The following is a 461,373-nucleotide window of genomic DNA, read 5'->3' as shown; positions in this document are numbered from 1 at the left end:
GTCATGACCCTGGCGTCCCCCGCCAACCCCACCGCGCAGCTCACCTTCATGACCCACGACAAGACCGCCCCGGTCACCCCCGACATGAGCATCGAGGTCGACGACGTGGACACGGTCCACGCCGCCCTGCTGGCCGCCGGCGCAGAGATCGTCCGGCCGCTCCGGGACGAGGAGTGGGGCGTCCGCCGGTTCTTCGTCAAGGATCCGAACGACCGGGTCGTCAATGTCCTTTCACACCGGGCGCCGCCTCGCGAGGCCGTGAACGAGGCGACGAACGAGGCCAAGAACGAGGTCGACGAGTCCTAGGTTCCCAAGTCTTAAGGCCTGGCCGGCGGGGCCGTGGCACTCCGCCGTGCGGTGGCTCTCCAGGGCGGTACCTCCGCCGCACGGGGGAAGCGGATCATGCGCCGGTCCGATCCCTGCGCGCTGCCGAACCAGAACAGTGGCCCCATGGCGATCAGCGAGACGAATCCGACGACGACGGCGGTGGCGACGGTGGCAGTGGTGGCGGCGGTCGAGGGGGCCGAGCAACCTGTGCCGCTCCGGGCGGAGCCCCTTGCCGGCCTGAGGACGCCGGGGGGCCGGCTGTGACGATGTGGCTCATGTCGTTCCCGGCGTTCGTGTGCCTCCTGATCCTTTTCGCCCTGGTGGAGAGCGCGTGGCGAGGGTTCACGGGGCTGGGCTTGCTCCCGTGGCTCCGCAGGCGCACGGAACGGTCGCTGTCGAGTACGGCCTTTGATGAATTCACCGCGGTCGTGAACGGAAACAAGACGGTGGAGCTGGAGCAGCGGCGGGTGGAGCTGCTGCGGCGGGACGACGAGAGCGACGGTGCCCCGCCCCGCTCCAGCATCGACCTGGCCAAGGGCACCGCGTTCATCGTGGTGCCGCAGGAAGCGGACGGTCCGCGCGCCGACAGGTGCGACACCTTTGAGGGCCGACGGTGAAACGCGAACCGGAGGGAACGGACGCAGAGCCGTCCACGCTGTGGGGGCGTATCGCATGCGGGTGGGCGGTCGCGTTCGCCGGGTTGCACTTCTACTGGGCCGTTGGCGGTGAGGTGGGGCTGAACGTTTCCGCCGGTCCGCTGGCCGCCGAGCGCCCGCTGTGGTTCGTCGTAGCCGGTTTGTGGGGTGTGGGTGTGCTCTGCCTCCTCGGCGCCCTGCTGGCACGGCAGCTTGCCCGGTCCGGGCCCAGGGGCGTTCCCGCTCCGCCGGCACGGTGGCTGGGATGGGGCATCAGTGCCCTCCTGCTGGCCCGTGGCATCGGTATCGAGGTGCTGCTGCTGGCCGGCGCCACGTACCTGGACGCCTCCGTGAGCGCGGAACAGCGGACCTGGACGCTGGCCCTCTGGAACCCCTGGTTCATCGCCGGAGGAGTGGCCTTCGGCCTCGCCGCCCTGCGGTCCCGCAGGCCTTGACCTGTGGCGTCCGTTCCTGCTTGCCCTGACCTACGTCCGACTACCACCGGCGCCGTCGCCGGCCGGACCGCCTCTCACTCCCTGCCGCCCGTCGGAGCCTTGAGCGGCAGCACCGTCCCCTGTGCCACCGCGCACACGCTCTCCTCCCCCGCGTCGTCGGCCCCCGTCAGATCGCAGCGACACACCGCCTGCCGGCGTCCGGCCTGTACGGCACCAGCCTGCTGAACGGCTGTGCGTCCAGCCCCTGCTGCGCCGCCACAAGATCGAGCGCCGCGCTCTCCTGTACTGCGCCGGCCATCTCGCCAACCGCCTCTCGCCGAGCCTCCGAAGAAGACCTGGCCGATATGAGAGCCAGCTCTCCACCACGGCACCGTATCCATGGGTGCGCGCCACATCTTCACTGCACACCGCATCTCTTCGCACGGCATCACCGGCGGCATCACTTCACGCGGTTTCACTTCACGCGGCATCACTTCACGCGGCATCACTTCATCCAGGCATCCTCGTACTTGCGGTAGGTCCCGTCATGGGTGGCCAGGTGTACCCACTGGTCCACATACGCCTTGAACTCGTTGTCGCCGCGGGGCAGGGCGTAGGCCTTTTCGGAGAAGGAGAAGGGCTTGTCCGGGTGGAGTGAGCAGAGTTCGGGGTGGATCTTGGCCTGGTAGCGGGTCTCACTCGCGTCGGTCATCATCACATCCGCGCGGCCCGCAATGATCTCGTCGAAGATCGTGGTGTTGTCCGGGTGGACCGTGAGGGTGGCACGCCGGAGATGGGCGCGGGCGAATTCCTCGTTGGTGCCACCGGGATTGACGATGACCTTGGTTCCGGGCCGGTCGATCTGTTGCAGGGTCTGGTACTTGTCCTTGTCCGCGCAACGCGCGAGGGGCGTCTTGCCGTCGGTGCGGGTGGGTTCGCTGAAGTAGACGGAGCGAGCGCGCGGGAGGGTGATCGAGACGCCGCCCATGGCGATGTCACAGCGGCCGGCCGACAGGTCACCGACGAGCTTGGCCCAGGTCGTGGCCACATAGCGGGGTGTGGCGTCAAGGCTCTTGGCGAGGTCACCGGCCATGGTGATGTCCACACCGCTGTAGGTGCCGGTCTTGGGGTCGAGGTGGCTGAAGGGACGGTAGTCGCCGGTGGTGCAGACCCGCAGCACACCGCGCCGGGGGATGACGTCGAGGGCCGAGGCCTTCTTGCCGGCGGCGAGTGGGGCACCCCCTCCTCCGGTCGGGGCGTCCGGAACCGCCGGTGCGGCGGCGGTGACGGCGAGCAGACAAGCCAGGGCGGAGAGGGTGGCGGCGCGCTTCATAAGGGCTCCTGTGACTCCTGGACGCGGCGGCGTGATCGCATGATCGAAGCGCTCAGGGTGGCAGAGCCCGTGGTGCAGGTGAACCCCTTGACCGGCCGGCGGGATGACCGGACGGGCCGGACGGCGGGACGGCCGATGCGGTGACCGGAGCGGCCGATGCGTGGACCGAAGAGGCCGGCGGGATGGCGAGCCGAGGGCCTGTCAGTCCTCGTAGAGGTCCGCCGTACCTCTGCCGGCCGAGCGGTCGGGGGCGGCTTCGTCCAGGCGGTTGAGGAGGTCGGCGGCGCGCTTGGCGACGGTCTCGCGGTCCCCCTCGGAGAGCGCCGTTCCCATGCCGACGGCGACCGCCCCCGCCGCGATCCACTCCGGCGCGCTGTCGACCGTCACCCCACCCGTCGGCAGCAGCGGCACCTGAGGCAGTGAGGCACGAACCTCCGCCAGCCAGGCCGGGTCGTGCCCCGCGGCGGGGAACAGCTTGACCGCGTCCGCGCCGAGTTCGAGCGCGCGGACCATCTCGGTCGGCGTCGACACCCCGGGGAAGACCGGGATGCCGTAACGGTGGCCGGTACGGATGACCTCGGCGTCGAGGCTCGGCGAGACGAGATAGCGGGCGCCCGCGTCGACCGCCATCCGGGCCGATACCGCGTCAAGGACCGTGCCCGCGCCGATGACGGCGTCGTCGCCCAGCTCGCGGGTGAGCGTCGTGACCGCCTCCAGGGCGAAGGGGGTGGTGAGGGATATCTCCAGGCTTGTGATGCCCGCCGACAGCAGGGTGTCCGCCGTGGCGCTCGCCTCGTCATACGTTCTGCTCCGGACGATGGCGAAAACCCGCTGCGCCAGAGCGGCCCGGGTGATCTCCCAGCGATACACGGCAGTTCGCCGTCCTTCCTTGTCTCCGACGCCTGATGCCGGTTTCACCATGCCTACACGGTGGATACGGCACTTTCCGGGGCGCGCCCCAGCAGCCGACCCCACATGGTCTTTTTCCGCTGATGCCCGCCCGCTCCTCGTTTCTGCCGAAACGCTACCGGGAACCACTGACAATCCTCTCTCGGGGGTGCGCCCCGTGCGCCCCTTCTGCCAAGAATGGGGAGAAGAGGGAGGTGAGAAGGGGGCGCACGACGTGGGCGCCGGGCGTGGGGCGCACAAGACGGCCGCACGGCACCCGCGGACAGCACAACGGCGGCCGGGGTGCCTGCACACCCCGGCCGCCGTCACGTGGAAGGCGGCGGACCCTGGCCGGGCCCGCCGCCCCATTGCTCAGCTTTTCAGCCGTTTCGCTGTGTCACTCTGTCGCTGTATCGCTGTATCGCTGTTCGTCTGAACTGCTGCTTCGCCGTTCGGCTGTTCCACTGCGGGTTGCTGCTCCGCCGCCCCTCGTACGGGCGGGCCGTCAGCAGCCGCGGTCGCCGTCAGCAGCCGCGGTCGACGAGATCGAATGTCTTGTAGTGGTCGGCGGTGTAGTAGTCCTCGTCCTTCTTCTCGCCGGTCACGATGCGTCGCGCACCGCGGTCGGGAGAGCCGGGCGTGACGACGGTGAACTCGTGGTAGTAGTCCGAGCTCTGGGACGGCAGGATGCCCTCCCGGTTGTCGAAGACCGTCCCGTCCTTGGGATACGGGTAGGGCCCGCCCTTGGCGATCAGATCGAGGGTGTCGTGGGCCTGTGCGGGCAGCTTGGAGTAGCAGGTCTTGCCGACGTCCTTGACGTGCACGGACGTGACGTGCGCCGTGGCGGCGTACGAGGTGGCCGGGTGGGTCGTGGCGACGGCGGGCGTGGCGGCGACCGCGGCCTGGCCGATGAGAAGGGCCGAAGCGAGGGCGCCGGCGGCGCCGAACTTGGTGATCCGTGGGGGGATTCTCATGCCATCCAGAATGACGCGCGTAGACATGATCCTGTCAATCCCAACGGGCGGAAGTTTTCCGGGAGTTCACAACACCACGCCCACCAACTGCCTCAATTCTCCCCATACTGTGCCCCTGTCCCGCCTCTGACGCAGGGACATGTCGAGTGCCGGGTCCTTCCCACCCCTGCAGCCCTTCGCGCCCCCTTCGGACTCCGGGGACATGAGCCAGGTCACCCGCGGAGGAATGCCGCCGTGGCCGCCACGAACCAGCCGGCATCGTCGAGCCACGGATAGTGCCCCGCTCCCGGCTGCACCACAAGCGTGGCGTCCGGGAACACTTCCGCGAACTCGGCCGCGGACACAGGAGGGCTGTTCAGATCGAACTCTCCGGTGAGCAGCAGAACGGGGGCCTCGCAGGCGGCGAGCGCCGCACGAGTGCCCTTCGAGTCGAAGGCACCCTCGGCCGCGAAGAAAGCGACGGCTTCTTGGTTGCTCGGCCGGCTGGCTGCGTGGTGCTTTTGTGCCGTGGCGTCCCACCGGCCCCAGAAGAAGGGGGCGACGGCTTCCCAGTCGCTGCCCGTGCCCTCGGTGATCTCCTGCAGGGCGGCGAATGCCGCCGGGAACCACGGCTCGTTTTTCCGGAGCTGCGCGAGCTCGCGCCGCGTCTGTCCCGTGATCGCCACGTCGACAGCTCGGGTGCTGGGGCCGATGAGGGCGAGGTTGCCGACTTTCTCCGGGTGCCGGGCCGCGTATTGCGTCGCGATGTTCGTGCCGGCGGAGTGGCCGAGCAGGTCCGTCCGGGGGAGGCCGAGGTGCCGGCGCAATGCCTCGACATCGTCGACCAGGCGATCGCAGCGGTATGAGGAGGTGTCTTGCGGAATCGCGGACCGGCCGGTGCCGCGAAGATCCAGAATGACCAGCCGGCAGTACGCGGACAGGCCACCGAGGTCGCCGAGGTAGACGGAATCCGCAGGTCCTCCTTAAACCGCCCGCTGTACCCGCTGTGTCAACGCACTCGCCCGGGGCAAGAAGCGCTTCACGCCCCAGAACATCGACGAGCTGAGGCGTCTCGTCGAGGACGACCTGAGGCTGCACCGGGCAGAGCTGCCCGGCGGTTTCCAAGCCGCATACGACGAGATCAGCCGCGGTCTCGACCTTCCCTCGAAGGCCACCGCCACATCAGCATCCGTACGCCGCGCCGTCGCCCACCAGATCCAGCGCGATCTACTCCGGCGGTGACGCGTTGAGCCACTCTCATCAGCGCCCGCGAGCGCGGACGTCCGCATCGGATACGCCCGACGCTCGCCCCTCACCGAGGTGCCCCTCGGGGACCGAGGGGCACCCGGCTCAGGAGCTGAGGGCGGCCTGCCGGTCGCGGCGCTGCTTGAGGTGGCCCGCCCCCGCCAGCGCGGCGGCCACGACGGCCGTGCCGGCGAGCTGCTGCCGCCCGTCCGCGCTGCCGGCCATGACGGCGAAGACGCCCAGGATGGCGGCCAGCGCCAGCCAGGTCAGGTAGGGGAAGGCCCACATCCGCACGGAGAGCAGCTCGGGTGCCTCGCGCTCCAGGCGGCGGCGCATCCTCAGCTGGGTGAGGCCGACGATGGACCAGACGACCAGCACCGAGCAGCCGGCGATGTTCAGCAGCCAGGCGAACACCGTGGTCGGCCAGACGATCCCGGCGATCACGGCCGCGAAGCCGAACACACAGGACGCCAGCACCGCCGCGGCCGGCACGCCCCGGGTGACCTTGGCCAGGAAACGCGGCCCCTGGCCCCGGTGGACGAGGGAGTACGCCATGCGCGACGAGCCGTAGATGTTGGCGTTCATCGCGGAGAGCAGCGCCACCAGCACGACGATCTGCATGATCGTGCCGGCTGCCGGGATACCGAGCTGGTCGAGCACGGTGACGTACGGGCCGTCCGTGGCGACCTTCGGGTTGTTCCACGGCACCAGGGTGACCACCACGGCCATCGAGCCGATGTAGAACACGGCGATACGCCAGACGGCGGTGCGGACGGCACGGGCCACGTTCCGGCTCGGGTTGTCGGACTCCGCCGCCGCGATGGTGACGGTCTCCAGACCGGCGAACCCGGAGATGGTGGTCAGCAGACCGGCTGCGAGCCCGGCGGCGCCGGTCGGGAAGAAGCCGCCGTGGCCGGTGAGATGGCTGGTGCCGGGCGCACTGCCGAACACCCCGAGAATGCCGAGCACGCCCAGCACCAGAAAGGCGACGATCGCGGTGACCTTGACGGCGGAGAACCAGAACTCGAACTCGCCGAAGTTCTTGACCGCGGTGAGGTTGCTGGCGCAGAAGAACACCATGAAGATCGCCACCCAGCCGTAGGCGGGGATGAACGACACCCAGGTGTGCATGATCGTGCCCGCCGCGGTGGCCTCGGCGGCCACGCCGGCACAGAGCATCAGCCAGTACATCCAGCCCGAGGTGGCGCCTGCCCAGGAGCCGAGTTCCGCCTCGGCATGCACCGAGAACGAGCCGGTGGAAGGCCGGGCCGCGGACATCTCGCCGAGCATCCGCATGATCAGCATGACCAGCGCGCCGGTCCCCGCGAAGAGGAGAACGATGGCCGGTCCGGCCGCGGCGATGCCGACCCCGGAGCCGACGAAGAGACCCGCGCCGATGACCCCGCCGAGCGCGATCATCGACAGATGGCGCTGCTTGAGACCGTGCGACAGCACGGCTTCGCCGTTCTGCACGGGCTGCGGGGAGCCCTGGGGCGGCGGGGTGATGGTCCGGCTCATGGTCGTGCCTGTTCATTGGTTGAGACGTGCGGAAGCCAGACGAGTGTGAAGACGCACGTGCACGTATGAGGTGAACGCCCGCTATTCGGACCGTTCCTTCACCTGCGGTGAAGGCGTCATCACGCAAAGGCAGTGGCCCGGAAGCCGTGATTCCGGCCCAGGGTGGCGGGTGTCGGCCCATGGCCTCACGGGAGGCCGGGAGTTGGGGACGGGTGGCGGCCGGGAGGCCGAAGGCAGGCGGGGACTTTTGCCTGTCAGGCAAATCTTTTGCCCAGCAGGCGAAGGATCGCTATACCAAGGGGTATGACCGAGCTTCCCGACGAGCCCGTCGGCACTCCGCCGGGGGACTTGTCCACCGTCGCGCCGCGCCTTCGTGACCTGCGCAGACGCAGTGGTCTCACGCTGGAGACCGCGGCCCGGCTGGTGGGACTCTCGCCCGCGCACCTGTCGCGGCTGGAGACGCGTCAGCGGCAGCCGTCGCTGCCGGTGCTGCTGGCGCTGGCCCGTACCTACGGCACCACGGTATCCGACCTGCTCGGCGAGACCGCGCCGGAGCGGGACCCGGTGCTGCGCGCGGACCGCACGGAGCCGTCCGAGGTCGGCGGCTGGACGTATTGGACCGTGGGCGGAGCCGGGCGCGCGATGCAGGCGCTGCGGGTCCATGTGCCGCAGCGGACACAGGGCGATCTGGTGCGGGTGCATCCGGGCGAGGAGTGGCTGTACGTCCTGGAGGGGCGGCTGCGGCTGACGCTCGGCGCGGCGGCGCATGTGCTGGACCCGGGGGACTCCGCGCACTTCGACTCGCTCACGCCCCACCGGATTTCCGCCGCCTCCCGGGGCGGGACCGAGCTGTTGTTCGTCCACACGCTGTTGCAGAGCGGGGCCGCCGAGTGGTGCCTCGGCGACGACGCGAGGCGCCGCGGGCTGTGAGCCCCGGGCGCCGTTCTTGAAGGAAGGACCATCCGTCGTGCCCGATCAGACCGTTCCTGCCGTACCCGCGCCGCCGCCTTCGGAGCCGCTGCCCGGGACGGCGCCCGCCGCCCGGACGTACAAGGAGGGCAAACCTCCGCGCGGGGTGTATGTGCGGGTGTTCCTCTACGTCGTGGCGACGCATGTGCTGTTGGCGTTCATGAGCTTCTTGGTGATCGTCGCCAAGTCGCGCTGAGCGGTCCGCTGTGTTTTACCTCCGCCCCGTCTTCGGCTGTCCCGTCGTGGGGGTTTTTCGCCCGCTGCGCGGGGCTGTGGGTGCGGTGAGTGGAGGCGGTGGGGGCATGTGGGACGTCTCGGTGCGGGGTGGAGGACCCTTCGGTGCGGCAACGTCCATCTCCTCGGTTCGAAAGTCCATTGCTTCGGTGCGGTGTGCAGGTGAAGCCTGCTGGCGCGAAGGCTCGGACGAATCGTCCCCGCACCTCGTCGCACCGAGGAGGACCGAAGGATGCACCGAACGCGCACCGCGGCGGCCACCGCGTTGGCCGTGGCCCTGGCCGTGCTTCCGCTGACGGGCATGGCCGGGCCGCCGGGCGGCGGCGGGAAGGCGGGGCAGGACGGCCCCCGGGACAGTCCCGGAGTTGCCGGTTCCCGTGCCCTCTCCCCCACGCCCCGGTCCGTCCGGAGCCGGTCCGACCAGGTCACCATCACCCGCTCCGTGACTGTCGTCGCCGGGCCGGACACCGATGCCCCTGCACTGGCCGTCGTCGAGAAATCGCTCAAGGACGCCGGTGCGGACCGGGTCGTACGGGCCGAAAGGGACCCGGGCGACGGGCAGTTGGCGGTGTACGTGGGCGGGGCGGGGGCATCGCGCGCGTTGCGGGCGCTGGGGGCCCGGGGGCCGGACGGGCTGCCCGCCGAGGGCTATGCGCTGGCCGTCGGCGGGGGCCGGATCGCGTTGTCCGGCAAGGACGCCACCGGTACGTATTACGCCGCGCAGTCGCTGCGGCAGCTGCTGCCCCACCGGGAGCGGCCGGGCGCGCGGGTGCGGGGCACCGCCGTACGCGACTGGCCGGCCACCCCGCTGCGAGGTGTCATCGAGGGCTTCTACGGAACCCCTTGGTCGCATGAGGCCCGGCTCGACCAGCTCGACTTCTACGGCGAGCACAAGATGAACATCTATGTGTACTCGCCCAAGGACGACCCCTACCTGCGGGCGAAGTGGCGTGACCCCTATCCCGCGGACCGGCTCGCGCAGCTCAAGGAGCTGGTGGACCGGGCGCACGAGCGGCATGTGGAGTTCACCTATGCGCTCTCCCCGGGGCTGTCGGTCTGCTACAGCTCCGACGCGGATCGCAAGGCGCTGACCACCAAGTTCCAGACGCTGTGGGACATCGGGGTGCGGTCCTTCGCGGTGCCGCTGGACGACATCAGTTACACGGACTGGAACTGCGTGGCGGACAAGGACGCGTTCGGGACCGGCGGCGGGGCGGCGGGGGCGGCGCAGGCGCATCTTCTCAATCGCGTCCAGCAGGAGTTCATCGCCCGGCACTCCGGTGCCGGGCCGCTGCAGATGGTGCCGACCGAGTACTACGACGTGAAGCCGTCGCCGTACAAGAAGGCGCTGGCCGCCAGGCTGGACAAGGACGTGCTGGTCGAGTGGACGGGCGTGGGGGTGATCGCGCCGACGATGACCGTCGCCCAGGCGCGGCAGGCCCGGGAGGTGTTCGGGCACCGGGTCCTGACGTGGGACAACTACCCGGTCAATGACTATGTGACCAACCGGTTGCTGCTCGGGCCGTTCAACGGCCGCGAGAAGGGGCTGCCGGGGCAGCTGGCGGGGATCACCGCGAACCCGATGATCCAGCCTGCCGCGTCCAAGCTCGCGCTGTACACGGTGGCCGACTACACGTGGAACGACACGGCGTATGACGCCCGTGCCTCCTGGAGCGCGGCGATCGCGGAGCTGGCCGGCGGCGACGCCCGGACGGCACGGGCGCTGCGTGCCTTCGCCGATGCCCACTACGCCTCGTCGCTCAATCCACGGCAGGCGCCCGAACTGGCCGCCGCCATCGCGCAGTTCGGCAAGGACGGCGATGCGCGGAGGCTGGACGGGGTGTTGCGGAACCTGCGGGACGCGCCGGGGGTGCTGCGGGACCGGCTCGCCGACCGGGGATTCGTCAAGGACAGCGGGCCCTGGCTGGATGCCACCCGGGCCTGGGCCGTCGCGGCGCGCGGCGCCCTTCAGCTGATCGAGGCCACCAGGGCGGGGGACGATGCCAAGGCCTGGCAACTGCGGCAGGGCATACCGGAGCTGGTGAGGACCGCCACCGCGTTCGTCTATGTGGACATGTCGGGGAAGAGGGTTCCGGTGCTGGTGGCGGACGGGGTGCTGGACACCTTCGTCGAGGCGGCGGTGGCCGAGCACGACGCGGCGCTGGGCGTCGTCGGCCGTCCGAAGGGGTCGACGAATCTGGCCGTCTACCAGGACCACGCGGCTTCCCGGATGACCGATGGTGACGATGCCACCTACTTCTGGAGCGGCGCGGCGCCCCGGGCTGGCTCCTTCGTGGAGCTGGATCTGCATGCGGAGCGTCCGCTGGGGACCGTACGGCTGGCGATGGGCAAGAGCGGCAGCCCGGACGACTATCTGCGGCACGGTGTCCTGGAGTACTCGTCGGACCACAGGAACTGGCACCCGCTGGCCTCGTTCGACGGGAAGGCCGAGGTCGGCGCCGAACCACCGGCCGGGACCAGGGCCCGGTACGTCCGCGCACGGGCCACTGCGGCGCAGGACAACTGGCTGGTGGTGCGGGAGTTCACGGTGGCCGGGGACGGTGCGGCGACGGTGGCCGGTGGCCCGCCCGCGGCGGCGGGCAGCGCGCTGCGGTCGGCGGGGGACGGTGACCCGGCGACCGCCTATCGCGCGGCGCGGTCGGCGCAGCAGGGCGAGGCGCTGGAGTTCACCCCCGATACGCCCCGCAGGGCACGGTCCGTCACCGTCCTCCGGCCGCAGGGCGCACCCACCGGAGCGGCGGAGGTCCGGGTCCGTACGGGCGGTGCCTGGCGCACGCTCGGCACGCTGTCCGGGGCCTTGACGCGGCTGCCGGCCGGCGACGGCGCGATCGGGGGCGTGCGCCTGGTCTGGCGGGACGGGACGCCGGCGCCCGAGGTCGATGAGGTGATACTGCACTGAGGGGAACCGAGGGGCTGACGGGGGTCACCTTTTCCTGACGGGCCGCGTCATGGGGCCCTCGGTCCACGCCGTGCGTCCTACTCTGAGGCTCTGGCCGCCGCCCTCGCCCCGGAGGAGACCGACCCATGGCCCGACCCGCGCCCGATGCCCCCCGCCCGACCGCGGCCGCCGTGCTCGATGACGCGGTCCGTTCCCTCGCCCCGGACACCGATGCCAACCGGCTGGTCTCGCGGATCGAGGCGGGGGCGGCGCCGCGCTCCGTGTTCGCCACCTTCGCCCTCGAACAGCATCATGTGATCAGCGCCGACCGGCTCAGCTTCCAGCATCTGGCGCGGCGGGCGGACGGCGATCCGCCCGTGGCCGACTTCTTCGACCTGCTCGCCCAGGGCGAGGCGCTGGCCATGAAGCAGCTGGCCGGGCTGGCGGACGCCTGTGAGCTGAGCGAGCGGCAGATCGCGGAGTACCAGCCGCGCCCCGGGTGCCAGGCCTACCCCTCCTACGCGGCGCGGCTCGCCCTCAGCGGCGAGCCGTCCGACGTGGCGATCGCGCTGACCGCCAACTTCGCGGCGTGGGGCGGCTATTGCGCGGTCGTCGAGGCCGCGATGCGGGACCACTACTCCTTCCCTGAGGAGGCTTGTCGATTCTTCGGCTTATTCGCCGGGCCGGCACCGGCCGTCGACGAGAAGGCGCGCCAGGCGGTGCAGCACGGCCTCGACACCGGCCAGGCGCGGCCGGCCACGGCACACCGCTACGGCCGCCTCCTCCAGGCGTATGAACTCATGTTCTGGAACTGCGTCGCCGAGTGATCAGGGCGTAGGGCCTGTCGTCGACGTCCCGCCTGCGGACGGGCGTGCCCCGCCGGTGGTGCGGGGCGGGCCGGCCGCGGTCAGGCGCGGTGCGGCCGTTCGAGCAGCCGGCCGGTGGGTGCGGCGAGGGTGGTGCCGTCGTGGATCTCCCGGCCGCGCAGCCAGGTGGAACGTACGACTCCGTGCAGGGTCTTGCCGGCGTAGGCGGTGATCTTGTTGCGGTGCTGGAGGGCCTGCGGGTCGACGGTGAAGCTCTCCTCGGGGGCGAGGACCGCGAAGTCCGCGTCCCGGCCTGGCTCGATGGCGCCCTTGTGGCCGAGTCCGGCCAGCGCCGCGGGCGCGGTGGCCATCCAGCGCACCACGTCATCGAGGGTGTGACCACGCTCGCGGGCCTCGGTCCAGATGGCGGGCAGGCCGAGCTGGAGGGAGGAGATGCCGCCCCAGGCCGCGCCGAAGTCGGCGGTCTTGAGGTCGGCGGTGGAGGGCGAGTGGTCGGAGACGATGCAGTCGAGGGTGCCGTCGGCCAGTCCCTCCCACAGCGCGTCCCGGTTGGCGGCCTCGCGGATCGGCGGGCAGCACTTGAACTCCGTTGCGCCGTCCGGGATTTCCTCGGCGGTGAGGGTGAGGAAGTGCGGGCAGGACTCGACGGTGATCTTGACGCCCTCGCGCTTGGCGGCGGCGATCAGCGGCAGTGCGTCGCTGGAGGACAGATGCAGGACGTGTACCCGCGCGTCGAGCCGCCGGGCGAGCGCGATCAGCCCGGCGATGGCGTCGTTCTCGCAGGCGCGGGGGCGGGAGGCGAGGAAGTCGGCGTACTTCGGGCCGTGCGGCTGGGGGGCGTCGCCCAGATGGCCCGGGTCCTCGGCGTGCACGATCAGCAGGCCGCCGAATCCTGCGATCTCACCGAGGGCGGTGGCCAGTTGCTCCTGGTCGAGCTCGGGGAACTCGTCCACGCCGGAGGGCGAGAGAAAGCATTTGAAGCCGAAGACACCGGCGTCGTGCAGCGGCCGCAGCTCCTTGACGTTGCCGGGGATGGCACCGCCCCAGAAGCCGACGTCGACATGGGCCTTGGGACGGGCGACCGCGCGCTTGGTGTCGAGGTGAGCGGCCGTGGTGGTGGGCGGGAGGCTGTTGAGCGGCATGTCCAGGAGGGTGGTGATGCCGCCGGCCGCGGCCGCGCGGGTGGCGGTCCAGAAGCCCTCCCACTCGGTGCGGCCGGGGTCGTTGACGTGGACGTGGGTGTCGACGAGGCCGGGCAGCAGGACATCGTCACCGAAGTCCCGGACCAACGCCCCGGCCGGAGCCTCGGCGTCGTGCGGCAGCACCGCGGTGATCGTGCCGGCCGCGACGGTGACGGACGCGGCGCGCGTCCCCTGCGGGGTGACGACGCGCGTGGAGCGCAGCACCAGCTCTGTTTCGGACACCCGGTCCCCTCCTCGTTTCTGTCTTCATCGTTGCGTGCGGGCGTACGGGGCGCACGGCCGCCGCGAGGGGCCGTGACATCCGGGGCACGGACGCCCGCAGGAACGGCCTGCAAGAACGGCCTGCGGGAAGACCACGAATTCAACAATCTGTTGAATGAGTCTTCACTCCGGACCGCGGCCCGTCAAGACCCCTTGACCGGCACCGGCGGAGCGAGCGGCCCGGCCCCCTCCGACGCCGCGGGCTCCTCCGCCGCAACGGCCCCGACCTGCGACGGGATGATCTCCTCCGGTACCGGGCCGGCGGCGGCCGCGGCGCGCTCACGGCGGGAGAGCAGGGCGTAGAGCGCCCCGGCGAGCCCCATCCCGAAGATCCAGGAGAACGGCGCGACCACGGCGAAAGCCGGGACGAGGGCGAGCGCGGCACAGACCGCGGCGGCCGGCAGAAAGGCGGCCACGGCCTTCGGGTTGTAGCCCCTGCGGTAGAAGTAGGCGCCCCGGGCGTCGGCCGAGAACAGCGCATCGACGTCGATCCGGCCGCGGCGCACCAGGTGGTAGTCGACGAGCAGGATCGCCACCAGGGGGCCGAGGAAGGCGCCGAGCGCCCCCAGGAAGTACTGGATCACCAGCGCGGACGAATAGAGCTTCCAGGGCATGACGACGATCGCCAGCACCGCGGTGATCATGCCGCCGCGCTTGAAGTTCAGGTACTTCGGCGCGAGGTTGGCGAAGTCGTAGGCGGGCGAGACGAAGTTGGCGACGACATTGATGCCGATGGTGGCGACGATGAAGGCCAGCGCGCCGATGACCGTGACCACCGGATTGTCGATCTTCTGGATCACCTTCACCGGGTCGTAGATCGCCTCGCCGAAGACCGAGATCGTGCCCGCGGTGACGAGGACCGCGACCACGGCGAAGGCGGTGAAGTTCACCGGCAGCCCGATCAGATTCCCGCGCCGGTAGGAGCGGTGGTCGGGGGTGAAGCGGGCGAAGTCGGCGTAGTTGAGGACCAGGGTCAGGAAGGTGGCGACGGTCAGGCTGACCGCGATCAGGCTCTGCTCGGCCTGCGCGGGGCCGCTGAGGCCGGTGAGACTGCGGGTCAGCGAGATGTCACCACCGGCCTTGACGACCAGATACACCGCGAGCGCGAGGACGACCAGCCAGACCACCGGCCCGGTCGCGAAGTCCTGGACCTTGCGGATGAACTCCATCCCCCGGGTCAGCAGGACGGCCTGCAGCCCCCACATCACCAGGAACGCGACCCAGCCCAGCGTGGACAGTCCCAGCACCGAGTTGTGGTGGTAGGCCGCCAGGCCCGGCGCGAGCTGCAGCGTCAGCAGGACCACGGCGGTGGAGGCCAGCCAGGTCTGGATGCCGTACCAGGCCACGGCCATGACCGCACGCAGCAGGGCGGGGATGTTGGCGCCGTAGACGCCCCAGCTGGCGCGGGCGAGCACCGGGTAGGGGACGCCGGTCCGGTGCCCGGCGTGCCCCATCCGGTTCATCAGCCAGTGGACGATCGTGATGCCGGCCAGCAGCGCCACGAACACCTCCCAGGCGGGCAGGCCGAGCACGAACAGGCTGGCGGCGAAGGCGTAGTTGCTGATCGCGTGGGTGTCGGACATCCACAGCGCGAAGATGCTGTACGTGCCCCAGGTGCGCTCGGGGGCCGGTGCGAGGTCCCCGTTGAAGAGGCGTGGGTCCGGCTGCGGGGGCTTCGGGGGTGTGGTCACGTGTCCTCCCGGGCGGGTGGGGGTGGAGCTTACAGCGGAATGACCAGTTGTCAGATGCCTGATGTCTGTGCCGAAAATGCGGCGGGACGGGGTGAGTCCTGAGCGCGCCCCGGGGACCGGCGCAGATGTGTGCTCAGCGGCCAGGAGCCGATGACCTTGGGGCGGGGCGGCGCGAAGCTGCGTCCCGCGCTGGTGGTCAGCCCGAGACCGACGACAGCCTCCGCGAACTTCACCGCGGCGGCAACCCCGTCGACCACGGGAATCCCGAGCGCCGCCGCGACCCTCTCCTGGAGTCCGGCCATGCCCCCACAGCCCAGGCAGACCACCTCGGCGCCGGCCCGGACCACCTCACGGGCGGCCTCGGTGATCACTTCGACGGTCCGCTCCGGGTCCTCCTCCAGCTCCAGGACGCCGAGCCCGGTGCCGCGCACCGCGGCGCAGCGCTGCAGCAGCCCGGCGGTCAGCAGCCGGTCCCGGATCTGCGGTACGGCACGGTCGAGGGTGGTGACGATGCCGTAGGCGTGGCCGAGCATCATCGCCATCTGGGCGGCGCTCTCGGTGATGTCCAGGACGGGGACGTCCAGCAGCTCCTGGGCGCCCTCCCGGCCCGGCTCGCCGAATCCGGCCATGACCAGCGCGTCGAAGGGCGTATCGAAGGTGGCGAGCCGGTCCAGCACGGCCGCGGCGCTGAGATAGCCCTCGAAGTGGCCCTCGATCGACTCCGGCCCCCACCGGGGCTGGGTCGCGATGATCTCGGTGCCCGGGGCGGCGGCCGCGGTGGCGGTGACGCGGATGGCGGCGGTCATGGAAGCCGTGGTGTTCGGGTTCATGACGAGAAGGCGCATGACTCTCCAACGATTTGGAGGATTCCACAGAATGGACAGTAGGTTTCGCGCAGCAGAACGTAGCTACGGCCCCTGGCACCGTCAAGGGTTCGCGGCCAGGAGCTTGCCGGTCGGCTCGCACCGTGAGACAAAGAGGGCCTGACCGGCGGGAACGAGTGTGCGAGAGACCGTGTGCCCGCGTAACGGGACCGGTAGGCTTCTCCGGTCGGGCCCGGCGCCCGCCGGCACCGGCCGAGACCGATCCGACCCGCCCCGAAAGGAACGCGACGTGCCGTCGTCCAGCGCCAGCACCTCCGCCGCCGAAGCCAAGCCCGCAGGCGCCAGCGGCGGCGTCCAGTCCCTCGAGCGCGCCTTCGACCTGCTGGAGCGGATGGCCGACGCCGGTGGCGAGGTGGGCCTGAGCGAGCTCTCCACCAGCAGCGGACTGCCGCTGCCCACCATCCACCGCCTGATGCGCACGCTCGTCGCCTGTGGCTACGTCCGGCAGCAGCCCAACCGCCGCTACGCACTCGGCCCGCGCCTGATCCGGCTCGGTGAAAGCTCCTCCCGGCTGCTGGGCACCTGGGCCCGGCCGTTCCTGGCCCGTCTGGTCGAGGAGACCGGCGAGACCGCCAACATGGCGCTGCTCGACGGAGACGAGATCGTCTATGTCGCCCAGGTGCCCTCGCGGCACGCGGTGCGGATGTTCACCGAGGTCGGCCGGCGGGTGCTGCCGCACTCCACCGGCGTCGGCAAGGCCCTGCTGGCCCACCACTCCCCGGAGGAGGTCCGCGCCCTGCTCGGCCGTACGGGCATGCCGGCCGCGACCGAGAAGACCATCACGGACCCGGACCGCTTCCTGGAAGCCCTCGCCGATGTCCGCCGCCTGGGCTATGCGGTCGACGACAACGAGCAGGAGATCGGCGTCCGCTGCCTCGCGGTGCCGGTGCCCAACTCCCCCACCTCGGCGGCGATCTCCATCTCCGGACCGACCGGACGGGTGACCGAGGCCGCGACGGACAAGATCGTCCCGGTGCTGCAGGACGTCGCGGCGCAGCTGTCGGTGGCGCTGGCGAACCAGACGCCGGCGTAGGCGCGGCGGACCCCGCGTACCCGTGCGGGTACGCGGTCACCGGCTGCGCGGCAGCTCGCCGAAGCGGTCGATGCCCGCACGCACCTCCGTGAGCGCGGGCGACAGTGCACTCACCGAGCCGACCGCCCCGGCGATCAGCAGGAGCGAACGGCGCAGCCGGGGCACCTCCGGCAGCCCGTGGCTCACCATCGCGTCGAGCGCGGCCAGCTCGTCATCGGCTGCCACCCGATCCGCTAACTCGCCCGGTAGTAATGCCAGTTGCCGACGCAGCCGGGCCACCGCCCCGCGCAGTTCCTGGACCCGTGGGTCGTCCTCGACCCCGGCCACCCGTCCGTCCCTCTGCAGCTGCTCCACAACGACGGCGTCCTCCAAGGCCGTTGCCCGTTCCGCCATGCCGGACAGTTAACGCCACTCTGCGCTGATGGCGCCACACGGAGAGCGAAAAAACCGGATCACCGAGCGGAAGCGGCCGGGAACAGCCCGGAACGGCCGCGCCCCGCCCTACCCCGGAACGACCTGACGATACGCCAGCACATGTGTTCCCCTCACCACCCTTTGGTGTGGGCACGCACGGTCCGAAGCGTATGCCGCAGCGAGATGGAGCATTCTCCCCTTCAAGGAAATATCCGGCATATCACTGGATCGGAGAATGCCATGGAGTCCAACTCCGGCCCCGACACCGGCTCGAACCACCACCGCGGCGCCAGCGTCGTGCAACTCATCTGCCGTGCGTACGGCCTCTCCGATGCCTCGGAGATCACCCTGGAGCACATACACCGTTATGTCGCCGAGCGCCGGCGCGCGGAGGAACGCACACCCCACCTGCGCGACCGGCTGCGGCCGGACATCCCCCGCCCCCGAGCCGCCGGTGACGCGGCCTGATCGACACCCCCGGGCGAACCGGCCTCACCGGACCGGGAGACCGGGCGTCACGAAGGAAGCAGCCCCCATGAGGCAAGCGCCCTCCATGAGGTAAGCAGTCCCCATGACGCCGAGGACGCCCGGACCGCCGGGAGAACCGCAAGAACAGTCACCACCCGCCCGGCCGGGCGCCGATGAGGGGCCACGGCACGCCGGGCGGCCCGGGGGGAGGGTGGCCGGCCTGCTGCTCGCGGCGGGCGGCGGGCGACGCCTGGGGGGACAGCCCAAGGCGCTGCTCGACCGCCGGGGACGGCCGTTGGTCGAACACGCCGCACGGGCACTGCGGGACGGCGGCTGCGACCCCGTGCACATCGTGCTGGGAGCGGCCGCCGGTTCCGTGCGGGAACGGGCCGACCTCTCGGCGTACGGCGTCTCGGAAAACCCGGACTGGGCCCAGGGTATGGGCTCTTCGCTGCGCGTGGGCCTCGCCGCGCTGGCCGGTTCGGGGGCGGATGCGGTGGTGGTGTCGCTGGTGGACCAGCCGGGCATCGGAGCCGCCGCGGTGGCGCGTGTGGTGGCGGCGTACACGGGCGGCACCTCACTCGCCTCCGCGGCGTACGACGGCCGCCGGGGGCATCCGGTCCTCTTCGGCGCCGACCGCTGGCCGGACATCGCCGCCACCGCGACGGGCGACCGCGGTGCGCGCGCCTACCTCCAGGAGCATGCGGACGCACTCACCCTCGTCGAGTGCTCCGACATCGCCGAGCCGTACGACATCGACACGCCGGAGGATCTGCACCGCCTGCAGTGACCGGCCCGCGGTGGCCCCGCACACCTCTCGGCAACTCCCGTGCGGCGCAAGGGAGTAGGCGCACGGGAGGCGGTAATGGAGAGTGATCGGCGTGGCACCGAGAGCCATTCGATCACCGCTTGTGTCGACTCGGAGAATCTCGACATCAACAAACCATTGAAGTTCCGCGATAAGGAAACTAGTCTCCACTGGTCAGAAGCGCCCTGAACCCTGACGGCGCCCGCGACCGTATTCCGGAGCCCGCGGCACCCGGTGCCGCCCGGCGTTTCCGGAGGCCGCCAGGCACCGCCGCTGAATGGAGTGACACGCATGTCCGCACCAGCGCCGTCCCCGCTGGCCATCGTCGACGTCGACCCCGCTCACGCCCCCGAACGGCAGGGCGAGGTCCTTACCGACGCCGCGCTCACCCTCGTCGCCGAGCTGCACCGCCGGTTCACCCCGCGCCGCGACGAACTGCTCGCCCGCCGCGCCGGGCGCCGCGCGGAGATCGCCCGGACCAGCACCCTGGACTTCCTCCCTGAGACCGCGGAGATCCGCGCGGACGACAGCTGGAAGGTGGCCGGGGCGCCCGCCGCGCTCAACGACCGCCGGGTGGAGATCACCGGCCCCACCGACCGCAAGATGACGATCAACGCGCTCAACTCGGGCGCCAGGGTCTGGCTCGCCGACTTCGAGGACGCCTCCGCCCCGACCTGGGAGAACGTCGTCTCCGGCCAGCTCAACCTGATCGACGCCTACGAGCGCCGGATCGACTTCACCGACCCCGCCTCCGGGAAGTCGTACGCCCTGAAGCCCGCCGGGGAGCTGGCCACCGTCGTGATGCGCCCGCGCGGGTGGCACCTGGACGAGCGCCACCTCCAGTTCGAGGGCCGGCCGGTGCCCGGTGCGCTGGTCGACTTCGGCCTCTACTTCTTCCACAACGCCCAGCGCCTGCTGGACCTGGGCAAGGGCCCGTACTTCTACCTGCCGAAGACCGAGTCGCACCTGGAGGCCCGCCTCTGGAACGAGATCTTCGTCTTCGCGCAGGACTATCTCGGCATCCCCCAGGGCACCGTGCGCGCCACCGTCCTGATCGAGACCATCACGGCCGCGTACGAGATGGAGGAGATCCTTTACGAGCTGCGCGACCACGCCTCGGGGCTGAACGCCGGCCGCTGGGACTACCTCTTCTCCATCGTCAAGAACTTCCGTGACGGCGGCGCCAAGTTCGTCCTCCCGGACCGCAACGCGGTCACGATGACCGCCCCGTTCATGCGCGCCTACACCGAACTCCTCGTCCGCACCTGCCACAAGCGCGGGGCGCACGCGATCGGCGGTATGGCGGCCTTCATCCCCAACCGCCGCGACCCCGAGGCCAACGAGAAGGCCCTCGCCAAGGTCAAGAACGACAAGGACCGCGAGGCCGGCGACGGCTTCGACGGCTCCTGGGTCGCTCACCCCGACCTGGTCCCGGTCGCCCGCGCCTCCTTCGACGCGGTCCTCGGCGACAAGCCGCACCAGAAGGACCGCCTGCGCGAGGACGTCGACGTCAAGGCCGCCGATCTGATCGCGATCGACTCCCTGGACGCCAAGCCCACTTACCAGGGCCTGATCGACGCGGTCCAGGTCGGCACCCGTTACATCGAGGCCTGGCTGCGCGGCCTGGGCGCCGTCGCCATCTTCGGCCTCATGGAGGATGCCGCCACCGCCGAGATCTCCCGCTCCCAGATCTGGCAGTGGGTCAACGCGGGGGTCGTCTTCGAGAACGGCGAGAAGGCCACCGCGGAGCTCGTGCGCACGGTCGCCGCGGAGCAACTGGCCGCCATCCGCGCCGAGGTCGGCGAGGACGCCTTCACCGCCGGCAGGTGGCAGCAGGCTCACGACCTGCTGCTCCGGGTCGCCCTGGACGAGAACTACACGGAGTTCCTGACGCTGCCCGCGTACGAGCTGCTGGGCTGAGGCTTCACCCGTAGGGGTTCCCCTGATTCCCGAGGGGCCGGTACGTACGCCGCGGTGCGGTGCGTACCGGCCCCTCGTCCTTCCTCGGTGGCGGCGCGGTCGAGGGGCGGCGCGTCCAGGCCGACGACGGTGACGGCGGCGCGGCGGGTGCGCCGGGGCCTGCGGGGCTGCGCTTATAGTGGATCGGCACTACAAACGTAGTAGGAAGCGGTTCGGCACGAAGGGCGCTCGGGGTGGCACGACGGCGGGAGCAGGTGCTGGACGCGGGCATCCAGGTCCTGGGCAGCGCGGGGGCACGGGGGCTGACCTACCAGGCCGTGGATGCCGCGGCAGGAGTCCCGTCGGGCACCACCTCCAACTACTTCCGCAACCGGACGGCCCTGATCGACGGCATCGTCGAGCACGTCCAGGCCCTGGAGCACCGCGACTGGGAGGCCTTCGCCACGGCGGCCGACCCGGCCGACGCCGCCGAACTCGCCGATACCGTCGCCCGGTTCCTCCGGTACGCGACCGGCCCCGAGCGGGCCAGGACCGCCGCCCGCTTCGCGCTCCACCTGGAATCCTGGGCCCGCCCCGAGCTCCGCCCCGCACTCACCCGCGGCCGCGAAACCGTCATCAACTGGGGAGCGGAGTGGCTACGGCGCATCGGCTCACCGGCGCCGCGGCGGCACTGTGCGATCCTCTGCGACTACATGGACGGCGTCGCCTTCCGCCAGCTCTCCTTCCCCGACGAGGAATTCGACCCGGGACCGGGCCTCCGCGAGCTGCTGGGCGGACTGCTGGACTGAGGGGGCCGAGAAGAGTTACGGCCCGGGCACATCGGTCGGCCATCCCGGCGGCGCCGGAAGTCCCCGCGTGCCTGCTGCTGCAGGTCTGCGGCGTTGAGACCTGCGGCGCGCACGCGGACCACCACATCTCCCGGTCCCGCCACCGGGTCCGGCCGTTGCTCCAGTGGGAACTTCCCCTCGCAGTCGATCACTACAGCGCGCATGAGCGCACTCCATGTCCCGCCACGAGGGGGTGCGTCAGACAGTCCGCGTCTGCCCGTAAGGGCCGTCGCACCGTCCCCACATCAGTGGGCGGTCGCCGCCGCGGGCTCGTCGGCGTCGGACGCCGTGGCGGGGGCGGGCCGCTGGGCGATCGCCGGGCCGGACGGGACGGCGGCGGCCGCGTCCGCCTCGGTGTCGGTGTCCCCCGGAGATTCCCCCTCGGCGTCCCCGTCGGCGTCCGCCGTCTTCCTGCCGAAGTGGTTGAAGGCGAGGTTGAGGACGATGGCGACCAGGCAGCCGGTGCTGATGCCGGAGTCCAGGACGACCAGCAGGTCCTTGGGGAGGTGGTGGTAGAAGTCCGGTGCGGCGATGGGGATCAGGCCGATGCCGACGGCCGCGGCGACGATCAGGGCGTTGTCGCCCTTCTCCATCGCGGCGGAGGCCAGCGTCTGGATGCCGCTGGCGGCCACCGAGCCGAAGAGCACGATGCCGGCGCCGCCGAGGACCGGCAGCGGGACCAGCGAGATGACCGAGGCGGCCACCGGGCACAGGCCCAGCACGAGCAGGATCAGACCGCTGGTGGCCACGACGAAGCGGCTGCGCACCTTGGTCATCGCGACCAGGCCGATGTTCTGGGCGAAGGCGCTGTTGGCGAAGCCGTTGAACAGCGGGCTGAGAGCCGTGCCGAGGGTGTCGGCGCGCAGTCCGCCCTCGATGGTGCGCTCGTCCGCCGGGCGGCCGACGATCCTGCCGAGGGCCAGCATGTCGGCCGTCGACTCGGTCATACAGACCAGCATCACGATGCACATGGAGACGACCGCGGCGAGGTCGAACTGCGGGGCGCCGAAGTGGAAGGGCGTCGGGAAGCCGATCAGGGACGCCTGGGAGAGCGCGGAGAAGTGGGTGATGCCGACGGGTATCGCGATCAGGGTGCCGGCGATCAGGCCGAGCAGGATCGCGATCTGCTGGAGGAAGCCGCGCAGCACCCGGCGCAGCACCAGCACGATCAGGAAGGTCAGCGCGGCCATCCCGATGTTCGTCAGCGAACCGTAGTCCGGGGCCCGGTCGTTGCCGCCCTGGGACCAGTTGAAGGCCACCGGCAGCAGCGAGACGCCGATCAGGGTGATGACGGTGCCGGTGACCACCGGCGGGAAGAACCGTACGAGCTTGGAGAAGTAGGGGGCGAGCAGGAATCCCAGCACACCGGCGACGATCACCGCGCCGAAGATGACCGGCAGTGCGTCGGCGGGGCCGTGCGCCTTGCCGATGGCGATCATCGGGGTGACGCCGGCGAACGAGACGCCGTTGACGAAGGGCAGCTTGGCGCCGACCTTCCAGAAGCCCAGGGTCTGCAGCAGCGTCGCGATGCCCGCGGTGAAGAGGCTGGCGCCCATCAGGAACGCGGTCTCGGTGGCGCTCAGCCCGCAGGCCGGTCCCACGATCATCGGCGGGGCCACCACTCCCGCGTACATCGCGGCCACGTGCTGGAGGCCGCTGGTGAACATCTTGAAGGGCGGGAGGGTCCGGTCGACCGGATGCTTCCGGTCCTCCTCCGGCTTCTGCCCGGTCATTGCGGCCACTGCGGGCCTCCTTCGTTTTCTGCGTCGCCGGGGGCCGGCGAGGCGAGGCTGTCACGGAGGGCTTGCCATGTGGTGCGTGGTGCAGGGAGTTGCCTGGTGAGCGATGCTGCGGGACTGTGCGCTCGTGGCGCGCGCGGACGGCGGTGGGGCCGGCCGGCCCGGGGGTGGGAGCCGACCGGCCCGGGGGTGCGAGAAGATCCCGCACCCCCGGGTCCGGCGCTTGTGGATCCCGCTCGGATCCACAAGCCCGGCCGGGAGCCGTCCCTCCCGGCCGAGTTCAGGGGTGGCGTCGGCCGCGGCCGCGCCGAGGGGTCAGCCCTCGGCGGCGATCCGGGCCAGACGCTGCGCCTCGGCCCGCGCGGTGCGGGCGACGGCGTCCTCGTCGACGTTGCTGAGGTGGTTGTCCTCGACGACCGGCCGGCCGCCCACGAGGGAGAGGGTGACCGGTGCGGCCGGGCCGAAGACCAGGGCGGTGACCGGGTCGGCGATGGTGGAGTGGCCGAGGCCGTCCAGCTTCCACAGCACCAGGTCGGCGAGCTTTCCGGCCTCCAGCGAACCGATCTCGGCGCTCCGGCCGAGGACCTGCGCGCCGCCGTAGGTGCCCAGCCGCAGCGCCTTGCGGGCGTTCAGCGCGGCCTCCCGGTGCGCGCCGAGGCGGTTGATCAGCAGGGCGTTGCGCAGCTCGGTGTGGAGTTCGCCGGACTCGTTGGAGGCGGTGCCGTCGACGCCGAGGCCGACCGGGACGCCGGCCGCGAGCATGTCGGGGACGCGGGCGATCCCGGCCGCGAGGCGGGCGTTGGAGGACGGGCAGTGCGCGACGCCGGTGCCGGTGCGGGCGAAGGCGGCGATGTCGGAGTCGTTCATGTGGACGCAGTGCGCCATCCACACGTCACCGCCGAGCCAGCCGGTCGACTCGAAGTAGTCGGTCGGGCCCATGCCGAACAGCTCGTGGCAGAACTTCTCCTCCTCCACGGTCTCCGAGCCGTGGGTGTGCATCCGTACACCCTTGCGGCGAGCCAACTCGGCGCCCTGCCGCATGAGTTCGGTGGACACGGAGAACGGCGAGCAGGGCGCGGCGGCGATCTGCACCATCGAGCCGAAGGAGGCGTCGTGGTGGGCGTCGATGGCCTCCTCGGTCGCCAGCAGGGCACCCTCGGTGGTCTCGACGGCGAAGTCCGGGGGCAGCCCGCCGTCCTTCTCGCTGCGGTCCATGGAGCCGCGGGCGAGGGTGATCCGGGCGCCGATCCCGGCGGCGGCCGCGAGCTCGGCGGCGACGAGGTCGCCGGAACCCCGCGGGAAGACGTAGTGGTGGTCGGAGGCGGTGGTGACGCCGCCCTTGACCATCATGCCCAGCGAGCCCTGGGTGGCCGCGGCGAGCATCGGGGCGTCGATGCGGGCCCACGTCGGGTAGAGCGCGACCAGCCAGTTGAACAGGTTGTGGTCGGTGGCCAGGCCACGGGTGATCCACTGGTAGAAGTGGTGATGGGTGTTGATCAGGCCGGGGGTGACCAGGTGCCCGGTGCCGTCGATCCGGCGGACGACACCCGCCAGGCCCTCGGGCGCCTTGCCCGCACCGACCGACTCGATGACGTTCCCGGCGACGACGACATGGCCGGTGGCGTACTCGGTGTCGTGGGCGTCGACCGTCGCGATGGCGCAGTTCTCGATGACGAGGCGCTCGGTCGCGCCCTCAGGGGATGCCGAGGCAGCCATGGTGCTCCTACTTTCGATTCCGGCGGTGGGCACGGCATGGCCCTACGGGATTTGAGTGCCGGAGCCGGGCGAGGCGGCTGACGGTACCGCTGCCCGTGGGGTGCTCCGGGTGCCGAGGTGGTGGAAGAACAGATTGAGCAGCACCGCGACCAGGGCGCCGGCGCTGACCCCCGAGCCGAGCACGGTCTGCGCCCAGGCGGGGAAGGCGTCGTAGAAGGACGGTGCGGCGAGCGGGACGAGGCCGGCGCCGAGGACGGGGAAGGCGCCCCGGCGATGAGCAGACCGGCGGCGATCAGCCGGGGCCGGCCCGCGGTGTCCAGGCCGACGGCCTGGCCGATGATGAGCGGAGGGGTGACGACACCGGCGTACAGGGCGGCGATGTGCTGGAGCGCGGCCGGGACGAGCCGTCCGACGGCCGGCTTCTCGTCCACCGGGTGGACCGGTGGCGCGGGGTGGTGCGGGGCGTGCGTGTGCTGTGCCATGGGTCGTTCCCCTCGGGTTCCGTGCGCCCCTCCCCGCCGCGGGGTGGGGAGGGACACACGCGGCACGGCGTTGCGTCAAAGCCGCTAGAGGTTCGTCAGATCCACCGGGATCTCGGGCTCGACACCGTCGCGCAGAACAGTGGCTTCGATCAGGCCGTACGGGCGGTCGGCCGCGTAGTACACGGCGCCCTCGGCGGTATCGTTCTTGAGCCCGAACGGCTCCAGATCGACGAGGAAGTGGTGCTTGTTCGGGAGCGAGAAGCGGATCTCGTCGACCTCCGAACGGTTGTTGATCACACGCGCGCCCATTTGGTACAGGGTCTGCTGCAGCGAGAGGCTGTAGGTCTCCGCGAACGCCTGCAGCATGTGCTTCTTGACCTGCTCGTACGAACGCTCCCAGTTCGGCATCCGCTGCTCGTCGTCGGTCCAGTTGAACCGCCAGCGGCTGGACACCTCGGTGGCCAGGATGCGGTCGTAGGCCTCCTTCAGCGTCGTGTACTTGTCCTTGATGTAGCCCCAGAACTCCGAGTTGGTGGAGTTCATCACCACGAGGTCCTTCAGGCCGGAGATGACCTGCCACCGCTCACCGTCATAGGTGATCTCGGTCAGGCGGGTCTCCTGGCCCTTGCGGACGAAGGAGTGCTGGACCTCGTCGGCGCCGATGAAGCGGGAGTTGGCGTCGGAGGGGGCGATCCGTTCCCAGGCGTACTCCTCGATCCGGATGCGGGCCCGGTGGATCGGCTCCTGGCTGGTGACGAAGTGCCGTGCCAGGTGGATGCCGAACTGCTCGGCCGAGTCGATCCCGTGCTCCTTGGCGAAGGCGTACACGGTGTTCTTGGTCGTGTCGGTGGGAAGGCAGTGGGCGTTGGAGCCGGAGAGGTGGACCTCTTCCAGGTCGCCGGAGAGCGAGACCGAGACGTTCAGGTCCTTGATGTGGTGCCTGTCACCGTCGCGGGTGATCTTGACGACGCGGTTCTCCGCTTTGCCGTACTGGTTCTGACCGAGAATCACAGGGCGGGCCGGGCGGGAATCGGCAGCGCGGGCCGGGCGGGAATCGGCAGCGTGGGCCGGGCGGGATTGGGCAGTCATGTCGGTGCTAGCTCCCTCGGTATACGGAGTAGCCGAACGGGTTGAGCAGCAGCGGTACGTGATAATGCTCGCCCGGCGTGACGGCGAAGGTGATCGCCACCTCCGGGAAGAAAGCTCCGCTGTCCCTTACGCGGGGGGCGTCCTGCTGTTCCTCGGCTTGCTGGGTTGCCTTGTGGTGTGCGCGGTGCCGGTGCGAAACGAAGTACTCCTCGACGGCGAAGTCGAGGCGCACGTGGGTTGTGCCTTCCGGCAGGGCCGGCAGGTCCTTGCAGCGTCCGTCCGCATCGGTCGTGGACGCGCCGTGGGCGGTCCAGGCGCCGTCGCGGCCGGAGCGCACCGCGAGCGTGAGGGCGACGCCCTCCGCGGGGCGGCCCACGCTGGTGTCCAGGATGTGGGTGGACACCGACGTCGGTGCAGCCCTCTCGCTGCTCATGCTGCGTCTCCTTCTGCGTGCTCGGCGATACGGGTCAGGCGGATGCGGTTGATCTTGCCGAGTTCCGCACGCACGATCTCGCGTTCCTGTTCCGGCGTGTTGTCGATCCGGTCACGGACGGCGTCGCGCATCTCCTCTCCGGTCCGGCCGGAGGCACAGATCAGGAAGACATGCCCGAACTTCTCCTGGTAGGCCAGGTTGAGTTCGAGCATCTCGGCCTTGAGCGCTTCGGAGGCGCCGGCCATCCCGCTCTGTTCTCGGCGCGAAGTGGGGTCGCCCGGCTTCGGACGGCCGATCGGCGGGTGCCCGGCCATCGCCTCGGCCAGATCCTCGGCGGTCAGCTCGGCCATGGCGGCGTCGCTCGCGGCGAACAGGGCATCGGCGGTGGCGTAGGGACGCTGCGCGAGAACCTTGCCGCCCCAAGCCCGGCTGGCACACACCTCGTGCAGTGCGGCCAGGGCCGCCTGGTCGTCGGCGGTGTTGAACCGGGTGAGGCCCGGCGTGGGCTCGGGGGTGTCCCCCGTCGAGCGTGGTGAACGCGTAGACACGGGAAGCCTCCGTGGCCTGGTGCTGGACAGCTCTGCTTGGCTGGAAACAGCTAAGACCCCTGGCAACAGCACGTCAACACTTTGTTGAAAACTCGGCGGCGCAAATGCCGCCGTCCGGTGATTCCGGGCGACGATTCCGGCGGCCGGTGCGGATCTCGGTCCGCTTCGCCCTCAGTCGGCGCCCTTCGCGGGGTTGTCCCTGTTCAGGTAGTTGTAAACGGTGAAGCGGCTGACGCCGAGGGCGGTGGCGACGGTCTCCACCCCGTGACGGACCGAGAAGGCCCCGCGGGACTCGAGTATCCGCACCACCGACTGCTTGGTCTTACGGTCCAGCTCCGCCAGCGGCATGCCGTGCCGGCGCTGGAGCTCGGCGAGGATGTGGTCGAGCGAGTCCGACAGATGCGGGAGCCGTACGGCCACCCGGTCCTGCCCCTCCCAGGTCAGCACGACATCATCGCCCTGCGCCTGGTCCGGCGCGAGCATCTGTCCACCCATCGCGTCGACCAGCGGCTTGACCGCCTGGACGAACGGGTGGTCAGCGGGCTCCGTCACGTCGCCTCCCCCGCGCCCTGACCGGCGCCCTGGATCACATTGACCTGCAGGGAGACCCGGGTGGCGCCCGCCTGCAGCGATTCCCGCAGCAGGGCGGCCACGGCACCGAGCACCTGCTCGGCCTCGCCCTCCGCCGTATTGCCGAAGGGGCCGACATCGACGGCGTCCAGCCCGGCACCCGTGACGACGTCCCGCGCCACCACCGCATGCGCCGGCGCCTCGTCCAGGTCGAACGGTTCCGTCGTGAACTCCACTCTCAATCGCACGCCGCTCAACCTACGCGCGGGAGCGCCCGGCCACCAGAAATTGCTCCGGGGCCCCCTTGACAGCCTTCGAGCCCGCCAGGCAGTCTTCCAATAAGCAGAAAAACAGTTCCACTATCCGGAAGGGAGTGCCGGGCCTGATGGGTTTCACGGACACGCGCTTCGACGTCAATCTGTCGATCCTGTTCACCGAGCTTCCGTTGCTGGAGCGGCCGGCGGCCGCGCGGGCGGCGGGCTTCACGGCGGTGGAGCTGTGGTGGCCGTGGGTGGACGCCCCGGTGCCGGAGCCGGCGGAGCTGGCGGAGCTGCGCACCGCGCTGACGGATGCCGGGACGCGGCTGGTGGGACTGAACTTCTACGCCGGACAGCTGCCGGGCCCGGACCGCGGAGCCCTGTCGGTCCCGGGCGAGGAGTCGGAGAAGTTCCGGGCGAATGTGCCGGTGGCGGTGGAGTTCGGCCGTTCGCTGGGCTGCACGTCCTTCAACGCCCTCTACGGCAACCGGGTGGCGGGGGTGCCGGCCGCCGAGCAGGACGCGCTGGCACTGGAGAACCTGGCGTTCGCCGCGCGGGCGGTCGCGGAGGTGGGCGGCACGGTGCTGATCGAGGCGCTGAACGCGCCGGAGTCGCCGCACTGCCCGATCGTCAGCGCACCGAAGGCCATCGAGGTGGTGGACGCGGTGAACGCGGCCACCGGCCTGGACAACACCCGCTTCCTGATGGACCTCTACCACCTGTCGATGAACGGCGAGGACCTGGACGAGGTCATCGACCGCTACACGCCCAAGACCGCCCATGTGCAGATCGCCGACAACCCCGGCCGCGGCGCCCCCGGCACCGGCGATCTCGACTTCGCCGACCTGCTCGGCCGCCTCAAGAAGGCCGGCTACCAGGGCTGGACCGGCCTGGAGTACAAGCCCGGCGACGGAACCGGCGCAGGCGCCTTCGCATGGCTCCCCGCCCCGCTGCGTGCGGCCCGCTCCTGACGACTTCCAGCACCGCGAAAACCGTGAAAGAGGCCTCCCGATGAGCAACCTGCCCAAGATCGCGTGGATCGGTCTCGGCATCATGGGCTCCCCCATGGCCGAAAACCTGATCAAGGCCGGCTACCAGGTCACCGGCTACACCCTCGAAGCCGACAAACTCCAGCGCCTCGCGGCGGCCGGCGGCACCGCAGCCGCCTCCCTGGCCGAAGCCGTCACCGATGCCGACGTCATCATCACCATGGTCCCGGCCTCCCCCCAGGTCGAAGCCATCGCCTACGGCCCCGGCGGCATCCTGGAAAACGCCCGGCGCGGCGCCCTGCTGATCGACATGTCCTCGATCACCCCGCAGACCTCCATCGACCTGGCCCACGCCGCCGCCGACAAGGGCATCCGTGTGCTGGACGCGCCCGTCTCCGGCGGCGAAGCCGGCGCCATCGAAGCCGTCCTGTCCATCATGGCCGGCGGCGACCGGGCCGACTTCGACGCCGCCCGCCCCCTGCTGGAAGCCCTCGGCAAGACCATCGTCCACTGCGGCCCCCACGGCGCCGGCCAGACCGTCAAGGCCGCCAACCAGCTGATCGTCGCCATCAACATCCAGGCCTGCGCCGAAGCCGTCGTCTTCCTCGAGAAGTCCGGCGTCGACCTCACCGCGGCCCTCGACGTCCTGGGCGGCGGCCTGGCCGGCTCCACCGTCCTGGCCCGCAAGAAGGACAACTTCAAGAACCGCGACTTTCCCCCCGGCTTCCGCATCGACCTCCACCACAAGGACATGGGCATCGTCACCGACGCCGCCCGCACCGTCGGCGCCGCGCTGCCCGTCGGCACCCTCGTCGCCTCCCTCGTCGCCTCGCTGCGCGCCCAGGGCGACGGCGGTCTCGACCACTCCGCCCTCCTCCGCGGCGTCGAACGCCTCTCCGGGCACCCCGTCGCGCACTGAGCCCACGGGGCCCGGACCCGGCCCCGTGCACGAGTGCGCCCGGGGGGGCTCGATCCGGCCCCTTCCCACGGGACCTTCAGCAAGTCCCCTCCGCCTTCCGGGCGGCGGCCGCGCCGACACTTGTCCTGTCGCGCCCAGGCGTGACCGCCGCCCGGAACACCCCCGGACACCTCTCAGCTTTGTTTCAACAAACTGTTGACGTTTGGTCGTAGCGCTTCTTACGCTCCGACACGCGGAAGCCAACTTCCGCGCTCTCGTACGGAAGGTCACCATGTCGAAGCCCACGCTGACGGCGCGCTTTCTCACTACGGAGGCTGGCGCCCCCGTCGCCGACAACCAGAACTCCGCCACCGCAGGCGCCGGCGGCCCGATCCTCCTCCAGGACCAGCACCTGCTGGAGAAGCTCGCCCGCTTCAACCGCGAGCGCATCCCGGAGCGCGTCGTGCATGCCCGTGGCTCCGGCGCGTACGGCTACTTCGAGGTGACCGACGACGTCACCGGCTTCACCCGTGCCGACTTCCTGGGCACCGTCGGCAAGCGCACCGAGACCTTCATCCGCTTCTCGACCGTCGCCGACAGCCTCGGCGGCCCGGACGCGGCGCGTGACCCGCGTGGCTTCGCCCTCAAGTTCTATACCGAAGAGGGCAATTACGACCTCGTCGGCAACAACACCCCGGTGTTCTTCATCAAGGACCCGGTCAAGTTCCCCGACTTCATCCACTCCCAGAAGCGCGACCCCTTCACCGGCAAGCAGGAGCCGGACAACGTCTGGGACTTCTGGGCGCACTCCCCGGAGGCGACCCATCAGGTCACCTGGCTGATGGGCGACCGCGGCATCCCGGCCTCCTACCGCCACATGAACGGCTACGGCTCGCACACCTACCAGTGGACGAACGCCGAGGGCGAGGCCTTCTTCGTCAAGTACCACTTCAAGACGAACCAGGGCATCCGCTGCCTGGACGCCGAGCAGGGCGCCGAGCTGTCCGGCAAGGACCCGAACAGCCACCAGACCGATCTGCTGCAGTCCATCGAGCGGGGCGTCTACCCCTCCTGGACGCTGTACGTACAGATCATGCCGGCGGCCGAGGCGGCGAACTACCGCTTCAACCCGTTCGACCTGACGAAGGTGTGGCCGCACAGCGACTACCCGCTGCAGCGGGTGGGCCGCCTGGTCCTGGACCGCAACCCCGACAACGTCTTCGCCGAGGTCGAGCAGTCGGCCTTCTCGCCGAACAACTTCGTGCCCGGCATCGGCCCGTCCCCGGACAAGATGCTCCAGGGCCGGCTCTTCGCCTACGCCGACGCGCACCGCTACCGCCTGGGCGTCAACCACACCCAGCTGCCGGTCAACGCCCCCAAGGCGACCGAGGCCCACAACTACGGCCGGGACGGCCTGATGGCCACCCACCGCTACGACCGGCACGCCAAGAACTACGAGCCGAACTCCTACGGCGGCCCGGTCCAGACGGACCAGCCGCTCTCCGCCCCGCTCGCCGTCTCCGGCCACACCGGCACCCACGAGGCACCGGCGCACACCAAGGACGACGACTTCTTCCAGGCCGGCGAGCTCTACCGCCTGATGTCACAGGACGAGAAGACCCGTCTGGTCGACAACATCGCCGGCGGCCTCTCCCAGGTCAGCCGCGACGACGTGATCGAGAAGAACCTGGCTCACTTCCACGCCGCCGACCCGGACTACGGCGCGCGCGTCGAGGCCAGGGTCCGCGAACTGCGCGAGGACTGACGGGAGGTCGGCTTCCTTGCGCATCCGTAGCGGCCGGCCCGTTTGAGGGGTGGCCGGCCGGTACGGAGCCGCAGCGCGAGCTCCGCGGTACACCGGGAGAACCAGTGCGGTGGCCGCGCCCGCCCGAGGCAAAGGGCGGGCCTCTCCCCCACCGCGGAGCCCGCCTGCTCCCCGCCCCACAGACTCCGTCCGGCGGCGCGATGTCCTGTCGCGCCCGATCCTCGCGCTGTCGGACGGGAACCACAGCGGGCCCGGGATCCGTACGTCACGGATCCCGGGCCCTGTGTGCGTGGCACGTCCGGCCTCGTGTGCGTGGCGCGCCCGGCCTCGTGTGCGTGGCGCGCCCGGCCGCACGGACGGCCCCTGCGCGCCGCGATGCGCTCCCCCCATGCGCCGTGGCTCCCGCGCGGTTCTCACCCACCTGCGGCTCTCCTCGCAAATCGCCCCCCTGCGCCCGACTTTGGAGAGACCATGGGAACAGCAGCAGATCCGACCTGTCTGCCGCCCGACCTGCCAGGAGCCGACCATGGCCGACAGCGTGCCGGTGCGGTGCCCCACGTGCCGCCGCGAGAACGCCTTCACCCCGCCCACCTTCCCGTGCGCGTGCGGTGCCCCGCTGACCCTGCCCGTGCTGCGCGGCGGCGTGCCCGTCGAGATACTCCACCGCACGTGGCAGGCCTCCTGGGTGGAGGTGCGCTGCGAGGTCTGCGGACGGCAGGACGAATGGCCCGCACCGGAGTCCGGCTGCGCCTGCGGCACCGTCGTACGGGTCCCGGTCGTCCCCGCGCCGGTCCCACCACCGCCGAATTTCCCCTCCCCCGGCCCACCGCCACCGAGGCGCGGACCGGCCCCCGCTCCTGATCCCGCTGCTGCCCCCTCTCCCCCTTCCGCTTCCGCTTCCGGGACGCCGCGCCCCGCCCTGCGCCCGGCGTTCCGCCCGGTCACCATCCGCACGGCCCGCGACTGTGTCACCGCCGCCCAGCAGTATCTGAAGTGGCTGGGTTACGCCGATGTCGCCCGGACCCAGGAGCGCACCGCCTCCGGCGTGGACCTCCGCGGTACGGGCGTGGTCGCCCAGGTCGACCCGACCACCCGCGCCACCCAGCTGCGCGAGATCGAATGCGTCTGGCTCAACGGCCTGAACGCCTCGGCCATCGCGGTCTTCTTCTCGCTCGCCGGCTATGCCCGCGACGCCCGCTCCCGCGCCGACGACCTGCACATCCCACTGTTCGTCATGGACCTCACCGGCACCCCGCAGCCGGTCAACGACCCGGCCGACGAACTGATCAAGTACGGGGCGGCGGGGCGGTGATGCTGTCGCGTTGCGGCGCCGGGCGGCCCGGGACTCACGACCGCCGACTGAGCGACTGGACAGGTGAGGGCCGACGGCTGGGCAGTTGAGGGCCGACGGCTGGGCAGCTGGGCAGGCAAGGACCGAGGCTGCGGGGCGGCTGGGCGGCTGGGACCGATGACTGGGCGGTTCACAGCAAGCAGTACGGAAATCCGCTCGCCTCCCCCGCCCGGACCGGCGACACTGACCCCGTGCTGCTCATCCATGCCCCCTCCCTCGCCGAGCTGCCCACCCTGCGCAGCATCGAGCTCGCGTCCGGTACGGCATTCCGCGGGCTCGGCATGGCGGCGATCGCGGACGCCGAACCACCGTCCCTCGCACAGCTGACGGCGTTCCAGCGCGCGGGCCGGGCACTGGCGGCGTACGAGGAACCGGGCGAGACGGCGGCCCCCCACTCCACCGGACAGCCACTCGGCTTTCTGCTCTGGGAGCCGGTCGACGGCTGCACCCACATCGAGCAGGTCTCGGTCCACCCGCAGCACGCCCACCGCCGCATCGGCCGGGCACTGATCGACCGGGCGGAACGCGCGGGCGGCCCGGCCCCACTCACCCTGACCACCTTCGCCGAGGTTCCCTGGAACGCGCCGTACTACGCCCGGCTCGGATTCCGGACCCTCACCGCTACCGAACTCACCCCGGGCCTGCGGGCAATCCGCGCCCACGAGGCGGCACTGGGACTCGACCGCTGGCCGAGGGTGTGCATGAGGCGAGAGGCCGGCGGGGCGGGCAGCGGAACGTGAGCGCTGCGACCGCCCGCCCCCGGGCAACGTCGCCGCTCAGGCGCCCCTCCCGGACGCCGTGACCACGCGGCTCCGCATCCACGGGAAACCCCACCACATGCGCCAGCCCAGCGAGCGGACACCGAGCCCACTGACCGGGAGCTCTCCCAGGACGTCCCGGTAAAGGACCACGGAGCGCCCGATGTCCACGATCACCAGCCGTCCCCCGGGGCGCAGTACGCGTACCGCCTCGGCGATGGCCCGGCGCCGCTCTCCCGCATCCTTGATGTTGTGGATGGCCAGGCTGGAGAGCACGACATCGAACTCGCCGTCGCCGAAGGGCAGGTCCCGCAGGTCACCGGTGTGCAGCTCCACCCGGTCGTGGACCCCCTCAGCCTCCGCATTGCGCGAGGTGACGCTCCGGGCGTTACCCGACTGGTCAACCCCACGCCACAAGTCCACGCCCACGGCCCGGCCCTCCGGAAGCCGCCGTGCGCCGGCCAGCAACACGGCCCCACGTCCGCACCCGAGATCCAGCAGCCGCTCGTCGCCGCGCAGCTCCAACTCGTCCAGCAGCCCTTCCCACACCGTGAACTTTCCGCGCCGCGTGGCATGCGCGTACAGCACCAAGGCGACGGCCATCACCAGCGCGCACAGAAACGGCACCCAGGCCCACCCCCTCCCAGGCCCCAAAAGCGTGCCGATCACCGCCAGGGACGACCCCACAGCTCCGCAGGCAAGGCCGAACAAGGCGTACGGGGCGTCGACGCCATATGCGCCTCGCCGTCGCTCCTGCCCTCCGTCAACTTCACTCAGCACAATGAGTCCCCCCTCAAGGATCATGACGAAATGCCAGATTATTCCGGCGAGTTGACATCCTGCGCGATCGGCGCGCCCAATCGGCCATTCCGGTCGCTGTTCCCCACAGGCCGCAGGCCGAGACCGCTCGCCGCAGGTATGGCGAACGCCCCCTCAGCCATGACAGCTCCACCGGCCATACTGACGGAATGATCGACGCGAATGCTCTGCGGGCCGCCTGCCTGGACTTCAATGGCGCGGTCGAGGAGTTCCCCTTCCCCCGGCACCCGGACGTGTCCACCTTCAAGGTCGGCGGAAAGATCTTCGCACTCACGACCCTCACGGATGCGCCGCTCACCGTGAGCCTCAAATGCGACCCCGAACTGGCAGAACGACTGCGCGCCACACACCCCGAGGTGGTCCCCGGCTACCACCTCAACAAGCGCCACTGGAACACCGTTTCGCTGACCGGCGCCCTCCCCGACCAACTCATCCTCGACATGATCGAGGACTCCTACGACCTCGTGGTCGCTTCACTTCCCCGCGCTCAGCGCTTGCTGCTCGACTGGCCGGGCGAGCGGCGGCCCTGACAGCCAACGCCGACGCGCACGGGCACCGTGGGGCCTCCGCTCATCAGGACTTCCAAGCTCCGTCAACAGAGAACGAGACCATCGCCCCGCCATAGCGACTGGGCCCGGCACTCCAGCAGTCAGCCAACGCATCGACAAGATGCAGGCCCCGGCCATGCGCTTCATCGGCGGCAGCCTCGCGCATGCGGACCTTCGCGGGAAACCCGGGATTGTGCACATCTACCCGCAGTGCTTCACCGACACGCCACCACTCCACGCGCACCCGCCAGGAGTCCTCCGCCTCTCCGTAGAGAACAGCGTTGGTCACCAGCTCGGAGATCATCAATACGCATTCGTCCACCGAGCAGGCCAGCTCATGCGGATCTGTGAACTTTCTGAACCAGCGCCGAGCCCGCGCCACGGACTCGGGCACCGGGTACAAGGTCATGGCGCCGATGTACACGGGCTCAACCCCCGACCCCTCAGGGCCTCCGATGACGTCGCTCATTCCGTCCTACTCCCTACCGGTGCCGCCGCAGTCCAGACAGCGCCGCTTGGACGTAGCACGGGCGCGAGCGTCAGCCGCGGAGGCCGCCAAGGCTGAGCGGGAGCCGACCCGCTTCCAGCCTCGGCCCCGGCATCCACGACACGCGGCCGCGGCGACGTGTCGTAACTCCGCAGATGCCTGACTCGCGTCCGTGCCCCCTTCCGGCAAAGTGGCCTTAGCCACTTACTGGATAGTGGCTTTAGCCACTTGGCGCCGCAAGCGTTTCGTCAGAGAACCAAGGCTTTCTACCCGATCGGGTATCCCTGCTCGAACGCCCAACGGCTGGGCGGATACGTCGCCTCGGCGAACTCCAGAGGGCGATCCTGCAGGTCATAGACGACGTGATGGACGATCAGCACCGCTGACCCCGGCTCCAGTTCCAAGTCGGCCGCCTCGTCATCGGTCGCGAGGCGAGCGCACATCCGGTCCTCGGCATAGCTGCCCTGGCGCCCCGTCATGGTCTCGACGTACATCAGCGTGCCCTCCTGGATCCGATCGGGATCCCGGAGCTTCGGCGCGCGCTCACCCACGTCGGGGCCGAACCAGGAGGTGGAGAGCGTGATGGGACCGGAGTCGTTCTTGGTGACCCGTCGGCGGTGCACCGCACGGGCGCCGGCAGCCAGGTTCAGTGATTCCGCCACATAATCCGGCGCCTCCAACCAGCCCGCTGACGTGATCACCGCGTACTCGCCCGGCGTGTAGATCTTGCCCGTCTGCTTGGCCCGCCCGTACAGCTCACGAGCACGGCGGTTGACCGCCAGGCCCCGCACGTACGTGCCCGAGCCCTGCCGCTCCTCGACCAACCCCTGGTGCCGCAGAGCCTCCAGCGAACGCGCAGCCGTCGGGCGCGACACGCTCCAATCCGCCGCCAGTTGACGTTCCGACGGCACTTCGTCACCAGGCCGCAAGTCGCCCCGCAGGATCTGATCGCGAATGTGGTGCGCGATCTGAAGGTACTTGGGCTGGGTCTCCTCGATCTTCGGCATCCGCTCCCCCTTCCCTAAGTGGCTATTACCTCTAGCCACTATAGAGTGAGTGGCTAGTAGAGCGGCCCGTACGCTGGCGCACGTGACGCGCTTGATCGTGGCAGCAGGAGGAGGAGGCGACGCTGTCGCCGCGGCGATGCTGGATGCCGCCCTCTACGGCGCCGAGACTCCGGCGGTGATCCTCACCTACGCGTGGGACCGTCTCTTGATCGACCCCATCCCGGGCCCAAGAGGGCCGGCCAACTTCACCGGCCTCCGCCCCCTCACCCGAAGCGTCCAGGCCGTTCCCGCCGACGCAACACCGATCGCTCCCGCGGGCTCGACGCTTCCCCGACTGGCAGCAGAGCTCCCGCAGACCTTCGCGCTCATCGACCCGCACCACGGCGCCGAGGGCATGGTCCGCCAACTCGAAGAGCTCGTCCAGCACTTGGAACCGGACTCCATCGACCTCCTGGATGTGGGCGGCGACATCCTCGCCCAGGGCGACGAGCCCACCCTCCGGAGCCCACTCGCCGACGCACTCACTCTCGCGGCGTGCTGTGAACTTAACTTCCCCGTGCGGCTCCTGGTCGCCGGCCCCGGCCTCGATGGCGAACTCCCCGCTGACGCCCTGCGTGATCGCTTGGGCCCTGTTGCCCTGACGCTCACGGCCGCGCACGTCACACCCGTCAGCTCGGTACTGGAATGGCACCCTTCCGAGGCAACGGCCATGCTCGCCGCCACCGCACGAGGCGCCCGTGGTCTGTGCGAGGTGCGGGATGCCGGCCTGCCGGTGCCGCTCACCGACGACGGCTCCGTCGTGTACGAGGCGGATCTCGACGAGGCGCTGAACCGCAACCATCTCGCCCGAGCCATCCTTGCCACCGAGAACCTGCACCAGGTCGAGCAGCACAGCCGGGAGATCTGCGGCTTCTCCGAGATCGACTATGAGCGCAACAAGGCCAGTTGGCTCACCAGCCAGCAGACCCAAAAGCTCGCCCCGGAAGCCGTCCTCCACCGGCTCGACGAGTTCGAGACCGACGCCCGCTCCCGCGGAATCACCCACACCACGTTCCGCCGGCTCACCGAAGCATTCGGCCTCAGCGGCAACCAGCGCCAAGACCTCAGAGCACTACTGCTTAGCTGTCGCCCTGAGCAGTACCAGGCCCCGCTCTGGCACATCTCGTCCGGAGCTTGAGTAACAACTTTCTCTACGAGTTCAAGGCGGCTCGCTCCGCTTCCCCGCGCGCGGCCCGGCCGGGGCCGGGCCGCGCACACAGCAATCAGCTGCCTGAGGCCAGAGAAGGGGTACGTCGTGGCTGGGGCGGTCGGCTCCACGGCTTTAAAGAGCGCATTTACGGGGCCTTCGGGTTGCGTCAAGGGTCCATAAAACTCATACCCAATCGAGCAAATATTCGGCACCTATGCGCCTATGCTCCCCGGGTGCATTGATCACAAAAGGCTTCACCATGGGGGACTGCGTTGGCGCACGAGCATTTTTCGATACATCCCGGGCCGGTCATGGCTCTGGCCAAGGACTTCACGTCCTCCTCCGACCATCTGGACGACCGCATCAGCACCTTCGCCTCGCGGGCGGAGAACGTGGATGACGCCTTCGGTGTGATGTCCGAGTCCACTGAAGTCCTCTCCCAGTACGTGGAGATGACCCGTCACACAGTGACCTCCCTGCGGCAGCTGAGCGCCGGACTGAAGCACTACGCCGCAGGCCTGCACCACACCGTCGCCTCCTACCACGCATCTGACTCCGCGCAGGCGCAGCAGTTCGGGGGGAAGTGACATGGGCGACCAGCATCAGGAACACCAGCCGAAGATCGAGAAGAGCTTCGACCTCTTCAACCCCGGCGGGGACCCGTCCGTGCTACGGGCCTGCGCCGAGGCGTGGCGGCACATGGCCCACGACCTGAAGACCACGATCGAGACGCAGGACCACGAGGTCGCCCGGCTCGGCGACAACTGGACCGGCAAGGCAGCCGACGCCTTCCACTCGCACTGGAATCACACCAGGGGCCAGGTGGGGAAGGTGTTGCCGCAGTTCGCATCCGTGGCCCATCAGCTGGACACCACTGCTGACGCCATCCAGAAGGCCAACGACGAGGTCCACCGCGTGGCCGAGGAGATCGCCGCGACGGTGGCGATCGGCATCGGCCTGACGGTGCTCACCGCAGGCTTCTCCGACGCCATCGCGGCGGGTGCGGCCTCGGCGGAGATCGCCGAGGCTACGGGCGAGATCACCCGGCTCGGACAGATCCTGATCAGGGCTGCCAAGGCGATCGAGACGGTGAAGCAGGCAATGGCGGACAGCAAGCTGCTCAAGTTCACCATCGAGTTCGCGAAGGGGACCGGCGCCAACTTCGTCGGCAACGTTGGCGGACAGGCCCTCACCGGACAGAAGATCACCTGGGGGCAGGACTTCCAAGACGCCGCCATCGCCTCCGGAGTGGGCACGGGAATCTCGGCAGGAGCGGGGAAGCTCGGGCAGAAAATCGGGGACTGGGCGCGCAGTGGCGGGTCGCACGGAGCGGATTGGGCTCCCGGCAAGGCCATCGGCGAGGGGCTGAAGGGAAACAACCTCCTCGGCAGGACGGCCGTGGAGGGCGCGGGCGGTGCGGGCGGGCAGGCCGCGGCGGACGGGGGAGAGATGTGGATCGAAGGCGAAGACCGGAACGTCGGGCGGGACATGCTCTTCAGTGGTGCCGGCGGAGCCGTTGGTGGGGCCGCAAACCACGCCGGGGACAAGGCCTTCGAGTCAATCAGCGGCGTGCACCGCAAGGGCGGCCCCGCCCATCTCCCCGCCTTTCAGCAGATCGCCATCGACGGCCTCATCTACGGCAACGCCAATAAGCTCAACACCGATACCGCATCGGACGATTGATCCATCGTGTTCGAGGTTCGCAAAAGCATCAAGCGCTTCCGGGAGGACCCGGCCTGGGCGTACCACAAGCACGGTCGGGACTTCCTCGATACGTTCGACCGCCTCGGCTACCCGTTCAGCCTCGGCAGCGATGGTGTCGGTATCCGCGATCTGGTCCAGGGCAGCTTCCACGGTCAGGAGGTGAGCCTGTTCCATGTCCTTGCCTGGAAGCGTTGCGCCAAGAGCAGTGTCGCGTGGAACTATTCCGTGGCCGTACTCCCCCTGCTCCGTGCCCTCCCCTCGACCGCCGCCACGGCCCGTCGGCTGAATGTCCCCGACGAAAAAATTCCCGCCCTCAACCGCGTCACCGGCCGCGGCAGGGACCTGCCCAACCTCGGCACGCACCTGGTCCGCTACTGCGCCGACGATCCCGATTTCGCGGCTCTCATCAGCACATACGCCATGGAACGGGTCATGCACGACGCCCGGCTGGCCTGGCGCATCGAGGGCGACCGCATCATCGGGTGGACGTACGGACGTAAGACGTACGAGGACATTTTGACCCTGGCCGAAACCCTGGCGGCCATCGTCGACGACTTCCCCGAAGAGGCGTGGAACTGGCCACAGCAACAAGAATCCGGCAGTACACCGCGCCACGGCCCCGGCAAGCATCGCGCGCCCACCCGGGAAGGGTTCATCCGCCGGGCAGCAGATCCCAGCCGATGGCCTGTAGGACGACAGCCACGTCATCAACCTGAACAGGCGGATGACTGACCGTCCCTGAGGTTCTCGCTTTGGTGCCGGCAGCCTTATAAATCACGGTGCGTGTCTACGAAACCCCTTTCCGGGAGTGCCCGCGGCCTCCTCGCCGTCACTGGCACGCCACCTCCCCGGTCCGGGGCCCGCGTCGAGCAAGACCAGGGCGTGAATCCGCAGGCGAGATCCGGGCCCTGGGCGTATACGACTTGCTCGGTCATGGCGGTGGCCACGACGGCGTGTCCGGTAAAGGCGACCGAGCATTCGAGCCCCCCGGGAAGGGGCGGCAGCACCGTCACCCGGCCGTCGACCGGCGGGAAGCAATTGTCGGCGGCGTCCATGAAGAAAGTCAGGAGCGGATGCGCTTCGCGCACGGTCGGCCACCTCCGTGTTGAGGAAGTCCAGTAGCGGGTAATTGTCGCGTTCTATGACCATCACAGGGTCATTCGGGAAGGTACGGCCTTCGCGCGCTCCCTCCCCGACACCGGTCCACAGGTCTTGAGCATTGTGGGTGCGGGGGCTGCCGCGCACGCTGCCCGGGCGGGTTCGCCCCATCTACACCGGTTTCCTCGGCCTGATCCCCCGGGATGCTGGCGTGCGGCTTCGGTATCTGGATTGCCTATCTGGCGGTTGCCGTCCCGTGGCTGTTGCGCCGGGTGCGGGTCGAGGACGGTCTGATGGCTGGGAAGTTCGGCGCTTCGTACGCTGCCTACGGCGCTTGCGTCCGGCGCTGATCCCGTGGACGCGTCCCGCCCGGGTAGGTCTCCGCCGCGCCAGCGGGGAGTGTCGGTAGTGCGGGGCGGCCACGCGCGGCGGGGCGGAGGGGAGCCGGGCGGGACGCGGATACCCGGCCCCTTACGCTCGCCGAGGGGCGCGCCGCCCTCGCCCGGTCGTCGGGCGCGGATTCATCTCCGTACGTGCCCAAGCGTCATCGCCGTAGCCGCCCCAGCTCCCCCGCCAGCAGCTCGCGCAGCTCGACCTTGCGGACCTTGCCGCTGACGGTCATCGGGAAGGCGTCGAGGATGTGGAGGTGGCGCGGCACCTTGTAGTGGGCGAGGCGGGAGTGGCAGTAGTGGGCCAATTCGTCGGGGGTGAGGGGGTCTTCGGGGTCGCGGAGGATGATGCAGGCGGCGATCTCCTCGCCGTATTTCGCGTCGGGGACGCCTACGACCTGGACATCGGCGATCTTGGGGTGGGAGTAAAGGAACTCCTCGATCTCGCGCGGGTAGACGTTCTCACCGCCCCTGATGATCATGTCCTTGATGCGGCCGACGATCCGGACGTAGCCGTCCTCGCTCATCACCGCGAGATCGCCGGTGTGCATCCACCGGGCGGCGTCGATGACCTCGGCGGTGCGCTCGGGGTCCTCCCAGTAGCCGAGCATCACGCTGTAGCCGCGGGTGCACAGTTCGCCGGGGGCCCCGCGGGGCACGGTCACCCCGCTCGCCGGGTCGACGACCTTCACCTCGATGTGCGGCAGCACCCGGCCGACGGTCGCGGTGCGGTGTGCGAGGTCGTCGTCGCGGCGGGTCTGGGTGGAGACCGGGGAGGTCTCGGTCATGCCGTAGCAGATGGAGACCTCGGTCATGTGCATCTCGGCGACCACCCGCTTCATCACCTCCTCGGGACATGGGGAGCCCGCCATGATGCCCGTACGGAGGGAGGTGAGGTCGTAGCCGGCGAAATCGGGGTGGTTGAGCTCGGCGATGAACATGGTGGGGACGCCGTAGAGGGAGGTGCAGCGCTCGTCCTGGACGGCCTGGAGGGTGGTGGCGGCGTCGAAGGCGGGGCCCGGGATGACGATGCAGGCGCCGTGCGAGGTGGCGCCGAGGTTGCCCATGACCATGCCGAAGCAGTGGTAGAAGGGCACCGGCAGACACACCCGGTCCTGTTCGGAGTAGGCGACGGTCTCGCCGACCCAGTAGCCGTTGTTGAGGATGTTGTGGTGGGAGAGGGTGGCGCCCTTGGGGAAGCCGGTGGTGCCCGAGGTGTACTGGATGTTGACCGGGTCGTCGGCGGTGAGGGTCTTCTCGCACTCGGCGAGCCGGGTGTGCCCGATGGTGGCGCCTGCCTCCAGCAGCCCGTCCCAGGTGGGGTCGCCGATGTAGACCACTTCGCGCAGCGCCGGGCTCTCGGCGCGTACCTCCTCGATCATCCCGCGGTAGTCGCTGGTCTTGTGGTGGGTCGCGGAGACCAGGAGCGAGATGCCGGCCTGGCGCAGCACGTATGCCAACTCGTGGACGCGGTAGGCGGGGTTGACGTTGACGAGGATGGCGCCTATCCGCGCGGTGGCGTACTGGACGAGGACCCATTCGGCGCAGTTGGGCGCCCAGATGCCGACCCGGTCACCCTTGCCGACGCCCTTGGCCAGCAGGCCGAGCGCCACCTCGTCGACCGCGCGGCCCAGTTCGGAGTAGGTCCAGCGACGGCCGCTCGCCACCTCGACCAGCGCCTCGCGGCCGCCGAACCGGGCAATGGTGCGGGCCAGATCGGCCCCGATGGTGTGCCCGAGCAACGGCCGGTCGGCGACCCCGCAGGCGTACGACAGTTCCTGGTGCGGCTCGCTCATGTCCTGGTACGGCTCGCTCATGTCCTCGTGCGGATCGCTCATCGGTGGTTCTCCTCGCGTACTCCGGCACTGTGCGGCCGGCTCATCGGTGGTTCCCGTCGCGGCACGCGGCACGCGGCAGCACTGCCGTCGCCCTGCGCCGTGCGGTCCCGCAGCTCGATACGGGGCTCTCGCCGGAGACGGGGCCTTGGGATCTTCATCAACGGCAGCCGGGGATCGGCTCCCGTCCCCGGTCGTCAGTTGACTCCCCGGTCGCGCCCGGACCAGTACGGCCGACGGAGCTTGAACTTCTGGATTTTGCCGGTGGCCGTGCGGGGGATCTCGTCGCGGAATTCGACGGACGTCGGAGCCTTGTAGCCGGCCATGTGGCGCTTGCAGTGGTCGATGATGTCGGACTCCTCGGCCGTCGCCCCTTCGGCGAGGACCACCAGGGCCTTGATCGTCTCGCCCCACTTCTCGTGCGGCACACCGATCACGGCGACCTCGGCGACCGCCGGGTGACTGAAGATCGTGTCCTCCACCTCGATCGATGACACGTTCTCGCCGCCGGTGATGATGACGTCCTTCTTCCGGTCGGAGATCGTGAGGTGGCCGTCGGCGGGGTCCAGGGTGCCGCCGTCGCCGGTGCGGAACCAGTCGTCCTCGAGCGCCGCCGACGTCTCCTCCGGCTTGTCCCAGTAGCCTTCGAGCACCGTATTCGAGCGGGCCAGGACCTCACCGGAGTCGGAGATCTTCAGCTTGACGCCGAGCGCGGGCAGACCCGCACGGGACAGCTTGCGGGCCCGCTCCCCGGCGGGAAGGTCCGCGTCGCCGGGCAGGGTCCGGTTGAAGGTCAGGAGCGGCGACGTCTCGGTGAGGCCGTAGATCTGGGTGAACTCCCAGCCCAGTTCCTCACCCATTCGTGCGATCGTCGCGCTCGGCGGCGGCGCCCCCGCGCAGACCACGCGCACGCGGTCGCGCCCCGGGATCTCGCCGGGCCAGGTTGCCGCGGCGTTGAGGACGGCATTCCACACGGCGGGCGCGCCGCACATGAGGGTGACACCGTGCTCCTTGACCCGCCGCAGGATCTCCGTGCCGTCGACCTTGCGCAGCACCACTTGTTTGACGCCGAGTCCGGCCATCACATACGGCATCCCCCAGCCGTTGCAGTGGAACATCGGCAGCGTGTGCATGTAGACGTCGCGCTCCCACACGCGGGTGTGCAGGGCGAAGGTCAGTCCGTTGACCCAGATGTTGCGGTGGGTGAGCTGTACGCCCTTGGGGCGGGCGGTGGTGCCCGACGTGTAGTTGATCGTCGCGGTGGCGTCCTCGTCCGGGTGCGACCACGGGCGCGGATCCACACCGAACCGCATCAGCTCGGACTCGGTCTGCTCGCCCAGTACGAAGCGGTGCCGCACCTCGATGCCGGCCAGTGCCTCCTCCAGCTCCGGGTCGACGAGCAGGACCGAGGCCCCGCTCTGCCGGACCACATAGGCGACCTCTTCGCGCTTGAGGCGGAAGTTCACCGGGACACAGATGCGGCCGCTCATCGGCACCGCGAACAGCAGCTCCAGCAGGCGGGTGGAGTTGTGGCTGACCACCGCCACCCGCTCACCCTCGCCGATCCCGAGGGCGTCCAGGCCCGCCTGCCAGGCGCGGACCCGTTCGGCGAACCGGCCGTACGTCGCTACGGGCACCGGTGGGGCGGGCTGCTGCGGCTCGTCGACCACCCCCGGGCTCTCGCGGAAGCCCAGGTCGGCGCGGTCGAGGAAATCCGCGATCGTCATCGGTGTCCGCATGCTTTCTCCTGTGTTCGGAGGGATGTGGTACCCACACGCCTGGAAGCTGAAGGGGAGTTTGGCAGTCGCCTGACGGCAGCGGTTCTGCCGCGGCAACGGCACGTGAAGCAACTGGCTCCGCGACGGCAACGGTCGTGCAGTCGGATGCCGTCAGGGGTCGGATGCCGTCAGCTGTCGGATGCCGTCAGATGCCGTCGCGCAGTCAGGTGCAAGGGAAAGGTAAGCCTCCGGTGCGGTACCAGCAGCCCGGTGCGCGGCCCGCCGCGCCGTTTTCCGTGTCCGTCATCGGCCTCCTTCCCCTGTCCGCCTCGCGGTGTCCTGCTCATTGCCGGACCGCTCCCTGCCATCGTGTAATCAGTGGCGCAGGTCTCACCACCCCCGAATGGGGGGAAGCGGAGGTATCGGCGTGCAGCTCGAGCCGGCGGCGGGCGATTCGGTGGACGTACGGGCGGCGCTGTCGCGGCTGCGGCGGGCGAGCGGGCTGCCGGTGGCGTTCGGCGGTCTGCTGTCCGGCGCGGGGCGCTACCGCATCAATGAGCTGGCCGGTACGGAGACCGCGGTGCTGCACGGTCTGGACATCCTGCAGGGCAACGGGCTGGGCGGGAAGGCCGTGGCACTGTCCCGGCCGCTCGCGGTCACCGACTACAGCGCCTCGTCGGTGATCAGCCATGAGTACGACGCGGCGGTGGCCGCGGAGGGGCTGCGGTCGGTGCTCGCGGTGCCGGTGATCGTCCGGCGCCGGGTGCGCGGGGTGCTGTACGGGGCGCTGCGCCGGCCGGTGCGGCTCGGCGACCGGCCGCTATCGGCGGCCGTGGCGGCGGCGCGGGAGCTGGAGCAGGCGCTGGTGCTGCAGGACGAGGCGGCGCGGCTGCTGTCACTGGCCCGGCAGCCGACCGCCGCCGAGCCGACGAGGTGGGAGGAGGTACGGGAGGCGCACGGTGAACTGCGGGCGCTGGCGCAGCGCATCGCCGATCCGCTGCTGCGGCAGGAGATGCTGGCGGCGTGCGGCCGGCTCGCGACGGCCTCGTCGAAGCGGCCCGGGTCAAAGGACCGTGCGGGCCCGGCGCTGTCGCCGCGCGAGGTGGACGTCCTGGCCTGTGTGGCGTCGGGGGCGACGAATGCGGTGGCGGCGGAGCGGCTGGGGCTGCGCCCGGAGACGGTCAAGAGCTATCTCCGGTCCGGGATGCGGAAGTTGGGGGCGCACACCCGGCTGCAGGCGGTGATCGCGGCGCGGCGGGCCGGGGCGCTTCCGTAGGGGCACGTAGGGGCGGTAGGGGCACCTAAGGGGCGGTACTTCCGTACGGGCCGGACACTCCCGTAGGGGCCGTAGGGGCCGTAGGGCCCTGACAGACCCGTAGGGGCCGTAGGGGTCGTACAAGGCCCGGCCCTCCCCTACGAGACGTGTGACGCCTCCGTACGGGGGCACAGGCCGGCCCTCCCCCGTGAAGGCCGGCCCGCTGCTCATCGACTGCCGCTTGGCTACTTGTCGGCGGTCAGCGTTCCCGCCGCGCCCCAGCTGTCGGTGGCAACTTCCTGGATCCAGACCTGCACGGTCTCGGCGGGGATCCGGTACGCGTCCACGAACGCGTCGGTGATCTGGCGGACCAGCTCCCGCTTCAGCTCGACGCTGCGCGGGCCCTGCTGAACGGTGACGATCGGCATGACGGAACTCCTTGGTCGGATGGGGCCGTTGAGAGGCCGGAACGCAGGGGACTCCCCCGTGTTCCGCAGCCGGGTTCCCGGGTTCTCCGCGAGTTCGCGGTGGTTGACCGGCGTGCGCTCAGTCCATCGCGAACGGGCCGTGCGACCAAGAAGCGGATCGCGCACACAGCGATCACCGATCGAGATCGGGCCCCGCGCGGTCGTCCGTCACCGCGCAGGCCCGCAGAAGCTGCTCCACTCCGGCGGGCGGATCGGTACGGCGCACCGCGAGCGAGGTGGTGAGCTCCATGCCCGGGGTACGGAAGGGCAGGAAGGCGACCCTGGGGGTGCTCAGCCGGGCGGCGTGCGAGGCGTAGACGACGGTCCACAGCCCGTCGCTCGCGCCGGCGGCGCCGATCGCCGTCAGGGTGTCGTCCAGCGAGCCGTAGGCGGGCCCCGGGACGGGGGTGAAGCCGGCGCCGTGGCAGGCGTCGACGACCAGGTCGACCAGGGCGCGGTTGTTGCGGCGCGCGGTCAGCACCAGCGGGACGGACGCGAGCGCGGCGAGCGCGACGGTGTCCGGCGAGGCGGCCAGCGGGTGGCGGGCCGGGACGACCGCCACCAGCGGGTCCTGCCACAGCGGCACAAACCGCAGGCCGTCCCGCTCCGCGTCGTGCGGCTCACCGCGGAGGAACGCGGCATCCAGCCCGCCGGACGCCACCCGGGCGAGCCGTTCCCGGGCCGGTGCGGCCACCAGCTCCACCCGGATCTCCGGGGCGAGCCCTGCCAGCGTCTCCAGCACGCGGTCCAGATGGGCGCCCAGGCCGGTACTCGTTCCCACGCGCAGGGTGGCGGCGCAACCGGCGGTCAGCTCGGCGACGACGGCACGGGCCCGCTGCTCGGCGGCGAGCAACGCCCGCGCCTCCGGCAGAAACCGTTCGCCGACGGCGGTCAGCCGCACCTGGCGCGCCGACCGGTCGAACAGCTCGGTCTGCAACTCCCGCTCCAGCCGTCTGATCTGCTGGCTCACCGCCGACTGCACGATGTGCAGCTTCTCCGCGGCCCGCCCGAAATGCAGCTCCTGCGCGACCATGACGAAGTACCGCACCTGCCGCAGCTCCACGCCTCCCCCTTTCCGGCCCGCTCCTGTGAGCCGGCCCCGACCCACCCGGACCGGCTCCCGCCCGCCCGGCACTCCCCCGCCGCCGTTCCGGCACTCCGCCGACCGGTCCGGCACTCCCCGACCGGTCGATCCCCCTTGCCAGTCGCCCCCCTTGCCGGTCGACCCGTTGCCGGTCAATTCCGTTGCCGACCGGATCGCGGTCCGGACATCATCCCCTCATGATCGACGCCACCGCACTCTCCGAGAAACCGGTGCTCACGGGCGACCGGATCCGGCTCACTCCGCTGTCGATACGCCATGCGGCCGCCTTCCACGCCTCCGCCGTCGACCCGGAGACCCGTCGGCTGACCGGCACCCACCATGACTTCACGCTGGAGGAGCTGCAGGTGTGGTGCGACGGCCGGGCCGACTGCCCGGACCGGCTGGACCTCGCCGTCGAGGACCGGGAGTCCGGCGCCTTCCTGGGCGAACTCGCGCTGAACGACATCGATGCCCCCAACGCCCGGGGCGGCTTCCGGATCGCCCTGGTCCCGGGCGCCACCGACCGCGGCATCGGCAGCGAGGCGATCCGGCTGTTGCTGGACTACGCCTTCGACCGGGTGGGGCTGCACCGCGTCCAGCTGGAGGTCTACGACTACAACCCGCGCGCCCGGCGGGCGTACGAGAAGTGCGGCTTCGAGGTGGAGGGCCGGATGCGGGAGGCTCTGTTCTGGGACGGCGCGTGGCATGACGTGCTCGTGATGGCGGCGCTGCGACCACGGCGGGGCGGGGGGCGGGGCGGGGGCCGGGCATGTCGGGTGGATCAATAGGCCGTGGGTCCGGGTGTGCCGTTGGCTGCTGCTCAGTGGGCGCGGACCGGGCCGTTGCTCCCTTACCGGGCGCCGACGCGGGGCGGTCGAGCCGTCTCGGTGGACTCCGCCCTGGTACGCGCGCATGAGCACACCGGCCGGGGCCCGCAAAATGGGCCCCGGACGGCGAACCAGCAGACCACGCCACCGGCCGGGGTGGCGGCACGGCGACGCCGGAGCCTTGTCAGCGGACGACGTCGAAGACGTTCTTCTGCAGGCCGTTGCCGTAGACGTCGTGCTCGACGAGCTTCAGCTTCTGGGTGTCCTTGTCCGTGGTGCTGAAGAGCCGCTTGCCCGCGCCGAGCAGGAGCGGGAAGACGAGCAGGTGGTAACGGTCGATCAGGCCGGCGTCCGAAAGAGCGTGGTTCAGGGAGGCGCTGCCGTGGAGGATGATCGGGCCGCCCGGGGTCTCCTTCAGCGCGGCGACATCGTCGAGGGAGCGCAGGATCGTCGTCTCACCCCAGTTGGACACCAGAGCGTCCTCGGTCAGGGTGGTGGAGACGACGTACTTCGGCATCACCTTGTAGTCGGCGAAGTCCGCCATGTCCGGCCACACCGGGCTGAACGCCTCGTAGCTGGTCCGGCCCATCAGCATCGCGGTGGCTTCCTTCTGCTCCCGGCCCTTGATGTCGAATGCCTCGGCAAGGAAGTCGATGTCGTTGAAGGTCCACCCGGCGTTCCGGTATCCGGGCTCGCCGCCCGGAGCCTCCACGACGCCGTCGAGCGAGAGGAAAGCGGTGCTGATCAGGGTGCGCATGCGGTGTCCTCGGTATCTCGTGTCGAGTGAGCAGCGGATTCGGCCGGTGCGCGGTGCGCCCACACGCGTGACTGCCGCGCACCAGCCATGATCTCTGACTGTGGATCACGGGGGAACTCATCGGTGGCCCTCCGGCCGAGGTACCCCACCGATGGCACGGCGCGCTCACGGTGTCGAGCCCGGTGATCCGGACGAAGGGGCCCGGTGCCGGCCGCACGCTGCGGGCCGGGCCGCACGTCCGCCCCCGGCCCGCGCCCCTGCCCCCTCACTCAGTGATTCTCCCCGGTGAACGGCAGCCACTCGGTCTCCAGGGCGGCGTCCAGGCGGTGGACCGCGCCCGGGGTGTGCTCGGTGGCCAGGCCGGCGTGTGCGAAGTGGCGCAGAGGGGTGCCGCCGAGGTAGCAGGAGGCCAACTCCCGGACGTCCAGGGAGAGGTCGGGGGCTTCGTCGGCGGGTTCCCACGTGGCGCCCTCGGGGCCGGCGGTCAGCCGGAAGCGGCCCGCGTTGGCCGGCAGGACGGTGTCGCGCAGGTCGACGACGAGGTCCACGGGGGCCGCCCAGGAGCGGGCGGTCAGCGCGGCGCGGACGTCCAGCAGCCGGAGCCAGAGCTCGGGTTCCTGGCCGGTGACGCGGAGCTGGTCGCGGTCGGCCGCGAGATGGAAGAGCGGGTCGTCGGCGGGGCGGCCCTCGATCTCGACGGTCGAGGTGAGGTCGATCGACACCAGGTAGGACCACAGGGCGGCGGCGGCCGGTCCGGATTCGGCTTCGAGTTCGGCGAGACGGACCGTGCCGGCGCCGCTCCCGCCGGGGCCGCGGGTGCGGTAGACCGCGTAGCCGCCGGGCGTCTCGCCGGGGGCGCCGAGCACCACCACGTGCGCCGCCCCGAATCCGTCCTGCCCGGCTCTCATACTGGCGCCGTCGAGGTCCAGTGCCCCCCAGCGCCACCAGCTCTCGTCGCGGGTGAACCGGCCGGCCCGCCGCGCCAGGGTCGCGTCGTAGTGCGGGGCGAGCTGGGCGGGTGCCTCGGCCGGGTCGATCAGCCGCAGCGGGCGGCTGTCGGGGGCGGCACGGAGCGCGAGGGGGCGGGTGGAGTCGATCTCGATGCGGCAGCGCTCGGTGGCCGCGCCGAAGCCGTAGCGGCCGTAGATGGCGCTCTCGGACGGCCACAGGCAGGCCAGCGGGCGCCCGTCGGCGGCGCAGCGGCGCCAGAGCTCGTCCATCATCGAGGTGAGGATGCCGCGGCGCCGGTGGGTGGGCAGTACGGAGACGAAGTCCAGTGCGGCGCACGGGAGTCGGTCGCCCGGGACGGAGAGGGTGCGGCGGTGTGCCCCGGCCACTGCGGCCAGCTGTCCGCCGTCATACGCACCGACGCGGAGGCCGGCCCGCAGCATTCCCGCGTGCTTGTGCCGGGTCCTGTCGCCGGGCGTCAGGTGGAAGACGGAGTACGTCACGTCCAGGGCCCGGTCGCAGTCGGCCTCCGGGATGTCGCGGAACTCCGTGGTGGCGCGGGCGTCGTCGTCAGTGGTCACCGGGGGACGCTAACGCGGTGCGCCGGGGCGGTCATCCCGATTTCCGGCACCTCTCGCCGGGCGGCCTCCCGCGCGGCCTCCGACCACCGGACACCGGACACCGGACACCGGGCGCCGGCCACCTGCCGCGCGCCCACCGCGCCCCGCGCCCCGCGCCCCGCGCCCGGCGTCCTCAGGCCACCGACCCGATCCGCCCCACCGGGCGGGCCGTGTCGTGGTGGATGGGGGTGTGCGCGCCGGTCAGGGGTACGCCGGTGCCGCCGCGGCGGTTGGCGACGATTTCGGCGGCGATGGACAGGGCGGTCTCCTCGGGGGTGCGGGCGCCGAGGTCGAGGCCGATGGGCGAGCGCAGGCGGTTGAGTTCGAGCTCGGTCAGGCCGGTGTCGCGCAGCCGCTGGAGGCGGTCCAGGTGGGTGCGGCGGGAGCCCATCGCGCCGACGTAGGCGACCGGGAGCTTGAGCGCCCGCTCCAGCAGCGGGACGTCGAACTTGGCGTCGTGGGTCAGCACGCACAGCACCGTGCGGGCATCGAGGTCCTGGGAGTCCAGGTAGCGGTGCGGCCAGTCGACGACGATCTCGTCGGCGTCCGGGAAGCGGGTGCGGGTGGCGAAGACGGGGCGGGCGTCGCAGACGGTGACGTGGTAGTTGAGGAACTTGCCGACCTTGACCAGTGCGGCGGCGAAGTCGATGGCACCGAAGACGATCATGCGGGGCGCGGGGACGGAGGATTCGACGAGGAGGTGGACGGGCGTGCCGCACTGCTCCCCGGCCGGCTGCGCCGCGCCTTCGCCGCGGGCGTCGTCCTCGGGTGCCGGGCCCGCCCCGATCTCGATCGTCGTGGTGCGCCCGGCGTCCAGCAGGGCACGGGTGAGGGCGGTCGCGGTGCGGTCGAGGGCGGGGTGGCCGCCGAGGGTGCCGGTGTGGCTGCCGTCGGGGCGGACCAGCAGGGCACGGCCGCGGAGCTCGGCGGGGCCCTCGATGATCCGGGCGAGGGCCGCCGCCTCCCCCGTGGCGGCGGCGGCCAGTCCCGCGGCGAGCGTGCGGGCGGTGTCGTCCGCCGGCTCTCCCGGCGCCTGGCCGCCCGCGGGGCGCCCGCCCGTGCGTACCGGCTGGACGAGGATGTCGATGATGCCGCCGCAGGTCAGGCCCACAGCGAAGGCATCCTCGTCGCTGTAGCCGAAGCTCTCCAGGACCGGCTCGCCGGTCCGCAGCGCGTCCTGGCACAGTTCGTACACCGCCCCCTCCACACATCCGCCGGAGACCGACCCGATCGCCGTGCCGTCACTGTCGACGGCCAGGGCGGCTCCGGGCCGGCGGGGCGCGCTGCCGTGCGTGGCCACCACGGTGGCCACCGCGAAGTCGCGGCCCTGCCCGACCCACCGGTGCAGCTCTTCGGCGATGTCCAGCATGTCGGTCTCCTTATGGACGGATGGGGGTCCCGCCCGGGCGAAGCCGGGAGCGGGGGGGAGGGCGGGCGGTTACTTGACGCCCAGCCACTGCTCGATCGGATGGAGCGAGAAGTAGAGAACGAAGATCGCGGTCAGCACCCACATGAAGCCGCCGACCTCGCGCCATTTGCCCTGTGCCGCCTTAATGGCAACGTAGGCGATGACGCCCGCTCCCACACCTGCGGTGATGCTGTAGGTGAACGGCATCAGGACCACGGTCAGGAAGACCGGGATGGACACCGAGCGGTCGCGCCAGTCCACGTGGCCGGCGGCGCTCATCATCATCGAGCCGATGACGACGAGGGCGGCCGAGGCGACCTGGGCCGGTACGAGCTGGGTGAGGGGGGTGAAGAACAGGCAGGCCGCGAAGAGCAGACCGGTGACGACGGACGACAGGCCGGTGCGGGCGCCCTCGCCGACACCGCTCGCCGATTCGATGAACACGGTCTGGCCGGAGGCTCCGGCCACCCCGCCGATCGCCCCGCCCGCGCCGTCCACGAACAGCGCCTTGGACAGGCCCGGCATCCGGCCCTGGTCGTCGGCCAGCTTGGCCTCGGTGCCGACGCCGATGATGGTGGCCATGGCGTCGAAGAAGCCGGCCAGCACCAGGGTGAAGACGATCATGCCGACGCTGAGTGCGCCGATCGAGCCCCAGCCGCCGAATTCGACATGGCCGAAGAGGCCGAAGTCGGGCATGGCGACCGCGCCGCCGCTCAGCTCCGGGGGCGTACCGCCCCAGTCCTTGGCCGTGAGGCCGCCGATCCCGGTCGCGGCGATGGACAGCACACTGCCGGCCACGATGCCGATGAGGATCGCGCCGGACACCTTGCGAGCCTGCAGCATGAAGATCAGCAGCAGGGTGACGCAGAAGAACAGCACCGGCCAGCCGGACAGCTGCCCGGTCGGACCGAGGGTGACGGGGCCGCCCTCGCCCTTGCCCACGAAACCGGCCTTCACCAGCCCCAGAAGGGCGACGAACATGCCGATGCCCATGGTGATGGCGTGCTTGAGGGCCAGCGGGATGGCATTCATGATCATCTCGCGGAGGCCGGTGACCACCAGGAGGCAGATCACCACGCCGTAGACCACACACATGCCCATCGCCTGCGGCCAGGTCATGTGCGGGACGACCTGGGCGGTCAGCGCGGCGGAGACGTTCAGGCCGGCCGCCAGGGCCAGCGGTACCTTGCCGATGAAGCCCATCAGCAGCGTGGAGAGGGCCGCGGCCAGCGCGGTCGCGGTGACCACACCCGCATGCGCGAGGGTGTTCTTCTCCACGTCCGGGGTCGACAGGATCAGCGGGTTGAGCAGGAGGATGTAGCACATCGCCATGAAGGTGGTGATGCCGCCGCGCACCTCTTGCGCAAGCGTCGATCCTCTGTCGGAGATGTGGAAGTACCGGTCGAGCCAGGACCGGCCGGCGGGCTGGCGCGAGCCGGCGCCCGCGTCTTCCGCCGTGGTCCTCGGCTCGGTGGACTGCTGGGTCATGGTGCCTTACTCCCAAGGTTCACAGGGGCACTCGCCGCGAGGTGCGAGATTTGGGATGGATTCCGGCTGCACGACCCGGGGGACGGCCCGAGACGAACGGGGGGTACTGGCTCCGCCGGAGCGGAGCAGCGACCGCGTGGTGCGTGATGCGTGAGGGGACTCCGGGCGGTGAGCTGTGGAGGACGGACAGGGACCCCCCTGACACCCACCGCCCGGAGACCGGTGTCCGGGGTCGCCCCCGGACGGCTTCTAGGGCGTGTCGTTTGGATCAGGGCGGATCAGGGAGCGGGGTCTGGTGCGTGCGATCGCAAGGCGGAGGAGGGAGTCGACGCGGAGCGTCGGCGACTGACGACAACGCGGCGAGCGTGCGTGCCAGACCCCGCGAGCCCGCCATGATCCAAACGACACGCCCTAGGTGCCGGTGAGGTGTTCGGGCCGTACCGGCGTCTTGTTGAGCTCCAGCCCGGTCGCGTTCCGGATCGCCGCGAGGACGGCCGGGGTGGACGACAGGGTGGGGGCCTCGCCGATGCCGCGCAGCCCGTACGGGGCGTGCTCATCGGCGAGTTCGAGCACATCGACCGGGATGGTCGGGGTGTCGAGAATCGTGGGGATGAGGTAGTCCGTGAAGGAGGGGTTGCGCACCTTCGCCGTCTTGGGGTCGACGATGATCTCCTCCATGACCGCCACGCCCAGCCCCTGGGTGGTGCCTCCCTGGATCTGGCCGACGACGGACAGCGGGTTGAGCGCCTTGCCGACGTCCTGGGCGCAGGCCAGCTCGATGACCTTGACCAGGCCGAGTCCGGTGTCCACCTCGACGACCGCGCGGTGGGCCGCGAAGGAGTACTGGACGTGGCCGTTGCCCTGGCCGGTGTGCAGGTCGAAGGGCTCGGTCGGGCGGTGGCGCCACTCCAGCTCCAGGTCGACCGCCTCGTCCTCCAGCACGTCCACCAGGCTGGCCAGCACCTCGCCGCCATCGGTGACGACCTTGCCGCCTTCCAGCAGGAGTTCGGCGGTCGCCCAGGCCGGGTGGTACGTGCCGAACTTGCGCCGGCCCATGTCGAGGACCTGCTCGCGGACGTGCTCACAGGTGTTCTTGACCGCGCCGCCGGTGACGTAGGTCTGGCGGGAGGCGGACGTCGAACCCGCCGAGCCGACCCGGGTGTCGGCCGGCTGGATGGTGACCTGCTGGACCCCCAGCTCCGTACGGGCGATCTGGGCGTGGACGGTGACACCGCCCTGGCCGACCTCCGCCATCGCGGTGTGGACGGTGGCGACCGGCACCCCGCCGACGACCTCCATCCGCACCCGGGCGGTGGAGTAGTCGTCGAAGCCCTCGGAGAAGCCGACGTTCTTGATGCCGACGGCGTAGCCGATGCCGCGGACCACGTCCTCGCCGTGGGTGGTGTTGGAGAGCCCGCCGGGCAGCGCACGGACGTCGGCGCCCGCCCCGGCCGTCAGCCACTGCTGCTCCGGCGGGAGCGGCATCGCCTTGACGCGGCGCAGGAGTTCGGCGACCGGGGCCGGGGAGTCGACGGGCTGGCCGGTGGGCATGATCGTGCCCTGTTCCATGGCGTTGAGCTGCCGGAATTCGACCGGGTCCATGCCCAGCTTCTTGGCGACCTTGTCCATCTGCGCCTCGTAGGCGAAGCAGGCCTGGACGGCGCCGAAGCCGCGCATCGCCCCGCAGGGCGGGTTGTTGGAGTAGAGCGCGATGGCCTCGATGTCGACGTCGTCGACGACGTACGGGCCGACGGCGAGCGAGGAGGCGTTGCCGACGACGGCCGGGGAGGCGGAGGCGTAGGCGCCGCCGTCCAGCACGATGCGGCACTTGAGGTGGGTGAGCTTGCCGTCCTTGGTGGCGCCGTGCTCGTACCAGAGCTTCGCCGGGTGCCGGTGGACGTGCCCGAAGAAGGACTCGAACCGGTTGTAGACGATCTTGACGGGCTTGCCGGTGCGCAGTGCCAGGAGGCAGGCGTGGATCTGCATCGACAGGTCCTCGCGGCCGCCGAACGCGCCGCCGACGCCGGAGAGCGTCATCCGCACCTTCTCCGGGGGCAGGCCGAGGACGGGGGCGATCTGGCGCAGGTCGGAGTGCAGCCACTGGGTGGCGACGTACAGATCGACGCCGCCGTCCTCGCCGGGCACCGCGAGGCCGGACTCCGGACCGAGGAAGGCCTGGTCCTGCATGCCGAAGACGTACTCGCCGGAGACGATGACATCGGCCTTCTTGGCGGCCTCGTCGGCGTTGCCGCGGATGATCGGCTGGCGGTGGACGATGTTGGGGTGCGGGACGTGGCCGATGTGGTGGTCGGTGCGGTGCTCGTGGACCAGCGGGGCGCCCTCGGCGGTGGCGGAGGCCTCGTCGGTGACGACCGGCAGCTCGGCGTAGTCGATCTTGATCTTGGCGGCGGCGCGGCGCGCGGTCTCCGGGTGGTCGGCGGCGACCAGCGCGACCGGCTCACCGTGGTGGCGCACCTTGCCGTGCGCGAGCACCGGCGTGTCCTGGATCTCCAGGCCGTAGTTCTTCACGTCGGTGGGCAGGTCGTCGTAGGTCAGGACGGCGTAGACACCGGAGGTCGCCAGCGCCTCGGAGGTGTCGATCGACCTGATCTCGGCGTGCGCGGTGGTGGAGCGCAGGGTGTAGCCCCACAGCATGTCCTCGTGCCACATGTCCGAGGAGTAGGCGAACTCGCCGGTCACCTTGAGGGTGCCGTCGGGCCGCAGCGTGGACTCACCGATCCCGGCCTTGGTCTGGCCGCCCTGGGTGAGGTTCGTGGGCGTACGGCCCGGAGCCGTCGCGAGGCGGGTCTCCTTGTCTGCCATGGCGATCAGGCCCCCTGTCCGGCGGTCGGGTGCGCGCCGCGGGCGGCCGCCAGCCGGACCGCGTCAAGGATCTTCTCGTAGCCCGTGCAGCGGCAGAGGTTGCCCGACAGCGCCTCACGGATGTCGGCGTCCGACGGGGAGTCGTTGCGCTCCAGCAGCTCGTCGGCGGCGACCAGCAGGCCCGGGGTGCAAAAGCCGCACTGGACCGCACCGGCGTCGATGAACGCCTGCTGGATCGGGGAGAGTTCGGCCCCCTCCCCGGCCTGCGAACCGGCCGGGCGGGCCTGCCACCGCTGGGCCTGGTCGATGCTCGTACCGCAGGTGCCGGAGGCACAGCCGCCGTTCTCGGCGCGCTGCCGGGCGAAGTCCGCCAGGCCCTCGACGGTCACCACGTCGCGGCCCTCGACCTGGCCCGCGGCGACCAGGCAGGAGCACACCGGCACACCGTCCAGACGGACCGTGCAGGACCCGCATTCGCCCTGCTCACAGGCGTTCTTGGAGCCCGGCAGGCCCATCCGCTCACGGAGGACGTGCAGCAGGCTCTCGCCTTCCCAGACGTCGTCGGCCTCCTGCTGGCGGCCGTTGACGGTGAATGTCACGCGCACTGTGCGCTCCTCTCCTTGCCCCGGTAGGACTCCCAGGTCCAGCCGAGGGTGCGGCGCGCCATGATGCCGACCGCATGCCTGCGGTACTTGGCGCTGCCGCGCACATCGTCGATCGGGTTGCAGGCGCCGGAGGCGAGCTGCGCGAACTGCTTGGCGAGGGACGGCGGGAGGGGATTCCCCGACTCCCAGAAGCCGCCCTCCTCCAGCGCCGCGACGAGGAAGTCCTCGGCCTCACGGGCCCGTACGGGGGTGGGTGCGGCGGAGCCGATGCCGGTGCGCACCGTGCGGGTGCCGGGGTGCAGCGCGATACCGAAGGCGCAGACCGCGATGACCATGGCGTTGCGGGTGCCCACCTTGGAGAACTGCTGCGGGCCGTCCGCCTTGGGCAGATGCACCGAACGGATCAGCTCGTCGGGCTCCATGGCGTTGCGCTTGACGCCGGTGTAGAAGTCGTCGATCGGGATCATCCGGCGGCCGCGCACGGATTCCACCTCGACCTCACAGCCGGACGCGAGCAGCGCGGGGTGCGCGTCGCCGGCCGGGGAGGCGGTGCCGAGGTTGCCGCCGACGCCGCCGCGGTTGCGGATCTGCGGGGAGGCCACCGTGTGCGAGGCCAGGGCCAGGCCCGGGAGTTCGGCCCGCAGGTTCTCCATGATCTGCGTGTAAGAGACGGAGGCACCCAGGCGTACGGTCTTCTCTCCGACCTCCCACTCGCTCAGGTCACCGATGCGGTTCAGGTCGAGCAGGTACGCGGGGCGGCGGTGGTCGAAGTTGATCTCGACCATCACGTCCGTGCCGCCCGCGATGGGCACAGCAGTAGGGTGCTCGGCCTTGGCGGCGAGCGCCTCCTCCCAGCTGGCGGGGCGAAGGAAGTCCATCGTTGGCCTCTTCTACGAATTCTACGAAATCGGGTCGTTCGCTACTCATGGTGAGGACGCTGCGCCGGCATCGCCACGGAGTCGTTCATTCATGTCTTGTTCATGGAGATGCGTTCAGTGAACGCGCCCGGCACCCGCCCGGTGCAGTCACCGAAACCATGAAGCGGTTGGCTGGCCACACCACATGTCTTGTAGATTCGAACGAAAGACGAGGCTCGGAAACCTCGCGGCATTCCACCGGCAACACCAGACAGCAAAGAACGGCGGGCGAGGTCATGCGGCTCCGCGCACTCCTGGACACCCATACCCTTGGCCTCCGGCTGCTCGGGGGCGAGGAAGAGCTGGACCGCACGGTACGCGGCGTGATGACCACCGACCTGCGGGACCCCAGCCGCTACCTCTCCGGCGGCGAACTGGTGCTGACGGGGCTGGCGTGGCGCCGTGAACCGGAGGACTCCGAACGGTTCGTGCGCATCCTGGCCACCGCGGGGGTCGCCGGGCTCGCGGCGGGCGAGGCGGAGCTGGGCTCGGTCCCCGACGACCTCGTGCAGGCCTGCCTCCGCCACCGGCTGCCGCTGTTCTCCGTCGTCGAGGACGTCTCGTTCGCCTCCATCACCGAGCATGTCGTCCGCCAGGTCTCCAGCGAACGGGCGGGCGATCTGGCGGCCGTGGTGGACCGCCACCGGCGGCTGATGACGTCGGGCCCCACGGGCGGCGGCCCTGAGGTGGTCCTGGACCTGCTCGGCTCCGACCTTGACCTGCGGGCCTGGGTGCTCTCCCCCACGGGCCGGCAGATCGCGGGCTCCACACTGGCGGACGCCGGGCCCGAGCTCTCCGGTGAACTGGCCGCCCGTCTCGCGGGCGAGCACCTGGCGGCCGCCCGTTCGGGGCGTCGGGGCCCGCATCGCGTCACTGTCGAGGGGAGCACCGCGACGACCGCCGCCGCGGACGAGGCCCGGGGGAAGCCCGAGGAGGGGCGGCGGCCGGGCGACGGGCCGGCGAGCTCCACTTTCTCCCTCTTCCCGATCCGCCACGAGGGCCGTGATCTGCGCCGGACGCTGCTGAGCGACTGGCTGCTGGCCGTCGAGGCGGACGCCGGTGACTGGTCCGAAGAGCGCCTTGACCTGCTGCACGGCGTCACCCAGCTGATCGTCGTGGAACGCGACCGGCGCGATGCCGCCCGTACGGTGCGCCGCCGGCTCGCCCAGGAGGTCCTGGAACTCGTCCAGACCGGCGCTCCGCCCGCCGAGATCGCGGCCCGGCTGCGGGTGGCGGCCCCGGTGCTGCTGCCGGGGCTGGGCGCGGCGCCGCACTGGCAGATCGTGGTGGCCAGGGTCGAGTGGGAGGACGGCGACGTCCCCGGTGGCCCCGTGGCGCAGAGCCTGCTGGAGGAAATGCTGGTCGATCCCGGCACGTTCGGCCCGGAGCCCTCCGACCGCATCGCCGTGGCACACACCGGCGACGAGGCGGTGGCGCTGGTGCCACTGCCCGTCCCGGACGAGCCCGGCGCCCCCTCGGCGGCCGGTCTGCACGCCGATGAGCTGCTGTCCGCCGTCCGGGGGCCGCTCGGCCGCGGTCTGGCGGACGACGGGCGGCTGACGGTCGGGGTGAGCGCCGCGGTCCACTCCGCCGAGGGGCTGCGCGGCGCCCTGGAGGAGGCCCGGCACGCCCGCCGGGTCGCCGCGGCCCGTCCGGGCCGGGTCTGCGCCGCCGGGCACGAGGAGCTGGCCTCGCACGTCCTGCTGCTGCCCTTCGTGCCGGACGACGTCCGACGGGCCTTCACCGCCCGCCTCCTGGACCCGCTGCGCGACTACGACCGCAAGCACCGCGCCGAGCTGATCCCCACCCTGGAGGCGTTCCTGGACTGCGACGGCTCCTGGACCCGCTGCGCCAGCCGCCTCCACCTGCACGTCAACACCCTCCGCTACCGGGTGGGCCGCATCGAGCAGCTGACCGGCCGCGATCTGTCCCGCCTGGAGGACAAGCTCGATTTCTTCCTGGCGCTGCGGATGAGCTGACGACGCGGTCCCGCGTACGGCTCCGCCCCGCGCCGCGGCGCCGTCCGCGTGGCGCCGCCGCGGAGCGACTGCCCGCGCCTGTCGCCCGATCGGGCCCCGCCGTTCGACCCGGCGGGGCCCGATTACGCCATTCGGGGTAACTCGATCGGGCGTCATCACGCGGCCAGTCGTGGTGCCCCGGGCCCGCCGCACGGTGCGGCGATGTGCCCGATCAGGGCCGCGCCGGCGGTCCGGAACGCCCGCCCGGGGATTGTGAATTCATTCACCCACCCCCTTGGCCGGGCGGCGGGATCCGTGCTGAGATGCGCCCACTGCTTCCAACTTCCAGCTCAATGGCGCGCTCGGGGAGGGCAATGTGGCGGATACCGCCATGCCGGAATCCGCGGATTCCGCGGATCCGGCCGGTTCTGCAGTCGTGGTGCCGCTCGCGGTACCGGCACCGGCATCCGCACCGGAGACAGCATCACTCGGCACGGCCGAGGGGGACGGCCCCCTCGACCGTGCCGTTTGGCGTCTGCGCTCCCGCGGCTGCTGGGACGATGCGGCCGCCCTGCTGGAGGTGCACTCCGTCCGGCACGCGCCGTCCGCGCTGCGTCGCGCCGCGCTGCTGGTCGAACGGTGCATGTTCACGGCCACCGGCTGGGCAGAGGCCGAGGACGCGCTGCGCGCCGCCGAGGCGCTGGCGGGCGACGACGACGAGCGGGGCGGCGCGGCCTGCGAACGCGGTCATCTCGCGTACGCCGCCACGGTCCTGGGCGTCCGCGACCGCGCCGACGAGGCCCGTTCGGCACTCGGCCGGGCCGCCGCGCTGCTGGCACCCACCGCGGCCGGCCGGCCGCTGCTGGACTTCCGCCGCGGCCTGATGGCCGAGCATGTCGCCGACAGCCCGGACGCGGCGCGGGCCGCCTACCGCCGTGCACACGCCGGCGCCACCGCGCACGGCGACACCCTGCTGCTGTCCTTCACCTGGCGCCATCTGGCCGGACTCGCCCTGCGCGACGGGGATTTGGCGGAGGCCCGGCACGGTTTCGCCGAGTCGCTGCGGATCCGCGAGGAGCTGGGCTTTCTGGTCGGCACGGCACCGGCCCTCGTGGCGCTGGCCGACGCCGCCCCGGACGCCGACGCGGACCGGCTGCGCGCCGAGGCGGCCCGGCTCTTCCGCCTGATGGGCGGCGTCCCCACGTGGCTCGCCGATCATCTGTCCACCGGCGTCACGGCGACGTAGCGGGTGTCTCTTCGGCCCGGCCCGCGGCGATCAGGCCTGCACGGTGGGGCGGACGACGATCTCGCTCACGTCGACGCCCTCGGGCTGCTCGATGGCGTAGCCGATGGCGGAGGCGACGGCGGAGGGCGGCATGGCGATCTCGTCGCGCTGCCGGGTCATCGCGGCCGCGGCTTCGGGGCCGGCTCCCTTGCCGACGCCTTCGGTGTGGGTGAAGCCGGGCGAGACGAGGGTGACGCGCAGGTCGGGTCCCGATTCCTGGCGCAGGCCCTCGGTGAGCACCTTCACCGCCGTCTTGGTGGCCGCATAGACCGCCTGGGGGGTTTTGACGACGTAGGCCGCGGTGGAGCCGACGTTGACGAACTGGCCGGCGCGCTGCCGGCGGAAGACGGGCAGGGCCGCCCCGATGCCGTTGAGCAGGCCGGTGATGTGGGTGGAGACCATGGCGTCCCAGTCGTCCTGGCGCAGGTCGTCGAACGGCGAGACGGCCATCGTGCCCGCATTGGAGACGAGGACGTCGAGCCGGCCGTACCGGTCGAGGGCCGTGTCCGTCAGGCGCCGGAGGTCTGCGCGGCGCGTGACGTCGACGATGACGCCGACGGCAGTGCCGCCCTTCGCCGTGATGCCGTCCACGACGGCGTTCAGCCGGTCCTCGCGCCGGGCCCCGAGCACGAGCCGGGCGCCCCGCTCGGCGAGGTGGAGCGCCGTCGCCTCGCCGATGCCGCTGCTGGCACCCGTGATCGCGATGACTTTGCCCTGGATACCCGACATGACCGGCTTCCTTTCGCGGAGTGCGCGCAGGCCAGTGCGGTGACCTACAGTGAAACGGAGGTGTCCCCGTTTAGCTCAGATTAAGTGGGGGCGCCTCCGTTTAACAAGTCGAAAGACTTCTGAGAGGACGAGAGGGGATGGCGAGCGCTGATGACCGACGGAGCGCCTCGGCCGTTGCGGGCTGACGCACGGCGCAACAGGGAGAAGATCCTCGCGGCTGCTGTGCGCGTGTTCACGACGGAGGGACTGGACGCACACCTGGAACGCATCGCCAAGGAGGCGGGCGTGGGCAGCGCGACTCTCTACCGCCACTTCCCCACCCGGGAGGCCCTGGTCGAAGCGGTCTACCGCAACGAGGTGGCCCAGCTGTGCGACGCCGCCCCCGCCCTGCTCGCACAGAAGCCGGCGGCGGAGGCCCTGCGCGCGTGGACGCGCCTCTTCCTCGACTACGTCACCGCCAAGTACGGCATGATCGACGCCCTGCGCGCCATCGCCGCGAAGGGAAACAATCCCTATGGTCACAGCCGGGAAATGATCCAGGCCGCCCTCACCTCGCTCATGGACGCCTGCACGGCCGCCGGGGCGATCCGTGCCGATATCCGGCCCACCGACATCGGCGCCGCCCTGGAAGGCATCGCCCTCACCTCGGCGGGCGCCGAACACCGACAGCAAGCGGAGCGCCTGCTCGACCTCACCCTGGACGGTCTCACGGTCCGCCCGTGAGGCCTCACGGGTGGCGGCCGGTCCTCCACTCTCCGTGGCGGCCGGCCGCCTCGTCCGCTGCCGCCGCCGCTCGATCCGCCGCCCGTGCCCCGCTCGTTCCGTCGCCGTCAACCCCTCAACACCGGCCATGCCGGATCTTTCGACGATTGGCCGGATTCATATGGTCCCGGCAGTGGATCGGCCGGGCTGCGATGGTTGCGGCCCCGGCCGGCCGCCGACGCGCCGCGCGAAGCCTGAGGTGGGACTATGAGCCGAAGGCCCGGGGCAGGGATGTCTCACGACGCCCCACAGGCCCCGAGAATGGCCGCAAGTCGCACTGTGAGGCGGCAGCGGGGTATGGATGCTGGTCCGGGACCAGCCGGCCCCACCCACTGGCACAGCCTTTCAGGAGGCCACATGACAGCAGGAGTGACCAACACGACCGCTGCGAGCGACTGGGGCAAGGCAGATTTCGAGGCGATCTACAACTGCCCGGATCCCCGTCGGTACTTCACCACGCTGAACCCCCTGGACTACCAGATTCCGCACCACGGCCAAGCGGTGTTCCGTGCCGTGGCCGAGACCCTGCAGCGGCACCGCAGCGACCGCCCGCCCTTGAACGTCGTCGACCTCTGCTGCTCGTACGGGGTCAACGCCGCACTGCTCAACCACCAGCTCTCCCTCACCGACCTCTACGACCGCTATGCCGGGAACGGCAAGGCACAGCCGTCCACCGCCCAACTCCTGGAGGAGGACCGCACGTTCTTCGCCACCCGGCGACGTGCCGAACCCCTCAAGGTGACCGGCATCGACGCGGCGGACCGCGCGGTCGGCTACGCCCGGGCGGTCGGACTGCTCGACCACGGCTTCGCGGAGAACCTGGAACTCGACGACCCGAGCCCAAAGCTGCGGAAGGTACTGGCCGGCACCGACCTGATCACCGTCACCGGCGGCGTCGGCTACATCTCCGCCCGTACCTTCGCCCGCCTCTTCAACTGTGTGTCCGCGCCGCCCTGGGTCGCCGCGTTCGTGCTGCGCGAGGTGTCCTACCGGCCGATCTCCGCCCTGCTGGCCAGGGCCGGCCTGGTGACGGAGAGACTCACCACCCGTACGTTCCGTCAGCGGCGGTTCGCCGACGGCAACGAGCGGAAGGCGGCGTTCGAAGCGCTGGCCGCCCGCGGCCTGTCCACCGCGGACAAGGAAGCCGACGGCTTCTACCACGCCGACCTCTATCTCTCCCGGCCCGCCGCCGATGTCGCGGCGCTACCACTGGAGGAGTTGCTGCCCGGCTGAACCCCGGCGCCGTCCGGCCGAGCCGCCGGCGGACTCGCTCAGTGCGGGTGGCGCGCCACCGACACATGCTCGCGGGCGATCCGCTCGGCCACCGCGTACTCCTGGGCGACCAGGGCGTCGAGCAGCGCCGTGTGCTCGGAGGCGTCGGCCAGCAGCTCGGCCGTACGCCGCCGGGGGCCGCCGGCCGGCGGCCACTGGGCGCGGCGGAGCAGATCGCCGGTGACCTCGGTGAGCGTGCGGTTGCCGGTGAGCGACATCAGGGCGTCATGGAAGGCGTGGTCGGCCTCGGCGTAGCCGACCCGGTCACCGCGGGCGGCGGCCGTGACGCCCGCATCGGCGAGCGGGCGCAGCCCCTCCCAGCGCTCGGGGGGCAGCGCCCGGGCCAGCCGGACGATCGCGGGCACCTCCAGCATCGCCCGGACCTCGGCCAGTTCGGCGAGGTCACGGGGGCTGCGCTCGGCGACCCGGAAGCCGCGGTTGGGCACGACCTCGACGGCGCCCTCCCCCGCGAGCTGCTGCATGGCCTCCCGGACCGGGGTCGCGGAGACGCCGTAGTGCTCGGCGAGCGCGGGCGCGGAGTAGACCTCGCCCGGGGCCAGCTCCCCGCCGACCAGCGCATGGCGCAGCGCGGCCAGCACCTGGCCGCGGACGGAGTGCCGCCGGGGCACGGCGGGGCCGGCCTGCGCGGGCACCCTCGCGCCGGCGCACGGCTCCTGTTCCGCTGTGCCCTGCTCCATGACGGTTCCTCCTGACGTTTCCAGCACCATAGGCGGCGCACGTCCCAGTTCAAATCCGGGGAGCTGTCCGGAAGTCGCCGGGAAGCCGTACGGGCCGCCAGGACTGGCGTTCAGCGGGCACGGGTAAGCCTTCAGGTAAGGTAAGCCTTACCTGTTGACGATCGCGATTCGGTGGTCTCCCGCATGACTCGTGCCCCCGCCGCCCCGCCTGCCGTCCATCCCCTCGCCGAGTCCTACGCCCGGCTCTCCGCGGCCTTCCCGGGCCTGCGGGTGACCCTGTGGGACGCCGCCCCGCCCAGCGGCGACGGCTGGGTGTGCGCGGCCGGGCTCGCGGCCGGCGGCGAGAGCCTGGATGCCTTCCTCGCCCGGGACGACGCGCAGATCGTGCGGGATTACGGACAGCGCGCCCGGCCGGACGTCATCGCGAGCTTCGCCCTGCACCGCTACGCCTGGCCCGCCTGCCTGCTGATCACCATCCCCTGGTTCCTGCACCGCCGGGTCCCGCGCCTGCCGGTGCAGGACGTCTCCTTCCAGCGCGAGCTGGGCAGGATGGCGGTGCGGGTCAGCGCCTTCAGCTGCCTCCCGGACGACCCCGCCGCGGCGCTGCCCGGCGCCCGGGTCGTCCCGGACGAGGAGGCCCTGCGGGCGGAGGTGCGGGCGGCGGTGGCCCAGCACCTCCGGCCCGTACTGGAGGGCTTTCGCCCCCGGATGCGGCGCGGGCCGCGGGCGCTGTGGGGCCTGGCGTCCGACGAGATCGTGGAAGGCCTGTGGTACCTGGGGCAGCTGCTGGGCGAGGAGCCGCGTGCGGTGGCCGAGCTGGAGTTGCTGCTGCCGGGCACCACCCCTCCGTACGTGGGCGGTGCGGGATTCCGCGAACTGACCGGGCCGCGCGGCCAGTCGCTGGCGACCCGGGACCGGGCCGGCTGCTGCATGTTCTACACGCTGCGCCCCCAGGACACCTGCGTCACCTGCCCGCGCACCGCGGACGAGGAGCGCATCAGGCGCCTCACCGCGGCCACTTGATCCCTGCGCCGCCCCGCTCTCCTAGCCGATATCCGGCCACCTCCGCCTGCGAAATGGCTTCAATAACGCGGCGAAATCAGCTCTGCATAGCCTCGGCGCACGAACGTCATGCGTGTTTTGCCCAAGCCACACGGCCCCCGACACGTCGCCAGGTCGAGAGCACATGCCCGTCGTCGGGCCACGAGGAGTTTCGGAAAATGAGCGGTGCGAAGACTGCGGGTGCGGCGGATTCCGGTGCCCGGGAGGAGCTGTTCGCAGGTGTCCCGGCGCGGTGGCAGGGCGAGCCGTCCCCCGTCCCCGCCCTGACGCTGCCCGAGCTCTTCGAAGCCCAGGTGCGCCGCACCCCCGACGCCCCCGCCGCGACCTTCCGCGACCGGACCCTCAGCTATCGCGAGCTGAACGAGCGCGCCAACCGGCTGGCCCGGCTGCTGGTGGCGCGCGGCGCCGGCCCCGAGCAGATCGTCGGCGTGCTGATGCCGCGCTCGCTGCACCAGATCGTGTCACTGGTGGCGGTGACCAAAACCGGTGCCGCCTACCTGCCGGTGGACGTCGACTACCCGGCCGAACGCATCGCCTACATGCTCGGCCACTCGGACCCCGTCTGCCTGCTCACCACCGCCGACTCCCCTGCCGCGGAAGGGCTCGCGGACCGGCTGGTGCTGCTGGACGACCCGGCGGTGGACGAGGCGCTGCCCGGCCTGCCGGACACCGATCCGAGCGACGCCGAGCGCACCGCGCCGCTGCGCATGGCCCACCCGGCGTATGTCACCTACACCTCCGGCTCCACCGGGACGCCCAAGGCCGTGGTGATCGAGCACCGCGCGCTGGCCGACTATCTGGCCTGGGCGCGTAAGGACTACCCGAGCATGGGGCCGGGCGGTACCTCGCTGTGGCACTCACCGGTGTCCTTCGACATGACCGTCTCGGAGTTGTGGGGCCCGCTGGTGTCCGGCGGGCGGGTGCTGGCCGCCGCGCTGGAGGAGGACGCGCACGCCGGCACGGTCTCCTGCACCTTCATGAAGGCCACCCCGAGCCATCTGCCGATGCTCCATCTCCTCCCGGACGGCTACTCGCCCACCGGTGAGCTGATGCTCGGCGGTGAGGCGCTGCAGGGCGCCGCGCTGGACGAGTGGCGCCGCCGCCACCCCGGCGCCACCGTCATCAACGTGTACGGCCCGTCCGAAATCACCGTCAACATGGCGCAGTTCCGGCTGGAGCCGGGCCGTCCGACGCCGGACGGCGTCCTGCCGCTGGGCCGCGTGATGGACAATATGCGCGGTTACGTCCTGGACGACCGGCTGCGTCCGGTGGCACCGGGCGTCACCGGTGAGCTCTACATCGCGGGCCCCGGGCTGGCGCGCGGCTACTTCAGGCAGCCGGCACTGTCCGGCGAGCGGTTCGTCGCCGACCCGTTCGGGGCGCCGGGCGAGCGGATGTACCGCTCCGGTGACCTGGCCCGATGGACGCAGGACGGGCAGCTGGAGTTCCGCGGCCGCGCCGATCACCAGGTCAAGGTCCGCGGCTTCCGCGTCGAGCCCGGCGAGATCGAGGCCGTGCTGACGCAGCATCCGCAGGTCTCGCGCGCCGTGGTGCTGGTCCGTGAGGACCGCCCCGGCGACCAGCGGATCGTCGCGTATGTGAGCTGCGCGGAGGGCGCCGCCGAGCCGGATGCCGGGACGCTGCGGGCGCATGCCGCGGAGGTCGTGCCGTGGTACATGGTGCCGTCGGCCTTCGTCGTGATCGAGGACTGGCCGCTGACGCCGAACGCGAAGGTGGACCGCAAGGCGCTGCCCGCCCCCGAGTACCGCACCGGCGCCGGCCGCGTTCCGCGCACCGCGACGGAGGAGACCTTGTGCCGGCTGGCCGCCGAGGTGCTGGGCCTGGAGTCGGTCGGCGTCGAGGACAACTTCTTCGATCTGGGCGGTCACTCGCTGCTGGCCAACCGGCTGACCAGCCGGATCCGTGCGGCCATGGACGCCGAGCTGCCCATGAGCGCGGTGTTCGAGGCACCGACCGTCGCCGAGCTGGCGGGCCGCCTGGCCGGCGCCGACGCGGCACGCCCTGCGCTGGCGCCGGCCCGGCGCCCGGACCGCATCCCGCTCTCCCCCGCCCAGCAGCGCCTGTGGTTCCTCCACCAGCTGGAGGGCACCGGCCCGGCCTACACCATCCCGATCGCCGTCCGGCTGACCGGTGAGCTGGACCGCACCGCCCTGGAGGCGGCGCTGGGTGATGTGCGGGCGCGGCACGAGGCGCTGCGCACCCGCTTCGCCGAGCACGACGGCGAACCCCACCAGGTGATCGTGGACGCCGGACAGGAGCCCCTGGAACTCGAATTCGCCGAGCTGGACGGAGCCGAGCAGCTTCAGCGGGTGCTGGCCGAGCAGGCCGGGCACGGCTTCGACCTCACCGCGGGAGTGCCGCTGAAGGCCGCCCTCTACCGGCTCGGCGAGCGTGAGCACGTCCTGCTCCTGCTGGTGCACCACATCATCACCGACGGCTGGTCCCGCGATCCGCTCACCCGCGACCTGTCCACCGCCTACACCGCGCGCGCCGGCGGCCGGGCCCCGGCCTGGAAGCCGCTGCCGGTGCAGTACGCCGACTACACCCTGTGGCAGCGCGGGATGCTGGGCGACGAGAGCGACCCGGACAGCGCCGCCGCCAGGCAACTGGCCTTCTGGAAGCAGACGTTGAGCGGCACTCCGGAGCTGCTGGAACTGCCGCTGGACCGGCCCCGCCCGTCCGTCGCCAGTTACCGCGGTGCCGTCACCCGCTTCACCTTCGACGCCGCTCTCCACTCCCGTATGGCGGAGCTGGCGCGCGAGTGCGATGTCACGGTGTTCATGGTGCTGCAGGCCGGCCTCGCGGCCCTGCTCTCCCGCCTGGGCGCGGGCACCGACATCCCGATCGGCACCGCCGTGGCCGGCCGCACCGACGAAGCCCTGGACGACCTCGTCGGCTTCTTCGTCAACACCCTCGTCCTGCGCACCGACGTCTCCGGCGACCCCACCTTCCGCCAACTCCTGGCCCGAGTACGGGAAACCGACCTCGCCGCCTACGCCCACCAGGACATCCCGTTCGAGCGCGTCGTCGAGGCGGTCAACCCGGTCCGGTCGCTGTCCCACGCCCCCCTCTTCCAGACCATGCTGACCTCGCAGAACACCCCCGAGGACGCCATGGCGCTGCCCGGCCTGGAGGCGGTGGCGCAGGACGTGGCCAAGGGGGTCGTGCCGTTCGACCTCTCCTTCCACACCAAGGAGAAGACGGCGCAGGACGGCACGCCCGCGGGCATCGACGCCCTGTTGGAGTACGCCACCGACCTGTTCGACCGGGCCACCGTCGAGGCGCTGACCGCCCGTCTGGTACGGCTGCTGGGCGAGTCCACCGCACAACCGGACGCCCCCGTGGGTGAGGTGGAGATCCTGACGGAGCAGGAGCGGCGGCAGGCGCTGGAGGAGTGGCAGGGTCGTCCGCACGAGGTGTCGGGGAAGACGCTGCCCGTCCTCATCGAGGAGCAGGCACGGCGGGTGCCCGACGCCCCCGCGGTCGTCCACGAGGACACCCAACTGACCTACGCCGAGCTCAACGAGCGCGCCAACCGCCAGGCCCGGCTCCTGGTGCGGCGCGGGGTCGGTCCGGAGCGCTATGTCGCGGTGGCGCTGCCCCGGTCGGTGGACCTGGTGGTGACCCTCCTGGCCATCGTCAAGGCCGGTGGCGCCTATCTGCCGCTGGACCCGTCCTACCCCGCGGACCGGCTCGGCTTCATGCTGGAGGACGTGGCGCCCGTGCTGGCCGTCACGGCCCGGGGTGTGCTCGACCACGTCACCGTGCCGTGCCCGTCGTTGCGCCTGGACGACCCCGAGGTCCTGGCGGAACTGGCCGCCCAGGACTCCACCGACCTCACCGACGCCGACCGCAACGCGCCGCTGCTGGCGGACAACGCGGCCTTCGTCATCTTCACCTCCGGGTCGACCGGCCGCCCCAAGGGCGTCACCGTGCAGCACCGTTCGCTGGACGCCTACCTGAGCTGGACCCGCACGGCGTACCCGGGTGTGGCCGGACGGGCCCTGGTGCACTCGCCGGTGGCCTTCGACCTCACCGCCACCGGCCTGTTCGCGCCCCTGACCTCCGGCGGCTGCGTCGAGCTGGTCGAGCTGGACGGCCGGACCCAAGCGACGGACGGGCGGCCGCAGCCCACCTTCGTCAAGGCCACCCCCAGCCACCTGCCGCTGCTCATCGAACTGCCCGGACAGTACTCGCCGAACGAGCAGCTGGTGCTCGGCGGCGAGTCGCTGATGGGCGAGGTCCTGGACGAATGGCGGGGCCGGCACCCCGGTGCCACCGTCATCAACGAGTACGGCCCGACGGAGACCACCGTCGGCTGCTCGGAGTACCGCATCGAGCCGGGCGAGAGCGTCCCGGCGGGCGTGGTCACCATCGGCCGGCCGATCTGGAACACCCAGATGTTCGTGCTGGACGCCCGGCTGCGCCCGGTGCCCACCGGCAGCACCGGCGAGGTGTACATCGCCGGTGACCTGGTGACCCGCGGCTACCACCGGCGCCCGGACCTGACCTCGGGCCGCTTCGTCGCCAACCCCTACGGCCCGCCGGGCAGCCGGATGTACCGCTCGGGTGACCTGGCCAGGTGGCGGGCGGACGGCCAGATGGAGTTCATCGCGCGCGTCGACGACCAGGTCAAGCTGCGCGGCTTCCGTATCGAACTGGGCGAGATCGAGGGCGTCATCGGTGCGCACCCGAAGCTGGCACAGGTGGCCGTGATCGTCCGTGAGGACCAGCCGGGCGACAAGCGTCTGGTCGGCTACGCCGTCCCCGCGCCGGGGCAGAGCGTGGACTCCGCCGAGCTGCGCCGCTACGCGGCCGGGCAACTGCCCGACTACATGGTGCCCGCGGTCTTCGTGCTGCTCGAAGAGCTCCCGCTCACGGTGAACCGCAAACTGGACCGCAAGGCGCTGCCCACGCCCGACTACGGCGTCGCGGCCGGCGCCTCGGGGCGTGCGCCGCGCACCGCGCACGAGGAGATCCTGTGCGCCGCGTTCGCGGAGATACTGGGCCTGCCGCGGGTCGGCGTGGACGACAACTTCTTCGCGCTGGGCGGGCATTCACTGCTGGTCACCCGGCTGATCGCGGGGCTGCGCCGGACGCTGGGGGCGGAGCTGCCGATCCGGGCGGTGTTCGAGGCGCCGACCGTCGCCGAGCTCGCCGCGCGCCTGGCCGACGCGGGCACGGCCCGTCCGCCGCTGGTGGCGGGCGAGCGTCCGGCGCGGCTGCCGCTGTCCCCCGCACAGCAACGGCTGTGGTTCCTGCACAAGCTGGCGGGCCCCAGCCCGACCTACAACGTGCCCGTCGCGGTACGGCTGACCGGTGAGCTGGACCGTGCGGCGCTGGAGGCGGCACTGGGCGACGTGGTGGAGCGCCACGAGGCGCTGCGCACCCGGTTCGCCGAGGAGTCCGGCGAGCCGTGCCAGGTGGTGCTCAGCGGCGAACCGTCCCGGCCGGTGGTCGAGTGGGTCGAGCTGGAGGCGCCGGATCAGCTGGAGACGGCGTTGGCGGAGGTCGCCGCGTACGGCTTCGACCTGACCGCCGGAGTCCCGCTCAAGCTCACCCTCTTCAAGGTCGCCGAGGACCGGCACGTCCTGCTCATCCTGCTGCACCACATCGCCAGCGACGGCTGGTCCATGGGGCCGCTCTCCCGCGACCTGTCCACCGCCTACACCGCCCGCGTCGGCGGCCACGCCCCCGCCTGGGAACCACTGCCGGTGCAGTACGCCGACTACGCCCTGTGGCAGCGCGACGTACTGGGCGACGAGAACGACCCCGGCAGCGTCCTGTCCCAGCAGCTCGACTTCTGGCGCAAGGAGCTCAGCGGCGCCCCCGAGCTGCTGGAACTGCCGCTGGACCGGCCCCGCCCGGCCGTCGCCAGCCACCGCGGCGCCACGGTGGAGCTGAGCATCGACGCCGAGCTGCACCGCGCGTTGCTGTCCTTCGCCCAGGGCTCGGGCGCCACGCTGTTCATGGTGCTGCACTCGGCGGTGGCGGCCCTGCTGTCCCGTATGGGCGCGGGCACCGACATCCCGATCGGCACCGCCGTGGCGGGGCGCTCCGACGAGGCCCTGGACGACCTGGTCGGCTTCTTCGTCAACACCCTCGTCCTGCGCACCGACGTCTCCGGCGACCCCACCTTCCGCCAGCTCCTGGCCCGCGTCCGCGAAACCGACCTGGCCGCCTACGCCCACCAGGACACGCCCTTCGAGCGTGCCGTGGAAGCCGCACAGGTCACCCGGGTGCTCTCGCACACGCCGCTCTTCCAGGTCTCGTTGAACCTGGAGGACGGCACCGCCATCACGCCGGACCTGCCCGGGGTCCAGGTCCGGCCCGAGCCGGTCGGCGTCCCGGCCGCCAAGTCCGAGCTGGTCTTCGGCCTGACCGAACGGCACACGACGGCCGGCGAACCGGCAGGCCTCACCGGTGAACTCACCTACGCCACGGACCTCTTCGAGCGCGCCGGGGCAGAGGCCCTGGCCGGGCGGCTGATCCGGATGCTGCGGACCATCGCGGCCGATCCGGACCGCAGGGTGGGCAGTGCCGAGATCCTTGCCGAGGAAGAGCGGCGGGAACTGCTCGTCACTCGTAATGCCACGGAGCAGGCGGTTCCGGCGCTGACGATGCCGCAACTGTTCGAGGCCCAGGCCGCCCAGGCTCCCGACGCCGAAGCCGTCGTCTACGAGGACACCACCCTCACCTACGGCGAACTCGACCGCCGCGCCAACCAGCTCGCCCGCCTCCTGATCACCCACGGAGTCGGACCCGAACGCCTCGTCGCGCTCGCCATGCCCCGCTCCGCCGACATGATCACCGCCGCCCTCGCCATCCACAAAGCCGGCGGCGCCTACCTCCCCATCGACCCCGACTACCCCACCGACCGCATCACCTACATGCTCACCGACGCCCACCCGGTCTGCATCCTCACCGAATCAACAACCGCCGGCCGCCTGCCCGAAACGACCTGCCCGCAGCTCGTCCTGGACAACCCCACGACCACCGCCCGGCTGGCACACCTGCCCGACACCCCGGTGACAGACACCGAACGCACCACCCCCCTCCACCTGCACCACCCCGCCTACCTCATCTACACCTCCGGCTCCACCGGCCGCCCCAAAGGCGTCCTCGTCACCCACACCGGCATCGCCTCACTCGCCACCGCACAAACCCACCACCTCAACACCGGCCCCACCTCCCGCACCCTCCAATTCGCCTCCCTCAGCTTCGACGCCGCCACCTGGGAAATCATCATGGCCCTCACCCACGGCGCCACCCTCGTCATGGCACCCCCCACCCGCCTGACCGGAGACGAACTCACCACCCTCCTCCACCAACAACACATCACCCACGCCACCCTCCCCCCAGCCATCCTCGCCACCCTCCCCGACAACACCCTCCCCGCCGACATGACACTCATCGTCGCCGGCGAAGCCTGCCCACCCGAACAAACCGCCCGCTGGTCCACCGGCCGACACATGATCAACGCCTACGGACCCACCGAAACCACCATCTGCACCACCATGAGCCCACCCCTCACCGGCACCACCACACCACCCCTCGGCACCCCCATCACCAACACCCACCTCTACCTCCTCGACCACAACCTCCACCCCACACCCCCCGGCGTCCCCGGCGAGCTCTACACCACCGGCCCCGGCCTCGCCCGCGGCTACCACAACCGCCCCGACCTCACCGCCCAACACTTCATCGCCAACCCCTACGGCCCACCCGGCACCCGCCTCTACCGCACCGGCGACCTCGCCCGCTGGACCACCCACCACACCCTCGAATACCTCGGCCGCACCGACAACCAAGTCAAAATCCGCGGCTTCCGCATCGAACTCGGCGAAATCGAAACCACCCTCACGGACCATCCGCAGGTCGCCCGGGCGATGGCACTGGTGCGTACGGACCGTGCCGATGAGCAGCGGATCGTGGCCTACGTCGAGGGCCCTGCCGACGCGGCCGCAGCGTCGCGGCTGGTCGAGGAGTTGCGCGAGCGGTGCGCCGGGCAACTGCCTGCGTACATGGTGCCGTCGGCCTTCGTGGTCCTTCAGGAGTGGCCGCTGACGCCGAACGGGAAGGTGGACCGCAAGGCCCTGCCCGCGCCGGAGCAGCCGACCGGATCCGCCGACGGCCGGGCCCCGCGCACTCCCCAGGAGGAGACCCTGTGCGGAATCTTCGGGGAGCTGCTGGGGGTGGCCTCGGTGAGCATCGACGACAGCTTCTTCCAACTGGGCGGCCACTCACTGCTGGTGACCCGGCTGATCAGCCGGGTACGGACGGCGCTGGGCGCTGAACTGCCGGTCCGGACGGTCTTCGAGAAGCCGACCGTCGCCGGGCTGGCCGGGGAGATCGGCACGGCCCGCCGGGCCCGGCCCTCGCTCCGCCGTATGCGCAGCTCCTGACCCCTCCTTCCCGCACCGCTCGTATTCCGTTCCAAGAGGAGTTCCGCCATGTACCCGGTGTCGTTCGCGCAGCGGCGGTTGTGGTTCGCTTTCCAGGTGGAGGGCCCCAGCCCGACCTACAACATCCCGGTCGCCCTGCACCTGACCGGTGAGCTGGACCGTGCGGCGCTGGAAGCGGCGCTGGCCGACGTGGTGGAGCGGCACGAGGTACTGCGCACCCGCTTCGCCCAGGAGGAGTCGGGCGAGCTGTGCCAGGTGGTGCTCAGTGGTGAACAGTCCCGGCCGGTCATGGAGTTCGTCGAGCTGGACGGGCCCCGGCACCTGGACGCGGCGTTGGCGGAGGCCGCCGCGTACGGCTTCGATCTGACCGCCGGAGTCCCGCTCAAGCTGACCCTCTTCAAGGTCGCCGAGGACCGGCACGTCCTGCTCCTTCTCCTGCACCACATCGCCGGCGACGGCTGGTCGATGGGACCGCTCTCCCGCGACCTGTCGGACGCCTACACCGCCCGCGTCGACGGCCGTGCCCCCGCCTGGGAACCGCTGCCGGTGCAGTACGCCGACTACGCCCTGTGGCAGCGCGACGTACTGGGCGACGAGAACGACCCCGGTAGTCTGGCCGCCGAGCAACTGGCCTTCTGGGTGAAGGAGTTGGCGGGTTCGCCGGAACTGGTGGAACTGCCGCTGGACCGGTCCCGCCCGGCCGTCGCCGGCCACCACGGCGGCAGCGCCCGCTTCGAGCTGGACGCGGCGCTGCACACCCGCGTCGTGGAGTTGGCGCGCGAGTGCGATGTCACGGTGTTCATGGTGCTGCAGGCCGGCCTCGCGGCCCTGCTCTCCCGCCTGGGCGCGGGCACCGACATCCCGATCGGCACCGCCGTGGCCGGCCGCACCGACGAAGCCCTGGACGACCTCGTCGGCTTCTTCGTCAACACCCTCGTCCTGCGCACCGACGTCTCCGGCGACCCCACCTTCCGCCAACTCCTGGCCCGGGTCCGCGAAACCGACCTCGCCGCCTACGCCCACCAGGACATCCCGTTCGAGCGCGTCGTCGAGGCGGTCAACCCGGTCCGGTCGCTGTCCCACGCCCCCCTCTTCCAGACGCTGCTGTCACTGCAGAGCGCCGACGAGGGCGGATGCACCATGCCGGGGCTGGAGGTCTCCGTCAGCGACCTGGACACCGGGGTGGCCAAGGTCGATCTGACCTTCACGCTGCGCGAGCGGCACACGCCGCAGGGCGGCCCGGCGGGCATCGGCGGCGAAGTGCAGTACGCCACCGACCTGTTCGAGCCGGAGACCGCGCAGGCGCTGGCCGGCCGGCTGGTGCGGCTGCTGGACGCCGTCGTCGCCGACGCGGACGCCCCCGTCAGCCGGGCGGAGATCCTGACCGGCCGGGAGCGGGAGCTGTTGCTCAACGGCCGGAACGACACCGCCACCAGCGGCCCGGCCCGTACGATGCCCCAGCTCGTCGAGGCACAGGCGCAGGCCGCGCCGGACGCCCCGGCGCTGGCGTACCAGGGCCGTACGCTCACCTACCGGGAGCTGGAGGGGCGCGCCAACCGGCTGGCCCGGCTGCTGATCGCGGGCGGCGTCGGCCCCGAGCGCATCGTGGCGCTGGCCCTGCCGAAGTCCGCCGAGCTGGTCGTGGCCGCGCTGGCGGTACAGAAGGCGGGCGGTGCCTACCTCCCGGTCGACCCCGCCTATCCGGTGGACCGGATCGCCTACATGCTGGCGGACGCCGCGCCGACGTGCCTGCTGACGGAGGCGGCGACGGCCGGCCGCCTGCCCGAGGTGTCCTGCCCGCAGGTCGTCCTGGACGACGCCGGGATCACGGCCCGGCTGGCGGAACTGTCCGACACCCCGGTGACGGACGCCGAACGCACCGCCCCGCTCGATGTCCACCACCCCGCCTATGTCATCTACACCTCCGGCTCCACCGGCCGTCCCAAGGGTGTCGTGGTCACTCACCGCGGCCTGGGCGATCTGTCGGCGAGCGTGACGGAGCGCTATCTCCTGGACCGGGACAGCCGGGTGCTCCAGCTGGCCTCGCCCAGCTTCGACGCCTCGGTGCTGGAGACCGTCATGGCGCTGACGAACGGTGCCACGCTGGTGGTACCGGACGGCAGGCAGCTGGCCGGCGAGGAGCTGGCCCAGGTACTGGCCGACGAGCGGATCAGCCACACCCTGATGCTGCCCGCCACGCTGTCCACCCTCCCCGAGATCGAGCTGCCGCACCTGCGGACCCTGGCCACCGGCGCCGACAAGGTCGGCACCGAGCTGGCCGCCCGCTGGTCCCAGCGGCACCGAATGATCAACTCCTACGGCCCCACCGAGGCCACGGTGGTCGCCGCCATGAGCGAGCCGCTGTCCGGCGAGGGCATCCCGCCGATCGGCGGACCGGTGGTCAACGGGCGGGTGTACGTCCTGGACAGTGCCCTGCGCCCGGTGCCGCCGGGGGTGGCCGGTGAGCTGTACACCGCCGGCCCCGGTCTGGCCCGCGGCTATCTGCGCCGTCCGGCGCTCACCGCCGAACGCTTCGTCGCCGACCCGTTCGGCCCGCCCGGCTCCCGGCTCTACCGCACCGGCGACCTCGTGCGCTGGACCACCGGTGGCACCCTGGAATACCTCGGCCGCACCGACAACCAGGTCAAGATCCGCGGCTTCCGCATCGAACTCGGCGAGATCGAGGCGGCGCTGTCCGAAGCGGCAGGCGTCGCCGGCACCTTGGTGATGTCACGCCACGACGGCCCGGCCGGGCAGCAGCTGGTCGGCTATGTCACCACCACCGAGGACACGGCCCCCGAGCCCGCCGCGCTGCGCGCCCACCTTGCCGCCACGCTGCCCGACCACATGATCCCGGCTGCGTTCGTGGTCCTCGACCACTGGCCGATGACTCCCAACGGCAAGATCGACCGCAAGGCCCTGCCCGCCCCGAGTTTCGCGGGCGCGGGTGCCGCCGGACGCGCTCCGCGCACCGCACGGGAGGAGATCCTGGCCGGTGTCTTCGCCGAGATCCTGGGCGTGGACTCCGTCACCGCCGACGACAACTTCTTCGACCTGGGCGGGCATTCGCTGCTGGCCACCCGGCTGATCAGCCGCATCCGCACCGCTTTGGGCGCGGAGCTCTCGATCCGGGCGGTGTTCGAGGCACCGACCGTCGCGGGGCTGGCCGCCCGGCTGGGCGAGGCGGGTACTACCCGTGCGGCCCTGGTGCCGAGGGCACGCCCCGACGCACCGCCGATGTCGTTCGCGCAGCGGCGGTTGTGGTTCGCCTTCCAGGTGGAGGGCCCCAGCCCGACCTACAACATCCCGGTCGCCCTGTCCCTGACCGGTGAGCTGGACCGTGCGGCGCTGGAGGCGGCACTGGGCGACGTGGTGGAGCGCCACGAGGCGCTGCGCACCCGGTTCGCCGAGGAGTCCGGCGAGCCGTGCCAGGTGGTGCTCGGCAGCGAACAGGCCCGGCCCATAGTGGAGTCGGCTGAGCTGGACGGGGACCGGCAACTCGACGCGGCATTGGCAGAAGCCGCCGCGTACGGCTTCGATCTGACCGCCGGAGTCCCGCTCAAGCTCACCCTCTTCAAGGTCGCCGAGGACCGGCACGTCCTGCTCCTTCTCCTGCACCACATCGCCGGCGACGGCTGGTCGATGGGGCCGCTCTCGCGCGACCTGTCGGACGCCTACACCGCGCGCGTCGGCGGCCACGCCCCCGCCTGGGAACCGCTGCCGGTGCAGTACGCCGACTACGCCCTGTGGCAGCGCGACGTACTGGGCGACGAGAACGACCCCGGCAGCGTCCTGTCCCAGCAGCTCGACTTCTGGCGCAAGGAGCTCAGCGGCGCCCCCGAGCTGCTGGAACTGCCGCTGGACCGGCCCCGCCCGGCCGTCGCCGGCCACCGCGGCGCCACGGAGCACTTCACGCTGGACGCGGAACTCCACGCGCGGCTCGTGGAGTTGGCGCGCGAGTGCGATGTCACGGTGTTCATGGTGCTGCAGGCCGGCCTCGCGGCCCTGCTCTCCCGCCTGGGCGCGGGCACCGACATCCCGATCGGCACCGCCGTGGCCGGCCGCACCGACGAAGCCCTGGACGACCTCGTCGGCTTCTTCGTCAACACCCTCGTCCTGCGCACCGACGTCTCCGGCGACCCCACCTTCCGCCAACTCCTGGCCCGAGTACGGGAAACCGACCTCGCCGCCTACGCCCACCAGGACACCCCCTTCGAGCGCGTCGTCGACGCGGCGGGCGTGGCCCGTGCGCTCTCGCACACCCCGTTCTTCCAGGTCTCCCTCAACCTCGAGGAGAGCGCGGCGGACGCGCCGGTTCTGCCGGGGCTGCGGGTGGAATCCCATCCGGTGGGCCTGGATGCCGCCAAGTCCGATCTGGTCTTCGGCCTGACCGAGCAGCACACGGCAGCCGGCGAACCGGCAGGTCTCACCGGAACGCTCACCTACGCCACGGACCTCTTCGAGTCCGCGAGCGCCGAGGCGGTCGCCCAGCGGTTCATACGCATCCTGCGGGCTTTCGTGGCCGAACCCGACAAGGCCGTGGGGGGCGCCGAGATCCTGACGGCGGCGGAGTACCAGGAGTTGGTTCACGCTCGTAATGCCACGGAGCAGGCGGTTCCGGCGCTGACGATGCCGCAACTGTTCGAGGCCCAGGCCGCCCAGGCTCCCGACGCCGAAGCCGTCGTCTACGAGGACACCACCCTCACCTACGGCGAACTCGACCGCCGCGCCAACCAGCTCGCCCGCCTCCTGATCACCCACGGAGTCGGACCCGAACACCTCGTCGCGCTCGCCATGCCCCGCTCCGCCGACATGATCACCGCCGCCCTCGCCATCCACAAAGCCGGCGGCGCCTACCTCCCCATCGACCCCGACTACCCCACCGACCGCATCACCTACATGCTCACCGACGCCAACCCGGTCTGCATCCTCACCGAATCAACAACGGCCCCCCGCCTGCCCGAAACGACCTGCCCGCAGCTCGTCCTGGACAACCCCACGATCACCGCCCGGCTGGCACACCTGCCCGACACCCCGGTGACGGACACCGAACGCACCACCCCCCTCCACCTGCACCACCCCGCCTACCTCATCTACACCTCCGGCTCCACCGGCCGCCCCAAAGGCGTCCTCGTCACCCACACCGGCATCGCCTCACTCGCCACCGCACAAACCCACCACCTCGCCACCGGCCCCACCTCCCGCACCCTCCAATTCGCCTCCCTCAGCTTCGACGCCGCCACCTGGGAAATCATCATGGCCCTCACCCACGGCGCCACCCTCGTCATGGCACCCCCCACCCGCCTGACCGGAGACGAACTCACCACCCTCCTCCACCAACAACACATCACCCACGCCACCCTCCCCCCAGCCATCCTCGCCACCCTCCCCGACAACACCCTCCCCGCCGACATGACACTCATCGTCGCCGGCGAAGCCTGCCCACCCGAACAAACCGCCCGCTGGTCCACCGGCCGACACATGATCAACGCCTACGGACCCACCGAAACCACCATCTGCACCACCATGAGCCCACCCCTCACCGGCACCACCACACCACCCCTCGGCACCCCCATCACCAACACCCACCTCTACCTCCTCGACCACAACCTCCACCCCACACCCCCCGGCGTCCCCGGCGAGCTCTACACCACCGGCCCCGGCCTCGCCCGCGGCTACCACAACCGCCCCGACCTCACCGCCCAACACTTCATCGCCAACCCCTACGGCCCACCCGGCACCCGCCTCTACCGCACCGGCGACCTCGCCCGCTGGACCACCCACCACACCCTCGAATACCTCGGCCGCACCGACAACCAAGTCAAAATCCGCGGCTTCCGCATCGAACTCGGCGAAATCGAAACCACCCTCACCCAGGCCACCGGCGTGACCGACGCCCTGCTGATGGTGCGTCAGGACGGCCCGGCCGGAGCACAGCTGATCGGTTACGTCACCGCTGACGCGCCCGCCCCCGACCCCGCCGGCCTCCGCGCCCACCTCGCCGCGACCCTGCCGGACCACATGGTCCCGGCCGCCATCGTCGTCCTCGACCGCTGGCCCCTGACCCCCAACGGCAAGATCGACCGCAAGGCCCTGCCCGCGCCCGCCTTCGCCGGCTCCGGCACCGCCGGACGCGCTCCCCGCACTCCCCGCGAAGAGATCCTGACCGGTATCTACGCCGCCGTCCTCGGCCTCGACGCCGTCACCATCGACGACAGCTTCTTCGAGCTGGGGGGAGACAGCATCAGCTCGATGCGGGTGGTGTCCCAGGCTCGGGAGCAGGGGCTGACGCTGACGGTGCAACAGGTCTTCCAGCACCGTACGGTCGCCGAGCTGGCCGCTGTGGCCACCGAGGTCACCGGGTCGTGGGCCACGGCGGACGACGGCGTGGGCACCTTCCCGATGACTCCGATCATGCACTGGCTGCGTGAGCTGGACGGCCCGGTGGCGGGCTTCAACCAGTCGGCCACGGTGCGTGTTCCGGCCGGTGTGGACCTGGCGCGGCTGACCGCCTCGGTGCAGAGCTGGCTGGACCACCACGACATCCTGCGGCTGCGCATGACGACCGCCGAGGACGGTTCCTGGCAGCCGGCCGTGGCGGAGCGCGGAGCGGTGGCCGCGGGTGCGGTGCTGCGCCGGGTGGACATCGCCGGGCTGTCGCCGCGGGCGCGGGACGCCGCCATGGCCGACGAGGGCGAGCAGGCGCGGCTGCGGCTGTCTCCCAAGGACGGCTCGGTGGTCCAGCTGGTCTGGTACGACGCCGGATCCCGGGCGCCGGGGCTGCTGCAGATCGTGGCGCACCACCTGGCCGTGGACGGGGTGTCCTGGCGCATCCTGGTGCCGGATCTGGGCGAGGCCTGGGAGGCGGCGGCCGCCGGGCGCGCCCCGGCGTTCGCGCCGGTGGCGACCTCCTTCCGGGCGTGGGCGCGGCGGCTCGCCGAGGCCGCGCGGGAGCCTGCGTGGGAGGCCGGGCTGGACGTGTGGACGCGCGCCACCGGTGGCGCGGACGGCCCCGTGGCGTGCGAAGCACCGTTGGGTGCACGGCCGTTGGATCCCCGTCGGGACACCGCAGAGACGGTGCGGATGCTGGAGCTGAGCCTGCCGCGCGAGCGCGCCGAGCCGCTGCTGACGGACGTTCCGGCGGCGTTCCACGCGAACGTCGGCGATGTGCTGCTGAGCGCGTTCGCCCTGGCGGTGCGCGAATGGCGGCGGCGCCGCGGCGAGGCGGCGGACGAGGTGCTGGTGGACCTGGAGGGGCACGGGCGCGAGGACATCGTGCCGGGTGCCGACCTGTCGGGCACGGTGGGCTGGTTCACCAGTCTCTACCCGGTGCGGCTGCCCCTGGCGGCAGCCGACTGGGCCGAGGTGCAGGCGGGCGGCCCGGCGGTCGGTGAATCCCTCAAGCTGGTCAAGGAGCAGCTGCGGGCGCTGCCCGGCAACGGCGTCGGCCACGGCATGCTGCGCTACCTCAATCCGCGCCTCGGCCCCGTGCTGTCCGCGCTCCCTGCTCCGCAGCTGGGGTTCAACTACCTCGGGCGGTTCGAGGCGACGGACGGGGCGGCCGGTGAGGGCCGGCCGTGGACGATGGTCAGCGGACTGCCCTCCCCCGCGCCGTGGGACGGCGGGATGCCGCTGGCGCATCCCGTAGAACTCAACGCGCTCACCGAAGACCTGGCCGACGGCCCGCGGCTGCGGGCCACCTGGACCTGGGCCGGCCACCTCCTGCCGGAGGAGGACGTCCGGGAGCTGGCCGAGCTGTGGTTCTCCGCCCTGGACGCCCTGACCGCCCATGCCCGGGGGGCCGATGCCGGTGGCCACAGCCCTTCCGATCTCTCCCTCGGTCTTTCCCAGGCTGAGATCGACGAACTCGAAGCAGAACTGAGGATGCTCTGATGAACCGGCCCGCGCTCGAAGACGTGCTGCCGCTGACCCCGCTTCAGGAGGGAATGTTCTTCCACTCCCTCTACGACGATGACGCGGTGGACGTCTACAACACCCAGATGGTCCTCGATCTGGACGGCCCGCTGCGGCCGGACGTCCTCAAGACCGCCGCCGCGGCCCTGATCCGCCGCCACCCCAACCTCCGCGCCGGCTTCCGGCAGCGGCAGAACGGGCAGGCGATGCAGGTCATCCACCGTGAGGTGCCGCTGGCGTGGGAGGAGGCCGACCTCTCGGGCGTGGACAGCGCCCAGGCCGAGGCGCGTCTGACGGAACTGCTCGCCGCCGACCGGATGCGCCGCTTCCCGCTCAGCCGTCCGCCGCTGATGCGCTTCACCCTGGTGCGGCTGAGCGCCGGGCGGCACCGGCTGGTGATGACCAGCCACCACATGCTGCTGGACGGCTGGTCCACCCCCGTGCTGATCCGTGAGCTGTTCACGCTGTACGAGGGCGGGGGCGACGATGCGGCGCTGCCCCGGCCCGTACCGCACCGCAGCTACTTCAGCTGGCTGGCGCAGAAGGACGACGCGGAGGCGGAGCGGGCCTGGCGGGATGCCCTGGCAGGGCTGGCGGGGCCGACGCTGGTGTTCTCCGCCGACCCGTCGCGGGTGCCGGGCATGCCGGCGCGGGTGACGACCTCGCTGTCCGCCGAGTTCGGCGCGGCCCTGGACACGCTGGTACGCGACCGTGGACTGACGGTCAATCACCTGGTCCAGGGCGCCTGGGCCATGGTGCTGGGCCGGCTCACCGGCCGGGACGACATGGTGTTCGGCACCCTGGTCTCCGGCCGCCCGCCGGAGATCCCCGGCATCGCGACGATGGTCGGGATGTTCATCAACACCATTCCGGTGCGGGTGCGCCTGGAGCCTGCGGAGTCGGTGCTCAAGAACCTCGACCGGCTGCGCCGCGAGCAGGCGGCGCTGCTGCCGCACCACCACCTGGGGCTGGGCCGCCTGCAGCGGATGGCCGGGCACGGCGACCTCTTCGACACCTTCATGGTGTTCGAGAACTACCCGGACGACGAGGCGGCCCGCCCGTCCTACGCGGGGGTCGGGGTCGAGGTGGCCGGCGGTCACGACGCCGCGCACTACCCGCTGCGGGTCATCGCGGGGCTGGCCGGGCGGCGGCTGGTGATCGAGCTGGAGTACCAGCCGGACCTGATCGACGAGGACGAGGCGGAGGCGGTGCTCACCGCGCTCACCGATGTGCTGCAGGCCGTCGTGGCCGCCCCGGACGGCAACGCCTGGGACGTGGAGTTCACCCTGCCGTCGTCGTTCCGCCGGGCCACTGCGCCGGCCGCCGGGGACGGCACCGGAGCGGACGGCGGGGCGGACACCGGGGGCCGTAGCCCGGCCGGGCCGGGTCCCAGGGCCCCGCAGACGCCGGTGGAGGAAATCCTCTGCGGGCTGTTCGAGAAGGTGCTGGGGCGGCCCTGCCCCTCGGTGGACGAGAGCTTCTTCGCGCTGGGCGGCCAGTCGCTCACCGCGATCCGGCTGCTGAGCCAGGTCCGGGCCGCCTTCGGGGTGGAACTGTCGGTGCGTGCGGTCTTCGAGGCGCCGACGGTGGCCGGGCTGGCCGCGCAGCTGGCGCAGGCCGGTACGGCCCGGCCGCCGCTGGTGGCGGTGGAGCGTCCCGAGCTGGTGCCGATGTCCTACGCCCAGCGCGGCCTGTGGTTCGCCTTCCGGCTCAACGGGCCCGGTGTGACGTACAACAACCCGCTGCCGCTGCGGCTCTCCGGCGATCTGGACCGGGCCGCGCTGGCCGCCGCGCTCGCGGACCTGGTGGAGCGGCACGAGGTGCTGCGCACCCGCTTCGCCGAGTTCGCGGGCCGGCCGTGCCAGGTCGTCATGAGCCCCCAGGAGGCGGACATCCGGCTGGAGTGCGTCGAGCTGGCGGGCGAGGGGGACCTGCCGGACGCGCTGGCCAAGGCGGCGGGCCACGCCTTCGATCTGGCCACCGAGGCGCCTGTGCGAGCCACGCTCTTCCGGGTGTCCGAGCGTGAGCACGTGCTGTATCTGCTCACCCACCACATCGCCAGCGACGGCTGGTCGCTGGCCCCCCTGGTCCGCGACCTGTCCGCCGCCTACCGGTCCCGTACAGCAGGCCGGGCCCCGCAGTGGGAGCCGCTGCCGGTGCAGTACGCGGACTACGCGCTGTGGCAGCGGGAACTGCTGGGCGCCGAGTCGGTGCCCGACAGCGTGGCGGCACGCCAACTCGGCTACTGGACCGAGAAGTTGTCGGGTGTGCCGGAACTTCTCCAGCTGCCCCTGGACCACCCGCGTCCGGCGGTGGCCGGCCGGCGCGGTGCCACCGTGCGCTTCACCCTGGACGCCGCCCTGCACACCCGGATCACCGAGCTGGCCCGGCAGTCGGACGTCACCGTGTTCATGGTCGTCCAGGCGGCGCTGGCCGCGCTGCTGACGCGGCTGGGCGCGGGCAGCGACATCCCGATCGGCGCGGTGCTGGCGGGGCGCACCGACGAGGCGCTGGACGACCTCATCGGGTTCTTCGTCAACACCCTGGTCCTGCGTACGGACGTGTCCGGGGACCCGGCCTTCCGTGAACTGCTCGCCCGGGTACGGGAAACGGACCTGGGCGCCTACGCCCACCAGGACCTGCCCTTCGAGCGGATCGTGGAGGCCGTGAACCCCGGGCGCTCCCTCTCGCACGCCCCGCTCACCCAGGTCACCCTGGTCTTCCAGAACAACGAGCGCGGCTCGCTGGACCTGCCCGGGGTGCGGGTCTCCTTCGAGGGCGAGGCGACCGGCAACGCCCGGGTGGACCTCGCCTTCAACATGGGCGAGAACCACACCGGGGAGGGCGCGCCGGCCGGCATCGACGGCCTCGTGGAGTACGCCGCCGAGCTGTTCGAGCCGCACACCGTACAGCGGCTGGCCGACCGGCTGTGCAGGCTGCTGGAGAGCGCCACCGCCGACCCCGGCACCCCGGTCTCCGCGCTGGAGATCCTCTCCGCCGACGAGCGGCGGGCGCTGCTGCAGAGCGACGGGCCCGCCGCGGGCGCGACGGCGCCGGTGGGCACCTTCCCCGAGCTGTTCGAGGCGCAGGTGCGGCGCACCCCCGGGCGGCCCGCAGTGGAGTTTGCGGACACCACCGTGACCTACGCCGAGCTCAACGAGCGGGCCAACCGCCTGGCCCGGCAGCTGGTCGCCCGGGGCGCCGGCCCCGAGAGCTATGTCGCGGTGGCGCTGCCCCGCTCGGCACAGATGCTGGAGGGCATGCTCGCCGTCATGAAGGCCGGGGCGGGCTATCTGCCGCTGGACCCGGACTATCCTGCCGAGCGGCTGGCGGCGATGCTGGCGGACAGCGCGCCCGCGCTGCTGCTGACCACCACGGAGCTGGCGGGCCGGCTGCCGCAGCCCGGGGGCCTCGACGTGCTGCTGGTCGACGAGGCGGCCACCGCCGCCGAACGGGCCGCGCTGCCCGGGGCGGACCTGGACGACGCCGACCGCCGTGCCCCGCTGCGGGTCGCCCACCCCGCCTATGTCATCTTCACCTCGGGCTCCACCGGCCGCCCCAAGGGCGTGGTGGTCAGCCATACCGGGATCGGCGCGCTGTCCGCCCATCAGCTGGCCCACTACGGGGTGCGGCCCGAGAGCCGGGTGTTGCAGTGCGCCTCGCCCAGCTTCGATGTGTCGGTGGCGGAGTTCTGCCTGGCCCTGCTGTCCGGCGCGTGCCTGGTCGTCCCCGCCGACACCCCGGCCGGGCCGCAGCTCGCCGCGTTCCTCGCCGAGCGGCGCGTCACCCACCTGCTCATCGTCCCCTCGGCGCTGGCGCAGGTGCCGCGGACCGAGCTCCCCGAGCTGCGCACCGTGATCACCGGCGCGGAACCGCTCTCCCCCGAGCTGGCCGGGTTCTGGGGCCGCGACCGGCTGCTGGTCAACGCGTACGGCCCGACCGAGGGCACCTGTGACGTGAGCTTCGCGCGGCGTCTGGTCCCCGACGCGGCCGCGGCGTCGGTCATCGGCCGGCCCATCGACGGCAACCGGATGTACGTCCTGGACAAGGCGCTGCGGCCGGTACCGCCGGGCGTCGAGGGCGAGTTGTACCTCTCCGGCGGCGGGCTGGCGCGCGGCTACCTGGACCGTCCCGGCATGACCGCGGAACGCTTCGTCGCCGATCCGTACGGCGCGCCGGGCGCCCGGATGTACCGCACCGGCGACCTGGCGGCATGGAACGCCGACGGGCAGCTGCAGTTCCGCGGCCGCGCCGACACCCAGGTCAAGGTCCGCGGATTCCGTGTGGAGCTGGGCGAGGTGGAGGCCGTGGTCGCGGGCTGCGCCGGGGTCGAGCGGGCCGTGGTGATGGTCCGTGAGGACCGTCCCGGCGACCAGCGGCTGGTGGCCTACGTCGAACCCACCGGCGAGCACGGGGAGTTGGCGGCGCGCGCGCTGCGCTCCGAGGTCGCCGAGCGGCTGCCCGCCTATATGGTGCCGGGCGCCTTCGTCGTCGTGGACGAGTGGCCGCTGACCCCCAACGCCAAGCTGGACCACCGGGCGCTGCCCGCGCCCGCGCAGCCCGCCACCGGCGCGTACCGGCCACCGCGCTCCCCGCAGGAGGAGCTGGTCTGCCGGCTGTTCGCCGACGTGCTCGGCGTGGAGCGGGTCGGCGTGGACGACAGCTTCTTCGAGCTCGGTGGGCACTCCCTGCTCGCCACCCGGCTGACGCACCGCCTCGGGCAGGCCCTGGGCCGCCCGCTGGAACTGCGGGACGTCTTCGCCGCGCCCACCCCGGCCCGGCTGTGCGAACAGCTCGACGGGGACGGCGGCGGCGCCTTCGAGGTGATCCTGCCGCTGCGCACCTCCGGCAGCGCGGCCCCGCTGTTCTGCGTCCACCCCATCGCCGGCCTCAGCTGGCGCTACTCGACGCTGCTGAGCGCCCTCAGCGCCGATCACCCGGTGTACGCGGTGCAGGCCAGAGGCCTGGACGGGACGGAGCCGCTGCCCGCCTCCATGGACGAGCTGGCCGCGGACTACGCCCGGCAGATCCGCGCGGTGCAGCCCGAGGGCCCGTACCACCTCCTGGGCTGGTCGCTGGGAGGCATCATGGCGCAGGCCGTGGCCACCGCGCTGGAGGCGGACGGGCAGGAGATCGGGCTGCTGGCGGTGCTGGACACCTCGCCGCCCGAGCCCGGCAGCCAGGGGACCGGGACGCGCGAGGAAATCCTCGCCCAGATGTACGAGGGGTACGGCAAGATCTACGGCGTTCCGGAGGGTGCACCCGAGGAGCCGACCGCGGACCACATGCGTGCCCAGATCGTCGAGTGGTACGGGGAGGGCAGCAGCGAGCTGCGCTACCTGGGCCCCGAGCACCGGGCCGCCGCACTGGAGATCAGCATCAACAACGCCTGCCTGGCGGCGGAGCGGCGGCCGGATGTGCTGCGCGCGGACCTGCTGCTGGTGCTGGCCACCCGCAAGCGCCTGGAGGCCGTGGTCCCCGAGGCGTGGGAGGAGTTCCTGGCGGGCCGGATGGAGATCGTCGAGGTGGACTGCGAGCACGCCCAGATGATGGACCCGGGCCCCGCGGAGCAGATCGCGCGGATTGTCGCGCCGCGGATCGGACGGGCGCCGGGGGCCGCCGCGCACACCGGAGGAGCGACCGGTGCGGCTTCCTAGCTCGCTTGATGTCACCGGGGCGTGGCAGGGGGCGGCCCCACGACGGGCCGCCCCCGCGGGCGATCGGCGCGACGCCGCCGGCCCGTCAGGCGATCGCCAGGGATTGGAGCAGCAGGGCGGAAGCATGGTCGACCGGCCCGGCGGCCCTACGGGCCTCCCCCGTGCCGAGCGCGGCAGGCAGCTGCCCTGGGCGGCCCACCGCGGGGAGCAGGTCGTCCCCGACCCGGTCGAGCGCGGCCATCCCGCACAGGGCCAGCGCCCGGCCGTAGGTCTCGCCGAGGTCGGTGAAGAGGCGGAACGCGGTCCTGAGCAGGTCCTTGGCGCGGTCGTAGCGGTGCCGGCGCATCTCCACCGAGGCCAGCTCCAGGGTCATGGCCGCCTCGCCGCGGCGGTTCCCGGCCCGCCGCACGGCCACCAGGGCGCTCTCGGTGACCGCCCGCCAGTCGTCGCAGGCGTTACGGGCCTCGAAGAGTGCCGCGGTGGACATCACCAGTTCCCAGGCGAGTTCGTCCGCGCCGAGCCGGGAGACCTGCCGCACCACGGCGACCACCGAGGCCCGCTCGGCGTCGAACCAGGCGAGCGGGGACTCCAGCAGCCCCCTGGCCAGGGCCGGTTCGAGGGGGCGGCGCGGGGTGGTGCCGAGCAGCACGGTGAAGGCGTCGCCGAACTCCCGCCGGTGCGCCTCGCCGGCGAGGGTGAGCCAGCCCTGCCAGGCACGCTCACGGGCCGCCCGCCGCTCCCTCTCCGGGTCCTCCGCTCGCGCCCGCTCCCGCGCGTACAGCTTCAGCAGGCTGTGGAAGCCGTAGCGGACGGCGCCGGCGTCGTCGACACCGACGACGGTGAGCAGGTTGACATCGACCAGCTGCTCGATGAGCTTTTCGGCCTCGGTGGTGGGCAGGTCGAGCAGGGCGCCGCCGACCCAGGCGGCGAAGTCCGGCACGTCCAGCAAGGAGAGCCTGCGGAACATCCGGGCCAGGTCCACGGGCAGGGCGCGGTAGGTAGCGGCGAAGACGGAGCGCATCTCCAGGCCGCCCGCGCTGAGTTCGTCCAGCCGCCGCGGCTCCTCGGCGAGGCGGTCGACCAGGTGGCGGACGGACCAGTGCGGTTTGGCGGCCAGGCGGGTGGCGGCGATCCGCAGCGCCAGGGGCAGTCCGTCGCACAGGGCGCACAGGGTGTCCACGGCCGCGAGGTCGGCGGCCCCGCGCGCCTCGCCCGCGACCCGGCGGACCAGCGCGGACGCCTCCTGGGCGGGCATCAGACCGAGGGGGATGTGGAGCATCCCGTGGAGCGCCGCCATGTGCTCCTGTTGCTCCCTGCTGGTCACCACGACACAGCTGCGGCCGCTGCTGGGCAGCAGCGACTGGACCTGGTCGACGGTGCGGACGTTGTCCAGCAGCACCAGGACGCGGCGCTCGGCGAGCAGCGAGCGGTGGAGCGAGAGCCGCTCCCCGGGATCGTCGGGGATCTGTTCGCCGGGCAGGCCCAGGGACCGCAACAGGCGCCAGAGCACGGCGTGGGCCGTGGCGGGACCCGGCCCCCGCTCGTGTGCGGAGACGTCCACATGGAGCTGCCCGTCGGGGAAGCGCGCGGCGACGCGGTGCGCCCAGTGCACCACGAGGCTGGTCTTGCCGACACCGGCCATGCCCGTGACGAAGCCGGTGGCCGGCACCGTCCTGGGGGCGTCGTCGGCCAGCAGGGCGTCCAGCCGCCGCAGCTCCGCCTCCCGGCCGGTGAAGGCGGGCACGTCCGGCGGGAGTTCGGCCGGAACGGTCCGGGCGGCCGGTGCGGCCGCCGGGCGCTCGGTCTCCTCGGGACGGTCCGGTCCGGGCTCGTCGCGCAGGATGGCGTGGTGCAGCTGCTGGATCGACAGGCTCGGCTCCAGGCCCAGCTCCTCGACGAGTTCGTTCCGCCAGACGCGGAAGCCCTCGGCGGCCTCGACCCGCCGCCCGGACCGGAACTGGGCCAGCATCAGGTTGTGCCGGAACTGTTCGTGCTGGGGGTAGTCGTTCACCACGGCGGACAGCACCGGGATGAGTTCTTGGTGACGGCCGAGTTCGAGTTCGACGCCGGTCCATGCTTCGTACGCCGCCAGCCGCTTGGCCTCCAGGCGCGTCTCCGCGTCCTCGGCAAGCTGCCCGCCCACGCCGATCAGCGGCCGGCCGCTCCAGAGGTCCAGGGCCTGCCGGTAGAGCCGGCTGGCGTCCTCCAGGGAGCCTTTGCGGACTCGGTCGCCCCCTTCGGCCACCAGCTTCTCGAACTCGCGGACGTCGAGGGAGCTGCACTCGGTGTTCAGGCGGTACCCGGGGTGGGCGGTCACGATCACCGGGGCCTGATGCCCGGCGGCCCTGAACGCCTTGCGCAGGGCGCCCACACAGATGGCCACTTGGGTGCGCGCCGAGGCCGGCGGCTCATCGCCCCAGACCGCGTCGATCAGCGCGTCGACGGATACCACTCGTCCCCAGGCCAGGGCCAGTGCGGCCACGATGACCCGCTGCCGGGGCCCTCCGATGGCGACGGCCTGGTCGCCGACTCTCGCCGACAGCGACCCCAGCAAGGTAAATGCAACCCAGTCAGCGTGTGACCGCTCCCCCACGGCATACCCCCCATGCCTCCAGCCGCACCGAACGTACGGCCGAGTCACCTTAGAGCAGAATCTGCGCCAAGATCGCGGGAGTGGCCGAAATGTTTCGCCGATCCCACCTTTAGGCGGGTAAAACGGAACACACATTCCGCCAGGTACCCAGTGGTCGTCACCACGCGAATCGTCGCCGGTCGACTCCGGGGCCCGGTATGGGATGGTTGTGGTGCGCGGCAGATCTGTCCGGATCCGACCGTAGGTTGACTCTTTCTTGACGTCTCCGTCCCTCGGTATGGCCGTAGTGGCCTGAAACCTCTGTGCGCCTCCGAGAGGGCGGCGCCCCGCCCCGCGCCGCACGGGGCGGCGCGGGGCGCGGGGGATGGGCGCCGCAGGGAGGTGGACCAGGGGTTACAGGCTGGGCAGGTCGAAGAAGATCATGGGGTTGTGCCGGCTGTCGCGCACCGGCTCGTCCAGCCCGAGGCCCTTCTTGATCTCGGCTATCTCCGCGTACTCCGCCGGGGACTTGGCCGGGGACGGCGTGAAGAACTCCACGTTGTTCTCGGCCAGCCACTTGACGATGACGGAGCCCTCGCTGAACGGCTTGGGGCGGCGCCCGTGGTAGACGTCGTGCACGCTGGTGGGCGTGCCGCCGGGCACGGCCGGGAACAGGTTCTCTATGTACCAGCGGGCGAAGCGCGCACCGTGGTCGGCGTCGATGAAGAGGTAGTCGACATCCCTCGGAATGCTGTCCAGGTTCTCGCGGACATCGCCCTTGGTGAAGGTCCACTGGCCGGTCAGTTCACCCGGCACGTTGCGCACCACGTGGTCCACGATGTCGAACGAGTACAGATGGCCGGTGCCGTTGTCGCGCAGCGCGCTCAGCTGCCAGATGGTGGACCAGCCGTAGAAGGTGCCGATCTCCACCACCTTCGCGGGCCGCAGCTCCCGCAGCCGCATGTAGGAGATCTCCGCCTCCACGTCGTCCAGCTGAGCCTTCATGGCCTTGCCGCGCTCCCTCAGGAGACTGCGCTGAGCGTCCTTGACCTTCCTCAAGTCGGCCTCGTACTTGGTGTACAGGGTGCGCAGCGAATCGAGAGAGAGTGCTTCCATTGCTCCTCCAAGGAATACCGGAAGGGCCGCTCCGGCCGCTTCCGTGACGTTCAGACGGGCCGGCCCGATGGCGTGCGAGCGGTACGCCCGCGCCCGGTCCGGGACGTGTTCTCCGCCTCACGGAAGGCGATGCACAGCACCACGAGCACGATCGCGAATACCGGTACCCAGCCGATGCGGGCCAGCGCCCACAGCGGGTGATCGGGATTGGTGTGCAATCCGAACAACGGCCGCCCCGTTCCGAGGGAGGTCACCGTGACCGTGAGCATGGCCGTCTGATGCCAGAGAAAGATCGTGATCGCCGAAAGGTTTATCACGGTCACTCCTGCCCAGGCGAATTGCCCCGGACGGGCCCGCAGTTCCTTCCCCGGCACGGCGGGCGAGGCCAGGGGTGAGGGCCTTCCCACCAGGCGCCGCAGCGGACCGCACAGCAGCATCGCGGCACCGCACTGCGCCAGACCGAAGGTGACGGCGGCCAGGGTGAGGGGGTTGAGGTTGGAGATCCGCGAACCGGGGACACCGACCATGCTCGCGGGGTAGCCGCACCACAGGATCAGCCCTGCCGTGCTCACGGCACCGGCGGCCAGCAGCACGACGGCGTACCGGCGCCGGGCGAACCCGCCCGCGGCCCAGGCCGCGCCCAGGGCGAAGGGGACCAACCAGCCCGCGAGGACATTGCCTTGACGGGCCGCGTCGACCCAGCCGACGTCACCGAACACCATCCGGGCGCCGTCCGTCGCCACCACATAGCCGCCGCCCAGGACCGCCGCCGTCGCGCCCGCCCGGCGCACCAGCGGGGTGAGGGCCGTCAGCAGGGCGAAGACCAGCAGGAACCAGAGCGGGGAGAGCACGAGGTTGAGCAGGGTGTGGATCGTCTCGTGGGCGGTATCGGCCACGACCAGCCCGGCCAGCACCAGCAGCCACATCCCCAGCAGGGCACCCACCGGACCGGCCAGCCGGCGCAGCCGCTGCCGCAGCCAGGCGCCGTAGCCGACACCGCGCCCCCGCGCGCAGTCGTAGCCCTGGGCCGCGACCCGCCCGCCGACGAGGAAGAAGACCGCCAGCGGCTGGAGTACCCACGACAGCGGGGTCAGCCCGGGCATATGGGCCAGCGGGCTGTCGCCCAGCAGATGGCCGTCCGCGCGCAGGGCCACCGCGCTGACCAGCCAGTGCCCCAGCACCACACCGGTGACCGCCAGGACCCGCAGCACGTCGAGGGCCCGGTCCCGCCCGTCCGGGGTGGCCGCGTCGATCCGCAGGACCGCCGCGTGCAGCCGGTCGAGGGCCGTGCGGGCCGGGGACGTACGGGCAGGGGCGGTGCGGACGGGGGCGGTGGCCGGTTTGGCGTCGGTGACCGGTCGCGCCGGAGGGGCCGGCCGCACCGTGGAGCGTGTCTGGAGGTCAGCCATGGGACACCTCCGCACCGCGGCCGAGACCGATCATCGCGAGGTTGCGCACGGCGAGACCGCCGGGCTTGAAGTAGTCACTGTGGCCGCCTCGGCCCGCGTCGAACGCACGGGCCCCGAAGGTGCGGCTGACCGGGTCCGTACCGAACCCGATCGTCGCGCCGGGGACGCGCACGCTGGTGTGCGGCACACCGGCGATCCAGTCTTGCGCGCCCCGGCCCGCCCACACCGGCACCCGCACGGCGAGGTCGGAGACGGACCGAAGGCCCATACCGGGGCTGCCGACGGCGGCGATCCCGGCGAGGTTGTCCATCGGAGCGGCCGTGTCCGCCGGGCTCGCAACGGCACTGCCGCAGACCGCCGAGCCGTAGGAGTGACATATGAGGGTGACCGGCGCGGCCGGGTTGACCCTCTTCAACTCCCCGATGAACGCGCGCAGTTGCCTTCCGCCCGCCCGGGCACGGGCGGTGGTGACCACATCCCGGCTGAGGGTGCGCGGGGCGTGATAGCCGAGCCAGCCCACCACGGCGACATCGGTGTCCGGGGCGAGCCGTCGCATCTCCGCCCGCACCGCACGGGCCCCGCCGGCCAGTGCGGCCTGACGGGTACCCAGCTCGTCGAAGGTGTCGATGGTGGTGTCCGAACCGGGCACCACCACGACCACCCGGTCCGCGTGTGCCAGGTCGCCCAGCACCTCCACGGCCAGGCCGTCATCGCGGGTGGCGAAGGAGAGGAACGTCCGTCCGTGCGCGGCGAGTTCGGCCAGATGCCCGGCCCTGGAGCTGTCGCCCATCCGGCGGGCGGCGCGCTCGGACCGCTCGATGAAGTCGTGGTTTGCCCGGTACCGCGCGGCCAGGGTGTCCGCCTGAACGGCGGACAGCCGCGGCGGGCCGGGCATGGCGCCGGCCGCCGAACCGGAGGCCGCGGCGACGGAGAAGACCATCGCGCCGGCGGCGACGCACACCGCGAACGCGCGGCGCACCACGGATGCTCGCACGAGACCCGCCTTCCTGCTCACTTCGATGACAGTCAAGACGGTATTTCTCGCGTCCCCTTCGCGCGTCACCCTCAAGAGCTCACTGCACGGGTAGCTCTCAGGTATGACGCCGGAGATGCCCGGCGACAGCGGTAGACCGTTCCGGTCCGTGCCCGTGTCCGCTGTGTGACACATGACGTCCGTCTTCACAGTCGCCTGGTGGCGATGCGCCGGTCGCGAGCATCGAGAATGACGAGGTTCCTCGCCACCCCGGGCCCGTCGTCCGTGTCCCACCACCGTGCGAAGGTGGCGGCGAACTCTTCGGCCTTGGCCCGTGAGCGGTAGTCGGTGGACACTTCAACGTCATAGTCGGGGCCGATGAGTTCGACGGTGCAGACACGGCCGGCGTGACGGGCGGTCGCTGTATCACCCTCGGCCCGCCGCACCCAGGCCCGGAAGTCTTTGAGGAGCCGCGGATTCGGCTCCCGCTGGGCCAGGGGGTGGGCCGGAGGGTGCCGCGGGACGCCACCGACCCCGTCATGACAGCCCTTCACCCAGGCCCCGCGGTCCTGGTCGGCCTTGGCTCCCGCGTCAAGGGCACGACGGGCACAGCCACCCCCCACCACCTCGCGCACCGCGGCCCCTTTGCCACCCACGTCATAGAGCTTCTGACCTGTCCTGTACCCCGCCTCATAGGCCTTCCTGAAGCCGGGCAAGGCCGCGGGACGCTCTCCGGCCGGGCTCGAGGCACGTGCGCCGACGGAGGTCGGTGTGCCGTCCGTGCCGCACGCCGATACCGCCACGAAGCCCGCGACCACCGCCCCGGCCACCGCCGTGCGCCGCACTGAATGACCGTTTCCCGTACGTGGACTCATTCCTCGGTCTCCCAACGTAGGCGCGACTCAAGGGATGAGAGCCGCAAACCGCCCCTTTGGTTCCCACCTGAGAGACACCTCCCCCACCCATGACACTCCGCATCTTCGCCCCAACTTCCTTCGAATGGAGCCTACTTGGCGACAATCGCGAAATAACGTGGAAATAACGGCTCTGACTACGGTGGCGAGCGGCCTCGGATCCCGAGTGCTCAAGCCGACCGATCAGTCGAAGGAAACCCCATGCGCAAGAGCCTTTTCCGCGCTCCTGTCCTTGCTGCCCTGTCCGCGGCCGCGCTGCTCGCCGGCAGCGGCGCCGCGCAGGCGGCCACCGGCGTCATAGACGTCCACATGTACAACGGCGAACGGAACGTCTCCAACCCGGAGAACGGCAAGTGCTACAACGTCTCCAACGGGTACAACGACGGCCGGCTCCTGGTCACCAACAAGACCGACCGCAAGGTCAAGGTCTTCGTCGGCACCGACTGCCAGGGGACGGCGGACGCCGTGGTCGAGCCGGGCGCGACGTACCGGGCCAGCGAGAGCTGGGGGATGCTCTTCTACATCCGCAGCGTCCAGGCCGTCTGAGCCGCATCGGCAAGGGCCGGTGGAAGGCGGCTGAGCCCCTTCCACCGGCCCTTGCCGGCGCCGTCGCCGTCAGGCGCGCGTCCGGTACTTCGCCACGCACAGCGGTGTGAAGACCGCGATGAATCCGGCGCTCCACGCCACGGCCATCGTCGCCGAGTGGGCGACCGGGCCGCCGACCAGCAGATTGCGGGCGGCGTCCACGACCATGGTCATGGGGTTGTTCTCGACGAAGACCCGGAGCCAGGACGGCATGGTGTCCGGGGCGACGAAGATGGAACTGCCGAACTGCAGCGGCACCATCGCCAGCGTGCTCACGCTCTGCACGGTCTCCATGCCCCGTGCGGCCAGACCGATGAATGCCTGCAGCAGGCACAGGGCGACCCCGTACAGCAGCAGCACACCGAGCGCAGCGAGCGTGGCGGCGACGGAGGTGTGCACCCGGAAGCCGATCACGAAGCCGAAGGCCAGGACCATCAGCAGACCGGCCAGGACGCGGACCGCGTCGGCGAGGATACGGCCGATGAGCACCGCCGAGCGGGCCACCGGCATCGACCGGTAGCGGTCCATCACCCCACTGGCGAAGTCCATGTTCAAGGCGATGCCCGAGGTACGGCAGGTGGTGGTGAGGGTCAGTGCCATGATGCCGGGCATCAGGTACTGACGGTACTGCGCGCTGTCTCCGGCGATCGCGCCGCCGAAGCCGTAGATGAAGACCAGCGACAGCGTCACCGGCATCAGGGTGGCGTCGATGATCTGGCCCGGACTGGCCGCCGCCTTGCGCAGGTTGCGGCGGCTGAGCGCCAGCGAGTGGCGCACCAGCGGGCGCACTCCCCGCCCCTGGGCGGTCCGTGTCGTGGCGCCCCGGGCGATGGTCGGTGAACTCATGCCGCGCTCCTCGCCGCCAGTGCTCCGGCCTGCGCCTGCGGGGCCCGGCCGGCCCCGGTCAGCGTCAGGAATACCTCGTCCAGGCTGGGCATGTGCACCGTCAGCCCGGAGAGCGGGATACCGGTCTGCCCCACCGCCTTGACGACCTCGCTCAGCTGGGCGCCGTCGCCGGACAGCGGCAGCCGGATCTGCCCGGTCTCCTCCTCGGGCGCGGCGGTGGGGTGCCCCTGGATCTCCAGGGCCCGCCGCAGCGCGGCCGCGTCCCCCACCCGCTCGGGCCGGACGCACAGCACCTGGCCGCCCAGGCGCGAGCGCAGCTCCTCGGTCCGGCCGCGGGCGATGACCTGGCCGCGGTCGATGACGACCAGGGAGTCGGCCAGTGCCTCGGCCTCCTCCATGTACTGGGTGGTGAGCAGCACCGTGGTGCCCTGGCCGGCCAGCCGGCGTACCTCGGCCCACAGGGCGTTGCGGCTGTGCGGGTCGAGTCCGGTGGTCGGCTCGTCCAGGCACAGCACCCGGGGGTCGCCCACCAGGCTGGCGGCCAGGTCGAGGCGGCGGCGCATGCCGCCGGAGTAGCCGCCGACCGGCCGCGCGCCGGCCTCGGTGAGGCCGAAGCGCTCCAGCATCTCGTCGGCCCGCGCCCTGGCGGTGCGGCGGGGGAGGTTGAACAGCCGGGAGATGACGTAGAGGTTCTCCCGGCCGGAGATGTCCTCGTCCACCGAGGCGTACTGGCCGGTGAGCCCGATCAGCGCGCGGACCTCGCGGGCCTGGCGCACCACGTCGTGGCCGCACACCAGGGCCCGCCCGCTGTCGGGCTTGATCAGGGTGGAGACCATTTTGACCGTGGTGGTCTTGCCCGCACCGTTGGGGCCGAGCAGTCCGAGCACATGGCCGGCGGGCACCTCGAGGCTCACCCCCCTGACCACCGGCTTGCCGCCGTAGCTCTTGGCCAGATCCTCGATCAGGATGGCAGGAGTCATGAGGTCCTGGTTCTTTCCGTAGTGGTTCGCGCCGGCCGCCTGCCGCCTGCCGCTCGCGGCGGGCGGCAGCCGGCGGGCGGTGCCGGGCGGCTGCTCAGTCGAGGACGTAGCCGTCCTGCACCCGCAGGCCGCGGGAGCGGCGCAGGTCGTTGAGGACGAAGGTGCGCTGCAGCCAGCGGTCCTTGCCGTCGTAGCGCGGGATGAAGGCCGAACGGCCGTGCGTGGTGATGCGGTTGTCGACGATCGCCAGGTCGCCGGGGGCGAGCACGGTGCTCAGGGAGGTCCGGTCGAACGCGTCCTGGAGTTCGGCCATCGCCTGGGCCGCGCGCGGGGTGAGCGGTTCGGTGGCGGCGAAGTCGACGCACAGGTCGGGGTCGTCGGGCGCGCCGGTCAGGACCGGCTGCGGCTCGGTGTGCCCGCCGTCCGAGCCGCCGAAGGACGGCGGCGGGGCGGTACGGAACTCCGCGCTGCGCAGGACCTCCTGGGTCTGCTCGCTCAGCAGCGGCAGTGCCGGCCGGATGCCCGCGGTGCGCAGCCCGGCGACCCTTTCGTGGTCGGCGCGCAGGCACAGCAGCATGACGTAGTCGGGCCGGTGCGGGTGGAAGGCGTTCTCGGTGTGGAAGGTCAGCAGGACCGAGCCGGCATTGCCCTGGAAGTCCTCCTTGCCGGGGACCGGGACCACGTCCTGGACCAGCGCGCCGGTCTTCTCCGGGCGGAACGCGGCGGGGTCGCCGAGTCCGCAGGCGACCATCATCAGGACCGCCGCGGAGATGCTGGCCTCCTGCTGCACCGAGTGGGCGGTGGACGGGGTCGCGGGCAGGGTCGCGCCGCCCACGGGCAGGCCGCGGATCAGCAGGACGCCGGTGGGGCCGGAGTCCCTGCGGAACTCACCCAGTGGCGCGCGCAGCCCGGAGGGCAGCTCGTTCCACTCCCTGCGGGCGGCGGCGACCCACTCGTGGCTGTCGACCTTGCCGTCCGCGGCCCCGCGCAGCCGTCGGGCGACCACATCGGTCTGCGTGGCGTCGTCGCCCGCTATCGTCACGACCGTCGCCTGTGCGCCGGTCTCCAGTACCACAGTCATCGAGCTTCACCTTCTGGTGGAACGTGTATGTGTACGGGCCCCGACGGCTGCCGTCGCGGGCCGGCGGCGGCGTAGCGCGGTCAGCCGGTGCCCTCCATGGCGCGGACCAGGCTCAGCGGGCGCATGTCGGTCCACTGCTCGGAGATGAAGGCGAGGATTTCCTCGCGGCTGCCCTCCTCGCGGGCGGCGCGCCAGCCGGCCGGCACATCGGCGAAGACGGGCCACAGGGAGTACTGCCCCTCGTCGTTGATGAGGGCGAGGTAGCGGGCGTCGTTGTCCTCGAACGGGTTGGTGCTCATTGTCGTGCGCCTCTTTCCGGGTTCTTGTGGTGCTCGGCTGTCGCGGGGCGGGCGGCCCGGCTAGGACAGCGAGGTCAACGGGAGGGATGCGGGCTCGGCATCGGCGACAGCATCGGCCTCGGCATCGAGCACGCCGGGGCCGTAGACGCCCTGCGCCCAGTTGGTGAGATAGACGGTGTCCAGGTAGCGCTCCCCCAGGTCGGGGGCGATCGCCACGGCTTCGCGCCGCTCGCCGCCGGCCTGCCCGGCCAGCCAGCGGGCGGCACCGCTGACCACCGTTCCGGTGGAGCCGCCGAACAGGAAGCCGCGGGCGGCGAGCCGGTGGCACATGCGGAGGGTGTCGGGCTCGGGCACCATCACCACGTCGTCGATGAAGGACTCGTCCAGCAGCGGCGGGCGCACTCCGGTGCCCAGGCCCGGGATCATGCGGGGGGCCGGCGGGTGGCCGAAGGTGACCGAGCCGACGCTGTCCACGGCGACCACGCGGACGGCGGGGCGGTGCTCCTTGAACCAGCGGGCGCAGCCCATCAGCGTTCCGGTGGTGCCGGCGCCGACGAACAGGACGTCCAGGCCGGGGTGGCTGCGGGCGACGGCGGGCGCGGTGTGGCGGTGGTGGGCCTGCCAGTTGGCGTGGTTGGTGTACTGGTTGAGCCAGACGTACCGCTCGTCCTGCTCGCACAGCGCCTGGACGTGTGCGATGCGCGCGGCCAGGAATCCGCCCTCGTGTGCCGGTTCGGTGACGGTGTGCACCACGGCGCCGAAGGCCTCCATCAGCCGTTTGGAGGCGAGGTTGCAGCGCGAGTCGGTGACACAGACGAGGCCGTATCCCTTGCTGGCCGCGATGACGCTGAGGGCGACGCCCAGGTTCCCGGAGGAGGACTCCACCAGGATCGATCCGGGGGTGAGCGCTCCCGACTCCTCCGCGGCCTCCACCATGGCGACGGCGGCCTTCTGCTTGACGGAGCCGGTGAAGTTGAACCCCTCGCACTTCAGGTGCAGCGGGATGCCGAGCACCGCGTCGAGGTCGACGTACAGGTCTTCCTCGTTGAACTCGTGGGGGGCCGAAATGATCGGCACGAGACCTCCCTGCCTGGCCGGGCGTTGATGCGGTGGACTGCGTCAGCCGTAGCGCTGCATCTCATGGAAGAAGTCGTCGACGACGTTCAGCTGCCCCAGCGCGCGGACCGCGTCGTAGACGTGCTTGCCGAGTGCGAGATCGAGGACGCCCAGGCCGAAGGGGGAGAAGAACACCGGGCGGTCGGCGGCCGGGCTCAGCTTCCCGGTCAGCACGTCGTGGAGCGTGCCGTGGACGAAGTCGCGGTGGCCCAGCTGCTGTTCGGCCAGGTGGAGAGAGGTGTTGGCCTTCAGGCAGTGCTCGACGTCGTCGACGATGTTGGTGCCGGTCAGCACGACCTCGGGCGCGAGGTCGCGCAACGAGACGTGCAGCACCAGCGGGTTGTGGGCGAACAGGCCCGGGTCGGTGATGTGCGGGGTGCCGGCGATGGTGGCGAAGACGACCAGGTCCGAGGAGCGGATCAGGTCCTCGGGGGTGTCGTGGACGGTGATGCTGCCGGTCTCACCGGACTGGTCGAGGTACGCGGTGAAACCGGCCGCGTGCTCGGCGGACAGGTCGTGCACGCCGACCTCGTCGAAGGTCCAGCCGGTCTCGCGCAGCAGGCGGTGGATGAAGCGGGCGATGAGGCCGACGCCGAAGAAGCCGATCCGGGCCGGGCGGGTGCGGGTGGCGCCGATCCGGTCGGCGGCCAGCGCGGCGGAGGCGGCGGTGCGCACCGCGCTGATGATGGAGCTCTCCAGACAGGCGAACGGGTAGCCGGTCTCGTGGTCGTTGAGGATGAGGACGGCGGACGCCCGGGGGATGCCGGCCGCCACGTTCTCCGGGAAGCTGGAGATCCACTTCACTCCGTCGGTGCGCACCCGGCCGCCGATGGAGGCGGGCAGCGCGATGATGCGCGAGGAGGGCTTCTCGGGGAAGCGCAGGAAGTACGAGGGCGGGTTGACGGTGTCGCCCTCACCGTGCAGGCGGTAGGCGGTCTCGATCAGGTCCACCACCTCCTGGCCGCGGCCGTCGAGAACCTGGCTGACCTGTGAGCCGGGTATCACCGCAAAGGAGGGCGCCGGGTGCTGCTGGGACATGAAGAACTCCGTGGAGAAGTGCGGGGTGGACGGTCAGACGGCCGTGGGGCGGGCGGGTACGTCGGTGCGTACGTGGCCGGTGAGGCGCACCGGGTCGCCGAAGAGCGCCACGACCTCGCGGTCGCCCTGGTACGCCTCGCGGCTGTGCGCCATTCGCAGGTTGTCGACGACCAGCAGGTCGCCGGTCTGCCAGGGTTCCCGTGACGTGGCCGCGGTGTAGGCGGCGTTGATGGTCTCGATGACGTCCTCGGTGATGGCCTCGCCGTCGCCGAAGCGGGTGTTGAAGGGCAGCGCGCCGGGACCGTAGAAGGAGGTCAGGTACTCCCGGACGGCCGGGTCCAGGGTCAGCTCGTTGAGGAACGCGATCTGGTTGAACCACAGGCGCTCGCCGGTGACGGGGTGGGCCACCACCGCGGCCCGCCGCTGGCGGGTGCGCAGCGCGCCGTCCGCCAGCCACTCGTGCGCGATGGCGTGTCCTGCGCAGTACGCGTCCGCCTCGGCACGGTCCTCGGAGCCGAAGGCTTCGAGCCGGCTGACGCCCACCTCGCGGTAGTCGCGGTCCAGCAGCCAGCCCTCGCGCTCGAAGCGCTCGACGAGGCCGGCGGGCAGGGTGCGCAGCAGCGTCCGGGCGTCGGCGACCGCGGTGGCGCCGCCGGAGGCGGGCGCGGTCAGGCAGCCGAAGAGGGCGAGCGAGGGCACCTCGACGGCGTAGCTCAACTCGTGGTGCATGCACATCGGTTCGTCGGCCGGCCACTGGGAGGCGGAGTAGACGCCGTCGCCGTGGTCGGTGCGGCTGGTGAAGCCCTCGCGCTCGGTCATCGCCGTCACACCGAGCCACCGCGCGGCCCGCGCCAGGTCCGCGGGGGCGTTCAGGCCGAGGCCCCGTACGAGCAGGGCGCCGTGCCGGGCGACCAGGTCCCTGACCGCCGGGCCGGACAGCGTCTCGAAGTCCGCGCCGGGGACCTCCAGCAGGGGGGTGCGCCCTGCGTCGAGGGTCGGCTCGCGGCCGTCGGGGAGTGCCGCGCCGGCCGTGGTGCCGTCGGTCGTGACCGTCATCGGGTTGCCTTTCTGGGCGGTGTGGCGGCGTACGGGCGGGCCGGCCGGTACGCAGGAGGAGGAGGTGGGTCCGGCCGCCGGGGCCGGTCAGGGAGGGGCGGACGCCCGCCGGCGTCAGACGGCCGGGGCGGCCTCGGCGGCCCGCTCGTCCAGCAGGGCGGCGAGGTCGGCGAGCACCGGCCGGCTCATCAGCTCCGCGGGGGTCACCGTGCGGTCCAGGGCGACCGCGAGCCGCAGCATGGCCAGCGACGTGCCGCCGGCCTCGAAGAAGTGGGTGTCCCGGCCGATGGTGTCGGCGGGGAGCTTGAGGGCGGCCGCCCACAGTGCGGCGAGCGTGCGCTCGTGGTCCGTGCGGGGTGGCTGGAACTCCCCTTCCACTGCCCCGAGTTCATCTGCCGTACGGGCCAGCGCCTTGCGGTCGATCTTGCCGTTGGCGGTGAGCGGCAGGACGGGCAGATAGTGGATGCGGCCGGGGACCATGTACGCGGGCAGGGCGGCGCCCAGCTCCTTGCCGACGGTCTGCGCAGGCAGCTCCTGGGCGGCGGAGTAGAAGGCCACCAGCTGCTTGTGCTCGCCCTCGCCGGTGATGACGACGGCGCTGTCGCGCACCCCGGACACCCGCAGCAGCTGGTTCTCCACCTCGCCGATCTCGATACGGAAGCCGCTGATCTTCACCTGGGCGTCGCGGCGGCCCAGGAACTCCAGCCGCCCGTCCGGCAGCCAGCGGCCGAAGTCCCCGGAGCGGTACATCCGGGCGCCGGGCCGGTACGGGTCGGGGACGAACGCGGCGCGGGTGCGCTCCTCGTCGTTGACGTAGCCGCGGCCCACGCAGACACCGGAGAAGACGATCTCGCCGGACGAGCCGAGCGGCACCGGACGCAGCAGTTCGTCGACGACGTAGATCCGCACGCCGGGGATCGGACGGCCCAGCGGCACCGACGCCTGCTCGGGCACTGCGCGCATGACTTCGTGGTTGGTGTCGTCGGAGGTCTCGGTCAAGCCGTAGGCGTTGGCCAGTGCGACGTCGGGGAAGGTGGCGAACCAGCGTGCCACCAGGTCCTTCTTCAGGGCCTCGCCGGTCGCCGAGACGCAGCGCAGGTGGGGCAGTTCGCGGGGGTGGCGCTCCAGTTCGGTCAGCACCACCTCCAGGTAGGAGGGGACGACCTGGACGACCTCGACGCGGGCGCGCTCCAGCGTCTCGACGAAGCGCGCCACGTCCAGGACGGCGGCCTGCTCGATGATGCGGGTGCGGCCGCCGACGGCGAGGGCGGCGACCAGCTGCCACAGCGAGATGTCGAAGCACTGCGGTGCGCTCTGCGCCACCACCCCGCCCTCGCGGACCCCGAAGTCCTCGATCTTGGCGAGGAGGTGGTTGAGGAACCCGGCGTGCTCGCACAGCGCGCCCTTGGGCTTGCCGGTGGAACCGGAGGTGAAGTAGATGTACGCGCCCTGCGAGGCGGCGACGGGCAGCTGGGGATCGGTGTCCGGGTGGTCAGCGGCGAGCACGTCGTCGAGGTGGTACGCGACGGCGCCGGGGGCGGCGCGCAGCGCCTCGGGCAGCCCGGCGCAGGCCTCGCGTTCGGCGAGTACGTGGCGGCACTCGCTGCGGGTGAGCATGTCGGCGATCCGGCCCGCGGGGAAGTGCGGCTCCACCGGGAGGTAGACACCGCCCGCCTTCAGGACGCCGAGCACGGCCGCGAGCCATTCCAGGTTGCGCTCGCTGACCACGGCGACGGCGTTCTCGTCGCGCAGGCCCCGGGCGCGCAGCGCGTGGGCGATGCGGTTGGCGCGGGCGTTGAGCTCGCGGTAGGTCCAGGAGCGTTCGCCCTGTTCGGCGGCGATGTCCTGCGGACGCAGCCGGACCTGTTCCTCGAAGAGCTGGTGGACCCGGCGGTCGGGCAGCTCGCGCCGGGGGCCGGCCAGCCCGTCGAGCTGGTGGGCTGTCTCCGCTGCGGAGACCGGGCTCCATGTGTGGTGGTCCGCCTCGGGCCGGCGGGTGAGCGTGTCCAGGGCGGCCAGCAGATAGCCGGAGATCCGCCCGGCCTGGTCGGCGTCGAGCGCGCGGGGGCGATGGCCGAGGACGAGTTCCGGCTGCGGACCGGTCGTGTCCAGGCCCACCGCGAGCACGGTCTCGGGGGCCAGGTCGTCCGCGCGCGGGGCCCGGCCCGCGACCACGAGTGTGTCGAAGAGGGCGGGGGCGCCGGCGGTCTCGGCGCGCAGTTCCGCAAGGGCCGCGGCCGGCCGGCCGGTCACCGCCGCGGCGGCGCGGGCGGCGGTGTGCAGCAGGTCCCGCCACGGGCCGTCGGCCACCGGCACCGGGCAGGGCAGCGCCTGCGGCGCCGGGCCGTCGGCGCCCAGGTAGCCGACCACGACGGCGGAGTCGGAGGTCAGCGCCGCCAGCACCCGTGCGCAGGCGGCCAGGAGCACGGCGGGGGGGTCCGTGGCGAGGTCGTCCGCCAGCCGCCGCACCGCCTGTGCGGTCGCGGCCGACAGGGCCGTCCGGTGTTCGGCGACGACGCCCGGCGCGGTGTGCTCGCCGGACCACCGGGGTACGGGCGTATAGCTGCCCTCGGCGAGCACGCGCTGCCAGAATTCCCGGTCCGTCACCGGGTCGGCAGTCGTGTGCCACTGTGCGGGCCGGCTGTGCTGCCCGTCCTGCCGAACCTTCACTCGCGTTACCTTCCATCGCGAACGTCCGTCCGGACGCTCTTCAGCATCTGTGCAATGGCCGGTAACGACGCTAGGACGCCGCATTATTGGCGAGATATCGCTTCGCAACCCCGGGGTTATCGCCCCGCCCGGCGCTGTGCGCACGGGACGCACAACCGCCGCCGGGGACCCCGCGGGGCCCGTCGGAGGCGCCCTGCCCCGGCGCCGGGGGGGGCGGGGCGCTCACTCCCCGGCGACCACCAGCCCCGCTTCGTACGCGTACACCGCCGCCTGTGTACGGTCGCGCAGCCGCAGCTTGACCAGGATGCGCCCGACGTGGGTCTTCACGGTCTGTTCGGCGATGACCAGCTGCTCGGCGAGCTCGGCGTTGGACAGTCCCTGGGCGATCAGGCACAGCACCTGTGTCTCCCGCTCGGTCAGATCCGCCACCCGGTCCCGGCGGGGCGCGCGGGGTGCGCCCCGCTTGGAGAACTCCTCGATCAGGCGCTTGGTGACGGTCGGGGCGAGCAGGGCACCGCCGGTGGCGATGGTGCGTACGGCGGCGGCGAGTTCGTGGGCCGAGGAGGTCTTGAGCAGGAAGCCGCTGGCCCCGGCGCGCAGTGCCTCGTACACATACTCGTCCAGATCGAAGGTCGTGAGCATCAGGATCTTGGTGAGGCTGCCGCTTTCGGTGATGCGGCGGGTGGCCTCCAGGCCGTCGAGCTCCGGCATCCGGATGTCCATCAGCGCGACGTCCGGGGCGTGTTCGGCCACCTGACGGACCGCTTCCGCGCCGTTGTCCGCCTCCCCCACGACCTCGATGTCCGGCTGCGCGTTGAGCAGGACCGCGAAGCTCCCCCGGATCATCGCCTGGTCGTCGGCGATCAGCACGCGAATCGTCATGAGTCCTCACTCCGGCCGGTGGGCAGCACGGCCCGTACCTCGAACCATCCGTCCCTCATGCGCCCCACATGCAGGGTGCCGCCGAGCATGGAGGCCCGCTCGCGCATGCCGAGGACACCGTGTCCGTTGCCGCTCTGGCGCCGCGCGGTGGCGGCGACCGGGCTGTTGGTCACCTGCACCCCGAGTTCCGCCTCCCCGTAGGTCAGCTCCACCCGGACCTGTGCGCCCGGTGCGTGGCGCAGCACATTGCTCAACGCTTCCTGGGTGATACGGAACGCCGAGAGTTCGACATGCGGGGGCAGGGCCCGCGGGGTGCCGGCTATGTCCGTTTCGACGGTCAGCCCGGCCGCCCGTACGTTGCCGACCAGTTCACCGAGGTCGTCCAGGGTCGGCTGCGGCACATACTTCCCGTCCTCGCCGCGCGCACCGGGGTCGTCGGACCGCATCATGCCCAGGACGTGGCGGAGTTCGGTCAGGGCGGCCAGCGCATTGTGCCGGATGCTGCCGAAGCTCTCGCGCATCGCCTCCGGCGGATCGGCGACGAGGTACGGCGCGGCCTCCGCCTGCACGGCGACGACGGACATGTGGTGCGCCACGACATCGTGCAGTTCCCGTGCGATGCGGGCCCGTTCCTCCAGCAGCGTGCGGCGGAACCGCTCGATCTCGGTGAGCTTTTCCTGCCGTCGCAGCTGCCGCTGGGCTTCCCTGCGTCCGCGCACGGCGGCCAGCAGCAGCAGTCCGACGCCGGACAGTATCCCGAACGCGTACAGCCCCTGCCCCGCTCCCGCGGGCCGCAGCACCACCGCGAGCGCTCCGCCGACGAGCAGGGTCAGCAGCCACTGGGTGACGAACAGCCGGGCGCTGACCCGCCAGGCGACGATGAGCGTCACGGCCAGGTGCGCCAGGAACCCCGGCTCCGTCCACGGCCAGGGCGTGTCCCTGGCGGGCGGGGCCCCCAGCGCCACCAGCAACAGCGGGAACGGCACCATGGCCACCAGCGACAGCCACCAGGCGGCCACCGGCCGGGCCAGGCTCAGCGGTACGGACGCCGCCTGGAGGCAGGCGAGCAGCACCGGCACCGGCCACGGCATCTGCAGCCGCTCGGCGACCACGTCCGCTCCCGGCACGACGAGGTAGAGCGTGAACAGCCCCGCGAGGACGAGCGGGAGCTGGCGGACCGCCCGGTTGCGCGCCCGGTGGAGAGTCGGCAGCGGCCGTGGGGAGAGATCCAGGAGCTCCCCCTGTAGGGGACGAACGGTGGACGCCCACCACTGCTGCACTCCGTGCGCCCGCACACTCGATGGTCGCCGCGCACTGTCCGGATCGCTTCTCACGCACGCCATGGTAGAGCCGTGCCGAGGACGCCCGGAGTTTGATCGAGGCGGGAGCGCGCGGGTGGTCAAGGGGTTACTGTCGCCGGCTACGGTCCGGGGCCGTCGCCGGCGGCGGGCCCGGTGCCGGCCTGCCGCACCCCCGACGGAGGTAATCCGCGGCGCGGTGACGGGGTCTCCGGGCCGGCGCATGTGAGCCTGTGGGCCGGGTAACCGGTCGGCGGGAGGTGCGTACACGGTGGCGCGACGGCTGGTGACGGGGGCCGAACTGCTCCTGTGGTGGGCGGCGTTGACGCTGCTGTGGATGGTGCTGATCGGCCCCGTGGACACCCTGGAGTGGCTGGTCGGAGCCGGTGCCGGACTGATCGCGGCGGCCGTCGCGTGCCGCGCCCGGCGAGCCGCGGGTGCCCGGTGAACGCCTGGACGGCCGCGGGCGCCGCCCTACTGCTCTGCATGGTGGCGCCGGCCGCGTGGGCCGCGGCGAGCGGCCCGGTCCGCCGCCGAGTGCCCGCACAGAACCTGACCGGCACCCTGCTGTGCCTGGTCTTCCTCCTGCTGGCCCAGGGCTTTTGCCGCACGGCCTACATCGACACGGCCTTGGTGCTCGCGGTGCTCGGACCGGCCGGGACCCTGCTCTATGTACGGCTGCTCGCCGGCCAGTTGGCAAACCGGCCGCCGCGGCCGGGGGCGCTGCGTGCGGTGACGGCCCTGAACTACCTGGCGGTGCCGGCGGTGCTGCTGCCCCTGTGCCTCGTCACCGGCCCCGGCCGGGCCCTGGGGAAACTCCTGGTCATCGGGGCCCTGTTGGTGCTCGGCAGCCGGGGCACCACCCGCGCGGTGCACGCCGCCGCCACGGCCGGACCCCGGCCCGGCGCCCCCACGGAGGGACCACACGATGGCTGACGAGCTGCCCCTGCTGCTCGGCCTGCTGCTGGTGGCCGCGGCCGGGACCGGGACCGTGCTCGTACGCGACCCCGTACGACAGTCCTTTGTGATGTCGCTGTTCGGCCTGGCGCTCGCCACGCTGTTCCTGCTGCTGCAGGCGCCCGATGTCGCGCTCTCCCAGCTCGCGGTCGGCTCCGTGCTGACGCCGCTGATGGTGCTGCTGACCGTACGCACGGTGCGCCGCAAGGCCCGCGGCGAGCGCCGGGAGGAGTCCGGGTGAGCACACGGATGCGCCTGTGGGTGCTGATCGCCGGGGGCCTGGGGACAGCCGTGCTGTACCTGCTGGCCTGTCGCGCTCTGCCCGCGTTCGGCGGGGCGTGGCACCCCTACGGTGGCCGGGCGGTGGACGCCGCCCTCGCCCGGCACACCGCCAACACCGTTTCCTCGGTCAACTTCGACCAGCGGGCACTGGACACCCTCGGCGAGGAATCCATCCTCTTCGGCTCCGTCCTGGGCACCGTGGTGCTGCTGCGGCAGACCCGGGAGGAGGACCGGCGGCCGCCGCGGCCGGTCCGGGTGGCCCCGCAGGTGCGCCGTTACGCGCTGCTCGCCCTGCCGGTCACCCTGCTCATCGGGCTGTACGTCGTCGCCCACGGCCAGCTCAGCCCCGGCGGCGGCTTCCAGGGCGGGGTGGTGGTGGCGACCTCCCTGCACCTGCTCTACATCGCCGTGGACTACCGGGCGCTGGAGCGGATCCGCCCGGTCGGCCGGTACGAGGTGGCGGACGCCGCGGGCGAGGCCGGATACCTCCTGCTGGGTGCCGCCGCGCTGCTGACCGGTGCGGCCTTCCTGACCAACTTCCTGCCCCGGGGCACCTTCAACACCCTCGCCTCCGGCGGCACCGTCCCCCTGCTCAATGCCGCGATCGGGGTGGAGGTGGCGGCCGGTGTCGTGGTCCTGCTGGCGCGCTTCCTGGACCAGGCGGTGGAGATCGAAGAGGAACCACGGGACACCGGGGCGGAGGGTACGGCGTGAACGTACTGCCGTATGTGCTGGCGGGGTGGCTGTTCCTGATCGGCTGCTACGGGCTGGCCACCAGCCGCAACCTCATTCACGCGGTGGGCTGCCTCGCGGTCTGCCAGGCCTCGACGTATGTGCTGCTGCTCGCCATCGGCTACCGCAAGGGCGGCACCGCGCCGGTCTTCTCCGATATCGCCCCTGGCTCGCGCCCGGTCGTGGACCCCGTCGTCCAGGCCCTCACCCTCACCGACATCGTCATCGGGGCGACCGTCACCGCGCTGCTGCTCTCCCTGGTGATCCAGATCGCCAAGCGGCACCGGACGGTGGATCCCGACGAGCTCTCGGAGCTGCGGGGGTGACCGCCGCGCGGAGTCTGCCGCTGATCGTGGCCGTGTTGATGTTCGGCGCCGCGGTGCTGGTGGGAGCGGGGCGGCGGCTGCCGCGGTACGCCGCCGAGGTGCTGGCCCTGTCGTTCGCCGCGGGGGCCGCGGCCCTGGCCCTGTTCGCCGCGGCCGCCACCCCGTGGTCCCAGGCGCTGCCCGTCGAGTGGGTGGGGGGCTGGCAGCCGCACCACGGAGTGAGCGTGGGCATCGTGCTGGTCGGCGACCGGATCGGCCTCGGGCTCGCCACACTGGTCTCGCTGCTGGTGCTGGCCTCGCTCGCCTACGCCTGGCGGTACTTCGACGAACCCCCGCACCGCCATGCCGGCTCCTTCCCCGCACTCGTGCTGCTCTTCCAGGCGGGCATGTGCGGCTTCGTCCTGACCGGCGACCTCTTCAACGCCTTCGTCTTCTTCGAGTTGATGAGCGTGGTCGCGTACGCCCTGACCGGCTACCGGGTCGAGGAGGCACGCGCCGTCCAGGGCGGCCTGGTGTTCGGGATCGTCAACTCCCTGGGCGCGTACGCCATGTTGTCGGGCATCGCCCTGCTCTACGCCCGGACCGGCGAACTGGGCCTCGCCCAGATCGGCCGGGCGCTCGACGCGCGGGCCGGTGACGGTCCGGACGCGCTGGTGATCGCCGCCTTCGTCCTCATCACCACCGGACTGCTCGTCAAGGCCGCCGCGGTGCCGTTCCACTTCTGGCTCGCCGACGCGCACGCGGTGGCGCCGACTCCGGTGTGCATGCTCCTGTCGGGGGTGATGGTCGAACTGGGCGTGTACGGGACGGCCCGGGTCTACTGGACCGTCTTCGCCGGCCCCGGCGGCATCCCGGCTCCGGACGTGCACCGGGCGCTGCTGACCCTGGGTGCCGTGACGGCCCTGCTGGGATCGGTGATGTGCTGGCAGCAGCGCCACCTCAAGCGCCTGCTCGCCTACTCCACGGTGGCGCACACCGGGCTGTTCCTGGCCGGCCTCGCGCAGCTGGGCCCGGAGGGGAGCGGCGGTGTCGCCGTGTATGTGCTGGCGCACGCCGGCGTCAAGGCGGCGCTGTTCGCCTGTACGGGAATCCTGCTGGACCGCTACGGCAGCGTCGACGAGCACCAACTACACGGCAGGGGACGGGAGTTGCCCTGGGTGGGTGGCATGTTCGCCCTGGGCGGGGCGGCCCTTGCCGGGCTGCCCCCGTTCGGCACCGCGCTGGGCAAGGCGGTCACCGAGGAGGCCGCGGGAGGCTGGGTGACCGCGCTGTTCGTCCTGGCCTCGGCGGTCACCGGCGGCGCCGTGCTACGGGCCGGGGCACGGGTGTTCCTCGGTCTCGGTAGCCGTCCGCCCGACGCCCCGGAAGAGACCACGGGCAAGGCGGAGGAACCGGAGACCCGCGGCGGGCACCTGACCCGCATCCCGGAATCCATGCTCGCGGTCCCGGCGCTCCTGCTCGCCGGGGCGCTGGCGATCGGACTCGTGCCCGGCCTGCGCACCGGCGTGGGGCACGCCGCGGATTCCTTCACCGACCACCGTGCCTACCTCTCGGCCGTTCTGTACGGCCGGCCGGCGCAGCCCGCGACCGCTCCCGCGCCGCACTGGACGGCAGCGGGCGTGCTGTGGGGCCTGCTGTCCACCGCCCTGGCCGCGGCGCTCGCGGTTTGGGCCGTACGGCGGCCGGCCGGCGAACCGGCACGCTGGTTCACCCCACTGCGGCGGCTGCACTCCGGTCATGTGGGCGACTATGTCGCCTGGTTCCTGGCGGGCGTGGCCCTCCTGGGAGCACTGGTCGTCTGAGAGCCGCCGGCTCCTCGGTCCGCGGGCCGGGAACGGTGTCGCTGCGTACCTCACCTCGCGCCTTCCGTGCCAGGTCAGGGCCCTCCTCGCCGCTCCCCGTGTGCCCCTGCACGGCGGTCCGCACCGGCGCCGTCTCCAGGCGCCCCCGGTTCCCCTGCGATGCCCGGAGCCGTGCCGCGGGCCGGGCCCCGATGCCCTGGTCGGCCCTCCCGTGTCGCGCGCGCGGTCGTTTCGGCGTGAAGTGGAGAGGGCGCCCGGCCGTGGAGGTGCCGCAGGCCGGGCAGCAGAACCACGACGGCCGCTCCCGCGGGAACGCCTCAGGGCCCCATGGGGAGCGTCGCAAGGCCCCCGGCGGCTCACCCGGCCCACCGGGCCCGTCATCCGCGGCACCGTGAGCCAATGCCCTGACAGAGAGAACGGCCAGGACAGCAATGCACGACAACAGCGGCGAACCGACGGCCACACCGCATCCGAGGGTGTGCGACCTGTGCGGCACGGCCATCCACCGGACCTCGCAGGTCTCCGGCCGGGTGCGCGACTCCTCCTGGATCCACCCGTACGACTCGGAGCAGGACGGTGACAGGCTCCTGGCAGCCTGCAGCCCCGGCCATCTCGACCAGCTCCGGCAGCGCTACCGCCGGCGGCCGTTCGTCAAAGAGGAACTCTGGGCGGGAAAGATCGACCGCGCCCTGCGCGCCCAGCCCGACCTCGACGAGGAAGAGCTCGCCGATGTGACGGGGCTGAACTTCATCCAGATCGAACACGCCCTCACCTGGGAGAGCGAACGCTTCCTGGAGGAACGGGCCGCAGGAGGCGGTCACGAGGGGCCGGACGGCGGCTCCGGCAGACCGGACACCCAGGGGCTGCACTGACACCGGGATCTTCGGATCCCGGGTTCACCGTGTCCGGTCCTGGCGGCCGGAGGCGGGGCGGGACTCGATCCCGTTTCCCGGGGAGCGCGTACCCGGCGCACCGGCAGGCAAGCACGGGCTCACCCAGACGGAGAGGGGCGACGGGCGACGCGGCACGACGGGGCTTCGTCAGATCGTGAAGCGGTCGGGGTCGGCCGCCTCCCAGTCCGCCCGCCAGTCCTGCGGAGGGTCCGCCAGGAGCCGGCCGGGGGCGAGCCAGTCGTAGAGCTCCGCGTAGGAACGGACGGTGTGGGGATCGAGCCGGCGGCGCAGTTGGTGGGGAGCCAGTCCGGCGGCGTCCCGTACACCCATGGCGGCCATGATCTGCAGGGCGCTGCGGACGGTGGCCTCCTGGTAGCGCCGGACCCGTGCGGATTTGTCCGCCACGTCCAGTGCCCGGGCCCGCCGCGGGTCCTGGGTGGTCACGCCGACCGGGCAGGTGTTGGTGTGGCACCGCTGGGCCTGGATGCACCCGACGGCGAACATCATCGCGCGGGCGGCGTTGGTGTAGTCGGCGCCTTGGAGCAGCCGTTTGACCAGGTCGCTGCCGGTAGCCACCTTGCCGCTGGCCCCGATCTTGATGCGGTCCCGCAGCCCCGTGCCGACCAGGGCGTTGTGGACGGTGATCAGGCCCTCCGTGAGCGGGCTTCCCAGGTGGTCCGCGAACTCCAGCGGAGCGGCCCCGGTGCCGCCCTCGGCGCCGTCGACGACGATGAAGTCCGGCGTGACGTCCTCTTCGAGCATCGCCTTGCAGACCGCGAGAAACTGCTGGCGCGAGCCGACGCACAGCTTGAACCCCGCCGGTTTGCCGCCGGCCAGGTCCCGCATCCGGGCGAGGAACCGGACCAGCTCTCGTGGGGTGCCAAATACCCGGTGATAGGGCGGGGAGATGACGGTCCGCCCTTCGGGCACCTCGCGCACCCGGGCGATCTCGGCATTGACCTTGCCTCCCGGGAGCACTCCCCCGATGCCGGGCTTGGCCCCTTGGGAAAGCTTCAGAGAAACGCACTTCACGTGCGGATGAGCTGCTTTGGCGGCGAACTCCCGCTCGTCGAATGCGCCGTCCGCCGTCCGGCATCCGAAGTACCCCGTGCCGATCTCCCAGATCAGGTCCCCGCCGTGGCGCAGATGGTATTCCGAGAGGCCGCCTTCGCCCGTGTCGTGAGCGAAGGCGCCCTCGGCCGCTCCGCGGTTGAGGGCGAGGATCGCGCGGGACGAGAGCGAACCGAAGCTCATCGCGGAGACATTGAGCAGTGCCATGTCATAGGGCCGCGTGCAGCCGGGTCCGCCGACCCGGACCACCGGGGCCTGCTCGGGCACCGGCCGCGGGACCATGGAGGGCACCAGGAATTCCGCACCGGGCTCATAGACCTCGCGTTCGGTGCCGAATGCCTCTTCGGCCTCGGTGCCCTTGGCCCGCTGATAGACGATGCTGCGTACGTCGCGGTCGTAGGGGCGGCCGTCGGTATTGCGCTCGACGAAGTACTGCTGCAACTCCGGGCGGACGGACTCCAGCAGGTAGCGCAGATGCCCCAGCACCGGATAGTTGCGCAGCACCGAGTGCCGGCGCTGCAGCAGGTCCCACACCCCGGTCGCCACCAACAACAGCAGCACGCCCGCCGGCAGCCACCACCAGACGGACACCACCGATGCCAGGACCACCGACGCCGTCGCGGCGAGGAGGACGGTCGCGAGGAATATCAGCCGGTACATAGCGAGCTGACCGCTCTTCCTTTCGAGTTCCCGTGGGTCTGGCCGCTACGCGTCGTCCTGCCCCGCGGGCCGGCCGTCCCTGTGGTGGTGACCGGGCAGCATTTCCTGGATCTTGGCCTTGATCCCCTGGCGGATCATGCCGCCGCGGTCGCTGTCGCCCTTGACGATGGCGGCTGCCGTGGCCTCGATCTGGTCGAGTTCGGCGTGCGGGGGGATCGGCGGTACGGCCGGATCGGTACGGAAGTCGAGCACGAACGGCCGGTCGGCGGCCAGGGCCGTGCGCCATGCCCCTTCGACCTCGCCGGGCTTCTCCACCCGGGCTCCCCCGAGTCCGATGGAGCGGGCGAAATCGGCGTAGGGCACGTCCGGCAGCGCCTGTGAGGGCAGGAACTGCGGGGCACCCGACATGGACCGCATCTCCCATGTCACCTGGTTGAGGTCCAGGTTGTTGAGCACCGCGATGACCAGCCGGGGGTCCTCCCAGCCCGGCCAGTATTTGGCGGCGGTGATGAGTTCGGCCATGCCGTTCATCTGCATGGCGCCGTCGCCGACGATCGCCAGAGCGGGCCGCTCGGGGTGGGCGAACTTGGCGCCGATGACGTACGGCACGCCCGGCCCCATGGTCGCGAGGGTGCCGGAGAGGGAACCGCGCATCGTGCCGCGCATGCGCAGGTGCCGCGCGTACCAGTTGGCGGCCGAGCCGGAGTCGGCGGCCAGGATGACGTCGTCCGGCAGGAGGGCGTCCAGGGCGTGCACGACGTATTCGGGATTGATCGGTTCCGCGTCCACCGCGGCACGCCCCTCCATCACCTCCCACCAGCGGGCCGTGTCCTTCTCGATCTTCTTCCGCCATGCTCCGTGCTTTTTGTGGGTGAGCTGCGGCAGCAGTGCCTTGAGGGTCGCGCGTGCGTCCCCGACGAGATTGACCTCGAAGGGATAGCGCAGGCCCACCATGTGCGGGTCGATGTCGATCTGGACGGCGCGGGCCTTGCCGAACTCCGGCAGGAACTGGGAGTAGGGGAAGCTGGAGCCCACCACCAGCAGGGTGTCGCAGTCCCGCATCAGCTCATAGGAGGGGCGGGTGCCGAGCAGGCCGATCGCACCGGTCACATACGGCAGTTCGTCGGACAGCGCGTCCTTGCCCAGGAGGGCCTTGGCCACCCCGGCGCCGAGGACATCGGCCAGTTCCTCGACCTCGGCCCGGGCGCCACGCGCGCCCTGACCGATCAACACGGCCACCTTCTTCCCGGAGTTCAGCACCTCGGCGGCCCTGGTGAGGTCGTCCTCCGCCGGGACGGGCGCGTAAGAGGCGACCCCGAGGCTGGAAGGGACCATCTTGAAGGCATGCGTGGGCGGGCTGTAGTCCAGCTCCTGCACATCGGCGGGAAGGATCACCGCGGTCACGGTCCGCCGCGCGTACGCGGTGCGCAGGGCACGGTCGAGGACGTTGGGCAGCTGCTCGGGGACGGTGACCGTCTCACAGAAGTCGGAGGCGACGTCCTTGTAGAGGCTCATCAGGTCGACTTCTTGCTGGTAGGAGCCGCCCATCGCGCTGCGGTGCGTCTGTCCGACGATCGCCACCACCGGCACGTGGTCGAGCTTCGCGTCGTAGAGGCCGTTGAGGAGATGGATCGCACCGGGTCCGGACGTCGCCGCGCACACCCCGGCCTTGCCGGAGAACTTCGCGTATCCGACGGCCTCGAACGCGGCCATCTCCTCGTGCCGCGCCTGGACGAACACCGGCTTGTTGTCCGCGCGTTCCCAGGCGGCGAGCAGCCCGTTGATGCCGTCACCGGCGTAGGCGAAGACGTGTTCGACGCCCCATTCACGCAGCCGTCGCAGGACGTAATCAGAAACCTTGACCGACACGCGTCTTCCTTTCCCAGTGCTCTACGGGGGCCGACCACTCCAGCGGTCTCGTCGACGTAGAAGCGTGTGCCCCGCGACGGCCGCGGTACCCGGACCGGCGGGCGAAGTGGAGTGGAAGAGGCCGTAGGGCCCCGGGCCGTGGGAGCCCGGCGCGACCGCCGTCAGTGGTCCACGTGGTGCTGGAGTACGTCACAGGTGTACTGGAACTCCTCCATGAGGCGGGTCGCCTCGATGACCAGTACGCCGTGGGGGCGGGCCGGGTCGGCGAGCGGCAGGCCGTCACGCTCGGCCTGTTCGGTCACGCGCCGGCGGCACTGCTGGGCCCGGTCCGCCAGCCGGCACAGCTGCGGAGCCTGGTCGTTCAGCTTGTCCTCGTCGAGCCCGGCCAGGACCTCGGTGATCTCGGAGACGGAGGCCAGGAAGTCGGCGTAGCACTCCAGGAAGGACCGGGAGCGGGGGCTGCTCCCGTCCTCGCTCCACCGGTCCAGGCTCCGCGTCAGGGACCCCATTTGGTACAGCACGCGCTCCAACGCCGCCAGCACCGCGTCGTACCCCGCGAAGCCGGTACGCCCGCGGTGGCGGCCAAGCAGCCGGCGCGGGTTGTAGCGCAGGCTCTCCTGCGCGGTGTGCAGGCCTGCCCTCGCCTGGGTGACCAGCCCTTCCGTCCGCTGGGCCCGGCCCCGCCACTGTCCGGTGCGCTCCTTGTCGACCTCCTGTGCGCGCAGCGCCGGGTGCATATCGCCGACCAGGTCGCACAGCGCACGGGCCAGGGTGTGGATACCGTGCTCGGCGCTGCGGTAGCGCAGGGGTGGCACCACGGCGACATTGACCAGGATGCCGATTCCGCAGCCGATGAGGACCAGCAGGATGATCTGCCCGAGCTGGGTGACCTTCTCCAGGTCCGAGGTGGCGGAGACATAGGTGGAGAAGGCGAAGAACGCCGCGGTGGCCACCTGGGAGCCTTGCGCGCCGAGCGCCGGCCACCGGCCGAGGGTGAGCGCCACCAACGCCACCAACGCGAAGGTCAGCAGCTCGGGACCGCCGAGGAAGCCCAGGGCCGCCTGCACCGCGACGCCCACCGCGACGGCGGCCACATAGCGGGAGGACTGCAGCAGTGACTGGTACACGGTCACCTGCATGATCAGCACCGCGGAGAACGGTGCAAAGGCCGGCGACTGTGCGTTCAGGACGTAGAAGGAGACGACCCAGGCGAGCGTGGCGGCCACGGTGCTCTTGCCGACCAGCAGCACGGTGTGACGCTCGTACCCCTCCGAGCCCAGGGCCCGCCGCCACCACTGCTCCGTCCTGGAGAGCCGGCCTTGTCCGGCCGGCTCCTTCCGCCGCTCGACGACGCCATCGGCCACGCCAGTCCTCCGCTTCCTCAAGGGTTTGTCCTGTCCGGCATCTTCGGTCTGCCCGGTACCCGCCCCGTGCGGTGCTATCCACGCCCGGCCGCGTGGTGGACGACTCCTGAGGGCTGCCCTCAGCGGGCTTGCCTGCGCACGGCCTCGGGGGTGACGGGCGTGAAGAGGTTGATCAGATTCCCGTCGGGGTCCCGGAAGAGGAGCGAGCGGTTGCCCCACGGCATCGTCGTCGGCTTCTGGACGAACTCATCGCAGAGGGACGTCAGACGCGCGTACTCCGCGTCGACGTCGGCGACGCGGAACTCGATGATCACCGTGCGGTTGGCGGCCGGCCGGGCACTGCCGGCACCGAACAGCGCCACCGTGCGCTCGCCGGCGAGCGCGAGCGTGCCCGACTCCGTCACGAGCTCGGCGAACTCGGGGGTCGACCAGGTCGCCGGAACGCCGGTGACCTGTTCGTAGAACGCGACGAGGCGAGCGACGTCATGGGTGATCACACGGAGCGAAACCAGGTTCATCAGGGGACTTCCTGCCAGAAGGGACGCGCCTGTCGGAAGAGACGCGGGATGAAGGAACGCCTCGAACGCTAGAACCCATACCGGACAGAACCCGCCCGGTATATGCAGCAGACTTGCCGAAGTGACCACATCGACCACTCGGGTGCTCGCCCTGCTGGAGATCCTGCAAGGGGGCGGCACCCTCACCGTCCCCGACCTGGCCGCCCGCCTCGGCGTCGACGAACGCACCGTCCGCCGCTACGCCGGCCACCTGCTGGACCTCGGTGTGCCCGTCTACTCGGTGCGTGGCCGCTACGGCGGCTACCGGCTCGCCCCGGGCTATCGGATGCCCCCGCTGATGCTCACCGAGGACGAGGCCCTGGCCGTTCTGCTCGGCCTTCTGGCCGCACAGCGGGCCGGGCTGGTCACCACGTCCGCCGCAGCGAGCGAGAGCGCCGCGGCAAAACTGCGGCGCGTCCTGCCCAAGGCCCTGGGGCGACGGCTGGCGGCACTGCCGGCGACGGCCGATTTCACCGCGCGGCCCCGCCCCGCCGCCGCACCGGAAGCGGGCGTGCTGCTGGGACTTGCCGAGGCCGCACTCCATCAGCGGCCGGTGGCGATCACCTACACCGACCGGAAGGGCCGCGGCAGTGAGCGCACCGTCCTCCCCTACGGCCTGGTGGCGCACTCCGGGCGCTGGTACCTGACCGGCGCGGACCCGGCCGCCGGAGAGGGGGAGGTGCGCACCTTCCGGCTGGACCGGATCACCGCCGCCACCGTGCGGCCCGGCTCGTTCACCGTCCCGCCGGCCTTCGACCCGGTGACCACGGTCCTGGACAGCCTCGCGCAGACCCCCTGGACACACACGGTGTCGCTGCGCGTCCACGACAGCGTCCAGCACCTCCGCCGCCATCTCCCGGCCGACATCGCCACCCTGTCCACGATCCCGGTGACGACGGCACCCGACGGCACCGACCCTGCCGAGACCGACCCTGCCGACGCCGACCAGGCCGCCGTCGGCCGGGCCCACCCCGGCAGCCCGTCCCGCCCGGCACCGGCCGACGAACCCACCGGATGGGTCCGCGTCCGGATCCGGGCCGAACGACTGGACTGGATTCCTCCCGTACTGGCCGCTCTGGACCGCCCGTTCGTCATCGAACACCCCGCGGAACTGCGCACCCTTGTACAGGAGCTGGCCCACCGCCTCGGCGCTCACGCCGCCGCCGGCCAGGAGCGTCCGCCCGGTCCTGAGGCCGGCTGACGGGCCGGGGCGCCACTACTGCCGGCGGCCGCAGGGCGGGCCGGCGCGTTCCACTTTCTCCCTGGGACGGCTGGGACACATCATCGGCCGACTCGTCGGAAACGCTGAGCGACGCAGGGTCACGCTCCGGTGAACCTGCAGATCTCCCGAGGAGAATCCGATGATTCGACGCATGATGCGCAGCGGTGTGGTCACCGCGGTTGCCGCCCTCGCCATGGTCCCCTCGGTGGCGTTCGCCGACTCCTGTCCGCACCCCGCCTCCGGCCGGTACTCCGCGCAGCAGGACACGGCGACGACGAGGACCACTCATGCGTACGGCCGCGTGGTGACCCCGAACGACGCGCGTCTGAACGTCCGTTCGGGACCGGACACCGCCTACCGCGTGGTCGGCACCGTACGCGCCGGCCGGGTGCGGGCCCTCGCGTGCAAGACCCGCGGCGGCTCGGTGCGGGGAAACCACCGCTGGTACCGGCTCACGCACCACCGGGGCTTTGTCTCCGCCCACTACGTCCACGCCTCCCGCGCGGTCCCGTGGTGCCGGGTCCTCGGCAGCTGACGCCGCCATCCGCGGTGACACCGCAATGACCGCCGGCTGCCTGCCCGTTCAAGGGGGCGGGCGGGCAGCCGGTCCGAACTCTTGGAGCGCGTGATGGTCACAGAGACAGCTGTGCAGGGGCCGGGACCGGGACGCAGGGCCGTGTGCCGCCTCGCGCTGAGCGCGGCGGCCGCTGCCGTGGTACCGGCGCGGCGGGCGCTGGCGGCACCGGCGCCGAGCGGGAAGCCGCCCGCCCTGTCCGCGGCGGGCCGGCCGTTCCTCGCCGGGCGGCTGCGACACGCCACGGTGCTGCAGTCCTTCGCCGTCGACGAACGGAAAGGGCACCTCTACGCCCTGCAGGTGGTGGCGGGCGGGGTACGGCTGGCGGGCGAGGCAACGGCACCTTCCCACGCGCAACGCGTCGGCAACGGTGATCTGTGCCTGAACCGGCTCACCCTGGACGGCTCCCCGGCCGGGCACATGTACCTGAAGGGCTTCGGGCACGGAGGCTCGATCGGGCTGGAGGACTCCGCGGACGGCGTCACGCTGTGGACGGAGTGGGATGCCAACCCGGCGTCCGGCTACGGGCGGGGGGTGTGCTGCTTCCGTTTCACGGACGGGCAGGTGCTGGAACGTGACAGCGGCGGACTCGGCACCTGCCACCCCGTCCCCGGCTCCACCAGCAATGCCCCCGCCCTCGATGTGACGCACCGGCAACTCCTGCTGCGGTACAAGAGGGAGGGCATACCGAGGTTCGCCCTGTACGACCTGGACCGGTTCCGGGCCGGCTGGTTCCTCCCGCTGACCGACTTCGCCCAGCCGGGCGCCGGCCTCGCACTGCCCTTCCAGGGCATGGCCGTCCACGGCGCTTACGCCTACCAGCTCCTCGGCAGCGCGTACGGAACGGGCAACCCGGCGTCCTCCGGCGGCAACACCCGGCTGTACCGCATCGATCTGCGGACCGGACGTGTGGTGTGGCAGCAGCGGGAGCGGACGGCCCCGGGACTGTCGCCCCGCGAGCCGGAGGGCCTGGCCGTACTGCGGGACGGGGGCACACCGCGGCTGTGCCTGGGGTTCACCGAAGGCCCGGCGGGCGGCCGCGGTTTCCGTCTGTACGACAAAGCGCTCAGCTGACATATCCCGTTCGGTGCGCGCGGGGTGTCATCGGCCACCAGGGGTGGGTACACATTCCGCCATCCGGGAGGAAACAGACCCCCGGCTCCCCGGCCGGGACCGCTGAGGCGACCCTCCCGGCCCGGAGGCAGGTGGTGAGGGGAGGCGCACGGTGTCCCGCTGGCGGCCGCTGCCCGACACGCTCGATGCTGACGCGCACCGCTTGGCGACAGAGTTGCGCGCCCTCAAGGAACGGACCGGTCTGAGCCTGGACGGGCTGGCCAGGAAGACCCCGTACAGCAAGTCCGCCTGGCACCGCTATCTCAACGGCGAGAAGCTGCCACCGCGCAGCGCGGTCGAGGCGCTGGGCCAGGTGGCGGGCGCGGATCAGGAACAGTTGCTCGCCGTGTACGACGCCGCGTACCGCGCCCGGACGGCCCCCGTGGCCACACCGCCGTCCGCGGCGCCCGCGGCTCCCCTCCCGGAGGAACGCACCGGCCGCACGGCGGAACCCGCCGGGTGGGCCCGGACGTTCCTGCACAGCGCCGGGGTGCTGCGGACCGTCGGGGCGCTGGTGGCGCTGATGGCGCTGGTGGCGACCATGGGAGCGGCGGCAGCGATCGTGGAGCTTCCCGCACGGGCCGCACGGACGGACGGCGATGCCTCCCCCGCGTGCCACGGCCACCGATGCCAGGGCCGCTATCCGTGGCGGCCCGGCTGCAATCGCGACGCGCGCGCGGAGAGCACCATCGTGGACACCACCTACACCGTGCGCCTCCGGTTCAGCCCCTCGTGCGGAACCGTCTGGTCGGAGGTGCAGCCACGCTCCGGCGGCGCACAGAAGGTATCGATCTGGGTCGGCCGCGACGCCCGCCTCACCTCCCACCCCCACGGCCGCGAGGGGCTTGCCGTCAGCCCCATGCTGGCCACCTCGGACCTGCGACAGGCCGTGGCCTGCGCAAAGGTGACGGACCGCGTGGCCTGCACCGGCGCCATCGAGCTGACGAGCCCGGCCCGCTCCCGTGATCCCGATGACTTTCCCGGGCCCAAGTTCCTGGAAAGGGTCATGCGTTGATGCGAGCGGGTGAAAGTCACTTCTTCGAGGGGGGCCGCGCAGCAAGGCAAGCCACCTTCCTCGCCCCGTAGGCGTCCTCTTGTTCCGAATGGCTCGGTTGTGGCTGTGGTTTCCGCCAAGATGTCGCGGAAATTGCGTATTCGAGCCAAAGGGCTCCCAGAATGAGGGTGACGGATATACCGGAGTGTTGACGCAACACCGCAGGTCAGGAACCTCTCTCCCCCACGATGGTCAGCAAACGTCAGCATCAGTCTTGAGGGGACGGAGATTGGCGATCACGGCGTCACAGCCGTCCTGGACTGGCCCGTTCACAGGTCACTGAGCCCGCCCTGCCGCGCTGGAAGAGCGCGGGGTCGACACCGTACTCACCGTCGCCTGCTGGGCCGAAGCAGGCACCAGCGCCGGGAAGTTCCGCACAGAGGCCTCAGCCGTGAAAAAATATGACGGTGACCATGACCATGATTACAGAACCTGGGGGATGAAATGGGCGAATGGCTCCCTGTGGTCTATCGCGGCGATGAAGCATGGATCGGAATCATGCCTGATGGCAGGATCGGGGTAGGCGTTGAACTGGAGGGACGGGCAACTCTGGAAGATTCCAGGTTCGTTCCCCTGTGGCCGCTCCTGGAGCGGCACTTCTCGAAGTGTCTTGATGAGCTTTCCCAGGAATGGGACACTCTCGGGAAGGGCGGCGTATCAACTCCTGAGAAATTAATGGAGTTGACGGTCGAATCAGCATGGAATTCCGGTCGACCCTATTGGATGCGACTTGCCGCGCTATGGGCGATCGAGATGACCCATAGCGAGAATTTCGACCCCGGCTTCGTCCGTGAAATCCTTAACGAGATGAGGCGCTCTGAGATTGTGGAGTCAGAAGTTCGCAATAGAATGCAACAAACAACCTCGATCTTCCCGCCCGCTGACGGCGAGTGACTCCGCGCACGTGGGGTGATCCGCCCCGGGCATGAGCTGGACAAAAGGGCCGGCGTGCCCCCCACCGACGTGGGGCATGGCCGGAGAGCTGTGGCGTCCACGGCTTGATCGTGGGCTCGTTGGGGTGGGACGTGGAGTCCGTGTGCTCGGCCTGCGGGCAGGCGACGGCCGCTTGCGGCCAGAACCTCCCTGCCCGGCTGCGGAAGCGCCTGGTCGCCGGCCAGGGGCCGGCAACATTGCCGTTTGGGCTCCGCACAGCGGCGGGTCGTCGCCGTCGTCTCGGGTCGACTTGTCGTGGGCAGGGCTGTCAAGGGCGTTGCTGAGGGTGTTGATGGCGTCTCGCTGGAGGCGGAGTCGGACGTGTAATGGTGACGTCGGGTATGGGAACTGTCTGAATGCCTGCCTCGCTGATCGCCGCCACCGGGCCGTTCGCAGTGGCTGGAGCTCATGAGTTCCACTGGTCGCAGTACTCGATGTGGATCTCGCGGGCGTCGCCGAGGATGCCGTCGTTCGAGTGCAGCTCTGTGCAGAAGTGCGGGTAGCTGGGGTGGACCGGGGTGTAGCCCGGTCCCTTGCGGGCGACATCGAGGAAGTGCCGCGCGGTCTCTCGGAACACCTTCGTGCTGCCGGTCATGAACAGTGTCTCGGCATGAAGGTGCTGGTGAAAAAGGTCGCGGTTCTCCCGGTAGTGACGTGCCGCGTAGTCGGTCACCGCAACATCGTCATGTTCTGCTTCGGGCAAGCTCACGGTCTGGGGACGGCCGGGGCCGAGGCGGCCTCGCACCTGCTTCCAGTGTGAGGGGGCGAACTGCAGCGAATGGTGCAGGAGCACGAGGTCGAGCTGGACGCCGACGTCGTCCGGCACCTCCCGGGCCGGCGGGTGGTTGGCTCGCATGGGCAGGTGGATCAGCGAGCGTGGCGAGCGTGCTGCGAGCATCCACAGTCCGGCGATGCTTCGGGCGGCGTCTTGGTCGAGGTAGGCGTCCAGGTGCCGGTCGTGGTCGATGAGAACGGCACGGGTCAACGGCTGGGCAGGCCGGATGACTCTGAACTCATCGGCTCCCAAGCGGGCCCGGTGTACTACGACGGGCAGCTTCATGGCTTCTCCGTTGCGGTGCGGCGGCTGACTTCGTTGGCGTAGTTGGTCCAGTCGCCGGCGGAGAGTCGTTGCCAGGCGACGGCGACGTCGGTGTGGATGCCCAAAGTGCGGGCGAGGATCGCGGCGGGTATCTCGGTGGCGAGTTGGAAGAGCGCGGTGCTGCGAGCTTGGTTGGGACGGATCCCGAGCTGGTTCAGGCGATGAGTCAGTTGTGTGGTGCTGATCGGGCGTCCGGGCTGGCCGCCGGGGAACAGCCATGGTGAGGGGGCCAGGGCGCCGATGGTCGCGTGGCCCTTGCGGTTCGCCGCGACGACGCGGGCCGGCTGGGCGACAGGCTCGGGCAGTTGGACGGGTGCATCGCCGAGGTGGAGATCGACATCCTCGTGTACGCGGCCGTCTTCCTCCACGAGGCGTACCCCCGGCTGAACGAACTCCTCACCGAACGCGCCGCCGAAGGCTGCACCGTCCGCATCGCGATCGGGGAAGCCGACAGCGACAACGTCCAAGCCCGCGGCGGCGGCATGGACCTCACCGACTCCCTGCCCGGCACCGCCGTCCGAGAGGTCAAGGAAGAGACCGGCCTCGACGTCGAGATCACCGGCCTGGTCGGCACCTACACCGACCCGAAACACATCATGGCCTATACCGACGGCGAGGTCCGCCGCCAGTTCAACGTCTGCTTCACCGCCCGCATCACCGGCGGTCAGCTGGAGATCTCCGACGAGTCCACCGAGCTCGGGTTCGTGCCGCCGGAAGAGATCCAGCAGTTGCCGATGCATCACACTCAACGGCTCAGGCTCCAGCACTTCCTGGAACACCGCGAGAAGCCGTACCTGGGCTGGACCGCCTGACGGCAGTAGCTGACGGCAACAACCCCGCACCACCACGGACATCTGCGCACTTCACCGGATCAGCAAGTCGACGAGATGGCGACGAAAGTGCAGTCGTCGGGTTACACGGAGACGCATTTCCCAGATCAGCCGGTCAAGCTCTTTTTTCAGGCCACCAGATCTCGGGTCTTGGTGACCGCCAAGATCGGCGAAGAAGTCAAGAGGGCAAATGATTCGTCGGCGGATCTTCTGGAAGCCGTCAAAGCGGCTGGAATGACCTTCTTCAGGAAGATGTCCGAGCTTGCCCCGGCCAATTCGCATTCCGAGGCGCAGCAGGAGTTGTCAGTTTGACCGAACCAGGGGCCCCGCCGGGAATGCTTGAATCCGGCGGGGCTTCTGGGGCTCTTGACGGCAGTGGTTGACGGCGATGTCAGCGGACGGGTGCGGCACGGAAGGGCGATTCGTCACCTTCATCGGGCCGGTTGACGGCCTCGGCGGGGCTACGAGGGAGTGGCCGAGGCGGCCCCTCGCCGCCCGATCCCCCGCGCCGCACACCAGAGGCGATCACACTCGAACTCAACTGCTAATCAGTGAAAGCCAGTTCGACGCAAGATGGCTTCGTTGCACCTCTTGGCGTTGTCTTATTCCGAATGCCTCGGTTACGGCGACGGCGTCCGCCAGGATGTCGCGGAAATCGCGTATTCGAGCCAAAGGGATCCCAGAATGAGAATGACGGACATACCGCTGGATTGGCTGGTTCCCGGAGTCTTGCTGCTCGTCGGGGTGCCGGTGGCCGCGGCGCTGGTGGTGCGGGGCAGGCGGGCGGCTTCACGGTCCGCCGGTGAGGACTCCTGGGAGCGGAGCGAGGAGCGCCGGCGCCGCAAGGAGACGGTCTTCGCCTCGGCCTCGTATCTGCTGCTGTTCTGTTGTGCGGCGGTCGCCGCCGCACTGTCCTTCCACGGTTTGGTCGGCTTCGGTGTGCAGAACCTCAACCTCTCCGGGGGCTGGGAGTACCTGGTGCCGTTCGGGCTCGACGGCGCGGCGATGTTCTGTTCCGTGCTCGCCGTGCGGGAGGCCAGCCACGGTGATGCGGCGCTCGGTTCGCGGATGCTGGTGTGGACGTTCGCGGGCGCGGCGGCGTGGTTCAACTGGGTGCATGCGCCGCGCGGTCTGGACCACGCGGGTGCCCCGCAGTTCTTCGCCGGGATGTCGCTGTCGGCGGCGGTCCTCTTCGACCGGGCGCTCAAGCAGACCCGCCGGGCGGCGCTGCGCGAGCAGGGTCTGGTGCCCCGTCCGCTGCCGCAGATCCGGATCGTCCGCTGGCTGCGTGCTCCCCGTGAGACCTTCGGGGCCTGGTCGCTGATGCTGCTGGAGGGCGTACGGACGCTGGACGAGGCGGTCGAGGAGGTCCGCGAGGACCGGCGCGAGAAGGAGCAGCACCGTCTGCGCAGGCGCGAACAGGGCAAGCTCGACCGGGCACGCATCAAGGCCATCAACCGGCAGCACCGCAGCTGGGGCCGTGGTGGCGGGCGGCAGCTGCCGGTGGCGCAGGCGGCGACGGGCTCCGCGGAGGTGGCCGGGCCGGAACCCGCTATAACCGGCGACGCGGAGCCGCCGGTCACCGGGGAGCTTCCGGTGCGCGCCCGTCCGGCCCTCAAGGCCGTGTCCGGCGCTGAGGCCGAGGGAGCCGCGGCCTCGGACGGGCCCCGGCGGACCGTGGATCTCACCGCCGAGGACGACACCCAGACCATTCCCCGTCTGGACTCCCTGGAGGAGAAACTGGCCGAGATCGAGCGGCAATTCGGCTGACCGGTGGCGGACCGTGCGGGCCGGCACTCCCGCCCATGGGTCAGGCCGGTCCGCCGCCCAGCTCGAACCACACGCTCTTGCCGAGGCTTTCGGTGCGTATGCCCCAGGCGTCGGCTAAGGAGCGCACCAGCATCAGGCCCCTGCCGGAGGTGCCGTCGGTGGTCGGGGTGCGCGGCTCGGGACGGCCGGGAACAAAGTCCCGCACCTCCACCCGCAGCCGGTCGCCGACCTCGGCCGTGACGACGGCGCCGCCCTCCGCATGCACCAGGGCGTTGGTGACCAGCTCGCTGGTGAGCAGGGTCGCGACCTCCGTGAGCTCGCCGTCCCCCGGCGCCGACCAGCGGCTGAGCAGTTGACGCAGCTCCCGCCGCACCTCGCCGACCGCTTTCAGATCCGCATGCCGCACCTTCCGCTCCAGTACACCCGGCGCTCGTGCGGCGATTCGCCCCTTCCGGCTCCCCTCAGCCGATTCCTGCTGTCTGTCCCGCTCTTCGCGTCGCACAGGCTGACGCATCTTCTCCCCCGCCCCCAACGAACATCGGCGCTCTGCCTCGAACAGCCTCACGGTCAGCATGCCCATCGGATCTGCCGCCATGCTTCCACCCGCCGGGGCGCCGGGAGCACGCCCCCGCGCGCCGGGTGGGCCGAGCGGCGCCCAGTGGGTATGCCTGACCCGAGCCTGCCGTGGAACCCGCGGCAGGGACCCGGACGACCGGAACACTCCCCCGGCACCGGCAACGGCAACCGCCGGAGCCCCGCCGGCCCCCGCCCGCGCCCCGGCGGCGTCGGGGAGTACGACCGTGAGGAGCCGCTGTGCACGACGACCGACTGCTGGTGGAGGGGCGTCTGGAGAGGGCGCTGGGGCAGTTCATCCGGCCCGCGCAGTACGCGGCGCGAGTACCGCTGCGGCTCGACGTCTGGCATGTGCCGCGCAGCGTCGTCGACGGCCCGGGAGAGGAGGCGAGCGCGCGGGGAACCGTGCCGGTGGGCGACGCGCTGCACGCCCCGTACGAGCCCTTCGCGGTTGGCGAGGCCTGGGGGCCGCCGTGGTCCACGAGCTGGTTCCGGCTGACGGGTGAGGTGCCCGGGGAGTGGGCGGGACGACGCGTGGAGGCCGTTATCGACCCCGGCTTCAGCGGTGACGGGCCCGGGTTCCAGGCGGAGGGGCTGGTCTACGACGCCGAGGGTGTACCCGTCAAAGGCATCCATCCGCGCAACCGGCATGTCCCCGTCGGCGCGCCGGTCAGCGGCGGTGAGCAGGTGCGGCTGCTGCTGGAGGCCGCCGCGAATCCGGCGGTGCTGCGGGATTTTTGCCCCACCGACCTCGGCGATGTACGCACCGCGCCCGGCTGTCCGCTGTACCGCTTCGCCTCGGCGGATCTCGCGGTGCTCGACGAGACCGTCTGGCAGCTGGTCCTGGACATCGAGGTGCTGGCGGAGCTGATGCACGAGCTGCCCGCCGACGGTTCGCGCCGGCACGAGATCCTGCGGGCGCTGGAGGACATGCTGGACGCACTCGATCTGCACGATGTCGGCGGCACCGCGGGGGCGGGACGGGCCGCGCTGGCGGACGTCCTCGGCCGGCCGGCCGCCGCGAGCGCCCATCGCGTCTCGGCCGCCGGACATGCGCATATCGACTCCGCCTGGCTGTGGCCGCTGCGCGAGACCGTCCGCAAGGCGTCCCGCACCTTCGCCAACGTCACCCAGCTGGCCGGGGAGTACCCGGAGCTGGTGTTCGCCTGCTCCCAGGCGCAGCAGTACGCCTGGGTCAAGGAGCACCAGCCGCACATCTGGGAGCGCATCAAGGAGGCCGTACGGAAGGGGAACTGGGCTCCGGTCGGCTCGATGTGGGTGGAGTCCGACGCCAATATGCCCGGCGGTGAGGCGCTGGCCCGGCAGTTGGTGCACGGGAAGCGCTTCTTCCTGGAGGAGCTGGGGGTCGAGACCGAGGAGGTCTGGCTGCCCGACTCCTTCGGCTACAGCGCCGCATTCCCGCAGCTGGCGCGGCTGGCGGGGGCGAAGTGGTTCCTGACCCAGAAGCTGTCGTGGAACCAGAGCGACAAGATGCCGCACCACACCTTCTGGTGGGAGGGCATCGACGGCACCCGGATCTTCACCCACTTCCCGCCGGTGGACACCTACAACTCCCGGCTGGCCGCCGGTGAACTCGCCCATGCCGAACGCAACTTCGCGGACAAGGGGCGCGCCACCCGCTCCCTGGTGCCCTTCGGCTGGGGTGACGGCGGTGGCGGCCCGACCCGCGAGATGCTGGAGCGGGCCCGCCGGCTGCGCTCCCTGGAGGGCTCCCCGCGCGTCGGGATCGAGCCGCCGGCCCGGTTCTTCGAGTCCGCCCATGCGGAGTACGGAGCGGCGGCACCGGTCTGGTCGGGCGAGCTGTACCTCCAGTTCCACCGCGGTACGTACACCTCGCAGGCGAAGACCAAACAGGGCAACCGGCGCAGTGAACACCTGCTGCGCGAGGCGGAGTTGTGGGCCGCGACGGCGGCCGTGCGGGCGGAGGACGGTGGCTACGCCTACCCGTACGACGCCCTCGACCGCCTCTGGGAGACCGTGCTGCTGCACCAGTTCCACGACATCCTCCCGGGGTCGTCCATCGCCTGGGTGCATCGCGAGGCGCGTGACACCTATGCGGCGGTCGCGGCCGAACTCACCGGGATCATCGAGTCGGCGCTGGCGGCACTCGGGGCGACCGAGGCGCCCGGGGCGGCCGGGGTGCCGACGGTGTTCAATGCCTCGCCCTACGAGCGGGACGAGATCGTCACGCTGCCGGGGGCGGGGCCGGAGCGCGATCCGGGGGCGGGCGGGCCCACCGAGGTGGCGGTGCATGTCCCCGCGCTCGGCTCGGCGGCCGTCCGCCCGGCCGGCCCGGACTCCGCGACTCCGCCGCCCGCGCCCGTACAGGCCGACCACGACGCGGACGGCACCGTCACGCTCGCCAACGGGCTGCTGCGGGTGGTCGTCGACGCCGACGGCCTGCTGGCGTCCGTACGCGATCTGCACGCCGGGCGGGAGGTGCTGGCGCCGGGTGCCCGGGGCAATCTGCTGCAACTGCACCCCGACCACCCCAACAAGTACGACGCCTGGGACCTCGACCGGCACTACCGCAACCGGCACACCGATCTGACCGACGCCGAGTCGGTCGAGCTGACCGCGGCCGGGCCGCTGTCCTCGACGGTGCGGGTGACCAGGGCGTTCGGCGCGTCCCGGATCGTCCAGGAGCTGACCCTGCGGGCGGGCTCACGCCGCCTCGACATCCGCACCGACATCGACTGGCACGAGTCGGAGAAGGTTCTCAAGGCCGCCTTCCCCCTGGATGTGCACGCCGAGCGGTCCACCTCCGAGGTGCAGTTCGGGCACGTACACCGCCCCACCCACACCAACACCAGCTGGGATGCGGCCCGGTTCGAGATCTGCGCGCACCGCTGGCTGCGGGTCGCCGAGCCGGGCTACGGCATCGCGCTGCTCAATGACTCGACGTACGGCCACGACGTCACCCGCACCCCGCACCCGGAGGGCCTGGGCACGACCGTCCGGCTCACCCTGCTGCGCGCGCCGCACAGCCCCGACCCCGAGACCGACCAGGGCACCCACCGCTTCACCTACGCGCTGCTGCCCGGCGCCGGGACCGGTGAGGCGGTCGCCGAGGGGCTGGCGCTCAATCTGCCACTGCGGACCGCCGTCGCGCCGCCCGTCCCCCCGCTGGTCCGCGTCGACCGCCCGGCCCTCACCGTCGAGTCGGTCAAGCTCGCCGAGGACCGCAGCGGTGATGTGGTGGTGCGGCTGTACGAGTCGCACGGCGGACGCGCCGTCGGCACGCTCTCCCCCGGCTTCCCGGTCGCGCGGGTCACCGTCACGGACCTGTTGGAGCGGCCGCTGCACGAGGAGGAAGCAGGGCCGACCTCGGAGGTGAGGGTGGAGCTGCGTCCGTTCCAGATCCTGACGCTCCGGCTGAGGCCACAGCACCCGCCAGGGGCCTGAACCGGCCGCGGCACCCGCCCGGGTCAGCCGGGGTTTCCTCTATTCTCGACCGGTCAACGGTGCGTTCGGGTGAGGGATTCAGGGGGCGGGGAATGAAATTGTCCTGGTCATTGGCGTGGATACGGCACGCCGACAACTTCGGGTACAGCCATGGCGTCCTGCCAGGAACGATCGGGACGACCGCCGTTCTCCTCACGGCGGTCGTCCTGGGCTTCGCACTCCACCGCGTCGGCCGCATCCGGCGCCTCCGCTTCGCGGCACCCGCCGCGGCGATCACCTTCTTCACCGCCGGGGTGCTCTGGCTCGCGGGCAGGTGAGGCGCCCCCTGCGCCGGACCAGGGGAGACACCCCCTAAATCCTGGGAATGTTCCGCAAGTTGGAGCGGGCCATCTGCAGCATCCGGCCGACGCCGCCGTCCAGCACCATCTTGCCGGCCGACAGGGCGAAGCCGGACACCATCTCGGCGCTGATCTTCGGCGGGATGGAGAGAGCATTGGGGTCGGTGACGATGTCGACCAGCGCCGGCCCCTTGTGCTTGAAGGCCTCGCGCAGTGCGCTGCGCAGCTGCTTGGGCTTCTCCACCCGGATGCCGTGGGCCCCGGCCGCGCGGGCGAGGGCCGCGAAGTCCGGGTTGCGGTAACCCGTGCCGTACGACGGCAGCCCGGAGACCAGCATCTCCAGCTCCACCATGCCCAGCGAGGAGTTGTTGAAGAGCACCACCTTCACCGGCAGGTCGTACTGGACCAGGGTGAGGAAGTCGCCCATCAGCATGGTGAACCCGCCGTCGCCCGACATCGAGACGACCTGGCGCCCGCGGTCGAGGAACTGGGCGCCGATCGCCTGCGGCAGCGCATTGGCCATCGAGCCGTGGCTGAACGAACCGATCACCCGGCGGCGGCCGTTGGGGGTGAGGTAGCGGGCCGCCCAGACATTGCACATGCCGGTGTCGACCGTGAAGACCGCGTCGGCCGCGGCCTCCTCGTCCAGGACCGAGGCGACGTACTCGGGGTGGATCGGCAGGTGTTTCTCGACCTTGCGGGTGTACGCCTTGACCACGCCCTCCAGCGCGTCGGCGTGTTTCTTGAGCATCCGGTCCAGGAACCGGCGGTCCGTCTTCGGCCGCACCTTGGGCATCAGACCGCGCAGTGTCTCGCGCACATCGCCCCAGACGGCCAGGTCGAGTGTGGAGCGGCGGCCCAGGTGTTCGGGGCGGACATCGACCTGCACGATCGTGACGTCGTCGGGCAGGAACGCCTCGTACGGGAAGTCCGTGCCGAGCAGGATCAGCAGGTCGCACTCATGGGTGGCCTCGTAGGCCGCGCCGTAGCCGAGCAGTCCGCTCATGCCGACGTCGAAGGGGTTGTCGTACTGAATCCATTCCTTACCGCGCAGCGCGTGGCCCACCGGGGCCTTCACCCGCTCGGCGAATTCCATGACCTCGGCGTGGGCTCCCGCCGTACCGCTGCCGCAGAACAGCGTGACCTTGCCGGCCTCGTTGACCATCCGGGCCAGCTTGTCGGTCTCGGCGTCGCCGGGGCGGACGGACGGGCGCGCGGTGACCAGGGCGTGTTCGATGGTGCGCTCGGGGGCCTGCTCGGCGGCGACATCGCCGGGGAGGGAGACGACCGCGACCCCGCTCCGCCCGATGGCGTGCTGGATGGCGGTCTGCAGCACCCGCGGCATCTGCCGGGTGCTGGAGATCAGTTCGCTGTAGTGGCTGCACTCCGCGAACAGCCGGTCGGGGTGGGTCTCCTGGAAGAAGCTGGTGCCGATCTCGCTGGAGGGGATGTGGGAGGCCAGCGCGAGGACCGGGGCCATGGAGCGGTGGGCGTCGTACAGACCGTTGATCAGGTGCAGGTTGCCTGGGCCGCAGGAGCCGGCGCAGGCCGCGAGGGAGCCGGTGAGCTGTGCTTCCGCCCCGGCGGCGAAGGCGGCGACCTCTTCGTGACGGACCTGGATCCAGTCGATCGCGGAGTTCCGCCGGATGGCGTCCACCACCGGGTTGAGGCTGTCGCCGACGACACCGTAGAGCCGCTGCACTCCGGCCCGCACGAGGATGTCCACGAACTGCTCGGCCACGGTTTGCTTCGCCATGTCGTGCTCGCTCCTTCGGCGGTGGGCGTTGCCCCCGCTGGCGTGGTGGGGGCTGCTCTCCCATGAACCCATGGGGCGCCGCGGCGCGCCTCCGCTGTGCCTCCCCGTGGATTTCGGCGGGTGCCTCCCCGGTCCGCCTTTCCGGCCCGCCTTCCGCTGCGCCTCGCCGCCCGGTCCGCGTCGGGGTCCCTGGGTGGCCCGCGCTACGACTCCCACACCCCCACGGCCGTACGGTCCTGCGAGTGGTTCCCGGCCCGCAGTTGCGCGGCGGTGAGGAAGTCCACCAGTCCCGGTGGCCCGTCGGCGGACCATCGGTCGGCCAGCCGGGCGGCGAAGGCGGGCTCCTCCCGCAGCGGTTCGGCGAGACCCGCGGTGCACAGCAGCAGGGTGTCCCCCGGACGGGCGAAGGCAGTCCGGAAGAGGAACGGCTCGGGCCGTGCCGGGCTTTTGTCCGGGTACGGGTCGTGCGCCGGGGACGGGGCGGGGCGGGGCAGTCGGCCGGTGCCCGCCGCCTCTCCGGAGAGGCGGGCCGCCCCGGCGGGCTCCAGGTCCTGCCAGGCTCCGTCGCGCAGCAGGAAGAGGCCGCCCGCGCCGACACCGAAGAACACTCGGGTACGGCAGTCCGGATCGGCGGGCAGCAGCAGACAGCGCAACGCTGCCGGGTGCCGCTCCGGGCCCCCGCCGCGCAGTGTGCCGTAGCTGCGGTCGGTGAGCCGCTGCAGCCCGGATTTGAGGGCACCGCGGCGGTCCGTCCGGATGTCCTCCGCCAGTCGGGTGTAACTGCGGCCGACCGCGCCGCCGATCCAGGTGCAGGCGGCCCGGGCGGCGCGGTGGGCGCCCTCGGCGGACGGGCGGCCCGTGGCGACGGCGACCAGGATCAGAGCGTGCCGGCCGGCCCCGAAACGGGCGGTGAGCAGCGCATCACGGCGTATGTCGCCGCGCCGGCGGGCGGCGTCGCCACGCTGTGAGACGGCGCGCAGGGTCAGCGCGCCGTACCGGGCGCCGTCCAGCGTGGTGTCCGGCACCAGGTCGTCGAGCGCGGCCGGGTCGGCGGCGGGCAGTTCGCCCGGGCCGGCCCCGGGGGAGGGCGGGCGGTCACCGGTGGGGGCGGCGGTGGCGACCGGGTCGGCGGCAGGCGGTGGGGTGTCCTGGGGAGGGCGGGGCGGTGGGGCGGTTCGCCGGTCGGTGGATGAGTCGTCGGTGGACGAGTCGTCGGTGGAGGGGCCGTCGGTGGACGGGCCGTCGGTGGACGGGCCGTCGACAGGCGGACGATCGGCGAGCCGGAGGCCGGGGGCCGGGCGATCCGCGGCTGGCGCGTGCTTCCCGGGCCCGGTGGACCGGAGCGGGATCGGTGCCGACGGCTCGGGCGGGGAGGGGGCGGGCCGGCCCGACGGTTCCCCCGGTTGCGGGTCGGCCGTACCGCGATCCGGGGGCACCCGCGGTGCCGGACCGGCCCGCCTCGGCCCTCTGAGTGTCCGCAGCGCCGATGCGACCCGGTCATCGAGGGTGTCCGTGGTGGTGGCCGGGCCCACATCGGACGGGCCGGCATCGCACACCGTGCGGCGGCCCGAGGCACCCTCGTCCGCGCCCGCGCCACCACTGCCGCCACCGCTGCCGTCGCCGTCGCCGTACAACTGCCGCCACCAGTCGTCCTCGTGGCCCCGCGCGGCTCCCTGCTGATCCATGGGCCGTATTGTCCCCGGACGGCCACGGCCGAGACAGGGCGCGAAAGAGCGTCCACCGGGCGGCCGGCCTCCTACGGGTGATCGTCCACCGGACTGCGGCAGCCCACGCGGGTCGCGGCTGCGGGCTCAGGCCCGGCGGGCCGGGTGGCCGTGGGTGTCGGCCGGTTCGCCCTCCGGCGTTGTCTGTTTGCCGGGTGACGCGGACGGGGCGGGGCTGACGGCGGAGCACCCGCCGGGCACGCCCGGTCCGGCCGGCCGGCAAGCGCTTCCGGGTCGCGTCCGGCACGCTGGGCCCATGAGAGTGTGCAGCGTACGAGCCGTCATGGGTCCTGCGCCCGCCGGGAGTGAGGCCGGCGCGTGAGCGAGGGCAGCGGGCGGGCCAGGAGCAGCAGCCGGCGGGCCGGGCGAAGGAGCGTGCCCGGCGTAGGCGGGCCGGCCGGGCGAGACGGGGCCGGCGCATGAGTGTGTGGCAGCTGGTCGCGGTCGGGCTGGTGATGCTGCTGGGGCTGCTCGGAGTGCTGGTTCCCGGTATTCCCGGGCCGCTCATCGTGTGGGCGGGCGTGCTGTGGTGGACGCTGTCCGAGAAGTCCTCCCTCGCCTGGGTGGTGCTCATGGGCGCCACCGCCGTGCTGCTCCTCAACCAGGCGCTGAAGTGGCTGCTCCCGGTCCGGAACCTGCGGGCCGCGGGCGCGCCGTACCGGGCGCTGTTCCTGGCCGGGGTGGCCGGCATCGTGGGGTTCTTCGTGATCCCGGTCATCGGCGGCCCGCTGGGCGCCGTCGGCGGCCTCTACCTGCTGGAACGGGTCCGGCTCGGCAGCCATGGCGACGCCTGGGCCTCGACCCGTACGGTCATGCGAGCCATCGGCCTGAGCGTGCTGATCGAGCTGTTCACCTGCCTGCTGGTCGTCGGCGCCTGGGCGGGCGCGGTGGCGGCGGGGTGAGGGGTCATCCGGCCCGGCGGGCTGCGGCGTCACCCGGCCCGGACCCGTGCCCGTCCGGCTCCTGGCCCCTCCCCTGCGCCGCCGCCCCCACATCCGCGTCGATCAGCGACGCGCATCCTGACGTAGGCGGCCGCCCGCGGGCCGCCCGCGGACAGTGCCGCGAGCACCCGTTCGGCGGCACCACGGTCCGTGCCCACATCCAGCAGCACCCGTCCGTCGGCGAGGGCGGTGCGCAGCATGCGGACCGGCCCTCCCCTCGCCGCCGCCAGGCCCCCTCACCTCACCTCTGCGGCCCCCGCTTCCGCTCCATCATGTGCCGCCCCAGCGCCTGCTTCTGCTTCCAGTCCCGGCGGATCTCGGCGCGCAGCCGGGCATCCGTCTTCGCCACGATGCGCTGGTTCTCCCGCAGCAGCTTGCGGTAGCTCTCCAGCCGCCGCGCGGGCAACTCCCCGCTTTCGACGGCCTCTTGCACCGCACAGCCGGGCTCCGCCTCATGCGCACAGTCGTGGAAGCGGCACCCCTCGGCCAGCGACTCGACATCCGAGAACGTCCGGGCCAGCCCGGCCCCCGCATCCCACATGCCGACGCCACGCAGCCCCGGCGTATCGATCAGCACGCCACCACAGGGCAGCGCCCGCAGGTCCCGGGTGGTCGTGGTGTGCCGCCCCTTGCCGTCCCGGTCGCGGATCGCCTGTACCAGCTGCACCTCCTCACCGAGCAGGGCGTTGGCCAGCGTGGACTTGCCCGCACCGGACTGCCCCAGCAGTACGGACGTGCCCCCGGCGAGCACGGCGGAGAGCACATCGATCCCGTCACCGGTCGCCGAGCTGACCGCCAGCACCTGCACACCGGGAGCCGCGGACTCCGCGTCCGCAACGAGATGCGCCACCGTGTCCGGCCCTCCGGCCAGATCCGCCTTCGTCAGCACCACCAGCGGCTGCGCCCCTCCCTCCCAGGCCAGCGAGACGAACCGCTCGATACGCCCGAGGTCCAGCGCATCGGCCGACGACACCGCGATCACCGCATGATCGACGTTCGCCGCGAGGATCTGCCCCTCGGAACGCTTGGACGAAGCAGACCGCAAGAACGCCGTACGCCGCGGCAGCAACGCCCTGACGACGCCGTCGAGGTGGTCACCGGTCAGCCCGTTCTCCAGGTCGATCACGGCCCAGTCGCCGGTACACGGCACCCGCATCGGATCGCTTGTCGCCACGAGTGCGGTATCCGCCAGCGCGGTCCGGACGCCGTCGCCCTCGGGCACGACGACATCCACCCGTCCGCGGTCCACGCGGACGATACGGCCGGGCACGAACCCCTGCCCGGCATAGGGGGTGAAACTCTCCGCGAACCCGTCGTCCCAGCCATGGGCGGTCAACGGATGCGCAGCAGAGAAATCGAGGTCGAACAACGGGATGACCCTTCGGAAAGAGCGGTCCCGGCCACGCGCAGCACGCGCGAGAAGAAGAAAGGTCGGTCAGCCGGAGACCACAGGGGTGGGATGGATGAGCTTCCGGTTCCGGGCAGCGCCCGGCGCAATGACAGTCATCACGGTCCTCACCTCCTGTTCTCGCGAAAGTTCCCGCGAAAGTTCACGCGCATTCAGCGGCTTGCGACACGGAGCCTACGGGAGCGGGGAGCCGCGGCGCCAACCTTTTTCCGCGGCACCTCCCCGGTCCAGGGCCTGCTTCCCCGTCCCGTCTGCCGCGCGGCGCCTCACGGGTGGCACCTGCGAAGGGGGGCACCTGCGACAGCCGAGATCCGGCTGGACGCTGCGTCACACGAAGATCAGCAGGATCGCGATGAGTACGGCAATCACTCCGACTCCGGTTCCCACCACACAGCCCGGGTTGGTCGCCAGGGCGGAGACCCGGGCCCCGACGGTGGGCGGCTCGGGCACGGTCGCGGAGGGCTCGGGGGACGTGGTGGACACCGGGGCGGCGGGGGAAACGGCGTGGGACGTGGAGGGAGCCGTACGCGGAGCAACACTCTGGCCGATCACATCGCGCAGGATCTGCTGCCACAGGGCGGGAGGCAGGTCGGGGGCCGGGCCGTTCACCGGTGTGATGATGCTCTGCCAGAGCCAGTTGCCCGCGGTGGGGTGGCGGTCCAGGCACATGCGGTGCAAGAGCTCCTGCAGGTCATGCCGATAGCGTTCGTCCCGGGCCAGGGGGGCGACGGCCCAGGTGAAGAGGTCGGCCGCCCGACTGGCCATGGCCGTCCTCGAAAGGGTCTGTGCACCCTGACCGTTCGGCTCGAAGTACAGGCCCTGGCCGAGCACTTCGGCACACAGCTCGTGCCGCATCTTCGTCTCTCGCACCCGGACGCGGTCGGCGTCGCCCAGCTCGTGCAGCAGCAGATCCAGGGAGTCCGCCGGCAGATCGGTGGAGCGCAGCTCGTCCAGGAGCAGGCCGTCGGAGTGCGTGCGCAGCCGCTCCCTCAGCAGGCCGCGTTGCTGGGCGTTCCTGCGCTGAGGGGCACGCAGGTCCTCGTGGAGTGCGGACGCTTCGGGGGCTGCCGCCGGTCCGGTACCGAGCGTCGCCGGCCGGGGGGCGGGCGTGGGGACCGGGAGCGGAGTGGGGGGTGCAGGCGTGGGGGCGGGCTCCGGTGGGGGCTCCGGCGTGAGGGCCGGCGGAGGAGAGACGGGGGTGAGCGTCGGCGTAGGGGGTACCGGCGCGGGTGCGGGTTCCGGCTGCGGGGCAACGGGCCGGGAGACCGGGGACCGGGCCGGTTCGTCTTCCGGAGAGGGGAGTCCCCGGGACGGGAGTCCCGGAGACGGGAATTCCGGGGACGCGAGTTCCGGAGACGGGAATTCCGGGGACGCGAGTTCCGGAGAGGGGAATTCCTGAGAGGGGAGTTCCCGGGACGGGAACTCCGGAGACGCGAGTTCCGGAGACGGGAGGCGGTGCGGGGCCGCGGCGGTGCGGGGGACGGTCCGGGGGACGGCGTCCAGGATCTCCTTCAGCAGGCTGCGCCGCTGCGGCCACCCCAGCGCCGCGCCGTCCTTCAGGGCGTCGACCAGCTGCGGCACACCGGGGCCGTCCGCCGGGTGGGCCAGGAGGTGGCTCACCAGCCGGGCCGCCGCCCTGTGCTCGAACCGGAGGTCGGCCGGCGGGTGGCCCGTGATCCGGGCCAGCGGCCCCGACCCGCCCGCGTCCGGTTCCCAGCGCGGGACGCACATCAGACGCAGCTGATGGGTGTCGGCCGTGTCGTACGTGGCGTACGTCCACTCCTGGCCGAGCCAGGAACCGAACAGCAGGAACAGCCCCAGGTACACCAGCGGCGCCGCCTCCCGGCCCGGCCAGCCGGGCAGCTTCTCCTCGTCCGTGAGCAGCGACACCCGCTGTGCCGGGTCGCGCAGCCACTCCGCGGTGACCAGGATCAGCGCGTGCTGAACCGTCGGCAACAGCTCCTGCATCCCCGGCAGCCGCCGCCGGGCCACCGCGTCGAGCTGCCCGCACTCCACCGGGCGCAGCCGCCCGGCGGCCCGCTCCGCTGACTCCCGGTTGCCCCAGCCGCCGTGGGAGAGGCCTAGACACTGACGGGTCTTGAGCGCCCGTGGGTCACCGACCAGGACATGGCTGACCGTGCTGGGCCGTCCACCGCGGTCGGTGGTGGGCCAGCGCTGGAGGAGCATGACCTCACCGTCGCGGGACAGCGTGCGGACGACGCTCTGCCGCTCGGCCGCCGCACCGGACACCCACAGCAACGGGCCGAGTTCTCTGCCCAGTTGCTCGGCGCGCCCGGCGGAGCAGGAGTGGGCGACGGCCTTCATGCCGGTGTCCTGGCGGCCCTGGTTGCCGTCCCACCGGAAGACCACCTGGTGCACCGGCCCCGCGGCCGCGCCACCGCCCGGTCCACCACCGCCCGGTCCGCCCCGGCCGGCCGGTGGCCTCCGCTCCTGGTAGTCGCTCACTTCGCTTCCTCTCCCCCTGCTCCCCTGGCTTCGGGCGACGGTTCCGCTTCCCTCGCGGGTACCGGCCCCACGGCGAACTCCTCGGCGCCGCCGTTCACTTCGATCAGCCCGTGCATGGCCAGCAGGGACAGCAGCGGCTCCAGCACCCGCCGAGGCCCCGCTCCCGCCGGATAGCGGCCGTGTTCCTCCTGACCGCCGGTGGCCGACGCGATATGCAGGGTGCACCGGCGGATCGTGTCGAACGGGCGCAGCCATGCCTGGCCGGCGTGGTGGCGCAGCAGCCCGTAGACGTCCCGGCTTTCCTCGCGTATCCGGGCGGCATCGAGCGCGGTGGGCGGCGCCTCGCCCAGCCAGCGGTCGACGGGTGGCTGGAACCGCAGGAGGTCGGCCTTGCCGAGCACCATGGCGGCCGCCACGTCCAGATACGGGCCGTTCTTCGGCAGTCGGTCCAGGACGGTGCCGAAGGCGAGGTCGCCGTCCCGGTTCACCTCCAGGCCCCAGCGTTCCCTGGCGTGGTCGAGATGCGGCAGCGGGAGGGCCAGCGCCGGGTCGACGACGAAGACCATGGCGTCGACGCCCAGCAGGAAGCGCAGCGCCGCGTCGGTGCGTACCAGGTCCTCGCCGCCGAGGTCGAAGAAGGCGACCGGACGCACCTGCCCGCGAGCATCGGTGAGCAGCAGGGACTCCACGAAGCGGGCGAAGCCGTCCAGGCCGAGGCCGCCGGTGTGGTCGAGGACCTTGCCGTTGCGCAGCGGCTGCACCCGTTCCCGTACGAACCGGGCGTGCTGCTCCGGGTTGACGGACTGCCACTGGAGGCCGAACGGCTCCAGGCCGCCGTCCGTGATCTCCGCGATCATCTGGGTCAGCAGGTGGCTCTTGCCGGTGGAGGACTGGCCGACCATCGCGACGGTCAGGGGGCGGCCGTAGGTGAGGTAGGGCACCGGGATGAAGTGCTCGGGGAAATCCGGGTCCGCCGTGCACTTCTGGACGGCACCGCGCATGATGTCCTGGCGCCGCAAGGGGTTGCTGATGCCTGAGGGGTCCAGGGCCTGGTACTGCATCTTGCTGTCGGTGACGAACAGCGACGTGAGGTCGAGCTGGATGGTCTCCAGGCAATACGGGCAGAGCACTTCGCCGTTGCTTCTCCCGGCCGGTGCTCCGGACCCGTCGCGGGATGCGGTGGCGGGCGCCTGCCGCTTGAGGCGCAGCGCGTGCGCGAATGCCTCCCGGTGCGGGCGCGTCTCGTCGGCCGGCACGGAGAGCGCGAGACGCCGGGCGGCACCCGGGGCAAGGAGATCGAGCAGCCGGGCGGGCGTCGGCCGGCCGGCCGCCAGCGGGGCGAATGCGCCCCGCAGCGTCTCGGCGAGCACCCGGTGCCGGCCGAGGTCGGCGGGCGCCCGGTCGCTGGGGCCGGGCCGGCCGGTGACCAGCTGGTAGAGCACCTGGGCCGCGCTCCACACCGCGTCCCGGGAGTCGACGAGGCCTTCGCCCCTGCGCTGTTCGGGCGAGCAGTAGGGCGCCCGGCCCCACCGGGTCCTGGGCCGTCCGGTGCGGGCCACCCCTTCCAGCCCCCAGAGCTGGAGCGAGGTGCCGTCCCAGAGCACGGTGGCGGGTGAGATGCCACGTAGCACCAGGCCCTGGCTGTCCAGCAGGCACAGCGCCAGCATCAGATCGCGGGCGAAGACCCGCTGGTCGGTCGCGGACATCACATGAGTGCGCACGGCGGCGGTGCCGCGCGGTGCGGCGTACAGCAAGAACGGCTCGGCGGTGTCCAGTTCGTAGCCGACGATCCGCGGGAAGAGCGTCGCGTACTCCGTGTCGACGAGCACCCGGTGCAGGTGCAGGGCTGTGCCCGTCTCGGCGTCCAGCAGTGCCCGCGCCGCCGGGTTCGCCGCGTCGGCGGCGGTCAGCCGCACCTGGACGACCTGCTGCCCCTCGTCGTCGAGCAGGCCGTTGCGGATCCGCTGGGGCAGCAGCGGATCACGGCGGGATTCGCGGCCGAAGCGGACGGGGGCGATGCGGCGCCGTCCCGAGGGGACGGTGAAGGCCAGTGTGGTCCGCCGCGAACTGTCCGGCTCCGCCAGGGGGGAGTGCGGGCTACCGGTCACCAGCGGTCACCGTCCCTTCGTTCGTACGTGTCCGCACCGTCGGGTGCGGGGCTCTCGCGGGGCCGGACGGTGTCCACCACTCCCATCCGCAGCGGGGTGAGCCGGATCAGCCCGGCGTACCGTCCCGACGACGTCCACAGCGTCCCCTGGGGCCAGGCCGCACCGCTCGTCCGCCAGGCCTTCTCGACCTCGCCGCGTACGGCCTCCGGTGCGAATCTGATCCACACCGCCGCCGCCGGGTCGCGGCTGAGCAGGGTGCCCTGTTCGGGCGAGGACAGCTGCACCACGGCCTGCCGTTCGGGCTCGGCGCCGACCAGCTCGGCCACCCGCTGCGGGTCGGTCCCCAGGAGGTTCGCCGAGGTGGCGCGGATCCGGTGTGCGGCGGCGAACGGGGGCGGGGCCGTCACCCCGTTGCGCTGGAGGTGCCGACGGGCCGTCGACAGCAGCTCGCGGACCCGGTCCTCGGTGCGCCGCAGGGCGAGGGCGCCGGCCTGGCCGCGCTCTACGGCGCCCCAGTAGGGGGCCATCGCGACCAGGGCGGCGTCCGTCAGATCACCGGCGAGCGTGGCGACCAGCTCCGGCCCGCCCTCGCCGCTCTCACGGTCCAGCCAGCGCGGAGCCCCGGCGGTGGCGTCCTCCCACGGGTCGGCGGGCCGGGCCGCGCTCTGCTCCGCGGAGGCCTGGTCCCAGGAGGGCCCGTCCTCCCAGGCGTACACGCTCGCCCAGTCGCTGTCCTCGTCGTCGGGTGCGGCGAGGACGTCCGTCTCCAGGGCCGAGGCGCCGGACAGCCAGTCGTCCGCGGCCGGCGGGTCGGTGGGACCGGACGCGACGGCGGCCGGTTGCCGCTCGGGGTCGGCCGCCGCCTCGGCGTCCGCGGCGGCGGCCGTCGCGCGCAGCATGCCGGCGACGGACCGGGCCGCGTCGGCGCAGTAGAGGCGTTCGTCCGCGGCCCAGTGCTCACGGACCGCCTCGGCCAGCAGCGCATCGAGCCCGCTCAGGGCCTGGCGCAGCGCGGTGGTCCCGTGGACCGTGGCCAGGCAGCCGGACGCCGCACGCCAGAGCCGGCGCGCCGTCTCCACCGCAAGGCCGAGAGCCACCACCAGAGCGAGGGCGCTCAGCCAGAGCGGAGGCTCGGTCGCGTACGCCACGAGCTCTCCGGCAGCGGCACCGCCGAGTGCTGCGGCCCGGGGGCCCGTGGCCCAGCGTCCCGGATGCCCGGTGCCCCGCAGCCGGGATGCGCCGAACGCCGCCAGGCCGAAGAACACCAGCGGGACAGCGATCGCCAGCCCCATGTACGGTCCTTGCCACAGCCCGCCGAGCAGCCCCGCCGCGGCCGCCGCCGACGGCCCGGCCACCGCTCCCGGCACCGGGCCGCTGCCCGCCCCGGACCGCCGGGCCACCGCCTCGGCGGAGTACTCGGCGAGCTTCGGCAGCAGCACCGAGCCCGGCACCGGCTCCACCCGGCCGGCCAGTCCGGTGAAGCGCTGGGCCACCGCGCGCAGGGCGAGCCCCTGCCCCAGCAGCCGCCCGGCGAACTCCCGCAGGCCCTCGCCGATCCGCTCGCCCACGCCCTCGGCCGAGGGCACCCGCAGGCCGAGGGCCGCGAGCCGGGCCGCCGTTTCGGCGGCGGACGGTACCGTGCCGGAGCCGCCGCTGTGCAGAGCCGTGCCGACCAGGCTCCGGTAGTCGCCGAGCGCCTGGCGCGCCTGGTCGAGGTCCGCCTCGAACGCCTCCCTGCGGGAAGCCCTGAGCAGTCCGGGGACGGAACGCAGTCCGGCCAGCGACTCCTCGGCGTCGTCCAGGGCCGCCGCGCACGCGCCGTACGCGGCGTCCGCCGTTCCGCCCGCCTCGCGGTGGCGCAGGTCGCGGCCGGTCCGGCCCGCCGCCAGTCCCCGCAGCGGCTCCGGCAGATCAGCCGTTGTCCAGGCGGTCACCGGAAGATCCGGTGCGAGTTCGGTGTCCTCGCCGGCGAACCGGGCGAGCGCGTCGCGCCAGGCCCGGTCGCGCACCTCCGGCGGCAGGTCCTGCTCCAGCAGCCGCACCCCGGGCGCGGCGACGGTGTCGGGCAGCGACCCGAAGTCGTCGAGCACCCGCAGGAAGACGTCCGGGACCGACAGCAGGTCCACCAGGACCGCCAGCGCCTCCGGGGCATCGGGCGCGGGCTGTTCCAGCGCCGTACGGGCGGAGCGCAGATCGCCCGCCCACAGCAGGGCGGTCCCCGAAGCCCGCAGCACCGCAGGCCGTACCAGTCGGCGGTCCGCCTGCAGGACCTCGTCCGCACCGTCATACGTACCGGGTGCACTGCCCACCAGGAGGACCAGGATCCTGACCTCGCCCACGGCCCGGTAGGTGGTGAGCAGTTCGTACTGCTGCTGGTGGTCGGCCAGTCCGGCGGGGGTGTCGACCACCAGGAACAGCGGGTGGTCGGGTTCCGGGAGGCCGGCCCGGCCCAACTGCCGGGCGACCGCGCCCCGCAGGGCCGGGGCGGTGCCGAGTTCCGCCGCCGCGGTGCGCAGGTCCAGGTGGATGACGGCGCCGATGTCCTCGGGGGTGGTCACTCCGCATCACCGTCCCAGGGGTTGCGGCGTGCGCGGTCGCTGCCGCGGTCGTCGGTGCCGCCGTCCGGGCGGGCGGTGCCGGGGTCGTCCCAGGGCGCCCACGGCCGGTCGGCGCTGCCCACGTGCCCGTTGACGCGGTCCCGTTCCCCGGAGGAGCGCCGCCTCTCGTCGTCGTACGTCGCGCCGTCGCCGTGCGTCACGCCGTCGCCGTGCGTCACGCCGTCGCCGTACGTCACGCCGTCGCCGTGCGTCGCGCCGTCGCCGTGCGTCGCGCCGTACCCGTCGTCGTGGTCGTCCACCGCCGCGCGCCGCGCACGCTCATCGCGGCCGTCCTGGTACGCGCCTGCCGAGGCGCGCGGTGCGGTGCCCCAGTCGTCGTCATCGGACACGGCACGCCGGGGTTCCGAAAGCTCCTTGCGGACACGCGGCTTCGGCGTTCCGCCGCGTACGTGCTCCAGCAGCGTGCGCAGGGTCGGCTGGACGGCACGCTGGTCCCCGAACTCGGTGTCCAGAGCGGCCGGCAGCGTCTCCGCCCAGAACTCCCACAGCGGCCGCACCCAGCCCTCGACCCGCTCGCCGCCGCGCTCCCGGCGGTCCGTCAGCAGTTCCAGCTGGCGCGGGGCGATCTTCTCGACCAGTTCGACGAAGAGCGGGTGCGGTGCGCTGCCGCTCCTGGCGAGACCCAGCGGCTGAGCCCCCATCAGTTCGCGGCAGTAGTCCTCGACGATCCGTTCGTCGTCGAGGACGGTCCAGCGTTCGTACGCCCGCAGCAGCTCCGCCCAGCTCGACACGCCGCCGGGGAAGTCACCGAGCCGCAGCCGGACGCCGGGCACGTTGTCGCCCGTTTCGGGGAACAGCCTCAGCCGCACGCGGTCCGGCGACGCCAAGTCGCCGTCCACCACGTCCACCTGGCCGTTCCACATGCAGCACAGCAGCCGGTGGAGGATGGCGCGGCGGTCCTCCTCGCTGCTGACCATCCAGCTGTCCCGGAACCCGAGCCGCTGACGCCACCGCAGCACGTCCTGGGCCTGCTCGGAGTCCTTCGCCCTGGCCCACTGCCGCAGCACCTTGCGGGCCTCGGGCACCTGGGTGAGGCTCATTTCGCTGCGGAAGAGGACCACGGTGATCGAATCGCTCTCCACCCCCCGGTACTCCACGGAGTTCTTGGCGTCGGAGGGCAGCCGCAGCGCCTTGCCCAGATACTCCTGCACCTCCTCCACGGCCTGCACGCGCGGGTGCGTGACCAGGACCCGCAGCGGCCCGGTGCCCTCCGGGGTGAAGCCCACCGGCAGCAGCCCGGTCAGTTTGCGGCCGAACAGGTCCAGCGCCTCCTTGCTGACGTGGTCGGTGGCGTCCGCGTCGCCCGCGGCGGCGGCCAGCAGGGTGCTCATGGACGGCAGCAGCGGGCGCTCCTCCAGGTGTTCGCCGCCCTCGGCGAACAGGCGGGTGATGCGGCCTTCCAGCTGTGCCTTGACGAGTGCCACCGCGCTGTCGGGGCTGCGGCGGCTGAGCGAGTGGACCGTGCGCCAGGTGTCCCCGTCGACCATCTTGAGCAGGAGCGTGGCCTCGTCGTCGTGGTCGCGCAGCCCCTCCCGGCGGATCAGCCGGGTGACCAGGTCCTCGTAGAAGTGGTTGAGGGTGCGCTGCGGTGGCAGCAGATAGGAGATCCCGGTGCGGTCCTCGTACAGTTCGAGGCCCTTCTGCGCGGACACCTTGCGCTCCTGGTCGCAGTGTTTGCGGAAGGCGTTGACCAGGCGCCCGAGGTCGGTCCCGGCCGCGTCCGCCTGGGGCTGCCAGCGCTGCTGCTGCTCCCGCCAGGCCTCATGCCACAGGATCCGGCTGCGCCACTGGTACCAGGTGTCCTGCTCCTGGAGGGCCGCCTGCACGTCGTCGTCGCCCCAGCGGGCCGGCGACATACCGGCCATCCGGCCCTTGATCCGGGGGGTCTTGGGCGGCTGCTCGGTCACCCCCGGCGGGCGTTGGGGGGCGACGGAGCGGCTGTTGAGCATGCCCAGGAACCCGGCCCGGACGATCGGTTCGTCGCTGTCCGGGACGCCCCGCACGACGCGCTCGGCGAGGAAGGGGTCCACGGTCTGGAGGAGCTTGTCGATGGCGGGGCGCGGGGCGAACCGGTCGGCCATCGAGGCGGTCTGCCGGTCGGCGATGGACTGGAGGTCGGACAGCAGCCGCTGCATGTCCGCGATGCGTTCGCCGAGCGCCTGCTCGATGGCCCGGCTGCCGCGCGGCAGCGGGTCGGGCTCCGGTACGGGCAACTGCGGGCGCTCCCAGAGTTCTTCGAGATGGGAGTCGGCGAACAACTGCCGGATCATCGGCACCGCGGTGTCCCGCAGCGCGGTACGCGGCCGCTCCACCAGATCGGTGACCGCCTCCCGCAGCAGCCGGCCGGCCACCAGGTCGGCCAGTTGGTCCATGGGGGCGGTCATGGAGGCCACCAGGCTGGTGGAGACCCCCTGCCGGCCGATGCCGGTGGGGGACATGGCGCTGCGGTGCACCCCCCGGTTGATGAAGCTCGCGGCGAACGTCTGGTAGTCGTCGTCGGCCGCGGTCGTCCGGCCCCGGGAGCGGCCGTCGCCCAGCTCGGTGCCGATCAGTGACATCACCAGGGAGACGATGGAGCGGCGCAGGTCGTCCTGGCGGATGCCCGCGGTCGGGCTGAACAGGAACGCGGTGGGCAGGATGCCGGTCCGCAGCCGGACCGGTGTCGTGCCCGGGTAGCGGATGCCCAGACCGGAGTCATGGTCCAGGTCGCCGATCTCCGCTCCCTCCGTCGGCGCGTTCTGCCCGTCCACCAGCCGGAACAGGTCGACCAGAGCACGCGCCGAGTTGAGCTCCGCCTCCCGTCCGCCGCCGGCGGCGGAGGAGAACGAGGACGGCATCACGACCAGCGGGTAGATCTTCACCCCGTCGAAGCGGCGCAGCTGGAAGGCGTGGTTGATCAAGTGCAGGTAGTCCAGGAAGATCCCGGCGCCGGTGCCTCCCGCGACCGAGAAGGCGACGAACACATCGCAGCCGTTGACCTTGCCGCCGCCGAGCTCGCTCAGCTCCCCGGCGGATTTGGCGATCGCGTCGATCGCCTGGAGGAGGGGTTCCAGCACCGGCGCGAGGCTGTGCCGGAGCGTGGCGAACAGGGCGGCGCGCCCGACGGTGGGCAGTTGCCCCGCGCCGTTGTGGAGCGGGGTGACCTTCGGCTCGTCGATGCGCGGCGGCAGCCAGCCGGAGACCTCGTCCCGCAGGCTCGCCCGCAGCATCTTGGTCACCTCCGGTGAACTGTCGAAGTTCGGCAGCAGGTTGTGGGTGGCCCGGGAGGTACGGGCGTACGCGGCGCGCAGCGACGGGTCCACATTGAACTGGGGCAGCCGCTGCAGGTCGGACTCGCTGTAGTCCGCGTACACGAACTGGAGGCAGTCGGGCAGCTGGTAAGGGGCGTGGCCGCTGAGGTGGCTGAGTGCGACGCCGTCCGGACCGCACAGCTCGGCGCGCAGCTTGCGTTCGAGTTCGGCACCGACCAGGCCACCGGTGCCGCCCAGGCCGACGAAGAGCATCGGCTGGAAGATCTTCATGGGTTCCCTCCCGCATGCGGCCGTATCGGCGGCCGGTTCGTCCTCGATACGTCTGTGGATTCCTCGCGGCACGGTGGCCGTGAGGCGGTGTGCGCCCGCGGGCCGGTGAGACGCCGGCCCGCCCTGCGCGTCACCGGTACGACTCGTAGGTGCTCGTGCTTGTGCCCTCGCCGGCCGCGGGGGTGGCGGCCGTGGTGGTCCGTGACCGGGCCGACCGCGGCCGCCGGACCTTCGTGCTGCGGGTCTCCTCGCCGAGGGAGAGGCTCAGCGCGTCGGTCAGCGGGACCTGCCCCCGCGCAGGCAGCCGGGTCCGCCCGCCGCCGCGCTTGCGCAGGACCGCTCCGCCCTCCGGACTGCGCTGGACGGCGTACGGGCCGTGGCTGCGCCGCTCGATGCGCGGGCTGCGGTGCGGCTCGACGACGGCGAAGGCGTACCACTGCTTGTGCCCGTGCCCGGCCGGGTGTTCCGCGACGATGTCGCCGTCCTCGGAGACCAGCTGCAGCACCAGGCCGAACGGGTCCCGGCGGATGCGGCGTTGCCGCAGCCAGGCGAGGACCGCCCCGGCGGCCAGCGCGATCAGTGCGGCGGCGGACAGGAACGCCCACCAGTACTTCGCCCAGATGCCGGGCTCCGGCGTCACCGGCACGGAGAGCGGGGACCGCACCAGCGTCCGGTCGTGGTCGGTGGTGTCGACGACCGTGACGGTGCCGCCGAGCCGCAGGCCGTCGTCGTCGAGGCGGTCGCCGAAGACGCCTTCGGGGGCCACTTCGACCGTCACCTTCCGGGTTCCGGACTCACCGGGCTTCAGCTCGATCCGGGCCGGGCTGACGGAGAGCAGCCCGGGTTGGACGTCGGCGACGGACAGCCGCAAGGTGTGCCGGGTACCGCTGGTGTTGTGCACGGCCAGGTTCCCGGTGACCGTGCCGCCGGGGTGGGCGTCCGCGGGAGGCAGGGTGAGTGCCGTGGTGACGGGCAGCACTCCGGGCGCGATCTGGCCGCTCTCGCTGCGCGTGTCGGCGCTCAGCCCCGAGGCCGTCAGCGTGCCGCTCACCTTCAGTGCCCCGGCGGCGCTCTTCGGGATCTTCACGGAACCGGTGAAGGAGCCATCGCTCCCCCGGGGGTCGGGCCCCTTCCCGTCGTCGGCGAGCCGCAGCGTCTGCGGGGCGAAACCGTCCCCGGTCAGCTCACTGCGGACCCGCAGCCCCGCGTAGTCGTGCGGGTCCTTGATCTCGTAGCCCTCGCGGGTCTGCAGGCGCATGGTCACCGTGGCCTGCTGTCCGGCCTGTGGCGACGGCGGGTTCATGGTGAGGGCGCCGCGCAGCTCGCCCTGCCACAGCACGCTGACGCCGACCGGAAGGGAGCGGTGCCCTTCGGGGGCTTCGGCCTTCACCTTCCAGACGCCGGGCACCGGGTCGGTGATCTTCAGCGCCTCGACCGTGTCACCGGCGCCCGCCAGCTCGAATCGCGATTTCCGGTACGTCCCCGAGGTGGGGACCTGGTGGCCGCTGGGGTCGAGGTAGGTGACCGTCACCGCGGGGTCGCTCTTGTCGACCACGATGCTGCCCACGGTCGCCAGCGGCGAGATGCCGACCTCCAGGGTGGCGGGGGGCCGTTCGCTGGTTCCCGGCTGATAGCGCAGGCAATGGGCGGCGGCGAAGGCCTTCTCCAGCATCGGGCCGACGTCCTTCGCCCCGGAGACCTTGCCGGCCGTCGGGCGGGCGGAGGGCAGTTCGACGCAGCCCTTCTGGTATCCGCCCGCGGCCATCCGGTCGAGCTGCGCCTTGTCGGGAGCGGGTCCGAAGCCCAGCGGCCAGATCTGGACCCCTTGTGCGGCGGCGCTCTTGAGCTCGCGGTCCAGCTGATCCCTGCCCTCGGCCTCGCGGTGGGCGGCATCGCCGTACTGGGGGCTGCCGGTGACGTCCATCTCCCCGTCGGTGAGCAGGAACAGCACCCTGGGCACCGACGGGTCGGTGCCCGTGCTGAGTTCGTGCACTCCCTGACGTATCGCACTCGGGAAGTCGGTGCCGGTGCCCTCGCTCTTCTTCCGGCTGCGCAGCTTGCCGACGCACCCGCCGATCGACTCACGTCCCGCCGCGTCCAGCGTGGTCCGCGGGCACACCGGGTCCACGGCCCGCTGGTCACCGGATTCGGCGGCGGCGAATCCGAAGACCGTGACATGGGAGGACGAGGAGACGTCGCCCAGCGCGACCCGGGCGGCGGCGGCCTTTTCCGCCTTCATGTCCGCGGGCGCGAGACTGGCGGACTCGTCCACCGCGACGGCGTAGTTGACGGAGGCGAAGGCCGGCTTGGACGCCGCCGCCGGCACCGGATCAGCACCGGCGGGTGCCAGCAGGGACACGAGCACCGCGGCCCCGCCCCATACGGAGACCGCACCGCGGCGCACCCAGCCCCTTCTCTTCTGCCGTTTTCCCCTGACTGCTCCCACGGCCGTCCCCTTATTTCGTCTCTGCGTCATGTGCGTAGTGGTGCGCCGCCGTCGACGGCGCGGGCCGGCCGCGGGTCAGCGCGCGGTCAGACCCCAGGCCAGGGCCAGTGCTGCCGAAGGGGCCAGTGCGCCCACTCCCCAGCGGATGGCCCGGTATTTGGCGGCCAGGATCGAGCTGACGTCCACGGCCTGGACGAGCAGCCACCCGGCCGGATCACGCGCTGCCTCGGCGAGTTCGGCGGACAGCCGCGCGAGGTCGTGTGGCGCCAGCAGGTCGCCGAAGAACGTCACCCCGCTCCCGCTGCGGAGCGTGGTGGTACGCGGCATGAGCACCCGGACCAGCGCGGTCACCGCGACCGCCCAGAGCACCCCCGCGACGACCAGCGTGATGTCGGCGGGCCCGTGCCATTCGGGCGTGCCGTGCCGCCCGATCAGGAACGCGGGCAGTGCCAGCGCCCCCGAGAGCAGCACCGCCGCCTTCGAGTCGGCCCGGCCGAGGTCTTCCCGGACCGTGAGCAGCAGTCGTTCCGCGATGCGTTCCCCCGTCCGGCCGTGCCCGTGCAGACCCCCGTCCAGCACCGGCACGACCGGATCGGGGGAGGTGTGTGCGCCGCCGTCGGCAGCCATCAGTCCTCCTCCGCCCAGGACCATCCGTCGTCCCGGCTGCGGCTCCGGCGGCGGGGCGGCTCCGGTTCGGCGTCCTCCTCCTTGGCCAGGTGGGCCCGGCCCCCGGCCCGGGAGGCCGGTTCGTCAGCCACCCAGTCCGGAGTGAACGGCTCGGGCGTCTCCAGCTGCGGGGTGTCCCGGCGGGCGGGCAGTGAGCCGATGGGCCCCTGGACGTGCTGCCGACCCCGGTTGAGGAGAGCCAGCGCCTGCGACTCCACGTCGCTGGAGTGGATCTGGCCACTGTCGACCATGTCGAAGAGCCGGTCGACGCGCTCCTTCTCGTCCTGCCTGCCCTCCTGGCGGATCTTCTCCAAGAAGTCCTTGGCGGCCTCGGGTTCGGCCGCCAGCATGTAGCTGAGCTGGTCCAGCTCCCCGCCCTGCAGCATCGCCCGGAACTTGTTCTGGTGCACCCGGGTCAGCTCGGCCGAGGCATGCGCGTCGCGGATGCCGTCCATGTGGTGGATGGTCCGGTCGTCCACCCGCAGACGGACGTACAGCCGCACCCGCAGGCCGAGTTCGGCACCCAGGTCGTCCCAGCGCCCGCTGGCGCAGGTACGGGTGATGGCGCGGTCGGCCTGTTCGGCCTGGGCCACCGGGAATTCCGCGGAGACCTCGCGCAGCCGCTCCAGCGTCGGCGCGGTGAGCCGTTTGGCGACATCGGTGACGACCTCGGTCGCGACCAGATGGGGATCGCTGACGGCCCAGTGGATGTCCACCTCGGCCTTGAAGAACGTGGTGCCGCCGGCGGCCGGCAGCTCCATCTGGAGCGTGGTCTCGAAGGTGCCGAGCGCGATCTCGCAGATGGTGTGCGGCCGGGCCAGCGCCCGCTTGTCGTAGTGCTGGATACCGGAGACGGTGGCCACGCTGTAGCCGCCGTTCCGGTAGAACAGCACCGAGGCCGTCCGGGCACTCGTCTGCCGGAACGGGCCGGCGGGTGTGTACTCCCGCAGGAACGGGCCCGCCGGCCCCGCGCCCTGATCCGCGCCCCCGTCCGGCGCCACGCCCTCGTGCTCAGCCATCCCTCTCCTCCTCGCCCGTCCGGTCCCGCGGCGGGACGGCGAGCCACCACAAGGAGCGCGCCTGCGCGTCGGGGAGCGGATTTTCCGGATCGTTCATCATGCGGCGCAGCAGCCAGTCCAGCCGCCGCCGGTCGTGCTCCTTTGGCATCAGCGCGGGCAGCAGTGCCGCCAGACCCGGCTGGGTCCACTGCCCGCCACCCCTGCGCACGGCGGAGCGCAGCAAGGCTTCCAGCGCGTCCATCGCCACCTCCTGCGACCGTGGGGTGTTGAGCGCCGTCCACATCAAGTCCGCCATGGGGCGGACGAGTTCGGGACGGGTGGCGGCGAGCGCGAGCGGCAGCGGCCAGTCCCCGCGGTCCGCCAGCGGGGAGCCGGGCTCGTCGTTCAGCACCTCGTCCACGGAGGTCACAGCGAGCCGGACGGTGGTCACCAGACCGAGGTCCTGGTACGCCTCGCGTGGGTGGTGGGTCCAGTCGGACATCCGCCGCAGTACCTGCGCACCGTCCGGAAGAGCCAGCAGCCGTACGACGTTGAACGAGGCGGCCGCCAGCTGGTCCCCGTCGTCGCGCACCCCGATCCGGGCCAGGGCGTCCAGGGCGTCGTCCATCGTGGCGGCGGCGTTGCCGTAACCCAGCGCCATCGCCGCGGTCCAGCGGAGCGGCTTCGTCCCGTACCTGCTCCAGTCGTCGACGAGCTTGCACACCGCCTTGCGGTGCGTGGCGTGGCCGGCCGCCTGGTCCAGCGTGGTGGCCGCAAAGATCCTGCGGAGTGGCGTGGACGCCTCGGCGAGCGGCCGGATCAGCTCGGCGTAGCCGTGGTCGAAGTCCCGTACGCACAGCTCCCCGGCAGCTACCGCGGCGCGCATCCACACCTGCGGGCGGGGGTCGTCCGCCAGCAGCCGCAGCCACCGGACGACCGGTGCCCTGACGGGGAAGTGCCGGTCCCAGATCTCGGTCAGCACCGCGGCGGGCAGGGCGGAACCCTGATACCAGATCAGCTGGGCACCCACCTCGGTGCCGGCGACCTCGACCGTGCCGTCGGTCGCCTCGGCGCGCGAGAGCGCCAGATCGGAGTCCGGGTCGTCACAGAACAGCGGGCGTGCGGGCGTGTTGTCCGGATCGCTCTGTACGGACAGTTCCCAGGTCAGCAGGTGTGCGGCGGTGGCCACGGCACCGCGCGAGGCGCCGCCCAGTACGGCGAGCGCGATACGGAACGCCACCGGGTGGAAGAGGGCCGCCGTACCCGGCCGCCCCGCGCTCGGCTCCGTACCGGACGGGAGCGCGGCCAAGGCCCGGTCCACGCCGGCGAACCACTCCCGGGCCTGGTCCGCGGCCAGGCTCCGGCATCCGGACAGCAGTTCCTCGTACGAGACGTCACCCAGCAGATGCCCGGCCAGCAGCGAGGCGACCAACTCGGCCTCGGCGGGGCGCAGTTCCTCCAGCCCGACGGCGTCCTTGACCGCTTTCCCGTCTGCCAGCTCCTCGGCCCTGCTCAGCAGGTCCGCCACCCCGGGCCCGCCGTCCGGTGTGCCGGCTTGCGCCGTGGCGAGGCGGTCCTCCAGCCGTTCCCGCAGCCGGGTGGTGAGCAGTTCCTGTGTGGGCACGGGCGGGCAGCGCATCCCGTACCGGCCGGCCAGCAGCGGGTTCGCCGCCGATCCGACGGTCACGACGATCACCGCGAACGAGGCGCGCTCGTCCAGCGCTGCGGCCAGCCCGTCCAGGTCCATCTCGTCCGGCGGCAGCGCACCGGGGCCGGCGAGGGAGAGCTCCAGCAAATACCCGGTGCCGCGCCGCTCCTCCAGCGAGCCGGCCAGCCCCCGTACGTCCGGATCGACCCTCCGCACCCGGGAGCCCGTCCCGGTCTCCGTGCCCTGGTCGCTCTCCCCCCGATCGGTGACCTCGTCGAGGAGCGAGAGCGCGGTGCTGGTCCGTCCGGTACCGGGCGCGGCACCGAGCACCAGCAGCCGGCGGGCCTGGAGCGCATTGCGCAGCTGCACGTACCCGTTCGGTTCCACATGGAGCCGGCGGAGCCGGGTCAGCTCCTCGTCGGGAACGGGCCCGCTGCGCATCCCCGCGTTGGGCTGGCGGGCGTCCATCCGCAGATGGATATCGCCGATATGGGCGCTCTGGATATACGAACGGTCGAAGCTGTTCAGGTCCCGGCCGGTGTCGAACAGCATCCGGGTGGAGCGGCGGGCCCGCGAGGCGGCGGCGAGATCGGTGGGGCCGTCCTCGCCCTCCGCCTCGGCGAGCGGATCGCGGGTGTGCTCCCTGAACCGCCCCGCGGCGCGCTCCCGTTCGTTCTCCTTCTCCGCCGCCTCGCCGTCCGCGGCGTCCCCGCCGTCCGCCGCTCCTTCTTCCCCACGCGGCCGGTCGTCGCCGTCCCCGCCCCTGGCCTTGTGGCCCGCTTCGGGAGCGGGGCCTTTGGCCGGCTTCCGGGGTGCGGGTCCCGGGGAAGCGTCCGCCTGCTGCTGTTCCTCGGCCACCTGCCTCAGTCCTTCCGCGGCCCGGCGCCACCGGTGGTCCGCCCGATGTGCACGGGCTGCTGGTACACGTTGTCCCGGTGCTGGGACATGTCGCCGTGCACGGTGTAGCGGACGCCGGGGGTACCGGTCCGGCCGTCCCCGTCCTGGTCCGTGTCGTCGTCCGTGTCGTCGTCCGGGACGTCCGGTCCGGTGGCCTCGGCCGCCGCCTCCTCCCTCTCGGGTGTCGCCGTACCGGCCGGCGGCGGAGCACCGAGCGGGACCGCCGGAGCGGGCCGCCCCGGGAGATGGAACCAGGCGGTGACCGCCCCCTCCTTGAGCTCCAGACGGGCCGAGGAGTAGCGCGCGGGCTCGATGAACTTGCCGCCGCTGCTGACCACGTCCTCGTACAGCGACTGGGAGACCACCAGCACGAGGTCGGCCCGTTCGGCATCCAGCAGCTGCCTGGCGACGGGAGAATCCGCCAGCCGGCAGGCGAGGTCCACCGCGCGCCCGCTGATGCCCCGGCCGTCGTGCCGGACCGGACCGACGTGCATGCCCACCCGCAGACCCAGGGGTACGCGCAGGGCGCGGTTCTCGTCCCGCAGGCTCTCGTGCACCTCGACCATCCACAGGCCGAGCAGCCGGGTCACGGCGATCCGGCCGGCCACCGACAGCAGCACACCATCGCCGCGGTCCTCCATGTGGACGGCGTCCCGCGCCACCTTGGCATGGGTGAACGCCGCTTCCAGGACCCGGTAGATCCGGGCGCGCATCCGCGGCTTGTCCACATCGTCGTACTCACCGGAACGCCGGGCGTCGACGCTGATCACCAACTCGTAGCGCGCTTCGGCGACATCCATCGTGCCGTCGTCCACTTCGTGCCCCCTGTCCTGTCCGCTCGCTGTCCCCCTCAGCTTCGGGCCCGGGACCAAGGCCGTCTGTAGCCGTTTACACACGGCCGGGCGTGGCTTTCACTCCTGATGGCCGCCCGCGAGGAGGGCGAGCAGGGCGGGGTCGAGAATTTCCACCATCCGGTTTCCCGTGCGTACGACCCGCTGGGTACGCAGCAGCCGCAGGGCCTTGGCGACGGCTTCGCGGGTGGCCCCGACGGTGGCGGCGAGCTCGTCCTGAGCCAGATGGACGACGGCTCCCGCGGGCGAAGGGCCCGGGAGAGAGGGCGCGTAGGGGCCGGCGGGTTCGGCCCGGGAGAGTTCGGTGAGCCGGGCGGCCAAGCGCTGCAACACGGTGAGCGAGGCGAGTGCGGACCGCTCCTGGTCGGCACTGCGGAGCCGGAAGGTGAGCTGGCGTATCACCAGACCGCTGACGCGGGGGTGCAGGGCGAGAAAGCGACGGAACGCGTCGCCGGATATGACCTGGGCCTCTATGGGGCCCAGGGCCCGTACGGTGGCGCTGCGCGGGTGGCTGTCCAACGCGGCCATTTCCCCGAGGAGTTCGCCGGGGCCGCGCAGGCCGAGTATCAGCCGGGTGGCACCGCGGTCCGTCACCACGGAAACGGTCACCCAGCCCGCAAGCACGATCATTACATGACTGGAACGGTCACCTTCGGTCAGAAGATGAGCATCGGCCGCATAGCGCTTCCGATTTCCGAGGGCCATGACGCTCTCGTTTTCCTGGACCGTCAGAGCACGCGCGAACGCCAGCTCATCACCGAGCAGCCCCATGGCCATTCCCCCCACGGCATTCCGGATGGCCTGATTTCCACTGTCGTTGATAGTCGCAGAGTGACGCTCACGGGGGAGGTAATCGCGCCATATTGGCGGTACTCATAGGTAGATATCGAACTGCCAGGTAGAGCGTCTGCACTCCCGCTGCATTCTTCCCCCCTTTCCCCGTCACCCCCGCCTACGAGGCGCTGCGGCTCACCCTTCCCGGCCCCTTCTCCACGGACGATGCCAAGGTCAGGCCGCACGCACGGACGTATCGGACGCATTGCCGCCCGAAGCGGATGCGGTACGAGCGCTTGGCGAAAACTCAGGTTTTCGAAGACCGCGCGCCGATTCAGCACGCCTCAAAGGGAGTCGGCAATTCCACGGATGCCCCTCTTCCCCGGTGGTTCTTCTTGGACAACATGACAGCAGGAAGGTTTCAGCAAACCGGAGAGGACCAGGGCTACGGAAACCGGCAAAGCACCCCGGCCCGTCTCAGGTGTCCCCTCTCGCCCCATCGAGTCGTTTCTCAACGAATCGAGTCGTTCGTCCTTCTGTCTCAGCGAACCTCGTCGCGCGGCTGAGTGCGTCAGGTGTTCTGTCCGGGGGTGCTGGATGGCTGTACCGGCCGGGGTGGATGTGGAGGGGCCGTCCCGAGCGGAGCCTCAGTCGCTAGGGGCGACCGGCTCGGGGTCGGCGTCGAGCGCTTCGAGCACTGCGTCGCCGTTCGCCCTCGCCCACTCGGTCAGCATGTGGATCGGATCGATCAGCGTCATTCCGAGCGGGGTGAGCTCGTACTCGACGCGGGGCGGTACCTCGGCGTAGGCGCGGCGGCGGATGAGTCCGTGTGCCTCGAGCCGTCGGAGCGTCTGGGTGAGCATCTTGCGGGAGATGCCGCCGATCAGCTCGACCAACTCGCCATGGCGCACCGGGCCCTTGCTGAGGCCGTAGAGGACGACCACGGTCCACTTGTCGGCGATGAGCTCGACCGCCAGACGCGCCGGACAGTCGGCGAGAAAGGGATCACCGGGAACGAAACCGCTCATGGCGCCAAAGGTACCTGCGCCTATGGCACCTGCTGGTTCCTATCAGATTCATAGCCTGGGTTCTCCCCCTTCCTGAGCAGGAGAGTCATGCGGGTCATCACTCAGCAGGCGCTCGGCGGTCCCGAGGTGCTCACCATCGTGGACGCGCCCGAGCCTCAGCCCCTTCCGACCGAGGTCCTCGTCCGCGTCAAGGCAATCGGGCTGAACCCGCTGGAGGCGCGCCTGCGCGCCGGTGAGTTCCCACTGATCGGCCGGCCGCCGTTCATCCTCGGCTGGGACCTCAGCGGCGTGGTCGATCAGGCGCCGCAGACGTGGCGGTTCAGGCCCGGCGACGAGGTGTTCGGGATGCCGCTGTTCCCGCGGGCGGCGAGTACGTACGCCGAGGTCGTGTCGGCTCCGGCGCTGCACCTGGCACGCAAGCCGGCGTCGCTCTCACACGTCGAGGCGTCGGCGCTGCCGGTCGTGGGGCTGACGGCGTGGCAGGGCCTCGTCGACCTCGGCGACGTGACCGAGGGCGACCGCGTCCTGGTCCACGGTGGTGGTGGCGGGGTCGGCCACGTCGCGATCCAGATCGCGAAGGCGCTCGGCGCGCACGTGACCACGACCGCCGGTGGGAGCAAGCGGAAGTTCGTCGAGGGATGCGGCGCCGATGAGGTGATCGACTACACGGCGGTCGACTTCACCGAGGCGGTCCGCGACATCGACGTCGTGCTCGACACGATCGGCGGCGATACCGTCGAGCGCTCCCTCGAAGTGCTCCGCCCGGGTGGTCACCTGGTGACGGCGGTCGCCGAGGGCGATGCGGAACTCGCCGCCAACTACCGGGCGGCCGGCATGCGTTTCAGCGGTATCGCGGTCGATCCCGATCCGGTCGCCCTGCGAGGTCTCGTCGAACTCGTCGAACAGGGCAAGCTCCGGATCCACGTGCAGGAGACGTTCCCATTCGAGCGCGTAGCCGACGCGCACCGGATGCTCGACGGCGGTCACCTCCAAGGCAAGCTCGTTCTCACCGTCTGATCCCTCAGCGGATCGATCGAGCTGTTTGCGCAAGAAGCGCCCGGCGGCCCTCAGGCCCCCGTGACGCCGTCGATGCTCTCCCTGAGCAAATCCGCATGGCCGTTGTGGCGGGCGTACTCCTCGATCATGTGGACCAGGATCCAGCGCAGCGAAACCCCCTGGCCGCCGGCGAGACCGGCCTCCTGTTCCGAGAGGCTGCCGGTGTCGTCCAGCGAGGCGGCGGCGGTCAGCTCGCGGCTCCGGGCGACTTCCGCGCGCCAGCGGGCCAGGGCCTCGTCGATACCGCGGTCCGGGGCCGGGGTGAAGCCGTCCGCGTTGCCCGCCTCGTGGACCGGCGGGACGTCCTGGCCGGCGAACACCCGCTGGAACCAGTTGCGTTCGACCTCCGCCAGGTGCTGGACGAGGCCCAGCAGCGTCATGGACGACGGGGTCACCGAGGCGAGGCGGACCTGGCGGTCGTCCAGCCCCTCGCACTTCAGCGGGAGCGTGGCGCGGTGGAAGTCCAACCAGCCTTCCAGCGTGGCGCGTTCATCGGCCTGCAGGGGCGGAATCGGCCGCCCGTCCGGTGTGGTCTCCATAGGCCACACCTTTGCATACACCAACGGCAGGTGAGGGGGGCGATGCACCGCCCGGAATCATGCGGCCCCGAGGGGCGGCGCACGGGGCCGACCCGGCCGGGTCGCCGAGTGGGAGGTGCCCTCCGATCCGGCGGCCGTCGCGCGCATCCGGTCGGCGTGTCTGGGCACGCTGGAGTCCTGGGGTCTGGCGGCGCTCTCGTTCACCGCCGAGCTGATCCTCAGCGAACTGATCACCAACGCCATCCGCTACGGGGCCCAGCCGGTCCGGGTGCGGCTGCTCCACGACCGTGCGCTGATCTGCGAGGTCTTCGACGGCACCAGCGCTTCCCCGCAGCTGCGCCGGGCGGCCACCACGGACGAGGGCGGCCGCGGCCTCTTCCTGATCGCCCAGTCAGCCCAGCGCCGGGGCACCCGTTACACCCCGGACGGAAAGATCACCTGGACCGGGCAGACCCTCCACGGCGGCCGCCCGGAGCCCGACCCCGACCCGGCCGACGACATCCTCGACCAGTGGGACGACATGCCTGCGCTGTGACGTCGGGGACGTCTGAGGCCTCTGAGACGACGTCTATGGCCTCTGAGACGTCTACGGCCTCTGAGACGTCGGACGCATCACACCGCTGACCTCGGATGCACCCCTCCTGCCCGCTGGCTAAGCTCGTGGAAGGGGCCAAAGATCTGATCTTGGAGGCTCCCATGGTGCAGCTGCCCGAAGCGCGTGATCTTGCCCCCCGGCTGGCCACCGGTGCGTTCATCCTGAATTCCGGGCTGACGAAGCTGCGGGCTGACCGGGCCACCGCGGAGGCCGTGCACGGCATGGCCTGTGTGGCGTACCCGTTCCTGGACAGGATTCCCGCCGAGCGGTTCACCCGGCTCCTGTCGTGGTCGGAACTCGTTGTCGGTGGCGCGCTGCTGGCGCCGTTCGTCCCCACCCGGCTGGCCGGCCTGGCGCTGACCGGGTTCTCGGGCGGGCTGGTCGGCTTGTATCTGCGCGTTCCGGGCTTGCGGCAGGAGGGAAGTCTGCGGCCGACCCAGGACGGGATCCCGATGGCCAAGGACACCTGGATGCTGGGCATCGGGCTCGGGTTTCTGGGCGCGTCCGGCCGCCGGCGGCGGGCCGCGGCGGCCCGGCGGCACCGGCACGCGGCGTGCTGCCGGCGCCACCACCGGGGGCGTTGCCGGTGGTGAGGGCCGCGAGGGCCGGTGCATGCCGGCGGTGAGCGGGCCGGCTGCGGTCAGCGGGTCGTAAGCGGGCAGGCCCCGGTCACCCCTTGAGGGCAAGCCCCGGTCACCCGGCCGTGAGCGGCGGGCCCCGTCGCCCGCCGTACGGCCGCGCACGGGCGGCCCCCGTCAGCGGGCTGTGCACCGACGGGCCCGTCAGCCTGCCGAGTGCCGTCGGACGCCCCGTACAGCGGCGGCGCAGCCCGCGCCCATGACGCCGGCGAGCACGAGGACCAGCAGACCCGTCCGGTCCTGCGGCTGGAAGGCCAGGTCGGAGCGCTGGTTCAGCACGAAGCCGTCGTAGAACAGCCACGACACCAGGGCCACCCAGGGCACCACGGCCGGCCGGGCGAAGGAGGAGACGGCCGCCGTCAGCAGGGCGAAGACCGCGAGCGCGAGCGCAGCATGCGCCGTCTCCCCGGTCAGCATCAGGGCGGTCACCAGCAGCGCCGCTCCCAGGGCGCCGAGCGGCAGCGCGAGGTCGCGGGCGAGGGTGCGGCCGGGCGGGGCCCGATGGGCCGGCCGGGTACGGGGCAGTGCCACCCGCGGGAGGTGCGGGGTGCACGGGGCGTGGGGGAGGTAGGGGCGGTGGGGGCGGTAGGAGGTCGCCGGACGGTGAAGGGTGGCCACGGGGAACACCTCCTGCTGTGGTCCGCGCGGCGGACCGGTCGGTCCCGTGGGCCCGCGGTGGGCCCTTGCCGCCAGAGTGCGCGCGGGAGGCAGTGCGGGAGCCCCGCCGCGCTGTCCTTTAACGCCCTGCGTACGGGCGGCGGACACTTTCTTACACGGCCTTGACGGCACGGCGAACGTGGTTGGGGCCGCAGAGGCGGACCCGCCGATGTCGCCCGGCGCGGGGCGGGCCGAGACGCCGCTGACGTGGTGATGCATACTCGCTCCTCGTTGCCCGAACGACGACCGATGATCGGCAGGACTTCCCCGCATGACCGCAGTCAAGGCGGACCCCACGCCCCCCACCCCCACCTCCCGACGGTGGCGCGCCTGGCTCCTGGACGGGCTCAGCAGCCAGGCCGCCCGCCACCCCGGGCCGCACGGCACCCCGCCGGCCGAGCACAAGGGCCACTCCTGGTGGCGCGTCATGTGCCTCACGGGCGTCGACTACTTCTCCACACTGGGCTACCAGCCGGGCATCGCCGCGCTGGCGGCCGGACTGCTCTCGCCGTTCGCCACGCTCGTGCTGATCGCGCTGACCCTGCTCGGCGCGCTGCCGGTGTACCGCAGGGTCGCCAAGGAGAGCCCGAACGGCGAGGGTTCGATCGCCATGCTGGAGCGCCTGCTGCCGTGGTGGGCGGGGAAGCTGCTGGTCCTGGTGCTGCTGGGGTTCGCCGCGACGGACTTCATCATCACGATGACGCTGTCCGCCGCCGACGCCTCGGCGCATGTCGTGGAGAACCCCTTCGCCCCTCCCCTGCTGCACGGCGCGAACCTGTGGATCACCCTGGTGCTGCTGGCCGCCCTGGGCGCGGTGTTCCTCAAGGGCTTCCGTGAGGCGATCGGCATCGCCGTCGGCCTCGTCGGGACCTATCTGGTGCTGAACGTCGTGGTCCTGGCCACCGCGGCCTGGCATGTGCTGTCGCACCCGGTGGTGGTCGGCAACTGGTGGGGCGCGATGACCGCCGAGCACTCCTCGCCGGTGGCGATCGTGGCCGTGGCGCTGCTGGTCTTCCCCAAGCTGGCGCTGGGCATGTCCGGCTTCGAGACGGGCGTGGCGGTGATGCCGCAGGTACGGGGCGCCGCCACCGACACCGCGGCGCACCCGGCCGGCCGGGTCCGGGGCACCCGCCGGCTGCTGACCACGGCGGCCCTGGTCATGAGCTGCTTCCTGCTGCTGTCGAGCCTGGCCACCACGCTGCTCATCCCGCAGAAGGAGTTTGCGACCGGCGGTTCGGCCAACGGGCGTGCGCTGGCCTACCTCGCGCACCAGTACCTGGGCGAGGCCTTCGGCACGGTCTACGACCTCTCCACCATCGCCATCCTTTGGTTCGCCGGCGCCTCGGCGATGGCGGGACTGCTCAATCTCGTACCGCGCTATCTGCCCCGGTACGGCATGGCGCCGGAGTGGGCCCGTGCGGTGCGTCCGCTGGTGCTGATCTTCCTGGCCACCGCCTTCGGCATCACCTTCTTCTTCAACGCCAGCGTCGACGAACAGAGCGGCGCGTATGCGACCGGTGTGCTGGTGCTGATGCTCTCGGCGTCGTTCGCCTCCACCGTGGCCGCGCGCCACCGGCGGCTGCGGGCGGCCACCGTCGGCTTCGGCGCCATCACGCTCGTCTTCGGCTACACCCTGGTCACCAACGTCATCGAGCGGCCGGACGGCCTGAAGATCGCCCTGCTGTTCATCCTGGGCATCCTGCTGACCTCGTTCGCCTCACGGGTGCACCGCGCCTTCGAACTGCGCGCCGTACAGGTCGATTTCGACGAGACGGCCGAGCGGCTGATCGGCTCGGCGATGGCGGCCGGGCCGCTGCGGGTCATCGCCAACGAGCCCGACGAGCGGGACGAGGCCGAGTACCGGGAGAAGGAGTACAGCCAGCGCGAGGAGACCCACATACCCGACGGCCGGCCGGTGCTGTTCCTGGAGGTGACGGTCAGGGACTCCTCGGACTTCACCACGGACCTGCACGTCCGGGGCGAGGAGCGGTACGGGGCGCAGATCCTGCGGGTGGAGGGCGCCGGCGTGGCGAACACCATCGCCGCCGTGCTGATGCAGCTGCGCGAGCACACCGGCCAGGTGCCGCACGCCTACTTCAACTGGACCGAGGGCCATCCGTTCAGCCACCTGCTGCGGTTCCTGGTCTTCGGCGACGGCGAGGTCGCGCCGGTCGCCCGGGAGGTCCTGCGCCGAGCCGAGCCGAACCCGGCCCGGCGCCCTCGGGTACACGTCGGCTGACGCCCGGGGCCCGCTCCCGGCCACCCGCACACGCCCACCCGCACGCGGCTCCCCCGACCGGCTGTGACAGGCTGCCCGCAGATGCCCGGCCGGTCAGGTCACCGGGACCACCGGGACCACCGGCACCACCGGGAAGAGAAGATCGGGAAACAGCGCCCATGAACACATCGGCCCCCTCGGGGCGGGAGACCGTCACCCCTGCCGCACACCGCGCTGCCGTCGCGGCGGAGACCGCGAGGTTCGTGGCGGCACTGGACGGTGCGCAGCTGTCGCTGCCGGTGCCCGGCTGCCCCGGCTGGACGCTCCTCGACCTGGTCCGGCACACGGGGAGCGTGCAGCGCTGGTTCTCCCTCCTGCTGCGTCAGCGCATCCAGGAGCCACCGCGCAGCCGCGACGTCGAGCTGGAGCTGCCCGCGGACGACACCGGCTGGGCCGACTGGCTGACGGCGGGTGCGGCCCTGGCAGCCGAAGCATTCGCCGAAACGGACCCGGATGCCCCGATGTGGGCCTGGGGCGCCGATCACCACGCCCGCTTCTGGGTGCGGCGGATGCTGTTCGAGACCCTGGTGCACCGCACCGACGCGGAACGCGCCGTGGGTGCCCGCACGGTGATCGACCCCGTCCTCGCGGCCGACGGCGTGGACGAGTTCCTGGTCAACCTGCCGTTCGCGACCTCCTTCGCCCCCGGGGTGGCGCACCTGCGCGGCAACGGTGAGACCCTGCGCTTCCGGTGCACGGACACGACCGGCGACTGGCTGGTCCGCCTGCGACCCGACGGTTTCGAGGTGGAGCCGCAGTCCGCGGACGCCACAGCCGGCCCCACCGACGCCGTCGTACAGGGCGCCGCCGCGGATCTCCTGCTCCTCGTCTACGGCCGCCAGGCCCGCGGCACGGCCAGCGTCGAGCAGACGGGCGACGCGGAACTGCTGGCGCGTTGGTTCACCCACTCGGCCTTCTGAGGCGGCGGACGGCGCTCCGTGGCAGCGTGGGGCCATGTGTGATGCCGGTTCGTTCACACCGGTTTCTCACACCGGTTCCTCACACCGGTTCGGCCCCCGGGCCACTCCTCCAGCTCCCCGCTACGGGGAAGGGCGACTCGCTCCGGTTCCGCTCCAGCTGCTGCCATCGACTGGTGCGCCAGCAGAACACAGTCACACCGGTGTGCGCCCCATCCGGCATCGTTGATGTCAGCCGTGGATGTCAGGTGCTTTCTGATCCGTGGCATCCCTTCCGCATCACTCGTCTGCACCGCAGAGATCGCCGGCGACCGATTGCCCGCTGAGGCTGGGAGCTGCCACGGGGCCCTGCGTTGCTTGTTGAGGTGCCACCCGAGCCAGAGGCAACTGTGGCGCGACAGGCACCCGCCCCCGAAGGAAAGGAGAAGCCACCTTCGCATGTCACACCGCACTGCCGTGGTGGCGGAAGCCACCTGGCCGCTCAGATGGGCAGGAGCTCTGCTGTGCCTCGCGGTCGCCGCCATCCACGTTGTGGACCAAGGCGGCCTCACCACAACGAGGGACCCCGCCTACATAGGCATCGCCTACCACGTCCTGGAGATCGCGGCCGTGATCGCCGCGGTCCTGCTTCTCCTCGGCCTCGTACGACTGGGATGGTTGCTGGCAGCCGGGGTGGCCCTCGGCCCCCTGGTGGGCTACATCCTCTCGAGAGGGCCGGGGCTGCCCCACTACAGCGATGACATCGGCAATTGGACAGAGCCTCTTGGGCTGGTCAGCCTGGCCGTCGAAGGAGCCCTGCTCCTGCTGTCGGTGCCGCTCTTCGTACGGAGCTTGCGTCGCAGACCCTGAAACTGCGCAGCTCCGGATGGGATGTGCCAGAGCGGGGCCTGGTACTGCTCCGGGCAGCTGCTGAGCAGGAGGGCTCTGAGGTCCTGGCGCTGGTTGCGGCTGCGGCTGCGGCCGAAGGCTTCGGTGAGCCGGCGGAAGGTTGTGGGGGTGATTCCGCGGGACCGGGCGTCGGTCTCGAACCCGTCGAGCCGGTGGAGGAGGACGGCTTCCGGGTCGAGCCTTTGTGTCTGCTGGGTAGGCCTCAAACCTTCCCTTGTGGGCGACTAGCAGGATGATCAACAGACCCCAGATTACTCAAACGCGCCCGACGTATGAGCACGTTGGGGACAATGAGACACATGCGTATCTTCATCAAGGGGCTCGGAGCCTTTGCTCTGCTCACGGCTATTTTGCTCGGCGGCGTGGAGGTCGTGGCATTCCTTGCCCGTCGTATTGGGCAACAGATATTTCACGGTGTAAATCCCACTGTTTCGGCGGCTGCGGTCGCAGCTATGTCAACTGTGGTTGTGGCTGTGGCGACTCTAGTTATTGGTCGCCATTATGAGCGTCGAGCCGCGGTTGAAGCAGAGATCCGCTCCAGTAAGATTCCTATCTACAGTCGCCTCGTGGAGAGCCTGCTGCGCATGCTCCTGCGAGGCGACGCGGCCACTGCTGGAGCTGACCGGTTCGCAGAGGAACTCCGCGAGATTACCCCACAGCTCATCGCTTGGGCCTCGGATGACGTTCTGATCGAGTGGTCCCGATTCAAGCGCTCCATTTCGGTTGCCTCCACTGAAGCAGAAACAGAGGCGGCACTCTTCGAGCTCGAGAAACTTCTTATCGCCATTCGGCGAGACTACGGACACAAAGGCCAGACGGTCAAAGAGGGAGACCTTCTAGGACTCTTCATCAACGACGCTCATGAGCTCTTGCAGCGGCGCCGCAATAGGATAAGGCAGAGCTCCCCGGCCTGAGTGGGCAATCAAGTGCAAAGTGATTGCTGCGGAGTTGAACTGATTCGGCCTTCGCCAGTAAGGCCAGGCGCAATGGATGCCACTGGCTGGATCGCTCTCTACGGTGCCGTCGTTGCCACCGGAGTAGCGACTTTTCAGGTATACACTCACTTTCGGGATGACCCTAGAATTACTGTCACCGGGCCTTTCCCATACTCAGCTAGAGACCTTCAAGGGCTGGCGTTACCGTCTAGCCATTTTCTTGGGGCTCCTCGGCTCCGCGTTGTTTCGCAGGACTCGCTGCTGTCCCCGCCGTGATCAGCGCCCTTGGGGTAGCGACCCGCAGGGTCCGTGTGCACATTTGGTGGCGACCGCGGCCAGGGTTCCCAAGGCGAGACAGGTAGTCATCACGGCTGCCATAGGCGCCGGGCTCTGAGTACCGAAAAGCCCGACCAGGGGGGAGGCGGCCGCGCCGATGAGAAACTGGCCTCCGCCCAGGAGAGCGGAGGTAGCTCCCGGGGCAGTGCGTCCGCGGCTCTGAGCGACGGTGATCACGGCTGGGAAGAAGATGCCGAATGCGCTGATAGTGATCAACAGGCATAGCCAGGTCAGCAGCATGGTGCTGCCAGCGGTCGCCTGAATGAGGAGCAGTGCTGCCGCCCCTGTTGTCGCCAGCGCGCCGCTGATGACGAGGAGGGCCGCGGGGGCCCGACGTTTGGCCAGATGGCCGTAGGTCAGGCTTCCTGCCATGTTGCCGACGGCGTTGACGCCGTAGACGAGGCTGGAAAGAACCGGCGAGAGACGGTAGATGTCCTGGAAGACGAAGGTGGTTCCGGCGATATAGGCGAAGACGGCGGCTCCGCCGCAGGCGAGGGCCAGCACCGGTGTGCGTATGGCGCGCTGGGCGGCGACCTCTCCGATGGCGCGCAGGCTGGCGGCCATCCCTCCGGTGAGGCGGCGGTGGGGCGGGTGGGACTCGGGAATCCAGCGCCATACGCCCAGCGACAGGAGCAAGCCCATGAGGGCGAGGACGGCGAAGACGTAGCGCCAGGACACCGCCAGCAGCAGAGCGCCTCCCGCCAATGGTGCTAGGACCGGGGCCGTGGCGGTGATCGCTCCCAGGCGGGAGAAGACCGAGGGAAGTTCACGGTCGTCGAAGAGGTCGGCGACGACAGCACGGGAGACGACGATCCCGGCCGCTCCCGCGATGCCCTGCCCGACTCGTGCCGTGTTGAGCACCTCCACCGTGGGCGCCAGGGCACACACGGTGGAGAAGGCGGCGAACAGCACGGATCCGCCGATAAGGACGGGCCGGCGGCCGACCGCATCACTGAGGGGGCCCAGGGTAAGTTGCCCGACGATGATTCCGGCCAGGAACCCGGTCAGTGACGTTTGCGCGCCGGAAGCATCGGTTGCTAAGGAGCGTGCCAGGTCGGGGAGGGCGGGGACGTACATGTCTGTGGCCAGCGGGCTTGCGCCGCTCAGACCGGCCAGAACCACCAACAGCGGGAGCTGTTTGGGAAGTTCGGGGGACGGGCGCTGATGACCTGCCGATGCCTTACCGGTTGAATGTGTGGTCATAGCGCCGGGGCCGCCCCCTCGGCCTGCACTGACGCCTGCGCCGGCCCCCTGCACCCATCGACGGCCACCTCGGCCTCCGCCACCTGCTCCAGCAGCCCGGCGGCGATCTGCAGCACACCACGCTCGGCCGGTGACAGCGTCTGACGCAGTGCCGCCGCTAGCCAGGCGTTACCACCCCGCACGTGCTCCCGCAGCGCCTCTCGACCCACTTCCGTGACCTCGATGTTCTGGCGGCGGGCATCCACCTCGCTCCGCGACCGTCGAATTCGCCCCTGTTCCTCCAAATCGTTGAGCACCCGGGTCAGTGACTGGGTCTGCAGCCCTTCGATGGCGGCCAGTTCCGACGGAGTCAGTGGGCCGCTGTGTCGAAGGTTGGCGAGCACGGAGGCGGCCAGCCGCGTCAGGGACCGGCTGTTTCCCGGCTGCTCGGCGCGCAACCGGGAAGCCAGGCGGGACACGCCCCACCGCAACACCTCGGCCAGGACCAGATCATTCGATGTCTCTTCTGGAACATCAACCACGTCCATAGTGCCAAACTAACGCTTAGCATCTGGCTTTTCAATCGTGCACTTAACGTCATTTTAGTAAGCGCGAGCTTCCTACATGAGCGGTTCGTCGACACGCGTTGCGTCAGATGCACCATCGTGACGTCGGTCGCTGCTGGGCTGAACAGAGCATTGGCGGTCGAGTCCGGTCTTGGCCACGAGGCCGTCGATGAGACAGGGTCGGTACTGCATGCGTTTGAGCCGGGTCTTCACCAGCTTGGTGACCTGGTCGAGGCTGTGCTTGGTGAGGTTGGCCAACGATCTGGATGATGTGTAGCCGCTCTGACGTTCCATCGGGCATTCTGAGCGCCACGTCGGTTCCGTCGGCTTCTGCGCTTCCAAGAACGCGTAGATCTGCCCCGCGCGATTGATGACACCGGCTTCCGGCAGGCCCATGCCCTCCATCAGGTCTGCGATTGCCTTCACGGCAGGCGGTAGTAGCGTCACCGAGTATCGCTCGCTCATCGGGCTGGGTCTTTCCCGGGTCTACGGGCCTACGGCTCCACGGCGGAGCGGTGCGTCGCGCTCCCAACAAGATCGCCGACTCCTTCCGCAACCTCGCCGAGAACGACGGGCCGCGTTCCCGGCCGAACGGCTGCGCGCGGAACGGTTCCGCCCGGCGCCCAAGACGTTCGGCCCCGACACGGAGTTCGAGGCGGTGTGCGCGCGGTCGGCGCGTACGGTCCGGGTACCGGCCGACAAGACGCTGCTCGACGCCCTGGCACACGCCGGGCACCCTCTCCCATCGGGATGCCGCGAAGGTGTCTGCGGAAGCTGTGAACTCACCGTCCTCGACGGCTGACCCGGGCACCGCGACGACGAATCGGCGCCCCGGAGGGCCGGATGTACGCCTGCGTCTCCCGCGCCCTGACCCCGCCTCGTCCTGGACCTGTGACGAGACGAGCACCGGGCTCGCTCTTTCCTCACGGCCGGCGGACATGCAGTCCCGCCGGCGCCGGCGGCTCCTCGGCGGGCTCGTCGAAGCTCGTACCGGGGAACGGGCGACGTCGCCGCGGTGCCGGCCCGCCCGTTGGGCACGGGCGGGCCGGCACCGGCACCCCTGCTGGCCCTGCGGTTGCTCCTGCAGTTACTCCTGCAGCTTTTCCCGGACCGCACTCAGGGCGGTCGACACGTACTCCTCGGTGTTCGCCTTGTCGAGGCCGAGCCCGCTGAGCACGCCCTCGCCGTTCTCCTCCTCCAGCAGCGCCAGCAACAGGTGCTCCGTGCCGACGTAGTGGTGGCCCAGCCGCAGTGCCTCGCGGAAGGTGAGTTCGAGGGCTTTCTTCGCGCGGGCGTCGAAGGGCACGAGGGCCGGCAGGGGCTCACCGGAGGGCTCCGGCAGTGCCTCGGCCGCAGCCGCCGCGACCGTCTCCAGCTGTATGCCCTGGGCGACGAGCACCCGTGCGGCCAGCCCTTCCGGATCGTCGAGCAGACCGAGTACGAGATGACCCGTGCCGATCTGCGCGTACCCCCCATCGCGGGCCTTGTTCTGGGACGCGACGACGACGCTCCTGGCCCGGGGGGTGAACCTGCCGAAGTCCTGGCTCATGCCGGGCGCCGGCTGCTCCTTCGTCACGAACCGCTTCTGGGCGGCCTGCCGGGTGACGCCCATGGACGTGCCGATCTCGGTCCACGAGGCGCCGGAACGGCGGGCCTGGTCGACGAAGTGGCCGATGAGATGGTCAGCGACTTCGCCGAGATGGTCAGCGGCCACGACGGCACTCTGCAGCTGTTCGAGCGCGTCGCCGTGCACCTTCTTGATCGCCTCGATGAGGTCGTCGAGGCGGACGGATTGGTTGATCTGAGTCGGTTCAGCCATGAGGCAACCCTAGGTTGACAGTCGAAGCCCTGTCAACCCGTGGTTGACACTCCAGTCTGAGCGGATCAGCCCCGCCGACCGAGCGCCTTGGCCCGGGTGTGGGCCCAGCCCGCCAGCAGCACACCCACGGCGACCAGCACTCCGTACACGGCCAGCGTGAGCCCGAATCCACCACCCACCCGGCCCAGGAGCCCGGTGTCGTCGTGATCGACGAGCAGCCGGATCGCCGCCTGGGCGAAGACCACCGTCACGGCGGCGCCGACGATCTGCCAGATGTCGTACTTCATCGATTCCCCAGCCCCCTCGGAAGGTTCTCCCATTGAGTCCCGCGTCCCCTTGGAACGTTACGAACGTATCATCTGGGAAAGATAAATTTGGCGCTGCATTACTGGTTAATTCGATTTACGTCACACAATTTGAGGGGTTTCGGAGTGGGAAAAGAGCGTGACGAAATGAAGGCCGCCCGGGGGTCCGTGTGCCGGATGTGCACCGCGGCCGTCCCGGCTCCGGGGCGGGGCCGGCCGGCGCTCTACTGCTCGCGGAGCTGTCAGGCGAAGGCGTACCGGCGGCGCAAGCAGCAGCCCGTCCCGGCGGCCGAGCGACCCGCGGCGCCCGGTACCCCCTCGCCGCGGCGCCGGCAGATCGCCGAGGCGCTGTGGCGGATCGCCGCCGAACGGGGGCTGCACGCGGCGAGTCTGCGGGAGGTCGCGGCCGAGGCCGGGGTGTCGCTGCGCGCGGTTCAGTACCACTTCGCGAGCAAGCACCGGCTACTGGTCGACGCGCTGCAGCTGCTGCACGAGGAGAACGAGCGGATCGCCCGCTCACGTATCCGGTTCGACACCACCGATCCCCGTGCCCTGCTGCGGGCCGTGTTGGACGAGTTTCTGCCCGTGGATGCCCAACGCACCACCGCGCTGCGGGTGTTCGCCGCGTACTACGCCCGCAGCCTGACCGACCCGGAGCTCGCCGAGGTTTTCCTGCCCGCCGACCAGCCCTTGGAGCGGCTGGTGGCGGAACTGATCGCCGCGGCACAGCGCGACGGGCGGACGGCCCCCGGACTCGACCCGTGGCGCGAGGCGGATCTACTGGTGTCCGGTGCGGTGGGACTGGGCCAGGATGTGCTCCACCGGCGCCGGACGCTGGAGGACGTACGCCGCACGCTCGATTACCACCTCGACAAGATCTTCGCCGGGAAGCCCTGCTGACCGGTGGGCAGCAGACCGGTCTTGTGGAGCTGGAGCATGACCGGCTCGTGCCGGATGAAGGGGCTGAAACCGATCAGTCCGGTCGGCGTCGCCAACGGGACGCCAGGAAGCCCTGGCACGGGCGTTCGCGGACCGGTCCCGCGGAGCTGAGGCGGCCGGCGACGCCGGCCTCGACACTCACCGTGACACCGCACGCTCTTCCGCGTAACGCTCTTATTACGCCGCGCCGTCCGTGTGGCATCAAGAACCGCTACCGCCCGGTAAGCGCCGAGGCATCGGCTATACCCAGTAAGCCGGTTCACGCGCGAAATCGGACAGATAGTGCACATCTCGCGCCCGTCCGCCTCGCGACCCTTGCCCGCCTTCGCCTCGTTGGGGAACTGGAGATTCGTACCTATCGACCATCTGTTAATCTGCCCGCTCCTGGATGTTCCTCCATCTCCTCTCCCCACAAGCACCCCCCGTTCGCCGGGTGCAGCGAGGTGCCCGTAGGTGTACAGCACTCCCTTTTCCTCCGCAGAGGCCAGATCCGCGCGGGCCCGGGTGGGCCTGAGCACGGCTCAGGTCGCCCAGGCCATGACGGCGTGCGGCGCGCCGGTCCGTCCCGAGCTGATCGAGGCCTGGGAGTACGGCACCCAGGCGCCGTCCGAGGCGCAGCTCTTCGCCCTGGCCGATGTCCTGTGGTGCCCGCCGACCGTGCTGATGGGCGTCGAGCCCCGGACCCTGGCCGAACACCGGATGGCCCGGCAGCTGAGCGTGGAGCGGCTGGCGCAGCTGATCGGGATGGATCCGGCCACGTACTGGGCGGCCGAGTCGGCGCAGCAGTGGAGCGGTGACTACCGGCAGACCAAGGCACTGGTGGAGGCGTTGGGACTGTCGCTGCGGAAGCTGATCGGGGTGATGGGGCACAACGACGAGCTGGCCGGGCATCTGCGGTCGGCCATCGACGGGCGCTGGAAGGGGCAGGTGGGGGCGATCGCGAAGATCACCACGCTGAACAAGACCCGGGTGAGCGATGCGCTGCGCACGATGCATGCGGAGTTCGCGGAGTTCTCCGAGCGCTACATGGGGCATGTGGTGGCGCGGAACGACGACTCCCGGCTCAAGGAGGTCGCGGCCGAGCGCTCGGCGTATCTGCGCCGGCTGGTCGACCACTTCTGGGACCTGATCGGGGAGGCGGGCGAGGCGCCGCCGTTCAACTCCGTGGCCACCCACTGACGGGAGCGGGACGGGGGCGGACACCAGCGGGCGGGGAGGGACCGGAAGCGGTTCCCTCCCCGCCCGCTGCCGTTGGCGTCAGTTGCCGGGAGCGCCCCAGTGCGGGCCCTGCGGTCCGGGCGGCCCCTGCTGGGTGTGAGGACCCTGCGGGTTGGCCGGGCCCTGCGGGTCGTAGAGGCCCTGCTGGGTGGGCGGGCCCTGCGGGGTGGGCGGACCCTGGTGCGCGTGCGGGCCCTGCGGCGCGCGTGCGCCCTGCGGGGGGAACGGGTCCGCCGGCCGGTGCGCGCCGGCCGGCTCGTGCGCCCCCAGCGGCCCGTGCGCCTCCTCCGGCTCGTCACCCTCGATCTCGTCCCAGTCGATCTCCATCGTGCTGCGGCGGGTGAAGACGTTGAAGAAGAGGTTCAGCAGCACGGCGGTCAGGCTGCCCAGCGTGATACCGCTGTTGAGGACGGCCCGGACGTCCTCCGGCATCCGCTCGAAGAACGGCGCGACGGCGTTGGGCAGCAGCGCGGCGGCGAGGCTGACCGCCAGGATCAGGGCGTTGCGCTCCTCGCGCAGATCCACCTTGCCCAGGATCTGGATGCCGACCGCCGCGACCATGCCGAACATCGCGATCGCGGCACCGCCGAGCACGGGGTGCGGAATCGCGGCCACCACGCTGCCCGCCTTCGGCAGCAGCCCCAGGATGATCATGAAACCGCCGGCCGCGACCACCACGAACCGGCTCATGACCTTCGACATCCGCACCAGGCCGATGTTCTCGGCGAACGCCACGTAGGGGAAGGAGTTGAACACGCCGCCGAGAACGGTGGCGACACCGTCGGCGCGCAGGGCGTTGGCGACGGTGGCGTTGTCGACCTTCTTGCGGGTGATCTCCCCGATGGCGTAGACGTCTCCGGTGGTCTCCACCATGGTGATCAGCATGACGACGACCATGGCGATGATCGGGAACAGCTCGAACTTCGGCATTCCGTAGTGGAAAGGCGTGCTGACACCGAACCAGTCGGCACGGCCCACCGCGCTGAAGTCCACATCGCCGAGGAGCCAGGCGACCCCGGTACCGGCGACCAGGCCGAGCAGTACGGCGAGGCTGCTCAGATACGGCTTCCCGAGCCGGACCACGAGCAGCACGAAGAGCAGGGTGCCCAGCGCATAGGCGAGGTTCTTGGGATCGCCGTATCCGGGGTGCCCGATCAACTGCGCACCGCCGGCCGCGTCCTGCAGCCCCTGCGGGATGAGGGTGAGGCCGATGATGGTGAGGATGGTGCCGATGACGACCGGCGGGAAGTACTTCACCAGCTTGCTGAAGAAGGGCGCGAACAGGAAGGTCGCTATGCCCGCGGTGATCACCGCGCCGTAGACGACGAGCAGCCCGGCGGTCCCGCCGCCCGCACCCAGCCCGATGGCGATCATCGGCGAGACCGCGGTGAAGGTGACGCCCTGGACCAGCGGCAGCCTGGCGCCGATCTTCCAGATGCCGAGCGCCTGGATGATCGAGGCGACACCGCAGGTCAGGAGGTCCGCGTTGATCAGATAGACGAGCTCCTCATGGGAGAGGCCCAGGGCGTTCCCGAGGATGATCGGGACGATCACCGCTCCCGCGTAGAAAGCGAGGACGTGCTGAAACCCGTAGAGGGTGAGCTTGGCGACGGGAAGAACCTCGTCCACGGGGTGGGCCTGCCGGCCGGAGAACTGCTGGGGGTTTTGTCGGGAGACTCGTGCCATCTCTGCCTTGCCTTCGCGAGGTAGGTGAATAAGAAGGAACCGGCGCCGTCGCGTTCCGGGGGACGGACGGGCCGGCTGGGTCTTGCAAAGCCGACGTTGAGCGGTGTTGCCGACACCACGTAGCCCTGCGCTGCACGGTGTGTCCTGATTCGGCAGGACTTCCTTCGATCAGCGCAGTAAATTCCGGCATTTCCATGGAATTTACAAGTGGACTAATCGGAGCGTTCACCTTAGTTGACCTGCGCTGTTTCTCGCGAGTAGCCGGTCGTATTCGCTCGGATAAAGCGGGATCATGGCCTGAAATCCCCGCTTTGGGGAGAGGGTTTTGTCCGCGTCGGCCGGTGGTGTGGGGCGGCGCCCCCGGAGCGTCGGATTCCGCGGCGCCGGCTCGCTTCCGCTACGGCTTCTCCACCGCGCCCGGATGACGTACCCGCCGCGCCGGCAAGGCGCCGAGGAAGCCGGTGACCAGCCCCCAGGCGAGGCCGACGCCCACCAGCCGGAGGAGCTGCGGCTCCAGGGTGACCTCGCCGCCCAGGTCGCCGCCGAGGTCACCGAGGCCCATCAGGGAGAGCCCGTAGTGGGCGGAGATACGGGTGAGCAGGCCGACGGCCAGCAGGGTGACGGCCAGTGCCACGGCCATCTCGACGGCGTGCCGCCAGGCCGGCCGCCGGGCCGGGGAGCGGACCGCCGCGGTGAAGGCCGCAACGAGCAGCACCACGGCCGCCACCGCCACCAGGAGCCAGGCCCGGCCGTCATATCCGGCGAGCGCGCCGAGGTCGAGGGTGCGCTTCCCGTGGGCGCGGAGCACCTGGTCGAGGACGTGCGGCAGGGGCAGTCCAATGGCCTTGTCGACATGCCCCACCCAGGCTCCGCCGGTGCCGATACCCAGCGCCATCCAGGCGAGGTTCGGCAGTCCGAGGAACATGACGGCGAAGGTCTCGGCCGGGTGGTCCTTGGTGATGAGCTCGACGATGCCGATGACCAGCCCGATCACGACGTAGCAGAGCAGTGTCAGCAGCATGGCGAAGGCGGGCGGCCGTACGGAGTCCTGGAAGCGCAGCAGCCCCGGAGAGAGCGGGGCCCGGCGTGAGACCAGGAAGGCCGACGCGAGCACCGCCAGGATCCACAGCAGTCCGGCCCCGAGCGTCGCGGGCACCTCGGCGCGGAAGCCGACCGTGGGGGTGGCGCCCAGTTCGGCGCCGATCCGGTCGGCCAGGTCGTTGCCCACGGTGATCCGGAAGCTGTGCCGGGCGGCGAGCGTGAGCAGCAGCAGAAGCACCAGCCAGCACACCGCCGTTCGGGCGACCCGGGCGAGCAGTTCCCCGGTGCCGGCCACCGCGCGGTGGCGCAGCGGCAGCAGGAAGAGGGTGGCGGTCACCAGCGCACCGGCGAGCGTGACCGACAGCGGTACGACGTCCAGGGCGGCACCGGCCTGCGCGAGGCCGCCGACGTCGCCGGAGAGACCGACCGAACCACCCGCCGCGACCAGCACCGTGGCCGCGACCACGGAGGGGAACGCCCCGCCGGGCAGGTCCGCCGCGCCCGCCGCCCACAGGCCGAGTGCGGCGACCACGCTCATGGTGACGATGCCCGCCAGGGCCGCGCCGAGCGCTTGTGCCCAGGCCCGGACCCCGGGCGGTGCGCCGCGGCGCCGCACCGGGCCCGGTGCACCGGCCGACGCGGGGCCTCGCAGCTGGCTCACGCTCTCTCCTGCCGGTCACCGGACCGCGTGGCAACGATCCGTCTGGGAGGACACCACACCTTGGCCGATGCCCGGACACACCACCGTAAGCACCGGCGCGGCACCCCGCTTCCGGACGGCGCCAAGCGGCGGGCAGCCGGAAGAACACCTGCCGGGAACACCTGCCGCCTTCCCGCTCACCGGCTTCCCCGCTCTCCCGCGGGCCCGATATCGAACTGTGTCCTAATCATCCGGTGCACCGGACAACCAACGAAGCGCACAGCCCCTCTGCCTATGCGGTGGGGCACGGACAGCCCTTGGCGGTCACCCCGCACAGGGCCGCGCTCCGCCACCGTCAGTTGTTCTGCTTGGGAGGGACCCCCCGTGTACGCCGGATCACGCCGCCACTCCGTACGGTTGATACCCGCCCTGATGGCGGCGGGGACGCTGTTGACCGCGTGCGGGCCGGGTGACGACGGGCCGAAGGCGGACCAGCCTGCGGCGAAGGTGACCGTCACCCCGGCCGCCGGAAGCAAGTCGGTCAAGCTCGGCTCGGACATATCCGTGCGGGCCGACGACGGAAAGCTCGTCTCGGTCGAGGTCAAGGACGACAAGGGCGGCACGGTCACCGGGCAGCTCGCCGGTGACGGCACGTCATGGAAGTCGGACGGCAAGGTCAAGCCGCAGACCACCTACACCGTGCGGACGAGGACGAAGTCGGCGCAGGGCAAGGAGTCCGCCGCCACCTCGGAATTCACCACGGAGCAGGCCGGCAAGGTCAACAAGCTCACCAACACCCCCAGCGGCGGGCAGACCGTGGGCACCGGAATGCCGATATCGATCCTCTTCGACCACCCGGTGGCGAAGGACCGCCGCGCCGAGATCGAGAAGGCGCTGAAGGTCACCACCCAGCCGAAGGTCGAGGGTGCCTGGGGCTGGGTCAAGGACTACTCCGGCAAGGACCGGATCGACTGGCGGCCGAAGGACTACTGGCCGTCCGGCACCCAGGTCGACGTCAAGGGCGCACTATCCGGGATCAACTCCGGTGACGACGGCGGCTGGTTCGCCCGGGACTACAACTTCGGCTTCCGCATCGGCCCCGACCACAAGGCCGTCATCGATGTGCCCGCGCACAAGCTGACCATGTACGAGAACGGCAAGAGCGTCGGCACCATCACCGGCTCCGCGGGTTCCCCGCAGGACCCGACCCGCGGCGGGGTGCACACCGTACGCAGCAAGAACGCGGCCGAGACCATGGACTCCGCCACCATCGGCCACGGCAGCGAGTGGATGCTGGACTCCAAGTGGGTCACCCACCTCACCGCGTCCGGGACCTTCCTGCACTCCGCCCCGTGGAACAAGTCGCTCGGCGTGGTCAACAACAGCCACGGCTGCTTCGGTATGTCCACCTCGGACGCCAAGAGGGCCTACGACTTCCTGTCGATCGGCTCCACGGTCGAGGTGAAGGGCACCAGCAACACCAACAAGACCGACGTCGGCAACGGCCTGGAGGTCTGGCAGGAGAGCTGGACGCAGTGGCAGCAGCGCAGCGCCCTGCGGCACTGACCCGGGCGGCCGGCGTTCCGTCGGTCATCTGCGGTGCCTGGCAAGGCCGCGGGTGCGGGTGAGCAGCAGGAAGACGGTGGCCAGGACGGCAACGGCCTGGGCCAGGGCCGCCAGCTTCTTGTCGGCGCTCCAGCCCGGTTCGTACATGTCCGGCAGCGGTCCCGGCGCGCCGATGTCCACGTAGGTGTAGAGGAGCAGGAGCGCGAGTCCGCCGGTCGCGACGAGCCAGGCGAAGGTGTCGGCGGCCGGCCGGCGCCAGACCAGCACGAGCACGGCGGCGAGTGCGGCCAGCGCGGCCTCGATACGGAAGAGCAGGCCCTGGCTGATGGTCGCCGTGACCCCGTCGTAGCGGCCGGCGAGCCGGGCGTGGACGTAGGTGTCCAGTGCCAGGCCGGCCGCCGCCAGCAGCCGTGCGGCACCGCGGGCGGCGGCCCGTCCGCGGCCGGGCCGCCGCCCGCGGTGCGGTACGGAGCGCTCTGGTGCCACGGCTTCTCCAAGCCTCTCGGTGGGCGGCCGTAGCCGAAGCAGCGGACGGTGAGCGGGGGTCTCCCGCTGGGCCTTCGGTCCGGCGGGCCCGGTCCCGTCGGGCCGCACACACCTCAATAGACCGCAGACGCCGCCGCCCGGCCATCCGGGCGGCGGCGTTCGGTGTACCGGGCGGCCGAGCGGAGGCAGTGGCAGCGCCAGTCAGCGGATCTCGCTCGTCGTACGGCGGTAGGTGGAGCGCCGGTCGTCGATCTCGGCCCAGCGGTCGCCGTAGACGTTCTCGGTGATGCCCGGCTCCCGCAGGAAGTCGTGCGGGAAGCCCAGCGGTACCGCGCTGCACCGGTCGAGCCGCGCCTGCGCGTCGGCGTCCAGCGTGACATCCACCGCGGCGAGGTTGTCGAGCAGCTGGCTCTCCTTGGTGGCGGCGATGATCGGGATGATGTTGCCGGGCCGGCCGCGCAGCCACGCCAGCGCCACCTGCGCCGGGCTCCAGCCGCCCTGCTCGGCGATCTCCAGCACCGCGGTGACGGTCTCCTCGGTGTGGTGGTCCGACCGGTCCGCCTCGCCGACGACATTCAGCCGGCCCTTCTCCCCGCGGCGGTACTTACCGGTGAGCCGGCCGGCCGCGAGCGGCGCCCAGGCCAGTACGGCCAGGTCGAAGGCGCGGGCCTGCGGCAGCAGTTCGCGCTCCGGCGTCCGCTCCAGCAGGTTGTAGCGCAGCTGCGAGCCGGCGAACGCGGTCCAGCCGCGCAGCTCGGCGAGGGTGTTCGCCTGCGCGATCTCCCAGGCGGGCCAGTCGGAGACGCCGAGGTAGAGCACCTTTCCCGAGCGCACCAGGTCGTCGAGCGCCCGCATCACCTCCTCCACGGGCGTGAAGTTGTCCCGTGCGTGCACCCACAGCACATCGAGATGGTCGGTGCGCAGCCGCTCCAGGCTCTCCTCCACCGACCGGACCAGGTTCTTGCGGTGGTTGCCCGCCGCGTTCACATCGCCCTTGCGGGTCGCGCAGGTGTATTTGCTCGCCAGCACGAAGCGGTCCCGGCGGCCTTCGAGCAGTTCCCCCAGGATCCGCTCCGAGGCACCGTCGGTGTAGTTGTTGGCGGTGTCGACGAAGTTGCCGCCGGCCTCGGCGTAGGCGTCCAGGATCCGGCGGCTGGTGTCCTTGGCCGCGCCCCAGCCCCAGTCCTCGCCGATGGTCATCGCACCCAGGCTCAGCTCGCTCACCCGCAGGCCGGTCCTGCCGAACAGTGTGTAGCGCACGTGGTTCCCTTCGATCAGCGCAGCTCTCCGGTAGTGCGTTCACGCTAGGAGCTGGAGCGCCCTCCAACGCAAGGCGCGGCCGGGCGTCGGGGTCCGGTTTTGGCCTCTTCGGTGGCGCGGACCGGGCGGGCGTTGGGGTATGCCCTGGGGAGACGTCCCCAGGGGAACACCCCCTACGGAGCCATGCCCTGGGGAACATCCCCTACGGAGACACCCCCCGGGGACCCATGCCCTAGGGTGGGCCGGGCAACTGGTTCGCCCTGTCCGCCAGGCAGGCGCGTCGTAAGAGGGAACCCGGTGGAAGTCCGGGACTGCCCCGCAGCGGTGAGTGGGAACGACCGCCGTCATACGCACTGGGCCCGGCCGGGTCTGGGAAGCGACGGCCAGTAGATGTCCGCCCTTGGTGGATGTGCCCGCGAGTCCGAAGACCTGCCAGTGCCCCCGCGCGACCGGTGCGCGGGGAGATCTCGGTGACCTCGAGGGCGGGTCGGCGGACATCAGACGGGTACGTCCGGCTTGTTGGCGCCGGGGCCCGTCCGGATCGCCGTTCCTTCGCGTCCTCGACCCGTCCCGTGGTCCATGGAGACAAACTCGCGAAGGAGAGTTCCGTGACCAGCACATCCGCAGCCGCGGCAGCACGCGCCACCGTGCACGGCTACCCCCGTCAGGGGCCGAACCGTGAACTGAAGAGGGCCATCGAGGGCTACTGGAAGGGCCGCGTCGGCGCCGACGCCCTGCGCGCCACCGCCGCCGAACTGCGCCGCGGCAATTGGCGGCAGCTCGCCGAGGCCGGTGTCCACGACGTGCCGACCGGCGACTTCTCGTACTACGACCATGTACTGGACACCAGCGTCATGGTCGGCGCCGTCCCGGACCGCCACCGCGCCGCCGTCGCCGCCGACGCCCTCGACGGCTACTTCGCGATGGCCCGCGGCACACAGGACGTGGCGCCGCTGGAGATGACCAAGTGGTTCAACACCAACTACCACTACCTGGTACCGGAGTTGGGGCCGGACACGGTCTTCGCCGCGGACTCCGCCAAGCAGGTCGCCGAGCTGACCGAGGCGCTGGGTCTCGGTCTGGCCGCCCGCCCGGTCCTCGTCGGGCCGGTCACCTATCTGCTGCTGGCCAAGCCCGCGCCCGGTGTGGCGGCCGGTTTTGATCCGCTGACGCTGCTCGACCGGCTGCTTCCCGTCTACGCCGAGGTCCTTGCCGATCTGCGGGCGGCGGGCGCCAACTGGGTGCAGCTGGACGAGCCGGCGCTGGTGCAGGACCGCTCCCCCGCCGTGCTGAACGCCACCGCCCGCGCCTATCGCGACCTCGGCGCCCTCGTCGACCGCCCCCAGCTGCTGGTCGCCTCGTACTTCGACCGGCTGGGCGAGGCGCTGCCGGTGCTGGCGAAGGCGCCCGTCGAGGGGCTGGCGCTGGACTTCACCGGAGCCGCGGCCGGCAACCTCGGGGAGCTGGCGGCGGTCGGCGGACTGCCCGGCAAGCGGCTGGTCGCCGGTGTCGTCGACGGCCGCAATGTGTGGATCAACGACTTCGAGAAGTCGCTGGCCACGGTGGGCACGCTCCTCGGCCTGGCCGCGCGGGTCGATGTGTCGACCTCCTGCTCCCTGCTGCACGTCCCGCTGGACGCCGCCGCCGAGCGCGATATCGACCCGCAGATCGCCCGCTGGCTGGCCTTCGCCCGGCAGAAGACCACGGAGGTCGTGACGCTGGCGCGCGGTCTGGCGCGGGGCACCGGCGCCATCGCCGCCGAACTCGCCGCCAACCGCGCCGACCTGGCCTCCCGTAGGCATTCCGCCCTCACCCACGACCCGGCCGTGCGCGCCCGCGCCGCGGCCGTCACCGACGCCGACGGCCGCCGTTCGCAGCCGTACGCCGAGCGGACCGCTGCCCAGCGCGCCCACCTCGGGCTGCCGCTGCTGCCGACCACCACCATCGGCTCGTTCCCGCAGACCGCCGAACTGCGCACCGCCCGCGCCGACCTGCGGGCCGGGCGGATCACCGCCGCGGGCTACGAGGAGCGCATCGCGGCCGAGATCCGCGATGTTCTGGCCTTCCAGGAGAAGGCCGGCCTCGACGTGCTGGTGCACGGTGAGCCGGAGCGCAACGACATGGTGCAGTACTTCGCCGAACAGCTCACCGGCTACCTCGCCACCCGGCACGGCTGGGTGCAGTCCTACGGCACCCGCTACGTCCGCCCGCCGGTCCTGGCCGGGGACATCTCCCGGCCCGAGCCGATGACGGTCCGCTGGACGGCTTACGCCCGGTCACTCACCGACCGGCCCGTCAAGGGCATGCTCACCGGTCCGGTCACCATGCTCGCCTGGTCCTTCGTCCGCGACGACCAGCCGCTGGGCGAGACCGCCCGGCAGGTGGCCCTCGCCCTGCGCGACGAGGTGCGTGACCTGGAGGCGGCGGGGACGTCGGTCATCCAGGTCGACGAGCCCGCGCTGCGCGAAACTCTGCCCCTGCGCGCCGCCGGCCATGCCGCGTACCTGGCCTGGGCCACCGAGGCATTCCGCCTCACCACGGGCGGGGTCCGTCCGGACACCCAGATCCACACGCACATGTGCTACGCGGAGTTCGGCGACATCCTGCGCGCCATCGACGATCTCGACGCCGATGTCATCAGCCTGGAGGCGGCCCGCTCCCATATGCAGGTCGCCGGGGAGCTCGCGACGGCGGGATATCCGCGCGAGGTGGGTCCCGGTGTCCATGACATCCACTCGCCGCGCGTACCGGGCGTGGACGAGGTAACGGCCTTGCTGCGCAGGGGACTTGAGGCCATCCCGGCCGAGCGGCTGTGGGTCAACCCGGACTGCGGTCTGAAGACCCGCGGCTGGCCCGAGGTTCGGGCCGCCCTGGAGAACCTGGTCGCGGCGGCCCGCAGGACCCGCGACGCACTGCCCGGCACGGCCTCCTGAGCCTGCCGGGCCGGGGGGCGGCGCCCGCAGGGGCCCGGCTCCCGGCCCGGAGCACGGGGATCCGGTCGACTTGGCCGGATCCCCGGCTGCTTCCGGCCACCGGCCCGCGTTCCACGCCGCACCGCACGGGCCCGCAGCGCGGCCCCGGCGTGCTCGATCAACACCGTTTCCCGTTCTGCCCGTACGCCGTGGTGCCCCGCAACCCCCGCCCCGGGGAGTTTGAAGGGGACAAGACGCCTGATGGCATGAAAATCCACATGAAAGGCCGCTGAGGGGCAACGTGTTCGCTACGTTCCCCTTGCGACGCACGCCTCCCCGTCACCGTGCGGCGCACCACGTCCGCAGCACCCCACGAAGCACGGGAAAGAGGCCTGTCATGCAACGCGTCCTCAGCCGGTTTCTTCTGGTCCTCGGTCTGCTCACGGCCCTGCTCGGCGGGTTGACCGCCGGCGCCGCCTCCGCCGCCGGCACCATCCCCTACCACATCTTCAACAACGCGACCGGCGGCAGCCTGCTTCCCTACGGCTACGGCAGCGACTCCTCCGACGGCATCCTCATGTACGTCTGGAACCCCGGCCTCACTGCCGGTGGTGACGAGTGGACCTTCGAGGACGTCGGCGGGTCCTACCTCATCCGGAACACCAGGACCGGCAAGTGCCTGAAGCCGGGCGGACCGTGGTACGGCAAGACGTATGTGACCCAGGGGGCGTGCAACACCAGCCTTGAGTTCCAGTGGGGGCTCCAGGTGCGGGGCTCCGACGGCGCGTACAAGATCACCTCGCGCTCCTCGCACCAGGTGATGACGCCGTACTACGGCACTGCGCTCGGCGAGGTCGTCGTGCTCGAACCCGACAGCGGCGTCACGAAGAACTGGTGGTCCATCACCCCGGTCTGACGACGGCGACAGCGGAGAACGGGGCACCCGCCGCGTGCGGCAGGTGCCCCGTTCTCCATGGCGGGCGGCGGACGAGGCCGCTCAGCCGGTGATGATCGCCGGGTCGCTCACGCCCGTCTCGCCGTTCTCCACATGGCCGGCGAGGCGGCGCAGGAAGGTCTTGTCCGTGTCGGAGGTGACCGACAGGTCGTACCAGCGCTTGCTGGCGCGCAGGTCCACCGGCTTCTTGACGGTGGCGCCCGCGCGGACGGTGTAGGTCTCACTCGCCCCGCCGTAGGCATGGGTGACGGTGAGGTGGCAGTCGGTCCTGCCGTGGTTGGTCAGGGTGAGTTCGACGCGTCCGGCGGTCGCGTCGTGGCGGGCGGTCACCTCGGGGCCGGCCTTCTTGCCGTCACCCTTGAAGGTGCGCAGGAAGCCGTTCGGGCCGTACACCGACAGGTCGTAAGTGCCCTTGGAGTACTCGGTGTTCCAGGTGTCGGAGATCTTCTTGCCGGCCTCCGTGGTGTACGTCCAGGGGCCGTCGGTGCGGTTGCCCCCGGTGACGGTGAAGCAGGCACCTGCCTTGTCGCCGCCGCTGAAGGTGAGCGTGTAGCGCCCGGTGGAGGGGGTGGCCCTCCCGTCGACGAGCGGCGCGTACGGCAGCGGACGCGACGGCCGGGAGCCCGGCTCCTGCTTGGGCAGGACGGGGTTGGCCGGCGGCTTCGGCACATAGCTGTCGTGCCGCTCGTTGTCCGGCGGCCGGAAGCCGTCGGTGGCCGGGAGTGCGGCCGGCTTGGTGTTCTCCAGGCCGAAGTCGAAGGCCGAGGTCAGGTCGCCGCAGATGGCCCGCCGCCACGGCGAGATGTTGGGCTCGTGCACCCCGAAGCGGCGCTCCAGGAAGCGGATGATCGAGGTGTGGTCGAAGACCTCGGAGCAGACGTAGCCGCCGGTGCTCCAGGGGGAGACCACGATCATCGGGACGCGCTGGCCGAGGCCGTAGGGGCCGGCGGCGTACTTGGCGTTGCCGCCGAAGTAGTCGAGCGAGGTGTCCACGGTCGACTTGCCCTGGTCGGCGGAGGCCGGCGGGAACGGCGGGAGGACGTGGTCGAAGTAGCCGTCGTTCTCGTCGTACGTGATGAGCAGGGCGGTCTTGCTCCACACCTCGGGGTTGGAGGTGAGCGCGTCCAACACCTGCGAGACGTACCAGGCACCGTAGTTGGCGGGCCAGTTGGGGTGCTCGGAGAAGGCCTCGGGGGCGGCCACCCAGGAGACCTGGGGGAGCTTGCCGGCCTTCACATCGGCCTTGAGCCGGTCGAAGTAGCCGTCGCCCTGCTTGGCGTTGGTGCCGGTGCGGGCCTTGTCGTAGAGGGGGTCGCCGGGCTTGGCGTTGCGGTACTGGTTGAAGAAGAGCAGCGAGTTGTCGCCGTAGTTGCCGCGGTAGGCGTCCTCGATCCAGCCCCACTTGCCGTCCGCATCCAGGCCGTCACCGATGTCCTGGTAGAACTTCCAGGAGATCCCGGCCTTCTCCAGCCGCTCCGGGTACGTCGTCCAGCTGTAGCCCTCCTCCTCGTTGCCGAGGACGGGGCCGCCGCCCGAACCGTCGTTGCCGACGTGACCCGTGTACATGTAGTAGCGGTTGGGGTCGGTCGCCCCGATGAACGAGCAGTGGTACGAGTCGCAGATGGTGAACGCGTCGGCGAGCGCGTAGTGGAACGGAATGTCCTTGCGCGTCAGGTGCGCCATCGTCCCGGTGGTCTTGGCGGCGATCCAGTTGTCGTACTTGCCGTCGTTGCGGGCCTTGTGGCCGCCCGCCCACTCGTGGTCGAGGCCTTCGATGAACTGCATGCCGAGGTTCTCGGCGTCCGGGTGGTAGGGCAGGACGTCCGTGGAGCCGTCCGGCTGGTGCCAGACGGACTTCCCGTTGTCCAGGATGAGCGGGCGCGGGTCGCCGAAGCCGCGTACGCCCTTCATCGAGCCGAAGTAGTGGTCGAAGGAACGGTTCTCCTGCATCAGGACGACGACATGCTCGATGTCGTTGATGGAGCCGGAGCGCCGCGTGGCGGGGATGGCCGCCGCACGGGCGATGCTGCTCGACAGGGCCGAGACGCCCGCGGTGGCGCCGGCTATCTGGAGGAAACGGCGCCGATTCAGTTCAGCCATGACTTTGGGGACCTCATGTCGTGTGTGTGGGGGGGCGTTCGCGATATGGGGATCGATGCTGTGCGGTGGTACCGGGAGCTGTGAGGAAACCGGGTCAGCAGAGTGTTCCAAGAGGAACGGCGCCCGGGGAAGGGGGGGTGTCCCAGGTGTGACACATCGCTGTACGCGCGACGAACTTGCTGGTCGTGCGGGGCGGGCCGCATTCCGGAGGAATGCGGGCACGGCGGCGCGAAGGGCGGGCGGCGGCCGGGGCCCGGACGCGAGAGACGGGCAGGCGCGGCCGCTCGTCCGCCGGGCGGTTTCACGGCAGGGCGACGCGGGGCAGGGCAACACGCGGGGCCGGGCGACGCGGGCCAGCGCAACACGCGGGGCAGAGGGCAACGCGGGGCGGGTCAGCGCCCGGAGCGGGGCGGGTCAGCGCCCGGAGCGGGGCGGGTCAGCGCCCGGAGCGGGGCGGGTCAGGGCCCGGAGCGGGGCGATTCCTCAACTGCCGTGGCGGCAGGAGTGGGGGGCGGGTGTGTCCGCACAGCAGCCGTGGCCGCGCGCGCAGAGTCGTGGCCGCGCAACAGTCGTGGCCGCGCGCAGGGCCATATCCGCGCAAATGCCGCGCCTGGGCGACGGCGTCTCCCGGGCGGCGGGGCGCGCGCCCGTAAGAGGCCCGGCGGACGGTTGCCGCCCCGCTCGCGAGGCGTGACGGAGGCCGGCGTCAGCGCCTCGCGAGCGGGCCGGTGGCGGGCCGGGCGAGGGGAGGCCGGAGGTGCGTCAGACGACCAGCACCCCGGACGGCGCCGCCGGGGCGGCCTCGCCGGCGGCCGCGGCGGCGACCTCGGGTGCGGCCTCGGGTACGGGCTCGGCGAGCGGTTCGACCGGTACGGCCGGAGGCACCGCCGGCTGGCCCTTCGCGTCGGGCACGCTGCGCAGCGGAGTGCGGCTGGTCAGCCGGGACTTGCGGGTCGCCTCGACCCGGCGGGTGAACCAGATGACCTTGCCTTCCGGGGTGCCACAGGTGCCCCAACTGTCGCTGAGCGCCGCCACGGTGGAGAGCCCGCCGCCGGCCGCGGAGCGCAGTTTCGGCAGCCGCGGGCCCTCGTCGGCGACGGACGCGGTGAGGTGGCGGCCGCTCCAGCGGAGTTCGACGACGCACCGGGCGTCCGGGCCGATATGGCGATGGACATTGGTCAGGAGTTCCGCCACTCCCCGGCATACGGGCGGGATATGCAGTTCGAGATCCCAGTACCGCAGGTGCGCGGCGAGGATCCGCCGGATCTGCGGCACACGCTCCGCCGAAGCATGCAGTTCGACCGTGTAGTGCCGGTCGCCGGGAAGTGTCATGTCGTGGCTCCTCACCGCGAGGCTCACGTCCTTCACCTCGTTGGACCAACGAACCCCGAAACACGAAGAGTGAGCATTTATCACGTATGGGTCATTTGTCATGGTGACCCCGCGGGGCGGGTTCCGCAACAGATCACGGGCCGCCGGCGCCCCCTGGACACGGCCCCGCCCCGGCTGGTCCGCAGCCGGTCAGGACCTGCCCGGGGTGCACCCCGCTCCCCCTAACGGGTCTCCAGCCGGAGCTCCACTTCCTTCTCCTGGTCACCGGCGGCCGTACCGAGAACGTGGACCGTGAACGCGGACTCCAGGCCCCTGCACAGCTCGTCGACGGCCCAGTAGCCGCCTTGGAGGCTGACCAGGACGGGGGCGGTCAGCCGGCGGGGCTCGGCCGCGGACTTGCGGTCACTCACGTCGAAGGTCGAGGTCCACACGGTCGAGCCCGCCCCGGCGACCTCCTCGGGTACGTCGTCCGCGGCCCGGTCGGAGGTGAAGGAGGTGCGCAGGGCGCTGAAGACGGCATGCGCGTCCTGCGTCGCGCAGCTCTCCAGCTCCACCACCACCTCGGCCGATACATGCTGTGTGCCTGCCGGTTTCGCGCTGTTCACTGTGGGACCTTCCTCTGCGGCCGTCCTCCGGGAGCCGAACGCTTCCAGGCTCGCCCCACGGACCGGTGTGTGCGACCGGAGACCCGCGGGCGGGCGAAGCCGTAGGGAGGAGCACCGGCTGGACGGCGGCGGAGGCCGGGGGCGGAATCCGGACACGCGCCGCTGAGCCGTCCGGACCCACATGGTTGCCATGGGCATCGGACCGGACGGATCATCCGGTAGAGGCCACACGCACGTACGGACGAACGGGATGACCGCACTCGGACGACGCGAGGAGAGCCACCGTGGGACCAGCCACCGTCGACGGCCACTGCGCACCGGGCTTCACCGGCGTACGGGAAGCGTTCGAGCGGAACTTCCGCGCGCACGGCGACATCGGCGCGGCGGTCACGGTGACCCTGGAGGGCGAGGCGGTGGTCGACCTGTGGGGCGGCCGTGCGGACGCCGCCGGGACCCGCGCCTGGGAGCACGACACCCTCGTGAATGTCTACTCGACATCCAAGGGGATGACCGCGCTGTGTGCCCATCTCCTCGTGGAACGCGGCGAGTTGGACCTCGACGCGCCGGTGGTGCGGTACTGGCCCGAGTTCGGGCAGGCCGGCAAGCAGGACATCCCCGTCCGCTGGCTGCTCAGCCACCGCGCCGGTCTGATCGCGCCCCGGGCGCCGCTCCCCGAGGGGTGCGCCTACGACTGGGACCGGGTGTGCGCCGCCCTGGCGGCGACCGAGCCGTGGTGGGAGCCGGGCACCGCACAGGGCTACCACGCGGTGACCTTCGGATACCTGGTGGGCGAGGTCGTACGGCGGATCACCGGGCAGTCCCTCGGCACGTTCCTGCGCAACGAGATCACCGGGCCGCTGGGCGCGGAGGTGTTCATCGGCACCCCCGCCGAGGAGCACGCCCGCTGTGCGGACATGGTCGGGCGGCTGGACGAGGCACGGATCGCCGCGCAGTTTCCCGGCGTACCGAAACCGCCGTTCCGCACGCTCGCCGACCATCCGCTCGCCGTGGTGATGCTGGCGCTGCTGTCCATCCCCACCGGCGACGTCAACAGTGCCGCCTACCGGTCGGCCGAGATCCCGGCGGGCAATGCCCATGCCAGTGCCCACGGGCTGGCGACCGTGTACGGCGCACTGGCGGGCGGCACGCTCGTCGGGCCCGGCACCCTGGAAGCGATGCGCCGGTCGCAGAGTCTGCCCGGCGAACGTGATCTGACGATCGACGCGCTCGCCCCCGCGGGCCACGAACACCGGTGGGGCCTCGGCTACATGCTCAACCACCGGGGCCAGGCAGGGCCCAACCCCGGGGCGTTCGGGCACGGTGGCGCGGGCGGCTCGTACGCCTTCGCGGATCCGGAGAACCGGCTGTCGTTCGCGTACACCATGAACAAGTACGGCGGTGGCACGACCGGCGACGACCCGCGCAACCGCGGCCTGGTCCGGGCGGTGTACCAGGCCTTGGCACAGACCCGGCGGCCCGGCGCCGGCCGCATCGAGGAGCGGCCGAACCGGGCGGTGGCGCCGGCCGCGGCACCACCGGAGGCTCGCCCGCCGCGTCGGTGAGGGCACGCAACGCGTCACTGAGCCCGGCGCGCTGGGCGGCGGCCGGCTGCCGACTGCCGACTGCCGACTGCCGACTGCCGGGCGACGATCCCGGCGATCTGCGCGTGCGGTGCGCGCTGCGCGTCGTGTCCCATGGCGCCGCTCTCCCCGCCCGGGGCATCATGCCTGGTGGCGGGCCCTGCCGGAGGTCATCGGGGGCCCGGAGATCCGCCCCCGCGAACCCCGTTGCAGAGCGCAATAATGGGAAGTGCGGCATGCATCCGGCCCGGCGCGAGCGCGGCGGGCCCGAGAGGGCGTGATGACCATGGAACGGGACACCGAGACGGTTCACGAGGCCTATTCCTTCGTCTGTCTGCACTGCGGGCACGGCTGGGAGGAGGAGTACGAGATCCGGCACACCACGGATCTGGCCGGCCACCGGCGGGCCGACTACTTCGCCCGGGGCGCCCGGGTCCGCTCCCCGCTGACCCTGACCGACTGCCCGTCGTGCAATCTCGGCCCGATCCGCATCCTGCGCCCCGGCCGGGTCAACTCGACCCGCCCCTACCTCGCCTGACTCTCCCCGCCTCTCCTGACACCCTGTCACCACCCGGTGTACAGAAGGTGGTTGATGAGAAGTGCCAGTACCGCCTGCGCGGTCAGCCAGGGGCGGTGCCGGGCCGTGGGCAGCAGCGCGCAGGCGGCCGGCAGCCAGACGGCGAACGGCAGCCAGATGCGTTCGGTCTCCGCCTTGCTCATCCCGGAGAGGTCGGCGGCCAGCACGGCGAGCAGCACGGCCGCCATGAGGACGGCCAGCCGGGCGGTCGGCGCACGCAGGGGTCCGGCGGACGGGCCGAGCCCCCGCAGGGCGGTGGGGGCCGCCGCGAGGGTGCGGCGCAGGGCTGCCACCGTCGCCGGGCCGATGATCAAGACGGTGCAGGCGGGATTGGCCCATACCCAGTAGGCGTACGGGCGGACCGCGGCGGCGCCCTGGTAGTAGCGCTCGACCAGCAGTTGGTACCCCTCCCACCAGCGGAATCCGGCGAGGGTGAACACGGTCGCGACGGCCAGCGCCCCGGCCGCCAGGAAGGGCAGCGGCCGTGCGGTGCGGGTGAGCAGCAGGGCCGCCGCGGCGATCAGTGCGATCAGGGTGAGGCCGTAGGAGAGGTAGCAGGTCAGGCCGAGGAGGAGCCCGGAGGCCAGGGCAGCGACGGCCGGGACGGGGGCGCCGGGCAGCGGTAGCCGGGGAAGGGTGGGGTGGGTGGCGGCGAGGGCGAGGAGCGCCAGGGACCAGGCGGCGACGGCCGCGAAATAGCCGTCCGCCGAGGTGCCCACCCAGACGGCGGCCGGGGTCAGCACGAGGAACGGCGCGGCCCGGCGGGCGGTCGGCTCGTCGGTGAGGGCGCGCAGCGTGATGAGGACCGCGGCCACGGCGGAGGTGCCGGCCGTGAGGCACCAGAGGCCGGCCCAGCCGCCACCGCCCAGGCCGATGCGGTCCAGGCCGACGAAGGTGAGGACGGCGGCCGGTGGATGCCCGGCGACATGGGCGGGCCAGTGGTCCGGCGCGTTGTTGAGGATGTGGTGGGTGAAGTCGCGCAGCGCCGGCCCAAGATCGTCGAAGCGGCGGATGACGGTCAGGTATTCGTAGGCGGTGGTGAGCCGGCCGGCGATACCGGTGCGCCAGCCGTCTATGAGCGCCAGCGCCCCCGTCCAGGCCAGGGCGGCGGCCCAGCCCGACAGGACGAGGCGGCGCCAGGACAACCGGGCCGCGAGGGACGGTCCGTGGACGATCACCAGGACGGCGACCGCGAGCGCGGCGGGGGTGCCGGGGCCCAGGTGCGGGGACCACGAGGCGTACAGCGGAGGCCAGTTGACGTGCAGGCTGCCGTTGGCGCGCTCGATGGCGGTGCCGACCAGCGCGGCCACCGTGACAAGGAGGGCGGCGCCCGCGGCGGCCCGCAGATCGCGGCGGTGCGCGACGCGTTCCGCGGCAGGGCCTTCGGGGGCCGGACGGGACGGCCGACGGGAGGACGGGCGAGGGGACGGACAGGAGTTTGGCTGCGAGGCCGGACGGGGGGTCGCACGGGAGGTCACAGCGGCACGCTAGGCGCCCTGCGGCGGCAACGGCCGTGCGGCGGCAGCGGCGTCATCGTTCCGTCAGATCTCCCCAGGCCCGGGCCCCGGTCGGCGGAGGGTGCTCCTGCCCCGCGACGTCAGAGTCCGACGTCAGAGTTTCGTCATGCGTCAGGGCCCGTTCGACGCCCCCCTCGCGGCATACCGTCGAAGCCACGCCCCTCCGGCCCCGAGCGCCGGACAGGCCAGGCGACGGACCCTCGTCGCGCCAATCGCCAAGGACACACACACCATGAGTGCCCCTCCCTCGCGCCCTTCTCCTGCTGCCCCTTCTTCCCCTTCTTCCCCTCCCTCTTCGTCGCCTTCCTCGTCCTCATCCCCGGCATCGCCGTCCGTCTGGCGCAGTCCGCTGCGCGGTCCGCGGCTGACCGCGCTGCTCGGCGTCGTCCTGCTGGCCGGGATCACGCTGATGTTCGTGACCGGTCTGCTGTCGTACGCCGCGTACAACCCGGAGCTGGCCGGCGGTGTCAACGACAAGACGCCCGGCAAGGGCCTGCTGGGCTTCTACCTCTTCAGCTGGCCGACCGGTCCCTCCTGGCTCTACCGGCTCACCCAGGGGCTGCACGTCACCGTCGGGATCGCGCTGGTGCCCGTGCTGCTGGCGAAGTTGTGGTCGGTGATCCCCAAGCTCTTCACCCTGCCGCCGGCCCGGTCCCTCGGCCATGCGCTGGAACGGCTCTCCCTGCTGTTGCTGGTCGGCGGGGCGCTCTTCGAGTTCGTCACCGGCATCCTCAACATCCAGCTGGAGTACGTCTTCCCCGGGTCGTTCTATCCGCTGCACTTCTACGGCGCGTGGGTGTTCATGGGCGCGTTCGCCGGCCATGTGGTGCTGCGAGCGCCGCGGACCGTACGGGCGTTGCGCGAGCGCACCGACCCGGGTCCGGCGGCCGATGACACCGGGCTGGTGGCGGCCCGGCCGGACCGTCCGACGGTGACCCGGCGGGGAGCGCTGGGCCTGGTCGGCGCCGGTTCGCTGCTGCTGTTCACGACGACCGCCGGGCAGAACGCCGGCGGATGGTGGCGGCGGACGGCCCTGCTGGCGCCGCACGGGGGCCGGGACCCGGACAGCGGCCCGAACGGCTTCCAGATCAACAAGACCGCCGCGGGGGTCGGCATCACAGACCAGGAGACGGGAGACGACTGGCGGTTGACGATCGAGGGCGGCGGACGGCGGGTGCGGCTCGGCCGCGCCGAGCTGCTGGCGCTGCCCCAGCACACGGCGGCGCTGCCGATCGCCTGTGTCGAGGGCTGGTCGACGGGCGATCAGCAGTGGAGCGGGGTGCGGCTGCGGGACCTCGCCGCGCTGGTGGGGCTCGGTGAACGGCCCCCCGGTGTGCTGGTGGAGTCGCTTCAGCTGCACGGCGCGTTCCGCCGGGCCGCGCTGCGCGACAACCAGGTGCGCGATCCGTCCTCGCTGCTCGCGCTGCGGGTGGGCGGCGCCGAGCTGTCCGCCGACCACGGCTATCCGGCGCGGATCATCGTCCCGGCGGCTCCCGGGGTGCTCCAGACCAAGTGGGTGGCACGGCTGACGTTCGGGGAGTGGTGAGGGTGATGGTGCGGGTGCACAGGACGCAGCCGGTCATGCGGGGGCGGGCGGGGCGGATCCGGCAACGGGTCGTGCGGGAACGGGCAGTACGGGCGCTCGGGGCGCTGCGCCTCCCCCGCCGTTACGGCGAGGGGCCGCTGCATCTGCTGCTGATGCTCGCCTCGTTCGCCCTCACCGGCTACGCGGGGGTACGGCTGCTGGCCGGCGGGCAGTGGCCGCTGGTGCTCGCCTGGTTCGCCGGGGCGGCACTGCTGCACGATCTGGTGCTGCTGCCGTTGTATGCGCTCGCCGACCGGGTGGTGGTCCGCTGGACGGCGGGGAACGGGCCGCACCGGGCCCGGACCGCGTATGTCCGGGTGCCGGCCGCGTTGTCAGGATTGCTGCTGCTGGTGTGGTTCCCGCTGATCGCGGGCTCGGCGGGTGGCGGCTCGGCGGCGCACTACGAGGCCACGACGCGGCTGCCCGGCGGGGTGTTCCTGACGCGCTGGCTGCTGGTCACCGCCGGGCTGTGCGCGCTGTCCGCCCTGTGGCTGCTGGTCCGTACGGTTCAGCGGCGGCTGCGCGGGGCACCCCGGCGGCGCAGCGAGACGAAGCAGCGTGCGGCGTCCGGACCCTGACCGGCCCGGTCCGTGACGGTCCACTGCTCGACGGGGGTCCAGCCGGCGGCGTCCGCGTAGCGCAGCAGCGCGGGGGCGCCGACCCGGGCCCAGGGGAACGGCTCGCCCGGCGCGGGCCGCTCCCCCGGGCCCGGGTGGTCACCCCGCTCCACCCTGACCTGGACCTGTTCGTCGAGGTCCGCCGCGGTGGTCTCCACGATCAGCAGACCGTGCCGGCCGACCAGTTCCGCGGTGCGGGTGAGCAGGGCGTACGGGTCGCCACCGATGCCGATGTTGCCGTCGAGGAGCAGGGCGGTGCCCCAACTCCCCTCCTTCGGCAGGGAGTCGAAGACGGAGCGGTGCAGTGCGGAGCCGCCGGCCGCCGCGGTGCGGGACACCGCGGCCGTGCTGACGTCGATGCCGAGCGCCGGCCGGCCCTGGGCGGCGAGCGCGGCGACCAGCCGGCCGGGGCCGCAGCCGATGTCGAGGACGGCGCCCTCGCAGCGGCGCAGCGCCGACAGGTCGGCGGCGTCCGCCCCGGCGCACCAGCGCTCGACCTCCAGCGGCAGCAGCCAGCCGTCGCTGCGCCGCAGGAAGAGCGGGCCGCGGCCGCGGCGCAGCGCCTCGGCGTACGGGTCGGCGCCCCAGGTGACGGTGTCGCACCGGTCGGTCTGTGCCGTGGGCGGCATGGCGGTGCTCATCGGCCGGTGACCGGGGTCAAGCGGGCGAGGGTGGCGGCGAACCGTCCACCGGGGGCCGCGGCCGCGACCCGCTCCGCGTCGTCGGCGGTGTCGACGTCCCGCAAGGGCGGCAGGTCCCGCACCCGGAGCCCGGCGGCGGTCAGCCGCGCGCGCTGGGCGGCGCCGGTGCGGCCGGTGGACATGGGGACGCCGCGCAGCAGCCGGGGGTCGGGGGCGGCCAGGCCGAGCGCCCAGAATCCGCCGTCCTCGGCCGCGCCGAACCAGGCGTCGCAGTCGTCCCAGGCGTCGAAGTCCGTTGCGGGGGCGAGGAGTTGCGGGGTGACCTGCGGGGTGTCCATGCCGATGAGCAGGGTCGGGCCCGTGCTGCCGGCGAAGGCCGCGGCCAGGCGTTCGTCGAGGCCTCCGGGCTCCTGCTGCCGGACCTCGAAGCCGTCCGGCAGCCAGTGACCCGGACAGCCGTCGAGGACGACCACCCGCCGCCGGGCGGATGTGGCGCGGACGGCCTGGAGGGTGTCGTACAGCGCGGCCTCGGCCAGCTCGGCGGCCTCGCCGGGGGTGAAGGGCGGGGTCAGGCGGGTCTTGACCCGGCCGGGCACCGGTTCCTTGGCGATGACCAGGAGTGTCGTCGGCCCGGGACGCTCCGGACGGTGGGCGGGTGCGGTCATCGGGCGGTCTCCTCGGTACGGGGCGGGGGCGGGGGCTGGTGCAGGACGGTGCGCATATCGCGCACCGCGTGCCAGGTGCCGCGCCAGGTGCCGGTGACCTTGGAACGGCCGGTGCGCGGCCGGTAGGGCACCTCGCGTTCGTCGACCCGCCAGCCCGCGTCGGCGGCCCGGACGACCATCTGCAGGGGGTAGCCGCTGCGGCGGTCGGTGAGGCCGAGGCCGAGCAGTTCGCCGCGCCGGGCGGCGCGCAGCGGCCCGAGGTCGTGCAGCCGCAGTCCGGTACGGCGGCGCAGCATATGGGCGAGGGCGAGGTTGCCGAGCCGGGCGTGCGGCGGCCAGGCGCCGCGTCCCTGGGGACGGCGGCGGCCCAGCACCAGGTCGCTCTCGCCCTCGTGGACGGCGCGGACGAACGGGATGAGCAGCGCGGGGTCGAGGGAGGCGTCGCAGTCGCAGAAGCAGACGATGTCGGCGTCGGCGGCCAGCAGTCCGGCATGGCAGGCGGCGCCGAACCCGCGGCGCGGTTCGTGCACCACGGTGGCGCCCAGACCGCGGGCGATCTCGGCCGAGCCGTCGGTGGAGCCGTTGTCCACGACGATCGCCCGCCAGCCGGCCGGGATCCGGGCCAGCACCCAGGGCAGCGCGGCGGCCTCGTCGAGGCAGGGCAGGACGACATCCACCGAGGCGGTTCGGGGGGTGGGAGGAGGGGAGTGGGTCACGCCTTCACCTATGCATCAGAAGCGGACGAGGGGGGTGGGGGTTGAGGTTCCTGTGGCACACGGGTGCCGGAGGGGCGGCGGGAGGGAGGGGCGGAGGAGTGGCCGGGGGCGGCGGGGCCCGGGGCGGCGAGGGCCGCGGAGGTGGCGGGGCGGCGTCGTGGGTCACCCCGTCGGCGCCGCCCTCATCCCCTCCCGGGCGAACTCCCGCATCCCCTCGGTGAATCCGGTCGCCGCCCGCCAGCCGAGGTCGTCGGCGATCCGCTGCGACGAGGCGGTGATGTGCCGTACGTCGCCGAGCCGGTACTCCCCCGTCACCACGGGCGCCGGTCCGCCGCAGGCGTGGGCCAGGGTCCGCGCCATCTCGCCGACGGTGTGCGGCACTCCGCTGCCCGTGTTGTACGCGGTCAGGGTGCCCGCCGCCCGGTCCGGCAGAGCCTCCAGGGCGACCGCGTTGGCCGTGGCGACGTCCCGCACATGGACGAAGTCCCGCCGCTGGCCGCCGTCTTCGTAGACGGTCGGCGCCGCGCCGCGGGCCAGCGCCGAGCGGAAGAAGGAGGCCACCCCCGCGTACGGGGTGTCCCGCGGCATCCCGGGCCCGTAGACGTTGTGGTAGCGCAGCGCGACGGCCCGGCCGCCGGTGGCGCGGGCCCAGGAGGCGGCCAGATGTTCCTGGGCGAGCTTGGTGGCCGCGTAGACGTTGCGCGGATCGGTGGGCGCGTCCTCGCCGACCAGCCCCGGCCGCAGCGCGGCGCCGCACTGCGGGCAGCGTGGCTCGAACTGCCCGGCGTCCAGCTCGGCCACCGCCCGTGGGCCGGGCCGCACCACCCCGTGGACGGGGCAGGTGTAGCGGCCCTCCCCGTAGACCACCATCGACCCGGCGAGCACCAGCTCGCGCACCCCGGCCCCGGCCATCGCGGCCAGCAGGACCGCGGTGCCCAGGTCGTTGCAGCCGACGTAGTCCGGCGCGTCCGCGAAGTCCTTGCCCAGCCCTACCATCGCCGCCTGGTGGCAGACCGCCCGCACGCCCCGCAAGGCCTCGTCGACCGCCGCCCGGTCCCGTACGTCGGCGACGACGGACCGCGCTCCGGGGCGTGGCGGCGGGGGCCCGGGGTGGGCCGAGGGCAGCAGCGCATCGAACACGACAGGCTCGTGCCCGCGCGCCACGAGCGCTTCGACTACCTGCGATCCGATGAATCCGGCGCCGCCGGTGACCAGTACACGCATGCCGGTCACGCTAAGCGGGCCGGGACGTTCCGGCCCGTGCATGAGCCGCCGTGTCACGGGTCCGTAAGATCCGCCGCCCCGATCCGCCGCCCCCTCCGCGGTCCCGGCCCGCGCCCCCGGCCGGCCGCCTCACCTCCCTCCGGGCCACTGCAATTCGGTAACAGGGCGCATTCGAGGTATTTCGGTACGGCATATGTTGCCTATGCTCAGGTCGGGGGCTGAGGGGCTGTTTTCGGACACTCCGACGGCCGACGGCCCCTCGCCTGACCTCGTCCGCTCCTGCCCGCTCATCCCACCTCGCCTGACCTCACGTCACCTCACACCGTCGGAGAACACCTTGGCCGTGGACAACGGGGAGCAGCGCACCGACGCCCGGGTGCTGCCCGCGCTTCCGTATGTGGTCATGGCCGTGGTCACCACGGTCGACCTCACCGCGGGCCCGGAGGTCGGGTTTCTGCCGCTGGTATCGCTGGGCCCGGCGTTCGCCGGGCTGGTCGGCGGCTGGCGGCGGACCGCCGTGGTCGGGCTGACGGCGTTCGTGCTCTGCGTCGGCCTGGGCGTCTACAACGGTCTGTTCGAGAGCCGGCGCGGGCTGACCGCGCTGCTCTCGGTGGCCGGGGTGACCGCGGCCGGGGTGGTCGCCGCGGTGATGCGGCAGCGGCGCGAGGCGGAGCTGGCCAGCGTCCGGTCCATCGCCGAGGTCGCCCAGCGGGTGCTGCTGCGCCCGGTGCCGCGCGGCGCGGGCCCGCTGCGGATCGCGGTCTCGTACACCTCGGCGGTGGCCGAGGCCCGGATAGGCGGCGATCTGTACGAGGTGGTGACCTCGCCCGCCGGGGTGCGGATCATCGTCGGCGATGTACAGGGCAAGGGACTGGAGGCCGTGGAGAGCGCGGCGGTGGTGCTGGGCGCCTTCCGGGAGGCGGCCCACGACGAACCGGATCTGCCGGCCGTCGGCGAGCGGGTCGAGCGGGCGCTGAACCGCCATCTGTCCGGCGAACGGTTCGTCACGGCGGTGCTCGCCGAGATCGGTGACGGTCCGCGGGCCACCCTGCTGAACTTCGGTCACCCGGCGCCGCTGGTCGTCCGCCCCACCGGTTCGGTGGCCTTCGCCGCGCCGCCCGACCGCGCCCTCCCGCTCGGCCTGAGCCTGCACGGCTCGGTGGCACCCCTCCCCTACGAGGTGCCGTTCACCCCCGGCGACCAACTGCTCTTCTACACCGACGGCGTCACCGAGGCCCGCGACGCGGTGGGCCGCTTCTACCCCCTCGACGAGCGCGCCGCGCTGCTCAAGGACCCCGACCCGGAGACCGCGCTGCGCGCCGTGCGCGAGGATCTGGTCGGGCATGCCGAGGGGCCGCTGCACGACGACGCGGCGATGCTGCTGGTCCGCTACCGCGGGGCCCGCTGAACCGGCAGGTCAGTCGCGCCGGGGGGCACCGTCCTCACCGCTGTCGCCGTCGCCACCGCGCTCACCGTGGTCACCGCCCTCGCCGCCGTCGCCGTCGCCACCGGGTCCCCCGTCCGCCGACGCCCCCTGCCCGTCACCGGCGCCCGCCTCCTGCGCCCCCGCTCCCGCACCCGCACCCGCCGCCTGCGCCTTGGCGGCCGCCCGCCGGGCGACCTCCTCGCGGGCCGCGGCCGTGGCGACCGACGGCCACACCCGGTCGAGGGAGGCGTTCATCGCGGCCCCGACCAGCACCGCGAAGGCGGACACCCCGATCCACAGCAGTACGGCGACCGGAGCGGCCAGTGAGCCGTAGATGGTGGGCCCCTCGACCGTCGAGGTGAGGTAGAGCCGCAGCAGGAAGCTGCCGAGCACCCACATGCCGAGCGCGACCACCGCACCGGGAATGTCCTCCGGCCAGGGCGAACGGACCGGTACGGACGCGTGGTAGAGCGTGGTCAGGAAGGCGACCGACAGGAGCAGGACGACCGGCCAGTACAGCGCCCGGATGATGTGCTCGCCGGCCGGCAGCCAGCTCACGACGGTGTCGGGTCCGGCGACCATCAGCGGCAGCGCGACCGCGCCGACGACCAGCGCGGCGAGGTACAGCGCGAACGCCAGCAGCCGGGTCTTGATGATGCCGCGCCGGCCGTCGAGCCCGTACATGATGGTGATGGTGTCGACGAAGACGTTCATCGCCCGGGACCCGGACCACAGGGCGATGGCGAACCCGAGGGAGATGACGTCCGGGCGGCGGCCGGTGAAGACATCGTTGAGCAGCGGCCGGGCGATCTCGTTCACGCCCTTCGCGGACAGGACGGTGCCGGCCGCGCCGAGGATGTGCCGGCGGACGCTGTCGAGCGTGTCGTGCCCGATCCAGGCGTTCGTGTAGCCGAGCACGCCCAGGAGGCCCAGGATCAGCGGCGGCAGCGACAGCAGGCTCCAGAAGGCGGCCTCGGCGGCCAGGCCGGTGACGCGGTACTTCATGCAGGAGTTGACGGTGTCCTTGAGCAGGAGCCAGGCCAGCCGGCGTTTGGAAACGTTGCGGTAGAGGGCACGGGCCTTGGTCAGACGGCCCGCGGGCCGCTCGGTTGGTTCGTTTGCCGGCTGCACCTCCTTACCGTATCCGGCATGGCAGCCACCACTCACACAGTCACGAACCAGCCTCCGCCGCTGGTCGGATATGACGTCTTCGCCGGCGACGCGGCCCTGACCGAGGGCATCACCCGGTATGTCGCCGACGCCCGGCTCGATGAGGTACGCGAAGAACTGAGCACGCTGGGGCAGGCGGCCGGCTCCGCGCACGCCCGGCGCTGGGGCGAACAGGCCAACACGCACCCGCCCGTCCTGCGCACCCATGACCGCTACGGCCACCGGATCGACGAGGTGGAGTTCCACCCGGCATGGCACCGGCTGCTCGGCCATGCGGTCACGGCCGGCCTGACCGGCGCCTGGTCCCGCCCCGACGGCCATGTCCGCCGCACCGCCGGCTTCCTCGTGTGGACGCAGGCCGAGGCGGGGCACGGCTGCCCGGTGTCGATGACCCATGCTGCGGTGCCCACGCTGCGCGCCGAACCCGAGCTGGCGGCCGAGTGGGAACCGCTGCTGACCTCGCGGGTGTACGACCACGAGCTGCGCCCGGTCGCCGAGAAGGGCGGCGCGCTGGCCGGGATGGCCATGACCGAGAAGCAGGGCGGCAGCGACCTGCGGGCCCTCACCACCCGCGCCGAGCCGCTGGCCGCCTCCGGCGAGTACGTTCTGACCGGTCACAAGTGGTTCTGTTCGGCGCCGATGTCGGACGCCTTCCTGGTGCTGGCCCGCGCGCCGGGAGGGCTCACCTGCTTTCTGCTGCCGCGGGTGCTGCCGGACGGCAGCCGTAACTCCTTCCGCATCCAGCGGCTCAAGGACAAGCTCGGCAACCGCTCGAACGCGTCGGCGGAGGTCGAATTCGACGGGGAGAGCTGGGCGCGCCGGGTCGGCGAGGAGGGACGCGGGGTGGCGACCCTCATCGAGATGGTCGCGGCGACCCGGCTGGACTGTGTCAGTGCGTCGGCGGCGGTGATGCGGCAGGCGGTGGCGCAGGCGGTGCACCACGCCACGTACCGGGAGGCCTTCGGGGACCGGCTGGCCGACAAGCCGCTGATGCGCAATGTGCTGGCCGATCTGGCACTGGAGTCGGAGGCGGCGACGACGCTGGCGCTGCGGCTGGCGGCGGCGTACGACGGCGGCACCGAGCAGGAACGGCACTTTCTGCGGCTGGCGGTGCCGGTGGCGAAGTACTGGGTGACCAAGCGCTGCACACCGATGGTGACCGAGGCGCTGGAGTGCCTGGGCGGCAACGGCTACGTGGAGGAGTCGGGGCTGCCGCGGCTGCTGCGTGAGGCGCCGCTCAACTCGATCTGGGAGGGCGCCGGCAATGTCCAGGCGCTGGACGTCCTGCGGGCCCTGCGGCGCGAACCCGAGGCGCTGAACGCGTTCCTGACCGAGGTCGGGGCGGCACGGGGCGCGGACCACCGGCTGGACCGTGCGATCACGGGGATGCTCACCGAACTCGCCGACCTGGAGGGCATCGAGGCCCGCGCCCGGCGGCTGGCGGAGCGGATGGCGCTGGTTCTCCAGGGGGCTCTGCTGGTGCGCCATGCGCCGCCCGAGGTCGCGGACGCGTTCTGCGCCGGCCGGCTCGGCGGTGACGCGGGCACGGCCTTCGGCACGCTGCCGCACACGCTGGATCTCGCGGCCGTGGTGGCGCGGGCCCGGCCGGTGGCCGACGGCTGAGCGCGGCACCGGCCTTGTGCGGGGGCGGCCGATGCGGCACCGGCCTTGTGCTGGAGCGGTCGATGCGGCACCGACGTGGTGCGGGAGCGGCCCGACGTGGCACGGCCCGGCGCGGCGGCGGCTCCCCGTTACCTCCGGGCATCGCCTCATGAGGCAACGGGGGCAGGGGGTTACCGCCGCCGCGCCGGTCGGGAGCGGTGCCGCGCCGACACGGCACCGCTCCCGGTCCAGGGGAGACAGGCCCCAGGGTCTGTCTCCCGCACCGTGCCGACGTCGCGCAGGGCGGCCGATGGAATCTCCAGCGACACCGGCGGGCACCCCGACGGGTGACCGGCGCACCCGCGGTGGCGAGACACCATCGGCCGCTTCGGTCACCTTCCCCGCAACGCCTTCCGGGCGACAACGGTTGCACTGCGTTGCAGCGCCCGCGGGCGGACCGGGAGAATGGGCGGTTCCAGGATGGACCGGTGAGCGTATGAGAGGCACCACCCGAGGGACCGGGCACTACGGAGAACAGCGTGAGCGACAGAGCGATCGACGGCGCCATCCGGTCGGACCGGGACAACCGCGCCACCGCACACCGTCTCGCCACGGTCCACGAAGCGGTGCTCGCGGGCGAGATGACGCCGGGCCGGACGTCCGCGGCACCGCGCCCGGTGATCGGTGAATCCTGGCGCCGGATGCAGGTATCGGGCGTCGACCCGGACCGGGACCGCCCCCAGATCCCCCTTCCGGTCGCGGAGCTGGAGCAGCGCCGGCAGCTGTCCCCACTGGCGGGGGTGCTGCCGATGCTCAGCGAGCAGCTGTTACCGGCCGCCGACGCCGCACAGCAGATCATGGTCGTCACCGACGCCGAGGGCCGGGTGCTGTGGCGCGAGGGCAGTGCGCCGGTCCGGCGGATGGCCGACCGGCTGGGCTTCGACAAGGGCGCCGACTGGACGGAGGACGTCGTCGGCACCAACGCCATCGGCACGGCGCTGGTGGCCGGCCGGCCGGTGCTGGTGCACTCCGCGGAGCATTTCGTCCGCAGCCACCACCAGTGGACATGTGCCGCGGCGCCGCTCCACGACCCGCGCGACGGGCGCCTGTTGGGCACGGTGGACCTCAGCGGTCCGGCGGCCTCCTTCCACCCCACGACGCTCTCGCTGGTGTCCGCCGTCGCCCGGCTCGCCGAGGGCGAGCTGCGCACCCGCCACCACCTGTCCCTGGAACGGCTGCGGTCGAGCGCCGCACCGGTGCTGGCGCGGATCGGCGGGCGGGCGCTGGCCGTCGACCCGAGCGGCTGGGTCGTGGGGGTGGCGGGCCTGACGCCGCCGGACCGGGTGGCGCTGCCCAAGGCGCCCGAGGCCGGGCCGCTGTGGCTGCCGCGGTACGGCATGTGTGCCCTGGAGCCGTTACCCGGCGGCTGGCTCATCCGGGTCGGGGGCCAGGAGCGGGACACCGGGCCGAGCCGGGTGGTGCTGGACGTCAGCGGCCGGGACGGCTCGACGGTCACCGTCAGCGGACCGGCCGGCAGCTGGTCGCACGAGCTGACCCCGCGCCATGCCGAGCTGCTGTTCGTCCTCGCCGCGCATCCACAGGGGCGCAGCGCCGCCGAACTCGCCCGGGACCTCTTCGGCGACGACAGCCGTACGGTCACGGTGCGCGCCGAGCTGTCCCGGCTGCGCCGCCATCTCGCGAGCGTGCTGGCGCACCGCCCGTACCGCTTCGCGGACGGGGTGGAGGTGGAGCTCCGGCTGCCGCCGCGGCCCGACCGTCTGCTGCCGCAGTCCTCGGCGCCCGCGGTGGCGGCGGCGCGGCTGGGGTGACAGGGCGTCTGAGGTGACGGGGTGGCAGGGCGGGTACCGGGGCGGTAAATCCGGTGCGGACGTGCGCCCCCCTTGCGTACAGTGGCCGCACTCTGACCTCAGCTCTCCAGATGGACGTCGCAGAACGGGAGCAGCCCGCGCGCAGCGATCGCGCGGAGCCGAATGAGTGGGCGGCACACGACAGACAATCCGCGCTCACTCCTGCCCGTATGTCCTTCTGGAGGACCTTCCATGTCCGTAGGCCTTGGCCTCCCCATCGGCGACCCCGCACAGCTGCTGAGCTGGGCCCGGCGCGCCGAAGCCACCCCCTTCAGCACGGTCGCCCTCCTCGACCGGCTGGTGTTCGGCAACCCCGAGCCACTGATCACGCTGGCCACCCTCGCCGGCGCCACCTCCCGGATCCGGCTGCAGACCGAGGTGCTGCTCGCCCCGCTGCACCGTACGACGCTGCTCGCCAAGCAGGCCGCCACGCTCGATCTGCTGTCCGGCTCCCGCTTCACCCTCGGCATCGGTACCGGCGGACGCGACGACGACTATCTGGCCGCCGGCGTCGACCTGCGCACCCGCGGCCGGCGGCTCGACCGGCAGCTGGCCACCCTGCGCCGCGTCTGGTCCGGTGCACCGCTCTCCGAGGACATCGGTCCGATCGGTCCCGCTCCCGCGCGGCCCGGTGGGCCCGAGGTGCTGTTCGGCGGTTTTGTGCCCGCCGTGGTGGAACGCGTGGCCCGCTGGGGCGACGGGTTCCTCGGCGCCGCGCTCCCGGCCCCGCAGATGGACGGCCTGTTCCGTGCGGTCGAGACGGCCTGGTCCCGGGCCGGCCGTACGGGCCGGCCCCGGCTGCTGGCCCAGGTCAATGTCGCCCTCGGCCCGGAGCCGACCCTCGACCGGGCCCGCGAGGAACTGACCGCGTACTACCGGCCGAGCAGTTACACCGACCATGTCGTGAAGGGGCTGCTCACCACCGGGACACAGATCCGCGAGGCGGTGGCCGCGTTCCGGGCGATCGGCGCCGACGAAGTGATGCTCTACTGCTGGTCCCCGGACCCGGACCAGGTCGAGCGGCTGGCTGACGCGGTGTTCCCGGCGCCGTAGCGGCCGGCACCGCCGGTCCGTACGCGGGCGGGCGGACCGGCGACGGGGCGAACGAGCCGGGCCCTGCGGCTCAGCGTGCCGGGGGGGCACGGCGGTGGAACGGGCTTGCAGCACGGCCGAAGGAGCGGGCCGGCGGCTCACCGCCCGTTCGGCCGTCTGCGCTCGCCGCGGCCCGGGCGCCCGCCTAGCGTGCCGACAGCGGACCGTGCACCCCGGGCGGGGCGCCCGGGGAAGCACGGTCACGGGAGGTGAACGATGAGCCCGACGGACCCGACGGAAGCGGCTCCCGGGCAGCCGGCGGCCGCACGCCGGCCCAGGTGGGGCGTGCTGGCGCTGGCCGGGCTCATCGGCATCGGCATGGTGCGCCAGGGGCTGTCCGGTGAGGCCGACGGGCCGCCGCAGCCGGGGGCCGGCACCGCCCTCTTCCCCGGCGACCTCCCGCCCGGCGGTCCCGCGCCGCCGCCGCTGCCCCGCTCCGCCCCCGCCCGGGTGGCGATTCCGTCGATCGAGGTGTCGGCCCCGCTGATGCCGCTGGGCCTGGACAAGGACGGCTGGATCGCGGCACCGCCGTCCGACGCCCCCCGGCTGGCGGGCTGGTACACGCACGCACCGACCCCGGGAGAGAACGGCACCGCCGTCATCGTCGGACATGTCGACAGCCGCGGCGGGCCCGCCGTCTTCTACGGGCTGGGCGCCCTGGAGAAGGGCCGGACGATCCGGGTGACCCGTGAGGACGGTCGGACCGCGGTCTTCGAGGTCTACGGCATCCAGGTCTTCGACAAGCGGAAGTTCCCCGCCCGGAAGGTCTACGGCCCCACCGGACGCCCCGAACTGCGCGTCCTGACCTGCGGCGGCGCCTACGAGGCGGGGTCCGGCTACGCGGGCAATGTGGTGGTCTTCGCGCGGATGACGGAGTCCGGCTAGCCGCTGACCGCGTCCTCAGGTGGCGCGGGTGAAGGGATCGATCACGGGGCGGTTCTTCCACACGGCGAGCGCGCAGCCCAGGGCGAAGAGGAAAACGGCTTCGGCGGCGCCCGGGTACGAGAGGGGTTCGTGGATCGGCCAGGCCCAGGGCCGGGCCGATCCTCCCGGCCGGCGTCCGGCTGCGGCACATGCGAGGGGCAGCGCGGCCACACAGATCGCGGCGATACCTGGTCCCAGCACGGCGCGGACGATGAGGGCGCTGCCGAGGAAGCCGGCACAGTTGCGGGCAAGGGACAGGGCTTCGGGCCGGTCCCACAGGAGCTGGATCCCCGCTGCCGTCACGAGGGCCAGCAGGGCGAAGGCCACGCAGAGCACCACAGTGCGCCGACCGTTGTGGCGCAAGGCCACCTCCTCGGTGACGGTGTCCCCGCGGTCGAGCCCGTGCAGGAGCAACACCACCGGCACCACGCCCAGGATCTGAGTGACCAGAAGCCGGCCGGAGGGCCCGACCACGGCGGGTACGGGGATGGCTTCCTGGCGCACCAGGACCGCCACGAGGTACACCGCGAAGAGAGCCGTCAGGACTGCGGGGACATCCTGGCCTTGAGCCACCAGATCATCGCGCCGTCTCCCGGGTCCGGTGTGCGGGGGCAGACGCGGGGTGTGTGGTGCAGTCCCGCAGGGCCTGGCTGTTGTGCCGGAACCACGCCAGCTGCTCGTCGGCTCCCGAGCGACGGACGCCCGCGGCAACGGCGGTTTCTTTCGCGCCGTAGTGGCTGACGACGTCTTCGGAAGCGGCACCCGCGGTCAGCGAGAGCCATGCCGCAGTGGGGCCGTAGGCGTCGGCGCCGGGATAGGGGCTGCCGGACTGTGCACAGGCGGGCGGGCCGGAGGGCAGCAGGCTCGTGCCCACTCCTGCGCGCACCTCGGACGGTGTGGGCTCGGGCCAGGAGCCGATGGACGCGGCCCCCTTGCCCGGATGCTCGTCCATGGTGAGGGTGTCCGGTACGGCAAGGCCGGCGTGCTGCAGACGCCGCCGTGCGTCGGCGGCGTGGTGGCGGACCATCCCTGCGCTGCCGGCGAGCTCCGGCCACAGGCACACCCTCGGATCGTCACCGGCGCACCGCAGTTGCTCCGCGGCCCGGGGGACCGCGGGATCGGCGGGCAGGCCCTGGGCGAGGAATCCGCTGCCGGCCAAGCCGGCCACCAGCGCTGCGCCGGTCAGCGCCCTGCGCAGGCGCACGCCCGGTACGGTCAGGGCCGAGACGGCGGCCGCGATGACGCCGCAGGCCAGCACCAGTGCGCTGGCCGCGGCCTGCCGGTCGGGGGCTTGGCCGAGGGAGCAGCACGAGGTCATGCCGCCGGTGACCATGTGCCGCAGCCACACGGGTTCCATGGCGGCCGGGTAGGCGGTCAGGACGAAGCTGAGCATCAGGGCCAGGGCAACAGCCACCACCAGCGGGAGGCGCTTGCCGAGCAGGAAGCCGGCCATGGCGTGGGCGGTGAGCACGGCCAGCCACACGAGGGCCATGCCGACCGGCGGCAGGCCCGCCTGCGGGTGTGCCGCGGAGATCGTCAGCGCGGCGGCCACCGCCATGCCGAGGGCACCCAGGACGATGACGGGCAGCAGCAGGGGGAGGGCGAGGGCGAGCCCCGAGCGGGTCGGCGCCCAGCCGGCCACGTTGCCGCGGGTGAAGCGTGCGCCCTCCCAGGCACCGGCGGCCGCACAGGCCGGGGCCACGAAGGGCAGCGCGAAGGTGGCGGCGGCCACGGCGCTGGGCCAGTAGCCGGGGGTCACCGACGCGGTGAGGTCATCCGACAGCAGCACGGCGACGAAGGCGGCCAGCAACGGAGCCAGCCAGGTGGCGGAGGAGGAGCGCGCGACAGTACGCCACAGCACGGCTCACACCTCCTGGGCGATCAGCTGGGTGTAGGCATTTTCGGCGCGTCGTCCCTCCGGTGTGCCGGGGGCGGCGAGGGCGAGGAAGGTGTCGGTGTCGCCCTCGAAGCGGGTCCGGCCTCTGTCGAGGATGACGACACGGTCGTACATGGTGTCGAGGTCTTCGGTCTGGTGGGTGGAGACCACGAGGTGGAGGTCGGCCAGCAGGCTGGTGACCAGCTCGCGGAAGATGTGGCGCTGCGAGGGGTCAAGTCCTGCCGTCGGCTCGTCGAGCAGCACGATTTCGCTGTGGTGGACGAGAGTTCCGGCTATGCCCATGCGCCGTAACTGGCCGCCCGAGAGCTGGTGGCTCTTCCGGCCGGCCAGGCTGCCCAGTTTCACCCGCTCCAGTGCCTGGTGTGACCGGTCCCAGGCGTCGGAGCGGGACATTCCTTTCAACCAGCCGATGTAGGCGACGTTTTCCCGGACGGTGAGCCCCGGCATGGGTTTGACGTTCTGCGGAAGCCAGCCCACGGCTTTGCGGTAGGCCGCTCGCGCGTGCCGCTGACCGGGGTTCATCCCCTTCCAGGTCACCGCACCTGCGGTAGGGGAGATCCAGGAGGCGGCGATGCCTAAAAGAGTGGATTTACCTGCGCCGTTAGACCCCAGGAGGACGGTTGCCCGGCGATCGAGGGAGAGATCGAGTCCGTTGAGGACGGGCACCTTCCGGCCGTAGCGGAACGAACACCCGGTGAATTGCAGAGACATGCCATCCTTGCTTTCGCTAGCCGCACATAAACCGGCCGGGAGCCCTGTGCACGCTCCCGGCTGACGTTTCATCGATTTCGTTAATTATGCGTCGGGGCTGTCTCCGAATCCCGGTATTCGCATATCCGCTTCGCCGGGCGGCACAGTCGGCACCTCACATTGCGAGCAGACATCTCACCATGCGGGATGAGGTCCACCCCGCCCGTCCGGCCCCGGCCTGCCCCTGACCTGCGCCCGGACCTCGCCCGGGCACCCCTTCCCCGCTCTCGCCCGCCCTCGCCCCCCGGACCGGCCCGGGGCCCCCGCTCCCGGTGTGATGTGCTGGCCGCATGAGCATCTCGGTCACCACGTGGTACCTCGAGCAGACCTCGCGCGCCGACCTGTCCCCCGCCGCGGGTCCGGCGGCCGAGCAGGACGTCCGGATCACCCGCTCGCAGGTGCCGTCGCCCGAATTCAGCCGCTTCCTCTATACGGCGGTCGGCGCGGACGTGTCCTGGACCGACCGGCTGGGATGGTCGTACGCCCAGTGGGCGGCGCACCTCGGGCGCCCCGGGGTGGAGACCTGGGTGGCGTACGAGCGGGGCACCCCCGCCGGGTTCATCGAGCTGGTGGCGGAGGCGGACGGCTCCGTGGAGATCGTTTACTTCGGCCTCACCCCGGCCTTCCGGGGGCGCCGGATCGGCGGACACCTGCTCGCCCACGGCACCGAGCGGGCCTGGGACCTGGCCGAACGGTGGCCGGAGCTGGCACCGACCAAGCGGGTGTGGCTGCACACGTGCAGCCTGGACGGTCCGCACGCGCGGGCCAATTACGAGCGGCGCGGCTTCCGGGTGTACGACACCACGGTGACCGAGGAGCCCGACGCGCCGGCGCCCGGCCCCTGGCCCGGGGCGGGCCCCACGGGACCGACGGAGCCGACGGAGCCGACGGCGGCCACAGGGCCGGAGACCTCCTCCTCCACCACCACCCCCGCCGGGAAGTGACCGGCGCCACACCGTCTCGCGATGCGAGACCCGGGTGTCCGGATTCTGGATGACGGTGGACTGGCCGGAGAGCGGCGTGACACGCTTCCGTCATGTCTCGAGCTGGAATTGCCTTGGTGAGTCGGCGGCACGTCGACCTCGGCCGCATGTCCAGCGCCATTTGTCGGGCGGGCTGAGGCGCCATTCACCGGGGGCCTTCGGCCCCTGGCAGCACCCAGCACCACCGCATTTCACGCCGTCCCCATCGTCGCGGACGCGCTGACACCCTTTGACCCGCAGACCTTCCGACGCGTGTGCCACGCGCCGTATTCCGGCATGCCTGCGCAGGTCAGCGCGGGTGCTCGGCGCCCTGTCCGCATTCCTTGAGCCCGCCCAGAAGGACGTACACCCATGGCCGCCTCCCCTGAACGCCCCGAAGCTGCCACGACCCGCCGCAAGGCCGGACGCCACCGCGGCGAGGGCCAGTGGGCCGTGGGCCACCACACGCCGCTCAACGGCAATGAGCAGTTCAAGAAGGATGACGACGGTCTCAATGTGCGGACACGCATTGAGACGATCTACGCCAAGTCGGGTTTCGACTCCATCGACCCCAACGACCTGCGCGGGCGGATGCGTTGGTGGGGCCTCTACACCCAGCGCAAGCCCGGGATCGACGGCGGCAAGACGGCGGTCCTGGAGCCGGAGGAGCTGGACGACAAGTACTTCATGCTGCGGGTGCGCATCGACGGCGGGCGGCTGAGCGTGGCCCAGCTGCGCGCCATCGGCGAGGTCTCCGAGCAGTACGCCCGCGGCACCGCGGACATCACCGACCGGCAGAACATCCAGCTGCACTGGATCCGCATCGAGGACGTCCCCGCCATCTGGGAGAAGCTGGAGGCGGTGGGCCTGTCCACGACGGAGGCCTGCGGCGACTGCCCGCGCGTGATCATCGGGTCTCCGGTGGCCGGTATCGCGGCGGACGAGATCATCGACGGCACCCCGGCGGTGGACGAGATCCACGAGCGCTACATCGGCAGCAAGGAGTTCTCCAACCTGCCGCGGAAGTTCAAGACCGCGATCTCCGGTTCACCCGTCCAGGACGTGGTCCACGAGATCAATGACGTGGCCTTCGTCGGTGTCGTCCACCCCGAGCACGGCCCCGGGTTCGACCTCTGGGTCGGCGGCGGCCTGTCCACCAACCCCAAGCTCGCCCAGCGCCTGGGCACCTGGGTGCCGCTCGACGAGGTCGCGGACGTCTGGTCCGGCGTGGTCGGGATCTTCCGGGACTACGGCTACCGCCGGCTGCGCACCCGCGCCCGGCTGAAGTTCCTGATGGCCGACTGGGGCCCGGAGAAGTTCCGCCAGGTGCTGGAGGACGAGTACCTGCAGCGCAAGCTGGCCGACGGACCCGCGCCCGAGGAGCCGGTCTCGAAGTGGCGCGACCACATCGGGGTGCACCGGCAGCAGGACGGCCGCTTCTACGTGGGGTTCGCCCCGCGGGTGGGCCGGGTCGACGGCACCACCCTCACCAAGATCGCCGAACTGGCCGCCGCGTACGGCTCCGACCGACTGCGCACCACCGTCGAGCAGAAGATGATCATCCTCGACGTGGCACAGGACCAGGTCGACGGGCTGGTCGCCGGGCTGGAGGCGCTGGACTTCCAGGTCCACCCCTCACCGTTCCGGCGCGGCACCATGGCCTGCACCGGCATCGAGTTCTGCAAGCTGGCCATCGTCGAGACCAAGGGCCGTGGCGCCTCGCTGATCGACGAACTGGAGCAGCGGATGCCGGACTTCCAGGAACCGATCACCATCAACCTCAACGGCTGCCCGAACGCCTGCGCCCGTATCCAGGTCGCGGACATCGGTCTCAAGGGCCAGCTGGTCCTGGACGACGACGGCAACCAGGTCGAGGGCTACCAGGTGCACCTGGGCGGCGCCCTGGGTCTGGAGGCCGGCTTCGGCCGCAAGGTCCGCGGGCTGAAGGTCACCGCCGATGAACTCCCCGACTACGTCGAGCGGGTGCTGCGCAACTTCGAGGCGCAGCGCGGGGAGGACGAGCGGTTCGCCACCTGGGCGGCCCGTGCGGAAGAGGGTGCGCTGAAGTGAGTGAGCGTGCGGCGCCGTTCTACTGCCCTTACTGCGGGGACGAGGACCTGCGGCCCTCCGAGGAGGGCCACGGAGCCTGGGAATGCCGGTCCTGCAGCCGCGCGTTCCGGCTGAAGTTCCTGGGCCTGCTGACGCCGGGCAGCACCGGCCGGCCCCCTTCCGCTTCCGACGGAGGTACCCCGTGACCACCGCAACCGACCTTCAGCAGCTCGCCGAGCAGGCGGGCCGGGACCTGGAGGACGCGCCCGCCCTGCAGATCCTCGAATGGGCCGCCGAGACCTTCGGTCCGCGCTTCTGCGTCACCTCCTCCATGGAGGACGCGGTCGTCGCGCACCTGGCCTCGCGGGCCTTCCCGGGCGTGGACGTGGTCTTCCTGGACACCGGCTACCACTTCCCCGAGACCCTGGGGACCCGGGACGCGGTGGCCGAGGTGATGGACGTCAACGTCATCACCCTGACGCCGCGCCGGACGGTCGCCGAGCAGGACGCCGAGCACGGCCCGAAGCTGCACGACCGCGACCCGGACCTGTGCTGTGCGCTGCGCAAGGTCAAGCCGCTCGAGGAGGGCCTGGCCGGCTACGACGCCTGGGCGACGGGCCTGCGCCGGGACGAGTCGCCCACCCGGGCGAACACCCCGGTCGTCGGCTGGGACCCCAAGCGGCGCAAGGTGAAGGTCTCCCCGATCGCCCGCTGGACGCAGGCCGATGTGGACGCGTACGTGGACGGGCACGGGGTGCTCACCAACCCGCTGCTGACGGACGGCTATGCCTCCGTCGGCTGCGCGCCCTGCACCCGCCGGGTGCTGGAGGGCGAGGACGCCAGGGCCGGCCGCTGGGCCGGCAGCAACAAGACCGAGTGCGGGCTGCACGGATGACCGAGCATCAGGAGATATCCATGACGGGCGCCACGATCTGGCTGACCGGTCTGCCGAGCGCGGGCAAGACGACCCTCGCGCACGAACTGGCCGGGAAGCTGCGCGGTGACGGCCACCGCGTCGAGGTGCTGGACGGCGACGAGATCCGCGAGTTCCTGTCCGCGGGCCTCGGCTTCACCCGCGAGGACCGGCACACCAACGTCCAGCGGATCGGCTTCGTGGCCGAGCTGCTGGCGAGCAACGGCGTCAAGGCGCTGGTGCCGGTGATCGCGCCGTACGCGGACAGCCGGGAGGCCGTACGGGGGCGCCACCGGAGCGAGGGCACCCCCTACCTGGAGGTGCATGTGGCCACGCCCGTCGAGGTGTGCTCCGAGCGGGATGTGAAGGGGCTCTACGCCAAGCAGGCGGCCGGTGAGATCTCCGGCCTGACCGGCGTGGACGACCCGTACGAGGCGCCCGCCGCACCCGACCTGCGCATCGAGTCGCACACCCAGACCGTGCAGGAGTCCGCGGCGGCACTGCATGCGCTGCTCACCGAAAGGGGACTGGCATGACGACCGTCACGGCCGTGACCGGGAACGCCGAGGACGCCGAGAACCCGTACGCCCTCTCCCACCTCGACGCCCTGGAGTCGGAGGCGGTGCACATCTTCCGTGAGGTGGCCGGTGAGTTCGAGCGGCCGGTGATCCTGTTCTCCGGCGGCAAGGACTCCATCGTCATGCTGCACCTGGCGCTGAAGGCGTTCGCGCCGGCCGCGGTGCCGTTCTCCCTGCTGCACGTCGACACCGGGCACAACTTCCCCGAGGTCCTGGACTACCGCGACCGCACCGTGGAGCGGCACGGTCTGCGGCTGCACGTCGCCTCCGTGCAGGACTTCATCGACCGCGGTGAGCTGCGCGAGCGTCCCGACGGCACCCGCAACCCGCTGCAGACCGTCCCGCTGCTGGACGCCATCGACAAGGGCCGCTTCGACGCGGTCTTCGGCGGCGGCCGCCGGGACGAGGAGAAGGCGCGCGCCAAGGAGCGGGTCTTCTCGCTGCGCGACGAGTTCGGCGGCTGGGACCCGCGCCGCCAGCGCCCCGAGCTGTGGCAGCTCTACAACGGCAAGCACTCCCCCGGCGAGCACGTCCGCGTCTTCCCGCTGTCCAACTGGACCGAGCTGGACGTGTGGCAGTACATCGCCCGCGAGAAGATCGAACTGCCCGCCATCTACTACGCCCACGAGCGCGAGGTCTTCGCCCGCAGCGGTATGTGGCTCTCCCCCGGCGAGTGGGGCGGCCCCAAGGACGGCGAGAGCCTGGAGCGGCGGCAGGTGCGCTACCGCACCGTCGGCGACATGTCCTGCACCGGTGCCGTCGACTCAGACGCCGACACCATCGAGGCGGTGATCGCGGAGATCGCCGCGTCCCGGCTCACCGAGCGGGGCGCCACCAGGGCCGACGACAAGATGTCCGAGGCCGCCATGGAGGACCGCAAGCGCGAGGGGTACTTCTAACATGAGCACGAACACAGGCACGGGCACGAGCGCGGGCGCGGCCGACATCGTCGAGGCGGGTGCCACCTCGCTGCTGCGCTTCGCCACCGCGGGCTCCGTCGACGACGGCAAGTCCACGCTGGTGGGCCGGCTGCTGCACGACTCCAAGTCGGTGCTCGCCGACCAGCTGGAGGCCGTCGAGCGTGCCTCCCTGGGCCGCGGCCAGGAGACACCCGACCTGGCGCTGCTGACCGACGGGCTGCGCGCCGAGCGCGAGCAGGGCATCACCATCGACGTCGCCTACCGCTACTTCGCCACCCCGCGGCGCCGCTTCATCCTGGCGGACACCCCCGGGCATGTGCAGTACACCCGCAACATGGTCACCGGCGCCTCCACCGCCGAGCTGGCCGTGGTGCTGGTCGACGCCCGCAACGGCGTGGTCGAGCAGACCCGCCGGCACGCCGCGGTCGCCGCCCTGCTGCGCGTCCCGCATGTGGTGCTGGCCGTCAACAAGATGGACCTGGTCGACTACGCCGAGCCCGTCTTCGCCGCCATCGCCGAGGAGTTCACGGCCTACGCGGCCTCACTGGGCGTCCCGGAGATCACCGCGATCCCGATCTCGGCGCTGGCCGGCGACAACGTGGTGTCCCCCTCGGCGCACATGGACTGGTACGGCGGCCCCACCGTGCTGGAGCACCTGGAGACCGTGCCCGTCGTCGCCGACCCGTCAAAGGACCCGGCGCGCTTCCCGGTCCAGTACGTCATCCGTCCGCAGACCGCCGAACACCCCGACTACCGCGGCTACGCGGGCCAGATCGCCTCCGGTGTGCTGCGCGTCGGCGACGCGGTCACCGCCCTGCCCTCGGGCCGCACCACCACCATCGAGGCGATCGACGCCCTGGGCCAGGCCGTGGACGCCGCCTGGGCACCGCAGTCGGTCACCGTCCGCCTCACCGACGACATCGACATCTCACGCGGTGATCTGATCGCCGCCACGGCCACCGCACCGGACCTCTCGCAGGACATCGAGGCAACCGTCTGCCACGTGGCGGACCGTCCCCTGACCCTCGGCCAGCGGGTGCTGCTCAAGCACACCACCCGCACCGTCAAGGCCCTGGTCAAGGACATCCCCTCCCGCCTCACCCTGGACGACCTCTCGCAGCACCCGGCCCCCGGCGAACTGGCCGCCAACGACATCGGCCGCGTCACCCTCCGCACCGCCGAGCCCCTGGCCCTGGACGCCTACGCCGACTCCCGCCGCACCGGCTCCTTCCTCCTGATCGACCCGGCGGACGGTACGACCCTGACCGCGGGGATGGCGGGCAACGCCTTCGCCGAGGCGGCCGCCGAGGCCGCCGTGGCCGACGGCGCGGACGACGACGAGGGATGGGACTTCTGAGCATGCTCCAGGACGTGTTCTCGACCTTCGCGAAGGAGGGCGGCCGCATCGGCAGCGGCGCCCTGGGCAGCGGGCAGGGCGGAGTCGGCCGATGTGTGCGCTGACGATGCCCGGCTCCGTATCCCCCACACCCCCCTTCCGAAGATCCATCGATCTGCCGGGCGCGCCGTAGAAGGCGCGTACTGACCCGGCCCTCCGAGAGGAACCCCTCCCGTGTCTGCCGTTCGTCACCGCCTGCTGGCGGCCGCTGTCACCGTCCCGCTCCTGACCGGGGCGCTGGGCGCCTGCGGCTACGGCTCCGAGGCGAAGAAGGACACCGCGGCCGGTGTCGCGCCCAAGGGCGCCAAGACCGACGGGCTCGATCACCTCACGATCGGGTTCTTCGGCAACACCACCCATGCGACGCCCCTGATCGGCCTCCAGAACGGTGCCTTCCAGAAGGAACTGGGCGGCACCGAAGTGAAGGCCGCCCCCTTCAACGCGGGCCCCGCCGAGATCGAAGCCCTGAACTCGGGCGCCGTCGACATCGGCTGGATCGGCCCCTCCCCCGCGATCAACGGCTACGTCAAGTCGCACGGCAAGAGCCTGAAGATCATTGGCGGTTCAGCCTCCGGCGGTGTCTCGCTGGTGGTCAACCCCAAGAAGATCAAGAGCCTGAACGACCTCAAGGGCAAGACCATCGCGACCCCGCAGCTGGGCAACACCCAGGACGTAGCGCTGCTGAACTACCTGTCGGGCAAGGGCCTCAAGGTCGACCCCACCACCGGCAAGGGCGATGTCACCGTCCAGCGCACCGACAACAAGGTGACGCCGACCGTCTTCCAGCAGGGCGGTATCGACGGCGCGTGGGTGCCCGAGCCCACCGCCTCCAAGCTCGTCGCCGAGGGCGGCAAGACGCTGCTGGACGAGAAGAAGCTGTGGAAGGACGGGAAGTTCGTCATCACGAACATGATCGTCTCGCAGAAGTTCCTCAAGGCACACCCCAAGGCCGTCGAAGCGGTGCTGCGGGCCTCGGTGCGGACCAACGCCTGGATCCGGTCGCACCCGGCCGAGGCGAAGAAAGCCCTCAACGACAAGCTCGCCTCCCCGGACGTGGCCGGCAAGGCGCTGCCGCAGAACGTCCTCGACCCCGCGTTCAAGAACGTCGATGTCACCGATGACCCGCTGGCCGCCACCCTCCACGAGGAGGCGGATCACGCCGTCAAGGCGGGTCTGCTCAAGAAGCCCGACCTCAGGGGCATCTACGACCTCACCCTGCTCAACAAGGTGCTGAGGTCCGAGGGTAAGCAGCCGGTCTCCGACGCCGGACTCGGCAGCAAGTAGCCCCGCCCCCGCCGTACCGCACTCCCCCAGGAGGTGACACCGATGACGACCACCACGCTCCCCCAGCAGCAACCCGCCACGGCGGACACGGGCACCACCGTGCCGTACGCGGCCCGCATCGACCATGTCTCGAAGTCGTTCGGCCGCACCGGCGCACAGCAGCATGTCCTGGACGACATCAGCATCGATGTGGCGCCCGGTGAATTCGTCTGCCTCCTGGGGGCCTCGGGCTGCGGCAAGTCCACCCTCCTCAACCTCGTGGCCGGTCTGGACGCGCCGTCCGCCGGCGCCATCGAGACGCCCGGCGGCAGGCCGGCCCTGATGTTCCAGGAGCATGCGCTGTTCCCGTGGCTGACCGCCGGCCGCAACATCGAACTGGCGCTGCGGCTGCGCGGGGTGCCGCGCGCGGAGCGCCGGGAGGAGGCCGAGCGGCTGCTGGAACTCGTCCGGCTCAAAGGGGCCCACGGCAAGCGGGTACACGAGCTGTCGGGCGGTATGCGCCAGCGCGTCGCGATGGCCCGCGCCCTGGCCCAGGACAGCCAACTGCTGCTGATGGACGAGCCGTTCGCCGCGCTCGACGCGATCACCCGCGATGTGCTGCACGACGAGCTGACCCGCATCTGGCGTGAGACCAGCTTGTCGGTCCTGTTCGTCACCCACAACGTCCGCGAGGCCGTGCGGCTCGCCGAGCGGGTGGTGCTGCTGTCCTCCCGCCCCGGCAAGATCGCCCGCGAGTGGCGGGTGGACATCCCGCAGCCGCGCCGCATCGAGGACGCCGCGGTCGCCGACCTTTCCATCGAGATCACCGAACAGCTCCGTGGGGAGATCCGCCGCCATGGCCAGCACTGAGACCAAGGACCCCTCCGCCGCCGCCCGGAAGGACGAGACCACCGCGCCCGGCAGCGCCGCCGCCGCGGCCGGTGATATCGCCGGCCTGGAGGCCGGGCTGGACGCCCTGGAGTCCCGGGTCGTCGACCGGCAGCCGTGGCTGCGCACCGCCGCCTCGAAGGCGTTCCCTCCCCTCGTCGCGATCGTCATCGTGCTCGTGGTGTGGCAGCTCGCGTACCACTTCGAGCTGAAGCCGCACTACCTGCTGCCGAGCCCCGTCGACGTCGCGCACTCGCTGCAGCAGAAGTGGCTCGAGGGCACCCTGCTGAGCTTTGTGTGGACCAGCGTCTCCCGCGGCGCCCTTGGCTTCGTCGCCTCGGTGGCTCTCGGTACGGTGCTCGGGCTGGTCGTCGCCCGGGTCAAGGCCGTACGGGCCGCGATCGGGCCGATCCTGAGCGGTCTGCAGTCGCTGCCGTCGGTGGCCTGGGTCCCGGCCGCGATCATCTGGTTCGGGCTGAGCGACGCCACGATCTACGCGGTGGTGCTGCTCGGTGCCGTCCCGTCCATCGCCAACGGCCTGGTGGCGGGCGTCGACCAGATCTCCCCGCTCTACCTGCGGGCCGGCCGCACCATCGGCGCCACCGGCCTGGCGGGCATCCGCCATGTGCTGCTCCCGGCCGCGCTGCCGGGCTATATCGCCGGACTCAAGCAGGGCTGGGCGTTCTCCTGGCGCTCCCTGATGGCCGCCGAGCTCATCGTCAACGCACCCGATCTGGGCACCGGTCTGGGCCAGCTGCTGGAGCAGGGCCGCGAGTTCCAGGACATGTCCTGGGTGCTCGCCGCGATCCTCCTCATCCTCATCGTCGGCATCGGCATCGAGCTGCTGATCTTCGCCCCGATCGAACGCCGGGTGCTGCGCAGCCGCGGCCTCCTCGTGAAGAGCTGAACCATGGACCTGTGCCCCCCTCGCCCCACGCTCCTCGTCGTCGCCCACGGCAGCCGCGATCCGCGGCACGCCGCGGCCGTCTCCGCGCTCTGTGCGCGGGTGCGGGCGCTGCGGCCGGGGCTGCGCGTCGAGGTCGGCTACCTCGACTTCAACGCGCCCCGGGTGCCGCGGGTGCTGGAGCGGCTGTCGGCGGAGGCAGCGGCCGAGGGGCGGCGCGCGCCGGCGCCGTCCGGGCGTCGTGACGGGCCGGACGGGGTCGTACGGGAGGTGGTGGCGCTGCCGCTGCTGCTGACCCGCGCCTTCCACGCCAAGTCCGACATCCCGGCGGTCCTGCGGGCGGCGACGGCACGGCTGCCCCTGCTGACCGTCCGCCAGGCCGAGGTGCTGGGCCCCTCGCCGCTGCTGACCGCCGCGCTGGAGCGCCGGCTGGCACAGGCCGGGGTGCGGCCCGGCGACCGTGGCTCGACCGGGGTCGTGCTGGCCTCGGCGGGCTCCTCCGACCCGGAGGCGAGCGCAGTGATCGCTGAAATCGCGCGGGAGTGGCGGCACACCGCCGGCTGGTGTGCCGTGCGACCTGCGTTCGCCTCCGCATCTCTTCCCCGTACGGCCGACGCGGTGCGGGAACTGCGGGCCGAGGGCGTCGGCCGGGTGGCCGTGGCCCCGTACGTCATCGCCCCGGGTTTCCTCCCGGACCGCATTGCCGCCGGGGCCCGCGAGGCCGGGGCCGATGTCCTCGCCCCCGTCCTCGGCCCGGCACCCGAGCTGGCCCGGCTGCTGCTGCGGCGCTACGACGGGGCGGCCTTGGACGGCGCCCGCGGGGACCTGACGGCGTTGACCGCCTGACGGGTCCCCACGGCGCGGCGGGTCAGGCCTGCGCGGTGCGCAGCCAGACCGTGGTCCACGGCGGCAGTTCGTCGCCGGTGACCGGCGCGGAGGCCAGCAGCAGCTCACCGGCCGGCAACGGCCGGGGCTCGTCGGACAGGTTGGCCACGCACTCCCAGCCGCCGGAGCGGCGGAAGTGCAGGACGTCCGGGTGGGCCGTCGGCGCGTCATCGGCCCACTCCAGCGCCTCGTCGGCCAGCAGCCGGCGGCGGGTGGCGAGCGCCCTGCGGTACAGCTCCAGCGGGGATGACGCCACACCCTGCTGTGCCTCGACGGACAGCTCGCCCCAGCCGGCCGGCTGCGGCAGCCAGGTGCCCCCGCTGCCGAAGCCGTACGAGCTGCCCTCGCGCCGCCAGGGCAGGGGCACCCGGCAGCCGTCCCGGCCCTTGAGCCGGCCTCCGCTGCGGGTCCACACCGGGTCCTGGAGGCTGTCCCGGGAGAGGCCGGCGACCTCGGGCAGCCCCAGCTCCTCGCCCTGGTAGACGTAGCCGGAGCCCGGCAGCGCCAGCATCAGCAGGGTCGCGGCCAGCGCCCGGCGCAGCCCGAACTCCCGGTCCAGGACGGGTTCCTGGCCGTCGGAGAGCAGCCAGGCCTCCTCGTCGCGGCCGTCCGGCAGGCCGTACCGGGAGGCGTGCCGGATCACATCGTGGTTGGACAGCACCCAGGTCGCGGTCGCCCCGGCCGCCCGCGCGTCGGCGAGTGCGGTGTCGATGGCGGCGCGCAGCTCCCCGGCGTGCAGCGCGGCCTTGAGGAAGTCGAAGTTGAAGGCCTGGCCGAGTTCCTGCGGGGTGGCGTACGCGGTACGGCGGGAGCTGCGTACCCAGGCCTCGGCGACGGCGACCCGCGGCGGGTCGTACTCGTTGAAGACCTTGCGCCAGTCGCGGAAGATGTCGTGCACCTCGTCGCGGTCCCAGAAGGGGTGGCTGCCGTCCTCGGGCAGGTCTGCGGGCGTGTAGCCCTCGACCGTGCCGATGTCGCGGAGCGGCGCGGCCAGGTCCTTGGCCAGGCCGTGGGCCACATCGACCCGGAAGCCGTCGACGCCGCGGTCGGACCAGAAGCGCAGGGTGTGCCGGAAGTCCGCGCGGACCTCGGGGTTGTCCCAGTTGAAGTCGGGCTGCTCCGGGGCGAAGAGGTGCAGGTACCACCAGCCGTCCGGCAGCCGGGTCCAGGCGGGGCCGCCGAAGCAGGAGACCCAGTCGGTGGGCGGCAGTTCGCCCCGCTCGCCCTTGCCCTCGCGGAAGACGTACCGCTCGCGGGCGGCGGACCCGGGCTCGGCGCGCAACGCCTCCTGGAACCAGAGGTGCTGGTCGGAGGAGTGGTTGGGCACGATGTCGACCATCACCTTGAGGCCCAGGCGGTGTGCCTCGGCCACCATGGCGTCGAAGTCGTCGAGGGTGCCCAGGCGCGGGTCGACATCGCGGTAGTCGTCGACGTCATAGCCGCCGTCGGCCAGTTGTGAGGGGTAGAAGGGGCTCAGCCAGACGGCGTCCACCCCGAGGCCGGCGAGGTAGGGCAGCCGGGAGGTCACACCGGGGAGGTCTCCGATGCCGTCGCCGTCGGCGTCGGCGAAGCTGCGCGGGTACACCTGGTAGACGACGGCCTGCCGCCACCAGTCGGTGGTGTTGCGGTCGGAGCCGGGGTGCTGTGCGGTCACGGGGAGGCCTTTCGGTACGAGAGCGGTCGTATGAGGGAACCTCCCAGCGTCAGCTGGGGAAGGAACGGGGCGCGGTGCGGCGCCGGGTGCGGTGGGGGCGGGAAGGGAAGACGCCCCCCGGGGGCCGCCGGTCTCATCCCTTCACCGCCCCGGAGGTCATGCCCGAGACGATCGAGCGACGGAAGATCATGACAAGGACGCCGATGGGGACGGTGGCAGCCACGGCCCCCGCGAAGAGTGTCCCGTAGGGGACGGTGTACTGGCTGGTGAACAGGGCGATGCCGACCGGAACTGTGCGGTGGCCGTCCTCGCTGTTGAAGGTCAGCGCGAGCAGGAACTCCGACCAGGTCGCGGTGAAGGTGAAGATGCCCGCGGTGAAGAGCCCCGGCCGGGCGAGGGGGGCGATGACGGTCAGGACGGTACGCAGCGGTCCAGCGCCGTCGACGGTGGCCGCCTCCTCCAGCTCACGGGGGACACCGACCAGGTAGTTGCGCATGATCCAGATGGCGAACGGCAGGTTCAGCGCGACATAGGGCACGATCAGGCCCGCATAGCTGTTGAGCAGCCCCAACTGCCGCTCCAGCAGGAAGAGCGGAACGACCAGCGCGATCGGCGGGAAGACGGACAGCATCAGCAGTGCGGTCATGAGGGCGCCGCGGCCGCGCAGCGGGGTGCGGGCCAGGGCGTAGCCCGCGAAGAAGGACAGCCCCAGCACGGCGACCGTGGAAACCGACGCCACCAGCACGCTGTTGAGCAGATAGCGGCCGATGCCGTTGCGGACGAAGGCCTCGGCGTAGTTGCCGAGCGTCGCCGCCTTCGGGACCAGGGCCGGCGGGTCGGCGCTGACCTCGCCCGGTCCCTTGAAGGACGACACGATCATCCAGTACAGCGGCAGTGCCGACAGCACGACGATCGCCAGACCGCCGAGGTTGACGGCGTTGACGTACCGGCGGATGCCGGACGCCGGTGCACGGCGGTTCATGCCCGCCCTCCTTCGTCGGCCTGCGCCTTGAACCTCACCCGGGCAGTGATCGACGACGCCGACAGCGCACACGAACGCCACATCGTCCTGCCGACCGAACTCGTCCCCCGCGGCAGCACGGGGCCGCCGCCGGCGGGGAGTTAACACCCGCCTGTACCTCGTCACCGGCCACGACAGAGGACGCCTCGCGCCGGGGACGGCCAACGGGCAGGCGGAGCCACACCTTCTTCAGGGCGAGGAGGAACGGAGGTCCGTCGGGAGCCGGCCCGCCGCGCGACCCTCCGAACTGGGCGGCCTTCAGCCGGGCCCGCCACCTTCGGCGGATACATCGCCGAAGAGAGCCTGCTCGGCGTCCTCGCCTCAGCCAACCAGACCGCCACGCCCTTGAGTTCTCGGCCTGGCATCCACTTGCCAACATGGCAACCGGATGCCAGAGTGACAAGACGAATGGCGCGGCAGCACGCACAGCAAGAGCCCCCAGCCCCTCATACCAGGAAAGAGGAGGCACCAGGATGGACAAGAAGGAAGCGCGGGAGGCCCTCGCTTCTGCGGACGCACTGGCTTCGCGAATCCGTCGGGGAGCCCGGTGGCACGCTCCCCTGGTGTTCCTGCTGGGCCTCGTGATGATGGCGCTGACAGCCCTGTACGGGCTGCTGATTCAGCCCTCCGTTCGGTACGCCGTTCCGGTCGTCTTGCTGCTTCCGTTGTTTGCACTGGTGATATACACCGCGACGCGTCCCGTGGTGCCGCGCCACCATCGGGCGCTGTACGCGGTCATCACCGCGACTGGGGGCGGCGTTTACGCCCTCACCGTCACGCTCGGCACGGTCCTCTTCTCCGGCGAACCGCTGTGGTGGGTGCCGGGGGCGATCCTGTGTGCGGTGCCGTTCTTCCTGGTCGGCATGCTGGAGCGCAAGGCCGTCAGGACCACAGAGAGTATGCCGTGACACATCCGCGGAAGTCGCTCGACAGCGTCATCCACTCCCCGGTGCGATTCTCCATCGCTGCCGCGCTGGCCTCGGTCGACGAGGCTGACTTCAAGACCCTCCGCGAGGCCATCGAGATCACGGCCCCGGCTCTGTCCAAGCAGATCGCTCTGCTCGAGCAGGCTGGTTACGTGAAGGTCCGCAAGGCATTCGTCGGCAAGCGCTCCCGTACCTGGCTTTCCCTCACCGGCGAGGGCCGCAATGCCTTCACTCGCCACCTGACCGCCCTCCGCGAGATCGCTGACTGGGATCCGGCCGGCGAATGACACCCGGTCCACTCACCGGCCCTCCGCTACGCCGTGCACGACGACCATGCCGTGCACGACGACCAAGAAGAAGGGGTCCGACAGGGATCCGGTAGACACGTACGCAACTCACCTACGAGAAAGGGACGTTGCGATTCCGCGTCGACAGCCAGTGGGTCACCGTGTCGTGCTGACGTCTCGCCGCACGGGAGCCGCCGCCACGCATGCGGGTGCGCGTACGAAGGCATAGGCGAGGACCGCACCGATCAGACCGACGGCCGCGGCGGCGACGTAGACCCGGTCCAGGCCCTCGGCCGGTGCGGTGCCGGACCCCGTCCGGAAGAGGACACCGAAGACCGCGACGGCCAGGGTCGGGCCGAGCTGGCGGAAGGTCGTCATCGCACCGGCCGCCATGCCGCCGCGGTCGGCGGGTACGGCGGCGAAGACCGCCCCCGACAGGGCCGGGCCCATGACGCCGATACCGATTCCGGTGACGGCGAGGCCGAGCGCCACGGAACTCGCGGTGGACGTGGCGTCGAGACCGCTCTGCAGGGCGCAGCCGACACCGCTGAGCAGCAGCCCGGTGCCGACGACGAGGCGGGGCGACGTACCGCGCAGGGTCCGCCCCGCGACCAGCGAGGTGGCGAAGGAGGTGAGGGCCAGCGGCATCAGGGCCAGCCCCGCGCGTACCGGGCCGAGGCCGAGGTCCGACTGCAGCCACACCGAAGTGAACAGGAGCGCCGCGAAGGCGGCCGAGGACGCCAGGACGCACAGCATCACCGCCGCGAAGGAGGCCCGGCCGAAGAGCCGTACGTCCAGCATCGGGTGCGCACAGCGGCGTTCGAGGACGACGAAGACGGCCAGCGCGACGGCAGCGAGGGCGATCGAGGCGTACCCGGCGGGAGTCCAGCCGTCCTCGCCGGCCCGGGTGAGGCCGTGGACGAGGGCACCGGCGCACACGGCGAAGGCGACGGTGCCGGGCAGATCGACCCGGTGGGCCCGCGGTCGGCGGTCGTTGCCGAGGACGCGCAGGGTGAGGACGACGGTGCCGGCGACCAGGGGGAGGTTGAGGAGGAACGCGGCCCGCCAGCTGAGGTATTCGGTCAGGACACCGCCCAGCATCGGGCCGACCGCGGCGCCCAGGCCGGTGACCGCGCCGAAGACGCCCATCGCCATGCCTCGGTCGGGTCCGCGGTAGACGACGCCGATGAGCGCGAAGGCCGATACGGACATGGCCGCACCACCGATGCCCTGCACCGCACGGGAGGCGATCAGCAGCCCGGTGCCGGGCGCGAGTGCGCAGCCCAGGGAGGCCAGGGCGAAGACGGTGAGACCCGCGACGTAGACGTTGCGGGCGCCGAACCGGTCGGCGAGGGAGCCGAAGGGGAGCATCAGCACGGCCAGGGCGAGGGTGTAGATGTTCACCACCCACTGCAACCCGGACAGGGGTGCCTGCAGGTCGGTGCCGATGGCGGGCAGGGCGACGTTCAGGACGGTGGTGTCGAGCAGGAACAGGAAGGTGCCGAGGCAGATCGCCACGAGCGGCCACCAGGGGCGCATGAGCTTTCCTCTCACGGGAGGCTTTCCTCTCAAGGGGGGCGGGGAATCGCTCACACGCTCCGACAACGGGCAAGGATTCCACCAGCCATGCCCCATCCCGTGCCGGATACTGGCACGGTAGGTCCCATGAAGACAGATACCGTCATCCTCGACGAGGTCGACCGAGGGCTGGTGCACGCCCTGCAGATCGACGGCCGAGCCGCTTTCCGCGCCATCGGCGAGGCCCTTGGCGTCTCCGAGAACACCGTGGCCCGCCGCTACCGGCGCCTGCGGACCGCCGGCATCCTGCGGGTGGTCGGCACCCTGAACGGCGCCCGGCTCGGTTACAGCGCCTGGACGATCCGGCTGCGCTGCACCCCCGACGCGGCCGGAGCCATGGCCACGGCACTGGCCAAACGCAGCGACATCTCCTTCGTCCATCTGCTGTCCGGCGGTACGGAGATCTCCTTCAGCACACAGACCCGCTCCAGCGACGAGAGCGACGCGCTGCTCCTGCACCAGCTACCCCGCACCGCCCGCGTCACCTCGGTCTCGGCGCATCTCCTGCTCAGCCACTACGCCCTGCCCAACAACTGGGCGGGACCCGCGTGGCTCACCCCGGAGCAGGCCGCCCTCCTCACCCCGCCTCCCGTCGTCGACAGGGACATGGAGGCGGACGCGGAGGCCTCGGTAGAACTGCGGGAAGGGGACCGCACCCTCCTCGAGGCCCTGGGCCGGGACGGCCGGGCCGGCTACGCCGAACTCGCCACCGCCACCGGCTGGTCGGACGCCACCGTCCGGCGCCGCATCGCCGCCCTGCGCCGGGCCGGAGTCCTGATCTTCCTCGTCGACATCCCCTCAGCCGCGCTGGGCTTCCGTGCCGAGGCCCGGCTCTGGATGTCCGTCCAGCCCTCGAAACTCACCGCCGTGGCAGCCGCGATGGCCGGTCATCCGGAGGCCTCCCTGGTCGCGATGACCACCGGTCCGACCAACCTGCTCGCCGCCGTCAACTGCCGTGACGCGCAAGACCTTTCCCGCTACCTCACGGAACGGATCGCCTCCCTGGACGCGATCCGCAGCATCGAGACCGCACCGGTCATCCGCACCGTCAAACGAGCCGGCACCCTGCTGCTGCCCGCGTAGCGCCCCGAGGTACGGACCGCGGCGGAACGCGTGCCGCCGGTACCGAGGAGCAGACCTGCCGCCGGCGCCGAGAAGGAGAGCAAATCAGGACACCTGACGCACTCGACTAGGATGCGGCCATGACCGCCCCGGACTCCCCGACGCATCCGGCAGCCCACCGCACGGACCCCGAACTGGGCTTTCCGGCTCCGGGGGAGGTACTGCGCCGGCTGCGGACCCAGCGGGGCATGTCACTGCGTCAGGTTGCGGCGGAATGCGGCCTTTCGGTCTCGTTCCTGGCTTCGCTGGAGCGGGGCGAGACCGATATCGCGCTGGAGCGGCTGGGCCGGCTGGCGAAGGTGTTCGGGCACAACGTGGGGTCGTTCCTCGGCTTCTCACCCGGCCAGGCGGCGCCCTCCCTGTTCCCGTTCGGCGAACAGCCGGTGATCGAGCGCGCGCCCGGCATCACCTATCGGGTCCTGCGCGCACCGGAGTTGGGGTACCAGGTGGTCCAGGGGGACTTCGCCCCGCACAGCGGGCTGGGCGAGGACCTTCAGCACGAGGGCACAGACCTGATCATCGTGACCGAAGGCACCTTGGTGACCCGGTACAACGGCGTCGACCACACCCTGCGGGCCGGGGACTGCGCGCGCTGGTCAGCGGGTTATCCGCACTCCTTCCGCAACGACACCGACAAACCCGCGCGGATGGTCGCGCTGCTCTTCTCCAGCCTCTACTGACGGCTCGTCCCCGGAGACGGGACGGGCCCGTGGCGAGCCGGGGCACCTGAGGTGCCCCGGCTTTTCCGTGCGCCGTTCCGGACGCTGTGCCTTGCAGACCTTCCTGGCGGTTCCTGCCCCATGCCGACCTGCGCCGACCTGCGCCTGCCTGCGCCTGCCTGCGCCTGCAACTCCATCCCCGCATGGATCTCACCCCTGCCCCACGGTGAACCGTATTCTGCATTACTGTGCGTTTTAACGTACAAGCCGCTGCTCCGGTGAACCCGCGAGCGACAGCTAGAGATCGAGCGGCACCAAGAGATCAGGACATGCCATGCAGCTGAACCCCACCCAAGTCGCCCCGCCCTCCACCCCGCCCCCGGCCACGAGCGCGACCACCAGCACGGCCACGAGTGCGGCCATGAGCACGGCCACCGCCGCACCAACCGGCCCCGGCCGCGCCGACCTGTTGGCCCGCGTCGCCCTCGTACTGGTCTGGAGCTCCGGCTTCATCTCCGGCAAACTCGGCCTGCGCCACTGTGCCCCCTACACCTTCGCGGCCCTGCGTTTCGCCCTCGCCGGAGCGATTCTGCTGGTCATCGCCCTGCTCAGTCGGCGCGCATTACCCCGCGGCCGGATGCTGGCGCATCTCGCCGTCGCCGGTGTCCTGGTGCAGGCCGTCCAGTTCTCCAGCATCTACGTCGGCATGGACCTCGGCGTCCCGTCCGGGCTCGCCGCACTGATCATCGCGCTCTACCCGCTGACGGCCTCGCTGATCGCCGTCCCCGTCCTGCACGAACGTGTCACCCGTGGCCAGTGTCTGGGCCTCGTGCTGGGGCTCGGCGGAGTCGCGCTCGCGGTCGGCGAAGGGCTCCACTTCGACGCCGACTACCTCGCCGGCCTCGGCTTCGTCGTCCTGGCGCTCCTCGGCATCTCGGCCGGCACCGTCTACCAGAAGCGGTTCTGCCGCGGCATGGAACCGGTCTCCGGCAACGCCGTACAGCTGCTGGCCGCCGCCGTCGCCGCGCTGCTGCCCGCCCTGTTCGCCGAAGGATTCGACGTCACCTTCACCGCCGGCTACTGGCCGGTGCTGCTGTGGGCCGCACTCATCAACTCGATCGTCGGCGTCGGCCTGCTCTACGGGCTCCTGCAACGCCACGGCACCAGCCAGGTGAGCAGCCTCTTCTACCTGGTGCCCATGGTCACGGCCGGCTTCGCCGCCCTGCTGCTCGGCCAGCATCTCGGCCCGCTGACCCTCGGCGGACTGGTCCTGGCCACCGCGGGCACCCTGTTGGCCGGCCGCGTACGAAGCTGAGGGCGAGGCCCGCGGGTCGCGAAACCGGCCGCGACGAGGTGCGGAGCGCCCTCAGTCCCGCTCGTCCAGCATGAAGGATCCGTATGCGGGCTTCCCCGCCTTTTCGTAGGCGCAGTACTGCACCCCCACGCCGGTGGTGCGGGATTCCGTGAGCGTCCAGGCGGCGGGAGCGGCGCCCGCGGCGAAGAGCCGCTTGCCGGTGCCGATGATCACGGGGTTGACGAGCAGCCGGTACTCGTCGACGAGGTCGTGCCGCTGCAGGGTGTGGATGAGGTCGCTGCTGCCCTGCGTCATGATCACGCCGTCCAGCTGCGCCTTGAGCTGTGCGACGGAGTCGGCGACGTCGCCGTTGCCGTCACGCTTCAGCAGATGGGAGTTGTTCCACTCCAGGCTGTTCCGGGTGCGCGAGGCGACGTACTTGGGCATGGCGTTGAGCTTCACGGCGATCGGGTTGTTCTCGTCGGTGACGCGGGGCCAGTGAGAGGCGAAGATGTCGTAGGTCTTCCGGCCGAGCAGGAGATGATCGGCGGTCCGCTCGAAGATCTCCGTCATCAGTCCCATGAAGTCGTCGTCGACGTACGGAACCTGCCAGCCACCGTGCTCGAACCCTTGGTCGACGTCCTCGCCCTTACCGCCGGGGGCCTGCATGACGCCGTCCAGAGTGACGAAGGCGGTGACGATCAGCTTGCTCATGATGCTGCCTTTCGGGTGCGGAATCAGCGTGCACCCGTATTGACTCCCGGCCCGGCGCGAACTCATCGCCCGCCACGCGGCCGGCACCGGCGGGGTCTGGCGACGTCGGCCGGCCGATGGATACGGTCCCCTCCATGACTGACTCCGCCGTGACTGACTCCGCCGTGGCCACCAGCAAGCGCAACGCCGATGTCGTCCGCCGCTACCTCCGCGTCTTCGAGACGCGGCGGGTTGCCGATCTCGCGGAACTCGTGGCGGAGGACGTACTCGTCCACGGCGCCGGCCGGCACGTCCAGGGGCGGCACTACCCCGAGCAGTCCGTGCTGACCCCGGGCCTGTCCCACTGCCGCGTCCAAGTGGATGACCTCTTCGCGGCCGACGACCGTGTCACCGTCGCCTTCACACTGACCTACACCCACGACCGCACCGGCCGGGACCTCACCATGACCGGCGTCAAGACCTACCGGCTCCGCGACGGCCGCATCGTCGAATTCTGGGGCGAGACCGACCTGCACGGCCTCCTCCGCCAGGCGGGACTCGTACCGGAGCAGATCCCGCCGTTCTGAGGGGAAGCCACGCCGGCTGGACCAAACCTGCAGCGCGTGGCGGCCGACAGCCGTCCGCGCACCCGATCAGGTCGCTCCGAGCTGACGACGGGAGACGGCTGGCGTGGGGACAATGCAGGCGGAGGGGCGGGGGTGAGCCGTCGGCAGCGACCGTGCTGGTCGCTGCCATCAACGGCTAGCGGTGACCAGTTCGGGACAACACACCTAGACCAGCCACTTCCCGTCGCGCATCAGGGTACGTCCGGCCATCTCGGGAACCGTTCCCCACGCCTGCAGCACCTCCGGGGTGACCTGGAAGAAGACGTACGACGGGTGGTCCTGGCGAGGGTCCCAGCCGTCCTTGGCGGCGAAGGCATCGCCCACCTCGGCCGGAAGCTCCTCGCGGGTCAGCATGCGCGCGGCGCCGTGGATGAGGACCACGTCGCGGGTGTGGCCGAAGGAGAGCCGAACCCGCCCCGAGGCGCACAGATTTCGCCCGGTCGGGTTGGTGTCGCGGGTGGACAGCCACACCGCCTCGCCATCCCACCAGAAAGCAAGCGGAACGAGGCACGGCTCACCGGTGCTGTCGGCCGTGGCGACCCATACATCGTTGTCCCGCGCGAGCCGTTCCAGCGCCTCGCGCTTGCGCTGCTCCGGGCTGCGGGGGCCGCTGGGGCGAGAGTCAACTGAGGTCATGCGGCGAGGTTATGACGTGAAGCGCTCGGTCACATCCGGCGGTGGAACTAGGGCGCAAGGCGGAGGGGCGTCCTCGTACCGGGCGTGTACGGAGTGACCCGACAACGCAGCAGCGAGCGAGCACACCAGGCGTGGTGAGGCAGGCGGGCTTTCGATACATGTCCTGGCTGAGGAACTGTCTCCCCTGTCGTTCCTGTCTCCCCCTAGGCGGCTGTGAAGCCGCCGTCGGCGGCGATCACGGCTCCTGTGATGAAGCTGGCGCGTGGTGAGGCCAGGAAACACAGGGCCTCGGCGATCTCTTCGGGCTGTGCCACTCGGCCCAGGGGCTGCGCGTCGGCGAAGGATGCCAGGTAGGCACGGCTGTCGGAGCGGAACGTATCGAGGAAATCGGTCTCGATGACGCCCGCGGCAACGATGTTGGCGCGGATGCCCAGCGGCCCGCCCTCGACGGCGAGCACCTTGGTCAGCTGGGCCAGAGCGCCCTTTGACGCGCTGTAGGCGGCGCCTTCGGGCAACGCCACGGTGCCCGCGTAGGAGCCGGTGCTGACGATGGATCCGCCACCGCGGGCCTTCATCGCCCGAAAGGCCTCGCGGGCGACGAGGAAGGAGCCCCGGGCGTTGACTGCCATCACGGCGTCCCAGTCCTCGACGGTCGTTTGGGTAACGGGCTTGTTCAGGGTGCGTCCGGCGTTGTTGACGAGGATGTCCAGTCCGCCGAAGGTGTCGACGACGGACTTCACCGCTTGGACAGCGGTCTCTTCCCGTGTGATGTCGCCGCTCACCGCCAGCACGCCGGGAAATTCGCCCGGCAGCGCCTTGACTTCGGGGCGTAGGTCAACGGCGACGACACGGGCGCCGCGCGCGCTGAGGAGCGCCACGGTCTCCTTGCCCACGCCCCGCGCGGCCCCTGTGACGAGGGCGATCTTTCCGGCGAACTCGGCGGTTTCGGTGGACGGGGCGGCAGGTGTCATAGTGCGTTCCTCGGGGAGGGAGGTGGGGTCAAGCGCCACTGCGGGGCACCTGAATCGCTGTGCGGTCGAGCGGGGGACGTCCTCATCGGCCGGGACCCGGGAGGGCGACCTGGACAGCCCCCGTCATGGCGCCTTCTCCTCCCGGTACAGCACCAGATGCTCGTGGTGGAGCACCCCGTCCCGGATGTCGCCCGTCGCGCTGAAACCGGTGTCGTCGACGTAGTCCAGGTGGCTGCCGGTCACCGTGTACCGGCCGGTGTACGCGCTGGGCCGCTCGCCGCGCGCCTCGTCGTAGCGACCGTCAGGCAGCAGCTCCTGACGGATGTGGCCATCAGCGGTCACCCACATTCCGACCACGTCGACGGTGTCGTCATCGGCAGTCCCGGCCATGGCGGACTCCTCTCCTCGGTTGCTCCGACTTCCTTCTGCTTCATCGAGTCTGGGCAGGTCAGCGGCCGCCCACCAGGACATGTGCTGCCTGGGTGCAACACACCCGGGCAGCACACCGAGGCCGCCGCCTAGCCTGAGCACATGGACGACAACCACCTGGGAGACTTCCTGCGCGCACGCCGCGCCGGTCTGCAGCCGGAGGACGTCGGCATGGCGAGTTACGGGACTCGCCGGGTCGCCGGACTGCGCCGTGAGGAGGTCGCCGTCCTGGCCGGCGTGAACGCCGACTACTACACCCGCCTGGAACAAGGGCGCGAGCGCAACCCCTCACCCCAGGTACTCGACGCCCTCAGCCGCGCGCTGCACCTCGACGCGGACGCCCGAGCACACCTGCACCGGCTGGCCGGGGTCACCCCTGGCGACCAGCCGTCCGACCACGCCGCCGAGCGGGTCAGTCCGGCGCTGCGCCAGTTGATGGACGGCTATCCGAACACGCCGGCATTCGTCATGAGCCGGGCCATGGACCTTCTCGCCGCCAACGCCCTGACCGATGCCCTCTACGCCCCGTTCTGCCCCGCGGACAACCTGGCCCGTATGACCTTCCTCGACCCCGCGAGCCGGCACTTCTACACGGACTGGAACCGGGCGGCCCAGGCCACCGTCGCCAACCTGCGCCAGGCGGCCGGGTTCGAGCCGGACAATCCACGGCTGCGCGAACTCGTCGCTACCCTCACCGAGCACAGCGCGGACTTCACCCGTCTCTGGAACTCCCACACCGTGCGCGGCAAGACCCAGAACGCCAAGCACCTCCTCCACCCGGGCGTCGGCCCCCTCACTCTCACCTACCAGGCCTTCGACGTGCGCGACGCCCCGGGCCAGCAACTCGTCATCTACCACGCCGAACCAGGCAGCCCCAGCGCCCAGGCCCTCCACCTCCTCGGCTCCCTCCACGCCACCCGACGCCAGGCCGAACCCCGCCCCCACCGTTAGCCGGCAACGTCAGGCCCAGCGTTCTTCCCCCCACCGGAACCTCTCAGCTTGCTGCGCCACCCCCTTCCCGTCCCACCCTTGACGACGTCTTAGCAGGTCACACGGGTGGGATCCCAGGAGGACGTCACTTGCCCCAAGACCATGGGGGCGGGCCGGGGCGGCCGGGCACGGTGGTGTGGTGCCGGCGGGCCAGGGGGTCCCAACGGGGGGACCGTCCGCCGGCCGACGGAAGGGATCGACCGTGATGTCACGCAAGCGCCTCGCTCTCGCAGCCGCCGGACTGGTCCTGGCGGGCGGCCTCGCTGCCGCACCGGCCGCGACCGCCGCCCAGGCCGCTCCGTCGGCGCCGTCCGCCGGGAGCATGAAGGCCGCAGCCAACAAGTGCTCCGGCTGGAAGGAGATCCACATCACCGGCGGCGCCGCCAAGTACATGGAGTGCACCAAGAAGGTCAACGGCAGGTCGTACGTCTCCGGCGCCTTCTACCTCTGGGATACCAAGCGCGACGGCAAAGCCGTCCAGGCGTACGCGGAAACGGACTACAACCACTGGTACGGCGACGATGTGACCTGGCAGCACTTCTACGGCTGGGCCGACCACACCCACGGCAGCCCCAAGATCAGCACGGGCTGGCAGCGGGGCAACGACTTCGGCCTGGTGATCAACCTCAGGTAACGCCGCCCCTGCGAGGTCCCCCTGGTGCTGTCGCACTCCGGGCCACTCCCTCCGGCCGCCGTTCGAGACCTCGCCGCGAGCCGGGCCCTCCTGGCTCCCTGGAACGCCGGGGATTGCCAGGAGGGGCCGCTCGCTGAGCTCCGTGACTCCGGTCGGGGTCGTAGCGGGCCTTACCCGCCTGCGAGTGCCGTTCGCACCGGCGCCGTATCGGCCCGGCCCTTCTCGTAGACGGTCAGCCCGCGTGAGAGGTGCAGTGGTACCAGTAGCAACTCCACGATGAGGGCCTTCCAGGCGTAGACGAGGTTGACGGCTTTGGTGGCGTAGACGCAGGGGATGTTCAGCAGCACGCCGGGCAGCGGGAGTTTGCGGCGGCGGGCGGCGTAGACGAGGGGTGGTGTCGTCAGCAGGAGTTCGGCTCCGGCCCACCAGAGGAAGGCGAGTGCGGGTGGCTGGTCCGTCGTCGCGGCGATCACGAAGGGGGTTGCCCACCAGAGCGGTGCGGTGAGGATTTCCAGGAGGGCGAGCAGCACCCAGAGGGCCAGGAGAGGTTTGCGGACGATCAGCCGGCCGAGGTGGAGGCGGACGTTCTGGCAGAAGCCGGCCATCCAGCGCCAGACCTGTTTGCGGAGGTAGGTGAGGTCTTCCGGGTCGGCCGCCAGGGCGACCGCGTTCGAGACGTAGACCGCGCGTCTGCCCGCGATCTGCTGCGACCACGTGAAATCCATGTCTTCGACGATGGTCCGTTCGGGGAAGCCGCCGAAGGCCGTCAGATCGTCGAGGCGGAAGACGGAGCAGCAACCCGAGCACACCATGGGGCTGTTGGCGCGGGCCTGGATGGGGCGGTGCCAATGGAAGCCGAACAAGTACTCGGTCGAGCGGCCGCGCTCCCAGATCGTGCGGGTATGGCGGGTGCGGACCGTGCCTGCCGCTACCGAGACGCTTGGGTCGTCGAAGACCGGCAGGACCGTCTCGATGTAGTCCGGTGCGAGGACGGTGTCCGCGTCGACTGCCAGGACGAGGTCGGTGGTGCAGTGCGGAAGGGCGTAGTTCTGCGCTTTGGCCTTGCTGCCGAGATTGCGGGGCGGGCGTAGGACCGTGACGCCGTGTGAGGCTGCCACCTCGCCCGTACGGTCCGTGGAGGCGTCGTCCACGACCAGGATCCGGTCAGGCCGGAGCGTTTGGTGTGCCAGCGAATCCAGTGTCGCCGGCAGCCCCTCCTCCTCGTTGTGAGCGGGCACGATGACGGTGATGGTGTGCAACTCGATCTCCCCCTGTCTTGCGGAACGCGCCGACTACGACCGTGAACAGTCCGATCACGCCGTAGACCAAGGTGCTGATGCCGATGAACGGCAGTCCTCCGTGCATGTCACCGACGGTAGGGGGAGGAAGCACCGAATGGTTCCGGAGGGCGCCTCCTGTGGATAACTCATCGGGGACCGGCAGGGATTGCCGGGGGTGGTCGGGATGGTCGCGGAGGAGTGGAGTTGCCCCCACGGGAGCGGGGCAGCCCGCGTAGGAGCATGGGGTCATGCGTCTTCCGGGGCGACGGGAGTTTCCGCCGCCTCCCCGCCGTGCTGCGGTGCGAGCAGGCGGGTGCGGAAGAGGTCGAGTACGTCGTCCAGCGCGGCGCGGGTCGGCTGGCCGGGTTCGTCGATGAGGTGCTCGGTCAGCACGGAGTGCGGCGGCAGCACGGCATCGGGGTTCGCGGCGTCGTCGTCCAGTTCGACGGCGGTGAACGCCGCGCCGAGTTCGCGGCGCAGGAAGGCGAACCGGTCGCCCGGCACCAACCGGTCCGAACGGAACCTCAGCCCCATGACCCGGAGGTCCGCACGCTCACAACGGCCCCGCACGGCGGCCAGGTCTTCGGCGGAGATATCGATACCAGCGGCCCGGCTCCCGGTGAGCGGCAGCGGCAGGGACGGCTGGGACAGCACGGGGGCGAGAAGGCGCTCATCGGCCGCCATGGCCAGGGCGAAACCGCCGGTCAGGCACATCCCGACGGCTCCGACGCCGGGGCCGCCGCAGCGCTGGTGCTCGTGCGCGGCCAGGGCCCGTAGCCACGTGACCACGGGGGAGGACTTTCCCGTGGCCAGCACGGTGAACTCCCGGCTCACACATACCTTCCACAGCGATGAGGCCGTGTAGAGCCCGGACTTCAGCCGGCCGGCGGACGCAGGGTCGGCATCGCGGCCGGGCGTGCCGAACAGCACGGGGAGCACGGCCGTGCAGCCGAGGGCGGCCACCCGTTCCGCGAACGCCAGCACCTTGGGCGTGATGCCGGGTATTTCCGCCATCACGATCACCGCGGGCCCCGTACCGCGCCGCAGAATACGGCGGGTGGCGCCGTCATGGGTGAAGGTGCTGCGGTCGAAGCCGGTCAGGTCGTGATCTGCCATGGCGTCGGACTACCACCGTCCTGGTCGATTGTGTGGTCGGGGTCGGTCCGAACAGGTACGCCTCGCCCCCGCCCGGCGTGGCTCAACACGACTTTATCCAGGGGGGATCGAGGCCGCACCCATGTTCGGTTCACCGTCCGGATCACCGCCCGCACCTGCGCCCTCGCACACCCTCGGCGGCAGTTGCAGAACACCACGACGCCGACCGCCGCCCCGGAACACCACGACGCCGGCCGTCGCGCTCCGTGGGGGCGAGCGCGACGGCCGGCGGGTGGAGCCGAGGAGGTCAGGTGACTACTTGACGACCTTCAGCAGCTTGTTGGGCGTACCCTCGCTCGGGTTGCTGATCTTGCCGTCCGTGGCGCCGGCCGTCAGGGCCTTCTCCACGTCGGCCGGCTTGGCGTCCTTGTGGTCGGCCAGGTAGACCGCGGCAGCACCCACGACGTGCGGAGTCGCCATGGACGTACCGGAGATGGTCTTGGTGGCGCCATCGTTCCAGTCCGAGGTGATGTCGGAACCGGGGGCGTACAGGTCCACCGCGCTGCCGAAGTTGGAGAAGTCGGACTGCTGGTCGTCCTTGGTGCTGGAGGCCACGGTGATGGCGTCCTTCACGCGTGCCGGGGAGCTCTGGCCCGCGTCGGAGGACTCGTTGCCCGCCGCGACACCGAAGGTGACACCGGCGTCGATGGCCTTCTTCACGGCCGTGTCCAGCGCCTCGTCGACGCCGCCGCCGAGCGACATGTTGGCGACCGAGGGGCCCTTGTGGTTCTTGGTGACCCAGTCGATGCCCGCGACGACCTGCTCGGTGGTGCCGGAGCCCTGGCCGTCGAGGACCTTGACCGCCACGACCTTGGCCTTCTTGGCGACACCGTGCTCGGTACCGGCGATGGTGCCGGCCACGTGGGTGCCATGGCCGTTGTCGTCCTCGGCCTTGTCGCTCTTGTCGATGGCGTTGAAGCCGTACGACGCGCGGCCGCCGAAGTCCTTGTGGCTGATGTGGATTCCGGTGTCGATGACGTAGGCGGTGACACCCTCGCCCGCGGCGTCGGGGTAGGTGTACTTCTTGTCGCCCTTGGTGTCCGCCTGGTCGATACGGTCCAGGCCCCACGACGGCGGGTTGGCCTGGCTGCCGTCGATGTGGAACTTCTTGTTCTGCACGACCTTGTCGACGGACGGGTCGGCGGCGAGCTGCTTGGCCTCTTCCTCACTCAGACCGGTCGCCGAGAAGCCGTCGATGGCGGAGGAGTACTGCCGCTTGACCTGACCGCCGTACTTGGACGCCAGGTCACCGCTCTCGGCGGTGTGCACCGACTTCTTGAGCATGACGATGTAGCTGCCGTTCACGGCGCCCTTGGCCTCGGCTCCGTAGATCTTGCCTTCGGCGGCGGGCGACGCACCTGCGGTGACCGCGGTGACGGCGGCGATACCAGTGGCGGCTACCGCGGCGGATATCGCCGTGACGAGCCGCTTCTTGCTGGAACGCTTGTGAGCCATTGCGAGGATTCTCCTCGTTCGTGGTGTGGGGGGAAAGCGTTGCGCAATAGCCCGACGAGACCGGAAGATCTGCGCCGGACTGGTTCGAAACCCTGTCTGATTGATGAGTTCAATTCAAGGCTCGCCAGAGCGTGTGAGATAGCCAACAAGGCCGGTGAATTGGGAAAGGTTTCAGAAGTGGTCAAAAGGAACGGTTAGTTGAACCGGACCGACTCAACTCCGTTTACACATCCGCAATAGAGGGTGACGACAGGGTGAACGACGCCTCCGGGCGATCGCCGTTCGGTTGTTGCGTGAGGCTTGTCATGCGCGTGCTCATCGCGCTCATTGCTGCTTGTTCCAGGGCCAGTTGGAAGACGGGGCGCCTCAGCGCTGATAGCGGGCCAGGACCAGATTGCCGTCCCCAACGAGGCGCCTCTGCACGGTGTCCAGGTCGATGGCGCCGCTGTAGTACTCCTGCAGGCCAGGGGTGGCGACCTTGTCCTTCCACTCCGGGTAGCCGCGGACGGACTGGGCCGGTGCGGAGCGCAGGGAGCCCGCCAGCGCGGTGCCGGTTGCCCAGTCGTACCGGGCGACCCGGAGTGCCGGATCCCTGAGCGCTTCCCGTCCCGTCGGCAACAGCCAGTCCCCCAGCGCGAGCCGGACCATGTGCGGCGGGCGCAGGAGGAAGTCGATGAAGGCCATCGCCGCTTCCTTGTGCGGGCAGTCCTCGGCGATCGACAGGGTCTGCGGGCTCACCCCCTGGTCCGGGACAGCGCCCTGGGGAGCGGGCAGCACCGTCCAGTCGAACCTCTTGGGCGCCTGCTGGGCGATCTGCTGACGGTAGGAGAAGCCGAGCGGCACCATGGCATATCGCCCGGCGAAGAAGCCCGGGAGGGTGTCGGAACCGCCCATGCCCAGGGTCGTACGGGAGGCGCTGCGGTCCACGTTCACCTGATCGTGGATGGTGCGCGGCACCACCTGGTCGGCGGCGTCGAAGCGGACCTCCACCGTGCCGTCCGGACGACGGTGGAACATCCGGCCGCCCGTGGACAGGGCGAGGTTCAGGGTCGCCGAGACCGGTTCCTTCAGCGGCCAGGCGACGCCGTGGCCGGTGCCGCGGGTCAGTCGCCGCGCCACCTCCTTGAACTCCGCCCAGGTCCAGGGGTGTTCGGGAGTCGGGATACGTACGCCCGACCGGTGCAGCCGCGCGCGGTTCGCGATCAGCACCCGCGGTTCCTGGAGGAACGGGACGCCGTGCACCCGGCCGTCGAAGGTGGCGGTCTCCCAGCTGTGCTGCGGGATGTCGCTTCGCAGGCGCGGTGGCAGGAGGGCGGTGAGGTCGGCGAGATTCCCGCCGTAGGCGAAGTCCGCGAGGTCGTCGGCGGCGTCGTGGATGATGTCCGGCGCCTCGCCGCCCTCGAAGGAGGTCAACAACTGGTCGTGGACGGTGGGCCAGGCTCCCTGGACGTACTGCACCTGGACCTCGGGGTGCTCGCCGTTCCATGCGTCGACGAGTTGCCTGGTGGCCCTGAGGGAGTCCTGCTGCCAGGCCAGGGACTGGAAGCGCAGGGTGATCCGGCCGCCGGAGGAGCGCCGTCGCCGGTCGTCGGAACAGCCCGGCAGCAGCCCCGCGGCGGGCAGAGCGGCGGCGGCCGCGAGCAGGCCCCGCCGGCTGAGGCGCGCCGGAGGCGCGGGGGTGCTGTCGCGGCGCATCAGCTCTTCACCGCCCCGGCGAGCATCCCGCCCGTGATCCGCCGCTGGATGACGGCGAAGAGGAGCAGGCTCGGGAGGGTGGCGAGGAGTGCGGCGGCGGCGAGCGGAACGAGGTCGGCGACGCCCTCCGCCCCGAGGAAGTGGGTGAGGACGACCGGCAGCGTCTGCCTCCCGGGCGACTTGAGCAGGACCAGGGCGAAGAAGAATTCGTTCCAGGCGGTGATGAAGGCGAACAGCGCGGTGGCGACGATGCCCGGCGCGAGCAGCGGTGCGGTGACGGAGACGAGCGTACGGAGCCGGCCGGCGCCGTCCACAGCCGCGGCCTCCTCCAACTCGGGCGGTACGGCGCGGACATAGCCGGTCAGCATCCACAGGGCGAACGGCAGCGACCAGACCACATAGACCATGATCAAACCGATCCGGGAGTCCACCAGATGGAGACCCTTCAGGATCAGGAAGAGCGGGATGATCACCAGTACCAGCGGAAAGGCCTGGCTGATCACGACCCAGCCTGTGGCAGCCCGCGAGAGGCGGCTGCGGGAGCGTGCCAGGACATACGCCATCGGGGCCGCCAGCACGATCGCGATCAGCGCGGAAACCGCCGCGGCCAGCAGGCTGTTGCCCGCGGCCGTCAGTAGTGGCTGTTGGGTGAAGGCCTGCCGGAAGTTCTCCAGGGTGGGCGCCTCGGGCATCCAGGTGGGGTGGATGCTGCCGAGTTCACGCGGTGGCTTGAAGGCGGTGGAGATCAGCCAGAGGAACGGGAAGGCGAGGAAGGCGAGATAGGCGACGAGGGCGGCGTACTGGCCGGTGCGGGTGGCGGTGCGCCGGGCGGTGGGGGCGGTGTTCGGTCGGCGGGGGCGGGTGGTGATGCGGCGTGTGGGGGCGGTGTTCCGTTGGCCGGGGCGGGTGGTGGCCGTGTGTCGCCGGGCGGGGGGAGCGTTTCCCGTACCGTCGGTCTCCCAGTCGCTCACCGGTCGTCGTCCCCCTTCAGCCGGCCGGCCAGATACACCGCCAGCAGGACCGAGACCACCGCGACCATGGCCAGGCCCATCGCGGCGGCATAGCCGAACTGCCCGTAGCGGAACGCCTCTTCGTACGCGAAGAGCATCGGCAGGCGGGTCCGGCCGCCGGGCCCGCCGTCGGTCAGCACGAAGACCAGGGCGAAGGAATGAAAATTCCAGATGAAGTTGAGCGCGGTGACGGCGAGTGCGATGGGCCTCAGCGCCGGCCAGGTGACCGTGCAAAAGCGGCGCCAGGCGCCCGCGCCGTCCATGGCCGCGGCCTCGTGCAGTTCGCGGGGCACGTTCTGGAGGCCGGCCAGGAGGGTGACGGTGGTCTGGGGCATCCCGGCCCAGATGCCGACGACGATGACCGCGGGCAGGGCGGTGGCCAGACCGCTCAACCAGTCCCGGCCACCGCCCGCTCCGGACAGACCGAGGCTGCGCAGCGTCTCGTTCAGGATGCCGGCGTCCGGGTGGTAGACCAGCCGCCACATGATGCCGACGACCACCTCCGGCATCGCCCACGGGATGATCGCCAGCGCCCGGGCCAACCAGCGCAGCCGCAGCGGGAGGTGGAGCAGCAGGGCGAGGCCGAGGGCGAGGAAGAACTGCGGGACGGTGACCCCGAAGGCCCAGACCAGCCCGATCCGGAAGGAGTCCCAGAACAGGGTGTCGTGGAACAGATCGGTGAAGTTCAGCAGCCCCACGAAGCGGGTGGCCCGGGTCCGGCCGGACTGGGCGTCGGTGAACGCCAGCCCGATGCCGTAGAGCAGCGGACCCGCGCTCAGCACCAGGATCGGGATCAGGGCAGGCAGGACGAGGAACCAGGCGCCGTGAGCACGGCGGGTCCGGGCGGCGCGGTCCGCGGCCGCCTCGGGGGACCGCCGTGGTGCGGTCGCCAGGGTCACGGCAGCAACTCCCCGGGGCGCGGCCCGGCCGGTCCGCCGTCGTGTGCCCCCGCGGTGGGCGCCCCTGCCATCCCGTCCCCGTCCCCTCTTCCCCGTCTCTCCCCCGTCGGCCGTTGTGGGCCGCTTCCGGTCGGTCCCGGTGGTTCCCAGCCGCTTCCGGTCGCTTGCGACCGCTCCCGGTCTTGTCCGGCCTTGTCCTGGTCTTGCCGGGTCGTTCCCACTTGCCGGGTCGTTCCCAGCCGCTCCTCGCCGCTCCCCGCCTTTCCCGCCTTCCCGCCCGCCGTCATCGTCGTGACGGCGGCCACATCCCGTCAAGGTCCCGGCCCGCTTCCCCGGCGGGCCCCCGCCCGGGAGGTCTTCCGGGCCACGCCCGCGGACCTGCGAAACTGGTCACGTTCACGCACCGCAGGAGGTACCCGTACCCCAGGAGGCACCCGATGACCGAACCGAACCCCGCCGCCTTCACGGAAGCGCGCGCCCGGGACGTACTGGCCTCGGCCGGCCGGCCCGATGCGGCAGCCGACGCCGTGCTGCTCTCGCTCGGCGAGAACGCCGTCTTCGCCCTCGGCGACAACGGGCCGGTCGTACGGGTGGGCCGCAGCGCCGAACTCCTGGAGCGGGCCGAGCGGGAACTGGCGGTGGCGGGGTGGCTGGCGGCCGAGGGAGTGCCGGCCGTACGGGCCGCGGAGCCCGTGGCCACCTTGGTCGACGGGCATCCCGTCACCTACTGGCACCGGCTGCCGGAGGCGGTCCGGCCGGCCGGGCCGGACGATCTCGCCGCCCTGCTGAAGCTGGTCCATGCCCTGCCGGAGCCGCCGTTCGCGCTGCCGCGGCGCGAACTGCTCGGGGGCGTCGAGCGGTGGCTGCGCCTGGCCGGTGACGCCGTGTCGGCGCCCGACGCGGAGTATCTGCGCGGCCGGCGGGACGCGTTCGCCGCGGCCGCCACGGCCCTGGAACCGCAGCTGCCCCGCGGCCCCATCCATGGCGACGCACTGACCCGCAACGTTCATGTCGGGCCCGACGGGCCGGTGCTGGTCGACCTGGAAACCTTCTCCTTTGATCTGCGGGAACACGACCTGGTCGTCATGGCGCTGAGCCGGGACCGCTATGGCCTGTCGCCGGACGCGTACGACACCTTCGTGTCCGTTTACGGCTGGGACGTACGGGACTGGGAGGGCTGCGCCGTACTGCGCGGGTCCCGGGAGACGGCGAGCTGCGCCTGGGTGTCCCAGCACGCGCCCGGAAACCCGGCGGCACTCAAGGAGTTCCGGCGCCGGATCGCCTCTCTGCGTGACAAGGACGCGACGGTGCGGTGGTATCCCTTCTGAGCCTCCCGCTCAGGCCTCGGCCCCGGCCCCGGCCTGGTACGGAATCAGGGGCCAGGCCCGCTCGACTATCGCCTGTGGGTCGCCGGAGCGCCGCAAATACGCCTGGAACGAGGCGGCCTGTTCGGCGGCGGCCTTCTCCTGGAGGTCATGCAGCGCACGGGGCGAGGGGAGGGCGACGGCCGGGAACGTCTCCCCGATACGCCGGGCGACCCCGGCCGCTGCCGCCGCGTCGGCGCCCGCTTCGTGGGCACCGTCCAGCCGGACGCCGTAGTGGCCGCAGAGCGCCTGCAGTGCGCGCTTCCCCTTGCGGTAGCGGTCCACATGCTTGTCCAGGACGAGGGGATCGATGACCGGCGCGGGGACGCGTCCGAGACGTTCGGTCAGCGTCCGCAGGCCATGCCGCCGGCACTCGCGGTCCAGGAGGGAGAGGTCATACCGGGCATTCATCACCACCAGCGGGATGTCCGCGCGCAGGGCATCGGCCAGCGCCTCGGTGATTTCCTCTATGGCGGTCGCCGGCGGACGGCCGTGTTCTTGGACATATGCGGTGGAAATGCCGTGAATGGCCGCCGCTTCCTCGGGGATCGGGACCCCCGGGTCGAGCAGCCAACTCTGCTGCCCGACCGCGCTGCCGTCCCCCTCCAACCGGATCAGCGCGGCGGTGACGATGCGGTCCCGCTCGACATCGGTGCCCGTGGTCTCCAGGTCGAAGCTGACCAACAGCTCCTGATGCCAGCTCATGCCGAATCCTCGCTACGCTCGCTCATGCGGCCTCCTTCGGTGGTACTTCCCCCGTTGCCCGCCCACTCTCCCACGCACCACTGACAATCGACCGGCTGCCTGTCGCGACAGGGCGGCAGCAGACGGCCGCGGCCCCTGGGGGGTGTCGGAAGACACCCCTAGGCTGACCTCATGGACCTACGGCTGGCAGGACAGAGTGCACTGGTGACGGGCAGCAGCTCGGGGATCGGGGCGACGATCGCCGGGATGCTGGCGGACGAGGGCTGCGACGTGCTCGTCCACGGGCGTAGCGCGGGATCCGCGGCGGCCGTCGCCGAACAGGTCGCGGCCCGTGGCGTACGGGCCGAAGTGGTGCTCGGGGACCTGACGGAGCCGGGTATCGCCGAGCAGGTCGCCCTCACCGCACGCGACTTCGGGGTCCGCATCCTCGTCAACAACGCCGGTCCGTTCGCCGAGCACGACTGGGAGAGTTCCCGGCCGGCCGACTGGCGGGCCGCCTTCGAGGGGAATGTGCTGCCGACGGTGCGGGTCAGTCAGACGCTGCTGCCCTCGCTGCGGGCGCACGGCTGGGGCCGGGTGATCACCATCGGCAGCCGGGCGGTGCGGACACCGCTGCCCAACATGGTGGCGTACTCCGCCGCCAAGGCCGCCGTGGTGAACATGACCACCAGCCTGGCCCGGCATCTCGCCGGGACGGGCGTCACCGCGAACTGTGTGAGTCCGGGAGTGATCGTGACTCCCTCCCTGTCCCGGATGTTCGAGGAGCGGGCGGCCGGGGACGAGGCCCCGGAGGGCGGCCCGGACGACGCGGGGACCGTCGCGGAGTATGCGTCCAACCCGAGCGGACGGCTGGGGCGCCCGGAGGACGTCGCCGCCGCGGTCGCCTACCTTGCGAGCCCGCTCGCCGATTACATCAACGGGATCGAACTGCGGGTCGACGGCGGGATCACGGGGACCCCGTAAGACGCCTCCCGCGCACGGGTCAGGAAACCGGCCGTGAATCCGCCCACATGCTCTCGAATTCCTCCCGGTAGGTCTCGAAGAGGCCGTGGTCGCCGTCGCGGGCGTCCTGGCGGACGATCTCCCGGCCGCCGCCGCGGAGGACGAGGACGGGGGACTCCATGCCACGGCTCTTGCGGAGGTAGGGCTGGACGACGGCCACGCCGTCGGGGCCGTCCCCGTCGACGAGGTAGGCGGTGAAGCGCGGGGTCTCGTCGAAGACCTGGATCTCGAAGGCGCCGGGGTCGCGCAGCCGGGCGCGCACCCGTCGCATGTGGAGGATGTTCATCTCGATGGAACGGCTCATCTCCCCCTTCTTCAGGCCGATCTCGCGCTCCCGGCGGCGGACCGCGCTGCTGGCCGGGTTGAGGAAGAGCAGACGGACGCGGCAGCCGGATTCGGCGAGCCGGACCAGCCGGCGGCCCGAGTAGTTCTGGACCAGGAGGTTCAGTCCTATGCCGACGGCGTCGAGCCGGCGGGCGTTGCCGAACAGGTCCTCGGCGGGGAGCTGGCGCTGCAGCCGCACCCGGTCGGAGTGCACCCCGATGACGTCGGCGTAGCGGTCGCCGACCAGGTCCTCCACCGCGTCGATGGGCAGCCGTCCGGAGATCCGGGTGCCGACGCCGGAGCCGAGGAGGTCCAGGAGACGGGCGGAGGCGCGCTCGGCCTGGGCGAGGACCGTCTCGGACAGGGCGCGGTTGCGGGAGACGATGTTGCGGGCGACCTCGAGTTCGTCGAGGGCCAGCTCGACCTCGCGGCGGTCGTCGAAGTACGGCTCGAAGCAGGGCCAGTGCTGGACCATCAGTTCGCGGAGTTGCGGCAGCGTCAGAAAGCTGACGATGTTGTCGTCCGCGGGGTCGAGGAGGTAGCCCTTGCGGCGGCTGACCTCGCGGACGGCGACCGCGCGCTGGACCCACTCCTGTCCGGCGGGGCCGGCCGCCGCGATGACCCATTCGTCGCCGTGCACCGGCTCGTAGATGGGCCGCAGCACGGCGGCGACGACGGCCCGCAGCCGTTGCTCGACGAGATTCAGCCAGATGTAGGCGCGGCCGGCCCGCCGGGCCCGGGTGCGCACCTCGCTCCAGGCGTCGGCGCCCCAGTCCAGCTCCGCCCCGATTTCCAGCGGGCGTGCCAGGGACACCGCGCCGGGCGGTGCGTCGACGGAGCCGCCCTCATGGCCCTCATGACTCTCGTCACCAGGGGGCAACTCCAGCCCGCCGCTCACCTGCCACCGCCTTCCGAACCCCCGTGCCAACGATCAAGGCAGACTACTGCGGTGCGGGAGGCGGTGCAGCAGGATGGCGGGAGTCGGTTGCCAACTCCCCTTAACCGTAGTGCCCGTTGTGGCCGGACAGCGTGGGGGGAGTGAGCGGATTCATAGCGGTGACGTCACGGGGAACCAGCTGGAAGCCCTGCCAGTGAACAGGCATGGGCTCCTGGTCCTCGTCCCTGGCGATGTGGTGGAACCCGATGTTGACCCACGCGATGGGGTGTTTCAGCGGCTGGCCGTTGACCCAGGTGTCGACGCTCTTGCCGGCCCGCGGGCCGCAGTTGGCCAGGTTGTTGCTGGCGAACTGCTCACATTTGTTGTACTCGGTGAAGTAGATGTCGTGCTTGGTGTAGCTGCGTCCGGTGTACTTGCTGGAGGGGCCCGGCACGATTTGGTACGAGCGCGGGTGGCCGTCCCGGTTCCTTCCGGTGTCGCTCACCACCCGCCACCAGCGCAGCGGGCCGAAGTCCCCGGCCAGTTCCTTGGTGACGGGGGTACGGGTGGTGCGGATGGTGGGGGTGCTGCCGCCGGGGCGGACCGTGGTGGCGGAGTCGAACTGCTCGACCTTGTTGGCGGCGCTGCCGTCCAGGCCGAAGTTCAGCCGCCAGAAGACGTTGTGGCTGTGGCTGGTGGCGTAGTCCTTGGCACCCTTGCCGATCGGCGTGCCCCGGCCGTCGCCGGCGTCGAAGTCGCTGGGTGAGAGGGTGCCGGTGGCGCCGATCTGCAGGGTCATGGTGCCGTCGCCGGAGAACCGCCACTCGCTGATGTACTCATACCAGCCCGTCTTGTTGACGGTGTAGAGCAGCAGGTCCTTGCCCTGGAGCTGGTAGGTCTTGGCCTGTTCACCGGGGTAGGGGCCCATCCGGTAGGCGTGGCCGCGGGCGCGGGTGGTGGCGCACAGGCCGCTGACGTAGGGGTGCGCGGCGTCGTACGCACCGGGTACCCGGACGGTCTTGATGGTGCCGCCGGGGCATTCGGCGGGGTCGAGCTTCATCAGGCCCTGGGCGAAGCCCTGACCGGTGAGGTCGTCGTATTCGTTGCCGCCGTCGTCGTAGGGGACGTGGATCTGGGCGAGTTTGGCGGTGGTGAGCACCTTGATCGGGGCGCGTTCGCCCTTGGGCTGGTAGGAGACGTCGTCCAGGACGAGGCCGGCGTTGCCTTCGTAGTGCCAGCACATCCGCCAGACGGTGCCGCCCTCCAGGGTCTGGGTGATGCGGTAGGCGGCGCTGCAGCGGGGAGCGGGGGCGGCCGGGCTCACGCGAAGGGGCGCGACGGGGGCTTCGGGGGCGGCCTGGGCGGAGGGGCCGGTCAGCAGGGCCGTCGCCGTGAGCAGCAGGGGGAGGGCGGTGAGGGCCGCGGCACGGCGGCGTGAGCGGCGGGTAACGGCGGGGCGTCTTTCGGGCATCCAAGGGCTCCCGGGGAAGGAGTGGCGGGGTCGGCGGTGCGCGGGGCGGTCAGCCAAGACGGGCGACGGTGCGGGAACTGAGGTCGATCACCAGGCGGCGGGTGTCGATCCACGGGCCGTCCTTCACCTTGGTGAAGAGGCGGATGCAGCGGTGTTCCCCGCAGTCGGCCAGGGCGCCCGGCGCCTCGCCTTCCGCGCGGCCGCGGTAGACGAAGCCGGTCACGGCGAGCGGGTCGGGGCCGGTGAGGTCCCGTCCGGTGGCCTCGCGGTAGTCCTGGCGCAGCCCGGCTCCCAGCGGGGCGGCGATCAGCAGCCGGGACGCCTCGACGGCCTCGGCGTGGCTGGGCGGCGGCTGGACGCCGTGCTGGGTGTCCGTCGACTCCACCTTCGAGGTGGTGAGATTGACGGTCGTGGTGCGGTAGCTGTCGCTCCGGTAGTCGTAGAAGGAGACCAGTGCCCGGCGCGGCGGGTCGGCGAGCCCGGCCTCCGCGGGGGCGGGTTCGGCCAGGTCGGTGGTGAGGGGTTCGGGCCCGGACCGTCCGGTGACGTCGGCGGCGGCGCCGCGCCGGGTGCGCGGCAGGGCCAGATCCCGGGCGCGCCGCAGTTCGTCGTCGGTGAGCGGGTCCCGTCCCCGGCCGCGTTCCCCCTGCGGGCGGGGGGCCTCGACGACGCCGGGCGGCGGGGGCCCCGGATCGGGTCCCGGCACGGACGGGCCCACCGCACCGGGCCGGCTCGGGCCGCCCGCTCCGTCGGCGGCGTCCGCGCCGGCGGGCAGGGTGATCGCGGCCATGAGGGCGGTGCCGGTCAGTGCGAGGGCGGTCCCCGCGAGGACCTTGCCGAGGTGGCGGTGCATCAGGTGGCGCACGGTTCCCCCCTGCTGTCACATTCCATGACATGCATGTCGGATCCCCCGTCCGTCCTCCAACAGGACGACCAGTAGGACGATCCGACATCGCGACAGGTTGCTCCACCATTGAGCGGAGATCCCGCGAAAAGCCCTCTGTGTGCGAGAAGTTGCGAAAAGTTGGGGAAGGATTTCGATTCGTTTCGCGAAGGTGCGTCGTGGAGTCGCCGCTGCGCCCGAGAAGAAAGTGGAAGAGTCTACCCATGCAGGTCTGGCCGGGACAGATGTATCCGCTGGGTGCCACCTATGACGGGGCGGGCACCAACTTCGCGGTGTTCTCCGAAGCCGCGAAGCGCATCGAACTGTGTCTGCTGCACGACGACGGTTCGGAGACCGCCGTCGAGCTGCGGGAGAGCGACGCCAATGTGCGGCACGCGTACCTTCCGGGGGTGATGCCGGGAGCGCGCTACGGCTTCCGGGCGCACGGTCCGTACGAACCGGAACGGGGGCAGCGCTGCAACTCGGCAAAGCTGCTGCTCGATCCGTACGCACGGGCCATGAGCGGCCGGATCGACTGGGACGAGGCCGTCTACGGCTACCACTTCGGGCGTCCTGAGGTCCGCAACGACCTGGACTCGGCGCCGCACACCATGGCATCGGTGGTGGTCAACCCGTACTTCGACTGGGGTGACGACCGCCCGCCCCGTACCGCGTATCACGAGACGGTGCTCTACGAGGCCCATGTGAAGGGCCTGACGATGCGCCATCCGGAGCTCCCCGACGAGCTGCGCGGCACCTACGCCGCGCTGGCGCATCCGGCGATCATCGACCACCTCACCAAGCTCGGGGTGACCGCGCTGGAGCTGATGCCGGTGCACCAGTTCGTCCAGGACCACCGGCTGGTGGACGCGGGGCTGACGAATTACTGGGGCTACAACACCATCGGGTTCTTCGCCCCGCACAACGCCTATGCGTCGTGGGGCGACCGCGGGCAGCAGGTGCTGGAGTTCAAGACGGCGGTGCGGGCACTGCACCAGGCCGGTATCGAGGTGATCCTCGATGTCGTCTACAACCACACCGCCGAGGGCAGCCATCTGGGTCCGACGCTGTCGTTCCGGGGGCTGGACAACGCCTCGTACTACCGGCTGTCGGACGACAAGCAGTACTACATGGACACCACGGGCACCGGGAACTCGCTGCTGATGCGCAGCCCTCATGTGCTCCAGCTGGTGATGGACTCACTGCGCTACTGGGTGCAGGAGATGCGGGTGGACGGCTTCCGCTTCGATCTGGCGGCGACGCTGGCCCGGCAGTTCCACGAGGTGGACCGGCTGTCGTCGTTCTTCGACCTGGTCCACCAGGACCCGGTCGTCAGCCAGGTGAAGCTGATCGCCGAGCCGTGGGACGTCGGCGAGGGCGGCTATCAGGTGGGGAACTTCCCGCCGCTGTGGACCGAGTGGAACGGGAAGTACCGCGACACCGTACGGGACCTGTGGCGGGGCGAACCGCGCACCCTCGCGGAGTTCGGATCGCGGCTGACGGGTTCGTCGGACCTCTACCAGGAGGACGGGCGGCGGCCACTGGCCTCGGTGAACTTCGTGACCTGCCATGACGGCTTCACGCTGCACGATCTGGTCGCGTACAACGAGAAGCACAACGAGGCCAACGGCGAGGACAACCGGGACGGTGAGCGCTTCAACCGGTCCTGGAACTGCGGTGCCGAGGGGCCGACCGACGATCCCGGGGTGCGCCGGCTGCGGGCGCGTCAGATGCGCAACTTCGTCGCCACGCTGATGCTGTCGCAGGGCGTGCCGATGCTCAGCCACGGCGACGAGTTCGGCCGCAGCCAGGACGGCAACAACAACGCGTACTGCCAGGACAACGCGCTGTCGTGGGTGCGCTGGCCGGAGCGGGCGCCGGGCGGGAGCGCCGGCGCACCGGACGGGCCCGGGGCCACGGACGAGGCGTACGGGGCGTCGGAGGAGGGCCAGGCATCGGAGGCGGATGAGGCGCCGGCGGGGGCCGTGGTGTCGGAGGGGGACGCGGAGCAGTGGGCGCTGCTGGAGTTCGTCCGGCAGATGGTGTGGCTGCGGCGCGACCACCCGGTGTTCCGGCGCCGGCGGTTCTTCCAGGGGCATCCCATGGAGGGCACCCACGACGAGCTGTCCGACATCGCGTGGTTCACGGCGGGCGGCGAGGAGATGGGGCCGCGTGACTGGCAGTCGGTGCACGCCAAGTCGCTGGCCGTGTTCCTCAACGGCAGCTCGATCTCCGAACCGGGTCCGCGGGGCGAACCGGTCACCGACGACTCGTTCCTGCTGCTGTTCAACGCCCATGACCAGGAGAAGGAGTTCATCGTCCCCGAGCACCTGGGCCGGCAGTGGCAGATCGTGGTGGACACCGACCGGCCGCAGGCGGTGGCGGACGGCGGCGGCGCCAAGGTCAAGGCCGGCGACCGGCTGACGCTCATCGGCCGGAGCCTGCTGGTGCTGCAGCGACCTGCGTAGCGGCGGGGCGCCGGGCCGGGGTTCCGAGAGCGAGGGCGAGGATCGCCGCGGCGGCTCCGACGGCGAAGGCGGCGAAGGCGGCGAAGGGGCCGTGGGCCTCGGCGAGCCGGCCGGCGGCGGCCAGGGACAAGGCCTGGCCGCCGGCCACCGCGCTGGTGAGGAAGGCCATCGATTCGGCCGGCCTGCCGGCCGGCACCAGCCGTTCGGTGAGACCGAAGACCGTGAGCAGGTGCGGGGCGATGGCCACCCCGAGCACCACGACGACCGGATAGAGCACCCCCACGCACCGGACGTACGAAGATCTGCGGCCTTTCCGCCCGCCCGTTGGAGGAAGGGACGACACCCGTGCCGGGCGGGGAGGAGACAACGGGCCGTCAGCGGGGTACGGGTGTCCTCATGACGCAGCCTCCGAGTCCGTCGCCGACCGCCACCTACCGGCTGCAGCTCCAGCCGGACTTCCCGTTCGCCGCCGCCGAGCGGGCGGTCCCGCATCTGGCCGCGCTGGGCGTCTCCCATCTGCATCTCTCGCCGGTCCTGGAGGCGGTGCCGGGGTCCACGCACGGCTATGACGTGGTCGACCATGCGGTGGTACGGGCCGAGCTGGGCGGCGAGCGCGGGCTGCGGGCGCTGGCGGCGACGGCCCGGTCGCACGGCCTCGGGCTGGTCGTGGACCTGGTGCCGAACCATATGGCCGTGCCAGAGCCGGTGTCGCTCAATGGGCCGCTGTGGCAGGTACTGCGCGACGGTCCGGCGTCCCCGTACGCGCGCTGGTTCGACATCGACTGGGACGCCGGACACGGAGGCCGGCTGCTGCTGCCGGTGCTCGGGGGGCGGCTCGGCGAGGAGGCGCGGCACTTCCGCGTCGAGGGCGACGTGCTGCGCTACCGGGAGCATGCCTTTCCGCTGCGCCCCGGTACGGAGGGGCTGGAGTTGACCCGCCTCCTGGAGGCGCAGTGGTACCGCCTCGCCTGGTGGCGGCTGGCCCGCAGTGAGCTCAACTACCGCCGCTTCTTCACCATTGCGGAGCTGATCGCGGTCCGTGCCGAGGACCCCGAGGTCTTCGAGGCGACCCACGGCACCGTGCTGCGGCTGGTCCGCGAGGGCGTCATCGACGGGCTGCGAATCGACCATCCGGACGGCCTGGTGGACCCCGGCGGCTATCTGGCCCGCCTGCACGAGGGCACCGGCGGCCGCTGGACGGTGGTCGAGAAGATCCTCACCGGCGACGAACTGCTGCCGGAGAGCTGGGCCTGCGCGGGCACCACGGGCTATGACGCCCTGCGCCACATCGACGGTCTGTTCGTCTGCCCGCAGGGCGCCGGACGGCTCTTCTCCCACTACCGGGACTTCGTCACCCCCCTGGCCGACGAGGGCGGCGACTGGGAGGAGACGGTGCGCCGGGCCGCGTACGAGGTCATCACGCACGATCTGGCCGCGGAGGTCGAGCGGCTGGTGCGGACCGCGGTCCGGATCAGCGCACGCGTCCCCGAGCCGGGCGACCATGCGCCGTGGGCGCTGCGCCATGCCATCCGGGAGCTGATGGTGCGGCTGCCGGTCTACCGCCCGTACCCCGCGGATCCGGGGCAGGCCGAGCGGGACGCGGCGATGCTGGGCACGGCCGCGGCGGGGGCGCGCACCGCCTTCCGGGTGCCCGAGGAGGCGCGAGCGGTGGATCTGATCCACGATCTGGCGCTCGGCCTGCTGCCGGACCATCCGGACCACGACCGCAGGGACTGCGCCGACTTCGCCGCGCGGTTCGCCCAGACCGCGTCCGCGCTGCACGCCAAGTCCGTGGAGGACACCGCCTTCTACCGTTATCCGGTGCTGCTGTCGGCCTGTGAGGTCGGCGGCGCTCCCGGGGAACCGGCGCTGCCCCCGGAGGCGTTCCATGCGTACTGCGCACGGGTGCAACGGGACCGGCCGGCGGCAGGCACGGTGCTCTCCACCCATGACACCAAGCGCAGCGCCGATGTCCGGGCGCGGATCGCGGTGCTGTCGGAGTGCCCGGACCGGTGGCGGGACGTGCTGGGCGCGATGGCCGAGGGGGCGGTGTGCGACGTCGGCGCCGGCGGGCCGGCCGGCGCCGGTCCGGCGGATCCGATGGTGTCGTGGCTGGCCTGGCAGACCGCGTTCGGCCTGGGTGCGCCCGGCGACAAAGCCGCGGCGGAGCGGGTGGCGCCCGCGGTCCTCAAGGCGGTACGGGAGGCCGGGCTGCGCACCTCGTGGACGGAGCCGGACACGGGCTACGAGGAGGCGGTCGAGGAGTTCGTACGCAACGGGCCGTGCGGTCCCACGGCCGCTCCGCTCGCCGCGCTGGACGAGGAAGTCGCCCCCTTCGTCCGGGCCAATGTGCTGGGCGCGGCGCTGCTGCACCTCACCATGCCGGGCGTCCCCGACCTCTATCAGGGCACCGAACGCGCCTATGCCGCACTGGTCGACCCGGACAACAGGCGGCCGGCTCGCTTCGGTCCCCAGCTGCTGGCCGAGCTGGACGCCGGGGGCGCGCCACGCGATCTGTCCGCCGAAAAGCTCCGGCTGACCGCCACGGCACTGCGGCTGCGGCGCGCTCGTCCCCAGTGGTTCGGCGCCACCGCGTCGTACGAGCCGGTGTATGCGGAGGGCCCGGCGGCCGAGCACTGTGTGGCGTTCTGCCGCAGCGGCCGGGTGCTGACGGTGGTGACCCGTCTGTCGCTGTGCCTGGTGGAGACCGGCGGCTGGTGGGACACCCTGCTGCGGCTGCCGCCGGGCGGCCCCTGGCGCGAGCAGCTGACCGGCCGCGAGCTGCCGGGGGGCGCTGCGGTGGGGCTGAGCGAGCTGCTGGCGGTGTCGCCGGTGGCGTTGTTCGTGGCGGAGTGAGAGGGCGTCGGAGCGTCAGTTCCCGGCGTCGCCAAAGTCCCCCGACGCGCGGAGGGGCGCCCCCGGCCGCCGCTTAATTCGGTTGCGGCCCCGCGCACGGCTGGCACCATGACCCCGTACGCCCGACTTCCCCCACACCAGGAGCACGGAATGCGCGGATTCCTCGGAACGACTCATCGCCCCCACCGGACGACAGTTCTTGAGGAAACCCCTTTCCATGCTTGTTTCGCACACCCTGAACATCGGGATTCTCGCCCACGTCGACGCGGGTAAGACCAGCCTCACCGAGCGGCTGCTGTTCGACACCGGCGCCATCGACCGGCTCGGCAGCGTCGACGGGGGTGACACCCGTACGGACACCGGCGAGCTGGAGCGCCGGCGCGGTATCACCATCCGCTCGGCGGTCGCCTCGTTCACCGTCGGCGAGGTGCAGATCAACCTCATCGACACACCCGGCCATGCCGACTTCATCGCCGAGGTCGAGCGCGCCGTGGGGGTGCTCGACGGAGCCGTACTGCTGCTGTCCGCGGTGGAGGGCGTCCAGGCCGGGACCCGGGTGCTGATGAGGACGCTGCGGCGGCTTCGGCTGCCCACCCTGCTGTTCCTCAACAAGATCGACCGGGCCGGCGCCCGGGACGAGGCGCTGCTCGCGGACATCCGCCGGCTGCTGACACCGGCCGCCGTCCCGATGACGTCCGTGACCGGCCTCGGCACCGCGGGCGCCGAGGTGGTGCCGTACTCGCTGGAGGACGCCCGGGTCCGCGAGCGGATCGCCGAAGTGGTCGCCGAGGTGGACGAGTCGATCCTGGCCCAGCTGGTGGATCCTGTCCCCGAAGGGCGGGAGCGCGGCCAGGACGGTGCGCAGCCGAACGGGCCGGGGCCGACCGCGGACCGGCTGCGCGCGGCGCTCGCCGCCCGGACAGCCGACGGATCGCTGCACCCGGTGTACTTCGGTTCCGCGCTCGGCGGTCAGGGCGTCGGCGCGCTCATCGAGGGCATGGTCCGGCTGATTCCGCCGGCCCCCGCCGTCCCGGGCGCCACTGCGCGCGGCACGGTCTTCGCCGTCCAGCAGCCGCCGAACGGCGAACGGACCGCCCATATCCGGCTCTACGGAGGCGAGTTGCGGCCCCGTCAGCAGGTCGAGCTGCACCGGCCCGGGGCGGACGGCCCCGGCGGGCCCCTGACCGGTCGGATCACCGCGCTCCAGGTCGTCGGCCGGGCGCCCGGTGACGGCGGGCCGCTGACGCCGGGCAATATCGGGGTCGTCCGGGGGCTGCCCGGCGTCCGGACCGGTGACCGTCTCGGACCGGCCACCGAGGACCCCGCCGGGGGCGCCCTGTTCGCCGCCCCCACGCTCGAAACCCTGGTCAGCGCCCGCCGTCCGGCACAGGCCGCGGCGCTGCGTGCCGCGCTGCTGGCGCTCGCCGACCAGGACCCGCTGCTGCGCGCCCGCCCCGCTCCGGACGGCGCGACCTCGGTGCTGCTGCACGGCGAGGTGCAGAAGGAGATCATCGCCGCCACCTTGTGCCAGGAGCACGGCATCGAGGCGGAGTTCGCGCCCAGCCGGGTGGTGTGCGTCGAGCGGCCGTCCGGGGTCGGCGAGGCCTGCCACGAGATCGCCAGGCGCGGTCACACCGGTCCCTGGGCCACGGTCGGCCTCCGGGTCGAGCCGGGTGCCCGTGGATCCGGCCCGGTGTTCACCTACGAGACCGAACTGGGCGCCCTGCCGCACGGCTTCCACCAGGCCGTCGAGGAGACCGCACTGGCCACCCTGCGGTGCGGACCGCACGGGTGGGCGGTGACGGACTGCCGGGTGGTGCTGACGCGTTCCGGCTTCGTCGGCCCGCTCAGCACCGCGGGGGATTTCCGTACGGTCACGGCCTCCGTGCTGGCGCGGGCGCTGCGGACGGCCGGCACCCGGGTCCACGAGCCGTACCACGCCTTCGAGGCCGAGGTCCCGCTCGCCGCGCTCGCCGCGGTGACCGCCCGTCTCGCGGCTCTGGGCGCCGAGTTCGCCGAGACCACCGGCGGGCGGCATTCCTGGCTGGTCAGCGGTGCGCTCCCGGCCCGCCTGGTCCAGGAGTTCCAGGGGCAGTTGCCCGGCCTGACGCACGGTGAAGGGGTGTGGACGTCCTACCCGTCGGGCGACCGGCCGGTGCGGGGGGATGCGGCGCAGCGTGGCGCGTCCGGATGAGGCGGCGGCTGCCGCGCCCCTGGCGGGGTGCGGCAGCGTGGCTGTCGGGGACCGGCGCGGTGGTCCGGCCGCGCCGCCCGTTCACCGCTGCGTCAGGACGTAATCCACCTGGCCGAAGGTGATGTGGTCACCGGGGCCGACCGGCACCTCGCCCACCACCCGGCGGCCGTTGACGCAGGTCCCGTTGGTGGAGCCGAGGTCGCGCAGCAGCCAGCCGTTGCCCGCGCTGCGGAGTTCGGCGTGGGCACGGGAGACCGTGTCGTGGTTGAGGCGCAGGCCGACGCCCGGCGCCCGCCCTATGAGCAGCGGCAGCGGGCCCGGTTCGGGCAGCAGCAGCTTCGGCAGCCGCTCTCTGCGCCAGGCGCGGCGTACCCGGATGTGGAAAGCGGAGGCGCGGCCCACCATCCGCAGGAGGGTGCCCTGGACCTTGCCCCGGTCGGCCAAGTCGGCAGTGACCAGTTCGATTTCGGACTGCTGCTGGGCGGTGAGGACGAGTTCCAGTCGTCGCAGGAAGGTGTCCTGGGACAGCCGTCCCTGTGCCGCGCCGTCGCGCAGCAGATCAAGAGCGCGTTCCCGGTCCGCATCCGACGGGCGCGCGGGGCGCGCGGGGAACTCGAGCGAAGTCATAGCGTGATTCTCCGGCCACCACGACCCGCTGTCCAGGCGGTGTTGGGCGCGGGGGCGTTGCCGGTGGGCGGGGCGGAGGTGCTGGTGGGCGGGGTGCGAGGTGCAGGTGGGCGGGGTGCGAGGTGCAGGTGGGCGCGGGAGCCCGTGTCGCCGCGAGGGGCTGCCGGGCGGCGTGCGGGCATGCTTTCCCCGTCGGGACCGGAGCGAACGAAGGAGGACGGCCGTGCTGTTCGAGGTGTGGGCTCCGAAGGCCGGGCAGGTCGCTCTCCAGTGGGCGGGTGACCGGGCCGGTGAGCCGGACGTCCCGCTGGAGCGCGACGCCGGACGCGCGGGCTGGTGGCGTGCCGAGGCGCCGGCCCGCGACGGGGACCGGTACGGCTTCCGGCTCGACGGCGGGCCGCCGCTGCCCGATCCGCGGGCCGCGCGGCTGCCGGACGGCCCCGGCGGCCCGGCCGCGGTCGTCGAGCACGACCGGTTCGGGTGGCGGCATCCGTGGCCCGGCCGCCCGCTGCCGGGCGCGGTCCTCTACGAGCTGCACATCGGCACGTACACCCCCGAGGGCACCTTCGACGCCGCCGCCGCGCGGCTGCGCCACCTCGCCGACCTGGGCATCACCCATGTCTCCCTGATGCCGGTCTGCCCGTTCCCCGGCAGCCACGGATGGGGCTACGACGGGGTCGCGCCCTGGGCGGTGCACGAACCGTACGGCGGGCCGGCCGGGTTCAAGCGGTTCGTGGACGCCGCGCACGGCCACGGGCTGGGGGTGGTGCTCGACGTGGTGCACAACCACCTCGGCCCGTCCGGCAACCCTCTCCCGGAGTTCGGGCCGTACTTCACCGACACCCATCACACGCCGTGGGGCGCGGCGGTCAATCTCGACGCCCCCGGCAGCGGCGAGGTGCGCGACTACCTCCTCGGCTGCGCGCTGTCCTGGCTGCGTGACTACCGGCTCGACGGCCTGCGGCTGGACGCCGTCCATGCGCTGCACGACGACGGCACCCCGCACTTCCTTGCCGCCCTGTCCGCCGCCGTCGACGCGCTGGCCGGGGAGCTGCGGCGCCCGCTGTTCCTCGTCGCCGAATCCGATCTGAACGATCCGCGCACCACCGCGCCTCGGGCGGACGGCGGGCACGGTCTGCACGCCCAGTGGAACGACGACTTCCACCACGCCCTGCACACCGCGCTCACCGGCGAATCCCAGGGCTATTACGCCGACTTCGCGCGTGCTCCGCTGGCCGCCCTCGCCAAGACGCTGACCGGCGGCTTCTTCCACGACGGGACGTACTCCAGCTTCCGCGGCAGGGCGCACGGCGCGCCCCTGGACCTGCAGGTGACGCCCGCATACCGGCTGCTCGCCTACGCCCAGACGCACGATCAGATCGGCAACCGTGCGCTGGGCGACCGGCTCGCGGCCGGGCTCTCCCCGGGGCTGCTGGCCTGTGCCGCCGCCCTGGTGCTGTGCGCGCCGTTCACCCCGATGCTGTTCATGGGCGAGGAATGGGGCGCGAGAACCCCGTGGCAGTACTTCACCGCTCACACGGATCCGGAGCTGGCGGAGGCGGTACGCGCCGGGCGCCGTCGCGAGTTCGCCGCGTACGACTGGGCCGGTCACGCCGAGGACTGGCCGGATCCGCAGGACCCCGCGACCCGCGACCGCAGCGTCCTGGACTGGAGCGAACCCTCCGTGGAACCGCACGCCTCGCTGCTGGCCTGGCACCGTACGCTGCTGGCGTTGCGCCATGAGCTGCCGCCGTTGACCGATCCCGATCCACGCCACACCACCGTCCGCTACGACGAGCGGGCCCGCTGGCTCCTGCTGCGGCGCGGACCGCTACGGGTGGCGGTCAATCTCGCGCGGGAGGCCACGGCGGCCATCCCGGTCACCGGGGACGGCATGGACGGGGGCCGCCCGGGCGGCGGGGGCGAGGGTACGGACGGCCCCTGCCCGGTCGGACCGTCCCCGTCGGCGCTGCGGGCATCCGCCCTGCAGGCACTGGCGGGCTGGCCCGGTGCCCGGCTTCCCGGGGCTGACGGTGTGCTGTGGCTCCCCCCGGAGTCGGTGGTGGTGCTCGGGCCGTAGGCGCTGTCGCCCGGACCTCAGCCGCTGGGGCTCAGTAGCCGGGTCTCAGCCGCCGTGCCTCGGTCGCGGGTCTCAGTGCGAGAACTCCGAGACGAATGCCGCGCAGAAGGCCTCCAGATCGGCCGGCTTCCGGCTGGTGATCAGGGTGTTCGGTCCGCCGGTGCAGATCTGGACCTGTTCGTCGACCCAGGTGGCGCCCGCGTTGCGGAGGTCGGTGCGCAGGCTCGGCCAGGAGGTCAGCGTGCGGCCGCGCACCACATCGGCCTCGATGAGCGTCCACGGTGCGTGGCAGATGGCGGCCACCGGCTTCCCGGCGTCGAAGAACGACCTGACGAACGCCACGGCCCGCTCGTCGAGGCGCAGTGCGTCCGGGTTGGCCACGCCGCCGGGCAGCACCAGTCCGTCGAAGTCCGCCGCGGTCGCCTCGTCCACCGTCAGGTCGACGGGGAAGGTGTCCGCCTTGTCGAGGTGGTGGAACGCCTGCACCTTTCCCGCGCGGGTGGAGACCAGCGTCGGGCCGCCGCCCGCGTCGGTCACCGCTTGCCACGGCCGGGTCAGCTCGACCTGTTCGGTGCCCTCGGTGGCCACCAGAAAAGCCGCCTGCATACTGCGCTCACGTCCCTTCCGTCGATCGGGCCGGGAGGTGGGGAGGATCCCCACTCCCCCACCTCTCGACCATAACGGGCGACGGCGCATGCACTCATCCGCAGAGGCCGTCGGCGGTGCCCGGAACCCGTCCGCCACCACAGCCACCACCCGCGCCCAGCACCCCTGCTCGTCCGCCCCTCGCTCGCCCGATCGTCCCTTTTCCCCAGCAGGTGATGGACACTGTGTCCATGCCCTTGCATCTCTCCGATCTGCTGGCCCGGCCCGATCTCCGTCTGTCGGTCACCTACGACGTGCCGCCGCAGCAGCTGGCCCGCACCATCGAGGCGGCGACGGTCTCGGATCTGCCGGCGCCGGGGAAGTGGCTGCAGGGCGGCGAACTCCTCATGACCATCGGCCTGTTGCTGCCGATGGAACCGGCCGCCTGCCGGGCGTACGTCCGGGACGCGGCCGAGGGCGGGGCGGCGTGTCTGGCGCTCGGGCTGGGGCAGGGGCTGCCGTACCAGGAGGCACCGGAGCCACTGGTGCGCGCGGCCGAGGAGGCCGGTCTGCCCCTGCTGACGGTGCCCGACGAGGTGCCGTTCATCGCCGTCACCAAGGCGGTCTTCGACGCACGGGCCGACGAACAGCGCGCGCTGCTGCAGCGGGCGTTCGCGACCCAGCGCCGGCTGACCGCCGCGGCGACCGGCGACGGGCTGCGGCCGATGCTGGCGGAGTGGGCGGCCGCCACCGGCGTGGGCGCGGCGGTGCTCGATCCGCTCGGGCGGCTGCTCGCCACCAGCGAGCGCGCGGCGCGGCCGCTGCCGGCCCAGGCGCACGAGCTGCTGGACCGGGTGGCCGCGCGCGGACTGCGCGGCAGCGCGTCCAGCACGGCCGCCGGGCAGCAGCTGGAGGTACAGCCGCTGGGCGCACGGCGGCTGCGCGGACTGCTGCTGCTCACCGGCCGGCCGGACGACGCCGCCCGTTCGGTCGTACCGGGCCTGGTCTCGCTGCTCTCCCTGGAGCTGGAGCGCCGCCATCTGAGCGATGAGCCGGAGCGCCGCCGCCGGTCGGCGCTGCTGTCGGAGCTGCTGGCCGACGAGGATCCGTCCGCCGACCGGGCCCGGGACATGCTGCGCTCGGTGGGGCTGACGGCCGGGCGGGTGCGAGGGGTCGTGGTGGCGGCGGAGGGCGCCCCGGGGGGCCGTACGGCAGCGGGCGCCTCGGCAGCCGGAACGGGAAGCGGCGCGAGGACCGGAGCCGGGCCGGCGACCGGAGCCGGGCCGACGACCGGGACCGGGCCGACGGCCGGGACGGGGCCCGCGGACAGGACCTCGCACACGGACGGACCCGGCCCCACGGACGGCGCCGCGCAGGAGATGGCCGCCGATCTGGCGCTGGCGGTGCCCGGCGGACTGGTACGGGTCGTGAACGGGGCGCCGGGCGCGGTCATCGAGGCGGTGGTGGGTGAGGAGCTGGACATCCGCGAAGTGCTCGCCCGCTTCGCCCCGCGCTGCCCGGCCGGGATCGGGCCGGCCACCGCCCCGGAAGCGGTCCGGGTGTCGCTGCGCCAGGCGGCCGGGCTGCTCGCCGTCAGCAGAGCGGGCAACGAACCGGCGGAGGCCCGGCAGAGCCAGGCCAGCCGGCTGCTGCTCGACCTGGGGGACGGCACGACGCTGCACGGCTACGCCGACAGCGTGCTCGGCCCGCTCGACCTCGCGGACCACGGCGAGGAGCTGATCGCCACCCTGGCGGCCTGGCTGGAGACCGGCGGCGCGTGGGACGCCACCAGCCGGCGGCTCGGCGTCCACCGGCACACCGTACGCAACCGCCTCGACAAGGCCATGGACCTCACCGGCCGCCGCCTCGACGACCCCGACGACCGCTTCGACCTCTGGCTGGCCACCCGCATCCGCCGCGGCGGCGCCCCGTCCGGCGGGTCCGGCGGGTCCAAGGGCTTCAACGGGTCCGGCGGGTCCACCGGCCGGCCCGCTCCCCCACCGCCAGGCCGGTGACGCGGGGGCCCGCCCCCCGGGCCGCCCTTCACTCTCTCCCCCGCACCGTCTTTACTTCGGGGGTGACCTATGAGATCCGCACCCTCCCGCCCGGCGCAGCCGGCCCCGCCCCCACACCCGCTCCCGGCTCCCCCCAACGGGGCGCCCACCGCGGCTCCCTGGTGGCCGTCAGCGATCTGCACGTCCGCTACCAGGAGAACCGCGACATCGTCGAGGGCTTAAGACCGGAGTCCGACGACGACTGGCTGCTGGTCGCCGGCGACGTCGGCGAATACGTCTCCGACATCCGCTGGGCGCTCACCCTGCTCAGCAGCCGGTTCGCCAAGGTGATCTGGGTGCCCGGCAATCACGAGCTGTGGACGCCGGAGCACGACCCGGTGCGGCTGCGCGGCGTGGCGCGCTATGAGCATCTGGTGGAGATCTGCCGCGAGTTGGGCGTCCTCACCCCCGAGGACCCGTATCCGCTCTGGGAGGGCGCCGGCGGCCCGGCCGTCATCGCACCGCTCTTCCTCCTCTACGACTACACCTTCCGGCAGCCCGGCATCGCGTCCAAGGAAGCGGCGCTCGCCCGGGCGGAGCAGGCGGGAGTGGTCTGCACCGACGAGCACTTCCTGCACCCCGACCCTTATCCGACGCGGGAGGCTTGGTGCGAGGCGCGGGTGGCCGCCACCGAGGCCAGGCTCGCCGCCCTGCCACCGGAGCTGCCCACGGTGCTCGTCAACCACTGGCCGGTGGTACGCGAGCCCACCGACCCGCTGTGGTACCCGGACTTCGCGCTGTGGTGCGGCACCGAGGCGACCGCCGACTGGCCGCGCCGGTTCCGTGCCGCCACGGTGGTCTACGGCCACCTCCACATCCCGCGGCTGCTGGTCTGCGACGGCGTCCCCCATCAGGAGGTGTCGCTCGGCTATCCACGGGAGTGGCAGCGCCGCTCCCGCGCACCGGGGCGGCCGGTCCGGATCCTGCCCGCGCCCGCCCCCGTCGCCGCCGGAACCACCGGGACCCCCGCATGATCGACAAACTGCTGCCGGCCCCGGTCGTGACCGCCGAGGCCTTCGACGACGCCCCGGTCTCCGAGATGTTTCCCGAGGAGTGGGCGCTGGTGTCCAGTGCCGTGCCCAAGCGGCAGAAGGAGTTCGGCACCGTACGCCGCTGCGCCCGCAGCGCACTGTCCGAACTGGGCATCGCCCCCGCCCCCCTGCTCCCCGGCCCCCAGCGGGAGCCGCTGTGGCCGGCGGGCATCGTGGGTGCCATGACGCATTGCGCCGGCTACCGCGCCGCCGCCGTGGCCCGCTCCGCGGACGTACGGACCGTCGGCCTGGACGCCGAACCCCATCTGCCCGTGGACGATCCCGGCGTGATCGACCTCGTCACCCTGCCCGAGGAACGCGCCCAGCTGCGCCGGCTGGCCGGCGCACAGCCCGAAGTCTGCTGGGACCGCCTGGTGTTCAGCGCGAAGGAGTCCGTCTACAAGGCGTGGTACCCCCTCGCCCACCGCTGGCTCGGCTTCGAGGACGCCCTCCTCACCCTCGACCCGTCGGACGCCACCTTCACCGCCCGCCTCCTCGTCCCGGGCCCGGTGGTCGACGGCAGGGAACTCACCGAATTCAGCGGCCGGTGGCTCATCGAGTCCGGGCTGGTGGTGACGGCGATCGTGCAAATGGTGTGACGGGACGGCCGCGGAGTGCGAGTCGCCCGCGGCCGCCGGTGCCGAACGCAGCACCGGCCGCCGGATACCCGCCCTGCTTGCGGTATTTTTCATGGCCCGTCAGGACGTTGAAGGGTCGTTAGCCCACTCATGCAAGAGCACTGCGACACCACCGGTGGGAGCGCACCCTCCGATAGCGAGCTGGTCCGGCGTATCCGTGCGGCAGCCCGGTCCGGCAGCGGGGCGGCGGACGCTCCGTTCGGCACACCGGCTCCGGACGGCCCGGCCCGGACGGCCCGGACAGCCCTCAACGAGTTCCACCAACGGCACTACGCGGCCGTGCTGGCCTATGCCCGTGACTGCTGCCGCTCGTCCCAGGCCGCGGCGGATCTGGCGAAGGAAGCCATCAACCACGTCCTGCTCTCCCCCGACCCGGAAGAGGGTGCCGATCCGGCCTGGCGGACCGCCCTGCTCGCGGCGGTACGCCATACCGCCGCCGCCTGGCACCGCACTGCCCGGAACACCGAGCTGCGCGACGACTTCACCACCTGGCTGGCCGCCCAGGAGGCGGAAGGCGCCGGCCCCGCTGACGGAGCCCGGCCGTCCGGCACCGGCGGCGCACCCCCGGCCGGCCTGGGCTTCGCAGGGACGGTCCTGCCCGACGTGCCGGACAAGCCCCGGCGGGCGCGCCTCTCACCGGCGCGGATCACCGTGCTCGCGGTCGCCGTGGCCGTCCTGGCCGGCGTCGCCATATCCGTCGGCCCGCTGTTCGGCTCGGAGCGCGACAACGCCGCGGCCGGGCCCCGCGACCGGTCGGACCACTCCTCGGCCCCCGCCACGGACCAGCCGCCGCCGGCGTCCGCCAAGAGCTCCGCGACCGCTTCCCGTACGCCCTCGGGCTCCCCGTCCCCCACGCACAGCAAGAAGCCCAAGCGCCCGAGCTCCCGGCCCTCGCCACCGGAGAAGCCGTCGCACTCGTCCCGCCCCGGCCCCACGCACAAACCGCCGGCCGGCCACACCACGCCGCTGGGCAGCCGGCCGTGGAGCTCCCAGAAGTACAGCTTCGCGCCGTTCCGGCAGGACAGCAGCATCGACGGACATCCCCTCACCATCCAGGGAGCCACCTACTCCCAGGGACTGGGCGCGCACGCCTACGACGAGGTCACCTACGACCTCGGTGGCAGCTGCTCCGCCCTCACCGTGGATGTCGGACTCGACGACGAGGTGGGCGCGAACGGCTCCGTGGTCTTCCAGATCTACCGGGACGCCACCAAGGTCGCCGACAGCGGCCTGATGACGGTCGACCAGCCCGCGAAGCACCTCACCGCAGACCTCACCGGCGGCAGCCAGCTACGGCTGGTGGTCACCGACGGCGGCAACGGCAACGACTCCGACCACGCCGACTGGGGCGGCCCCCGGATCACCTGCCGCTGATCAGACCACCCGGCAGCGGCCGGACCAGGACGGCCTGCCACGGTCCGCCGGCTCAGCACCCCGGGGCGGGTGGGCCCCTGGCGTCCGGCGCGCCGCTCACCGAGCGTCCGTGCTCGGCCGCAGCGAGATCGAGTGGAGTGGCCGCTACCGGGTCCACGGGCACTCCGCAACGGGCACCCCCGTGCCCGCGTCACGCATACTGGAATGTATGCCGCATATGGCTGGGCTGTACGAGCGAAGCGGCGAGCTCAACGGCAGGCGGCGACCGCCGCCGCTTGGGTCGCTCAGCTGGCGCGGTGCCTGGGGAGGATGCGCGACAAGGTGGTCTCGCATCCGCTTGAATCGCATGTCCGCGCCGTGCCCCAGGCCCGGCGGATCATCCGGACCGAGCTGGCCCGATGGGGGCTGCCCGAGCATGTCGAGATCGCCGAACTCCTGGTGAGCGAACTGGTCACCAATGCGGTCCAGCACGCCTGGGGCCCCCTCCACCTGCGGATGTCCCACTCGCCCCTCGACCGGACGCTGCGCTGCGACATCGCCGACGGCTGCCCCGCCGCTCCGCCCGCTCACCGTCCACCCGCCCGCGCCGACGAGGACCACGGCCGGGGGCTGCATCTGGTCGACCAGCTCGCGACCCGCTGGGGCGCGCGGCACACCGCCGCGGGGAAGACCGTCTGGTTCGAACTGCGCACGCCCGGCAGCAGTGCCCGTCGGCGGGGAGTTCGGCGGCGCCTCTGACCGGTGGGGTACACGTCGAAGGTGAGCCGGCCGGCTTCCTCCACTTCAACCGACAGCGTTCAGCAGGCCCCGGTAAGACCGCCGCCGCGGGACTCGCAGGTCCGGACGGCCGGCCCTCGTGTGCGGCTCCTGCCGGCCCGGACCCGGTGACGGGGCCGGCCCGGCGTGGGGCCGGACGTGGCCCAGGTGGGAGCCACAGCGGGCACAGCGGACCTCGGTGCGGACCATGCCGTGGGTGCGGTCCTCGATGAGTTCGACGGCGCCGGAGTCCTTGGGGTCGTAGAAGGACGGCCAGCCGGGTGATGTACGACCCAAGCCACGGCGACCCGGCCCGTTCACGGCATCGGTCGAACAGGCAGTCAGGTACCCGAAATTTAAAGGGGATAGGGCCCGGCTCACTGCCGTGGGGCTGGTCCGTACACCGGGCGTTGTTGCAGCGACCTACAACTCTTCGTGGGTCACCAGGCCACACGCAGGTAGCAGCGGACAACTCCTCGATTGCAAGGCGGTGTCAGGCAGCCGCGTTATTGATTGCTGTCCATACCGCGCAGGCCACAGCGGCTACGAGCCAGATTTCCGAGAGCCAGGAGATCGCACACTTCCTGCGAATTACAAAGTTCGACGAATCCGGTTTTCCGGCGATGTACTTACGGACCATCTTTGCCGCCTTGTCTGCACTCCCCACAAAAGAATCAATGAGGGAGCCGCTGTAGGCGCCTACAAAAATCTCACCACCATCTCTCGTCTCGATCTTCATATTCCCCCGGATATCGACGAAAGCTTCCTTTATCGCCCCGGGTTCAACGTGGTATTCAAAGATGGCGTTCACCACCTGCACATCACCGGGGGACAGGATGACACGGGACCGGAGGATCCGCTGCTCGATGAAGATCGCCCCGAAGGTCGCCGTTAGGCCAAGCGGAGCGCCGTTCGGGCCATCAGTGCCCATTTTGGCAACCATCAGAGCAGCCAACACCAGTAAGAGCGCGGTGAAGAACCATTGTGATACTCGATAACTGCTCCTACGTAGCTTCCGCGGTCGCTCTTCACGCTTCATCAGCTTGTCCCCCCTGAGTCCCATCCAAATCGGGATGACCCAGCAAGTGGGCCATCCCGATAGTCGATCTGTCAGCAGAATTTTGGCGCGCTTGACGACATTACGTTCAACAGATTGCCCGCACTGGAGCACCATCACCCTGCTGCTCCAGGCCGCCGACGAATCCGACGTCTACGGATGGAAGAAGTTCGACGCCAAGCCGGCAGTGCTGTCCACCGAGTACAACACCGTCCCCAACGCCCCCACCGGCCTGTACACCCATCCCTCCAGCGGGTCCAAGTGCGGTGCCACCGCTCCCTACACGGTGATCGGCAACACCGACATCACCCTCGGCGCGAAATTCGGGGACCGTGACGGCGGGACGGTCAAGGCCCAGTTCGCGCTGTGGCCCATCGGCCACGGCGGCGCCGACAACCACAGACATACCAGCCCGCTCCACCGCCGGCCCGCTGCAGAAGTCCCAGGTCTCAGCCCTTGTCCGGTGCCAGCCGCAGCGAGATCGAGTTGATGCAGTACCGCTGGTCGGTCGGGGTCGGGTAGCCCTCGCCCTCGAAGACGTGGCCCAGGTGGGAGCCGCAGCGGGCGCAGCGGACCTCGGTGCGGACCATGCCGTGGGTGCGGTCCTCGATGAGTTCGACCGCGGCGGAGTCCTTGGGGTCGTAGAAGGACGGCCAGCCGCAGTGGCTCTCGAATTTGGTGTCGGAGCGGAAGAGCTCGGCGCCGCAGGCGCGGCAGGAGTAGACGCCCTCGGTCTTGGTGTCGGTGTACTCACCGACGAAGGCGGGCTCGGTGCCGGCCTGACGGAGCACCTGGTACTCGGCGGGGGTCAGCTCGGCGCGCCACTGCTCGTCGGGCTTGTCGATCTCGTACGGCATCTGGGGTCCTCCTCAGCTCAGCTGCCCAGGCGGGACAGGATGGCGGGGCCGAGGTCGGTCACATCGCCCGCGCCCATGGTGAGAACAAGGTCCCCGGGCTTCGCCATTCCTGCGATGACCTCCGGGACGGCGGCCTGGTCGCTCTCGGGGGTGACGTCGGCGCCGGCGGTGCGCGCGGCGTCGATGATCAGGGCGCTGGTGATGCCCGGGATCGGGTCCTCGCGGGCCGGGTAGATGTCCAGGACGACGGAGGCGTCGGCCAGGGCGAGTGCCTGGCCCATCTCGGTGCCCAGCTCCTGGGTGCGGGAGAAGAGGTGGGGCTGGAAGACGACCAGCACCCGGGAGCCGTCGGCGGCGCCGCGGATGGCTTCGAGGTCGGCGGTCATCTCCGTGGGGTGGTGGGCGTAGGAGTCGATGACCTGGACGCCGGCCGCCTCGCCCTTGAGCTGGAGGCGGCGCTTGACGCCGGTGTACTTGCCGAGCGCAGAGGCGAGGTTGTGCGGCGCGAGGCCCAGGGCGACGCCGGCGGCCAGGGCGGCGACGGCGTTGTGGGCGTAGTGCCGGCCCGGGACGGAGACGGTGAAGGTGAGGATCTTGCCGCTGGTGAGGGTGACGGTGACATCGCTGGTCATGCCCCGGGGGTTGACCTTGAGGATGCGGACGTCGGCGTCCGGGGACTCGCCGTAGGTGACGACCTCGATGTCGTAGCGGCCGGAGATCCGCTCGGTCAGCTCGCGGGCGCCGGGGTGGTCGGCGGCGATGACCAGGGTGCCGCCGGGGCGGATGCGGCCGACGAAGGTCTCGAAGGACTCGTAGATCTCTTCCATCGAGGCGTAGTTGGCGTGGTGGTCGAGCTCCACGTTGAGGATGATCGCGACCTCGGGGGCGTACTTGTGGAAGCTGCGGTCGCTCTCGTCGGCCTCGGCGACGAAGATCTCGCCGGAGCCGTGCTCGGCGTTGGAGCCCGGGGCGTCGAGGTCGCCGCCGATGGCGTAGGACGGCTTGAGACCGAGGGCGCCGAGGGAGACGGCGAGCATGGAGGTCGTGGTCGTCTTGCCGTGGGTGCCGGCGACGGCGATGGGCCGCAGGCCGTCCATGAGGGAGGCGAGCGCGTCGGAGCGGTGGACCACCGGGATGCCGCGCTCGTGGGCGGCGGCCAGCTCGGGGTTGTCCTGGCGGATCGCGGAGGAGACGACGACGCTGGTGGCGTCGGCGGCAAGGTGCCCGGCGGCGTGGCCGATGTGGACCGTGGCGCCGAGGGAGCGCAGGGCCTGGGCGGTCGCGGAGTCCTTGGCGTCGCTGCCCGCCACCCGGGCGCCGCGCTGCGCGAGGATCTTGGCGATGCCCGACATGCCGGCTCCGCCGATGCCGATGAAGTGCGGCCGGTCCATCGAGGCTGGGATGGCGGGTGCCATGGGCGGGTCTCCCTGATCGTCGATCATCGCGAGCGGTGGTGCTGTCCATGATTCTCGCACCCGGCACCGACAGTGCCGGTCCGTGGACCCCTGACGGGTGTGGTTGCCGGCCCCGGCCGGTTGTGACCTGGCCGGCCCGGCCGGGTCCGGGAGGCGGCCCGGCGCGCAGCATTCAGCGGCGGATCAGGCCCCGGGCGGTGGCGGCGGCGACCGCGGAGGTGCGGGAGTCCACGCCCAGCTTGGCGTAGATGTGGACGAGGTGGGACTTGACGGTCGCCTGGCTGAGGAAGAGCTGTTTGCTGATCGCCGCGTTCGGCAGACCGTCCGCGACGAGCTGAAGGACCTCCGTCTCCCGGCGGGAGAGCGCGGTGGCGGGGGCGCGCATGCGGTCCATGAGGCGCAGCGCGACGGTGGGGGCGAGTGCGGACTTCCCGGCGGCGGCGGTGCGGACCGCGGCCGCCAGTTCCTCCGGCGGGGCGTCCTTGAGGAGGTAGCCGGTGGCGCCGGCCTCGATGGCGGCGAGGATGTCGACGTCGGTGTCGTAGGTGGTCAGCACGAGGACGCGCGGGGCACCGGGGCGGGCGGTGATCTCCGCCGTGGCCTGGGAGCCGAGCATCCGGCCGCCGAACTGGAGGTCCATGAGGACGACGTCGACGGCGAGCCGCGCGGCGAGGTCGACGGCCTGCTCGGCGGTCGGGACGTCGGCGACGATCTCGAAGTCGTCCTCGGTCTCCAGGACGGCGCGCAGTCCGGCGCGTACGACGGGGTGGTCGTCGGCGAGCAGCAGCCGGACGGGGGTGTCCGTCGCGGTCACGGGGCGGCCTCCTGGGCGGCGTCGGGCGGGGCGGCGGGAGTGGGCAGGGTGACGGCGACCGCGGTGCCCTCGCCGGGGGCGGACTCGACGACGAGGGTGCCCTGGAGGGCGCGGGCCCGGGCGCGCATCGCGGCGAGGCCGAAGCCGGTGCCGTCCGCCGCCGCGGAGCCCGGGGCGGGCACCTCGGCGGGGACGAATCCCGCGCCGTCGTCGACGACGTCCAGCGCGACCTCGGTGTCCATGTAGCTGAGGGTCAGCTCGGCCCGTCCGGCACCGGCGTGCCGCACGGTGTTGGCGAGCGCGGACTGGGCGATGCGCAGCAGGGCGACCTCGTGCGTGGTGGGGAGCGCGGTGGGGGTGCCGGAAACCTGGCAGTGCACGGCGAGCGGAGAGGTACGGGCGGTGGTGGCGCACAGCCGTTCCAGCGCGGCGGGCAGCGAGCCGGCCTCCAGGTCGGGCGGGCTCAGCGCACGGACGAAGCGGCGCGCCTCGGCGAGGTTGCCGGCGGCGGTGGTGCGGGCCTGCCGGACATGGCCGAGGGCGGTGCCGGGCTGCCGCGGCAGGGCGCGCTCGGCGGCCCGCAGCAGCAGCTAGATGCTGGACAGGCCCTGGGCGAGGGTGTCGTGGATCTCGCGGGCCAGCCGCTCGCGTTCGGCGAGCACCCCGGCGGCGCGTTCCGCGGCGGCCAGCTCGCTGCGGGCCGCGGTGAGCTCCTCGATGAGGCGGCGGCGCTGCTCGCTCTCCCGGTAAAGGGCCTCGTAGCCGAGGACGACGGCGACGGCGACGGCGGCGCCCAGGGCGGGGCCGAGCACCGTGCCGAGGCTCAGGGTGTGGGTGTGCAGGCCGAATCCGGCGATGGCGGCGGCGGTGGTGGCCGCGACGGCGGCCAGGCCCCCTCGCAGCGGCAGCAGATGCAGCTGGACGAAGAACAGGGGGAAGGCGAGCCAGACGCCGTCGGGAGTGAGGGCGAGCAGCACCAGCCAGAGCAGGGCCACGGCGCTCAGCCAGAGGGCGGCGGCGCCGGTGGAGCTGCGGAGCCGGGGCAGCCGGGGGCCGGTCACGTACACCGCGAACAGCGCGGCCGCGGCGGCGGTCACGGCCGGGGCGGAGGGGGCGTGGTCGGCGATCGCGCGCACGCAGGCCAGTGCCAGCAGCGCGGCCACCATCAGGTGCAGACAGCTGCGCAGGACCCGCAGGACGGGGGTGAGGGAGGGGGCGCGCGCGGATTCCCCGGGCGCGGGGTTTTCGGTCGCGGTTTCTTCGGTCACGGCCCCCTCAGGCTAAGTGCCCTCCCCACCTGCGGCATCAACCAAAGGGTTGAGCGCGGGGCACCTCTTTCGATCCGGGCGGACCACTCCCCGGCGCGATGTCAGCGGCCCGCCCGGCGCGCGACGGTGGAGGCCGAGGCCGGGCAGTGGAGTCCGGCACCCGGATCCGAGGAGGGCATCGCCGGTGTTCGTCGCCTGGAGGGACCTGAGATTCGCCAAGGGACGGTTCGCCCTGATGGGCACCGTCATTGTGCTGATCACGGTGCTGGTGGGGTTGCTGTCGGGCCTGACGGCGGGCCTGGGCCGGGAGAACACCTCGGCGATCACCGCGCTGCCCGCCGATCACCTGGTGTTCTCGGCGCCCGCCGACGGCAGGGACGTTGCTTTCACCGACTCGCGGCTGACGGAGCGGACCGTACGGGCCTGGGCGCGGGTGCCGGGCGTACGGCACGCCGACCCGCTGGGGATCGCGCCGACGAAGGCCGAGTCCGGCGGCCGGACCGCCGCGGTGTCGCTGTTCGGCGTGCGGCCGGGGTCGCAGACGGCGCCTGCGCGGGTGGAGGACGGTGCGGTGGTGCTGTCCGCGAAGGCAGCCGCCTCACTGGGGGTGCGGGCCGGGGGCACGCTGACGCTCGGCGGCCGCACGGTCCGGGTGGCGGCGGTGTCGGGCGCGGCGATGTACGCCCATACGCCGGTGGTCTGGACGCCGCTTCAGGACTGGCGGCGGCTGGCGAGCGGCGCCGGAGCGGCCGCCGGTGACCAGCCCGGCCGGACCGACGCCTCCGGCGACCCCGTCGGAGCGACCGTCCTCGCCCTCTCGACCTCCGGCACCGCCGGACTGGCGGCCGCCGACCGGGCGCTCGGCACCAGGACCGTCGCCGCCGCCGACGCCCTGCAGGCCATCGGCTCGTACGCCGCCGAGAACGGGTCCCTGCAGCTGATGCGCGGCTTTCTGTTCGCGATCTCCGCGCTGGTCATCGGGGCGTTCTTCACGGTGTGGACGATCCAGCGCGGCGGCGAGGTCGCCGTGCTGAAGGCGCTGGGCGCCTCGACCCGCTCGCTGCTGCGGGATGCCCTCGGACAGGCCGTGGTGCTGCTGGTGGGCGGGACCGCCCTGGGCAGCGCCGTGGTGGCCGCGGTGGGCGCCGGAATCGGCGGCACGGTGCCCTTTGTGCTCGCCCCGGCCACCGTGGCGGCGCCCGCCCTGATCATGATCGCGCTGGGTGCCGCAGGCGCCGCGCTCGCCATCCGCCGCATCACGTCCGTGGACCCGCTGACCGCCCTGGGAAGTGCCCGATGAGCCTCGAACTGACCGATGTCACCCTCACCTACCCCGACGGCGACGCCCGGCTGACGGCGCTGGACGAGGTCTCGCTGACCGTCCCCGCCGGACGTCTGACCGCGGTGATCGGCCCGTCCGGATCCGGCAAGTCCAGCCTGCTCGCGGTCGCCGCCACACTGATCCGCCCGGACCGCGGACGGGTGGTGATCGGCGGCACGGACACCGCGGGGCTCGGCCCGGCCGCGCTGACGACGCTGCGCCGCACCGCCATCGGCACGGTCTTCCAGCAGCCCAATCTGCTGCCGTCGCTGACCGCCGCCGAACAGCTGCAGGTGACGGCCCACCTGGACGGGCGCGCGTCGCGTACGACGCGGGTACGCACGCGGGCGCGGGCACGGGAGCTGCTGTCGGCGGTCGGCCTGGAGGACCAGGCCCACCGGCGGCCGCATCAGCTGTCGGGCGGTCAGCGGCAGCGGGTCAATATCGCGCGGGCGCTGATGAACGAGCCCGCGGTGCTGCTGGTGGACGAGCCGACCAGCGCCCTGGACCACGAGCGGGGCGCCGCGGTGCTCGCGCTGCTGCGCACGCTCACCCGGCAGCGCGCCACCGCGACGGTGCTGGTCACCCACGACCCCGTCCGTCTGGACGTGGCGGACACGGTCGCCGAGGTGCGGGACGGCCGGCTGCGCCCCCGGCCCGTAGCCCGCCCCTGACCGCCGGCGGAGCCCTGCGGAGGGGCCCGGTGGACGGGGCGGGTCCCGGTGACGGCGGGCCGCTCAGTCTCCGGCGGTCCCCTGGGGCTGGTCGTCCGCCGCATGGGAGAACAGCTTGAGGACCGGGACGCCGACCTTGTGGCGGGCGCGGGAGGCCCAGTCGCGGTGGAAGAACTCCTCCACGAAGTGCGGGGTGGTCAGCACGATCACCTCGTCCGCGCCGGTCTCGTCGACGACGGACCGCAGCAGGTCCAGCGGATGGTCCTCGACCACCTGCCCGACGGCCTGGGCGCCGGTGTCGCGCAGGGCCTGCAGCGTGTGGGCCAGGGCGAGCTCGGCGGGGGCCTCCGCGCGGGCGCCGCCCGGTTCCTCGCCCTCCCGTACGGCGTCGTCGAACTCACCGAGGGCCACGTCGTCGATGGCCCGTAGCAGAACATCCTGCTTGCCGCGAGGCTGCATGAGCACGACGAACGAGATCCGGTCATCGCCGTGCAGGGTGGTCACAAACTCCACATCGGCGGGCGTCAGTGGCTTCTCGATCATCAATACGCTCGTGAACACGACGGACGCCCTTCTTCTCTTCGGGGCGCCGCATGGCACGGAGCCCGACAGACACCATCCTGCCCCGTAGGCGTGCGGGACTGTTGGCTTTCAGTGTGCCCAACAGAAGCTAAGCGGAACAGATAGTTCCGCCGATTGTCACGGCCGGCGGTAGCGAGTGAAGAGGAATCCGCCCTCCTCCAGTACGGACGCCAGGGCGAATCGCTCCGGTACCGGGACGGCGGGACCGTTCATGATCCTCGGCGCGTCGCCCACGGCAACCACCGGAGCCAGCGACAGGCACAACTCGTCCAGCGCGCCGGCCGCCGCGAGCTGCCCCAGCAGCATCGGCCCGCCCTCCGTGAGCAGCCGGGTGTGGCCCCGTTCGGCCAGCGCCCCGGTCACCCGGGCCGGATCGACGCCCTGCCCCTCACCGGCGAACAGCACCTCGACGCCTGCGGCACGGGCCTTCGCCACCCGGTCCGCAGGCGCGCCCGCGCCGGTCAGCACCAGGGTGGGGACCAGCGGCTCGGTGAACAGCGGCAGGGTGAAGTCCAGCGCGAGGCCGGCGGTCACCACGGCGATGGCGGGGGCCGGGCCCTGGCCGGCCGCGGCCCGGCGGGCGGCGAACGCCTCCCGGGCGCGGGCCGGCCGATAGCCCTCCTGCCGCACCGTCTCCGCACCCACCACCACGGCATCCGCGAGGCCCCGCAGCACCCCGAAGATCCGCATATCGGCATCGCTGGAGAGCGGCTGCGAGCGGCCCTCGTGGTGGGCCGCGCCGTCCACGGAGGACACCATGTTCGCCCGCAGCCAGCCGGTGCGCCCCGAGCGCACCGGGTCGTCCGCCGCCGGGTACGCGTAGGCGTCGGCCAGCTCGTGCAGGGTCCAGGCACGGTCCGTGGGGCCGGCGACCCCCACCTCGGTGTTCTCGGCGGCAGGGGCCGGTGCGGACGGGGCGGGGAGAGGGAACAGGCGTCGCATGGCGGCAGTGTGACATGCCCCTCTCAGCGGACCGGCGCCCCCCGCGCAGGAGATAGGCTGGACGGCTGTGTCGCCTTCCCAGCACTCCGCCCCGCAGCCCGACCCGATAGCCGGACCGCCGGCCGACGGGGACGACGCGGCGCCCGCCGCGCTCACCGCCCGCGCCCCGCACGTCCCGGCCGACCGCCTGGTGGCCGAGATGGTGCCGCCGCCGCGCTTCCAGGGCGCCCGGTTCGACACCTACATCCCGGACCCGAAGCAGCCCAGCCAGGCCGAGGCCGTCCAGGTCCTGAGCGACTTCGCGGAGAGCATCGACGCCGGGCGGGCCGGCTCGGGCAAGCGGCGCTGGTTCGCCAGGAAGCCCGCGGCCCCCCGGGGCCCGCGCGGCGTCTACCTGGACGGCGGCTACGGCGTCGGCAAGACCCACCTGCTCGCCTCCCTGTGGCACGCCACCCCCGCCCCGGCCGAGCACAAGGCCTTCGGCACCTTCGTCGAGCTGACCAACCTCGTCGGCGCGCTCGGCTTCCAGCAGACCGTCCGCACCCTCGGCGAGCACAAGCTGCTGTGCATCGACGAGTTCGAGCTGGACGATCCCGGTGACACGGTCCTGGTCTCCACCCTGCTCGGCAAGCTGGTCGACGCCGGGGTGGCGCTGGCCGCCACCTCCAACACGCTGCCCGGCAAGCTGGGCGAGGGCCGGTTCGCCGCGGCCGACTTCCTGCGGGAGATCCAGGGCCTGAGCGCCCACTTCCGTCCGCTGCGGATCGACGGCGAGGACTACCGCCACCGCGGCCTGCCCGAGGCGCCCGCCCCGTACGACGACGAGACGGTCACCCGCACGGCGTACCGCACGCCCGGTGCCTCCCTCGACGACTTCCCCTCCCTGCTGGAGCACCTGTCCCGGGTGCACCCCAGCCGCTACGGCGCGATGTGCGACGGCATCGAGGCGGTCTTCCTCACCGATGTCCAGGCGGTGCCCGACCAGTCCACCGCGCTGCGCCTGGTGGTCCTGGCCGACCGGCTCTACGACCGTGAGGTGCCGGTGCTGACCTCGGGCAAGGCCTTCGACGAGCTGTTCAGCGAGGAGATGCTGCGCGGCGGCTACCGCAAGAAGTACTTCCGGGCCATCTCCCGGCTGACGGCGCTGGCGCGCGACGCCGGCACCCTGGTGGCCGACGGCTCCCGGTAGACGCGTCCGCGGCAACACCCGGGCCGCCTGGTTCCCGGCGGCCCGGCCCCGTGGTACACACGAGCGGGTCACGTCACCTGTCCGCCAACAGGGAGTTGCCCATGTCCGCGACACGACGTCAGATCCTGGCGAGAACCGGAGCGCTGGGGGCGGGAATCGCCTTCTTCGGAAACCTCACGGAGCTCTTCACGGGGACCGCGACCGCACAGAGCATGGGGCGGCGCGGTTACGGCCCGCTGGTACCCGACCCGCACGGCCTGCTCGACCTCCCCCGGGGCTTCCGCTACCGGGTCCTGTCCCGGGAAGGCGACCCGCTGCGCTCCGGGGAGGGCAAGGTCCCCAGCAACTGCGATGGCATGGCCGCCTTCCCGGGCTCTCTCGGCTCTCACAGTTCTTCCGGACGCCGCGGCGGCACCTTCCTCGTCCGCAACCACGAGAACCGTACGGGCTCGCGCCAGGCCGTCCCCCGGGTCCGGGACCTGACGTACGACCCCGGCGGCGAGGGGGGCTGTACGGCCCTGGAACTCGGCCCGGACAACTCCGTCCGCTCGGAACGGGTCGCCCTCGCCGGTACGTCCACCAACTGCGCGGGCGGCCCCACCCCTTGGCGCACCTGGTTGACCTGCGAGGAGACCGAGCACCGGGCCGGTGAGGAGAACTACACCAAGGACCACGGCTTCATCTTCGAGGTCGACCCGTACGACCCGCGGCGCACCGGCGCGGTCCCGCTGACCGCGATGGGCCGCTTCCAGCACGAGGCGATCGCCGTCGACCCCGGCACCGGCACCGTCTACGAAACCGAGGACGCCTTCGACAAGCCGTTCGGCCTGTTCTACCGCTTTCTTCCGAAGAAGCCGAGGGGCGGCCGCGGTTCGCTCCGGGCCGGCGGCCGGCTCCAGGCGCTGCGGGTCCCCGGTGTGCCCGACCTCTCCACCGTCCAGCAACCGGGCACCACCTTCGATCACGTCACCTGGGTGGATGTGCCCGACCCGCTCGCCCGTCAGACCCCGATCCGCTTCCAGGACTTCGGCCCCGGCGGCATCACCCACGCCCAGAAGCTGGAGGGCTGCTACTGGGGCGGCTCCTGCGTCTACTTCGTCTCCAGCTTCGCGCACCGCGACGCCGGCTCGGCGGCCGACCACTACGGCCAGGTGTGGAAGTACGACCCGGAGAAGCGGCGGCTGACCCAGGTCGTCGTCTTCGGCCCGGACAGCGACCTCCAACTGCCCGGCGAGTCCCCCGACAACATCTGCCTGGCGCCCAGCGGCGGCCTGATGGTCTGCGAGGACGGCGAGGGCGCCCAGCACGTCTTCGGCCTCACCCGACGCGGCGAGGTCTATGCGATGGCGCGCGGCCGGCAGAACATCGGCACCCCACAGAAGCCGGAGTGGGGGGAGTTCGCGGGGGTGACCTTCTCGCCGGACCACCGGACGATGTACGTCAATTGCTATACGCCGGGGACGACGTTCGCGGTGACGGGGCCCTGGCACGACTGAGGCTGCGGGGGCCACGGGTTCCACGGGGAGGGTGCTGCCGCCCCGCGGGGGGGGCGCCACGGGCCCCGTGGGGGGCGCCACGGGCCCCGTGGGGCGGTGGGGTGGTGGGGTGGCCGGGGCCTGACCTGACCGGACCGGGTGGAGTAGCGGGGTGGGACGGGCAGCGGTGCCGGGCAGGGCTTCGAGCGTGCGGCTGCTTCCCCCCACCCCCGAACCCACCCCCCGCCCCCTCCCCCGAAGGGGGAGAGGGGGAGGGGGCGGGGGAGACGTCCGGGCCTGATTCCAGCGCCGCCGCGGCGCGGCACCCGACGCCTCAGCCCCGCCCCCGCCGAACGCCCCGCCCCCTCAGCCCCGCCCCATCCGTCCACCCCGACGCCTCAGCCCCGCCCCGTCCGTTCACCCCGACGCCTCAGCCCCCGTCCGTTCACGCCAGCGGCGCTTCAACTCCGGCCATACGTTCCGGCGCTTCAACTCCGGCGGGAGCTGAGCGCGCAGGCAAGGGCGGTGGCGGCGGCCGCGAGCAGGGCGGTGGCGGCGAGCGGCAGCCACGGGGTGGTGATCGTGCCGTGGAGGGAGCCGGTAACCAGGCCCGAGACGGCGGTGTTGGCGGGCGAGGCGCCCAGCACGAGCAGCAGCAGGGCGGCGAGCATGCCCACCGGGATGCTCCAGCCGCTGCTGCGCAGCACCGGCCGGTTGCTCAGCGCGCCGATCGCGGTGCCCGTCAACAGGCACGCCAGCGCGGCGAGCAGCCCGGCGGCCGCCGCGGGCAGGACCGGGACGGCGACTTGGTGGCCGGTGGAGTGGGGGTCGGACAGCAGCACGACCAGTGCCGTACCGAGGAGGGCGAGCAGCACCGCGGTACAGACCGCGGCCAGCACTGCGGCGAGGTGGGCCCGGCCGGGACCGGCGGCCGCCACGGTGCAATTGCGGGCCGCCGGCGGCTCGTTGGTGACACAGACCCGGGTCAGCCATACGGCGACCGGCAGCAGGCCGCCGGCGGCCCAGCCGAACCCGACGAGGATCGGGCCGCCGCTCTGGACGCCGATGGCCAGCCAGGCGGCGTAGAGGATCACCGGCGGCAGCCAGCGGTGCGAGCGGACGAGCAGCGCCGTCTGATAGCGGAGAAGAGCGATCACGTGAGGGGGGCCTCGTCGGGTGCGGAAGCGGAATCGGAAGGGGAAGCGGATGCGGACGCCTGGGTGGCCGCGGGGGCGGACGGGCGCGCGGACGCCTGGGTGGCCGCGGGGGCGGACGGGTGCGCGGATGCCTGGGGGGACGCGGGCGCGGGGGCGGCGCGGATGCGGGGGCCGACGCCGGGGCGTCGTCGCCGGGCCCCTCCCCCGGCCCCGCCCCCGCGCTGGTGACCGACCGGATGTGCCACGGCGGCCGTGTGGTGAGCAGGGCGCGCAGCAAGGCGTCGGAGTGGACCGCGGGGACCGTCAGCCGTGTCGTACCGTCCGGCCGCGGTACGACCTGTGTCCCACCGGGCAGCCGTGGCGCTCCGGCCGGCGTGCGCTCCGGCTCCCCGGGCAGCGGCGCTCCCGGTGCGCCCTGCGCCTCGATGACCACTCTGGGGCCGGGCGCGGGCGCCTCGTCCCCCATCGGGCCGCTCTCCTCATGGGACAGCAGCCGCCCGTCCGCGACGCGGTAGCGGGCATCGGCCGCGCCCGCCAGCCGCTGCGGGTCATGGTCGACGAAGACGACGGTGCCGCCGTCCGCGACCCGTTCGGCGACCGCACGGTTGAGCACCTCCCGGGCGCCCTGGTCCAGGCCGGTCCAGGCCTCGTCCAGGACCAGGAATTCGGGTTCGGCGAGCAACGCCTGGGCGACCGCGACCTTCTGGCTCGTCCCCTTGGACAGCTCGGCCAGCGGGGTGCGGGCGTGCGCGGCCGCCCCGAACCGGGCCAGCCATTCGGCGCCGCGGCGACCGGCTTCGGGGCCGGTCAGACCGTGGATGCGGCCGAGGTGGGTGAGGTAGTCGACGGCGGTGAAGGGCAGCGCGGCCGGGAACCGTTCGGGCACATAGGCGCTGCGCGGGCGCCCGGTGATACGTCCGGCACTGGGCCGGTCGATCCCGGCCAACAGCCGCAGCAGGGTGGATTTCCCGCTGCCGTTGGTCCCCTCGATGCGCAGCAGCGCACCCGCGGGCACCTCGAGTTGTACGTCCCGCAGCACCCACGGGCCCCGCACCCCGTAGCGCCGCCCCACCCCGTCCAGCTTCATACGTGTTGGCACCTCCACCGCCACTCGGCACTGCCACCCGGTGCTGCTCTCGGCACTGCCACCCGCTGCTGCTCTCGGCACTGCTGTCCGGCACTGCCCCCGGCACTGCCACCGGGCGGCCTTGGCCCGCTCCGCCGTCCCCGACGGTAGCCGGATCAGCTGCCCGGTGCCCGCCCCAGAACGTGGCGCGCCGCGTTCGGCCCGCAACGCGGCGCCGGGCAGACGGCGTTGGTTCGCCGCTGCTGTGTTGCCCACCGGCCGGCCCCGTGGGCACAGAGCAGCGGCGAGCGGGAGACAACGACGACGCCAGCTGTCGGTCACGGGCCCCTGTCAGTGGCGGCTGGCAGACTGGACCGGTGACCAGCACAGAAGGCGGACGGGTGACCAGCACGGAAAGCGCGAGTGCAGAGTGCGCCGGCACAGCACGCACCGGCACGGCGAGCGCCGGCACGGAGGGCGCCGGCACGGAGGGCGCCGGCACGGAGAGCGCCGGCGCAGAAAGCACCGGCCGGCCCGGCAACGACGCCGCCGGCGCCGTGCGCCGCGAAGCGAGCGACCGCGACGCGGCACCCCAGTTCGTGCTGCCGCTCGTCGCGCGGATCGAGCGGGCCGGACCGCCGTCGCGTACGGACGCGCTGGAGACCGCGGCGAGGGCCGTGCTGGTGCTGCTGTCGGACGAACGGTCGGCCGGCGACGGCGAGTGGGCCGCGGCGGTGCGGGACTGGCAGGACGCCCGGATCCGGAAGGTGGTGCGGCGGGCGCGCGGCGCGGAGTGGCGGCGGGCCGAGGCGCTGCCGGGTATCACGGTCACCGGCCACCGCGCCGAGGTGCGGGTCTTCCCCCCGGTGCCGCTGGACGGCTGGCCCAAGGAGCTGGCGCGGCTGCAGGTTTCGGGCACGGAGCTGGACGACCCCCAGCCGCCCGGGGCCCCCGTCGCCGGCGCCCCGGTCCTGTGGCTCAACTCCGAGCTGGGGATGTCGACGGGCAAGGAGATGGCGCAGGCCGGGCACGGTGCACAGCTGGCGTGGTGGGAGCTGTCCGCAAAAGAGCGGGCGGCCTGGCGCGCGGCGGGATTCCCGCTGTCCGTACGGTCCGCGCGGGGCGAGCACTGGCAGGAGCTGACCCGCAGCGGTCTGCCCGTGGTGACCGATGCCGGGTTCACGGAGATCGCTCCCGGGAAAACCGTGGTGGCCGAAGGGGGTGAGCGCTACTGCCCGCTCCCGCGCCTGCGGCAGCCGTAGCCGGTCGCACCGCCGGACCGGTCCGGCCACAAGCGCCTGCGCTCAGGTAACTCGCTGGCCGTCTCCCGGCCCCTGGGAGATCCTGCACGCGTGATGGAGCGAGAGGCCGCGGTACGGCTCGTCGAGGAAGAGCTGGATCGCGAGCATCGGAAGTGGTCGGCCCTGGGCATGGATCCGGTGCGCACGACGGTGCTGCACGTAGCGGAACACGAGCTGGTCTGGAAGGTCTACTGGCAGTCCGAGGAGTACGCACGTACGCGGAACCCCTCGGCCATGCTGATCGGCCACGGGCCATACCTGGTGGACCGCGTCGACGGAGGGCTGCACGCGATCGGGGTTGTCTCCGAGAAGAGCGGGGCGTGGGAGGCGGATTACCGCGCCCGCATCCGGGGGATGCGCGTCCGTACCGCGGTGGACGATCTGCACGACGAGCTGTGCGACCTCGCCGCCGCACGGGGACACCTGCACGCCGTGCGCGCCCTGCGGCAGAAGCTGGCGGTGCTCTCACCGGCTCAGGCGCTCGACTACGTGAACGCCTTGCTCGACGGCGAGGCCCCGCCCCGTCTTGAGGCCATTGCGGTCGGTCAACTCGTCAGACCCATCGACCCGGTACTCGCCGTGCAGACCCTCCGTCAGGGCGGACTTCACCGAACTGCCTGACTCCCGAACGTGACTTCTCCGTCGGGAAGCCGAAGAAGCGTGCCCGGCACCCATACCCTCCGGCTCCACGGAGCCGAATTCCCCCTGCCGCTGCCGCCGTGACCATCGGCATGGCCTGGCACCCCCGTCACGCAGCCGACGGAGGCCACCAATGGCTCCGTGACGCCGTCCGCCGGACTCTTCACGCGCCCGGGAGCCCGACCACGTGAGGCGGCAGGTCCCCGTCGGCCGCGGGACGGCGGCAACCGGACGGTGGCAAGGGTCCCGGTGGCCGCAGGGAACCCTGCAGGGGCGCGCCCGCCCGGGGCTGCGTTCGGCCGGAACAAGCCACCGGCGGGTACTTCACGCCCGGGGCGCAGCGGGGCCACGGCCCGCGCCGTGCCCGGCACACGACCCCGCTGCGTCAAGCGCACGACCGACCCTGCACCCTCGTGGAGGAAGCTCAAATCAACCTCTGAACACGTCCGCTGCAGGGTTCGCTCCGTCCCGCCGCGGCCATGAGTACCGAGACCACGGAGCGAGAGGGGGAGCCATGGAGCGCCTGGGTACGGGAATCGGCTGGCGGCCGGAAATCGCCGCGGAGATCGCGGAGCTGCCCGGGGTGGACTGGGTCGAGGTCGTGGCGGAAAACCTCTGCCCCGGCCATCTGCCGTACGCCTTGGAGGAGCTGCGCGAGCGTGGCACCACCGTCATCCCGCACGGTGTCTCACTCGGCCTCGGCGGCGCCGACCGCCCCGACGCCGGCCGGCTGACCGCGCTCGCCGAACGCGCCGAGGCGCTGGGCGCGCCGATGGTCACCGAGCACATCGCCTTTGTGCGGGCCGGCGGTCCGCTCACCGCCTCCCCGCGGATGGAGGCCGGGCATCTGCTGCCCGTGCCGCGCACCCGTGACGCGCTGGACGTGCTCTGCGAGAACGTGCGCATCGCCCAGGACGCCCTGCCGGTGCCGCTGGCGCTGGAGAACATCGCCGCCCTGGTCAACTGGCCGGGCGAGGAGCTGACCGAGGGGCAGTTCCTGGCCGAGCTGGTCGAGCGGACCGGGGTGCGGCTGCTGATCGATGTCGCCAACCTCCACACGAACCACATCAACCGGGGTGAGGATCCGGCCCTGGCCCTGGACGAGCTGCCGCTCGATGCCCTCGCCTACGTCCATGTCGCGGGCGGTGTGGAGCGGGACGGCGTGTGGCACGACAGCCATGCCCACCCGGTGACCCGGCCCGTGCTGGACGTCCTTGCCGAGCTGTGCGCCCGGACCACCCCGCCCGGTGTGCTGCTGGAGCGGGACGAGGACTTCCCCGAGGGCGCGGAGCTGGCCGGTGAACTCGATGCGATACGCACCGTGCTGAAGGAGGCCCGTCATGCCCGGGCGGCTTGAACCGGTAGCGGAGAGCGCGCCGGGCGACGGCGCGCGGGACAACAGGGGCGGCGACAGCGACAGCGCCGCGGGCACCGAAGCGGCGCGGCAGCGGCTGGCACTGGCGCAGACCGCGCTGCTGTCCGCGCTGGTCGCCGGGACGCCGGCCCCTGAGGGCTTCGACCGGGTGCGGCTGCAGGTGCAGAGCCGGGCGCTGACGGCCAAGCGGGCCGCGGTGGTCGCCAAGGTCGCGCCCGAGCTGCCGGACATCCTCGGCGCGGACTACCGGGCCGCGTTCCGGGACTATGCGCGGCACCGCCCCATGAGCGGCGGCTATCGCCAGGACGCCCTGGACTTCGCGGCGCATCTGCTGGCCCAGGGCCGGCCCGAAGACCCGGCCGCACGGCAGCGGTTGACGCGCTGGTGGCGGGACCGCGCGGGCCCGAAGCCGCCGTCCGCCCGGCCCCTGGCCCGGCTGGTACGGGCCGTGCGGGGCGCCCTGGAGCGGAGCGCGACGTGACGGGGTTCGCCTCCTGGGTCTTCCTGGAGATCGGTGCCGCGTCGCTGGTCCTGCTCTTCGGCGCGGCCTGGATACGGCTGCGGACGCCGTCCGTCCGGCGGAGGGACGCCGTGGTCCACGACGTGTGGGAGGCGGCGTTCCTCGCCGGCGGCCCCGGGCGGGTGGTGGACGCCGCGATCGCCGGGATGCACCAGGACGGCCGGCTCGCCGTGGGCGGCCCGGGAGTGGTGACCGTACGCCAGGCCTTCGCCCATGACGCGGTCGAGGCGGCCGTACTGGACGCGATCGGCCGGACGCCCGGCGGTGCGCTGTCGGTGCTGCGCGCCACGGCGAGGCACAGCCCGGCGGTCCAAGGGGTCGGCGACCGGCTGGCGGCCCGTGGCCTGCTGCGCCGTCCGGAGCTCGGCCGGGGGTGGCGCCGGTTGGCGAGCGCCCAGATGACGGCCTGCGTGGTGCTCTTCTTCATCGCGCTGCTGCTGTCCTTCGCGGGGAGCGGAGGGGGCGACCCGTACGGCCCGCCGCCGGCGCTCCGGGCGGTGCCCGCGGTGGTCGTGGGCCTGGCGGTGGCGTCGGTGTGCAAGAAGGCGTTCGGCCGCCGGATCACCAAGGCGGGGAGCTGCGCGCTGCGCTCCGCGCGGGCGGCCCGGCCCCGAGGGGGCGGCGCGGCCGGGGCCTGGCTGCCCGCCGCGCCGGCGGTGGCGCTCGGCGGTACGGCGCTGATCGCGGACGAGCTGCTGCGGCGGCAGTTCGAGGAGGCGCACCGTGCCACGGCCGCCGCGGCGGGCAGCGGATCCGGGTCGTCCGGAGGTTCCTCGTGCGGTGACGGCGGGGGCGGCCCGGGGAGTGACGGCGGGTCCTGGTGCGGCTCCGGCGACGGCGGGTCCGGGTCGGGGTGCGGCAGCACCGGGTCGTCCTGTGGCGGCGGCTCGTCGTGCGGGGGCGGTTCGAGCTGTGGCGGCGGAGGCGGTTCGAGCTGCGGGGGCGGCTGCGGCGGCGGCTGAGGGGCCCGGGGCCCTCAACGGCGCGTCCCGGGGCCCGCTGCCGCCGCCCGCATGCTGAGAAATTTTGTGGCGGTATTTGTACTCATCGCGTAGAACCTTCGGCCATGTGGCTCTTCTTCTTCCTTCTCGCCTCGGCAGCGGCGGCGCTCTCCTGTGCGCTGCTGTGCCGTGCCGCGGTCGCCGCCGCGCGCACCACCCGGCCGTCGCCCGGGACCGCCCCGGGGCCCTCCACAGGGGGCGACCGCGCCGGGCTGACCCTCTATGAGGTGGCCTACCTCTCCGGCGGCCCGCACCGGCTCGCCGACCTCGTCCTGGTGCTGATGGCCCAGCAGCGGCGGCTGCTGCTCACCGACACCGGGTGGGCGACCGTCGTCGACCCGGTCGGCAAGGACGCCTTCGAGCGCGCGACCCTGACCGCCATAGGCCCGGAAGGACAGTGCCGCATACCGCAGATACGGGACACCCTCGTCGGGGATGCCGCGGTGCGGGAGGTGGCCGAGCGGCTGGTGACCGACGGGCTGGCGCTGCCCGCCGCGGTCCGTCCGGGCGTCGCCACCGCCGTCCGCCTGGTGCAGGGCACAGCCCTCCTGGTGCCGCTGTTCGCCGCCGCTGCCGCCTGGATGGCGCCGGCCGGCGCGGACAACGGGCTGCTCCTGGGCTGGTTCGCGCTCCCCCTGATCCTCGCCCTCGGCACCTGGGCGGTGGCCCGCTTCGAGCTCCACCCGTACAGCGACTGGGCCACCGACGCGGGGGGACAGAAACTGCCCCGCACTTCCGGCTCCCCCGCCCCCCTTCCCCCTCTCACCTCGTTCGCTCTCCGAGGCCCCACCGCCCTCACCGACCCCACCTTGCGCGCCGCGCTCCACTCATCCGGGGCATAGCCTCCGACACCGGTGTCCGGTGCTTTACATCGACAATCGCCGCCCCAACTATCCCTTTTGTATGCACACACGAAGGGACGGCCAGTGAGAGCACTTGCGTTGTACGGCACCATCGGGTCGCTGTTGGTGACCGCCCTCGCCGCTGCCCCGGCAGGCGGCGCCACGGGGGCCGCCGCCACGCCACCCGCGCCCGTTGCCCACCGCATCGGCTTCGGCCGCTGCGCCCCGGTGGAGCATCTGCCGTCGACCGTCGAGTGCGGCACCCTCACCGTTCCCCTCGACTACGCGCGCCCCGACGGCAAGAAGATCCATCTGACCGTCAGCCGGGTCCGGGCCACCGCACACCGCGAACGGCAGGGCTCCCTGATCTTCAACCCCGGCGGCCCGGGCGCGTCCAGCATGGAGTTCCCGCTCTACGGCGGGCTCCCCAAGTGGGACAAGCTGGCCCGGGTCTACGACTTCGTGGGCTATGCGCCGCGCGGTGTGGGCCGCTCGGCGCCGCTGTCGTGCCAGGACCCCAAGAAGTTCGCCAAGGCGCCCACCGACAGCCGTCCGCACCCCGACGCGGCCTTCAAGCGCCGGAAAATGGCCCAGGCCAGGGCGTACGCCCGGGGCTGCGTCCGCCGGGCCGGCGCCGACCTGCCCTACTACAACTCCGTCAACAACGCCCGCGACCTGGACATGCTGCGGGCCGCGCTCGGCGAGAAGAAGCTGAACTTCATGGGCGCCTCGTACGGGACGTACTTCGCGGCCCTCTACGCGACGCTCTTCCCCGGCCATGTCCGGCGGATGCTCTTCGACAGTGTCGTCAATCCCGCGCCCCGGCAGATCTGGTACCGCAACAACCTCGACCAGGACATCGCCTTCCAGCGCCGCTGGAGCGACTGGCTGCGCTGGACCGCCAAGCACCATGGCCGCTACCACCTCGGCACGACCAAGCGGGCGGTGCAGCACTCCTACGACACGGCCGCGCACAAGCTGCGCCGCCACCCGCTGGGCGGGAAGATCGGCGCCGGCCAGCTGCAGTCGGCGTTCCTCAAGACCGGCTACAACGACGCCTTCTGGCCGCGGAGCGCCGAGGCGCTGTCGGGGTATCTGCACGGGGACCCCAAGCCGCTGATGGCCCAGGCCATGCCGCGGTCCGGCGGCGCCAGGGCCGAGGAGAACGGCAACGCCGTCTACACCGCCGTCGAGTGCAATGACGCACGCTGGCCGCACGACTGGCGCACCTGGGACCGGGACAACACCGAGGTCGCCCGGACCGCGCCGTTCGAGACCTGGGACAACGCCTGGATGAACCTGCCCTGCGCCTTCTGGCCCGACCGGTGGCGGACCGCCACCGCCGCGCTCGACGCCGCCGCGGAGCAGGCCGGACACCACGCCACCGGCCGGGACCTGGCCGAAGCCGCCCGTCATGCGACCTCGAGCGTGCTCGACGATGTGCTGCACGGGCAGCACGGTCCGATCGACGTCCGCACGGAGCCCGGCGCGCTGCCGCCGGTGATGCTGCTGGCGGCCGAGCGGGACGCGGCGACGCCGTACAAGGGGGCGCTGGAGCTGCAGCGGCGGCTGCCCGGCTCCTCGCTGGTCACCGAGAACGGGGCGGGCACCCACGGCATCGCGTTCGGCGAGAACGCCTGTGTGAACCGGTACGTGGAGGCCTACCTGCTGCACGGGAAGATCCCGGCGCGCAAGGTGTACTGCGCGCCGCGCGCGGAGCCGGCGCCGGGCCAGCAGGTGACCCGGGCCCAGCAGCACGCCGTGCCGGGCAAGTAGCGGACCGCATACGCCGACGGGCCGTCCCCCAGGGGGGCGGCCCGTCGTGCTGTGTGCGACCGCGTCCGGCCCGGCCCAGGGCCCGACGCACCGCGCGCCCGGTTACGCCAGGCCCGCGACCAGCTCGGAGACCGGCTTGCGGCGCCCGGTGTAGAAGGGGATCTCCTCGCGGACGTGCATCCGCGCCTCGGAGCCGCGCAGATGACGCATCAGGTCGACGATGCGGTAGAGCTCATCGGCCTCGAACGCGAGCACCCACTCGTAGTCGCCCAGCGAGAACGACGGCACGGTGTTGGCGCGCACGTCCGGGAAGCCGCGGGCCATCTTGCCGTGGTCGGCGAGCATCCGGCGGCGGTCCTCGTCGGGCAGGAGGTACCACTCGTAGGAGCGCACGAAGGGGTAGACGCTCACATAGGCGCGCGGCTCCTCGTCGGCCAGGAAGGCCGGGATGTGCGACTTGTTGAACTCGGCGGGGCGGTGCAGCGCCATGTTCGACCACACCGGCTCCAGCACACGGCCCAGCCGGGTGCGGCGGAAGAGGTTGTACGCCTCCTGGAGGGCGTCCGAGCTCTCCGAGTGCCACCAGATCATGACGTCGGCATCGGCACGCAGGCCGGACACGTCGTAGGTGCCGCGCACCACCACGTCCTTGGCCGCGAGCTGCGCGAACAGCTCCTCGACCTCCTCGGCGTAGCCGCCGCGGTCCTCCGGGAGGACGTCGCGCAGCTTGAACACCGACCAGAGGGTGTAGCGGATGATCTCGTTGAGGTCCTTGGCCTTCTTGCCGGCGTGCGGAACCTTCTCGGGCGCCGCGGGTGCCTGCGGCGCGGAAGCGGGGGTGGAAGCGTCTGTCATACCGTCCATTCTCACTCGGCGGGGACGGAGTCCGGGCGCAGGGTGGTGAGGATGTCGTCGGCGGCCGTGCGGCCCGAGGCGATACAGGCCGGGATGCCGACGCCTCCGTAGAGCGCGCCGCACACCCGCAGGCCCGGCAGCCCGGCCACGGCGTCGTGGATCCGGGCCACCCGCTCCAGGTGGCCGACCGGGTACTGGGGCAGTCCGCCGTGCCAGCGGGTGACCGTCGAGGCGACCGGCGCGGCGGTCAGCCCGACCGCCTCGCGCAGGTCGGCGCGCGAGAAGCCGACGAGCTCGGAGTCCTCACGCGTCAGATCCTCCTCGTCGCCGTGGCGGCCGAGGGAGGTGCGCAGCACGAAGAGCTCCGGGTCGAAGCGGCCGGACCAGCCCCACTTGTTGCCCGAGAAGGTGGATGCCTTGATCTTGCGGCCGTCCACGGGCGGGACGAGGAAGCCGCTGCCGGTCAGCCGCCCCTCGACGTCGGCGCGGCGGAAGGCCATGGTCACCAGGGCCATGGAGGCGTACTCGACGGAGTCCAGCTCGGCGGCGGCGGGCCGGCAGACGGGGGCGAGGAGGCGGGCCGTGGCCGGTGCGGGGGTGGCGAGGACGACGGCATCGGCGGTGAGCGCGGTGCCGTCGAGGTCGAGCTGCCAGCCGTCGGGGGTGCGCCGCACCGCGGTGACCGGCGTGCCGGTGCGGATCTCGCCGCCCTTGGCCCGTACGGCGTCGGCCACCGCGCCCGGCAGCGTCCCGATGCCGCCCTCGATGCCCATGAAGACCGGTCCGGTCGCGGCGGCCCCGGCCTGGTGGACGGTCGCGGCGGTCCGCGCCTGGATGCCCCGTACGCCGTCGAGCAGGGAACGGTGCGTCCGCGCGGCCTCGAAGAGCGGGGGGACGGCGGCGCGCATCGAGATCCGGTACGCGTCACCCGCGTACACCCCGCCGAGCAGGGGCTCCACGAGCCGGTCGACGACCTCGCGGCCCAGCCGCCGGGCGACATAGGTGCCGACGGCGACGTCCTCGCCGACCTCGGTGCGCGGCAGCCGGGCGTCCTCGTCGATACGGGCGATCCCCTCGGGGGAGAGCACACCGGAGGCGGTGAGCGGGCCGAGGTCCCCGGGGACGCCCATGACATGACCGGTGGGCATCGGCCGCAGCGCGCCGCGCGTCCACAGACAGGCACCGGCCGTGGCGGGCGGCTGCAGCCGGTCCCCGATGCCGACCGCGCGCGCGAGATCCACCGCCTCCGGCCGCCTGGCCAGCATCGATTCGGCGCCCAGATCGACCGGGACGCCCGCGATCTCGCCCGCCCGCAGCTTGCCACCGAGCCGGTCCGCCGCTTCCAGGACGGTCACCCGGGCGCCGCCTTCGAGCAGTCGGTGCGCCGCCGCCAGCCCGGAGATGCCTCCACCGATGACGACCACATGACCGGTGCTGCCGGGCCCCCGGCCCGCGGGGGTGTGCGCTGCGCTCATGCCCCCACTCTCTCAGAGCGCACCGAAGGGACCGGGGCCGGATGAGGAGCCGCACACCGTCCGCGGCGGCCGGGCAGCCGGGCGGGCACGGTGTCCGGGAGCCCCGTTGACAGCGGGCAGCGGCGGGCAAAGACTCGGGGGCGGCGGGTGGCGATCTTCGTACCGTCCGCCGACCGTCGAGCCGGGACAGCGAGGACACCGCCTGATGACCGACCCACGCGTACGGGATGTGTACATCGTCGATGCCGTACGGACCCCCGTCGGCAAGTACGGCGGCGCGCTGGCCGCGGTCCGGCCGGACGATCTCGCCGCCCATGTGGTCAAGGCCCTGGTGGACCGCACCCCGGACCTCGATCCGGCGCGGATCGACGATGTCTGTTTCGGCGACGCGAACGGCGCGGGCGAGGACAACCGCAATGTGGCGCGGATGGCGGTGCTGCTGGCCGGGCTGCCGGTGACCGTCCCCGGAGTGACCGTGAACCGGCTGTGCGGGTCCGGTCTGGAGGCGGTCATCCAGGCGGCGCGGGCCATTGCGCACGGCGATGCGCATATCGCGGTGGCGGGCGGTGTGGAGTCGATGAGCCGTGCGCCGTATGTGCTGCGCAAGCCCGAACGCGCCTTCCCCGCGGGCCATCAGGAGATGTTCTCCTCGACGCTGGGCTGGCGGATGGTCAATCCGCGGATGGCCCCTCAGTGGACGGTGGCGCTGGGCGAGGGCGCCGAGCTGATCGCCGACCGGCACGGCATCACCCGCGAGCAGCAGGACGTCTTCGCGCTGGCCAGTCATCAAAAGGCGGTCCGCGCCTGGCGGGAGGGCGCCTACGACGACGAGGTGGTGCCGCTGCCGGAGGTGGACCTGCCGCGGGACGAGACGATCCGGGAGGCGTCGTCCCTGGAGTCTCTGTCCAAGCTGAAGCCGGTGTTCCGTTCGGCCGGGGGCACGGTCACCGCCGGGAACTCCTCGCCGCTCAACGACGGTGCGGCGGCCCTGCTGCTGGTGGACGAGGAGGGTCTGCGGGCCACCGGGCGCGAACCGCTGGCCCGTATCCGTGCGAGCGCGGTGACCGGGATCGAGCCGCAGCTGTTCGGGCTGGGGCCGGTGGAGGCGGTACGGCGGGCCCTGGAGCGGTCCGGGCGCGGCTTCGCCGAGGTGGCGACGTTCGAGCTCAACGAGGCGTTCGCGGCCCAGGCGTTGGGCTGCATCGGGCAGTGGCCGGAGCTGGACCCCGCCGTGGTCAATCCGCGCGGCGGCGCCATCGCCATCGGCCACCCGCTGGGGGCCTCCGGTGCCCGTCTGGCGGGGGCGGTGGCCCACCAGCTCGCCGCGCTGGGTTCGGGGACCGGGCTCGCCGCGCTGTGCATCGGCGTGGGGCAGGGGCTCGCGCTGGTCCTGGAGCGCTGAGGACCGCGGCGCGGCGGAGCACACTCGACGAAGCGGTCACACGGCGAAGGGGCACACGGCATGGCGACGGAGCACCTGGTCATCGTCGGGGGCGATGCGGCGGGGATGGCCGCCGCATCGCAGGCACGCCGGCTGCGGAAGCCGGCCGAGCTGGCGATCACCGCGTTCGAGCGCAGCCATTTCACCTCGTACTCCGCCTGCGGGATCCCGTACTGGGTGGGCGGCGAGGTCGACGGCCCGGACGCGCTGATCGCCCGTACGGCCGAGGAACACCGCGCCCGGGACATCGATCTGCGGATGCGCTGCGAGGTCACCGAACTCGACCTGGACCGGGGCCGGGTGCGCTTCCGGGAACTGGAGGACGGCGGCCGCGAGTCATGGACCGGCTTCGACAAACTGGTGCTGGCGACCGGCGCGCGCCCGCGCCGGCCCGATCTGCCGGGGATCGACGCGCCCGGCGTGCACGGCGTGCAGACCCTGGACGACGGCCGGGCCCTGCTGGACGCCCTCGACGCCTCCCCGGGCCGGCGGGCGGTCGTCGTCGGCGCCGGCTACATCGGTGTGGAGATGGCCGAGGCCCTGATCCGCCGCGGCTACCAGGTCACCGTCCTGGAGCAGAGCGCACAGCCGATGTCCACCCTCGACCCGGACATGGGCGCGCTCGTCCATGAGGCGATGTGCGCGATGGGCATCGAGACGGTGCGCGGGGCGACCGTCACCGGTGTGCTGACCGACGAGGAGAGCGCCCCCGGGGGCGGCCGGGTCCGCGCGGTCACCACCGAGGACGCCGAGTACCCGGCGGATGTGGTCGTGCTGGGCCTGGGGGTACGCCCCGAGACCACGCTCGCCGCCGCGGCGGGTCTGCCGCTGGGCATGTCCGGCGGCCTGCTCACCGACCTCGCCATGCGGGTGCGGGGACACGATCACCTCTGGGCGGGCGGCGACTGCGTCGAGGTCCTCGACCTGGTCTCCGGGCAGCTGCGCCATATCGCGCTGGGCACCCACGCCAACAAGCACGGGCAGGTCATCGGCACCAATGCGGGCGGCGGCTACGCGACCTTCCCCGGTGTCGTCGGCACGGCCGTCAGCAAGGTCTGCGATCTGGAGATCGCCCGGACGGGGCTGCTGGAGCGCGAGGCGCACGCCGCCGGACTGCGCTTCGTCACGGTGACCGTCGAGGCCACCAACCGCGCCGGCTACTACCCCGGCGCCCGCCCGATGCACGTCAAGATGCTCGCCGAGCGCCGTACGGGCCGGCTGCTGGGGGTGCAGATCGTCGGCCGCGAGGGCGCCGGCAAGCGGGTGGACATCGCGGCGGTGGCGCTGACGGCCGGCATGACGGTGGAGCAGATGACCGCGCTCGACCTCGGCTATGCCCCGCCGTTCTCCCCGGTCTGGGACCCCGTCCTGGTGGCGGCCCGCAAGGCCGTCGGTGCCGTACGGGAGGCCGGGGCCTGACACCGCGGGCGCCGGCCCGCCGGCCCCGGATCCGTCGCCGTCCGCCGCGCTCCGCTCAGCGCGCCGTCTGCGTGTGGACGTACTCGACGAGGCGGGTCAGCACGTCCGGGTCGGTGGAGGGCAGGACACCGTGGCCGAGATTGAAGATGTGGCCGTCCAGGCCGGTGGCCGCGTCCAGAACCTCGCGGGCCTTGGTCTCGACGGCCTCGCGGGGCGCGAAGAGCACGGCCGGGTCGATGTTGCCCTGCAGCGCCTTGCCGGGACCGACCCGGCGGGCCGCCTCGTCCATCGGCACCCGCCAGTCGACGCCGACGACATCCGCGCCCGCCTCGCCCATCAGCCCGAGGAGTTCGCCGGTGCCGACGCCGAAGTGGATACGCGGTACGCCCAGGCCCTCGACCGCCCGGAAGACCTTGGCGGAGGCGGGCATCACCGAGCGGCGGTAGTCGGCCGGCGAGAGCGCACCGACCCAGGAGTCGAAGAGCTGTACGGCGCTCGCCCCGGCCTCGATCTGGACCTTGAGGAACGCGGCGGTGATGTCGGCGAGCCGGTCCAGCAGGTCGGCCCACAGCTGCGGGTCGCCGTACATGAGGGCCTTGGTGCGCTCGTGGTTACGGGACGGGCCGCCCTCGACGAGGTAGCTGGCGAGCGTGAAGGGCGCACCGGCGAAGCCGATCAGGGGCGTGGCGCCCAGCTCGCGGACGAGCATGCCGATGGCCTCGGTGACGTACGGGACGTCGCCGGGCTCCAGGGCGCGCAGCTGCGCCAGGTCGGCGCGGGTGCGGATCGGGTTCTCGACGACCGGGCCGACGCCGGGCTTGATGTCGAGGTCGATGCCGATGGCCTTGAGGGGGACCACGATGTCGCTGAAGTAGATGGCGGCGTCGACCTGGTGGCGGCGCACGGGCTGCAGGGTGATCTCGGTGACGAGATCGGGCCGCATGCAGGAGTCGAGCATCGCGATGCCCTCGCGGACCTTGCGGTACTCGGGCAGTGAGCGCCCGGCCTGGCGCATGAACCACACCGGGGTGTGCGGCACGGGTTCACGCCGGCACGCCTTGAGGAAGGCCGAGTCGTGTGTACCGGTCTGCTGCTGGCCCGTGGGGCATTCGTTGGCGCTCACGCCCCAAATCTTCGCACGCCGGGTCGCACGCCGAACGGGCCAGGTGGCCGATATCTCCGCATGCGCCCGGGGGCGCCTCCGAATGGGCGACGCGCGCACCGGGTGTCCTCCCCGTATGCGGGCCCGGTTCCGCCTAATCTTCCGGGCATGGCTGCGGCTCACGAACACCTCGCGGACGGCGCGGACGAGGCCCCGATCCCCTTCCGTCAGGCGGTCGAAGCGCTCCGCGCGGCACGACTGCGGCCGGAGATCGAGATCGATCCGACGCCCGCTCCCAAACGGCTCGCCCCGTATGCGTACGCGCTGGAGGCGGCGGTCGTCGAACGCGGCTCGGGTCCGGGCGGCGAGGACAGGGATCTGGCGGACGGCCGGCTGGTGGTGCTGCACAACCCGGCCGGGGACGACACCTGGCAGGGCACCTTCCGGGTGGTGACCCTGGCGCGTGCGGAGCTGGAGCCGGAGATGGGCGCCGATCCGCTGCTGCCGGAGGTGTCCTGGTCCTGGCTCACCGGTGCGCTGGAGGCGCGCGGGGTGCGCTACGGCGCACCGAGCGGCACGGTGACCCGAGCCGGCTCGCACTACTTCGGCGGGCTCGCGGCGCGCGAGCCCGCCACGCAGATCGAGATCCGGGCGTCGTGGACACCGGCCGAGGGCCCCGGCGGGGTGCCGGAGCTGGCGGTGCATCTGGCGGCGTGGTGCGATCTGCTCTGCCAGGTGGCGGGCCTGCCGCCGGCCACGCCCGATACGGCGCCGCGCGGCGGGATCGTCCCGCTGCCCCAGCGCCGCGGTGCCCAGCCCCGCTGAGCTGCCCCTTCCCCCGTTACCCGGCATCGGTGAGCACGTGAGTGAGCACGTGTGCGCAGAGCCGGTGGTGCGCCCGCGTGCGGCCGGTGCCGTGATCACCGCGTCGTCGTCTCTTGCGGGAATTCGGACGGGATTGCATACGGCTTTGATCATCTCGATGCGCACCCGGTGCGCACCTCTGATCGATCACCCATCCGATTTGCCCGAATTGCCCCTAACTAAATCGTGATCAAAGTCTAAAGTCCCGCCGGATTGCTGCCGAAGAGGTCAGTGACCCTTCAAACACGGATCATTCGGCTTCCCCCAGCCGGCTTCCGTCCCCCGCCACTCCCCCCAGGAGGCCCGGTGTCTGTTCTCCTCGAGCAACCTTCGAGCCTGGTCGCCTACCGCCCGAACAAGCCGACGGCCATGGTCGTCGTGGCCGACCCTCGCGTCCGCTCCACCGTCACCCGCCACCTGTGGGCCCTCGGAGTGCGTGACGTGATCGAGGCGTCGTCCATCGCGGAGGCCCGTCCCCGCGTCGGCAACCCGCGCGACATCTGCGTTGCCGACGTCCACCTTCCCGACGGCTCCGGCCTCACCCTCCTGTCCGAGACCCGGGCGGCGGGCTGGCCCAACGGCCTCGCGCTGTCCGCGGCCGACGACATCGGCGCCGTGCGCAACGCCCTGGCCGGCGGCGTCAAGGGCTATGTCGTCACCGGCACCCGCACCAACCTGGGCCTTCCGGGCCGCCCCGGCACCTCGCCCATCGGCGCCACCGCGGCCCGTATGCAGCGCCGCCCGCCGGGCGCCCCCGGCCACCCGGGCGGCTACCGCGAGCTGTCGGGCCGCGAGGTCGAGGTGTTGCGGCTGGTGGCGGAGGGCCAGTCCAACAAGGCCATCGGCGTCTCGATGGGGCTGTCGGCGCTGACCGTGAAGAGCCACCTGGCCCGCATCGCCCGCAAGCTCGGTACCGGTGACCGGGCCGGAATGGTGGCGGTCGCCCTGCGCACCGGCATCATCCACTGACCGTTCATCCGACCTGTTCGCCCGTCGAGGGAACGTTCCCTCGACGGGCGACGTGCATACACAGATACCCTTGACTGGTGACCGACGCCCAAAAGACCGCAGCAGACATGACACTGCGAGCACCCGGAGACTCGCCTCCGGATTCCCGACCGGCGCCGGTCCCTCTCCTGGAGCCCCGCGAGGGCATCCCCCCGGTAACCGCCACCGACGGGGCGCTCGACGGGATCGTGGCCGCCTTCGCGGCCGGCACGGGCCCGGTGGCCGTCGACGCCGAGCGGGCCTCGGGCTACCGCTACGGCCAGCGCGCCTACCTCGTACAGCTGCGCCGCGAAGGCGCGGGCAGTGCGCTGATCGACCCGGTCGGCTGCCCCGATCTGTCGGCGCTGGGGGAGGCGATCGGCGACGCCGAGTGGGTGCTGCACGCAGCCACCCAGGACCTGCCGTGCCTGCGCGACATAGGGATGGTCCCCTCCCGGCTGTTCGACACCGAGCTGGCCGGACGGCTGGCCGGCTTCGCCCGGGTCGGCCTGGGCGCCATGGTCGAGAACGTCCTCGGCTTCGCCCTGGAGAAGGGCCACTCCGCCGTCGACTGGTCCACCCGCCCGCTGCCCGAGCCCTGGCTGCGCTATGCCGCGCTCGATGTCGAGCTGCTGGTGGATCTGCGCGACGCACTGGAGGAGGAGCTGGAGCAGCAGGGGAAGCTGGAGTGGGCCCGGCAGGAGTTCGCGGCCATCGCCGCCGCTCCCCCGCCACCGCCCCGCAAGGACCCCTGGCGCCGCACCTCCGGCATGCACAAGGTCAGACGGCGCCGTCAGATGGCCGTCGTCCGGGAGCTGTGGACGGCCCGTGACCAGGTGGCCCAGCGACGCGACATCTCCCCCGGCAAGGTGCTCGGGGACGCCGCGATCGTGGAGGCGGCGCTGCATCTGCCGCCGAACAGCCACGCCCTGGCCGCACTGCCGGGCTTCGGCCACCGTATGGGCCGCCGGCAGCTGGAGCAGTGGCAGGCCGCCGTCGACCGCGCCCGCGCCCTGGCCGAGAACGAGCTGCCGCAGCCCGGCCAGCCGCTCAACGGGCCGCCGCCGCCCCGCTCCTGGGCCGACAAGGACCCGGTCGCCGCGGCCCGGCTGTCGGCCGCCCGCGCGGCGGTCACCGCGCTCGCCGAGGCCCTGAATCTCCCGCAGGAGAACCTGATCACCCCGGACACGGTGCGCCGGCTGTGCTGGGAGCCGCCGGTCGAGCCGAGCCAGGAGTCGGTCGCCGAGGTGCTGAAGGGCCATGGCGCCCGCCCCTGGCAGATCGAGCAGGTCGCACCGATCCTCACCGAGGCGCTGCTGACCGACGCCGGCTGACACGGGCGGCGCGGCACCGACGCGAGTGCGGCGGCATCCCGAGGGGTGCCGCCGCACTCTTTCCCGCTAGTCGTTATTGGTGTGCGTCCACAGGACCTTGCGGTTGGTCGCGTCGATCCCGTAGGTCGTCTGGTTCCAGTCGGCGGGGGTCACGACGCCCACGGTCCAGGCCACCGCGTCGCTCCCGTTCTCGGCGTTGCCGAGTTCGATGGTGGTGACGGTGCCCTTCGTCTTCTCGGTGGCCGTCTCCGCGGCCTGCTGGGCCGTGACCTTGGCCTTGGACAGCTGGCCGGCGAGATGCTTCTTGTCCTCGGCGTCGTCCGACTCGGTGCGCGACTGCGTCAGCTTTCCGGAGACCGCATCGACGCGGCCGTCGTGCACCGTCCCGTCGGACGTCGCGACCGCGGTGCTCCAGTAGGGGGCGGTGGGTGAGCCCTTGAGCTCCGCGGCGATCGGCTTCGAGGAGGGGACGGCCGCCACGGCCGCCTTCAGGGCCTGCTGGTACCCCACCTTGGCCTTGGGGATCAGGGCCTTCCGCTGGGCCTGGTCCGAGCTGAGCGAACTGCTCGGGGAGGCGGGGGCGGAGGCGGGCACGGCCCGTGGGGGGCCGGCGTCCTTCTGGGGGGCCTTGTCGCTGTTCCCACAGCCCGACAGCAGCGCGCCCGCGGCGGCGACGGCGCAGACCAGACCGATCGCGCGCGGCCCCGCCGGGCGCCCGCGCCGGGTCACGACACCACTCATATTCGTCTCCATATGGGCACTTTAGGTGTGTGATGGGATGAATTGCGCCAAGACCCGACCGCGTTCGGTCGTTTTCCGTCGCCCCGTTCCGCCACTTGCCACGCCGTCACCCGGCGGGCACCCCCTTCGTCCGGTGTGACGTTCAACGCTCCGGGCGGTGGGGGTGTGCAGTCTGGTTACCCGTAAGTAGCATGTCGGTGTGAAGCGTCCCCCGGGGCGCCCCGCAGCAGTGCCATCCCGCACCTGGAGGAGAGCCAACGTGCCTCGTACCGCTAGGGACGTCGTCTTCGTCGACGGCGTCCGCACCCCGTTCGGCAAGGCGGGCCCGAAGGGCATCTACCACGAGACCCGCGCCGACGATCTCGTCGTGAAGGCCATCCGGGAGCTGCTGCGCCGCAACCCGGCCCTGGACCCCGCGAAGATCGACGAGGTCGCCATCGCCGCCACCACCCAGATCGGTGACCAGGGTCTGACCCTCGGCCGCACCGCCGGCATCCTGGCCGGCCTCCCGCAGTCCGTGCCCGGTTACTCCATCGACCGCATGTGTGCCGGTGCGCTGACCGCCGTGACCGCCACCGCGGGCTCCATCGCCTTCGGTGCGTACGACGCCGTCATCGCCGGCGGTGTCGAGCACATGGGGCGCCACCCCATGGGCGAGGCCGTCGACCCCAACCCGCGGTTCGTGAGCGAAAAGCTCGTCGACCAGTCCGCGCTGTTCATGGGCATGACCGCGGAGAACCTGCACGACCGCTACCCGCAGATCACCAAGCAGCGCGCCGACGAGTACGCCGTGCGCTCGCAGGAGAAGGCGGCGAAGGCGTACGCGAACGGCAAGATCCAGCAGGACCTGGTGCCGATCTCGGTGCGCAACACCAACGCGGAGGTCGGCGAGACCGGCTGGGGCCTGGTGACCGCCGACGAGCCGATGCGTCCGGGGACGACCCTGGAGAACCTGGCGGGCCTCAAGACGCCGTTCCGTACGCACGGCCGCGTCACGGCCGGTAACGCCGCGGGCCTCAACGACGGTGCCACCGCCTCGATCCTCGCCTCCGAGGACTTCGCCCAGGAGCACGACCTCCCGGTCAAGATGCGCCTGGTCTCCTACGCCTTCGCGGGCGTCGAGCCCGAGGTCATGGGCTACGGCCCGATCCCGGCCACCGAGAAGGCCCTCGCCAAGGCGGGCCTGGGCATCGGTGACATCGGCCTGTTCGAGATCAACGAGGCGTTCGCCGTGCAGGTGCTCGCCTTCCTCGACCACTACGGCATCGCCGACGACGACGCGCGCGTCAACCAGTACGGCGGCGCCATCGCCTTCGGCCACCCGCTCGCCTCCTCCGGCGTCCGGCTGATGACGCAGCTGGCCCGGCAGTTCGAGGAGCAGCCGGAGGTCCGCTACGGCCTCACGACCATGTGCGTCGGCTTCGGCATGGGCGCGACGGTCATCTGGGAGAACCCGAACCACAAGGACGCCGGAGGCGACAAGTGAGCACCACCACCACCGCCGAACTCCTGAAGGGTGCGGCCGAGCTGTTCCCGGACGAGGTCGTCACGTCGGCGCACGTCCGCCACCTCGACCTGCCGTACGGCGCGGGCAGGTTCGCGCTGATCACGCTGGACAACGGCTTCGACCACACCAAGCCGACCACCTTCGGCCCGGGCTCGCTGGCGAACCTCAACGCCGCGATCGACCAGGTCGAGAAGGAGGCCGCGGACGGCGACATCGTCGGCGTCGGCGTCACCGGCAAGCCGTTCATCTTCGCCGTCGGCGCCGACCTCAAGGGCGTCGAGCTGCTGAAGAAGCACGAGGACGCGCTGGCCATCGGCAAGGGCGGCCACGAGGTCTTCAAGCGGCTCGCGAACCTCGCCGTACCGACCTTCGCCTACTACAACGGTGCCGCGATGGGCGGTGGCGTCGAGGTCGGTCTGCACTGCTCCTACCGCACCGTCTCCAAGGCCCTGCCGGCCTTCTCGCTGCCCGAGGTCTTCCTCGGCCTCGTCCCGGGCTGGGGCGGCTGTGCGCTGCTGCCGAACCTCATCGGCGCGGACAAGGCCGTCTCGGTCATCATCGAGAACTCGCTCAACCAGAACAAGCAGCTCAAGGGCCAGCAGGTCTTCGACCTCGGCATCGCGGACGCGATCTTCGAGGGCGCGGACTTCCTGGAGCAGTCGCTGATCTGGACCGCGGGCGTCCTCAAGGGCGACGTGGCTGTAGAGCGCGCCGAGATCGACCGCGGTGAGGCCTGGGACCAGGCCGTCGCCAAGGGCAAGTTCATCGCCGACGGCAAGGTGCACGGCGCCGCCCCGGCCGCCTACCGGGCGCTGGACATCATCGCCGCGGCCAAGGACGGCGACCTGCAGGCCGGTTTCGACGCCGAGGACCAGGCCCTGGCGGACCTGATCATGGGCGGCGAGCTCCGCGCCGGCATCTACTCGTTCAACCTGGTGCAGAAGCGTGCCAAGCGGCCCGCCGGCGCACCGGACAAGAACCTGGCACGTCCGGTCAGCAAGGTCGGTGTCGTCGGCGCCGGTCTGATGGCCTCGCAGCTGGCCCTGCTCTTCCTGCGCCGCCTGGAGGTGCCGGTCGTGCTGACCGACATCGACCAGGAGCGCGTCGACAAGGGTGTGGGCTACGTCCACGCCGAGATCGACAAGCTGCTCGGCAAGGGCCGGATCAACGAGGACAAGGCCAACCGCCTCAAGGCTCTGGTCTCCGGTGTGCTCGACAAGGCCGAGGGCTTCTTTGACGCCGACTTCATCATCGAGGCGGTCTTCGAGGAGATCGGCGTCAAGCAGACGGTGTTCGCGGAAGTGGAGGCCGTCGCCCCGGCGCACGCCATCCTCGCCACCAACACCTCCTCGCTGTCCGTCTCCGAGATGGCCTCGAAGCTGAAGCACCCCGAGCGGGTCGTCGGCTTCCACTTCTTCAACCCGGTCGCGATCCTGCCGCTGCTGGAGATCGTCCGCGGCGAGAAGACCGACGACGCCTCGCTGGCCACCGCCTTCGCGGTCGCCAAGAAGCTGAAGAAGACCGCGGTGCTCACCAAGGACGCCCCGGCGTTCGTGGTCAACCGCATCCTGACCCGCTTCATGGGCGAGATCCAGAACGTCATCGACGAGGGCACCCCGGTCGAGACCGCGGAGAAGGCCATCGAGCCGCTGGGTCTGCCGATGTCGCCGCTGGTGCTGCTGGAGCTGGTCGGCCCGGCGATCGGTCTGCACGTCTCCGAGACCCTTAACCGCGCCTTCCCGGACCGCTTCAAGGTCTCGCCCAACCTGAAGGCCGTCGTCGAGGCCGGCAAGCGTGGCTTCTACGTCTATGACTCCGGCAAGCCGGAGCTGGACCCCGAGGTCGCGGCCCTCCTGAAGCAGGGTGACTCGGTGCTGACCGAGGAGCAGGTCCGCGACCGCGTCCTGGACGCGGTGGCACAGGAGATCGGCCTGATGCTGGACGAGGGCGTCGTCGCCGAGGCGCAGGACATCGACCTGTGCCTGATCACCGGCGCCGGCTGGCCCTTCCACCTGGGCGGCATCACGCCGTACCTGGACCGCGCGGGCGTCTCCGAGCGGGTGCGGGGCAAGAAGTTCCTGGCCCCGGGCATCGCGAGCGTTCCCGCGTAACGGTGGACGACTGACAGCGGGATGCGCGGGCCGGCTCGGCGGAGCCGGCCCGCGCATTCGTGTGTACGGCGTGCGGGGACCTCGCCGTGGGAGGGTGACGGCATGGATGCCTTGGTCATTGTCGATGCCGCGAATGTCGTGGGCTCGGTGCCCGACGGCTGGTGGCGGGACCGGCACCGTGCGGCCGAGCGGCTGCGCGACGCGCTGGTCGCCCCTGCCGCGGACGGCCTGCCGGGCCTGGTCGCCCCGCCCCTGGAGCTGGTTCTGGTGGTGGAGGGCGCGGCCCGCGGCGTCGATTCCGTGGAGGGCGTACGGGTGGTGCCGGCGGACGGCAGCGGCGACGACCGGATCGTACAGCTGGTGGCCGACGAGGGCGGCGGACGGGACTGTCTGGTGGTGACCGCGGACCGCGGCCTGCGGGAGCGGGTCCAGGCGCTGGGGGCGCGGGTGACGGGGCCGCGGACGGTATGGGGGCCGGGGCGCGGCGGCGGGGCGTAGTCCGGGGACAGCGCGGCCCCGTACTCCGTCGGGGCGGCGTACGGGGCCGGGCGCAGGAGCGGCTGACCGGGGGTCAGTCCCGGGCGGCCTGGCGGTTGCGGATACCCAGGCGGCTGTGCGAGCGCCCGTACAGGAAGTAGATGACGAAGCCGGCCGCCATCCAGATCCCGAACCGGACCCAGGTCTCCGCGGGCAGATTGAGCATCAGCCACAGCGAGGCCAGGACGGACAGCACCGGCACCACCGGCACCCACGGGGTGCGGAAGGAGCGGGGCAGGTCGGGCCGGGCGCGGCGCAGGATGATGACGCCGACGGCGACCACGACGAAGGCGAACAGGGTGCCGATGTTGACCAGTTCGGCGAGGACGTCGATCGAGGTGAAGCCGGAGGCGATGGCGACGACGACGCCCAGCACGATGGTGGACCGGTACGGGGTCCCGTACCGCGGGTGGGACCGGGAGAAGACCCGGGGCAGCAGCCCGTCCCGGCTCATCGCGAAGAACACCCGACTCTGGCCGAGCAGCAGAATCAGGCAGACCGAGGTCAGGCCGACGGCGGCGCCGAAGCTGATCAGGTCGGCGAAGAAGGGGTGTCCGAGGTCCTTGAAGGCGTCGGCGAGCGGGGCGTCGGTGGAGAGCTTGCTGTACTTCTCCATACCGGTGACGACGACCGAGACGGCCACGTAGAGGACCGTGCAGATGGCCAGTGAGCCGAGGATGCCGCGGGGGACGTCGCGCTGCGGGTTGCGGGTCTCCTCGGCGGCGGTGGCCACGATGTCGAAGCCGATGAAGGCGAAGAAGACCACGGCCGCAGCGGCGAAGATGCCCATGACCCCGAAGGTGGACGGGGTGAAGCCGAACATCAGCTCCGCCAGCGGCGCGGACAGTCCGCCGCCGGCCGCGGTGGGCTTGCTGGGCGGTACGAACGGCTCGTAGTTGGCGCCGGTGATCATAAAGACGCCGGCGATGATGACCAGCAGGACGACGGTGACCTTGATCCCCACGACCACCGCCGTCACCCGGGAGGACAGCTTCATCCCGAGCACGAGGATGCCGGTCAGGACCAGTACGAGGATGCAGGCGAGCAGATCGAAGCCGAAGTGCCCCTCGTGTGTACCGGACAGGATCGTCGGCAGCTGCCAGCCGGCACCGCCCAGCAGCTCGCGCACATAGCCGGACCAGCCGACGGCGACCACCGCACAGCCCAGAGCGAGTTCCAGGATCAGGTCCCAGCCGATGATCCAGGCCGGCAGCTCACCGAGTGAGGCGTACGAGAAGGTGTAGGCCGAGCCGGCGACCGGCACGGTGGAGGCGAACTCCGCGTAACACAGCGCCGCCAGCGCACAGACCACGCCCGCGACGACGAAGGACACGGCCACGGCGGGCCCGGCCTGTTCCTTGGCGATCTTCCCGGTGAGGACGAAGATGCCGGTGCCGATGACGACACCGACGCCGAAGACGGTCAGATCGAGCGCCGACAGGGACTTTTTGAGCGCGTGCTCCGGCTCCTCGGTGTCCAGGATCGACTGCTCCACAGTCTTCGTCCGGAACATGCCGTGATTGCGGCGTGAATCATGTGGTGCGTCGTGCTGTGTGCTCATGGGCGAACCTCCGCCTGGACGGCCCTCGCAACTCTCGTGAACTGACCGAGTCTCCGCAATGAGGGGAAACAGTCGGCTACGGCGGGCCTCCGGACGGCGGGGATTCACCCGATGGGGTGTGGCCGCGTCCATGCCGATGGGCCGGGCGGAACATCCGTACGGATGCCCGGCCGGCCCATCGGCGGCGTCCGGGGAATCAGTCGCGGGCGACCTCGGCCGGCTCGGCCGCGCCCTTGACGGGGGCGGACCCGGTGCCGGCGGACTCGGTGTCGTAGCGACCGTCGATCTTGGAGACCAGCCCGGTCACCTGGCGGGCGATGTCCGGTGCGGTGAGCCCGATCTCCGCCATGACCTCCTTGCGGGAGGCGTGGTCGAGGAACCGCTCGGGGATGCCGAAGTCGCGCAGCGGCAGGTCCACCCCGGCGTCCCGCAGGGCCTGCGCGACAGCCGAACCGACGCCGCCGGAACGGACGTTGTCCTCGACGGTGACCACGACCCGGTGCTTGGCGGCGAGACCCGGCAGCGCCTCGTCGACCGGCTTGACCCAGCGCGGGTCGACGACGGTGGTGGAGATGCCCTGCTTGTCGAGCAGGTCTGCGATCTCCAGGCACATCGGGGCCAGCGCGCCCACGGAGACCAGCAGGACGTCCGGTCGCTTGACGGTCTCGGCGGGCTCACGCAGCACGTCCATGCCGCCCACCCGGCCGATCGCCTCGACGGCCGGGCCGACCGCGCCCTTGGAGTACCGCACCACGGTGGGCGCGTCGTCGACCTCGACGGCCTCGCGCAGCTGTGCGCGGACCTGGTCGGCGTCGCGCGGCGCGGCGATCCGCAGACCGGGGACGACCTGCAGGATCGACATGTCCCACATGCCGTTGTGGGAGGCGCCGTCGGTTCCGGTGACACCGGCCCGGTCCAGCACGAAGGTGACGCCGCACCGGTGCAGCGCCACATCCATCAGCACCTGGTCGAAGGCGCGGTTGAGGAAGGTGGCGTAGACGGCGAAGACCGGGTGCAGGCCGCCGGTGGCCATGCCCGCCGCGGAGACCGCGCCGTGCTGCTCGGCGATGCCGACGTCGTAGACGCGGTCGGGGAAGGCCTTGGCGAACTTGTCCAGTCCCACGGGCTGGAGCATGGCCGCCGTGATGGCGACGATGTCCTTGCGCTCCTTGCCGAGCTCGACCATCTCGTCGCCGAAGACGGACGTCCAGTCCTTGCCGCCCGAGGAGATGGGCAGGCCGGTGTCGGGGTGGATCTTGCCGACGGCGTGGAAGCGGTCCGCCTCGTCCTGGAGGGCGGGCTGGTAGCCGCGGCCCTTCTCGGTGAGGCAGTGGACGATGACCGGGCCGCCGAAGCGCTTGGCGCGCGTCAGGGCGGATTCCAGCGCCTCGAGGTCGTGGCCGTCGATCGGGCCGACGTACTTCAGGCCCAGGTCCTCGAACATGCCCTGCGGGGCGATGAAGTCCTTCAGGCCCTTCTTGGCGCCGTGCAGGGTCTCGTAGAGCGGCTTGCCGACGACGGGCGTGCGCTCCAGCAGGTCCTTGCCGCGGGCCAGGAAACGCTCGTAGCCGTCCGTGGTGCGCAGGGTCGCCAGATGGTTGGCGAGGCCGCCGATGGTCGGGGCGTAGGAGCGCTCGTTGTCGTTGACGACGATGACGAGCGGGCGGTCCTTGGCGGCGGCGATGTTGTTGAGGGCTTCCCAGGCCATGCCGCCGGTCAGCGCGCCGTCACCGATGACCGCGGCGACCCGGTCGTCCGACCCCAGCACCTCGTTGGCCTTGGCGATGCCCTCGGCCCAGCCCAGGACCGTGGAGGCGTGGCTGTTCTCGATGACGTCGTGCTCGGACTCGGCGCGGGAGGGGTAGCCGGACAGGCCGCCCTTCGCCTTGAGCCTGGAGAAGTCCTGACGGCCGGTGAGCAGCTTGTGGACGTAGGACTGGTGACCGGTGTCGAAGAGCACCTTGTCCTTCGGGGAGTCGAAGACACGGTGCAGGGCGATGGTCAGCTCGACCACGCCGAGGTTCGGCCCGAGGTGTCCGCCGGTCTTGGACACCGCGTCGACAAGGAAGGTACGGATCTCCCCCGCCAGCTGCTCGAGCTGCTCCGGGCTCAGTCGGTCCAGATCGCGCGGTCCCCTGATACGGGAAAGCAACGCCCTCCCGTCGCCCGCCACCACCCCGGCCGGACGCGCGTTGCGCGGCACCTCCTGCACCCCTGCCTCCTTGCTGCCTGCTGCTTGCTGGTTGCTGCCGTGGATCGAGCTTGCCGATCAGATGAGTCTAATGTCGCGCCCGCCGCGCCGACGCCCGGGCCTTGCGATGTATGTCACTCGGGTGAAGCGGGCTCCGGCGCGCCGCCCGCGGGGCGCCGCCGCACACGCACCGGCCCCCACCGGATGATGCCCGGTGGGGGCCGGCGGGGTCGGAGCAGGGGCGCGATCAGGTGCGTCCGGCCGTCTTCTGTGTCCGGCGGGAGACCGAGTCGATCACCACGGCGGCGAGCAGCACCGCACCGGTGATCATGTACTGGATCTCGCTCGCCATGCCGAGCAGGTTCAGGCCCTGCTGGATCGACTGGATGACGAGCATGCCCAGCAGCGCGGACCAGATCTTGCCCCGGCCGCCGAAGAGGCTGGTACCGCCGATGACTGCCGCCGCGATCACGTTCATCAGGGTGTTGCCGGAGCCCAGGTTCTTGGTGGCGCCGCCGGAGAGGCTGGCGATGAACAGTCCGCCGAACGCCGCGAGCATGCCGGAGATGGCGAACACGCTGATCCGGATCTTGTTCACATTGATGCCGGCCCGCCGCGCCGCCTCGGCGTTGCCGCCGACCGCGAAGATCTGCCGTCCGTAGGGGGTGCGGCGCACCACGAAGTCGGCGATGACCAGGACCGCGAGGAACAGCACCAGGGCCAGCGGCAGACCGCGGGCGCCGGCCGGCTCGTTCAGGACATAGGCGACGACGAAGGCGATCACGGCGACCACGCCGGTGCGCAGCAGGATCTCGCTGAGCGGCCGGGAGGGCAGCGCGGCGGCCTTGCGGCGCTTGCTGTCGAGCAGCAGCGATCCGGCGTAGGCGAGGACCGCGATCAGCGCGAGACCGTAGGCCGCGGCCTTGTCCTCGAAGTAGTAGCCGGTGAGGTCTTCCACCACGCTGCCGCTCGGCGTGTTGATGGAGCCCTCCTGGCCCATCATCCAGATCTGCAGACCGCTCCAGCCGAGGAATCCGGCCAGGGTGACGACGAAGGCCGGCACACCGATCTTGGCGAAAAAGAAGCCGTGCAGAGCGCCGATGGCCACTCCGGCCACGAGGGCGATCAGGACGGCGAGCCAGTCGTTGACGCCGTGGGTGACGCTGAGCACGGCCCATACGGCCGCGCCGACGCCCGCCACCGAGCCGACGGACAGGTCGATCTCGCCGAGCAGCAGCACGAAGACGATGCCGACGGCCATGATGCCGAGGCCGGAGGTGTAGACACCGATGTTCGCGAGGCTGTCGGCGGACAGGAAGCTGCTGTTCTTGAGCTGGAAGACGACCGCGATGACGATCAGGCCGATGACGACCGGCAGCGAGCCCAGCTCCCCGCCGCGCACCCGGCGCCGGAAGTCGTTGAGGTAGCCGGCGAAGCCCTGTTCGCGGACGAGCAGGCGGGGGTCGACGGCGGCCGGCCGGTGGGTGTCGGCGGCCGGGGCGGGGGTCTCCCGGCCCGGCGTCGCGGCCGCCTCGTCCTCGTCCGCGGCGGGCCGCTTGGTGAGATCACTCATGCGCCGGCCTCCTTCTTCACCTGGTCCGTACGCGCCTTGCGGCGGGTCACGGCGTTGTCCGAGGCGCCGGTGATGGCGGCGATGATCTCTTCGTGAGAGGTGCCCTCGACATCGAAGACACCGTTGTTGCGGCCCAGCCGCAGCACCGCGACCCGGTCCGCGACGGCCTGCACATCGGCCATGTTGTGGCTGATGAGGATGACGCCGAGCTCGCGCTCACGCAGCCGCTCGACGAGGTCGAGGACCTGGGCGGTCTGCTCGACGCCGAGGGCGGCGGTGGGCTCGTCGAGGATGACGACCTTGGGGTCGCCGATCAGTGCGCGGGCGATCGCGACGACCTGCCGCTGGCCGCCGGAGAGCGCGGCGACGGGGATACGGACGCTCGGGATGCGGATGGACAGGGTGTCCAGCAGCTCCTTGGCGCGCTTCTCCATGGCAATCTCGTCGAGGACGCCCGCGGTGCGGATCTCGTTGCCGAGGTAGAGGTTGGCGACGACATCGAGGTTGTCGCAGAGCGCGAGGTCTTGGTAGACGGTGGCGACGCCGAGTTCCTGGGCGTCGTGCGGCTTGGTGATGCGGACCGCCGCGCCCTCCCATTCGATGGCGCCGTCGTCGACCGGGTGGACGCCCGAGATGGTCTTGACGAGGGTGGACTTGCCGGCGCCGTTGTCGCCGACGAGGGCGACCACCTCACCGGGGTGGATCTCCAGGGTGACGTCCGTGAGTGCTTGGACGGCGCCGAACCGCTTGGAGACTCCGCGCAACGCCAGCACAGGCGTAGCGGACACGTGAATCATCTCCTTCGCCGCCGTCACTACGGCGGGGATGGTGGTGCGTGGAGCGGGGGGGGTTGCGAGGAACGGTCCGGCTCCGGGAGGGGGTACGGAGCGAAGCCGGGACGGATGCGGGGCGGGGCCGGGACGAGGCCGGGCGGGGTGGGGCCGGGGGGCCGCGGGCCGGGGTGGGGCGGGAGGCCGGGATATGGCCTGAGGCGGAGGCAAGGGCCGGGATCAGGCCGGGGCGGGGGCCGCGGGCGGTGCCGCGCGGCCCCTCCTGGCGGGGCCCGGGGTGAGAGGTGTGCCGGTGGGCCCGGTGGGGCCGTGGCCGGGAGGCGTGGCCTACGGCCCGGGGCCGGCGGCCGGGGACTGGAGGCCGGGGTCTGGAGGCCGGGGTCCTACTTGATGCCGGCCGCCGCGCAGGCCTTCTTGACGTCGCCGGTGCAGATCTGGCTCGCCTTGTAGACCTTGTCCTTGATGATCGTGGAGGCGATGTTGTCCTTGGTCACGATCTGCGCGTCGTACAGCTTGGCCGGGATGCCCTTGACCTCGCCGCTGAGGCTGTCGACCTCGGTGTCCGTCAGGGAGCCGATCTTCTCGCCCTTGAGCAGCTTGACGGCGATCTCGGCGGTGGAGTCGGCCTGCGGCTTGATCTGCTTGTAGATCGTGAAGGCCTGGTCGCCCTTGAGGATCCGCTGCAGACCCGCGAGCTCGGCGTCCTGGCCGCCGACCGGGACCTTGACGCCCTTCTGCTTGAGCGCGGTGATGATGCCGCCGGCCATGCCGTCGTTGCCGGAGTAGACGCCCTGGATGCCGTCCTTGCCGAGCGAGTCGAGGGCCGCGTTCATCTTCTTGTTGGCCTCGTCCGTCGACCAGTCCGGGATGTCCTGCTCATACGCGACCTTCTTGACCTGCTTGTCGAGGACGCTGTGGGCGCCCTTCTTGAAGAACGGCATGTTCGGGTCGGTCGGCGAACCGTTGATCATGACGACATTGCTGTCCTTGGCCTTGTCGCCGAGCGCCTTGACCAGCGCCTGGCCCTGCAGGCGGCCGATCTTCTCGTTGTCGTAGGACACGTAGGCGGAGAGCTTGCCCTCGGCCAGCCGGTCGTAGGCGACGACCTTGACGCCCTTCTTGGCGGCCTGGTTCACCCAGGACTTCGTCGCCTTGAAGTCCACCGCGTCCAGAATGATCACCTTCACGCCCTGGGTGATCAGCGCGTCGAACTGCTTCTTCTGGGTCTCGGTCTCCTGCGCCGCGTTGTTGTACTTGACCGTGCAGTCGCTGCACAGCGCCTTGATCTTCGCCTCCATCAGCGGGCGGTCGAAGGTCTCGTAGCGCGTGGTCTTGTTCTCCGGCAGGAGCAGACCGATGGTCTTGTTGTCGCCGCCGCCCTTGGCGTTGTCGCCGGCCTTGCCGCACGCGGCCACGGAGAGCGCCATCGAGACGGCGGCGGTGCCTATGACGACGCGACGCGTCCAAACGTTCATGGGGTTGCCTCCCTGACGAGGCCGCGTCGTTGCGGCCGAGGTGGCTGGAAGTCAACTCGGCCCCCAGCCGACCGTCAAGGAGTAAATCCTTAACGAGATGACAACGGTGCCATGCGTTAGCTGCGTGAACTCAGCTCTTTCACGCCAGGGCCGGAGCGTCCGCGGACTGCGCCCCGTCGAGCAGGGTCGAATCGCCCATCTCGCTCAGTACCAGCGCCAGCGCGCCCAGCACCTCCGCCCGGCCTCCGAGCGTGCCCGGGACGATCCCCAACTGCCGTGCCGCGCTGGGGATCGCGTACCGCGACACCGATTCCCGGATCGGCGCCAGGACCAGCTCACCGGCCTCGGCGAGATCACCGCCGAGCACCACCCGGCTGGGATTGAGCAGATTGCACAGGTTCGCCACACCGCTGCCGATATGACGGCCCACGTCCGCAATCACCCGCCGGCAGCCCGGGTCGCCCTCACGGGCCAGCTGCACCACCCGCGCCATGGTCAGATCCGGCCCGTGGCTCGGCTGCAACAGCGGGAGCACATAGCGGGCCGCGGTGAAGGTCTCCAGGCAGCCGCGGTTGCCGCAGCGGCACACCGGGCCGGACTCGTCCAGCGTGATGTGCCCGATCTCCCCGGCGGTGCCGCCCGGCCCCCGGTAGATCTGCCCGCTGATCACCAGGCCGGCCCCGACACCGCTGGCGACCTTGATGTACGCCAGGTCGGCGGCCCCGCGGCCCCCGCCCCACACCAGTTCGCCCAGTGCGCCGAGGTTGGCGTCGTTGTCGACGTGGACGGGCACGCCGAGGCGCCCGGACAGCTCCTGGCGGGGGTTCGTCCCCGACCAGCCCGGCAGGATCGCCGTCGAGCCCAGCGTCCCGGACTCGACGTCGATGGGCCCCGGTACGCCCAGACCGACGCCGATGACCTTGCCCGCGTCGAGTCCGGTGGCCGTGATCAGCCGGTTGACCAGCTCTTCCGCCCGGTCGAAGCCTTCGGCGGCGGAGGCGTCCACATCGATCGGCTCGGCCTGTTCGGCGAGCACCTGGTGGGCGAGGTTGCCGACCGCCACCCGCAGATGGGAATGCCCGAAATCGACCCCGACGACGATGCCCGCGTCGCCGGAGAGGGAGACACTGCGCGCCCGCCGTCCGCCCGCCGAGGTCGGGGTCACCTCAACGGTCCCGCCGTCCTTCAACTCGCGAACGATGTTGGAGACGGTGGCAGCGGACAGCCCCGTGCTCCGGGCGATCTCCGCCTGCGTGAGGGAGCCCGCCATACGCACCGCACGTACGACCCGCTCCAGATTGGCCCGGTGCAGCGAGGACTGCGACCCCGGAGTCTCCATCGACTCATCCACTCCCGTCTGGGGCCGGGGGTACCTCCCAGTGGTGACTGGGGGAGGTACGACGACCGCCCGCCGGCCGCACCCACACCTTTGGAGGACGGCCCTCAATTCAACATGTGAACTCTAAGCAGAACTCCAGCCGGGAAGTCCCGTCAAGGCGTTGAGCCCACGCATGATCAGGAGAGGCCGCACCGGGACGCCCGCGAGGGCGGCCCCGCCGCAGCGGAGCCGCCCCCTGACACACACCGGGCGCCGCCCGAAGTCGGCGCAAACACATCGCCACCGACGGCCGGTATACGGCACCCCGGCCTGCTTCCCTGTACGGCGGTCCCGGTCCACTCCTCTCTATGGCGCCCGTATGGCGCCCGGTCCGCTCCCCTATTTGAGGGCGCCGGCGGTCAGCCCGGCCACCACCTGCCGCTGGAAGATGATGTATGCGGCGAGCACTGGCAGCATCGCGATCGTCAGCCCCGCGAACAGGCCGGACCAGTCCCCCTTGTAGCCCTGACTCACCGCCAGCGCCACCAGCCCCTGGGTCAGCATCTTCTTGTCCGGATCCCCGACGTTGAGCACCGTCGGCAGCAGGTACTGGTTCCACTGCCCGAGGAAGTTGAAGATCCCGACGCTGATCAGGCCGGGCTTGGCCATCGGCAGCATCACCTGGAAGAAGGTGCGGGTGTGCGAGGCACCGTCGATGAGCGCCGCCTCGGCCACCGAGGTGGGCAGCGTTTTGAAGAACCCGCTGAGGAAGAAGACCGTGAACGGCAGCGAGTAGGCGATGTAGACCAGGATCAGACCGTAGTAGGTGTCCAGCAGCGCCATGTTCTTCATGACGAAGAACAGCGGGACCAGCGCCAGGATGACGGGGAAGCCCATCCCGCCCACGAACAGGAAGTACAGGAAGCGGTTGCCCGGGAAGTCGAAGCGGGCCAGCACATACGCCGCCATCGCGCCCAGCAGCATCGTGCCGATCAGTGAACCGCCCACGATGATCAGCGAGTTGAGGAAGTACTGGCCCATGTTCGCCTTGTCCCAGGCGCGTGACCAGTTGTCGAAGTGCAGGACCGAGGGCAGTCCCCAGGGCGAGCCGAAGATCTCGGAGTCGTCCTTGAAGGAGCTCACCACCGCCCACAGCAGCGGCATGGTGACCAAGAGGCCCCAGATGACCAGGACTCCGTGCGAGAAGACGTTGAGGACCGTGCCCTCGCTGCTTGTGCCGTCGGCGCGGGTGCCGTCCTCACTGCCCTGTCCGCGGCGCGGTCCGGGCACTCCCGGGGACGCCGCGGCGGGCGCCTGCTCCTTCGTCACACCCGGGAGGTCCGCGGGATCCGTGTGCGCACTCATCAGAACTCCAGTCGCTCGCGTCGTCCCAGCCGCATCACGATGGCCGAGAAGATGAGGGTCACGATCAGCAGGGAAACGCCGATGGCCGTCGCGTATCCGGCCTGACCGTCGCGGAAGGTCTTCTGGTACACGTACAGCGGAAGGACCTCGGTCGAATAGTCGGGACCGCCCGGCCCGACGCTCATGATCTGCACGAACGCGAAGGCCGACACGTCCAGGGCGAGGATGCCCATATAGATCCAGCCGGTCTGGACGGTGTCCCACAGCAGCGGGAGGGTGATCCGGAAGAACGTGTTGAGGCGGTTCGCGCCGTCCAGCAGCGCGGCTTCGTAGAAGTCCTTGGGAATGGAGCTCATTCCGGCGGAGAAGAGCACGACGTAGAAGCCGACATTGGCCCACACCATCGCGGCCATGACGCACCACAGCGCGATCTGCGGATCACCCAGCCAGTCCGGCTGCACATTGCCGAGCCCGATCGCCTTGAAGAAGGCGTTGAGCGCACCGCTCTCCGGGTTGTAGGCGAACTGGAACAGCAGCGCGACGATCGGGACCGACAGCACCTGCGGGAAGAAGTAGAGGATTTTGTAGGTGCCCGAGCCACGCACCCCGCCGATGACCGCCTTCTTCCGGCGGCGGCCACCGACGTTGAGCATAAAGGCGAAGAAGAGCCCGAGCGAGAGCGTCACCACCGGCAGGAGCAGCAACAGCGTCACACTGTTGCCCACGGCGGACCAGAAGACCTCGTCCTTGAAGAGGCGCGCATAGTTGTCGAAGCCGACCATCTTCATGTCCGGACTCAGTCCGGTCCAGTCCGTGAAGGAGTAGTAAATGGCCTGCACGAACGGCGAGATCACGAAGATCGCGTAAATCGCCAGCGGGAGGACCAAGAACCCCGCGATGAAACGGTACTTACCGTGTTTCATGACTACCGAATCCCGTTCTCTCCCTGCGTGTGCCACAGCCGGTGACGCGCCCCGGCGCGAGTGGGGCGGTGCCTGCCGAACTCGTCGGTCAGCGCTTGTACTTCTTGACGCTGGAGTCGTCGCGGGTGTCGTCCGCGTACTTCTGGATCTTCTTGATGGCCTCGTCCGGCGTCATCCGGCCGGCCATCATCTCGCCCAGCGCACCGACACCGATCCGCTCCTTCTGGAGCGCCACATACCAGTCCTGCAACCGCGGATTGACGATGTTCTGGCCGGCCTTCTGCAGCGCCACCTGCGCCGATGCCAGACCGGGCGGAAGCTTCAGTCCCTCGGTTCCGCCGTTGAGGGAGGTGAGCGAGGAGACCTGCCTGATGAAGTTCTGCGAGGACTTCTTGCCGAGCATGATGCGCAGCAGTTCCATACCGCCCTCGGCGTTGTGGGCCTTCCTCGGCACGATGTACGGCTCGCCGCCCGAGGCCCAGAGGGTGCCGAACGGCATTTTGTCAGAGGGGGACAGGCTGGACGGGGCACCGACCGCGAGGTCGAAGTGCGGATTCTTCGCGATCTGCTTGGCCGACTCGTTCTCCACCCAGGAACCGTTGGGGATGAACAGCGCCTTGCCCTCGGCCCACGCCTTCTGCGACTGCAGGTGGTCCAGGCCGGGCGAGCCCTTGAGGACGTAGCCCTTCTTGTAGAGCTCGTAATAGGCCTCGAAGGCCGCCTTGACCGCCGGGTCCTTCCAGGCGTTCGGCTCCAGATTGTCGATCTTCCGCAGGACCTCTTCACCGCCGATCTTGGCAATGAACGGGTACAGGCTGAAGGGCAGGTAGTACGGGTACTTGCCCGGGTACGTCCAGCCAGCCACGCCCTTCTTCTTGGCCTTCGCGCACAGGGCCAGCATGTCGTCCCAGTTCTCCGGGTATTCCGCATCCAGCTTCTGCAGATTGCTCTTGGAGTACCAGACGCCGTAGACCGTGTAGGCGTAGTAGAGGATCCAGGTCTCCTTGCCGCCGAACTGGCCCATCTCGACCACACCGGGGCGCAGTGTGTCGCGCACCTTCTTGTGCGGATCGTCGACGGAGGGGGCATCGAGGAGCGCGGTGAGGTCGGTCAGCTGGTCCTTGGCCACGAGCGTGCCGAAATCCATTTGCTCCGCACCGGAGTTGTCGACGAGGTCGGGCGGATTTCCGCCGTTGAAACGCGGCTGCAGCGTCGACTGGATCTTCTGGGTCGACGAGAGCTTGACCTTGCCGTCGGCCTTCGGAAAGGACTTGAGGTACTCGCCCTGCGCGTCCTTGGCGTACTTGTCGCCGAATCCGCCGTCGAAGATGACCACATCGAGGCCGGCCGACTCATTGACCGCAAGCGGATTCTTGGCTGATTTCTTGCCTTTCTCCACCTTGTTGTCTTCACCGCCACCGCCGCCGGCGCACGCCGACAACACCCCCATGGACGGTACGGCGATGATCCCCAGGGCCGCGGCTCGCTTGACCAGATCGCGACGGTTGAATTCAGAGGTGGATCCCATGCTCAAGTCCTCGCCTTCTTCAGGACTCAGGCGGTGTACCGGAGCCACCCCGGCACCGCGGGTCAGATGAAGCTGAGTTGTACGGGATGTGCACCGGGCTCACCAGCGAAATGCGGGGTACTCATCCGTTCCCCGCCTTCTCCCCCGGCTCCGCGGCCGTGGTCGTACGGCCGGTCGGACGCCGACAGGTATAGTCCACTTCCGGCCTCAGGGGCAAGATCGAATGCAGGTTTGGACGGCAGTCTTTCCCTAGTTGAGACCTCCCCGGTATGCAGGGGATTGCCCGGACGTCACCCTGCCGGACCGCCCGGCGACATCGCGGCCCGCCGATCTCAGCGACACCCTTGACACCAAAGACCCCACGCACCTTACTTATCTCTGTTTATCTTGGCGTCATGTAACTGACAACGATGTCACTCTTGTTGAGAGGGCTCGCGTGCGGATCGGATACCAGCACCGTCCACTGCGGGGGATCACCCGCCTCGCTGCCCTCGCGGCGGCCGCGTTACTCGTCATCACCGTGCCCGGCCCGGCACAGGCCGCGCCGCAACGGAAGCCCCAGGAGGCCACGGAATTCCGTTCCTCCTTCGAATCCGGCGATCCGCAGCCGGACTGGACCGACAGCGTCGACACCGGCCCCGACGGCACACCCCGGGCCTCGGGTGTCAGCCCGCAGACCGCCCCCGCCGCGCCCGGCATGAACACCCGGCGCGACACCGGCCCCGACGCCTCCCCCACCGCCAAGGCGCACGCCGGCTTCAGCGGCGTCCATGCGCTGCGCTACTCCGGCACCCACACCGCCGACGGCCGCGGCTACTCGTACAACAAGATCTTCGACGTCAATCTCCCCGTCACCGCGGCCACTTCGCTCTCGTACAAGATCTTCCCCGAGATGGCGAAGAGCGATCCGGACTACCCGGCGACCCACGCCGCCGTGGAGCTGGCCTTCACCGACGGCACCTACCTCAGCGAGCTGTCCGCCGTCGACCAGCACGGCGCGCCGCTGACGCCGCAGGGCCAGGCCGCCTCCAAGACGCTCTACGCCAACCAGTGGAACAACCGGGAGGCGCGGATCGGCGCGGTCGCCGCCGGCAAGACCGTCGACCGGATCCTGGTCGCCTACGACGCGCCCCGGGCGCCGCGAACCGCACCGGCTTTCCGCGGCTGGGTCGACGACATCGTCCTCGAAGCCAAGCCGCCTCGGAAGCCGCTCGCCCACCTCTCCGACTACGCCGTCACCACCCGCGGCACGCTCTCCAGCGGCAGCTTCTCGCGCGGCAACACCTTCCCCGCCACCGCCGTCCCCAACGGGTTCAACTTCTGGACCCCGGTCACCAACGCGGGCTCCGCCGACTGGCTCTACGAGTACGCGCGCAAGAACAACGCCGACAACCTCCCCACCCTCCAGGCCTTCAGCGCCAGCCACGAACCGAGCCCGTGGATGGGAGACCGGCAGACCTTCCAGGTCATGCCGTCCGTCGCGGCCGGCCCGCCGGATGCCTCCCGCACCGGCCGTGCGCTGCCCTTCCACCACGCCAACGAGACCGCGAAGCCGCACTACTACGGCGTGACCTTCGACAACGGCCTCAAGACGGAGATCACCCCGACCGACCACGCCGCGCTGATGCGCTTCACCTTCCCCGGCGACCAGGCGAGCCTGATCTTCGACAACGTCAACAACAAGGGCGGGCTGAGCCTGGACACCGAGCACGGCGTCGTCACCGGCTTCTCGGACGTCCGGAGCGGCCTGTCCGTCGGCGCCACCAGGCTCTTCGTCTACGGCGTCTTCGACGCGCCGGTCACCGGCGGCGGCCGGCTCGACAGCGGGGGCGGGAGGGACGTCACCGGCTATCTCCGCTTCAAGCCCGGGGCGGACCGCACCGTGACCATGCGGATCGCCACCTCCCTGATCGGTGTGGACCAGGCCAGGGCGAATCTGACCCGGGAGATTCCGGCCGACGCGACCTTCGCCGGCGTCAGGAACCGGGCGCAGGCGCAGTGGGACGACCTCCTGGGCCGGATCGAGGTCCAGGGCGCGAGCCACGACCAGCTCACCACCCTCTACTCCAACCTCTACCGCCTCTACCTCTACCCCAACTCCGGCTTCGAGAAGGTCGCCTCGCGCAGCCGCTACGCCTCCCCCTTCTCACCGCAGACCGGCCAGGACACCCCGACCCACACCGGCTCGAAGATCATCGACGGCGAGGTGTACGTCAACAACGGCTTCTGGGACACCTACCGCACCACCTGGCCCGCCTACTGTCTGCTCACCCCGAAACGGGCCGGGAAAATGGTCGACGGCTTCGTCCAGCAGTTCAAGGACGGCGGCTGGATCTCCCGCTGGTCCTCGCCCGGCTATGCGGACCTGATGACCGGGACGAGTTCCGACGTGGCGTTCGCCGACGCCTACGCCAAGGGGGTGACGTTCGACGCCGAGGCGGCCTATGCCGCGGCCGTCAAGAACGCCACCGTCGCCCCGCCGAACTCCGGCGTCGGCCGCAAGGGCATGAACACCGCGCCCTTCCTCGGCTATACGAGCACCGATACCCGTGAGGGCATGTCCTGGGCGCTGGAGGGTTATCTCAACGACTTCGGCATCGCCCGTATGGGCAAGGCCCTGTACGAGAAGACCAAGAAGCCCCGATACAAGGAAGAGTCCGCTTATTTCCTGGGCCGCGCCCAGAATTACGTCAAGCTCTTCGACGACAAGGTCGGCTTCTTCCAGGGCAAGGACGCCCAGGGCCACTGGCGGCTGCCGCCCGGCACATTCGACCCGCGGGTCTGGGGCAACGACTACACCGAGACCAACGCCTGGACCTTCGCCTTCACCGCGCCGCAGGACACCAGAGGCCTGGCCAACCTCTACGGCGGCCGCGCCGGCCTGGCCAAGAAGCTGGACGCCTATTTCTCCACCCCGGAGACCGCGTCCAAGGAATTCGCCGGCTCCTACGGCGAGGTGATCCATGAAATGACCGAGGCCCGCGACACCCGGATGGGCATGTACGGCCACAGCAATCAGCCCTCCCACCACATCGGCTATCTGTACGACGCGGCCGGGCAGCCCTGGAAAACCCAGGAAAAGATCCGCGAGGCGATGTCCCGGCTCTATCTCGGCAGTGAGATCGGCCAGGGATACCCGGGAGACGAGGACAACGGCGAGATGTCCGCGTGGTACGTCTTCAGCTCGCTCGGCTTCTATCCGCTGGTGATGGGACAGGGCGAATACGCGGTGGGCTCCCCGCTGTTCACCCAGGCCACGGTCCACCTGGAAAACGGCCGCGACCTCACCATCAGGGCCCCGCGCAACAACGCCCGTAACGTCTATGTCCAAAGCCTCCGGGTGAACGGCAAGCCCTGGAATTCCACCGCTCTGCCGCACCGGCTCCTGGCCCGCGGCGGCACCCTGGACTTCACCATGGGCGAGGCCCCCTCCGCCTGGGGCACCGCGGCCAACGCCGCCCCCACGTCGATCACCCGGGACGACAAGGTGCCCTCCCCGCCCGCCGACCGCTCGGACCCCGCGGCCGGCCCGCTCTTCGACAACACCTCGGGAACCTCCGCCACCTTCAGCACCGCCCCGGCCACGCTGACCACGCCCGCCAGGATCACGTCGTACACCCTGACCTCAGCGGAGCGCGCAGCGGCGCCGTCGGGCTGGCAGCTGGAGGGCTCCGCCGACGGCCGGCACTGGCAGGTGGTCGACCACCGCGCCGGCGAGCACTTCACCTGGGACCGCCAGACGCGGGTGTTCGCCGTCGAACGCCCCGGCGACTTCCGTCACTACCGGCTCCGCACCGGCGCCGAGGCCACCCTGGCGGAGGTGGAACTACTGGGCTGAGCTGAGCGGCCGGCGCCGGCGCCCGATACGTGGACGGGCCGCACTCCCCCGCCTGGGGAGTGCGGCCCGTCCCGTGCCGCCGGTCAGCTGCCGACGGCCCGGCTCACTTGCGGATCAGCGAGCGCAGCACGTACTGCATGATGCCGCCGTTGCGGTAGTAGTCCGCCTCACCGGGGGTGTCGATGCGGACGACCGCGTCGAACTCGACGCCGCTGTCGGTGGTCACCTTGACCGTGCGCGGCGTGGTGCCGTCGTTCAGCTCGGTCACGCCGGAGAAGGAGAAGGTCTCCTCGCCGGTCAGGCCGAGCGACTCGGCGGACGCGCCCTCCGGGAACTGCAACGGCAAGACGCCCATGCCGATGAGGTTCGAGCGGTGGATGCGCTCGTAGGACTCGGCGATGACGGCCTTGACGCCGAGCAGCGCGGTGCCCTTGGCGGCCCAGTCGCGGGACGAGCCGGAGCCGTACTCCTTGCCGGCCAGGATGACCAGCGGGGTGCCGGCGGCCTGGTAGTTCTGCGACGCGTCGTAGATGAAGGAGACGGGCCCGCCGTCCTGGGTGAAGTCGCGGGTGTAGCCGCCCTCGGTGCCCGGCGCGATCTGGTTGCGCAGGCGGATGTTGGCGAAGGTGCCGCGGATCATGACCTCGTGGTTACCACGGCGCGAGCCGTAGGAGTTGAAGTCACGACGCTCGACGCCGTGCTCGGTGAGGTACTGGCCGGCCGGGGTGTCGGCCTTGATCGCACCGGCCGGGGAGATGTGGTCGGTGGTGACCGAGTCGCCCAGCTTCGCCAGCACGCGGGCGCCGGAGATGTCCGAGACCGGGGTGGTCTCCATCGTCATGCCCTCGAAGTACGGGGGCTTGCGCACGTAGGTGGACTGCGGGTCCCACTCGAAGGTGTTGCCGGTGGGGATCGGCAGCGCCTGCCACTGGGCGTCACCCGCGAAGACGTCCTGGTAGGACTTGTTGAACATGTCCTCGCCGATGGCGTTCGCCACGACGTCGTTGACCTCGGCCTCGGTCGGCCAGATGTCCTTGAGGTAGACCGGGTTGCCGTCAGTGTCGGTGCCCAGCGCGTCCTCGGTGATGTTCACCTTCATGGAACCCGCGAGGGCGTACGCGACGACCAGCGGCGGGGACGCCAGGTAGTTCATCTTGACGTCGGGGTTGATCCGGCCCTCGAAGTTGCGGTTGCCGGAGAGCACCGAGGTGACGGCCAGGTCGTGGTCGTTGACGGCCTTGGAGACCTCCTCCGGCAGCGGGCCGGAGTTGCCGATGCAGGTGGTGCAGCCGTAGCCGACGAGGTTGAAGCCGACCTTGTCGAGGTACGGGGTGAGCCCGGCCTTGTCGAAGTAGTCGGTGACGACCTTCGAGCCCGGAGCGAGGGTGGTCTTGACCCACGGCTTGCGGGTCAGGCCCTTCTCCACGGCCTTCTTCGCGACCAGGGCGGCGGCGACCATGACGTACGGGTTCGAGGTGTTGGTGCAGGAGGTGATGGCCGCGACCGTCACCGCGCCGTGGTCGATCTCGTAGGTCGAGCCGTCGGGGGCGGTGACCGTGGTCGGGCGGCTCGGCACACCGTTGGTGGCGGCCGGGGAGTCCGAGGCCGGGAAGGACTCCTCGCCCGCCTCGTCCGCGTCGGAGACGTAGTTGAGGACGTCGCGCTCGAACTGGGTGGCGGCCTCGGCCAGGACGATGCGGTCCTGCGGGCGCTTCGGGCCGGCGATCGACGGCACGACCGTGGAGAGGTCCAGCTCCAGCTTCTCGGAGAAGTCGGGCTCGGCGGCCGGGTCGAGCCAGAGGCCCTGCTCCTTGGCGTACGCCTCGACGAGCGCGACCTGCTGGGCGTCGCGGCCGGTCAGACGCAGGTAGCTCAGCGTCTCGTCGTCGATCGGGAAGATCGCGGCGGTCGAACCGAACTCCGGCGACATGTTGCCGATGGTGGCGCGGTTGGCCAGCGAGGTGGCGGCGACGCCCTCGCCGTAGAACTCGACGAACTTGCCGACGACGCCGTGCTTGCGCAGCATCTCGGTGATGGTCAGCACCAGGTCGGTGGCGGTGGTGCCGGGCTTGAGCTCACCGGTCAGCTTGAAGCCGACGACGCGCGGGATGAGCATGGAGACCGGCTGGCCGAGCATCGCGGCCTCGGCCTCGATGCCGCCGACGCCCCAGCCCAGCACACCGAGGCCGTTGACCATGGTGGTGTGCGAGTCGGTGCCGACGAGGGTGTCGGGGTACGCCTGGCCATTGCGGACCATGACCGTGCGCGCCAGGTGCTCGATGTTCACCTGGTGGACGATGCCGGTGCCGGGCGGGACGACCTTGAACTCGTCGAAGGCGGTCTGGCCCCAGCGCAGGAACTGGTAGCGCTCCTTGTTGCGGCCGTACTCCAGCTCGACGTTCTGGCCGAAGGCGTCCTTGGTGCCGAACTTGTCGGCGATGACGGAGTGGTCGATGACCAGCTCGGCGGGCGCCAGCGGGTTGATCTTCGCCGGGTCGCCGCCCAGCTCCTTCACGGCCTCACGCATGGTGGCGAGGTCCACGACACAGGGCACGCCGGTGAAGTCCTGCATGATCACGCGGGCCGGCGTGAACTGGATTTCCTGGCTGGGCTGGGCCTGCGAGTCCCAGCCGCCGAGCGCCCGGATGTGGTCGGCGGTGATGTTCGCGCCGTCCTCGGTACGGAGCAGGTTCTCCAGCAGCACCTTCAGGCTGTAGGGAAGACGCGCGGCGCCTTCGACCTTGTCCAGCCGGAAGATCTCGTACGACTCGTCGCCCACCTGCAGCGTGCTGCGGGCGTCGAAGCTGTTCGCCGACACGACAGTCTCCTTCATGCATGAATTCGCGCGTACCACCGCAATGCTGCCGTCACAGCTCCTTGACCATCCGCTAAGGTATGCCTAAGTTAGGCACGCCTTACTGGCGCGGCAGCGGTACGCCTCTCGGCAGATATCTCGATGTCGAGATAACTCTAGTACATCGTCGCGGCCTGGTCATGCCCTGATGGGTGTCTGACCTGTCGCAGCGAAGGTTGAGCATTGTCAGCAAAATTTGATGACCGCTAGGTTTTCTCAGCGAAGGTTGAGCGACTGTCTGGGGAGATCGTGGCGGATCCGTTCCAGGCGGCTGCGATCTGGACTTCTTCGACGAGAGCGAGAGCCGCTCCGTCAGCCCCGGTACTGTGCCTTCGCATGACCGACTCCGAGATCGAGATCACTGCGGACCTGGTTCACGACCTGCTGCAGGAGCAGCATCCGGACCTTGCAGGACTGGCCATCCGCGAAGTAGCGGGCGGATGGGACAACCAGCAGTGGCGCCTTGGGGACGAGTTTGCCGTGCGCATGCCGCGTACAGAACGTGCCCCGGATCTCCAGCGCAAGGAGCGCCGATGGCTGCCCGTCCTGGCCCCCCGCCTGCCGCTCCCGATCCCGAACCCTGTGCGGATCGGTGAACCGTCCACGCGCTTCCCGAAGCCCTGGACCATCCTGACGTGGGTTTCCGGCGAGCCACTGGACTACACCTCGATCAGCCGCGGCAACCATGCGGCCGACACGCTGGCGGGCTTCCTCAGGGCGCTCCATGTGGAGGCGCCCGCCGATGCGCCGACCAGTTCGGACCGCGGCGCTCACCCCAAGAAGTGCACGGACGCCTTCGACCACTTCTTTCACGCCGTTGCACCCGGCAGCATTGCCGACGAAGTCCGGGCCGTCTGGGACGATGCCGTCGCGGCGCCCGAGTGGGAGGGCCCGCCGGCATGGGTGCACGGTGACCTTCATCCCGCAAATGTCGTCGTCTCGGACGGGACGCTCTCGGGCGTGATCGACTTCGGTGACATGTTCGCCGGCGATCCGGCGTGGGACCTCGCGGCCGCATGGGTCATCCTTCCCACAGGCGCTGCCTCACGCTTCTTCGACGTGTACGCGCAGGCTGACAAGGCGACGATCCGGCGCGCCCGCGGGCTGGCTGCCCTGAAAAGCCTGTTCCTCATGCTCATGGGCCAGAACGGAGACCGGGGCCTTCCTGGTGGCAAGCCGGCATGGGGACCCGCAGGCCGGGCGGCGCTCGATCGTGTTCTGAGAGGCTGATGCAGGCGCGGAGCGACGAGCCTGAGAGGTCCACCCGGCTCCCATCCGTCCGGTCTCGCGCGACTCGGTGCTCAACCTTCGGTGAGAACACTCAACCTTCGCTGCGAGAGATCATGGGTGTCCCCGGTCACGGCACCGGGGGCACATCTCATGCGTGGAGGGGCCGGAGCGCCACGGGAAGCAGGCGGGCACGGTGTACGGAATCGGCCGGGCGCGGTCAGCGGCCGAAGGCTCCGCCTTCGATGAGGATCAGCAGGCCCAGGGTGATCAGAACCAGCGGCAGCAGGACGTGCCCCCAGCGGCTGAGGGCCTTGGCGATGACGGGACGGGTGGCGAAGAACGCGCCCGCGAGGCACCACACGGCCACCAGGGCGAGGAAGACGACGGCATAGACGCTCATCCCGCCCACGCCGGCCGCGGCGAGGACGGGAACGTAGACGCCGATGTTGTCGCCGCCGTTGGCGAAGGTGACGGCGGCGACCTCCCACGGGCTCGGGCCGCCCTTGCCGCCGGCGCCGCCGTCGCCCTCCCCGCCTTCACCGTCGACGCGGTGGCGCCACGTCTGCCAGGCGGCTTTGAGGCCCAGGGCCAGGGGCAGCAGACCGAGCCAGGGCAGGGCGGACGGCGGCAGGAACGTCGCACCGAACGCGGCGGCCACGGCCACCGCGAGAATGGCGGCGAATCCGAGGTACTGCCCGAGCACGATCCTGGTTCCGGAGCCGCGGTGACCGGCTCCCTGCGCGAAGAACAGCGACAGCACGAGGATGTCGTCGATGTTGGTGACCGCGAACAGACCGGCAGCCTGCCCGACCGTGCCCAGGCTCACTGCTGACGCCCCTCCCTGCCGTACCGCCCCGACCGGACGACCCTATGGGACGGGCGGTCGGTCCCGTCGGCTGCCGTATACAGCCGCCTCCGGGCCCCGCCTGGGGCGGCCCCCTCCGCCCCCCTGCAGCGTGCCCACCGCCGCGTGTCACATCCGGCCCGTGACATCCGTCATTACTGTGACGGAACTCGACGGGGGAGGAATGAGACCCATGAACGACCACGAGTGGCTGGCGGAGCGGTTCGAGGAGAACCGGAGCCGTCTGCGGGCCGTGGCCTACCGCATGCTCGGCTCGGTGAGCGAGGCCGACGACGCCGTCCAGGAAGCCTGGCTGCGGCTGAGCCGGTCCGGCGCGGACGGGGTGGAGAACCTGGGTGGCTGGCTCACGACGGTCGTCGGGCGGGTGTGCCTGGACCAGCTGCGGACGCGCAGGGCGCGGCGCGAGGACCCGCTGGAGGTCCATGTCCCCGAGCCGATCGTGGAACGCCTGGACACCGTCGACCCGGAACACGAGGCGCTGCTGGCCGATTCGGTCGGACTGGCACTGCTCGTCGTGCTGGAAACCCTCACCCCCGTCGAGCGGCTGGCCTTCGTCCTGCACGACATGTTCGCGGTGCCCTTCGACGAGATCGCGCCACTCGTCGACCGCACCCCCGCGGCGGCCCGGCAGCTCGCCAGCCGCGCCCGGCGCCGCGTCCAGGGCACCGCCCCGGCCCCCGACACCGATCTCGCCCGTCAGCGGGAAGTGGTCGACGCCTTCCTCGCCGCCTCGCGCGGCGGCGACTTCGAGGCGCTGCTCGCGGTGCTCGATCCGGACGTCGTGCTGCGCGCCGATGCCGGTGGCGCGCCCGAGGGCGTATCGACGCTGGTCCGCGGAGCACGCGCGGTGGTCGAGCGGGCGCTCACCTTCTCCCGGTTCGCCGCGTTCGCCCGGCCGGTGCTGGTCAACGGCGCGCCGGGGCTCCTCACGGCACAGGGCGGCCGACCGTTCTCCGTCATGGGCTTCACGACGGCGCACGGGAAGATCGTCGAGATCAATATCCTGGCCGACCCCGCACGGCTGAGCCGGCTGGATCTGACGATCCTCGACGACTGACGACTGACGACCGAGGAGCGGCGGCTGACGGCCCGGCCACGTCATGGAGGGTGAGCGCCGGCCTTGAACCGCGCCCTTCCCCCGTGCTCCCCGCCCGCCTCCGCCCGGCGTCCCCGGCCTCCCCGCCCCGGACTTTCCGGCCCCCCGCCCGCCTCAGGGCCCCGACAGCCCCGTACGGACCACCGTCACGATCTCCTCATCGGAGAGTCCCAGGTTGCGGGCCTCGGCGATCAGTCGCTGGGCGGTCTCGCCGAGGCGGGCGCGGGCCGGCGACGCGGCGCCGGTGACCACGGCGCCGCGGCCGCGCCGGAGTTCGATCAGGCCCTCCTCCTTGAGGCGCTGGTAGCCGCGCAGCACGGTATGGACGTTCACGCCGAGCGACACGGCGAGGGCACGGGCGGCCGGCAGCCGCTCCCCGGCGTCCACCGTGCCGTCGGCGATCGCGCCGCGGACCGAGGCCGCGATCTGGTCGCCGAGCGGGACGGGCGAGCCGGGGTCCACCCGGAAGAGCACGTCAGGCTCCTTCCTTCCGCGAGCGGGCGCGGTCCAGGTACGTATTGAGCAGGGCGACGGCGGTCACGGCATCATCGACCGTCACCACGAACTCCTTGCCATTGGTCAGCCGTACCACCATGCCCTCGCCTGAGCGCAGGACGAGGCCGCTGCCGCCGGCCCGGATGCGATAGCCCCAGCCGCCGAACTCCCGGAAGGCGGCTATCGGTCGGCTGGTGGCCTCCGTGATGCGGTCGAGGGGGAGGTGCCGGATGCGGAGGGGCGGCGGCAGCAGGGCCGACGTCACCGTCAGACCGCGGCGGTCGACGGTGACCCGCGCGGCGGCACAGGGCAGGACCGCGAGCGCGCCGATGAGCAGGCCGATGCTCGCCGGCCAGTCGGCGAGAGCGAGGACGAGGAGCCCGGCGCCGAGCAGCAGGACGCCGAGCGCGACGATCGGTGGCGAGCTGATGGAACGTGACCAGCCCGCGGACGTACCCGCCGGGAGGTCGAGCCGGGGGCCTTCGCCCGCCGGCCGGCCGGACGGCCGGGGCGCAGGACCGGCCAGCAGACGGCCCAGGGCCCCGGCGAGCAGAGCGACGGCGAGTGTCACGGCCAGCTCCCACAGCGGCAGCCGGACCGCCGAGGTGTCGGTGGCCCCGACGTTGGCGAACAGGGTCCCGCAGGTGACAGACCCGATGGCGGCCGCGAGGGCGTAGCCGCCGGCGACCAGCCAGGGCGTCCACTCCGAAGGCTCCGGGAGCCGGACGAGGAGGCCGAAGACGGTGCCGAAGACGAGCAGCAGTGTGAGCGTGAACGTCAGGAAGCCGCGGGCGGGGGTGAAACCGTCGACCCGGGCGCCGACACCACCGAAATGGGTGGCAAGCGGTTCGGGCAATCGGGCGGAGAGCGAGAAGTAGGCGACGGCGACGGCCACGGCGGCTGCGACGAACGGCAGGACGGCAATCAGGGCCCACGGACGGGCCTTTGAGGGCGCGGAAGAACGCGGGGCACTCTTCATGAGCGTGGCAACCACCTCTCAGTTGTTCGCATAGTAGTAGAACAACTCGGCCATCGACAATTGCACACTCATCTCATATCTGAGATACGGTCACTCCATGGCAGACGACTACCTCGTACGTATCGGCAGGCTCATCCGTGACGCCCGACAGCACCGTGGCTGGACACAGACGCAGCTCGCCGAAGCTCTCGGCACCAGCCAGAGCGCGGTCAACCGCATCGAGCGCGGGAATCAGAACATCAGCCTTGAGATGATCGCCCGTATCGGCGAAGCACTCGACAGCGAAATCGTCTCGCTCGGCTATGCCGGGCCGATGCATCTGCGGGTGGTCGGCGGCCGCCGGCTGTCCGGGAGCATCGATGTGAAGACGAGCAAGAACGCCTGTGTGGCGCTGCTGTGCGCCACGCTGCTGAACGCGGGCCGCACCACTCTGCGCCGGGTGGCCCGTATCGAGGAGGTCTACCGCATCCTCGAAGTGCTGGGCAGCATCGGCGTACGGACCCGGTGGATCAACGACGGCAACGACCTGGAGATCGTGCCGCCCGCGGAGCTCGACCTCGACTCGATGGACACCGAGGCGGCCCGCCGCACCCGCAGCGTCATCATGTTCCTCGGCCCGCTGCTGCACCGGATGGACCGCTTCAAGCTGCCGTACGCGGGCGGTTGCGACCTCGGCACCCGCACCGTGACCCCGCACATGACGGCGCTGCGCCACTTCGGCCTGGAGATCACCGCGACCGACGGCACCTACATCGGCGAGGTGGACCGCAGCGTCGCCCCCAAGCGCGCGATCGTCCTGACCGAGCGCGGCGACACCGTCACCGAGAACGCCCTGCTGGCCGCCGCCCGCCACGACGGCGTCACGGTCATCCGCAACGCCTCCTCCAACTACATGGTCCAGGACCTGTGCTTCTTCCTGGAGGAGCTGGGCGTCCGGGTCGACGGCATCGGCACCACCACCCTCACCGTCCACGGCGCAGCGCACATCGAACGCGATGTGGACTTCGCGCCGTCCGAGGACCCGGTCGAGGCGATGAGCCTGCTGGCGGCGGCAGTCGTCACCGAGTCGGAGCTCACCATCCGCCGGGTACCGGTCGAGTTCCTGGAGATCGAACTGGCGGTCCTGGAGGAGATGGGCCTGGACCATGAGCGCAGCGCGGAGTACGCGGCCGACAACGGCCGTACCCGGCTGATCGATCTGACGGTCCGTCCCTCCAAGCTCCAGGCCCCGCTGGACAAGATCCACCCGATGCCCTTCCCGGGCCTCAACATCGACAACGTCCCCTTCTTCGCGGCCATCGCGGCCAGCGCCCAGGGGCAGACCCTCATCCACGACTGGGTCTACGACAACCGCGCCATCTACCTCACGGACCTCAACCGCCTCGGCGCCCAGGTCAAACTCCTCGACCCGCACCGGGTCCTGGTGGACGGCCCGACCCGCTGGCGCTCCTCGGAAATGATGTGCCCCCCGGCCCTGCGCCCCGCCGTCGTCGTCCTCCTGGCCATGATGGCCGCCGAGGGCACCTCCGTTCTGCGCAACGTCTATGTCATCAACCGGGGTTACGAGGACCTGGCCGAACGCCTCAACTCGATCGGGGCGCAGATCGAGATCTTCCGGGACATCTGAGGGCCCCTTCGAAGGAGTCTGCTTCGGAGAAGTCCCCTTTGGGGGAGTCACGTTCGAGGGAGAGCCGCCACACCCCATCCGGCGTCCGTGGACGCGGGATGGGGTGTGGCGGTGCCCGCCGGCCGTGGCGGCACGTGCTCACGTGCGCCTCTTCGCCCTCGACGCGAGCCAGATCCAGCGCCTCTTCTCACCGGAAGTGTCGCAGTTCACCGGCACAAGGCGGTGTCCACGACGCGTTCGGTGCGCTTCATGACCGCCTTGTCGGTCGGCTGCATGGTTACCGCGATGTGGGCGGCGCGGCCGTCGTCGGTGGCGCCGCCGCGGGTCTCGTATCCCGGGAGGCTGCCGCCGTGGCCCCAGTAGACACCGCCGCATGACAGGGGCCTGCTGACGAGGCCCAGTCCGTAGCGGGCGCCGGGGCCGAGGTAGGCAGCGGGGACGGTGGTGCGCATCTGGGCGAGCTGGGCCGCCGGGAGGAGGCGACCGGTCAGGAGCGCGGTGAAGAACCGGTTGAGGTCGGAGTTGGTGGAGAGCATCTGACCTGCCGCCCAGCCCCAGGAGGGGTCCGTGTCCGTGACGTCACGCAGCGGCGCGCCGGCGGCGTCCCGGTGGTAGCCGTGGGGATGGGGTTCTTTGATGGTCCTGTCACCGGGGGCGGGGAAAGAGGTGTGGCGCAGCCCGATGCGCTGGATGATGCGCCGGTCCAGCTCCTCGGCGAGGGGCCGGCCGGTGACTTTCTGGATGATCAGGCCGGCCAGCACGTAGTTCGTGTTGCTGTACTCCCATTTCGTCCCGGGCTCGAAGTCGGCCTTGTGCTGGAGAGCGATGTCGACGAGTTCCCGGGGCTCGAAGTACCGGACGTCGTCGCCGAGGTAGGCGGTGTAGTTGGGAAGTCCACTGGTGTGCTGCAGGAGCTGACGGACGGTGAGGTGGCGTCCGTCGATCCCATCCCCGCGTACGAGGCCCGGCAGATAGGTGTCGACCGTGGCGTCGAGGCCGACCTTTCCTTCACCGACCAGTTGCAGTACGACCACCGCGGTGAACACCTTGGTGTTGCTGCCGACCCGCACCTGACCGTCCTGGGGCACCTTCGAGCCGGTGGCCAGGTCGCCCACCCCTGCGGTGTAGGTACGGGTGCGGCCCTCGCGGTCCTTGACGCTCGCCAGCGCAGCGGGCAGGCCGTCGGTGTGCACCAGAGCGCTCAGGCCCCGCTGGATGGTGTCCGGCCGTGCCCTGGCGGCAGCGGACGCCGCGGGCGGCGCCAGGGCGCCCGTCATCAGGACGCCGAAAGCCACCGCGGCCGCAGCGGGCACGGTTCCGCGCCGGCCACCACCCCGCAGCCGCCCGGAAGAACGAGACTTCTGCCCTGTCTGCTCACACATGAGCCCACTCCTACGGATGCGTGGGGAAACCAGCGATTTGCGCTGGGCCCAGCATGTCCGGAGCTGCTGCCCGGGGCCGATCCTGCGGGCCCCCGGGTCCAGGTGGGGCTCTCCCCCCTCCGGCCCTGGTGCGCTCAGCCGGCGGGGGGGGACGGGGCGAGGATGACCTGAGGCCGGGGATCAGGAAGAGGAGGAGGGCAGGGGCTGCTCAGCCCCCGGCCAAGTTGTCTGGTGGGCACCGCACTTGGCAGGGAGGTCGTGGTGGCGCGAGGTGTCGCCAAGACCGTCGGGCCGCTGGGTGTCGCTAGGCGGCGCGGGCCTGCTCCCTACCGAACCCGGAGTGCCAGGTCATCGGGCAGCCCGCATCCGGCTCTCCGGCATCGGCGTGGGTGGGCGCCGGGGGTGGCGATCGGTGGAGCGCGTCGGCTCCGGCGCCAAGCGCCAAGGGGGCGCCGCCACGGTCACCCGGCCTCCTCAGGCGTGAGCACCACGAACTCCGCGCCCGAGGAGTCGTTGCAGACGGCGAGCCGGCCGACGCCCGCGGCGGTTTCCGGGCCCATGGACAGCGTGCCGCCATTGCCCGTCACCAGGCCTACGGTGGCGTCGCAGTCCTTGGAGCCGAACACCGGGTGCCAGTACGGCTTTCCGCCGGGGCCGAGCAGATCGGCGGGGACGCCCATGAGGCCGCCGTGCGTCCGGTCCTCGCCGCATCCCGCGGGGGTGAGCAGGGTGTAGATGCCGCCACCACCGGGGAGCGGTATGTCCTGGGTGCTCCAGCCGAAGACCGTCGAGTAGAAGGTCTGCGCGGCGGCCGGATCGGTGGTGTACAGCTCCGTCCAGCACAGGCTTCCGGCACCGTCCGCGGCTTCGAGGCCCGGGTAGCGCACCGGCTGCCAGACGGCGAACTCCGCGCCCTGCGGGTCGGCGAGCCGGGCGAACCTGCCGTCGTCCGCACCGACCAGGGCGGGCGCCGAGCGGACCGAGCCGCCGGCCTGCTCCACCGCCTTGGCCGTGGCCTGTGCGTCGGGGGTGTGGAAGTAGAGCGTCCAGGCGGAGCGGGCGCCCTCCTCGGGGAGCGGGCCGACCGCGCCGACAGCCGTGCCGTCGAGCCGGAAGAGCGTATATCCGCCCGCGTCCTGGTCACCGTAGGGTTCGGACCGCCAGCCGAAGACGGCCCGGTAGAAGGCCGTTGCGACCTCGACATCGGGGGCGCCGAGGTCGAGCCAGCACGGGGAGCCCGGGACGAAGTCAGTAGTGATCATGACGCTTCCCTTCGCGGATCCTCTGAATTCAGCGTGCCACCCGGCACTGACAACCGCCCGTCGGCCGGGCTCCGGCGTCCGCCCGTACGGGTGCGCGTACGCAGCGGGCGCCGACCGGGCACCGCACCCTGCGGCCAGGTCCGGAAGGTCCACCGCGGAGTCGGGCAACGCCTGTGCTCCGCAGGGGAGTTCAGGGGCGGTGTCGGTACAGCTCCTTGGCGATGATCGAGCGCTGCACCTCCGTGGCGCCCTCGTAGATGCGGGGTGCACGGACCTCGCGGTAGAGGTGTTCCAGCAGGTGGCCGCGGCGCAGTGCGCGGGCACCGTGGATCTGGACGGCGGCGTCGACGACGTACTGAGCGGTCTCGGTCGCCAGCAGCTTGGCCATGGCCGAGCGGCGGGCGATGTCCGGGGCCCCGGTGTCGTACGCGGAGGCGGCCGCGTACACCAGGAGGCGGGCGGACTCGACCCGGGTGGCCATCTCGGCGAGCTGGTGGCCGACCGACTGCAGGTCCCTGAGGGGGCCGCCGAACGCGGTGCGCGCGCCCGCGTGCGCCAGCGCCGCGTCCAGCGCGGCCTGCGCCATGCCGACCGCGAAGGCGCCGACGCTCGGCCGGAAGAGGTTCAGGGTGGCCATCGCGACGGCAAAGCCACCGTCCACCTCGCCCAGGACATCCGCCCTGGTCACGGGCGTGCCGTCGAACTGGAGCGTGCCGATCGGATGCGGGCTGAGCATGTCCAGGCGCGCACCGGTCAGGCCCGGACGGTCGGCGGGGACGAGGAAGGCGGTGACCCCGCGCGCGCCCGCCGCACCGCCCGTCCGGGCGAAGACGGTGGCGAAGTCCGCCTCGGGGGCGTTGGAGATCCAGCACTTCTCACCGGTGAGCCGCCAGCCGTCCGGGCCGTCCGGCTCGGCGGCCAGGGAGAGCGCGGCGGCGTCCGAGCCCGCGCCCGGCTCGCTCAGCGCGAACGACGCGACCGCGCGCCCCGCGGCCACCTGCGGCAGCCAGCGGGCGCGCTGGGCCTCGGTCCCGGACTGCACGATCGGACAGGCCCCCAGCCCCTGGAGCGCCAGTGCGGTCTCCGCCTCCGTGCACTCCTGGGCGAGCGATTCCCGCAGCAGGCACAGGTCCAGGGCGCGCAGGGCCCTGCCGTCGGGGAACAGGCGGCGCAGCAGGCCCAGTTCGCCCAGGGCCGCGACCAGCGGGCGGTTGAGCCGGCCCTCCTCGCCCTTCTCCGCCAGCGGGCTCAGCCGTTCGGCCGTCAGCGCCCGCAGTTCGGCGCACCATTCCTGTTCCTCCGGTCCCAGCGCGAATACGGTCACGAGGCGGCTCCCTGGTAGCGGTCCTCTATCGCGGTCTGTTGACTGCCGTCACGAACACGTTACGCTGACGACGGATCCGAACGGCAGTACCCGACCCGTGGAACGAGCAGGCAACCGCGCCGCCCCGAGCGGTCACCGCACCGTCCCTCACCCTCGCCCCGCCGTCTCCCGGCCGCTCGTCGGCCCCCTTCTCGCGAGTCCGCCATGATCCGTAAGACACGCCCTGGGGGGCATACGCCATGGAGCTACGGTCCTCGGCCCACACCGACACCTTCGCGCGCGACCGGCTGCCGCCCCACGACCAGTGGCCGCACCTCACCGACCTGGGCTACCCCGACCGGCTGAACTGCGGCGCCGAGCTGCTGGACGGCACCATCGCGCGGCTCGGCGCCGACCGGCCCGCGGTCCGTGACGCGAGCGGCCCGGTCTGGACGTACGGGCAGCTGCGTGCGCAGGTCGACGCGATCGCCCGTGCGCTCACCGGCCCGCTGGGGGTGGAGCCGGGCAACCGCGTCCTGCTGCGCGGGCCCACCACGCCCTGGCTGGCGGCCTGCTGGCTCGCCGTGATGAAGGCGGGCGCGGTCGCGGTCACCGTGCTGGCCGCGCAGCGCCCGAAGGAGCTGGCCACGATCGCGGCGATCGCGCAGGTGCGCCATGCGCTGTGCGACGTCCGCTCGGTCGACGACCTGGTCGAGGCCGGGATCCCGGGGCTGCGGATCACCACGTTCGGCGGGGACGGGCCGGGCGATCTGCGGCAGCTGGCCCGGCCCGGCGGCGCGCCGTACCCGGCCGTGGAGACCTCCGCCGACGATGTGGCGCTGATCGCCTTCACCTCCGGCACCACCGGCCGCCCCAAGGGCTGTATGCACTTCCACCGCGATGTGCTCGCCATCGCGGACACCTTCTCGGCACAGGTGCTGCGTCCGGAAACGGACGACGTGTTCGCCGGCAGCCCGCCGCTCGGCTTCACCTTCGGGCTCGGCGGGCTGGTGATCTTCCCGCTGCGGGCCGGCGCCTCGGCCTTCCTCGCCGACTGGGGCGGACCCGAGCGCCTGCTCGGCGATATCGCGGCGCACCGGATCTCGGTGCTGTTCACCGCGCCGACCGCCTACCGCGCCATGCTGCCCAAGCTCTCCGGGCACGACGTCTCCTCGCTGCGCCGGTGCGTATCGGCCGGGGAGAACCTGCCCGCCGCGACCTGGCATGCCTGGTACGAGGCGACCGGTCTGCGGATCATCAACGGCATCGGCGCCACGGAGCTGCTGCACATCTTCCTCTCGGCCGCCGACGGCGCGGCCCGCCCGGGGACGACGGGGGTGCCGGTCCCCGGCTTCCGGGCGCGGGTGGTCGGCGCGGACGGCACGCCGCTGCCGGACGGCGAACCGGGGCTGCTCGCCGTCCAGGGGCCCACCGGCTGCCGCTATCTCGCCGACTCCCGGCAGACCGACTACGTGCGGGACGGCTGGAACCTCACCGGAGACACCTATGTCCGCGAACCGGACGGCTACTTCCGCTATGTGGCCCGCGCGGACGACATGATCATCTCGGCCGGCTACAACATCGCGGGCCCCGAGGTGGAGGACGCGCTGCTGCGGCACCCCGACGTGTCCGAGGCGGCGGTGGTGGGACGGGCCGACGAGGACCGCGGGCAGGTGGTCGTCGCCCATGTCGTGCTGCGGCCCGGGGCCTGCCCGGGGGAGGACACCGTCGCCGCGCTCCGCGCCTTCACCAAGACCCGGATCGCGCCCTACAAATGCCCGCGCGAGATCGTCTTCCACACCTCACTGCCGCGCACCCCGACCGGCAAGCTCCAGCGCTTCCGGCTGCGGGACCCCCTCTAGAGTGACCCGGTGAACGACCAGCAAACACAGCGCACCCCACGGTCCCTGATCGTCACGTTCTACGGCGCCTACGGACGCGGCGGGGCCGGGCCGGCGGGCGGAACGGACGCTCCGGTGCCGGTCGCCGCCCTGATCCGGCTCCTCGGTGTGCTCGGGGTGGATCCGCCGTCGGTGCGCTCCGCGGTCTCCCGGCTCAAGCGGCGCGGGCTGCTGGTCCCCGCGCGTACGGCCACCGGCGCGGCCGCGTACGGGCTGTCCGACGCGGCCCGTCAGCTGCTGGAGGACGGCGACCGGCGGATCTTCGGCCGCCCGGCCGCCCGGCTGTCCGACGGCTGGGTGCTGGCCGTCTTCTCCGTCCCCGAGGAGGAGCGCCACAAGCGGCATCTGCTGCGCTCCCGGCTGTCGCGGCTCGGTTTCGGCACCGCGGCACCGGGTGTGTGGATCGCCCCCGCACACCTCTACGAGGAGACCCGGCACACCCTGGAGCGGCTGCAACTCTCCCCGTACGTCGACCTGTTCACCGGTGCGCACGCCGGTTTCACCCCCACGGCGGACGCGGTGGCCCGCTGGTGGGACCTGGACGCCCTCGCCGCGCGCCACCGCGCCTTCCTCGACGAGCAGGAACCCGTCCTGCGGCAGTGGTCGCGGCGCCGCTCGGTGCCCCCCGAAGCGGCCTTCCGCGACTATCTGCCGGCGCTGGACGCCTGGCGTCAGCTGCCCTACGCGGATCCCGGACTGCCCTCTCCCCTCCTGCCGGAGGACTGGCCGGGGGGCCGCGCGGCGGAGGTGTTCAGCCGACTGCACGCCGCGCTGCAGACCGCCGGGGCCCGTTACGCGCACGCGGTGACCACCGAGACGTAGCGTCCGCGCTCCGCCACCCGCCGCCTCAGCGACGGCGCGGCTGGGCCCCCACCCCGACGCCCGGCCGTGGCCGGGCAGCAGCGATCACCGAGACCACGTCCTTGAACGAGCCGCACATCCGGGTGCCGGCGACCGCGGCGAGCTCGCCGAACGTGCCGAGCCCGTAGGTCACCGCGACCGGCTCCATCCGCGCGGTGACCGCCATCCTCATGTCCCCCACGGTGTCCCCCACATACGCGCTCTGCCAGGCCGCGACACCGAGCCGGCCGGCCGCCCGCAGCACCATCTCCGGGTGCGGTTTGCCACGCCGGACCATGTCCTGGCCGATGACCGGGCCGACCAGATCCCGGATGCCCATGACGTCGAGCAGCGCCTCGGCGCTGCGGGTGGTCTTGGACGTGGCGACGGCCAGCTCCACGCCATGGGCGCGCAGCGCGGACAGTCCGGCGGTCACCCCCGGGAAGAGCAGCTGCGGTCCCTGGCACAGGACTTCATAGGCGAACAGTTCGCGGTAGCGGGAGATGGCCGCCTGCACCCGGCCGTCGTCCTCGGGCTTGCCCAGCAGCCGGCCGAAGGCGGGGCCGGGCGGTTTGCCGATGGCGGAGGCGGCCTGCCGGGCGGTCACCGAGCACCCCTGTTCCGAGGCCACCTTGACCAGCAGCTTGCTGATCGGGGGCAGGGTATTGGCGAGCGTGCCGTCCAGGTCGAAGACGGCGGCCCTGATCGTCTCGCCGCCGGCGCCCCGTGTACCTCTCACGGGACGTTCGACTTCCGTTGCTACGCGCATGGCTGGAGACCTTTCCGGATTCCGATGGGGGTGCAGGGGGTCGGGTGACGTTGCTGGCTCGGCTGGTGGGGCGGCCTGCGGTCGAGGACCGGTGAAGGCAGAGGCGGTCTCGCCATGACGCACCGCTGTCCAACGGCGGTACGCGACCGTCAAGGCGGCTGCAACGGAAGGGACCTTCCCGATTACCGCCTTCGGAGATTTAAAAACCGCCTGCGCTGTTTGTCAATGGACCCCGACCGCCCCTGACGGGTCGACAACACCCCAGCCGGGGGCCAGACTGGGAGGGATGGCGCCGAAACGGCCGCCGGGACTCCGACCGAGCGGCCGAACGCTGACTTTGCGTCAGGGCCTGCCAGTTCAGGCCAATCACCCGCAGCATACAGAACCGCATGGTTGGTTTTCTATGTAGACTGCATTGAGCTCGCAGCCGTACTAGAGACGGGACGGACACCGTGCCCACCCAGCATCGCGCCATCCAGAGCCGCCAGGCACTCATCCGCTCGGCCGCAGAGACCTTCCTGGAGAAGGGGGTACCCGCCGCGGGCATGGTCGAGATCAGCCGGCGGGCCAGGCTGAGCAAGGGAGCGCTCTACTTCCACTTCACCTCCAAGGACGACCTCACGCTCGCGGTGCGGGACGCGGCGCTCGCGACACTCCAGGAGATCGAGGACGCCTTCACCCGCTCACCGGAGCCACTGACCATCGCCGTAAGGGACTTCACCGTCGAGCTGTTCGGGCGGGTGCAGTCGGACGCCGTGCTGCGCGCCGGGCTGCGGTTGCGTCCGGAGACCGCGCCGGGGCTCGGCATCTACGCCCTGGAGCAGCGCTGGTACGCGCTCTTCCTCGACAAGGCGATGACCTGCGGGACCGGCGGGCCGGTCGGACCGCATGCGTCGGACACCGAACCGCGGCGCACGGCACAGCTGTTGACCTCGCTCGTGGTGGGCCTGCTCCACCTGGGCAGCGAGGACCGGACGTGGTGGGAGCGCGAGGCCGTGGCCGGGCTGTGGGCGTTGCTGCCGGCCGCGCCCGGACAGGTTCCCGCCGTCGGCATCCCGGCACCGACACAGATCACCGCGGCCGGCTGACCCGGACCGGCCGCGGGGCCTTTACCCGCCGACCCGTCCGGCCCGCGCGCCCAGGTCTCACAACTCGACCAGCACGGACCCGACATGACGCCCCTGGGTGAGTTCGCACAGCGCCCGTGGCGCCTGCTCGATCCCCTTCAGAAGGGCATGCGGGAAGACCAGGGAGCCCTCCCGCAGGCCCTGGCCGAACTCCTTTGTCCACTCCTGCGGCAGGTCCGGATGCGCGTGCAGGCCGAAGCCCCGCAGGAGCACCCGCCGGGTGATGATCAGCCCCGCGTCCAGCTCGACCGGGGCGGCGGCGCCCAGGCCCCCGCCCAGCTGGCTGGAGAGCGCGCCGACCAGCGCGAACCGCGCATCGGGGCGCGCCATGGCAAGTGCCGCCGTGAGCTGTTCGCCGCCCACGGTGTCCAGCAGCACATCGATGCCGCCCGGCGCCGCCCGGCGCAGCTGGCGTTCGATCGGCGCGGCGCCGCGCACGATCGTGTCGTCGTACCCCAGCTCGGCCCGCAGCCGGGCCGCCTTGCGCTCCGAGCCGGTGCTGCCGACGACCCGCCCGGCGCCCATCCGCCGCGCCAGCTGCCCGGCCAGACTGCCCACACCGCCCGCCGCCCCGGTGACGAAGACCGTGTCCCCCGGCCGCACCTCGGCGGCGAGGCGCAGCGCACCCCAGGCCGTCGCCCCCTGCGAGAGGTGCGCGGCCACAGTCGGCAGCTCGTCCGCCGCCAGCCGCCGGACACGCGACTCGTCGACGGCCGCGAACTCGCGCCAGCCGTAAGGATGATGGACCAGTTCGCCGGGCGCGAAGCCGCCGCCGGGAGCCGCCACCACCTCACCGACCGCGGAGCCCCACAGCGCCTCACCCGGCACAAATGAGGCCATGGGCAGCCGCATTCCGGCCATCTGCGTCCGCATCGCCGCGGTCACCGCCATCAGGCGGGTACGCACCAGTACCTGCCCCGGTGCGGGCTCGGGCACCGGGACCTCGACGACGGCGAAGTGACCTGTGGTCAGTTCACCGTCGGGGCGCTCGGCGAGCCGGACCTCGCGGTGCACGGTGGGTATGGCGGGGACGACGGTGGGGGGCATCGGACAGCTCCTCGCGCTCGTGGTGCTCGACGGCATCGCAGCGGTTCGCGACGCCGGATCGCGCCCTTCGGACTTCCCGCCCGTTCCACGCAATTCAATACCGCATGGTTGGCTTCTTTATGATGCGGAAATAGACTGCGCGGCCACGGGCAGCGGGTCGCACTCAGGCACAACAACTCCAAGAGAGCATACGGAGGATGATCGGTGGTCAAGCAGGAACGCGCAGTGCGCACCCGACGTGCCGTCCTCGAAGCAGCGGCTCATGTCATCGGCAGCCGCGGATACCAGGCCGCCACGATGGCCGAGATCATCCAGCGCGCCGGGGTCACCAAGGGAGCGGTGTACTTCCACTTCAGGTCCAAGGACGCACTGGCCCGCGCGGTGATAACGGAGCAGACGGATCCGTTCCTTCCACAAGTCAGCGAGTCCCGGCTGCAGGACGCCATCGACTTCACCCATCAGGTGGCGCTGGCCCTGCGCAGTGACCCGTTGCTGCAGGCCGGCACCCGGATCGCGGTCGAGACGACGTTCAGCGAGGACCCGCTCGTGCCGTACCAGGCCTGGATCGACATCATCACGACGATGTTCACCGAGGCCCGCGACAATGGCGAGCTGCTGGCGGGCGTGGCCCCGGACCGGGCGGCCGAGTTCTTCGTCTCCGCGTATATGGGAGTGCAGTTGTTCTCACGGGCCGCGACCAACCGCGCCGACCTCCCGGAGCGCGTGACGGCCCTGTGGAAGCACACCCTGCCGGGTCTGGCGTCACCGGGCGCGCTGGGCCACCTGGATCCGCACGGCCGCAGTGTGAAGATCCCGGCCTGAGGCCCTGCCCCCGCCGCCCCGGCGGAGCAGGACTCGTTCGAGGGGTCGAAAAACAAACCGCTTGGGCCGTATCTTATGGTCGGGCTGTCATCACCGAGGCTCGGCCCGTCAGGGCGTTGAGAGCCGCACACAGAAAGGAAGGCCTATGGCCGGCGCCACGCTCACGCCGTACTCACGCGATCAGCGCCACGACCTCGGAGGCCGGTTCGCCGACGGGATCCAGCCGTCGGAGCTCACCATGACCGTGCCGCGCGAGTACGTCCACCGCGCCGCCGTATCCGAGGTCTTCCTGACCAACTGGCGGCGCGACGACCAAGGCTGGGTGGTCAGCGCCCAGTGGCCGCGGGCCCACACCTTCTACGGTCCGGTCCACGGGCTGCACGACCCGGTGCTGCTGATAGAGACCGTCCGGCAGGCCGGGATATTACTGAGCCATGTCGCGTACCAGGTGCCGCTGGACCACCCGATCATCTGGCAGCGGGTCCGCTATGACCTCGCGCCGCAGGCGCTGCGCGCCGCGGACCATCCGGCCGAGGTCACGCTGCACGTCACCGACCACGACCTGGTCCGCCGTGGCAGCCGGCTGGTCAGCGTCCACCAGGAATTCCGGATCGTGTGCGACGGCGCCGACCTGGCTTCCGCGACGCTCATCTACTCCTGCCACAGCCCGGCCGTCTACCGGCGGCTGCGCGGCGAATACAGCGATCTGGCCCTCGCCAACTCCCGGAAACTGCCGCTGCCGGGGGCCGTCGCCCCGCAGTTGGTCGCCCGGGAACACGACCGCGATGTGGTGCTCTCCCCCACCGACCGCCCCGACCGCTGGCAACTGCGGGTGGACACCTCGCACCCGGTGCTCTTCGACCATCCCGTGGACCACGCGCCCGGCATGCTGATCGTCGAGGCCGCCCGGCAGGCCGCGCAGGCGGCAACGCCCGGCTTCACCGTGCCCGCCTCGATGGACTGTGCCTTCGAGCGCTACGCCGAACTCGATGCGCCGACCTGGGTGGAGGCGCGCACCACGGACCACACCGACGGCGACCGACGGCAGGTCGAGGTCACCGTCGAACAGCACGACAAGCCGGTGGTCTCGGCGCAGATCACCTGCGTACCGACGCCCTGACCGGCCCCGGAACGGCCCCGCCCCCGCTGCCCGTGCCTCCCCGTCACCGCAGCGTGAGGCGGGGCTTCGGCGCATCGGTGCGCCCGGTGGGCGGGGTGCGGCTGCCCGCCTGGTAGGGCAGCGGCCAGACGGCGCCCGGCCCCGCGTACCCCTGCTCCGCGGCCGCGTGCAGCGTCCAGTGCGGGTCGTACAGATGCGGTCGGGCCAGTGCGCACAGGTCAGCGCGACCGGCCAGCACCAGGGAGTTGACGTCGTCCCAGGAGGAGAGGGCGCCGACCGCGATGACCGGCACACCGAGGGTGTTGCGGATCCGGTCCGCGAACGGCGTCTGGTAGGAGCGGCCGTAGTCGGGGCGCTCGTCGGGGACGACCTGTCCGGTGGACACATCGATGGCGTCGGCGCCGTGCTCGGCGAAGGCGCGCGCGATCGCCACCGCGTCGTCCGCGGTGGTGCCGCCGGCCGCCCAGTCGGTTGCCGAGATCCGGACCGTCATCGGCCGGCCGGCCGGCCAGACGGCGCGCACCGCGTCGAAGACCTCCAGCGGGAAGCGCAGCCGGCCGGTGAGATCGCCGCCATAGGCGTCGGTACGGTGGTTGGTGAGCGGAGAGAGGAAGCCGGAGAGCAGGTAGCCGTGGGCGCAGTGGAGTTCGAGAAGGTCGAAGCCCGCCCGGGCGGCCGACTCCGCCGCGCGGACGAACTGCTCGCGGACGGTGTGCAGCCCGTCCGCTGACAAGGCATGCGGGATCTGGTTGACGCCGGCCCGGTAAGGCAGCGCGGAGGGCGCCACGACGGGCCAGTTGCCGTCCTGGAGCGGCTGGTCGATGCCCTCCCACATCAGCCGGGTCGAGCCCTTGCGGCCGGAGTGGCCGAGCTGGACGCCGATGGCGGTGCCGGGCGCCGAGGTGTGGACGAAGTCGGTGACCCGGCGCCAGGCCGTCTCGTGTTCCGGCGCGTACAGCCCCGTACAGCCCGGTGTGATCCGGCCCTCGGGGCTGACACACACCATCTCCGTCATCACCAGCCCGGCACCCCCCAGCGCGCGGGCCCCGAGGTGGACGAGGTGGAAGTCACCGGGGGTTCCGTCGCCGTCCGCGGCGGAGTACATGTCCATCGGGGAGACCACGACGCGGTTGCGCAGGGTCAGCTCGCCCAGCCGGAACGGCGTGAACATCGGGGGCGTGGCGGAAGGGATGCCCGCCTCGTGCTCGACGGCGGCGACGAAGCCGGGGTCGCGCAGCCGCAGGTTGTCGTGGGTGACGCGGCGGCTGCGGGTGAGGAGGTTGAAGGCGAACTGGTGGGGCGGCTGGTCGAGGTAGGTGGCCAGCTCCTCGAACCAGGCGAGGCTGGCGCGGGCGGCACGCTGGGTGGAGGCGACGACCGGGCGGCGCTCCTCCTCGTAGGCGGCCAGGGCACGGGCGGTGTCGGGCTGCTCCTGGAGGCAGGCCGCCAGCGCGAGGGCGTCCTCGACGGCGAGCTTGGTGCCGGAGCCGATGGAGAAGTGCGCGGTGTGCGCGGCGTCGCCGAGCAGCACCGTGTTGCCGTGCGACCAGCGGTCGTTGACGACCGTACGGAAGGCGATCCAGCTGGAGTTGTTGGAGCGCAACGACCGGCCGCGCAGCGCGTCGGTGAAGACCTTGGCGCACCACTCCGCCGACTCGCGCTCGTCACAGCGGTCGAGTCCGGCCGCCCGCCAGACCTCCTCGCGCATCTCGACGATGACCGTGCTGGCCCCGAGGGTGCCTTCCGCCGTCCCGGAGGGCGGTGCCCCGGGGCGCTGCGGGGCGGGCGAGGGTCCGGCGAAGGGGTAGGCGTGCAGCTGTACGACGCCGTGCTCGGTCTCGGCGATCTCGAAGCGGAAGGCGTCGAAGGCGAAGTCGGCGGCGAGCCAGATGTAGCGGCAGCGGTGGGTGGTCAGTTGCGGGCGGAAGGCGTCGGCATGGGCGGTGCGGGTCGCGCTGTGCACCCCGTCGGCGGCGATCACCAGGTCGTGCGTGCGGGCCAGCTCGGCGGCGGGCGGGGCCTCGGTACGAAAGCGCAGGTCGACGCCGAGTTCGCGGCAGCGCCGGTGGAGCACGGCCAGCAGCCGGCGCCGCCCCAGCGCGGCGAAGCCGTGGCCGCCGGAGGTCAGGGTGCGGCCGCGGTGCACGATGTCGATGTCGTCCCAGCGGACGAACTCCGCCTGGAGGGCGCGGTAGACCTCCGGGTCGGCGTGCTCGATACCGCCCAGGGTCTCGTCGGAGAGCACCACGCCGAAACCGAAGGTGTCGTCGGGCGCGTTGCGCTCCCAGACGGTGATCTCGCGGGCGGGGTCGAGGCGCTTGAGGAGGACCGCGGCGTACAGCCCGCCCGGTCCCCCGCCGATGACGGCGACCCGCATGGTTATTTCCCCTGCCACTTGGGCGTCCGCTTCTCGGTGAAGGCGGCGTGGAATTCCGCGTAGTCGGCGCTGTTCATCAGCAGCGCCTGGGTGGCGGCGTCCATTTCGACGGCGGCGGCCAGCGGCATGTCGAGTTCCGCGGTGAGCAGCGCCTTGGTCTGGGCGTGTGCCAGCGCGGGTCCCTCGGCGAGCCGTCGGGCGAGCGCGGCGGCCGCCTCGTCGGCCCGGCCCTCGTCGGCCAGCTCACTGATCAGGCCGAGCCGTTCGGCCTCGGGGGCCCGGACGGCGTCGCCGAGCATCAGCAGGCGGGTGGCGTGTCCGAGGCCGATCACCCGGGGCAGCAGATAGGCCGCGCCCATGTCACCGCCGGAGAGGCCGACCTTGGTGAAGAGGAAGGCGAAACGGGCGGACGGGTCGGCGACACGGAAGTCCGCGGCCAGCGCGAGCACCGCGCCCGCCCCGGCCGCGACCCCGTGCACCGCCGCGATCACGGGGAACGGGCACTCCCGCACCGCTCGTACGACCTGACCGGTCATCCGGTTGAAGTCCAGGAGCTGGGCGGTGTCCATGCCCAGGGTGGCGCCGATGATCTCCTCGACGTCGCCGCCGGAGCAGAAGCCGCGTCCCTCTCCCGCGAGCACCAGGGCACGTACGGAACGCTCCCTGGACAGCTCGGCGAGCAGATCGCGGAGGTCGGCGTAGGCCTCGAAGGTGAGCGCATTGAGCTTGTCCGGGCGCGACAGCGTGACGGTGGCGATCCCGTCCTGCCTGGTCACGCGGATGTGTTGCCAGGCGTCTGTACTGCGGGCTGATCCTGCGAACGGGCTCATCGGGCTGCCTGCCCCCTTTGGCCGACCGGCCGGGTGGATGGTGTTCCGGATGCCTTGTCGAAGTTATCACCGGTTGGTGACTGTCGTCACGAGGACGCGATAGCGGCGGGTCGGGACGTCATCGCGTCCTCGCCTCATGGCGGCATCGCGTCAGGGGGGCGCCACCGGTCGAAGGTCCCGGCCGCCGTATGACTTAGGTCGTGCCCTTTCCGGTCGCTCGCCCCTGCTCCGGCCGCCCGCGCGCTTCCTACCGTGGACGTGTCCCCTCCGGCCTCAGGTATCCGGCCCGGCATTTTGCGAACGGAACGGACAGCACATGCTGGAACCGCCCGCACCCTCGACCTGGCGCATCACGCTGCCGCGCGGCGCGACGGCCGTCCCCATCGCCCGCGCGATGGTCAGGACCGCCCTGCAGGACCTCCGGGCCACGGCCGACCGCACCACCGCACAGCTGCTGACCGCCGAACTCGTCGCCAATGCCCTGAAGCACACCTGCGATACGGACCCCATCGAGCTGGTGGTGGAGCTGCGGCCGGCCGGCTGCCGGATCGAGGTGCACGACAGCGATCCCCTCCTCGTCCGGGGGCTCGGCGGCCCGCTGCCCCTGCCGGGTCTGGACGTTCCGGTCACGGCGGGGACGCCGGGCGGGGCGGACGGGCCGGGCACAGCGGAGGGCCCCCGCGGGGCGGATGACGCCGTCGAGAGGACCGACGACGCCGAGAGCAACGGCGGCAATGTCTGCGCCGCCGTGGACGAGGGAACGAAAGCGGATACGGGTGAGAGGGAGGGCGAGGGCCACGGCCGCGGCCGTGGACTGCTGCTGATCCGGTTCCTCAGCTCCGCGTCCGGCTGCCGCCCCACACCCCGCGGCAAGGCCGTCTGGTTCACCCTCCCCGAGCTGCAGCGCTCACGCCGCCGCTGACACCGCGGCCGGCGTCGGCCCCGCCCGGTAGCCCGCCGGCCGGCCCTACCGGCCGAGCGTCGCGACCAGCACCGCCTTGATCGTGTGCAGCCGGTTCTCCGCCTCGTCGAAGACGACGGAGTGCGCGGACTCGAAGACCTCGTCGGTGACCTCCAGCGACGACAGCCCGTGCCGGGCGTGGATCTCCCGGCCGACCGCGGTACCGAGGTCGTGGTACGCGGGCAGACAGTGCAGGAACTTCACCTCCGGCTTGCCGGTCGCGCGCAGCACCTCCATCGTGACCGCGTAGGGGGCGAGCAGCGCGATCCGCTCGTCCCACACCTCCTTCGGCTCACCCATGGAGACCCAGACGTCGGTCGTCACGAAGTCCGCGCCGCGCACCCCCTCGGTCACGTCCTCGGTGAGCGTGAGGCGGGCGCCGCTGGTCTCGGCGAGCACCTGTGCACTGGCGACCACCGTCTCCTCGGGCCAGAGCTGCCGGGGCGCGACGATCCGTACGTCCATGCCGAGCAGGGCCCCGGTGACGAGGTAGGAGTTGCCCATGTTGTTGCGGGCGTCGCCGAGGTAGGCGAAGGCGGTCTCGGCCAGGGGGCGGCCACGGCCGTGCTCGACCATGGTGAGCACATCGGCGAGCATCTGGGTCGGGTGCCAGTCGTCGGTCAGCCCGTTGAAGACCGGCACTCCGGCGTAGGCGGCCAGCTCCTCGACGTCGGACTGGCGGCTCCCGCGGAATTCGATACCGTCGAACATCCGGCCGAGGACCCGGGCGGTGTCCTTCACCGACTCCTTGTGGCCGATCTGCGAACCGGACGGGTCCAGGTAGGTGGTCGAGGCGCCCTGGTCCGCGGCCGCGACCTCGAAGGCGCAGCGGGTCCGGGTGGAGGTCTTCTCGAAGATCAGGGCGATGTTCCGGCCCTGGAGACGCGGGACCTCGGTACCGGCGCGCTTGGCCGCTTTCAGCTCGGCCGCCAGGTCGATCAGTCGGCAGAATTCCTCGGCGCTGAAGTCCAGCTCCTTGAGGAAGTGGCGGCCGGTGAGGTCTATCGCCATCGGTGGGCTCCTGGTTTGCGGCAGTGGGAACGGACTCGACCCTGGAATTATATACGTACCCACGCATCCCTATGCGGAGCCATCGGTGAGGTACGGGCCGACGCCTCTCCCACGGACCAGGGCCACGCCCCCGGAGGGGCGCCCATGAAAGGGATACCGGGTCACACTCCCCGGACGGCTCCGGGGTCATGCCTTGCCGAACGGATCCGGGTTCACGCCCAGGCTGCCCCCGGCACCGCGTCCCTCGCCACCGGACAGCTCATACAGCGCGGCCCTCCGCGTCCGCGCCCCAGCTCGCTCCCCGGAATCGTGATCACCTCGATGCCGCGCTTGCGGAGGAAGGTGTTGGTGGTGACATTGCGCTCGTACGCCACCACCACACCCGGCTCCACCGCCAGCACGTTGCAGCCGTCGTCCCACTGCTCGCGCTCCGCCGAGTGCACGTCCTGGGTCGCGGTCAGCACCCGGATGTCGGACAGGCCCAGCGCGGCCGCTATGGCGCGGTGCATATGCTCCGGCGGATGATCGGTGACCTTGAGGTCCTGGTCGCCCGAGCCCGGTTCGATGGTGTACGAGCGGAGCATCCCCAGCCCCTCGTACTGGGTGAAGGTATCACCGTCGATCATGGTCATGACGGTGTCGAGATGCATGAAGGCCCGGCGCTTGGGCATGTCGAGCGCCACGATCGTGCGCGCCGAACCCGCCGCGAACAGCCCCCGCGCCAGCAGCTCCACGGCCTGTGGAGTGGTGCGTTCACTCATGCCGATCAGCACCGCGCCACTGCCCATCACCAGGACGTCGCCGCCCTCGATGGTCGAGGGGAAGTCCGCCTGCCCCTCCGACCAGACATGGAAGTCCTGGTCACGGAAGAGCGGGTGGTGGCGGTAGATCGCCTCGTAGTGCACGGTCTCGCGCTGCCGGGCGGGCCAGCGCATCGAGTTGATCGAGACGCCGTCGTAGATCCAGGCGGAGGTGTCGCGGGTGAAGAGGTGGTTGGGCAACGGGCCCAGCAGGAAGTCGTCGAGATCCATCACATGGAAGCGCACCGAGGTCGGCTCGGCATGCCGTTCCAGGAACTCACGCTTGGTCATGCCGCCGACCAGCGCTTCCACCAGCTCCGGCACCGGCAGTTCCTCGAAGGCCGACCGCAGGTGGTCGGTGGCCAGCGGCCCGTACTCCTTCTCGTCGAAGACCCGGTCGAGGACCAGCTTCCGCGCCGCGGGGATCTGCAGGCTCTCGGCGAGCAGGTCCCCGAAGAGGTGCACCTCCACCCCCCGGTCGCGCAGCACGTCCGCGAACCCGTCGTGCTCGGCCCGCGCCCGGCGCACCCACAGCACGTCGTCGAAGAGCAAGGCGTCCTTGTTGGAGGGCGTGAGCCGCTTCAGCTCCAGATCGGGGCGGTGCAGGATGACCCGGCGCAGCCGCCCGGCCTCGGAGTCGACTTGGAATCCCATCCACCCATCTTGGCCGCTCGGACGGCCCGGCGGAGGGAGTCGGCGGATGTCGGGGCGCCCGGGGCAGGCGGCGGCGGGCGGCGTGACGGGCCGGGGGCGCTGACGAGGGCGCTCCTCCCCGGGGCCCGTACGCCGCATCGGCCCGTCTGCCGCCGCGGGTCCACCGGCCTACAACCGCGGGTCCACCGGCCTACAACCGCGGGTCCACCGGCTCCGACTCCAGCGCGAGCACCGCGAAGACCGCCTCGTGCACCCGCCACAGCGGTTCGCCGTCCGCCAGCCGGTCGAGCGCTTCCAGACCCAGTGCGTACTCGCGCAGGGCCAGTGAACGCTTGTGGCCCAGATGACGGATGCGCAGGCGCGCGAGGTTCTCCGGGCGGGTGTACTCCGGCCCGTAGATGATCCGCAGGTATTCGCGGCCACGGCACTTGACGCCCGGCTGGACGAGCCGTCCGTCGCCCTGCCGTACCAGCGCCTGAACCGGCTTGACCACCATGCCCTCGCCCCCGTCGGCGGTCAGCCGCAGCCACCAGGCGGTGCCGGCCGCGACCGACGACTCGTCCTCGGTGTCGACGATGATCCGCCGGGTCGCGGCGAGCAGGCCCGGCCGCTGCGGGTCGCCGTCGGCCGCCGCGCCGTCCTCCCGGGCCGTCACCACGGCCTCCGCCGCGACGATCCGGTCGATCAGCGCCAGCTGGTCGGTGTGGGGCAGCCCGGCGAGGCTGCGGCCCCGCACCGCGAGTATCTGGAACGGCGCGAGCCGGATACCGTCCGGCACACCGGTCCGCCCGGTGTGCGGCGCCTCCCCCGCATCCGAGGCCGAGGCCTGGGCGGACGCCGCGTCGCCCGCGTCCGGGGCCGGAGCGTGCGCGGTGCCCGGCACCTCGGTGGCATCCGCATACGGCACACCGGCGGCATCCGCGTCCGGCAGACCGGCGGGCCGTGCCGCCTCCGCCCCCACGCGCCAGCAGTAGCGCCGGTACGCCTGGGTGAAGGCGGCAGCGTCCAGGGCCCGGTCCCGCTGCCGGGCGAGCAGCGCGGACACCTCGACCCCTCGGGCGGCCGCCGCCTCCAGTGCGCCGAGCACGCCGGGGAACGCCGCTCCGGACGCCGCGCCCACGGCGGCGTACTGCTTGCGCAGCAGACCGGTCGCCTTCAGCGACCACGGCATCAACTCGGCGTCCAGCAGCAGCCAGTCGGTCTCCAGCTCCGCCCACAGCCCCGCCTCTTCGACACAGTCCCGGATCCGCCGCAGGATGCGCCCGGTCGTCTCCGGGTCGTCGAAGAACGGCCGGCCGGTGCGGGTGTACAGGGCGCCCGGCACCCCCTTCGGCACTCCGGTGGGGGTGCCTTGGCTGCCTTCGGGGCAGTGGGGGAATGCCTCGGCCACCGTCTCGTCACGGCATACCAGGACCACGGCACGGGAGCCCATGTGCTTCTCCTCGCACACCACTTCCCGCACCCCGTCCGCGCGGTACCCGGCGAATGCCTCCGCGGGGTGCTCCAGATAGCCGTCCTCCGCCGAGGTCGCACACGGCGCCATGGTCGGCGGGAGGTACGGCAGCAGCCGCGGGTCGATCGCGAAGCGGCTCATCACCTCCAGTGCGGCCGCGGCGTTCTCCTCCCTGACCGCGAGCCGGCCCATGTACCGGGTCTCCACGGTCCGCCGCCCCGCCACATCGTTCAGGTCGAGCGGACGGCCGTCCGCCCCGCCGGGCGCCTGGGTGGCGAGCGGTTTCGCGGGCTCGTACCAGACCCGCTCCGCGGGGACGTCCACCAGCTCGCGCTCGGGCCAGCGCAGCGCGGTCATCGCACCGCCGAAGACACAGCCGGTGTCCAGACAGAGGGTGTTGTTGAGCCAGTGGGCGCGCGGAGTGGGGGTGTGGCCGTAGACGACGGCGGCACGGCCGCGGTAGTCCTCGGCCCACGGGTAGCGCACCGGCAGGCCGAACTCATCGGTCTCGCCGGTGGTGTCGCCGTACAGCGCGAAGGAGCGCACCCGGCCGGACGTCCGGCCGTGGTACTTCTCCGGCAGCCCGGCGTGGCAGACCACGAGGCGGCCGCCGTCCAGGACGTAGTGGCTGACCAGACCGCGGAGGAACTCCCCGACGTCGGTGCGGAAGGCGGGGTCCTCCTTCTCCAGCTGCTCGATGGTCTCGGCGAGCCCATGGGTGGGCTGGACCTTGCGGCCCTTGAGGTAGCGGCCGAGCTTGTTCTCGTGGTTGCCCGGCACGCACAGCGCATGCCCGGCACCCACCATGCCCATCACCAGACGCAGCACTCCGGGGCTGTCCGGCCCACGGTCCACGAGGTCGCCGACGAAGACCGCGGCACGCCCCTCGGGGTGTACGGCGTCCACGGGCCGGCCGTGTCCGTCGCGCACCAGCGCATAGCCCAGCCTGCCGAGCAGGGTTTCCAGCTCGGAACGGCAGCCGTGGACGTCGCCGATGATGTCGAACGGTCCGGTGAGGTGCCGCAGGTCGTTGAACCGCCGCTCCGTGACGACCTCGGCAGACTCCACCTCCTCCGGCCCCCGCAGGACGTGCACCTTGCGGAAGCCCTCGCGCTCCAGATGCCGCAGCGAACGGCGGAGTTCCCGCTGGTGACGCTGGATGACCCGGCGGGGCAGGCCGGCCCGGTCGGCACGCGCGGCGTTGCGTGCGGCGCAGACCTGCTCGGGTACGTCCAGGACGATCGCCACCGGGAGTACGTCATGCTCCCGGGCCAGCCGCACGAGCTGGGCGCGCGCCTCGGACTGCACATTGGTCGCGTCCACGACCGTCAGCCGCCCGGCGGCCAGCCGCTTGGCCGCGATGAAGTGCAGCACCTCGAACGCGTCGCCACTGGCGCTCTGGTCGTTCTCGTCGTCGCTGACCAGCCCCCGGCAGAAGTCGGAGGAGAGGACTTCGGTCGGCCGGAAGTGCCGGGCGGCAAAGGTCGATTTTCCGGACCCGGTAGCTCCGACCAGCACCACGAGCGAGAGGTCGGGCACGGCAAGCCTGCGCCCCACAGGCGCGGGCCGCGGCTCCGGCCCCGGCGTCGGCTCCGCCTCCGGCCCGGACCGAGGCGGCGACTGTGGCCCGCGCTCCCGCTGGGCCCCGTCCCTCTGCCGGTCCTCGCGCGCGTGCCGCGCGTGCCGCTCTTCGTCTTCGTACTCCGTACGGCCGTCGTCCGTCATTCCCCGACCTCCTTCCCGGTCGCCGACGTGCTGCTGTCTTCACGGTTGCCGCTGCTTTCACGGTCACCGTCGCCTTGGCCGTTGCCGCCGCCTTCCCCGTGGATGCGGAAGTGCGCGAGCTGGGTGGGCGGGCCGACCTCGGGATCGTCCGGGCCCACCGGGGCAAAGCTCACCTCGTAGCCGTGCCGTGCGGCGACCTCCCCCGCCCACTGCCGGAACTCGTCCCGTGTCCACTCGAAGCGATGGTCCGCATGCCGGGCCTGGCCGGCCGGCAGTGACTCCCAGCGCACGTTGTACTCCACGTTCGGCGTCGTCACCACGACGGTCCGCGGCCGGGCCGACCCGAACACCGCATACTCCAGCGCCGGCAGCCTCGCCGGATCGACATGCTCGACGACCTCGCTGAGCACCGCCGCGTCATAGCCCTTCAGCCTGCCGTCGGTGTACGCCAGCGACCCCTGTACGAGGCGTACGCGCTCCGACTGCCGCTCGGGCATACGGTCCAGCCGCAGCCTGCGCCGCGCCTCGTGCAACGCACGCATCGACACGTCCACACCGACGATCTCGGTGAACTGCCCTTCCTTGAGCAGCGCACCGACCAACTGCCCCGGCCCGCAGCCCAGATCGAGCACCCGCGCCGCCTCGGCCGAGCGCAGCACCGTGAGAATCGCCTCCCGCCGCCGCACGGCGAGCGGCAGCGGCTTCTCCTCCGTGTCCGCCTCCTCGTCCACCGCGTTGTCGATCACCTCGGCGGCCATGTCGTCCGACTCGGCCAGCCGCTCCAGCTCCAGCCGCTCCATGGCCTGACGCGTGAGCGACCAGCGGCGCGCGAGGTAGCGTCCGACGATCAGCCGCTGCTCCGGGTGGTCCTCCAGCCAGCCCTCGCCGGCCCGCAGCAGCTTGTCGACCTCATCCGGCGCGACCCAGTAGTGCTTGGCGTCGTCCAGCACCGGGAGCAGCACATACAGATGCCGCAGCGCCCCGGCGAGAGTGCTCTCCCCTTCCAGGACGAGCCGTACGTAGCGCGAGTCACCCCACTCCGGGAACGTCTCGTCCAGTGGCAGGGGCTCGGCCTGCACAGTCCATCCCAGCGGCTCGAACAGCTTGCGCACCAACACCGCACCGCCCCGAGCAGGAAGCACCGGCACCTCGATACGCAACGGCATCCTGCGAGTGACCAGTTCGGGCCGCGCCGTGCACTGCCCCTTCATCGCGCTCGCGAAGACGCTCCTCAGCGCCACCGCCAGCAGCGACGAGGCCGCGTACGGCCGGTCGTTCACATACTGTCCCAGCGCCGAATCCGGAGCACCGCCCCGCCCCTTCCCACGGCCCCGTCGCACCAGGGCGATCGGATCGACCTCCAACAGCAGTGCGGCCGTGCACCGTTGAGCGTCGGCCTCGGGATAGAGGACGTGCGCGGTGCCGTGCGACGTCGAGAACTGCTGCGCCTTGTCAGGGTGCTTGTGCAGCAGGAATCCGAGGTCGGTCGCGGGACGGTCGGCGCTGCCGGTGGTGGATATCGTCAGGAACACGCGTCCGAGTATTGCCGCAGTACGCCACGATCCACACCGCTTTTCCGGCGGCGCCGCCCGGCCACGCCCGCTCAGCCGTCAGGTCAGCTGGGACTGCACCTGCGCGGAGATCAGCTCGAGGTGGTCGAGATCATCCAGGTCCAGCATCTGCAGGTAGACACGGGACGCCCCGATGGCGGCATACCGCCCGATCTTGTCGACGACCTCGGCGGGTGAGCCCGCAAGGCCGTTGGCCTTCAGTTCGTCCACGTTCCTCCCGATGGCCGCGGCCCGTCGTGCCACCTCGGCATCGCTCCTGCCGACGCAGGCCACGAGGGCGTTGGAGTACACCAGCTCATCGCCCTTGCGCCCGGCGGCTTCAGCGGCCGCCCGCACCCGTCCGAACTGGCGTTCGCTGTCTTCGAGCGAGGCAAAGGGGATGTTGAACTCATCGGCGTACTGCGCCGCCAGCCGCGGTGTACGCCTGGCACCGTGTCCGCCGATCAGCACCGGCACCTTGCCCTGGACGGGCTTGGGCAGCGCGGGCGAATTCTCCAGCTGGTAATAGGTCCCGTCGTAGCTGAACTCCTTTCCTGCCTCGGTGGCCCACAGGCCGGTGACAATCGCCAGCTGCTCTTCCAGCCGTGCGAACTTCTCCTTGGGGAACGGAATGCCGTAAGCCTTGTGCTCCTCCTCGAACCACCCGGCACCGAGGCCGAGTTCCACCCGGCCGTCGGACATCTGATCGACCTGCGCCACCTGGATGGCCAGCACACCCGGCAACCGGAAGGTGCCCGCCGTCATGAGCGTCCCGAGACGGATGCGCTTGGTTTCACGGGCCAGCCCCGCCAGGGTGATCCAGGCGTCCGTCGGTCCGGGCAGCCCGTCCGCATTGCCCATGCGGAGATAATGATCCGAACGGAAAAACGCGTCGAATGCAAGGTCCTCAGTAGCCTTGGCGACCTTCAGAAGACGGTCGTAGGAAGCCCCTTGCTGGGGCTCGGTGAAAATGCGTAGCTCCATACCTCCATCCTGCGCTCCGTACGGCGAACCAACCGTCGGAGACGCATTGATGCACCGGTCGGTTGATGCACCGGCGGGTTGTTGCACCAGCCGATTGTTGCGCCGGCTACTTGATCCGCAGGCCGTTTGTCGCGCCGGCCGGGACGAGCCGGATCAGGTGGGCCGTCCCTTGCCGGCACCGACGATGGCGACGAGGAAGAGGGCAGGCGACGAGGAACGATGTGGGCGGCCGGAACGATCCGGGCGATACGGACGCCGCGCGGAACGGGCGACGGGGTGGCGGGGCGGCCCCGGCTCGCAGGTCGGCGCGGGGGCAAACGGCGACCGACCGAGGAAGCGGGAGGGGGAAGGGGAAGGGGAAGGGCAGTGAACAGTGGGCGTGCAGTGACACTGGTCGACTTCTGCTTCTGCTTCTGCTTCTGCTTCTGCTTCTGCTTCTGCTTCTGCTTCTGCTTCTGCTTCTGCTTCTGCTTCTGCTTCAGGCAGGATTCCGGTCGCGCACCTCCAGCTTCTCCAGTATCCCGGCCACGCGGTCTCGCGCTTCGTCGGCCGTGTCCATCGCCTCGACGCACGTCCAGTACATCCCCTCCTCGTCAGCGAGCAGCACTATGCTCACCAGCGCTTCGCACACTTCCCGCAGCAGTCGGCACAGGCCGGTCAGCGCCTCCTTGACGTCCCGCACTTCGGACAGCTGAGCCGCCCGCAGCCCACCGGTGGCCGATGCCGGGCACAGCAGCCCCCCGCTGAACCGCCCGCCCGCGTCGCCCAGCCCTCGGGCTCTGGACCGCACTTCGTGCGGCCCGAATATCGCGAGATGGCTGCCGACCGCCTCCGCCAAGGCCTGCGCCTGCCACGCCTCGACGATCACTCCCTGCACCGTGTGCGCCTCGGCCAGACCGCGCCGGCTTGCCGCGATGATCCGCACCGCGTCCATCCGCTCCCCCTCCTTCCCTCATCACTCGTTCGCGTGCACCTTGCACTCTTTCCACTACCCAGAGTGAGGGTGAACACCCAAAAAAGCCAGGGGAATTCGCAAATCTGTGGACAAGCGAGACCATGTGGAAAGATCCATGACTCCGTAGAGTAACAATGGGCGACCTCGCCCCCCTCTCTTCCCGTGCACCTCAACACCCCCACCCTCCACACGTCCTGCACAAGTCACGCGAAACGTCCGAAGAGGGCACCGCAGGGAATGGTCAGCGTCTGCGGGGGCGGTGGGAGGAGCGGCGTCGGCCAGACTCCTGGCCCGCGCTCGCGTCCGGACCGAAACCAAAACCAGGACCGGCGCCAGGGCCGGGGCGAGACCGGGACCAGGCCGACACCAGCCCGGGAAGAAGCCAAGAACGCCGGTGGGCGGGAACCGGCACCCCGCCCGCCGGTTCCCGCCCACCTCTGACTTCCCGCCCCTCCTCGCGCGGCCCGCCCTCCGGCTGAGGCCACCCTCCCCGCTCGGCCCCCTACTCCTCCCCTTCCCGCGGGCGATCCGGCCGCGCCGAGCGGACCGCCGGGAACCGAGACTCATTGCGCTCGATCTTTGCGGCGAGCGCCGCCGCCGCGTCGACCCCCAGCGCCTCGCAGAACTGCAGCAGATACGCCAGGACATCCGCGACCTCGTCCTCGACCCGGCCGGCCTTCCGCGGATCCGACATCACCCTCGCCGATTCCTCCGGTGTCAACCACTGGAAGATCTCGACGAGTTCAGCAGCTTCGACGCTCAGCGCCGCGGCCAGATTCTTGGGCGTGTGGTACTGCTGCCAGTCCCGTGCGGCCGCGAACTCGGCCAGTCGTCGCTGCAGCGCCTGAAGATCCTCACTCATGCCCCCAGGTGTAGCACCTGTACGCCGGGCAGCCCGTCGGCGACCGAGGGATCCCGCACCGTCCCCAGCAACCGCACATGTCCGCGCTCGGTCATCCGGACGGCCAGCGACACCAGCTCACGGGCCTGCCTGCGGTCCATACAGCGATCCATCCCGTCCGCCATCACCGTCATCTGCTGATGGGCCGACGGGACCTCCCCGACCGGATCCATGGCCAGTACGTCCGGCCCGGTGAGCAGCACCAGTGCCAGGGCGAGAAACCGCAGCTCACCATCGCCGAGCTGCTCGACGGGCAGCTCCCCCAGTTCACCCCGGTCCAGCACGGCCCGCACACCCGCCGGGCCCCCCGCCGCGTCCCCGGCCCCCTGTACGCCGTGCGACCCGGTGGAGCCACCGCGTCCCACCGCCGCAGGAGCGCCGCCCGGCCCCTCTCCCGTCCCGCCCGGCTGCCACGGCACCGCACGCAGCCCCTCGACGGGACCGGCACACGCCCCCCGCACCGCCGCGACCAGCACCGCATGCCGCCGCGCACACTCCCGGCTCGTCCGCTGCAACACCATGGGCAGGTTGTCGCAGGACGACCGCAGCCTCCCCTCGTCCCGCGGCTCCCCCGCCTCACGGCCCCAGCCGCCCGCCTCACCACCGCTGGTCTTGCGTGCCCGCGCACCCCAGGCCCCCACAGCTCCTCCGGCAGCGCCCGCCCCGCTGGACCCCCTCGCCCTCGCCGTCGCGCTCACCGCTTTCCCGCGCCCGGCTCCCGCGCCGCCCCCGCGCGCCCCGGCGGCACGTCCGGCACGCCCGGCACCAGGCCCCCCGCCCTCCGTACCCCGTCCGTCACCCTCACCGGCCACACCCGTACCGCCCGCCCCCGCTCCCCGCATGACCTCCGGTCGCGGGTCACACACGAAAGCCGAGCGCAGTGCGACCACGACCTGCTCCGCCGCGGCCAGCACCAGCCGCTGCCCCGCCGTTTTGCCCGCGACGCGCAGCGGCAGCAGGGAGGTGCCCAGCCGGTCGTCGGGCAGCGGCGCGCGGGTCACGGGAGTCGCACCCGCCGTGTGCCAGGCAGCCTGGACGGCCGGACGGGTGGGGTCGGTGAGTGCGGTGGTCAGCAACGTCTCGCCGCCGCCGGTCAACCGCTCGCCGACGATCCGCAGTTCGGGCTCGGCCTGGACGGCGAGATCGAGGCTGACGGGGCCGGCCGGGCCGTCGACCGTGCAGCCGATGCGGAAACCGCGCCGCCCCTGTTCGTCGGGGTGCGCCCCGGCCGGCACACAGGCCGCAGGGCTGCCCGCCACCTCCCCCACCGCCCGTGAGAGCGATTCCCCGCTGCCGAGCCGGGCGAGGATTTCGTACGCCTGCAGCGCACTGGACTTGCCGCTGCCGCTCCCTCCGCTCAACAGGGTCAGCGGGGAGAGCGGCAGGGTGACGCCGCGATGGGACTTGAAGGCGGACAGCCGTAACTCCGTGACCGCCGGTCGCACACTGTCGGAATGCATGAAGGGACGCTATGCAGCGCCCGGCCGGAGAACCGTTACGTCCAACAGCTCTTCCTACGAACGGGGGACACTGCCCGCCACCTCTTCCGCGACCTCGGTGCCGGTCGGCGCCAGCAGGAAGACATTGGTGTCCACGCGGTGCATCCCGCTGCCGAGCCCGAAGACGACTCCGCTGGAGAAGTCCAGGATGCGCTTGGCGACATCGGCGTCGGCGCTGCTGAGGTCCAGCAGGACCGGGAGCTGCGCCATCAGGTACTCGGCGACCTCACGGGCGTCCGCGAAGGTCTGGACGCGAAGGACGATGAACCGCCGCGCCTCCTCGGCCGGCTCCTCCTCGGGGAGGGCGCGGTGGTCGGGCCAGGAGGGCCACTCACTGCTGCCGCGGAGCGGGACGACCTCGGCCAGCCCTTCCCACTGCTCGTCGGTGGCATCGGGGCCGTTCACCGAATCACCTCGTCCGGGAGAGTGTTGGCTGTCTGCGGTATCTGCATCGCGCAATTCTAGGGATAAACACACAAACCTCGGCGGACGTGACACACGGCGCGCACGCCCCGGTCCATCCTGCACCATGCCCGATGACCTGTTCCGACATCCGCGACAGATATCCTCCGTCGAGATTCTGTGTGCCCGTTCATCCCCGTGTGACGGAGGTTGGTGCTGTCGTGGGGTCCGAGCCTCCCGGTCGTCGGCCGCGTGGCCTGCGCGGCCTGCGCAAGCCCGCCAAGAAGCGCCCCGCCGGGCCCACGCCCGCCGGGCCCACGGACGATTCCGACGCGGCGGCGGGGCCCCCTGCCGAGGCCGCCGGCAGCATCATCAATGCCGTCCTCTACCGTGACGGCCGCCGGATCGGCACCCATGACACGCTCGCCGAGGCCTTCCGGCAGCAGCGCGCCACCTCCGGCACTCTTGCCTGGATCGGCCTGCACCGCCCCAGCCGCGACGAACTTCTGGCCCTGGCAACGGAGTTCGACCTCCACCCCCTCGCCGTCGAGGACGCCCTGGAGGCCCACCAGCGCCCCAAGCTGGAACGCTACGGCGGCACTCTCTTCGTCGTCCTGCGCGCCGCGCGCTATCTCGACGACCCGGAGGAGGTCGACTTCGGCGAGCTGCACGTCTTCGTCGGCCGCGACTTCGTGCTCACCGTGCGGCACGGCGGCGCCCCCGACCTCTCGGCCGTACGCGCACGCATGGAGGACACCCCCGAACTCCTCAAGCGCGGCCCCGAGGCCGTTCTCTACGCCATCCTCGACGCCGTCGTCGACGGCTATGAGCCGGTCGTCGCCGGCGTCCAGAACGACATCGACGAGATCGAGACCGAGGTCTTCGGCGGCGACCCCCGGGTTTCCCGACGCATCTACGAACTCTCCCGTGAGGTGGTCGAGTTCCAGCGCGCCACCCGTCCGCTCAACGGCATGCTGGAGGGCCTGACCGCGGGTTTCGAGAAGTACGCCATCGACGAGGAGCTGCGCCGCTACCTGCGCGACGTGGCCGACCACGCACTGCACACCACCGACCGCGTGGACGGCTTCCGGCAGGCCCTGCAGGACATCCTCGCCGTCAACGCCACGCTGGTGAACCAGCAGCAGAACGCCGAAATGCGGGCCCTGGCCGAGGCCGGTTTCGAACAGAACGAGGAGATCAAAAAGATCTCCTCATGGGCGGCGATCCTCTTCGCACCCACCCTGGTGGGCACCATCTACGGCATGAACTTCGCCCGCATGCCGGAGTTGCACTGGGCGTTCGGATACCCCTTCGCCATCGTCCTCATGGCGATCGTGTGCACCAGTCTGTACTTCGTCTTCAAGCGGCGGGACTGGCTCTGAGCAACCGTCGTGAGACGAGGTCCCGTGAGGCAGTGCAGCCCAGGCTCCGCCCGGCAGCTGTACGAGCGCCACGGGTCCACTGTGGAGGTTCAGGACCCGATCGGCATCTACATGACGCGAATGCCGGCCGCCGGCGCCCTCGGAACGTCACCAGGGCGGTCACGGACGTCGGCCGGCCAACGATCACCGGCCGCACCATCGGCTGGACCACCACCGAGCAGGTGAGCAAAGGCGGCACGACGACGGTGTGGCGCTTTGCCTCGCGCTGGACGACGTCGGCGAGCGCCCGGGCCGCTGTCCTTGGGCATCTGGTCGGGGCGCGGCGTCGTACGTCGGCGGCGATCGCGCGGGTGTGACCGGTCAGGTGGAGGGCGATCTGCTCGCGCGTTCGGCGAGCGTGTCCGGGCCGGCCCCGGGCGAGGACGGCAGGAGGGCAGGCCGGGTTGTAGGCCGTAGTTGACGACGCCCGGGACTGGTCCCGGCCGGAAAAGAACACGACTGCAGCACACCCCTGCGGCACAAAGCTGCCTTTCCGAGAGTTGCCGAAACGTCACTCCTGAAGGCACCCCTGGATAACTGGCCTCAAACGCTTTCCACTTGAAATAACCAGATGGAGATAAATATAGAAGGATGGTCAATCGGGGCGGCGCGTCACACATATCCTGTGTACCGCGAGTTCCTGGACAGGACGACACCCGCGCTCCGCGGCAACCGCCGCTTCGACAGTTCAGCGACAGGCGACCGACCAATTCAGCAACCGCCCGTTGACCGTCGTATGGGCGGCTGACTCGCGCAACCACCTGCCCCTCTTAGATCCGAGCGATTCCCGAGACATTTGGGGCCTGGCGGCGATCCCCACTTGCAGCGGTTTCGCTCAGAATCGGACATCGAATGATTACCGAACACTCCGATACGCATCTCACGGCACGGCCGGCCAACGACGACTACCGGCTGGGTACCGAGGCCTACACCGATGAGCAGCGGACCGCGGTCCTTGCCAAGTTGGAGGGGTACCTGGGCGGGCAGCGGGAGCGTCTTCTGGGTTACCAGGTGAACCTGTCGCTCGACGGCCACGCCGCGCTGGGTCGTTTCCTGGGCTACCACATCAACAACATCGGGGACCCGTTCGTCGACAGCAACTACAGCCTGCACTCGCGGTGGCTGGAGCGGGCGGTTCTCGAGCACTACGCCCGCCTGTGGCACGCCCCGCTGCCCGAGGACCCGGCCAGTCCTGGGGATAAGGACGGGTGGGGATACGTGCTGTCCATGGGCAGCACCGAGGGCAACCTGTACGCCATGTGGAACGCCCGTGACTACCTGGACGGCAACGCCCTGGTGCGTGACGAGGTCTCCGGCGATGCCAGCTGCCGCACCAGCTACCTGCGGGCCAAGCACCCCGACGACAACCCCAACGCCTACATGCCGGTAGCGTTCTTCTCGCAGGAGACCCACTACTCGCACATCAAGGCGATGCGGGTGCTGGACATCCCGACCTTCTACGACCTGGGCGGCAGCCTCTACCCGGGCGAGTGCCCCATCGACGTGGACGGCACCGGCATGCAGACGTACAACGGGTGGCCGCTCGGCGGAGTCCCGACCACCGGCGGCGACGAGGGTCCGGGCACGGTCGATGTCGACGCCTTGGTGGCCCTCGTGGACTTCTTCGCCGCCAAGGGCCACCCCGTCCTGGTCAACTTCAACATCGGCAGCGTCTTCAAGGGCGCCTACGACGACGTTCAGGGCGCCTGCGAGCGCCTGCGACCCGTCTTCGAGCGGCACAGCCTCGTCGACCGCACCGTGCGCTTCGACCCCGACGACCCCACCCGGGTCAGCATCCGCAACGGGTACTGGATCCACGTCGACGGAGCCCTCGGCGGGGCCTACGCCCCCTACCTGGAGAAGGCCCGCGACAGCGGACTCATCGAGACCGCGCCGCCGGTCTTCGACTTCCGGATCCCCGAGGTGTCCTCGATCGTCACCAGCGGACACAAGTACCCCGGCGCGCCCGTCCCCACCGGGATCTACATGTCCCGCGCGGGATCCAAGCTGCGCCCGCCGTCCGACCCGGCGGTCGTCTCCTCTCCCGACAGCACCTTCGCCGGCTCCCGCAGCGGCTTCGCCTCCCTGGCCATGTGGAACCACCTCGCCCAATTCAGCGAGGAGCAGCAGGTGCGACAGGCCGCCGAGGTCCTGCGGATCGCCGAGTACACGGCCGAACGCCTGCGCCGGCTGAGCGAGCAGTTGCGGGAACGCGGTGAGCCCTGGGCCGAGGACGGTATCGAGGTCGGTCACGGCGATCACGCGCTCAGCGTCTGGTTCCAGCAGCCGCGGGCTGAGATCACGCAGAAGTACTCGCTGGCCTGCGTGCCACTCAATCTCGGTGGACTCCGCCACGACTACAGCCACGTCTACGTCATGCCGCACGTCACCCAGGAGTTGATTGACGAACTCCTCGAGGACCTCGCCAAGCCCGGAGCATTCGACCGTTCCGCGGACAAGGACGCGCAGCGGCCCCCACTTCCCCACCAGCGCTGACCCGCAGGCGGGCAGCCGGACCGCAATCGCCCGCCCGCCTCCTGGCGATGTTGCCCCGTATGTTCCCGCGTGCGGGGCAACTGGCCCAGGGCGCAACCCTGGGCCCGTCACTGCCCCTGGCTGCCGGCAGCCTCCGCTTCGACCAGGCTTGGCGGCGAACCTCTTCGCACCCACCCTGGTGGGCACCATCTACGGCATGAACTTCGCCCGCGTGCCGGAGTTGCACTGGGCGTTCGGATACCCCTTCGCCATCGTCCTCATGGCGATCGTGTGCACCGGTTTGTACTTCGTCTTCAAGAGGCGGGACTGGCTCTGAGTCAGGCGCTCCAGCCTCCGAGGTCTGCTTCCAGGAGCACCGGCCGTCGCAGGGTCAAGAAGATTGTCCTGTGGGTAGCGCTTGCCGCCTGCCTCGCGTTCTCCATCGTCGTCCTCGTCGGGCTGGTGCAAGGCTGCTACGTGATGGACCACCCGCCCGGCGGCTGGCGCCAGGACAACTCAGCCACCTGCGTGCACCGCGGGCAGCCCTCGGCAGAGAACCAACAGCCGGCCGCGCGCCCAAGCAGGCGAACGCCGCGCCGGCCTCGGCGGGTCGGGGTCGGTGGGCTCACGTCACGCCCGGCGGCGGCCTGCGACTCCCGTGGACCGACGCACGGCACGGGTCACCTGCGGACCAGGTACGCGAGGGTTGCCGTCGGCGGTCGGCCAAGCGGCGCGAAAAGCGGGTGATAGGTTCTCAACAAGCGTTTATTTTTGAGCAGTCGGCCGTGAAACCCGCGGCGAGGCCCACTCCGTGGCGCCTGCACCGCTTCGTGGAGAGCGAGCATCATGCGCATCCTCATCACCGCACAGGCAATCTATTCGCACCTCGCACCCCTGGTACTGCCGGTGGCGGAGCGAGCCCAGGAGGCAGGCCATGAGGTGGCCGTCGCCACGGGGGCCGACGTCGTCCAGCACATAGAGGAGCGCGGGCTCACCGCGCTGACGTTGCCCCATATGCCGTCGATGGGCGAGGCACTGCGGGACGGCACCATCCCGCCCCCGCCGGGCATCGAGAAGGTCGGCTCCGTGACCGTGGAGCTGGCGCCGGAATTCTTCGCCGCGGCCTTCGTCGGGCACCTTGCCGCGGCCAGCGTCCCCGACCTCCTCGATGTGGCGAAGAGCTGGCGACCGGACCTGATCCTCCATGAGTCGACCGAGTACGGCGGCTATCTGGCGGCGGAAATCCTCGGCATCCCACACGGCGCTCTGGACATCGGGCCGATGGCGCCCTACGCCCACCCCGCCGTGACGGAGGAGCTCAACCGGCAGCGGGAGAAATTCGGCCTGGCACCGGTTACCGACGCCTGGCACCCGTTCCGCGCCTTCCGCGCCGGAGTCATTCCGGAGGACTTCTACCCCACGGACAGCAGGCTGCCCGGCGCCCGCTACTACCAGGTCCCCGCCGGGGCGGCGCAGGGAGGTCTCGATCCGGAGATCGCCGGACTCGACACGGACCGGCCGCTCGTCCTCGCCACCCTCGGCTCGAACGCTACCCGGCTTCCCGGCGGCGCCCACACGCTGCTGGACACCATCATCGAGGCCCTAGGAGAGCTGCCGGTCACCGGTGTCGTGGCCCTGGGGGCCGACCGCGACCCGAAGCAGTGGGACGGACCGCGCCGCGACAACGTCCATCTGACCTCGTTCGTCCAGCAGGAGCTGCTGCTCCGGTCCAGCGATCTGTTTCTCACGCATGCCGGCTTCAACGGCACCCGGGAGGCGCTGGCAGCCGGAGTCCCCATGGTGGCCGTACCGCTGTTCGCGGAGCAGTCCCACAATGCCTCCCGGCTCGAGCAGTTGGGCGTCGGTATCCGGATGAACGTCCAGGACGTGACACGCGATGCGCTGGCCGCGGCGCTGCGCAACGTTCTCGATGACCGCTCCTACCGGTCCCGCGCCCAGGGACTCCAGCGCCGGTCCCACGCTCTTCCGGACCTCGGCCGGCTGGTGGAGGATGCGGCGGCGCTGGCCGCCTGAGCCGGACGGCTCTCGCCCGTACACCACCACCACGTGGTGACGGTTCCGCCGCACCGTTCCGTCTCGCTCCGGCCGCTGGGACAGGCTCCAGCGGCCGGAGCGGGAGGGCGGTGCGGGCCGACGCTCCCCGTGCGCCGGCGTCCGCTCCTCCCCCGCGGAACCTTGCGGTCCGCCATTCCCGCTACGAAGCTTTCCGATCCGCCGTCCCTCTGCGAAGCTTTCCGATCCGCCGTTTCCAAGGCCCCGGCACTGTCCGGAGGTACTTGTAGCATCAGGACCGGCACCGGAAAGGGGACCGACTTTGACCTGCGCCGATGCAGCGACGAATGCGCCCGGACAGGCCGCGCGGCGCACGTCCGGTTCCGGAGACCCGGCCGCGGAGGCAGCCCTTCCGGAGCGCAAGGGCGAGCGCACACGTCGGCGCATCCTGACGGCCGCACGGCGGAAGTTCGCGGAGGTCGGCTACGAGCGCGCGACCATCCGCGCCATCGCGGCCGAAGCCGACGTGGACAAGTCCTCCGTGATCCAGTACTTCGGCAGCAAGCAGGCCCTGTTCCGCGAGGCCGTCCACTGGCGGATCCCCCACGACGAACTCACCACCAGCGACCCCGGCCACACGGTGGAGAACCGCCTGCGCGGCATGCTGGACACCTGGGCGGCGGATCCGGACGGCCCCATGGCGGTGCTTCTGCGGACGAGCATGACGAGCGACGAAGCGGCAGAACTGCTGCGCCGGCACATGACCGCGGAGGTCACCGATCACATCGCGGCCACCATCGATGCCCCCGATGCCCGACTGCGTGCCGCACTGTTCAGCGCGATCATGATGGGGGTCGCCGCCCAGCGCTATCTGCTGCACCTGCCCGACCTGGCCGAGGCGGACGTGGAGGACATCGTGCGGATCACCACTCCCCTGCTCCGCAGTCTCGTCGCTCCGGACGCCTGAGCCACTTCCACTCCACGGTCAGCCCACTCCGCCGTCAGCCACATCCGTGAGACCCATCCGCCAAATCCGTCCGACAGGCCCATCCGTCAGCCCCACGCCTGGCCCGCGAGGAGGCCCGCGACTCCGCATTCTTGTGGCGGCGCCGAGGGGGCCCGGGAGGCGGCGCCGGCGTTATCGCCTGCGGAGCAGGGTGATCCCGTCCTCCTCGGCGACCTGGACGTAGCCATGGGCACGGTAGAGGCGCATCATGCGGTGGGTCCGCTCCACCGGGCAGGGGGTTTTGACGGTCGGGTCGTGGCGGTCCGAGACCACCCAGCGCGGCGGATGCGCCGGGAGGGCGGTCGGCGCGGCGGGATCGGGGCCGGTGCCGAAGCAGACCAGGCTGACGGTGGTTCGTCCGGTCAGCATCGGCGCCAGGCGGTTCGAGGCGGCGACGGTGTCCCCGTCGGGTATCCGCTTCAACAACCGTTCCGCCGTACGGACATGCGCCGGGGCTCGCCAGGCCGAGGGGAGGACCAGGTCGTGGAGCGGATAGACCGCGGCCGTGACGGCGGTGAAGGCGGCGGAGAAGGCAAGGACCTTACGGCGTCTGGGGGGCGGCACGATATCCGGCCGCCGGTGCAGCACATCGATGAGACCGGCGAATATGAGCGGCATCAGGATCGCGTTGTAATGGAAATTCGGCTGCCAGTAGTGCTCGTTGCCGGCCAGCAGCCGCCACGCGAGAGTGGGTACGCACAGCAGCGTCAGCGGGGACCGCAGGCCGAAGAATGCGGTGGGCGCGGCGAGCATGAACAACAGCAGCCACTTCATCGGCGGCCAGAACACATGAAGTCCGGCGGCCGCAAGAGCGGCGAAGCTGCCCGACGAGGAGGCCGCCTCACCCGGCATCTGGTGCCAGTAGTCGAAGCCACCGCGGGGATTCATGGCAGGCAGAAGAACGAGGATTTCCACCGCTGTGCCCGCCACGCCGAGAAATGCCACGGCAACGCCGAGCAGGACGGGGTAGCGTCGCCGCTCCGCGGGGTGGTGAGCCCGGTCCTCGGGCTCGTGACACCGGTCCTTGGATTGCTGACGCCGGTCCTTGGATTGCGGACGCCGTTCCCTTGAACCGGGACACAGTTCCGGGGAATTGTGCCGCCACTCGCGCACCCCCTGCCATGCGATATAGCTCCCGATGGCGGCGAGCGTGAGCCCGAGGTCCTCTTTCACGAAGAGCAGCGGGAGCGCCCACGCTGCCGCCGCCCCCCAGCGACGCCGTCCGAGGGCGGTCACGCTGAAGGCGAGAAGCGGGACCGCGAAGCATATTTCGTGGAAGTCCTTGGCGACTCCCGCGACGAGCCCCCAGGAGGCGCCCAGTCCGCAGCCCACCACCAGGCCCGTGACCGGTCCGACAGCCCGGTGTGCCCAGCGGGTGAGCGGAAAGCAGGCGAGTGCCATCAGCGCGGCCTGCACCACGAGCAGCGTCACGGCACTGGGGAAGAGCCGGTAAAAGGGGGCGATGAGCACCAGGATGGGGTGAAAGTGGTCTCCGAGGAGGTGAAAACCCGGTCCCTTGAGTTCCACGACGGGAGCCCGGCCGTGCGCATAAGCACGAATCGCCTGCTCGAATATCCCCAGGTCGTAGCCGGCATTGAGCATGCGGTCGTTCCGCAGCACCGACACCACGGTGTACAGCACGAAAAATACCGCGGTGACCGTCCACCCCATGGCCCACGGGCCAGGTAGGCGCCGTCCGAACGCGGGGCCGAAGTACGGGACTTGGCGGTCCGAGGGTATTCGGGTGAACCACGCGCCCCTGGTCCGTTCCGCCGTTTCCACCATCGCACCCACCGTCATCGACTCGCCAAAAGGAACACGATGCACTGCCCCGGGGGAGAGCGGGGGCGATGTGCCGGCCACCGGCAGGCCTGTCGGCGACCGAGAAATCACTCCCGCCCCTGCCTGTCCTGACGGGCGGTGCGACCGCGGGAACGCATGCCGCGCGAGTGTAACGCCGGACCCGCGGGGCGGGTTCGGGTCGGTGCGCGATCGGCCCGGACCGACGGGTGACGTGGTGTCAGCGAGCCAGGCGTCCCAGGAGCGAGGAGGCCGCGGCGATGCCCAGTACGGCGGCGGCCACCAGGACGGTGAAGTCCTCAGCCAGATGGGCGTGGGTTCCCAGGAGCAGGCCGCGGAGGGCATCGACCTGGTAGCTCAGGGGGTTGATCCTGCTGACCGTCTGGAGCCAGCCGGGCATGATCGCCACCGGGTAGAGAGCATTGGAGGCGAAGAACAACGGCATGGTGATGGCCTGGCCGATGCCCATCAGGCGGTCGCGGGTGAGCACGATCCCGGCAATCGTCATGGACAGGCAGGAGAAGAAGGCCGAGCCGAGGATCACCGCGACAGCGACGGCCAGGAGCCGTAGAGGGTTCCAGGTCATGGCCACCCCGAGCAGTGCGGCGATGACGATCACCACGACGGCCTGGATCAGCGCCTTCACCCCGGCGGCGAAGGCCTTCCCGGCGATCAGGGCGGAGCGTGGGGTCGGTGTCACCAGCAGCTTGGTGAGGATGCCGGCGTCCCGCTCCCAAATGATCATGATGCCGTAGAAGATCGCGATGAACATGGCCGACTGGGCGATGATGCCGGGCGCCAGATAGTCGATGTACGGGGTGCCGCCGGTCGGGATGGCCTTGATACGGGTGAAGGTCTCGCCGAAGACCAGGAGCCACAGGGCGGGCTGGACGGCGCGGGTGTAGAGCTCCGTCCGGTCGTGGCGCAGCTTCTGCAGTTCGACCACGCACATCGCGACGATTCTGGCGGGCAGCACCCGCCAGCCGGTGCGGGCACGCGGCGGTACCAGCAGCAGGTCCAGGCGGCCGGGACCGGTGGCCGGTTCAGCCGACGCGGTGTGCGGTGCGGCGGGTGCTTCGGACATCTCGGAAGTCTCCTGACTGCTCGTCGAGACCGCTGCCGGCGACGTCCCGGAAGACGTCCTCCAGCGTCGGCACGGCATCGGACGAGCCCGAGGGGGCCGATGAGGGAGAGGAGGAAGAGGGGGAGGGAGAGGAGGGGGATGAGTCCGATGAGGCGGCAGCCGCTGGTGCCGGGGCGGCCGAAGGGCTCGTTGCCGCGGGGTCGGCGGGCGAGGCCGCGGCCGCGCGGCGGGCACGCAGGGCGGACCGGAGCTCATCGGGGGTACCGAGGGCGCGGATCCGCCCGCGGTGCATCAGGGCGAGGCGGTCGCAGTACTGGTCGGCCTCGTCCATGTAGTGCGTGGTCACCAGGACGGTCATGCCGGTGGCCGCCCGTACGGCGTTGATGTGCTCCCAGACGCTGGTGCGGGCGATCGGGTCGAGGCCGATCGTCGGCTCGTCGAGCATCAGCAGACGGGGCGCACTGACCAGGGCCTGGGCGAGTTCGAGGCGACGGATCATACCGCCGGAGTACGTCTTCGCGAGCCGGCCGGCTGCGTCGGTGAGGCCGACGGCCTCCAGTGCCTGGGTGACGCGTGCGGCGCGCTCACGGCGCGGGACATCGAAGACCCGGGCGAACAGGGCGACGTTCTCGCGGCCGGTCAGCCCGGCATCCGCGGACAGCTGCTGCGGTACGTACCCCAGCAGCCGGCGCACCGCCATCCGCTCCTTCGCCGCGTCGTGCCCGAATACCCGCACCATGCCGGAGGGGACGGGCAGGAGGGTGGTGATACAGCGGATCGCGGTGGTCTTGCCCGCTCCGTTGGGGCCGAGCAGGCCGAAGACCTCGCCGGGGCGGACGGAGAGATCGACGCCGTCCACGGCCTTGGTCTCACCGAAGGCGTAGCGCAGGGCCCGGCAGCTCACGGCGTCGGGGGCGGTCTCGTCCGGGGCGGGGCCGGACGCCCGCTCCTGCCGTTCTTCGTCGTCGCAGGTCATATGCGCTCCGCCTCCTCGTGCAGGTGGTGGGCGAGCCTGCGCAGGGCAGGAAGGGCCGCCGGCGGCGGATCAGCCGCCGGACACCGGCCGGCGCGTCGGTCGCCGGGCCGGGGAACTCCCCTGCAGCCATGCTCCGGATTTTAGCTCCGCGGGCAGACAGTGGCCCCGGACGCGCGCGGAGCGGGCATCGAACGGCCCAGCGCCGGGAGCCGGGCCGGCCCGTGCCCTGTGGTGCCGTGTCGTGCCGTGGTCGTGTCGTGCGGCGTCGTGCCGTACGCGCGGGGAGCCCGCGCCGGTACGGTCCGCCCGGCTCAGCCGGTCGCGGGTGGCGGTGGCGGGGCCGGCGCCCCCGCCGGCGGCGCGATCTTCGCATGACCTGGTACCGGGACCGGCGCCGAGGCCGCAGCCGTGCCGGATGACAGGGTTGCCGCGGATGCCGCGGATGCCGCGCCCGGCAGGAAGGCATCGCGGCGGGCGCCCGGGTCCCAGCCGGTGTCCACGACCCGCTTCTGGAAGAGGATCGCCGCCCCCAGGAGTACGGCGCCCAGGGCCGGCATCACGAGGATGCCGGCGGTGCCGCCCGCCCTGGCGGCGGTGCCGATCAGAGTGCCGAACCAGCCGAAGTCGGCATCGCCGAACGTGGTGTTCTCCTTGCCGAACGCACCGAGCACCTTGAGCAGCAGCGCGGGCAGGAACGTGATCAGCACACCGTTCAGGAAAGCGCCCACCGCCGCACCGCGCCGGCCACCGGTGGCGTTGCCGTATACGCCGGCCGCTCCCCCGGTGAAGAAGTGCGGTACGAGCCCCGGCAGGACCAGTGCGAGACCGAGCGCCGGATGGCCCACCCAGGCCAGCAGGGCGAGGCTGACCAGGCCGCCGGCGAAGCTGGCGAGAAAGCCGATGAGCACCGCGTTCTGCGCGTACGGGAAGACGATCGGGGCGTCCAGGGACGGCACCGCGCCCGGTACGAGCTTGCCCGCGATGCCCTGGAACGCGGGGACCAGTTCGCCCAGGATCGTCCGGACGCCGAAGAGGATCACCGCGACCGCGATCCCGAACTGCAGGCCCTGCATGACGGACTGCATGACGTAGTTGCCGAGGTCGCCGGCCGCGCTGCCGCCGCCCGCCGCGAACGACTTGAACGCCGTCGCCCGGCCCACTCGCGCCAGGTAGGCCAGCGACATGATGACGTAGATCAGCACCATGGACAGCGCCGTGGCGACCATCGAGTCCCGCAGAAAGCGCAGGCCCTCGGGCAGCTTCATGTCCTCCGTACTGCGGCTGCGCTTGCCGACGAGTTGTCCGGCGGCGCCCGCGACGACGTAGCCGGCGGTGCCGAAGTGGCCGATGGCGATGCTGTTGTTGCCGGTGATGCGCTTGGTCCAGGGGTGCGCGAACGCCGGCATCGCGACCAGCAGGATGCCCAGCAGCAGTCCGCCGACGACCACCACGCTCACCGAGGAGCGGCCGGAAGGGGCCAGGACTATGGTCAGCAAGGTGGCCATGAACAGCATGTGGTGGCCGGTCAGGAACACATACCGCAGTGGGGTGAAGCGGGCCAGCATCAAGGCGACCGCAAAGCCGAGGATCATCAGCCAGGCGACGCGGGCGCCGAACCGCGCCTGGGCGATGCCGACGATCGCCTCGTTGGTCGGGATCACCCCATGCGCCCCGGTCGCCCCGTGGATCATGCCGCCCAGCGGGCCGAGAGAGCTGACCACCAGCCCCGCCCCGGCGCCGATCAGCAGAAAGCCGAGCGTCGCCTTGATCGCACCTCCGACCACCTGACCTGCGGTCTTCTTCAGCGCGATCAGACCGGCCGCCGTGATCAGGCCGACCAGATACGCGGGTTGGCTGAGGATCTCGTTCACGAGAAACGTGGCGAGGGGTATGAGCCAGTCCATGGGGCGGTCCGTCCTCCCGTGCTCAGTGGCCGTGCTCAGTGGCGGCGGTCAGTTGCCGTGCTCACACGTCATAGGTGTCGCGGAGGATGCGGTCGACCTCGGGACCACTGGTGAAGTCCTCCACGACCTTTACCGGTACGCCGACCTCCCCCAGCGTCCTGGCGATCTCCCGGGAGGTGAGGATCGCGACGGCCTCGGACGCCTTGCCCTTGGCCGAGATGGTGTCGGTCGCCTCCACCGTCACATGGCGGGACCAGCCCCAGCGGTCGAGCACCTGCTCCAGCGTGTTCTTCAGGAACAGACTGGTGCCCACGCCGTTGCCGCACACCGTGAGGATCTTGTGTACCGCCCGCGGGGCGACTCCGGGCTGCTCACGTACGGCACCTTCGGGTACGGCCTCGCCGGGGACGGACCGTTCGCGCACAGCCTCGCCCGGTACGGACGGCTCCGGTACGACATCCTCGCCCCGCAACCGGTCATCGCCATCGGCTTCGCCCTCGCCCTCCGGCCCGGCCAGCACCGCATGCAGCCCGTCCGGACCGGCAGCGTCCTGCAGAGCCTGCGCGGTCGCCGGATCGGCGAGCAACCGCGCGAGTGCGGCCATCGCCGCCGTATGCGCCCCGGAGTCCTCGGCGGCGAGTCCCACGACCAGCTGCACCGGGTCATTCGACTCATGACCGAACTCCACCGGCTGCGCCAGGCGGACCCAGGACATCCCGGTCCGGCGCACGGCGGGCGAGGGACGGGCGTGGGCGAACGCGAAGCCCGGCGCAATGACGAGGTACGGCCCGTTCTCCTCGACATTGCGGATCATCTCCGCGGTGTAGGCCTCGGTGGTGGCACCCGTCTCCACCAGCAGCTCACCGGCCGTACGTATCGCTTCCCGCCAGTCCGCCACCCGGACATCGAGGCGTACGGCCGCCTGCGGGAGAAGATCATTCAGCGCTGCCATGGCAGGGGACTCTACCTATGCGCCAGGTGGCCGCGCACGAGTGCGGAAGCAGGAATTCCGAGGGATTTCCCCGGAACTCCCGTCCTGGTAAACGGCCTTGACAGTCACGTGTGGGCCAAGAAGCCTGTTCTTCCGGCAGTTGCCGGATGTCGGGGGATACCGGGGGAATCGGGGGACTCATGACGAGGTACACCTCTGCGCACACGACGACGAACCGGACAGCGGCGGACACGGCCGCACCACCGGCACACGGCGAGAGCCGGACCGCCCCCACCCAACCCCCGGCACAGCCGGCACGGAGACCGCGCTTCAGCAGCCGGGCCGCCGTCCTGGGCGCGGCGGCACTCGCTCTCTCACTGTCGCTTACGGCCTGTTCCTCTTCCTCACCTCCGGACGGGGAAGGCAAGGGACCGGCGGACGGCCCCAACAGCTCTGCACCCGGTTCGGCGTACTCCCCCAGCCCGACACCGGCCGTCGCCCCGGCCGCCTACCGCCGTGCGCTGGCCGAAGCTCTCGGGCCGCTCGACAGCGCCCTGCGCGCGGTCGACGGCGCGCAGGACGGCGGGCCGCTGAACAAGGCCCTGGACACGGCAGCAGCCAAGGCGGACACCGCCGCCCGCGCCCTGCAAGCAACCACCACACCGAACGACGCCCTTACCGGCAACGGTCAACTTGCCTCCTCGCTCAGTGCTTTGGCGCAGGACCTGCGAAGCGCCCGTGGCAGCGCCGGCCGCTGTTCCGCCTCACCGCGCGTCGCACTGGGCAGGGCCCTGAGCCCGCAGCGCGTCGAGCAGTCCGGGCGCGCGCTCACCGCACTGGGCTACGACGCCACACTGCGTCTGCCGCGTACGGAGCGGACCCGGCACCGGCGGCTGGCGAACGGTGCGTTCCTTCGCGACGGCAGCCGGGGCGGCCTGGGTCGGCTGACCATCAAGAACGGCACCGGCACCGATGCGGTGATGACGCTGACCCGCGGCACCCGGACGGCGTTCTCCGTGTACGTGCGCAGCGGTTCCGAGGCAACCGTACGCAGCGTCAACAGCGGTTCCTACACGGTGTACTTCACCACCGGCGAGGACTGGAACGGCACGAAGAGCTCCTTCACCCGCGAGTGCCGCTTCGAGAAGTTCGACGACAGGGCGACCTTCCGGACGGTGCGGGTGGCGGGCGGAACGCAGTACACGGTGCTGACGTTCAGCCTGAACAAGGTGCTCGGCGGAAATGCCGGCACGAGTGCGGTGCCGCCGGGCGAGTTCCCGTCGTAGCGGTGGCCGAGGCCATGAACCGTGCCCCGGAAGCAGTGCCCCAGGAGGGTGTCCGACGAAGAGACGACCCGGAAGGGATGACCAGGAAGGGGCGACCGGGAAGGGATGACCAGGAAGGGGCGACCGGGAAGGGGCGACCCGCAAGAGAAGCGCCACAGCGACTCGGTAGGGTGCGCCCCGTGGGCGACAGTACGTGGTGGACTCTGGCGATCGCGGCGGTGACCGGCGGCACGGCGGTGCTCGCCAGTTGGGTTACGAGCCGCGGCAGCGCCCAGGCCGCGAGGATTCAGGGCGAGATCTCCGCACGCTCACAGCGCGCCGAGCGGCTGCGGGAGAGCCGGCGCACCGCCTACCTGGATCTGATCGAACAGACCCACCGGATGGGCGAGTTGTTCTGGGAGATCTCCGCGACACTGCGGTTGCCGGGCTCCGATGCCCGTACCGCCGCACTCGACGAGCTGCGGGACCGCGAGGTCGCCGAGTACGCGAAGATCCGGCGCTGCGCCCGTGTCGTCGAGCTGGAAGGCCCGCCCCCGGCCGCCGCGGCCGCACTCGCCCTCCAGAAGGCGACGGGCCCCTTCTACACGGCCCTCACGGACGCCCCGCCCGGCGACACCGATCGCCACGACGCCTTCAACGCCGCCTACCGCCCTTTCTGGGCGGCTCTGGAGGACTTCGTGGAGGCGGCGCGCACGGCCCACCAGACGGACTGAGCCGCCCGAGCGGACGGCCCCGGAGAAGAGTCTCGGCATGGACACCTACCGTACGAACCCCGACCGTTCAGCCGGCCGTCGTCTGACTGGCGTCTGACCGCCGCGGTGAGGGACGGCCTGTGGACGGGGGCCCCTGCGCAAACTCACCGCCCATGCTGGAGAAGCCCCTCGGTGAAGTCCTCGGTAGCCGGTGCGTGCCGTGAGGTATAAGGGCACTTCCAGTCCTCCTCCGTGAACCGGCCGGAGAAGTGCCGTGCGGGCTGCTCGTATTCGTACTCGATGAAACTCGGATTGACGGAACCGTTGTTCTTGGCCTCACGTCTGCGGATCGCGTCCTGCATCGAGTAGAAATTCTCGCCGAGGAACATGAACTGTGCGAGGGAATTGAAGGCGATTGCCGAGGTCGTGAAGCGCCGGCTCGCCCGGGACGAACCGGGGTGCATCCCCACGACGAAGAAGGCGTGCCCGCCCGCATGGAAGCCGAAATTGGGCCGGTCGGGGTCGGAGGACGCGCCCGTGTCCAGGCCGAAGGTCCGGCTGTCGAGGTCGTGCATGAGTTGCAGATGCCGCCAGATGAGCTCCTCGTAGGCGCGTTCGTCCACCATTCCTGGCTCGTCGAACGTCGCGACAAACGTACGGAAGCTCTGACCGGACAGCAGCGGACGGACCGCCTCGACGTACTCCACGAGGTCGCGGTGATTTTCCGCCGCCGAGGCCTCGTCGCCCATTCTTCGGTAGTGCCGGTGCGTGAGGGCGCGGCGCTTCACTGCGGCGCGTGCGCCGAGACAGCTGAACTCCCGCGTCTGAATGAATCGTTCCAGTTCGGTGCGTATCGCAGTGCCGGGTTCATTCATCGTCAGACCTTGGCTTGATCCAATGCTGGCCCCATGACAGTGCGGGGTCCAGGCGCGGCCGGCAAGGCACAAACAGGACGAAGATCGAAGGACGAAGATCGAAGGACAGAGGGCGAAGGACAGAGGGCGAAGGAGAAACGGCGAGGGCAAAGGGCCAAAAACGGAAGGGGCTCAGGCGATGCGGTTCACCGGCGGGGGGAGTGTGGTGGCGGCCGAAGCCGCCACCACAGGTACGTACGCGGTATGCCGTACGGACCAAGATGTCGCCGAGGCCCACTACGGAAGCGTGAAGAAGATCATCGGGTTGTGGTCGCTGTCCCGTACCGGCTCGTCGAGCCCCAATTCCTTCTTGACGGCAGCCAGTTGTCGGGTTACCTGAGGCGCCTTCGCCGTGGACGGCGTGAAGAACTCGATGTTCTGCTCGGCCAGCCACTTCACGATGACCGACCCTTCGCTGAACGGCTTGGGGCGCCGGCCGTGGAACACGTCGTGGACGCTGGTGGGCGTCCGCGGAGGGACGGCGGGGAACAGGTTCTCGATGTACCAGTGGGCAAAACGAGACCCGTGGTCCGCGTCGATGAAGAGGTAGTCCGTCTCGGCAGGGATCTTCTCCGGGTGCTGCTGGATGTCCCCCTTCGTGAACGTCCAGCGGTCCGCGGAGAGTTCGGCAGGCACATTGCGTACCACGTTGTCGACGATGTCGAACGAGTGCAGATGGCCGATCCCGTTGTCACGGAGGGCGCTGAGGATCCACATCGTGGACCAGCCGTAGAAGGTCCCGACCTCCACCACGACTTCGGGGCGCACATCGCGGAGGAGCAGATACGTGATCTCCGCCTCGTAGTCGTCGAGCTGCGCCTTCATCGACTTTCCACGGTCCCGGAGAAACTTCCGCTGCGCGTCACGCACCACCCGCAGGTCGTCCTGGTACTTCGCATACAGACCGCTGACGTGCTCGACAGTTATGGCTTCCATTTTTCCTCCACCGGGATATTGCGTACTGATGAGAACGGACACTGATGCGGGAGATGCCAAGCGTGTTGGGGCCGCAAGGGGTGCGGGAGGCGCAAAAGGTGCGGGGGATGAGGAGGACGCACCGGGGGGGGAGGGAAGGACGCAGGGGACGCCGCAGACAAGGGGCAGGAGCGTCATACCGCCTCGTGGCGGACCGGTGGAGGCGCGTACTCCGCTCGCCGAAAGACGGTGAGCAGCGCTCTTTGCACCATGACGCGTGCCGCCCGGGGGCGGCGAAGAGAGACCGGGGCGACGCCGAAGCCGGTGCGGCACCGAAGCCGGGCCTTGCACAGGGGGCAACGCCGGCGGGCCCGGACGCGGTTCCGACGGGCATCGAGCCAAGGTCGCCGCCATGGAGGGTGGAGTCGCCGGGACGGCATGGCAGGCTCTCCCGCAGGGGTCCCCTCCCCCACCTCGCAGCGCGCATAGCCGCCGTTCCCCCGCTCCTTGCCCCGACCGAGAACCACCCTAGTTTTTACAGCCGGTCACAACATCACGCTCAAGAACCATTGCCGCGTAGCTCTCAGGTATGAGGGGCCCCCAGGAAGGCGGCCGACGCGGCCGCGCGCCCTCTCCCCTACGGCTGCCGCAAACCCGCCCGCCATGCCGCGGTCACGGGCACAGGCGAGGACACCGGAGAGGGCACGCTTACAGGCGCGGGAATCAACGCTCGGTGAACATTCCGGCGCGGAGCTTGGACAGCGTACGGGTGAGCAGCCGGGAGACATGCATCTGGGAGACCCCGAGCTCGGCACCGATCTGCGACTGGGTCATCTCCTGGCCGAAGCGCAGCTCGATCAGGCGTCGTTCACGTGCGTCGAGCGTCTCGAGCAGCGGAGCCAGCACATGCAGGTCTTCGACGGCCTCCAGCGCCGGGTCGTTGTCCCCCAGCACATCGACGAGGGTGCGGCGCTGCTCGGACGGGTCCGGGTCGGCGGGGGTGTCGAGCGAGCCGGCGGTGTAGCCGTTGGCGGCGACGATGCCCTCGATGACCTCGTCCTCCGACAGGTCGAGATGGGCGGCCAGTTCACGGACGGTGGGGTCGCGGTCGAGGGTGGCAGCAAGGTGCTCCTTGGCCTTGGCCAGGTCGCTGCGCAGTTCCTGGAGGCGGCGGGGCACGTGGACCGCCCAGCCGGTGTCGCGGAAGAACCGCTTGATCTCCCCGAGGATGTAGGGAACGGCGAAGGTGGAGAACTCCACCTCACGCGAGAGCTCGAACCGGTCGATGGCCTTGATCAGACCGATCGTGCCCACCTGGATGACGTCTTCCATGTCATCGCCGCGGTTGCGGTAGCGACGGGCGACGTAGCGCACCATCGACATGTTCATCTCGATGAGGGTGTTGCGGGCGTACTGGTACTCGTGCGTCCCCTCCTCGAGGACCTGAAGCCGCTCGAAGAACTGCTTCGACAACTCCTTCGCGTCGCGCGGGGCCACCTTCTGCGGTTGCGTCACCTCCGGCAGTACGGAGTCCGTGTCGGCATCCCGCTGCCCGGTCGTGGTCCCGCTCACGATGGTGGTCATCTCGCCTTCCCGCGCGCCCGGCACCCGCGGACGCTGCAGCGGGCGCCTACCCCGATCCCATGCCTGCATGCCTCCGAACCGGAATCAGATGCTCTCAACTTCCAGGCGCATGAGGTGCGTGGCACCGCGGGCCCCCGCAGGAGCCGACGGCACTCCCCGTATCCCGCCGGATCCCGCCGCCCCCGTACTCCACTCCGTCGTTTGACGGGGCAGGGCGGGGGCACGCGACAAGTGCCGCCAACGGAAGGACCTCACAATGAGTGCCAGCGAAAAGGTCAAGGCCATCGCCGAGCAGACCATCGGAAAGGTCAAGAAGGAAGCGGGACGCGCGGTCGGTAACGAGAGCGCCACTGCCGAGGGCTCCGCAGAGGAATCCCGGGGAGATCTCCGCGGAGCGAAGGAGAAGGCCAAGGACGCCTTCAAGAAGTAACCAGGCACGCACCACGCGGGAGGGCCACTGCTTTTACGCCGTGGCCCTCCCGCACGTCCGGATATCCCCACCCCTCCTCTACGTCCGGATGTCCTCCTCCCTTTCGCTGATTTCGCTGCCGGCATCGGACCGAACCGGGCCGGCATCACTTCTGACCGAGCATTCCCTTGCGGAGCTGCTTGATGATGCGGGCAAGCAGGCGCGAGACGTGCATCTGGGAGACGCCGAGTACGGCTCCGATCTGGGCCTGCGTCATCTCCTGGCCGAAGCGCAGCTGGATGATGAGGCGGTCGCGGTCGCTGAGCAGCTTCAGGAGTGCGGTCAGGGTGCACCGGTCCTCGACGTACTCCGTGGCGGGGTCGGCCGCGGCAAGGACGTCGGCGAAGGAGGGACCGCCGCCCTCCGGCGCCGCATCGCCGTCGCAGGACACGTTCAAGGAGATGGCCGAGTAGCCGTTGGAGGCCGTGATGCCCTCGATGATCTCCTCTTCGGTGAGCTGCAGGTGCCCGGCCAGCTCTTTGACGGTGGGTTCCCGGTCCAGGAGCGTCGACAGCTCCTCCGTCGCCCGGGTCAGATCGGCGCGGAGCTCCTGCAGGCGCCGGGGGACGTGGACGGCCCAGCTGGTGTCGCGGAAGAACCGCTTGATCTCCCCGAGGATGTGGGGGATGGCGAAGGCCGCGAACTCCGTGCGGCGTGAGCGGTCGAACCGGTCGATGGCCTTGATCAGACCGATCGTGCCCACCTGGACGATGTCCTCGAGCTGGTCACCGTGACTTCTGTACCGCGAGGCCACATAGCGCACCAAGGAAAGGTTCATCTCGATGAGCGTATTGCGGGTGTACTGATACTCGGGAGTGCCTTCTTCGAGCTCCCCGAGCCGATCGAAGAACAGCGGCGACAAAGCCTTGGCGTCATGGGGAGCAACGCTCCTGGCATCCTCGATGGGAGGAAGCGTGGTGGAAGTTTCTCCGGCGCGCGGCGACAGCCCGTCACAGGCCCTCTGCAGCTCCCTGTCCGATACGTCCTCGAAAACCGCGTTCATGATTCACCTCCGGAATTCAGGTCGTTTGAGCACGCCCCTTTCCCGAGGCTGCGGTTCTTATGCAGGCCGGCCGCACAATCACCCCGCGGAGTGGCGCAGCCGGTGTACCGGAGGAGCCATCCGCGAATTTCCCCGTCCGAGCAGGACACGTCGGCCGGAAATTCCGCTGACCCCATCGGCCGGATCAGGTGCCCCAGCTCTGTGTGTATCCCTCCCGCAACGCTCCACCGATCAGATCGAGGACCTGTTGTACCGCAGCCACCATGGGCATCGGATCGGCGTGTTCGGCGACGGCCTGCTGGCCGTCCAACAAGGCCCTTCCTCGCGCCGGGTCCGCGCTCAGCAGTCTGCGGGGTAGCCATTTGCCGATCCCCGTCCATGCACCGTGGTAAGCGGTGACGAGGTGCGTCGCCTCGCGCAGGGCGTGGTCGGCCAGGGAAAGCTGTTCGTACCGGTTGGCCGGTGGGGTGTCGGCAAGGTCGTCCAGGTAACAGGTAAGGATGTAGCGACCGCGTTCCCACTCTTCCGGAGTGAGCGGGGGAGGTCCGGCCGCGATGACCGCTCGGGCCCGTTCGCGCGTACGGGCCACATGGCCATGGGGGTCGGTCAGCATCAGGCCCTGGTCATAGAGGAAAAGGACCGTGCCCCGGCGGCGGGCTCTGTCCCATGCGAAGAACGCGGGTATGTCCGTGACGGTGTGCAGGAACAACTCGGCCAGGAATCCGTCGTGACGGATCACTTCCCGGCGGCTGGTGTCCCCGTCCGGGAGGAGGACGGCGATGTCCAGGTCGCTGGTCGGGGTCGCCCGGCCCTGAGCAGCGGACCCTCCGAGCAGGGCGCCCACAGCGTGCGGAAAACGCTCGGTGACCAAACGTAAAGCGCGGTCCTCAACGGTCTCTTGGTCATTCATGGGCGTTCATCGTGCCGGCCCCACCCATCGGTCGCCAGGCGCTGTCCGCCGGTGGGTGCAGGTCCGGCCCACCGGCGGACAGCGGCTTCACCCATGAAACCGTCCAGGCTCGTGGCCGCACTGATCAGCGCGAGGTGGGTGAATGCCTGGGGGAAGTTCCCCAGGTGGTCGCCCGTCATTCCGATCTGCTCCGCATACAGACCGAGGTGGTTGGCGTAGGTGAACATCTTCTCCAGTGCCACCCTGGCCTCGTCGGTCCGACCCGTGCGGGCCAGTGCCTCGACCCACCAGAAAGAGCAGATCGAGAAGGTGCCCTCGGTTCCGTCCAGGCCGTCGGGAGACTCCTTCGGGTCATAGCGGAATACCAGGCTGTCCGTGACGAGACCCTTACTGATCGCGTGCACGGTGGAGCGGAATCGCGGGTCCTTGGGCGACAGGAATTTGACCATCGGCAGCACCAGGAGCGACGCGTCCAGGATGCCCTCGGGTGGCTCTTCCGGGTCGCCGCTGAGGCGTTGGACAAAGGTCTGATCCTGGGCGCTCCACCCTTCGTTCATGATCTGGTGGTAGATCTTGTCGCGTTCCGACATCCAGCGCCCCACGTCACCCGGCAAGCCGCGCTGGCGGGCCATTCTGATCATTCGCTCCACCGCTACCCAGCACATCACCCGTGAATAGGTATGACGCTGCTGTCCGGCGCGGGTCTCCCAGATTCCCGCATCGGGACCGTCCCAGTGCTCCAGGAGCCAGTCGAGGATGGCGCACAGATCCCTCCAGCTCTCGTGGGAAATGCCGTCGCCGTGCTTGTTGAACAGATAGATGGAGTCGAACAGTTCACCGTAGATGTCCAGCTGGAGCTGGTCCGCCGCGCCGTTCCCCACACGGACGGGAGCAGACCCGCGGTAGCCCTCCCAGTGGTCGAGGACCTGCTCGGGCAGCGCGGCATCCCCGTCGATGGAATAGAGCACCCGTAGCGGGCCGCGGTCCCCGTCGCGGGGCTTGCGCAGACACTCGGTGAGCCAGCTGATGAAGGCCTGTGCTTCACGGGTGAATCCCAGCCGCAGCAGGGCATGGAGGGAAAAGGCCGCGTCGCGTATCCAGACGTAGCGATAGTCCCAATTCCTCTCACCACCGACCTGTTCGGGCAGCCCGAGGGTCGGCGCGGCGACGATGGCGCCGGTGGGCTCGTGGGTCAGCAGTTTGAGCGTCAGCGCGGAGCGGTGCACCATTTCGCGCCAGCGGCCGGTGTAGGTGGACTGGCTCAGCCACTGGCGCCAGAACCGTACGGTGGACTGGAACAGTTCCTCGGCCGCCGGTGCGTCGACCAGGTCGATGGTCGGCTGGGCGCGGGTGGGTTCGGCACAGGTGGGTGCCGCGCGGGTGGGTTCTGCGCGGGTGGGTTCGGTGGACTCCAGCACGAAGAGGACCGACTGGCCTTCTGGCAGGTCGAATTCGCTGACCGCGTCCTGCCCCTCGGCGTGGAGGCTCACACTGGCCTGGAGCGAGAGTTCCCGTGTCTCGCTGGTAAAACGCACACCGTGCGGCTGGGATTCCACCTTGTGCGGATCCCGGCCGTAGTTCATCCGGGGTGCAATGACCGCTCGTATACGCGCGCTGCCCCGCACACTGACCACCCGCCGCACCAGCCGCTGCCGGTGATACCGGTCGCCCTCTGCCCGTATCGGCATGAAGTCCTGGATTTCGACGATGCCGTTCTCGGTCAGCATCCGCGTCATCAGTATGTTGATGTCGGGAAAGTAGTACTGCTGCCGCTTGGCCACCTCCCCGACGGGGCTGATGCGCCAGTGGCCGCCGTTCTGCGCGTCGAGCAGCGAACCGAAGATACTGGGCGAATCGAATCGCGGGGCACAGAACCAGCTGATCCCACCGTCGGTCCCGACCAGCGCGGCTGTCCGCAGATCGCCGATCATCCCGTGTTCTGCAATGGGGAGATAGCGCTCGCTCGCGGCGCGGTCCGCCGGCGTTTGACGGTCGCTCACGCGTCACACACCCGTCGCCGTCGTCGTCCACCTACGGACTCCCGCGAAGAGAGCCTTGGGCGGCGTGGTGCCGTCAACGGCCTTCCGCCGGAACTCCGTCACGCCGGAACTCCGCTCCGGCTGGAGAAGGCTCGCGCACTGCCGGACGGACGCTGCGTCCACGTCTGCGTCCACGTTCACGTCTGCGTCTGCGTCTGCGCCTGCCGTGTGGGCCGTGCGGTGGTCTTCCATCAACTGCCTTTCTCGCAACTGCCTTTCGCGGCCATACGGCGCTCTGCCCGCTGCTGCTCCACGGCAGGGGTGGCCACGGACGGGGGTGCGGGCAGGCCCGGGAGAGCGGAGAGCGGCTGGAGACCTTTCCCAGGACTCCTGGTCTTCCGGGGCCTTTCGGGGTCTGCCCCGGCCTTCTGGGGTCTGCCGGGGCCCCTGCCCTCCCGGAGATCCTTGGGACGCCGCCGTGTCCGGTGACACCGGCCCCCGTCATACACCGAGAGGCACCGCCGGGCCTGTTGACATCGTTTTACGCGGTTCTACGCCGACGGGTCGTTCACCGGTAGGTACGGGTCTCCTCGACGTCGACCACCGGAGCTCCTGGGGCCGGCGGCTGGACGCGTCGCCGCTTGAGGATGCTCACATAGGCCGCCAGGCCAATCACTCCGACAACCATCATGATGAGCCCGACCAGGTCGAGATTGACGCCGGACAGGTGCCAGTCCACGGCGAACGTCAAGATGGCGCCCACCGCGATCAACCCGATGCATCCTCCGATACCCATAATCATCCTCTCCCTCCAGTAGGCAAGAGCTGCTGAACTCGCGTATGCCCCGGCCGAACTCATTCATGAGTCGTGGCGGTTGCGGGTGACCGGGATCGCCCTGCCGGGCGCGGGGCCCCTGGCCGGTGCGGATGAAGGCCGTCCCCGGTGCGGATATCCGCCGTACTGCCGGCCGCAATGGACGTCAGAGGGGCAGAGTCACACGGATGGTCTTGCCGGTCTCGGTCAGGGCGATGTCGATGGTGCGGGCCAGCCGTTGCACCAGGGGCCAGCCGTATCCGCCCGTGGCGCCAGGGTCACGAGGGGCGGCAGTGGTGGGGCAGTCCTCGCTTCGGTCCTCGACCGCCAGCTCCAGATACCCTTCGACTATCCGCGCGGTGAACCCGATGAGCCCGCCGCCGTGCCGCTGGGCATTGGTGACCAGCTCCGTGGTCACCAGGAGGGCATCGACAAGGGCCAGGTCATCGACCGGGATGCCTGCATTGTGCAGCAGGTCGTGCACAAAATTGCGTGCGTCGGCCGCTCTTGCAGGTACTCCCCGCATCACGTCTTCCACCTCAATGCACCACGCCATGCCGACGGCGCCGTCTCCCTCGTCCCGCCGGCCAGGCGGGGACAGCCGGCCGGGGCCGTTCTCCCGCACGGCAGGACGGCAATACTCTCAGGCCCCGTTGCCGACGTCACGGCGGGTAGGGACGCAAGGCACACTGGTCACGCGTGCCGTGTGCCGCGCCGCGCGGCACACGAAGTGGGATGCCCGGCGGGTCTCACACCGGAGAGGACATCAGCGGGCCGGGCGGGGCGAAGGCGAGGGGAATGCTCACCGTAATGGCCTTACCGCCCGAGGTGGGAATAATGATGACGCAGTCGGTAAGTTGCTGAATCATCGGCCATCCATATCCACCGACCGCAAATTTTTCCCGCCCGACGGCCGTGACAGGTTGCCGACGACTGCGATCGGCGACGGTCACTTCCAGGCGATCGGCCACGATCCGGGCGGAGAAGCCGGAAAGGCCGTCTCCATGGCGCTGCGCATTGGTGACCAATTCCGAGGTGACCAGCAAGGCGTCAATCATGGAAATTTCATCGATGGCCGGACGGTGGGCGCTCAGTAGCTCCTGGACCTGGTCCCGAGCCTCCGCCGCTTCGCACACCGGGGCCTGCTGCGCACCCGTCACACCTCTCACCTCCCGCCTGATCCATCTCCACGCCGTGGAGTTCCACCGCGACCCAACCCGAGGGCCGCGTAGAAGGCTACTTCGACGAGAGGGTTCTCCGACGGCTGCCCCGTATCCGAGGGGTTATGCCCCACCTTCACGACGCGGCACGGGCGACCGCCGCGGAGGAGGAGCCAGTGGCTGGCCCGCCACCCCGGCGACGGTCGGCCCCTTCGGCTCTGAGCACGCCTCACACAAGAGGAAATCCACCGAAATATACCCCCACCTGATGGAGGTAGTCAGGGCTGCTCACGTGCTCGTCCCCTTCAAAGGCGGGCGCGTCCTTGATCTCTTGCCTGGTGCGGCCGACATAGACCTTCTCCTCTTCCTGGTCGATGCCGGTCACCGTGCCGGCCGGCAGCACGATGCGCCTCCCGAGGATCCAGGGGCCGGTGTCGACGACGAGGTGTGCGGAATCCACCTCATCGGAATGCTTGTCGACCTTGCCGATACTCCCGTCAACGGCTTCGACGCTGTATCCCACCAGGGTCGTGCCCGCCCGGTACCCGGAGTCGGGAAGATATCCCCAGACAGTGGAACTCATGCGAAATCCCTTCGACGCGACGCGATAGCAGGCTTTGCTCCGTCTCCGTTTCGCCCCCTGACAAAGAGGGAGGGAACGGTGACGGGCTCTTTCAGCGTGTCGGTCATCCCGACAGTGCTCTGCTGCCCCGAGCCCTGTATCCAAAACAGTGGGTGAAACGGGCCCCGGCACCCGTCGACGTCATTGATCGGCAAAGAGGGGGCGCGGGCCGGCCGTCTTTCGGCCCATGTTTGGCCCCCGCGCAGAGTCGGAAGCGACCCGCCCTTGGTCGCGCCCCCTTCTCCTCCTCCTTCGTCCCGTTCGGAGTGCCTGATGCCAACCGGATGCAGGTGCCGGCCCGGATGCGGGTGCCGGCCCGGATGCGGGTGCCCGCCCGGATGCGCATGCTCGCCCCGTTACCCGTCAGCACGTCACGTCATGTCACATCACGTCGAGAGTCCCATCAGGTCACCTCAGGTCTCATCACGTCAGGTCAGGTCTCATCACGTCGCACCGCGGCGTGGCCTTCGGCCGGGCAAGCAGGCTGCGCCGACGTCACACCGTGGCCTCACTCGAGGGCGACGAGCCGCTCACGGATATCGCGGACCAACTCGGCTTCATGCGGGAGGAGGTAGAAGTGGCCCCCGGGAAACGCGCGCGCCTCATAACGGGCCGAGGTCAGCTCCGCCCATGCCCGTACTTCGTCGGGGGCCGGCTGGGGGTCATCCGTCCCGAAGTAGGCGACGACGGGGATGTCCACGGCAGGAGCCTTGGGCTCCGCCACATACGCTTCGAGCAGCCGGTAATCCGCCCGGATCGGCGGCATGAACAGCTCACGCATCTCGGGGTCTTGCAGGAGCTCCGCCCCCGGTCCGCCGTGCCGGCCGACCGTGGCGAGCAACTTCTCATCGGTGAGGTCCCCGTCGCTGAGGCGACGCAGGAGATGGGGAGCGGCCCGGCTGGAGACGAGGAGCGCCGCCGGTCCCGCCCCGCGCCCGGCGAGCAATGCAGCGACCTCATGCGCCACGGAGGCGCCCATGCTGTGACCGAAAAATACCGTGCGGAGTGTCATCTGAGGTGCCAGCTCGTCGGCCACCCGACCGGCAAGCTCCGCCATGCTCGTGATGCCGGGTTCCGCGATGCGCTCCTCACGACCCGGATAGCACACCGCGCTCACTTCCCAATCAGCCGGGAACTTCTGCGGCCAGGAGCGGTAGAAACTCGCCGAGCCGCCGGCGTGCGGGAAACAGACGAGCCGCAGCCGCGGTGCGGCCACCGGACGGTAGGTGCGCAGCCACCGCGTGGCGGGCTGACCAGAGGAGAAAGACATACATAAAGCTTAGGTGCCGACCCCGGCTACGTGCCGGACGAGATCACGGGGAGACGAGCAACATTCACAACGGAACAGCCAACCAGCGCCACCCCACCTGCCCCGACACGAAAGCACCAGCCGGGCCGGTCGTCGATCCTCCACCACCGCACGGCAGTGGCCCAGGTAATCCGCATTCCCTGACGACCCGCAGCCTTCGCGGTTCGAGTCGCTTGACGGAGCTCTTGTCCACCACGACAAGGCCGCGAGGAAGCGACCGGGACGACGCCACCTTGCCGAGTACGGCCACCGAAACAGAAACAGTCGAGACCCCCTGAGAGAGGAACAGTCCAGGAGGACCACAGGGGACGAGATGGCGTTGGACGAACTGTCGTTGCGGGCTATCGGGGCCTGGCCGGCGCGACGGGCTGATCCGGGTCAGTCCATCCTCCCGGGATCAGCCACCCCCGTTTCAAAGGCCAGGACAACCGCCTGGGTGCGATTGCCGACGCCCAACTTGGCCAGCACGTTGCCCACATGCGTCTTCACGGTCTCCAAGCTCACCACCAGCCGGGCAGCAATTTCCTGGTTGGACAGCCCGCGTGCCATCAGACGCAGCGTCTCCGTCTCGCGGCCCGTGAGCGCGGTGGTCAGGGAGGCGTCTCGTCGAACGGGCCGCACCGCGGCCATCCGGCGGACCGCGTCCGGGAACAGCACCGAGTCCCCGGCCGCCACCAACCGGATGGCGTGCGCGATCTGCTGTGACGGGGCGCGCTTGCGGATGAACCCGCTGGCTCCGGCCCGCAGGGCGTCCCAGACGTACTCATCGTTCTCGAACGTGGTGATCACCACGACCTTCGGGGGGTCGGGCAGCGCCCGCAGCCGCCGGGTGGCCTCGATCCCGTCCACCAGCGGCATGCGCACATCCATCAGCACCACGTCCGGTCGCAGCCGGGTCACGGCGGCAACCACCTCGGCGCCATCATCGGCCTCACCCACGACGTCCACATCGGGCTTGGCCGACAGCAGCGTCCGCAGACCGGTGCGCGTCAGTTCATCGTCGTCCACGACGAGCACGGTCACGGGCGGGTCAGCAGCCGGGCCCGGCACTGTGGAGGCATTCATGACGCCGACCGTAGCGGTATCCGGACCAAAAGCCGCCACCGCGCCTCCCCCAGGTCCCGACCACCCCAACAGCCGTCACAGTTCCCGCAGTCGCCGCCGTTGCTGCAGTCCCTGCCGTCGCTGCAACCGTTCTCCAGGACCCCGGCGTGCGTAGTCCCCCTCAACAACCGCACCCGGTCCTCGATCCCCTGCACTCCCTGGCCCCCCTGCCCCCCGGTCCGCTGCCGCGGAGGTGTCCCCGAACCGACCGGATTGGTCAGCTCCAGCTCCAGCCACCCGCCCTGCACCATCGTCCGCAGCCGGATCCCGACTTTGCCCCCGTGCCGCAGCGCATTGGTCAGCCCCTCCTGGACGACCCGGTACGCCTCCCGCGACACTGTGGTCGGCACCCGGGCCAGGTCGCCCTGAACCTGCACTGTCAATTGCGCGCCGGCTCCACGGACTCGCTCCACCAGAGCGTCGAGATCCGCGAGGGTCGGCCGGGGCACTGTGGACGGCCGTTCCTCCCGCAGCATTCCCAACACGTGATCGAGATCGTCCATGGCGGCCCGTGATGTCTCCTCAATGCTGTTCAGGGCGCGCCTGGCTCCCGCCGGGTCACTGTCCATCAGCTCCACTGCCACCGCCGCCTGAATCGTGGACGCCGTAAGGGTGTGGCCGATCGAGTCGTGCAACTCCTGTGCCAGGCGATTCCGTTGCGCCAACAGATTCATCCGCTCCTCGGCGGCGGCCAGCCGCTCTCCGGGCCGGTGGCCGAGGAGCACCGGCGCGAGCCGTCGAAGGAGCACCGCGCCGCCGAGTGTGACCCCGGCCGCGAGCGCCAGACATCCCACGGCCGGCAACAACGCCCACGTGCCCCGCCAGCCCTCCCCGATCCAAAGGGACAGTCCGAAGACGGTCATGCGCTCCTCACCGCCCAGCCAGACCGAGGGAAACGCCACGGCTCCGAACACTGCCAGGCACGAGACTGCCGTCACCATCCCGCCTAGCACCATGTGCGGCACCAGCCACACCGCGGTGCGCAGCCGGTTGACCCAGCGCGGCCCCGTCGTGTCCACCGGCGCGGGCAGACCGGCCCCCAGTAGCCCGTTGGCCAGCCGCACGCTCGCGCGCCTCGCCGACAGCGGAGCGCCCATGGCCACCGTCACCACGGCGAACGCACACACGAAGCCCAGCACCCGGAACCCCGCCGGCCACCTCGGCGGCGCGAACAGCAGCGCCGCCGTCAGCGGCGGCAGGCTCAAGGCCGCGCCGAGGGCCGCATACACCCAGTGCCGGAACCCAGCCCCGCACGAAAGCGGGCGAATTGATTTATCCACGGCCGGACCGTACCCCGGCACTGCCCCCGGCTGCCTCCCCCGAAAGCGCCAGAACACACCCCGAAATAGGGGGAATCAGCATTCGCTCTCGACAGCGATGCGAAGCTCCTCCGCCTGATGTCAGAGTTGAGTTGCGAGTCCGCCACAGAAGAAAAATTGACAGTAAGAAGCCCCCCGCAGGGCCGCACTCCGAACCCGGGTGGCGCGCCCTCCCCCACCTATCCCCTCTCAAACCCCCTCCTTCACCTACCCGGCTTCTGTATGCCCGGAATTGCCGCAGTGGTGGTCCGCCGCTGCATCACGAACGAGGGTTTCACCGACGCCGGACGAAACTCCACCTCAAGTCGGCCTGGCGCTACTACATCGCGGCCTGGCTGGGCCCGCCACTCATCGCGGCGGCCACCCTCTCTCTCGCCGCTGCGCTCGGCCTGTGGGACCCGAACCTTTCCGGCCCGGGCGGCTTAACCGGAACGAAAGAACTGGCGACCGTCCTCGGCCTCGTGATGGTGGCCCTACTCCTCGCCCCTCTACTCGGGCGAGGAATTCGGCTGGCCGAGCTACCTCAGACCGCGCCCTTTCGGGGGCGGTACGGTGCCGTCCATCATCGCCACAGGGCTGATAGGGGCCGTGTGGCACCTTCCGCTGGCCTTCATCGGCTACGCCGAGTTCACGAATGTGGTGATCAGCCTGGCGGTGTGGACCTGTCCTTCCAGCTCCAGGAGATCATTCTCATGTGGCCGTACCAGCGCAGCGGCAGCGTCTGGGCCGCGAGCCCGGCCCACGCCGGAAACATGGTCCTCTTCCTGATCCTCGGCGAAACCCTGGACGGGAGGAAAGGCCTGGCCCCAGTCACCCCCATGCTGCTGGCCCTCGCCGACGGCGGCCATAAATCCATCACGCTCAACACACGTCTGTACTAATGTTGTTCATGCTGCGCACCTTCCCGGAGGGTACGTCGGCGGTGTTCGGTCCGATCCTCGGCTGTGACTGACGAGTGGTTTCCACCGCGTACTGAACGTGGTGTGAGTGCGGATGCCCGGTAGGGCGATCCCTGCCGCTTCCAGCTCATGCCAAGGAGTGGTGACACATGAACCCCGTTGAGTACAAGCCTGCACGTCGTAACCAGGTTCGCGAGATCCTGGTCGACGTCGCTGTCAGTGTCATCGCCAATTTCGTGGTGGCGGCCCTGACCGCGGCAGCTGGCCTGTTCTTCTGACACAGGCATGTGGCGGGCCCGGAGAGCCCGCCACTCCGCATTGTCGGCGTGGTCAGTCAGAACAGCCGCAGATCCGGCTCCTGTGTACCCAGCCTGCTCTGATTCCTGCGGGGGCGCCTTCCCCTCCGGGGCCGCGGCAGGTGCGGAATGCGTGCCTCGGACGGCAGGTTCTCCCAGGTGGGGCGCAGCCCGTGGATCTGGAGCTCACCGACGAGTTCCTTCAGGTAGGCCCGCGTCTCCTCATCCGTGGAGTAGAGCACGGTCGCGCGGCTGGCCCGGGTCATCAGCACGTGGTAGGCATGTCGGATGAGCCGGGCGAACTCCTCGTCATCGACACTTCCGGCTCTCACCTTCGGGTCGAACGAGCCGGGTACATCAACGCGCTTGACGCCCGGTTCCAGGCCCTTGCGCTCCTTGCCCCGGCGGAACACCCATCGGCCGTCGCGGCGCACCATGTCCTCACCCATGATCACGCCGCACCAGTCCCACTCGAGGCCCTGTGCCGTGTAGACACAGCCGATCTGGTCGAGGCCGTTCTCGTGCACGGACCAGATCTTCGACGGCGGTGCGTCGTTCTGGCAGAACGTGTCACTGTCCGCGTTCCACGCCCTGTGCCAGGCACCGATACGGACGTCGGCCTCCAACCGCTTCTCCTTGCCGAGCGGCTTCGTCCAGGGCCAGCAGTAGCCCGCAACCATGCGTGCGGAGGCGCCGGCCAGGGCTTCGGCACGAATGATGCGTTCGAGTTCCTCCGGGGTATCCGCCACCTCGACGTGCATCAGACCGTCCGGTGTCCACTGCTCCGGCGCGCTATCCGTCACCCCGAGGACGGCCCGCACCCAGCGGATGTAGGCGGCACTGCCGCCGCACCGGAACTGCTCCTGGAGGCCGTATCGCACGAGTCGTGCGTTGTGTCGTTCCGCCGCGTCCTCGATCAGACCGACGGTGCCCACCTCATTCGGCCGCACGGACTGGCACTCGTCCAGGAAGAACACCGTCAGGCGGGACGCATCGAGAAGCTCATCCACTTGCGGTTGTGTGCCCTGCTGTTCGGGCTTCCAGAAACGGTTGGTCGAGCGGTCTCGCAGGCGGTGCGCTTCATCGCAGATCAGCACGTCCAGCGGCGGGTCCGGCGGGGTGACGAAGCTGCTGAAGTAGGTGAAGCTCTCCCTGAACTGCCGGTCGCCGTAGCCGACGTGTTCCTGCATCGCGCCGTTGAAGGCCCTGCTGCCGCTGGCATACTTGACCGTCCGGCCCTGGGCCTCCAACTCTGCTTTGATCTGAAGGCCAATGGCGCTTTTGCCGGTGCCGGCGCCACCGGTCACCAAGAAGACCACTCGCCGTTCGTCCGGGACGAGGGCGGGACGCTGCGGGTCCGGGAGGGCTTGACCAGCGGTTTCCAGGATCTGGTCAGCGACCGTCTTCTGCCGACCGCGCAGCGTGAAGACGGTGTCGTCTCCACGGGAACGAATCATGGCATCAAGCAGAGGCGTGTTGCGCAGCCCCATGCTCCGCAGGAGCATCTCGGCCGCGGAGGCGCCCCCTTCCTCAGCGAAGTTCCTCCGGAGATCGCACAGCAGCTCTTCACGCCGGTCGTTCGTGTACACCTGCGCATAGGCGCCGGTCGGCGCATCCACGTCGATCAGGGCCCGCACGGACGCCTCGGTGGCGTTGTGCAGGTAAGCGAATCCGCCGCATTCGAATTCGAGCCCGTTCAGCGGCCCCCTACTGCTCGTGAAAGCCTCGTAATATTCACGCAGCTGGACGACAGGGTGTTTCTTCCTGCCCATCCCCGGTACGTGCACCAGCTCCGCGGTGGCCTGTTCCACCCTGGTCACCATCGACCAACGCTTCAGCTCGACCAGTTGTACGGACAATCGACGCTCCTGCGGATGATGGCCCACGAGAACGACATCGATGAGTCGGGGATCAGCCGGTCGTTCGGCCTCGTCGAGCGTGGCAGCGCACTCGACGATCATCTCCACCTTGCCGCGACCGGCGGCGACCAGGTCATTGGCAAGGCTCACCAGGCTTTCCGCCCACGCGGAACGTTCCGTCAGCGAGGCCTCGGCCCCACGGAAGTGTCGCCATCGGGCGGCGAGATGCGGCACCATACAACGCCTTGCATTCAACGTAAGCAGATCTTCAGCCGCCAACTTCAGCAGCAGCATCGACACGAGGTGGTTCCCCCTGGGCACGAGTGACTCGTGCGGGTGGGGGCATGTCCTCGTGGGAAGCCCGTCGGGCCGCAACCGGTACCGGAAATCTTAGGGATACGGCCGCCTACCGGGAAACTCGGCGCCGCTGTCGGCCATGACTGCAGGCATTGTGGCCGGATCACGCCGTCAGGGGCGTGAGGCCTGTTCTGGACAGTGGCCCCAAGGGGACCTTCTACCAGCTGCGTGAGGCCGACTATGCCCGGTGGCAAGCGGAAGTCATGGAGCACCGAGTACCCCAGAGGACATGCAGATCCCGACGGCTCCGGGCGGAGGGTCGGCATACGCCGCGATGCCGAGCGAGGGCCCTTTCCGGCCCTCCCCTCCTGCCAGGCTTGCCGCCGTGCGTTCAGCCCACGGTGTGTTCCCGATCCAGGCAGCCACCCACCAGTTCCCGCAGCTTCTCCTGGGTCTCCGGATCCGGTGAGTAAACGATCGTGCCGATCATTCCTCGGGTCAGCAACACCTTGTAGGTGTTGCGGATGAGTCGGTCCACATCGGACTCCGGGGTGGACTTCTTGAAGACCGGGTCCTTGGACGCCGTGCGGTCCGTGACCCATCGGTCGCCGCGCCAAACCAGGTCAGGGCCGATGATGACACCGGACCAGTCGTATTCGAAGCCCTGAGCGGTGTAGACGCAGCCGATCTGTCCGAAGCCCGCAGAATCAGTGGCCCACAGGGCGGACGGAGGCGCGCCGGACACGGAGCGGTCGCCTCGCAGGTTCCAGGGGCGGGCCCAGTCCCCGATGACGACGTCAGCGGGCAGTGGAGCGCCGGGCCTGGGTTCCGGGGACCAACGCCAGCAGTAGCCGGCGGACATGCGGGCGCTGTTGTTCTGGTTCCGGCGGGCGTCGAGGAAGGCTTCCATCTCCTGCGGACTGTCGGCGACCAGCAGCCGCATGCGATCGTCCGGCTCCCACGGCACCGGGCCGCCGGGCTCCAGGCCGAGTAGCCGCACTACCCAGCGCAGATAGGCATCGCTGCCACCGCAACGAAACTGGCTTTCCAGCGGCACGACCTGGCAGTTCAGGCCCCTGGCTGCCGCAACCGCCTTGATTTCTTCCAAGGTGCCCATCTCGCCGGGTCGCACCACCTGGTGCTCATCCAGGAGGAAGACGGGGACATGGGCGACGTCGATGAGTTCGTCGATCTGCCGCCTGCCGGTGCGGTGGGCCGCGGGCGTGTAGCGGTTGGCGGAGGTCTCACGGATGCGGTGGGCCTCGTCGCAGATCAGGACATCGAGGCTGTTCTCCTCTGTGGTCATGAAGCTGTTGAAGTACTTGAACAGCTCCTGCACCTCGCGCTTACGGGTACCCGCGACCTTTCGCATCGTCTTGGTGAACGACTGGGAACCAGTGGCATGCAGGGCTGGAACGCCCTGCCGGTACAGCTCGCCGAGCAGGGAAAGCGCGATGATGCTCTTACCAGTGCCGGGCCCGCCGGTGACCACCACGATCTCCTTGTGGTCGGACCGCTTCGCCCTGCGCACAGCGTTGAGCACGCAGCGGTACGCGACCTGTTGTTCGTCGAGAAGGACGAACTGCTCGCGTTCACGTACCTCTTGGGCCGCGACTGCCATCAACTGCTTCGAGGGGACGGTCTTACCCGCCTGCAGTTCGTCGGCGGCGCGGGCGCCCGGGTGCCTGTCGCTGAGCCTGGCGCGGAGGTGATCCAGGAACTCTCCCCGCCGGTCACCGGTGAACAGCTGACCGCGGTCGTCGAGCTCTATCGCGCGCAGACCGCTGACGCCGGCATCGGTGGCGTTGTGGAGAAACGCCACTCCGCTGATACGGCCGGGGTGCTCGGCCACCGCCCCATTGAAGTTCACGAGGTACTCGCAGTAGCGCCGTACCTGCTCTATGGGGTTGAGGACCGGATGTGCGTACGCGTCGATACGGCACAGAACCGGGTCGTCCTCATCAGGTACGGCCTGGCTCCACTGCTTCAGCTCCACTACGACGTACGACGATTCCCCTGTCACCGGATGCACTCCGGCCAGCACGACGTCGGCGCGTTTACTGTTCAGCGGGAGTGCGTACTCCAGCATGACCTCCACGTCCCCCAGGCCCGCGTCGTTGAGCGCGGCGGCCAGAACGGGGATGCTGCGCTCCCAGGAACGCACCTCCGAGGTGGTGGGCTGGTAGCCATGCATGTGGACGAACTGGTCGGTGGGGTGCGAGAACAGCGAACCGTCGAGTGCCATGACAGCGACCGTTTTCGCGGACGCACGGAACAGCAAGGACTTCCCCCAGGCAGCACGAAATGACTCGTGCGGGTGGGGGCGTGTCCTTCGAGACTCCACCGAGGTGGAGAGGAAGCCCGTCGGGCCGCGTTGACGATGTGTCCGAGGGTACCTGGCGGCGCTGACAGCCGTGCAGGGGCATCAGGGACACCACCCGGTCAACCCGTGGTCAGTGACCGCGCGCCACCCAGTCCGGCCCGGCGGCGGCCGGGTCCTCCAGGAGTACATCGGCAAGCAGTCGGCCAACGCACCCTCGACGGCGCACCAGCCTCGCCCGTGCGTGGAGCCGGCGCATCCGCTGCCTCGGCAGGCGGCACGCGCCGTCCCCGAGCAGGCAGCTCCGACGCCCCCGGTGGGAGCAATCGGCCCCGCCGCCGGCATTCATCGCAGGTAGCCGGGTCACCACACTTCAATCCTTGCTGCATGGCCTGGTATTCAGCGCTGTCTCGCACTGCTCACGGAGGCCGAGAAGGCTCCGGCCCGCGCCCGGCGGGGGCGCACATCATCTTGCGCCATTTCGGTCACACTCTGTCGGGCGTGCGGCTACTGTCCGCTGATATCCGTTGCTGAGAGGGCCTACAAGAGCCCCCTCGCCCTTCTCCTCCTCACCCTCCAGGAGTCCGACGTGAGTGGCCACCCCTCGTTCCCCGCCCCCAGGTCGGCCCCGGCGAAGGCCATGACCGCGCCTGAGATCGACGAAGCCTTGTCCGCGTTGGCACGTTGCTCGGCCGTCCTCCTCAAGGAGTCGCAAGCCGAGCAGCACCGCATGGAGGAGTTGAACGAGCTCAACGAAGCCGGCATCCAGCAGCACGCCAACGGCCAGGGATCGCAGTACGACGCGGAGTACACGCTCCTCTCCGTCCGTCTGGGGCTGGCCATCCGGTGCGCGAGGGCACACCGGGACGCCGCGCATGAATTCGTCTGCTGGTGGGTGGACACAGCCGTGACGGCATGGAAGTCCGCGGTCCACGGGACACCCATGCCATACGCACGCTTGGGCGCCGCCGCACCGGACACCCTGATGCTCGAAGACGACCTGGCGGTCCTGCCTGGTGTGGACGAGCAGACGCGGAAGCTGCTGGAGCTGGGCTCCTTCCTGGGCGCACCCCAGCCGGGCGCGGTCCCCGGCAACGGCGACGACCTCGCCACCATGATCACCGACCTGGCAGCCCGTTCCGGCCTGTCCATTCGACGGAACAACACAGGCGCTATCGAAGTGGTGGACGACGAGGATCCGGAGGCGCGGCGCCGTCGTCTCTGGGGAGACTGCTGGCTTGAGCTCGGCATCCCGGCGCTTCCCGGCCTCGGCGGCGAACTCGACGCCCTCCTCGTCCGCGCCCCGAGCGAAACCGCGGACCGCCTATTGAACGCGACCCGGGCAGTCGTCAGTGCTGCCATGGCCAGACTGCGTATGTCGGAGTTGGAAGACACCGGGGCGCGCTGGACACCGGCGGAGATCGACGAGTACGACCAACTCTCCGCTCAGCACGACCGTTTGACGCATCTCCTCGCTGACTACGCGCAAGCCGTCACCAAGAGCCTGCCCGATATGCGGGCCTAGTGAAGTGATCCCGGCGACCCTGACGGTGCGCACTGACTTGCCATCGCGCCGTCAGCGGTGCGCGCTGCTCGGCATACGTCGTATCCGCTATCCGGCTCGAAGAGAGCAGCTCGGCCGGCATCTGCGTGACGAAACCGCAGTTCGGGGGAAGGCTTTCCGTCTCAGCCACTGGGTACGCGGGCGGCCCGGCCCTTGAGGAGCCTGGTGAAGACCAGCGCGTCACGCTCGAACCGGTGGACGTCGCGTCCGACTGCCTCCAGGGCGTGGGGTGACCGAGCCGAACAGCCCCAGAACGCGAGAAAGCCCCTCGGGAACTTTCATTCCCGAGGGGCTTTATCAAAATTTGTTCGGCGGCGTCCTACTCTCCCACAGGGTCCCCCCTGCAGTACCATCGGCGCTGAAAGGCTTAGCTTCCGGGTTCGGAATGTAACCGGGCGTTTCCCTAACGCAATGACCACCGAAACACTATGAAGATATCAACCCGGACATGACACAGGTCGTTACTTCAGAACCTACACAGTGGACGCGAGCAACTGAGGACAAGCCCTCGGCCTATTAGTACCAGTCAACTCCACCCGTTACCGGGCTTCCATATCTGGCCTATCAACCCAGTCGTCTACTGGGAGCCTTAACCCCTCAAAGGGGGTGGGAGTCCTCATCTCGAAGCAGGCTTCCCGCTTAGATGCTTTCAGCGGTTATCCTTTCCGAACGTAGCCAACCAGCCATGCCCTTGGCAGGACAACTGGCACACCAGAGGTTCGTCCGTCCCGGTCCTCTCGTACTAGGGACAGCCCTTCTCAAGACTCCTACGCGCACAGCGGATAGGGACCGAACTGTCTCACGACGTTCTAAACCCAGCTCGCGTACCGCTTTAATGGGCGAACAGCCCAACCCTTGGGACCGACTCCAGCCCCAGGATGCGACGAGCCGACATCGAGGTGCCAAACCATCCCGTCGATATGGACTCTTGGGGAAGATCAGCCTGTTATCCCCGGGGTACCTTTTATCCGTTGAGCGACGGCGCTTCCACAAGCCACCGCCGGATCACTAGTCCCTACTTTCGTACCTGCTCGACCCGTCAGTCTCACAGTCAAGCTCCCTTGTGCACTTACACTCAACACCTGATTGCCAACCAGGCTGAGGGAACCTTTGGGCGCCTCCGTTACCCTTTAGGAGGCAACCGCCCCAGTTAAACTACCCACCAGACACTGTCCCTGATCCGGATCACGGACCCAGGTTAGACATCCAGCACGACCAGAGTGGTATTTCAACAATGACTCCACAACCACTGGCGTGGCTGCTTCACAGTCTCCCACCTATCCTACACAAGCCGAACCGAACACCAATATCAAGCTATAGTAAAGGTCCCGGGGTCTTTCCGTCCTGCTGCGCGAAACGAGCATCTTTACTCGTAATGCAATTTCACCGGGCCTATGGTTGAGACAGTCGAGAAGTCGTTACGCCATTCGTGCAGGTCGGAACTTACCCGACAAGGAATTTCGCTACCTTAGGATGGTTATAGTTACCACCGCCGTTTACTGGCGCTTAAGTTCTCAGCTTCGCCGACCCGAAGGTCGACTAACCGGTCCCCTTAACGTTCCAGCACCGGGCAGGCGTCAGTCCGTATACATCGCCTTACGGCTTCGCACGGACCTGTGTTTTTAGTAAACAGTCGCTTCTCGCTGGTCTCTGCGGCCACCACCAGCTCACCGAGTAAATCGGATCACCAGCAATGGCCCCCCTTCTCCCGAAGTTACGGGGGCATTTTGCCGAGTTCCTTAACCATAGTTCACCCGAACGCCTCGGTATTCTCTACCTGACCACCTGAGTCGGTTTAGGGTACGGGCCGCCATGAAACTCGCTAGAGGCTTTTCTCGACAGCATAGGATCATCCACTTCACCACAATCGGCTCGGCATCAGGTCTCAGGCTTCATGCTGTCCGGATTTACCTGGACAACGCCCTACACCCTTACCCCGGGACAACCACCGCCCGGGCTGGACTACCTTCCTGCGTCACCCCATCACTTACCTACTACCACCTTGGGTCAGCGGCTCCACCACTCCCCTTCACCCGAAGGATCCAGGGCGGCTTCACGGCCTTAGCATTAATGGATTCGATATTGGGCGCTTCAAAGCGGGTACCGGAATATCAACCGGTTGTCCATCGACTACGCCTGTCGGCCTCGCCTTAGGTCCCGACTTACCCTGGGCAGATCAGCTTGACCCAGGAACCCTTAGTCAATCGGCGCACACGTTTCCCACGTGTGTATCGCTACTCATGCCTGCATTCTCACTCGTGAACCGTCCACAACTCGTTTCCACGGCTGCTTCACCCGGCACACGACGCTCCCCTACCCATCACAACGGACGTTGGTCCTCATGTTGCAATGACACGACTTCGGCGGTGTGCTTGAGCCCCGCTACATTGTCGGCGCGGAATCACTTGACCAGTGAGCTATTACGCACTCTTTCAAGGATGGCTGCTTCTAAGCCAACCTCCTGGTTGTCTCTGCGACTCCACATCCTTTCCCACTTAGCACACGCTTAGGGGCCTTAGTCGATGCTCTGGGCTGTTTCCCTCTCGACCATGGAGCTTATCCCCCACAGTCTCACTGCCGCGCTCTCACTTACCGGCATTCGGAGTTTGGCTAAGGTCAGTAACCCGGTAGGGCCCATCGCCTATCCAGTGCTCTACCTCCGGCAAGAAACACACGACGCTGCACCTAAATGCATTTCGGGGAGAACCAGCTATCACGGAGTTTGATTGGCCTTTCACCCCTAACCACAGGTCATCCCCCAGGTTTTCAACCCTGGTGGGTTCGGTCCTCCACGAAGTCTTACCTCCGCTTCAACCTGCCCATGGCTAGATCACTCCGCTTCGGGTCTTGGGCACGCTACTCAACGCCCTCTTCGGACTCGCTTTCGCTACGGCTTCCCCACACGGGTTAACCTCGCAACATACCGCAAACTCGCAGGCTCATTCTTCAAAAGGCACGCAGTCACGACACAAGGACAAGTCCTTGTGCGACGCTCCCACGGCTTGTAGGCACACGGTTTCAGGTACTATTTCACTCCGCTCCCGCGGTACTTTTCACCATTCCCTCACGGTACTATCCGCTATCGGTCACCAGGGAATATTTAGGCTTAACGGGTGGTCCCGCCAGATTCACACGGGATTTCTCGGGCCCCGTGCTACTTGGGTGTCTCTCAAACGAGCCGCTAATGTTTCAGCTACGGGGGTCTTACCCTCTACGCCGGACCTTTCGCATGTCCTTCGCCTACATCAACGGTTTCTGACTCGTCTCACAGCCGGCAGACTGTGAAAGAGAGATCCCACAACCCCAACCACGCAACCCCTGCCGGGTATCACACGTGACTGGTTTGGCCTCATCCGGTTTCGCTCGCCACTACTCCCGGAATCACGGTTGTTTTCTCTTCCTGCGGGTACTGAGATGTTTCACTTCCCCGCGTTCCCTCCACACTGCCTATGTGTTCAGCAGCGGGTGACAGCCCATGACGACTGCCGGGTTTCCCCATTCGGACACCCCCGGATCAAAGCTCGGTTGACAGCTCCCCGGGGCCTATCGCGGCCTCCCACGTCCTTCATCGGTTCCTGGTGCCAAGGCATCCACCGTGCGCCCTTAAAAACTTGGCCACAGATGCTCGCGTCCACTGTGCAGTTCTCAAGCAACGACCAGCCACCCACCACCCCAACCCGAAGGCTGAGTTCACTGGGGCCGGCATCGCGAAGGTCCAGACCACAGTCCGTACCCTCAGATACCCAACAACGTGCCCGGCCCACCCCGTCAATCCCCACGTTCCACGCCGAAGCAGTACTAGTGACAACCAACCGAGTGTGCCGAATAGTCAACGTTCCACCCATGAGCAACCAGCATCAGACACTCGCTGATGTACTGGCCTCTGACCGACCAGAGGTCGGTAAGAAGTGCTCCTTAGAAAGGAGGTGATCCAGCCGCACCTTCCGGTACGGCTACCTTGTTACGACTTCGTCCCAATCGCCAGTCCCACCTTCGACGATTCCCTCCCACAAGGGGTTGGGCCACCGGCTTCGGGTGTTACCGACTTTCGTGACGTGACGGGCGGTGTGTACAAGGCCCGGGAACGTATTCACCGCAGCAATGCTGATCTGCGATTACTAGCAACTCCGACTTCATGGGGTCGAGTTGCAGACCCCAATCCGAACTGAGACCGGCTTTTTGAGATTCGCTCCACCTTGCGGTATCGCAGCTCATTGTACCGGCCATTGTAGCACGTGTGCAGCCCAAGACATAAGGGGCATGATGACTTGACGTCGTCCCCACCTTCCTCCGAGTTGACCCCGGCAGTCTCCTGTGAGTCCCCATCACCCCGAAGGGCATGCTGGCAACACAGAACAAGGGTTGCGCTCGTTGCGGGACTTAACCCAACATCTCACGACACGAGCTGACGACAGCCATGCACCACCTGTACACCGACCACAAGGGGGACCCTGTCTCCAGGGTTTTCCGGTGTATGTCAAGCCTTGGTAAGGTTCTTCGCGTTGCGTCGAATTAAGCCACATGCTCCGCTGCTTGTGCGGGCCCCCGTCAATTCCTTTGAGTTTTAGCCTTGCGGCCGTACTCCCCAGGCGGGGAACTTAATGCGTTAGCTGCGGCACGGACGACGTGGAATGTCGCCCACACCTAGTTCCCAACGTTTACGGCGTGGACTACCAGGGTATCTAATCCTGTTCGCTCCCCACGCTTTCGCTCCTCAGCGTCAGTATCGGCCCAGAGATCCGCCTTCGCCACCGGTGTTCCTCCTGATATCTGCGCATTTCACCGCTACACCAGGAATTCCGATCTCCCCTACCGAACTCTAGCCTGCCCGTATCGAATGCAGACCCGGGGTTAAGCCCCGGGCTTTCACATCCGACGTGACAAGCCGCCTACGAGCTCTTTACGCCCAATAATTCCGGACAACGCTTGCGCCCTACGTATTACCGCGGCTGCTGGCACGTAGTTAGCCGGCGCTTCTTCTGCAGGTACCGTCACTCTCGCTTCTTCCCTGCTGAAAGAGGTTTACAACCCGAAGGCCGTCATCCCTCACGCGGCGTCGCTGCATCAGGCTTTCGCCCATTGTGCAATATTCCCCACTGCTGCCTCCCGTAGGAGTCTGGGCCGTGTCTCAGTCCCAGTGTGGCCGGTCGCCCTCTCAGGCCGGCTACCCGTCGTCGCCTTGGTAGGCCATCACCCCACCAACAAGCTGATAGGCCGCGGGCTCATCCTTCACCGCCGGAGCTTTCCACCACCAGACCATGCGGTCGGAGGTCGTATCCGGTATTAGACCCCGTTTCCAGGGCTTGTCCCAGAGTGAAGGGCAGATTGCCCACGTGTTACTCACCCGTTCGCCACTAATCCCCTCCCGAAGGAGGTTCATCGTTCGACTTGCATGTGTTAAGCACGCCGCCAGCGTTCGTCCTGAGCCAGGATCAAACTCTCCGTGAATGTTTACCGGTAATCCGGTGAACACACACGAGAGCGGAACGAGCGGACGGAATAGGTCCGGTCGTTCACAGCGTCCTCGCTGTGTGTGCCACCCCGACCGCTCGGGCCGTGGTGGACTTTCAAAGGAACCTCATCTCCATGACGGAGACGGGGTATCAACATATCTGGCGTTGACTTTTGGCACGCTGTTGAGTTCTCAAGGAACGGACGCTTCCTTTGTTCCTGTTTCACCAGGATCTCCGGGCGCTTCCCTTCGGTCTTGCGTTTCCGACTCTATCAGATCCTTGCGGGCCTGATTTTCGCCGGTGCGTTTCCGCCTTTCGGCTTCTTCGCGTTTCCAACCGTACCAGATCCGTTTCCGTGTCTGGCCCCTGTTGGAGCGGGTCGGCCGTTCGGCTTTCGCTTTCCGGCCTTTCCGACTCTAGCAGACCCGATTTCGTTCCGTTGCCGGCCCGAATTCGTTTCCGATTCCCCGTCGGAGGGGTTTGCCTGGGGTGCGGCTTCTTGCGTTGCCGCGCCTTTCGGCGTGATCACTACTTTAGCGGAATTCCTCGTTGACGCATAATCACGTCACGGTCGAATTTCGGCATGCCGAAATTGGTCCCGGTGAGGGGCCGTGCAGTAGTGGTGTGCCGCGAAGCGGCGAATGGTCGCCTCGAACCGTTCCGGCTCTGTGGCAACTCGAAGAACTTACACGATCCTATGGGTGCGGCACGACTCGGGGGGACGTCTGTGGTGGTTTCGAGCTGTCCCGGTCCGCTGGGGCGCCGAACCTCCTGGTCACGGGGGGGGACCCAGCTGTCCTCCCGCCCCGCCGAAGGTTCGCCGCTCTCCAGGAGGTGCGCCGAGCGCCGCCGTTGCGGCGGTGGCCCTCAGTGCCTTGGCGCACCGCCCAAACCACAGGTCAGGCGCCTTCCCGAACCGCTTCAAGAATCGCCACGCACTCCACATGATGCGTCATCGGGAACAGATCGAACGCCCGCATCCGTCGCGGGCCATATCCCGCCTCCGCGAAGTACTTGAGGTCGCGGGCGAGGGCTGCCGGGTCGCAGGCGACGTAGGCGATGCGGCGGGGGGTGAGGGAGGCGAGGTGGTTGACGGTCTTCTTGCCGGCACCGGCGCGGGGTGGGTCGAGGACGATGAGGTCGACGTCGGTGATGCCGGTGCGGGGGAGGATCGCCTCGACCTTGCCGTGTTCGATGCGTACGCGGTCGAGGTCCTGGAGGTTGTGGCGGGCGTCGTCGACGGCGCGCTTGCCGGATTCGATGCCGAGGACCGCGCCCTTGTCGCCGACGCGTTCGGCGAGGGCGCCCGCGAAGAGGCCGACGCCGCAGTAGAGGTCGAGGGCCATGTCGCCCTTCTTGGGCATCAGGCCCTGCATGACGGCCTCGACGAGGAGGTCGGCGGCCTTCGGGTGGACCTGCCAGAAGCCGCCGTTGCCGACCCGCCAGGTGCGGTCGGCGGCGCGCTCGCGGACGAAGGGGCGGCCGTGGACGCGGTGGACCCCGCCGTCCTTCTCGCCGATGCGCAGGACGGAGACCGGCTTGTCGAGTTCGACGATGGGGAGGCGGCCGCCGGGGCGCGGGGTGAGGATGACCTGACGGTCGTGGGAGCCGGTGGCCGCGATCGCCTCGACGCCGGCCATCTGCGGCCACTCGCGCTTCTCGATGCCGAGTTCGGAGACTCCCGGGGCGGCGATCATGCAGTGGGTGACCGGCTCGACTTCGTGCGAGCGGTGCTTGCGCAGGCCCGCGTGGCCGTCGGCGTCGACCGCGTACTGGACGCGGGTGCGCCAGGCCGGAACCTCGCCCTTGGCGACCTTGTCGCCGGGGGCGGGCTCGACCGTGCCGTCCCAGTGGGCGTCGTCCGGCGACAGCCCGGCCAGCCGTTCCAGCTGTTCGGCGATGACCGAAGCCTTCAGGCGGCGCTGGGCGCCGGGGGCGGCGTGCTGCCAGTCGCAGCCGCCGCACTTGCCGGGGCCGGAGAACGGGCAGGGGGCCTCGACCCGGTCCTTGGAGGGGGTGTGGATCGCGACGGCGTCCGCGCGCAGGAAGCGCGCGCCCTCCTCACCGTCGGTGACCCTGGCGGTGACGCGCTCGCCGGGCAGCGTGTGCCGTACGAAGAGGACCTGGCCCTCCTCGGTGCGGGCGATGCAGTGGCCGCCGTGTGCGACCGGGCCGACCTCGACCTCGTACTCCTCGCCGACCAGCGATTTCTTCGGTTCTGCCTGCATGGCGGGAGGACTCCTGTGGTGGGTGGTGCGGGGCGAGACGGGGCGGTACGAGGCGCGCGGTACGCCCGGACCACCCTCTGGACGGCGGGACGCCGACCGTCAAGTCTACGTCCCGCCGTGCCGTGTCCTGCCTCGGTCCCGTGCTGCTGTGCCGGGGCCGGCCGGGCCTCCTGCGGAGCGCACCTCGTCGGGGCATGCGTCCCGCCGCTGGATGTCACGCCTCGTCGGGGCCTCCCGCTGCCCGTACCACGCCCCGCTGCCGCTGCCGCGCCGCCCCGGTGTCCTGCCGGGGCGGCGGTGTCCCTACTTCTTGGTGGCCGCCTTGTCCTTCTTCGGCTGGGCGACCGGGCCGCGGCGGACCGCACCCGGAGCGTTCCACTCCGCGCGCTTGCGGGCGCGCAGCTTGGCGGCCTCGGAGGAGTCCAGCTGCCAGGGCACGGAGGTGACCATGACGCCGGGGGTGAAGAGCAGGCGGCCCTTGAGGCGGAGTGCGGACTGGTTGTGGAGAAGGTGCTCGTACCAGTGGCCGACGACGTATTCGGGGATGTAGACGGAGACCGCGTCGCGCGGGCTCTCCCGGCGCAGCGACTTGACGTAGTCGATGATCGGCCGGGTGATCTCGCGGTACGGGGAGGCCAGGACCTTCAGCGGCACCTCGATGCCGCGGCGCTCCCACTCCTCCCTGAGGGCCTTGGTGTCGGCCTGGTCGACGTCCACGCTGACCGCTTCGAGGCTGTCGGAGCGCATCAGCTTGGCGTAGTTGAGGGCGCGCAGGGTGGGCTTGTGCACCTTGGAGACCAGGACGAGGGAGTGCACCCGGGAGGGGCGGACCACGTCGTCGTCGGGGGCGTCCTCGGCGGCGATCTCGTCGGCGACCCGGTCGTAGTGGCGGCGGATCGCGGACATCGTCACAAAGAAGATGACCATGCCGAGCAGCGCCACCCACGCGCCGTGGGTGAACTTCGTCAGGAGGACGACGACCAGGACCAGGCCCGTGAAGAAGGCACCGAAGGCGTTGATGGCGCGGGAGCGGTGCATCCGGCGGCGCTTGGCCGGGTCGGTCTCGCCGAGCAGATGGCGGTTCCAGTGGCGGACCATGCCGGTCTGGCTGAGCGTGAACGAGACGAAGACGCCGACGATGTAGAGCTGGATGAGCCGGGTGGAGTCCGCGCCGTAGAGGTAGACGAGGATCGCGGCGGCGCCGGCCAGCAGGACGATGCCGTTGGAGAACGCCAGGCGGTCGCCGCGGGTGTGCAGCTGGCGCGGCAGATAGCGGTCCTGGGCGAGGATCGAGCCGAGCAGCGGGAAGCCGTTGTAGGCGGTGTTGGCCGCGAGGAAGAGGACCAGTGCGGTGGCGGCGGCCAGGATGATGAAGAGGAAGGAGCCGTTGCCGAAGACGGCGGAGGCGACCTGGGAGATGACCGGGTCCTGGGTGTAGCCGGCCCCGAGCGGCTTGCCGTTCTGGAAGAGGTCCTTGGCGGGGGTCTCGGCCATCCGTACGTGCGTGGCCATGGCCAGGCCGATGATGCCGCAGAACATGGTGACGGCCAGCCCGCCCATGAGGGCCAGGGTGGTCGCGGCGTTCTTGGACTTCGGCTTGCGGAAGGCCGGGACGCCGTTGGAGATCGCCTCGACGCCGGTGAGCGCGGCACAGCCGGAGGAGAAGGCCCGCAGCATGAGGAAGACCAGGGCGAAGCCGGCCAGGCCGCCCTGTTCCGCGTGGATGGTGAAGTCTGCGGTGGGGGCCTTCATCGTGTCGCCCAGGACGACGCCGCGGATCACACCCCAGATGATCATGATGAAGACGCCGGCCACGAAGACATACGTCGGGATCGCGAAGAGCTTGCCCGATTCCTTGACGCCGCGCAGGTTCATCAGCGTGAGCAGCACGATGATGGCGATCGCGCACAGGGTCTTGTGCTGGACGACGAAGGGGATCGCGGAGCCCAGGTTCTCCACCCCGGAGGAGATGGAGACCGCGACGGTCAGCACATAGTCGACGAGCAGTGCGCTGGCGACGGTGAGACCGGCCTTGGGGCCGAGGTTGGTGTTGGCGACCTCGTAGTCACCGCCGCCGCTCGGGTAGGCGTGCACGTTCTGCCGGTACGACGCGACGACGGTGAACATCAGCACCACGACCGCGACCGCGATCCAGGGGCTGAAGTTGTACGCAGACACACCCGCGACGGACAGGACGAGCAGTACCTCGCCCGGCGCATAGGCCACGGAGGAGAGCGGGTCGGAGGCGAAGACGGGTAGTGCGATGCGCTTGGGAAGCAGGGTCTCCCCGAGCTTGTCGCTGCGCAGTGCGCGCCCGATCAAGATCCGTTTGGGCACGTCGGTCAGTTTGGACACGCAGAGGATGCTAAGCCTTCGTCAAGGTCTGCGCCCACCCGCTACCGGATCGGGTGGCATCGGCGGAGCCCGCGGTGCGGCGGGCGGGACGCGTACGCCCTGCTGAGGGGCGCATCGTGGCCGGTCGCCTCCACAGGATCCGCACGTCACGCGCACGCGGGCGACCCCGGGAGGCCGTCGCCGTGGCGTTCGTCACGGGGTGAGGCGATCCGTCATGGAGTTGACGCGGTCCGTCACGGGAATGACGCGGTCTGTCACGAGGAGGGGCGGGGGCTGTCATGAACTGACCCCGCCCGTCACGGAAAGTGACGGGTGAGTCATCCCTGGCGGGCGGCTCCGGCCCCGGTGTCCGCGGCCCGGTGGCGCCGGACGTGCAGATCGCCCAGCCCCTGCCGGGTGGCGACCAGCAGCACCCGGTCCTGTGGCCGCAGGACATAGCCGTCGCCGAGCTCGTGCACCAGGTGCGCCGGCTCGCGCTCCGCGTCGGGCGGTGTCGCGGCGGCGGCGTCCGGCTCCGGATCGTCGGGGGCTGAGGTGTCGACCGCCAGCACCCGCAGCCGCCCCGGCCGCAGCACCTCGGCGACCGTACGGCCCTCCAGCGCCACATGGCCGCGCACCTCGACCCGGGCGATCAGCAGCACCCGGCGCTCGACGGGGATGGCGCCGAGGATCTGGCGGCCCATCATCGCGCCGGCGAAGGCGGGCGCGGCCAGGTAGGTGACGCTCCGGCTGCGGGTCAGGGCCCGCGGATGCGCGGCGCGCAGGGTGCGGTAGACGGCGGTGGCGAACCGGTCGTCGAACAGCCGCAGCGTCACCCGCAGCCGCGGCTTGACCGAGCGGGCGTAGAGCGCGGCCTCCAGGTTGGTGGTGTCCTCGCTGGTCAGAGCGAGCAGAGTGGCCGCACGCTCGATCATCGCGGCTTCCAGGACACCTTCTTGTGTGACATCCCCCAGCACGGTCGGCACCCGCAGCCGTCGGGCCAGCGCGATGCCCCGTGCCTCGGGGTCCCCTTCGATGCACACCACGGGGATGCCCATCTCGTGCAGCCGCGCCAGTACCCGGGTGCCGACCTTGCCGAGGCCGAGCAGCACCACATGCCCCGACAGGCCACGGGGCGGGCGGCGCAGGGCCGAGGCGCTGCGGAAGGTGCCGAGCCCTTCGAACGCCGCCGCGACCAGCACCGGCAGCAGCAACAGCCCGGTCAGCCCGGACAGCAGCTGCAGCACCTTGCGGGGCGTCGGGTCGTGGATCGCCGGGTCGTTGATCGCGAAGAGGTCCAGCAGCGAGAGATAGGCGGCGTGCACCGGATCCTCACCGGTGGTCAGCCAGCCGGCGACGGCCAGCGCCAGCACCGCTCCGACGACCCCGGCCAGCGACCAGCGCAGCCGCCGGGAGAAGAGCGAGGCGAGCGGCGCGCCCCGGCCGCGCAGTCCGCGGGGGCGCACCGGCCGCCCCGTATAGGAGACGGTCTCCAGGACGACGGTTCCGCAGCCGACGGCGGCCGAGGCCGCGGCGTCGTCCGGGAGAAGTACGGGACCCTCGTGTCCTGCCGCCGAACTCGGTGCGTCCTCGGGGTCGTTGGCGGCGGCGGAGAGCAGCGCCAGGGTGCACAGCCCCGGAGTGCCGGGCCGGCCCGGTGGCACCGGCGCACGCTCCACGGCGCGCAGCAGCAGCCCGTCCGCCTCGATGACCTTGCTGGTACCGGCGACCGCGGCGGCCGCGAGCGCGGGGGCCACGGTGTCGGCGTCGGACAGCACGGTCGTGGAGGCATCGACGGCCTCCGCGTCCCCGGCGTCGTCGGAGCCCAGGGCGGCGACCGCCGCCGCCTGGTCCAGCAACTCCTCCAGATGCTGGCCGAGTTTGCGGTTGTAGAGCCGGATGACCAGCCGCAGCCGCGGGTTGAGCCGGCGGGCCCGCAGCGCGGCGTGGATGTTGAGCTCATCGTCGTCGTAGACCAGCGCCAGGGCGTCCGCCTCGGCGACGCCGGCCGCGGCCAGCGCCGCATCGTCCGGCTGGGCCGCCTCCAGGAGCCGTACGGTCTCCTCCGGCGCCTCCGCGTCGTCGTCAAGGCCCTCGGGCGGCAGCGGTGTCGTCCGCGTCATCGCCGCCGACATCCGGCCCAGCAGCGCGGTCGCACGGTCCAGCGCACGGGCCGGCGGCGGGATCCGGGGCCGGTGCGACTCCCGGGCGGTGGGGACGACGAGCGTCACCCGTTCGCCGTAGACGTCCCGGAGTTCGGCGGCGAGCCGATGCGCCAGCGCATCGTCGCCGCAGACCACCATGTGCGGGGTGCGGTGGCCCTGTTGGGGCTGGAGAGGGAGGTTGGGCACACCTCGTAGCGTGCCTTACGGGCGCCGGGCTGCGCAGCCCGGCGCCCGAGGCGCGGCGCGGACGGCGCGGATCCGCATCCGACCACGGCCCACCGCGCCCCCTACCGGGAGCGCCATTACGGCTACGGTTGTACCGGACCACGGTGCGCCCAGCGCCCCCGCTGCCGCGCCCGGTCCTGTCACGAGCCGTGGCTCCGTGTCGCCGGTACTGGGAGAAGAAAGTAGTGAGCAGGGTGTTTGTGCAGGTCAGCGCGCTAGTACAGGGCACGGGGTAATCAGCATGCACATCGTCATCATGGGGTGCGGGCGCGTGGGCTCCGCGCTTGCGCAGACCCTGGAGAGCCAGGGTCACACCATCGCCGTGGTGGACCAGGACCCCACGGCGTTCCGTCGCCTGGGTTCGTCCTTCGGCGGCCGCCGGGTGACCGGCGTCGGCTTCGACCAGGACACCCTGCGCGAGGCCGGCATCGAGGAGGCGGGCGCGTTCGCGGCCGTCTCCAGCGGTGACAACTCCAACATCATCGCCGCCCGGGTGGCCCGCGAGATGTTCGGTGTCGAGAACGTCGCGGCCCGTATCTACGACCCGCGCCGCGCCGAGGTCTACCAGCGCCTGGGCATCCCGACCGTCGCCACCGTCCGCTGGACGGCCGACCAGATGCTGCGCCGGCTGCTGCCCTCGGGCGCCGAACCGCTGTGGCGGGACCCGAGCGGTGGCGTCCAGCTCGCGGAGGTGCACACCTCCCCCTCCTGGGTCGGCCACAAGATCAGCACCCTCCAGGAGGAGACCGGCGTCCGCGTCGCTTTCCTCACCCGGCTGGGCGAGGCGATTCTGCCGACCTCGCAGACCGTGCTGCAGGAAGGCGACCTGGTGCACGTCATGATGCGCACCGACGAGGTCGAGAAGGTGGAGGCGGCATTCGCCACGGGTCCTGAGGGGGCGCACGCATGAGGGTCGCGATCGCAGGCGCGGGTGCGGTGGGCCGTTCCATCGCGGGCGAGCTGCTGGAGAACGGGCACGAGATCCTGCTCATCGACAAGGCGCCGACCGCCATCTCGGTCGAGCGGGTGCCGCTGGCGGAGTGGCTGCTGGCCGACGCCTGCGAGATCACCTCGCTGGACGAGGCGGCGCTGCAGCGCTGCAACGTCGTCATCGCGGCGACCGGCGACGACAAGGTGAACCTCGTCGTGTCGCTGCTCGCCAAGACCGAGTACGGCGTGCCGCGGGTGGTCGCCCGGGTCAACAACCCGAAGAACGAGTGGCTGTTCAACGAGTCCTGGGGCGTCGATGTCGCGGTCTCCACGCCGCGTCTGATGTCGGCCCTGGTCGAGGAGGCGGTGAGCGTCGGCGATCTCGTCCGGCTGCTGCGCTTCAGCCACGGTGACGCCAACCTCGTCGAGCTGACGCTGCCTCCGGAGGCCGCGCTGGCGGGCACCCGGGTGGGCGATGTGGAGTGGCCCGAGGACACCTCCCTGGTGACGATCATCCGCGGGACGCGGGTGCTCACGCCCAACAAGGAGGACGCGCTGGAGGCCGGCGACGAGCTGCTGTTCGTCGCGGCCCAGTCGCGCGAGGAGCAGTTGGAGGATCTGCTGTCGGTGCGGCGCGAGGACGCGTAGCGCCGGCCGGTGGGCCCGCCGGTGTGTGCCCCGGCGGACGGCCGACGGGGCACACACCACCCACGTGAAGCGCCCGGGGCCCGGGAACCAAGCGGTTCCCGGGCCCCGGGCGCAGGTGTGTGCGGTGTCGGCCGCCCGTCCCGTCAGCGGCGGTGGCGCGCCCGCCGCGGCCGCTCGTCGGCGGCCTCCGCCGCGACCTCGGACGCCATCTCCGGGTAGAGGTCGTCGGCGACCCCGTCCAGCACCGCGCGCTCGCCGCGGCGCCGCTCCTCCGCCTCCTTTTCTGCCTGCTCCTTGGCCTCCATCTCGGCGAAGACGTCGATCGGCGGCGGTGCCTTCGCCAGGAAGACCCAGGTGAGGTAGACGGCGAGCAGGAAGGGCGGGATCTTCAGCGCGATCAGCACCCAGCCGAGCTGGGTGGTGTCCGCCCACCAGTACAGCGGGAAGAGGATCGCGCACTTGGCGAAGAGGATCAGTCCCCAGGCCCAGCTGGCCTTGGCGTACGCCTTCTTGCGTCCCGGGTTGCGGGTGCGCCAGGAAAGGTTCTCCTTGAACACCGGCCCCAGGATCAGCCCGATGAGCGGGACGCCCGCGGCCGTGGTGATCATGTAAGCGAGGGACAGTCCGAGGGTGTAGAGCATCCCCGGCAGATAGAAGTCCTTGGCGTTGCCCGTCATCATCGCGAAGACCACGCCGAAGACCACCCCGAAGACGCCGCTGAAGGCGTGCTTGACGGTGTCCCTGCGGACCAGGCGCACGGCCGCCAGCACCAACGAGACGGCCAGCGCGGCGATCGCCGAGGTGTGCAGATCCTTGTTGATGGTGAAGATCGTGACGAACAGCAGGCCGGGGACCACGGTCTCCACCATGCCGCGTACGCCGCCGAACGCCTCGAACAGCGCCGCCTCGGTCACCTGCCTGTGGTCGGCATCTGTTCGGTCGCCCGGCTCGGGCGAGGGGCCTGCGGGGGCGTCGGGGCCGCCCTCCGCGTCAGTGGTCGGTCGGTCGTGAGACGTCACCGGCTACTCCTGTCCGAGCGGTCGGAGTTCGTACTTCGGATTGAAGAGCACCCGGCGTCCGTGGCTCAGGGAGACCCGGCCCGAGGCGATGAGCTTTCGGCCCGGCTCGATCCCGACGATGGAGCGGCGGCCGAGCCACACCACGTCGAGCGCCGCGGAGCCGTCGAAGAGCTCCGCCTCGAGCGCGGGCACACCGGCGCGCGGCCGCAGCGTCACATGCCGCAGGGTGCCGGTGACCTTCACTATCTGCCGGTCGTCACAGTCGCAGATACGGGTGCACCCCGCGTCCTGCGCATCCTGCTGCAGCTCGGCGGACTGCAGCTCCTCCTCGGAGGAGGACAGCCTGTCGAGCAGCCGGCGGAATCGGCCGGCCGGCTTCTCGGAACGGGTCCCAGCACTCATAACCCCAGCGTACCGGTGGCCGGGGCCGCGGATCACGGTCCGCACACGGACTTCGTACCCGCCTCACAAAGCCGCGGCCCGCCGCGGGGGCCGGAGCCCGGCCGTGCCCCGCCGCCTCACTGCTCGAAGCGGTACCCCATCCCCGGCTCCGTGATGAAGTGCTTCGGGTGCGAGGGATCGCTCTCCAGCTTGCGGCGGAGCTGGGCCATGTACACCCGCAGGTAGTTGGTCTCGGTGCCGTACGAGGGCCCCCAGACCTCCTGGAGCAGCTGCTTCTGGCTGACCAGCCGGCCGGCGTTGCGGACCAGGACCTCCAGCAGATGCCACTCGGTGGGGGTCAGCCGGATGTCCCGGCCGCCGCGGTTGACCTTCTTCGCCGCGAGGTCGACGGAGAAACCTTCCGTCTCCACGATCACCTCGTCCTCGGCAGGCCCCGTCGGCTCGGCCCGGCGCACCGCCGCCCGCAGCCGGGCCAGCAGCTCGTCCATGCCGAACGGCTTGGTGACGTAGTCGTCCGCGCCGGCGTCCAGCGCCTCCACCTTCTCGTCGGAGGTCTGCCGCGCGGAGAGCACCAGGATCGGCACCCGCGTCCAGCCCCGCAGCCCCTTGATCACCTCGACGCCGTCCATATCGGGCAGACCGAGGTCGAGGACGATGACATCGGGGTGGCGGGCGGCCGCGAGTCTGAGCGCGCTGGCCCCGTCGGGGGCGGCGTCGACCTCGTATTTGCGCGCCTTCAGGTTGATCACGAGGGCGCGGACGATCTGCGGCTCGTCATCGACCACAAGCACCCGGTTCACTGGCGTTCTCCTCGTGGTGTCGTCGGCCGGCGGGGCGGGCCCGCCGGGTGTGTGGGGAGGGTGGTCCGTGCGGCCCGGCTCATGTCGTGGCCCGGGCCGGAAGGCCGGGCCTGGCCGGTGGCCTGCCGGGCGCGGCCCGGAGCGTGAGGACCATCGTCATGCCGCCTCCGGGGGTGTCCTCGGCGGCGAGCGTGCCGCCCATCGCCTCCGCGAAACCGCGCGCCACGGCCAGTCCGAGACCCACGCCGGCACCGCGCGGAGCGTCACCGTAGCGCTGGAAGGGTTCGAAGATCCGGTCCTTGGCGCTGTCCGGCACCCCGGGGCCGCGGTCGGCGATCCGCAGCTCCACCCGGTCGCCGAGCGCGCTGGCCGAGACCAGCACCACCGCACCGTCCGGGCTGTATTTCACGGCGTTCTCGACGAGATTGGCCACCGCGCGCTCCAGCAGTCCCGGGTCGATGGCGACGATGGGCAGCTCCTCGGGGATGTCGAGGGTGACGCTGCCCTCGGGGACGCCGCCGAGCGCCATCGGCACCACCTCGTCGAGGTCGGTCTCGCGGATCAGCGGGGTGACCGTGCCGGTCTGCAGCCGGGACATGTCCAGGAGGTTGCCGACCAGGTGGTCCAGCCGGTCGGCGCCCGCCTCGATGCCGGCCAGCAGCTCCGCCTCGTCCTCCTCGGACCAGGCGACGTCGTCGGAGCGCAGGGAGGTGACCGAGGCCTTGATGCTCGCCAGTGGGGTCCGCAGATCGTGGCTGACCGCGGCCAGCAGCGCCGTCCTGATGCGGTTGCCCTCGGCCAGCTCCCGGGCCCGCTCCGCCTCGCCCACCAGACGCTGCCGGTCCAGTACGACGGCGGCCTGGGCGGCGAACGCGGCCAGCACCCGGCGGTCCTCGGCCGGCAGCACCCGGCCCGTCAGCGCCAGCGCCATGTGATCGCCCACGGGCATGTCGACGTCCGCGTCCTCGGGGCGCATCAGCGGCTTGCCGTGATCGCTTCCGGCCCGGCCCGCGCAGGTCCACGGCTCGACGTCGCCGGCCCGCTCCAGCAGCGCCACCGTCTCCATGCCGAAGGTCTCCCGTACCCGCTCCAGCAGGGCGTCCAGGGTCGTCTCACCCCGCAGCACGCTGCCCGCGAGGAAGGACAGGATCTCCGACTCGGCCCGCAGCCGGGCCGCCTGGTGGGTGCGGCGGGCGGCGAGGTCCACCACGGAGGCGACCGAGACGGCCACCGCGAAGAAGATCACGATGGCGACGATGTTCTTGGGATCGCTGACCGTGAGGGTGTGGGTGGGCGGCGTGAAGTAGAAGTTCAGCAGCAGCGAGCCGACCGCGGCCGACGCCAGGGCCGGCAGCTGCCCGCCGAGCAGCGCGGCGACGACCGTCAGGAAGAGGAAGAGCAGGACGTCGTTGGCCAGCCCGGGGCCGTTCGCCATGCCGGTCAGCAGCAGCGAGAGCAGGACCGGGCCGGCGACGCCGACGAGCCAGCCGGCGAGGATCCGGGTGCGCCCCAGCCGCGCACCGCGTGCCACCGGCAGACCGCGGCCCTTGGCGACCTCGTCGTGGGTGACGATGTGCACATCGAGATCGGGCCCGGATTCGCGGGCGACGGTCGCCCCCACCCCCGGCCCGAAGATGTACTGCCAGGCCTTGCGGCGGCTGGAGCCCAGCACGATCTGGGTGGCGTTGACCCCGCGCGCGAACTCCAGCAGCGCGCTGGGTATGTCGTCCCCGATGACGTGATGGAACGTGCCGCCCAGGTCCTCCACCAGCGTCCGCTGGACGGCGAGTTCCTTGGGTGAGGCCGAGGTCAGCCCGTCGCTGCGGGCGATGTAGACGGCAAGCACCTCGCTGCCGGACCCCTTGGCCGCCATCCGCGCCGCGCGGCGGATCAGCGTACGGCCCTCCGGCCCGCCGGTCAGTCCGACGACGATGCGCTCACGCGCCTGCCAGGTGGAGCGGATCGAATGCTCCGCGCGGTACTCCTGCAGATACTCGTCCACCCGGTCGGCGACCCACAGCAGCGCCAGCTCGCGCAGCGCGGTGAGGTTGCCGGGGCGGAAGTAGTTGGACAGGGCGGCGTCCACCTTGTCGGGCTGGTAGATGTTGCCGTGCGCCATACGGCGGCGGATCGCTTGGGGCGACATGTCGACAAGCTCGATCTGGTCGGCCCGGCGGACGATCTCGTCCGGCACGGTCTCGCGCTGGCGCACACCCGTTATCGACTCGACGACATCCCCGAGTGATTCCAGGTGCTGGATGTTGACGGTCGATATCACATCGATCCCGGCTTCCAGCAGCTCCTCGATGTCCTGCCAGCGCTTGCCGTGGCGCGAGCCGGGGACGTTGGTGTGGGCCAGCTCGTCGACCAGCGCCACGGCCGGAGCGCGATCCAGGACCGCGTCCACGTCCATTTCGGTGAAAACCGTGCCGCGGTACTCCAGCTCCCGGCGCTGCATCTGCTCCAGCCCGTGCAGCATGACCTCGGTACGGGGCCTGCCGTGATGCTCCACGAACGCCACGACGAGGTCCGTGCCCCGCTCCACGCGCCGGTGTGCCTCGGACAGCATCGCGTACGTCTTGCCGACGCCCGGTGCCGCGCCGAGATATATCCGTAGCTTGCCGCGTGCCATGGCCCCATTGTCTTACGTGAAAGCCGCCCCCACCGGGCTGAACCTGCTGCGACCCTACCGACCGGGCAAGCGGACAAAAGGGGCAGTCGGCGACTTGGCGGCCGGTCTTGACGCGACTCTGATACAGGGGGCGGGAGGAGCGGGCGGCCGGGGTTCATGGGGGTGGGCGGGCCTTCGGGTGGGCGGGCCTTCGGGTGGGCGGGCCTTCGGGTGGGCGGGCTTGGGGCGGGACGAGCTTGGGGGTGAGCTGGGTTTGGTGCGGGACAAGCTTGGGGGTGAGCTGGGTTTTGGGGCGGGACGGCACCGATGGCCCGGAAGCCCCGGCTGCTTCCATGACACCGGCCGGCTCCGCGGGGCACCGGCCCAACCGCCCTTCCCGGACACCTCACTGACAGGAGGGACGACGGGACGGCGGCGGCCCGAGGCCGGAAAAATGCCCTCGCCGGACCGCCGGCCGACTGCGACGATGCCCCACATGACCGAGGCACAGCCGACGACGCCCCGCAGGACCGACGTCCGTCTCGCCCACACCGCCGAACTGGACCCCGCCACCCTGAAGGCGGCCCGCGTCCTCCTCCACGACGTCTTCGACGACATGACCGCGGAGGACTGGGAGCACGCCCTCGGCGGTCTGCACGCCCTGGTCCACGAAGACGGCGCACTGATCGGCCACGCTTCCGTGGTCCAGCGACGGCTGCTGCACGACGGACGGGCGCTGCGCTGCGGCTATGTGGAGGGCGTCGGCGTCCGCGCGGACCGGCGCGGACGCGGACACGGCGCGGCCATGATGGACGCCCTGGAGCGGGTCATCCGCAGGGGCTACGACCTCGGCGCGCTCGGCGCCGCCGACGAGGCCGCGCCCTTCTACGCCGCCCGGGGCTGGCAGCTGTGGCGCGGCCCGTCCTGGGCCCTCACCCCGGACGGCATCCGGCGCACCGCCGACGAGGACGGCTGCATCTACGTCCTCCCCACCCCGGCCTGCCCCCTCGACCTCAACACCGACCTCACCTGCGACTGGCGCGACGGCGACGTCTGGTGAGGCACGGGGCCGGCCGGGCGAAAGCCTCCTCGCCCGGCCGGCCCCGGCCCACCCCGCCCCATCGCGCCCCCTCACTCCTTCAGGGACCGCACGCGCGCCTGTGCGCTCAGCCCTTGGCCCGGCCCTGCACCAGATCCCTGAGCCCGATGTTCAACTCCAGGACGTTCACCCGCGGTTCCCCCATGAAGCCGAGGATGCGGGCATCGGTGTGGCGCGCGACGAGCTGCCGCACCGTGGCGCCGGGCAGATGGTTCTCCTTGGCGACGCGGTCCGCCTGCAGCTGGGCGTACGCGGGTGAGATGTCCGGGTCGAGTCCGGAGCCCGACGAGGTGACGGCGTCCGCCGGGACCTCCGACTCGGGGATCCCGTACGTCTCGGAGACCCACTGCTTGCGCTCCTTCACCGCCTTGATGAGGTCGGTGTTGGTGGCGCCCTGGTTGGAGGCGCCGGAGACCTGGAGGTCGTAGCGGGTGTTGACGCCGTTGGCCCGGTTGCTGCCCAGGCCCGCCGAGGGGCGCGGCTGGAAGAACTTCAGGTCCGGGACCGGATTGCCGTGCTTGTCCTTGCCCTTGTCGTAACGCTGGCCGATCAGCGACGAGCCGACGACCGTGCCGTGGGAGCTGACCTCGGACCCGTTGGCCTTGCCGGGGAACGCAGCCTGCGCCACTCCGGTGACCACCAGCGGGTAGACGACCCCGCAGACCACGGTCAGGACGAGCAGGGCGCGCAGCCCCGCCCCGATCAACCGGGCGGTGTTGCGTACGGAGTTGTTCACGGCGGTCACCCGATTCCGGGGAGGAGAGTGAGGAGCAGGTCGATGAGCTTGATGCCGATGAACGGTGCGATCAGACCGCCCAGTCCGTAGACGGCGAGGTTGCGGCGCAGCATCCTGTCGGCGCTGACCGGCCGGTACTGCACGCCCTTGAGGGCGAGCGGCACCAGCGCGACGATGATCAGCGCGTTGAAGATGATCGCCGAGAGGATCGCGGACTGGGGGCTGGACAGCCGCATGATGTTGAGGGTGTCCAGGCCGGGGTAGGCCACCGCGAACATCGCCGGGATGATCGCGAAGTACTTCGCGACGTCGTTGGCGATCGAGAAGGTCGTCAGTGCTCCCCGGGTGATCAGCAACTGCTTGCCGATCTCGACGATCTCGATGAGCTTGGTCGGGTTGGAGTCCAGGTCCACCATGTTCCCGGCCTCCTTGGCGGCAGAGGTACCGGTGTTCATGGCCACGCCGACGTCCGCCTGTGCCAGCGCGGGGGCGTCGTTGGTGCCGTCGCCGGTCATCGCGACCAGCTTGCCGCCGGCCTGCTCCCGCTTGATGAGCGCCATCTTGTCCTCGGGCGTGGCCTCCGCAAGGAAGTCGTCCACCCCGGCCTCGTCGGCGATCGCCTTGGCCGTCAGCGGGTTGTCACCCGTGATCATGACGGTCTTGATGCCCATCTTGCGCAGCTCGGTGAAGCGTTCGCGCATGCCGTCCTTGACGACGTCCTTGAGGTGGATGACACCCAGGACCCGGGGGCCGCTCTCGTCCTCCAGGGCGACCAGCAGCGGGGTGCCGCCCGCCTGCGAAATGGCCTCGGTGAGCTGCTGCGCGTCCTCGGCGACGCTGCCGCCGCGCTCCTTGACCCAGGCGATGACCGAACCTGACGCGCCCTTACGGACCTTGCGCCCGTCGACGTCCACACCCGACATCCTGGTCTGGGCGGTGAAGGGGACCCACTCGGCGTCCGTCAACTCGCCCTGGTGGCGCTCGCGCAGTCCGTACTTCTCCTTGGCGAGCACGACGATGGAGCGGCCCTCAGGGGTCTCGTCGGCCAGCGAGGACAACTGGGCGGCGTCCGCGACCTCGGCCTCGGTGGTGCCGCGGACGGGGACGAACTCGGCGGCCTGGCGGTTGCCGAGGGTGATGGTGCCGGTCTTGTCGAGCAGCAATGTCGATACATCGCCCGCGGCTTCCACGGCGCGGCCGGACATGGCCAGGACGTTGCGCTGCACCAGGCGGTCCATACCGGCGATGCCGATGGCCGAGAGCAGCGCGCCGATGGTCGTCGGGATGAGACAGACCAGCAGCGCCAGCAGGACGATCATGGTCTGCTCGGCGCCCGCGTAGATCGCGAAGGGCTGGAGGGTGACGACCGCCAGCAGGAAGACGATGGTCAGCGAGGCGAGCAGGATGTTGAGCGCGATCTCGTTGGGGGTCTTCTGCCGTGCGGCGCCCTCGACGAGGTTGATCATCCGGTCGATGAAGGTCTCGCCGGGCTTCGTCGTGATCTTGATGACGATGCGGTCGGAGAGCACCTTCGTCCCGCCGGTGACGGCCGAGCGGTCACCGCCGGACTCGCGGATGACCGGGGCCGACTCCCCCGTGATGGCGGACTCGTCGACCGAGGCCACGCCTTCGACGACATCGCCGTCACCGGGGATGATGTCGCCGGCCTCGCAGACGACCAGGTCACCGATGCGCAGTTCGGTGCCGGGGACCTGCTCCTCGGTGCTGCCGTTCAGCCGGCGCGCGACGGTGTCGGTCTTGGCTTTGCGCAGGGTGTCGGCCTGCGCCTTGCCGCGGCCCTCGGCGACCGCCTCCGCCAGGTTGGCGAAGATGACCGTCAGCCACAGCCAGACGGCGATCGCCCAGCCGAACCAGTCCGAGGGAGACGTGCAGGCGAAGATCGTGGTCAGCACGGAGCCGACCTCGACCACGAACATCACGGGGGACTTGACCATCACCCGCGGGTCGAGCTTGCGTATCGCGTCCGGGAAGGACGTGACCAGCTGCTTGGGGTCGAAGAGACCGCCGCCCACGCGGCCGTCGCCGGGCTTGTGCCCGCTGGGGACGTCCTGGTGCGGGGCGCGAGTCGGAGTGGCGGTGGACATGGAGCCGGGCTCCTCTTGTTTCACAGATGCGGTCATGACAGTCCCTCCGCCAGCGGGCCGAGGGCCAGCGCCGGGAAGTAGGTCAGACCGGTGATGATCAGGATCGTGCCGACGAGCAGCCCGGCGAAGAGCGGCTTCTCGGTACGGAGGGTGCCCGCGGTCTCCGGGACCGGCTTCTGCCCGGCGAGCGAGCCGGCCAGGGCGAGCACGAACACCATCGGCAGGAAGCGGCCGAGCAGCATCGCCAGGCCGATCGTGGTGTTGTACCAGGGCGTATTGGCGTTCAGGCCGCCGAAGGCCGAACCGTTGTTGTTGGCGCCGGAGGTGAACGCGTACAGCACCTCGGAGAAGCCGTGCGAACCGGCGCCCAGCGCCTTGGTGTTGAGCATCGAGCCCAGTGCGTCGGGCAGCACCATCGAGGCGGCGGTGAAGCCGAGCACCAGCGTCGGGGTGATGAGAATGAAGCAAGCGGCGAGCTTGATCTCGCGGGTGCCGATCTTCTTGCCCAGGTACTCGGGTGTGCGGCCGACCATCAGGCCGGCGATGAACACCGCGATGACCGCCATGACGAGCATGCCGTAGAGGCCGGAGCCCACGCCGCCCGGCGCGATCTCACCGAGCATCATGCCGAGCAGCTGGATACCGCCGCCGAAGGCCGTGAAGGAGGAGTGGAAGGAGTCCACCGCGCCGGTGGACGTGAGGGTGGTGGCCACCGAGAAGATCGAGGAGCCACCGACGCCGAAGCGGGTCTCCTTGCCCTCCATGGCGGCGCCCGCGGCCTGCAGGGCCGGGCCGCCGTGGGCGAACTCGGTCCACATCATCAGGGCGGTGAAGCCGAGCCAGATGATGCCCATCGTGGCGAGGATCGCGTAGCCCTGCTTCACGTTCCCGACCAGCTTGCCGAAGGTCCGGGTGAGCGCGAACGGGATGACCAGGATCAGGAAGACCTCGAAGAGGTTGGTGAAGGCGTTGGGGTTCTCGAAGGGGTGGGCGGAGTTGGCGTTGAAGTAGCCGCCCCCGTTGGTGCCCAGTTCCTTGATGACCTCCTGGGAGGCGACCGCGCCGCCGTTGGTCTGCTGGGAGCCGCCCATGAACTGACCGACCTCATGGATGCCCGAGAAGTTCTGGACGGCACCACAGGCGACCAGGACCAGGGCACCGATGACGGCGATCGGCAGCAGCACCCGTACGGTGCCGCGGACCAGGTCGGCCCAGAAGTTGCCGAGCTCGCCGGTGCGGATGGGGGTACCCCCTGCTCGAGCGGAGCCGAGAGCTCGGGGGAGGGCGAAGCCGCGTACCAGGGCGATGGCGACGGCCATGCCGGTGGCGGCGGAGACGAAGTTCTGCACCGCGAGACCGGCGGTCTGCACGACGTGGCCCATCGCCTGTTCGCCGCTGTAGGACTGCCAGTTGGTGTTGGCGACGAAGGACGCCGCGGTGTTGAACGCCTGGTCCGGGCTGATCGACGCGAAGCCGAGGGACAGCGGCATACCGCCCTGGACGCGCTGCAGCAGGTAGAGGAAGAGCACGCCCGCCGCGGAGAACGCCAGGACGCCGCGCAGATAGGCGGGCCAGCGCATCTCGGCATCCGCATTGGCGCCGATGCAGCGGTAGATGACCTTCTCGATACGCAGGTGCTTGGGGGACGCGTAGACGGCGGCCATGTAGTCGCCGAGGGGGCGGTACGCCAGGGCCAGCGCCGCGGTGAGCGCTATCAGCTGGAGCACGCCTGCGAGAAAGGGGCTCATTCGGTGCTCAGAACCTCTCCGGGAAGACGAGGGCGAGGACCAGGTATCCCAGCAGGGCGACGGCAACGATCAGGCCGACGATGTTCTCGATGGTCACAGCTTCGTCACCCCCTTGGCGACGAGAGCCACCAACGCGAAGACCGCGATCGTGACAACGACGAAGGCCACGTCGGCCATCGTGTGCTCCTAGATGGATGGGGGGATCAGGACCCCCAAAGCAAAGCGCCCTTCCGACGCGGCTTGAACACTGTTGACGCCTCCCTTACGGCCATTAGCGCTCCGTTGACGGATTTCATACGCGTTTGGAGCTGACCTGCACAAACAACGAGGGCCCGGACCCCTCAACGGGGGCCCGGGCCCTTGCGACCGTCGTTATCCGGCCGAGAAAGCGGACGCATTCGCGCCGCTTCACCGCGCGGTGTGCTCAGCGGATCTCGGTGATCTCCGGTCCACGCTCCAGACGCTCCACACCACCGCCGAAACGCGACTGCTCGACCTGGTCCTGCTGCACGCCGTCCGGCACCATCTGGGCGTCGTCCGGCAGCTTCAGGACGATCGGGTCGCGGGGGGCCATCGGGCCCTCGCCGCGGATGATGACGGTGTCCCGGAAGATGTGTTCCAGCACGCCGGCGGCCTGCGGCTGCACCGCGCCCTGGCCGGAGATCACACCGCGCAGGAACCACCGGGGGCCGTCGACACCGACGAAGCGCACGACCTGCACACCGTTCGTGCCGTCCGGCAGCTGTACGGGCACCTGGGCCCGCAGCTCCCAGCCCAGCGGGCCCTCGACCTCGTCGATGACACCGCCCTGCTGGGTGATGCCGGCCGCGATCTCCTCGCGGACCTCGCCCCAGATGCCCTCGTTCTTGGGGGCGGCGAAGGCCTGCAGCTGCACGGCGCTGTCCTGCAGCACCACGGTCGCGGCGACGATGGCGTCACCGGCGACCTCCACCCGGAGCTCCATGCCCTCGACACCCGGCACAAACAGCCCGCCGAGGTCCACCCGGCCCTCGCCGGGCTCGGAGATCTCCGACGCGTCCCAGGGACCGTCGGGGCGCGGCGCGGGCGGAAGATTGAGCCGCTGCTGCGGCGCCTCGTCCTCGTCGGCGTCGCTCACCGCGTGCTCGTCGAGCGTGGTGTCCTCGACCGACTCTTCAGGAGCCTCGTTCTTCTTGCGACGTCCGAACACGTCACTGTCCTTCCCGGTCGGCACCGACCGATGCGTATTCATTCCCGCCCGTGGAGCCGCCCACCGCCGCATGACCGCCGGTGGAACCGAATCCCCCCTCGGCCCGCGCCGAGCCGGGAAGTTCCGCCACCTCGTGGAAGCGCACCTTCTCGACCTGCTGGACGACCAGTTGGGCGATCCGGTCGAACCTCTCGAACCGCACGCTCTCGCGCGGGTCCAGATTGACCACGATCACCTTGATCTCTCCACGGTACCCGGCATCCACCGTCCCGGGGGCATTCACCAGCGCCAGGCCGCAGCGCGCGGCCAGTCCGGACCGCGGGTGCACAAAGGCCGCATACCCGTCGGGCAGCGCGATCGACACCCCGGTGGGCAGCACGGTGCGCTCCCCCGGCGCCAGCTCGGCGGCCTCGGTGGTCACCAGATCCACGCCCGCGTCCCCGGGGTGCCCGTACGCCGGAACGGGCACGTCCGGATCCAGCCGCCGCAGCAGTACGTCCACCGGATTCCGTCCCTGACTCATGGGTTCACCTCGAAGGCACGCGCTCGCTTGACCTGGTCCGGGTCGGACATGGCCGCCTGGATCTCCTCGGTCCTGCCGTTGTCGATGAAGTGGTCGACCTTCACCTCGATGAAGACGGCCTCGGCGCGCACCGCGACGGGGCCGTCCGGACCGTCTATGCGCCCCACGGCCGTCGAGTAGATCTTGCGCCCGTGCACCGCGGTGACCCGCGCGTCCAGGTGCAGCACCGTGCCCAGCGGCACCGGCCGTACGAAGTCGGTCTCCAGCCGCCCGGTCACCGCGATCACCCGCAGCAGCCAGTTCAGCGAGCCCAGGGTCTCGTCCAGCGCGGTGGCCAGCACCCCGCCGTGCGCCAGGCCCGGCGCGCCCTGGTGGGCCTCCTTGACGGTGAACTCGGCGGACACGCTCACGCCGTCGCCGGCCCGTGCCTCCAGATGCAGGCCGTGCGGCTGGCCCGTGCCGCAGCCGAAGCACCGGTCGTAGTGCGCGCCGAGGAGCTCTCCGGGAGCCGGCGCGTCGGCATGCCGGACCGGAGCGACGGCGTCCGCCGGTGGCGTCAGCCGCGCCCTGGGTTCGTCAGTTCCACTCACGAGGTCAGACCCTACCCGCGCGCGTAACGGACCCGCGCCGCCGTGCCAAGCTGGAGCCATGCAGCCGTACGAAGAACGCCTCACCGCGCCCCGGTCCTGGTGGGTGATCGCCGCGATGATCGGCGTCGCCTGCGCCCTGATGCTGCTCCCCCTGGGGACGCTGTGGATGCTGGGCGGACTGATCGGCGGAGCGGCCCTGTCCGCGGTGGCGGTGAGCTCGTACGGCTCGGCACGGATCCGGGTGGTGGGCGGCGCCCTGATCGCCGGCGACGCGAAGATCCCGGTGACGGCACTGGGCGAGGCGCGGGCGCTGGACGCGGACGAGGCGCTGGCGTGGCGTACGCACAAGGCCGACGCCCGTGCGTTCATGCTGCTGCGCGGCTACATCCGTACCGCGGTGCGGGTGGAGATCACCGATCCGCAGGACCCGACGCCGTACGCCTATCTCTCGACGCGGACGCCGGAGCGTCTGGTGGCGGCGCTGGCGGCCGGACGGGGCTGACCGGCGCGCGGGGGCGGGTCAGCCGCCCGGTGGCGGCGGAGCTTCTCCGGTTGGTTCGCCGCCCGCGGGGGCGTCCGGCGCGAAGGGGGAAAGGGCCTCCCAGGGGACCTGCTTCGTGCGCAGGTCCTTACGGATTTTTTCCGCAAGCTTTCTGGTGTCCCTGCGGTTCATGAACGCGCCGACGGAGGCGCCGATCATGAACGGGGCGAGGTTGGGGAGGTTGCGCAGCGTGCGCTTCATGATCTGCTGGCGCAGCTCACGCCTCATCTGCACACCGAGGGCGATGTTGAGCGAGGCCGGTTTGGTGAGGTCGACGCCCCGCTCCTCCGTCCAGGACGTCAGATAGGCCATACCGCGCTGCCGGAAATTCCCGGCGGGCCGGAGGCCGTAGACCTCGTGCAGCTCGGCGATCAGTTTGATCTCGACCGAGGCGACGCCGGTGACCTCGGCGGCCAGCTCGGCCGGCATGGCGGGCGGTACGGGCAGCATCGCTGCCGCTCCGACGCCCGCTCCGACGGCTCCGGTGGCTGCGCAGGCACCGGCGACCAGCTTGTCGGCCAGGTCCTCGGGGGTCAGTCCGGGGAACTGGGCGCGCAGGGTGGCAAGGTCACGGACCGGAACCCGCGGGGCGGTCTCGATGATCCGGTCGGCGATCACGGCCAGCCCGGCCCGTACCCTGCCGCCGGTTCTTCCGGCGCCACGGCCGGCCATGGCCGCGAGCGAGGCCGTGCGGCCCCTCCCCCGCTCTCGGCTTCGCCCGAGCGGGAGGTGACCCCACCGCAGTGCGCCGGTCGTCCGTTCCGCGGGAAGGGCGCTCGGGTCGGCGGGCACGGGCGCGGTTTTCTCGCGTGATCGTGCGCCGGCCGCCGAGCCTTCGACGCCCTTGGAGCCCTTGCGGAACGGGTTCACGCCTGCCACGGCGTAGACCGGACTCAGGCCGCGCAGTCGCGGCAGATCGGCTGCCCGTTCTTGTCCTCCGCGGCGAGCTGGCTGCGGTGGTGGACCAGGAAGCAGCTCATGCACGTGAACTCGTCCTGCTGCTTGGGCAGCACGCGCACGGCCAGTTCTTCGTTGGACAGGTCCGCGCCGGGCAGCTCCAGGCCCTCGGCCTGCTCGAACTCGTCGACGTCGACGGCCGAGGCGGACTTGTCGTTCCGCCGCGACTTCAGCTCTTCGATGCTGTCCTCGTTGAGGTCGTCGTCGGTCTTGCGTGGGGTGTCGTAATCCGTAGCCATTTTCGCTCTCCCCCTCTGGGTGTCTGCGGTGTCTCAGCGCTCGTAACGCGTGAGAGGCCGGACTTGTGCCCGACCTGAGGCGGAGATTTTGCCTCACATCAAGGTCTGTTACTCAATCGACACCCAACCGCACCCCTGAAGAGGTGATCGGTTTGGATGGCGATCAGGACCGTACACGGTCCGAATGTCGCACCTCGCGCAGCCCATCACCTCTACTTCCCGTGATCTCACCCCCCGGAAACCCGGACGTCCCCGGCATTCCGACAGGCTTTTTGATCACAGAGCGTAAATGGCCGGAAAATCGCGCCTGTGAGGCATCACACACGCGCTGACCGGCGGGCGGACCGGTTCAATTCCGCGCAAAGCGAACTCGGCGAAGGATCCACGCCGACCCCCCTTGTCGTCAAACCGGCAGGCGAGGCGGTGTACGGCCGCGAGACGGGCGATCGTACGCACAGATGTCCGATGACTGCCCAGGGGGGTGCACAACGGCTCCAGCGGGCGTACAACCCCCCTGTGGCCTGCGTCAGAGCGGCAGGACGACCCGCATCACCAGTCCGCCGCCCTCGCGGGGCCGAGCCGTGATCGTGCCGTCGTGCGCACGCACCACCGAACGCACGATGGACAGCCCCAGCCCGACCCCCTTGTCACTCCCGGTCCGCTCGGTCCGCAGCCGCCGGAACGGCTCGAAAAGGTTCTCCACCTCATAGGCCGGAACCACCGGACCGGTATTGGAGACCACCAGCACCGCACACCCCGGCTGCGGCTGGACCGTCACCTCCACCCAGCCCTCCTCCGGCACGTTGTAGCGCACCGCGTTCTGCACCAGATTCAGCGCGATCCGCTCCAGCAGCACCCCGTTACCCTGCACGAACACCTGCTCACGCACCCCCCGCAGCGCCACCCCCTTGGCCTGCGCCTCCTCACGGGTCTGCTCCACCGCCTGCGACGCCACCTCCGCCACATCCACCGGCTTCTTGTCCACGACCTTGTTCTCACTGCGCGCCAGCAGCAACAACCCCTCCACCAACTGCTCACTGCGCTCATTGGTCGCCAGCAGCGTCTTGCCCAACTGCGCCAGCTCCGGCGACGCCCCCGGATCCGCCAGCTGCACCTCCAGCAACGTCCGGTTGATCGCCAACGGCGTCCGCAACTCGTGCGACGCATTCGACACGAACCGCCGCTGCGACTCGAACGCCCGGTCCAGCCGGTCCAGCATCTCGTCAAAGGTGTCCGCAAGCTCCTTCAGCTCGTCATCAGGACCCCCCAACTCGATCCGCCGGTGCAGATCCGAACCCGCCACCCGCTGAGCCGTCCGCGTAATACGCCCCAACGGCGACAACACCCGCCCCGCCATCGCATAACCGAAAGCGAACGCCACCACCGTCAAACCCAGCAAAGCCAGCAGGGAGCGGTTGAGGAGGCTGTTGAGGGCCACCGCGCGCTGGTGCTGCAGGCACTGTTCGACGGCCTGCTGGAGCAGCTGCCCGGACGTCTCGGTGGGCAGGTCGCAGATGTCACTGGTCGACTGGAACTTCCCGCCGAGGATCTTCAGGGGCAGCGCGCTGCCGTCGTGCAGCGCGTCCGCGGCCAGCATGTAGATGATCGTCAGCAGCACGATCCCGGCCATCAGGAACATGCCGCCGTACAGCAGCGTCAGCCGTATCCGGATCGTGGGCCGCAGCCACGGGAACGGACGGACATCGACCGGCCTGGGGTCCCAGGTCGGCTTGGGCGGAACGGGGGGCGGCGGGTTCGTCGCCTTGGAGAACGAGGGCAGGGAAGGCATCGCCGGTCAGATCCGGTATCCCGAGCCGGGGACCGTGACGATCACCGCGGGCTCGCCGAGCTTGCGGCGCAGCGTCATGACCGTGACCCGTACGACGTTGGTGAACGGGTCGGTGTTCTCGTCCCAGGCCTTCTCCAGAAGCTGCTCCGCCGAGACGACCGTGCCCTCGCTGCGCATCAGGACCTCCAGCACCGCGAACTCCTTGGGGGCGAGCTGGACCTCCTTGCCGTCGCGGAAGACCTCGCGGCGGTTCGGGTCGAGCTTGATGCCGGCCCGCTCCAGGACGGGCGGCAGCGCGACGGTCGTACGGCGTCCGAGAGCGCGGACCCGGGCGGTCAGCTCGGTGAAGGCGAAGGGCTTGGGAAGGTAGTCGTCCGCGCCGATCTCCAGGCCCTCGACGCGGTCGCTGACGTCGCCGGAGGCGGTGAGCATCAGGACCCGGGTGGGCATCCCCAGCTCGACGATCTTGCGGCAGACATCGTCGCCGTGGACGACCGGAAGGTCACGGTCCAGCACGACGACGTCATAGTCGTTGACCGCGATCCGTTCCAGGGCGGCAGCGCCGTCGTAGACCACGTCGACCGCCATGGCCTCCCGGCGTAGTCCGGTGGCCACCGCATCGGCGAGCAGCTGCTCGTCCTCGACGACGAGAACACGCACGTCGCTAGTCCTTCCTCAGGGCCCTTTCGGGCAGGCACAACAATGTCTTCAGAGCTCTTCCATCCTGCCCCGAAGAGCCATAAACCGGCGGTAAGGGGGGTGCGGAGGGGTGGAGGGCCCCGGGGCGGCACCCGACGGGCAGGATTCCCGGGAGGGTTGAGGTTTCCCTGAGGTGAGGGGTGGGGAGGACGACTGCACACCCGCGATCACGCCCTGTTTATTTCGGCTATCCGCCTTGAACTGATCCATCGCAGGGACCACGCCGTGATCGAACCGCCCGTCGGCACACCCCCGTGCCCACCGACCCACGACGAGGGGGCGCAATGGACGCGTTCACCGCAGGCATTTTGCAGCGCATAGAGAACACCGAAGCTGATCTGGACCGGGCCCGCGCTGCGGGCGACGACTTCCTCGCCGAGGTCGAGCAGGCAGAACTCGAGGACCTGCAGCGACTGGCGACCGAGCACGGCGTGCGGTACGGAGCGGTCAGCAACGCCTGACACTCCCGGCGTACGACGAGAGCGCCCCGGCATCCAGGGGAAGGAGCCGGGGCGCTGTCGTGCCCGGATGCGGGTCCGGTCAGTCGTGCCAGGCGCCGAGCTCGTCCAGGAGCGGCTGCAGCTGCTCGAAGAGGGCCGGGGAGGCGGCGAGGGTCAGCTCGTGGGAGGCCGTCCGGCCGGGCCGGCCCCCGGTGAGCGCCCCGGCCTCGCGGGCGATCAGCGCGCCGGCCGCCAGGTCCCAGGGGTTCAGACCACGCTCGTAGTAGGCGTCGAGCCGGCCGCAGGCCACATCGCACAGGTCGATCGCGGCCGAGCCGCCGCGCCGGATGTCGCGGACCTGCGGCAGCAGCGTGCGCACCACCTCCGCCTGGCCCGCCCGGCGCTCGGCGAGATAGCCGAACCCGGTGCCGACGAGCGCCTGGGAGAGCGGCGGGGCGGGCCGGTGGCGGATGCGCTCGCCGTTGTTGAACGCGCCACGACCGACGACGGCCTGGTAGGTCTCGCCGCGCATCGGGGCGGCGACGACCCCGACGACCACCTCGCCGTCCTTCTCCGCCGCGATGGACACCGACCAGGCCGGCAGCCCGTAGAGGTAGTTCACGGTGCCGTCGACGGGGTCGATGACCCAGCGGATGCCGCTGGTGCCGTCGGTGCTGGCGCCCTCCTCCCCCAGGAAGCCGTCGTCCGGGCGGTGCTCCCCGAGGAAGTCGGTGATCAGCTTCTCGGAGGCGAGATCCATCTCGGTGACGACGTCGATGGGGCTGGACTTGGTGGCGGCCACGCCGAGGTCGGCGGGTCGGCCGTCGCGCAGCAGCGCCCCCGCACGGCGGGCGGCCTCCAGGGCCAGGTCGAGGAGTTCGTCGTACAGCGCGTCGCTCTGCGCCGGGGCGGTCTGGGGGACGGCGGGGTGCAGCGGGTCGGGCACGATGCTCCTTGCTCGGACGAGCGGTGGTCGGGGAGGGATCGGGGGCGAGGGCGTGAGGGTGGGGGCTTATGCGGGGGCCCGGTCTGCCGGGCCGCGCCAGTCGGCCCCGGCGGCGGCCGGGCGCGGAGCGCGCGCGGGGCAGCAGCCGACCGGGCACAGGTCGTGGCCGGCACCGAGGGCGCCCAGGGCGCAGCGCTCCGGGGCGCGGCCCCGTTCGGCGGCCGCGCGCTCCAGGAGGAGGTCGCGGACGGCCGCCGCGAACCGCGGGTCGGCGCCCACCGTCGCCGACCTGGCGACCGGAAGTCCCAGCTCGGCGGCCTTGGCGGTGGCTTCGGTGTCGAGGTCGTACTTGACCTCCATGTGGTCGGAGACGAACCCGATGGGAGCCATCACAACGGCCGGTACGCCGGCGGCGTGCCGCTCCTCCAGGTGATCGCAGATGTCCGGCTCCAGCCACGGGATGTGCGGGGCCCCGCTGCGGGACTGGTAGACGAGCCGCCAGGGGTGCTCCACACCGGTCTCCGCCCGGACGGCGTCCGCGATCACCTGCGCCACGTCCAGGTGCTGGGCGACATAGGCGCCGCCCGCACCGTCCCGCGTGTGGTCGGCGGGAGTGCCGGAGGTGTCGGCCGCGGCGGTGGGGATGGAGTGGGTGGTGAAGGCGAGATGGGCACCGCCTCGCACCTCCTGGGGCAGGGCCGCGAGGGACGCCAGCACGCCGTCGACCATCGGCCGGATGAAGCCGGGGTGGTTGAAGTAGTGCCGCAGCTTGTCGACCCGGGGCGGCTCCAGGCCCTCGGCCTGCAGGGCGGCGAGCGCGTCGGCGAGGTTCTCGCGGTACTGCCGGCAGCCCGAGTACGAGGCGTAGGCGCTGGTCGCCAGGACGGCGATACGGCGGTGGCCGTCGTGGACCATGGTGCGCAGGGTGTCGGTCAGGTAGGGCGCCCAGTTGCGGTTGCCCCAGTAGACGGGCAGGTCCAGTCCGTGCCCGGCGAAGTCCTTGCGCAGTGCGTCCAGCAGTTCCCGGTTCTGGGCGTTGATAGGGCTGACGCCGCCGAACAGGAAGTAGTGCTGCCCCACCTCCTTCAGGCGCTCACGGGGGATGCCGCGGCCGCGGGTGACGTTCTCCAGGAACGGGACCACGTCGTCGGGGCCTTCGGGGCCGCCGAAGGACAGCAGCAGCAGGGCGTCATACGGGCGGGGATCGCACTGTTCGGGCATGCCATCGATCCTGCCACCCTTCCCATGGGTGCGGCGGGCAGGTCCCGGCGCCGGGAGGCCCGTCCGCCGCGGTCGGGCGGTGGCGGAAATCCGGAGGCGTCCGACGGCGCACCGCCCGTAAGCTGTATCGGCCCCTGTCATTCCTTACCGATCTTTTCGGTCCTCACCGGCGGAGCGCCCCCGTTGCCCAGTCCCTACCGCGCCCTCTTCGGCCGCCGCGGCACCAAGTCGTTCTCCGCCGCCGGGCTGCTGGGCCGGATGCCGTTGTCGATGCTGGGCATCGGGATCGTCACGATGATCTCCCAGCTGACCGGCCGCTACGGCCTGGCCGGCGCGTTGTCCGCGACCATTGCGCTGTCCGCCGCGGTCCTCGGCCCGCAGATCTCCCGGCTGGTGGACCGGCACGGCCAGCGCCGGGTGCTGCGCCCGGCCACCCTGGTGTCGGTCACCGCGGTCGCCGGACTGCTGCTGAGCGCGCAGCAGGGCTGGGCGGACTGGCTGCTGTTCGTCTTCGCGGCCTGTGCGGGGTGTGTGCCGAGCGTGGGGGCGATGATCCGGGCGCGTTGGGCCGAGCTCTACCGGGGGTCCCCGCGAGAGCTGCACACCGCGTATTCGTGGGAGTCGATCGTCGACGAGTTGTGCTTCATCGTCGGGCCGATCCTGTCCATCGGCCTGTCCACCGCGTGGTTCCCGGAGGCGGGGCCACTGCTGGCCGCCGCTTTCCTGGCCGCCGGCGTCTTCTGGCTGACGGCGCAGCGGGCGACGGAGCCGGTGCCGCATCCGCGCGAACACCACACCAAGGGGTCCGCGCTGCGCTCACGGGGGCTGCAGGTGCTGGTGGTGACGTTCGTGGCCACCGGCGCGATCTTCGGGGCGGTCGACGTGGTGACCGTGGCCTTCGCCGAGGAGGTCGGGCACAAGGCGGCGGCCAGTCTGGTCCTGGCCGTCTATGCGCTCGGCTCGTGTGCGGCCGGCGCGGTCTTCGGCCTGCTCCACCTCAAGGGGCATCCGTCCCGCCGCTGGGTGGCGGGGGTGTGCGTGATGGCCGTGAGCATGGTGCCGCTGCAACTGGTGGGCTCGCTGCCGCTGCTGGCCGTCGCCCTGTTCGTCGCCGGGCTGTCCGTCGCCCCGACGATGGTGACCACGATGGCGCTGGTCGAGGAGCACGTGCCGCGGGCGAAGCTGACCGAGGGCATGAGCTGGACCGGCACCGGCCTGGCAGTGGGCGTCGCACTGGGGTCGTCGGCCGCCGGCTGGGTGGTGGACGCCGCCGGGGCCGCCCGGGGCTATCTGGTGCCCGGGGCGGCGGGCCTGCTCGCCGCACTGGTGGCCTTCGCGGGCTACCGCAGGCTCCGCCCGCAGTCCGCGCCCGCGGTGGCAGGCCCGGCCGTGGCGGGAGGCCTGCCCGGCCTGCCCGGACCGACCGATCCGACCGGACCGACCGAACCGGCCACGGAGCGGCGGGGCGAGGAGAGCGTCGCGTAGGGGTGCCGGGGCCCGGCTTCGCCCGGCCTCGCCCGTCCGCATCGCCCCGCCACGCCCGCCATCCCGACCGTCCGCGTGAACCCACCCCTCCCATCGGGGAGTTACCCGCGGTACGACATGTCCGGGAGCCGGGCGGTTCGGGCCGATTCCGCGCCGTTGTGATTCCCGTCACCCCACCCTGACGGGGCGTCGGCTACTGACATCATGCGCTCAACAACGGCGGCCGGACACGGCCTGCCCGCGCGGAGGGAGGGGACGTCACCATGGCAGTCAGCAATGCCGTCGGCGGCTCGGGAGGGCGGGGTCCGACCAGCGGGCCGTGGCGCAACTGGGCGGGCAATGTCACCGCCCGCCCCGCCCGGAGCGTGGCCCCGGCGAGCACCGAGGAGGTGGCGGCAGCGGTCCGCGCCGCCGCAGCGGACGGGCTGACGGTCAAGGCCGCCGGCACCGGCCACTCCTTCACCCCGGCCGCCGCCACCGACGGGCTGCTGATCCGCCCCGAGCGGCTGACCGGCGTCCGCTCGGTCAACCGCGAGGCCGGCACGGTGACGGTGGCGGCCGGTACACCGCTCAAGCACCTCAACGAGACGCTGGCCGCGCACGGACTGTCGCTGACCAACATGGGCGACATCATGGAGCAGACCGTCTCCGGGGCGACGTCCACCGGCACCCATGGCACCGGCCGCGATTCGGCGTCGCTCGCCGCCCAGATCACCGCCCTGGAGCTGGTCACCGCCGACGGCTCGGTCCTGGCCTGTTCCCCCGGGGAGAACCCCGAGGTCTTCGCCGCGGCGCGGCTGGGTCTGGGCGCGCTGGGCGTGATCAGCGAGCTGACCTTCGCCGTGGAGCCGGAGTTCTGGCTGACCGCCCGCGAGGAGCCGATGCCCTTCGACGAGGTGACGGACCGCTTCGACGAACTGGTCGCCGAGAACGAACACTTCGAGTTCTACTGGTTCCCGCACACCGGCAACTGCAACACCAAGCGCAACAACCGCAGCCAGGGTCCGGCGGCACCGCCCGGGAGGGTCAGCGGCTGGGTCGAGGACGAGCTGCTGTCCAACGGGGTCTTCCAGCTCGCCTGCGCCGTCGGGCGGGCGGTCCCGGCCGCCATACCGGGCATCGCCAAGATCTCCAGCCGCGCCCTGTCGGCCCGTACGTACACCGACATCCCGTACAAGGTGTTCACCTCGCCGCGGCGGGTGCGGTTCGTGGAGATGGAGTACGCACTGCCCCGGGCGGCCGCGGTGGCGGCACTGGGTGAACTCAAGGCCCTGGTGGAGCGCTCGGACTTCAAGGTCAGCTTCCCGGTGGAGGTGCGGACCGCGCCCGCCGACGACATCCCGCTGTCCACCGCTTCGGGCCGGGACACCGTCTACCTCGCCGTACACATGTACCGCGGGACACCGTACGGAGCGTATTTCGCGGCCGCCGAACGGATCATGACGGCACACGAGGGGCGGCCGCACTGGGGGAAGCTGCACACCCGCGACACCGCCTACCTTGCCGACGCCTATCCGCGGTTCGGGGAGTTCACCGCACTGCGCGACCGGCTGGACCCGGAACGCCGGTTCGCCAATGCCTATCTGCGGCGGGTCCTGGGGGACTGACCGACGACGGCCGCGGACCCGGCGCCCCGTGGTGGGCGACGGGCCGCGGGCGTTGCGGGTCCGCCTCGTCGGGACGGTCCTTGCCGGACCGGTGCCGGCTCAGGAAGCGCCGGGATCGGGGGCCGGTCCGCCGGACTGCTGTCCGTTCGGAGGGTCCCCCTGCCCTCCGGTGCCGGCCGGGCCGTCGCCGGAGCCGGTGTGTCCGTCACCGGCGGAACCGCTCGGGGACGGGTCCGGAGACGACGACGTGCCGGGATCCGGCGAGGTCGTGCCGCCGTCGGACGGACTCGGGTCCGGCGACGGCGTGCCGCCCTTGTCCGTACCGGTACCGCTGCCGGTGTCGCCCGAGTTGTCCGGCTCCGGGCTCCGGCGGTCTCCGCCGCCGTGCCGGCCGCCGCCGTCCGGGGAGTGACCGGAGCCGGGCGACTGCGGGGAACGGTGCTGCTGGCGCCCCCCTCCCCCGGGGTGGGTGAGATTGCTCAGGGTCGTGCCCTGCGCCCCGCTCGGCGTCTGCCCGGTGATCAGCTCGGTACCGGTGACCACCCCCATGGCGAGCGCGAAGACCGCGAGGGCACCGAGCGTCGGCCGCTTCCAGCCGCGCAGCCGCGTGCCGTATGTCGCGGTGCTCAGCTCCTCGGGCGGGCCACCGGGGTGTCGCGCGGCCGGAATGCCGGCCGGACGGGCAGCCGCCTGACCCAGCACCATGGTCCGGTCGTCGAGGCGCGGCACCAGTTGTGTCCGGTCGGCGGACCGCCCGGGGGCACTCCCGTCCACCGCGGGCAGGGCGCGGGTCGCCTCGGGGGCGGCGGCCCGCAGCAGCCGCGTCGCGTCATCCGCCGGCGGGGCGGGGTGGGCGCCTGCCGGGTCGCGCCGGCGGGCCTGCTCGGCCCGCGGGATCAGCTGCGTACGGGCGGTGCCGGGCGCGGACGCCCTGGCGGCGACGGAGGTGACCTTGTCCTCCGTGCCCCCCTTGTCGAAGGTCGGCAGCACCATCGTGGGGCCGGCCTGCCGGACATCCGGTGTGGTGGATCGAGTGCGGGCGGCGGAGGAGCGGCGCGGCTTCGGCCGGGTGGTGACCGTCGCCTCCTTGAGCTGTTCACCGGTGCGCCGGAACAGGTGCTGGAATATCGAGCCGCCAGTAGTGGCCACGACACTGACCACACCGGCGCCGATGATGGTTCCGTAGACGCCGAGCCGGCCCGCGAGGTACGCGGCGACCGCCGCGGCGAGCGCGCTGCCGGCCACCTGAGCAACGCTCAGGTCTATCCGCCTCTCCTTCTTCTTCGTGTCGCTTTCGGTTTCTTCGTCCATCTCCAACCTTTGATAGCCGCTTCGATCCATCCTGCATGGAGAAGTGACCATTCGGCGGAGCCAAAAGTTCCGATTTTGGGGAATCTGTGAAACTCGCCACCGACACGCCAGGTAGAGAGATCGACAAGACGACCCAACTCCGTTGCCCGCCCAGAAGTTCAGCGGCGCGGCGGTCCACCTCAGTGGTCCGAATGGAGTACTGTGGCGAGCCCTGGCCCCGGTTCCCGTCCGGCTGCCCGGAACCCATGGGAGGGGGCCATGAAGGCGGCACTCACACCGGGGCGCCGCCGCTCGGCACGGGTGAACGGCGACAGGACAAGCGGCATGGTCACTGAGCGTGGCGAACAGGTAACCGTGTCATAACGGCGTTTCAGGGCCAAGCCCCGACACGCCGGGCAACTCGGCAATGTTGTGGCAGGCTGCACCCGGGCAGGCCACACTCGACTAGCGGAAGCAGCGACGCGAGTGACGTCGGCAGGCACCACCCGGGAGGTCCCCATGCCCGAACTGCGTGTCGTGGCCGTCTCCAACGACGGCACACGGCTGGTGCTCAAAGCTGCGGACAGCACCGAGTACACGCTTCCGATCGACGAACGGCTGCGCGCCGCCGTCCGCAATGACCGTGCACGCCTCGGCCAGATCGAGATCGAGGTCGAGAGCCACCTGCGCCCGCGGGACATCCAGGCCCGTATAAGAGCCGGTGCCTCCGCCGAGGAGGTCGCCCAGCTCGCCGGCATCCCCGTCGACCGGGTGCGCCGCTTCGAGGGCCCGGTGCTCGCCGAGCGCGCCTTCATGGCCGAGCGGGCCCGCAAGACCCCGGTACGGCGCCCCGGCGAGAACACCGGTCCGCAGCTCGGCGAGGCGGTGGCGGAGCGACTGCTGCTGCGCGGCGCCGACAAGGACAGCGTCCAGTGGGACTCCTGGCGCCGCGACGACGGCACCTGGGAGGTGCTGCTGGTCTACCGCGTCGCCACCGAACCGCACTCGGCGAGCTGGACGTACGACCCGCCGCGGCGTCTCGTCCAGGCTGTGGACGACGAGGCGCGGGCGCTGATCGGCGAGAGCGACGACACGCCCGAGCCGAGCTTCCCGTTCGTGCCGCGGATCGCACGGCTCCCACGCGACCGGCCGCTGGACCGTGCGTTGGACCGGCAGTCGTCCGAGCGCGGCGAGCGCGCGGCGCAGTCCGGTGACGACGACGGCGAGCCGCAGGTCGCGGAGGAGGCCGTCGGCGAGCGGGATTCGCTGACCAGCCTGCTGGAGGCGGTGCCGAGCTTCCGTGGCGACATGGTCGTTCCGGAGGCCGTGAAGTCGGCACAGAGCGACGAGGAGTCCGAGGCCGAGGTCGAGGAGCCGCCCGCCCCGGCGGCGAGTGCGGGTGCGGGTTCCGCATACGCCGATGTACTGATGCCACGCGCGGTGGCCGGCCATCGCGACCGGCTGACCGGGACGACGGACCGGCAGGCCGAGGCGGACGGTGTACGACCCGGCCGCCGCGCCGCGGTGCCCAGCTGGGACGAGATCGTCTTCGGCACCCGGCGCAAGAAGCCGGAGTAACGGGAGGGCCGTTGAGGCCTTTCCCGACGCGTCACGCACCGTCCGCCCGCCTCCTGGAATTCAGGGAGCGGGCGGATGCCGTGGTGCGACGCCCCGTTAGGGGCCCCGGCGGGGGCTCAGCCAGGCTGCGGGCCGGTGGCGACGGGGCGGGACGGGTCGGCCGACCATTCGCTCCAGGAGCCGACGTACAGGGCGGCGGGGACACCCGCGACCGCGAGGGCCAGTACCTCATGTGCGGCGGAGACCCCGGAGCCGCAGTACACACCGACCTCCGCCTTCGGCGTGGCGCCCAGCGACGCGAAACGCTCGGCCAGTTCCGACGCGTCGCGGAAGACGGTGCCCCCCTCGACGACGTTCTCGGTCGTCGGGGCGGACACGGCGCCCGGGATATGGCCGGCGACCTTGTCGATCGGCTCGACCTCACCGCGGTAGCGCTCGGCGGCGCGCGCGTCCAGCAGGACTCCGCGGCGGGCGAGGGCGGCCGCGTCATCCGCCCGCAGCAGCGCCAGGCCGCCGGGCACCGGGGTGAAATCACCTTCCTGCGGAGTCGATTGATCGACACTCAGGGCGCCGCCGGCCGCCTCCCAGGCGGCGAGGCCGCCGTCCAGGACGCGTACGTCGGGGTGGCCGGTCCAGCGCAGCAGCCACCAGGCGCGGGCGGCCGCCCAGCCCTGGCCGCCGTCGTAGACGACCACCGGGTGGTCCGCGCGGACGCCGGCGGCCCGCATGGCCTCGGTGAAGACATCGAGATCGGGCAGCGGGTGCCGGCCACCCGGGCCGGGAGGCGAGGCCAGCTCGCTCTCGAGGTCGACGTAGACCGCGCCGGGCACATGACCGGCCTCGTACACGGGGCGACCGGGCGGGCCGCCCATCTGGTAGCGGACGTCCAGGAGGACCGGAGCAGTGGGCCGCTCCAGCTCGCTCGCGAGTTCGGTAGCGGTGATGATGGCATTCATGGGACTCATCCTTGCGTAGCGACGGCTACGTACAGAAGGTAGGCACCCACCCTCCGTATGACGCAGTTACGTCCTGCCGTAACGCCGCTGAGGCGGATCGGAAACGTCAAAGCGGGCATTCTCCCTCGCGAACCGGCCATGGACGGCGCGGCCGGGGCGCTCACCAGGTCACCGGGTGCGAGCATCTGCTCGGGACCCGCGCCCGTGGCGCAGAGGGTCAGTACCCGACGCTCCGAGGAGAGAGTGACCATGACCACCGAGGCAGCGACCCGGCGGATGCCCGGCGCGCCCTGCTGGGTGAGCCTCCTGGCCCACAGCCTGTCCGCGACGCAGGAATTCTACGGCGCGCTGTTCGGCTGGGAGTTCCGCCCGGGACCGCAGCATTTCGGTCCGTACGCCCGGGCCTTCCTCCACGGCCGGGAAGTCGCCGGGCTCGGCGAACTGGTGCCCGACCGCCATCTCCCGGTCGCCTGGACCACGTACCTCGCGAGCGATGACGCGGACGCGACCGCCGAGCAGATCCGGTCCTGCGGCGGGACGGTGGGCGTCGGGCCCCTGGACGCGGACGATGACGCGGGGCGGATGGCGATCGCGTCCGACCCGCAGGGCGCGATCTTCGGCATCTGGCAGGGCAGGTCGGTGGCGGGCACCACGATCACCGGTGAACTGGGCACCCCGGCATGGAACGAGCTGGTCACCCGGGACACGAGCTCCGTCCTGACGTTCTACGAGCATGTCTTCGGCTACGAGGCGGAACCGGTGATCTCGGCGGGCTTCGACTATCTGACACTGCATCTCAAGGAACACCCGGTGGCCGGTATCCGCGGCGTGGGCAACGCCCTGCCACCCGACCGGGGTTCCCACTGGATGACGCACTTCGCCGTCTCCGACACGGACGCGGCGGCCCGCCGGGTCACCGAGCTGGGCGGCCAGGTGCTGCAGCCGGCCCGGGACTCCGCCCACGGACGGCTGGCGACGGTCTGCGACAGCGAGGGCGCCGTCTTCACGGTCGTCCAGCGGGACTGAGGGACGGTCACACCGGGGTCCGCCCCGCGGCCGCGCCTACTTCGCGCTGTCGACCGGCAGTACGTCCGGGGAGAGCGCGGCCGCCCGGGCGGCCGCCGAGGTCTGACGGCGACGGTGGTGACGCCGGCACAGCACCTCGTAGCCGACCTCGGTGTGGGGGCCGTCCACGTCACCGACGACATCGCCCACCACGACCTGAGCACCCTCGACGACCATCCGGCCGTCGACCGTACGGGCGTTGTGCGTGGCGCGGGCGCCGCACCAGCACAGCGCCTCGACCTGCAGCACCTCTATGCGGTCGGCCAGTTCGACCAGCCTCTGGGAGCCGGGGAACAGCTTGCTGCGGAAGTCGGTGGTGATGCCGAAGGCGAAGACGTCCAGTTCGAGGTCGTCGACGATGCGGGCGAGCTGGTCGATCTGTTCGGGGACGAGGAACTGTGCCTCGTCGGCGATGACATAGTCGACCCGGCCGCCGGCGGAGAGATGGTCGACGACATGCGTGTAGAAGTCCATGCCGTGCGCCGCCTCGACGGCCTCGGTCACCAGGCCGAGGCGGGAGGAGAGCTTGCCGCGGCCGGCCCGGTCGTTGCGGCTGTAGATCATGCCTTGCAGGCCGCGGGAGGAGCGGTTGTGCTCGATCTGCAGAGCAAGTGTCGACTTTCCGCAGTCCATCGTTCCGGAGAAGAACACCAGCTCGGGCATGGGGTGTTGCGGGCCTTTCGGGCTCGTTTACGGAAGGGGGGCGTGCGGGCGGCGGACCGCGCGGGTCAGGTGCGCACTTCCAGGAGCGGCACCAGCTGCTCCACCGGCGTCATCGAACCGTGCATCCCGACCATCTCCGATTCACGGGGCTCCCGTTCGGTCGCGATGATCACCATATCGGCGTGCGCGGCCGCGACGACATCGCCGATCCGGGCGCGCACCCGGTCGTCGACGGACGGTCCGAACCACCCTGCGGCGATGGCCTCTTCGCGACTCGCCACCCACATCTGCTCACCGACCACCTCGCGCCACACGGCGAGCACATCCGCGGCCGCGCCCGGGTGGGCGTACACATGGCGGGCCCGGCCCTCGCCCCCCAACAGGCGTACGCCGGCGCGCAGTTCCCAGTCCTCGTCGAAGTCGATCCGGGACTCGGGGTCGAAGGGGATGTCGATCATGCCGTGGTCGGCGGTGATGTACAGCGCGCTGCGTGGCGGCAGTTGCTCCGCCAGCCGCTGGGCGAGCCGGTCGACGTACATCACCTGGCCGCGCCAGGCGTCGGAGTCGACGCCGTAGCGGTGCCCCTTGCCGTCCACCTCGGAGTAGTACGTGTAGACCAGCGAACGGTCACCGGCGGCAAGCTGCTCGGCGGCGAGGTCCATCCGCTCCTCGCCGGAGAGCCGGCCGTGGAAGGTGCCGCCGCTCAGCGCGATCTGGGTGAGCGGGGTGCGCTGGAAGTCCGGTGCGGAGACCTGGCAGGTGTGGATCCCGGCGGCGTCCGCGCGCTGGAAGACCGTCGGGTACGGCTGCCAGAGGTGTGGTTCGGTCCACGGGTACCAGCGCAGCTGGTTCATCAGGGCGCCGGTGGCCGGGTCCTCGCAGGTGTAGCCGGGCAGGCCATGGGCGCCCGGCGGCAGGCCGGTGCCGACCGAGGCGAGCGAGGTGGCGGTGGTGGACGGGAAGCCCGCGGTGAGCGGGCGGCCGCTGCCGTTGAACGACGTGTCCAGGAGGGAGGTGAGGAACGGCGCCTCCTCCGGGTGGGCCCGCAGCAGTTCCCAGCCGAGGCCGTCGATCAGGAAGACGCAGGCCCGGTCTGCGGGCGCCAGCTCCATCGAGGTGGCGAAGCCGGTCATACCGAGCCCCGTGGCGATGGTGGGCAGCAGGTCGGCGAGCGAGCCGGTGCCGTACCGCGGCACCGGGGCGCCGAGCGGGTCGAGCGGTTCGGGTTCCGGCCAGGCGGGGGCGATGTGGACCATCAGCGGGGGGCGGGGGTGGCCGCGGTGGCCTCGGAGAGCGCCTGGGCGAAGGTGAGCGTCTCGCGCACCGAGTCCGGTCCGTCACCGGCCTCGCTGACCCGCAGCGAGAGGTCGTCGGCGGTGGAGGAGCCCGTGTAGCCGTGATCCGCCTCGCAGTTGGGGTCGCCGCAGGCGGCGGGCTCCAGGTCCAGGCGGGCGACCGCGCCCCAGCCGATGGTCAGCACGACCTCGCGGGGCAGCCGGCCCGGGGTGTAGGACTCGGGGTTGGCGACCACCCGGCTGAGCACCACGGAGGAGATCCGGCTCAGCTTGACGGATTCGGTGGAGGTGGTGGCGTACGGCGACGGGGAGGTGGCGTCGGCGGCCTGCTCGTCGGTGTGACTGACGATGAAGCGGGTGCCGGTCAGGACCAGGACCGTGACATGGCGGCGGACCTCGTTGGCGTCGAAGGTCGTCTCCTGGTGGACGAGGTACGACGTCACGGGCTCGCCGCCGACCGCGGCCTGCACCGCCTCGGCCACGAGCGTCGGGTAATAGCCGCTGCGCTCGATCGCCGCGCGCAGCCCCTGGGTCGTCGTACCGGTCTTAGCCATGGGGTCCATCTTACGGGGCGTACCGGGCCGCGAGAGCCTCAGTAGACGGGCAGCCGGCGGGGGCCGAGGTCAGTGGTGGCGGGGGCCCTGGCCAGGCGCACGGTCGCCCCCAGTACGGAAAGGCCGTGCGGGGCGACGACGACCGGTTCGAGGTCGACGCCGACGACCTCGGGGTGGTCGTCGACGAGCCGGGAGACGCGGAGCAGCACCTCGGCCAGGGCCGCGGTGTCCACGGGCTGGGAGCCGCGCCAGCCGAACAGCAGCGGGGCGGCGCGGATCGAGCGGATCTGTTCGGTGACCTCGCGGTCGGTGGCGGGGATGAGGCGGTGGGCGATATCGCCGAGCAGCTGGGAGGGCGCCCCGGCCAGGCCGAAGGAGAGCACGGCACCGGCGGCCGGGTCGATGGCGGCACGGATGACCGTGTCGACGCCGCGCGGCACCATCGACTGGACGACCGGGCGCAGCTCCTCCGGAGAGCCCAGGAAATCGGTCAGTTCGGCATAGGTGCGGCGGAGTTCGGACTCACCAGCGATATCGAGACGCACTCCGCCGAGGTCGGCGCGGTGACGCAGATGGGGTGCGGTGGTTTTCAGGGCCACCGGATAGCCGAGGCGGGCGGCGGCGCGGACGGCGGTGTCCGGGTCGGGGGCCGGCAGGACGGGCCGGGTGTGGATGCCGTAACGGGCGAGCAGGGCTTCGGCGTCCTGGGGCGGCACCGGGACGGAGCGGCCCGTGGGGGCGTCGGGGGTGAGCCGGTCGAGCAGGCGCTCGATGTCGGCGCCGGCCGCCGCCTCCTGGATGTCGTCGTATTCGGGCACCCGGCCCGGCTCGGCGGCCTCCCGGCGCCATGCGGCGTAGCGGACGGCCTCGGCGAGAGAGCGCACGGCGCGCTCGGCGGCGGGGTAGGCGGGGATACGGAGCGACGCCGGGCGGGGCCGGGGCGGGGTGGCGGCGGCGTCGCGGGCCGGCTCCGGCCGGCGTGCGGCGAGGGTGGGCGGCGGGCCCGGGGGGAGCGGGGGGCGTGAGCGATTCGCCGGGGGGTGCGGGGGCCATGGGGGCTGCAGGGGCTCGGCGGGCCGGGCCGACGCGGGGTCCGGGCTCCCGGGGCGGGCCGGCTCGCCCCGGGCGGGCGCAGCGGGCGCGTGCGACGGCGACTGGGCGGGTGCCGGTGCCGGTGCCGGTGCCGGTGCCGGTGCCGGTGCCGGTGCCGGTGCCGGTGCCGGTGCCGCGAGTGTTTCGGCCAGATCGTCCATGGCGAGGTGGACGACCGTCACCGGCTTCTCCGGATGCGCCTCGGCCGCGGTCCGCAGCGCGGCGGCGAGTGCGACGCCTTCGCTGTCGGCCGGGGAGACGGCGGCCCCCTCCCCCACCCAGGGGATGGCCGTGACGACGACGGCATCGCAGCCGGCGCCGGACAGCGCCTCGGTGAGCGCGGCCCGGAAGTCGTCCGCTGTCGCCGCGGAGGGCAGCACCCGGGGACTCTGCGGGCGCAGTCCTTCGGTCAGGCAGGCGTCGTAGGCGAGCAGCGCCAGCGACTCGGAGTTGCCGAGGATGGCGATGCGCGGGCCGGCCGGCAGCGGCTGGGAGGCCAGGAGCAGACCGGCGTCGATCAGCTCGGTGACCGTGTCGACGCGGATCACGCCGGCCTGGCGCATCAGGGCGGCGACGGTGCTGTCGGGGACCCGGACCGTGGGCACGGCGTGACCGGGCGGAGCCGTGCCGTTGTGCCGGGCCCCCTTGGCGACCACGACCGGTTTGACGGCGGCGGTGCGGCGGGCGAGCCGGGCGAATTTGCGCGGGTTGCCGATGGATTCCAGGTAGAGGATCACGACATCGGTGTCCGGGTCGTCGTACCAATACTGGAGCAGGTCGTTGCCGGAGACATCGGCGCGGTTGCCGGCCGAGACGAAGGCGGAGATGCCGGCGATCCCGCCGTCACCGGGGCCGCGCGCATGCAGCCCGCTGAGCAGGGCGATACCGATGGCACCGGACTGGGTGAACAGGCCGATGTGACCGGCGCCGGGCATCCGGGGGGCGAGGGAGGCGTTCAGCCGGACGTCGGGGGCGGTGTTGATCAGGCCGAAGGCATTGGGGCCGATGAGCCGCATGCCGTACGAGCGGGCCTGGCGGAGCAGGGCGCGCTGTCGCTCCCGGCCGTCCGGGCCCGCCTCGGCGTAACCCGAGGACAGGATCAGCACGCCCTGGACACCGTGTTCACCGCAGTCGCGGACCACGTCGGGGACGCTGTCCGCGGGGACGGCGATGACGGCGAGGTCCACCGGGTCGGGGATCTCCCGCAGGGAGCGGACGGCCGGCACCTCTTCGGGCTGCAGCCGCTGCATGCCTTCGGGGAAGGCGTGGTTGACGGCGTGCACCCGGCCCGTGAAGCCGGATTCCAGGAGGCTGCGCAGCGCGGTACGCCCGACGCCTCCGGGGGCGCGGCCGGCACCGATGACGGCGACCGAGCCCGGGGCGAGCAGCCGCTGTACGGAGCGGGCCTCGGCGCGCTGCTCGCGGCCGCGCATCACGGCCATGGACTGCTCGGTCGGCTCCAGATCGAACTCCAGGCGGACCACACCGTCTTCGAAGGTGCGCTTGTGGGTGTAGCCGGCGTCCGTGAAGACCTTGATCATCTTGGAGTTCGCGGGAAGCACCTCGGCGGCGAACCGGCGGATGCCTCGCTCGCGGGCGACGGCCGCGATGTGCTCCAGGAGGGCGGAGGCGACACCGCGGCCCTGATGGGCGTCCTGGACGAGGAAGGCAACCTCGGCCTGGTCGTCCTCGGGGCTCTTGGCCGGCAACCCCTGGTCGTTGATCCGGTCGTAGCGGACGGTGGCGATGAACTCGCCGCCGACGGTGGCGGCGAGCCCTACCCGGTCGATGTAGTCGTGGTGGGTGAAACGGTGCACGTCACGGTCGGACAGGCGCGGATAGGGCGCGAAGAAGCGGTAGTACTTCGACTCGTCCGAGACCTGTTCGTAGAAGGAGACCAGCCGCTCGGCGTCGTCGGGGGTGATGGGGCGGATCCGCGCCGTGCCGCCGTCACGCAGCACCACGTCGGCCTCCCAGTGGGTCGGGTATGCGTGGTCGTGCGGCTGGTGCATGCGGACAGCGTACGACCGGCCACCGACAACCGGCTCGTCGCGCGTACGCTCGGGATGCGGGGCAGGCTGAGGATGCCGTACGGACGTACGCTCGGTCGGCCTGCCGGACCTCCCTCGGGGAGACCAGTGGCCGCAAAAGGCCAGGACAAAGGGCTGCCCAGCACTCCCGGCAGCGTGAGAGACTGGTCTAGACAACAGTCACGACTTTGAAGGGCAACACCATGGCAGAGCGCCGCGTCAATGTCGGTTGGGCCGAGGGCCTGCACGCCCGCCCCGCGTCGATCTTCGTCCGTGCGGCCACCGCCTCCGGCGTCCCCATGACGATCGCCAAGGCTGATGGCAACCCCGTCAACGCGGCCTCCATGCTCGCGGTCCTGGGCCTGGGTGCCCAGGGCGGTGAGGAGATCGTGCTGGCCTCCGACGCCGAGGGTGCCGAGGAGGCACTCGACCGTCTGGCCAAGCTCGTCGCCGAGGGTCTCGAGGAGCTTCCCGAGACCGTCTGAGCCCTCCAGGACTTCTGCTGCTGCGGCCCCGCCGCGGCGACCGGTGACCGGTTGCCGCGGCGGGGCCGTTTCACTGTGCCCGGGATATCGGAGACGATTCCTCGATATCGGGGACGCAAAAAAGAAAGCGTGCGCTATTCAATTCCCCCGATGCGCACCTATGGCAGCACGCATGGCGGCGCAGCGCTTATTGCCAGCACAGCACGCATGGCGACACACATACATCTTGAATGCCGACGGGGACGAAACTGCAATCTCGCCCCCTCCCGAATCCCCTTCCGCACTTCTTTGTATACGGGGCGATTGTTAAGGGCGGGCGCGGACTGTGTTGACGGGCGGTTTCGGATCCCTCACCTCTGTCCTGGCGGGGCGACGGAGCCGGTACACCGGGAGTGCGCGTTCGACATGAGCCGCCATCAGGGCACGGGCCCGTTCCGCATCTCTCCGGGCCACCGCGTCCAGCACCGCGCCGTGTTCGTCCCACGACTCCCCCGTGCGGGCGGGCAGTTCCACGGCGTACATCCACTCGATCTTGCGCCGCAGCTGGGTCAGCAGCGCCGTCAGGCTGGGGCTGCCGGCCGCCTGGGCCAGCGTCTCGTGGAACCAGCCGTCCAGTTGGCGCAGATCAGCCGCGCTGCCGTGACGGGCCCGCTCACGGCCGAGCCGTACCAGGCCGCGGAGCACCTTGAGGTGAGCCGGGCTGCGGCGGACGGCCGCGCGGGCGGCGCCCAGCGGCTCCAACAGGGCGCGGACGTCGAGGAGATCGGCGGCCTCCTGCTCGGTGGGCTCGGCGACGCAGGCGCCCGCGTGGTGGCGGGTGGTGACAAACCCTTCGGACTGCAGGGTTCGCAGCGCCTCACGGACCGGCACTCTGGAAACGCCGTACCGGGCCGCAAGGATCTCTTCGATCAGCCGGCTCCCCGGCGCCAGCGCACCGGAGACAATGTCATCGCGAATCGCCGTGCACACCGCATGAGCGGAAATATGGCCTCGCATCTTCCGTGCCTCCGCCGTAATCCCCTGGAAACGCCGCCGGTCGGCGCCTTTTCCGTGACTCTATTCGACCGGAACGCCTTTCCGGTGGACTCCGGTTATTCAGGGAAATTTTTTGGCCGGAAGTTGGCGGGAGGGCTCGGCATATCCCCGGCTCCACGGCCGCGGCGCCGGATACGCCGAAGCCCCGGCCGTGGAGCCGGGGCTTCGGGCGGACGCTCGGCGCGACGCGGCCCCTGTGAGGAGCGCGGGCGGGCAGGGCGGAAGGTCAGACGTTGACGCCGTGCGAGTGCAGGTACGCGACCGGGTCGATGTCCGAGCCGTAGTCGGCGCCGGTGCGGGCCTCGAAGTGCAGGTGCGGGCCGGTGGCGTTGCCGGTGGCGCCGGAGAGGCCGATCTGCTGGCCCGGGGTGACGTGCTGGCCGACCGAAACGCCGAGCGACGACAGGTGACCGTACTGGGTGTACGTACCGTCACTCATCTTGATCACGATGTTGTTGCCGTACGAGCCGCCCCAGCCGGCCTCGACGACGGTGCCCGTGCCGACGGCGTGGACGGAGGTGCCGGAGGCGGCGTGGAAGTCGATGCCCGTGTGGCTGCCCGAGGACCACAGGCCGCTGGAGGCCTTGTAGGAGGTGGACACGTAGGAGTCGGCAACGGGGGCGACGAAGGTGTTGAGGCGCTTGCGCTCCGCCTCACGGGCGGCGCGTTCCTTGGCCTTGCGGGCGGCCTCGACGCGCCGCTTGGCCTCCTCGGCCTGCTTCTTGGCCACGGCCTCCGCCTTCGCCTTCGCCGCCGCGGCCTCCGCCTCGGCCTGCTGCTCGTCGGCCTGGGCCGCGACATGGTTGGCGAGCTCGTCACCGAGCACCACGGCATGCTGCAGACCGGTGTCGTGGGTGCGGGCCTCGTCCGTGGCCGCCAGCGCCGGCGAGGCCACGGAGGCGACCACGCCGCCGGCCGCGAGGGTGGCTATGCCGGCGATGTTGCGGGTCGTCCGAACGGGGCGGCTCGTACGACGGTGCTTCCCGGTGGCACGGATGAACGCCATGTACTGGCTTGTCCTTTCCCTCCTTCTCGCCTACCGGGTTAGCTGACGGGTTCGGAGCAGGAAGGTCTCCTACGGGCTCCTCCGGAGGGGAGTCCGATTCACCCCAAGGGACTCTGGGTCCCCGGCTCCCCAGGCTCGCGCCGTACGGGGACTCGGCGATGACTGTCCGGTGCCACGGTTGTGGCGGAGTTGTGACGGACAGCCGGACCGACGCTAAACGGGGCAACTTTCAATCGGCAAACAGAACCGCTTTTTTGTGCGGGATGCCACAAGAACCGAGGCACCGGACGCAATAAACCGGACATACGGCAACTCCCGTGGCGGACCGCCGCCACGGGAGCTGCTTTGTCGATATGTGACCTTCCGTCACATGGCGGCACTAGCCGCCGACGACCGTCACCTCACCGATGCCCAGCGCCTTGACGGGCTCGGCGATCTGCGCCGCATCGCCCACCAGGACCGTCACCAGCCGGTCCACGGGGAAGGCGTTGACGGCCGCCGCGGTCGCCTCCACCGTGCCGGTCTCCGCGAGGCGGACGTACAGCTGCGCCTGGAAGTCGTCCGGGAGGTGCTGCTCCACCTGGTCGGCGAGGGTGCCGGCGACGGCTGCCGCGGTCTCGTACTTCAGCGGCGCGACCCCGACGAGGTTCTGTACGGCGACATCCCGTTCGTCGTCCGTCAGCCCCTCTGCCGCGAGGGTGCGCAGCACGTTCCACAGGTCGTCGAGCGCCGGGACGGTGGAAGCGGTGTCCACCGACCCGCTGATGGCGAGCAGTGAGGCGCCCGTGGCCCCCTCGGGGGACGTGGGGGCGGTGGAGCGCAGCACCTGGCCGAAGGCGCGCACCCCGTAGGTGTAGCCCTTCTCCTCGCGCAGAACACGGTCCAGACGGGAGGTGAGGGTGCCGCCCAGGCAGTACGTGCCGAGGACCTGCGCGGGCCACACCCGGTCGTGCCGGTCGGCGCCGATACGCCCGATGAGCAGCTGCGTCTGGACGGCGCCCGGGCGGTCCACGATCACCACGCGGCCGGTGTCGTCGGCGACGATCGGCGAGGCCTTCAGCGGCTCGGCCGACGAGCCGCGCCACGCGCCGAGCGTCTCGGCGAGCGCGGCGTCCAGGTCGACCCCGGTGAAGTCACCGACGATGACGGCAGTGGCCGTCGCGGGCCGTACATGGGCGTCATAGAAGGCGCGCACGGCTGCGGCATCGACGCGCCCGACGGTCTCCTCGGTGCCCTGGCGCGGCCGCGACATGCGGGACGTGGCCGGGAACAGCTCCTTGGACAGCGCCATCGCCGCGCGCCGGGCCGGGTTGGCGAGCTCGTGCGGGATCTCGTCGAGACGGTTGCGCACCAGCCGCTCGACCTCGCTCTCCGGGAAGGCGGGAGCGCGCAGCGCGTCGGCGAGCAGGCCGAGCGCGCGCGGCAGCCGGGATGCCGGCACCTCGAGGGAGACCCGTACGCCCGGGTGGTCGGCGTGCGCGTCCAGGGTGGCGCCGCAGCGCTCCAGCTCGGCGGCGAACTCCTCCGCGTCATGCTTGTCGGTGCCCTCCGACAGCGCACGCGCCATGATCGTGGCAACGCCGTCCAGGCCCTCGGGTTCGGCCTCCAGGGGAGCGACGAGGTTGATCTCGACGGCGACGACCTGCTGGCCGGGGCGGTGGCTGGTCAGGAGGGTGAGCCCGTTGGGCAGTTGGCTGCGGTCGGGGGCCGGGAAGGCCCACGGCCTGGGTGCGCCGCCCTGGGGCTGCGGGTGAAAGTCCATGCTGCTCACGGGGGAATCGGCGTGGGTGGTGGCGTCGCTCACTGGTCCGCCTCCCCTTCCTCGGTGTCGGCGGCGTCGGTCGGCTCGGTGGGCTCGTAGACGAGCACCGCGCGGTTGTCGGGGCGCAGCCGGGCCTTGGCGACCGCCTGCACCTCCTCGGGAGTGATGTCCAGAACGCGCTGCACGGCGGTCAGCGCCAGCTGCGGGTCGCCGAACAGCACGGCGAAGCGGCACAGTTCGTCGGCGCGGCCGCTGACCGTGGCCAGCCGGTCCAGCCATTCGCGCTCCAGCTGGGCCTGTGCCCGCTCCATCTCCTCCGGGGTGGGGCCCTCGGCGGCGAAGCGGGCCAGCTCCTCGTCGACCGCGCGCTCGATGCCGGGGACCTCCACGCCGCCGGACGTCTTCACGTCCAGCCAGCCCAGCGAGGGCGCGCCGGCCAGCCGCAGCAGGCCGAAGCCGGCCGCCACGGCGCTGCGGTCACGGCGCACCAGCCGGTTGTACAGGCGGGAGGACTCGCCGCCGCCCAGGACGGTCAGCGCGAGATCGGCGGCGTCCGCCTCACGGGTGCCGTCGTGCGGCAGACGGTAGGCCGCCATCAGGGCACGGGCGGGCACGTCCTCCTCGACGACCTCGCGCAGCTCGCCGCCGATGACGTCGGGCAGCGTGCCGTCCCGCGGCGCCTGCTTGCCGTCGTGCGCGGGGATCGAGCCGAAGTACTTCTCGACCCAGGCCAGGGTCTGCTCGGGGTCGATGTCGCCCACGATCGACAGGACGACGTTGTTGGGCGCGTAGTACGTCCGGAAGAACGCCCGCGCGTCCTCCAGGGAGGCCGCGTCCAGATCGGCCATCGACCCGATGGGCGTGTGGTGGTACGGGTGGCCCTCGGGGTACGCCATGGCCGTCAGCTTCTCGAAGGCCGTGCCGTAAGGGACGTTGTCGTAGCGCTGGCGGCGCTCGTTCTTGACGACGTCGCGCTGGTTCTCCATGGACTCGTCGTCGAGCGCGGTCAGCAGCGAGCCCATGCGGTCGGCCTCCAGCCAGAGCGCGAGCTCCAGCTCGTGGGCCGGCATCGTCTCGAAGTAGTTGGTGCGTTCGAAGCTCGTGGTGCCGTTGAGCGAACCGCCGGCGCCCTGCACCAGCTCGAAGTGGCCGTTGCCCTTCACCTGCGCGGAGCCCTGGAACATCAGGTGCTCGAAGAGGTGGGCCAGGCCCGTACGGCCCTTGACCTCGTGGCGGGAGCCGACGTCGTACCACAGGCAGACCGCTGCGACCGGGGTCAGGTGGTCTTCGGAGAGCACCACGCGCAGGCCGTTGGCCAGCCGGTGCTCGGTCGCTGTCAGGCCGCCGGAGCCGGCTTGTTCTGTGGCCGTGTGACCCATGGGCATGTACGTCCCTTCGATCCGCTTGCGAGGAAGTTCTGTCACTGTATGCAAGCGCGTCGGCATCTGGCGAAGTCACCGGGCGGCCGGCCCGGGACCTGCGCCCTCGCGAGCCCGCAGGAGCTGAAGGGGGAGTCGCGGTCGGCGTTGTCAGTGGGGCGGTCCACAATGGTCCGCGTCAGACTCAGACATACTCGCGGGTCGATCCCTCAGCTGGTTGACCCGACTGGTTGACCGTTGTCCCGATGCCGCCTCCCCGGTATCGGCACTAGACGCAGCTAAAGGAGCCGCAGCCGCGATGGCCCGCCGCAGCACGAAGACCCCGCCGCCGGACGACTTCGAGGAGAGGATCCTCGACATCGACGTCGTCGACGAGATGCAGGGTTCCTTCCTCGAGTACGCGTATTCGGTCATCTACTCGCGCGCCCTGCCGGACGCCCGCGACGGCCTCAAGCCCGTGCACCGCCGCATTTTGTACCAGATGAACGAGATGGGGCTCCGGCCCGATCGCGGATACGTCAAGTGCGCCCGCGTCGTCGGCGAGGTGATGGGTAAGCTCCATCCGCACGGCGACGCGTCGATCTACGACGCCCTGGTGCGCATGGCGCAGCCGTTCTCGATGCGGCTGCCGCTCGTCGACGGCCACGGCAACTTCGGTTCGCTGGGCAACGACGACCCGCCCGCCGCGATGCGGTACACCGAGTGCCGGATGGCGTCCGCGACATCCCTGATGACGGAGTCCATCGAAGAGGACACCGTCGACTTCGCGCCGAACTACGACGGCCAGGAGCAGGAACCGGCCGCCCTCCCCGCCGCGTATCCGAACCTCCTGGTCAACGGCGCATCCGGCATCGCCGTCGGGATGGCGACGAACATGCCGCCGCACAACCTGGGCGAGGTCATCGCCGCGGCCCGCCATCTGATCAAGCATCCGAACGCCGACCTCGACACCCTGATGCGCTTCGTGCCGGGTCCGGACCTGCCGACGGGCGGCCGGATCGTGGGCCTCGGCGGCGTACGGGACGCGTACGAGAAGGGCCGCGGCACGTTCAAGATCCGCGCGACGGTCTCGGTGGAGAACGTCACCGCCCGCCGCAAGGGCCTGGTCGTCACCGAACTCCCCTTCACGGTCGGCCCCGAGAAGGTCATCTCCAAGATCAAGGACCTGGTCGGTTCGAAGAAGCTCCAGGGCATCGCGGATGTCAAGGACCTCACCGACCGCGAGCACGGCCTGCGGCTGGTGATCGAGGTCAAGAACGGCTTCAACCCCGAGGCCGTATTGGAGCAGCTGTACAAGCTCACGCCGATGGAGGAGTCCTTCGGCATCAACAACGTCGCGCTGGTGGACGGGCAGCCGCTGACGCTGGGCCTCAAGGAGCTGCTGGAGGTCTACGTCGACCACCGCTTCAACGTGGTGCGGCGGCGCAGCGAGTTCCGGCGGACCAAGCGGCGCGACCGTCTCCACCTGGTCGAGGGCCTGCTGACGGCCCTGGTGGACATCGACGAGGTGATCCGGCTCATCCGCTCCAGCGAGAACAGCGCACAGGCCAAGGAGCGGCTGATCGAGCGGTTCTCGCTGAGCGACATCCAGACGCAGTACATCCTCGACACCCCGCTGCGCCGGCTGACCAAGTTCGACCGTATCGAGCTGGAGTCGGAGCGTGACCGGCTGCAGGACGAGATCGAGAAGCTGACGCGGATCCTGGAGTCGGACGCCGAGCTGCGCAAGCTGGTGTCCGGCGAACTGGCCGCGGTCGCGAAGAAGTACGGCACGGACCGGCGGACGGTCCTGCTGGAGTCGGCGGGCACCTCGGTCGGCGCGGTGCCGCTGGAGGTCTCCGACGACCCGTGCCGGGTGCTGCTGTCCTCGACGGGGCTGCTGGCGCGTACGGTCGCCGGGGACGTGGCCTTCGACGCCGACGCCAAGCGCGTCAAGCACGATGTGATCGTCTCGGCGGTGCCGGCGACGACCCGCGGCGAGGTGGGCGCGGTGACGTCCCTGGGCCGGCTGCTGCGGATCTCGGTGATCGATCTGCCGCAGTTGCCGGAGACCGCGGCGGCGCCCAGTCTCTCGGGGGGCGCGCAGCTCTCGGAGTTCCTGACGCTGGAGGACGGCGAGGAGCTGATCTGTCTCACGACGCTCGACGAGTCGTCGCCGGGCCTGGCGCTCGGCACGGAGCAGGGCGTCGTGAAGCGGGTGGTACCCGACTACCCCGCCCACAAGGAAGAGTTGGAGGTCATCACCCTCAAGGACGGGGACCGCATCGTGGGCGCGGCCGAGCTGCGCACCGGCGAGGAGGATCTGGTCTTCGTCACCAACGAGGCGCAGTTGCTGCGCTATCCGGCGTCGCAGGTGCGGCCGCAGGGCCGGCCCGCGGGGGGCATGGCGGGCGTCAAGCTGGGGGAGGGCGCGAAGGTGATCGCGTTCGCCGCGGTCGATCCGGCCGCCGAGGCCATGGTGTTCACGGTCGCCGGCTCGCACGGCACGCTGGACGACTCGGTGGCGACGGCCAAGCTCACCCCGTTCGACCAGTATCCGCGCAAGGGCCGGGCGACCGGCGGGGTGCGGTGCCAGCGGTTCCTGAAGGGAGAGGATCTTCTCGTCCAGGCGTGGGTGGGACCGGCTCCGGTGCGTGGCGCTGACGCCAAGGGCACCCCGGTCGAGATGCCGGAGGTGGATCCGCGGCGGGACGGCTCGGGTGTGCCGCTGATGAAGCCGGTGGCGGCGCTGGCGGGGCCGGTGTAAGCAGGCGCGTGACGGATGCGGCTGACGCCGCCGGGCCGGTGGAGAACCGGCCCGGCGGCGTCAGCCGTCTTGGGAGTCCTCGTGCGCGGCCACGTACCGCAGCACGCCCCACATGCTGTTCTGGTCGGCGTCCGGCGGTGCGCTCTCGCGGCAGGTGTCCAGTTCCTTGCGCAGGGCCGGTGCGTCGATGCCGCTGCCGATCATGACGAGCTGGGTGCACCGCTCCTCGCCCTTCGGCCAGGGGGCGGGATAAAAGCGCAGGAAGTCACCGACGGCGTGCACCGTGAACTTCTGCCGATTCTCCGGTATGTCGAAGTGGACGAAGCCCTTGATGCGGTAGAGGCCGGCGGGGCGGCTGTCGAGGAAGTCCATGAGGCGGCGCGGGTGCATCGGCTCGGTGGAGGTGAATTCCACGCTCTGATAGGCGGCATGGAGGTGACCTGCGTGGTGGGTGTGGCCGGGGTGGCCGCACCCCTCGTCCGGGCCGTGCACGGAGTCCTCGTTCGCCGCGGTCTCGCGCAGCAGGTCCTCGAAGGACAGCTGGCGGACGGCCGCGTCATGGTCCTCACCCGGCCCACGGTCGAAGAACAGCTCGGGATCGATCTGCCCGTAGGCCGTGCAGATCACGGGCCGGCCGGGAGCAAGGCCCGCGAGGGTGTCCATGAGGTGCTGCCGTGCGGCGTCTCCGATGCGATCGGCTTTGTTGAGCACCACGAGGTCGGCGATGCCCACATGCCGGTCCAGTTCCGGATGCCGGGTCCTGGTGTCCTCGAACTCCGCGGCGTCGACGACCTCGATCAGCCCGCCGTAGACGATCCGGTCGTTGTCACTGGCGAGGATCATCCGGATGAGTTCCTGCGGCTCGGCCAGCCCGCTGGCCTCGATGACGATCACATCGATCCGGGCGGCGGGCCGTGCGAGCCGCTCCAGGTAGGTGTCGAGTTCGCTGGTGTCGACCGCACAGCACAGACAGCCGTTGCCGAGCGAGACCATCGAGTCCACCTGTCCGGCGACGGTCATGGCGTCGATCTCGATGCTGCCGAAGTCATTGACGATCGCACCGATACGGGTGCCGTCGCCGTTGCCGAGGAGGTGGTTGAGCAATGTGGTCTTGCCTGACCCGAGGAAGCCCGCGAGTACGACGACCGGGATCTGTTGCGTGGCCAAGGGGGCGCCTCCATGGTGCGGGTGGCGGGCCGCGCGGACCGGCGGCGGACGAACTGCCGATCGTAACGGAATGCCCGGGCGACGAGCCCGGCCCGCCCCCGCACCGCCTGTGGCGCTCCCCCGCTAGCAGGGCGCGACGACGGGCAGCGGCTGCGGCGGAGGCGGGCCGACATACCGGGCCGCGGGACGAATGATCTTCGAGTCCTCGGCCTGCTCCAGGATGTTGGCGCTCCATCCCACCACGCGGGCCGCGCAGAAGGTGGGCGTGAACATCTCACGCGGCAGCCCGCACAGCTCCATGACGACCCCCGCGTAGAGCTCCACATTGGTGTGCAGCTCACGTCCGGGCTTGAGCTCGGCCAGCAGCTCTTCGACCCTCGCCTCCACCTGGACGGCGAAATCCACGAGCGGCCCACCGATCTGCTCCGCGATACCTCGCAGCATCCTGGAGCGCGGGTCCTCGGTCCGGTACACAGAGTGGCCGAACCCCATGATCCGGTCCCCGCTCAGGACGCGGTCGCGGATCCAGGGGTCGATACGGTCGGGTGTGCCGATGGCGTCGAGCATGTCCAGGGCTCGACTGGGCGCACCACCGTGCAGCGGCCCGGAGAGGGCACCGACGGCACCGACCAGACAGGCCGCGAGATCGGCGCCGGTGGAGGCGATGACGCGTCCGGTGAAGGTCGAGGCGTTGAAGCCGTGATCGATGGTGGAGATCAGATACGCCTCGATCGCCCGGACCCGGTCGGACTCCGGCTCGTCGCCGGTGAGCATGTAGAGGTAGTTGGCGGCGTAGCTCAGATCCGAGCGGGGCTCGACGGGCTGCAGGCCCCGGCCGAGCCGGTGGAGCGCGGTGACCAGGGCCGGTACGGCGGCGCACGCGGCGAGTGCGTCGGCGCGTCGGTGGCCGGCATCGATGTCGTACAGCGGCCGGAAGCCGGCCGTTGCGCCGAGCAGGGACAGGGCGGTGCGCAGCCCTGCGAGGGGGCCTGAGAGCACACCGGCACGAGCGAGGGCGGGCAGCGCATCGCGTACGGCTGCGGGCAGTGGGCGCAAGGCCGCGGTCTCGGCCCTGAAGGCCGCGAGCTGCGCAGCATCGGGCAGCTCCCCGTGGAACATCAGGTACCAGACGTCCTCGAAAGTGCGGGCCGTCGCCAGCTCGACGGCGGAGTACTGGCGGTAGTGGTAAAAGCCCTCGATGCCCCGGACGTCGCCCACGTGGGTCTCGGTGACGATGACGCCCGCAAGCCCACGGGGCGCGTCGATCGGTGTGTTCGCCTCGGCGCTCGGCATTGCTGATCTCCTTGCCCTCAGCTAAATATTGATCCGACTGTCTATGCTTGACTCAACTATTGTCAATATTGATTGAATCAATGTGGATGAGTCTGGATACGGTGAGCCCATGGCGGATCGAGACACGGCACAGGACACGGGCGGGCAGCGACTGAGCACCCGAGAGGCAGCCGACCGGCTGGGCGTGAAGCCGGAGACGGTGTACGCCTATGTCAGCCGCGGCCAGCTGACCAGCCGCCGTGAGCCGGGCGCCCGCGGCAGCACCTTCGACGCGAAGGAGGTCGACGCGCTCGCCCGGCGTGCGGGCCGCCGTGAACCTTCCGCCTCCGGCAGCGAGTTGACGGTCAGAACGGGCATCACACTGATCGACCGCGACCACTGCTACTTCCGCGGCGTCGACTCATCAGAACTCGCCGCCCACTACAGCTACGAAGAAGTAGCCGAGTGGCTGTGGACCGGCGAACTGCGCCCCGGCATCCGTTTCACGGCGCCCCCGGACGCACTGTCGGCCGCCCACCACGCTGTACAGGCACTGCCGGCCCACAGCGGTCCTATGGACCGGCTACGGGTCGCCGCGATCGCCGCTGCGGCCGCCGACCCGCTCCGCTTCGACCTGTCCGAGGACACCGTCGTCGGCACCGCCCGCAACCTCATCCCGACGCTTGTCGACGCGCTGCCGTCGCATAACCCCGAGCAGAGGGCTGACGGCCTCCTCGCCGCGCGCCTCTGGTCACGCCTGACCGCGGAACCCGCCGACGCCGCGGCCCTTCGCGCCCTGGACGCCGCGCTGCTTCTGCTCATCGACCACGACCTCGCCGCCTCGACGCTGGCGGTACGCGTCGCCGCCTCCGCCCGCGCCCATCCGTACGCGATCGTCTCGGCGGGCTTCGGAGCACTGGACGGCGTGCTGCACGGCGCGGCAAGCGGACTCGCCCACCGGATGCTGGCGGAGGCACGGGACCGCGGCAGTGCGGCTGCCGTGGTCGCCGATCACCTGCGAACCGGCCGCCGGGTTCCGGGGCTCGGCCATCCCCTCTACCCGGGCGAGGACCCGCGGGCCCGTACCCTGTTCCGCCTCCTGGAGGACGTACCGCGCGCCCGCCGCGCCCTCCAAGCCGCCCGGCAAGTGGTCACCACCACGGCCCGGCACACGGAGCTGCATGCCAATGTCGATCTCGCGCTCGCCGTACTGACCGTCTCGACAGGCATGCCGGTGGAGGCAGGCGAGACCATCTTCGCCATCGCCCGCACCGCCGGCTGGATCGCCCACGCCCTGGAGGAATACGCCGAACCGCCCCTCCGCATGCGCCCGAGCGGTCGATACCACGGTCCCCGCCCGCCACAGCCACTGCCGTGACGGGAGACTGCCACTGAGCGGGCAACCCTGGGCGGTGCCGGGACACCAGCAGCACCGGCGCCAATGCCAGAACTTGGCGCCGCCGGACCTCACACGAAGGGGCACCTGCCATCACCGCGGGAGATCCGGTTGCCCATTGCCCCGTTGCACACCCACCCGGAACCCGACGCGGGACAGATGAGGTTAGGCTCACCTATGTGAGTACCTGCGCCACCGCTTCTCGTGAATCGGCCGAATCTCTCGCCGGGACCGCGGCCCCTGCCCGGACCTGGTTGCTCATCGAGCAGCCAGGTCCGTGGGGCACCCATGCACTGACGGACAGCCACCTCGACCCTGACGTCGGCCGGGCGCTGGAAACCGCGGCAGAGGGAACAGGTGTACGCGTCGCCCTGATCCGCAGGCCGGGGCGCCACGCCGACCGCCACGGCACCTCCCGGCGACGGCTGTTCCTCGCGCACACCGCGCCGGGAGGGTCCTGGATCCGCACGACTACCGTCACCGACCCGCGGGCGGCCCTCGGGCTGGACTTCGCGGCCCTGGGAGCGGGAGAGCACCACGGCCTCTGGGAGCCGTACATCGGTGAGCCGCTGGTCCTGGTGTGCACCAACGGCAAGCGGGACCGTTGCTGTGCCCTGCTCGGCCGCCCGCTGGCCGCCGAGCTCGCCGCCGGCGGAAACGAGGCCTGGGAGGTCACCCACATCGGAGGCCACCGCTTCTCCCCCACCCTTTTCGTCCTCCCCTACGGCTACGCCTACGGACGGGCCTGGGCCACTCTGGTCAAGGAGGCCGTGGAAAAGGCGCGCGACGGACGGATCACGATCGACCACGCCCGTGGCCGCTCCGCCTGGGACCGGCCGGGCCAGGCCGCCGACCTTGCGGTCCGCGAGCTGATCGGGGAGGACCTGGCGGACGCACTCGACGTCGTACGGACCGACACGGTGTGGCCCGAACCGAGGTCGGCCGACAGCCTGACGCCCGGCAGTGCGACCTTTGCCGGAGCCTCCGCCGCCTGGGCGGTTACCGTGGCGCACTCCGACGGCCGCGTCTGGCGGGTCGTCGTCGAACAGCGGACCGATGGTGCTGCGGCGCCCGCCAGCTGTGGTGCGCCGCTCGGTCCACCGGCGCGTATGGCGGTTATCTCGATCAGTGCGGCGAGCGGCATGCCGCAAAGGACGATCCAAGCCGTCGGCAGGTGACTTGGCGGACTCGCCGAGACGCTTACCGGGTACTTCCCCACCCCGCGTTTCCGCCTCAGGAGGCAGACACGGACCACCACACGGACCGATCCGCGGCTTGCCCGGAAGGCGACGGCCGCTCCGACCACATGCCGCCCCGCCGGACGCGCGAACGGCACCCGGCAGCGGAAGACTGCTCCACGACCAGCTGAGTCGGCAGACCAGCCGCACCGACCAGCTACGCCGGGACCGTCCGCCCGCGCCCCAGCGACCGAACGGCACACGCCCCTCCCTCTTCGACACATTGAGCCACGCCCCGTGGCTGCCCTCCCCCATCGACCGCATGACCGCTCCCCTCCGCACGCACACCGCGCAACACAGACCGACCGGCCGGCCGCACCCCTACGCAAGGCCCAGCCGCCCGCACACCGTGCGAAGTTACGCGCGCGCAATCCGCAACCGAAAGGCCTGTGGATAACCGCTTCTGCCTCCTCCCGGCCCTCGATGCAGCGCATCTGACCTGCTTCTTCGTCGCTGGAGTCTGCCTCTGCCACCGATCGGCGGGACCCCGCTTACGTCATCTCACGCCGAGATGCCGATGGCCTCCCTCCTGCTGGGAATTGCTGGGATGAGCCCGGGGCCGAGCGCGACGAGCTGACGGGGCGGCCATGAGTCGCGGCATTGGCGTCGCGTCGGCCAGCCAGCAGCGCGCGCCACCTTCTGCGGCTCGCGACGAGCGGGGGCCTCGCAAGTCGCCGCTCGGACACCCTCCGAATTCGCTCCGTCAGGTATTACCGGCCGACCCATCTCCCCGCTTACTGTTCGTCCGTATGGGCGAGAAGGAAGCGTCGGTCCCCCGCCCGAGCGCCGTAGAGCCCTCGGGTCCCGCCCCGTTTCCCACCGAGACGGTCTCCGACGCCCACAGCAACGAGCCACTCAGCGCCCCGCAGACGACTGCCGATCTACAGGCTGTCGGCACTCGGTCCCTGGTCGGCCACGGCCCTACCGACCACACAACGCGCCGGCCAAGGCCCCGGCTGGGGTGGCCTCGGCGGGTTTTCTCTCAGGTGCTGATGGTGCAGCTGGCCATCGCAGCGGGTGTCACGGCCCTGGCGACCGGTCTGTTCCTTGCCCCGCTCAGTGCGCAGCTCGACGACCAGGCGATGCGCCGCGCCCTCGCCATCGCACAGACCACCGCGGCCGAGCCTCGCCTTGACGATGCCCTGGAGTCCTCCCGTCCGACGCGCCACGGCCCCGTACAGCACGAGGCGGAGCGGATTCGCGCCGCCACCGGCGCCGAGTACGTGGTGATCATGGACAAACAGGGGGTGCGCTGGTCGCATACCGACCCCGATGAGATCGGCCGCCACGTCTCCACCGATCCGAGCATCGCGCTCTCCGGCCAGGAGGTGATGCAGATCGATGAGGGCACCCTGGGCAGGTCCGCACGAGGCAAGGTCCCGCTCCGTGACGAGGACGGCAAGGTCGTCGGCGCCGTCTCCGTGGGCATTGCGTACGAGAGCGTGCAAGAACGGCTGCTCTCCACCGTCCCCCAGTTGCTCGCTTACGCGGGCGGAGCGCTAGCCGTGGGCGCGCTCGCCGCCTATCTCGTCGCCCGCCGGCTCCAGCGCCGCACCCACGACCTGGCGTTCTCCGACATCTCCGCATTGGTGGTCGAGCGGGAGGCGATGCTGCACGGTATCCGGGAAGGGTTCCTCGCCCTCGACAAGAACGGCCGCATCCGTCTGCTGAACGACGAGGCGCAGCGTCTCCTGGATCTCCATGCCGAGGACACCGGCCGCCCCTTGGACGCGGTCCTGCCTCCCGGCCGTACAACGGACGTCCTGGCAGGCCGCGTGTCGGGAGCAGACCTACTGACCGTCAGCGGGCACCGGGTCCTGGTGGCGAACCGTATGCCGACAGGCGACGGCGGTGCCGTGGTCACCCTGCGCGACCGTACCGAGCTGGAGCGGCTGGGGCGTGAACTGGACGGCACCCGCGGCCTCATCGACGCCCTCCGGGCCCAGGACCACGAGCACGCCAACCGGCTGCACACCCTCCTCGGCCTGCTCGAACTCGGTCTGCACGAGGAGGCAGTGGAGTTTGTGACGCAGGCCGTGGGCGTGCACCATGCGACTGCCGAGCAGGTCACCGAGCGCATCCACGATCCGCTGCTGGCTGCGCTGCTGGTGGGCAAGGCCACGGTCGCCACCGAGCGCGGCGCCTCCCTGCGCATCTCCCCCCGTACACACCTGCCCGACCGCCTGGTCGACCCGCACAGCCTGGTCACCGTCCTCGGCAACCTCGTCGATAACGCGCTGGACGCCACGTCGGGTGAGCGTGACGCGCAACTGGAAGCGGAGGTCCGCGCCGACGGTCGTACCGCCATCGTGCGCGTCAGCGACAACGGCCCGGGCGTGCCCGAAGAGCGCCGCGGGGAGATCTTCACCGAGGGCTGGACGACGAAGGAACCGCCTGCCCACGGGCAGCGCGGCATCGGCCTCGCGCTCGTAAGGCGCCTCGCCGAGCGCTACGGAGGCAGTGTCGAGGTGGGCGAGCGCCGCGGTGGCGGAGCGGTATTCACCGTGACGCTCCCCGACGCACTGTCCGGAGAGCTTCCCGCAGCGCACGAAGCAACCCTCCAGCAAGCAGGCACGGACTCTCGCACCACCAGAGGGTCCGAAGGGGGCGCTCGTCGCCCCGACGGCTCCACGGAGGCCGCCAGATGATCGACGTACTGGTCGTGGACGACGATGTGCAGGTCGCGAAGATCAACGCTGCTTATGTCGCGAAGATCGAGGGCTTCCGTGTCAGTTGCCTCGCGCACACGGCCGCTGAGGCCCTTGCCGCCCTTGAGGCCCGCTCCGTCGATCTGATCCTTCTGGATCATTACCTCCCCGACAGAACAGGGCTCCAACTGGTCGGCGACCTACGGCGGCGCGGCCTGGTCACCGACGTGATCATGGTGACGGCGGCGCGCGATATCGCCACCGTGCAGGCCGCGATGCGCCACGGTGCGCTGCAGTACCTCGTCAAGCCTTTCACCTTCGCAGGCCTGCGCTCCAAGTTGTTGGGATACGCGGCGCTGCATCGCACCTTTGCGGGTGGCGGAGTGGCCGAACAGTCCGAAGTGGATCGGATCTTCGGGGCGCTGGGAGCCGCCAACGCGGGTCCCTCCGAGCTGCCGAAGGGGCACTCCACCGCCACCGCCGATCGGGTGCGCTCGGTGCTGCGCTCCGCGGGCGCCCCGCTGTCGGCGCAGGACGTCGCCCTCCAGGCAGGGCTGAGCCGGCAGACCGCACAGCGCTACCTCAAACTCCTGGAACGCACCGGGCGGGTGCGCCTCACACTCAAGTACGGCGAGACCGGCCGCCCCGAGCACCGCTACGAGTGGGCCTAGCCAGAAGAATGAACGCCACGGTGAGCCGATGGGTATCGGGAAGCCGGTGTACGGGTAGGGCGTCGCAGCCACGCGACAGGTGACCTGCGACGCCCGTCCGGACCAGGGCCAGGGCCGGCCCGACCCTGGTGTACCGGAATGTGTCGAACGGGCCTAAGCCGCCCCTGCCCCTGTCAGCGCCCGTACCTCCGTCTCTGCATGCCGTGCCTCATCGGCGGCCTCCGGGGAGAGCACCGTTCCCAGCCACCCCATCAGGAAGCCCAACGGGATCGATACGACGCCGGGGTTGTCGAGCGGGAAGAAGGCAAAGTCCAACCCGGGAAAAAGTGACTCCTGGCTGCCGGAGACCACCGGTGAGAGAACGACCAGAGTGATCGCCGGGATCAGACCGCCGTATACGGACCAGACCGCGCCCCGGGTCGTGAAGCGGCGCCAGAAGAGCGTGTACAGCAGGACCGGCAGATTGGCCGATGCGGCAACGGCGAAGGCCAGGCCCACCAGGAAGGCGACATTGAGGTCCTGAGCCAGCAGGGCGAGGCCGATCGCAACCGCACCGACGGCCACCGCTGCGATGCGCGCCACGGTCACCTCGGCCCGCTGGGCATCCTGCGCCGTGCCGCGCGGACGCCGTAGCGAGGCATACAGGTCGTGCGCGACGGAAGCCGACGAGGCGAGCGTGATGCCGGCGACCACGGCCAGGATGGTCGCGAACGCGACTGCCGCCACTACGGCGAAGAGAACCGTGCCGCCGGTCGACCCCGCGCCGCCTCCCAGATCCAGGGCGAGCAGCGGGACGGCAGTGTTGCCGGCCGTATTGGACGTACGGACGGCGTCGCTGCCGAGTACCGCCGCAGCACCGAAGCCAAGCACGATGGTCATCAAGTAGAAGCCACCGATCAGCCCGATGGACCAGACGACTGATCGACGGGCGGAACGTGCCGTGGGAACGGTGTAGAAGCGGGAGAGGATGTGCGGCAGCCCGGCGGTTCCCAGGACGAGCGCGATGCCGAGGCTGATGAAGTCCAGCCGAGAGATCCAGTCCTCACCGTATTTGAGGCCCGGTGCGAGGAAGTCACGACCGTGGCCGCTGCGTTCGGCGGCGGTGTTCAGCAGGACGTTGAAGTCGCCGTGAAACCGGACGAGTACCAGGACGGTCAGAGCGATGGCGCCACCCATGAGGAGCACTGCCTTGACGATCTGGATCCAGGTGGTGGCCCGCATCCCGCCGAAGGCGACGTAGACCACCATCAAGGCACCGACCCCGATTACCATCCAGGTACGGGCCTGCTGGCCCGCGCCCCCCAGGAGCAGGGCGACCAGGCTGCCGGCCCCGACCATCTGCGCCACCAGATAGAGCACCGACACGGTGACGGAGGCCGCCCCGGCCGCCATACGGACGGGGCGTTCCCGCATCCGGGCCGCGACGACATCGGCGAGGGTGAACCTGCCGCAGTTGCGGACCAGTTCGGCGACGAGGAAGAGGACGACGAGCCAGGCGACGAGGAAGCCGACCGAGTACAACAGGCCGTCGTAACCGAAGAGGGCGATCAGGCCAGAAATGCCGAGGAAGGACGCGGCGGACATGTAGTCCCCCGCGATGGCGAAACCGTTCTCCATCGGAGAGAAGAGCCTCCCTCCCGCGTAGAACTCTTCGGCGGAGCCGTGCCTGCGACGGCTCACCCAGGTGGTGATCGCCAGGGTGATGGCGATGAACACGCTGAACAGAACCCAGGCAAGGGCCTGGTGGTCGTCGGTCACCGTACGTTCCCTCCGGTGAGCTCCTGGGTTTCCCAGCGGATGTCGAGTGCAGCGCTGTCCCTGCGCAGTCGGGCATGGCGCGCGTACGCCCAGGTCAGCAGGAATGTTGTGGCGAACTGACCGAGTCCGGCCAGCATCGCGACATTCAGGGCGCCGGCGACACGGTGGGCCATGAGCCCGGGCGCGGCGGTCGCCGCGATCACATAGGCGAGGTACCAGGCCAGAAAGACCGCTGTGCCGGGCAGGACGAACCGCCGGTAGCGGCGGCGCACCTCCTGGAAGGCCACGCTTCTTTGCACCGCGAGATAGATCTCGTCATACGGCGAGGACCGCTCGTCCTCGGGTACTGATACCGGCTGGGGTGACTGCCCGCCGCCCCACTCGGCCGCTGCCTCCGCTGCGTCGTCCAGCTCGCCCCACCCGGAGGCGAGAGCGTCGTACCAGGGGTCGTCGAGCCGTACGCCCCCTGATTCACCGGCCGAGCGGCCGTCCTGCTTGTCCACCGAACTCTCCTTGGTGCACGGGGCTGTTGTCCGTGCGACCCAAGGTTGGACAGAAAGGAAGATCCGGGACTCTTCATTCCGAACCCTTCACCCCATCAGGTGATGGGCTGTCCGGGCGGCTGCGCCAGGCCGTGGCGGTACGCGTAGTGGATGGCTTGAGCCCGGTCCCGCAGCCCTGCTTTGGCGAAGAGATTGTTGATGTGTGTCTTCACCGTCGCGGTGGAGACGTGCAGCGTCCGCGCGATCTCCGGATTGGACTGGCCATCGGCAACCAGCCGCAGCACCTCCACCTCGCGGGCGGTCAGGCCGTCCGGGGCCACGTCCGGCGGTTGCGGCAGGGGCCGTACGGGCTCCGCCACCCGCTCCAGCAGCCTGCGCTGGATCGTGGGCGACAGACCCGCTTCGCCCGAGAGCACACCGTCTATGGCGCGGACGATCTCATCGCCGTCCGCATCCTTGGTCAGATAGCCACGGGCGCCGGCCTGCAGTGCAGGAAAGAGCGAGTCGTCGTCCGCATAGGTGGTGAGCACGACGACCTGAGTACCGGGGTGCTCGGCACGGATGCGCCGGGTGGCCTCGACACCGTCACAGCGCGGCATGCGCAGGTCCATCAGCACGACGTCGGGGCGGAGTTCGGCGACGAGCCGGATGGCGTCCACGCCGTCCGCGGCCGACCCGACGACCTCGATGCCCGGCAGCAGTCCCAGCAGCATCACGATTCCCTCGCGCACCACGGTCTGGTCATCGGCGACCACCACCCGTGTCACTGTGCGTGCCGTCATACCGGCACCCGCAGCCGCAGCCGCAGCCGCACCACGAAACCCCCCTCGTCGGGGCCGGAATCCAGCGTTCCACCGAGAAGTTCGGCGCGCTCCCGCATCCCGAGCAGACCGTATCCGGAGCCGCTGTCCCCGAGCTCGCCGGGCTGCCGCGGCCGCCGAAGTCACGCACCTCCAGCCCTACGCCGTCCCTCCCGTACTCCAGCCGCACGTTCACCCGTGCCCCCGGGGCGTGCTTGCGTACGTTCGTCAGCGCCTCCTGAGCGACCCTGCGGACCGCGAGGCCCGCCTCCGCCGGCAAGGCACGACCCTCGCCCGCCACCTCCAGCCGAATGCCCTCAGCGGCCGTCAGGCGGCGCAGAAAGTCCTCGACCGGGGTCACTCCCCGCGTAGCGCGGAAAGTGCCTCACGGGTGCCGTCCAGCCCTTCACGGGCCATCCCCCGGCATGCGACCACCCTGTCCAGGAGCTGATCACGGTCCGCCTCGAGGTCGGTGCTGCGCTGGATCAGCTGCCGCGCCGCCTCCAGGTGCACCAGTTGGGCGCTGAGGCTGTGGGCGAGGACGTCGTGGATCTCTCGCGCGATCCGCCCGCGTTCGGTGAGCGCCGCCGATTCAGCCTCCGCCTTGCGGGCAGCCCGTTCCTGGGCCAGCAGTCGCTGGGCGTTGCCGCGGGCCTCGGCGTCCAGCCGTACGACATAGCCCGCCAGCGCCAGACCCACCGTGGTCGCGGTGGTCGCGATCCAGTCGCCGTGGCCCAGCACTGCGTACGCGCCGAGGGCCGCGACGGCGCACAGTACCGCGAAGCTGAGCGGAAGCCGCTCCAAGGCGATGACGGCACAGGCACACCACAGCACGATCGCGGGCACCTGCGCCCCGGCGAAAGCGAAGCCGAAGGCCGCCGCCACCAGTAGTGCGAACAGCCCGATGGATGGCCACAGACGGCGGGCCAGCGTCATGCGGAAGAAGCCGCGGAAAACCAGGACGGTGACGGCCATGCCGGCACACGCCGCCACCCGACCCCAACCGGTGAAGCCCGGCCCCGTCAAAGTGATCCACACCAGGCCGGCGAGTACCACGACACGCACCGCTCGGCCGATCCACACACGGGCGCCGCTGACGCCCTCACGGGACAGCGACTCCCGCAGGGGCCACCTCGTCCAGTAGTTCAGCGGCACGTACGGTCCTTCCCAGCGCGTGCGGGGAGGGGCGTCAGCCCGCAACAGGGACACGGTACGTCTGCTGCAGGGCCTGGGCCCGCCAGGTGGTGACACCGGCACGGGTCAGCAGCATCGCCGCAACGGAGAGCATGGTGGCCGCGCCGCCCTGGTGGACCCCCATGGCCGCGGCGATCCCCATGAGACCGAGGCGCAGCACCATGCCGCACAGCCACACACCGGCCGCCGCCCAGCCTCCTTTGCTCCAGACCGCGCCGTCCGCGTCCGTCCAGATGCGTATCGTCCACGCCCAGCCGACGCCGCAGGCCAGCCCGATAAGGATCTCCCCGCCGAGCAGGACGGCGGACGCCGCGTGGTGCCCAGGATCCAGGAGGCCGGGCTGCCGCAGCGCCAGGACCGTCAGAACGACCGGAATAAGCCACCACTTCTTGCCCTCCGACGTGACACGCCGCGCCGAGAACTGCCGGATGAACACCCAGGCAACCGCCGCGGTGATCACAACGATGTTGAGCAAGTCGTTCATGGACTCAGGCCCTCCGCAGGACGGGGAATTCGACGTTTCCGACGCTACGGAGCGGTGCCGGCGGCCGGATCGGAGCCAGGGTGGGGGCCGGGTGGAAACGCCACGGGCGCCCGTCCACCCAGGGGTGGAGGGGCGCCCGTCGGAGCTGCGGTCCGGTCAGGTGTCGATGCGCGAACGGTCCAGAGTGGACGCGGAGTTGGTGATGAACTCCTTACGGGGAGCGACTTCGTTGCCCATCAGGAGGTCGAAGGCCTTCTCCGCCGCTTCGAGATCGCTGATGTTGATGCGGCGCAGGGTGCGGTGGCGCGGGTCCATGGTCGTTTCGGCGAGCTGGTCGGCGTCCATCTCACCCAGGCCCTTGTAGCGCTGGATGCTGTCCTTGTAGCGGACCTTCTTGCGCTGGAGCTCGAGCAGCGTCTGGCGCAGCTCGTTGTCCGAGTAGGTGTAGATGTACTTTTCCTGCCCCTTTTTGGGATTGATCAGTTCGACCCGGTGCAGCGGCGGGACGGCGGAGAACACCCGGCCCTGCTCGACCATGGGCCGCATGTAGCGCTGGAAGAGCGTCAGCAGCAGGCAGCGGATGTGCGCGCCGTCGACGTCTGCGTCGGCCAGGAAGATGACCTTGCCGTAGCGGGCGGTGTCGATGTCGAAGGTGCGGCCGGATCCGGCCCCTATGACCTGGATGATGGCACCGCACTCGGCATTCTTGAGCATGTCCGAGACCGATGACTTCTGGACATTGAGGATCTTGCCGCGGATCGGCAGCAGCGCCTGGAATTCCGAGTTCCGGGCCAGTTTCGCGGTGCCCAGCGCCGAGTCGCCCTCAACGATGAAGAGTTCGCTGCGGTCGACGTCGTCACTGCGGCAGTCCGCGAGCTTGGCCGGCAACGAGGAGGACTCCAGCGCCGTCTTCCGCCGCTGCGCCTCCTTGTGCTGACGGGCGGCGATGCGTGTCCGGGCCGCGGCGACGATCTTCTCCATGACGGCGCGCGCCTGCTGCTTGTCGTCCCGCTTGGTGGAGGTGAGGAACGCCTTGAGTTCCTTGCTCACCACCTGGGCGACGATGCGCGAGGCGGCGGAGGTGCCGAGCACCTCCTTGGTCTGACCCTCGAACTGCGGCTCCGCGAGTCGTACGGTCACGACGGCAGTGAGGCCTTCCATGGCGTCGTCCTTGACGACGTCGTCCTCAGCGACGCGCAGCAGCTTGCTCGACCGCAGCACCTCATTGACCGTCTTGGCGACCGACCGCTCGAAGCCGGAGACGTGGGTGCCGCCCTTGGGTGTCGCGATGATGTTCACGAACGACTTGAGCGTCGCGTCGTAGCCGGTGCCCCAGCGCAGCGCGATGTCGACGGCCAGTTCCCGGGTGACCTCGGTGGGTGTCATGTGACCGCGGTCGTCGAGGACCGGCACGGTCTCCTTGAAGGTGCCCTGGCCGGTCAGCCGGAGCACGTCGCAGACGGCCTTGTCCTGTGCGAGGTACTCACAGAACTCACTGATGCCGCCGTCGTAGCGGAACGTCTCTTCCGTCTTGCCGGCGCCGTCGATGCCCCGCTCGTCACGGACGACCAGGGTCAGGCCGGGTACGAGGAACGCCGTCTGGCGGGCGCGGGCGTGCAGCGTCTCCAGGGAGAGCCTGGCGTCCTTGAGGAAAATCTGCCGGTCGGCCCAGTAGCGCACTCGGGTGCCGGTCTTCGTCTTGGCGATCCGCTTGCCCTTGAGCAGGCCGTTGCCCGGGTCGAAGGGGGCGTCGGGGCCCGATTCGGTGAAGATGCCGGGGACGCCTCGGCGGAAGCTGATCGAGTGCGTCTTGCTGCTGCGGTCCACCTCGACGTCGAGCCGGGCGGAGAGGGCGTTGACGACCGAGGCGCCGACGCCGTGCAGACCGCCGGAGGCCGCGTAGGAGCCGCCGCCGAACTTTCCGCCGGCGTGCAGCTTGGTCATCACGACCTCGACGCCGCTGAGGCCGGTCTTGGGCTCGACGTCCACGGGGATCCCGCGGCCGTTGTCCCTGACCTCCACCGACCCGTCGTCGTGGAGGATCACCTCGATGTGGTCGCAGTAGCCGCCCAGCGCCTCGTCGACGGAGTTGTCGATGATCTCCCACAGGCAGTGCATCAGGCCGCGACTGTCCGTCGAGCCGATGTACATACCGGGGCGCTTCCGGACGGCCTCGAGCCCCTCGAGGACGAGCAGATGCCGCGCGGTGTAGTTGGAACCGTCCCGGTCTGCCCCGGTCAGCACTGCGGTGGACGGCACGGACATCTCGGCGGTCACGCGGTTCGCTCCTCGCTGAATTTCTGGCAGCCCGCATTCCGCGGACTCGGTTGTGGCGGTGTCGCCCGTCAGAGGGTACCGAGGCCTGGTAGAGCCGATGTGACGCCACCCGTAAGCATGCCCATGGTAGTAGAATTTCGCTCGTACGTTCGATCCCTCGATGGGGTGACGTCCGAGTGACGTGCACATCACGTTCCCTTCGAGGCATGAACCATTTAGGCTCCGGGCACGTCCTCATCAACAACCGGCAAGCCAGCCGGGAGGACACAGATCCAACAACCAACGTGAATCAGACCACCACGCAATACGGCTCATTCGCCGCCACCCGGCAGCACCCGGCCCCCTCCGAGAATTTTTTCGAGGAAAAGGCACGAGCGGGAACGTTTTCGGCCTGGTTGGATGTTGACCCTGGTACGACAGCTCGTCGAGCTAGAGAAGAGGCGACGTGACTACTGTTCTGACACCCGCGAGCCCGCTGACGGCCGCTGACCGCTGCGACCGCTGCGGCGCCCAGGCATACCTGCGCGTCGTCCTGATGTCCGGCGGAGAACTGCTCTTCTGCGCCCACCACGGTCGCAAGTTCGAGCCAGAACTCAAGAAGATCGCCGCGGAAATACAGGACGAGACGGAGCGGCTGACCGCTTCTCCGGCGTCCGCGTCCGATGAGGAACGCTGACACTTCGCATCCACGACGAGCGAGCAGCGGCCCAGCGCCGTATCGCGGGCGGTTCCCCGACACCACCGGGGACACCGCCCGCACTCGTACGCGCAGACATGCCCGTCACCCCCCCGCACCCGTCACCCGGCCCCGTTTGCGGACACCGCCGGGAGAATCGCCGAGGCGCGCGTATAGACCCCGGGACTGCCCGGCCGACCGCAGCCGGTCCCCCACGACACCAGGCCCACCAGCCGCCCGCGCACGACCAGCGGCCCGCCGCTGTCCCCCTGGCAGGCGTCGCGGCCGCCGCGGGGCGCCCCCGCACACAGCATCGTTCGCGCCTTGTACGTACCGTCGGCACTGCCCGGATACGCCCGCGCACAGACCGCATCGGGCAGCACATTCACGTGCGCCGCGCGCAGCCGTGACGCATAGCTGCCTCCGCCCGTGGTGTCCCCCCAGCCGTAGACCGTGGCCGCATTGCCGGCCCGGTAGGCGCTGTCCTGCCGTCCCGCCATGGGGATGGGCCGGTTCGGAACCGGCTTGCCCAGCGTGAGGACAGCCATGTCACCGTCGTTCGTGTAGCTGTCATAGCGCGGGTTGACCCAGACCTTCGCCGGCTTGAGTTCCTGACCGCCGCCACCGCTGAGCTTGTCACGGCCGACGACGATCCTCAGGTCCCGCACTTCTCTCCAGGGGACGCCCAGAATCTCCTTGCTCAGACAGTGCGCCGCCGTCACCACTGTCGAGTGCCCGACGAGCACACCACCACAGAACTGTCCGGAGCGCTGGGTCCCGAAGCGCTCATGGGAGGCCAGTGCCACCGCCCAGGGGCTCTGTGACAGCGCTGCGGGCTTACCGCCGATCACCAACTCGTCCGCAGTCGCCGACACCGGCAGGACGAGGACCAGCGCGAGGGCGCCGAGGGCGGCAGGTGCGGTCGGGCGCATTCCAACTCCTGACTCTGGGACAGTGCGCGCACACCCAGAGTGACCCAAACGGCGGCCCGGCGCACCCCGGACGAGCGCGAGCCCGGCCACTCCAGCTAAGGAGTGACCGGGCTCGCGGCGCTCTTGGAGCGGTCGGACTAGTCGAGGTAATCCCGCAGCACCTGGGAGCGCGACGGGTGACGCAGCTTCGACATCGTCTTCGACTCGATCTGGCGGATCCGCTCACGCGTGACGCCGTAGACCTTGCCGATCTCGTCCAGCGTCTTGGGCTGGCCGTCGGTGAGGCCGAAGCGCATGGACACGACGCCGGCCTCACGCTCGGAGAGAGTGTCCAGAACCGAGTGCAGCTGCTCCTGCAGAAGCGTGAAGCTGACCGCGTCGGCCGGGACGACCGCCTCGGAGTCCTCGATGAGGTCACCGAACTCGCTGTCGCCGTCCTCGCCCAGCGGGGTGTGCAGCGAGATCGGCTCGCGGCCGTACTTCTGGACCTCGATGACCTTTTCGGGGGTCATGTCGAGTTCCTTGGCCAGCTCCTCCGGGGTGGGCTCGCGGCCCAGGTCCTGGAGCATCTGGCGCTGGACGCGCGCGAGCTTGTTGATGACCTCGACCATGTGGACGGGGATACGGATCGTACGGGCCTGGTCGGCCATGGCACGGGTGATGGCCTGACGGATCCACCACGTGGCGTAGGTCGAGAACTTGTAGCCCTTGGTGTAGTCGAACTTCTCGACCGCACGGATCAGACCGAGGTTGCCCTCCTGGATCAGGTCCAGGAACAGCATGCCGCGGCCCGTGTACCGCTTGGCCAGGGAGACGACCAGACGGAGGTTGGCCTCCAGGAGGTGGTTCTTCGCCCGGCGGCCGTCCTCGGCGATGATCTCCAGCTCACGCTTGAGCTTCGGCGCGAGCTTGTCGGAGTTCGCCAGCTTGTCCTCGGCGAACAGACCCGCCTCGATGCGCTTGGCGAGCTCCACTTCCTGCTCGGCGTTGAGGAGCGGGACCTTACCGATCTGCTTGAGGTAGTCCTTGACCGGGTCGGCGGTGGCGCCGGCCGCGGCGACCTGCTGCGCCGGGGCGTCGTCCTCGTCATCGTCGGACAGGACGAAACCGGCGTTCTCCGCGCCCTCGGCGACCTCGGGAGCCTCGCCCTTGCCGGGCGCCGGTGCTTCCTCGGTCACCTCGTCGTCGAGCAGCTCGTCGACGTCCTTCTTGGACGCGGTCTTCTTGGCGGTGGCCTTCTTGGCCGTGGCCTTCTTCGCGACCGTCTTCTTGGCGGTCGCCTTCTTCGCCGCTGCCTTCTTCGCAGGCGCGGACTCGGACTCATCGGCCGACGGGTCCGCCACAGGGGCGGGGGCCGCGGCGGCGGTGGTCTTCTTGACCGTGGCGGCCTTGGCCGCGACGGTCTTGGTGGCGGTGCGCTTCGCCGGACTCTTCGCTGCGACGCTCTTGCGGGTGCGCTTGGGCGCCTCTGCGGCACTGACCATCAGCGTCACACCCTCCTCGTCGAGGATCTGGTTGAGGCTGCGCAGAACGTTCTTCCACTGGGTTGGCGGAATCTGGTCAGCCTCGAAGGCCCGACGCACGTCATCGCCGGCGATCTGCCCATCTGCCTTTCCCCGCTCGATGAGCGCCATCACAGACTCGGACTCGGCGATCTCCGGCGGGAGCGTACGGGATGTGCTGGCCGACACGAACAACCTCTCGGAACGATGGAAACGGCTTCCGACCCCGTCCAGTGTGGATCGGAGCCGACGACCGCCGGTGGGGATGGACCGACGGCGCAGGGGCAACCGGGGAGTTGAACAGCGTCACGAACGCCGCTCGTATTCCCTCCTCGGCTATCACCTCTTAAGTCATCGCGCTTCCCGGAAGAGCGTTACGCCCAAACTGCGTGGCCCGAGTCACACTCCATAACGACCCATTCCCAGTCATATGACATGCAATCCTCCCAAGACCTGTCGCCGGATCCGGTCGAGGACGCGGATCCGGCGATATCTCTGCGTCTCGCCGCGTACGGCGTGCCCTGCCCCGAGGGGCGCGCAGGACACGGGGCCGTGCGGCGCCTACGGTCCGTACACGGCCGGGTACGGGCCTTCAGTGCTCGCGGGGCGCGGGGACGACGTGG

369 protein-coding genes, 3 rRNA genes, 12 pseudogenes and 2 riboswitches (2 of these 386 only partly in view) are annotated in these 461,373 nt (G+C 71.0%); of the genes and pseudogenes, 162 read left to right on the top strand and 222 right to left on the bottom strand.

Going from position 1 to position 461,373, the window contains the following annotated elements; genetic code table 11:
- From CFW40_RS28730 to CFW40_RS28715, 4 genes are all read left to right on the top strand, one after another.
- Positions 1–306, top strand: the 3' portion of a protein-coding gene (locus CFW40_RS28730; RefSeq protein WP_088800734.1) for a VOC family protein. The gene continues 105 nt to the left of window position 1, outside the view; 306 of the gene's 411 nt are visible here — the last part of the coding sequence; the start codon falls outside the window, past its left edge; its stop codon occupies positions 304–306.
- Between the two features lie 144 nt (positions 307–450).
- Entirely contained in the window at positions 451–591 is a 141-nt protein-coding gene (locus CFW40_RS37280; protein WP_176956361.1) for a hypothetical protein, read from the top strand.
- 11 nt (positions 592–602) lie between these two features.
- Positions 603–944: a DUF6191 domain-containing protein gene (locus CFW40_RS28720; protein WP_143034531.1), complete on the top strand. Its 342-nt coding sequence runs from the start codon at positions 603–605 to the stop codon at positions 942–944.
- Complete coding sequence (locus CFW40_RS28715; protein ID WP_088800731.1) at positions 941–1,417, top strand: DUF3995 domain-containing protein; 477 nt, start codon at positions 941–943, stop codon at positions 1,415–1,417. Before CFW40_RS28720 ends, CFW40_RS28715 begins: the two co-directional genes overlap by 4 nt.
- A gap of 166 nt (positions 1,418–1,583) precedes the next feature.
- Here the strand turns inward: CFW40_RS28715 and CFW40_RS38315 are convergent, their stop codons facing one another.
- The 6 genes and pseudogenes from CFW40_RS38315 to CFW40_RS28680 form a co-directional block, all read right to left on the bottom strand.
- Positions 1,584–1,715 carry a hypothetical protein gene (locus CFW40_RS38315; RefSeq protein ID WP_256331237.1) on the bottom strand — a complete coding sequence of 44 codons (132 nt, stop codon included), beginning with the start codon at positions 1,713–1,715 and terminating at the stop codon, positions 1,584–1,586.
- Between the two features lie 186 nt (positions 1,716–1,901).
- A complete protein-coding gene (locus tag CFW40_RS28705) occupies positions 1,902–2,729 on the bottom strand; it encodes a transporter substrate-binding domain-containing protein (RefSeq protein WP_088800730.1) in 828 nt (275 codons plus the stop codon).
- A 201-nt stretch (positions 2,730–2,930) separates the two neighbouring features.
- Positions 2,931–3,599: a bifunctional 4-hydroxy-2-oxoglutarate aldolase/2-dehydro-3-deoxy-phosphogluconate aldolase gene (locus tag CFW40_RS28700; RefSeq protein ID WP_088800729.1), complete on the bottom strand. Its 669-nt coding sequence runs from the start codon at positions 3,597–3,599 to the stop codon at positions 2,931–2,933.
- A 542-nt stretch (positions 3,600–4,141) separates the two neighbouring features.
- Positions 4,142–4,591: a ribonuclease domain-containing protein gene (locus CFW40_RS28695; RefSeq protein ID WP_088800728.1), complete on the bottom strand. Its 450-nt coding sequence runs from the start codon at positions 4,589–4,591 to the stop codon at positions 4,142–4,144.
- 212 nt (positions 4,592–4,803) lie between these two features.
- Positions 4,804–5,553 (bottom strand): annotated as a pseudogene (locus CFW40_RS28690) (alpha/beta fold hydrolase); the annotation flags it as partial.
- 367 nt (positions 5,554–5,920) lie between these two features.
- Positions 5,921–7,333 (bottom strand): amino acid permease, encoded by a 1,413-nt coding sequence (locus CFW40_RS28680; protein WP_088800726.1) that lies wholly within the window; start codon positions 7,331–7,333, stop codon positions 5,921–5,923.
- 303 nt (positions 7,334–7,636) lie between these two features.
- Between CFW40_RS28680 and CFW40_RS28675 the strand changes: the two genes are divergently transcribed.
- The 4 genes from CFW40_RS28675 to CFW40_RS28660 all read left to right on the top strand — a co-directional run bounded on the left by CFW40_RS28675 (position 7,637) and on the right by CFW40_RS28660 (position 12,262).
- Positions 7,637–8,263 (top strand): helix-turn-helix domain-containing protein, encoded by a 627-nt coding sequence (locus tag CFW40_RS28675; protein WP_088800725.1) that lies wholly within the window; start codon positions 7,637–7,639, stop codon positions 8,261–8,263.
- Between the two features lie 37 nt (positions 8,264–8,300).
- The gene (locus tag CFW40_RS28670; protein WP_088800724.1) at positions 8,301–8,498 is read left to right on the top strand and encodes a DUF6126 family protein; all 198 of its coding nucleotides are present in this window, start codon (positions 8,301–8,303) and stop codon (positions 8,496–8,498) included.
- Between the two features lie 270 nt (positions 8,499–8,768).
- Positions 8,769–11,456, top strand: a complete 2,688-nt coding sequence (locus CFW40_RS28665) for a beta-N-acetylglucosaminidase domain-containing protein (protein ID WP_088800723.1) — start codon at positions 8,769–8,771, stop codon at positions 11,454–11,456.
- 125 nt (positions 11,457–11,581) lie between these two features.
- Entirely contained in the window at positions 11,582–12,262 is a 681-nt protein-coding gene (locus CFW40_RS28660; RefSeq protein ID WP_088800722.1) for a transcriptional regulator, read from the top strand.
- Between the two features lie 80 nt (positions 12,263–12,342).
- Here the strand turns inward: CFW40_RS28660 and allB are convergent, their stop codons facing one another.
- The 3 genes from allB to CFW40_RS28645 all read right to left on the bottom strand — a co-directional run bounded on the left by allB (position 12,343) and on the right by CFW40_RS28645 (position 16,261).
- Positions 12,343–13,686: an allantoinase AllB gene (gene allB / locus CFW40_RS28655; protein WP_088800721.1), complete on the bottom strand. Its 1,344-nt coding sequence runs from the start codon at positions 13,684–13,686 to the stop codon at positions 12,343–12,345.
- A 182-nt stretch (positions 13,687–13,868) separates the two neighbouring features.
- Entirely contained in the window at positions 13,869–15,416 is a 1,548-nt protein-coding gene (locus CFW40_RS28650; protein WP_088800720.1) for an NCS1 family nucleobase:cation symporter-1, read from the bottom strand.
- Positions 15,417–15,466: 50 nt separating this feature from the next.
- On the bottom strand, positions 15,467–16,261 hold the full coding sequence (locus CFW40_RS28645) for an aspartate/glutamate racemase family protein (protein ID WP_088800719.1): 795 nt from the start codon (positions 16,259–16,261) through the stop codon (positions 15,467–15,469).
- Positions 16,262–16,529: 268 nt separating this feature from the next.
- Here CFW40_RS28645 and CFW40_RS28640 point away from each other — a divergent pair, with 268 nt between their 5' ends.
- Positions 16,530–17,333 carry an IclR family transcriptional regulator gene (locus CFW40_RS28640; RefSeq protein WP_088800718.1) on the top strand — a complete coding sequence of 268 codons (804 nt, stop codon included), beginning with the start codon at positions 16,530–16,532 and terminating at the stop codon, positions 17,331–17,333.
- Positions 17,334–17,369: 36 nt separating this feature from the next.
- Here the strand turns inward: CFW40_RS28640 and CFW40_RS28635 are convergent, their stop codons facing one another.
- Entirely contained in the window at positions 17,370–17,726 is a 357-nt protein-coding gene (locus CFW40_RS28635; RefSeq protein ID WP_371127066.1) for a DUF5955 family protein, read from the bottom strand.
- Positions 17,727–17,987: 261 nt separating this feature from the next.
- Between CFW40_RS28635 and CFW40_RS28630 the strand changes: the two genes are divergently transcribed.
- From CFW40_RS28630 to CFW40_RS28615, 4 genes are all read left to right on the top strand, one after another.
- Entirely contained in the window at positions 17,988–18,215 is a 228-nt protein-coding gene (locus CFW40_RS28630; protein WP_088800717.1) for a hypothetical protein, read from the top strand.
- Positions 18,216–18,426: 211 nt separating this feature from the next.
- The gene (locus tag CFW40_RS28625; protein WP_088800716.1) at positions 18,427–19,005 is read left to right on the top strand and encodes an NTP transferase domain-containing protein; all 579 of its coding nucleotides are present in this window, start codon (positions 18,427–18,429) and stop codon (positions 19,003–19,005) included.
- 309 nt (positions 19,006–19,314) lie between these two features.
- Positions 19,315–20,943, top strand: a complete 1,629-nt coding sequence (gene aceB / locus CFW40_RS28620; RefSeq protein ID WP_088800715.1) for a malate synthase A — start codon at positions 19,315–19,317, stop codon at positions 20,941–20,943.
- Positions 20,944–21,176: 233 nt separating this feature from the next.
- Positions 21,177–21,731: a TetR/AcrR family transcriptional regulator gene (locus CFW40_RS28615; RefSeq protein ID WP_088800714.1), complete on the top strand. Its 555-nt coding sequence runs from the start codon at positions 21,177–21,179 to the stop codon at positions 21,729–21,731.
- Between the two features lie 284 nt (positions 21,732–22,015).
- Here the strand turns inward: CFW40_RS28615 and CFW40_RS28605 are convergent, their stop codons facing one another.
- From CFW40_RS28605 to CFW40_RS28565, 9 genes and pseudogenes are all read right to left on the bottom strand, one after another.
- Positions 22,016–23,503: a nucleobase:cation symporter-2 family protein gene (locus CFW40_RS28605; protein WP_088800713.1), complete on the bottom strand. Its 1,488-nt coding sequence runs from the start codon at positions 23,501–23,503 to the stop codon at positions 22,016–22,018.
- Positions 23,504–23,824: 321 nt separating this feature from the next.
- Complete coding sequence (locus CFW40_RS28600; RefSeq protein WP_088800712.1) at positions 23,825–25,225, bottom strand: 8-oxoguanine deaminase; 1,401 nt, start codon at positions 25,223–25,225, stop codon at positions 23,825–23,827.
- A 42-nt stretch (positions 25,226–25,267) separates the two neighbouring features.
- Positions 25,268–25,477 (bottom strand): annotated as a pseudogene (locus CFW40_RS38310) (purine permease); the annotation flags it as partial.
- 14 nt (positions 25,478–25,491) lie between these two features.
- A pseudogene (locus CFW40_RS38305) lies at positions 25,492–25,707 on the bottom strand (purine permease); the annotation flags it as partial.
- 84 nt (positions 25,708–25,791) lie between these two features.
- On the bottom strand, positions 25,792–26,796 hold the full coding sequence (gene pucL / locus CFW40_RS28585) for a factor-independent urate hydroxylase (RefSeq protein WP_256331238.1): 1,005 nt from the start codon (positions 26,794–26,796) through the stop codon (positions 25,792–25,794).
- 7 nt (positions 26,797–26,803) lie between these two features.
- Positions 26,804–27,229: a hydroxyisourate hydrolase gene (gene uraH / locus CFW40_RS28580; RefSeq protein ID WP_088800711.1), complete on the bottom strand. Its 426-nt coding sequence runs from the start codon at positions 27,227–27,229 to the stop codon at positions 26,804–26,806.
- On the bottom strand, positions 27,226–27,777 hold the full coding sequence (gene uraD / locus CFW40_RS28575) for a 2-oxo-4-hydroxy-4-carboxy-5-ureidoimidazoline decarboxylase (RefSeq protein WP_088800710.1): 552 nt from the start codon (positions 27,775–27,777) through the stop codon (positions 27,226–27,228). The genes uraH and uraD overlap by 4 nt, the downstream gene beginning before the upstream one ends.
- A gap of 171 nt (positions 27,778–27,948) precedes the next feature.
- Complete coding sequence (locus tag CFW40_RS28570) at positions 27,949–28,329, bottom strand: helix-turn-helix domain-containing protein (RefSeq protein WP_088800709.1); 381 nt, start codon at positions 28,327–28,329, stop codon at positions 27,949–27,951.
- Positions 28,326–28,595, bottom strand: coding sequence for a hypothetical protein (locus tag CFW40_RS28565; RefSeq protein WP_088800708.1), 270 nt, complete (start codon positions 28,593–28,595; stop codon positions 28,326–28,328). The genes CFW40_RS28570 and CFW40_RS28565 overlap by 4 nt, the downstream gene beginning before the upstream one ends.
- Before the next feature lie 137 nt (positions 28,596–28,732).
- Between CFW40_RS28565 and CFW40_RS28560 the strand changes: the two genes are divergently transcribed.
- The 5 genes from CFW40_RS28560 to CFW40_RS28540 all read left to right on the top strand — a co-directional run bounded on the left by CFW40_RS28560 (position 28,733) and on the right by CFW40_RS28540 (position 34,347).
- Positions 28,733–29,575 carry a TIM barrel protein gene (locus CFW40_RS28560; protein ID WP_088800707.1) on the top strand — a complete coding sequence of 281 codons (843 nt, stop codon included), beginning with the start codon at positions 28,733–28,735 and terminating at the stop codon, positions 29,573–29,575.
- Between the two features lie 40 nt (positions 29,576–29,615).
- Positions 29,616–30,512 (top strand): 2-hydroxy-3-oxopropionate reductase, encoded by an 897-nt coding sequence (locus CFW40_RS28555; RefSeq protein WP_088800706.1) that lies wholly within the window; start codon positions 29,616–29,618, stop codon positions 30,510–30,512.
- Between the two features lie 286 nt (positions 30,513–30,798).
- A complete protein-coding gene (locus CFW40_RS28550) occupies positions 30,799–32,256 on the top strand; it encodes a catalase (RefSeq protein ID WP_088802424.1) in 1,458 nt (485 codons plus the stop codon).
- Positions 32,257–32,782: 526 nt separating this feature from the next.
- Positions 32,783–33,568, top strand: coding sequence for a hypothetical protein (locus CFW40_RS28545; RefSeq protein WP_088800705.1), 786 nt, complete (start codon positions 32,783–32,785; stop codon positions 33,566–33,568).
- Positions 33,569–33,801: 233 nt separating this feature from the next.
- Complete coding sequence (locus CFW40_RS28540; RefSeq protein ID WP_088802423.1) at positions 33,802–34,347, top strand: GNAT family N-acetyltransferase; 546 nt, start codon at positions 33,802–33,804, stop codon at positions 34,345–34,347.
- Positions 34,348–34,383: 36 nt separating this feature from the next.
- On the opposite strand, the gene CFW40_RS28535 is transcribed toward CFW40_RS28540, so the two are convergent.
- Entirely contained in the window at positions 34,384–34,992 is a 609-nt protein-coding gene (locus tag CFW40_RS28535) for a class I SAM-dependent methyltransferase (RefSeq protein ID WP_256331239.1), read from the bottom strand.
- A gap of 341 nt (positions 34,993–35,333) precedes the next feature.
- On the opposite strand from CFW40_RS28535, the gene CFW40_RS28530 reads away from it, so the two are divergent.
- Positions 35,334–35,714, top strand: coding sequence for an MmcQ/YjbR family DNA-binding protein (locus tag CFW40_RS28530; protein ID WP_085923911.1), 381 nt, complete (start codon positions 35,334–35,336; stop codon positions 35,712–35,714).
- 43 nt (positions 35,715–35,757) lie between these two features.
- Here the strand turns inward: CFW40_RS28530 and CFW40_RS28525 are convergent, their stop codons facing one another.
- Positions 35,758–36,201: an ATP-binding protein gene (locus CFW40_RS28525; protein WP_088800703.1), complete on the bottom strand. Its 444-nt coding sequence runs from the start codon at positions 36,199–36,201 to the stop codon at positions 35,758–35,760.
- Between the two features lie 284 nt (positions 36,202–36,485).
- Entirely contained in the window at positions 36,486–37,226 is a 741-nt protein-coding gene (locus CFW40_RS28520; protein ID WP_088800702.1) for a GntR family transcriptional regulator, read from the bottom strand.
- Between the two features lie 82 nt (positions 37,227–37,308).
- Here CFW40_RS28520 and CFW40_RS28515 point away from each other — a divergent pair, with 82 nt between their 5' ends.
- The 4 genes from CFW40_RS28515 (at position 37,309) to CFW40_RS28500 (ending at position 40,851) form a co-directional block, all read left to right on the top strand.
- Entirely contained in the window at positions 37,309–38,403 is a 1,095-nt protein-coding gene (locus CFW40_RS28515; RefSeq protein ID WP_256331240.1) for a DUF1152 domain-containing protein, read from the top strand.
- Between the two features lie 323 nt (positions 38,404–38,726).
- Positions 38,727–39,002: an ESX-1 secretion-associated protein gene (locus CFW40_RS28510; protein ID WP_256331241.1), complete on the top strand. Its 276-nt coding sequence runs from the start codon at positions 38,727–38,729 to the stop codon at positions 39,000–39,002.
- Between the two features lies 1 nt (position 39,003).
- Positions 39,004–40,098: a WXG100 family type VII secretion target gene (locus CFW40_RS28505; protein WP_088800700.1), complete on the top strand. Its 1,095-nt coding sequence runs from the start codon at positions 39,004–39,006 to the stop codon at positions 40,096–40,098.
- Between the two features lie 6 nt (positions 40,099–40,104).
- Positions 40,105–40,851 carry a hypothetical protein gene (locus CFW40_RS28500; protein WP_176956363.1) on the top strand — a complete coding sequence of 249 codons (747 nt, stop codon included), beginning with the start codon at positions 40,105–40,107 and terminating at the stop codon, positions 40,849–40,851.
- A gap of 910 nt (positions 40,852–41,761) precedes the next feature.
- Here the strand turns inward: CFW40_RS28500 and CFW40_RS28485 are convergent.
- Together CFW40_RS28485 and CFW40_RS28480 are read right to left on the bottom strand one after the other, a co-directional pair.
- Positions 41,762–43,402, bottom strand: a complete 1,641-nt coding sequence (locus CFW40_RS28485; RefSeq protein WP_088802421.1) for an AMP-binding protein — start codon at positions 43,400–43,402, stop codon at positions 41,762–41,764.
- 236 nt (positions 43,403–43,638) lie between these two features.
- Positions 43,639–45,180 (bottom strand): AMP-binding protein, encoded by a 1,542-nt coding sequence (locus tag CFW40_RS28480; protein ID WP_088800699.1) that lies wholly within the window; start codon positions 45,178–45,180, stop codon positions 43,639–43,641.
- Positions 45,181–45,586: 406 nt separating this feature from the next.
- On the opposite strand from CFW40_RS28480, the gene CFW40_RS28475 reads away from it, so the two are divergent.
- Complete coding sequence (locus CFW40_RS28475; protein ID WP_256331242.1) at positions 45,587–46,435, top strand: helix-turn-helix transcriptional regulator; 849 nt, start codon at positions 45,587–45,589, stop codon at positions 46,433–46,435.
- Between the two features lie 224 nt (positions 46,436–46,659).
- Here CFW40_RS28475 and dmpI read toward each other — a convergent pair whose 3' ends face one another.
- Complete coding sequence (dmpI, locus tag CFW40_RS28470; RefSeq protein WP_088800697.1) at positions 46,660–46,842, bottom strand: 4-oxalocrotonate tautomerase DmpI; 183 nt, start codon at positions 46,840–46,842, stop codon at positions 46,660–46,662.
- A 172-nt stretch (positions 46,843–47,014) separates the two neighbouring features.
- On the bottom strand, positions 47,015–47,944 hold the full coding sequence (locus CFW40_RS28465; protein ID WP_088800696.1) for a LysR family transcriptional regulator: 930 nt from the start codon (positions 47,942–47,944) through the stop codon (positions 47,015–47,017).
- A 218-nt stretch (positions 47,945–48,162) separates the two neighbouring features.
- Here CFW40_RS28465 and CFW40_RS28460 point away from each other — a divergent pair, with 218 nt between their 5' ends.
- A complete protein-coding gene (locus CFW40_RS28460) occupies positions 48,163–48,753 on the top strand; it encodes a GNAT family N-acetyltransferase (protein ID WP_088800695.1) in 591 nt (196 codons plus the stop codon).
- 223 nt (positions 48,754–48,976) lie between these two features.
- Here CFW40_RS28460 and CFW40_RS28455 read toward each other — a convergent pair whose 3' ends face one another.
- From CFW40_RS28455 to CFW40_RS28420, 7 genes are all read right to left on the bottom strand, one after another.
- Positions 48,977–49,549 (bottom strand): dihydrofolate reductase family protein, encoded by a 573-nt coding sequence (locus CFW40_RS28455; protein WP_088800694.1) that lies wholly within the window; start codon positions 49,547–49,549, stop codon positions 48,977–48,979.
- A gap of 269 nt (positions 49,550–49,818) precedes the next feature.
- On the bottom strand, positions 49,819–51,078 hold the full coding sequence (locus CFW40_RS28450) for a GNAT family N-acetyltransferase (RefSeq protein WP_088800693.1): 1,260 nt from the start codon (positions 51,076–51,078) through the stop codon (positions 49,819–49,821).
- Positions 51,079–51,250: 172 nt separating this feature from the next.
- The gene (locus CFW40_RS28445) at positions 51,251–52,486 is read right to left on the bottom strand and encodes an XdhC family protein (RefSeq protein WP_088800692.1); all 1,236 of its coding nucleotides are present in this window, start codon (positions 52,484–52,486) and stop codon (positions 51,251–51,253) included.
- Between the two features lie 69 nt (positions 52,487–52,555).
- Positions 52,556–54,013 (bottom strand): NCS2 family permease, encoded by a 1,458-nt coding sequence (locus CFW40_RS28440; protein ID WP_088800691.1) that lies wholly within the window; start codon positions 54,011–54,013, stop codon positions 52,556–52,558.
- Between the two features lie 411 nt (positions 54,014–54,424).
- A complete protein-coding gene (locus CFW40_RS28430; RefSeq protein WP_088800689.1) occupies positions 54,425–56,836 on the bottom strand; it encodes a xanthine dehydrogenase family protein molybdopterin-binding subunit in 2,412 nt (803 codons plus the stop codon).
- Between the two features lie 5 nt (positions 56,837–56,841).
- Positions 56,842–57,441, bottom strand: coding sequence for a (2Fe-2S)-binding protein (locus CFW40_RS28425; RefSeq protein WP_088800688.1), 600 nt, complete (start codon positions 57,439–57,441; stop codon positions 56,842–56,844).
- Positions 57,432–58,319, bottom strand: a complete 888-nt coding sequence (locus tag CFW40_RS28420) for a xanthine dehydrogenase family protein subunit M (protein ID WP_088800687.1) — start codon at positions 58,317–58,319, stop codon at positions 57,432–57,434. Before CFW40_RS28420 ends, CFW40_RS28425 begins: the two co-directional genes overlap by 10 nt.
- Before the next feature lie 275 nt (positions 58,320–58,594).
- Here CFW40_RS28420 and CFW40_RS28415 point away from each other — a divergent pair, with 275 nt between their 5' ends.
- Positions 58,595–60,337, top strand: a complete 1,743-nt coding sequence (locus CFW40_RS28415) for a PucR family transcriptional regulator ligand-binding domain-containing protein (protein ID WP_088800686.1) — start codon at positions 58,595–58,597, stop codon at positions 60,335–60,337.
- 355 nt (positions 60,338–60,692) lie between these two features.
- Positions 60,693–61,562: a hypothetical protein gene (locus tag CFW40_RS28410; protein WP_256331243.1), complete on the top strand. Its 870-nt coding sequence runs from the start codon at positions 60,693–60,695 to the stop codon at positions 61,560–61,562.
- A gap of 30 nt (positions 61,563–61,592) precedes the next feature.
- Here the strand turns inward: CFW40_RS28410 and CFW40_RS28405 are convergent, their stop codons facing one another.
- Complete coding sequence (locus tag CFW40_RS28405) at positions 61,593–62,330, bottom strand: SDR family oxidoreductase (RefSeq protein WP_088800685.1); 738 nt, start codon at positions 62,328–62,330, stop codon at positions 61,593–61,595.
- A 150-nt stretch (positions 62,331–62,480) separates the two neighbouring features.
- Between CFW40_RS28405 and CFW40_RS28400 the strand changes: the two genes are divergently transcribed.
- A complete protein-coding gene (locus tag CFW40_RS28400) occupies positions 62,481–63,053 on the top strand; it encodes a TetR/AcrR family transcriptional regulator (protein WP_088800684.1) in 573 nt (190 codons plus the stop codon).
- 396 nt (positions 63,054–63,449) lie between these two features.
- On the top strand, positions 63,450–64,325 hold the full coding sequence (locus tag CFW40_RS28395) for a hypothetical protein (RefSeq protein WP_256331244.1): 876 nt from the start codon (positions 63,450–63,452) through the stop codon (positions 64,323–64,325).
- A 38-nt stretch (positions 64,326–64,363) separates the two neighbouring features.
- Here the strand turns inward: CFW40_RS28395 and CFW40_RS28390 are convergent, their stop codons facing one another.
- On the bottom strand, positions 64,364–65,062 hold the full coding sequence (locus tag CFW40_RS28390) for a GntR family transcriptional regulator (RefSeq protein WP_088800682.1): 699 nt from the start codon (positions 65,060–65,062) through the stop codon (positions 64,364–64,366).
- Between the two features lie 183 nt (positions 65,063–65,245).
- Here CFW40_RS28390 and CFW40_RS28385 point away from each other — a divergent pair, with 183 nt between their 5' ends.
- The 4 genes from CFW40_RS28385 to CFW40_RS28375 all read left to right on the top strand — a co-directional run bounded on the left by CFW40_RS28385 (position 65,246) and on the right by CFW40_RS28375 (position 88,121).
- A complete protein-coding gene (locus CFW40_RS28385) occupies positions 65,246–66,085 on the top strand; it encodes a (2Fe-2S)-binding protein (RefSeq protein WP_088802419.1) in 840 nt (279 codons plus the stop codon).
- A 197-nt stretch (positions 66,086–66,282) separates the two neighbouring features.
- The gene (locus CFW40_RS36330; RefSeq protein WP_093649354.1) at positions 66,283–74,550 is read left to right on the top strand and encodes a non-ribosomal peptide synthetase; all 8,268 of its coding nucleotides are present in this window, start codon (positions 66,283–66,285) and stop codon (positions 74,548–74,550) included.
- A gap of 48 nt (positions 74,551–74,598) precedes the next feature.
- On the top strand, positions 74,599–82,443 hold the full coding sequence (locus CFW40_RS36325) for a non-ribosomal peptide synthetase (RefSeq protein ID WP_093649355.1): 7,845 nt from the start codon (positions 74,599–74,601) through the stop codon (positions 82,441–82,443).
- Positions 82,443–88,121 (top strand): non-ribosomal peptide synthetase, encoded by a 5,679-nt coding sequence (locus CFW40_RS28375; RefSeq protein WP_256331245.1) that lies wholly within the window; start codon positions 82,443–82,445, stop codon positions 88,119–88,121. Before CFW40_RS36325 ends, CFW40_RS28375 begins: the two co-directional genes overlap by 1 nt.
- Before the next feature lie 85 nt (positions 88,122–88,206).
- Here the strand turns inward: CFW40_RS28375 and CFW40_RS28370 are convergent, their stop codons facing one another.
- The 5 genes from CFW40_RS28370 to CFW40_RS28350 form a co-directional block, all read right to left on the bottom strand.
- Positions 88,207–90,675, bottom strand: coding sequence for an AfsR/SARP family transcriptional regulator (locus tag CFW40_RS28370; protein ID WP_256331246.1), 2,469 nt, complete (start codon positions 90,673–90,675; stop codon positions 88,207–88,209).
- Positions 90,676–91,107: 432 nt separating this feature from the next.
- Complete coding sequence (locus CFW40_RS28365; protein ID WP_088800679.1) at positions 91,108–91,809, bottom strand: class I SAM-dependent methyltransferase; 702 nt, start codon at positions 91,807–91,809, stop codon at positions 91,108–91,110.
- 50 nt (positions 91,810–91,859) lie between these two features.
- Positions 91,860–93,218 (bottom strand): acyltransferase, encoded by a 1,359-nt coding sequence (locus CFW40_RS28360; RefSeq protein WP_088800678.1) that lies wholly within the window; start codon positions 93,216–93,218, stop codon positions 91,860–91,862.
- On the bottom strand, positions 93,211–94,212 hold the full coding sequence (locus CFW40_RS28355; protein WP_256331247.1) for an alpha/beta hydrolase: 1,002 nt from the start codon (positions 94,210–94,212) through the stop codon (positions 93,211–93,213). The genes CFW40_RS28360 and CFW40_RS28355 overlap by 8 nt, the downstream gene beginning before the upstream one ends.
- A gap of 185 nt (positions 94,213–94,397) precedes the next feature.
- Entirely contained in the window at positions 94,398–94,847 is a 450-nt protein-coding gene (locus tag CFW40_RS28350; RefSeq protein ID WP_143046327.1) for a hypothetical protein, read from the bottom strand.
- 459 nt (positions 94,848–95,306) lie between these two features.
- Here CFW40_RS28350 and CFW40_RS28345 point away from each other — a divergent pair, with 459 nt between their 5' ends.
- A complete protein-coding gene (locus CFW40_RS28345) occupies positions 95,307–95,651 on the top strand; it encodes a hypothetical protein (protein WP_088800676.1) in 345 nt (114 codons plus the stop codon).
- A 69-nt stretch (positions 95,652–95,720) separates the two neighbouring features.
- Here the strand turns inward: CFW40_RS28345 and CFW40_RS28340 are convergent, their stop codons facing one another.
- From CFW40_RS28340 to CFW40_RS28295, 10 genes are all read right to left on the bottom strand, one after another.
- Positions 95,721–96,536, bottom strand: coding sequence for an ABC transporter permease (locus tag CFW40_RS28340; protein ID WP_088800675.1), 816 nt, complete (start codon positions 96,534–96,536; stop codon positions 95,721–95,723).
- Positions 96,533–97,516, bottom strand: a complete 984-nt coding sequence (locus CFW40_RS28335; RefSeq protein WP_088800674.1) for an ATP-binding cassette domain-containing protein — start codon at positions 97,514–97,516, stop codon at positions 96,533–96,535. The genes CFW40_RS28340 and CFW40_RS28335 overlap by 4 nt, the downstream gene beginning before the upstream one ends.
- A 94-nt stretch (positions 97,517–97,610) precedes the next feature.
- Positions 97,611–98,597, bottom strand: a complete 987-nt coding sequence (locus CFW40_RS28330; protein ID WP_088800673.1) for a clavaminate synthase family protein — start codon at positions 98,595–98,597, stop codon at positions 97,611–97,613.
- An 80-nt stretch (positions 98,598–98,677) separates the two neighbouring features.
- Positions 98,678–98,896 (bottom strand): MbtH family protein, encoded by a 219-nt coding sequence (locus CFW40_RS28325; RefSeq protein ID WP_088800672.1) that lies wholly within the window; start codon positions 98,894–98,896, stop codon positions 98,678–98,680.
- A 60-nt stretch (positions 98,897–98,956) separates the two neighbouring features.
- Entirely contained in the window at positions 98,957–99,973 is a 1,017-nt protein-coding gene (gene sbnA, locus CFW40_RS28320; RefSeq protein ID WP_088800671.1) for a 2,3-diaminopropionate biosynthesis protein SbnA, read from the bottom strand.
- A 42-nt stretch (positions 99,974–100,015) separates the two neighbouring features.
- Positions 100,016–101,050: a 2,3-diaminopropionate biosynthesis protein SbnB gene (gene sbnB / locus CFW40_RS28315; protein WP_088800670.1), complete on the bottom strand. Its 1,035-nt coding sequence runs from the start codon at positions 101,048–101,050 to the stop codon at positions 100,016–100,018.
- Positions 101,051–101,083: 33 nt separating this feature from the next.
- A complete protein-coding gene (locus CFW40_RS28310) occupies positions 101,084–102,106 on the bottom strand; it encodes a TauD/TfdA family dioxygenase (protein WP_088800669.1) in 1,023 nt (340 codons plus the stop codon).
- 114 nt (positions 102,107–102,220) lie between these two features.
- A complete protein-coding gene (locus tag CFW40_RS28305; protein WP_256331248.1) occupies positions 102,221–104,776 on the bottom strand; it encodes an amino acid adenylation domain-containing protein in 2,556 nt (851 codons plus the stop codon).
- 222 nt (positions 104,777–104,998) lie between these two features.
- A complete protein-coding gene (locus CFW40_RS28300; RefSeq protein ID WP_088800667.1) occupies positions 104,999–105,658 on the bottom strand; it encodes a response regulator transcription factor in 660 nt (219 codons plus the stop codon).
- On the bottom strand, positions 105,655–106,992 hold the full coding sequence (locus CFW40_RS28295) for a histidine kinase (protein WP_256331249.1): 1,338 nt from the start codon (positions 106,990–106,992) through the stop codon (positions 105,655–105,657). Before CFW40_RS28295 ends, CFW40_RS28300 begins: the two co-directional genes overlap by 4 nt.
- Positions 106,993–107,227: 235 nt before the next feature.
- Here CFW40_RS28295 and CFW40_RS37275 point away from each other — a divergent pair, with 235 nt between their 5' ends.
- The 7 genes from CFW40_RS37275 (at position 107,228) to CFW40_RS28265 (ending at position 111,927) form a co-directional block, all read left to right on the top strand.
- Positions 107,228–107,404 carry a hypothetical protein gene (locus CFW40_RS37275; protein ID WP_176956365.1) on the top strand — a complete coding sequence of 59 codons (177 nt, stop codon included), beginning with the start codon at positions 107,228–107,230 and terminating at the stop codon, positions 107,402–107,404.
- Entirely contained in the window at positions 107,401–107,892 is a 492-nt protein-coding gene (locus tag CFW40_RS28290) for a monovalent cation/H+ antiporter complex subunit F (protein ID WP_088800665.1), read from the top strand. The genes CFW40_RS37275 and CFW40_RS28290 overlap by 4 nt, the downstream gene beginning before the upstream one ends.
- Positions 107,885–108,154, top strand: coding sequence for a DUF4040 domain-containing protein (locus tag CFW40_RS28285; RefSeq protein ID WP_088800664.1), 270 nt, complete (start codon positions 107,885–107,887; stop codon positions 108,152–108,154). The genes CFW40_RS28290 and CFW40_RS28285 overlap by 8 nt, the downstream gene beginning before the upstream one ends.
- Entirely contained in the window at positions 108,151–108,909 is a 759-nt protein-coding gene (locus tag CFW40_RS28280; protein ID WP_088800663.1) for an MnhB domain-containing protein, read from the top strand. Before CFW40_RS28285 ends, CFW40_RS28280 begins: the two co-directional genes overlap by 4 nt.
- Positions 108,906–109,253: a sodium:proton antiporter gene (locus CFW40_RS28275; protein WP_088800662.1), complete on the top strand. Its 348-nt coding sequence runs from the start codon at positions 108,906–108,908 to the stop codon at positions 109,251–109,253. Before CFW40_RS28280 ends, CFW40_RS28275 begins: the two co-directional genes overlap by 4 nt.
- The gene (locus CFW40_RS28270) at positions 109,250–111,055 is read left to right on the top strand and encodes a complex I subunit 5 family protein (protein WP_088800661.1); all 1,806 of its coding nucleotides are present in this window, start codon (positions 109,250–109,252) and stop codon (positions 111,053–111,055) included. The genes CFW40_RS28275 and CFW40_RS28270 overlap by 4 nt, the downstream gene beginning before the upstream one ends.
- Positions 111,056–111,486: 431 nt before the next feature.
- The gene (locus tag CFW40_RS28265) at positions 111,487–111,927 is read left to right on the top strand and encodes a hypothetical protein (RefSeq protein WP_088800660.1); all 441 of its coding nucleotides are present in this window, start codon (positions 111,487–111,489) and stop codon (positions 111,925–111,927) included.
- 168 nt (positions 111,928–112,095) lie between these two features.
- Here the strand turns inward: CFW40_RS28265 and CFW40_RS28260 are convergent, their stop codons facing one another.
- From CFW40_RS28260 to CFW40_RS28245, 4 genes are all read right to left on the bottom strand, one after another.
- On the bottom strand, positions 112,096–113,679 hold the full coding sequence (locus CFW40_RS28260) for an FMN-binding glutamate synthase family protein (protein WP_088800659.1): 1,584 nt from the start codon (positions 113,677–113,679) through the stop codon (positions 112,096–112,098).
- Between the two features lie 45 nt (positions 113,680–113,724).
- A complete protein-coding gene (locus tag CFW40_RS28255) occupies positions 113,725–115,548 on the bottom strand; it encodes a thiamine pyrophosphate-requiring protein (protein ID WP_088800658.1) in 1,824 nt (607 codons plus the stop codon).
- Positions 115,549–115,709: 161 nt separating this feature from the next.
- The gene (locus CFW40_RS28250) at positions 115,710–116,912 is read right to left on the bottom strand and encodes an aromatic acid exporter family protein (RefSeq protein ID WP_088800657.1); all 1,203 of its coding nucleotides are present in this window, start codon (positions 116,910–116,912) and stop codon (positions 115,710–115,712) included.
- Positions 116,913–117,031: 119 nt separating this feature from the next.
- Entirely contained in the window at positions 117,032–117,430 is a 399-nt protein-coding gene (locus tag CFW40_RS28245; RefSeq protein ID WP_088800656.1) for a VOC family protein, read from the bottom strand.
- A 121-nt stretch (positions 117,431–117,551) separates the two neighbouring features.
- Here CFW40_RS28245 and CFW40_RS28240 point away from each other — a divergent pair, with 121 nt between their 5' ends.
- The 5 genes from CFW40_RS28240 (at position 117,552) to CFW40_RS36760 (ending at position 122,326) form a co-directional block, all read left to right on the top strand.
- A complete protein-coding gene (locus tag CFW40_RS28240) occupies positions 117,552–118,670 on the top strand; it encodes a YafY family protein (RefSeq protein ID WP_088800655.1) in 1,119 nt (372 codons plus the stop codon).
- 160 nt (positions 118,671–118,830) lie between these two features.
- A complete protein-coding gene (locus CFW40_RS28235) occupies positions 118,831–119,226 on the top strand; it encodes an SH3 domain-containing protein (RefSeq protein WP_088800654.1) in 396 nt (131 codons plus the stop codon).
- A 93-nt stretch (positions 119,227–119,319) separates the two neighbouring features.
- Positions 119,320–120,339 (top strand): teichoic acid biosynthesis protein C, encoded by a 1,020-nt coding sequence (locus CFW40_RS28230; protein ID WP_143034532.1) that lies wholly within the window; start codon positions 119,320–119,322, stop codon positions 120,337–120,339.
- 151 nt (positions 120,340–120,490) lie between these two features.
- The gene (locus CFW40_RS28225; protein ID WP_088800652.1) at positions 120,491–121,393 is read left to right on the top strand and encodes an XRE family transcriptional regulator; all 903 of its coding nucleotides are present in this window, start codon (positions 120,491–120,493) and stop codon (positions 121,391–121,393) included.
- A 483-nt stretch (positions 121,394–121,876) separates the two neighbouring features.
- Complete coding sequence (locus CFW40_RS36760; protein ID WP_143034533.1) at positions 121,877–122,326, top strand: hypothetical protein; 450 nt, start codon at positions 121,877–121,879, stop codon at positions 122,324–122,326.
- Positions 122,327–122,771: 445 nt separating this feature from the next.
- On the opposite strand, the gene CFW40_RS28220 is transcribed toward CFW40_RS36760, so the two are convergent.
- Positions 122,772–123,425, bottom strand: a complete 654-nt coding sequence (locus CFW40_RS28220; RefSeq protein ID WP_088800651.1) for a hypothetical protein — start codon at positions 123,423–123,425, stop codon at positions 122,772–122,774.
- Positions 123,422–123,832 (bottom strand): hypothetical protein, encoded by a 411-nt coding sequence (locus CFW40_RS28215; protein ID WP_256331250.1) that lies wholly within the window; start codon positions 123,830–123,832, stop codon positions 123,422–123,424. The genes CFW40_RS28220 and CFW40_RS28215 overlap by 4 nt, the downstream gene beginning before the upstream one ends.
- On the opposite strand from CFW40_RS28215, the gene CFW40_RS28210 reads away from it, so the two are divergent.
- The 3 genes from CFW40_RS28210 to CFW40_RS28200 all read left to right on the top strand — a co-directional run bounded on the left by CFW40_RS28210 (position 123,791) and on the right by CFW40_RS28200 (position 126,064).
- Positions 123,791–124,276 (top strand): NUDIX hydrolase, encoded by a 486-nt coding sequence (locus CFW40_RS28210; RefSeq protein WP_256331251.1) that lies wholly within the window; start codon positions 123,791–123,793, stop codon positions 124,274–124,276. The genes CFW40_RS28215 and CFW40_RS28210 overlap by 42 nt on opposite strands.
- 75 nt (positions 124,277–124,351) lie before the next feature.
- Positions 124,352–124,606, top strand: a complete 255-nt coding sequence (locus CFW40_RS28205; RefSeq protein ID WP_088800650.1) for a hypothetical protein — start codon at positions 124,352–124,354, stop codon at positions 124,604–124,606.
- A 372-nt stretch (positions 124,607–124,978) separates the two neighbouring features.
- Entirely contained in the window at positions 124,979–126,064 is a 1,086-nt protein-coding gene (locus CFW40_RS28200; RefSeq protein ID WP_088800649.1) for a DUF2637 domain-containing protein, read from the top strand.
- Positions 126,065–126,104: 40 nt separating this feature from the next.
- On the opposite strand, the gene CFW40_RS28195 is transcribed toward CFW40_RS28200, so the two are convergent.
- On the bottom strand, positions 126,105–126,470 hold the full coding sequence (locus tag CFW40_RS28195; protein WP_371127068.1) for an ATP-binding protein: 366 nt from the start codon (positions 126,468–126,470) through the stop codon (positions 126,105–126,107).
- Positions 126,471–126,877: 407 nt separating this feature from the next.
- Here CFW40_RS28195 and CFW40_RS28190 point away from each other — a divergent pair, with 407 nt between their 5' ends.
- On the top strand, positions 126,878–130,063 hold the full coding sequence (locus CFW40_RS28190; RefSeq protein ID WP_088800648.1) for a glycoside hydrolase family 38 C-terminal domain-containing protein: 3,186 nt from the start codon (positions 126,878–126,880) through the stop codon (positions 130,061–130,063).
- A gap of 98 nt (positions 130,064–130,161) precedes the next feature.
- Complete coding sequence (locus CFW40_RS28185; protein WP_143034534.1) at positions 130,162–130,380, top strand: hypothetical protein; 219 nt, start codon at positions 130,162–130,164, stop codon at positions 130,378–130,380.
- A gap of 34 nt (positions 130,381–130,414) precedes the next feature.
- Here CFW40_RS28185 and CFW40_RS28180 read toward each other — a convergent pair whose 3' ends face one another.
- On the bottom strand, positions 130,415–132,157 hold the full coding sequence (locus tag CFW40_RS28180) for a pyruvate dehydrogenase (RefSeq protein WP_088800646.1): 1,743 nt from the start codon (positions 132,155–132,157) through the stop codon (positions 130,415–130,417).
- Positions 132,158–132,360: 203 nt separating this feature from the next.
- The gene (locus tag CFW40_RS28175; RefSeq protein WP_088800645.1) at positions 132,361–133,842 is read right to left on the bottom strand and encodes a protein phosphatase 2C domain-containing protein; all 1,482 of its coding nucleotides are present in this window, start codon (positions 133,840–133,842) and stop codon (positions 132,361–132,363) included.
- Positions 133,843–134,300: 458 nt separating this feature from the next.
- Between CFW40_RS28175 and CFW40_RS28170 the strand changes: the two genes are divergently transcribed.
- Positions 134,301–134,783 (top strand): DUF456 domain-containing protein, encoded by a 483-nt coding sequence (locus CFW40_RS28170; RefSeq protein ID WP_088800644.1) that lies wholly within the window; start codon positions 134,301–134,303, stop codon positions 134,781–134,783.
- A gap of 29 nt (positions 134,784–134,812) precedes the next feature.
- Here the strand turns inward: CFW40_RS28170 and CFW40_RS36755 are convergent, their stop codons facing one another.
- The 13 genes from CFW40_RS36755 to CFW40_RS28110 all read right to left on the bottom strand — a co-directional run bounded on the left by CFW40_RS36755 (position 134,813) and on the right by CFW40_RS28110 (position 156,251).
- Entirely contained in the window at positions 134,813–135,022 is a 210-nt protein-coding gene (locus CFW40_RS36755) for a hypothetical protein (RefSeq protein WP_093642863.1), read from the bottom strand.
- 41 nt (positions 135,023–135,063) lie between these two features.
- Positions 135,064–136,191 carry a ribosome small subunit-dependent GTPase A gene (gene rsgA, locus CFW40_RS28165; RefSeq protein ID WP_088800643.1) on the bottom strand — a complete coding sequence of 376 codons (1,128 nt, stop codon included), beginning with the start codon at positions 136,189–136,191 and terminating at the stop codon, positions 135,064–135,066.
- A gap of 366 nt (positions 136,192–136,557) precedes the next feature.
- Entirely contained in the window at positions 136,558–138,696 is a 2,139-nt protein-coding gene (locus CFW40_RS37270; protein WP_119203543.1) for a hypothetical protein, read from the bottom strand.
- On the bottom strand, positions 138,693–140,804 hold the full coding sequence (locus CFW40_RS28155; protein ID WP_256331253.1) for a hypothetical protein: 2,112 nt from the start codon (positions 140,802–140,804) through the stop codon (positions 138,693–138,695). Before CFW40_RS28155 ends, CFW40_RS37270 begins: the two co-directional genes overlap by 4 nt.
- Entirely contained in the window at positions 140,801–143,362 is a 2,562-nt protein-coding gene (locus CFW40_RS28150; protein WP_088800642.1) for a hypothetical protein, read from the bottom strand. The genes CFW40_RS28155 and CFW40_RS28150 overlap by 4 nt, the downstream gene beginning before the upstream one ends.
- On the bottom strand, positions 143,359–146,943 hold the full coding sequence (locus CFW40_RS28145) for a tubulin-like doman-containing protein (RefSeq protein WP_088800641.1): 3,585 nt from the start codon (positions 146,941–146,943) through the stop codon (positions 143,359–143,361). Before CFW40_RS28145 ends, CFW40_RS28150 begins: the two co-directional genes overlap by 4 nt.
- A gap of 130 nt (positions 146,944–147,073) precedes the next feature.
- Positions 147,074–149,389, bottom strand: coding sequence for a VWA domain-containing protein (locus tag CFW40_RS28140; protein WP_256331254.1), 2,316 nt, complete (start codon positions 149,387–149,389; stop codon positions 147,074–147,076).
- A 75-nt stretch (positions 149,390–149,464) separates the two neighbouring features.
- Positions 149,465–150,016 (bottom strand): Pycsar system effector family protein, encoded by a 552-nt coding sequence (locus CFW40_RS28135; protein WP_088800640.1) that lies wholly within the window; start codon positions 150,014–150,016, stop codon positions 149,465–149,467.
- A complete protein-coding gene (locus tag CFW40_RS28130; RefSeq protein WP_088800639.1) occupies positions 150,016–151,074 on the bottom strand; it encodes a hypothetical protein in 1,059 nt (352 codons plus the stop codon). The genes CFW40_RS28135 and CFW40_RS28130 overlap by 1 nt, the downstream gene beginning before the upstream one ends.
- A complete protein-coding gene (locus CFW40_RS28125; protein WP_256331255.1) occupies positions 151,067–153,559 on the bottom strand; it encodes a hypothetical protein in 2,493 nt (830 codons plus the stop codon). The genes CFW40_RS28130 and CFW40_RS28125 overlap by 8 nt, the downstream gene beginning before the upstream one ends.
- A 5-nt stretch (positions 153,560–153,564) precedes the next feature.
- Entirely contained in the window at positions 153,565–154,413 is an 849-nt protein-coding gene (locus tag CFW40_RS28120; RefSeq protein WP_088800638.1) for a hypothetical protein, read from the bottom strand.
- Between the two features lie 96 nt (positions 154,414–154,509).
- Positions 154,510–155,220, bottom strand: a complete 711-nt coding sequence (locus tag CFW40_RS28115) for a Crp/Fnr family transcriptional regulator (RefSeq protein ID WP_088802414.1) — start codon at positions 155,218–155,220, stop codon at positions 154,510–154,512.
- A gap of 650 nt (positions 155,221–155,870) precedes the next feature.
- Positions 155,871–156,251: a helix-turn-helix domain-containing protein gene (locus CFW40_RS28110; protein WP_088800637.1), complete on the bottom strand. Its 381-nt coding sequence runs from the start codon at positions 156,249–156,251 to the stop codon at positions 155,871–155,873.
- Between the two features lie 87 nt (positions 156,252–156,338).
- On the opposite strand from CFW40_RS28110, the gene CFW40_RS28105 reads away from it, so the two are divergent.
- Positions 156,339–157,268 (top strand): NADP-dependent oxidoreductase, encoded by a 930-nt coding sequence (locus CFW40_RS28105; RefSeq protein ID WP_088800636.1) that lies wholly within the window; start codon positions 156,339–156,341, stop codon positions 157,266–157,268.
- 50 nt (positions 157,269–157,318) lie between these two features.
- Here the strand turns inward: CFW40_RS28105 and CFW40_RS28100 are convergent, their stop codons facing one another.
- Complete coding sequence (locus CFW40_RS28100; RefSeq protein WP_088800635.1) at positions 157,319–157,846, bottom strand: DinB family protein; 528 nt, start codon at positions 157,844–157,846, stop codon at positions 157,319–157,321.
- 91 nt (positions 157,847–157,937) lie between these two features.
- Here CFW40_RS28100 and CFW40_RS28095 point away from each other — a divergent pair.
- Both CFW40_RS28095 and CFW40_RS28090 read left to right on the top strand, forming a co-directional pair.
- A pseudogene (locus CFW40_RS28095) lies at positions 157,938–158,381 on the top strand (ATP-binding protein); the annotation flags it as partial.
- Positions 158,382–158,542: 161 nt separating this feature from the next.
- A complete protein-coding gene (locus tag CFW40_RS28090) occupies positions 158,543–159,034 on the top strand; it encodes a hypothetical protein (RefSeq protein ID WP_088800634.1) in 492 nt (163 codons plus the stop codon).
- A 189-nt stretch (positions 159,035–159,223) separates the two neighbouring features.
- Here the strand turns inward: CFW40_RS28090 and CFW40_RS28085 are convergent, their stop codons facing one another.
- Positions 159,224–159,697, bottom strand: coding sequence for a DUF4118 domain-containing protein (locus tag CFW40_RS28085; RefSeq protein ID WP_256331256.1), 474 nt, complete (start codon positions 159,695–159,697; stop codon positions 159,224–159,226).
- 310 nt (positions 159,698–160,007) lie between these two features.
- Between CFW40_RS28085 and CFW40_RS28080 the strand changes: the two genes are divergently transcribed.
- The 4 genes from CFW40_RS28080 to CFW40_RS28060 all read left to right on the top strand — a co-directional run bounded on the left by CFW40_RS28080 (position 160,008) and on the right by CFW40_RS28060 (position 164,733).
- Positions 160,008–161,975 (top strand): APC family permease, encoded by a 1,968-nt coding sequence (locus CFW40_RS28080; protein WP_088800633.1) that lies wholly within the window; start codon positions 160,008–160,010, stop codon positions 161,973–161,975.
- Positions 161,976–162,133: 158 nt separating this feature from the next.
- Positions 162,134–162,934, top strand: coding sequence for a maleylpyruvate isomerase family mycothiol-dependent enzyme (locus CFW40_RS28075; RefSeq protein WP_088800632.1), 801 nt, complete (start codon positions 162,134–162,136; stop codon positions 162,932–162,934).
- 435 nt (positions 162,935–163,369) lie between these two features.
- Positions 163,370–163,780 (top strand): hypothetical protein, encoded by a 411-nt coding sequence (locus tag CFW40_RS28070; protein ID WP_088800631.1) that lies wholly within the window; start codon positions 163,370–163,372, stop codon positions 163,778–163,780.
- 338 nt (positions 163,781–164,118) lie between these two features.
- On the top strand, positions 164,119–164,733 hold the full coding sequence (locus CFW40_RS28060) for a hypothetical protein (RefSeq protein WP_088800630.1): 615 nt from the start codon (positions 164,119–164,121) through the stop codon (positions 164,731–164,733).
- A 297-nt stretch (positions 164,734–165,030) separates the two neighbouring features.
- Here CFW40_RS28060 and CFW40_RS28055 read toward each other — a convergent pair whose 3' ends face one another.
- From CFW40_RS28055 to CFW40_RS28045, 3 genes are all read right to left on the bottom strand, one after another.
- Positions 165,031–166,293, bottom strand: coding sequence for a multidrug effflux MFS transporter (locus CFW40_RS28055; RefSeq protein WP_088802412.1), 1,263 nt, complete (start codon positions 166,291–166,293; stop codon positions 165,031–165,033).
- The gene (locus CFW40_RS28050) at positions 166,290–166,820 is read right to left on the bottom strand and encodes a MarR family winged helix-turn-helix transcriptional regulator (RefSeq protein ID WP_088800629.1); all 531 of its coding nucleotides are present in this window, start codon (positions 166,818–166,820) and stop codon (positions 166,290–166,292) included. The genes CFW40_RS28055 and CFW40_RS28050 overlap by 4 nt, the downstream gene beginning before the upstream one ends.
- Before the next feature lie 72 nt (positions 166,821–166,892).
- The gene (locus CFW40_RS28045) at positions 166,893–167,303 is read right to left on the bottom strand and encodes a hypothetical protein (protein ID WP_176956262.1); all 411 of its coding nucleotides are present in this window, start codon (positions 167,301–167,303) and stop codon (positions 166,893–166,895) included.
- 109 nt (positions 167,304–167,412) lie between these two features.
- Between CFW40_RS28045 and CFW40_RS28040 the strand changes: the two are divergent.
- Positions 167,413–167,733: pseudogene (locus tag CFW40_RS28040) on the top strand (2Fe-2S iron-sulfur cluster-binding protein); the annotation flags it as partial.
- A 192-nt stretch (positions 167,734–167,925) separates the two neighbouring features.
- Here CFW40_RS28040 and CFW40_RS28035 read toward each other — a convergent pair.
- Complete coding sequence (locus CFW40_RS28035; RefSeq protein WP_088800627.1) at positions 167,926–168,657, bottom strand: Clp protease N-terminal domain-containing protein; 732 nt, start codon at positions 168,655–168,657, stop codon at positions 167,926–167,928.
- Positions 168,658–168,722: 65 nt separating this feature from the next.
- A complete protein-coding gene (locus CFW40_RS28030) occupies positions 168,723–168,944 on the bottom strand; it encodes a hypothetical protein (protein ID WP_088800626.1) in 222 nt (73 codons plus the stop codon).
- A 144-nt stretch (positions 168,945–169,088) separates the two neighbouring features.
- Between CFW40_RS28030 and CFW40_RS28025 the strand changes: the two genes are divergently transcribed.
- Positions 169,089–169,862, top strand: a complete 774-nt coding sequence (locus CFW40_RS28025; protein WP_256331258.1) for a TetR/AcrR family transcriptional regulator — start codon at positions 169,089–169,091, stop codon at positions 169,860–169,862.
- Positions 169,863–170,354: 492 nt separating this feature from the next.
- Entirely contained in the window at positions 170,355–171,080 is a 726-nt protein-coding gene (locus CFW40_RS28020) for a transcriptional regulator (RefSeq protein ID WP_256331259.1), read from the top strand.
- Positions 171,081–171,158: 78 nt separating this feature from the next.
- On the opposite strand, the gene CFW40_RS28015 is transcribed toward CFW40_RS28020, so the two are convergent.
- Both CFW40_RS28015 and CFW40_RS28010 read right to left on the bottom strand, forming a co-directional pair.
- Positions 171,159–172,805, bottom strand: coding sequence for a nucleobase:cation symporter-2 family protein (locus tag CFW40_RS28015; RefSeq protein ID WP_256331260.1), 1,647 nt, complete (start codon positions 172,803–172,805; stop codon positions 171,159–171,161).
- Between the two features lie 397 nt (positions 172,806–173,202).
- Complete coding sequence (locus CFW40_RS28010; protein WP_088800625.1) at positions 173,203–174,507, bottom strand: streptophobe family protein; 1,305 nt, start codon at positions 174,505–174,507, stop codon at positions 173,203–173,205.
- Between the two features lie 363 nt (positions 174,508–174,870).
- On the opposite strand from CFW40_RS28010, the gene CFW40_RS28005 reads away from it, so the two are divergent.
- The gene (locus CFW40_RS28005; RefSeq protein WP_256331261.1) at positions 174,871–176,052 is read left to right on the top strand and encodes an Ig-like domain-containing protein; all 1,182 of its coding nucleotides are present in this window, start codon (positions 174,871–174,873) and stop codon (positions 176,050–176,052) included.
- 24 nt (positions 176,053–176,076) lie between these two features.
- Here the strand turns inward: CFW40_RS28005 and CFW40_RS28000 are convergent, their stop codons facing one another.
- Together CFW40_RS28000 and CFW40_RS27995 are read right to left on the bottom strand one after the other, a co-directional pair.
- The gene (locus tag CFW40_RS28000; protein ID WP_088800624.1) at positions 176,077–176,538 is read right to left on the bottom strand and encodes a hypothetical protein; all 462 of its coding nucleotides are present in this window, start codon (positions 176,536–176,538) and stop codon (positions 176,077–176,079) included.
- 201 nt (positions 176,539–176,739) lie between these two features.
- Positions 176,740–177,798, bottom strand: a complete 1,059-nt coding sequence (locus tag CFW40_RS27995) for an aldo/keto reductase (protein WP_088800623.1) — start codon at positions 177,796–177,798, stop codon at positions 176,740–176,742.
- Between the two features lie 249 nt (positions 177,799–178,047).
- Positions 178,048–178,235, top strand: a riboswitch (cobalamin riboswitch).
- A 171-nt stretch (positions 178,236–178,406) separates the two neighbouring features.
- Between CFW40_RS27995 and metE the strand changes: the two genes are divergently transcribed.
- Together metE and CFW40_RS27985 are read left to right on the top strand one after the other, a co-directional pair.
- Positions 178,407–180,731 carry a 5-methyltetrahydropteroyltriglutamate--homocysteine S-methyltransferase gene (gene metE, locus CFW40_RS27990; RefSeq protein WP_088800622.1) on the top strand — a complete coding sequence of 775 codons (2,325 nt, stop codon included), beginning with the start codon at positions 178,407–178,409 and terminating at the stop codon, positions 180,729–180,731.
- Between the two features lie 376 nt (positions 180,732–181,107).
- Entirely contained in the window at positions 181,108–181,626 is a 519-nt protein-coding gene (locus CFW40_RS27985) for an RICIN domain-containing protein (protein WP_088800621.1), read from the top strand.
- An 81-nt stretch (positions 181,627–181,707) separates the two neighbouring features.
- Here the strand turns inward: CFW40_RS27985 and CFW40_RS27980 are convergent, their stop codons facing one another.
- From CFW40_RS27980 to CFW40_RS27965, 3 genes are all read right to left on the bottom strand, one after another.
- Positions 181,708–183,765: a phosphocholine-specific phospholipase C gene (locus tag CFW40_RS27980; RefSeq protein ID WP_088800620.1), complete on the bottom strand. Its 2,058-nt coding sequence runs from the start codon at positions 183,763–183,765 to the stop codon at positions 181,708–181,710.
- Positions 183,766–184,527: 762 nt separating this feature from the next.
- On the bottom strand, positions 184,528–185,097 hold the full coding sequence (locus tag CFW40_RS27970) for an ATP-binding protein (protein WP_088800618.1): 570 nt from the start codon (positions 185,095–185,097) through the stop codon (positions 184,528–184,530).
- A gap of 221 nt (positions 185,098–185,318) precedes the next feature.
- Positions 185,319–185,702: a hypothetical protein gene (locus tag CFW40_RS27965; protein WP_088800617.1), complete on the bottom strand. Its 384-nt coding sequence runs from the start codon at positions 185,700–185,702 to the stop codon at positions 185,319–185,321.
- Positions 185,703–185,986: 284 nt separating this feature from the next.
- Here CFW40_RS27965 and CFW40_RS27960 point away from each other — a divergent pair, with 284 nt between their 5' ends.
- Positions 185,987–187,264 (top strand): serine hydrolase domain-containing protein, encoded by a 1,278-nt coding sequence (locus tag CFW40_RS27960; protein WP_088800616.1) that lies wholly within the window; start codon positions 185,987–185,989, stop codon positions 187,262–187,264.
- Positions 187,265–187,562: 298 nt separating this feature from the next.
- Positions 187,563–187,820 carry a hypothetical protein gene (locus tag CFW40_RS27955; RefSeq protein ID WP_256331262.1) on the top strand — a complete coding sequence of 86 codons (258 nt, stop codon included), beginning with the start codon at positions 187,563–187,565 and terminating at the stop codon, positions 187,818–187,820.
- A 26-nt stretch (positions 187,821–187,846) separates the two neighbouring features.
- On the opposite strand, the gene CFW40_RS27950 is transcribed toward CFW40_RS27955, so the two are convergent.
- Positions 187,847–189,337, bottom strand: coding sequence for a hypothetical protein (locus CFW40_RS27950; RefSeq protein WP_088800614.1), 1,491 nt, complete (start codon positions 189,335–189,337; stop codon positions 187,847–187,849).
- A 271-nt stretch (positions 189,338–189,608) separates the two neighbouring features.
- On the opposite strand from CFW40_RS27950, the gene CFW40_RS27945 reads away from it, so the two are divergent.
- Complete coding sequence (locus CFW40_RS27945) at positions 189,609–190,922, top strand: molybdopterin-dependent oxidoreductase (RefSeq protein WP_088800613.1); 1,314 nt, start codon at positions 189,609–189,611, stop codon at positions 190,920–190,922.
- A 152-nt stretch (positions 190,923–191,074) separates the two neighbouring features.
- Complete coding sequence (locus CFW40_RS27940) at positions 191,075–191,539, top strand: hypothetical protein (protein WP_088802408.1); 465 nt, start codon at positions 191,075–191,077, stop codon at positions 191,537–191,539.
- Here the strand turns inward: CFW40_RS27940 and CFW40_RS27935 are convergent.
- From CFW40_RS27935 to CFW40_RS27920, 4 genes are all read right to left on the bottom strand, one after another.
- On the bottom strand, positions 191,470–192,207 hold the full coding sequence (locus CFW40_RS27935) for a bifunctional 2-polyprenyl-6-hydroxyphenol methylase/3-demethylubiquinol 3-O-methyltransferase UbiG (RefSeq protein WP_256331263.1): 738 nt from the start codon (positions 192,205–192,207) through the stop codon (positions 191,470–191,472). The two genes, CFW40_RS27940 and CFW40_RS27935, sit on opposite strands and share 70 nt — an antisense overlap.
- An 8-nt stretch (positions 192,208–192,215) precedes the next feature.
- Entirely contained in the window at positions 192,216–192,884 is a 669-nt protein-coding gene (locus CFW40_RS27930) for a DUF2064 domain-containing protein (protein ID WP_088800611.1), read from the bottom strand.
- Positions 192,881–193,600 carry a glycosyltransferase family 2 protein gene (locus tag CFW40_RS27925; RefSeq protein WP_305532184.1) on the bottom strand — a complete coding sequence of 240 codons (720 nt, stop codon included), beginning with the start codon at positions 193,598–193,600 and terminating at the stop codon, positions 192,881–192,883. The genes CFW40_RS27930 and CFW40_RS27925 overlap by 4 nt, the downstream gene beginning before the upstream one ends.
- 162 nt (positions 193,601–193,762) lie before the next feature.
- The gene (locus CFW40_RS27920; protein WP_088802407.1) at positions 193,763–194,824 is read right to left on the bottom strand and encodes an NAD-dependent epimerase/dehydratase family protein; all 1,062 of its coding nucleotides are present in this window, start codon (positions 194,822–194,824) and stop codon (positions 193,763–193,765) included.
- A 337-nt stretch (positions 194,825–195,161) separates the two neighbouring features.
- Between CFW40_RS27920 and CFW40_RS27915 the strand changes: the two genes are divergently transcribed.
- The gene (locus CFW40_RS27915) at positions 195,162–196,232 is read left to right on the top strand and encodes a PP2C family protein-serine/threonine phosphatase (protein WP_176956366.1); all 1,071 of its coding nucleotides are present in this window, start codon (positions 195,162–195,164) and stop codon (positions 196,230–196,232) included.
- A gap of 9 nt (positions 196,233–196,241) precedes the next feature.
- Here CFW40_RS27915 and CFW40_RS27910 read toward each other — a convergent pair whose 3' ends face one another.
- On the bottom strand, positions 196,242–197,381 hold the full coding sequence (locus CFW40_RS27910) for a YihY/virulence factor BrkB family protein (RefSeq protein ID WP_088800609.1): 1,140 nt from the start codon (positions 197,379–197,381) through the stop codon (positions 196,242–196,244).
- Positions 197,382–197,399: 18 nt separating this feature from the next.
- Here CFW40_RS27910 and CFW40_RS27905 point away from each other — a divergent pair, with 18 nt between their 5' ends.
- From CFW40_RS27905 to CFW40_RS27890, 4 genes are all read left to right on the top strand, one after another.
- Positions 197,400–199,043 carry an acyl-CoA dehydrogenase family protein gene (locus CFW40_RS27905; RefSeq protein ID WP_088800608.1) on the top strand — a complete coding sequence of 548 codons (1,644 nt, stop codon included), beginning with the start codon at positions 197,400–197,402 and terminating at the stop codon, positions 199,041–199,043.
- Positions 199,044–199,561: 518 nt separating this feature from the next.
- The gene (locus tag CFW40_RS27900; RefSeq protein WP_176956367.1) at positions 199,562–200,851 is read left to right on the top strand and encodes a GAF domain-containing protein; all 1,290 of its coding nucleotides are present in this window, start codon (positions 199,562–199,564) and stop codon (positions 200,849–200,851) included.
- Positions 200,852–201,082: 231 nt separating this feature from the next.
- Positions 201,083–201,943: an LLM class flavin-dependent oxidoreductase gene (locus CFW40_RS27895; RefSeq protein ID WP_088800607.1), complete on the top strand. Its 861-nt coding sequence runs from the start codon at positions 201,083–201,085 to the stop codon at positions 201,941–201,943.
- 255 nt (positions 201,944–202,198) lie between these two features.
- Entirely contained in the window at positions 202,199–202,867 is a 669-nt protein-coding gene (locus CFW40_RS27890; protein WP_088800606.1) for a class F sortase, read from the top strand.
- Between the two features lie 15 nt (positions 202,868–202,882).
- On the opposite strand, the gene CFW40_RS27885 is transcribed toward CFW40_RS27890, so the two are convergent.
- Genes CFW40_RS27885 through CFW40_RS27875 form a run of 3 tightly spaced genes read right to left on the bottom strand, consistent with a single transcriptional unit; the run spans position 202,883 to position 205,514 of the window.
- Entirely contained in the window at positions 202,883–203,479 is a 597-nt protein-coding gene (locus CFW40_RS27885; RefSeq protein ID WP_143034536.1) for a hypothetical protein, read from the bottom strand.
- A 4-nt stretch (positions 203,480–203,483) separates the two neighbouring features.
- Entirely contained in the window at positions 203,484–204,767 is a 1,284-nt protein-coding gene (locus CFW40_RS27880) for a hypothetical protein (protein ID WP_088800604.1), read from the bottom strand.
- 3 nt (positions 204,768–204,770) lie between these two features.
- Positions 204,771–205,514, bottom strand: coding sequence for an ABC transporter ATP-binding protein (locus CFW40_RS27875; protein ID WP_088800603.1), 744 nt, complete (start codon positions 205,512–205,514; stop codon positions 204,771–204,773).
- Between the two features lie 329 nt (positions 205,515–205,843).
- On the opposite strand from CFW40_RS27875, the gene CFW40_RS27870 reads away from it, so the two are divergent.
- The 12 genes from CFW40_RS27870 (at position 205,844) to CFW40_RS27820 (ending at position 216,272) form a co-directional block, all read left to right on the top strand.
- A complete protein-coding gene (locus CFW40_RS27870; RefSeq protein WP_088800602.1) occupies positions 205,844–206,497 on the top strand; it encodes a GNAT family N-acetyltransferase in 654 nt (217 codons plus the stop codon).
- Between the two features lie 92 nt (positions 206,498–206,589).
- Entirely contained in the window at positions 206,590–206,673 is an 84-nt protein-coding gene (locus CFW40_RS39000; RefSeq protein WP_350257049.1) for a putative leader peptide, read from the top strand.
- A gap of 214 nt (positions 206,674–206,887) precedes the next feature.
- Entirely contained in the window at positions 206,888–208,585 is a 1,698-nt protein-coding gene (locus CFW40_RS27865; protein WP_088800601.1) for a nitrite/sulfite reductase, read from the top strand.
- Entirely contained in the window at positions 208,582–208,770 is a 189-nt protein-coding gene (locus CFW40_RS27860; protein ID WP_088800600.1) for a hypothetical protein, read from the top strand. The genes CFW40_RS27865 and CFW40_RS27860 overlap by 4 nt, the downstream gene beginning before the upstream one ends.
- Complete coding sequence (locus CFW40_RS27855) at positions 208,767–209,459, top strand: phosphoadenylyl-sulfate reductase (RefSeq protein WP_088800599.1); 693 nt, start codon at positions 208,767–208,769, stop codon at positions 209,457–209,459. The genes CFW40_RS27860 and CFW40_RS27855 overlap by 4 nt, the downstream gene beginning before the upstream one ends.
- Positions 209,460–209,479: 20 nt before the next feature.
- Positions 209,480–210,013, top strand: coding sequence for an adenylyl-sulfate kinase (cysC, locus tag CFW40_RS27850; RefSeq protein WP_088800598.1), 534 nt, complete (start codon positions 209,480–209,482; stop codon positions 210,011–210,013).
- Entirely contained in the window at positions 210,010–210,954 is a 945-nt protein-coding gene (gene cysD / locus CFW40_RS27845; RefSeq protein WP_088800597.1) for a sulfate adenylyltransferase subunit CysD, read from the top strand. Before cysC ends, cysD begins: the two co-directional genes overlap by 4 nt.
- A 1-nt stretch (position 210,955) precedes the next feature.
- The gene (locus CFW40_RS27840) at positions 210,956–212,332 is read left to right on the top strand and encodes a sulfate adenylyltransferase subunit 1 (protein WP_088800596.1); all 1,377 of its coding nucleotides are present in this window, start codon (positions 210,956–210,958) and stop codon (positions 212,330–212,332) included.
- Positions 212,333–212,545: 213 nt separating this feature from the next.
- Positions 212,546–213,655 (top strand): aliphatic sulfonate ABC transporter substrate-binding protein, encoded by a 1,110-nt coding sequence (locus CFW40_RS27835; protein WP_088800595.1) that lies wholly within the window; start codon positions 212,546–212,548, stop codon positions 213,653–213,655.
- A 42-nt stretch (positions 213,656–213,697) separates the two neighbouring features.
- Entirely contained in the window at positions 213,698–214,504 is an 807-nt protein-coding gene (locus CFW40_RS27830; RefSeq protein ID WP_176956368.1) for an ABC transporter ATP-binding protein, read from the top strand.
- Positions 214,491–215,429: an ABC transporter permease gene (locus CFW40_RS27825; RefSeq protein ID WP_088800593.1), complete on the top strand. Its 939-nt coding sequence runs from the start codon at positions 214,491–214,493 to the stop codon at positions 215,427–215,429. The genes CFW40_RS27830 and CFW40_RS27825 overlap by 14 nt, the downstream gene beginning before the upstream one ends.
- A 3-nt stretch (positions 215,430–215,432) precedes the next feature.
- Complete coding sequence (locus CFW40_RS27820; RefSeq protein ID WP_088800592.1) at positions 215,433–216,272, top strand: sirohydrochlorin chelatase; 840 nt, start codon at positions 215,433–215,435, stop codon at positions 216,270–216,272.
- Between the two features lie 22 nt (positions 216,273–216,294).
- Here CFW40_RS27820 and CFW40_RS27815 read toward each other — a convergent pair whose 3' ends face one another.
- Together CFW40_RS27815 and CFW40_RS27810 are read right to left on the bottom strand one after the other, a co-directional pair.
- A complete protein-coding gene (locus tag CFW40_RS27815; protein ID WP_088800591.1) occupies positions 216,295–217,965 on the bottom strand; it encodes an alpha-amylase family glycosyl hydrolase in 1,671 nt (556 codons plus the stop codon).
- Between the two features lie 133 nt (positions 217,966–218,098).
- Entirely contained in the window at positions 218,099–218,947 is an 849-nt protein-coding gene (locus CFW40_RS27810; protein ID WP_088800590.1) for a carbohydrate ABC transporter permease, read from the bottom strand.
- A 602-nt stretch (positions 218,948–219,549) separates the two neighbouring features.
- Between CFW40_RS27810 and CFW40_RS27805 the strand changes: the two genes are divergently transcribed.
- Positions 219,550–219,894 carry a hypothetical protein gene (locus CFW40_RS27805; protein ID WP_143046326.1) on the top strand — a complete coding sequence of 115 codons (345 nt, stop codon included), beginning with the start codon at positions 219,550–219,552 and terminating at the stop codon, positions 219,892–219,894.
- Positions 219,891–220,199, top strand: coding sequence for a transcriptional regulator (locus CFW40_RS27800; RefSeq protein WP_088800588.1), 309 nt, complete (start codon positions 219,891–219,893; stop codon positions 220,197–220,199). The genes CFW40_RS27805 and CFW40_RS27800 overlap by 4 nt, the downstream gene beginning before the upstream one ends.
- Before the next feature lie 156 nt (positions 220,200–220,355).
- Here the strand turns inward: CFW40_RS27800 and CFW40_RS27795 are convergent, their stop codons facing one another.
- A complete protein-coding gene (locus tag CFW40_RS27795) occupies positions 220,356–221,753 on the bottom strand; it encodes an MFS transporter (protein ID WP_256331264.1) in 1,398 nt (465 codons plus the stop codon).
- Positions 221,754–221,864: 111 nt separating this feature from the next.
- Here CFW40_RS27795 and CFW40_RS27790 point away from each other — a divergent pair, with 111 nt between their 5' ends.
- The 3 genes from CFW40_RS27790 (at position 221,865) to CFW40_RS27780 (ending at position 224,873) form a co-directional block, all read left to right on the top strand.
- The gene (locus CFW40_RS27790) at positions 221,865–222,860 is read left to right on the top strand and encodes an Lrp/AsnC family transcriptional regulator (RefSeq protein WP_088800586.1); all 996 of its coding nucleotides are present in this window, start codon (positions 221,865–221,867) and stop codon (positions 222,858–222,860) included.
- A 119-nt stretch (positions 222,861–222,979) separates the two neighbouring features.
- Entirely contained in the window at positions 222,980–223,579 is a 600-nt protein-coding gene (locus tag CFW40_RS27785; RefSeq protein WP_088800585.1) for a cupin domain-containing protein, read from the top strand.
- 313 nt (positions 223,580–223,892) lie between these two features.
- Positions 223,893–224,873 (top strand): DMT family transporter, encoded by a 981-nt coding sequence (locus CFW40_RS27780; RefSeq protein WP_256331265.1) that lies wholly within the window; start codon positions 223,893–223,895, stop codon positions 224,871–224,873.
- 51 nt (positions 224,874–224,924) lie between these two features.
- Here CFW40_RS27780 and CFW40_RS27775 read toward each other — a convergent pair whose 3' ends face one another.
- A complete protein-coding gene (locus CFW40_RS27775) occupies positions 224,925–225,566 on the bottom strand; it encodes a dihydrofolate reductase family protein (protein ID WP_088800583.1) in 642 nt (213 codons plus the stop codon).
- A gap of 134 nt (positions 225,567–225,700) precedes the next feature.
- Between CFW40_RS27775 and CFW40_RS27770 the strand changes: the two genes are divergently transcribed.
- On the top strand, positions 225,701–226,132 hold the full coding sequence (locus CFW40_RS27770; protein WP_088800582.1) for an ester cyclase: 432 nt from the start codon (positions 225,701–225,703) through the stop codon (positions 226,130–226,132).
- Between the two features lie 204 nt (positions 226,133–226,336).
- Here CFW40_RS27770 and CFW40_RS27765 read toward each other — a convergent pair whose 3' ends face one another.
- The 3 genes from CFW40_RS27765 to CFW40_RS27755 form a co-directional block, all read right to left on the bottom strand.
- Complete coding sequence (locus CFW40_RS27765) at positions 226,337–226,807, bottom strand: pyridoxamine 5'-phosphate oxidase family protein (RefSeq protein WP_088800581.1); 471 nt, start codon at positions 226,805–226,807, stop codon at positions 226,337–226,339.
- A 203-nt stretch (positions 226,808–227,010) separates the two neighbouring features.
- On the bottom strand, positions 227,011–227,778 hold the full coding sequence (locus CFW40_RS27760; RefSeq protein ID WP_088800580.1) for an SDR family NAD(P)-dependent oxidoreductase: 768 nt from the start codon (positions 227,776–227,778) through the stop codon (positions 227,011–227,013).
- Between the two features lie 123 nt (positions 227,779–227,901).
- On the bottom strand, positions 227,902–228,168 hold the full coding sequence (locus tag CFW40_RS27755; RefSeq protein ID WP_088800579.1) for an Atu4866 domain-containing protein: 267 nt from the start codon (positions 228,166–228,168) through the stop codon (positions 227,902–227,904).
- Between the two features lie 141 nt (positions 228,169–228,309).
- Between CFW40_RS27755 and CFW40_RS27750 the strand changes: the two genes are divergently transcribed.
- Both CFW40_RS27750 and CFW40_RS27745 read left to right on the top strand, forming a co-directional pair.
- Positions 228,310–229,158: a helix-turn-helix transcriptional regulator gene (locus CFW40_RS27750; RefSeq protein WP_088800578.1), complete on the top strand. Its 849-nt coding sequence runs from the start codon at positions 228,310–228,312 to the stop codon at positions 229,156–229,158.
- A gap of 244 nt (positions 229,159–229,402) precedes the next feature.
- A complete protein-coding gene (locus CFW40_RS27745; protein WP_088800577.1) occupies positions 229,403–229,831 on the top strand; it encodes a hypothetical protein in 429 nt (142 codons plus the stop codon).
- Between the two features lie 170 nt (positions 229,832–230,001).
- Here CFW40_RS27745 and CFW40_RS27740 read toward each other — a convergent pair whose 3' ends face one another.
- From CFW40_RS27740 to CFW40_RS27715, 6 genes are all read right to left on the bottom strand, one after another.
- Positions 230,002–231,090 (bottom strand): glycosyltransferase, encoded by a 1,089-nt coding sequence (locus CFW40_RS27740; protein WP_088800576.1) that lies wholly within the window; start codon positions 231,088–231,090, stop codon positions 230,002–230,004.
- Between the two features lie 267 nt (positions 231,091–231,357).
- A complete protein-coding gene (locus CFW40_RS27735; RefSeq protein WP_088800575.1) occupies positions 231,358–232,227 on the bottom strand; it encodes a dienelactone hydrolase family protein in 870 nt (289 codons plus the stop codon).
- Positions 232,228–232,521: 294 nt separating this feature from the next.
- On the bottom strand, positions 232,522–233,721 hold the full coding sequence (locus tag CFW40_RS27730; RefSeq protein WP_088800574.1) for a S8 family peptidase: 1,200 nt from the start codon (positions 233,719–233,721) through the stop codon (positions 232,522–232,524).
- A gap of 366 nt (positions 233,722–234,087) precedes the next feature.
- Complete coding sequence (locus CFW40_RS27725) at positions 234,088–235,416, bottom strand: ABC transporter substrate-binding protein (RefSeq protein ID WP_088800573.1); 1,329 nt, start codon at positions 235,414–235,416, stop codon at positions 234,088–234,090.
- The gene (locus CFW40_RS27720; RefSeq protein WP_088802404.1) at positions 235,416–236,285 is read right to left on the bottom strand and encodes a carbohydrate ABC transporter permease; all 870 of its coding nucleotides are present in this window, start codon (positions 236,283–236,285) and stop codon (positions 235,416–235,418) included. The genes CFW40_RS27725 and CFW40_RS27720 overlap by 1 nt, the downstream gene beginning before the upstream one ends.
- A gap of 98 nt (positions 236,286–236,383) precedes the next feature.
- Positions 236,384–237,325 carry a carbohydrate ABC transporter permease gene (locus CFW40_RS27715; RefSeq protein WP_088800572.1) on the bottom strand — a complete coding sequence of 314 codons (942 nt, stop codon included), beginning with the start codon at positions 237,323–237,325 and terminating at the stop codon, positions 236,384–236,386.
- A 437-nt stretch (positions 237,326–237,762) separates the two neighbouring features.
- On the opposite strand from CFW40_RS27715, the gene CFW40_RS27710 reads away from it, so the two are divergent.
- Positions 237,763–238,653 carry an aminoglycoside phosphotransferase family protein gene (locus CFW40_RS27710; protein ID WP_088800571.1) on the top strand — a complete coding sequence of 297 codons (891 nt, stop codon included), beginning with the start codon at positions 237,763–237,765 and terminating at the stop codon, positions 238,651–238,653.
- A gap of 9 nt (positions 238,654–238,662) precedes the next feature.
- Here the strand turns inward: CFW40_RS27710 and CFW40_RS27705 are convergent, their stop codons facing one another.
- Positions 238,663–239,394 carry an exonuclease domain-containing protein gene (locus CFW40_RS27705; RefSeq protein ID WP_088800570.1) on the bottom strand — a complete coding sequence of 244 codons (732 nt, stop codon included), beginning with the start codon at positions 239,392–239,394 and terminating at the stop codon, positions 238,663–238,665.
- Between the two features lie 171 nt (positions 239,395–239,565).
- On the opposite strand from CFW40_RS27705, the gene CFW40_RS27700 reads away from it, so the two are divergent.
- A complete protein-coding gene (locus CFW40_RS27700; RefSeq protein WP_088800569.1) occupies positions 239,566–240,357 on the top strand; it encodes an SDR family NAD(P)-dependent oxidoreductase in 792 nt (263 codons plus the stop codon).
- 19 nt (positions 240,358–240,376) lie between these two features.
- Here CFW40_RS27700 and CFW40_RS27695 read toward each other — a convergent pair whose 3' ends face one another.
- From CFW40_RS27695 to CFW40_RS27685, 3 genes are all read right to left on the bottom strand, one after another.
- Positions 240,377–241,618 carry an SAV2148 family HEPN domain-containing protein gene (locus CFW40_RS27695; RefSeq protein ID WP_088800568.1) on the bottom strand — a complete coding sequence of 414 codons (1,242 nt, stop codon included), beginning with the start codon at positions 241,616–241,618 and terminating at the stop codon, positions 240,377–240,379.
- A gap of 100 nt (positions 241,619–241,718) precedes the next feature.
- Positions 241,719–243,068 (bottom strand): copper amine oxidase, encoded by a 1,350-nt coding sequence (locus CFW40_RS27690; protein WP_088800567.1) that lies wholly within the window; start codon positions 243,066–243,068, stop codon positions 241,719–241,721.
- Positions 243,069–243,117: 49 nt separating this feature from the next.
- The gene (locus CFW40_RS27685) at positions 243,118–243,933 is read right to left on the bottom strand and encodes a Tat pathway signal sequence domain protein (protein ID WP_088800566.1); all 816 of its coding nucleotides are present in this window, start codon (positions 243,931–243,933) and stop codon (positions 243,118–243,120) included.
- Between the two features lie 242 nt (positions 243,934–244,175).
- On the opposite strand from CFW40_RS27685, the gene glgX reads away from it, so the two are divergent.
- Complete coding sequence (glgX, locus tag CFW40_RS27680) at positions 244,176–246,419, top strand: glycogen debranching protein GlgX (RefSeq protein ID WP_088800565.1); 2,244 nt, start codon at positions 244,176–244,178, stop codon at positions 246,417–246,419.
- Here the strand turns inward: glgX and CFW40_RS37265 are convergent.
- Complete coding sequence (locus CFW40_RS37265; protein ID WP_256331266.1) at positions 246,379–246,702, bottom strand: hypothetical protein; 324 nt, start codon at positions 246,700–246,702, stop codon at positions 246,379–246,381. The two genes, glgX and CFW40_RS37265, sit on opposite strands and share 41 nt — an antisense overlap.
- A gap of 113 nt (positions 246,703–246,815) precedes the next feature.
- Here CFW40_RS37265 and treY point away from each other — a divergent pair, with 113 nt between their 5' ends.
- Both treY and otr(A) read left to right on the top strand, forming a co-directional pair.
- Complete coding sequence (gene treY, locus CFW40_RS27670) at positions 246,816–249,275, top strand: malto-oligosyltrehalose synthase (protein WP_088800564.1); 2,460 nt, start codon at positions 246,816–246,818, stop codon at positions 249,273–249,275.
- 217 nt (positions 249,276–249,492) lie between these two features.
- A complete protein-coding gene (otr(A), locus tag CFW40_RS27665) occupies positions 249,493–251,469 on the top strand; it encodes a tetracycline resistance ribosomal protection protein Otr(A) (RefSeq protein WP_088800563.1) in 1,977 nt (658 codons plus the stop codon).
- A gap of 81 nt (positions 251,470–251,550) precedes the next feature.
- On the opposite strand, the gene CFW40_RS27660 is transcribed toward otr(A), so the two are convergent.
- The gene (locus CFW40_RS27660) at positions 251,551–252,096 is read right to left on the bottom strand and encodes a DUF1707 and FHA domain-containing protein (RefSeq protein ID WP_088800562.1); all 546 of its coding nucleotides are present in this window, start codon (positions 252,094–252,096) and stop codon (positions 251,551–251,553) included.
- A 223-nt stretch (positions 252,097–252,319) separates the two neighbouring features.
- Between CFW40_RS27660 and treZ the strand changes: the two genes are divergently transcribed.
- Positions 252,320–254,176, top strand: a complete 1,857-nt coding sequence (gene treZ / locus CFW40_RS27655) for a malto-oligosyltrehalose trehalohydrolase (RefSeq protein ID WP_088800561.1) — start codon at positions 252,320–252,322, stop codon at positions 254,174–254,176.
- Between the two features lie 72 nt (positions 254,177–254,248).
- Here the strand turns inward: treZ and CFW40_RS27650 are convergent, their stop codons facing one another.
- On the bottom strand, positions 254,249–254,782 hold the full coding sequence (locus CFW40_RS27650; RefSeq protein ID WP_088800560.1) for a type 1 glutamine amidotransferase domain-containing protein: 534 nt from the start codon (positions 254,780–254,782) through the stop codon (positions 254,249–254,251).
- A gap of 230 nt (positions 254,783–255,012) precedes the next feature.
- On the opposite strand from CFW40_RS27650, the gene CFW40_RS27645 reads away from it, so the two are divergent.
- The 5 genes from CFW40_RS27645 (at position 255,013) to CFW40_RS27625 (ending at position 260,596) form a co-directional block, all read left to right on the top strand.
- On the top strand, positions 255,013–256,776 hold the full coding sequence (locus CFW40_RS27645) for a PucR family transcriptional regulator (RefSeq protein ID WP_088800559.1): 1,764 nt from the start codon (positions 255,013–255,015) through the stop codon (positions 256,774–256,776).
- Between the two features lie 62 nt (positions 256,777–256,838).
- On the top strand, positions 256,839–257,789 hold the full coding sequence (locus CFW40_RS27640; RefSeq protein ID WP_088800558.1) for a metallophosphoesterase: 951 nt from the start codon (positions 256,839–256,841) through the stop codon (positions 257,787–257,789).
- Complete coding sequence (locus CFW40_RS27635; RefSeq protein ID WP_088802403.1) at positions 257,786–258,445, top strand: 4'-phosphopantetheinyl transferase; 660 nt, start codon at positions 257,786–257,788, stop codon at positions 258,443–258,445. Before CFW40_RS27640 ends, CFW40_RS27635 begins: the two co-directional genes overlap by 4 nt.
- 129 nt (positions 258,446–258,574) lie before the next feature.
- Entirely contained in the window at positions 258,575–259,858 is a 1,284-nt protein-coding gene (locus CFW40_RS27630; protein ID WP_176956370.1) for an NPCBM/NEW2 domain-containing protein, read from the top strand.
- A gap of 309 nt (positions 259,859–260,167) precedes the next feature.
- Positions 260,168–260,596: an ATP-binding protein gene (locus tag CFW40_RS27625; protein WP_176956371.1), complete on the top strand. Its 429-nt coding sequence runs from the start codon at positions 260,168–260,170 to the stop codon at positions 260,594–260,596.
- A gap of 45 nt (positions 260,597–260,641) precedes the next feature.
- Here the strand turns inward: CFW40_RS27625 and CFW40_RS38295 are convergent.
- Together CFW40_RS38295 and CFW40_RS27615 are read right to left on the bottom strand one after the other, a co-directional pair.
- A pseudogene (locus CFW40_RS38295) lies at positions 260,642–260,893 on the bottom strand (peptide-methionine (R)-S-oxide reductase); the annotation flags it as partial.
- 214 nt (positions 260,894–261,107) lie between these two features.
- The gene (locus CFW40_RS27615) at positions 261,108–261,653 is read right to left on the bottom strand and encodes a hypothetical protein (RefSeq protein WP_143034537.1); all 546 of its coding nucleotides are present in this window, start codon (positions 261,651–261,653) and stop codon (positions 261,108–261,110) included.
- A gap of 91 nt (positions 261,654–261,744) precedes the next feature.
- On the opposite strand from CFW40_RS27615, the gene CFW40_RS27610 reads away from it, so the two are divergent.
- Positions 261,745–262,161: a hypothetical protein gene (locus CFW40_RS27610; RefSeq protein ID WP_176956372.1), complete on the top strand. Its 417-nt coding sequence runs from the start codon at positions 261,745–261,747 to the stop codon at positions 262,159–262,161.
- On the opposite strand, the gene msrB is transcribed toward CFW40_RS27610, so the two are convergent.
- From msrB to CFW40_RS27590, 4 genes and pseudogenes are all read right to left on the bottom strand, one after another.
- Positions 262,121–262,528, bottom strand: a complete 408-nt coding sequence (gene msrB / locus CFW40_RS27605; protein ID WP_088800555.1) for a peptide-methionine (R)-S-oxide reductase MsrB — start codon at positions 262,526–262,528, stop codon at positions 262,121–262,123. The genes CFW40_RS27610 and msrB overlap by 41 nt on opposite strands.
- 17 nt (positions 262,529–262,545) lie before the next feature.
- Positions 262,546–263,943, bottom strand: a complete 1,398-nt coding sequence (murC, locus tag CFW40_RS27600) for a UDP-N-acetylmuramate--L-alanine ligase (protein ID WP_088800554.1) — start codon at positions 263,941–263,943, stop codon at positions 262,546–262,548.
- 172 nt (positions 263,944–264,115) lie between these two features.
- Entirely contained in the window at positions 264,116–264,757 is a 642-nt protein-coding gene (locus CFW40_RS27595; protein ID WP_088800553.1) for a response regulator transcription factor, read from the bottom strand.
- Positions 264,754–265,923, bottom strand: a pseudogene (locus CFW40_RS27590) (sensor histidine kinase). The gene CFW40_RS27595 and the pseudogene CFW40_RS27590 overlap by 4 nt, the downstream one beginning before the upstream one ends.
- Before the next feature lie 286 nt (positions 265,924–266,209).
- On the opposite strand from CFW40_RS27590, the gene CFW40_RS27585 reads away from it, so the two are divergent.
- On the top strand, positions 266,210–267,325 hold the full coding sequence (locus tag CFW40_RS27585; protein ID WP_088800552.1) for an ABC transporter permease: 1,116 nt from the start codon (positions 266,210–266,212) through the stop codon (positions 267,323–267,325).
- Complete coding sequence (locus tag CFW40_RS27580; RefSeq protein WP_088800551.1) at positions 267,322–268,020, top strand: ABC transporter ATP-binding protein; 699 nt, start codon at positions 267,322–267,324, stop codon at positions 268,018–268,020. Before CFW40_RS27585 ends, CFW40_RS27580 begins: the two co-directional genes overlap by 4 nt.
- Before the next feature lie 63 nt (positions 268,021–268,083).
- Here CFW40_RS27580 and CFW40_RS27575 read toward each other — a convergent pair whose 3' ends face one another.
- Positions 268,084–268,581: an indole-3-glycerol phosphate synthase gene (locus CFW40_RS27575; RefSeq protein WP_088800550.1), complete on the bottom strand. Its 498-nt coding sequence runs from the start codon at positions 268,579–268,581 to the stop codon at positions 268,084–268,086.
- Positions 268,582–268,719: 138 nt separating this feature from the next.
- The gene (locus tag CFW40_RS27570; protein WP_088800549.1) at positions 268,720–269,544 is read right to left on the bottom strand and encodes a dihydrofolate reductase family protein; all 825 of its coding nucleotides are present in this window, start codon (positions 269,542–269,544) and stop codon (positions 268,720–268,722) included.
- 67 nt (positions 269,545–269,611) lie between these two features.
- Between CFW40_RS27570 and zapE the strand changes: the two genes are divergently transcribed.
- Together zapE and CFW40_RS27560 are read left to right on the top strand one after the other, a co-directional pair.
- Positions 269,612–270,733, top strand: a complete 1,122-nt coding sequence (gene zapE / locus CFW40_RS27565; RefSeq protein WP_176956373.1) for a cell division protein ZapE — start codon at positions 269,612–269,614, stop codon at positions 270,731–270,733.
- Positions 270,734–270,834: 101 nt separating this feature from the next.
- The gene (locus CFW40_RS27560) at positions 270,835–272,229 is read left to right on the top strand and encodes an alkaline phosphatase PhoX (protein ID WP_088800548.1); all 1,395 of its coding nucleotides are present in this window, start codon (positions 270,835–270,837) and stop codon (positions 272,227–272,229) included.
- Positions 272,230–272,696: 467 nt separating this feature from the next.
- Here CFW40_RS27560 and CFW40_RS27555 read toward each other — a convergent pair whose 3' ends face one another.
- Complete coding sequence (locus tag CFW40_RS27555) at positions 272,697–273,365, bottom strand: ABC transporter (protein ID WP_088800547.1); 669 nt, start codon at positions 273,363–273,365, stop codon at positions 272,697–272,699.
- 193 nt (positions 273,366–273,558) lie between these two features.
- A pseudogene (locus tag CFW40_RS27550) lies at positions 273,559–274,452 on the bottom strand (ATP-binding cassette domain-containing protein); the annotation flags it as partial.
- A gap of 536 nt (positions 274,453–274,988) precedes the next feature.
- On the opposite strand from CFW40_RS27550, the gene CFW40_RS27545 reads away from it, so the two are divergent.
- The 7 genes and pseudogenes from CFW40_RS27545 to CFW40_RS27520 all read left to right on the top strand — a co-directional run bounded on the left by CFW40_RS27545 (position 274,989) and on the right by CFW40_RS27520 (position 281,885).
- A complete protein-coding gene (locus CFW40_RS27545) occupies positions 274,989–275,693 on the top strand; it encodes a peptidyl-tRNA hydrolase (RefSeq protein ID WP_088802400.1) in 705 nt (234 codons plus the stop codon).
- A gap of 93 nt (positions 275,694–275,786) precedes the next feature.
- Positions 275,787–276,353, top strand: a complete 567-nt coding sequence (locus CFW40_RS27540) for a YrhB domain-containing protein (RefSeq protein ID WP_306427459.1) — start codon at positions 275,787–275,789, stop codon at positions 276,351–276,353.
- 75 nt (positions 276,354–276,428) lie between these two features.
- A pseudogene (locus tag CFW40_RS38995) lies at positions 276,429–276,562 on the top strand (LysR family transcriptional regulator); the annotation flags it as partial.
- A gap of 323 nt (positions 276,563–276,885) precedes the next feature.
- Positions 276,886–278,227 (top strand): annotated as a pseudogene (locus CFW40_RS27535) (DUF692 domain-containing protein).
- Positions 278,224–279,228 carry a TIGR04222 domain-containing membrane protein gene (locus tag CFW40_RS27530; RefSeq protein ID WP_088800545.1) on the top strand — a complete coding sequence of 335 codons (1,005 nt, stop codon included), beginning with the start codon at positions 278,224–278,226 and terminating at the stop codon, positions 279,226–279,228. Before CFW40_RS27535 ends, CFW40_RS27530 begins: the two are co-directional and overlap by 4 nt.
- Before the next feature lie 104 nt (positions 279,229–279,332).
- Positions 279,333–280,109: a TIGR04222 domain-containing membrane protein gene (locus tag CFW40_RS27525; protein WP_088800544.1), complete on the top strand. Its 777-nt coding sequence runs from the start codon at positions 279,333–279,335 to the stop codon at positions 280,107–280,109.
- Between the two features lie 84 nt (positions 280,110–280,193).
- Entirely contained in the window at positions 280,194–281,885 is a 1,692-nt protein-coding gene (locus CFW40_RS27520; RefSeq protein ID WP_256331267.1) for an alpha/beta hydrolase, read from the top strand.
- A 102-nt stretch (positions 281,886–281,987) separates the two neighbouring features.
- Here CFW40_RS27520 and hemQ read toward each other — a convergent pair whose 3' ends face one another.
- A complete protein-coding gene (hemQ, locus tag CFW40_RS27515) occupies positions 281,988–282,740 on the bottom strand; it encodes a hydrogen peroxide-dependent heme synthase (protein ID WP_088802399.1) in 753 nt (250 codons plus the stop codon).
- An 11-nt stretch (positions 282,741–282,751) separates the two neighbouring features.
- The gene (hemG, locus tag CFW40_RS27510) at positions 282,752–284,215 is read right to left on the bottom strand and encodes a protoporphyrinogen oxidase (protein WP_088800542.1); all 1,464 of its coding nucleotides are present in this window, start codon (positions 284,213–284,215) and stop codon (positions 282,752–282,754) included.
- Positions 284,216–284,420: 205 nt separating this feature from the next.
- On the opposite strand from hemG, the gene CFW40_RS27505 reads away from it, so the two are divergent.
- Positions 284,421–285,617, top strand: coding sequence for a thiolase family protein (locus CFW40_RS27505; protein ID WP_088800541.1), 1,197 nt, complete (start codon positions 284,421–284,423; stop codon positions 285,615–285,617).
- Between the two features lie 60 nt (positions 285,618–285,677).
- Positions 285,678–287,075, top strand: a complete 1,398-nt coding sequence (locus CFW40_RS27500; protein WP_088800540.1) for an FAD-dependent oxidoreductase — start codon at positions 285,678–285,680, stop codon at positions 287,073–287,075.
- Between the two features lie 55 nt (positions 287,076–287,130).
- Here CFW40_RS27500 and hemE read toward each other — a convergent pair whose 3' ends face one another.
- On the bottom strand, positions 287,131–288,198 hold the full coding sequence (gene hemE / locus CFW40_RS27495) for a uroporphyrinogen decarboxylase (protein WP_088800539.1): 1,068 nt from the start codon (positions 288,196–288,198) through the stop codon (positions 287,131–287,133).
- A gap of 147 nt (positions 288,199–288,345) precedes the next feature.
- Between hemE and CFW40_RS27490 the strand changes: the two genes are divergently transcribed.
- From CFW40_RS27490 to CFW40_RS27480, 3 genes are all read left to right on the top strand, one after another.
- Positions 288,346–289,002 (top strand): DUF3000 domain-containing protein, encoded by a 657-nt coding sequence (locus tag CFW40_RS27490; RefSeq protein ID WP_088800538.1) that lies wholly within the window; start codon positions 288,346–288,348, stop codon positions 289,000–289,002.
- 345 nt (positions 289,003–289,347) lie between these two features.
- On the top strand, positions 289,348–290,010 hold the full coding sequence (locus tag CFW40_RS27485; protein ID WP_088800537.1) for a response regulator transcription factor: 663 nt from the start codon (positions 289,348–289,350) through the stop codon (positions 290,008–290,010).
- A gap of 77 nt (positions 290,011–290,087) precedes the next feature.
- On the top strand, positions 290,088–291,362 hold the full coding sequence (locus CFW40_RS27480) for a ribonuclease D (RefSeq protein WP_088800536.1): 1,275 nt from the start codon (positions 290,088–290,090) through the stop codon (positions 291,360–291,362).
- A gap of 66 nt (positions 291,363–291,428) precedes the next feature.
- Here CFW40_RS27480 and CFW40_RS27475 read toward each other — a convergent pair whose 3' ends face one another.
- The gene (locus tag CFW40_RS27475; protein ID WP_256331268.1) at positions 291,429–292,103 is read right to left on the bottom strand and encodes a PepSY domain-containing protein; all 675 of its coding nucleotides are present in this window, start codon (positions 292,101–292,103) and stop codon (positions 291,429–291,431) included.
- Between the two features lie 259 nt (positions 292,104–292,362).
- On the opposite strand from CFW40_RS27475, the gene CFW40_RS27470 reads away from it, so the two are divergent.
- The 3 genes from CFW40_RS27470 to CFW40_RS27460 all read left to right on the top strand — a co-directional run bounded on the left by CFW40_RS27470 (position 292,363) and on the right by CFW40_RS27460 (position 296,219).
- Positions 292,363–293,589, top strand: a complete 1,227-nt coding sequence (locus tag CFW40_RS27470) for an acetyl-CoA C-acyltransferase (protein ID WP_088800535.1) — start codon at positions 292,363–292,365, stop codon at positions 293,587–293,589.
- Positions 293,586–295,721 carry a 3-hydroxyacyl-CoA dehydrogenase NAD-binding domain-containing protein gene (locus CFW40_RS27465; protein ID WP_088800534.1) on the top strand — a complete coding sequence of 712 codons (2,136 nt, stop codon included), beginning with the start codon at positions 293,586–293,588 and terminating at the stop codon, positions 295,719–295,721. The genes CFW40_RS27470 and CFW40_RS27465 overlap by 4 nt, the downstream gene beginning before the upstream one ends.
- 102 nt (positions 295,722–295,823) lie before the next feature.
- A complete protein-coding gene (locus tag CFW40_RS27460) occupies positions 295,824–296,219 on the top strand; it encodes an NTP pyrophosphohydrolase (protein ID WP_088800533.1) in 396 nt (131 codons plus the stop codon).
- A 73-nt stretch (positions 296,220–296,292) separates the two neighbouring features.
- Here CFW40_RS27460 and CFW40_RS27455 read toward each other — a convergent pair whose 3' ends face one another.
- The 9 genes from CFW40_RS27455 to ngcE form a co-directional block, all read right to left on the bottom strand.
- Positions 296,293–297,819 (bottom strand): amino acid permease, encoded by a 1,527-nt coding sequence (locus tag CFW40_RS27455; RefSeq protein ID WP_176956374.1) that lies wholly within the window; start codon positions 297,817–297,819, stop codon positions 296,293–296,295.
- 196 nt (positions 297,820–298,015) lie between these two features.
- Positions 298,016–300,031, bottom strand: a complete 2,016-nt coding sequence (gene dxs / locus CFW40_RS27450; protein ID WP_088800531.1) for a 1-deoxy-D-xylulose-5-phosphate synthase — start codon at positions 300,029–300,031, stop codon at positions 298,016–298,018.
- A 226-nt stretch (positions 300,032–300,257) separates the two neighbouring features.
- Positions 300,258–301,583 carry a sugar ABC transporter permease gene (locus CFW40_RS27445; RefSeq protein ID WP_088800530.1) on the bottom strand — a complete coding sequence of 442 codons (1,326 nt, stop codon included), beginning with the start codon at positions 301,581–301,583 and terminating at the stop codon, positions 300,258–300,260.
- Positions 301,580–302,380 carry an ATP-binding cassette domain-containing protein gene (locus CFW40_RS27440; RefSeq protein ID WP_088800529.1) on the bottom strand — a complete coding sequence of 267 codons (801 nt, stop codon included), beginning with the start codon at positions 302,378–302,380 and terminating at the stop codon, positions 301,580–301,582. The genes CFW40_RS27445 and CFW40_RS27440 overlap by 4 nt, the downstream gene beginning before the upstream one ends.
- Before the next feature lie 377 nt (positions 302,381–302,757).
- Positions 302,758–303,849 carry a sugar ABC transporter substrate-binding protein gene (locus CFW40_RS27435; protein WP_256331269.1) on the bottom strand — a complete coding sequence of 364 codons (1,092 nt, stop codon included), beginning with the start codon at positions 303,847–303,849 and terminating at the stop codon, positions 302,758–302,760.
- Between the two features lie 139 nt (positions 303,850–303,988).
- A complete protein-coding gene (locus CFW40_RS27430) occupies positions 303,989–305,188 on the bottom strand; it encodes an ROK family transcriptional regulator (protein ID WP_088800528.1) in 1,200 nt (399 codons plus the stop codon).
- A 378-nt stretch (positions 305,189–305,566) separates the two neighbouring features.
- Positions 305,567–306,532 (bottom strand): carbohydrate ABC transporter permease, encoded by a 966-nt coding sequence (locus CFW40_RS27425; protein ID WP_088800527.1) that lies wholly within the window; start codon positions 306,530–306,532, stop codon positions 305,567–305,569.
- Positions 306,532–307,455 (bottom strand): carbohydrate ABC transporter permease, encoded by a 924-nt coding sequence (locus CFW40_RS27420; RefSeq protein WP_088800526.1) that lies wholly within the window; start codon positions 307,453–307,455, stop codon positions 306,532–306,534. The genes CFW40_RS27425 and CFW40_RS27420 overlap by 1 nt, the downstream gene beginning before the upstream one ends.
- Positions 307,456–307,543: 88 nt before the next feature.
- Positions 307,544–308,983, bottom strand: coding sequence for an N-acetylglucosamine/diacetylchitobiose ABC transporter substrate-binding protein (gene ngcE, locus CFW40_RS27415; RefSeq protein WP_088800525.1), 1,440 nt, complete (start codon positions 308,981–308,983; stop codon positions 307,544–307,546).
- 436 nt (positions 308,984–309,419) lie between these two features.
- Between ngcE and CFW40_RS27410 the strand changes: the two genes are divergently transcribed.
- The gene (locus CFW40_RS27410; protein ID WP_088800524.1) at positions 309,420–312,821 is read left to right on the top strand and encodes a GH92 family glycosyl hydrolase; all 3,402 of its coding nucleotides are present in this window, start codon (positions 309,420–309,422) and stop codon (positions 312,819–312,821) included.
- 103 nt (positions 312,822–312,924) lie between these two features.
- On the opposite strand, the gene acnA is transcribed toward CFW40_RS27410, so the two are convergent.
- Positions 312,925–315,639, bottom strand: a complete 2,715-nt coding sequence (gene acnA / locus CFW40_RS27405) for an aconitate hydratase AcnA (RefSeq protein ID WP_088800523.1) — start codon at positions 315,637–315,639, stop codon at positions 312,925–312,927.
- Between the two features lie 372 nt (positions 315,640–316,011).
- On the opposite strand from acnA, the gene CFW40_RS27400 reads away from it, so the two are divergent.
- Positions 316,012–316,905, top strand: a complete 894-nt coding sequence (locus CFW40_RS27400) for an aminoglycoside phosphotransferase family protein (RefSeq protein WP_088800522.1) — start codon at positions 316,012–316,014, stop codon at positions 316,903–316,905.
- 217 nt (positions 316,906–317,122) lie between these two features.
- Here CFW40_RS27400 and CFW40_RS27395 read toward each other — a convergent pair whose 3' ends face one another.
- Complete coding sequence (locus CFW40_RS27395) at positions 317,123–317,731, bottom strand: cadmium resistance transporter (protein WP_088800521.1); 609 nt, start codon at positions 317,729–317,731, stop codon at positions 317,123–317,125.
- A 211-nt stretch (positions 317,732–317,942) separates the two neighbouring features.
- Between CFW40_RS27395 and sigJ the strand changes: the two genes are divergently transcribed.
- On the top strand, positions 317,943–318,827 hold the full coding sequence (gene sigJ, locus CFW40_RS27390) for an RNA polymerase sigma factor SigJ (RefSeq protein ID WP_088800520.1): 885 nt from the start codon (positions 317,943–317,945) through the stop codon (positions 318,825–318,827).
- Between the two features lie 153 nt (positions 318,828–318,980).
- On the opposite strand, the gene CFW40_RS27385 is transcribed toward sigJ, so the two are convergent.
- Complete coding sequence (locus CFW40_RS27385) at positions 318,981–319,340, bottom strand: GntR family transcriptional regulator (RefSeq protein ID WP_088800519.1); 360 nt, start codon at positions 319,338–319,340, stop codon at positions 318,981–318,983.
- Position 319,341: 1 nt separating this feature from the next.
- Positions 319,342–320,340, bottom strand: a complete 999-nt coding sequence (locus tag CFW40_RS27380; protein WP_088800518.1) for a hypothetical protein — start codon at positions 320,338–320,340, stop codon at positions 319,342–319,344.
- Between the two features lie 97 nt (positions 320,341–320,437).
- On the opposite strand from CFW40_RS27380, the gene CFW40_RS27375 reads away from it, so the two are divergent.
- Positions 320,438–321,967, top strand: a complete 1,530-nt coding sequence (locus CFW40_RS27375) for a UDP-N-acetylglucosamine 1-carboxyvinyltransferase (protein WP_088800517.1) — start codon at positions 320,438–320,440, stop codon at positions 321,965–321,967.
- 206 nt (positions 321,968–322,173) lie between these two features.
- Here the strand turns inward: CFW40_RS27375 and CFW40_RS27370 are convergent, their stop codons facing one another.
- From CFW40_RS27370 to CFW40_RS27360, 3 genes are all read right to left on the bottom strand, one after another.
- The gene (locus tag CFW40_RS27370) at positions 322,174–323,349 is read right to left on the bottom strand and encodes a serine hydrolase (RefSeq protein WP_088800516.1); all 1,176 of its coding nucleotides are present in this window, start codon (positions 323,347–323,349) and stop codon (positions 322,174–322,176) included.
- Positions 323,350–323,810: 461 nt separating this feature from the next.
- On the bottom strand, positions 323,811–324,611 hold the full coding sequence (locus CFW40_RS27365; RefSeq protein ID WP_088800515.1) for a VOC family protein: 801 nt from the start codon (positions 324,609–324,611) through the stop codon (positions 323,811–323,813).
- Between the two features lie 190 nt (positions 324,612–324,801).
- Positions 324,802–325,935 carry an acyl-CoA dehydrogenase family protein gene (locus CFW40_RS27360; RefSeq protein WP_088800514.1) on the bottom strand — a complete coding sequence of 378 codons (1,134 nt, stop codon included), beginning with the start codon at positions 325,933–325,935 and terminating at the stop codon, positions 324,802–324,804.
- Positions 325,936–326,174: 239 nt separating this feature from the next.
- On the opposite strand from CFW40_RS27360, the gene CFW40_RS27355 reads away from it, so the two are divergent.
- Positions 326,175–327,776: an AMP-binding protein gene (locus tag CFW40_RS27355; protein WP_088800513.1), complete on the top strand. Its 1,602-nt coding sequence runs from the start codon at positions 326,175–326,177 to the stop codon at positions 327,774–327,776.
- Positions 327,777–327,785: 9 nt separating this feature from the next.
- Positions 327,786–328,637 carry a PaaX family transcriptional regulator C-terminal domain-containing protein gene (locus CFW40_RS27350; protein WP_088800512.1) on the top strand — a complete coding sequence of 284 codons (852 nt, stop codon included), beginning with the start codon at positions 327,786–327,788 and terminating at the stop codon, positions 328,635–328,637.
- A gap of 25 nt (positions 328,638–328,662) precedes the next feature.
- Here CFW40_RS27350 and CFW40_RS27345 read toward each other — a convergent pair whose 3' ends face one another.
- Positions 328,663–329,394 (bottom strand): HAD family hydrolase, encoded by a 732-nt coding sequence (locus CFW40_RS27345; RefSeq protein WP_256331270.1) that lies wholly within the window; start codon positions 329,392–329,394, stop codon positions 328,663–328,665.
- Positions 329,395–329,876: 482 nt separating this feature from the next.
- Between CFW40_RS27345 and CFW40_RS27340 the strand changes: the two genes are divergently transcribed.
- Positions 329,877–330,512 (top strand): TetR/AcrR family transcriptional regulator, encoded by a 636-nt coding sequence (locus tag CFW40_RS27340; protein WP_088800510.1) that lies wholly within the window; start codon positions 329,877–329,879, stop codon positions 330,510–330,512.
- A gap of 57 nt (positions 330,513–330,569) precedes the next feature.
- On the opposite strand, the gene CFW40_RS27335 is transcribed toward CFW40_RS27340, so the two are convergent.
- Positions 330,570–331,598: an NADP-dependent oxidoreductase gene (locus tag CFW40_RS27335; protein ID WP_088800509.1), complete on the bottom strand. Its 1,029-nt coding sequence runs from the start codon at positions 331,596–331,598 to the stop codon at positions 330,570–330,572.
- 225 nt (positions 331,599–331,823) lie between these two features.
- Here CFW40_RS27335 and CFW40_RS27330 point away from each other — a divergent pair, with 225 nt between their 5' ends.
- Positions 331,824–332,420, top strand: a complete 597-nt coding sequence (locus CFW40_RS27330; RefSeq protein WP_256331271.1) for a ScbR family autoregulator-binding transcription factor — start codon at positions 331,824–331,826, stop codon at positions 332,418–332,420.
- Between the two features lie 145 nt (positions 332,421–332,565).
- Positions 332,566–333,540 carry a ScbA/BarX family gamma-butyrolactone biosynthesis protein gene (locus CFW40_RS27325; protein ID WP_088800507.1) on the top strand — a complete coding sequence of 325 codons (975 nt, stop codon included), beginning with the start codon at positions 332,566–332,568 and terminating at the stop codon, positions 333,538–333,540.
- 43 nt (positions 333,541–333,583) lie between these two features.
- On the opposite strand, the gene CFW40_RS27320 is transcribed toward CFW40_RS27325, so the two are convergent.
- Positions 333,584–335,917: a bifunctional salicylyl-CoA 5-hydroxylase/oxidoreductase gene (locus tag CFW40_RS27320; protein WP_088800506.1), complete on the bottom strand. Its 2,334-nt coding sequence runs from the start codon at positions 335,915–335,917 to the stop codon at positions 333,584–333,586.
- A 2-nt stretch (positions 335,918–335,919) separates the two neighbouring features.
- A complete protein-coding gene (locus CFW40_RS27315) occupies positions 335,920–336,747 on the bottom strand; it encodes an enoyl-CoA hydratase family protein (protein ID WP_088800505.1) in 828 nt (275 codons plus the stop codon).
- Between the two features lie 316 nt (positions 336,748–337,063).
- Between CFW40_RS27315 and CFW40_RS27310 the strand changes: the two genes are divergently transcribed.
- Positions 337,064–337,669: an ATP-binding protein gene (locus tag CFW40_RS27310; protein ID WP_088800504.1), complete on the top strand. Its 606-nt coding sequence runs from the start codon at positions 337,064–337,066 to the stop codon at positions 337,667–337,669.
- A 45-nt stretch (positions 337,670–337,714) separates the two neighbouring features.
- On the opposite strand, the gene argF is transcribed toward CFW40_RS27310, so the two are convergent.
- From argF to CFW40_RS27260, 9 genes are all read right to left on the bottom strand, one after another.
- On the bottom strand, positions 337,715–338,719 hold the full coding sequence (gene argF / locus CFW40_RS27305; protein WP_088800503.1) for an ornithine carbamoyltransferase: 1,005 nt from the start codon (positions 338,717–338,719) through the stop codon (positions 337,715–337,717).
- Between the two features lie 212 nt (positions 338,720–338,931).
- Entirely contained in the window at positions 338,932–340,173 is a 1,242-nt protein-coding gene (locus CFW40_RS27300) for an arginine deiminase (protein WP_088800502.1), read from the bottom strand.
- Between the two features lie 190 nt (positions 340,174–340,363).
- Positions 340,364–343,351 carry a polynucleotide kinase-phosphatase gene (locus tag CFW40_RS27295; RefSeq protein WP_256331272.1) on the bottom strand — a complete coding sequence of 996 codons (2,988 nt, stop codon included), beginning with the start codon at positions 343,349–343,351 and terminating at the stop codon, positions 340,364–340,366.
- Positions 343,348–344,883, bottom strand: coding sequence for a 3' terminal RNA ribose 2'-O-methyltransferase Hen1 (locus tag CFW40_RS27290; RefSeq protein ID WP_088800501.1), 1,536 nt, complete (start codon positions 344,881–344,883; stop codon positions 343,348–343,350). Before CFW40_RS27290 ends, CFW40_RS27295 begins: the two co-directional genes overlap by 4 nt.
- 78 nt (positions 344,884–344,961) lie before the next feature.
- Complete coding sequence (locus CFW40_RS27285) at positions 344,962–345,885, bottom strand: LLM class F420-dependent oxidoreductase (RefSeq protein ID WP_088800500.1); 924 nt, start codon at positions 345,883–345,885, stop codon at positions 344,962–344,964.
- A 478-nt stretch (positions 345,886–346,363) separates the two neighbouring features.
- On the bottom strand, positions 346,364–346,819 hold the full coding sequence (locus CFW40_RS27275) for a DUF6099 family protein (RefSeq protein ID WP_088800498.1): 456 nt from the start codon (positions 346,817–346,819) through the stop codon (positions 346,364–346,366).
- 523 nt (positions 346,820–347,342) lie between these two features.
- A complete protein-coding gene (locus tag CFW40_RS27270; protein WP_088800497.1) occupies positions 347,343–347,702 on the bottom strand; it encodes a nucleotide pyrophosphohydrolase in 360 nt (119 codons plus the stop codon).
- Positions 347,699–349,201, bottom strand: coding sequence for a biotin transporter BioY (locus CFW40_RS27265; protein WP_088800496.1), 1,503 nt, complete (start codon positions 349,199–349,201; stop codon positions 347,699–347,701). Before CFW40_RS27265 ends, CFW40_RS27270 begins: the two co-directional genes overlap by 4 nt.
- Before the next feature lie 54 nt (positions 349,202–349,255).
- Positions 349,256–349,645 (bottom strand): cell division protein SepF, encoded by a 390-nt coding sequence (locus CFW40_RS27260; RefSeq protein WP_088800495.1) that lies wholly within the window; start codon positions 349,643–349,645, stop codon positions 349,256–349,258.
- A gap of 218 nt (positions 349,646–349,863) precedes the next feature.
- Between CFW40_RS27260 and CFW40_RS27255 the strand changes: the two genes are divergently transcribed.
- The 5 genes and pseudogenes from CFW40_RS27255 to CFW40_RS27230 all read left to right on the top strand — a co-directional run bounded on the left by CFW40_RS27255 (position 349,864) and on the right by CFW40_RS27230 (position 356,518).
- Entirely contained in the window at positions 349,864–351,024 is a 1,161-nt protein-coding gene (locus CFW40_RS27255; protein WP_088800494.1) for a magnesium and cobalt transport protein CorA, read from the top strand.
- An 891-nt stretch (positions 351,025–351,915) separates the two neighbouring features.
- The gene (locus CFW40_RS27245) at positions 351,916–353,559 is read left to right on the top strand and encodes a pyridoxal-dependent decarboxylase (protein ID WP_088800492.1); all 1,644 of its coding nucleotides are present in this window, start codon (positions 351,916–351,918) and stop codon (positions 353,557–353,559) included.
- Between the two features lie 151 nt (positions 353,560–353,710).
- Positions 353,711–353,875, top strand: a pseudogene (locus CFW40_RS27240) (Loki-CTERM sorting domain-containing protein); the annotation flags it as partial.
- A 509-nt stretch (positions 353,876–354,384) separates the two neighbouring features.
- Positions 354,385–355,572 (top strand): glycosyltransferase, encoded by a 1,188-nt coding sequence (locus tag CFW40_RS27235; RefSeq protein WP_176956376.1) that lies wholly within the window; start codon positions 354,385–354,387, stop codon positions 355,570–355,572.
- A 301-nt stretch (positions 355,573–355,873) separates the two neighbouring features.
- Positions 355,874–356,518 (top strand): TetR/AcrR family transcriptional regulator, encoded by a 645-nt coding sequence (locus CFW40_RS27230; RefSeq protein WP_088800491.1) that lies wholly within the window; start codon positions 355,874–355,876, stop codon positions 356,516–356,518.
- Between the two features lie 171 nt (positions 356,519–356,689).
- Here CFW40_RS27230 and CFW40_RS27225 read toward each other — a convergent pair whose 3' ends face one another.
- From CFW40_RS27225 to CFW40_RS27205, 5 genes are all read right to left on the bottom strand, one after another.
- Complete coding sequence (locus CFW40_RS27225; RefSeq protein ID WP_256331273.1) at positions 356,690–358,228, bottom strand: DUF2079 domain-containing protein; 1,539 nt, start codon at positions 358,226–358,228, stop codon at positions 356,690–356,692.
- A 349-nt stretch (positions 358,229–358,577) separates the two neighbouring features.
- Positions 358,578–359,441 carry an ABC transporter permease gene (locus tag CFW40_RS27220; RefSeq protein WP_088800489.1) on the bottom strand — a complete coding sequence of 288 codons (864 nt, stop codon included), beginning with the start codon at positions 359,439–359,441 and terminating at the stop codon, positions 358,578–358,580.
- On the bottom strand, positions 359,401–360,417 hold the full coding sequence (locus tag CFW40_RS27215; RefSeq protein ID WP_088800488.1) for an ATP-binding cassette domain-containing protein: 1,017 nt from the start codon (positions 360,415–360,417) through the stop codon (positions 359,401–359,403). Before CFW40_RS27215 ends, CFW40_RS27220 begins: the two co-directional genes overlap by 41 nt.
- Before the next feature lie 311 nt (positions 360,418–360,728).
- The gene (locus CFW40_RS27210; protein WP_088800487.1) at positions 360,729–362,321 is read right to left on the bottom strand and encodes a PTS ascorbate transporter subunit IIC; all 1,593 of its coding nucleotides are present in this window, start codon (positions 362,319–362,321) and stop codon (positions 360,729–360,731) included.
- A 61-nt stretch (positions 362,322–362,382) separates the two neighbouring features.
- Entirely contained in the window at positions 362,383–363,273 is an 891-nt protein-coding gene (locus CFW40_RS27205) for a PTS sugar transporter subunit IIA (RefSeq protein WP_088800486.1), read from the bottom strand.
- Positions 363,274–363,452: 179 nt separating this feature from the next.
- Between CFW40_RS27205 and CFW40_RS27200 the strand changes: the two genes are divergently transcribed.
- Together CFW40_RS27200 and CFW40_RS27195 are read left to right on the top strand one after the other, a co-directional pair.
- The gene (locus CFW40_RS27200) at positions 363,453–364,538 is read left to right on the top strand and encodes a hypothetical protein (RefSeq protein ID WP_088800485.1); all 1,086 of its coding nucleotides are present in this window, start codon (positions 363,453–363,455) and stop codon (positions 364,536–364,538) included.
- Positions 364,539–364,717: 179 nt separating this feature from the next.
- A complete protein-coding gene (locus tag CFW40_RS27195; protein ID WP_088800484.1) occupies positions 364,718–365,251 on the top strand; it encodes a hypothetical protein in 534 nt (177 codons plus the stop codon).
- 143 nt (positions 365,252–365,394) lie between these two features.
- Here the strand turns inward: CFW40_RS27195 and gntA are convergent, their stop codons facing one another.
- From gntA to CFW40_RS27180, 3 genes are all read right to left on the bottom strand, one after another.
- Positions 365,395–366,105, bottom strand: a complete 711-nt coding sequence (gene gntA / locus CFW40_RS27190) for a guanitoxin biosynthesis heme-dependent pre-guanitoxin N-hydroxylase GntA (protein WP_088800483.1) — start codon at positions 366,103–366,105, stop codon at positions 365,395–365,397.
- Positions 366,106–366,381: 276 nt separating this feature from the next.
- Complete coding sequence (locus CFW40_RS27185) at positions 366,382–367,080, bottom strand: class I SAM-dependent methyltransferase (protein WP_088800482.1); 699 nt, start codon at positions 367,078–367,080, stop codon at positions 366,382–366,384.
- Between the two features lie 702 nt (positions 367,081–367,782).
- Positions 367,783–368,643: an RNA polymerase sigma factor SigF gene (locus CFW40_RS27180; RefSeq protein WP_088800481.1), complete on the bottom strand. Its 861-nt coding sequence runs from the start codon at positions 368,641–368,643 to the stop codon at positions 367,783–367,785.
- A gap of 256 nt (positions 368,644–368,899) precedes the next feature.
- Between CFW40_RS27180 and CFW40_RS27175 the strand changes: the two genes are divergently transcribed.
- Entirely contained in the window at positions 368,900–369,073 is a 174-nt protein-coding gene (locus tag CFW40_RS27175; protein ID WP_088800480.1) for a CsbD family protein, read from the top strand.
- Positions 369,074–369,218: 145 nt separating this feature from the next.
- Here CFW40_RS27175 and CFW40_RS27170 read toward each other — a convergent pair whose 3' ends face one another.
- The 10 genes from CFW40_RS27170 to CFW40_RS27120 form a co-directional block, all read right to left on the bottom strand.
- A complete protein-coding gene (locus tag CFW40_RS27170; protein ID WP_088800479.1) occupies positions 369,219–370,115 on the bottom strand; it encodes a SigB/SigF/SigG family RNA polymerase sigma factor in 897 nt (298 codons plus the stop codon).
- A 184-nt stretch (positions 370,116–370,299) separates the two neighbouring features.
- Positions 370,300–371,025 (bottom strand): nucleotidyltransferase domain-containing protein, encoded by a 726-nt coding sequence (locus CFW40_RS27165; protein ID WP_088800478.1) that lies wholly within the window; start codon positions 371,023–371,025, stop codon positions 370,300–370,302.
- Positions 371,022–372,956 (bottom strand): glycoside hydrolase family 15 protein, encoded by a 1,935-nt coding sequence (locus CFW40_RS27160; RefSeq protein ID WP_088800477.1) that lies wholly within the window; start codon positions 372,954–372,956, stop codon positions 371,022–371,024. The genes CFW40_RS27165 and CFW40_RS27160 overlap by 4 nt, the downstream gene beginning before the upstream one ends.
- A 616-nt stretch (positions 372,957–373,572) precedes the next feature.
- Complete coding sequence (locus tag CFW40_RS27150; RefSeq protein WP_088800475.1) at positions 373,573–373,800, bottom strand: DUF6458 family protein; 228 nt, start codon at positions 373,798–373,800, stop codon at positions 373,573–373,575.
- Positions 373,801–373,984: 184 nt separating this feature from the next.
- Positions 373,985–374,344 carry an ATP-binding protein gene (locus CFW40_RS27145; RefSeq protein WP_176956377.1) on the bottom strand — a complete coding sequence of 120 codons (360 nt, stop codon included), beginning with the start codon at positions 374,342–374,344 and terminating at the stop codon, positions 373,985–373,987.
- Between the two features lie 223 nt (positions 374,345–374,567).
- Complete coding sequence (locus CFW40_RS27140) at positions 374,568–374,978, bottom strand: ATP-binding protein (protein ID WP_256331274.1); 411 nt, start codon at positions 374,976–374,978, stop codon at positions 374,568–374,570.
- A 229-nt stretch (positions 374,979–375,207) separates the two neighbouring features.
- Positions 375,208–375,561, bottom strand: coding sequence for a PRC domain containing protein (locus tag CFW40_RS27135; protein ID WP_088800474.1), 354 nt, complete (start codon positions 375,559–375,561; stop codon positions 375,208–375,210).
- A 547-nt stretch (positions 375,562–376,108) separates the two neighbouring features.
- Positions 376,109–376,870: a thioesterase II family protein gene (locus CFW40_RS27130; RefSeq protein ID WP_088800473.1), complete on the bottom strand. Its 762-nt coding sequence runs from the start codon at positions 376,868–376,870 to the stop codon at positions 376,109–376,111.
- A gap of 417 nt (positions 376,871–377,287) precedes the next feature.
- A complete protein-coding gene (locus CFW40_RS27125; protein WP_088800472.1) occupies positions 377,288–377,974 on the bottom strand; it encodes a response regulator transcription factor in 687 nt (228 codons plus the stop codon).
- A complete protein-coding gene (locus CFW40_RS27120; protein WP_120314039.1) occupies positions 377,971–379,293 on the bottom strand; it encodes a sensor histidine kinase in 1,323 nt (440 codons plus the stop codon). The genes CFW40_RS27125 and CFW40_RS27120 overlap by 4 nt, the downstream gene beginning before the upstream one ends.
- A 695-nt stretch (positions 379,294–379,988) precedes the next feature.
- On the opposite strand from CFW40_RS27120, the gene CFW40_RS27115 reads away from it, so the two are divergent.
- Both CFW40_RS27115 and CFW40_RS38290 read left to right on the top strand, forming a co-directional pair.
- Positions 379,989–380,213 (top strand): hypothetical protein, encoded by a 225-nt coding sequence (locus CFW40_RS27115; RefSeq protein WP_088800470.1) that lies wholly within the window; start codon positions 379,989–379,991, stop codon positions 380,211–380,213.
- Positions 380,214–380,380: 167 nt separating this feature from the next.
- Positions 380,381–380,509, top strand: coding sequence for a DUF6408 family protein (locus CFW40_RS38290; RefSeq protein WP_088800469.1), 129 nt, complete (start codon positions 380,381–380,383; stop codon positions 380,507–380,509).
- A 56-nt stretch (positions 380,510–380,565) separates the two neighbouring features.
- Here the strand turns inward: CFW40_RS38290 and CFW40_RS27105 are convergent, their stop codons facing one another.
- Positions 380,566–382,680, bottom strand: a complete 2,115-nt coding sequence (locus CFW40_RS27105; RefSeq protein WP_088802391.1) for a DUF2075 domain-containing protein — start codon at positions 382,678–382,680, stop codon at positions 380,566–380,568.
- A 394-nt stretch (positions 382,681–383,074) separates the two neighbouring features.
- Complete coding sequence (locus CFW40_RS27100; RefSeq protein WP_088800468.1) at positions 383,075–384,964, bottom strand: DUF2075 domain-containing protein; 1,890 nt, start codon at positions 384,962–384,964, stop codon at positions 383,075–383,077.
- Positions 384,965–385,592: 628 nt separating this feature from the next.
- Between CFW40_RS27100 and CFW40_RS27095 the strand changes: the two genes are divergently transcribed.
- On the top strand, positions 385,593–386,528 hold the full coding sequence (locus CFW40_RS27095; protein WP_088800467.1) for a hypothetical protein: 936 nt from the start codon (positions 385,593–385,595) through the stop codon (positions 386,526–386,528).
- 345 nt (positions 386,529–386,873) lie between these two features.
- On the opposite strand, the gene rrf is transcribed toward CFW40_RS27095, so the two are convergent.
- The 6 genes from rrf to CFW40_RS27060 form a co-directional block, all read right to left on the bottom strand.
- Positions 386,874–386,990: ribosomal RNA gene (rrf, locus tag CFW40_RS27090) — 5S ribosomal RNA — on the bottom strand.
- A 73-nt stretch (positions 386,991–387,063) separates the two neighbouring features.
- Positions 387,064–390,184: ribosomal RNA gene (locus tag CFW40_RS27085) — 23S ribosomal RNA — on the bottom strand.
- A gap of 302 nt (positions 390,185–390,486) precedes the next feature.
- A 16S ribosomal RNA gene (locus CFW40_RS27080) occupies positions 390,487–392,015 on the bottom strand.
- Together the 16S, 23S and 5S rRNA genes form the textbook arrangement of a ribosomal RNA operon.
- A 904-nt stretch (positions 392,016–392,919) precedes the next feature.
- Positions 392,920–394,248 carry a class I SAM-dependent RNA methyltransferase gene (locus CFW40_RS27070; protein WP_088800465.1) on the bottom strand — a complete coding sequence of 443 codons (1,329 nt, stop codon included), beginning with the start codon at positions 394,246–394,248 and terminating at the stop codon, positions 392,920–392,922.
- A gap of 303 nt (positions 394,249–394,551) precedes the next feature.
- Positions 394,552–396,603: an APC family permease gene (locus tag CFW40_RS27065; RefSeq protein WP_088800464.1), complete on the bottom strand. Its 2,052-nt coding sequence runs from the start codon at positions 396,601–396,603 to the stop codon at positions 394,552–394,554.
- Between the two features lie 317 nt (positions 396,604–396,920).
- Positions 396,921–398,885: a potassium channel protein gene (locus tag CFW40_RS27060; protein ID WP_088802390.1), complete on the bottom strand. Its 1,965-nt coding sequence runs from the start codon at positions 398,883–398,885 to the stop codon at positions 396,921–396,923.
- 328 nt (positions 398,886–399,213) lie between these two features.
- On the opposite strand from CFW40_RS27060, the gene CFW40_RS27055 reads away from it, so the two are divergent.
- Both CFW40_RS27055 and CFW40_RS27050 read left to right on the top strand, forming a co-directional pair.
- A complete protein-coding gene (locus CFW40_RS27055; RefSeq protein ID WP_086721044.1) occupies positions 399,214–399,882 on the top strand; it encodes a TrkA family potassium uptake protein in 669 nt (222 codons plus the stop codon).
- Complete coding sequence (locus CFW40_RS27050) at positions 399,879–400,550, top strand: TrkA family potassium uptake protein (protein WP_030088864.1); 672 nt, start codon at positions 399,879–399,881, stop codon at positions 400,548–400,550. Before CFW40_RS27055 ends, CFW40_RS27050 begins: the two co-directional genes overlap by 4 nt.
- Before the next feature lie 143 nt (positions 400,551–400,693).
- Here the strand turns inward: CFW40_RS27050 and CFW40_RS27045 are convergent, their stop codons facing one another.
- From CFW40_RS27045 to CFW40_RS27030, 4 genes are all read right to left on the bottom strand, one after another.
- Entirely contained in the window at positions 400,694–401,569 is an 876-nt protein-coding gene (locus CFW40_RS27045) for a DUF3159 domain-containing protein (protein WP_371127256.1), read from the bottom strand.
- A gap of 3 nt (positions 401,570–401,572) precedes the next feature.
- Entirely contained in the window at positions 401,573–401,971 is a 399-nt protein-coding gene (locus CFW40_RS27040) for an OB-fold nucleic acid binding domain-containing protein (RefSeq protein ID WP_030088861.1), read from the bottom strand.
- A 116-nt stretch (positions 401,972–402,087) separates the two neighbouring features.
- Positions 402,088–402,771, bottom strand: a complete 684-nt coding sequence (locus tag CFW40_RS27035; protein WP_088800463.1) for a response regulator — start codon at positions 402,769–402,771, stop codon at positions 402,088–402,090.
- A gap of 79 nt (positions 402,772–402,850) precedes the next feature.
- Positions 402,851–405,403 (bottom strand): sensor histidine kinase KdpD, encoded by a 2,553-nt coding sequence (locus CFW40_RS27030; RefSeq protein ID WP_088800462.1) that lies wholly within the window; start codon positions 405,401–405,403, stop codon positions 402,851–402,853.
- Positions 405,404–405,869: 466 nt separating this feature from the next.
- Between CFW40_RS27030 and CFW40_RS27025 the strand changes: the two genes are divergently transcribed.
- Entirely contained in the window at positions 405,870–406,442 is a 573-nt protein-coding gene (locus CFW40_RS27025; RefSeq protein WP_371127257.1) for a GNAT family N-acetyltransferase, read from the top strand.
- 106 nt (positions 406,443–406,548) lie between these two features.
- Here the strand turns inward: CFW40_RS27025 and kdpC are convergent, their stop codons facing one another.
- From kdpC to CFW40_RS26990, 7 genes are all read right to left on the bottom strand, one after another.
- A complete protein-coding gene (kdpC, locus tag CFW40_RS27020; RefSeq protein WP_088800460.1) occupies positions 406,549–407,226 on the bottom strand; it encodes a potassium-transporting ATPase subunit KdpC in 678 nt (225 codons plus the stop codon).
- Complete coding sequence (kdpB, locus tag CFW40_RS27015; protein ID WP_176960241.1) at positions 407,223–409,322, bottom strand: potassium-transporting ATPase subunit KdpB; 2,100 nt, start codon at positions 409,320–409,322, stop codon at positions 407,223–407,225. Before kdpB ends, kdpC begins: the two co-directional genes overlap by 4 nt.
- 32 nt (positions 409,323–409,354) lie before the next feature.
- The gene (gene kdpA, locus CFW40_RS27010; RefSeq protein ID WP_088800458.1) at positions 409,355–411,070 is read right to left on the bottom strand and encodes a potassium-transporting ATPase subunit KdpA; all 1,716 of its coding nucleotides are present in this window, start codon (positions 411,068–411,070) and stop codon (positions 409,355–409,357) included.
- A gap of 7 nt (positions 411,071–411,077) precedes the next feature.
- Entirely contained in the window at positions 411,078–411,167 is a 90-nt protein-coding gene (gene kdpF, locus CFW40_RS27005; RefSeq protein ID WP_016575741.1) for a K(+)-transporting ATPase subunit F, read from the bottom strand.
- A gap of 327 nt (positions 411,168–411,494) precedes the next feature.
- Complete coding sequence (locus CFW40_RS27000) at positions 411,495–412,259, bottom strand: DUF3710 domain-containing protein (protein WP_088802388.1); 765 nt, start codon at positions 412,257–412,259, stop codon at positions 411,495–411,497.
- Position 412,260: 1 nt separating this feature from the next.
- A complete protein-coding gene (gene dut / locus CFW40_RS26995) occupies positions 412,261–412,782 on the bottom strand; it encodes a dUTP diphosphatase (RefSeq protein WP_088800457.1) in 522 nt (173 codons plus the stop codon).
- A complete protein-coding gene (locus CFW40_RS26990) occupies positions 412,779–413,372 on the bottom strand; it encodes a PaaI family thioesterase (protein ID WP_088800456.1) in 594 nt (197 codons plus the stop codon). The genes dut and CFW40_RS26990 overlap by 4 nt, the downstream gene beginning before the upstream one ends.
- Before the next feature lie 58 nt (positions 413,373–413,430).
- Here CFW40_RS26990 and CFW40_RS26985 point away from each other — a divergent pair, with 58 nt between their 5' ends.
- A complete protein-coding gene (locus tag CFW40_RS26985) occupies positions 413,431–413,874 on the top strand; it encodes a DUF3093 domain-containing protein (RefSeq protein ID WP_088800455.1) in 444 nt (147 codons plus the stop codon).
- Positions 413,875–413,892: 18 nt separating this feature from the next.
- Here the strand turns inward: CFW40_RS26985 and CFW40_RS26980 are convergent, their stop codons facing one another.
- The 4 genes from CFW40_RS26980 to CFW40_RS26965 all read right to left on the bottom strand — a co-directional run bounded on the left by CFW40_RS26980 (position 413,893) and on the right by CFW40_RS26965 (position 417,558).
- Positions 413,893–414,705 (bottom strand): hypothetical protein, encoded by an 813-nt coding sequence (locus CFW40_RS26980; RefSeq protein ID WP_088802387.1) that lies wholly within the window; start codon positions 414,703–414,705, stop codon positions 413,893–413,895.
- A gap of 101 nt (positions 414,706–414,806) precedes the next feature.
- Positions 414,807–415,109 carry a DUF4193 domain-containing protein gene (locus CFW40_RS26975; RefSeq protein WP_003982531.1) on the bottom strand — a complete coding sequence of 101 codons (303 nt, stop codon included), beginning with the start codon at positions 415,107–415,109 and terminating at the stop codon, positions 414,807–414,809.
- Between the two features lie 526 nt (positions 415,110–415,635).
- Positions 415,636–416,898, bottom strand: a complete 1,263-nt coding sequence (locus CFW40_RS26970) for a cell wall metabolism sensor histidine kinase WalK (RefSeq protein WP_088800454.1) — start codon at positions 416,896–416,898, stop codon at positions 415,636–415,638.
- 6 nt (positions 416,899–416,904) lie between these two features.
- Positions 416,905–417,558, bottom strand: coding sequence for a response regulator transcription factor (locus CFW40_RS26965; protein ID WP_006602630.1), 654 nt, complete (start codon positions 417,556–417,558; stop codon positions 416,905–416,907).
- 323 nt (positions 417,559–417,881) lie between these two features.
- On the opposite strand from CFW40_RS26965, the gene CFW40_RS37260 reads away from it, so the two are divergent.
- Positions 417,882–418,058, top strand: a complete 177-nt coding sequence (locus CFW40_RS37260) for a hypothetical protein (RefSeq protein WP_006602631.1) — start codon at positions 417,882–417,884, stop codon at positions 418,056–418,058.
- Positions 418,059–418,137: 79 nt separating this feature from the next.
- Here the strand turns inward: CFW40_RS37260 and CFW40_RS26960 are convergent, their stop codons facing one another.
- Both CFW40_RS26960 and CFW40_RS26955 read right to left on the bottom strand, forming a co-directional pair.
- Positions 418,138–418,983 carry an inositol monophosphatase family protein gene (locus CFW40_RS26960; protein ID WP_088800453.1) on the bottom strand — a complete coding sequence of 282 codons (846 nt, stop codon included), beginning with the start codon at positions 418,981–418,983 and terminating at the stop codon, positions 418,138–418,140.
- 66 nt (positions 418,984–419,049) lie between these two features.
- A complete protein-coding gene (locus CFW40_RS26955) occupies positions 419,050–420,204 on the bottom strand; it encodes a ferrochelatase (RefSeq protein WP_088800452.1) in 1,155 nt (384 codons plus the stop codon).
- Positions 420,205–420,387: 183 nt separating this feature from the next.
- On the opposite strand from CFW40_RS26955, the gene CFW40_RS26950 reads away from it, so the two are divergent.
- Positions 420,388–421,689 carry an MFS transporter gene (locus CFW40_RS26950; protein WP_256331275.1) on the top strand — a complete coding sequence of 434 codons (1,302 nt, stop codon included), beginning with the start codon at positions 420,388–420,390 and terminating at the stop codon, positions 421,687–421,689.
- A gap of 263 nt (positions 421,690–421,952) precedes the next feature.
- Positions 421,953–423,296, top strand: a complete 1,344-nt coding sequence (locus tag CFW40_RS26945) for a D-arabinono-1,4-lactone oxidase (protein ID WP_088800451.1) — start codon at positions 421,953–421,955, stop codon at positions 423,294–423,296.
- Positions 423,297–423,395: 99 nt separating this feature from the next.
- Here CFW40_RS26945 and CFW40_RS26940 read toward each other — a convergent pair whose 3' ends face one another.
- Positions 423,396–424,607: a hypothetical protein gene (locus CFW40_RS26940; protein WP_088800450.1), complete on the bottom strand. Its 1,212-nt coding sequence runs from the start codon at positions 424,605–424,607 to the stop codon at positions 423,396–423,398.
- Positions 424,608–425,105: 498 nt separating this feature from the next.
- Here CFW40_RS26940 and sepH point away from each other — a divergent pair, with 498 nt between their 5' ends.
- Entirely contained in the window at positions 425,106–426,164 is a 1,059-nt protein-coding gene (gene sepH, locus CFW40_RS26935) for a septation protein SepH (protein ID WP_088800449.1), read from the top strand.
- Positions 426,165–426,280: 116 nt separating this feature from the next.
- Here sepH and CFW40_RS26930 read toward each other — a convergent pair whose 3' ends face one another.
- Positions 426,281–427,120 (bottom strand): sulfurtransferase, encoded by an 840-nt coding sequence (locus CFW40_RS26930; RefSeq protein ID WP_088800448.1) that lies wholly within the window; start codon positions 427,118–427,120, stop codon positions 426,281–426,283.
- Positions 427,121–427,369: 249 nt separating this feature from the next.
- On the opposite strand from CFW40_RS26930, the gene CFW40_RS26925 reads away from it, so the two are divergent.
- A complete protein-coding gene (locus CFW40_RS26925) occupies positions 427,370–428,146 on the top strand; it encodes a VOC family protein (RefSeq protein ID WP_088800447.1) in 777 nt (258 codons plus the stop codon).
- A gap of 36 nt (positions 428,147–428,182) precedes the next feature.
- Here CFW40_RS26925 and CFW40_RS26920 read toward each other — a convergent pair whose 3' ends face one another.
- The 4 genes from CFW40_RS26920 to CFW40_RS26905 form a co-directional block, all read right to left on the bottom strand.
- On the bottom strand, positions 428,183–428,848 hold the full coding sequence (locus tag CFW40_RS26920) for a thymidine kinase (protein WP_088800446.1): 666 nt from the start codon (positions 428,846–428,848) through the stop codon (positions 428,183–428,185).
- 65 nt (positions 428,849–428,913) lie between these two features.
- The gene (locus CFW40_RS26915; RefSeq protein WP_088800445.1) at positions 428,914–430,104 is read right to left on the bottom strand and encodes an alkaline phosphatase family protein; all 1,191 of its coding nucleotides are present in this window, start codon (positions 430,102–430,104) and stop codon (positions 428,914–428,916) included.
- Complete coding sequence (locus CFW40_RS26910; protein WP_088802386.1) at positions 430,104–430,697, bottom strand: DUF5998 family protein; 594 nt, start codon at positions 430,695–430,697, stop codon at positions 430,104–430,106. The genes CFW40_RS26915 and CFW40_RS26910 overlap by 1 nt, the downstream gene beginning before the upstream one ends.
- Positions 430,698–430,735: 38 nt before the next feature.
- Positions 430,736–433,801: a GNAT family N-acetyltransferase gene (locus CFW40_RS26905; protein WP_088800444.1), complete on the bottom strand. Its 3,066-nt coding sequence runs from the start codon at positions 433,799–433,801 to the stop codon at positions 430,736–430,738.
- Positions 433,802–434,022: 221 nt separating this feature from the next.
- Between CFW40_RS26905 and CFW40_RS26900 the strand changes: the two genes are divergently transcribed.
- A complete protein-coding gene (locus CFW40_RS26900) occupies positions 434,023–434,304 on the top strand; it encodes an HPr family phosphocarrier protein (RefSeq protein WP_030990508.1) in 282 nt (93 codons plus the stop codon).
- 306 nt (positions 434,305–434,610) lie between these two features.
- Here CFW40_RS26900 and CFW40_RS26895 read toward each other — a convergent pair whose 3' ends face one another.
- The 4 genes from CFW40_RS26895 to CFW40_RS26880 form a co-directional block, all read right to left on the bottom strand.
- Positions 434,611–435,300: a GntR family transcriptional regulator gene (locus CFW40_RS26895; RefSeq protein ID WP_088800443.1), complete on the bottom strand. Its 690-nt coding sequence runs from the start codon at positions 435,298–435,300 to the stop codon at positions 434,611–434,613.
- 265 nt (positions 435,301–435,565) lie between these two features.
- On the bottom strand, positions 435,566–436,345 hold the full coding sequence (locus CFW40_RS26890) for a M23 family metallopeptidase (RefSeq protein WP_088800442.1): 780 nt from the start codon (positions 436,343–436,345) through the stop codon (positions 435,566–435,568).
- Positions 436,346–436,357: 12 nt separating this feature from the next.
- A riboswitch (cyclic di-AMP (ydaO/yuaA leader) is annotated at positions 436,358–436,513 on the bottom strand.
- A gap of 211 nt (positions 436,514–436,724) precedes the next feature.
- A complete protein-coding gene (locus CFW40_RS26885) occupies positions 436,725–438,107 on the bottom strand; it encodes a pitrilysin family protein (RefSeq protein WP_088802385.1) in 1,383 nt (460 codons plus the stop codon).
- A gap of 38 nt (positions 438,108–438,145) precedes the next feature.
- Positions 438,146–439,486, bottom strand: coding sequence for a pitrilysin family protein (locus tag CFW40_RS26880; protein WP_088800441.1), 1,341 nt, complete (start codon positions 439,484–439,486; stop codon positions 438,146–438,148).
- A gap of 298 nt (positions 439,487–439,784) precedes the next feature.
- Here CFW40_RS26880 and CFW40_RS26875 point away from each other — a divergent pair, with 298 nt between their 5' ends.
- Positions 439,785–442,232, top strand: a complete 2,448-nt coding sequence (locus CFW40_RS26875; protein ID WP_088800440.1) for a DNA topoisomerase (ATP-hydrolyzing) subunit A — start codon at positions 439,785–439,787, stop codon at positions 442,230–442,232.
- A gap of 60 nt (positions 442,233–442,292) precedes the next feature.
- Here CFW40_RS26875 and CFW40_RS26870 read toward each other — a convergent pair whose 3' ends face one another.
- Together CFW40_RS26870 and CFW40_RS26865 are read right to left on the bottom strand one after the other, a co-directional pair.
- Positions 442,293–443,399: a GTP-binding protein gene (locus tag CFW40_RS26870; protein WP_088800439.1), complete on the bottom strand. Its 1,107-nt coding sequence runs from the start codon at positions 443,397–443,399 to the stop codon at positions 442,293–442,295.
- A 123-nt stretch (positions 443,400–443,522) separates the two neighbouring features.
- Positions 443,523–444,692, bottom strand: coding sequence for a citrate synthase/methylcitrate synthase (locus CFW40_RS26865; RefSeq protein ID WP_088800438.1), 1,170 nt, complete (start codon positions 444,690–444,692; stop codon positions 443,523–443,525).
- A gap of 109 nt (positions 444,693–444,801) precedes the next feature.
- Between CFW40_RS26865 and CFW40_RS26860 the strand changes: the two genes are divergently transcribed.
- The 4 genes from CFW40_RS26860 (at position 444,802) to CFW40_RS26845 (ending at position 450,624) form a co-directional block, all read left to right on the top strand.
- Positions 444,802–446,049, top strand: coding sequence for a citrate synthase (locus CFW40_RS26860; RefSeq protein ID WP_088800437.1), 1,248 nt, complete (start codon positions 444,802–444,804; stop codon positions 446,047–446,049).
- A gap of 197 nt (positions 446,050–446,246) precedes the next feature.
- On the top strand, positions 446,247–447,245 hold the full coding sequence (locus tag CFW40_RS26855; protein WP_088800436.1) for a sucrase ferredoxin: 999 nt from the start codon (positions 446,247–446,249) through the stop codon (positions 447,243–447,245).
- Between the two features lie 1,052 nt (positions 447,246–448,297).
- A complete protein-coding gene (locus tag CFW40_RS26850; RefSeq protein WP_088800435.1) occupies positions 448,298–449,953 on the top strand; it encodes a sensor histidine kinase in 1,656 nt (551 codons plus the stop codon).
- On the top strand, positions 449,950–450,624 hold the full coding sequence (locus tag CFW40_RS26845) for a response regulator (protein ID WP_088800434.1): 675 nt from the start codon (positions 449,950–449,952) through the stop codon (positions 450,622–450,624). The genes CFW40_RS26850 and CFW40_RS26845 overlap by 4 nt, the downstream gene beginning before the upstream one ends.
- A gap of 153 nt (positions 450,625–450,777) precedes the next feature.
- Here the strand turns inward: CFW40_RS26845 and CFW40_RS26840 are convergent, their stop codons facing one another.
- The 6 genes and pseudogenes from CFW40_RS26840 to CFW40_RS26815 form a co-directional block, all read right to left on the bottom strand.
- Positions 450,778–452,382, bottom strand: coding sequence for a cation acetate symporter (locus CFW40_RS26840; protein ID WP_088800433.1), 1,605 nt, complete (start codon positions 452,380–452,382; stop codon positions 450,778–450,780).
- On the bottom strand, positions 452,379–452,885 hold the full coding sequence (locus tag CFW40_RS26835) for a DUF485 domain-containing protein (protein ID WP_088800432.1): 507 nt from the start codon (positions 452,883–452,885) through the stop codon (positions 452,379–452,381). The genes CFW40_RS26840 and CFW40_RS26835 overlap by 4 nt, the downstream gene beginning before the upstream one ends.
- Positions 452,886–452,980: 95 nt before the next feature.
- A complete protein-coding gene (locus CFW40_RS26830) occupies positions 452,981–453,667 on the bottom strand; it encodes a response regulator transcription factor (RefSeq protein ID WP_088800431.1) in 687 nt (228 codons plus the stop codon).
- Positions 453,664–454,840 (bottom strand): annotated as a pseudogene (locus tag CFW40_RS26825) (sensor histidine kinase). The gene CFW40_RS26830 and the pseudogene CFW40_RS26825 overlap by 4 nt, the downstream one beginning before the upstream one ends.
- A gap of 34 nt (positions 454,841–454,874) precedes the next feature.
- Positions 454,875–455,363, bottom strand: coding sequence for a DUF1453 domain-containing protein (locus CFW40_RS26820; protein WP_088800430.1), 489 nt, complete (start codon positions 455,361–455,363; stop codon positions 454,875–454,877).
- Between the two features lie 156 nt (positions 455,364–455,519).
- On the bottom strand, positions 455,520–457,640 hold the full coding sequence (locus tag CFW40_RS26815) for a type IIA DNA topoisomerase subunit B (RefSeq protein ID WP_088800429.1): 2,121 nt from the start codon (positions 457,638–457,640) through the stop codon (positions 455,520–455,522).
- Positions 457,641–458,085: 445 nt separating this feature from the next.
- Here CFW40_RS26815 and CFW40_RS26810 point away from each other — a divergent pair, with 445 nt between their 5' ends.
- Positions 458,086–458,316 (top strand): hypothetical protein, encoded by a 231-nt coding sequence (locus CFW40_RS26810; protein WP_003981845.1) that lies wholly within the window; start codon positions 458,086–458,088, stop codon positions 458,314–458,316.
- A 122-nt stretch (positions 458,317–458,438) separates the two neighbouring features.
- Here CFW40_RS26810 and CFW40_RS26805 read toward each other — a convergent pair whose 3' ends face one another.
- The 3 genes from CFW40_RS26805 to CFW40_RS26795 all read right to left on the bottom strand — a co-directional run.
- Positions 458,439–459,248 carry a serine protease gene (locus tag CFW40_RS26805; protein WP_088800428.1) on the bottom strand — a complete coding sequence of 270 codons (810 nt, stop codon included), beginning with the start codon at positions 459,246–459,248 and terminating at the stop codon, positions 458,439–458,441.
- Between the two features lie 137 nt (positions 459,249–459,385).
- Positions 459,386–460,945 (bottom strand): RNA polymerase sigma factor, encoded by a 1,560-nt coding sequence (locus CFW40_RS26800; protein WP_088800427.1) that lies wholly within the window; start codon positions 460,943–460,945, stop codon positions 459,386–459,388.
- Positions 460,946–461,342: 397 nt separating this feature from the next.
- Positions 461,343–461,373 carry the end of a FadR/GntR family transcriptional regulator gene (locus tag CFW40_RS26795; protein ID WP_088800426.1) on the bottom strand. 971 nt of this gene lie beyond the right edge of the window, so only the last 31 of its 1,002 coding nucleotides appear in the window; the start codon falls outside the window, past its right edge; the stop codon is at positions 461,343–461,345.

The organism is Streptomyces sp. 2114.4 (assembly GCF_900187385.1).
Lineage (GTDB): Bacteria > Actinomycetota > Actinomycetes > Streptomycetales > Streptomycetaceae > Streptomyces > Streptomyces mooreae.
This window is presented reverse-complemented; position numbering and strand designations above follow the sequence as displayed.

Bases quoted from the DNA above. Each gene is read 5' to 3' on its own strand.
- CFW40_RS37280 (WP_176956361.1), top strand. From the start codon at position 451: ATGGCGATCAGCGAGACGAATCCGACGACGACGGCGGTGGCGACGGTG.
- CFW40_RS28720 (WP_143034531.1), top strand. From the start codon at position 603: ATGTCGTTCCCGGCGTTCGTGTGCCTCCTGATCCTTTTCGCCCTGGTG.
- CFW40_RS38315 (WP_256331237.1), bottom strand. From the start codon at position 1,715: ATGGCCGGCGCAGTACAGGAGAGCGCGGCGCTCGATCTTGTGGCGGCG.
- CFW40_RS28705 (WP_088800730.1), bottom strand. From the start codon at position 2,729: ATGAAGCGCGCCGCCACCCTCTCCGCCCTGGCTTGTCTGCTCGCCGTC.
- CFW40_RS28695 (WP_088800728.1), bottom strand. From the start codon at position 4,591: ATGAGAATCCCCCCACGGATCACCAAGTTCGGCGCCGCCGGCGCCCTC.
- CFW40_RS28680 (WP_088800726.1), bottom strand. From the start codon at position 7,333: ATGAGCCGGACCATCACCCCGCCGCCCCAGGGCTCCCCGCAGCCCGTG.
- CFW40_RS28675 (WP_088800725.1), top strand. From the start codon at position 7,637: ATGACCGAGCTTCCCGACGAGCCCGTCGGCACTCCGCCGGGGGACTTG.
- CFW40_RS28665 (WP_088800723.1), top strand. From the start codon at position 8,769: ATGCACCGAACGCGCACCGCGGCGGCCACCGCGTTGGCCGTGGCCCTG.
- CFW40_RS28660 (WP_088800722.1), top strand. From the start codon at position 11,582: ATGGCCCGACCCGCGCCCGATGCCCCCCGCCCGACCGCGGCCGCCGTG.
- CFW40_RS28645 (WP_088800719.1), bottom strand. From the start codon at position 16,261: ATGCGCCTTCTCGTCATGAACCCGAACACCACGGCTTCCATGACCGCC.
- CFW40_RS28635 (WP_371127066.1), bottom strand. From the start codon at position 17,726: ATGGCGGAACGGGCAACGGCCTTGGAGGACGCCGTCGTTGTGGAGCAG.
- CFW40_RS28630 (WP_088800717.1), top strand. From the start codon at position 17,988: ATGGAGTCCAACTCCGGCCCCGACACCGGCTCGAACCACCACCGCGGC.
- aceB (WP_088800715.1), top strand. From the start codon at position 19,315: ATGTCCGCACCAGCGCCGTCCCCGCTGGCCATCGTCGACGTCGACCCC.
- CFW40_RS28605 (WP_088800713.1), bottom strand. From the start codon at position 23,503: ATGACCGGGCAGAAGCCGGAGGAGGACCGGAAGCATCCGGTCGACCGG.
- CFW40_RS28600 (WP_088800712.1), bottom strand. From the start codon at position 25,225: ATGGCTGCCTCGGCATCCCCTGAGGGCGCGACCGAGCGCCTCGTCATC.
- pucL (WP_256331238.1), bottom strand. From the start codon at position 26,796: ATGACTGCCCAATCCCGCCCGGCCCACGCTGCCGATTCCCGCCCGGCC.
- uraH (WP_088800711.1), bottom strand. From the start codon at position 27,229: ATGAGCAGCGAGAGGGCTGCACCGACGTCGGTGTCCACCCACATCCTG.
- CFW40_RS28560 (WP_088800707.1), top strand. From the start codon at position 28,733: ATGGGTTTCACGGACACGCGCTTCGACGTCAATCTGTCGATCCTGTTC.
- CFW40_RS28555 (WP_088800706.1), top strand. From the start codon at position 29,616: ATGAGCAACCTGCCCAAGATCGCGTGGATCGGTCTCGGCATCATGGGC.
- CFW40_RS28545 (WP_088800705.1), top strand. From the start codon at position 32,783: ATGGCCGACAGCGTGCCGGTGCGGTGCCCCACGTGCCGCCGCGAGAAC.
- CFW40_RS28530 (WP_085923911.1), top strand. From the start codon at position 35,334: ATGATCGACGCGAATGCTCTGCGGGCCGCCTGCCTGGACTTCAATGGC.
- CFW40_RS28525 (WP_088800703.1), bottom strand. From the start codon at position 36,201: ATGAGCGACGTCATCGGAGGCCCTGAGGGGTCGGGGGTTGAGCCCGTG.
- CFW40_RS28520 (WP_088800702.1), bottom strand. From the start codon at position 37,226: ATGCCGAAGATCGAGGAGACCCAGCCCAAGTACCTTCAGATCGCGCAC.
- CFW40_RS28510 (WP_256331241.1), top strand. From the start codon at position 38,727: ATGGCTCTGGCCAAGGACTTCACGTCCTCCTCCGACCATCTGGACGAC.
- CFW40_RS28505 (WP_088800700.1), top strand. From the start codon at position 39,004: ATGGGCGACCAGCATCAGGAACACCAGCCGAAGATCGAGAAGAGCTTC.
- CFW40_RS28485 (WP_088802421.1), bottom strand. From the start codon at position 43,402: ATGAGCGAGCCGCACCAGGAACTGTCGTACGCCTGCGGGGTCGCCGAC.
- CFW40_RS28480 (WP_088800699.1), bottom strand. From the start codon at position 45,180: ATGCGGACACCGATGACGATCGCGGATTTCCTCGACCGCGCCGACCTG.
- dmpI (WP_088800697.1), bottom strand. From the start codon at position 46,842: ATGCCGATCGTCACCGTTCAGCAGGGCCCGCGCAGCGTCGAGCTGAAG.
- CFW40_RS28460 (WP_088800695.1), top strand. From the start codon at position 48,163: ATGATCGACGCCACCGCACTCTCCGAGAAACCGGTGCTCACGGGCGAC.
- CFW40_RS28455 (WP_088800694.1), bottom strand. From the start codon at position 49,549: ATGCGCACCCTGATCAGCACCGCTTTCCTCTCGCTCGACGGCGTCGTG.
- CFW40_RS28445 (WP_088800692.1), bottom strand. From the start codon at position 52,486: ATGCTGGACATCGCCGAAGAGCTGCACCGGTGGGTCGGGCAGGGCCGC.
- CFW40_RS28440 (WP_088800691.1), bottom strand. From the start codon at position 54,013: ATGACCCAGCAGTCCACCGAGCCGAGGACCACGGCGGAAGACGCGGGC.
- CFW40_RS28430 (WP_088800689.1), bottom strand. From the start codon at position 56,836: ATGGCAGACAAGGAGACCCGCCTCGCGACGGCTCCGGGCCGTACGCCC.
- CFW40_RS28420 (WP_088800687.1), bottom strand. From the start codon at position 58,319: ATGGACTTCCTTCGCCCCGCCAGCTGGGAGGAGGCGCTCGCCGCCAAG.
- CFW40_RS28415 (WP_088800686.1), top strand. From the start codon at position 58,595: ATGCGGCTCCGCGCACTCCTGGACACCCATACCCTTGGCCTCCGGCTG.
- CFW40_RS28405 (WP_088800685.1), bottom strand. From the start codon at position 62,330: ATGTCGGGTATCCAGGGCAAAGTCATCGCGATCACGGGTGCCAGCAGC.
- CFW40_RS28400 (WP_088800684.1), top strand. From the start codon at position 62,481: ATGACCGACGGAGCGCCTCGGCCGTTGCGGGCTGACGCACGGCGCAAC.
- CFW40_RS28395 (WP_256331244.1), top strand. From the start codon at position 63,450: ATGACAGCAGGAGTGACCAACACGACCGCTGCGAGCGACTGGGGCAAG.
- CFW40_RS28390 (WP_088800682.1), bottom strand. From the start codon at position 65,062: ATGGAGCAGGGCACAGCGGAACAGGAGCCGTGCGCCGGCGCGAGGGTG.
- CFW40_RS28385 (WP_088802419.1), top strand. From the start codon at position 65,246: ATGACTCGTGCCCCCGCCGCCCCGCCTGCCGTCCATCCCCTCGCCGAG.
- CFW40_RS36330 (WP_093649354.1), top strand. From the start codon at position 66,283: ATGAGCGGTGCGAAGACTGCGGGTGCGGCGGATTCCGGTGCCCGGGAG.
- CFW40_RS36325 (WP_093649355.1), top strand. From the start codon at position 74,599: ATGTACCCGGTGTCGTTCGCGCAGCGGCGGTTGTGGTTCGCTTTCCAG.
- CFW40_RS28375 (WP_256331245.1), top strand. From the start codon at position 82,443: ATGAACCGGCCCGCGCTCGAAGACGTGCTGCCGCTGACCCCGCTTCAG.
- CFW40_RS28365 (WP_088800679.1), bottom strand. From the start codon at position 91,809: ATGGAAGCACTCTCTCTCGATTCGCTGCGCACCCTGTACACCAAGTAC.
- CFW40_RS28360 (WP_088800678.1), bottom strand. From the start codon at position 93,218: ATGGCTGACCTCCAGACACGCTCCACGGTGCGGCCGGCCCCTCCGGCG.
- CFW40_RS28345 (WP_088800676.1), top strand. From the start codon at position 95,307: ATGCGCAAGAGCCTTTTCCGCGCTCCTGTCCTTGCTGCCCTGTCCGCG.
- CFW40_RS28340 (WP_088800675.1), bottom strand. From the start codon at position 96,536: ATGAGTTCACCGACCATCGCCCGGGGCGCCACGACACGGACCGCCCAG.
- CFW40_RS28335 (WP_088800674.1), bottom strand. From the start codon at position 97,516: ATGACTCCTGCCATCCTGATCGAGGATCTGGCCAAGAGCTACGGCGGC.
- CFW40_RS28330 (WP_088800673.1), bottom strand. From the start codon at position 98,597: ATGACTGTGGTACTGGAGACCGGCGCACAGGCGACGGTCGTGACGATA.
- CFW40_RS28325 (WP_088800672.1), bottom strand. From the start codon at position 98,896: ATGAGCACCAACCCGTTCGAGGACAACGACGCCCGCTACCTCGCCCTC.
- sbnB (WP_088800670.1), bottom strand. From the start codon at position 101,050: ATGTCCCAGCAGCACCCGGCGCCCTCCTTTGCGGTGATACCCGGCTCA.
- CFW40_RS28310 (WP_088800669.1), bottom strand. From the start codon at position 102,106: ATGACGGTCACGACCGACGGCACCACGGCCGGCGCGGCACTCCCCGAC.
- CFW40_RS28300 (WP_088800667.1), bottom strand. From the start codon at position 105,658: ATGACGATTCGCGTGCTGATCGCCGACGACCAGGCGATGATCCGGGGG.
- CFW40_RS28285 (WP_088800664.1), top strand. From the start codon at position 107,885: ATGGCTGACGAGCTGCCCCTGCTGCTCGGCCTGCTGCTGGTGGCCGCG.
- CFW40_RS28265 (WP_088800660.1), top strand. From the start codon at position 111,487: ATGCACGACAACAGCGGCGAACCGACGGCCACACCGCATCCGAGGGTG.
- CFW40_RS28260 (WP_088800659.1), bottom strand. From the start codon at position 113,679: ATGTACCGGCTGATATTCCTCGCGACCGTCCTCCTCGCCGCGACGGCG.
- CFW40_RS28245 (WP_088800656.1), bottom strand. From the start codon at position 117,430: ATGAACCTGGTTTCGCTCCGTGTGATCACCCATGACGTCGCTCGCCTC.
- CFW40_RS28235 (WP_088800654.1), top strand. From the start codon at position 118,831: ATGATTCGACGCATGATGCGCAGCGGTGTGGTCACCGCGGTTGCCGCC.
- CFW40_RS28230 (WP_143034532.1), top strand. From the start codon at position 119,320: ATGGTCACAGAGACAGCTGTGCAGGGGCCGGGACCGGGACGCAGGGCC.
- CFW40_RS36760 (WP_143034533.1), top strand. From the start codon at position 121,877: ATGGGCGAATGGCTCCCTGTGGTCTATCGCGGCGATGAAGCATGGATC.
- CFW40_RS28220 (WP_088800651.1), bottom strand. From the start codon at position 123,425: ATGAAGCTGCCCGTCGTAGTACACCGGGCCCGCTTGGGAGCCGATGAG.
- CFW40_RS28205 (WP_088800650.1), top strand. From the start codon at position 124,352: ATGGCGACGAAAGTGCAGTCGTCGGGTTACACGGAGACGCATTTCCCA.
- CFW40_RS28200 (WP_088800649.1), top strand. From the start codon at position 124,979: ATGAGAATGACGGACATACCGCTGGATTGGCTGGTTCCCGGAGTCTTG.
- CFW40_RS28180 (WP_088800646.1), bottom strand. From the start codon at position 132,157: ATGGCGAAGCAAACCGTGGCCGAGCAGTTCGTGGACATCCTCGTGCGG.
- CFW40_RS28175 (WP_088800645.1), bottom strand. From the start codon at position 133,842: ATGGATCAGCAGGGAGCCGCGCGGGGCCACGAGGACGACTGGTGGCGG.
- CFW40_RS28170 (WP_088800644.1), top strand. From the start codon at position 134,301: ATGAGTGTGTGGCAGCTGGTCGCGGTCGGGCTGGTGATGCTGCTGGGG.
- CFW40_RS36755 (WP_093642863.1), bottom strand. From the start codon at position 135,022: ATGCTGCGCACCGCCCTCGCCGACGGACGGGTGCTGCTGGATGTGGGC.
- CFW40_RS28145 (WP_088800641.1), bottom strand. From the start codon at position 146,943: ATGAAGATCTTCCAGCCGATGCTCTTCGTCGGCCTGGGCGGCACCGGT.
- CFW40_RS28135 (WP_088800640.1), bottom strand. From the start codon at position 150,016: ATGGCTGCCGACGGCGGCGCACACACCTCCCCCGATCCGGTCGTGCCG.
- CFW40_RS28130 (WP_088800639.1), bottom strand. From the start codon at position 151,074: ATGGCTGAGCACGAGGGCGTGGCGCCGGACGGGGGCGCGGATCAGGGC.
- CFW40_RS28115 (WP_088802414.1), bottom strand. From the start codon at position 155,220: ATGGGGCTGCTCGGTGATGAGCTGGCGTTCGCGCGTGCTCTGACGGTC.
- CFW40_RS28110 (WP_088800637.1), bottom strand. From the start codon at position 156,251: ATGAGCGGTTTCGTTCCCGGTGATCCCTTTCTCGCCGACTGTCCGGCG.
- CFW40_RS28105 (WP_088800636.1), top strand. From the start codon at position 156,339: ATGCGGGTCATCACTCAGCAGGCGCTCGGCGGTCCCGAGGTGCTCACC.
- CFW40_RS28100 (WP_088800635.1), bottom strand. From the start codon at position 157,846: ATGGAGACCACACCGGACGGGCGGCCGATTCCGCCCCTGCAGGCCGAT.
- CFW40_RS28090 (WP_088800634.1), top strand. From the start codon at position 158,543: ATGGTGCAGCTGCCCGAAGCGCGTGATCTTGCCCCCCGGCTGGCCACC.
- CFW40_RS28080 (WP_088800633.1), top strand. From the start codon at position 160,008: ATGACCGCAGTCAAGGCGGACCCCACGCCCCCCACCCCCACCTCCCGA.
- CFW40_RS28075 (WP_088800632.1), top strand. From the start codon at position 162,134: ATGAACACATCGGCCCCCTCGGGGCGGGAGACCGTCACCCCTGCCGCA.
- CFW40_RS28070 (WP_088800631.1), top strand. From the start codon at position 163,370: ATGTCACACCGCACTGCCGTGGTGGCGGAAGCCACCTGGCCGCTCAGA.
- CFW40_RS28060 (WP_088800630.1), top strand. From the start codon at position 164,119: ATGCGTATCTTCATCAAGGGGCTCGGAGCCTTTGCTCTGCTCACGGCT.
- CFW40_RS28055 (WP_088802412.1), bottom strand. From the start codon at position 166,293: ATGACCACACATTCAACCGGTAAGGCATCGGCAGGTCATCAGCGCCCG.
- CFW40_RS28050 (WP_088800629.1), bottom strand. From the start codon at position 166,820: ATGGACGTGGTTGATGTTCCAGAAGAGACATCGAATGATCTGGTCCTG.
- CFW40_RS28045 (WP_176956262.1), bottom strand. From the start codon at position 167,303: ATGAGCGAGCGATACTCGGTGACGCTACTACCGCCTGCCGTGAAGGCA.
- CFW40_RS28035 (WP_088800627.1), bottom strand. From the start codon at position 168,657: ATGGCTGAACCGACTCAGATCAACCAATCCGTCCGCCTCGACGACCTC.
- CFW40_RS28030 (WP_088800626.1), bottom strand. From the start codon at position 168,944: ATGAAGTACGACATCTGGCAGATCGTCGGCGCCGCCGTGACGGTGGTC.
- CFW40_RS28015 (WP_256331260.1), bottom strand. From the start codon at position 172,805: ATGGCACGAGTCTCCCGACAAAACCCCCAGCAGTTCTCCGGCCGGCAG.
- CFW40_RS27985 (WP_088800621.1), top strand. From the start codon at position 181,108: ATGCAACGCGTCCTCAGCCGGTTTCTTCTGGTCCTCGGTCTGCTCACG.
- CFW40_RS27980 (WP_088800620.1), bottom strand. From the start codon at position 183,765: ATGGCTGAACTGAATCGGCGCCGTTTCCTCCAGATAGCCGGCGCCACC.
- CFW40_RS27970 (WP_088800618.1), bottom strand. From the start codon at position 185,097: ATGACACTTCCCGGCGACCGGCACTACACGGTCGAACTGCATGCTTCG.
- CFW40_RS27955 (WP_256331262.1), top strand. From the start codon at position 187,563: ATGACCATGGAACGGGACACCGAGACGGTTCACGAGGCCTATTCCTTC.
- CFW40_RS27945 (WP_088800613.1), top strand. From the start codon at position 189,609: ATGAGTGCCCCTCCCTCGCGCCCTTCTCCTGCTGCCCCTTCTTCCCCT.
- CFW40_RS27940 (WP_088802408.1), top strand. From the start codon at position 191,075: ATGCTCGCCTCGTTCGCCCTCACCGGCTACGCGGGGGTACGGCTGCTG.
- CFW40_RS27935 (WP_256331263.1), bottom strand. From the start codon at position 192,207: ATGCCGCCCACGGCACAGACCGACCGGTGCGACACCGTCACCTGGGGC.
- CFW40_RS27930 (WP_088800611.1), bottom strand. From the start codon at position 192,884: ATGACCGCACCCGCCCACCGTCCGGAGCGTCCCGGGCCGACGACACTC.
- CFW40_RS27920 (WP_088802407.1), bottom strand. From the start codon at position 194,824: ATGCGTGTACTGGTCACCGGCGGCGCCGGATTCATCGGATCGCAGGTA.
- CFW40_RS27905 (WP_088800608.1), top strand. From the start codon at position 197,400: ATGGCAGCCACCACTCACACAGTCACGAACCAGCCTCCGCCGCTGGTC.
- CFW40_RS27895 (WP_088800607.1), top strand. From the start codon at position 201,083: ATGTCCGTAGGCCTTGGCCTCCCCATCGGCGACCCCGCACAGCTGCTG.
- CFW40_RS27890 (WP_088800606.1), top strand. From the start codon at position 202,199: ATGAGCCCGACGGACCCGACGGAAGCGGCTCCCGGGCAGCCGGCGGCC.
- CFW40_RS27875 (WP_088800603.1), bottom strand. From the start codon at position 205,514: ATGTCTCTGCAATTCACCGGGTGTTCGTTCCGCTACGGCCGGAAGGTG.
- CFW40_RS27870 (WP_088800602.1), top strand. From the start codon at position 205,844: ATGAGCATCTCGGTCACCACGTGGTACCTCGAGCAGACCTCGCGCGCC.
- CFW40_RS39000 (WP_350257049.1), top strand. From the start codon at position 206,590: ATGTCTCGAGCTGGAATTGCCTTGGTGAGTCGGCGGCACGTCGACCTC.
- CFW40_RS27865 (WP_088800601.1), top strand. From the start codon at position 206,888: ATGGCCGCCTCCCCTGAACGCCCCGAAGCTGCCACGACCCGCCGCAAG.
- cysC (WP_088800598.1), top strand. From the start codon at position 209,480: ATGACGGGCGCCACGATCTGGCTGACCGGTCTGCCGAGCGCGGGCAAG.
- cysD (WP_088800597.1), top strand. From the start codon at position 210,010: ATGACGACCGTCACGGCCGTGACCGGGAACGCCGAGGACGCCGAGAAC.
- CFW40_RS27840 (WP_088800596.1), top strand. From the start codon at position 210,956: ATGAGCACGAACACAGGCACGGGCACGAGCGCGGGCGCGGCCGACATC.
- CFW40_RS27830 (WP_176956368.1), top strand. From the start codon at position 213,698: ATGACGACCACCACGCTCCCCCAGCAGCAACCCGCCACGGCGGACACG.
- CFW40_RS27825 (WP_088800593.1), top strand. From the start codon at position 214,491: ATGGCCAGCACTGAGACCAAGGACCCCTCCGCCGCCGCCCGGAAGGAC.
- CFW40_RS27820 (WP_088800592.1), top strand. From the start codon at position 215,433: ATGGACCTGTGCCCCCCTCGCCCCACGCTCCTCGTCGTCGCCCACGGC.
- CFW40_RS27810 (WP_088800590.1), bottom strand. From the start codon at position 218,947: ATGAACCGCCGTGCACCGGCGTCCGGCATCCGCCGGTACGTCAACGCC.
- CFW40_RS27790 (WP_088800586.1), top strand. From the start codon at position 221,865: ATGAAGACAGATACCGTCATCCTCGACGAGGTCGACCGAGGGCTGGTG.
- CFW40_RS27785 (WP_088800585.1), top strand. From the start codon at position 222,980: ATGACCGCCCCGGACTCCCCGACGCATCCGGCAGCCCACCGCACGGAC.
- CFW40_RS27780 (WP_256331265.1), top strand. From the start codon at position 223,893: ATGCAGCTGAACCCCACCCAAGTCGCCCCGCCCTCCACCCCGCCCCCG.
- CFW40_RS27775 (WP_088800583.1), bottom strand. From the start codon at position 225,566: ATGAGCAAGCTGATCGTCACCGCCTTCGTCACTCTGGACGGCGTCATG.
- CFW40_RS27770 (WP_088800582.1), top strand. From the start codon at position 225,701: ATGACTGACTCCGCCGTGACTGACTCCGCCGTGGCCACCAGCAAGCGC.
- CFW40_RS27765 (WP_088800581.1), bottom strand. From the start codon at position 226,807: ATGACCTCAGTTGACTCTCGCCCCAGCGGCCCCCGCAGCCCGGAGCAG.
- CFW40_RS27760 (WP_088800580.1), bottom strand. From the start codon at position 227,778: ATGACACCTGCCGCCCCGTCCACCGAAACCGCCGAGTTCGCCGGAAAG.
- CFW40_RS27755 (WP_088800579.1), bottom strand. From the start codon at position 228,168: ATGGCCGGGACTGCCGATGACGACACCGTCGACGTGGTCGGAATGTGG.
- CFW40_RS27750 (WP_088800578.1), top strand. From the start codon at position 228,310: ATGGACGACAACCACCTGGGAGACTTCCTGCGCGCACGCCGCGCCGGT.
- CFW40_RS27745 (WP_088800577.1), top strand. From the start codon at position 229,403: ATGTCACGCAAGCGCCTCGCTCTCGCAGCCGCCGGACTGGTCCTGGCG.
- CFW40_RS27735 (WP_088800575.1), bottom strand. From the start codon at position 232,227: ATGGCAGATCACGACCTGACCGGCTTCGACCGCAGCACCTTCACCCAT.
- CFW40_RS27730 (WP_088800574.1), bottom strand. From the start codon at position 233,721: ATGGCTCACAAGCGTTCCAGCAAGAAGCGGCTCGTCACGGCGATATCC.
- CFW40_RS27725 (WP_088800573.1), bottom strand. From the start codon at position 235,416: ATGCGCCGCGACAGCACCCCCGCGCCTCCGGCGCGCCTCAGCCGGCGG.
- CFW40_RS27710 (WP_088800571.1), top strand. From the start codon at position 237,763: ATGACCGAACCGAACCCCGCCGCCTTCACGGAAGCGCGCGCCCGGGAC.
- CFW40_RS27705 (WP_088800570.1), bottom strand. From the start codon at position 239,394: ATGAGCTGGCATCAGGAGCTGTTGGTCAGCTTCGACCTGGAGACCACG.
- CFW40_RS27700 (WP_088800569.1), top strand. From the start codon at position 239,566: ATGGACCTACGGCTGGCAGGACAGAGTGCACTGGTGACGGGCAGCAGC.
- CFW40_RS27690 (WP_088800567.1), bottom strand. From the start codon at position 243,068: ATGCCCGAAAGACGCCCCGCCGTTACCCGCCGCTCACGCCGCCGTGCC.
- glgX (WP_088800565.1), top strand. From the start codon at position 244,176: ATGCAGGTCTGGCCGGGACAGATGTATCCGCTGGGTGCCACCTATGAC.
- treY (WP_088800564.1), top strand. From the start codon at position 246,816: ATGACGCAGCCTCCGAGTCCGTCGCCGACCGCCACCTACCGGCTGCAG.
- CFW40_RS27660 (WP_088800562.1), bottom strand. From the start codon at position 252,096: ATGACTTCGCTCGAGTTCCCCGCGCGCCCCGCGCGCCCGTCGGATGCG.
- CFW40_RS27650 (WP_088800560.1), bottom strand. From the start codon at position 254,782: ATGCAGGCGGCTTTTCTGGTGGCCACCGAGGGCACCGAACAGGTCGAG.
- CFW40_RS27645 (WP_088800559.1), top strand. From the start codon at position 255,013: ATGCCCTTGCATCTCTCCGATCTGCTGGCCCGGCCCGATCTCCGTCTG.
- CFW40_RS27635 (WP_088802403.1), top strand. From the start codon at position 257,786: ATGATCGACAAACTGCTGCCGGCCCCGGTCGTGACCGCCGAGGCCTTC.
- CFW40_RS27630 (WP_176956370.1), top strand. From the start codon at position 258,575: ATGCAAGAGCACTGCGACACCACCGGTGGGAGCGCACCCTCCGATAGC.
- CFW40_RS27625 (WP_176956371.1), top strand. From the start codon at position 260,168: ATGCGCGACAAGGTGGTCTCGCATCCGCTTGAATCGCATGTCCGCGCC.
- CFW40_RS27615 (WP_143034537.1), bottom strand. From the start codon at position 261,653: ATGAAGCGTGAAGAGCGACCGCGGAAGCTACGTAGGAGCAGTTATCGA.
- msrB (WP_088800555.1), bottom strand. From the start codon at position 262,528: ATGCCGTACGAGATCGACAAGCCCGACGAGCAGTGGCGCGCCGAGCTG.
- murC (WP_088800554.1), bottom strand. From the start codon at position 263,943: ATGGCACCCGCCATCCCAGCCTCGATGGACCGGCCGCACTTCATCGGC.
- CFW40_RS27580 (WP_088800551.1), top strand. From the start codon at position 267,322: ATGAGCCTCGAACTGACCGATGTCACCCTCACCTACCCCGACGGCGAC.
- CFW40_RS27570 (WP_088800549.1), bottom strand. From the start codon at position 269,544: ATGCGACGCCTGTTCCCTCTCCCCGCCCCGTCCGCACCGGCCCCTGCC.
- CFW40_RS27560 (WP_088800548.1), top strand. From the start codon at position 270,835: ATGTCCGCGACACGACGTCAGATCCTGGCGAGAACCGGAGCGCTGGGG.
- CFW40_RS27540 (WP_306427459.1), top strand. From the start codon at position 275,787: ATGGAGCGAGAGGCCGCGGTACGGCTCGTCGAGGAAGAGCTGGATCGC.
- CFW40_RS27525 (WP_088800544.1), top strand. From the start codon at position 279,333: ATGTGGCTCTTCTTCTTCCTTCTCGCCTCGGCAGCGGCGGCGCTCTCC.
- hemQ (WP_088802399.1), bottom strand. From the start codon at position 282,740: ATGACAGACGCTTCCACCCCCGCTTCCGCGCCGCAGGCACCCGCGGCG.
- hemG (WP_088800542.1), bottom strand. From the start codon at position 284,215: ATGAGCGCAGCGCACACCCCCGCGGGCCGGGGGCCCGGCAGCACCGGT.
- CFW40_RS27505 (WP_088800541.1), top strand. From the start codon at position 284,421: ATGACCGACCCACGCGTACGGGATGTGTACATCGTCGATGCCGTACGG.
- CFW40_RS27500 (WP_088800540.1), top strand. From the start codon at position 285,678: ATGGCGACGGAGCACCTGGTCATCGTCGGGGGCGATGCGGCGGGGATG.
- CFW40_RS27490 (WP_088800538.1), top strand. From the start codon at position 288,346: ATGGCTGCGGCTCACGAACACCTCGCGGACGGCGCGGACGAGGCCCCG.
- CFW40_RS27475 (WP_256331268.1), bottom strand. From the start codon at position 292,103: ATGAGTGGTGTCGTGACCCGGCGCGGGCGCCCGGCGGGGCCGCGCGCG.
- CFW40_RS27460 (WP_088800533.1), top strand. From the start codon at position 295,824: ATGGATGCCTTGGTCATTGTCGATGCCGCGAATGTCGTGGGCTCGGTG.
- CFW40_RS27455 (WP_176956374.1), bottom strand. From the start codon at position 297,819: ATGAGCACACAGCACGACGCACCACATGATTCACGCCGCAATCACGGC.
- CFW40_RS27445 (WP_088800530.1), bottom strand. From the start codon at position 301,583: ATGAGTGATCTCACCAAGCGGCCCGCCGCGGACGAGGACGAGGCGGCC.
- CFW40_RS27440 (WP_088800529.1), bottom strand. From the start codon at position 302,380: ATGATTCACGTGTCCGCTACGCCTGTGCTGGCGTTGCGCGGAGTCTCC.
- CFW40_RS27435 (WP_256331269.1), bottom strand. From the start codon at position 303,849: ATGAACGTTTGGACGCGTCGCGTCGTCATAGGCACCGCCGCCGTCTCG.
- CFW40_RS27430 (WP_088800528.1), bottom strand. From the start codon at position 305,188: ATGGAGACTCCGGGGTCGCAGTCCTCGCTGCACCGGGCCAATCTGGAG.
- CFW40_RS27425 (WP_088800527.1), bottom strand. From the start codon at position 306,532: ATGAGTGCGCACACGGATCCCGCGGACCTCCCGGGTGTGACGAAGGAG.
- CFW40_RS27420 (WP_088800526.1), bottom strand. From the start codon at position 307,455: ATGAAACACGGTAAGTACCGTTTCATCGCGGGGTTCTTGGTCCTCCCG.
- ngcE (WP_088800525.1), bottom strand. From the start codon at position 308,983: ATGGGATCCACCTCTGAATTCAACCGTCGCGATCTGGTCAAGCGAGCC.
- CFW40_RS27400 (WP_088800522.1), top strand. From the start codon at position 316,012: ATGACCGACTCCGAGATCGAGATCACTGCGGACCTGGTTCACGACCTG.
- sigJ (WP_088800520.1), top strand. From the start codon at position 317,943: ATGAACGACCACGAGTGGCTGGCGGAGCGGTTCGAGGAGAACCGGAGC.
- CFW40_RS27380 (WP_088800518.1), bottom strand. From the start codon at position 320,340: ATGAAGAGTGCCCCGCGTTCTTCCGCGCCCTCAAAGGCCCGTCCGTGG.
- CFW40_RS27375 (WP_088800517.1), top strand. From the start codon at position 320,438: ATGGCAGACGACTACCTCGTACGTATCGGCAGGCTCATCCGTGACGCC.
- CFW40_RS27370 (WP_088800516.1), bottom strand. From the start codon at position 323,349: ATGTGTGAGCAGACAGGGCAGAAGTCTCGTTCTTCCGGGCGGCTGCGG.
- CFW40_RS27365 (WP_088800515.1), bottom strand. From the start codon at position 324,611: ATGATCACTACTGACTTCGTCCCGGGCTCCCCGTGCTGGCTCGACCTC.
- CFW40_RS27355 (WP_088800513.1), top strand. From the start codon at position 326,175: ATGGAGCTACGGTCCTCGGCCCACACCGACACCTTCGCGCGCGACCGG.
- CFW40_RS27335 (WP_088800509.1), bottom strand. From the start codon at position 331,598: ATGCCCCCCACCGTCGTCCCCGCCATACCCACCGTGCACCGCGAGGTC.
- CFW40_RS27325 (WP_088800507.1), top strand. From the start codon at position 332,566: ATGGCCGGCGCCACGCTCACGCCGTACTCACGCGATCAGCGCCACGAC.
- CFW40_RS27320 (WP_088800506.1), bottom strand. From the start codon at position 335,917: ATGCGGGTCGCCGTCATCGGCGGGGGACCGGGCGGGCTGTACGCCGCG.
- CFW40_RS27315 (WP_088800505.1), bottom strand. From the start codon at position 336,747: ATGAGCCCGTTCGCAGGATCAGCCCGCAGTACAGACGCCTGGCAACAC.
- CFW40_RS27310 (WP_088800504.1), top strand. From the start codon at position 337,064: ATGCTGGAACCGCCCGCACCCTCGACCTGGCGCATCACGCTGCCGCGC.
- argF (WP_088800503.1), bottom strand. From the start codon at position 338,719: ATGGCGATAGACCTCACCGGCCGCCACTTCCTCAAGGAGCTGGACTTC.
- CFW40_RS27300 (WP_088800502.1), bottom strand. From the start codon at position 340,173: ATGGGATTCCAAGTCGACTCCGAGGCCGGGCGGCTGCGCCGGGTCATC.
- CFW40_RS27295 (WP_256331272.1), bottom strand. From the start codon at position 343,351: ATGACGGACGACGGCCGTACGGAGTACGAAGACGAAGAGCGGCACGCG.
- CFW40_RS27285 (WP_088800500.1), bottom strand. From the start codon at position 345,885: ATGGAGCTACGCATTTTCACCGAGCCCCAGCAAGGGGCTTCCTACGAC.
- CFW40_RS27275 (WP_088800498.1), bottom strand. From the start codon at position 346,819: ATGGACGCGGTGCGGATCATCGCGGCAAGCCGGCGCGGTCTGGCCGAG.
- CFW40_RS27270 (WP_088800497.1), bottom strand. From the start codon at position 347,702: ATGAGTGAGGATCTTCAGGCGCTGCAGCGACGACTGGCCGAGTTCGCG.
- CFW40_RS27265 (WP_088800496.1), bottom strand. From the start codon at position 349,201: ATGCATTCCGACAGTGTGCGACCGGCGGTCACGGAGTTACGGCTGTCC.
- CFW40_RS27245 (WP_088800492.1), top strand. From the start codon at position 351,916: ATGATTACCGAACACTCCGATACGCATCTCACGGCACGGCCGGCCAAC.
- CFW40_RS27235 (WP_176956376.1), top strand. From the start codon at position 354,385: ATGCGCATCCTCATCACCGCACAGGCAATCTATTCGCACCTCGCACCC.
- CFW40_RS27225 (WP_256331273.1), bottom strand. From the start codon at position 358,228: ATGGGGTGGACGGTCACCGCGGTATTTTTCGTGCTGTACACCGTGGTG.
- CFW40_RS27220 (WP_088800489.1), bottom strand. From the start codon at position 359,441: ATGTCCGAAGCACCCGCCGCACCGCACACCGCGTCGGCTGAACCGGCC.
- CFW40_RS27215 (WP_088800488.1), bottom strand. From the start codon at position 360,417: ATGACCTGCGACGACGAAGAACGGCAGGAGCGGGCGTCCGGCCCCGCC.
- CFW40_RS27210 (WP_088800487.1), bottom strand. From the start codon at position 362,321: ATGGACTGGCTCATACCCCTCGCCACGTTTCTCGTGAACGAGATCCTC.
- CFW40_RS27205 (WP_088800486.1), bottom strand. From the start codon at position 363,273: ATGGCAGCGCTGAATGATCTTCTCCCGCAGGCGGCCGTACGCCTCGAT.
- CFW40_RS27200 (WP_088800485.1), top strand. From the start codon at position 363,453: ATGACGAGGTACACCTCTGCGCACACGACGACGAACCGGACAGCGGCG.
- gntA (WP_088800483.1), bottom strand. From the start codon at position 366,105: ATGAATGAACCCGGCACTGCGATACGCACCGAACTGGAACGATTCATT.
- CFW40_RS27185 (WP_088800482.1), bottom strand. From the start codon at position 367,080: ATGGAAGCCATAACTGTCGAGCACGTCAGCGGTCTGTATGCGAAGTAC.
- CFW40_RS27180 (WP_088800481.1), bottom strand. From the start codon at position 368,643: ATGACCACCATCGTGAGCGGGACCACGACCGGGCAGCGGGATGCCGAC.
- CFW40_RS27175 (WP_088800480.1), top strand. From the start codon at position 368,900: ATGAGTGCCAGCGAAAAGGTCAAGGCCATCGCCGAGCAGACCATCGGA.
- CFW40_RS27170 (WP_088800479.1), bottom strand. From the start codon at position 370,115: ATGAACGCGGTTTTCGAGGACGTATCGGACAGGGAGCTGCAGAGGGCC.
- CFW40_RS27165 (WP_088800478.1), bottom strand. From the start codon at position 371,025: ATGAATGACCAAGAGACCGTTGAGGACCGCGCTTTACGTTTGGTCACC.
- CFW40_RS27160 (WP_088800477.1), bottom strand. From the start codon at position 372,956: ATGATCGGCGATCTGCGGACAGCCGCGCTGGTCGGGACCGACGGTGGG.
- CFW40_RS27150 (WP_088800475.1), bottom strand. From the start codon at position 373,800: ATGGGTATCGGAGGATGCATCGGGTTGATCGCGGTGGGCGCCATCTTG.
- CFW40_RS27145 (WP_176956377.1), bottom strand. From the start codon at position 374,344: ATGCGGGGAGTACCTGCAAGAGCGGCCGACGCACGCAATTTTGTGCAC.
- CFW40_RS27135 (WP_088800474.1), bottom strand. From the start codon at position 375,561: ATGAGTTCCACTGTCTGGGGATATCTTCCCGACTCCGGGTACCGGGCG.
- CFW40_RS27130 (WP_088800473.1), bottom strand. From the start codon at position 376,870: ATGTCTTTCTCCTCTGGTCAGCCCGCCACGCGGTGGCTGCGCACCTAC.
- CFW40_RS27125 (WP_088800472.1), bottom strand. From the start codon at position 377,974: ATGAATGCCTCCACAGTGCCGGGCCCGGCTGCTGACCCGCCCGTGACC.
- CFW40_RS38290 (WP_088800469.1), top strand. From the start codon at position 380,381: ATGAACCCCGTTGAGTACAAGCCTGCACGTCGTAACCAGGTTCGCGAG.
- CFW40_RS27105 (WP_088802391.1), bottom strand. From the start codon at position 382,680: ATGCTGCTGCTGAAGTTGGCGGCTGAAGATCTGCTTACGTTGAATGCA.
- CFW40_RS27070 (WP_088800465.1), bottom strand. From the start codon at position 394,248: ATGCAGGCAGAACCGAAGAAATCGCTGGTCGGCGAGGAGTACGAGGTC.
- CFW40_RS27060 (WP_088802390.1), bottom strand. From the start codon at position 398,885: ATGGTGGTCTGCGGCGACGATGCGCTGGCGCATCGGCTCGCCGCCGAA.
- CFW40_RS27055 (WP_086721044.1), top strand. From the start codon at position 399,214: ATGCACATCGTCATCATGGGGTGCGGGCGCGTGGGCTCCGCGCTTGCG.
- CFW40_RS27050 (WP_030088864.1), top strand. From the start codon at position 399,879: ATGAGGGTCGCGATCGCAGGCGCGGGTGCGGTGGGCCGTTCCATCGCG.
- CFW40_RS27040 (WP_030088861.1), bottom strand. From the start codon at position 401,971: ATGAGTGCTGGGACCCGTTCCGAGAAGCCGGCCGGCCGATTCCGCCGG.
- CFW40_RS27030 (WP_088800462.1), bottom strand. From the start codon at position 405,403: ATGGCACGCGGCAAGCTACGGATATATCTCGGCGCGGCACCGGGCGTC.
- CFW40_RS27025 (WP_371127257.1), top strand. From the start codon at position 405,870: ATGCCCCACATGACCGAGGCACAGCCGACGACGCCCCGCAGGACCGAC.
- kdpB (WP_176960241.1), bottom strand. From the start codon at position 409,322: ATGTCCACCGCCACTCCGACTCGCGCCCCGCACCAGGACGTCCCCAGC.
- kdpA (WP_088800458.1), bottom strand. From the start codon at position 411,070: ATGAGCCCCTTTCTCGCAGGCGTGCTCCAGCTGATAGCGCTCACCGCG.
- dut (WP_088800457.1), bottom strand. From the start codon at position 412,782: ATGAGTCAGGGACGGAATCCGGTGGACGTACTGCTGCGGCGGCTGGAT.
- CFW40_RS26985 (WP_088800455.1), top strand. From the start codon at position 413,431: ATGCAGCCGTACGAAGAACGCCTCACCGCGCCCCGGTCCTGGTGGGTG.
- CFW40_RS26975 (WP_003982531.1), bottom strand. From the start codon at position 415,109: ATGGCTACGGATTACGACACCCCACGCAAGACCGACGACGACCTCAAC.
- CFW40_RS26970 (WP_088800454.1), bottom strand. From the start codon at position 416,898: ATGCCTTCCCTGCCCTCGTTCTCCAAGGCGACGAACCCGCCGCCCCCC.
- CFW40_RS37260 (WP_006602631.1), top strand. From the start codon at position 417,882: ATGGACGCGTTCACCGCAGGCATTTTGCAGCGCATAGAGAACACCGAA.
- CFW40_RS26955 (WP_088800452.1), bottom strand. From the start codon at position 420,204: ATGCCCGAACAGTGCGATCCCCGCCCGTATGACGCCCTGCTGCTGCTG.
- CFW40_RS26945 (WP_088800451.1), top strand. From the start codon at position 421,953: ATGGCAGTCAGCAATGCCGTCGGCGGCTCGGGAGGGCGGGGTCCGACC.
- CFW40_RS26940 (WP_088800450.1), bottom strand. From the start codon at position 424,607: ATGGACGAAGAAACCGAAAGCGACACGAAGAAGAAGGAGAGGCGGATA.
- sepH (WP_088800449.1), top strand. From the start codon at position 425,106: ATGCCCGAACTGCGTGTCGTGGCCGTCTCCAACGACGGCACACGGCTG.
- CFW40_RS26930 (WP_088800448.1), bottom strand. From the start codon at position 427,120: ATGAATGCCATCATCACCGCTACCGAACTCGCGAGCGAGCTGGAGCGG.
- CFW40_RS26925 (WP_088800447.1), top strand. From the start codon at position 427,370: ATGACCACCGAGGCAGCGACCCGGCGGATGCCCGGCGCGCCCTGCTGG.
- CFW40_RS26920 (WP_088800446.1), bottom strand. From the start codon at position 428,848: ATGCCCGAGCTGGTGTTCTTCTCCGGAACGATGGACTGCGGAAAGTCG.
- CFW40_RS26915 (WP_088800445.1), bottom strand. From the start codon at position 430,104: ATGGTCCACATCGCCCCCGCCTGGCCGGAACCCGAACCGCTCGACCCG.
- CFW40_RS26910 (WP_088802386.1), bottom strand. From the start codon at position 430,697: ATGGCTAAGACCGGTACGACGACCCAGGGGCTGCGCGCGGCGATCGAG.
- CFW40_RS26905 (WP_088800444.1), bottom strand. From the start codon at position 433,801: ATGCACCAGCCGCACGACCACGCATACCCGACCCACTGGGAGGCCGAC.
- CFW40_RS26900 (WP_030990508.1), top strand. From the start codon at position 434,023: ATGGCAGAGCGCCGCGTCAATGTCGGTTGGGCCGAGGGCCTGCACGCC.
- CFW40_RS26895 (WP_088800443.1), bottom strand. From the start codon at position 435,300: ATGCGAGGCCATATTTCCGCTCATGCGGTGTGCACGGCGATTCGCGAT.
- CFW40_RS26890 (WP_088800442.1), bottom strand. From the start codon at position 436,345: ATGGCGTTCATCCGTGCCACCGGGAAGCACCGTCGTACGAGCCGCCCC.
- CFW40_RS26885 (WP_088802385.1), bottom strand. From the start codon at position 438,107: ATGGACTTTCACCCGCAGCCCCAGGGCGGCGCACCCAGGCCGTGGGCC.
- CFW40_RS26880 (WP_088800441.1), bottom strand. From the start codon at position 439,486: ATGGGTCACACGGCCACAGAACAAGCCGGCTCCGGCGGCCTGACAGCG.
- CFW40_RS26875 (WP_088800440.1), top strand. From the start codon at position 439,785: ATGGCCCGCCGCAGCACGAAGACCCCGCCGCCGGACGACTTCGAGGAG.
- CFW40_RS26865 (WP_088800438.1), bottom strand. From the start codon at position 444,692: ATGCCGAGCGCCGAGGCGAACACACCGATCGACGCGCCCCGTGGGCTT.
- CFW40_RS26860 (WP_088800437.1), top strand. From the start codon at position 444,802: ATGGCGGATCGAGACACGGCACAGGACACGGGCGGGCAGCGACTGAGC.
- CFW40_RS26850 (WP_088800435.1), top strand. From the start codon at position 448,298: ATGGTGCAGCTGGCCATCGCAGCGGGTGTCACGGCCCTGGCGACCGGT.
- CFW40_RS26845 (WP_088800434.1), top strand. From the start codon at position 449,950: ATGATCGACGTACTGGTCGTGGACGACGATGTGCAGGTCGCGAAGATC.
- CFW40_RS26830 (WP_088800431.1), bottom strand. From the start codon at position 453,667: ATGACGGCACGCACAGTGACACGGGTGGTGGTCGCCGATGACCAGACC.
- CFW40_RS26820 (WP_088800430.1), bottom strand. From the start codon at position 455,363: ATGAACGACTTGCTCAACATCGTTGTGATCACCGCGGCGGTTGCCTGG.
- CFW40_RS26805 (WP_088800428.1), bottom strand. From the start codon at position 459,248: ATGCGCCCGACCGCACCTGCCGCCCTCGGCGCCCTCGCGCTGGTCCTC.